This is a genomic window from Methylocaldum sp. GT1TLB, from assembly GCF_051027445.1.
In the GTDB taxonomy this organism is placed as follows: Bacteria; Pseudomonadota; Gammaproteobacteria; order Methylococcales; family Methylococcaceae; genus Methylocaldum.
Genome location: NZ_CP194898.1, coordinates 1,379,793 through 1,841,165, shown reverse-complemented (window position 1 = coordinate 1,841,165; position 461,373 = coordinate 1,379,793). Strand labels below are relative to the sequence as shown.

Genomic DNA, 461,373 nt, shown 5'->3' with positions numbered 1-461,373 from the left:
TGCGGACTGCTTCTCTGGGGAACGTTGACGGTCGCCACCGAAGGGAAGGGCGGATCATCATCTTCCGGCTTCACCATCGGTTCGTACAAGGAAGTCGGCAAAAAGATCCACCGCCGGAAGAATCTCTTCGAGCATACCTATCGGGCAAGCCTCACCTCGACCGCCGCGGTGGACGCGTACCGCGTCAGTGCGCGGCTCGTCAGCCGCGATTCCCGTATCGTGGTGATCGACGGCGATCTCGCGTTCGGCCATGTGCCGGCCGGTGCCACCGTCGTCAGCCGCGACACCTTCACCATTCAAAAGCCTGCCAATGTCAAATTCCGCCCCTCGCTGCTGGAGTGGCGCTTCGGTCATGACTTGCGCCCAGTGGCGGAGGCCGGCCCGGATCAAACCGCCCCGGTGGGCACGACCGTCTACCTGGACGGCAGCACCTCCAGCGACGGCGACGGCGATCCTCTCACTTTTCGATGGACCTTTACCGAAAAACCCAACGGCAGCACCGCGATCCTGTCGGATCGCACCGCGGTGAATCCGACGTTCACGATCGACAAGCCAGGCACCTACACGGTCCAACTCGTGGTTGATGACGGGCAACTGGCGAGCGTCCCGGATACCGTCACCGTCAGCACGGTCAACAGTGCCCCGGTGGCCAATGCCGGTCCCGACCAAACTGCCCCGGTAGGCACGACCGTCCGCCTGGATGGCAGCGCCTCCAGCGATGTGGACGGCGATCCGCTGAGCTATCAGTGGACCCTCACTCTGGCGCCCGACGGCAGCGCCGCGCATCTGTCCGATCCCAACTCGGCCACGCCCGCTTTCACGCTGGACCGGCCCGGCTACTATTCGGCGCAATTGGTCGTCGACGATGGACTGGCCAGCAGCGAACCCGATTTTGTCTCGATCGCCACTCTCAATTCAAAACCTGTCGCCGAGGCGGGCCCCGATCAAAGCGTCTACGTCGGCGACGCCGTCACCTTGAACGGCAGCGGTTCCACCGATCTGGACGGCGACCGCTTGACTTACCGCTGGGCCTTGATCAATCAACCGGAGGGCAGCGCCGCGGCCCTGTCCGACTCCGCGGCGATTCAACCCGTTTTCGCCGTGGACCGGCCCGGCGCGTACGTGGTCCAGCTCATCGTCAACGACGGATCCGCCGACAGCGACCCGGATACGGTCGTCATTACCACCCTCAACAGCCGACCCATTGCGGCCGCGGGTCCGGACCAGGGCGTGCCGGTCGGCACCTTGGTCCAACTCGACGGGGCGGGTTCGCTTGATGCGGACGGCGACGTTCTCAGCTATCACTGGTCCCTGACCTCCGTACCCGAAGGAAGCGCCGCCGCGCTTGCCGCCTCGGACTCCGCGACCCCCGCATTCACCGTCGATCGGCCAGGTTCCTATGTCGCCCAGCTCATCGTCCGTGACGGACAGCTCGACAGCTATCCCGACACGGTGACCGTCAGCACCGTCAACAGTCGGCCCGTCGCCGATGCCGGCCCCGACCAGTCCGCCCTCGCCGGCACCACGATCCACCTGAACGGCGCCGGGTCCAGCGATCCGGACGGCGGTCCCTTGAGCTATCAATGGGCCTTGGTGAGCACGCCGGACGGTAGCCAAGCGGTGTTGAGCGATCCGCTCACGTCCACGACGACCTTCCTGGCGGACCGCCCCGGCGATTACGTGGCCCAGTTGATCGTCCACGACGGGCAGCTTGCGAGCGACCCCGATACCGCGCTGATCCAGGTGGCGCTGCCGCCCAACGTGCTACCGGCCATCACGTCCGCCCCGTTGACCGCGGCGACCGTCGGCCAGAGCTATGTTTACGATGTCGACGCCACCGATGCCGACGGCGATGTCCTGGTTTTCAGTCTCGCCACGGCGCCGGCCGGCATGAGCCTCGATGTCGCGACCGGGGTGATCCAGTGGACGCCGACGGCGGAAGGAACGTTTGCCGTCACCGTCACGGTCAGCGACGGGCGGGGCGGTACGGCCAGCCAGAGCTTTAAGATCGTGGTCAGCGGCGGCAGCAGCGGAAACTTGCCGCCGGATCCCGCCCAAGTGGCCCCGCCCCTCGATCCGACCGTCGCCACCCCGGTGGCCGATGCAACAAAATTCCTGTACACCGGTCCCAACCCGATCCAGACCGGCGTCACCGAGGGCACGATCGAACCGAAGCGTGCCGCCGTGTTCCGCGGGACCGTGCGGGACAAGGCCAACGCCCCCTTGCCGGGCGTGACCGTCACCGTTAAGGACCACCCTGAATTCGGCCAAACACTGAGCCGTGCCGATGGCCAATTCGACCTCGCGGTCAACGGCGGCGGCCTGTTGACCCTCGACTACGCCAAACCCGGTTTCCTCCCCGCCCAACGGCAACTCGACGTGCCGTGGCAGGACTTCGCCGTGTCCGAAGACGTCGTGTTGATCCCGCTCGACCCAGAGGTCAGCGCCATCGATCTGGCGGACACCACTCAACCTTTTCAGGTGGCGCAAGGGAGCGTTATGAGTGACGCCGACGGCAGCCGCCAGGCCACCGTGCTGTTTCCGCAGGGCACCCAAGCCGTGCTGACCCTGCCGGACGGCACCCAGCAGCCGCTCAGTACGCTGCATGTCCGAGCCACCGAATACACGGTGGGCGAGAACGGCCCCAAGACCATGCCCGGTCCCCTGCCGCCCACCTCCGGCTACACCTATGCGGTGGAGCTCTCGGCGGACGAGGCGATCGCCGTGGGTGCAAAGACGGTCAGCTTCAATCAGCCGGTGCCGGTCTATATTGACAATTTCCTCAATTTCCCGGTGGGCGAGATCGTGCCGGCGGGCTGGTACGACCGCGACAAGGCCGCCTGGATGCCGTCGGATAACGGCAAGGTGATCAAGATCCTATCGATCGCCGATAGTCTCGCCAGTCTCGATACCAACGGCGACACCCTCGAAGATGATGCCGCGACACTCGCCGCCCTCGGGATCACCGACGCCGAACGCGCCCGGCTGGCCCAGCTTTACCCAGTCGGCAAGAGCCTCTGGCGGGTGGCGGTAACCCACTTCACGCCGTGGGATTTCAATTGGCCCTATGGCCCGCCCGCCGATGCCACCGCGCCGCCCGCGCCGGATGAGACGAAGAACAAGACGCCGCCCGACAAAGACAGCGACGACTGCACGGGCTGCAGCATCAACCCGCAGGCGCAGACGGTGGGCGAGGAGCTTCCGATCACCGGCACGCCTTACACGTTGCATTATCGGAGCCAGCGCGCCCTAGGGTATAAACCGAACAAGGTCATCGACATCTCCTTGGCCGGCGCTAGCGTCCCGGCCAGTCTCAAGAGCATCGAGCTTGCCGTTTACGTCGCCGGGCGCACCTTCACCCAAACGTTTCCGGCAGCCCCGAATCAGTCCTACCGCTTCGAATGGGATGGCCTCGATGCCTACGGCCGTGCCGTGACTGGCTCGCGTCAAGCGACGGTTACGCTGCTGTATCGCTACGACATTGTGTATTACGCCGCCCGCCCTGATTTTAAGCAAAGCTTCGCTTTCGCCAGCGCCTCGACCGGCACGGGCAGCGCTGCCCAGATCGTTGGACAGCGCGGCGCTACCACGATCACGGCGCAGCGCACTTGGTCCATGCAATTGACCGGGAATGGCCTGGGAGCACAATCGGTGGGTGAATGGAGTCTCGACATTCACCACGCTTATGATGCTACCTCCTGGATACTGTGGCTTGGGACGGGGCAGCGACAGGACACGCAAGAGATTGGTATCGATCACGTTATTTCGACCATAGCGGGAACCGGTGAAACCGGATACACCAGTGATGGTATACCGGCAGTGCGAACAATCCTCTACACGCCTTCCGGCGTCGCATCTGCACCCGATGGAAGCATATACATCGCCGACACTGACTATAATCGCATCCGCCGCATTGGACCGGATGGCATCATCACGACCATCGCGGGAACGGGCGCCCCTGGTTCCCCTGTGTTTGGCGGACAACTGGCAAAGAACGCGAAACTGAATCATCCCAATGATATAGCCATCGGCGCTGACGGCAGCGTTTACGTCGCCGCTACTGAGAACCACAGCGTTTATCACATCCTGCCAAATGGCATCATCTATAGGTTCGCAGGCTTGGGATACGCCAGCATTAGCGTTGAGAACCAACCTGCTTCGCTGTCGGGACTTCGTTCTCCTCGCGATGTTGCCATTGGGCATGACGGCAGCATTTATGTGGCCGATACCGGGAACAACCGCATTTGTCGCGTCGGACCGGACGGTCTCATGAGGACTTTTGCTCAATCTGTCACTTCCCCTTCTGGTATTGCCATTGGGCATGATGGCAGCGTTTTTGTGGCCGATACCGGGAACAACCGCATTCGCCGCATTGGACCTGACGGCATCAACACGACTGTTGCAGGAACCGGGGCTTTGGGCTACGGCGGGGATGGTGGACTTGCCACTCAGGCACGCCTTTCCGGCCCTCGAGATCTGGTCGTTACCAACGACGGGAGCATTTATGTAGCCGATACCGGGAACAACCGCATTCGCCGCATTGGACCTGACGGCATCATCACGACTGTTGCAGGAACCGGGGCTTTGGGCTACGGCGGGGATGGTGGACTTGCCACTCAGTCACACCTTTCCGGCCCGCGAGGCATAGCCATGGCCCCCAATGGCAAGCTCTATATCGCTGACACCGACAACGGTCGCATCCGACAGCTAGCGCCGCCATTCCCTGACGCCGGACTCGAAAACATGCTAATACCGTCGACCGACGGAAACGAACTGTATTACTTCGATTCGAAAGGGCGTCATCTGAAGACGGAGAACGCCTTGACTCGCGCGGTGCTGTACCGCTTCGGCTACGATAGCGCGGGGCGCCTGATTTCGGTCACGGACGTTGACGGTAATGTGACCACCATTGAGCGAGACGCAGCGGGCAACCCCACGGCCATTGTCGCCCCGGATGGCCAGCGCACCGCTTTGACCCAAGATGCTAACGGCTATCTCGCGACGGTTGTGAATCCCGCCGGCGAAACTCACGCGATGAGCTACACCGCGGATGGCCTTCTCACCGGCTTTACCGCCCCGAAGGGGAACACGAATACCTTTACCTATGATGATCGGGGACGGTTGATCCAGGATGTCAACGCCGGGGGCGGCGGCTGGATGCTGCTCCGGTCCGAAGGGAGTTCCGGATTCAGCACCGCCATGACCACGGCGGAGGGACGGACCACCACGTTTGGGGTGGAGTATCTCGCGACCGGCGATCGCCGGCAGCTCAACACCTATCCGGACGGCACGGTGCTCGATCGCCTGTTCCAAACCAACGGCGAGGAAATCGGCACCGCTCCGGACGGCACCGTCACCACGGTCCTGGAGGGCCCCGATCCGCGCTTTGGTATGCAAGCGCCGGTGGCAACCTCGACTACCGTGAAAACCCCGAGCGGCCTTACGGCCACGGTGACCCGGAACCGCGCCGCCACCCTGGTCGATCCCGGCAATCTTCTGAGCCTCACCACGTTCAGCGAGACTCAAACGGTCAACGGCCGAACCTCCCGAACGGTCTTCGACGTCCTCAGCCGGATCTTCACGGCCACCTCTCCCGTGGGACGGACCCTCACCACGGTCGTGAACGATCGGGGCCGACCGGTGAGCCGCCAAATCCCGGGACTGGAGCCGGAGCAGTTCGCTTATGATGTGCGCGGACGCCTGCAGGAGGTGATCCTGGGCCAAGGCTCGGATGCGCGTACGGTACATTACGACTACTATGCCGACGGTCCGAGCCAAGGCTGGCTCCACACCGTCACCGATCCGCTCGGTCGGACGGTGAGCTACGAGTACGACCTCGCCGGCCGAGTGATCCTCAAAACCCTGCCCGACGGCCGGTCCGTGCAGTTCGGCTACGATGCCAACGGCAATCTCACCTCGCTCCTGCCGCCGGGCCAGCCCGCGCACCTCTTCGACTACACGCCCCTCGACCTGACCGAGCACTACACCCCGCCCACGGTCGAGGCGACGGACCCGGCCACCCGCTACCAGTACAATCTGGACAAGCAACTCACCCGGATCACCCGGCCGGGCGGCGAGACCGTGACCTTCGCCTACGATGCGGGAGGACGGCTCCAGACGGTGACGGCGCCCCAGGGCGAGACCACGTACGCCTACGCCTACGACGCGGCCGGGCGCCTCCAAAACCTGACCGCGCCGGGAAGCCTCGGGCTCAACTACGCCTACGACGGCGCGCTCCTCACCCAAACCGCCTGGACCGGGTCCATCGCCGGCACGGTCGGCTACGCCTACGACACCGACTTCCGCGTGAAGACGGTTTCGGTTAACGGCTCGCCGATCAGTTTTGGCTACGATGCCGATAGTCTACTGACCTCCGCCGGTGCCCTGACCCTGACTCGCCATGCCCAAAACGGTCTCTTGACCGGTACGGCGCTCGGGACGGTGACCGACAGCCTCACCTACAGCGGTTTCGGCGAGGTGCAAGGCTACACGGCCAATGTCGACAGCAGCCCCGTCTTTTCGACTGGCTACACCCGAGATGCCCTCGGCCGGATCACTCAAAAGACCGAGACCGTCAACGGCCAGATCGACACCACCGTCTACACTTACGACCTCGCGGGTCGCCTCACCGAAGTTAAGCATAACGGGACCGTCCAGGCCACCTACGGTTACGACGCCAACGGCAATCGGACTCACGTCAATGGCCTCGAAGTCGCCAGCTACGACACCCAGGACCGGCTCACGATCTACAACGGGACCGCCTTTGCCTACACCGCCAACGGCGACTTGAAAACGAAAACGGTCGGCGGGCAGGTCACCGGCTTCACCTATGACGTGTTCGGGAACTTACGGCAGGTGACCCTGCCGGACGGCACGGTGATCGACTACCTGATCGACGGGCGCAACCGGCGCATCGGCAAGCAGGTGAACGGCACTCGGGTCCAAGGCTTCCTTTACCTGGATAGCCTCCGCCCGATCGCGGAACTGGACGGTGAGAACCAGGTTGTCAGCCGCTTTGTCTACGCCGATAAGAGCCACGTGCCAGCGTATCTCATCCGAGGAGAAAGCACCTATCGGATCATCTCGGATCACCTCGGGAGTCCCCGGCTCGTCGTTAACACGGCCGACGGCACCGTGATGCAGCGGCTGGACTACGACGCCTGGGGGCAGGTCATCCTCGACACGAACCCCGGCTTCCAGCCCTTCGGCTATGCCGGCGGCCTCTACGACCGCGACACCGGCCTGGTCCGCTTCGGCGCAAGGGATTATGATCCGGAGACGGGGCGCTGGACGACGAAGGATCCGATAAGGTTTGCCGGCGGGGACACTAACTTATACGGATATGTCTTGAATGACCCGGTGAATTGGATCGACTCGGATGGGCAACTTTTTCAGCAAATAGCGGCCGCTGTCGTTGTTATTGCTGCTGGAAAAGCAATTTATGATTTTATCGACGCGTACTCAGAAGGTATGCGAGACGCGGAACGCGTGAAGAAGGCTAAACGTGACGACGATGAAGTGATGAGCAACATTCTAGCGGGCAAACCAATCCCGAAGAATTATTGCCCAAATGCAACCTCTGATGCGATTAAGGACCTGACGAAATCAGCAGCAGACGCTGCGCTGAAAGGCGCACAGGTTCCTGGGACATATGCTGGAGGAGCTCTTGCTGACCCCGTCCCAACATTCAAAGACCCTTAAAGATCGCAACCAAATTTCTTGCTCTATGAAAATTCGGCGGAGTTTCGTTCTTCTTGTCGCAGTGTGCATAATTTCGTTGGCATCGTTTGACATCGACAGGAGTGCTTTATTTGTCCAGAAATATTTGAGGATATATGACACGATTTTCGTTGGAAGTGCTATTGTTAATCGTCCAAAAAACTGGGTAGTCTCATATTCAAAGGAAAAGAGCTCGAAACGCGGATTTATTTACGGTATTTTTCCTGCTATTAATGCTGACGAAGCGGTTGATGAAGTTATTTATGTTTTCGAGAAGGTCAGCGAACCTAATAAGAAAGTAATATTTTCTGAGCTTGGTCCTTCAATGGTCAGAAAAGCTAACGATGTAATGGTTATGCTTGAAAAGGAGCCAAGCCATAACCCTTATACTCGTGTTCAGGTGTTCGGATTTGATGCTATTCTTAAAAAAAATAATAGGAATTCTGAGAAGCAATATACAATTAACATTCCGGATCTTTCGGTATTTATCGTTACGGAATGTTTAGAAGATTTGCCGGAGTTTAAAATCACTGGTCAGAAGAATCTGCATTGAATGCGGTGAGCCACGAAGTGCCCTTCGATTAAACTCCGCATAGGCATCGATCGCGAACTTATACCTACACTGCCAACGGCGACTTGAAATCGAAAACGGTGGGCGGGCAGGTCACCGGCTTCCGCTATGACGGTTTCGGCAACTTAAGGCACGTCACCCTGCCAGCCGGCACGGTGATCGACTACCGGATCGACGGCCAACACCGGCGCATCGGCAAGCAGGTGAACGGGACTCCGGTCCAAGGCTTCCTCTACCAGGACAGGCTCCGCCCGATCGCCGAACTGGACGGTGAGAACCAGATCGTCAGCGCCTTCGTCTATGCCGATAAGGGCAACGTACCGGCGTACCTCATCCGGGGCGGCCACGCCTATCACATCATTTCCGACCACCTGGGGAGCTCCCCGCTCGAGCATTTTCATACCTACTGTACGGGTACTTGCGAGTAGGTCGGAAATCCTTTTCCGACGGTACAGTTGGGCCAACGGGTTCGTCGGCAAAGGATTGCCGACCTACGACTGTAGCACCCTGTAGGTCGGGAGTCCTTTCTCGACGCCACGCCCCGGCCGAGCGTCTGTCTATTTCAGCGTGCATCTCCAGCCGTCCGACGAAAACCAGGATGCAAGATTAACGAAAGAGTTATTCCGCTCGTACTGCCAAGATATACCAACACCCGGCAAGGTGTTTTTTACAGCGGATCTGGTCGGTAACGAACCGAGGAGCATGCCTATCGGCATCCGGATCGTCGAACAGGAGTTTACGGGCGGCGATGAAAGCGATGCTGAAAACTTCAAGGATCTGCGCACCATATCGGAGGTTCTCGCCAAAACTTATTCCAAAGGTGTCATCGAATCGCATTTTGACCTTGATACGAATGGGTATTACGCGATCTACCTGATCAAGGGTGGAACAGATGCCGTTCCGGAACAAGACATACTGAGAATCCCGCTCAATGTCGGCGCCGACTCCGGCGTAGAGCGCTTGACGACACGAATCGTAAGCCTGTTCGGTATCGCATCGGGCCTAGCGCTGATTGGCTTTGCGGCGTCTCGATATCGGCGAAGGCGCAAGACTCTGTAGATGGCCGTCCGAGGCCTTTCTTGAACGATGGATCGAAAGACGCGTTACTGATTTTGCAACACGGGTAACGACAATACCTATTAAGGTTAATGACGCGATCAACATCAGGTCTTCTCCCACGCATTTGGACGATTATGCAAAGGCAAAGGTTTGCATAAGGTCGAACGCCGCGCATTGATCAATCTCATCGTAATCTGCCGGCACTCGGCCAATTCCTGCGGACCGGCAAATACCGGTGGCGGCGAGGCCACATTCAGGTCTGATCGGCCGTTCTTGCTCGTTGACCGCTTTGGGCGAAACTTGCGAGCCGCCGTTCGGTCAGGTGCGGGGATCTCCCGATGTTGCCCGAGCAGACCGTCGCGCCTTAGGCGAAGACCTGGCGGCTGTTTCAGGCGCCGCGCTACTCTCAGGCCGGCTTTCCTGTTTGAAATAGCGGTTGGTTTCTGCCTTGATGACTTTCGACAGCAATAGGAGGCCGATCAGGTTGGGAATGGCCATCATGCCGTTCATCAGGTCGGAGAAGTTCCAGACGAATTCCAGGCTGGTGGTGGCGCCAACGATTACGGCGGCAACGAAGAAGATGCGGTAGATGCGGATGGAGCGCGGCCCGAACAGGTATTCCACCGCTTTTTCGCCGTAGTAATTCCAGCCTATCAGGGTGGAGTAGGCGAAAAGCGCCGTGGCGAGCGCGACGATGAAGGTCCCGGTACTGCCCAACGTTTCCGCCATGCTGGCGCTGGTCAGTTCTCCGGCACTGACGTCTTGCATCCATGGGTTCGCGGTGAGGATCACCAGGGCGGTCATGGTGCACACCACCAGGGTGTCGATGAAGGTTTGCGTCATGCTCACCAGCGCCTGCTTGACCGGACCGTCGGTGCGCGCGGCCGCTGCCGCGATGGGCGCCGAACCGAGTCCGGATTCGTTGGAGAACACGCCGCGTGCGATGCCGTAACGCATGGCGGTGGCGAGGGTGGCACCCGCGAAGCCACCACCGGCCGCGATCGGATTGAAGGCGTGGTAAAAGATCAGGTACAGCGCATGCGGAATTTCGGCGGCATTGAGGACCAGCACCACCAGCGCGGCGCCGATGTAGCCGACGATCATGAACGGAACCAGCAGCGAGGTGAACCGGCCGATGGAGCGGACGCCGCCCAGGATCACCAGTGCCGTCAGTACCATCAGCACCAGGCCCGTTGTGAGTGGAGTAATGTGAAAGGTGCTTTCGAGTATCCTGGCGGTGGAATTGGCCTGCGTCATGTTGCCGATACCGAAGGTGGCCAGCGCGGTAAAGACCGCGAACAGTCTGCCCAGCCAAGGCAAGCCGGCACCCTTGGCCAGATAGTACATCGGCCCGCCGCGCATGCCGTACTCTCCCTTTTCGCGGTACTTGACCGCCAGCACCGCCTCGGAATACTTGGTGGCCATGCCCACCAGACCCGTCAGCCACATCCAGAACACCGCGCCGGGACCGCCGAGGGTGATGGCCGTGGCAACACCGACGATGTTGCCTATGCCTACCGTGGCCGCAAGCGCCGTCATCAGCGCGGCGAAATGGCTGATATCGCCGGCGTGGCCGTGATCCTTCGCGAAGATAAGGCTGAAGGCTCGGGGCAGGGCGCGGAACTGCACGCCGCGCAGCAAGATCGTCAGGTACAGCCCGGTTCCGACCAATAGGGCGAGCATGGGCGGTCCCCATACCCAGCCCGATAATGTGGCAATCAGCGTTTCGATTTCGCGCATGGATTTTCCTTGAAGGGTTTCGGACAGTATACGGAGGAATGCCGTTTCACGACTTATTCCATCCGACATTCAAGTGAACATTAGAGCGGCTGTCGGATTGGTTTACGGCTTGTGGGAGCGTTTTCCGAATCGGTGTAAGGGATTCGGATATGTAGGTCGGCAATCCTTTGCCGACGAACCCGTTGACCCAACTGCACCGTCGGGAAGGGATTCCCGACCTACGCGCGAGTGCCCGTACAGTAGGTATGAAAATGCTCTAAGGCCATTTGCAATCAATCATCACGTACGAATGGAAACTGCTCTAATCGCAGGGTGAGTTAGCCCCTCGGCTTCGCTCGGGACAGGCCCTTCGACAGGCTCAGGACAGGCTCCGCGTAACGTACCGATTGAAGGTCGCTCGGTGGGTTACGGCCTCGCGGCCTAAACCCACCCTAAAAAATCCTTATTGAAAGCGATGCGGGTACGGCGGCGGTTTTCGTCCTGACCATCGCCGGCAGGGGCGATCAGGGTCCGGTCCAGGCCAGCGGCAGGCGGACGACGAACTCGCTGCCCAGGCCGGGGCCTTCGCTCCTCGCTTCGACCGAACCGCCGTGCAACTCGACCAGGTGGCGCACTAGGGACAGCCCGAGGCCGAGCCCGCCTTGCGACCGGTCGATGGAACGGTCCGCCTGGGTGAACAGATCGAAGACATGAGGCAGCATTTCGGCCGAGATGCCGATGCCTTCGTCGCGGATGCTCACCACGGCGTCCGGCCCTTGCCGTTCCGCCAGGAGCCAAACGTGTCCGCCCGCTGCCATGTACTTGGCGGCATTGTTAAGGAGATTCGACAACACCTGAGTGAGCCGCACCGGATCGGCGTCGAGGCACACGGGTTCCGGCGGGAGCGAAACCTCAAGCGTGTGGTTGCCGGCCTCGATGAGGGCCTGGCTAGTTTCGACGGCATGGCCGACGATGGTCGCCAGATCGACCCGCTCTTTTTTCAGGGCGATCTTGCCTTGAGTGATGCGCGATACCTCCAAGAGATCGTCCACCAGCCTGACCAGGTGATTCACCTGCCGTTCCATCATCGTGAGCAGCGTCTGGGTGCGTTCCGTCGCGGGGTTTGTGCCGTCGGACTTCCGCAGCACGTGCAGACCGGTGCGGAGCGGCGCCAGCGGGTTTCTGAGCTCGTGAGCCAGCATCGCCAGAAACTCGTCCTTGCGGCGGTCGGCCTTGCGCAGGGTCTCCTCAATCAGTTTGCGCCGAGTGATGTCGTTGAAAAGAACCGCCACTTTTCTTTCGGATGGCGCGCCAATCCGAAACGCGTACACGTCGTAATGGCGATGAAGTTGCGCGGCGAAATTTTCGAAGCGCATCGGTTGGCCCGTCAGCGCGATCTTTCCGAAGATCTCGAACCAGTGTTCCTCGAGCAACGGAGCGATTTCCCGTATTCGCCGGCCGACCGCGTCCCGAATTCCGCTCTGCCGCTCGAAAGCCGGATTGACGATGAGGAACCGGTAATCCACGGGTCTCTCGCTTTCGTCGAACAACACTTCGATGGTACAGAAGCCCTCGTCCATGCACTCGAACAGCGTGCGGTATTTCTCTTCGCTCTCACGTAACGCCTCCTCGGCCCGCTTGCGATCGATGAGGTCGGCGGCTTGCCGGGCGAGAATATCCAACAGGCGCAAATCCCGCTCGGACGGCTGGTGCGGGCAGCGCCAGTGCGTGGAAATCATGCCCACCAGCTTGCCGCTCCGCGAGAACAGGGGCGTCGTCTGGCAGGCATGAATTCCGGTTTGCAGATATGTCGCGAGATCCTCGGTGCCCTGCATGAAATCGCAGTTCTCCAGGTCCGGCGCGATGACGCGCCGGCCCGTGCGCAAGGCCGCGCCGCATGTCGAATCCGAGGAGTCAGCGCTTACCCATTCCCAGAACTTTGCCGCTTGCGGATTGAACCCGCGGAACGCCAGCAGCCGAAGCTCGCCGCCGCGGCCGCGCTCGGGGTAGAGCATCTGCATGCTCGCGTATTCCGAGTGCATGATGTGCGCCGCCGCGTCGATGATTTTTTCGTAGAGGGCCTGGATGTCGTCCTCGTGAAGAAGAGCTGCGCTGATGCTCTGCAGGAGCTGAGTGTCCTGCAATTCCGCCTCGAGCTGGGCCCGGTTCTCGCGCAATGCTTCCTCGGCTTGTTTGCGCTCGGTGATATTGCTGGCGGCACCGAACCATTCGACGATATCGCCATCCGCACTCATCAGCGGAACCGCACGCGAAAACGTCCATCCCAAGCTGCCGTCCGCTCGTCGGACGCGATGCTCGAGCTCAAAAATGCTCTTGGTCCGGATGGCTTCTCCGATGGCGGCGACGACCTGCGGCTGGTCGTCCGAGGGAATGTATTTCTGAAGCCAATTTCGGCTCGGCTCTTCCGTGTCGGCTAGGAAATCCCGGCCGTAAAGCTGATACATCTCGGTCCAATCCGAGCTCATGCGATAGATCGTCTGGGAACTGGCCATCACCAGAGCGCGGAAACGCTCTTCGCTCTGGCAAAATGCTTCCTGAGCCCGCTTGAATTTCGTCGTCTCGCGCAGCGAAAAGACGAGGCCCGCAGTCGCTCCGTCGTTACCCTTGACGGGCGTCAGGCTCCAGTCCCAATAGGTGGTGCCGCGTTCGGGCTGATCGGGGAAAACGAAGGGCCTGTCCTTGTAAAACACTGCATCGCCGGAATCCCGGACTTTTCGGAAGATCGCCTCGTTTTCCGCGTTGGGATACAAGGCGAAATGGTTGTTGCCCACCATGTCCTCCGGTCTCATCCGGCAGGTTTCGGCATAAGCCGGATTGACCCAGACGAAGTTGAACTGCCGGTCGAGAAAGACCAGCATCACATCGGTGGCCCGCATGACGCTATCCAGCAGGCTTTGCTCCCGCCGCAACGACTCCTCGACCTGCTTGCGTTCAGTGATGTCCTGGATCGTGCTGAGGAGAAGCGTTTGGCCGCCGATGCCGACCCAATCAACATTGAGCGACAGAACGAGCCTGGCCCCGGACCTGGACTTGTGCGTGATTTCCACGTCGCGTAGTGCCGCGCACTGCCGGAGTTCGGAGGCTATCCGGCCTCGTAACCATTCGTCCGGGATGCCCAGGTGCCCGCTGTTTTTGCCCAACACATCTTCCCGGCTGCACTCGAAGATCTTCAGAAACGCATCGTTGACGGCCACGAGGGTCCGTTCGGGCATCTTCGTCAGCGCCATGCCGAAGGGGGCCTTGTCGAAGATGGCGGAATAACACTCCTCGCGCTCGCGGGCCGCGTCGGCCTCACGCCGGATGTGTGCCGCATCCGGGCGGGCCTCGGCCCCGGTTTCACTCCCCCCTGCGTCGACGGGCGACGTCTCGGCTCGAGGTTCTTGTTCCGCCCGGACTGGCTCGGCTACATCTTCGACGTGGTGAATGATATAGAGAACATCGCCATTTTCATCGAGCACCGGCGTGTTCGAGGATTTCGAGAAACGGCCCTCGAACCCGCCGCCCTGTTCGGGCCTGCGGATATCGTGCTGCCGCATGGCCTGGGCGTCGGGGAGGCGGTGCCGCAGCACGCGTTCAAACGAGGCCCGGCTGTTCGCCTCCGGCCCGAACGGGCTGTCGGGATTGTCGGGGAAGACTTCGAAGACCGGCCGCCCCACGATCTCCTCGCGCCGCTTCTTGGTTGCCCGCAGATAGGCGTCGCTAGCCGCCAGGATGGTGAAATACGGGCTGTCGGGTGCCAGCACCAAAATACAGGCCGGGACGGACTGGAAAAGGACCTGGAAGTCGGGGCGCGATGCCGGTATATCGCGCTCAGCCGTGCTCATGCTTTTCCCTCCTGCCGTTTCAGCGGACAGGGTTGCGGCTGGCAACGCCGGGTGGACAGCTGCGCGACCGGCCGCACCGCGAGCATGTCCGCCCCGGCCGGACGCGGTCGCCGTGCGCCGAAACCTCGATGCATCACGTACGGCGTTCCGCCAGCGAGCGGGAAAGCCGGTGCAATGTCCGGCTGCATTGGGGCCAGGCCGGGGATAACGCGGCCCGGGACCCGGGGCGGTAGGGAAGCATTAAAGTTGAACATCACGGGAGCTACTTGGCACTAAGTTGCGGCGCACCCGCCGGATGGCTTTTCAAAAGTGCCCGAGGGCGAACAGGAAGAAGTGGAGGATCTGGAGCGGGGCCATCCAGTTCGGCTTTATTTCAGAGGCGTAATGGGTGCGCGCGCATAGACCCGTTTCGGATGTCTTGCGGACGGCGACCGAACTATAGCCTATAGCCCACATCTTGAAACATCTTGGATTTTGAGGCGTTCCCTCGGCTCATTGGACGCGCCCATCGAAGTCGTAATCACCTTCATCAACCCTATAGAGGACCTCGAAAAACCGCCTTCCCGGCGGTTTTTCTCTTCGCCAAGCCCAAACGCGGTTTGGGCTTGGCTTACGTTTTCAACTGCTTACGCGGCTGAAAACGACCGGGCATCCCTGCCCCGTACGAGCACCTCGAAGTTTTTCGAGGTGCCCTATAGCGATATTCATCTGAACGGGCGCTCATTTTCGCATTAGGCAGGACGCAAAAAAAGAGCCGATGGCTTTACGGTAATCGAACGGACGAGCATGGGGCGGGGAGTTCGCGTCACGGTTACATCCGCCACACGTGCCAGATTCGAGGTCTGCCGCCGCAGTTCAGGTTTTTTGTGGCGTTACTCTTGAGTCGGTAAGCGGCGTTCAGTTTCCAAAAACCGTTTGATATGCGGAAGAACGAGATCGCTGCGGACGAAGCTTTCGGTATGCTTGAGACCGGGCAACGGGACGAAGGCGGCGTGAGCGATGTGTTTGGCGCATTCCCGGACGGCCGGATATCTCGCATCTTCCTCCCCGACGAGGAGCAGGCACGGCATGGCCATGGTCGGGAGGACGTCTTCCAGTGCCGGCCGCTCTTGCGCAGCGGCCGCGAGCGCCCGCAGGTCGTTGGCCAGCACAAGTGGCCTCAGTTCCGGCGGGATGCGCTGTTCCAGGACGGACTCGAGAGCGGTGAGGAAAGCTCCGGGGTCCGCGCCGTCGATGTGCCGGAAGGCGTCCCAGCTTTGGTCGGCATAGGGATGCGCTCCGACGACGAGCAGGGCGTCGACGCGTTCGGGCGCGTATTTCGCCATGCCGAAGCCAATCCAGCCGCCCATCGAAAAGCCGAGGAAGTTCGCTTTCGGGATCTTTAAGGCATCGAGCACGGCGACGACGTCCGCCACCCGGTTCGGCAGCGCATAGGCAGCCGGGTCGTGCGGCTTGTCGCTGGCGCCGTGGCCGCGGGCGTCGAGCAGAATGCACCGGTTATCGCGGCACAGTGCCCGGACATACCCGAACTGGCGCCACGCCTCGGAACTGCTGGTAAATCCGTGGTGCAGCACCAGCGGCGGTCCTTCGCCTTCCGCCTGGTAATGGATGCGAACGCCTTGGCTGTCAACGTAAGGCATGGGCGTCGTCCCGAATCGAGCGATAAACGTCCGCTATGGCGGACGCGACCGACGGCCAGGCGTAGCGGGTCCGGGCTCTTTCGGCCGCGGCGGCGCGCATGCGGCGGCGTTCGTTCTCGGGTGCCAAGAGGGCGTCGAGAATGCGGGCGGCGAATGCGGGAGGGTCCGCGGGATCGGCCAGATAACCGTTCACGCCGGGTGTAACGATATCGGTGGGTCCGCCGTGTGGCGTGGCGATCACCGGGGTTCCGGAAGCGAAGGCCTCGACCAGCACCAGCCCGAAAGGCTCATAAGGGGAAGGGCAGAGGAACAGGTCGGCCGCCGCGTAATACTGAAATAGTTCCTGATCGGTCAGGCGGTGAAACCAATGGATCGCGTCCGTGACCTGAAGCTCGTTCGCCCGCCCGAGCAGGGCGTCGCGATAGGCCGATTCGTCGGGCGAGGGCTTTTCCGGGCCGATCGGAATCAGGAAAGTCACGGTTTTGCCGGTTTCCCGCAGGGTTTTGACGACCCGGGGAATGGCCTCGATCAGCTCGAGAAAGCCTTTGCGGGGATCGAGCCGGCCGACCGTGAACAGCAGATAATCGGAGCTGAAGCCGAGCTGGCGTTGAAGCTTCGTCTTTTCCAGGCACAGGTGGAATGCTTCCGTGTCCACGCCTCCCGGAACGATGCGGACCTTCTCGGCGCTTGCTCCGTAGCGCCCCATCAACGCGTCCCGCTCGGTCCGGCTGAGCGCGATGACGGCATCGGCCGCGTCGAGGATCTTTTTTTCCGCGCGGATTCGAACATCGTAGCGGAACTTCGAGCCGTCCGGGGTGGGATCGGGTACGCGGTCCCGTTTCAGGAGCCCCAAGGAGTGGCTGGTAAACAGCAAGGGCTTGCCGAGAGCGAGACTCGCCATGAGCGCGCTTGCGCCGCCGTCCCAATAGTGGCCGTGGATGGCATCGGCATGCCTCAGCCAGGTGGTCTGCCTGAATAGCGTATGCTCGACGAATTCCGCGAGATGGGGGCCCATGTCCTCCTTGCGGAGAAAGCCATCCGGCCCCATCGGATAGCGGAAGATCGTGGCGCCGTCGCAAATGTCCTGGCGCACCGCTTTCCCGCCCCAGCGGCGGGTGTAGACCCGAACCTCGTGTCCCTGGCGGGCGAGCTGTTCCGCCACGCGAGCCTCGTAAATGCATTGTCCGCCCGCATCCGGTTCGCCGGTTACGGCCAGGGGGTCGCTATGGGGGCAGAAGAAGGCAATCCGCATCGCTGCTACCGCTGGGTGTCTCGTTTGGCCTTCGAGCCGCTCGCAGCGAGCGGCCATAATCCGTAGTGGCGAAGTCCTTGGATGATGCCGTCGCCGTAGAACGCGTCGGCGATAAACAATCGGGCGCTATCGTTACGCTTTTGCTGCTCGGAAGCCTGAGCCCGGACGTCTGCCGGAGTATTGCCGACCAGAACGCCGCACACGCCCGAGAGCAGCGCGTCGAGATCGTTCCCGGAATCGCCCGCGAAGAAGATGCGGTCGCCGGCCAAGCCATAGCGCTCGGCGACGTACCACAAGGCGTGGGATTTCCCGGCATTGGCGGGAATGATGTCGAGCAAAGCCCGTCCGGAGGATTCCTCGATGCTGGAAATCATCTGCAAATCGTTTCTCACCGCCCGGACCCGATACATGATTTCCGCCAGCAGCTCCCGGCTGACGGGCTCCGGGTAATAGAAGCTGAACTTGTGCGGTCCTTGCTTTTGCGGCTCCTGAGGCGCCAGGCGCGAGATCCTGTAAAGCGACCGGCGCAAGGCTTCGCGGTCTAGCGGCGGTCCGAGCCGGCTTTGCCATTCGCGATCCTGCGCGCCCGTCTGATCGTAAACCTCGGTGCCGACGTTGCAGATCCACCAGGTCGGCTGCGGCAGCCGGAACACGGCCTGCCCTTGCTTGGCCAGAGCCAGATAGCGTCCGCTGACGACGCAGACAGGGCAGTCGGCTTCGATCAGAGTCCGAAGAAGCGCCTGGGTCCGCTCCAGGCAGCCGGAGTCCGGAAGTTTGCCGGTATTGGGCAGCAGCGTGCCGTCCAGGTCGGACGCGAATAAGAACGGAACGCCCGCGCTCATGGAATCAGACTCCGTACGCGCTGGCTGACCTCTTGTTCCAGTTGCACGAGCCGCGCGGTGTTGGACGCTTCCATGCTGATTTCCAATTGCGGGGCGTCCGCGCTCGGCAATACGTAAACCCAATCGCCGTCCAGATCGAGCCGCACGCCTTCGGGGGCGGCATTCATGCGAGCTTCCGGTCGTTGACTCAGTTCGCGCATCACGCGCCCGATGTGATCCCAGGGACAGTGTAGAATCAGGCGCCGGCAATGGCTGATCGGGATCTGGCGCTCGAAATCGTGCAGGGTCAGGTGTTCCCTGCCGAGGAATTCGAGCAGCCGAAGAGACGCCGCAACCGCGCCATAGCCGAGATAGAAGTGGACGAAATGCAGCCAAACGCCTTCGGATTGCATGGCTTTCTTGACGGCATTCAGTTGGGCCGCCGGCTCCTTGTGCGTAATGATCAGTCGCCGCACTCTGGCGTCCGCCAGCTCGGCCAGAAATTTCGGATGATCGGGCGGCAGGAAGACCGGCTCCTCGGGCGGAGCGCCGATGATGAAGGCTGCGGTCAGGAGCTCCTGCGTCCGTTCCGCCCGGTGTATCGTTCCCAATTCGTCGACCAAGGTCAGTTGTTCGCCGCTTCGCTCGATGATCAGGGCGATCTTCCGGTTGAGCCTGGCGATCTCCGCGATCGGTTCGTAGGGTATGGCGGAGACATCCGAACTTTCTCTACATTCGCTCTCGAGATGGTGCAAGCCGTTGCTGCCGAGCAGGTCGCCGAGTATCCGCGCCAGATTGCCTTCCCGGCAGTAATGGAGTACGCGATCGACCCAGGGTTGGGTGGCGGATCGGCTCAGGTGCTGGCGAAGGTGTTCGGCATATCGTTCGTCGACGCGGCCGGGATAAGTCAGGTTACCGACGTTCTCGATGGACACCTTGGGAAACTCGGCCCGGTAGAACATCGCTTCGATCTTGCGGCGCGCGCTGCGCAGCAAAGGCAAACCGTCGGTGTCGAAAAGCTCGATGACGGCCACGCTGGGGTGCTCGTCCGAAATGCGGATATGGACGCCGCCGCTCAAATGGCGGCCGAAGCAGGTGATGAAGCGCGTCTCCGGCAGGCTGGCCTCTTCCAGGTCGTCGATATTGACGCCCACCGCCAGAAGACCGGAGATGAACGCCCGCTTGATCAGCCGGGAGAACGGGTGCGCATCGCGGGCGACCGCCACGCGGGCGCCGCGCTGAATCCAGCTGCCGAAGGCCTTGCCCAGCGCCGCCGCATATTCCGGCGTGATGTGTAGATTGGCCAGGCCGCTGACGCCGCGCGATCCGAAAATCGAAGGACGCAGCAGCGATTCCCAGACCAGGTTTTCGCGTATCGTCGTGTTGCTGTTGATTTCCTTGTCGGGCCAGATCGAAACGCCGGGTATGACCACGACCTGGCGTCCGAGATGGCAGCGGGAGCCGATGATCGCGTCGTCGCCGATCTCGCAGCGGGCCTCGATGACGGTGCTGCCGCCGACGATGCAGTTGCGCAGGTCGCTCGACTCGCCGACGAACGAGTTTTTCATGACGATGCTGCGGTTGACGGTCGCCCTCGCGTCGATTTCGACGTCCGGCGCGATGACGGAATACGCGCCGATCTTGACGCCGGATCGGATCCGTACGTTGTCGCCTATCCAGCAGGGCGAGCCGAGCTCCGCGTCCTTGGCGATCCGCGCGCCGTCGCCAAGCCATATCCGTTCTCCGATGAGATTTCCGCCGAGCGGCAGACGGACCTTTCCGTCGAGCAGGTCCCAGTGCGACTGTTTGAGCTGATCCAGGGTGCCGATATCGCTCCAGTAACCTTCCGCGACATAGGCGAACAACGGAATCTCCTGTTCCAGGAGTTTCGGAAAAAGGTCGCTGGCGAAGTCGTATGGAATGTCCTCGGGTATCGCCTCCAGGATTTCCGGTTCTATGAGGTAAATGCCGGTGTTGACGGTGTCGCTGCACAATTCGCTGAGGCCTGGTTTTTCCAGGAAACGGACCACGCGGTCGTCCTCGCCGGTTACGACGACGCCGAACTCGCCGGGGTCCGACACCCGTTTCAGGCACAGGCTGACTTTTGCGCCCTTGGCCTTGTGAAAGGCCCAAAAGGCTTCGAGATCGAAATCCGTCAGCGCATCGCCGGCGATGACGAGAAACGTCTCGTCGAGGAAATCCGCGCCGAGCTTGACCGAGCCGGCCGTTCCCAGCGGCTTGTGTTCCAGGGTGTAGTGCAGGTTCACGCCGAAATCGCCGCCGTCTCCGAAATGGTCGCGGATGGCGCGGGGCCGGTAATGCAGTGTTGCCAGCAAATCGGTGAACCCGTACGAGCAGAGATGCCGCGCGATGTGCTCCATGATCGGCTTGCCCAGCACGGTGACCATCGGTTTCGGTATGTTCTCGGTAATGGGTCTTAGCCGTACTCCCTGACCCCCGGCAAGAATGACTGCTTTCATGAATGATCTCCCGCACCGAGTTGGATCGATTTCTGATGATGGCTCATAATTTGATTTCAAAATGTTTGTTGGGATTTGTCAACCTCGTTGATTGCGGATGACAAGATAACCATATGTTAATGATATGGTGGGTGCGGACGAGGCTCCAGAATTGACAGGAAGTGCAAGCTGAATAATTATTTGACATCAAAATAAAAGAGACCGGATCAGTGGAAACGCTTATGACTGAAAAAACGCGGGGCGACGATTTGATCGTGCAATTGCGCGCGTTTCTGGACGCAAGCCCCACCGTGGGCCATCGGGTGCTCCATCAAATTCGAAAACTGGAGCGCGGTTTTTTGCAGCGTTCCGATCTCTGCGACGCTTTCGCCGACGTTTGCACCGCGGACGATGCGCCCGAGGGGCTAAAGCAAACGCCCTTGGCAAAAACCATACGCTTTACTCAGGAGGCCGCCCTTAACGACGCCTGGGTCTATCTTGCCATCCGGCTTCGCATCGCCACCTGGCGCTATGTGCGCATCGCGCTCGAAGGGCTGACGGTCGAGGAGGTGACGGTGCAGGACTTTCTGCGTTTCAAGGAAGGCTTGGCGACGAGGCAGCACGATATAGACGAATGGCTGCTGGAAATCGATTTCGGGCCGTTCTCCCGCGAGTTTCCAAAGCTCCAGGAGGCGAGATCGATAGGCCGCGGCGTGGAGTTCTTGAACAAACATCTATCCCGGCAACTGTTCGACGAATTGGGCGAGGGCGGCGAGCGAATCTTGAATTTTCTGAGCATTCACTCGTTCCGTGGCCAGACCCTGATGCTCAACGAGCAGATCAGGAGCGTTCGCGACTTGCGCAGGGCCTTGCGCCAAGCCGACGACATGCTCGCCGGCCACGAGCCTTCGGCGACCTGGGAGGAAGTGGCGGCGGCCTTGCGCGCCCTAGGGTTCGAGACCGGCTGGGGGCGCGAGGTCTCTCGCATCCGCGACACCATGAGCCTGCTTCAGGATCTCCTCGAGGCGCCCGATCCGAGAGGATTGGAAACCTTTCTCGCGCGTTTGCCCATGGTCTTCTCGCTGGCGATCATTTCGCCGCACGGCTATTTCGGTCAGGCCAATGTGCTCGGCCGTCCCGACACCGGCGGGCAGGTGGTCTACATCCTCGATCAGGTGCGCGCCCTGGAGACCGAAATGCGTTCCCGCCTGTTCGAGCAGGGGCTCGACATCGAGCCGCAAATCGTGGTGGTGACGCGGTTGATACCGCAGGCGGAGGGGACCAGCTGCGACCAGCGTCTCGAGCCCATTTCCGGGACGTGCAACGCCCGGATACTCAGGGTACCTTTCCGCAACGTGTCCGGCGAGATCGTGACGCACTGGATTTCCCGGTTCGAGGTCTGGCCTTATCTGGAGCGCTATACCCTGGACGCGGAGCGCGAGCTGCTCGCCGAACTGGGCGGGCGTCCCGACTTGATCGTCGGCAACTACTCGGACGGCAATCTGGTTGCGACCCTTCTGTCGCAACGCCTGGGCGTGACCCAGTGCAACATCGCCCATGCCTTGGAAAAGACCAAGTATTGCCATTCCGATCTGTTCTGGCAGGATAACGAATCCCAGTACCATTTTTCCTGCCAGTTCACCGCCGACCTGATCGCGATGAACGCGGCCGACTTCATCATCGCCAGCAGCTATCAGGAAATAGCGGGTACCCGCGACAGCGTGGGGCAGTACGAGAGTCACGCGGCGTTTACCATGCCCAAGTTGTTTCGGGTCGTGAACGGGATAGACGTCTATGATCCGAAGTTCAACATCGTTTCGCCGGGCGCCGATGCGGCGGCTTATTTCCCCTACACCGCCGCCGACCGACGCCTGCCCCATCTGCATGCAGAAATAGAGGAGCTGATCTACGGCGAGGCGGAGAAGGCCGACGCACGCGGGATCCTGCATGAGCGGGACAAGCCGCTGCTGTTCACCATGGCGCGGCTGGACCACATCAAGAACATCGCCGGACTGGTGGAATGGTTCGGCGCTTCCGAGAAGCTGCGCGGGGAGGCCAATCTGCTGGTGATTTCCGGTTACGTGGATCCGGAACGTTCTTCCGACACCGAGGAAATCGGACAGATCCGGCGCGTGCACGCCTTGTTCGACCGGTACGGGCTGGACCGGCAGGTGCGCTGGCTGGGCCTCAGACTGCCCAAAAACTTGGCCGGCGAGCTTTATCGCTACGTGGCGGACAGCCGCGGGGCTTTCGTCCAGCCGGCCTTGTTCGAGGCCTTCGGACTTACGGTGATCGAGGCGATGGCTTCGGGCCTCCCCTGTTTCGCCACCTGCTTCGGCGGGCCTTCGGAGATCATCGAGGACGGACTATCCGGCTTTCACGTCGATCCGAATCATGGCGATGCGGCGGCGGAACGCATCGCGCGTTTCTTTGCCAGAGCGCGCAACGAGCCGGAATACTGGGCGCGAATCTCGGAGGGAGCGCTCGCGCGGGTTGCCCAACGCTATACCTGGCAGCACTATGCCGAGCGGATGATGACCTTGTCCCGAGTCTACGGGTTCTGGCGCCACGTGACCGATTTGGAGCGCCGGGAGACTCAGCGTTATCTTCAGGCTTTATACAGCCTGCAATTCCGCCGTCTGGCCCAAGCCATGGCCTGATTTCGAGCACGTTTTAGCCTATGGGAATTAAAGAACAATTTGTAGGTCGGCAATCCTTTGCCGACAAGTCCGTTGTGTCGGCAAGGGATTGCCGACCTACCTCGGGCGCTACGCCAAACCGGAAAATGTTCTAGCGTATGGAAATTAACGAACAAGTATTGATAGAGCTCCGGCGCATCGTCCGTGCGCTCGATCTGCAATCCAAGCAGTTGCAAAAGGTGGGACTGACCGGCTCTCAGTTGATGGTTTTGCGCGCCTTGACGAAACAAGGGCCTTTGACGGCCAATCAACTCAGCCAGGCGGTCAATCTGAGTCAAGGGACGATCACCACGGTGCTCGACCACCTCGAACTCAAGGCCCTGATCCGGCGCGAGCGCAGCGCCGAAGACAAGCGGCGCCTGACCATCACCCTCACCGATGCGGGCCGGGAGGCTCTCCGCCACGCGCCCTCGCTGCTGCATGTCGACTTCGTGGCTGCTTTCCGGCAATTGAACGACTGGGAGCAGACTCTCATCCTTTCCAGCCTGCAACGGGTCGCCGGCATGATGGATATGTCGCGCGTCAAGCCCAAGCCGGTTCACGATGCCGAATGCATCGAAGCGGGTTTGCGGTTCCTCACCGACGATGCCGAGGATGCGGGATGCTGACGAGCCGGCTGGTGGGGCGGCCTCTGGCCGCGGGTTAATCCGGGGCAGGGATGCCCCGGCGCGGCGACAAGCCGCGTGAGCCCAGGCCGGGCGTGTACCGGCCTGGGCGGCGGCCCGAAATACCAGGAGGGTATTTACGGGCCTGATTAATAAATTCCGCTCCCGAACATTATTGATCGGCCCCTGTTCAAGATCGTAGAGGTACTGCAACCCAAAACGCTTTGCAACATGTAGCGTCCGGCATCACGCCGTCACGTCAAACGCATTAATTCGAACCAATAAACGCTATCAAAATGGGGGGTACTTAATGGGTCCTTCAAAAAGAACCCTATATCGATCCGTAATCGATTTGTCGCTGGGGATGCTTGTTTTCTGGCTGGCCCAATCTGCGCTGGCTCAGGAGACGGCTCAGCCGGCGCCGGGCGAGGCCGAGGCGGCGAAACCGGCTCTTTCGGCAGAAGAAGCCTTGAATCCGGTTGATCGCATCAAGGCCGGCCGACAAGAGGTGGCGTCCGCCATGGAGTCGGTCCGAAAAGCCATGGATGCGGGATCCGCATCCGGATCGGACAGGGCGGCCGTACTGAACCAGCAGCTGGAAACCCTGAAACAGCTCGATTCCGTCTTCGAGCGGCAGCTCGCGGCGCAGCAGGAAATCGAGACGCTGGCGGTCGAGGAGCGGAAATACCTGGAAGCTGCGAAAACGCTCGAGACCAGCGATGATCCGGTGCCGGTGAGCGAACTGGATAACGCGTCGTCCGAGTTGAGCGCACAAACGGCGCGCCTGTCCGCGTTGAGAGCCGCCGTCGATCAGGCTAACGCTCAGGTCGAGCAGGCGCGGGCGGCTGTGGCCGGGAAGCAAAAGGAACTGGCCGCCGACGAGGGCGAGAAGGCCGCTTCGTCAGACGGGGAGCCCGATTCCCTGCGTTTGCAATCGGCCCGGTGGGAACTTAAGCAGGCCGAGGAAACGCTGCGGCTCGGTGAATTGAACCTGGAAAGGGAAAAACGAAAGCTGACCGTTGCCGAAGCATCCGTGAAGCTGCTCGAACGGCGCCTGAGCCTATTGGCCGGCCGCGTACAATTCACCGACAAGGAGCTCGAGGAGCGGCTGCAGCAAATCGAGAAGGAAGAACTCGAACTGAAGCGCGAATTGAGAAGAATGGATGGCCAGCAGATCGCCAACGAAAGTCGTCTGCACGATGCGAGGCAGCGTATGGCGAACGCGCCCCTGGACAAACTCGGGGAGCTGTCGGAAGAGGTCGAAGCGCGGCGTTTGGCCAAGGAATCCTTGGAAACGAAGATTTCCGGTTTAAACAAGCGTGTGGAGCTGATCGGAACGTGGAATACGGCCTGGCGGCGGCGTCACGCCGTCATCAACGGTTTCGGCAAGCCCGTGGAATGGGTGAAATGGAAGGAGGAAGCGGTCGACGCCTTGGCCGCGCTCGATCAGACCGAACGCGCCGTGATTCTTTTGCTCCAGGACTGGAAAAAGCAACTGATCTCGATCGAAAACAAGCTTTCCAATTCGGAGCGCGACGGCGGAAGTTCCGCGCGCTGGCTGGAACAGCAGCACCAATCGGCGGAATCGCTGATCGACCACTTGCGCGATCAGGATGCTTATCTCGAAAAGACCCGCGGCCTGCTCCAAAAAGTCGTCGAGTCGGTCAACGACCGTACCGAGCACCGAAGCTGGCGCGAGCTGGCGGAGTTGGTCCTGGATACGGAATTGAACGGCAACCGCGTGCGCGACTGGGGTTTGGCGCTGGTAGCAGTGTCCGGGCTGTTCAGCCTGCTGGTGTTCGTTCGGAATTTTCTCATCTCAGCTTTGCAGCGTTATCTCGAGCGTCGGCAAAACGTTCTGATCGGCGAGTTCTTTGCCGGCGTCCGGCAAACCCGCACGGTCTTTTTGCTCATGGTCTCGGTGTTTGCGTCGACGCTGCTGCTGCGCCTGGATCCGGCGCTCAGCGGCATCATACGCAAACTGACCATCGTCACGCTGCTCTTCCAGGTTTCCACCTGGGTGAGCTACTTCCTCAGAGTTTGGGTCTTCGACTATTTGGGCAAAAAAACCAAGCGTGACCAAACCAGCCTGGGAGCGCTGTCGATTTTCAATTCGCTCAGTCAACTGGCGGTCTGGTCGCTGGCGCTGCTGCTCGCGCTGCAAAATTTCGGCGTGGATATCACGGCGCTGGCGGCCGGTCTCGGAATCGGCGGCGTCGCGGTCGCGCTGGCGCTGCAACGGATACTGGGCGATCTGTTGTCCTCGCTGTCCATCGCTTTCGACAAGCCCTTCGTGGCCGGCGATTTCATCATTTTCGATCAGCTCATGGGAACGGTCGAGCACATCGGTATCAAGACCACCCGCATCCGCAGTCTCGACGGCGAGCAGATCATCTGCGCGAACAGCGATCTGCTGAATACCCGGATTCGCAATTTCAAACGCATGCGGGAGCGGCGCGTGGCGTTTCAAATCGGGCTCGTTTACCACACGCCATACGAAAAGCTGGTCAAGGTCCCAAGCCTATTGCGGAATGCCGTCGAGGCCCAGGCCAACGTCCGTTTCGACCGCGCCCATTTCAAGGCTTACGGCGAATTCTCCCTGCTGTTCGAAGTCGTTTACTACGTTCTGAGCGCCGATTACAACGATTACATGAACGTGCAGCAGGGCATCAATCTGATGATTTTCGAATCGTTTCAGAACGAAGGATTGCAGTTCGCGTTTCCCACCCGTGCCTTGTACCTGCAAGGCGTACCCCAAACCGGCGAAGCGGCGCTGTCGGCCCTCAAGTCCGGCGAAGGGAAAACGACCGCACAGCTGCGCGCGGGTTAATCCGGGGCAGGGATGCCCCGGCGCGGCGACAAGCCGCGTGAGCCCAGGCCGGGCGTGTACCGGGCCTGGGCGGCGGCCCGAAATACCAGGAGGGTATTTACGGGCCTGATTAATAACGGCTGGGCGATTCGGCGCTGCCGGCCAGCAGTACCCGATGCCGAAGCCGCCGGATCGCCGTCCAAAGCCGAGGCTGCCAGCTTTTCGCGGCTATGGACTCGTTCGTATCTCTTAAGCCTGTGCTCGGTAGCAGGTATCTTCGTCGGCAAAGGATTGCCGACCTACGACCGTAGTACCCTGTAGGTCGGGAATCCTTTCCAATCGCAAACGTCGCTTTAGTCGCGACCTTCCAATCGCAAACGGTGTCTTCGGGAAGGGCGTGGCCGGCGCTCCCGGCCAGGCCGTTTGCGATTGGAAGGGTCATCCCAGCGCTCCTGGGATGACCGTTTGCGATTGGAGCGCCGAAGCCCCCCTTCCCGACGGTGCGGTCGGGCCAAGGGGTTCGTCGGCAAAGGATTGCCGACCTACGAATGCTTGAATCAATTTACGGTAGCCGAAGGCGCCAGCGACTTCCGCCACGCCTGTTTTGTCGTACGAGCGAAATGAAAACGCTCTATCGAGCGGGATGATAGAGCAGGCTCGGATCGTGCAGGGCGTTTCCGATAATCAGGCTGGTGTGCCAGGTCGGGCGGTATCGCCGCGTATCGGCCAGATACCGGAGCGATACGCGGGTATCCTCGTCTTCTCTGGAAAACACCGCGACTCTCCCGGTCCTGGCCTGCTCTTCGGTCAGCGTCCATGCATCGCCCAGGCAAGCCCCGACGGCCTTCTTGCCTTCTTCGAAACTCTGCCGGGCAGCGGCTTCGTCGGTTTTGTTCCACAGGCAGTAATAATGTTCGTTGCCGCTCCATTTCCACACCTCGCAGGCCGTATCGGGAAAAATGCTTTCCGCATCCCAGCGGTCGCCGAGGCGGTGTATGCTCTTCGCGCCCTTGATGTTTTCGAAGCGATTGTCGGCAGCGGCGATGACCGCTTTCAGGCGGGAACAGGCGTCTCCTTCGGTCGCGGTTTCCCGCCCGCCGGGCTGGCTCGCGCATGAGGCGGCCATTACGGCAAGCATCGGCAGAATCGCGCGCAAGCCAAAAGCACTGATTCGTACGCCCATGTCGTTCTCCTTTCCTAGAGCAGTTTCCATTCGTACGTAAGGATGGCCTTAGTACTACAGTCGCAGTTATGGTGGACGACCACGACAGCGGCGTCGGTAATGGCACTGCCTGGCGCGCCACTGATGACGGCGCCGCCAGAGTGACCAGGCCAGCACATGCGCCGCCTCGGGACGCCGGGTCCAGAGCACGTGGACCAGCAAGCGGCGGACTTCCGGGGCAGTAAATGGGATCAAGCCGGCCTCAGTGCCCCTTTTTTCGCTTGGGTGCTCATAGCCACCAAGAACGCCTGGGCCAGCAGCGCCAAGGTGATATGCCGATGCCAGGCGTCCCACGTCCGTCCCTCATACTCGTCCAACCCACAGTCCTGCTTGGCCCTCTCGAAGCCCACTTCAATGGTCCACCGTCGCCCGGCGACCTGAATCAGGGTCTCCAGCGTCGTGCCCTCCCGCGGGGCAAACGCTACGTAATACGCCAGCTTGCTCGGATCCTCAAGACTCCGGCGCACCACCAGCCAATGGCCCCAGGCCCGCTCCTCAGCGGTCGGTTGCCACCGCCACAAAGGCTGCCACGCCCAGTCGTACTCCCGTGGCCCCTTGGCACCGTCTCCGGCCGAGTGCCGCTGCCACGCCGAAGCGGGTAGTTCGGCGGCGAGTTCCTGCGCCGGCCGATACACCGGACCATCACGCCACAACGGCACGTTACAGGCCACCCCCAGCACAAACGGCTGGCGCCGTTGCTCCAGCCAAAACCGCAGCCGCCGATCGCCCCCATACACCTCATCACCGGTCACCCAGCGGCACGGCACACCGGCGTCCAACGCGCGTTCGATCATCTCCAACGCTAACCCAGGCTTGGTGCGAAACGTCACCCCTTCAGGCACGTGCGCCTCGGCGCGGCGATGGGGGGCGGCGGCCCACTCCTTGGGCAGGTACAGTGCCCGATCGAGAAAAGCCGCCCCGTGCACACTGGCATAAGCGAGAAAAACGCCGACCTGGCTGTTCTCGATGCGGCCGGCCGTGCCACTGTATTGGCGCTTGACTCCGACCGAGTGCGTGCCTTTCTTCAAAAAACCCGTCTCGTCCACCACTAACACCGCCTCTGGATCGGCCAACCGCTCCACCACGTAAGCCCTCAGGTCATCCCGTACCCGATCGGCATCCCACTCAGCGCCATTCAACAGCCGCTGGACGCCATCCGGGGTCCGCTCCCCCAAGTGCTCCGCCAGCTGCCAGCCGTTCTTGCGCGCGACCGGACTTAACAGCCCACGCAGATACCCCAACGCGCGTTGCCGCGGTTCCGCCCGCCGAAAACGCGAGCCAATCCGCGCATGCAGTGCGGTCAGCTCCGCGTCCCACTGTCGTATCGAGTCTTGCATGGCAGTCTCCTCAGTCGATTACCATGCTTGTTAGACCTAAATAAATGCGGCTGTAGTATTAGAGCCTATCCCAATAGGCGATAATAAGCGTCTTTAACCGGTAACCGAGGAGAAGACCCATGGGACTCATTACCGAAGACGATGGCTGGCGGATTCCCGACGCCTTATGGGAAAAGATGTCACCCCTGCTTCCGGTGCACGTGCCCAAGCCGCATCCCCTGGGATGTCATCGTCGCCGGGTCGACGACCGTGTGGCGATGAATGCGATTGTGTTCGTCCTGCGTACCGGGTGTCAATGGAATGCCCTGAATGCGACGGGGATCTGCTCCAGCAGTAGTGCCCACCGCCGGTTCCTGGAATGGGTTGAGGCGGGTATTTTCGAGCGTTTCTGGCAGGAGGGGTTGCTCGAATACGAGCGGCTCAAGGGCATCGACTGGAGTTGGCTATCCCTGGATGGCGCCACGACCAAGGCGCCCCTGGCCGGCACAAAAAAACGGGGCCAAATCCGACGGACAGGGGCAAACAGGGGGTCAAGCGCAGCCTGTTGACCGAGGCGGATGGAATCCCACTGGCCGTAGTGGTCGAGGGTGCCAACCGCCACGACATGAAACTGGTCCGTTCGACGCTGGCGGCGGTTCAAGCCCAGCGGCCCGAACCGACCCCGGAACAGCCCCAAGGATTATGTTTGGATAAAGGGTATGACTATGACGAGGTGCGGGATATTGTCCACGCGTTCGGGTTCACGGCCCACCTTCGAACCCGCGGCGAGGAGGCCCAAGCGATCAAGCGGGACGCGGGATTCGCAGCGCGGCGCTGGGTCGTAGAGCGCACGCACAGTTGGATGAACCGCTTTCGGCGCATTCTCATCCGCTGGGAAAAGCGGGCGGATACCTATCTCGCTCTGTTGCATCTGACACTGGGCATCATCACCTGGCGAGCCACCGGCCTATTGGGATAGGCTCTTAGTGCGGGAGCGGGCCGAAAACCAATCCGACAGCCGCTCCAAAATCAATCGATCCGACCGCGACCGGAGCGCCCCGGTGCCGTCCGTTCGACTTGAATTCCGATGCCGTCGCGGCTTCCGAGCATTCCGCTCAAGGCGGCTCGGTGCGCCAACTCGAAGGATTCGCACCCATGCGTTCCCCGAGGTCCGCCAGGGCGTTCATCGTTTCCTTTACGAACACGCCCGGTTTCGGCGGCGTCCAATCGGCGGGAACCGAGATGACCCGGATCTCGACATCGGCGCCTCTCTTCAATTTCGAAATCTCGGCCAATGCGTAAAGATGGCGTAGCGCGTTGACGGTAGCCGACTGGGTCGCCAGGTTGGTGCTGCGGCGCATGATGGCGGCCCAGGTCTGCCGGGTGATTTGCGGCAGAAAACGGAACTGGTTGTTGAGGATGACCCAGTAACGCTGCTTGGGGATCGGCAGGTCCGGGTAAGTCTTCTTCCAGACCGCCGAAAAGCTGTCTTCGTCGTGCGTTCTCGCGCCATACAGGATATTTCCGGTCACGCCTCCATCGACATACAGCCGGCCGTCGATCTCGCGCGGCGGGAAGACGCCGGGCACCGCGGCCGACGCGAGGAGGATGCGGTGCACCCGATCCACGTCACCGGTCCGGAGAGCACTTCTCGCTTCCTCGACCACATCCCAGGCGCGCATGTCCCCATCATCGAGATTGGTGGTATTGACCAGCAGCATACGGTTGCGCCTGCCTTCCCGGACGATGCGGTTCAGAAACTCCGAATCGATCGCTTCCGCGATATCCCGCTCCAGCCCCGGAATGCGGGTGAACGACGCATAGCGCGGCAGGAAGAACAGAAGCCCTCGAAGTTTCACGATGTCCGGACGCGGTTCGCGGTACATATTCAGGACCTGATCGATGGTCCGCTCGGTTCCGAGAAAAGCGAACGGCGCGATCAAGGCGCCGGTGCTGACGCCGGTCACGACGTCGAATTCGGGACGTGCCATGGGCCCCTTCGGAACCCGTCCCCAGCCCTTGAGAAAGCCCGCGCCTAAGGCTCCCCAGTCTCCGCCTCCGGAGATCACGAGAGCGTCGATTACAGGCGGCTCGGATCTGACACCCAGGACATAGTCGTCGTACTCCTGCTTGGCCCGCGTGACGAGCCGCGGCGTGAATCCCTTGATTTCCGCGTTGACCAGACGGTCGCTGGCCTCCCGGGCGCTGAGCAGTTCCTGCTGCGAAAGCGACGGACGCAAGGCGGGACCGCAGCCCGCAGCCAGGATCAGCAGGACGAACAGAAGACACTTGAAAAGGTTTCGGACACTCATGATCGCGAGCACGACGCGACCGACGATCAGGCTAGCCATCCTGCCAATGCCGGCGTTTTGGCGGATAACTCGCCGGTCGGCGGCCGTTTCCGGTCAACGAGTGAGGATGATGTAAAGAGCGTGAATGACGCCTGGGACGAAGCCCAGCATCGTCAGCAGAATATTCAGCCAGAAGGCGCCTGCAAGCCCGACTTCCATGAAGACGCCCAGGGGCGGGAGAAGAATGGCGAAGATAACCTTGAAAACATCCGTGAAGGTGACCGTCATGATAAGACCTCGCGTTGAAGTTCTGGCGGATTGAATGCAATCCGGTCAAGGCAATGCGAAGGGACTCTTTCGTTTTGACCGAAGCGGCGCCGAAAAAATTGCGTTCCAGCGTGTCTGAATCGGAACCCGAGCCGGCGCCAAAGCTTTCCCGGATGTATCGGGTAGGCCTGACTACTAGCTTCCCGGCTGGCAAGGGCTCGAATTTTCGCTATCGCTGCATCGCTTTCCGACGAAGCGAGTGAAACTAGCCCCGTTATCCTGCGGCGCCGATAGCCGACGAAACGGCGCGAAGGATGACACGGTCGAAACGCTGCACGATATCGGCATCGAAACGGATGTTGATCCGCCAGGGCATATACGGCCGAATCCGATCCTTGCCAAGAAGGCATTGTCTTGCGGACATGGGGGCTTTGCGCTTGCGGCCATTATTGGTTGTCGAATGAAGGAGCGGAAATACGGGCATTAACGTATCCGTCGGAGCACGACGGGTTTCGCGCCGGACTCGCTTTCCTTGATCTTGCCCGATTCGAAGGGTATGGCTAATGCCGATGGACGTTCCTCGTCAAAGGTCGACGATCATTCGTTCGATCCTGTCCACATCGATATTCGAGTCGTCGGCGGCGCGGTGTTTTCCATCTTTCCCGGCATGCGTCCCGAGTGGCCCGGCGGTTACGGATTGGTTTGCGGTTGTGGCTGGCGTCCCTGCTGATAACCCTGCTCGTAAGCCCGTTGTTCGGACTGTTTGTGCTTGTCGTAGAGATAACTGCCCACCAGTCCGGTGCCCGCGCCGATGGCGGCGCCCAGGCCGGCGTTGCCGGCGATGGCACCGATCGCCGCGCCGGCGCCGGAAAACAGCACGGTCGCCAGGAGGATGGCTTTGGAAAAGAAGGTTGAGGCTCGCATGACAGCGCCCTCCATCGGTTGAAAAGCAGAAACTTCGGAAATCCTCGGTTGGGCGCATCATGCCGCCGCCCCGATCCTCGCCTGCAGAACCAGCAGGATGAACACCCCGACCAAAGCCGGCGTCAGGGCGACCAGAAACCCCGGCATACAGCCCGGACGCTCGCCGACTCCGGCGATCACGCCGAACTCCAGGCTTCACTTACGGCTCGGTTTGGCCGGTTCTGCCTGTCGCCCGCACGATGCAGCGGAAGCCCACATGGCAGGTGGAGGTATCGACCGGTTCCGGGAAGCGGGCCGCCGGGCGGTAGCGGCGGCAGTAATTCTCCGCGCAGAGATGGGAACCGCCCTTGAGCACCTTGCGCGGAATCCGGATCACGGGCTCACAGGGATCGAAGCTAGCTTCCTCCCGCCCGCCGCGCGGATTCCTGGGAACGCAGCAGGCCGCTTGCCGCGCGGACGGGTGGCCGGGTTCGTACCAGTCGGCGGTCCATTCCCAGACGTTGCCGATCATGTCGTACAGGCCGTATCCGTTGGGCGGAAAGGCTCCCACCGGGGAGGTGCCCTCGTAGCCGTCGACGACGAGGTTTTCCCAGGGAAACCGCCCCTGCCAGTAATTGGCCAGCATCCTGCCCTCCGGCGCCAGTTCCTCGCCCCAGGCATAGGCCACGCCGTCCAACCCGCCGCGGGCGGCCCGTTCCCACTCGGCTTCAGTCGGGAGCGCCTTGCCTTCCCAGCGGGCAAAGGCCTCGGCGTCGGCAAAAGTGACGTGGACTACCGGATGCCGCTCCAGCCCTTGGAGGGAACTCTCGAGGCCTCGCGGATGCCGCCAGTCGGCGCCTTTCATGTAGGACCACCAATTTCCGATGTCGCGGAGATTCACCGGCCCCGGCGGCTTCACGAACACCAGCGAACCGGCGTAGATCATGTGCGGCAAGGCGCCGGGGTAATCGGCCGGATTCGGCGGTATTTCGGCGAAGGTGACATGCTCGGTGGCGGCCACGAAGCGGGCGAACCGCTCGTTGGTCACCGGAAAGCGGTCTATCCAGAAACCGTCCACCGCTACCCGGTGCGCCGGGGCTTCCTCGGGATAATGCCGGTCCGATCCCATCAGAAACGCGCCGCCGGGGATCCAGACCATATCGGGGAAGGGCGGCTCGGGGGCAGGGGAGGCGAAGCGGATCGCCGTCTTGGCTTCGGTGTGGATCATGGTTGAAATCCTTGTACCGTATGCCTTTCACTGCCGGGTGATGATCGCCCGCAACTCCGCCTCCTTGTCCTCGATCAGTTCGCCCGACACGTCCACCGTTACCCGGTTCAGCTTGCCGCTGAAGGCGAACGGCACTTCGTATCGGGATGTCACCGGAGACGCCGCGTCGTGGCCGCAGGTCAGCCCTTCGCCCAGGCTGATGAGAAGCGGTACGGTGACGGGAAGTTCGGCCTGTCCGACGAGTTTGCCGTCGATGTAGAGCTGGCCGCGGCCCGGCGCGCCTTTGCCTTGGGCGAGGTCGGGCCGGCCGGTGGGTTCGAACTCGAAGCGCAGCTCCGCCTTTCCCTGTGGTACCTCCGCGTCGGATTCGACCGCGAACTCCTCGGTGCCGACGTAGTTGTGCACGTAGCACAGCTTTTTGTCCTTGACGAAGAACGAGTACCCGCCGGTACTGCCGCCGTGGGCCAGCAGCACACCCTCGGCGCCATCGTGGATTTCTACCTCTGCGCTAATGCTGTGCGGCCGGTTGAGGACCTTCACCGCCACGTTATCGGGTACGGGCGAGGTATCGGGATAATAGATGTACCGCTGCCTGCCCCGGGTAAGCTGGGGACGTTCCTCGGCGAATCGCTGGGTGCCGCGGCTGTCGAGGGGCAGGACCTTGTATTTGCCCGCTTCGACATACCACATGGCGATCATTTCGATCAGTTTGTCCCGGTGCTGATCGGCCAGATTGCGGGTTTCGGAGAAATCTTCCGCCACGTGATACAGCTCCCAGCCGTGGGCATCCAGTTCGCGCAGTTTTTCCTCGGTAATCTCCATCTGTCCGAAGGACATTCCGGACTCGGCAAAGGAGGGCCCCGGAACGGGGCATACGGCGCGCCAGCCGTCGTGGTAGATCGATCGGTGGCCGAACATCTCGAAATATTGGGTGACGTGGCGGTTTTCCGCCTTCCCCTCGTTAAAGGTATGAGCAAAGCTCACGCCCTCGATGGGCGATTGGGCGACGCCGCGGATTTCCGCCGCCGGCTCGATTTGCAAGGCATCCAGTACCGTCGGCAGCAAATCGATGGCGTGAGCGTATTGCGGGCGGATTTCCCCTTTTGCCCGGATCCCTTTCGGCCAATGCACGATGAAAGGATCGCTGACGCCTCCACGGTAGGTTTCCCGCTTCCAGCGCTTGAACGGGGTGTTGCCCGCCCAGGTCCAGCCCCAGGGGTAATGATTGAAATACTTCGGGCCGCCCAGATCGTCCAGCGCCTTGAGATTGGCTTCCAACGACTCCGGCACATTGTTGAAGAACTTGTTTTCGTTGACCGAGCCGGTGGGGCCGCCCTCGGCGCTGGCGCCGTTGTCGGAGATCACCATCACCAGGGTGTTGTCCAACTCGCCCAGGCTTTCGATGAAATCCAGCAGCCGGCCAATGTGATGGTCGGTATGCTCCAGAAACCCGGCGAAGACTTCCATCATGCGGGCGTAGAGCTTTTTCTCGTCCGGCGTAAGGCTGTCCCAGCGGGCCACGTCGGGGTCGTGGCGGGATAGTTCGGTGCCCGGCGGAATAAGGCCCATGTCGAGCTGTTTTTGGTGGACCTTGTGCCGGTAAGCTTCCCAGCCGTCGTCGAACTGCCCCCGGTAGCGGTCGGCCCATTCTTTCGGCACGTGGTGCGGAGCGTGCATGGCGCCGCTGGCGAAATACAGGAAAAACGGCTTGTCGGGAGCCGCCTGCTTGGCATCGCCGATGAAACGGATGGCCTGATCCGCCAGGTCTTCGGTGAGGTGGTAGCCTTCTTCCGGCGTTTTGGGCGGTTCGACCGCGTGATTGTCGTGGACCAGGTCCGGGTAATACTGGTGGGTATCGCCGCCCAGGAAGCCGTAATACCGCTCGAAGCCCCGTCCCAGCGGCCAGCGGTCATAGGGCCCGGCGGCGCTGATCTGCTCCGCCGGGGTGAGATGCCATTTGCCCACCGCGAAGGTGTTGTAGCCCTGGCGCTGGAGAATCTCCGACAGGAAGCCGTTTTCGAAGGGAATGATGCCGTTCGCGCCCGGATAGCCCATGGAGCCCTCGGTGATGCAGGCCATCCCGTTGGAATGGTGGTTGCGCCCGGTCAGAAGACAGGACCGGGTAGGCGAGCACAGCGCGGTGGTGTGCATATTGCTGTAGCGAAGGCCGTTCGCCGCCAGCCTGTCGAGGTTCGGCGTCCGGATGGGCGAACCGTAACATCCGAGCTGGCCGTAACCGGTGTCGTCCAGCACGATGAACAGCACGTTCGGCGCTCCCGGTTTGGCCCGCAGCGGCTCCGGCCATGCGGGCGAGGAGGTCTCGGGCGTGCGGCCGACGACGCCGGGAAAAGTGGTTCCGGGTTTGTATTCCTTCAAAGACATGTCGTACCTCCACTTGCAATGCCTTGCGGGCGGTTTGGTCGATTTTGGGGACAGCGTCAATCCATCACGCGGTAGCTTTCCGCCCCGAGGTGTGAAATGCGGACGGCCCTAAGAAGATGACGAAATTGATCGGCACCGGTCACTGTTATCCATGGTTTCGCTCCTTGAGCCGGAAGTGCTGCGATCAAATGTTTATTTTTGTTAACGTCGACTGTAAATGACATCTGTACGAGCACGTAGTCATCTTCGACGCGGATGGCACGGGCTCAGTGCGCCTGGATAGGAACCCGAGCCGGCGTCAGAGCTCGTCCGGATGTATCGGTTAGGCTGACTATCAGCGTCCCGGCTGGCAAGGGTTCGAATTTTTGGAAATACAGCCAACCGGCCACCCACCCGCCGGGATTCAGCACCCCTTCGGGCAGGGCTCGCCGCATCATTTCGAGACTGGGCAAGTCGGACCCTTGCCAGTAATTCGAGTGGCGCGGGTTATAGGATTCATCGTGAGGAAAAGGACCTTCATGAGCAGGAACGGTGGGATAGAGCGGTTTTAGGTAAGGCGCCACATGGAAATCCCGAAAACCGAATTCCGGATCCACGATCGGCGGGTAGGCCACGGGAGTCAGCATCGGCAGCGTGCCGGGAACAACCGGCCCCCTGTCTTTCGCTTCGACCGGAAAGACCGGCAAGGCGGAGAACTCGTTCCCGGTGGGCGCCGCACGCACCTTGAAGTCGCTGTAGCGGATCAGTAGCGCGGTTTTGCTACGGTTGTCGATTTTTAAGTGTACGGGTGTGGTCTTGAACTCGATGGCTTTGGCTCCCGGCCACGATTCCGGCCGGGCGACGATCCGGACCGGGGAGATGTCGGACGCCACTTCTTTCTCGACCGGGCCGAGTTGCGCATAGTCAGGGATGGGTTTGACCACTGCCGCGTCCCGGCACGACATCAGCGGGACCGAGATCATGAACGTCGCTATCGCGGTGACGAGCACCGGATGCCGGCTCGGAAGTTCCATGTCCAAGACCTCTTTATTTTTTCGGGACTTACGAAAATTAGTCTCGATCCCGGCGGGAAAGTTCGAGCACGGATCGGCCAAGGCGCATCGCTAGTCCGCCGTCTTTCGAGGCTTGCGCCGGCGCATCGTCGTTCTCGTCTCCGATTCGTGACCGCTTACGCCCAAAGGCTGCATGGCGGCTTGTTCGTCGCTGATCTGCATGGCCTCCACCAAAAGATCCAGGTTTCGGGTCAGCGAGATCAAAACCGGATCCGGCAATTCGGTCAGTGCCTGTAGCAACAGACCCTGCCGGGGTTCGGGAGTTTGCTCCACGAGGGCTTGCCCTGCTTCCGTCAAATAAAGGCGTACCACCCGTTGATCGGGATTGGTTCGTTCCCGCCGGATCAGCCCTTTCTTTTCCAGCTTGACCAGCAAATTGCTTACGGTGGATTGATGAACCGACATGGCTCGCGCCAGTTCCGACACTTTCATTCCGGCGTTATTCGACAACTCCGACATCGCCCAAAGCTGGGCGTAGCTGACTCCGCAGCACGATTCCACCCACTGCGAATGCTGTTGCACGGCACGGAAAATCAGGCGAAAGCGTTTGAGCGCTTCGTGGGGCCGTGCCGTCGGTTCGGCAATTTCCGGCGAATCTTCTTGCGGTCTGTATTCAATCGTTTTCATGTGTCCGTCATCAAAATCTATTTGGCGTGCTACGGCCTATTGCCGCTGCACGCTTCACTTGGAAGCGCCGGTTCTCTTTGCGGGCTTGCGGGAGAGAATGGTCGGAGTACGGACGGCGGTCCGGGACTCCCCGGATTCGACGGGCATCCCGACGTATATTTGCACAAATCATTTTTGTGCAAATATACTTACCCCCCCGTGAGAAGCTCCGACCATGTGCCGACGTGATGTGACAGTTTATTGCCCTCTGACGCACAGGACGTCGGGACATCGGGTTTCTCACGTTCTTACCAAGAGAGTCGTCTTCGTTAAGCGGGGGATGGTCGGAATAAGGGGGGACACCTTATCGGGTAGCCCGAATGCCGCGTTACCCGGTCGAAATCTTCCGTTGGCGGCTTTGAAGCCTCAGTCCTCAGCGAGTTGGAAACGCTCGAGTCCAGTGCACGTCTCAGTACCTGCTCCTTAACAACTATACCTAATTCTCGGCGGAAATATCTTATGAGTATCTCTCCCAAGAAAATCTTTACGGGATTCGATTCGACGCGCTACACGGCGTACAACCTCGGCAATTTTCGCGAAATCCCGCAAATGGCACGGCTCAGTGAGGAGCAATTGTTCGAAATCGAAGTCGTGGGGCGAGTGCTGCCCTTCAAGACCAACAATTTCGTGGTCGACGAACTGATCGACTGGGATAACATCCCCGACGATCCGATGTTCATATTGACCTTTCCGCAGCGCGACATGCTGTTGCCGCACCATTACGAGGAAATGGCGGAACTCGTGAAAGCCGGCGCGAGTCCGGCCCTGATCCGCGAGGCGGCGGACCGTATCCGCTTGGAGCTCAATCCCCATCCGGCGGGCCAGTTGGATCTCAACGTCCCTCATTTGAACGGCGAACCTTTGCACGGCATGCAGCACAAATACCGGGAGACCGTGCTGTTTTTTCCGAGCCCGGGCCAGACCTGCCACGCCTACTGCACGTTCTGCTTTCGCTGGCCGCAGTTCGTGGGACTGTCCGGCTTGAAGTTCGCGAGCCGCGAAGCGGAACATCTGGTCGCCTATCTTAAGGCGCACCCGGAAGTGACCGATGTGCTCTTCACCGGCGGCGATCCGCTGCTCATGTCGGCGCGGCGGCTGGCCGATTACCTGGAGCCGCTGATCGCGGCGGATCTTCCCAATCTGCGCCATATCCGGATCGGCACCAAGGCGCTCTCCTATTGGCCTTACCGCTTTCTCACCGACGCCGATTCCGACCACATGGTCGCGCTGCTTCGGAAAGTGGCCGCCAGTGGCAAGCATCTGGCGATCATGGCGCATTTCAATCATCCACGGGAGCTGGAACCCCAGCCGGTCCGGCAGGCGATTCAGCGGCTACGCTCGACCGGCGCGGTGATCCGCACCCAATCGCCGGTGCTCCGCCACATCAACGACGACCCGGCGCTATGGGCGCGGATGTGGAATGCCCAGGTCGACCTGGGCTGCGTTCCGTATTACATGTTCTTGGCGCGCGATACCGGCGCTCAGCATTATTTCGCCGTGCCCCTGGTGCGTGCCTGGGAGATTTTCCGGGAAGCTTACCAGCGCGTGAGCGGCCTCGGCCGTACGGTGCGGGGTCCCAGCATGTCTGCCTGTCCCGGCAAAGTCCAGGTGCTCGGCGTCACCGAGGCGGCAGGCGAAAAGATCATCACGATGCGGTTTCTACAAGGCCGGAATCCCGATTGGATTCATCGTCCGTTCTTCGCCGAGTACGACGACAAGGCGACATGGCTGGACGAACTCAAACCCGCGTTCGGTCAACCGCAGTTTTTCTTCCAGGACGAACTGGAACGGATCTATCGTGAATGCCAGTTCGCTTCATCGTAGGTTTAGAGAACTGAAATCGACAGGGGCCCGGACTGCAGCAGGCCTGCTTCAGGGTCTCGTTCGCGGCAACGGTCCGGGCGGTCGGGAGCGGATTATTCGCCTTGGATATAGCTCGACTGCGCTGTCGACAAGGAAAATCGGACTGATGCAACATAATTCCATTCGACATTCGAGTGAAAATTAATCGTAGGATGGGTAGAGCGAAGCGAAACCCATTGATGGTGGGTTAGCCCTTCGACAGGCTCAGGACAGGCCCTTCGGCTCCGCGTAACCCACCGATTGAAGATCGCTCGGTGGGTTACGGCGGACGCGAAGCGCAGTGATTGGCGGTCGGTCAGTGCTGATGTGTGCCTAGCCAATCCAACGAAAATGAATGCCTGACCGAAAGCGATTGGGAATAAGGGAACTGATTTATTAACCCGGCCTATAAATATAGGCCGGGTTAATCCGGGGCAGGGATGCCCCGGCGCGGCGACAAGCCGCGTGAGCCCAGGCCGGGCGTGTACCGGGCCTGGGCGGCGGCCCGAAAGACCAGGAGGGTATTTACGGGCCTGATTAATAACCGTTGAGCCACGCAACAGAACTGGATAAGGAGATCCTGCATGACTGTCAACCCCGGCTTTTTTTCGTCTTACAAACCCTTGCCCCTTGTGGCGGCCTTGGCAGCGGTCCCAAGCTTCCACAGCGCGGCGGCGGAAAGCGACGCTAGCCAAAATCCCTGGGCCTTCAACCTCACGCTCTACGCATGGCTGCCCGGCGTGGACGGCAAGTTTTCCGCGGGGCCGTTCAACAAGTCGGTCGACTCCACCTTCATCGACATCGCCGAGGAGCTGAGGAACTTCCCGCTGGCCTTCATGGGACGGCTCGAAGCGCATTACGAGCGGCTGGGGTTCTATCTGGACGGCAATTACGTGGATCTGGATTTCGAGCCCCGGTTCGCTCGGGGCATCAGCAAAGGCTTGTCGAGCCAGTTGGGCGTCATGGAGTATGGTGCCATGTACCGCGTGTTCGGCCCGGCCGCCTCGGAACGCATCGCCCACTGGGACGAGAAACCGCGCTCCAACATGCTCGAGCTCTATGCCGGCGGACGCACCCTCTGGCTGGACAATCAGGTCGAGTTCAGGGGCATCGGCAGCGCCTCGACCGGCAAGAGCCTCACCAGTCCGGTCATAGGCGCGCGGTTCACGGTGCAATTCAGCCCGAAATGGTTCGTCCTGGTGGACGGCAACGGCGGCGGCTTCGGCGTTGACAACATCGACTTCGCCGGATCCGTGCTGGGGCTGGTCGGCTACCGCACCACCCTGTTCGGCATGCCTGCCTCGATCGAGGCAGGCTACAAGGCCTTGCGCCTGGACGTGAGCAAGCGCATCATCGAAACCGATGTGACCCTGAGCGGTCCGTTCCTCGGGCTGACGGGCTATTGGTAGACATCGAGACGGGTAGTTTGGGCATGCACCCATGTCCGACACGGATGGACTGAAGACTGATTGAAGAAGCCGCCCATGCTCATCGTTCCTTCCGGCTCATGTTTCGGCCGTTCGTTCTTTTCCTGGGTCTGATCCTGTTGACGAATGGAGCCGCCCTCGCCGTGCGGAAAGCCGCCGACCCGCTGCCGTCCTGGAACAACGGCCAAACGAAGCAAGCCATCCTGGCGTTCGTAAAGAAGGTGGCCGACAGGAAGAGCGCCGATTACGTTCCACCTACCGAGCGCATCGCCGTGTTCGACAACGACGGCACCCTGTGGGCCGAGCAGCCGCTGTATTTCCAGGGACTGTTCGCGCTGGACCGGGTGAAGGCGCTGGCCCCGCAGCATCCCGAATGGAAGGAGCGGCAGCCGTTCAAGGCCGCGCTGGAAAACGATCTGACGGCACTCGCGGCCCGCGGCGACAAGGGGCTGGTCGAACTGGTCATGGCCACCCATGCCGGCATGACCACGACCGAGTTCGCGGCCATCGTCGAGGACTGGCTGGCAGAGGCCCGGCACCCCAAGTTCGGGCGGTCTTACACCGAACTGGTCTACCAGCCCATGCGGGAACTGCTGGCCCACCTCCGCGCCAACGGTTTCAAGACCTACATCGTCTCGGGCGGCGGGATAGATTTCATGCGGCCTTGGGTCGAAAAAGCCTACGACATTCCGCCCGAACAGGTGGTGGGGAGCAGCATCGAGACGAAGTTCGAACTGCGCGACGGCAAGCCGGTGCTGGTAAGGCTGCCGGAGGTGGATTTCGTCGACGACCGGGCTGGCAAGCCGGTGGGCATCCACAAGTTCATCGGGCGACGGCCCATCGCCGCCTTCGGCAATTCGGACGGTGACCTTCAGATGCTTCAATGGACGGCGGGTGGCGAAGGGGCGCGGCTCATGGCGCTGATCCACCATACCGACGCCGAGCGCGAGTGGGCCTACGACCGCGAGTCGTCCGTCGGCCGGCTTGACCAAGCGCTAGACGAGGCGAAGACTCGCGGCTGGATGGTGGTGGACATGAAGCGGGACTGGAAGCGGGTGTTTCCATTTTCCGAGTGAGCCGAGTAATTCCATTCGGCATTCGAGTGAATATTCATCGTAGGATGGGTAGAGCGAAGCGAAACCCGTCGATGGCGGGTTAGCCCCTAGTCTCCGCTCAGGACAGGCTCCGCGTAACCCACCGATTAGAGGCCGCCCGGTGGGTTACGGCCTCGCGGCCTAACCCACCCTACAAAGTTGATTCCCCATTGAAAGATTGAAAGCAATTTTGAATAAGCGTTCGATGCGCACGCGTTCAAGGCCTGGACTGAGATCAATAACTCGTGTGCGGGTGTATCCAAGCGGGTGCGGTCTGCTATTACAGGACCGAGGTCCGTTAGAGGCTGATGTCGGGTTTGGCTATAACTTTCAAGCGGAATGCAAGACAAAGAATTAAGGAGTACAGGGATGGTCGAAGCTGGAATGAGACCGGCAACAAATCGTCCGAATTCAAGGCTGGGTTTGAGTCTGTTGTGGCTTGTAGCGGCGCTGGTGGCCGCCTGCGCGACGACGTACCTCAAGGATTCCTGGAAGGACCCGCAGTTCAGCGATGTGCCGTTTCGCAAGGTCCTGGTCATCGGGGTCAGCCGCAGCGATGCGAACCGACGTCTGTTCGAGGACGGTTTCGTACAGGCGCTGCGCACATCCGGAACCGAAGCCTCGGCGAGTTATTCGCTGCTGCCGGAAGAAGGCCCCCTGCCGAAAGAGAGAATCAAGCAGGCGGTTGCAAAAACCGGCGCCGATTCGGTGCTGGTCACACGGGTCCTCCGGGTGCAACGCAAGCTGGACGTCAGCCCCGGTTACGTCGGACCCGGTCCAGGATTTTACGGCTGGTACGGGGCAACCTGGGCGGCCGCGCCGGAAATCCACGCGTATGACGTTATGACCATCGAGTCGACGCTGTGGGGCATCAAGCGCGAGCAAGCGGTGTGGTCGGGAATCAGCGAGTCGATCGACCCGAAGGATGTCACCAAAGTGACCCGGGAGCTGGCTGAAGCGCTGATCGCCAAGATGAAGGAAGACAAGGTGTTGTGACCGACGCCGAAGCGGCTCCCTCTCGAATCGAGGACACCGGCCCCCCTTGGCCAGAAAGCGTATGGAAACCTGCGACGACGAGTTCCGTAACGAGAAGAACTCCAACCGGGAGGGCGCCTTCCGCATTCCGGTGTTGCTGCGCTGGCCCGGCAAAATCCCGGCGGGCATGGTCTCCAACGAAATCGTCCAGCACCACGACTGGCTGCCGACGTTTCTCGCGGCGGCGGGCGAGCCGGATATCGTGGAAAAGTGCAAGAAAGGCCACCAGGCGGCGGGCAAGACCTTCAGGGTCCATATCGACGGCTACAACCTGCTGCCCTAGCTGACCGGCCAGGAGGCGAAAAGCCTGCGCCAGAAGGCGGCCAGCTTCACCATCGATCAGGCCCTGGCGAAAATGAACGAAGGCGCCAGCGGCGCCGGGTGCTGAGCGTTCGCATATGCTGGAACTACCCCGCGGACACGGCCGAAGAACGCGAGAGAGACGCTCATGAGCGTGGCCGCGCTGCTGTTGCTCGTGGTTAAGGTCAGCATCCTTCTCATCGTCTTCGGCCTTGGCCTTTTCCGCAAGCCTCAAGGACGCGGGGTATCTGTTCCGTAGACCAGTGCGGCTGGTTCGGTGGCTGCTGCTATGAACCTGGTCATGCCGCTGTTCACCCGATGTTACTCGGACGGATCGGGCCTTCCGGCCGGTCCGAGATCACCCAGCACTTCTTCCACCAGTTCCCGCAGCTTGGGTTTGACCTCTTTCAAGGCGGTCCGGCCCTGGTCGGTGATCCGGTAGTACTTGCGTGCCTTGCCGCCCACCACGGTTCGCTCGACGCTGAGATAGCCCGCCTTCTCCAGGCCATGAAGAATGGGATAGAGCGTGCCGGGGCTCAGGCGATAGCCGTGGCGCTGAAGTTCCTCCAGCATCGCTGCGCCGTAGAAGGGCTTCTCGGCGGCGTGGTGAAGCAGGTGGACTCGGACGAAGGCCAGGAATATGTCGTAATACAATTTGCTCATTCGTTTTCGATCATCGACCCGGCCCGCCGGCTGCCGGAAGGTGGAGCGTAGCGGCGTCTGGAGTGAGTCGGGTGCGGTGCCTAGCCGGATGATCGGCTTGATGCGCTGGAAGCGTCATGCCGCCGCTTCGCGACCGCGTGCCAGAGGAGACCGGCGGCAATAAGTCCTAAACCGGTCAGCCAAATCTGCCGCTCCACCCAGAACGCCAGGAACAGACACGCCAGTAATCCCAGTCCCGCGACCCAGGGCGGATAAAGCCGCTGCTCGGCAGGCAGCCGCAGCGCCGCGGCATTGGTCAGGGCATAGTAGATCAAGACGGTGAATGCGCTAAATGACCACGTCGTATTGACATTGCCGATCAGCACGAGCCCGCCGATAACCACACCTACCGCCAGTACGGCCCAGTAAGGCGTCGTCTTGGCTTCATCGAGGCGTTCAAAAATGACCGGCATATCGCGGCGGCGGCCCATCGCCAGCAGCACGCGCGACAGTCCCAGAATCAGGTTGAGCAGCACGCCCAACATGGCCGTCACGGCACCGATCGCCAGAATATGCGGGCTGAAAGGGATGGGAAACTGCCGCGCGGCCACGGCCAGCGGTGCGGCTTGTGTGCTCGTCGCATCCGTCGCCGCACCGCTCAGCCCCTCGGCTCCAGCGGCTCCGACGCCGACCGCCGCCACGGCGATATAGAGCACCATGGTCACGATCATGGTGAGGATGATCGCTGTGGGAATCGTGCGCTTCGGTTCGTGCACTTCCTCGCCCAAGGTAGCGATACGTCCATACCCCGTGTAAGCCACGAACATCAAGGCGGCCGCGTGAAACAATGCGCCGAGAGGGCCGGTCTCGTCCGCTCTGGGCGCGAAAAACGGCGTGAAGTTGGCGCCCGATGTGACCGACAAGCCGGCCATGACGAAGAAAAGCAGACTCAGCAGGGTCACCGAGACAATGACGACGTTGGTCACGTTTGAACGGTGGATGCCGCTCAGCGCAACCAGCGTGAGCGCTATCACCGCCGCCAGCGCCAGAAGGACCAGATAATCCTGCGAGAGGCCCAAGGCCCCCAGCGTGTAACCGGCGAAACCCAGGGCGGCGGTGGCAGCGGAGGCGGACTTGGCAATCAGGAACATCCAACCGGCGGTGAAGCCCAGCCAGGGATTGAGGTATTGATAGCCGTACTCGTACGTGCCGCCGCTGACGGGATGGCTGGCGGCGAGTTGGGCGCTGCCGAGTCCATTGCAGATGGCAACCAGGGCCGCCAGCACGATAGCCAGAATGGCGGATGGCCCGGCGATGCCCGCCGCAATGCCGATGCTTACGAAAACGCCCGTGCCAACCATGGCACCCAGGCCCATCATGATCGCACCGAACAATCCCAATCGCCGTTGGAGTCGAGGCGAGCCAGGGGCCTGTGTTGCTTGACGGATCCGTGGTTCGCTCATCGTTTCACCTCTCGCCAGCGCCGGCGACCGTCAGGACCATTCCGTATCGAACGGATCGCGCGTCGAGTTCAGCACGGTGAGACGGGTCAAACGACTTCATGGGATGTTCTCCGATTGCATTCAGGTCCGAGGCGAAATCATACTATCGAAGTCCGTTATCGGATATCGATAATATATCGTGCCGGGGTTGTGCGAGGCCCCGACAAGCGATATCTGTCTAAGGAGATAAATCGCTTTCTTGGCGGACACCACGAACGGAGGGATGGACGATGAAGGTACTCATCATTTTCAACAGGCCGCCCTATGACGGCACTGACGTGACATGGAATGGGCTGCGGCTGGCGGGGAAACTGCTTGAAGCCAGTCAGGATGTGCGTATTTTCCTGATGAATGATGCCGTCGACATGGCGCGGGACGCTTGTAAAGTTCCGGAAGCTTACGACCAGGACCTCGTCATGATGCTCAAACAGTTGATCGCAAGAGGCGTGACCGTGAAAGTTTGCGGAACCTGCATGGCGCGATGCGGCATCCATAAAAACCAGCCTTACTACGAAGGCGCACGCCAGTCCACCATGGCCGAGCTTGCGGAATGGGTGGTCGATAGCGACAGGGTCATCACCTTATGAACAGCCGGCTCAACCATCGCGACGGCGGTCCCGCTGGGGAAACTCTGAACAAGTGGATTCCGTTCATGGTTCGACAAGCCTGTCCTGAGCCAAGTCGAAGGGCTCACCACGAACGGAATCCATACCTTACCGTTCGTCCTGAGCCTGTCGAAGGACTTAATCAGAGCTTCCCTAAAGGACGCGGCTCCGTTTCATCGTTGGCCCGCCGGACACGGGGCGTCCCCTGGGCAGCGGCTCTTCTCGCGGTTACGGTTCACGCCCAGGAGGCGGGGCAGCCTTTGATGGAAAAGGCCAGGCAGCTGTTCGAACCGCTCCCCAAGGATATGGCGACCGAAGAGTTCCCGACCGATCCCGCGCGTGTCGCACTGGGCCGGAAGCTGTTTTTCGATCCCGGCTTTCCCTGGACGGCACCGTGAGTTGCCAGACCTGCCATCGTCCCGGCCTGTACGGAACCGACGCCTTGCCTAAATCGATCGGCGCCGAACATCGCCTGAACGCCCGCAACGCGCCCACCGTGCTCAATGCCGCGCTCCAGTTCAAGGCCCTCTGGATCGGCAATCGCGCCGACGTGGAGGACCAGGCCATGAAATCGCTGACGGGACAGACCAGTTTCGGCAATCCCGAAACTGCGGCCGTGATTCGGAAGCTCAAGGCGCTGGGCTACGAAGCCGAGTTCAAACAAGCCTTCCCGAACGATCCGGAGCCGGTGAAGCCGGAGAACTGGGGCAAGGCCATCGGCGCCTACGAGCGCACCCTGGTGACGCCGTCGCCCTTCGATGCCTATCTCAAAGGCGATGCCAAGGCCCTGACGCCTCAAGCGCGGAATGGCTTGAAGACCTTCATCGACCTCGGCTGCGTCTCCTGCCATAACGGGGTGGCTGTCGGTGGATCGGCATTCCGGAAATTCGGGATGTTCGGGGATTACTGGACGGAGACCGGCAGTCCGTCGATCGACGAAGGGCGTTTCAAGGAAACCCAGAATCCCGCCGACAAGTATCTCTTTAAGGTCCCTGGCCTCCGCAACGTGGCCATGACCCCGCCGTATTTCCATGACGGCTCGGTGGCCACCCTGCCGCAAGCGGTGCGCGTCATGGGCAAAGTGCAACTCGGCAAAGAGCTTACCGACCAGGATGTCAGCGACCTGGTGGCCTTCCTGAACAGCCTGACGGGCGAGTTGCCCCAGGAGTTCGCCACCGAGCCGGTATTGGCGCCACGGACCTTCTCGGCGACGCCGCCATGATTCGCAGGAAGACTCCTGCTGAACCGCTTAAAGCGTTTTCATCGCGCTCGTACGGCAAAACAGGCTTGGCGGACGTCGTTGGCGCCTTCGGCTAGGGTAGATCGATTCAAGCTTTCGTAGGTCGGCAATCCTTTCCCAATCGCAAACGGTGTCTTCGGGAGCGCCGAAGCCACCCTTCCGACGAACCCGTTGGCCGAACGGCGGCGTCGGGAAGGGATTCCCGACCTACTCGCCAGTGCCCGTACAGTAGGTATGAAAACGCTCTAGCCAGCGACTTTATCGCTCAAAGGAAACTCACTTCATCCGACCACGCGCGGTCTTCGACACGGTAACTACTTGTTGTCCGTTGAAACGGATTGCAGTCCCGGTCCGTTTCAATTTCAGGCTTCCACACGTCGGCCACAGATTCGAGGTCGCTCGAAGGTCGGACGTCAGCTCAACGTCGTGGCGCCCATGGATTTCAACAGAGTCACGAATACCTCGGTGGATATTTTCGGACGCGCGCTTCCAACAGCCTGGAATTCCGCGGTTCCCTGATTGTCATACTGTTTCACGGCTGGTGAACCGTGTCCCAGTAGGGTTGCGATATCTCGCCAGGAACTCTGTTGTCTCTGTTCTAAGGAGCTGAACATGACTAGCAACTCTCTCGCCTTCCCACTTCGATTCTCCAGACTTGCATTTTCGGGCGCCTCCCTGGGTAGAACCCTGCTCAAGCGGTTGCGCGACACCGTGATCGGTGTTCCGGTCGCGGTCCTGCTTTTCACCCTGCAGCTAAACCACGCTGTCGCAGCACCGGCGGAGACCACTTCCTCCGGCTCGACCACAGTGCGGCTTGCGCCAGAGTTTGTGCAGGCGCTGAATGATCTCGGGGTCACGCCCGACGCTATATCACCGGCCCAGTTGCGGATGAACTCGGACGGGGTACGGGCCATCTTTCCGATTACAACGGGCGTGGTGGACCTCGAGCCTGTGCGCGCCGAGATAGACCACTCGGGCGGGCTCTCGCTCACGGCTGGCGACACCCGCGTGGAGCTTTCCAGCTTTATCATCGATCTGACCGGAGACCGGCCCGTCTTGACCGGACTGGTGGTGGCAAACGACGATCTGGTTGCGCGCTTGCCCCTGTTCGACCTTTCCCTGGAGGCCGCGAAAGTCGATAGCGGCGACGATGTCCTAACGGTGGAGGAGGTCAAGGTCACCCTATCGGAGGAAGCCGCCAGTGCGCTGAACCAGCAGTTCGGCGTCCAGGCTTTCACGAAAGGCTTTCCGATCGGTCAAGCTAACGTGCGCGCCGTTCTCGGATCTGAGGACTAGACATACGGCACATCCGCTGACAGGCGGGTTCGCCGGGGGGTTAAACAGCCGGATCAGCGATGATCCGGCTGTTTTCTTTCTGTAAAAGCGGATAGGTTTTGCCACCGGGCATTCGGGGAAACTTGGAAGGTAGATTCAAGTTCCGATGCTGCCGCAAGGTGCTGAAGTGCCGAGGTCTGCAATCGACCGGTTTGAACCATCCAATCCACGCGACTTGACCGTGGCAGAGCAACGTCCACTTCCTCCGACCGCGAGTGGTTTTCCACGAGGCATGTCGTCCCGACAAGCGAATTGCTGCATTCCCGGCCCAACTTGATTTCAATCCTTCCACACGCCGGCTACAGCGGCTCGACGAGCGGCACGCCGTATTCCTTCAACAACTTGTTGACTTGGCCGCGCTTCCTTGCCAGCGCTTCATCGAGCGCGGCCCGCAACGGCTCGTCGCCTTTTCGCACGCCCATCGCGATCGAAAATTCGAACGGCTGCGCTTGCGCCTCGGCGGGCGTCGGCAGGGGTACGACCTCTAGCTTGACCGGCTGGCGTTTGGCGAAGTAGCCCGCCAGCGGTCCCCAGGCGATCGCGACATCGACCTCGCCTCGGGAGACCGCCTCGATCAGGCGTGCCGGCGGATTGGGTTTCCGATAGTCGCCGTAAATGCTGTAGCCGACCACGTTCCGGATGATGCCGCGCCGTGCCAGGGCTTCGGCCGGGGGCGGATTGCTGTAGTCGTCGCCGATGAAGTGAAGACCGATCCTGAGCGTCCGAAGTCGCGGATCGTCGAGCGAACGCGGCGCGTAGCCGGCGTTCTTGCGGTATACCAGGGCGTAGCTGGAGCGGTAGTACGGTCGGGTCGTCAGGGCCATTTCGAATCCGCTAGGCACGCCCATGACCAGGTCGCAGCGCCCTGCGCTCAGCGTGTTCCGAAAGAAGCCACGGCGCTGTGCCCACCAGGTGTACTCCAGCTTGCGGCCGAGTTCGCGGGCCATGATCTTCGCCAGGCGATTCTCGAAGCCTTCGCCGCGCTGGTTGGAGAAGGGCAGGTTGTTGGGATCGGCGCAAATCCGCAGGATTTTCGTCCCTTCAGCGGCATAGGCGCTCGCGGCGACGCTCAGCGACAAACACAATGCCATCCGGCGCAAGCCTCCGATCATGGCTGCTCCTCCGGCAGCGCGAAGACGTATAAGGTGCCGCCTTCGCCCGTGACTTTGGGCAAGTCCTGCATCGCCCCGACGAAACCCAGTGCGCCGTACGGAACCTTGGGGTCCAACTCGCCCGACACCACCGCGCCGGACCAGCCGCCGACGCCCGCCAGCACCGCGACATATTGTTTGCCATCGGGGCCCCGGTAGGTGATGGGCTGGCCGATCACGCCGGAGCCGGTCCGAAACTTCCACAACTCCCGGCCGGTCTTTGCGTCCACCGCCTTGAACCAGCGGTCCATGGTCCCGTAGAACACCACATCGCCCGCCGTCGCCAGGGCGCCGCTCCAGGCCGGAAACGGCTCCTCGATGGCCCACACTTTCTTGTTCTGGACCGGGTCCCAGGCGGTAAAGAAGCCGCGGTTGCCGCCCGGTCCCGCCTTCATCGCGACTTCGGCGCCCACATAGGGCGTTCCCGCGATATAGCCCACTTCCATGGTTCTCATGTCGAAACAGAGGTTGTTGTGGGGCACGTAAAGAAAGCCCGTGCGCGGCGAATAAGCCATGGGCTGCCAGTCCTTGCCGCCCGGCGGGGCGGGGCAGATATCTTTCACGAACTTGCCGAGTTGCGGTTCTTTGCCGGTCGCCAGATCCGGGATGCCGGTCTTCAGGTCGACGCGCTTGACCGTGTTGGTATAGACGAACGGCTCGGCGGAAATGATTTCGCCGGTCAGCCGGTCCATCACGTACATGTAGCCGTTGCGGTCGGCATGCACCAAGACCTTGCGATCCTGGCCGCCGATATTCAGGTCGAGTAGCACGTTCTCGTTGATGCCGTCGTAGTCGTAGAGATCGTGCGGATTCCACTGGTAGGCCCAGCGCGCCATGCCGGTGTCGGGATCGCGGGCGAACACCGAAGAGGTCCATTTGTTGTCGCCGGGGCGTTGCACGGCATTCCAGGGGCCGGCGTTGGAGGTGCCGTAATAGATCAGATCGGCTTCCGGGTCGTAGGAAATCCAGCCCCAGACCGTCCCGCCGCCGATTTGCCAGGCCGTCTCGGACGGCCAGGTGGTCGCGCCCAGGTTCTCGCCGGTTACGTAAGGCGGCTTGAAATCCGGTCCGATCAATACGTCCTTGTCCGGCCCCGTGCTGTACGCCTGCCAGAGGATCCGGCCGTTACGGGTATCGAGCGCGGTGATCCAGCCGCGCACGCCCATCTCGCCGCCGCTGTTGCCGACCAGAACCTTGTTCTTCACCACGATGGGGGCCATGGTCATGGTTTCGCCCATGGCGATTTCGCCCAGCTTGGTTTTCCACGCTTCCTTGCCCGTGGCCGCATCGACCGCCACGGTATGATTGTCCAGCGTGTTGAAGAAGATTTTTCCCTCGGCGTAGGCCGCCCCGCGGTTCACCACGTCGCAACAGGCCACGCCCTGCGCGGCTCGGCTGGGGTTCGGCTTGTACACCCACTTGATCGCGCCGGCCTGATTCAAGTCCAAGGCGTAGAGAAGATTGGGCCAGGGGGTGACGAGGTACATCGTATCCTTCACGACCAGCGGCGCCGCCTCGTGGCCGTTGAGCACTCCGGTCGAAAACACCCAGGCGACGCGGAGCTGTTTGACGTTGCCGGCGTTGATCTGATCCAGGCCGCTGAAGCGGGTATTGGCGTAATTCTTGGCGGCCATCACCCATTGGCCGTCGTCCTGAGAAAGGCGGACGACCTCGTCCGAAGCCGGGGCATTCGCCAGCCATCCCGAACAGGCGGCAGAAATCAGCAAACACAGCATCGATCGGATCATCCGGTCTCTCCTCCAGCTGTAGATCAACAATCCTTTGCCGGAAAGCCGGCTTGTCGACCCGCTGTGTCGGGAAAGGATTCCCGACCTACTTCGGGCGCGACGTTAATCGTAGGTCGGCAATCCTTTGCCGACAAATGCGCCGTGAAAGGATTCCCGACCTACATCGGACGCGGTCCCAGCCATTCAGCGCAGAGTCTGGAGATAGGCGAGCACCGCCTGCAATTCCGGGCCGGAGAGATCCATGGTCGGCATGAAGCAGCCCGGCTTTTGCGCCTGCGCATCCGCGATCCATCCTCCGAGATTGCCCACCGTATTCGGGAGCGTCCCCGCGCCGATGTAACGCCGGCTCATCAGATGGGTCAGGTCGGGACCCAAAATGCCATAGGCAGCGGTTCCGCGGACGGCATGACAGACGCCGCAACGCTCGATGAACACCTGGTAACCCTCACGTTCGAGCTGCGCCACGGAAGGCGCTGCGCCGGCATCGCCGGCCAGGCAAATCGCGAGCGCGACAAGGTGCTTGAGTACCGGTGCCTTCATCGTTGGGAGCCGCGTCCACGACCCGAATCGGGATGGGCCGGCTTTTCCGTCGAGCCGGCGTCCGGTGCGGGCGCTCCGCCGAGCGTTCGGATATAGGTCACCAGTTGCCAAATGGACTGCGGCGGCAAGGCCCGGCTCCAGGCCGGCATACCGTTGGGACGGCCTTGCGCGATGCTGAGATAGATCGCGGCGGGTTCTCCGCCGTAGATCCAGTCGCGGTCGCTCAAGGGCGGACCCATGCCGCCTCCGCCCAAGGGGGCATGACAACCGCTGCAATTCAGGCTGTCGAACAGCTTTCGGCCCTGCACGATGGCGCCGGCATCGTTCGCGTACGGATTCTCGATCGGCAGTCCGCGCCGCGGGACGATCGGATTGCCGGAGATGGGCACTTCCAGCAATTGGGCGGCGCTGGGGCGATGCAGCGGTCTCGCCCCCCATTCCTGGCCAAATACGGGAAATAACGCCGATGATGCCGCTGCGGCGGCCGAGCTCAACAATACAAGGCGCTTAATGCTTCCCATCTAAAGCGGCCGATAAACGATTGAGGCGGGCGATACCTCAAATTAGACGAAAACGACGCGTCTGTCGTTAGCGGATATTACGTATGATCGAACGCGCCGGCAGGCTGAATCCGCGACTCTTTCTCGATCCGAAGCGGCGGAACTCCCACGATCTCGAAGGTTGCCGAAGCGAGTTCGATGCCGGCCTGTTCGAAGCCCTGGAGGATGTCGCGGCTCAGCGCGTCCTTGGCTTCGCGAATGCCGCGGTCGCGCACGATGAAGCGCACGGTCAGCTCCAGCCAATTATCGGTCAGGCGGTAATAGACCCGCGGCCCGATCTCGGTCGGTTTCAGGAAATAGCGCCGCTGCATCTCTTCCAAGGCCTCCTGCCCGAGCTTATTGGTCGTGATCGTGTGGCGCAGGGCAGCTTCCGTGACGATGCGCTCGGCGCGTTCGCGGTCGGCCCGGTACGGAATCGGGAGGCTCAGTTCTTCCCAAATATAGGGGAAGTCGCGGGTGTAGTTGTAAACCGGCTCGTCGAAAATCCTGGCGTTGCTGACCGTGACCAGACGGCCGGTGTATTCCCGGCTTCGCACCCACATGGCCGGATCGGCAGCCTGCACCGACGGCGGCTGGCCCATTTCCATGATCGTCGTCTGCATGAAGCCCAAGGCCACCACATCGCCGCGCACGCCGCCCATGACGATGCGGTCGCCCACATGGAAGGTCTTGCCTCTCAAGATCACGAAATAACCCGCTGCCGCGGTGACCACCCGCTGCAGGGCGAAAGCGAGACCTGCCGTCACGAGGCCCAAGGCGGTGGCGAGCCGGGTCGGGTCGTTGAACCAGATGGAGGCGAGTCCCAACAACAACAGAAAGGCGGTAATGAGCTGGATCGTTTGGCGCGCCCAGAATTCGGTCTGCTCGTCGGGGCGGCGGCGGAAGATGAATTTCGAGCCCTGACGGATCGCCCATCGCAACAGAAAAATCATGGCGATCAGGAGAAGACTCATCAGGAGCTTCTTGCCGTTCTCGGCATTGATGCCGACCAGCCGAATCCCGAAAATTTCCACGGCCCGGCTAGGGCCCACCAAGCGAATGATTTCATCCATGTCGGCAGTTTCCTGTTCGCCTTTACGGTACCGACCGGCGACGGACGGTTTTTATCCGCATTGGCTCGAATCCGGAAAGACAGAGCCCGATCGCGCAGCCTTTATTCCCCGAACGGCAGTTCCAAGCCCAGCGCCCGCAGCACCACGTCAGCCGCAAGAAACATCCCGAATCCGACCAGCAGAATTCGCAGCACTCGGGGCAGCCAACGGCGAAACAGCGTTTCCGGCCTGGCCCTCCACGGCACTTGCCGGCCGGGCAGCAGCTTATGGATCAGCAGCAGAATCAAGAGAGGCTAGGCCGCGGTCGAGGTCTCGTGTTCGCTGCCGCGCACCCCCGCCAGGCTCGAAGCGCCGCCGGTGTCGATGTTTTGCAGGACGCTGAAGCTGCCGTCGGTTTCCAGAACCACCGCGCCCACTTGGTCGGGCGACGCGATCCCCTGGGTGCGGAGAGCCTGCAGGATTTCTCCCTCGGTAACCCGTTCCGCCTTGAGCGCCGCGTGCAGGAATTGGCCTCGATGGAACAGCAGGCGCGGTTCGTCTTTGACCATACGGCTTACCGTGCTGGACCGGGCCGACAGCCAGGCCAAAGCCCACTGAAGAAAGATGAGCAGGGCGAAGGCCAGCACGCCATCGGCCAAGGTCACGTTCTTCGTCAGCAACACCGTCGCCAAGGTGGAACCCAATGCCACGGTCACCACGAGGTCGAAGGCGTTGAGCTTGGACAGGGTGCGTTTGCCCGAGACCCGCAAAAGCAGCACCAGCAGGACATAGGCGCACACACCCACCACGCCGGTTCTCACGAGACTCATCCAATTGTCGAAAAACATAGTGCCTCCTTGCGGTAAGAAATCCTTAGAAATATTAATCAGGCCCGTAAATACCCTCCTGGTATTTCGGGCCGCCGCCCAGGCCCGGTACACGCCCGGCCTGGGCTCACGCGGCTTGTCGCCGCGCCGGGGCATCCCTGCCCCGGATTAACCCGGCCTATAAATATAGGCCGGGTTAATAACACTGCCGTTCGCCGCGTCGTCGAATGTCCAGGGTGGCGCAATGGAACGAACCGCCGAGCGGCGCATAGCTCGCAAACGAGCAGGGAATCGGCTCGAAGCCGTGCCGTTCCAAGAGCCGTATCATCGACGGCTGGTCTTTTTCGACGATCATTCGCTTTTCGTCGATCGAGAGCACGTTGACGCTCAGCCAACGGCTGGACATGGATACGAGCTGTAGAAACGTGCTCGGCGTCGGATCGGGCTCGGGTGCGACCAGGATATCCCAAGACTTGAGCATCTCCGGAAGCCGGCCGACGTCGACGTATTCCGGATTGACCAGCAACCGGCTTTCCGCCAAAGGCAGAATGGTGGTGTCGATGTGCATGGGTTGCCGGCAGCGGCTTTCGATTTCGTGAACGCGGATAAATGCAACGTCTCTACCGTGATTCATGGGGTTTGCGCACAAGCCTCCGATGCCCTTTCTCGCCGGCCGATTGACATTTCACATTGCCGGAACGGAGGCCGTTCCACTATGCCTTATCGAAGTGACTCGGGCGGCATTGGATTGTTCCCTATGGCGGCATAGGTATCTGCACAATTTGTCACCCGGCACGGAAGGGTGGCTTTGGATGCTTGTGTAGATGCCTTGGTTAGGGCTGGCGGGACTATGTCTTAGCCGCGCGAAGGTTTAGAATCGATTCGGCGCTAACGGCAAGGATCGCCGGCGGGTGTTTCTTTCTCGGAAGTAATTGCACGTCTATCTGACATGGAGGTCCGATGGTGCATTCAATTCTAAACGCTACAGCGGCGGAGGCTCTGGCCATCGCCATTCGCAAACGTGTTCGCGGCGAGGTCCGGTTCGATTTCCGCAGCCGCGCGCTCTACGCGGCGGACGCAGCCGACTACCAGCAGATGCCGATCGGCGTGGTCATCCCGCGCGACGTCAACGACGTGGTCGAGACCGTTGCCGCCTGCCGCAAACACGATACGCCCATCACGACGCACGGGGGAGGAACCCGCTTGGCCGTGCCGTGGCGCAACTCCGTCGTGATCATCGACATGTCCAAGTATCTTCGGGGCGTTCTCGCCATCGACCCCTCACGGCAGCGGGCAGTCGTGGAGCCGGGATGCGCACTCGATTCTCTGCGGAGTAAAGCGGAGGAGCACCATCTGACCTTCGGTCCCGACCCATCGAACCACGCTCACTGCACTCTGGGCGGCATGATAGGCAGCAACGCGTGCGGACTGCACTCGGTCATGGCCGGGCATACCGCCGATAATGTCCACAGGTTGGACATCCTCACTTACGACGGGCTGCGCATGACCGTCGGTCCGACCTCGGAGGAGGATTTGGAGGCCATCATTCGCGGCGGCGGCCGGCGCGGGGAGATCTATGCCGGCCTAAAGGCGTTGCGCGACAAATACGCCGATACGATCCGGGCACGCTTTCCCAAGATTCCGCGCCGCCTCTCCGGCTATGCGATAGATCAATTGCTGCCCGAGAACGGCTTCAATCTCGCTCGCGCACTGGTCGGTACCGAGGAAACCTGCGTTATTGTCCTGCATGCGGAATTGCGCCTGGTGCCGAGCCCGCCCGTGCGCACGCTGCTGGTGCTGGGTTATCCGGACATTTTCCGGGCCGCCGACCACATTGCCGAACTCATGGCGTTCAAACCCATCGGCCTCGAAGGCATCGACGACTCGCTCGTCAGGTCCATGAAGGCCAAACAAATGCGCTTGGAGGAATTGCAACTGCTGCCCGCGGGGCGCGGCTGGCTGATCCTGGAGTTCGGAGGCGAAACTCAGGAAGAATCCGCCGGCAGAGCGCGGCAACTCATGGACGAACTGCGCTGCAAACCAGGGGCTCCGTCCATGAAGCTGCTGGACGATCCTCGCGATGAAGCCCGGATACGGAAGTTCCGGGAGGCCGGACTTACGGCGACTACCCATGGGGCGGGATTGCGGATGGTCCGGCCGATTTGGGAGGATGCGGCCGTGCATCCTCAGGATGTCGGTCCGTATTTGAGGGAATACCGGGCGTTGCTCGATAAATACGGTTATCGCTGTTCTTTGTACGGCCATTTCGGCGAGGGCTGTATCCACTATCGGATCGACTTCATCGCGCACGAACGCATCCGACATTGGAGGGCTTTCGTCGACGAAAAGACGGACCTTGTCGTGCGTTACAACGGTTCACTGTCCACCGAACAGGCCGACGAACCGGCACAAGCGGACCTTTTGCCCAAACTGTACGGCGACGCGTTGGTTCAAGCATTCCGCGAGTTCAAGGCGATTTGGGACCCGCAGAACCGGATGAACCCGGGCAGGGTGATGGATTCGTTCTCGTATGCGAGACCATTGCATCTGAGACGGGCGATGTGACTTCTAATGCAGGCTCCGGTTTTGCTGATGCTCGCCGTTGGCCGATCTCTTCTGCCATGGCTATGGCGACTGCAAGAGCATTTTTCGGTTTGGTTGTAGAAAGGTTCGTCGGCAAAGGATTGCCTACCTACGCCTAAAACTGACGATATAGTAGGTCGGCAATCCTTTGCCGACGAACCGCGTCAGGACTCGGCCAAGGCCCCCGTTCGGCTTTCGTCGACGAAGCGCTCGGTCGCCTCGTCCAGCGCGCGCGGCTTGCGTTCGCGGATCTCGTGGACGTAAAGGGTTTGCGGCTTGAATTTCTGCTCGCTGCGTTCGGGCGGCAGGGACATCTCGTATTTGACCGGGCGCCGGTGGTCCGCCAGTTGCAGTTCCGGGTTGAAGACGCTGTTGAATTTCCACAGGCTTTTCAGGAAGTTGGTCTGGCCCCGCAGCAGACGGCGGAAGACGATGCCGGCCGCGCCTTTGAGGGATTCCCAGCCCATGTGTTTCAGATTGAGCACCTGCTGGGTTTTCACCAGTTCCGCGTAGAACTCGGGCAGCGGCAGCCGGGTGGGCAGGACGGCATGCTGGATGTCGAACAAACGGTAGTCGCGGGTGGTCAGCTTTCGTGATTCGGTGTGCCAGGTTTCGGTGCCGGGGTAGGGCGTGTTGACGCTGATGTTGACGATCTCCGGAATCTCCAGACACCACTGGCGGATGGTTTCGAAGCGGTCCCGGTCCCAATCGGGGTCGGCGATGAGGTTGATGGCGACGGTGATCCCCAGGGAGCGGGCGAATTCGAGCGCCTCGAAGTTCTTGGACAGGCTCACCCGCTTCCGATAAAGAGCGAGACCGGCCTCGTCGATGGCCTCGACCCCGAGAAACATGTATTCCATGCCCAGCGTTTTCCAGAACCGGAACACGTCCTTGTTGCGGAGCAGCACGTCGCCCCGGGTCTCGAGGTAATACTCCTTCTTGATTCCGCGTCGGGCGATGGCTTCGCCGATTTCGAAGCCGTGCTTGTCCTGGATGAAAGCCACGTCGTCGACGATGAAGACGCCGGGTTCCCGGACGCGGCTCAGGTCCTCGACGATCTTCTGCGGGCTCATCACGCGGTAGCTGCGGCCGTAAAAGGTCCAGGCGCTGCAAAAGGAGCAGTCCCAGGGACAGCCGCGGGTGAATTCGACCGAGGCACAGGGATCGAGAGTGCCGAGGAAATATTTGCGGCGATGCCGCACCAAATCCCGAGCCGGGCTGACATCGTCGAGATCGGCCACGAAGCCGGGCGGCGGACCTTCGCCGTCGGCCGTGACGGCTCCCGGTACCTTATGCACCGAATCGCGGTCGTGCTCGATCGCCTCCAAGAGCTTCGGAAATCCGGCTTCGCCCTCGCCGCGCAGCACGCAATCGATCTTGCCCTCGCCGTGTTCCAGCAGGTCCTTGGCCGTGAACGAGGCGCTGTGCCCGCCGATGCAGACGAAGCTGTCGGGTAGCCGGTCCTTGGCGTCCTTGGCGAGATCGATCACTTCCGGAACATTGGCCAGGTAATTGAGGGCGAAGGCCACGACGTCCGGCCGCCAGGTTTCCAGCATCCGGTAGAAATCCCGGTGGGTCTCGACCTGAAGATCGATCAGGCGGACCGAGTGCCCCAGGCGGCGTGCCGATTCCGCGACCATTTCCAAACCTAAAGGCTCGAGACGGAGAAAGACCTTGGTGTACATCAGGGGACTGGGGTGGACGGCGAGAATTTTCATGGAGTGATCTCTTCTAGTTATTGGTTTGTCGATTCGTTCAGGAAAATCCTTGTTCCGCACCATCGGTCGGTGTCGGGTCAAAAGCAGACTATGAAATTTGGAGTCCATGTCAATGACGGAAATTCCTTTGAGGCGGCGCTCGCCATAAGAAAATTGTCATTCCGCCGGATTTCACGGGCTAGAGCGTTTTCCGAATCGGTGTAAGGGACTCGGATATGTAGGTCGGCAATCCCTTGCCGACGTATCGGCTCGGCGAAGGGCTTTGTCGGAAGGGTCGCGACTAAAGCGACCGTTTGCGATTGGGAAGGGATTGCCGACCTACGTTCTCCCCTCCTGGAACGAATCCGTACACCGGGATAGAAAACCCTCTATGAGGGCACGGGGCGCGCGCCGGTCGAGCAGGTATTCGGTCACGGGCGCCGGCTGCGGCGAGAGATATCGCGGCACCGGCTCGGCCTATCTCTCGTCTGAACGGTCGCCCAGCAGCGGCTTCAATGTGGTCAGAATGTCCCGCCGGTTCTGCGTGTACCAGAGATTGCCGAGATGGCCGCCGCGGGGGTAAATGGTTGCGCGGTCGCCGAAGATCCGTTCGGCGAATGTCAGGTCTTCGCCGGACACGAGGAAATCATCCGCATTGTGCATGAGATAAACCTTCGGATTGTCGCGCAAGGCCGGCGCGATGCCTTTCAGTGATGACTCTCTGACCAATTCCTCGAAGCCGAGCTTCCGTTTGCTGGTCCGCTCCAAATGCGGCACCAGGACCCGTTCGAGATAGCTCATGAGGTCGTACGATCGGGCTTCTTCCAGGCGGGCGCTTCGATATCCCCAGGTAATCGGTGCCCGAAGAAATCCCATCGCCGGATGAACCAAGGCGCTGACGTAAAGCGAGCTTCCCACGGGCTGACGCAAGGTCCATCCGATCAGATAGCGTATTTTTTCATCGTCCAGCTTGAGACGCCGGTCCCAGTGGGCGAAATAATCGGGATCCTCGATGTCCCGGCTGAGGGCGGCACTGCCAGTGCCGATGGCGTAGGACTGGATGTTCGATCTCTGCTTTTCCGTGTAGCGAGCTTCCAAGTCCGCCAGCTGCTCAATTGTGCGGATCGCCCCGAGCAGATCGATGGGAGGGTTGATCAGGAGAGTGGCGTCGAAGCCGATTTTCTTTCTTTCCGAGTCGAGTTTGCTCAAATGGGCCGCGGTCAACGCGCCGTGGCTCATCCCAATCAGGCCGATTCGGGTGATTTCCGGATGAAATCGCTCGCGTACGGCGTTCAGAGCCGATTGCATGGCTCGGTACATGTCCTCGCTGTCCCTTTCGGTGAGGCCGGGCAAGGCCGAGCGGCTGGCGCCCAAGGTGAAGTTCCAATGAAACGGGGAGGGCAGCGACAGCACTTGAAAACCATGGTCGGTAAGCAGCTGCGCGAGATAACGGGCGGCGCCCGAATAGGCGGAACCGCCGAATCCCGGCAGGAGAAACACCAGCGGCGCAGGTCCCGGATGCGGCGAATAGCGGATACGCAGTTTTCCTTTGCCTTCCAGCAGGTAAACATCGTTCCGGCCCGGAATCAGCTCCAGGTCCAAATGCTGGGTTTCCTCCCAGACATAGCGTTGTTCGCGGTCTTTCAGGATGGCGACGGTGGCGGTGGCGAGATAAGGATTCTTGTAGGGGTAGTGGTACGACGACTCGTCCACTCGTTTGGCGGACGCGATCTGGCAGATGCACAGCAACAATACGGCCGAGATTCCGCGCCATCGAAACATCGGATTTTTCCGGCGATATGGCATATCAGTCCTCGCTGAAGAAATCTGGCGTCTTCACGCCGGCCTGGTCCGCATGCAGCTTTACGCTTCGACTTAGGAGCCTGGAAACGGCAGTGGGCCGTTGTGGAGGATTGCGAAGAATCCCCCTGTCGCCTCTAGTGCACAGTGTTTGGTCCCGACTCTGGACCGAAGAGAACGTTCTACGCCTGGCCGGCTTATCCGGTATTGCCATGAGCAATCACAGGCGGCGCTTGCCGCCGGCACGTTCCATAACGTCCCACCGTTGACCGACAGGCGGCGATACCATTTGTGGAATTAGACCAGAGCGGGCATAACCGGTGCAACGGCGACGTGTGCGGCCCGCTGGGGTTAAGACCTGGTGGCGTTCGCTGCACCGAATTGGAAAACACTTGAGTCATCCACTCTGCCATGTCGGTTTGAACGACTGTCACCCATTCAAAAGCCACCCCAACCACCGGCGCATTCAAGCCGTCCGCCGGTGTGAACTTCGCCAGGCCGGGATTTCAATGAGGATGACGACATTCTCCCGCCAAAGCGTTCAGAACACGACCTCCTCCCCGAAGAAGCGCTGAAAAAGCCCTTTCGGGTTGGGAGGAGGTCGGGTAAGGGCTTTTCGATTAGCCAGTTACGCGCAGCGGTGGCTTCGGTGGACGAGTAATCGGCGCTTCCTTGGGCCGGAGGGCGGCTTGCCGGTCCGACCAACCCGGCGCGAGCGTCGTGCAGCAGCGTCACTCCCGCGAACAAGATGACTAGGGTCGTCACTTTCGCCCGACAAAACTGTCAGTACTCATCGCTCATGCGTTCGGGGTCATTCAGGTTTCATGCTTTCTTCCAGTTTTGCCTTTCCTGATTCATAGCGATTATGTCGTCCGAGCCCAAAGTGGAAAAGCTTGCTTCCACTCAGTGGCACGGGATATGCCAGGACACTGGACGATCGCGCGCAAACCCGCGGCGATAGTAACCGAGTTAGCAAAGCGGCGACGCCAGAGACAGCGGGGAAAGGCGCCCCATGCTGGGATTACGGGCTGTGCCTCAGCGCAAGATGCCGTGACGCATCGTCGCGGGAAATGCGGGAACTCCGGAAAGAATACGCAAATTCCGTACTGAATTCCGTGGCGACGAACCGTATCCGGTTGGCCGGTCGAATCTCAACGTTCCTTAGTTTGAACGGAACGCTCCTGTCTCGCTGTTTCGAATTACTAACAGGATTCGAAAACGCCATATCTGTATTTTAGGGGGGTTAATGAAAGTATTATTAAAAGTTTTACTAAACCATTTTTTTATTACTCTTGGTAATTCACTTCCAAGATACCTCTATTTCAATAAGATTCGACCAAGTTTTTACAGGATGGCAGGCTTAAATATCGAAAAGCGGGTAGTAATCACCGGGCCCCTTTCTTTGCGCGCAGATACTACGAATAAGATATTTATATCGGAAGGCACATATTTCAACAGCGAAACGAGATTTGGTTGTCAAGAGAGTGAAATACGAATCGGAAGGCACTGCCTGATCGGACCGCGGGTATCGATTGAGTCTGCAAGCCACGACGTTATTCACGAGGAGGGCAAAGGCAGAAGAGTCTTCACCAAACCTATAGTAGTGAAAGATAAAGTCTGGATAGGTGCAGGAGCGATTATTTTGCAGGGAGTTACGATCGGTGAAGGGGCGGTGATTGCGGCCGGAGCCGTTGTTCATAAAGACGTTCCGGACTACACGGTAGTCGGCGGGGTTCCTGCGAAGATACTGAAAAAAATTCAGGCATAAAGCTTTTGATTTGCCTAGGGCGTCAGGCTTTCATGACGAGTCCCGCCAGTTGCGTGATTTCGGACAGAACGGCCGCGACTAAGCCGGGTATCGCCATCGCCACCGGCGCGCTCAAACCGTCGCCCGGTCCGAATTCGGCATCGGCCGGGATTTCGACGAGCAGTATGATGACCTTGTCCGGCAGATCGTTCAGCGCCCGGCCCAGGGCCAGGGTTGCCGAAAGCCCGAGGTCGTGGCTGGAGCAGGGCTCAGAGCTGTCTTCGATCTGTTGCGCATCCAGGCGCCGGACCGAACCCGGCGCCGATCCGGATTGCGCGGCGTCGATCAGGATCGCGAGATTCGCGCCCCGCATGGCGTCGAGGAGATGGTTGCCGACCGGGGCGCAGACCTCCGCCGATACGAGTCCCTCGGGCAGCGCGCGGAAGCCGTCCGACAGCATCAGGTTTTCCACCGTGATCCAGCCGAGTCGGTCGTCGCCGAAAGGCGAACCCAGCCCCAGAACGCGGACCGGCGTCATTCGCGAATCACCTTCAGCTTCAGGAAATGCGTGGCGCAGGAAATGCACGGATCGTAGTTGCGGATGACCTTTTCTCCGTGCAGCCGCAATTCGCCGTCGCTGCGGTCGAGTCCGAAGGCTTCGATCGAGCGGTGCAGGTCCTCGGCGATGCGGGCCTGGTTCTGGCTAGTCGGAGGGACGATGCGCGCCTTGAGGATTTTGCCGTCCTCGCCGACATCGTAGCGGTGCCAGAGCAGTCCGCGCGGCGCCTCGGTGCAGCCGAACCCGCTGCCGACGCAGGTATGGCCGGAGACGAACGGGACGTCCGGCTCATAATTCTCGAGCAGGCGTATGGCTTCCACGATGGCGAGGTGAATCTCGACGGCGCGCGCCAGCATGCTGTGGAATACGTTGCGGGAAGGGAAGGGGATGCCAGTTTTCGCCAGCGTGGAGCGCACCGGTTCCGGCAGCCGATCCCAGTTCAGGTTGAGCCGCGCCAGGGGTCCGACCAGATAAGGCCGCCCTTCGAGCAGGGAATACAGCGCGGTGGAATGGGCTTCCTGGTGTTCATCGAAGCGGTCTTCGTACCGGTCGACCGGGATGTCGAGACCGGTGTCCGAAACGATGCGGCCGGAATAGAGCGGGTATTCGCTCGGGTGCCGCAGCGCCACGCTGACGAAGTCCTGTTGGTCTTGAGGCACATCGACACTCGCGGTCCAGGCGACCAGGTTTTCCGCATCCGGCAGAGCGGCTCGCAGCCGGTCCAAGAGCTTTGTCACCCGGTCCTTGGGCGGCGCGGAATGGAACCCGCCGAGCCGCGCGCCCACCGGATGCACCGAGCGCGCGCCGAACAGCCGGATCAGTTCGTTGCCGAGACTTTGAAGGCGCAGCCCGCGGCGGACCTCGTCCGGATAATCCCGCGCCATTTCCGGAGCGCTGGAGTATCCGAAGAAATCGGGCGCCGCCAGCAGGTGGATGTGCAGGCTATGGCTCTGAATCCATTCGCCGCAGTACATGGCCCGGCGCATGGCTTCTATCCAGGGCGTGGAGCGCCAGCCGAACAGGCTTTCCAGGGCCTGCACCGCGCTCATCTGGTAGGCCACCGGACAGATGCCGCAGATCCGCGCCACCATATCGGGTACCTCGAAGGCCTCGCGGCCCTCCAGGAACTTCTCGAACAGGCGCGGCGGCTCGCCGATGCTGAACTTCAGGTGTTCGATGCGGCCGTCGCGGATATGGAGATCGAGGGCGCCTTCGCCCTCGACCCGCGCCAGGACGGGCACGTTGATCTTGATTTCCCGGCGCTCGTTCATGATTTCTCCTTCCAATGCTTGCCGGCTTCGCGGAAGGCTTCGGCCTCGCTGTTGATGTAGCGGAAGCGGCGGGCGATGCGCTCCGCGGGCATGCCTTTCTGCTCGAACCAGCGGCCCCAGGAGTCGCCGTTGATGTTCTCCGCCGGTCCGTAGCAGCCGTAGCAGTCGCGGCCTATGCCGGGGCACAGCACGCCGCAGCCGGTGCGGGTGACCGGTCCCATGCAGTGCTGCCCCTTGGCCACCATGACGCAGACGATGTTTTTCCGCTTGCATTCCATGCAGATTTTTTCGTTTTCGTCCCGCGGCGGGGCGCCGAGTAGCAGCGAGCTCACCGTCGCCATGACCTGCCGGGTGTTGACTGGGCAGCCCCAGAGCTCCATGTCTACGGGCACATTGGCGGCGATGGGCGTCGCCGTGTCCAGATGGTCGATCTTCGAGGGATCGGAATAGACGTCGGCGAACCAGCGGGCGGCGTCCGCCTGGTTGCGCAGCGCCTGCAGGCAGCCCGAGGTGGCGCAGGCGCCGATGGGTACGAGGAAGCGAGTGTTTTCGCGGATGCGGCGGATGCGCTCCCGCTCTTCGTGGGTGGAGATGCTGCCTTCGATGAAGGCGAGGTCGGCCGGCGCATCGGGGTCGACGATGCCCGCTTCGGCAAAGTGCACCACGTCCGCCAGCTCGAACAGTTCCACCAGTTTTTCGCCGGCATTGAGAAAGGCCAGCTGACAACCATCGCAGGACGAAAATTTATGGACGGCGACGCGAAGCTTCTTGTCCATGTCAGAACCCCTTCTTGCCCAGGAGGGCCTTCAATTCGGGATAGGGAAACACCGGGCCGTTGCGGCACACGAAGGGCGCGCCGATCATGCAGTGTCCGCAATGGCCGATGCCGCAGTGCATGTTGCGCTCCATGCTGAGCCAGATGTTCCCGTCGGCCACGCCGCGCTGGCCGAGCTCGTAGATGGAAGCACGCATCATCGGCTCGGGGCCGCACAGGAAGACGATGGTCTGGCCGGGATCGATATGGGTCCGGTCGAACAGCGCCGTCACCAGGCCCTGATGCCAGGTCCAGCCGGGCTCGGCCACTTCCGCCGCCAAAAGCACCTGCGTATCCGGCAATTCCCTCCATCGCTGGTACTGCTCGTGCCAGATGAGGTCGTCGGAGCGTTTGACGCCTTGCATGATCAAGAGCCGCCGGAAGCGCTCGCGCCGCGCCACGATGTAGCGGATGACCGAAACCAGCGGCGCGCAGCCGAGCCCTCCGGTGATGAGCGCGACATCCTTTCCCTGAGCTTCGAGCAGAGGCCATCCGCGCCCGTAGGGACCGCGCACGCCGATCCGGTCGCCCGGCTGGAGCCGGCTCAGCGCGCGGGTGACGCGGCCGACGGCCCTGATCGTGTGGTCCAGCGTTTCCGTCTCGTCGGGATCGGAGACGATGGAAATCGCCACCTCGCCGATACCGTAGAGGTAAATCATGTTGAACTGGCCGGGTACGTATCCGTAGGCGCCTTGGGCGGCCGGATCGGTGAACCTCAGCTTCAGGGTGAAGATGGTCGGCGCCTCCTGGACGCGTTCGACGATTTCGGCTTCGCGCGGCAGATAAGGATTTTGCATGGGCCTCCTCAGCGGCAGATGGCCGCCAGTTCTTCCGTAATGTCGATCCCCACCGGACACCAGGTGATGCAGCGCCCGCAGCCCACGCAGCCGGAGCGCCCGAACTGGTCGTGCCAGCTGCCCACCTTGTGAGTCAGCCATTGCCGATAACGGGTGCGGGTATCGGGACGGATGGTGATGCCGTGGATGTAGCTGTGCCTCTGGGTAAAGCAGGAATCCCATTCCCGATAGTGTTCGCTGCGGCTCCCGTCGAGGCTCGGCACATCGTTCTCGCTATGGCAGAAGCAGGTGGGGCAGACTAGGGTGCAATTAGTGCAGGAAAGGCAACGCTGCGCCACCTCGTTCCAGCGGGGATGATCGAGACGGGCAAACAGCACGTCCTTGAGATTGCGTGACGGAACGCCCTTGACCTGCCGACGGCCGGCGTCCTCGATCTCCCGGTCGGCGGTTTCGATTTGTTCGGCGCTCGCTTTCTTGACCGGCAGTCCGGCGAGAATCCGCTCGCCCTTTTCGCTTCGCGCCTCGATCAAAAAGCCCTCGTCCAGCTCCGACAGAGCGAGATCGTAGCCGTAGCTTGCCCGAGGTCCGTCGCCGGTCGAGGCGCAAAAGCAGTTGAGGGAGGGGTGGGTGCAATGGACCGCGATCAGGAACAGCTTTTGCCGCCGCGCCGTGTACCAGGGGTCGGGATGCTCGCCCTGCATGAAATGCCGGTCGTAGATGTAGAGCGCGGCCAGATCGCAGGCTCTGGCGCCGATGACGGCTACGGGTTCGGCTTGCGGCGATTCGCCGGCGAATTCGACGGACCCGTCGGCCTTGCGCTCCGCGGTCCAGAGCTTGTCGCGGCCGGCGAAGGTCAGCGGGCGCAGAGCTTGCGGTCCGTTGGCCCAGGCAAAGAAGCGCGGCTCGGCGGTTTGTTCCAGCCCGTATTGGCCCGGCGCTTGCCGGTCGTGGATACCCTGCGGCAGATCCTCGACGCCGGAAATCGGCTCGTAAACGATGGCTCCGTCCCTGACGCGCGGACCGATGCATCGATAACCGGCGGAAATCAGTTCGGACAAGAGTCTCGGAAATTCGCTCCGGGGCAGAAAGTTGCGTCGCTCGGCCATGGTTTGGACTTCCTGTTGCATTACCGCTTACCCATGGCAAGCGTGGCGTTCGGAGGATTGTAAATCGTTTCGGACATCCGTGAAACGATGAAACGGCGCAGACCGGTCTCTTACGAAAATAGACCAATGGGCCCCGAACGGACCGTTCACCCCGAGCGTACGGAAGGGTTTCAAGCGCCTAATGGGATTGGATCCTAGCGCGGTCTCGCCATGCTGTATTTCTCGAGAATGGATTCAGCCTCGTCGGAACGCAGGAACGCCAGCCAATCCTTCGCGGCACCCGGATTTCGGGCGTTCTTGGCGATGGCGGCGGCCTGTATGCCCTCGCGGTTGTGTTTCGGCGGGATCGGAACGAAGTCGATAGGATGGCCGATCATCATCTGGTATCGCGGCTCGCTGATCCAGGTCACCCCGGCGTCGACCTTGCCCTGCATGATCCAGAGCGGCGTCTGCCGATGATGAATTTCGGTCAGGAATGCCTCGCCCTTTTTCACCTTGGTATCGTAGATTTCCCGGACCAGATCCTCACCGCCCGCCTGCCGGAGAGCGGCTTTGATCTGCTCGGAAATGCCCTCGGTTTCCGGATCGGGATTGGCGAGCCGCACACCCGGCTTGCCGAGATCTTCCAGCGAATGGATGTCCTTGAGATTGCCTTTTTTCACCATGATGGCGAGGCGATTCTTAATGAAACGCACCGGCGGACCTTGCAAGACGCCCTGTTCGATCAGGTCGGCGATCCGTTTTTCTCCGGCCTGGACCACGTCGGGCTGGATCGACAGGGTAAGATTGCCCACGGTAATCGTGTTGTGGTCTTGAAGTTGTTTCACGATGACGCCCGGCGGAAGCGTTTCGTAGAAGATTCGTCCCCGGAGTTCGGGCTTTTGCCGCTCGAATGCGTCGACCAGTTCTTCCAGGGCGAAAAAGTAGTTGCCGCCGGCAAATACGACGAACTCGGCCGCAGCCGGATTGCCGTGGAAATCCGGCATGTTGTCGACTTCCGGCACCGTGAACACGACACCGGGATGGGCAGCGGGAGGCGTTTCTCCTTGCCAAGGCGGGAAGACGGCGGGCAATGCGGCGGTGGCCGAAGTATCCGCGCTCATGATCGACTCCGCGAACAGAAAGGCCGAAACGGCCAGCCAGAGGTGTTTCCACACGTCGGCTACTCCATCGGTTAAGAGGACGGCATGCTTCTTTAATCCGGAATCAGGGCGTACCCGTCCATCTGATACAGCGGGAGTACGGACAGAGCCGAAAGCGCCACCGTGATGTCCGGATTGACGTCGGCCGGCTCGAATTCCTTTTCCGCCAGAGCTTGCCCGCAGACGTAAAGCGTAACGCCGGCTTTCTTCAGCGCCTGGATCAGTTCCGTGTTGGGGTTTCCGTTGCCGAACCGGTTGCGGTAGCGTTCGTCCTTCAGAATCGCCGGGGTCGCCGAGCCGTGCACCACCAGAACCAGCTTCAGGCGTTCGATTGGCACGCCGGCCAGGGCGAAGGTGTTGATCAGCCGGGCCACGTGATCCAGCCCTTCGTTCGGCTTTTCGGGCGTCTCGGCGCCTTGGGTGATGTCGAACAGCACCTTGTAAGTCCGATCCGGCGAAGGCCGCGCCGCCGCATCCGGATACGGCCGAACCTTGCCGTAGCCCCGGATGGCGGGGTATTCCCATCCGGACTTGGATTCCGCCGAAGCCTGGTCCATCGAGCTGCCGATTAGCAGACCCGCCAAAACGAAGGTCGTCCTTTTGGACATGCCGGTCTCCTTTTCGGGAACGGTAAAGAAGCGGAGCTCAGATCTCGACCGCCCGAGACACGGTGTCGGCATCGCGGGCGGCCTGACCTCCCGCAATCGACTCGAAGTCGCCTCGGAGTGCCTTCAGTGCGTATTTTTCCCGGTCGATCTCGCGCCGTGTGCGGATGCCGAGCCGACGGAACACGGAAACCGGCGGACACCAGCCTTGCAGCGCGTGTTGAAGGAGGAAGCCGGCGACGCCGGTCGAAAGCCATAGCCAACGGCGGCTGTGTATTTGGGACAAGGCCAAGCCGGCGAGAGAAAAACTGGCGGCATTGGCTTCCAATACCCTCTCGATGTCCCACTCCCGGTCCAGCGCATCGATTCGGCGCGTCAGGGTTTCCCGGCTCGTACCGGCGTACTGGCTGATAGTCGCGCGAATTTCGTCGTCGATGCGCGCGTTGATGTCCGGGGGCGTATGCCGTCGGACCCGATCGGTTTCATAAGGCTGAATTGCAGTCATCTTCGATCCCCTCGGATGTTTTTCGCTCCGGGATCGCTTAGCACCCATCACCACAGTCTGTGTGGTCCTCCCGTGCGGGTGGCGGGATCTCGGATCAGTCTGGCCTCAGAATTTGGTCGAGGTTACGCCCTCGAAGTAAAGGGTATCTTCGTACGCGGTGACGCACGCTTGGCATCCGCATTGCCCCAAGCAGGGGTCCGGGCATTCCGGAACGCATGTGCAGACTTCCCAAAAGGTCTGATCGTTGGTAAAGGGCCCCTTGTAAATGCCATCCGGCCGATAGCGTTTCCTTCCTTCTTGGGTGGGTATCTTCATGAGTTTCTCCCATATCAATCGTAGCCGCCGAGGTGGATTCAAACGATAGAATTTGCACAAACGGGTTTTCTGCCCGTTCCCTCGGGGAATGGTTAGGGCGAGGGTGAAAGCGCGCACGCTATTTTGCTGCTCTGAGGTGATCGATGGCCTCTTGGGCCGCCTGCCGCGCCATCTCGGCTTGATCCGCGTCGCTATGCTCGATGGCGCTATCCAGGCTTTTCAATGCCGCCGTCAAATGCTCGTCGAACGTGGACTGGGTCAATGCGGCCTCCACGTACGTCTTGGCGAGTTTTGCGTGCTCGCCCACGCCTTTGGCGTCGCCCTTCTCACCGGCGAGTACCGCGGCTTCGGAGTGTTTCCAGGCTTCCTTGATGTGCCGCTCCTTCGTGAACACGCGCCCCTTTTCGTCTTTTCCGGCAATCCCGGCTTGAGCGTGCTGTATGGCTTCTTCGGCTATCGCGGCGTTGAGGTTGAGTCCGAATAATGACATTAGGAGACCGATAAGCATTTTGCTGCGCATGTGGCTCCTCCTTTGAGCCCTATCGGCTCGAAAAAAAAGCTCAAATTTAACAATTAGTAAGTCGGAAGACTCTTACAGTTGCTAAGGAGTTTTACGAACAGATGCTTCGCGGATCGGATATGCGACAATCATCCCGGCGCGGGTTGGGAGAATTTTGATGATCGATGAGGCGCGGAGATTGACGAGCCAGGGAAGGGAAAGGTTCTGCTATTCTGCCCTACGAGCTGTGCTCTGGTCGAAGCGAAAACAAATCAGACCGAGTTAAAGCGCTAGCCGGCCAAACCATCCGGAGCTATTCGCGTTGTCGGCATAATTCGGCGTGATCGCGTGCAATGCGGGCGCCCGCTGGCCATGGGCCGATAAGAGGTCCAGAATCGCCGTACGGGATCACGGCTTCGGATCTTAGCTCTGCAAATTGAATATCCTGCCACAGGAGACATTATGAATCGTAAAGTTGGGGGTGATAGGCCGGCACGGCCGAACGGTCGTATTCTGGCCATTGTGTGCTGCCTTCCTCTCGCGGCGTGCTCCCTCATCACAGTGCACACGCCCGGGGGCAATACACGCACGATGAACCAGCGCGAGTTCGCGGAATACGTCGAGCACGTTTTTCGCTATCACAACCAAGTCGTCAACGAACTCATCGAACTTTCGGGCACAAGCGACGATATCGATGATGAGGACGCCGCCGAGCTCGCGAAAGAAGAGGCTCATATGCTTCAAGTCTGTGCATCTCTCAACGACGTCGTTTCCGAATCCATGACCGGGCAGGACACCGATTTTCAGGCCAAAATGCGGCTTGTCGACGCGGTTCCCGAATGCGAGGCGGCAACCCGCAAAGTGGAAGACCTGTTGCCTTAAGAGAGGGAAAGGTCAGGTCTCTCCCGATGCGAGCCAACGGGCGCAGTCGGCGCCCAATTCCGCGACGGCGCGGGACTCATACTCGTTCACATCGTCCGCCGTGAGAGTATCCGTCCAGCGGCCGTTCGTTCCCTTGTTGATGAAAACCCGAGCGCCTCCGTCCCAGAAGACGCCTCCCAGCGGAGCGCTTTTCGGCGCATTCTGCTTCATCCAGTCGAAGGAGCAATGCTCGACGATGGCTCCCCAGTTCGATTCGTCTACGGAGATGTCGAGGAAGGCGGCGATGCGGCGTATCTGGCCCGGCAGATCCCGTTTCAAATCGGCGAAATGGACCAGCATGACGTTGGGCATATTCCTGATGCTCCACCAGCTGCGGACGTTTTCCCAGAACGGCCAGAAAGGATAGCCGTCCCGATCCATCCAGTCGCGCCAATATTGCCGGACATCGCTGGTCGGCGGCTCGATCGGAGGACCCACGCGTCCGGGCGTGTCGTTCAAGGCTTCGTACCAGGCCCGATTGGCATTCGCGTGGTGGTTGTACAGACTCCAGACCACGTCCCGCCCGTCGCGTCCGATGTAGATGTACTTGGCGCGAGGCGAGAATACGAGGGCGTCTACCGGCAAGTGTGTCTTGAGGAAACGCCTATGGGTCTGCGCCTCCACGACCGGCAGCTTTTCCGCTTTAGGCGGTACGCGCAGATCGAGCCACGGCGACATGGTCGCGACCTCGATACCCGGATCGCCGCCGAAGAGCAGTTGGCCAACGATCTGCTGCATCCAGGTCGTACCGGATTTCCCGTAAGTCGCGACGACGATGTCGTCATCCCGAAATGCAAAGTCATTCCAGATCGTGGAATCGAAATGATGATTGTGGATCTCGCGAGCTTTTTTCGGCCATTCAACCGTCTGCGCCATGCGTTCATGTCTCCGGGGTGATTTTGGTTCTTCGAGAAGCGACTTTCCGATCTATTATTCAGGCCCGTAAATACCCTCCTGGTATTTCGGGCCGCCGCCCAGGCCCGGTACACGCCCGGCCTGGGCTCACGCGGCTTGTCGCCGCGCCGGGGCATCCCTGCCCCGGATTAACCCGGCCTATATTTATAGGCCGGGTTAATAGGCGAAGTCGGGTTCAGCGCCAACGACGTATTTTCCTAAGGTAAGCCTAATGACGATCGCTGAGCAACTCGTGCGTGTCGATTCTCACCGAATCAAGGCGGCGACGCACGATGCAAAACCTTTCGCCTCTTCGGGCAGTTCGGCGCGTTCGGCCGGGAGAGTGGGATCGGAAAGCGTAAACGACCCAGCCATCTTCGGGCTGGCGCCGGTTGTGTCTACGCTTCCCGCGATGTTGAAGGAATAGGACTTCCCGGCCGGCAGAAAGCCGATACATCCTTCGATAGTGTTTCCGGTACCCGCACTGTGGACTATGGCGAATGAGCTCAGGAGAGCGAGACTTCCAACGATTCCGATCGTGATCAAGATAAGATTTTTCATATTTCTTCTTCTTTTTTGATGACTCGCGAGGCGGTCACCGAGCCGCGTCAGCGGCCCGGTGGACGACCAAGTTAGGGGTGGTATCCATCCGACAGTGTCTTCAGAAAAGCGACGATCGCATCCTCCTGATCGTCGGTCAGATGAAGATTGCCCAATTCGTCGGTGTTTACATTCACGGGAACTTCCGGTGCCGGCCAGCAGTCTTGAGCCAGCGCATCCGCTTCCGTCGTGAACGGATTGAGACAAGTCGGTTTGGCATCCCGAGTGTTGTAGAAATGAACGATCCCTTTCAAGCTCTTGAAATACCCGTTATGTGCAAAAGCCTTGACGAAACCCTCATACGGCCGCTTGTCGACGTTGCGCAGCGTGGGCACCTTTTGTTTGCCCAGGTTGGCCGGTGCAAATTGCTGATAATCCGAGCGGTTCGCCAGGAATTCGCCGAGACCGAGGTCGATCCAGCCAAAACCCGCGGCGTTGAACTCGGACTGGGTATAGAAGGGGTTGTCGGGATTGCGGGGCACGCCGATGTTGTCATAAGTGAAGTCGGTGAACAGCGGCGGCTGGCCGTTGGGACCCGGATCCACGACATGGCAGTTCACGCATTTTCCTTTGCCTTTAAATAGGTTAAGCCCTTTCTTCTCTTGCTTGGTCAGTTTGACCACGCCTTTTAGATAATAGTCGTATTTCGAGGTAAAGGCGTTCGACTCGGGCGAGGCCTCGAAGTCGGCGACGGAGCGCGCGATGCGGTCGAAAGCGGCGTCCACCTTGTCCGGATCGCAGGCATCCGATCCCCAGACTTGCTTGAAAAGGCTCGCGTAGGAGCTGCCGCAAACTCTCGAAACGACATCGGCCGGCGCGGCCAGGGCTTGCTCCAAGGGATTGAGGAAAGGGCCTTGTGCCTGGTCCGCGGCCGGGTTGCCCAGTTTTTCGCCAGTGGCGCGGCCGTCCCAGAAGTTGCCGCCGATGAATAATGCGTCCTTCTTTTCGATTACATAATGCAAGACCGGGCTGGGGGACGCATAGGCCGAACTGGGCGGTTTGCGGTTGCCGAATCGGCCGCTTATGGAACCCTCATACACCGTCCCGGCTGCGTTGAGCGCGGAGTCGGGGCCGGTCCAGCCCGCCTCGGGCGCGTGGCAGGCAGCGCAGGCCTGGTTGCCGTTGACCGATAGATTTTCGTCGAAGAATATGGACTTTCCCAACTCCTCGGATGGCGTCAATGCCTGCGTCACAACGGGCTCTGCCATCAGGCACAGGCTTAGCGCGTAAATGGTGACCGTCTTCTTGCTCATGTAATCTCTCCTCCTGTTTGAGATCATCCGACTACGTTGTACGTCAGCCGAATCCAAAATGTGACAGACGCTCAAGCGTCGGCCGATTTGTCCCTCTCCAATACCGCTTACCTCTATCGAGCATCGCACCGATTTGGCCCTTCACCGGTCTGCCGGCCACACTCGACAGCCGGTCTCGGGCCGATACGTCAAACCGCCGGGACTTGTCGGGTCACTTGGGCGTAGGTCAACTCGACGGAGCTAGAAAAAACGAGCTGAACGGCTGGTCCGGAATTGCAGCTCGAACAAGCTGGGAACGCCGCAATGAAAGCGAAATTTTCCGGTGCGATACCGCGCTAGGAAACGCCCAAAGAGCATGACGGTCAAGTCGGTGAAATACGGAAAACCTTGTAGGACTAGGCTTACACGCCAAACCCCCTCAAGTGAAGCCGGCTGGACGGGGAAATCTTTCCTGACATGACCCGGCGGGAGACATGGCGGTGGATCGGCAAGGGATTGCCGACCCACCGCTTATTTTCGCCTACATATTGAAGCGCGGCGATTGCCCAATCCACTCCGCCAAGCCTTAGGTAAGCTCTGAACAAGTGGATTCCGTTCATGCCCTTCGACAGGCTCAGGAGAGCGTTCGACAAGCCTGTCCTGAGCCTGTCGAAGGACTTAATCAGAGCTTCCTTAGTGAAAAATGCCCACTAAAGACACGATTGCGATGGGAAAGGCAGACGTGCCGCAGGCGATCACTCGTCGCCAAAAATTGGTCGTTTTGGTGACGAGGGCGCCCCAAAGGTTTTGGTAAAAAGGGCGGCGCGACCGCGTGGAAGCCTAAGTACATTCAGGGAAGTCTTGCGGCATACGCACCACTGCAGGAGAAATCCGCCAATCGAACTAATTTGTCGAGATTCCGCAAAAGTGTATGGAATGTACTTAGAGCGTTTTTCATCCCGGTGTACGGCTTCGTGTCGGGAGGGAAGAACGTAGGTCGGCAATCCCTTGCCGACTTATCGGCTCGGCAAAGGGTTTTGTCGGCAAGGGATTGCCGACCTACCTGTCGGGCGCTCTGACACCCAATCGGAAAATGCTCTAATGGTTCGGCGGCGTCTGGGCTAATGCCGCGATTTCCCGTTTCGCCCGCTCGACGCCGTCGGGGTCTGCGTTCAGCGCGACGATCCGCTGCCAGTAGTCCGTCGCGGCTTGCGGGTTGTTCCGCAGGGCTTCGATGCGGGCCGCCGTCTCGAAAAAGGCGGATCGGGCCGACGGCGGGTAGGCATCCGGTCTCGTCTCGATCTGTTTTTCCAGGCGTGCCCGGGTATCGAGGGCACGTTGCATGGAACCGTACATGTCGACCTCGGCGTCCGTATTCATCTGCACGAGCAGCACCGTGAAGTCGTCAGGCGCCTTTTGGGCGGCTTCGTCGAGGTCCTTCAGACAATCCCACACCAAATAGAGTTTTTCCATGCCGAGCAGCCAAGGTCCGGTTCGGCCGGCGATCTTGCACTCGTTAGCCGCGAACCAGGCTTTCGCCGTCATATCGTCCGGATTTTCCTTGACGAGTTCCCGGAGCAGCGCGTCGGCCTCGTCGATCCGATTGTGCATGAAGTCCAGGCGCGCCAGTTCCAGTCGACTGTCGTAGTCGATCTGATGCTCGATCGCCCGGCGCAGCTCGATATCCGCCGAGGACCACGGCGTCTCCGGAAATTCCTTTCCGCAGCCGCCGATGAAGGCGGCCGCCGCCACGGCAAGCACTGTCTTTTTTTTCATCGTGAACACCTTCAGGTAGTTATCGAAATCAAAGGTAAAGGGCGAACCCGGAATACACGACGAAACCGAAGGGGATATCTTGGGTTTCCGATCCGGATGCGCCGCCGTAGTATTGGCCGCCCATGAGAATGGCCGCCCGGTCGAGTATCGGGTAACGCAATAATCCGCCGAGCAACACGCCCTGATCCTCGATTCCGTAACGGAGGAAGGCGCGGGCGTCCAGGTCGCCGATCAAATGGCTGTCGGAGATGCGGGCGAACAGATAGTGGCGCTGCATGCGGCCGAGCAGCGTGTTCGCCGTGCCCAGGAATCCGCCGGCCGCAGGTCCCAGGGGGGAGTCGAGCAGCGGCGTGCTCGATCCGGCGGCGTCTTCCAACCGGTCGAACTCCCCTTCGCTATAGCCTTCGCCGTTGTACAGATATTCCACGATAACGTTGACCAGGCTTTCGGTCGTGTACTGTCCGCCCAGTAGGAATTGCGGCCGCCATTCGCGTCGGTCGTCGCGGTCGAATACATAAAAACTCTCGGTTCCGCCGGGCAGGTCGATGCGTCGCGGCAGCGCCGTCCGGCGGCGGTCGCGCACGCTGACTTCGCCGTGCAGTTCGAGCTTGTCGCCGATCGCGGCCGAATAAGATCCACCCACGAAATTCATGTCTCCGATACGGGCATAGGTGAGCGCCGCGTCGCTGCTGGTGAACTGCTTGCGCAGGCGCAGGGCGTAGGCCCACTCGTAGCGGTTATCCGGTCCGTAGACTTTTTCCCGAGACTTATGGTTGAGCGTGTAGGCGCTGGCGCCCCAGCCGTCCTCCCCGGTCCAGTCGAGGCTGGCGTAGACCTCGCCGTTCCGCTTGTACGAGAAAACCCGGTCTTCGAAATTCAGCTCCTGGTCCTGGAACGGATTGCTGGGGTTCCAGATGTAGCCGGGACCCCACTTGAAAATGTCGACGCCCCCGCTGAGCACCACGTTGTCGGAAACGTTCCAGTCGAGCGCCGCCGCCTGCGTGTAGAAGTCCGCATCCCCATCCGTGCTGCGTATCCGTTCCTGTCCCCAGAAATCGCCCCGTAGCGTGAAGGGGCCAGAGCCGTAAATGGGCGACAGGCGCAGCCCCAGGATGCCCGTGTGCGCCGGGAAATCCAGAATCCGCCCGTCCGGATTGAAGGGCGTGTCGTCGCGGGGCGGCGCATACTGCCACGCGGCCTCGGCCTGTCCGCGAACACCCACACCGCCCAGGTCGAAGGCCGGGGCCGAGGGGCTGAAGGAGGCTGCCGTCAGCATGAGAGCGATTGCGCCGTGGCGGGTCGATTTCATCTCAGCCTGCTGAGCGCCGACACGGTGAACCGGGAAACCGGGAGTTCGGTGACCTTGAACTGCGAATATTCCATGATGGTCTTCTTGCCCGCGCTCAAGGGGTTCTGGATCTCGATGGTGACCAATTGCTCCTTGCCGCCCAAGTCGGGAAGCTTCTCATAGCGCGTATAGCGCGCCGTTTTGAGCAGCTTTCCGGTAGCCGCGAAAAACTCCGCCTGGTAGGGCATGAAGTTCTTCTCCTGTATCCAGAGGTGCAGTTTGTCGTAGGTCGCGAGACTGTCGGGCTTGGCCTTCAGTTCGAGGACGTGGCAGTGGATGCCGTCCACGGTTTCGCGCCTCAGGTAGGTCGGATCGTAGTCGCCGGAAAAATCGGTACTGGCGACGTCGCCGTTGGAGGCTTCGCCCAGCAGCCGCTGCTGTGGCGTGATACGGATGGGCTTGCTGCTCAAGGGCGAGTGGAACCAGAGGTTGCTCTGATCCATCAGGAGCGCCTTGCCCCGCTCGCTGACGGGATCGGCGTAGATGATCAGCGAGGTGTGGGCATTCAGGATCTCGGCCTTGAGCAGAAAGATCTTTTCGGCCTCGTCGGGCTCGATGCTGCGCAGCTTGAGTTCGAAAGCAAACGATTTGCCTTTGAAATTGCGGTATTCGTCGGCTTTCCGAAGCAATTCGACCGCCGACGGAGTTTCGCCCGTCGGCATGTCTTCGGCCGCCACGGAAGCGGACAAGGCCAGCAGCAGAGCGCCGGTTACGAAGGATAAAACGGATTTCATGGGTGTTTCCTCACGAATGGGTAGTGATCAAACGTATCTCAGAGCATCGACGATGGATTTCCGAGCCGCCTGCATGGCCGGCACCAGGGTGGCGAACAGGGCGATCAGGGCGACCGCGCCGACCGAACCGGCCCAGATCCAGGGAACGTACGCGATGCGGAGCGGATAGCCCTTGGATGATCCGGGAGGCGGCGGCATCATGATCTCGAGGGCATTCAGCGAATAGGTCAGGGCGATACCTGCGAGGACGCCGAGTACGGCGCCGAGGACGGCCAGCATCAGGCCTTCGGTCAGGAACTGCCGGACGATGCCGCCGCGATGGGTGCCCATGGCGCGCAGCGTGCCGATCTCGGCGGTGCGCTCCATGACCGTGACGATCATCGTGTTGGCCACGCCGAACACCACGACCACATAAATCACCAGATTGATGAACAGGAAAAAGCCGTCGTATAGATCGACCACCTTCTGGTAGAAGGTGGCCAGCTTATGCCATTCGATCCATTCGATGCCGAGGTCTTGCGCCCGGCTGCGGTCGGCCACGTCCGCCACCACCGCGTCCAAGGCCATGGTCTCGTCCAATAGCGCCACGACGGTGTCGACCGACTGGGTATTGAGAAGTTGCTGCGCGTGCGGGAGCGTCATCATCATGGCGGCATCGTCGTATTCCTTGGCGAAGCTTTGGAAGATGCCCTGGACCGTCACGTCGACCGCATTCATCACTCCGTTGACGGTGGACGCGAGCAGCGAGAGCTGGTCGCCGACCTTGACGTTGAGCGCCTGAGCCAGACCTTCCCCGAGCAATACGCCCTCGGGTTCCTCCTCATCCAGATCGGTGCCGTCGATGATCGTCAGCGCCGAGTTGATCAGCGTTTCCGTCTCCGGGTCGACGCCGCGCACGATGGACGCCTGGCTATTCTTTTCGTTACCCAGGAGCGCGGTAAACTCGAGCCTGCGCGAAGTCATTTGTACGTGGGGGTTGCTCTCCAGGAGCGCCTTGACCCGTTCGGCCTGCTCCAGCGGCATGCGGTAGCGGTCGGGGTCTTGCCTATGGTTCGCTTCGTAGCCCGCGCGGTGGATTTGGAGATGCCCGTACTGGCTGCGAATCACGGATTCCCGAAGGCCAATATAATTGGCCTCGACGAAACCGCCGAACAGGATGATGCCGGTGACGCCCGAGAGAATCGTCAGTAGGGCGAACAGCGAACGACGCTTGTGGCGGAGAATGTTGCGCCAGGCAACCTTGATCAGAAACATGCCGCCGTCCTCCCCTGAGTTCCCGCCGTCGCGTCGTTCTCGATCTTGCCGTCCCGCAGCAGGATGCAGCGTTCGGCATTTTCCAGAAGTTCCCGGTTATGGGTGCAGATGATCACCGTCGAGCCCTGCTCGCGAGAGAGGTCCAGCATGAGCTGTATGATCGCTTCGCCGGTAGTGGAATCCAGATTGGCCGTCGGCTCGTCCGCGATGAGAAGGCGCGGATGATGGACCAGCGCGCGGGCGATGGCGACCCGCTGTCGCTGCCCGCCGGAAAGCTCGTTCGGATAGTGTTTGGCGTGTCCGAGCAGCCCCACGGCCTCGAGCATGCCTTCGACCCGGCTGCGGCGTTTCTTGGCGCTTTTCTCGCCGTTCAGGAGCAAGGGATATTCCACGTTCTCGAATACCGTCAGCACCGGCAGCAGATTGAAATTCTGAAAAACGAAGCCGATGTAGCGCGCGCGGAAGTCGGCTAGCGCCCGATCGTCGGCGGAGGCGACATCGCGTCCCGCGACGACGATACGTCCCTGATCGAAGCGGTCGAGACAGCCGATGATGTGGAGCAGCGTCGATTTTCCGCTGCCCGAGGGGCCGCCCAGGAACAAGCGCTCGCCTTCGTTCACGGCGAGGGAAACGCCGCGGAGCGCATGCACCTGGCTCTCGCCGAGCCAGTAGGTCTTGTGCAATTCGCTTATTTGAATGAAGCCCATAGGTTTTTCGTTCTCGTGTGATTCGCTCGTGGTCTTTGAAACTCGCGGCATTCCCGTGTCTAGATGATCAAACCGTCATCCACCCGCAGCACTTGCCCGGTCATCCAATGGCCGCCGCGAGCGAGATGCAGGATATTGGCGGCGAGATGACCCGGACTGCCCTGTCTGGCAAGCCCCATGACCTTGAACAACATTTGTTCGTGGGCCGTGAGCCGGGCGCCGGTGTCGATGCCCTCGATGAAGCCATGGCAAATGACGTTGACGGCGATCCGGTAGCGGCCGAGTTCCTTGGCCAGGCATTTGCTCATGCCGATCAGCGCGCCGCCCGCGGCGGACCCGGCCAGGAAGCCTTCGCGCCCGCTGCTGGCGGCGTCGTCGCAGATCACGATCACGTTGCCTTCGACGCCGTCTTTGGCCATTCTCGGCGCGAGCGCGCGTACCGCGAGGAACAGCCGCTGGCTCGCAGTTATCGCTTCCGTCAACACGCGATCGGGATCGGGCTCGGCCGAGGCTTGGCGCATGCGGTCGAGAAAGACCAGCGCATCGATTCCGCCGAGCGCCGCGTGAGCCGCTTCGGCCGATCGTTCCAGACGTTCCGTAGCCGATTCGGCATTCGTCGCGTCCGATTCCTCGGAGTGGTGGACCGTGGCGCCTTGCGCGGCCAGCATGTCCGCGAGTGCGCCGGCGTAGGTTTCGCGCCCCAGGAGCCAGATACGGGGATGGCTTACCATGTGACCAGCCCCCCCGTGACGTTCAAGACCGTTCCGGTGATGAAGCCGGCTTCGGCCGAGGCAAGGAACAGGGCGGCACCGACCAGATCATTAGGGGTGCAGCTGCGCTTGATCGGCGTGCTGCCCATGATCGCGGCGCGCACCTGGGGTTTCATGACATCGGCGATGCCGCCGTCGAGGACCTGCGGCGCGATGCAGTTGGCGGTCCAGCCGCGGCCGGCGATTTCCCGCGCCAGTCCCTTGGTGTAGGCGATGACCGCGCCTTTCGCCGCCCCGTACAGCGAACGCATGGGTTGTCCCACCAGGCCGGTGATCGAGGTGATGTTGATGATGCGGCCGTAATCTCCGGCGGCGCATCTGCGCCGCATTGCCTCGCACAGGTAGACGACCGGCGCCAGGTTGCCCCGCAGCATGAGGTCCGCATCGCGTTCGGTCAGCATCATGATCGAATCGTCGCGCGCCGTGCCGATGCAATTGATCAGGACGTCCACGCCGCCCAGCCGATCGAACGCGCGATCGAACAGGTTTTCCGCCGCTTCGCGGTCGGTCAGGTCGGCCTGCGCCGGAAAGGCGCGGGACTGTCCCCGCTCCGCGTTGATACGCTCGGCCAAGCGCTCGGCGGGGCCGCTGCTCCGATGGTAATGCAGGCAGACCCGCGCGCCCGCGTCGGCGACGGCTGCGGCGATCGCGGCACCGATGGCGCCGCTGGCGCCGGCGATCAGCACGCGGCGCCCGGCGAGCGATGCCGGGCCCGATGCGGTGACGGAGCCGCCCGTCGCTCGATTGGTGTCTGTATTCGGCATGATGAGTCGATGTCCTTCCGATGCGTAAGCTTTAGCGGTTTTCGGCGAGGATTTTCTCCGCCTCGGCGAGCTTGCCGCGGGCGTCCGCCAGGTGCTCCGCCGGGCACTCACGGGATTCGCACAGCGCGAGATAATGTTTGAAGTCGACCACGGCGAACGAGGTCCGCTTCAGGAAGACCGGCAGCTCCATGCTGTTGTAGGCGCGGGTCAGGCGCACGACCAGATTGTCGGGATCCTTCTGCGCGGCCTTGTCGAGCAGGCGCGTACCGGATTTGACGAAAAAGGTCTGCTTGCCCGGATCGGTTTCGAACAGGGCTTTCATGGTGATCACGCTGCCCAGCCAGCCGGCCACCTCCTGATCCTCCGGGTGCAGCTTCTGAGCCTTCTTCAGATACTGCTCCGCAGTCTCGACCCGCTGCTTGTCGGGTGCGGTGCGGCTGATCTGATGCAGGATGATGCCCGCGGATTTCAATGCCTCGAAATCGTCCGGGTTTTGGCGCAGGGCGGTTTCATATTTCGCCAGCGCGTCTTTGGCCTCGGCGCCCTTGAGGTAGATTACGTCGGCCGCGAAGCCGTGGGCGCTGATGGATGCGAGCACAAGTACGGAAAGCAGTCGTTTCATTGACATCATGGTTCACTCTCTTCTGGATGGTTGAACGGGATACGGCGATAGAAACCGGCTAGATTTCTTCCAAGACGATTCGGGCATCGCTGCTGGCCTCCATGCCCGTCCATACGGCGGAATAAAGTCCCGCGATGCCGAACGAGTCGCTGTGCGCGAAGACGACGTTGCCGAACGGCTGCTTGGCGGCATTCAGGACTTCGTCCATGCCGGGCGTACACCCGACCATCGGGTGTCCCCAGCGGTGGAGCCGAACCGTCTCGATGGCGCCGCGGCTTCGGGGCAGGATGGCATTGAGATCGCCGACGATGCGCGCCGCGAGCTGCTTGGCCGAGCCGCCGAACAGTTCGATGCGGCCCGCGCTGCCGGGATACGGGACGTACACGGTCAAATGGCTCGATCCTTTCGGATCGCGATTGCTGCGAAGCCAGTCGGCGGCGACGATGAAACGGCTGAACCTCGAGGCGCTCGCGGTCTCGAAGGCGGGGGCGACCCGTCTCGACAGTTCCACCTGGGCGACCAGGTAGGCGTTGTAGCGAAACCGGTCGTAAACGTCCGGCCGCTCCTCGCGCAAACCCACCACGGCGTGCTTTGCGAACACCTTGGGGACGGCCATCACGGCGCAACGGGCCTCGATGGTTTGCAGCGAACCGTCGTCCGTGCATCCCGTCACCCAAACCTTGCCGTCCCGACGGTTCTCGACCCTGATCGCGGTGAATCCGGTCATCAAGGCGTTCGGACGGATCGCTTCGCAGCGCTCGCGCAGGATATCGGAGATGGCTCCATGTCCGCCGGGCAGGGTATAGGCGGGCGCCGGGAGATTCGAAAGCAGGTAGAGGGCGATCCAGGCGGAGACGTCCTCGCCGGTTTCGCCGAGACGGGAGCTCAGCATCAGTTTCAGGAAATGGTTCACGGCCTCCGGGTAGTCTTTGTCCGCGAGATACCGGCTCAGCGTGACGCGGTCGAGCTGGCGGATGTCCGCCCGATTGTCGGCGCGCGGAAAGAATATCCCGTCAATGGGGTGACGTAGCGCCGCCAGATCGTCGCGCACGCGGCGGAACCCCTCGCGCTCCCGCTTCGAGAAGGGCAGGTGGCGCCAGCCTTCTTCCGCCAAGGGGTCTTCGACCAGGCGGCCGCGGACATGGTAGGCCAGTCTGGGACCCAGAACGGGCTCGAACGGCACGTCCAGTTCCCGGAAGAAATCAATGAAGGGGGCCACCGGGCCCTGGCTGACCAGCGCTCCCAAGGGGTAATGAATGCCGCCGCTTTGCCGGCGCCGCGAGTTGCCGCCGAGAGCGTCCTCCTTTTCGACCAGCAGGCAATCATACTCGCCGAGCCGATACAGTGCGGTCAGCCCCGAAATGCCGCCGCCCACGATGACGATATCCTTGCGCAGAGAAGGCTCGGGGACCTTGAAGGAAACGCCGTCCCGAACCTGATGCGTGACCCCGAAGTGGTCGACTTCGTCGAAGGCGTTCGGAAGCCTGACGAGGTTCGGCCGGCCTTTGGCGTCGACGCGGAAGGTCGCCCCGGCACCCAATCCGAGTCCCCCGAGGACGGCCAGTGCTTTCAATGCGGAACGACGGTTCATGACGAAAACTCGACCACAAGGTCCGCTTTGGCGACCAGGACGCCGTCCTGATTGACGAAGCGGCAGGCGACTTCAGTCGGCAGGCGATCGCTTCCGGTAGGCACGCATTCCACCTGAACGGTCTGGGACGGCAGCACCGGTGCGGGAAACTTTTGCCGCACGATGCGGCGTATGCGGCAAGGACGGCCGTAGGTCTCGGTCAGAGCCTTGCGGGCGAAGGCGAGCAGCAACACGCCCGGCAGTATGGGATTGCCGGGAAAGTGGCCCGTGAATACCGGTTGTTCGCCGGAGACGACATAGGATTTCGTAGTCATGGCTCAAGCTCCCGTGACCGTGAGCCTGCCGGCGGCGACGACGGCGTCGCCCTGAAGTGCCCGGAAGCCGCCCCGGCACAGCCCGCCGAAGCGGGCTTCGATGCGGACTTCGATACGGATGTCCCGTTCCGGATCGGCGGGTGCATTGAACTCCACTTGCTCGAATCCGAGGAGCAAATGGCGGGCGTCCTCGCGCGATTCAGGGCGATCCGCGCCGGTGGCGAGCACCACGCCCATGATCTGCGCGGCGCTTTCCAGCACCAGTTCGTCGGCGAGATCGCGCCCGGTCCAGTCGTTCCATAGGATCCGGTCCTCGGCCAAGGTGACGTGACCGGTCCCGGCCGCGCCCGGTGTCTCGATGTCGATGTAGTTCGGCATCAGGATGGGGTGACGGTGAGGCAGGAGGGATTCGATGTCGGAACGTTCGAGTCGCATGGCTCTGGGTCCTATGCCGCGCAGTCGCAGCCGACGACCACGGAGACGTGGCTGCCGCCGACGCCCGATCCGTGGTGCAGGAAGCGGGATACCCGCTCCCGTGCCGTGCTGTAATTGAGAAGGGAGGCAATGCCTTCGTCGTAGTCCACGCCCTCGTTCATCGCCGGGACGACTCCGCGCTGGGCGCAAGCGATGCCCAAAGCCAGGCGCAGGACGCCGGAGGCGGCGAATTCGCCGGTATAAGCCTTGATCGCCGAAACTCTCGCCGAGGAGTCGCCGAGCGCCTGCCGCCAGACCTCCGCGTCCGAGCGATCCAGGTTTTTGCCGCCGTTGGCGGGGCTGGATACCCAGTCCATATCGGCGAGTTCGCACCCGGCTCGAGTCAGCGCCTGATCGATCGCCGCGACGGCCCCATCGGAATCGTGGCGGAACGCGTCCTTGGCCGACGATCGCAGGCCGATGCCTTCGATGGTTCCGAGAATCTTCGCCCCGCGCTCCAGCGCGGCTCGTTCGGTCTCCAACAGCAGGGCTGCCGCGCCCTCGCCCAGGGCGAAGCCGGAACGGCGGCGGGCGAACGGGTAGGAATCCTTGTCGCCGGCCAGGCCCAAATCGTGGAAGGCTTCCACCAGCGCCGGGCTGAGCTCGTCGGCGCCCACCACCAGGATGCGTTCGGCGAGTCCCTGGCGGAGCATCATGGACGCGTACAGGAGCGCGTATTCGCCGCTGACGTCGACGCCGGTGACGGTGGAGTTGGGACCGGCCACGCCGAGCTCGATCGCGGCGAGGCCGGCGCTGGCGTTGTACACCGTGGTCGGGAAATGGGCGGGGCTCAGGGTCTTGATGCCGTCGCGCAGGAACTTCTTCTGATGCTCCACGACGCTGTTGAGGCCGGAAAAACCGGTTCCCACCAGGAGGCCGCAGTCCCGGCGCAGGTCCGACGGCAGCTCCGCGTTAGCCAGTGCCTGGCTGCCGGCCGCGATGGTGTAGCAATTGATCGGGTCCATCCGCCGCGCCTTCTTCGGGTTCAGGTAATCGGCGACATCGAATCCCTGAACGGCGCCGAGGCGGCGTTCGGGCCCGAAGCGGTCGGTCTCCGCGAGTCCGGTCTTCCGCTCGGCCGTAGCCCGGACGGCTGTATCGACGTCGGAGCCCAAGGGACTCACGATACCGATGCCGGTAATGACGATCTGATCAGTCATGACGAATAACTCCGTTAAAAAGGTGTTAGGTTGCCGCGCCGGGGATCGAACCATTCGCCGTGGCCGGGCACGACGAAGTCGGCCTCGGCGACACGGCGGCGGGAGGCCAGGAGCCGTTCCCGATCGTGGACGATCAGATGATGGTCGATGCCCGTGGCGAGAAAGTCGTCCAAGGACAGCACCGCATCGCCGGCGATCATGCAGGCGCCCTGTTCGGTGTCCACCCAGAGGCCCATCTGGCCGGGGCAATGACCGGCCAGGTCCACCGTGGCGACGTGCGGCGAGAGCTGCTCGCCGGGGTCGCAGAGATGGAATTCGCATGCACGGTCGGACGATTCGAAGTCGTAGCGCGAATCCGTGGCGAGACGCAGGAATTCGCGCAGAAACACCGGCGCGATGAGCTCATGGCTCTCCTTGAGGAAGGCCTTGTAAGCTGCGCGGTCTTCCCGGTAGCGCATCAATTCGCACACGAATCGATATTCCTGTCGGGGGACATGAATCCGCCATCTCCGGCACTCGGGGGCCGACGCTTTGTAATGGTCGAAATGCAGGTGCGTGAAATAGGCGTCGGTGATGCCGTCCAGACCGAAGCCGACCACGCCGCGCAAGACCGCGTCGAGTTCCGCCGCCGTGGCGAAGTCGCCGTCGTCCACCAGGAAGCGCCGCGGCCCGTCGACGACCAGGGTCGCACTGGCGCGAAGCGTCAACCGGGTGGGGCGGTTCAAGCGGTAGACCCGCGCGTTCTCAGACACTGAGACCTCCGTCCACGACGATCACCTGGCCGGTCATGTAGCTGTTTTCGGGCGACGCCAGGAAGCAAGCGACACGGGCGACTTCCTCCGGGGTTCCGGCGCGGCCCATGGGAACCGACTTGATCAGCGGCTCGAGCTGTTTCGGATTCATGCCGGCCAGCATGTCGGTGTCCACGAATCCGGGCGCCAGCGCATTGACGCTGATGCCGTAGCGGGCCAGTTCCTTGGAGAGCGAGCGGGTCATGGCGATGACACCGCCCTTGGAGGCGGCATAGTTGGCCTGCCCCGGCGTTCCGATCAGGCCGCTGATCGACACCACGTTGACGATACGCCCGAAGCGCCGCCGCATCATGTCCTTGACGACGGCGCGGGACACCAGAAAGGTGCCTTTCAGATTGGTGTCGACCACGTCGTCGAAGGCCGCCTCCGACATCATGGCGAGAAAGCTGTCGCGGAGTATGCCGGCATTGTTGACCAGGATCTCGATCGGCCCGAGATCGCCGGTCACCGCCTCGACCATGGACTCCACCTCGGCGGCCGTCGCCACGTTCGCCGGATAGGCGCGGGCGGTTCCGCCGGCCTCGTGGATTTCCCGGCAGAGTTCTTCCGCCTTGTCGCGGTTGCTGGCGTAATTCACGGCCACTTTGCAGCCCGCCTCCGCGAGCGCTTTGGCGATGGCGCGGCCGATGCCGCGCGAGGCGCCGGTCACCAGCGCGACCTTGTCTTCGAATCCCATGATTTCACCCTTCATAGCGTCTGAAAATCAAAGAGGTGTTATTGCCGCCGAAGGCCAGGGAATTCGACATGGCGTATTCCATCGCGTGATTGCGGGCCCGATTCGGCACGTAGTCGAGATCGCATTCGGGGTCCGGCGTCTGATAGTTGAGCGTCGGCGGGGCGAACTGGCCTTGCAGGCTCTGCACCGTCGCGGCGGCTTCAATGGCGCCCGCCGCCGACAGCGTGTGGCCGATCATCGGCTTGATCGTACTCATGCAAAGCCCGTCGGGTTTTTCGCCGAAGACGCGCTTGACCGCGGCGGTTTCCGACTTGTCGTTGAGCTGCGTGCCGGTGCCGTGAGCATTGATGTAGCGTATCTGTTCCGGCTGTACGCTCCCTTTCCGGAGCGCCATGTCCATCGCGCGGGCCATGCCGTCCCCTTCGGGATGGGGGGCGGTGATGTGGTTGGCGTCCGAGGTCAGGCCGTAGGAAACGAACTCGGCAAGGATCGGCGCCTTGCGCCGCAAGGCGTAATCCATGTCCTCCAATACCAGTACCGCCGCCGCCTCGCCGAGGACGATGCCGTCCCGGTTCAGATCGAACGGCCGACTCAGCGTCGGACTCAAGGCGCCGAGCGCGTTGAAACCGGACAGGGTCACGTAGGAGGCCGCCTCGACTCCGCCGGCGAGCATTACGTCGGCATAGCCCTCGCGGATGAAATCGGCGGCGTAGCCCAAGGCGGTGGCCCCGGACGAGCAGGCCGTCATAATGCTGCTGCGCGGTCCCTGGAAACCGAAATAGGCGGCCACCACATTGCCGGCGTTGTCCGGATTGGTGGTGAGCAACCGGGACGGGCGCCTCGGTTCATGCCGGATGGCGCGGGTCACGTAGGCTTCCGTGTCGGCGACCGCGCCGCCGCTCCCGAGAACCACGCCCGTTCCGGCGCGAACTACCGAATTGGTCGGGAGGCGCGCCGAATCCAAGGCCTCCTGGGCGGCGGCCAGGGCATACAGATCGACCGACGAATAGTGCTTTCTGGCGCGGCTTCCGATACCCGCCGGGACCTCGAATCCCTCGATCTTGCCGAGCTGATTCGAGGCGAAGCCCTCGGTGTCGTGCCAGCGGTTCTCCTTCACCCCCGAGCGGCCGAGCCGGAGCGAGGCTTCGAACTGGCTGGCGTTATTGCCGATCGGGCTGACTATCCCTATGCCCGTGATAGCGATGCGTTTCATGGATACTCCCCTGCGGACTTAACCGGTAGCTTGTGGCGAGCTCAGGCTTTTGCCGCGATCAGCTGACCGATGTGGTCGGCCAGAGTGTTGAGGGTACGGAAGTGGGCTTGCACCTCCTCGTCCTGTTTCAGCTTCACGCCGAAGGTCTGTTCCACGCCGAGCACGATGTCGATCACGTCGATGGAGTCGATGTTCCATCCTTCCGGATCGAACAATCCGTCATCGTCGCCCGCATTGATCGCGGCGATATCCATGTTCAGGCGGTCAGCGAAGATGTTTTTCAGTTCGGTCTTGATTTGCTCGTTTTGCATGGCTTTTTTCCTCGTTTGGGGTTAAGAGTATTAGAAGACAGTCAATGGGTCTCTTTTTCGAACGCGTTCAACAGCTTTCGAATCGGCGGAATCGCGCGGAGCCTTCTGATCACCCGATGCCACGGCACCGGCGCGATCATCCGCGTCAGAACGGAAGACTTGAAGGACAGGGTTCTCGGGATGATGGCGTGCTCGGGACACGACTGCGAACACAATCCGCAGCCGATGCATTCGGTCGAAATGGCCACTGAGTCCAGCCGAGGGGTTTGTCGGTCCCAGGACGGCACGATGGCCGGGCAATCGACCTTCAGGCATTCCCCGCACTGGGTGCAAAGATCGGTTTTGATCGTGTACCGGTAATTGGTCGGCCCTTTCCGCGGCAATCCCTGCACGCAGTCGCCTTTGACCACCATGACGGACAGGCGGTCGGACGCCAGGAAGGCATCCAGGGTGGATTCCAGCTGATCCACGTCCAAGGCATCGACGACGGCGAATTCAGGCACGCCCAGTGCATGTAACAGGCGTTCCCAATCGTCCCGCTTGAGCGGCCGATTGGTGAGCTGGAAGCCGGTCATGGCCGTTCCGGCGTTGTCCAGGATCAGGATGGTTCCCGGTATCTCCGCCGTCACGGCGGTCAGTAGGGACGGGATGCCGGAATGAAAGAAGGTCGAATCGCCGATTACGGCGATGCAGGAGCGCGCCGCCTCCGGACCCATGGCGGCAAGGTAGCCCTGTAGGATGCCGAGGCTCGCGCCCATGCACAGATTCGCGTGCAGCGCGCCATGGGGTTCCAGCGCACCCAAGGTATAGCAACCGATGTCGCCGACCACATAGAGATCGCGCTTGCCCAGCGTGTAGAAGATCCCGCGATGAGAGCAGCCGGCGCAAAAACCCGGGGGGCGGGGCGGCAACGAAAGCCCGGAGCGGCTGTCCGGCACCGTAGCCTGGTGCCGGATCGGGATGACCTTTCGTTTGTGGCCGCTCCGTTCCAGCAGGCGTTCTGCGATTTCCGGGATATCCGGACTCTCGAGATGTTTGGGGGAGAACTCGCCGACCCCGTCGAAATGAGGACGCGCGGCGACGTTGACGCCCAGGGCGCGGATACTCTGCTCCAGGAATCGGCTCGATTCCTCGACCACCAGAATGCGCTCGCAACGCGCGGCGAACTCGAGGATCGCGTCTTCATTCAAGGGGTAGCTCATGCCGACCTTCAAGATCGGCGCCCGCCCCTCGAACAGTTCGCGGACGGCATGATAGGGGAAACCCGTCACCACGATGCCGTAGGGATATTTTTCCAGGCGTTCGGCCGGCATCAGGGTTTGCATGAACCACCGGCTCCAGTGTCCGTTGGCCAAGCGGTCGATTCTCCGCACCAGATCCTTGTGCCGGGCCGGGACGAATGCCGGCAGCAACAGGTACTTCTCTATCGGGGCGGCGAAGCCCAGATTCGGGAGAACTTGGCGTCTCGCTCCCATCACCGTTCTGGATGTGCCGTAGCAGATCGGGGTCGTAACCCTCACCACGACGGGGACGTCGAACTGCTCGCTGATTTCGAAAGCGAGTCGCGGAAAGATCAGCGCCTCGTCGATATCGGAAGGTTCGAGCACGGGGACGTGCGCCGCCTGGGCAAGCTGCCTGGTGTCCTGCTCGTTCTGCGAGGCCTTGGCGCCCGGATCGTCGCCGACGACGATGACCAGTCCGCCGCGGGTGCCGGTGTAGGCGACGTTGAAGAACGGATCGGCCGCCACGTTCAAGCCCACGTGCTTCATCACCGCCAAGGCGCGCTGCCCGGCATGGGCGGCGCCGATGGCCGCCTCCAGGGCGACCTTCTCGTTGGCCATCCATTGGGTCTTGATTTCGGGAAAGCGCAGGAGGCCTTCCACGACCCCGGTGACCGGCGAGCCGGGATACGAACCCACGAACGCGGCACCCGCTTCCCATGCGCCGCGCGCAACCGCCTCGCAACCGTTGAGAAATGCCATGTTCAAGCCCTCGCTTCGGATCGCTTCGTCTTGCGCAGATGGTCGACGTGCCGCACCGGGGTATCCGGGGCGTTCCATCGGGCTATCTGGCTCAATACCCGGCTGGGACCGACTTCCACAAATTCGCGGTAGTGCTCCGAACGGAGATTTCGAACCAGTTGTTGCCACAACACGGTTTGGCATGGCTGGCGCGTAAGCGTGGCGAAAACTTGATCGGCGGACAGCAGCCGCTCGCCGGTGATATGCGACCACAAGGCATGTACCGGCGCAGCGACGGTCAAGCCCAGTTCGGCAGCCCGCGCGGCGACTATTTCGGCGACGCGCCACATGCGGATCGAGTGGAAGGGGATACGGGCATCGATGTCGTCCCGGCGAATCAATGTCCCCTCAAGAGTGCGGCACAGCTGCTCGATGTCTTGTTCGCTCCCGTACACCACGATTTGGTAAGCGCTGTTGATCGCGAGCACTTCCACGGAGAAACGGTGGGCGAGACTATGGGCCCCGATGGGGGTGTTGGTGGTGATGACCGAGATTTTTCCGGTGTTCTCCGCGAATTCGTCCCAAGCGACGCTGAACATCGCCTGAAGCCAACCGAACGACATTTCTTCGGTCAATGAACAGGCAGCCACCGCTGCGGCGTAAAAACCCAGGCTATGGCCGCAACAGCCATAGTTCGCGTCGGGGCTGGATTGCCGTACGACGCGCCACCACAGGAGGTTGAGAGCGTGTATCCGCAGCTGGTGCAGGTTTTCGCGCTCCCGATCGCTAGCTCCGTGCTCGGTACCGAGATCGCAGCCGACCAGCTCGCTCCAAGCGGCCAGGAGCTCTTCCGACCACGGATGGTGAATCCGGAATTTCTCGATCATGCCGGGGTAATCCGCCCCCAAACCTGGAAACATGTAACAACAAGGCATCGGTCGATTCTCGGTTCTGATTAAACGTTGGCTTCGGCGAGTTCCGCTTCGCCATATTCGGGGTGGACGCAGTCGGATGATTTTTGACGATTGGAGAGAGGCTTATTGGATGCTTCGCTGTAGAACCGCAGGAAACCCCATTCCATCGCCCGGATGTTCTTGTGCGCGGTACGTGGCGCCAAAGCACCGAAGGCGAGCGTCTTGGCGCGTTGGATGTCGAGGTCGAAGGCGGCGCAGAAGAATCCGAGCATGGCGCTGGATGCATAAACCGCTTCCATGCGCTCGGATAGATGCCATTGCGCCAGGGGAATCAGCACGCAGTGAGCGCCTCGCCCTTCCAGTTCGCGCAGGATTTCCTGCGTGTCGGCGTAGGCGTACTGCTGGAGCCCGCCACAGATGGTTTCGATGCGTACATCGGAAAGAAGGCACCAGGAGCCGGGCCGCAGCCGGTCGCGATACCGAAGCGCCTCAAGGGGTTCCAGGCCGATCAGGATGTCTACGTCCGATACGGCCAGGGACGGCGCGCACACCGAACGACCAGCGATCAGCGTGGCGGCGGTGCTTGCGCGGCGTTGCGCCACACCGCGCTGCTCCGCCGTACACACATGGCAGTACCGGTCGGCGATCAGGTCGCGCAGTCGCCGGGTCAGGTTGGCCACACCTTGTCCGCCGATACCTACCATGAGGATGCGAAGATCCTCTGGCAGTTCGCCGGGATGGAAGCGGTACGCTTCTGCCGTGTTCTCGGGGTCCGATGCCGACTGGCCACAGTCTTCCCACTGGATGAACTTGTTCCAGTCATTCCGAAGACGCACGGCGGATGGACGCCTCGCTATGCTCATTTCGCATGCTCCTCTTCATATTGAAGTTCGTTTTCGTTCCTCACAACTTCACATCGGGTAAACGCTCCAAGGAGCGGCTGGAGAGTTGTCTCTCCGTCCGTGTGTTCTTGTTGAGGAGTTCTTAGGCGCAAGAGTCTATAGGCTGAGATGTTAATTAAATGTGACATATTCACGCGATAGCAAGCGTTGTTGCGCCACGGCCGCCTGTAGGGCTTTTCCAAAGGCAATGCCGATGAGCCTACGCAGGTTGATCAAGACCGGTCGGCGAACGGCGTTGAGGACCGATATGTACAGACAGACACCGTTGGACGTTTTGCCGGTTCCAGGCGAGTGCCTCGTGCGCTAAGTACATTCCGCAAATATTTGCGGAATCTCGACAGATTGGCTTGATTGGCGGGGTTGTCCGGCAGGTTGCCTATGCCGCAAGACTTCCCTGAATGTACTTAGAGCGTTTTCATCGCGCTCGTACGGCAAAACCGGCTTGGCGGAAGTCGTTGGCGCCTTCGGCTCGGGTGAATGAATTCAAGCATTCGTAGGTCGGCAATCCTTTGCCGACGAAGACGTTCGGCCAGGACGTGGCGTCGGGAAGGGCGGCTTCGGCGCTCCAATCGCAAACGGCCTGGCCGGGAGCGCCGGCCACGCCCTTCCCGAAGACGCCGTTTGCGATTGGAAGGGGCCGATTAAAGGCCCGTTTGCGATTGGGAAGGGATTCCCGACCTACGCGCGAATGCCGGTACAGTCGGTATGAAAATGCTCTAAAAAAACAAAAAAGAGCTTCTGAGGTGCCCGGACTCTCTTGCTGAATCCGACATGGCGAAACGAAGTGCGGCAGAGGCGCGGAATCGCTTCATGAAAATACGATAGCGCCACGAAAAACGAGCAATACAGAAGGGAAGGCAAGCGATCGCGGCGTATCGAGTCGCCGCGCCATGGCGGCTTGATACGGCTGTGCGAGTCAAAACGCGGCGAACAGGTAGTCCAGTGCCGGACGGAAACAAGAATGGGTTGACACCGCAATTTGTCAGCAGACTTTCCGCCGGCACTGCGTCTTCGACAGCTTACTTCTGTATGGGAACAGCATTCAAAACGGAAAAGTCCGAGGCTTGAATCTCGGCGACGCCGCTGAGCCTGGTATCGGTCCCTGTGGCAGTGAGCCAGCAGGAATAGGCCAGGTTGCCCTGGATCGGCGCGACAAAAGCGCAATACGTGGCAGGTTGAAGTTCGGCGTCACAAGTGTCGCTAGAGGGAGCGACGGTCTCGTTAGTGTTCGTGAATATCTGGCGTTGCGTGATTGTCACCGGGGACAAGCCGTAATTGAAGATTCGGCAACTGATATTCCCGCCTACAGAGCCGGGACCACCATAGGCCGGACCTCCGGCGAAGATTTCTGCCTGTGCGGTTCCGCAGAAGCCGATGAGAGCAGCAAGCGCAGCAAATGTAAGACGAACGTTCATGGCAATCTCCTTTGCTCACTAACGATGGGTCCTATAAAGGGTTGCTTTGGTTAAACTCGGGTGAATTCAATTAGCCAAACGCGGCAACCCTTAACAAAGCTATCTAAATAGCATCGTTGAGCCGGTCCGTATATCGGTAAGATTACAGCGAAGTTAATCTAATGAATCACGGACAAAAGCATCTGGCCGGCACCCTGCAAGATCCGCAGAGCTTCAAGTTCTATGCCCTACGAGTCGACCTTTGCAAAATGGCCGATGGAGCGATCCGAATGGGACATCGAATACGCGCGAAGCGTCAATGAGGAAGTGTTGGACGAAATGACGCGTGTGCTTTGACTATGGACCGCGAGTCAAATTACGAAAGCCTGACCGCTTCTTGGCTTCGTGTCATATGGTGGTGGATGGTTGACCGCAGGAATGGTTCCTCGGTCAGCCATTTCGAACCGGTGCAAACTGATGCGAATTCCCGCGTAATCACCGCGACAGCAGCTCGATGTAGGGCTGGTAGCTGTAGCTCCGATTCGTCTTCTGGCCGGTCATTTCCGTCACGATGCCCAGGTCTTCCAGCACCTTGACGGCCGCAGTGGCAGTCGGAAAGCTGGTGTCCAAGCTTTTCCGCACCCGCTCGATGGTGAAGCGCGGCATCATCGGCAGCATTTCGAACAGCCGGTAGCTGGCGGGCCCACCCTTGGGTGCTTCGAGTAGGCGGCGCCGATCCGCCGCGATCAGGCTAGCGATTGCGATGATGCTGCGCTCGGCGTCACTGGCGGCTGTTGCCACGCCTTCGAGGAAGAACGCGACCCAGGACTCCCAGTCGCCCTCGGTGCGGATGATCGACAGGCGCCGGTAATACTCGGCCTGATGTTGCTTCAGGTAGCCGCTCAGGTACATCAGTGGCTCGGGCAACAGGCGCCAGTGTTCGAGCAGCGCTGCAATTAGGAGGCGTCCGATACGGCCATTGCCGTCGAGGAAGGGGTGGATGGTTTCGAACTGGGCATGTGCTAGCGCAATCCTCACCAGAGGCGGGAGCGTGCCAGCCTCGCCGTGAATGAATTGCTCCAGATCGCCCAGCAGACCTGCCACCCGGTCGGCCGGTGGCGGCACGAAAGCCGCGTTGCCCGGCCGAGTGCCGCCGATCCAGTTCTGGGAACGCCGCAGTTCACCGGGCTGCTTGCCGGCACCTCGCACCCCGTCCAGCAGGACACGGTGGGCCTCACACAGGAGGCGCACGCTGATGGGCAGCCGGTTGGGATCGCGCAGGTTGTCCTGCACCAGTCGAAAGGCACGCAGATAGTTGGTGACTTCCTCGACATCGTCCGTGTTGCTGACGGCGAATCCCGCTTCCTCGTCGAACAGGTCGGTCAATGTGGCCTGGGTACCTTCGATTTGCGAGGTGAGCAGGGCCTCCTTGCGGATCGCGCTGTACAGCAGCCAGTCAACTGATGGCACGAGCCCCGACACCCCGGACAGACGGGCGAGCGCCAGCTCTGCCTGATGGTTCAGGTCGGCATACGCCTCAGGCGCTAGCGCAGGCGCGGCGGGCGGCAGGGGATGCGGGACGAAGGCCCGAACCGATTCGCCCAGCGTCGTCGAGATGGCGTAAGTGCCCGTAGTCCGATTCATGGTGAAGACATCTTTAATGCGAGCTTTCTGTATTAAAGCATTCTTTAATACGAAGCGCCAGCATTAAAGCACCCTTTGATCAGAGAGCCTGCCGCCGACTTACCCACCCGAACTGTCAAGGATGCCTTGACGGTTGCCGGGCGGTACTGCTCCAAGAATCGGCTACTTGTCGCGACCGGTCATGGCCACTGCCGCTTCCGCATCACGTACTGCCTGTCTGCCCAGGCAAACTGGAAGAACTCTTTCATGTCTGGCACCTCTGCCGCGCCGGATTGAGCGGTGCGATTGACCGCCCACGCGCTGTCACAAAGCGAGTCGAGCACATCGCGCAACGCGGCGATCAGGGTAATCAGTGCGTAGATGGCGTACTTGGCGGCAGTGTCCAGTTCCGAGGCTCGGACGTGCAGTGGCGCAACATCCATTCGTTGCTGGTTGAGATCGCTCATCAGGCTGGCTGCGACATTTCCAAACGCAATGCTCGCTATCCGTCCGTTCATCTGCGCGCGTTCGCGTTCTCGCGTCGTGGCCTGCGTTTGCATGATCTGGCTCGCAATCTCGCCCCATCGCGCGATGGGGTCGACCATTGTCTGATGCCTGTGGCCAGTCAACTTGTTGATGTTGGAATAGCGCCCGCCAGGGTGTGCGAAATCGTCCAGGAAGCCCAGAATCACGATGGGCAACGAATCGGCCTGAAATCCATCCAGTGCAGTCACGTTGCGCGCGGCGCAAACGGCCTTTGCGGCGTCGAAGAGGGCGCGAAGCTTGTGCCCGTAATCCTCGACTGTCTTGCTGTCGGGAGGAACCAGCTGATTGCGCGCCATATGGTCGAGGATCAAGACCAGCTTCAGCACCCGCTCGAAGCCGATCGACAGTTCGAAGAACGCCGAATAGAACAGCCCCTTCTTGTCCCCCAGATTGGCGCGACGCAGGGCCGTCAGGCCATTGCAGACGCAGGCCTGGGCCAGCAGTCCCTCCTGTTCCAAGAGGTACCACGTTGGGCTGAACTGCATCAGGCCGCCTCCAGTTGCTTGCATGCCGATGAACCCAGAGTCACAAGCAATCAGCACACCAGCCCAAAATAGCGCTCGAAGAATGCGGCCAGCTTGTCCAGCACCGTCTGCTTCTTGCGCCCGTGGCCGTTATCCTTCGAGAAGCGTGAAACCGGCGGCAGTATCTTGGTGATGGCGGTGCCGGCGGTGGGGATGGCACCGTCGCGGAAGGCGTTGTCGATGAAGGCACGGGCTTCCTCGGCGTTCAGGTTCTCGTCCTGGATAATGCGCTCCAGTTCCTCGGCCTTTTTGGCCGCCACAAAGGCCTGCCACTGGGCATCCACTTTGCCCTTGGTGGACACGGCATCCACGAATTGCTCGATGAGGTCCTTCTTGTTGCGCAAACTCGGGCTGGCATTCACGGCGCGCTCGATATCGGCGCGGATTTCCTTGTCCTCGCCCGTGCCTTTTTTCTTCAGGTACTGCTCCACCAGCATCAGGATGTAATCGACGTTGATCTCGACCTGCTTGATCAGCTCTATCTCGAACACCACGTCGTCGTTGATGCTTTCCTTCTCCGCCTCCGACACGGCGCGGAATTCGGCGTAAAGGTTCAGGTAGAGGCTCTGGTAATCCTGCAAATCGCGCTGGCTGAGGATTTCATTGCCGGCGAAATCATCGAAGGCGGTGAGGATGTTCTTCAGTCGCAGGATGGCGCCGAACAGCTTGATGAAGGCCTTCTGCGCCGCTTCGCCGGTGATCGCGGTGCCCAGCGGGAACAGTGTCTGCAACTCCGCAATCTTGCCCTGGTATTCGGCGTAATACTCGGCGTAGGGCTTCAGCAGCACGATGCCCTTGGCGTCCTTGTTGCCGAACAGGGCCAGGGCATCGTTGGTGGCGTCCTCCAGATTGCGGAAGGAGACGATGTTGCCGTAGGTCTTGACCGAGTTGAGGATGCGGTTGGTGCGTGAATAGGCCTGGATCAGGCCGTGGGCCTTCAGGTTCTTGTCCACCCACAGGGTATTCAGCGTGGTGGCGTCGAAGCCGGTCAGGAACATGTTGACCACGATCACCAGATCCAGCTCTCGGGTCTTCAGGCGCTGCGACAGATCCTTGTAGTAGTTCTGGAACTTGTCGGCCGAGGTGTCGAAGGAGGTCGAGAACAGGGCGTTGTAGTCCTGGATCGCGGCATCGAGAAAATCGCGCGCGCTCTTATCCAGCCCCTCGGTTTCGAATTCCTCTTCGCCCAGCAGACCATCGGGATCGTCTTCGTTGGCGGCGAAGCTGTAGATCAGGCCCACCTTCAACTGTTGCGCCGCCGGCAAATCCGCCTGCTGGGCCTTGAACTCGCTGTAGTAGCGCCGGGCGGCGTCGATGCTTGCGGTGGCGAACAGCGAATTGAACCCGGCCAGCCGCTTGCCGTGCATCTTGTAAGAGGCGGCGCGCTTGGTCTTCTGGTCGAAGTGCTCACGGATATAACCGACAATCTGGCCGATGCGCTCCGGCGCCAGCAGTGCCCGCTCGGTGTCGATGGCGGGCACCTGCTTGTCCTTGATGTGATCGGAGGTCTTGATGGTGTTGATGTAATCGATGCGAAACGGCAACACGTTCTTGTCGTTGATGGCATCGACAATGGTGTAGGTGTGCAGCTTGTCGCCAAAGGCCTGCGCGGTGGTGCGGCGCAGCGGGTTGCCGCCGCTGCCGGCGTTTTCCGCAAAGATCGGCGTGCCGGTGAAACCGAACAGGTGATAGCGCTTGAACACCCGGGTAATCTCGGCGTGCATGTCGCCGAACTGGCTGCGGTGGCACTCGTCGAAAATCACCACCACATGCTGGTCATAGACCGGATGCTTCTTGTTGTTGGCCACGAGGCGGGACAGCTTCTGGATGGTGGTAATGATGATGCGGGCGTTCGGGTCTTCCAGCTGCTTTTGCAGCACCGCCGTCGAGGTATTGGAGTTGGCCGCCCCCTTCTCGAAGCGCTCGTATTCGCGCATGGTCTGGTAATCCAGATCCTTGCGGTCCACCACGAACAGCACCTTGTCGATATTCGGCAGGCCGCGCGCCAGTTGCGCCGCCTTGAAGCTGGTCAACGTCTTGCCGCTGCCGGTGGTGTGCCAGATATAGCCGCCTGCCGCCAGGCTGCCCAGCTGCCGGTGGTTGGTGCTGGTGGCAATGCGCTGCAGGATCTGCTCGGCGGCGACGATCTGGTAGGGCCGCATCACCAGCAGCTTGCGGTCCACATCGAACACGCAGTAGCGGGTGAGAATGTTCAGCAGCGAGTGCTTGGCGAAAAAGGTTCGGGTGAAGCCGTCCAGCTCGGTGATGGGCCGGTTCTTGGCATCGGCCCACCAGCTGGTGAAGGCGAAGCTGTTGGAAGTCTTGCTCCTGCTGCGTTTGCTGCGCTGCTCGGCCAGGTGGCCGTCGCGCACGGTGTTGCTGTAGTACTTGGTCAGGGTGCCGTTGCTGATCACGAACAACTGCACATACTCGAACAGGCCACTGCCGGCCCAGAAGCTGTCGCGCTGGTAGCGGTTGATCTGGTTGAAGGCCTCGCGGATGTCCACGCCCCGGCGCTTGAGCTCCACATGTACCATGGGCAGGCCGTTGACCAGAATGGTCACATCGAAACGGGTGGCGCGTGCGCCTTCGGCCTCGTATTGGTTGATTACCTGCAGGCGGTTGTTGTGGATGTTCTGCTTGTCGATCAGGTAGATGTTCTTGGTGCTGCCGTCGTCGCGCTTGAGCAACTGCACATGGTCTTCCTGGATGCGCGCGGTTTTCTCGACGATGCCGTCATTGTCGCCCGCAATGCAGGTGCTGAAAAAGCGCTGCCACTCGGCATCGGAAAACGCGATCTTGTTCAGGGCTTCCAGCTGCGCGCGCAGGTTGGCGATCAGCGCGGCTTCCGAAGTCAAAGGCAGGTAGTCGTAGGCCTGTTTCTGCAACTGGGCGATAAAGTCGCGCTCCAGCGCCGCCTCGCTCTGGTAGCCCGGCTCGCGCACGCCCGGCTCGGGCACGAACTCGGCCACCACCGTGCTCTCGCTGGAGAGCGCAATCGGCTCATACCGATGGGGTTTGAGGTCTTCGCTCACGCGGCCTCCTTGAAGCTCAGCAGGCGGTCGCGGTAATGCTCGTACTGCTGCCGGCGCGCTTTGATTTCGGCAGGCAAGCCGCTGGAAATGTCGTTCACCAGCGCATCGAACTGGTCGAGGATGGCGACGATACGTTCCTGGTCTTCGATCTGTGGCGCAGGGATCGCGATCTTCGCAAGACTCTCGCCGGACAGGCGTTTCACTTTGGCGCGGGCGACATACTTGTTCTTTTGTGCATGGAAGTCTTCAGTCTGAAGGCAGTAAGACACAAACTTCGGGTTCATCGAGTGCCTGAAGAGAAAGCAGTCGTCGTGTATCGCAACGTCTTCGTCGCCAAGCCAAGCGACGGCCTTGGCTACATCCTCGACCGTTTCGCCGACTGCGGCGATCACCACGTCGTTCGTCTGCGCATAGCGTAGTTGCTGCGCCATATCGGCACGGACATGTGATACGGCGGAAGTGGCGGCCACCCCGTAGTGTGTGTAGATCTCGCCGTAGTGGATGCTCGGGATGCCGTCATCCGCAACGTCGTCCTTCGTGAACCGGCGTCCACGAATGAATTCGCCGATCTCGCCCATTGGTAGCCGTGGCACTCCGCTTACCTGGCTGAAATCGAGAAGCGCGTCGCGGTAGTACTGGTACTGCCGCTGACGCGCCTCCAGCTCCGCCTCCAGCTCCGCCTCCAGCTCCGCCTCCAGCTGGGTGAAGGTGTCCAGCACTTTTACGATCTCTCGCTGGATTTCGAGGGGTGGGATGGGAATGCGGTACCTCAGGATGGCGTCCTTGCTGCCACGCGGCATCTTTGCGCCTTTGGCATGCTGCATGTTGTAGGCGAAGAAATCCTCAGACGCGAGCAGGCGATAAAGGAACTCAGGCATGAGCCCGGGGCGATGCGTTTCGGCGATACGAATGGCAAGCACATCGCCACTACACCCGCCACTATTGCTTGCAAGCCATATCTTCTTCAGATATGGCCGAATGTTCCCCAAAAGAATGTCGCCAATTTCATAGGCTGTAAGACGTGCTGTGTTGGCCGTATAGGTGGCGTTAGTCTTGCCCGCCATATTGGGCAGCAGATTATCGACGCCCACGAATGTCGTTTCATCAAGCTTACTGGCATCTATACGGGTGTCCGAGTACGTAGCAATATTCGCAAGAGCCTTGAACTCCACGCCCTCCGGGCACAGCCTGGCAATCAGCCCATCAATCCGACTCATGCCCGCTCTCCTTCCAGATCGGCCACGATGGCATCGATGGCCGTGCGCAGTTCCGCCTGCCGCGCGACGATGCGGGCGATGTCGGCATTGAGTGCCTTGATGTCCACCGCCTCGCGGGTGTCCTGCTGTTCCACATAACTGGAGACGGCGACGTTGTAGCCGTTCTCGGCGATGGCGCTGTTCTCCACCAGGCGCGCGAAGTGGTCGATGTTCTCGCGCCGGGTGAAGGCATCGAGGATCTTCTGCTGGTGGGTGGCGGTGAGCTTGTTCTTGTTGCCGCTGCGGGTGAATTCGCTTGATGCGTCGATGAACAGGGTGGCGTTGTCGTGCTTGGATTTCTTCAGCACGATGATGCAGGTGGCGATGGTGGTGCCGAAGAACAGGTCCGGCGGCAACTGGATCACCGCGTCCACGTAGTTGTTGTCGATCAGGTACTGGCGGATCTTGGCTTCCGCGCCGCCGCGATAGAGCACGCCGGGGAATTCGACGATGGCGGCGGTGCCGTTCACCGCCAGCCAGCTCAGGATATGCAGGGTGAAGGCCAGATCGGCTTTGCTCTTGGGCGCCAGCACGCCGGCTGGGGCGAAGCGCGGGTCGTTGATCAGCAGCGGGTTGGCGTCGCCGTCCCACCGAATCGAATAGGGCGGATTGGAGACGATGGCCTCGAAGGGCTCGTCGTCCCAGTGGTGCGGGTCGGTGAGCGTGTCGCCGTGGGCGATGTCGAACTTTTCGTAGTTGATGTCGTGCAGGAACATGTTGATGCGGCACAGGTTGTAGGTGGTGAGGTTCACCTCCTGGCCGTAGAAGCCCTGACGTACTTTGTCCGGCCCCAGCACCTTGGCGAATTTCAGCAGCAGCGAACCGGAGCCGCAGGCCGGGTCGTAAACCTTGTTGACTTCCGTTTTGCCCACCACGGTGAGGCGGGCCAGCAGTTCGCTGACCTCCTGCGGCGTGTAGAACTCGCCGCCGGACTTGCCGGCAGTGGAGGCATACATCTGCATCAGGTATTCGTAGGCGTCGCCGAACAGGTCGATGCTGTGGTGGGAGAAACGGCCGCTGCCGTTGTTGCTGGCGCTGCCAAGGGGCAAGTCGCCGATGGCATCCAGCAGCTTGACCAGCTTTTCGTTGCGCTTGGCCACCGTGGGGCCGAGTTTGCTGGAGTTGACGTCCAGGTCGTCGAACAGGCCCTTGAAGTCGTCCTCGCTGTCCGAGCCCTTGGCGGAGGCCTCGATGTCGACAAAGATGCGCGAGAGGGTCTCGTTGAGGTTGGCATCAAGACGGGCGCGGGCGCGCACGTTGGCGAACAGCTCCGAGGGCAGAATGTAGAAGCCCTTTTCCTTCACCGTCTCGGCGCGGCCGAATTCGGCGTCCTGGTCGCTCAAGGTGGCGTAGTCGAAATCCTTGTTGCCGGCGCGGCGCTCCTGCTCGTTGAGGTAGCCGGTGAGGTTCTCGGAGATGAAACGGTAGAACAGCATGCCGAGCACGTAGCTCTTGAAGTCCCAGCCGTCCACGCTGCCGCGCAGGTCGTTGGCGATGCGCCAGATGGTCTTGTGCAGCTCGGCGCGTTCGGTTTCTTTGGTGTTGTTCGTCATTCGGGCCTTCTGCCAGTCGATTGCGTGCTGTTGTTGGTTATTGGGCGCGCCGGATCAATCCAGCACGACCAGAAATTCGGTGGCCAGCGCCTCCGGGCGCACGGCGCGGGTATCCGGGCTGCGGTGCAGCTTGACCAGGCCGTAACCCTCCAGATTGCGCAGCGTGCGCGACAGATTGCTGGCCGCGCGGCCGGAGAGTTCAGCCAGTTCCAGTACCGTGCGGGGCTGCTTCTCCTGCATCAGGCGCAGCAGTGCCCGGTTCTCGTCCGACAGCACGCCGGCCAGCTGGCGCCATGACGCGAACCAGACCGTGGGCGTGGGCGCTTCGCTGTGGCTGGAAGCCTGGTGGGCCCGTTTATCCGAGCGGATGCCGACGACCGTGCGCATGAATGCTCTCCCCCTGTGTGCCGTTGATGCTATCACGCGAACATCGTATCGGACAGCCGCAGCCTCGAATTTATTCCGGGCCTGCACAAATCCGCCGGGAGCGGATTTGGACAGCCGGAGGCTGGCCGCGAAGCGGCAGGCCCCAGGGACGGGGCCTGCAAACCGCAAACCCTGCAAACCTCGGTTTGCACCCTGACGGTAGACGAGCAGCGCGCTCGCGCCCCCCGTACACGAATCCGGCCAGAAAGGACCCGTGTTGCATGGTCGAGGCATCGTTCCCATGCCCGGCCAGCCATTGGCATCGAGGGAGGTGAGCATTCCCGATGCTCACCCACTCTCTTTAGAGAGGAAACGCCGGGAACCGGAAAAGTGGCGCCGTTGCCGGGCTTGCGCGTTCCCACCCCGGTCCGGGAACGGTTGTGGCCGGGAACGGATGCTTGCTCCGGGAATGCTCACGCCTGATCCGGCTGGCTCGCGTTCGCGCGCTTCAGATGCCCGGTGACGAAGGGGGCCTCGCCGCTGGCCATGGGGCCATCGGGCACGTCGAGCCACTTCACCAGCTTCGAGCCGTCGACCATGGCCATGACCAGTTCCTCCCGGTCGAGCAGCGTGCCGACCCACTCGGCCAACCGGTGCTTGCCGATGGCGTGGTAGGCTTCCGGCAGTTCATGGCGGCGCTCGTGGACGCCGTTGCCGCCGGTCTTGGTGTAGGGCTTGCCCTCGGCGGCGGCGCGGGCGATGGCGGCCTTGAGTGCGGGCAGCAGATCGACGTCGGTCTGGCGGGCGCGGATCTGGGTGCGCAGGGCATCGTCGCCGAGATCGAACTGCAGGAGCAGTTGCCGGCCTTCATCGGCGTGATCGCCCGGGGCGGCACGGCGCCCAGCATTCCAAGATTCGCGTACCCGGACGCGGCGTGGAATGCCACCTGATGCCCGGCACAGTGACTGGTGCGCGAATGGGACGAGTGAGCACCGCGTCACCGTGACGGCCGATGGTCTCTACGAGCTGAACGGCCAGCGCTTCAAGAGCCTGTCCGCGGCGGCGCGTCACATCACCGGCACGCAGTGGTCGGGGCCGAAGTTCTTCGGGCTCAAGCCGGGCAAGGGAGGCAGCGATGAGTGCAGCCATCCAGGCCTCGCCCAAACGCTGCGCGGTCTACTGCCGGGTCTCCAGCGACGAATGCCTCGACCAGTCCTTCAACTCCATCGACGCGCAGAAGGAGGCCGGCCATGCCTTCATCAAGAGCCAGCCCCACGAGGGCTGGATCGCGGTGGCGGACGACTACGATGACGGCGCCTTCTCCGGCGGCAACATGGAGCGGCCCGCGCTCAAGCGCCTGCTGGCCGACATCGAAGCGAGCCGCATCGACATCGTGGTGGTCTCATCCGCGACAAGATCGCCGCCAGCAAGGCCAAGGGCATGTGGATGGGCGGGCCGCTGCCGCTGGGTTACGACGCGCAGAACCGCCTGCTGGTCATCAACGAGGCGGAAGCGACGGTAGTGCGGCGCATCTTTGCGGACTTTGCCCGCGCCCGCTCGACCACCCACATGGTGCGCAACTACTGATCGAGCGCGTGCAGATCGGCGACGACGGGCTGGAGATCCTCTGCCGCGACGCCGGCTGGGCTGAACTGATCGAGGAGCTGCGTCCCGGCAGCATCGGTGCGGAACTCGCGGAAGTGGAGATGATGGTATGACGCGGATTCGGCAGACAGGCGAGGCGACAATCCAGAACCGCATCGACGGCGATGCGGTAAAGCTGTCCACATTCATCCCGCTCAAGATCCGCAAGCGCGGCGTGCGCAAGGTGGTGATCCGCCCGGACGGGGAGAGCACACGACCCTCCAGCCGCAGCCAGCACGACAACCCGCTGCTGGTGGCGCTGGCGCGGGCCTTCTACTGGCAACAGCTGCTCGACGACGGCGTAGTGGTCAGCGGCACCGATATCGCCCAGCGTGAGGGACTGCATCACTCAACCGTGAACGAACTGCTGCGCCTGACCTTCCTGGAACCCGCCATCATCCAGGCCATTCTGGCTGGCAAGCAGCCGCGCTGCATGAGCCTGATCTGGTTCCAGCGCAACCCCCTGCCGCAGGACTGGATCGAGCAGCGGCGGGTGATCGACGGGTTCGATGCGTAGCGGTTTCTCGGCAAATCGGTGGCCATGGTTGACCGCAGAAAGGCCGCGCCAAACCCGCGAAATCACTGGTCTCTGCGCCGCGACTACCCGCAGGGCAAACAGAGAAAAGAGACTGGGCTGGCAGGAAAATGGGGCGTTTCGGGGCATCTGGGCGCGTTTGCACCCGCAGGGCATTCGCCCGGAATCCCGCGCCATGTGGGGATTTCAGGCAAGAAAAAGGGCCTGGAGACTATCCAGGCCCTGGGTATTGGTGGACCGGAGGAGGATCGAACTCCCGACCTCTGCATTGCGAACGCAGCGCTCTCCCAGCTGAGCTACCGGCCCAAGTGCAAAAAAGACAAGGCTAATCGTTATTAACCCGGCCTATAAATATAGGCCGGGTTAATCCGGGGCAGGGATGCCCCGGCGCGGCGACAAGCCGCGTGAGCCCAGGCCGGGCGTGTACCGGCCTGGGCGGCGGCCCGAAATACCAGGAGGGTATTTACGGGCCTGATTAATAAATACAATACTCCTTCGACATCCTTCTTTTCAACCTTGCTAAAAGCTTGCTGCACGACTCCGGCTCACCGGTTGCTCTCGGCCGGAGACGAACGTGCTGATCGTGGGCATTGGTCAAACAAGAAAAGCATGTCTTTTGCCCATAGATCAATAGCCAGAGCATTTTCATACCTAGTGTACGGGCACTCGCGCGTAGGTCGGGAATCCCTTCCCAATCGCAAACGGTCATCCGGGGAGCACCCGAATGACCCTTCCAATCGCAAACGGTCGCTTTAGCCGCAACCCTTCCCGACGGTGCCGTTGGGCCAACGGGTTCGTCGGCAAAGGATTGCCGACCTACGAAAGCTTGAGTCGATCTACCCTGGCCGAAGGCGCCAACGACTCCTGCCAGGCCGGTTTTGCCGTACGAGCGAGATGAAAACGCTCTAAGTGCCTATCTCAGTAGGCCGTTCGCCCTGAGCCCTTCGACTCCGCTCAGGACAGGCCGGTCGAAGGGTTTCGGGGACCTACTGGGATAGGCTCAAAATCGCTATTCTTTGCCCGGAAGCAGATAATCCCGCTCCACCGCCTCGTCGATTAGTCCTCGGGCATAGTCCCATAGCGCGGCGGAACCGGCGGCGATGCGGGCATTGGCCGCCAGCACCTGGTCCGCGGTGACGCCATGGTGCCGCCAGGCGCGGCCTTCGGTCAGGAAGTTGTGCAACAAAGGCATGAGTCGATCTAGAGACGCCGCAAAGCGGGCTTCGGTCGTCTCGCCCATTTCAAACTCTTCCCACAGCGCCCGCAGTTCCGCCGCCTGATCGTCCGGCAACATCCCATAAATCCGTTCGGCCGCCTGCCGTTCCCGTTCGGGCTTGCTGACGTTTCCCGCGACATCGTAGATCAGAACGTCGCCGGCATCGATTTCGACCACGTCATGGAGCAGCAGCAGCTTGACGACCCGCGCGAGGTCGAGGTCCATGTCGGCGTTGGCGTGCTCGGCGAGCACCAAGGCCATCAGCGCGACATGCCAGCTGTGCTCCGCCGAATTCTCCCGGCGCGAGCCGTCCGCCAGCCAGGACTGGCGAACGATGGTCTTGAGTTTGTCCAACTCGACGATGAAGCCGATTTGCCGTTTCAGTCTGTCCATGGGGAATCTCTACAAGGGGATTGATGGAGGATCGTAGGATGGGTAGAGCGGAGCGAAACCCATCGGAATCGAAAGCCTCGCAATGATGGGTTTCGCTCCGCTCTACCCATCCTACCGCAGCAACGTCCGATAAAGCTCCCCATCCACATTCCCGCCGCTGATCACACAACAGACCGACTGTCCGCGGAAGCGTTCCGGTTCGGTCAGCAGAGCGGCCACGGCGAGGGCGCCGGTAGGTTCGGCCTTGAGATTGGCGAGTTCGAACAACAGCTTGACGCCCTGGGCAATCCGGGCTTCCGGTACCTCGACGATGCCGGCAAGCCCCGTATGCAAAATTTCCCAGTTGCGCCGGCCCAGGCTCAGGGTGCGCGCGCCGTCGGCGAGGGTTTGCGGTTCGGATTCGTTAACCACGATGCGCCCGGCTCTCAGAGAGCGTGCGGCATCGTTGCCCAGCAGCGGTTCCGCGCCGATCACGGGCGTCGATCGGCCGGCGCGACGCAGTCCCGTGATCAGACCGGCAGTGAGGCCGCCACCGCCCACGGGCGCGACGACCGCGTCGAATAGGTTGCCCAGAGCGGCAATTTCCTCTCCCAGGCTGGCATTGCCTTCGATTACCAACGGATCATCGTAGGCGCTGGCAACATAGGCATCGGGGCAGTCTGCGGCGAGTTCCGCCAGCCGTTCGGCCCGGCTTTTCACGCTTGTGTCCACTTCGTCTATCGTACCCCCGTATTCCCGCACCGCGTCCATTTTGACCCTGGCCGAAGTCGCCGGCATGACCACCCGGCAGGACTTGCCCAGCAGCCCGCAGGCATAGGCCAGCGCCTGTCCGAAGTTGCCGGACGACGCGGCGATGATCTGCCGTTGAGGGACTTTCGAAGCAAGATGGTAGGCGGCGCGGAACTTGAAACTGCCGGTGTGCTGGAAGGTTTCGCTGACCAGGGTAAGGTTCGCACCGACTCTTCGGGAGAGACGCGGCGCTGCGATTACGGACGCGGGATGCAGGACTGCGTTGAGGGATTGCGGCATCGTGGATACGTATTTGATTCAGGGCTTGGAATGATCTGCGGACCGGTCTGTTTGCCTTCGGTTCGTAACGCGTCGCCCCATCGCGCTGTGTCGCGATGGAAACGTTTCGACGGCACCCTAGACCTATCGCAGTAGACCGTTCGCCCTGAGCCTGTCTAAGGGCCTATCGTGAACCTGTCGAACTGTCTCTGATCGGTTCTAAGGCGACCGCTTCAAACTCGTCATCTGCTGCAGTGCTTCCCGGTGACCGAGCCGGCTTTGGCGCAAATTGACATACCATTGGCAATAGGCGCCGTAATTGCCGACCACACTGGCCTTGGCCACATCGGTCATGCCATCCAGCAGGGTCAGGAGAGATTCGCGGATATTCTGCTCTGCCAGCAGGTCCCGTGTTTGTACGGTTCGGTTGGCGACCATCCGTCGGTCTTCCTGCGTGAGCTTGGCGAGGAGTTTGATGCGTTGCTCGTATGCCGCCACGTCGCCGGGCGTCGGCCGATAGGAAGAGTCGTCGCGGTGTTCCTGAAGTGCCAGCCATTCGGCTGCGACGTCCTTCTCCGCCAGGTTCAGGAATTTTGCTTTGCGCAACTCTGCCAGTCGGTCGGAGCGCGTCAATGGCGATTCGACAGCGGCGGGGATGTTCTGGCTAGAGGAAAAATCCGGACTGTCGCATCCGGCTGCGACGATGACAAGGCCCATGGCGATCACCGGGTTGCTGAGCTCCCGGAGCGGCTTCGTACCGCGAAAGGGTTTTGATTGAGTCACCGGCTACTCCGAAAAGTTGGCGTCAGATCAGAGCGAAAAGGTTACCACGGCGAGCGCGAAATCCTGGTGCGGAAGGCATCGGGAATGTCCTTGCTTCGAAAATAAAGGATATTTTCCTTGCATCTTCGGGAGAGTTACCCGACATCCCTCGTGGGTCGCGACCGTATCGCCGGGTATCCTACCCGGATGCCTGCAGCTTACCGCCATCGCTCATGCGGTGGTAACCACCCTTTTCCTTTTGTTTCGAATACGTCCGACATGTTCCATAAAAATTGCCCATATCTGTTGCGCCTGCCGCAAGCTTTCCGCCTACAAAGACTCGTTCCCTGCATACTCGCCTCGGCCGTGATATTGCCCGCCCATGCAGACTCCGTTTTTGTAACCCTGGAGAAGGACAATGCCGTAGTCGAAGTGGATGGGGCCACCGGCGAAGTCCGGCGCACGGTTCCGGTAGGCAAGCGGCCCCGAGGTATCCTGGCCGGACGCGATGGCCTGAAGATTTTCGTGGCAACCAGCGAGGGCAATGCGATCGCTGTCCTGGATACCCGCACTCTGGAACCCGTCGGCCGATGGCCGGTCGACAAGGACCCGAAAACCTTCACGCTGAACCCCCTCGAAACCCGCTTGTTCGCATCCAACGACGACGACAACCAGCTGACCGTGGTCGATGTCGAATCGCGCCAAGTGTTGAAGCGCATTCCCATAGGCAAGGAACCGGAGGGTGTTTCGATCAGCCCCGATGGGCGTTGGGTCGTCAGCACCAGCGAAGCCGACAATACCGCCACGTGGATCGACACCACCAGCCTGGAGCCGATGGAGCGAACGCCGGTCGACCCGCGACCTCGCTACTCGCGCTTTACCGATGACGGCGAACAGCTCTGGGTCAGTTCGCATGACGGCCAGTCTCTGACGATTATCGAAACGGCAACGAAGCGTCCGATCAAGACAATTACCTTCAAGATTCCCGATGTCGCGGACCGTGATATCGGAGCCGTGGGTATCCGAATCGACCGGGATCGCCGCTACGGTTATGTTGCTTTGGGCCGGGCCAGCCGGGTCGCCGTCATCGACGCCCGTACGCTCGAAGTGGTTCGGTACATTCCGGTGGGACAAAGGGTCTGGAATCTCGAATTCTCGCCGGACCAAAAGCGGCTTTATACCGCGAACGGACTCAGCAACGACCTCTCCATCATCGACCTCTCGACCTTCGTCGTAACGAAGACGGTTCCGGTCGGAAACGGTCCCTGGGCGATTGCCGTGCTTCCGTAACTCGTTCGGAGCTTTTCCCACAGTTCATTCGTGACAGCGCCGTGCGTTGCCCGGTTCCGTCACGATTGGGAACCTTCTTCAGTTCAGGCGTCTTTTCCCCGTTTATCGCACAGATTCCGCATACGTCGGGCGTCTGGGGGAAGCCGAGGACCGTCTTTTTTCGGCGGATCGTAGACTTACAGTGAACGGCGCCCCGCTAACTCAAGCATGGTCGGAAACTAACGCTCTAAGCCATCGAACGTTAGTCAAACAATGAAAGCGTGACTCCTATTAACCCGGCCTATAAATATAGGCCGGGTTAATCCGGGGCAGGGATGCCCCGGCGCGGCGACAAGCCGCGTGAGCCCAGGCCGGGCGTGTACCGGGCCTGGGCGGCGGCCCGAAATACCAGGAGGGTATTTACGGGCCTGATTAATAATTAATCTCCGCAACTGCAACCGCTATCGCTGCCTGAGCCGTTATCCCCTGAACTGCAATCGACGCTTGAGGAAACTGAATCACTGGGTTGTGACCAAGAGTTAGAGCTCGAATCATAACTACCGCTGTTCCAGTGCGATCGGCGCTTTCTACCTGTCCTGATCGCAAACCAAAGCAGCGAGAGCAAAAACGTAATAAGCAGCCCCGTTCCGACACCCATTGATACCCCCTAGCGATTGATTATCTGATTCTGTATCTCACAGAATTTAAAGGATAGTCGCTGGCGAATTGGAAAAAGCACCCGGCCGACACCCCCAAAGATCCGCTGATTATCACGCTCCATGCCCTACGGGCTGGCCTCTGCAAAATGGTCGACGAAGGCAAAATCGAACTCGAAGAAGCGATCCGGATTTGGGACATCGAGCACGCGCGAAGCGCCAATGAGCGGCTGGTGGATGATATGAAGCGCGGCCGGAAACGTACGCTTTGAACCATCGGGCATTAGCCAAATAACTAAAGCCTGACCCCCCTCTCAAGCTCTGGCTTGGGAACTCATACCTCGGAAGCTCTAACTTCACGACCATACGGTCGGCATCGATCATCCTTTCTTCCCGGAGTTTCGTAGTTGGGTTGACGCTTCGTGGAAGTCCAGCCTGTCCGCTACGTATCTTTATCTATACTTCTAAGTGCCTAGCATCATTGTGAGGCGCTACTAATTTTTTGCGCTCATGCGTAGCGTCCATGCTGCAGGACTGGGGGATTGCCGCATTTAGCGGCTTTTTTCATGGCAAAGGCGCCATTCAGGAGAGTTGCACATGCGCTGTTCAAGATTTTTCTTTGGTATTCAGAGTGCCTCTATAGCTACCATAACTATTTTTAGTTGCTTTGCCTCTTTTGCGGCGCAGGCGGCAACTCCTTTGCCATCCATGGCAGACCCAAATCTACAAAACTGCCTAACAGAACAGGCCAATCGTAACGGTTGGCAGTACGTTGAGCAGGTCGTCCAGTTGGAATGTCCCGGTCGGAATATCATTAGATTGGAAGGATTGGAGGGGCTTTTCAGTCTTACTGAGCTCGACTTGAGCAAGAATAATATTCAGGACGTCTGGCCACTCGCTTCACTGCAAACCTTAACCAAGCTTAATCTCTCCGGTAATTCGACTCTGGCCATTTGGCAGGTGCGCCCGGTGATCGACATGAACCGGGGACTAAGCAGCTTGGGACTCAACGGCATCGAGATCGGCTCGTTTGACAACCTCGGGCCGCTGATCAATTGGGAGACGGGCGAGCCTTACGCCTTGACGGAGCTGGATCTGGGCAACACTCACCTGACCGATCCCAACGGCGGCAAGAGCCTCGACTTCCTGATGCCGTTTGGCAGCACGCTGACCCGCCTCAATGTCGCCGACAATGGCATTAACAATGTCCAGGTCTTGGGAAGCTGGAACTGGAACCTGAATAGCCCGAATTTCAGCCAACTCCGAGAGCTGGATCTATCGAACAATGCTCTTATCGAGGTAGTCCCCCTCACGTCGCTACACAATCTGACTAAGCTCAATCTTTCCGGCAACCGTCGCGTGGCGCTCATGCAAGTGCGCCCGGTGATCGACATGAGTTGGGAACTAACTAGTCTAGGGCTCAACGGCATCGAGATCGGCTCGTTCGACAACCTGGGACCGCTGACCAACCCGCATACCGGTCAGCCCTACGCGCTGGCGGAATTGGATCTAGGCAATACCCACCTGACCGATCTCAACGGCGGCCATAGCCTCGACTTTCTCATGCCGTTTGCCGGCACGCTGACCCGGCTCAACGTCGCGGGCAATGGCATCGATAACATTCAGGTCTTCGCGAGTTGGGGATCGAACGGTCCAAACTTCAACCAACTCAAAGAGCTGGATCTGTCGAACAATGCTCTAGTGGACGTCTGGCCGCTTAGTCCGCTGCACAATCTGACCAAGCTCAATCTCTCCGGTAATCAGAACCTTGCCATCTGGCAGGTGCGTCCCGTGATCGACATGAACCAGGGATTGACCAGTCTGGGGCTCAACGGTATCGAGATCGGCTCGTTCGACAACCTCGGGCCGCTGACCAACTGGGAGACTGGACAGCCTTATGCTTTACAGGAACTGGACTTGGGCAACACTCACCTGACCGACCTCAATGGCGGCAAGGGCCTCGACTTTCTCATGCCGTTTGGCAGCACGCTGACCCGGCTCAACGTCGCCGGCAATGGCATTGACAGCATCCACGTCTTGGGAAGCTGGGGTTCTTCGTACAACCCGAACTTCATGCAACTTAGGGAGCTGGACCTGTCGAATAACGCCCTGATTGATGTAGCCCCTCTCAGCGCGCTGCATCAGCTGACTAAGCTCAACCTCTCGGGCAACCAGAGCCTGGCTATCTGGCAGGTGCGTCCCGTGATCGACATGAACCGGGGACTGACCAGTCTGGGGCTCAACGGTATCGAGATCGGCTCGTTCAGCAACCTCGGGCCGCTGACCAATTGGGAGACGGGCAAGCCTTACGCTTTGACGGAGCTGGATCTGGGCAACACTCACCTGACCGACCTCAATGGCGGCAAGAGCCTCGACTTTCTCATGCCGTTTGGCAGCACGCTGACCCGGCTCAACGTCGCCGGCAATGGCATTAACAATATCCAGGTCTTTGCCAGCTGGGGACCGAACGGCCCGAACTTTGTCCAGCTCAAAGAGCTGGACCTATCGAAAAACGCCCTGGTGGACGTCTGGCCCCTCGGCCCACTGCACAATCTGACCAAGCTCAACCTCTCGGGCAATCCGAACCTCGCCATTTGGCAAGTACGCCCGGTGATCGACATGAACCGGGGGTTGACCAGTCTGGGGCTCAACGGTATCGAGATTGGCTCATTCGATAACCTCGGACCGCTGACCAACTGGGAGACTGGACAGCCTTATGCTTTACAGGAACTGGACTTGGGTAACACTCACCTGACCGACCTCAATGGCGGCAAGAGTCTCGACTTTCTCATCCCGTTTGGTGGCACGCTGACTCGGCTTAACGTCGCGGGCAACGATATCGATAACATTCAGGTTTTTGCGAGTTGGGGATCGAACGGTCCAAACTTCAGCCAACTCAAAGAGCTGGACCTATCGAAAAACGCCCTGATGGACGTCTGGCCGCTTAGTCCGCTGCATCAACTGACCAAGCTCAATCTCTCCGGCAACCAAAGCCTTGCCATCTGGCAAGTACGTCCCGTGATCGACATGAACCGGGGGCTGACCAGCCTGGGGCTTAACGGTATCGAGATCGGCTCGTTCAGCAACCTCGGGCCGCTAACGAATTGGGAGACCGGTAAGCCTTACCCTCTGGTGGAATTGGATCTGGGCAATACCCATCTCACCGATTCCAACGGCGGCAAGAGCCTCGACTTCCTCATGCCGTTTGGCAGCACGCTGACCCGGCTCAACGTCGCGGGCAACGGCATCGACAATATTCAGGTCTTCGCGAGCCCAGGCCCGAATGGCCCAAACTTCAGCCAACTCAAAGAACTGGATCTGTCGAGCAATGCTCTAGTGGACGTCTGGCCACTCACTCAACTGCACGCTTTGGGGTACTTAAATCTCGTCAGCAACGACCAGATCGGATGCAATGATCTGGATATGCTGGTGGCGGCTCTTCCCTCCACCCTTATTCAGCGTCCGACAATATGCCAATAATCTGGATACGTTGATGATAGAGCTCTCTGCCACTCTGATTCAGCCATGGATATATCTTGAGAGCCATCATGTAAGCACCAGTGCGGTGAGGCAGAAAGCGATGCAATAGCGAGCGAGTCTTGTAGTTCGCAGCATGCTAGATACCCGGCCGGCACCCCGCGGCCGGGTTTTTTATTGTAAAAGCGGGAGCTGATTTGGCGATCGACGAATGAAAGCACTTTTGATTTTGATGCTGGCCGTATCCTTCGGCCTCCGGGCGGAAGAAGGCTGGGTCAACTACTACAAAGATCCGCAAAAGGCGGCGGAATGGGAAAAGCACTTGGCCGACACCCCCGAAGATCCGCTCATCGCCAAGCTCTATGCCCTACGAATCGGACTCTGCAAAATGGTCGACGAAGGGAAAGTCGAACTCGAAGAAGCGATCCGGATTTGGGATATCGAACACGCGCGAAGGGTCAATGAGCGGCTGCTGAGCGAGATGAAGCGCGGTCGAAAACGAATGCTCTAGGCGGAGCGAAAGTCGAACAGCCAAAGCCTGCCCCTTTCGCTGACATGTCCTTAAAGTTGTCCGCTATTCCTTACAGCATCGGCGAATGAGCGAACGCCCTCACCAGAAAAGCTCTCCGATCTGAGTGTGTATTTCTCGTTGTCGTCTTTTTCAAGCAAGTAAGTTGTGAGGGTATCCTGTACAAATGGGTTTGATTGTGGCACTGAGAGTCGGGTACAGAATAGGCCCATATTGTGGAGTTGAATTAGTCCGTAAACACTATTTTCATGTAGGACGGTGGCGAGCAAATAGGTGAATTTGTGGTTCCCCAGTCCCATGCCTGGGTGCGGGCCCTCCCACTGAAGGACTGGGTCAGGCCGCCAAAAGTCAGAAGCAAAATGTCCGTGTAAAATGTAATCTCGGGCATGTTGAAAAGCTGCGTCGAACCGAGATGCCTCTGGGATCGTGCTGAGGAAGTAAACAAAGCAAATTTTAGCGATTCCTCGATCTCGATATTCTGTTCGCCAGTCCAATGTGAAAGGGACTGTTGCTTCGCCAGCTGCTATCGATGATGCGATCGGAAGCAAATTATTCTTGTTCGACCAAGCAACAAAAGCTTCTAGAATTTCTCTCCATCCATTGGCTGATATGACGTCCCCGTCTGCCCATAGAGATGCGAATCTAGAGCCGGATGGGATGTCTTCAATAAGTGCATCGAAAAAGCGCGGTAAAATAGGCCGCGGAATCTGATTTGGGAGAAACACATAGTGCAGAGGCTGTTTTTTCTCATCGGCGAGAATTACTTGCATAGGACGTTCGATGCCGTTGACGCCTAATCCTATCCGGATAGGTGGAAATCCCGGCTGGACTTCTAAGGTCAATAAATGACCGTGTTGATCAAAGCCGAATATGGGCTCATTTCTTCTTCCACGAATTCCTAAGTGAGCTCTGAGAAACGCTACGAAGTTTGAGCCCTTTAAGAATCGCTGCTCAAAAGATCGGTTGCATTGCCGTTGGCAATCCTCGCAAGCCGCATTTCTCAATACTACGTTACTTCCTAGCGCAGCCGGGATAATGTGTTCGTCAGTAAGCGAGGGCTTCTCTTCGCAGCAAAATATACATCGAGCCATTGTTTAGGTATCTAATGTGGCTGTAGAAAAATGCTATAGGGAGGATATTGGAATGTGAGAACTAACCCTATTGCACTCAAAAACGAAAGACTGCCATCTTCGCTACTTTTTCACCTTTTTAGGTTAGATGCCATATTTGGCACGCATGTCGGCAAGCCTTTTCTCTTGCATAGCTGGAAGTTGCGATTCAACGTGCTGAAGTGCTTCCCACATGCGGAGACGGCCGAGGGACCAGACCAGCAGGCCGAATCGCTCGTCTCCCAAATTTTTGTCAACAATTTTTACAGCTTCCTTGAGGGGAAGTTTTCTGTCGAGTTTTGCGAGAACATAGCAGTACGAGATTTCGTCTATATTCCTGAGCTCGTCAAGTAAATTCGGCTCACTTTCCGCGATTCGTAGATATAAGCGAGCGAACTGCCAGCCCTCGGAGAAAGCTGTCGCGAGTTCGGCCCGGTGTAGTACGAGAAACTCTATCGGGAATGCCTTTACGATAACCCATGCACACTCTGGGTCTGCAAATCGATCCCATGCTTTTTGCACCAAATCCTGGGCCATGTCGGTATCTGCGGAAATGCTTTTATAACCGCGTTTGCGGATTCCAATGTATTTTGAGGTGAGAAAAAATTCTTGGATCGTTCGGCGCTCTGCGGCCGGCACATGATCTGCAATTGTGGACAGGCAGTAGCCGAGGCTTTGGCGGCCCCTTGAATCAGCCTCTGAAAATATAGCTAGTAAATCCTTCAACAGATGGCGATGGCAGCCGGCAAAGGAGTCGTCAATGTCAGCGCAGACCTTCTTAAGTGCCATGTCACGTAGATTTACCCGCGCCACTACGCAGTGTCGTAGCAAATTGCAGGCATCAGACGGTGTAAGGCAAAAGCAATAAGCGCTGGCTAGCCCAACGGAATCGGTTACACCATCGGAAAAGGATAGGTTTAGTATGTAGTCTAGATGACTCATGTGTTAACTGCCGGGTAGCATCTAATTTTGTGGTGTCCTTTATCTCGGGGCTGATGTTCCCGGCTTCCGGCTGCGTCTTTCCTATCACGAGCCAGTAGGCGAACTGGGGCCAACGTTTGGTAATGGCCTCGATGTGATCTTCGTTTACCTTCTGTATTCCGTTCTCAATGTTCTCCCATGTTTTCGCGGGAATTCCTGTCTCCCGCTCCATGTCTCGCCGACTGTATCCGAAATGCTCTCGGATTGTTCGAATTCTGTTTCTCATAAAAGATCACTAAATATTAGTAACCATACTAATATTTAGTGTAAATGATAAGTAATGCAACGCATTGCAGCCACAAAGCGACTGTTGAAAAGGAAGCGTATGGAAGACGAACGTTTGGGTCAAGTCACCCTTTCGGTGCCGCCCCGGCAAATCGCGATCGCCTACATCACCCGGCAACGCTATGCCGAACTCTCCGGCGTCCCGATCGGCATCGTCGACGCCTGGGTCGACCGGGGGCACATCCCCTCCGAGCTCATCGGCAAGCACCGCCTGGTCAACGTCGCCTTGCTCTGGTCTACAAGAATGCCGATCCGATTGCCCAAGATGCACTTGATCTCTCGTATTTAACGGGCCAACGTCCGGCCGACGTATTTAAGCTGAAATGGGACCAGATCCGAGAGGGTGCTATCTGGTTAGAGCAACGAAAAACAAAAGCCAAGCTCCGGATTGAGCTTGTCGGCAAACTGGCCGAAGTCGTTGAGCGAATCAAAGCGCGTGGAAGCCGCGATTTAACGATTCTGACCGATCCCAAAGAGCAACTTTTAAAGCCCTTCGGCTATTTCCGAAGCCACTTCGATAAAGCGAGAAATAAGGCGGAAAAGGAAGCGAAAGAACTCGGGTTCTCTTTGAACGCTTTCAACTTCGGGAGCTTCGTGCAAAAGCCGCTTCGGATCTTGAAAGCATGTCTCAAGCCCGAAAACTACTGGGACACGCCACGCAAAAAATGACGCGTCATTATGTCCGAGCTAGGGCGTTTTCATCTCGCTCGTAAGGCAAAACCGGCTTGGCGGACGTCGTTGGCGCCTTCGGCTCGGGTGAATGGATTCAAGCATTCGTAGGTCGGCAATCCTTTGCCGACGAAGACGCTCGGCCTGACGTGTCGTCGGGAAAGGATTCCCGACCTACTCGCGAGTGCCCGTACAGTAGGTATGAAAATGCTCTAAGTACATTCAGGGAAGTCTTGCGGCATAGGCAACCTGCAGGACAACCCCGCCAATCAAGCCAATCAGTCGAGATTCCGCAAATATTTGCGGAATGTACTTAGAGCCTATCCCAATAGGCCGGTGGCTCGCCAGGTGATGATGCCCAGTGTCAGATGCAACAGAGCGAGATAGGTATCCGCCCGCTTTTCCCAGCGGATGAGAATGCGCCGAAAGCGGTTCATCCAACTGTGCGTGCGCTCTACGACCCAGCGCCGCGCTGCGAATCCCGCGTCCCGCTTGATCGCTTGGGCCTCCTCGCCGCGGGTTCGAAGGTGGGCCGTGAACCCGAACGCGTGGACAATATCCCGCACCTCGTCATAGTCATACCCTTTATCCAAACATAATCCTTGGGGCTGTTCCGGGGTCGGTTCGGGCCGCTGGGCTTGAACCGCCGCCAGCGTCGAACGGACCAGTTTCATGTCGTGGCGGTTGGCACCCTCGACCACTACGGCCAGTGGGATTCCATCCGCCTCGGTCAACAGGCTGCGCTTGACCCCCTGTTTGCCCCTGTCCGTCGGATTTGGCCCCGTTTTTTTGTGCCGGCCAGGGGCGCCTTGGTCGTGGCGCCATCCAGGGATAGCCAACTCCAGTCGATGCCCTTGAGCCGCTCGTATTCGAGCAACCCCTCCTGCCAGAAACGCTCGAAAATACCCGCCTCAACCCATTCCAGGAACCGGCGGTGGGCACTACTGCTGGAGCAGATCCCCGTCGCATTCAGGGCATTCCATTGACACCCGGTACGCAGGACGAACACAATCGCATTCATCGCCACACGGTCGTCGACCCGGCGACGATGACATCCCAGGGGATGCGGCTTGGGCACGTGCACCGGAAGCAGGGGTGACATCTTTTCCCATAAGGCGTCGGGAATCCGCCAGCCATCGTCTTCGGTAATGAGTCCCATGGGTCTTCTCCTCGGTTACCGGTTAAAGACGCTTATTATCGCCTATTGGGATAGGCTCTTAGGGTAGGGGAGAAGGTGATGCCCGTGATGGCGAAAAGTCTTTTCGCCAAAACAACCGATGAAGACGGAGGAGCAGCCCTGGAAGGCCCGGAAATATTGGAGGCTGAGGTCGGAATCGAACCGGCGTCCACGGCTTTGCAGGCCGCTGCATGACCACTCTGCCACTCAGCCTAAGTGGGCTTGCCAATGTAAAAAGCCGCGTCTCTTATCGCGGCTTTCTGAATTTGGAGCGGGAAACGAGACTCGAACTCGCGACCCCAACCTTGGCAAGGTTGTGCTCTACCAACTGAGCTATTCCCGCGTCGTGCTGTTGAGAGTTGGAATTTTAGGTATCACTGGAGGCTTTGTCAACTCTTCGTTATCGCCTTTGAGCACTGGCAGTGCGGCCTTCAGATAATTGACCATCGACCAGAGCGTCAGTATGGCGGATATCAGCAGAAACAACTGCCCGAGGTTTTTTAGAAAACCTAGCCAGACATCCATGCTCAGCAGGAGCGTGACTATCGCGAGCATCTGGGCGGTCGTTTTCCATTTGCCCAGCCAAGATACTTCCACGCGCTTGCGCTGTCCGACTTCCGCCATCCATTCGCGCAGAGAGGCGATCGTGATTTCGCGTCCGATGATGACCGCGGCAGCGATGGCTACGTAAGGACTGGGGTCGGCCTGGACGATCAGGACCAGCGTGACGGCCACCATCAGCTTGTCGGCCACGGGATCGAGAAATGCCCCGAAACGGGTGGTTTGGCTCATTTTGCGGGCCAGATAACCATCCAACCAGTCGGTAACGGCGGCCACGGCAAAAATCAAGGCGCAGGCAATGTGGGCGCCACTCCACGGTAGATAGAAAAAGACGACCAGGACCGGAATCAACACGATCCGAAGTAACGTCAAGTTGGTGGGGAGATTCAACTCCATGTTCAGCTTTCTCTCTCGTGGAACGTTTCATAAATGCGCTTTGCCAATTGAGCGCTGATGCCTTCGACGCTGCTCAGGGCGTCGACGCCGGCACGGCTGATTTCCCTGAGGCCGCCGAATTGCCGCAACAGTTGCTGGCGCCGCTTCGGACCCAGTCCCGCGATATCGTCGAGAGTGGACTGTTTTCGGGCTTTGGCGCGTCGTTGACGATGCCCGGTGATGGCGAAACGGTGGGCTTCGTCGCGAATCTGCTGAATCAGTAGCAGGGCGGGCGAGTGGCTGGGCAGAATGATGGCATCGGACGAGCCCGCCGGGAAGAGGGTTTCCATTCCGGGCTTACGGTCGGGCCCCTTGGCCACTCCGACAGTGCGAATGCTATTCATTCCGAGTTCGCTCAAAACCTCGCGCACGGCGTTGACCTGGCCTTTGCCGCCGTCGATGAACAGGATGTCCGGCGCTTCGATCTCGCCTTGCTTGATTCGCTGATAACGCCGCGAAACCGCTTGCGCCAGGGCGCCGTAGTCGTCACCGGGCGTAACGCCCTCGATGTTGAAGCGGCGGTAAGCGGATTTGACCGGACCTTGCCGGTCGAACACCACGCAGGATGCGACGGTTTGGTCGCCCTGGGTATGGCTGATGTCGAAGCATTCCAGGCGTTTCGGCGGTTCCGGGCAATGTAGGGCCTCGCCCAGACTGAGAAAGCGCGCATACAGGTCCTGCCGATTCGCCAATTTCGCATTCAAGGCGTTCTCGGCATTGATGAGCGCCAGCTGCAGGCGTTTCTGCCGTTCGCCGCGGAGCCGCGCCGCGATCTGCACGGCATGGCCGGACTGGCTGGCGAGCACTTCTGCGACTAGCTCGGCATCCTCGATCGGATGGCTGATGAGGATTTCCCGGGGAACCTGTTTCCCAAGGTAAAACTGAGGGATGAACGCCGCCAGGATGCTGCCCGGATCGTGCTCCTCCAGCATGCTGGGGAAGTAGGCGCGGTCGCCGATTTGCTGTCCGCCGCGAATGAACAACATCTGTACGCAGGCGACGTTGCCCTTGATTGCGCAGGCGATGATGTCGATATCGCCGTGTTCGCCGTGTACCGCCTGTTTTGCCAAGACCGTTCTCAGACTCGCGATCTGGTCGCGATAGCGCGCCGCTCGCTCGAACTGGAGATCGGCCGCGGCTTTTTCCATGCGTCCCGCCAAATCGTCGATCAGCCGCTTGCCGTTTCCCTCCAGGAACATGACGGTATCCTGCACGTCCTGGGCGTATGTTTCACGATCGATCAGATCCACGCAGGGCGCGGTACAGCGTTCGATTTGGTATTGCAGGCAGGGGCGAGAGCGGTTTTGGAAGTAAGAATCTTGGCACTGACGCACGGGAAAGATCTTCTGCAGCAACTTTAAGCTTTCCCGCACCGCGCTGGCGCTCGGATAAGGCCCGAAGTAGCGGCCGAGCTTGCTCTTGGCGCCACGATGGAAGGTAATGCGAGGAAAAGGCTGATGGGTCGAAACATAAATATAAGGATAGCTCTTGTCGTCGCGCAGATTGATGTTGTAGCGCGGCTTGTGGCGCTTGATGAGCTGGCTTTCCAGAAGGAGCGCCTCGCCCTCGGTGTGCGTCACCCTCACGTCGATCGAGCATACCCGTGCCACCATGGCTTGCTGCTTGGGCGAACAGTCTTTGCCCGAAAAATAGCTGGATACCCGCTTTTTCAGGTTTTTCGCCTTGCCGACGTAAATCACTTCGCCCTTGTCATCCAGCATCCTGTAAACACCAGGTAGCTGGGTCAGGGTTTCGAGGAAAGCTTTGATGTCGAAGGACGGGGCGTCTTCGCGCAAATTCATGACAGATAGGCCGATTCGTCAAGAAGAGAACATTATAATCCCGAACGGGCAAGGGCACGCAGTTCGACAGTCTGTCGCCTTACCTCAAGAACAATGGACGTACAAGCCGAGCGCTGCAAAATCAAAACAAGGAAACCGCAAGACGGCGCGACAATAAAAACGCCGGATCTTCCATCTTTCCAGCCGTGACAGCGATAATGGTCAATCAGCTTCATCGGCGTGATTCTGCTGTTTTGCATGGGATTGCCTTGGGCCAGAGCGGCGCAATCGGAACGTGTTTTAATAAAGACCACCGTTCATTCTGATCGTGCCCGTTGCCGGGCGGAAAAAGCATTTGTCGATACAGGTGATATTCCGCCGGGTTCATCCGTTTTTCCGTGAAAAAATGACGGCGGAATTCTAAGAAAGAAGTGATCGTCGCTTTTGTTTACTCACTCTAATACCAATATGGATATTTCCGACTCGACTTCGCTTCGCTCCCGCGAACGGGCGTGGGTTCTCTATGACGTGGCGACCTCGTCCTTCGCCACGACGGTGATGGCGGCTTTTTTTCCGGTCTTTTTCAAGCAGTTTTGGGCGAGCGGACTGCCGGTGACGGAAAGCACCTTTTGGCTGGGGGCGGTAAGTTCTGTAGGCGCTTTGGTCGCGCTGGTTCTGGCGCCGGTGCTGGGATCGCTGTCGGACGCCGGGGGATGGAAGAAGCCTTTGCTCGCCCTTTGCGCGTTCATCGGCATTACCATGACCGCAGGACTCTTCTGGATCGAGCAGGGAGCCTGGGAATTGGCGCTTACCCTATTCGGCCTCGGGCTCGTGGGGTTTTCCACCGGAATGGTTTTTTACGACGCGCTGTTGCCTTCGGTGACGATTCCCGCCCGCTTCGAGCATGTATCCGCCTTCGGGGTGGGGATGGGCTATCTCGGCGGTGGCGCGCTCTTCGCCGTCAACATTCTGATGACGCAAAAGCCGGAGTGGTTCGGTCTTGCGGATGCGTCCGCCGCAGTCCGAATGTCGTTCCTGTCCGTGGCCGTATGGTGGTTCGTGTTCACCCTGCCTTTGCTGTTCGTCGTTCGGGAGCCGCCTCCCCGGTGTGCCAGCGGTGCCAACGCCGTCAAGTATGGGTTGATGCAGCTTCGGGAAACCTTCCGGCATGTCCGGCGGCTGAAGATCGTCATGCTGTTCTTGGGCGCTTACTGGCTTTACATCGATGGCGTGGACACCATCGTCCACATGGCGGTGGACTACGCGCTGGCGATCGGCTTCGATGCCGGCGGGCTGATGTTGGCCTTGCTCATCACGCAAGCCGTCGGCGTTCCGGCAACGCTCGCTTACGGCTGGCTCGGTCAGCGCTTCGGCGCCAAATCCGGCATTCTCGCGGGACTCGCGACGTATGCGTTGCTGGTGGTTTGGGGTTCCGTCATGAGCCGGCAGTGGGAGTTTTACGGGATCGCCGTGGGCATAGGCTTGGTCCAGGGCGGGGTTCAGGCTCTCAGCCGAGCGCTTTACGCGCGCCTCATTCCGAAAGAAAAGTCCGGCGAATTCTTCGGTTTTTTCAACCTGCTCAGCAAGTTCGCGGCGGTTCTGGGTCCCGTGCTGGTGGGGATCGTCAGCCATGCCACCGGCGAACCGCGGCTTTCGATACTCTCCTTGCTGGTGCTCTTTACCCTGGGCGGCGCGCTGCTCTGGAATGTCGATGTGGCCGAAGGCGAACGGCGCGCCGCGGAGTTGTAGGTAGGCCTGCTACACCGCCGGTTGCCGCGGCAGGCACCAGGAAACTAGCACCGTCATGGCCAGGACAACCACGCCCAGGGCGAGAATCGCAGCCACCGGGCCGATGCCCTGAGTCGACGCGAAGGTATAAATCCCCATGCTCACCAGCATCGCGGCGTTCTGAAAGAAATTCTGGACCGCCACGGCGCCGCCGCTGCCGACGGTATGATGACCGATCTGCTGGATCGCCGCGTTAAGCGGCACGACGAACAGGCCGCCGGCGATGCCGATGGCCAGCAGCGTCGCCCTGGCCGGCCACAGGCTATCGACACCGGCCAGGAGCAGAAAAAATAGGCTCAGCGCATACGCGGCAAGCCGTGCACGCCGGATGTGCTCCAGGGGAATTAGGCGCGGGACTATACCTGAGCCAATGACGATGCCGACGGCGAGAAACAGGGTCAGCTGCGCGATTTCCCCCGCGGTTTGCGTATCGAGCACTTGCGGCGCCCAGGTTACGAGAATAATTCTCAGAGTGGCGGCAGAGGCCCAGAACAAGCTCAGGGCGATTAGAACTAACCGGGCACGTTCTGATTTCAATAGCTCTTTGATTACGTGCACCAGTTTGGTCAAGGACGAACCGGGGCGCGCGCCGCGTGCCGGCAGCCTGGGCAAGAGGAGCGTAACCCCGGCGGAAATGACATAGAACGCGACGGTCAAGGCAAGCGCCAGATCGATCGAGGCATCGGCGAGCTTCGCTCCGATCACGGTGCCCAGCAGGATCGCGGCGATGGTCGCGCCTTCGATCCAACTGTTGATCCTGACCAACCGCGTGTGATCGGCCAGTTCGGGCAAGATCCCGTATTTGGCGGGGCTGTAGGTTGCCGCACCCACGCCGACGACGGCATAGCCGATCAGAGGCTCGACGCCGAGCAGTATCAGAAGTCCGCCGAGTGCCTTGACGACATTCGCCAAAATAAGAACCTTCGGCTTCGAATGCCGGTCGGCGAACGCTCCGACCCAGGGCGTCAGCATCACGAACGCCACCAGGAAAACGCTTTGCAGGGCCGGGACGTACCAGGGGCCGCGATCACCGCTTTGCAGCACGATGGCGATGACCGTGAAGAGCATGGCGTTGTCCGAGAACGCGGAGAGAAACTGCGCAGCGATCAGCGAACGAAGTCCCCGGTTCATGATTCGCTCCCTTCCCGGACGAATCCGGTAAGCGCCGGATAATCCACCTTGCCGGTGGCAAGCAGGGGCAGTTCCTTGAGCACCCGGATATCCTTGGGCAGACAGAGTTCGCCGACACCCTCCTGCTGGGCTCGGGTCGTCAGTTCGGCGCGATCGGCGTTCCGGTACTCGGTGGCGAGTACGATCTTTTCGCCTTTCTTGGGGTCGGACAGCGCAACCGCCGCGTGCCGCTGTCCCGGCCAAATTCGCGCGGCCAGCTCTTCGACCGCGTTAAGCGACACCATTTCCCCGCCGATCTTGGCGAACCGTTTGACGCGGCCGAGAATGCTGACGAAACCTTCCTCGTCGATGCGGACGATATCGCCGGTGTCGTACCAGCCGAGTCCATACTGCGAGGCGGGCGGCTCGAGTTCGCCCGAATGCCCGGGGCGGAGATAGCCCAGCATGACGTTGGGGCCGGTCACGTGGAGGCGCCCTCCCTCGGTTACGCCGGGAACCTCTTCCAGCCGCCATTGGATGCCGGGGAAAAAGCGCCCCACCGTGCCTTCCCGGTAGTACATGGGCGTATTGGCGGATAATACCGGCGAAGTTTCCGTGGCCCCGTAGCCTTCCAGTACGCGGAGTCCGAATTTCTCGGCCCAAAGCTTGCGGGTATCGGCTTGCAGTTTTTCCGCGCCGGCGAAGACATAGCGCACGCTATAAAAATCGTAGGGATGGGCATGCTTTGCATAACCGTGGAGAAAGGTATTGGTGCCGAACAGGATCGTGGCGTTGATGTCGTAGGCCACTTCGGGAATGATTCGGTAATGCAAAGGCGAGGGATACAGGAACAGGCGCATGCCGGACAGCAAGGGCAGCAGCGTGCCGGCGGTCAAACCGAAGGCGTGAAAGACGGGCAGAACGTTGAGGATGACGTCCTGGGCATTGAAATCGAAGCGTGCGGCGAGCTGTTCGCGGTTGGAGAGGAGGTTGGTATGGGAAAGCATGACGCCTTTCGGTTCGCCCTCCGAACCGGAGGTGAACAGAATTACCGCCGGATCATCCGGGTTGCGCCGGCCGCGGTACCAGTAATCGGCGGTGAGCGCGGCGAGGAAAGCCCTGAGCTTGTCCCGGGCGCCCAGCTCCCGGCCCAGGTCTTCGAGATAGATCACCCTCGCTTTTTCCGACAAAGCCTCTACGGATTCCTCCAATTTCGCCGTGGCGACGAAACGACGGGCCGTGACCACGGTCTTGATTTTCGCCGTGGCGCAGCTCGACAGGAGATTGCGGGTGCCGGCGCTGAAATTCAGCATGGCGGGGAGGCGCCCGTGAACTTGAAGCCCCAGGAATGCGGCTACCGTACCGCTCAGGTTGGGCAGCAAGAGACCGACCGCTTCGCCGTCTTCGGCTTTTTCCGCCAGTTTGCGGCCCAGGGCGAGGACTTGTGCGATCAGCCGATCATAGCTGAGGGGTTTCCGCTGTACGTCCTCGAGCACGCGATGCCCGCCGCCGTGAGTCCTCCGTGCGTCGAGCAAGGCCGAGAACACCGTCCGCCGGTAATTGCTCGTCTCGAACATCATCTCGCTCATCAAATCGGACAACATGAGCCCGACCTGATGCCGCCGCTCGGGACCAGTGATGTCCGACGGCGGACTGACTTCGCGAGGCGGCAGAATGTTCAGCGTGATAGGCGGAAACCAGCGCAGCCGCACCACCCCGTGCAGACGGGAAAATATGGTGTATTGAGTGCCGTCGATTCGGATCGGCAGAACCGTTGCGCCGGATTTTTCGGCGATCAGCCCGGCGCCGTCGTAAATCTTCATCAAGGCTCCGGTCACCGTGATGCGTCCTTCCGGAAAAATCACCGCTTTGCGGTCCTCTTTCAGATAATGGGTCAGGGCCTTGACCGACAGCGGCTGGGTGGGGTCCATCGTAAACACCTTGGCGAACCTGAGAGCCGGCCGCACCCACCAGTGCTGGGCGATGTGGGTATTGATCGCGAATGTGACCTCGTCCGGCAGAAAGACCCACAAGAGTATCGGGTCGAGGTAGGACGAGTGATTGGCGGCGATCAGGACTCGAGCCCCCGCCTTTTGGTAGTTTTCGAGACCGACGACTTTGACGCGGAACAGCCGGGCGAGAATCCAGCGAAGCATTATTTTTATCATGGTGTTCACCTCCGAGAAGAAAGTCTAGGTCAAAAATAAACAGTGTTCAATATATTCCAGTGCGGTGAACAGATTAATGCGCAACCTCGGCAAACCGTCGCAATCAAAGGTAATATAGGACCCGTCCGCAACTCTGATACCCGTCATGACTCTGAAAACTCTTCGCCTGTCTTGCTTCGTGCTTTTTCCATGTCTGCTGCTCGGTGGCTGTACGCCGCTCATCCATCCCTCGGGACCCGAACATGTTGAACCGCAGCTCCGTAAAGCCCATTTCGTCGCTACGGATGGCGCCGTTTTGCCGGTGCGATCCTGGCTTCCTCACGATGGCAAAGCCAAGGCGGTGGTCGTGGCGCTCCACGGTTTCAACGATTACAGCAATGCTTTCACCATGCCCGGCCGCTATCTGAGCGAGCACGGAATTGCCTTGTACGCCTACGATCAGAGAGGCTTCGGGAATGCGCCGGGACGGGGCCTCTGGGCCGGAATGGATGCCTATGTCGACGATCTGAGACAATTCACGCGACTCGTCGGCAAGAACCATCCGGGCAAACCGGTTTATATCCTCGGCGAGAGTATGGGCGGAGCCTTGGCGATTGTTGCGACGGCATCGGAACGGCCTCCGCTGGCCGATGGGATCATTCTCTCGGCACCGGCCGTGTGGGGCAGGAGCACCATGCCCTGGTATCAACGGGCCTTGCTTTCGATTTCGGTAAGTACCGTGCCCTGGCTTCAGTTGACCGGGGAAAGCCTCGGGATTCTCCCTTCCGACAATATCGAGATGTTGCGCGGTCTCGGTCGCGATCCCCTGGTCATAAAGGAGACGCGAGTCGATGCGATTTACGGGCTGGTCAATCTCATGGACGAGGCGCTTTCGCGAGTTGAGCAGCTGAATAAAGAGGTTTTAGTCCTCTATGGCGAGCACGACCAAGTGATCCCCAAAGAGCCCGTTTCCCTAATGCTGAAGAAGCTGTCGAAAACCGGGACCGCCCGTGTCGCGCTTTACGAGCAGGGTTACCATTTGCTGCTGCGCGATCTGAGCGCCGCCAAGCCTTGGGCCGATATCGCGGCGTGGGTTGCGGATAGGTCCAAACCCTTGCCGTCGGGAGCCGACAGGCGGAACATGCTGGCTTTCCTCAATCCTTGAGGCACTAGAGCATTTTCCGGTTTGACGTAGCGCCCGAAGTAGGTCGGCAATCCTTTGCCGACACCTTCGCCGGCAAAGGATTGCCGACCTACCACATGCGGGGCGGTTTTCCCAGTCTACGCCGGTCACTGTGGCGAAAAACGCTTAGGGCGCGAGTAAAACCGCGTCCGGTGGGGCTGTTACCGGCCGCGTATAAGAAGCGGCTTATAGCGCCGGGAGGTGGGGGATTCCGTTGGAACCCGTCGCGCCGCCGTAACCGGCGTAATGACTATCAGCCTTTCCGGAGTGCTTTGGCCAACGCCTCCGCCATGGCGCCTTGCGGTTTGGAGGAGGGTTCCTGCCGTGGCTTTTTGGCTCTGGGTTCGGCTGTCCTACCCGAGGTGCGCGACGAATCCCGCTCCGAACCGGGAGTGGGGGCCGCATCCTTTTTCATCGACAGACCGATGCGGCGTCTCGGTACGTCCACTTCCAGCACTTTCACTTTCACCACGTCTCCCGCCTTGACCACCTCGCGCGGGTCTTTGACGAACTTGTCTGACAAGTGCGAGATGTGGATCAGGCCGTCCTGGTGCACGCCGATGTCGACGAAAGCGCCGAAATTGGTGACATTGGTGACGACGCCTTCGAGCATCATGCCGGGTTTGAGGTCCTCGATCTTGTCCACGCCTTCCTTGAACTGTGCGGTCTTGAATTCCGGACGCGGATCGCGGCCGGGCTTTTCCAGCTCGCGCAGAATGTCGGTGACGGTCGGAAGGCCGAAGCGTTCGTCGGTGTAATTCTCGGCGTTGACGCCGCGTAGGAAGGCCGCGTTGCCGATCAATTCGCGGATATCCTTGCCGGTGGTGCCGATGATGCGTTCCACCACCGGATAAGCCTCGGGGTGCACGGCCGAGGTGTCGAGCGGATTGTTCCCGTTCATGATGCGGAGAAATCCGGCCGCCTGCTCGAAGGTTTTTTCTCCGAGTCGCGGGACTTTTTTGAGATCTTCGCGGCTGTTGAAAGCGCCGTTCTGGTTTCGGTATTCGACGATGTTCTGGCTGATGGTCTGGGACAGTCCGGAAACGTAACGGAGCAGCGAAGCCGAAGCCGTGTTCACGTCGACGCCCACGGCATTCACGCAGTCCTCGACCACCGCGTCGAGGCTTTTGGAGAGCTGCGACTGGTTCACGTCGTGCTGGTATTGGCCGACGCCTATGGCCTTGGGTTCGATTTTTACCAGTTCGGCCAAGGGGTCCTGCAAGCGGCGGGCGATCGAAACGGCACCGCGCAGGGATACGTCGAGATCCGGAAATTCCTTGGCGGCCAGCTCGGACGCCGAATAAACCGATGCCCCCGCCTCCGACACCATCACCTTGGTGATATTCAATTCGGGATGGCGCTTGATGAGATCGCCGACCAGCTGATCGGTCTCGCGGGAGGCGGTGCCGTTGCCCGTGGCGACCAGTTCGACGCCGTGCTGGGCGATCAGCCGGGCCAGCGTTGCGATCGATTGATCCCACTGATTTTGCGGCACGTGGGGGTAAATCGTCGCGGTTTCCAGCAGCTTGCCGGTTTTGTCCACCACCGCGACCTTGACGCCGGTGCGTAGCCCCGGATCCAGGCCCATGGTGGTGCGGGGGCCGGCGGGCGCCGCAAGCAGCAAATCCTTGAGGTTCTTGGCGAAAACCTGAATCGCCTCGGCTTCGGCGGCTTCGCGGAGGCGCTGCTTGAGGTCGAGGTCGATGCGGGTCAGGATTTTGACTTTCCAGGCGTAATGCACCGTGTCGGCCAGCCAGCGGTCCGCGGGCCGCCCTTTGTCGGCGATGCCGAAGGTCCTCGCGATCAGGCTTTCCGCGGCTTTATGCGCGGCGTCCTCATCCTTGCCGACTTTCAGGGCCAGGTCCAGCACGTCCTCGTTGCGTCCCCGGAACAGGGCCAGCGCGCGATGGGACGGGATCTTCGCGATAGGCTCGGCGAAATCGAAATAGTCCCGGAACTTCGCTCCGGCCTGTTCTTTCCCATCGGCGACCGTCGAGGCGAGGATGCCCTCGTTCCAAATTCGTTCACGCAGCTCGGCCAGAAGCCCGGCGTGCTCGGCGAACCGTTCCATGAGGATTTGCCTTGCCCCTTCCAGCGCCGCCGCGACGTCGGGAACGCCTTTGTCCGCATCGACGTATTGCTGTGCTTCCGTCTCCGGTACCAGGGACGGATCGCCAAGCAAGGCGTCGGCCAGGGGTTCCAGACCGGCTTCCCGCGCGATTTGGGCCTTGGTGCGCCGTTTGGGTTTGTAGGGAAGGTAAAGGTCTTCCAGCAGGGTCTTGGTGTCGGCGGCGAGAATGGCTTGTTCCAGCTCCGGAGTCAGCTTGTCCTGTTCTCGGATGCTGTCCAGGATGATCTGGCGGCGGTCCTCGAGTTCGCGGAGATAAGAGAGCCGAACTTCCAAGGTTCTGAGCTGGGTATCGTCCAAACCGCCCGTCGCTTCTTTACGGTAGCGCGCGATAAACGGTACCGTGGCCCCTTCGTCCAGCAGGTCCACGGCTGCCTGGACCTGTCTTTCTCGGACGCCGAGCTCTTCAGCGATACAGGCGATGATGTTCATCAACAAACCTCAAGAGTGGGAAAAGGGGTAAAAGTTTAGCATTCGCGGATGTATCCAAAAATCCGCGGGCGGATTCACAAGGGCTTTTCGGCGATGACGATGGTGGGGTCGTCGGTCTTGGTATGGCAGGTGAATGCCAGCCGTTTCATTAAGCCGAGCATTTTGACGTTGTTTGCCAGGATTTCGCCCCGCAAAGATTTGAGCCCCATCTCGCGAGCGGCGTCGATCAGGCAGGACATCAGCCGTGTACCCAACCCACGGTGCTGCCATTCGTCGGCAACCACCAGGGCGAATTCGGCGGTTTCGCCATCCGGATTGGTGAAATAGCGCGCCACGCCGAGTTCCGTTTCTTCGGCCCCGGAATCGACGATGGCGACGAGCGCCAGTTCGCGGTCGTAATCAAGCTGAGTCAAACGTATCAGCATGTCCTGACTCAATTCCTGCAAGGCGTTCATGAAGCGGAAGAATTTGGCCTCGGGCGAAAGCTGCTTCACGAAACGCTTCTCGATTTCCGCGTCTTCGGGACGGATCGGCCGAATGATGATGTTGGTGCCGTCGGCGAGCTGATACTGTCTAATCAAGTGGCCGGGATAGGGGTGGACAGCCATGTGCCCGTAGGGCCGGCGTCCAGGCTGCGGCTCATGCACCGCAATGCGGGCATCCAGGGCGAACACGCCTTGGTCGTCCGCCACCAGAGGATTGATGTCCATCTCCTTGATCTCGGGGAGTTCGCAGACCATCTCCGAGAGCCGCAGCAACACTTGTTCGATCGCCTCCAGCTTGACCGGCGGGAGGTTGCGGAACTGTCCGAGCAGCCGTGCGACACGGGTTTGGCCGATCATCGTCTGGACGATGTGCTCGTTGAGCGGGGGCAGGGCGACCGCACGGTCCTTGAGGATTTCCACCGCCGTGCCGCCCGAGCCGAAACTCACGACCGGGCCGAAAATCGGATCGTCGACCACGCCGACCAGCAGTTCCCGGCCGTTGCGGTTACGGTACATCTTTTCGACCGTTACGCCCTCGATCCGCGCGTTCGGCCTTCGGGCTTGCACCGTCGACACCAGATCGTTATAGGCGTTCCGCACCGTCTGGGCGCTGTTGATGTTGAGCCGGACGCCGTCGACATCGGACTTGTGGGTGATGTCCGGCGACAGGATCTTCAGCGCGACCGGAAAACCCAGGTATTCGGCCGCCGATAACGCCTCGTTGGGCGAATGGGCGTTCAGCGCCGGCGGCACGGGAATGTCGAAGGCGCGCAGAACGGCGCGGGTCTCGAGCGAGGATAGCAGCGTCCGCCGTTCCGCCAGGGCGCCCTCGATGATGAGGCGGGCGCCGGTCAGGTCGGGCATCTGGTGCGAGGCCAACGGCCCCGGCACCTGCATCAGCATCTGTTGGTTACGGTGATATTCCGCCAGATAGCCGAACGCTTCGATGGCGCTCTCGGGGTTCGCGAAGGTCGGAATCTGATGTGCGGTAAACAGTTCTCGCCCTTTTTGGACGTAGGTTTCTCCCAGCCAGCAGGTGAGTATCGGCTTGCGGCTCTGTTCGGCGGCGCGAATGACGGCCTCCGCGGCTTCCGTGGGATCGGTCATGGCCTGCGGCGTGAGCAACACCAGGGCGCCGTCCACGCTTTCGTCGGCCAGACAGACCTCGACGGCCGCCCGATACCGTTCGGGGGTGGCGTCGCCCAGGATATCGACGGGATTATTGTGCGACCACTGTTTGGGCAGCACCGCGTTCAGCTTGTCGAAGGTCGGTCCGCCCAGTTCGGCGAGCCGGATGCCTTGCTCGACGGCCCGGTCGGTTGCCATCACCCCCGGTCCGCCCGCGTTGGTGATGATCACGAGGCGATTGCCTCGAACGCGGTGCTGGGTCGCGAGGAGCTGGGCGGCGGCGAAAAGCTGTTCGATGGTGGTGGCCCGAACCACGCCGGCCCTTTGCAGCGCGGCGTCGAAGACATCATCCGAACCGACCAGCGCGCCGGTGTGCGACATGGCCGCTCGGGAGCCTTCGGCATGGCGGCCGGCCTTGATCACGATCACCGGCTTCATGCGAGCCGCGGCCCTGAGCCCGCTCATGAAACGCCGCGCATCACGCACGCCTTCCACGTACATCAGGATGCTGCGGGTTTCGGGATCGAGAGCGAGATAGTCTAGGATGTCCCCGAAGGTGACATCGGCTCCGGCGCCTAAGGACACCATGGTCGAAAAACCGATGCGATGGGCGCTCGCCCAGTCCAGAATCGCCGTGCAAAGCGCTCCCGATTGGGAGACGAGGGCGAGCGAACCCGGTTCCGCGACATTATTGCTGAAAGTGGCGTTGAGGCCGACCGAAGGGCGCATCAGCCCTAAACAGTTGGGACCGAGAATCCGGAGCCCGTAGTGCTTGCCTTCTTCCAGCAAGGCCCGCTCCAGCATTCGGCCGTTGCCCTCCTGTTCGGCAAATCCCGCCGAAATGACGATGGCGGCCTTGACCCCTTGTTGGCCGCAAGCGCGGATGATGAGGGGGACGGTGGCGGCCGGCGTTGCGATGATCGCGAGATCCACGTGTTCCTTCACCTCTTCGATCGACGAGAAACAGACCTGATCCCGGACCAGTTGATACTTGGGATTGATCGGGTAGATCGGGCCTTGAAAACCGCCGTCCAAGAGATTTTGATAGATCCGCGCGCCGACCGAGTCGGGCAACTCGCTGGCCCCGAACACGGCTATGGACTTCGGGCTGAACAAATGCTCGAGGTAATGGCGTGCCATATCGGCCTCAGATTCTGGTGAGGAGGATTTCGCCGATTTCGCCGTCGGTGAGCGTTACCGGATTGGTCTGCATGCTGGTGCCGCGGGCGTTGGCGACGATCTTAGGGATGTGCGCCGATTCCACGCCGAAATGGCCGAGGCGCTTCAGAGCCAGCCGTTCGGTCCAATCGTGCAACTGTTCGACCAAGGCGTTGCAAGTTTCCATCTGGGTTTTGAAGCCATGGCCGGTCAGGAGTTCGGCGATACCGGCGTATTTCTTCAAGGCCGGATTCTCCGGAGCTCTCTCCCGCAGTGCGCGGATATTGATGGCCGTGGCTTCGGCGAGCAGGGTGCCGCAGGCGAGACCGTGCGGGATCGGATAGAAGGCGCCCAGCGGCGCGGCGAGCCCGTGTACCGAGCCCAGTCCCGCCTGCGCCAGGGTGACGCCGGACACGAGCGATGCATAAGCGATGGCGCTGCGCCCGGCTCGGGCTTGCTCGCCGTCGCCTCCTTTCAATGCTGCGAAGAACCCGCCGCAAAATGCTTCCATGCCGCTTTTCGCGAGGGCGTCGGTCATCGGGTTGGCGCGAGCGGAAACGTACGATTCCAATAATTGCGTGAACGCGTCCATGCCGTCGGCGGCGATGAGATCCGGCGGGCAAGTGTCGAGCAGATCGGGATCGACGATCGCGTATTCGGGAACCAGGCAGTCATGGCGGAACGATTTCTTGAAGCCGTGCTCGCCGCGCACGCTCAAGACGGCGTTCTTGGTCGCTTCGCTGCCGGTGCCGGCGGTGGTGGGCACGGCGATGAACGGCGTAGCAGGTCCGGTGTAAGGAATGTTACGGCCTACGCCCTCGAGGTGATCCATGACCGAATTGCCGTGGGGCAGGAGTCCCGCGATGGCCTTGGCGGCGTCCAGCACGCTGCCGCCCCCGATGGCGACCACCAGGCCGATGTTGCGGCCATGAAATGCGGCGACAGCATCGTCCACCAACTGCGGCGTGGGCTCGTCACTGACGGTCATGTGTTCGAAGATCATGCCCTGCTCGGTCAGGTTATCCGTCAGCCAGGGCCAGCGCGACGACGAGCGGAAGGAGCGCACTCCGGTGACGAGCAGCGCTTTGTGACCGTAGGAGCGAGCCAGTTTCGGGAGTTCCGCCAATTGGCCGGAACCGAAAAGAATGCGGGGAAGGCGAGAAATCGAAAATACAGGGATAGTCATGAATGCGTCTGGCTGCGAGCCCTGCGGCGGTGGATCGCGACATAAATTCCAACCAGGACGATGCTGAATAAGATCACGTCGATGACCGCGTGTTCCGAATAGCGCGCGATCAGCTCCTGGTTTTCACCGATGAAATAGCCGATCCAGCTGAGCACCGATACCCAGATCCCCGCCCCGAGCAGCGTGTAAAAGCTGAACTTGAGATGATTCATGTTGGCGAGGCCGGCCGGTAACGAGATCAGATGTCTCGCTACGGGCAGGAGCCGCCCGACGAAGGTGGAGATTTCGCCGTGCGCGAGGAAAAACTTCTCCACCCGGTTGAAGTGCTCCTCGGTAATCCAGACGTACTTGCCGTATTTGATCAGGAGCGGCCTGCCCAGCCAGCGCGCGACGAAATAGTTGGCGTAAGCCCCGACCAGGCTTCCCGCCGTTCCGCTGAGGATCACCAGGATCATGTCCATCTTGCCCTGCTGGGCCAGATAGCCCGCGGGCGGCATGACGATTTCGCTGGGGATGGGGAAAACCGAGCTTTCCATGGCCATCAGCAGAAAAATTCCGGTGTAGCCCATCGCGCCGATGGTCGTCACCAGCCAATTGATCAGTTCATGCATCGGGAATTCCTTAATCCTGAAAGAGAGGGCTGTTTGTCAAAGCAATCCGCCTTGCAGAGGCACGAAGCTGACAGGTTCGATGATTTCCGCCTGAAACCCGACTTCCGTGCGCGTAATCAGCTGTAGAAACTGCTCGCGTCCGTCGCCGATGGGTATCACCATGACACCACCCCGTGCCATTTGGTCGAGCAGTGGCTGCGGCAGCTCCGGCGGTGCCGCGGTGACGATGATGCCGTCGTAGGGCGCGTAATCGTCCCAGCCCCAGCCGCCGTCACTGTGCTTCATGCGCACATTGCGCAGGTGAAGATCCTGAATGCAGCGGCGGGCGCGCTGCTGAAGGGGGTAAATGCGTTCCACCGAATGAACCCGCTTTACGAGTTGCGCCAATACAGCGGTCTGGTAACCCGAGCCGGTGCCGACTTCGAGCACCTTGTCCAACGGGCCTTTTTCCAGCAGCAGTTCGGTCATGCGAGCCACGATATAAGGCTGGGAGATCGTCTGGTTGAATCCGATCGGGAGCGCCGTGTTTTCGTACGCACGGCTCGCGAAAGCCTCTTCGACAAAAATATGTCTGGGCGTTTCCAGCATGACGGCTAGCACAGACTGATTGCTGATTCCTTGTTCCTTCAATCGGCTGACCATGCGCTCCCGCGTTCTGCGGGAGGTCATGCCGATACCCTGAAGCCGACGGTTCATGGAATAACCTCACGCGGAAGCCAGTCGGCCAATCGCTGAAGACTTTCGTAACGGGTCAAATCGATTTGCAAAGGTGTGACGGATACGTAGTTGTTGCGTATGGCGTGAAAATCGGTGCCGGGTCCGGCATCTTGCTCCGGACCGGCGGAGCCGATCCAGTAGATCTCGCGCCCGCGCGGGTCGGTCGTCCGGATCACGGGTTCGGCCTTGTGGCGCTGGCCCAGACGAGTGGATTGGAAGCCACGAAGCTCTGTCAGGGGAATATCGGGCACGTTGACGTTCAGTATAGTATCGGCCGGCAAGGGGTGTTCCTGGATCTGTTTGAGCAAGGTGACGGCAACTTGGGCTGCCGTGTCGAAGTGCTGCGGATTGCTCGACGCCAAGGAGACCGCGACCGCCGGAAGCCCCAAAAAACGCCCTTCGGTGGCTGCCGCCACCGTGCCGGAGTAGATAACGTCATCTCCCAGGTTGGAACCGTGATTGATGCCGGCGAACACCATGTCCGGCTCCTCATGTAACAATCCCGTGATAGCCAAATGCACGCAATCGGTCGGTGTGCCGTCGATCTTGATGAAGCCGCTTTCGGTTTGGCTGACGCGCAAAGGTCTGTCCAAGGTTAGCGAATTGCTCGCTCCGCTGCGGTTTCGTTCGGGGGCAACAACCGTCAGTCGCGCCCGTTGCCCCAGCGCATTTGCCAAGGCGATCAGTCCTTGGGCGGAATAACCGTCGTCGTTGCTCAACAATATATGCATCAGGCATGCTCCCCCTATTCCTTGACCATTTTACACAAGAACCGGGCCAGTCGGCGCATCTGCTGCGATAGGCGGCTGATGGTCGGCGGGTACAGCCGGCTTCAACTATCGATAACAGATAAGGGGAATTGCGGCATTGGCGGCTCTGCCTTGACGCTGGTTAACGAATCCTCGACGATTGCAAGATTGTCATGGAAGTCGTCACCCCGGCAGGGATTGCCGGGGTCCAGAGGCCATGGATGGCAGAGGCGGATCACATCCCTGTGCCCTGGATTCATGCCGGGCTGTCCTGCCCGACACCCTTCGGGCGCGATGCGTGCAAACCGGGCGTCCTGCCGGTTTGTCATGCCGGGCTGTCCTGCCCGGCACCCTTCGGGCGCGATGCGTGCAAACCGGCTGTCCTGCCGGTTTGTCCGGCACAAATTCGCCCGGAGCGACCATTCGGCCGGGAGCCGAATGGGACAAACGAAGTTTGCCCAACGGGCGAAAGCCAAGGACGGCTTTGGTCTATTTGGACGTGCGCAGCACGGTCCGAAGGACGAGTCCCAGGGAAGGGGCGAGCACAAAACCGTCGGGAACGGTTTTGGACCGCCTGCGGCGGGTCCGAAGGACGAACCCCAAGGACGGGGTGAGCACTCCCTGCCGGAATGACGGCAAGAAAAATGTATAGATATGGTCCATCCGAACTTACCCCACCAAGGATTTCATCCGATGAACTCGCAACGTTTGAATATGCTGGCCGAGAAGCTCCGCGCCAACGCTCTGTATCAGAAATATGCTCGCCTGCCGACGCTAGCTCAAAAGCTTATCCTGGTGAGCTCGATCACTTTCCTGACGACCTTGTTTCTGGTCGTGATGTATTTCTTTGTCGATCCGATCATCGCCATGGGGGCCTTCGCCAGCATTCTGGCTGGATTGGCCACGGGATTCGGTGCCTTGCCCGCTCTACTGTTCAAGGATGTTTCCAGCAGGACCCTTTATCTGATGCTGGGCGGAGCCGCCGGCGTGATGCTGGCAGCCACGGCGTTCTCGCTTATCGTTCCGGGCATCCAGGCCGGCAATCAGCTGTGGCCGGGTCTCGGTGTGTACGTGGTTGCGGCGGGGGTCATGATCGGCGCGGTTTTTCTGGTATTGGCGGATAGTTGGCTGCCGTATGAGCGGTTTCTGGGCGAAAGCCGAGAAACCTTCGACTCGCTGCGAAAGATTTGGCTCTTTATCGCCGCGATCGTCATGCACAACCTGCCGGAAGGCATGGCCGTCGGCGTAAGTTTCGGTTCCGGCGACTGGCACAACGGAGCAGCCTTGGCGATCGCGGTCGGTCTGCAGAATATCCCCGAAGGCTTGGCGGTGGCGATGCCGCTGGTGGCCTTGGGCTATCGGCGGCAACAGGCGGTATTGATCGCGACCTTGACGGGGCTGATCGAGCCGGTCGGCGGCTTTCTCGGCGTTGCCGCAGTCACGATGTTCTTGCCTTTATTGCCTATCGGTATGGCGTTCGCCGCCGGAGCCATGCTGTTCGTCATCAGCGACGACATCATTCCCGAAACCCAATCCCAGGGCAAAGCGCGCTATGCGACCTTTGCGCTGATGTTTGGCTTCATCATCATGATGATTTTGGACAACCTGATCACGACCTGAGTATCCGACCCTGTGGCTTGCAATCTGATTAACGAAGTAGGGGTGTGGCTGGATCGAAGCCTGCCGGCGATCGACTGGGCACGGTGGTGGGCGTCGTCGGGTACCGCGTTCGCGCTGGTCGCAGCAGCCGAGTTCGGCGACAAAAGCCAGCTGGTATGCATGACTTTGGCTGTGCGGCACCGGCACTGGCCTATTCTGCTCGGCGCCGTGTTCGCTTTTGCCGTCTTGAATCTAGTCGCCGTAGTCTTCGGAGCGGCGGCAGCCCGGTGGCTGCCCGATTCCGTGGTGTCCCTGGCGGTCGCTCTCTTGTTTGCGGTCTTCGGCGTGAAAGCTTTGCTTTTTAGGGAGGAAGAGGAGGGCGAGCTCATCAAGGCAAAAACCGGTCACGGCATCTTTTTGACGACCTTCCTGATGATTTTCCTTGCCGAATTCGGCGATAAAACTCAACTGGCGGTCGCCGGTTTAGGTGCGGCAGCACCGCCTGTGCCGGTTTGGCTTGGCGCCACCGCGGCTCTGGGCGTGACGTCCGCGTTAGGGATTTGGGCAGGCGCCACACTGCTCCGGAAGACGCCTCAGCGGGCGCTACATATCGCTAGCGGTTTGTTGTTTCTGGGATTCGCGGTTTTTGCGGCGTCCAGAATAGTGCCCGAGGAGTTATGGAGCTGGCTACAAAGCAGCTTCGATCGATTCGTCTCCACCGTTCGAGAACTGTTTTCATAACGCGCCGACAGCCGAAGTCGTTTCAGTTCGGGCTGCCGGTCAAGCCAGAGCTGTAGGATGCGGTGAGCGAAGTGAACCGCATCGTTCGCGATCTGGTCAGGCCAGATTCAATTCCTCCACCACGATACGCCGCCATCCAGTATTCGGCGGAACTGTTCCGTAGCGGGGTTTCCCCTTTGCCGTAGGAGATCGATCCATACCGAAGGATCCGCCAAATACATGCTTAGCTCTGCTCGGCGCGCAGTGTCTTGGAATCGTAGTTCGGGTCGATTTCCACCGTAGCGATCAAGTCCCGAACGTCCTTCCGTTTTCGATTGGCCACGAACTCCCGGAGTGCCCGCTCGACCAGTTCACGCTTAGTCTTGGCATCGGAATACTTGAAAGCCTCTCTGACCTGCTCGTCGTTAAGAACGATGTTCGTACGCATATCAATACACTTCCTGGGGTGTATTTTGGCGCCATGCCGGAGGCGACGTCATAGGAAACAGCGCATCTTGGCCATAACTTAAGGCCGACAGAAAAACCTTTAAAGTTTCCGCCGTGGTGTCCGATAACGTTTACGAGAGTTGAATGCACAGCGCTGATGTCCTTGAGCTCGTCGATTTGAAAAATCCTAAAAGTTGAAGGAGACGATCATGTCCCAAGTGATTAATACCAATATTTCCTCGCTTAACGCTCAGCGCCAGTTGCTGAAGTCATCCAACGCGATGCAGACTGCAATGCAACGCTTGTCGTCCGGTGTGCGCATTAATAGCGCAAAAGACGACGCAGCCGGCCTTGCCATTGCAGACCGGATGACCGCGCAAATTAAAGGTTTGAATCAGGCCGCCCGAAATGCCAACGACGGCATTTCCATCGCGCAAGTCGCCGAAGGCGCCTTGGGAGAGGTCACGAACGCGCTGCAGCGTATGAGGGAACTGGCCGTACAATCCGCCAACGATACCAATACCGCGACCGATCGTGCTTCCCTGCAGAAGGAAGTGGCTCAGTTGCAGCAGGAGATTACCCGTATCGCCACTCAAACCCAATTCAACGGAAAAAATCTGCTGGATGGCTCGTTCACGAGTGCGAAATTTCAGGTTGGTGCGTATGCCGATCAGACGATCAGTTTCTCGATCGGGAACAGCAAGGCGACCAATATCGGATCGAACAGTCTCACCAATACGACGGGTACTGCGGTAGAGGCGGCGGCGGCAAGTGCTGATAAGACTGCTTTGACCGCTCTCAACCGTGTTGCGGCACAAAATCTAACGGTTACCGGGAATATCGGGTCCGCGACCTTGGCCGTAGCAAACAATGATTCAGCCAATGCGATCGCGACGGCTGTGAATAACGCCACGGCATCCACGGGCGTAACGGCAACGGCGCTGACTAAAGCAACTCTTTCCGGTCTAGCCGCTGCCGGTACGTTGACGTTTAATTTGTATGGTTCGAACAGCAGCGCCGTTGCGATCTCGGCAAACGTCTCCAGTACTGGCGATCTCACTTCGCTGGCGGAAGCCATTAATGGTGCGGCGGCAAGTACCGGTATCACCGCAGAACTGGATGCTTCGAGAAGTTCGATCACGCTGAGCCAAGCCGAAGGTTACGATATTGTCATCGAAGACTTTTTAAATAGCGCCGGCGCGGGCGGTACTATCAATTTCCAAGGCTTGAACGCTGACACCGGGGCAACGGAAGGTGCCGCCGCTACCTTGGGCGCAGCGGTGGGAACAGACTCTAGTAAAGTGGTCGGAACCCTCATGTTTAGCTCCGCAAGCTCGTACACCGTCACCACGGATACGACGGGTACCTTGTTCAGTGCAGCGACGAATGCAAGCACTCTAAGTGCAGTGGGAAGCATTAACGTCGGTACTCAGTCGGGGGCAAACTCGGCTATTAAGTCTGTCGATGGTGCACTCGCTTTCGTTGACGACCTCCGCGCCACCCTGGGCGCTGTCCAAAACCGCTTCAGCTCAGCGGTAGCCAATATGCAGGCCACTTCGCAAAACATCAGCGCCGCAAGAAGCCGTGTGTTCGATGCCGATTTCGCGGCTGAAACGTCCGAGCTGAGCCGGAATCAGATCCTGCAGCAGGCCGGTACGGCAATGTTGGCACAGGCGAATGCCTCAACCCAAAACGTGCTCTCGCTGCTTCGGGGTTAATTTCCGAGCTGGCTAAACCGGAAAGCGGGAACACTGAGGCGTTCCCGCTTTCTTCTTCGAGCAATAGGAGATCGATATGGAAGCCCCGATAGCTTTAGGCAATGTAACGGCTCTGAAGCCGAACATGGTGCGCCGCCAGACGGCAGACGAGGTGGGCTCTGAAACCCTCGCCGCAGCGGGAAGCACCGGGGCGGTAGAGCAGGTTTCTACGGTTAGGGCGGTTCCCCCGGCTTTGGCCGCCGAGGCGTTTGCTTCCTCGGGAAGAGAAGGAGAGAAGCGGCAGGACGAAGTCGCCCATGCCGTGCGCAATTTCAACGAATTTTTTCAAATGGTGCGGAGAACGGTCCAGTTTTCCATTGACGAAGATTCGGGCCGAACGATAGTGCAAGTCAGGGATGCCGAAACCGATGAACTTATTCGCCAAATCCCCTCGGAAGAGATTTTGCGACTCGCAAAACATTTAGACGAATTCAAAGATGGATTTAAAGGCATGTTGTTGAAAGAAAAAGTGTGAGTTTGGAGGGTTTGTCGGTTCGGCTGACGAGTCCGCGCGGCCGAATCGGTCCAAGCGTAAGGCGCGGATATATCCTTATCGGGACAGAGCGGCAACAGGCAAGGCGGAGGGTTTGATGGCAGGTATTACATCGACGGGGCTCGGATCCGGCCTCAATATATCCAGCATGGTCAGCCAATTGGTGCAGGCGGAGCGTGCTCCGTTCGCTGCCCGTTTGGATCGGCAAGAAGCCGAGATCCAATCCAAGATTTCCTCGTTTGGAAATTTCAAGAGCGCTTTATCGGCTTTTCGGGATAGCCTCTCGGCGTTGAAAAACCTGAGTAGTTTTCAAAAGATCGGCGCAACTTCCAGCGACAGCAGTATTGTCAGTGCTTCGGCGGAAAGCAATGCCGATCTGGGTAATTACAAGATCGAGGTCAAGCAACTCGCGCAGAGCCACGCACTGGCAACCGGTTACTTCGCATCGGCCAACGCAGTGGTTGGAACCGGGACTTTGACGCTGAAATTCGGCACTACGGACTATACGCCGCCGGTGGATGCCACCCCGGGTAGTTATAACGGATTTACCCAAAATCGCGACAAAGGCACGCTGACCCTTGAGATCGACTCGAGCAACAATACCCTCAGCGGCATCCGAGATGCTATCAACAACGCCAAGGCCGGAGTGACTGCGGTTATAGTCAACGATAGCGGCGGTTCTCGCCTTGTACTGAATTCGAGTGAAACCGGCGCCGAGAACAGCTTGCAGATCAGCGTAGCCGATGATGATGGAAATTCGGTCGACGCCTCAGGCCTGTCCGTCCTGTCTTTTAATGCCGCCGCTGCTAACCTCCAGCAGACCCAGATGGCGTTGGACTCGAAAATCGCTATCAATGGACTTGAGGTTACCAATGCGAGCAACACGATCAAAGATGCTCTTAAAGGGGTGACGTTAAATCTTCAATCCGCTCAATCCGAGAAGATCGTCAATGTGTCGGTCAGCCAGAGCAATGACGACATCAAAAAGCTTATAGAAGGTTTCGTAAAAAGTTTTAACGAATTGGCAAAGACGGACCGAAGCTTAACCGGCTATGACGCAGCCCAGAAAGCAGGCGGAATTTTACAGGGCGATCCCACGGTACGCGGCGGTATGGGGCAGCTTCGCTCGGAACTGGGACGATTTATCCAAGGTCTCGAAGGTTCGGCGAAAACCTTGGCCCATATAGGAATCCGAACGCAAAGAGACGGCACCCTCAATTTGGACAGTTCCAAGCTAAACGAGGCGCTAAATGCGGATCGGAGCAGCGTAGCCGCTTTGTTTGCGGCCATCGGGCGTCCCACGGATTCCGGGGTGATATATTCCAGCAATACCGTCGATACCAAGCCGGGAACTTATGCGGTCAATATTACCCAAGCAGCTACCCAGGGCTTTCTGAACGGCGGTGCCGTCAATTCATTGGTGGTGGACGGCGACAACGACACCTTCAAGATCAAAGTCGATGGGGTCTTGTCGGCAGATATCACCTTGACGCAAGCGACCTATAGCAATCATGCGGCTCTGGCGGCAGAGATTCAATCCCGCATCAATGGCGACAGTGCCCTCAAAGCAAAAGGTATTTCAGTCGGCGTGAGTTATGACGATGTCAACAATCGATTTGTCATTCAATCCAAAAATTATGGCTCGGAGTCTCAAGTTGAAATCACGCAGGTCGATATTAATAGTGAAGCGACCTTGGGATTAAAGCTCGCCTCTAGTTCGACGGAGGGCACCGGGGGCATGGATGTCGCCGGAAGCATCGGAGGTTTGGAGGCAACGGGCAAAGGGCAAGAATTGACCGCAACGGCGGGCGATGCCCAGGGGCTTAAGCTTCTGATCTCGGATACCAAGACCGGCGACCGGGGCGAGGTTGGTTTTTCCCGTGGGCTGATAGAACGACTGGACAAGGTGCTTGCCGGATTGTTGGACAGTAAAGGAGCCATAAAGGCGCGTACTGACGGTCTGGAAAAGAATCTCGAGAAAATTCAAGAAAGCCGAGAGCGTTTAGAGAGTCGAATGAGTGATTTCGAAAAGCGTCTTCTGGATCGATTCAATAAGATGGATGCTCTTTTGGGGCAGTTTCAGAGTATCAGCAGTTATTTGAGTCAGCAGTTGGCCGCTTTGCCATTGGCTAACCAAAACAAGAAATAAGAAGAGGTTATACGCCATGAGACCCGCTCAGTTTGCATTGAATCAGTATCGGCAAACTACCGTGCAGGCGAGTGCCGAGTACGCCGATCCGCATACTCTGATAATGATGCTTTTTAATGGGCTGAACGAAAAAATTTCCGTTGCCAAGGGCGCGATACAAAGGGGGGAGCTCGCCGAGAAGGGCCAAGCCATCGGCCGTGCAATTGAAATCGTCGGCTACCTCCAAGCCTGTCTGGACTTGGATAACGGCGGCGAAATCGCGGTAAATCTGGATCGACTTTATACCTATGTTACCGAGCAGCTGTTTTACGCCAGCGCGCAAAACGATCAGAGTGCCCTGGACGAAGTCGGCGGTTTGATAAAGGAGATCAAGAGTGCTTGGGAGGCGATACGAGAGCCGGTTCCGTCTCAGACTGTTGAAAACAGGTTAGCTTCAGCAAGCTTTTAATCGTCCGAGACCGGGTATGCCGCGATGTCAGATCTGACGCCCGAAACCGAGAAGCTTCTTGCAATGTGCCGTTCGATCCTAACGGCGGCCGAAGGTATGGAGTGGGAGAGGGTTGCTCGGCTGGAGAGGGAACGGATGCCCCTGATTGAGAAACTGTTTTCGCCGGCCTATCTTGAGAAAAGCGATAACGAGTCTTTGGTTCGTTTAGTCGAGGAAGTGCAGACCATCGACGGGAAGGTTATGTCTTTGATTGAGGCGGAAAGAAACCAAGCTGCTCAAGAACTACGCATGCTCAGAAACTCCCGGCAACGCGAGCAAGCTTATCGATCGGCTGAAAATGAGTGAGTTCAAAGAGTCCGGACACGCACTCGCATTCCGGGACCAGGGTCGGTGTCCGCACCATCAAGCCCGGTTCAATATCCATTCCAATACCATCTTGCTGCCGAAATAGGCCAGCATTAGCGACACAAAGCCTCCTAGCGTCCAGCGGATAGCTATGGTTCCCCGCCAGCCGTAGCGAGCTCGTCCGATCAGTAGTACGCCGAACAAGACCCAGGCAAGGATGGACAGCACGGTCTTATGGGCCAAATGCTGAGCGAACATGTCTTCCAGAAAAATAAAGCCTGTGAGCAGTGACACGCTAAGAAACACGAACCCGGCCGCAATCAGCTGAAACAACAGGGATTCCATGGTTTGCAGAGGCGGGAGCGAGCGTAGCAAGAGGTCGGAATGGTGGCTGCGCAGCCGCCAGTCCTGAAACGCCAGCAGCGCTGCCTGAAAGGCGGCAATATTGAGAAAACTGTAAGCGAGCATGGAGACCACGATGTGAATGGTCAAAGGCCAGGAAAGGTCTTTCACCGTGTGAACGCTCTCCGGGATGCTGAGTTTTAGCAGAAGGACCAGCGCGGCCATCGGAAAAATCACCATCCCGAGTTTATCCACCGGTTTCGCGAGAGCCGTCAGGAGCAAGATGGCTACGATCACCCAAGCCACTAACGACATCGCGCTCAGAAAGCTGAGGTTGAGTCCTTCGTTAGTCTGAAAGCCGCTGGTGAGCGCAAGCCCGTGCAAAACGGCGGCGAACCAACCGAGTGTCAAGGGTTTCAACCGCCGAAGCGTGGGTGTCTCCATGGCCGCATAGTCGTTCTCGCGCAGCGAGCGAATCAGGGTAAGAGCGGCAGCGACATAAGTGGCGATCGCTATGGCGCCAAACAGCGTAGAATTCATTTAAATCATGTCCTCCTGAGCTCTCTAGTCTGGCATAATGGCCGATCAAGATGAAGTAATCTGGGTATTTCCATAGCCCGTAGGATTAAGAGCCATGTTTGACAACCTTACTGAACGCTTAACCCAATCGCTCAAAAAAATTCGCGGTCAGGGCCGATTGACCGAGAGCAATATTCAGGACACCTTGCGAGAGGTGCGTATGGCCCTCTTGGAAGCCGATGTGGCTCTACCGGTCGTCAAGGATTTCATCGAGCACGTCAAGACACGGGCCTTGGGGCAGGAGGTTCAATCCAGCCTTACGCCGGGCCAGGCGCTAGTGAAGATCGTCAATGAAGAATTGGTCGCTATTATGGGCAGTGCCCACGAGCGGCTCAGTCTGGCGACGCAGCCGCCGGCGGTGATTCTGATGGCGGGTCTCCAAGGCGCCGGTAAGACTACTACGGTTGCCAAGCTGGCCCGCTGGCTTAAGGATAACGAGCGCAAGTCCGTGGTGGTCGCGAGCGCCGATATCTATCGTCCGGCCGCTATCGATCAACTGCAAACTCTTGCTGCTGAGGTGGGCGCCGATTTTTTCCCGAGCGATCCGACGCAGAATCCGGTGGATATCTCCCGCAATGCCGTCGAATATGGCCGGAAGAAATACAAGGACGTCGTAATTATCGACACGGCCGGCCGTCTTCATATCGACGACGAGATGATGGAGGAAATCAGACAGATTCACTCCGCCATCAACCCGATCGAAACGCTATTCGTAGTTGACTCGATGACCGGCCAGGACGCCGCCAATACCGCGAAAGCATTCGGCGACGCACTTACCCTGACCGGTGTCGTTCTGACCAAAACCGACGGCGATGCCAGAGGTGGCGCGGCGTTGTCGGTTCGCCACATCACGGGCAAGCCCATCAAATTCTTGGGTGTGGGTGAAAAGACAGCTGCCTTGGAACGTTTTCACCCCGATCGAATCGCGTCCCGAATCTTGGGCATGGGCGATGTCCTGAGTCTGATCGAGGAAGCCGAGCGCAAGATCGATAAGACGAAAGCCGAAAAACTGGTCAAGAAGATTCAGAAGGGCAAGTCTTTCGACTTGAACGACTATCGCGATCAACTGCTGCAGTTGAAGAATCTGGGCGGCGTCGCCGCAATGTTCGACAAGCTTCCCGGCATGGCAAACGTGCCGCAGCACGTGAAGGAAAAAGTGAACGACAAGGAAATGATTCAGCAGATCGCCATCATCAACTCGATGACCAAGCAAGAGCGGGCATTTCCGGATGTGATCAACAACTCGCGAAAACAGCGCATCGCAAAAGGCGCGGGCACGGATATGCAGAACATCAACCGTCTGCTGAAGCAGTATGATCAGATGCAGAAGATGATGAAGAAATTCAAGAAGGGCAATCTGATGAACATGCTGCGCGGGATGAAGGGCAATCTAGGACGGGGGATGCCGTTTTAGGGCGATTCGTGGTTTGGCATCACGCCCGCCTCGCGCGGGCGTGATTTCGATTTGTGGCAGCAAGTTATCCGGTTCGACGGCTCAACTCTCTGAGCTTCATCAAAGCATAAACCGATTCAAGATGGGGAATCGGCACGCCTGCGTTCCATCCCGCCCTCACGGCATTACCTAGAATGGCCTCCGTCTCCATCGGCCGACCGGCCTCGAAATCCAGCAGCATACTGGTCTTGTATGGGGGCATCTTGTAGGTGCTTTCGATGTTTTTATCGACGGTATCTTCGGGCAACGGATGTCCCGTGGCTTTGGCGATCAGGCAAACCTCTTCCATGATGGCCCGAATGAAAGACTCTTGAGTCGAGAGTATGTCATTCGTGCTGAGCCCCGCGGAGAGGACCGACAGCGGGTTGAAGGGCGCGTTCCAAACGCATTTTTGCCAGCGGGCGGCAACGATATCCTCGGAGGCGACGCATGTAATGCCGGATCGCTCGAATACTCTACAAAGCGCCAGAGCTTTTTCCGAAAGCCCCTGCGGATAATTGCCCAAGGCTAGCCGGCCGTAAGCCTGGTGCCAGATTTTGCCGGGTGCGGTGCGGGTGACGCATATGAATGCGAGGCCGCTGATCAGTTCGTTATCGGGAAAGGCTTTCGCGATTTCGTCTTCGATGTCGATGCCGTTGGAAACGAGAACGATGGACGTGTCGGGTCCCACGGCGTCTTTCAGAAGGCAGATGCGATCGGCGTTTTCGACCACTTTGATGCACAAAAGAACGTAGTCGGGCTTTTCGGTCAATTCGGCCGCGTTGCGTACGACGGTGTGGGGCCGGAAGTGATAAGCGCCCAGTTTGGTGTCGCTCGTAATGTCTATGCCATGAGCTTTGACGTGTTCGTAGTCGGAACGGGCGATCATCGAAACTTTAGCGCCCTGCTTGGCGAGCAGTGAACCGTAAAAGCTGCCGACCGCTCCTGAACCTATGACGAGTACCTTCATGTCGATTCTTCCAGATAGTTCTTGAGAAAAGGAATCGTGAGCTTGCGCTTAGCGGCTAGGGTCGCGTGGTCCAATTCGTCCAGCAAGCGCTTCAAGGAGGAAAGATCTCGGTGATAATGAGAAAGCAAGAAGCGTCCGACTTGTGGCGACAGATCTAAGCCCAGCGAGCGGGCATGGGCGCCGAGGACGATTAGTTTATCCTCGTCGTTCAATGGTTGCAGGCGCAAGGTTAATCCCCAGCCTAAGCGGGTTTTGAGGTCGGGCAAACGGATCGCAAGTTCGGCGGACGGCACGCCGGCAGCGGCAATGAGGCGATTGCCGTGGTCTCGCAAACAATTGAACAAATTGAATAAAGCTCGTTCCCAGGCATCGTCTCCGGCGACGGAATCGACATCGTCCAGGCAAACCAGATCCTGATGCTCCAGGCCATCGAGCACGCCGGGACCGTACTCGCGGAGGCCGGATAGCGGCAGATAAGAGACCGACAAGCCGCTTTGACACGCTTCCCGACAGCAGGCATTGAGCAAGTGGCTCTTGCCGGTGCCCGGTTCACCCCACAAAAAAATCAGCGTTTCGCCCCGACCGCTGGCGGCATGTTTTAGATGAGCGACGATTTCGGCGTTGGCTCCCGAGTGGTATTGCAGAAAACCCAGTTCGGGATTGAAAGCGAAGCGCAGGGGGAGTTGCTCCGCCATGAGTTCAAAAATGTTTAACCGTCGCGGCGTATTGCAGCATATCCGAAAGCAATCCGTCGAAAGCGTCAGTCAAGACCACTAGGAGTTACTTCACTTGGGCGCCTTTCAGCGCCAGCGCCACACGCGCCAAACGGGCTCCGAACGCCCGACACAGTTTCCGCTCTTCGTCGCTGACCGCGTTGTCACTCCCGGTGTGCCGGCTGGGTCCGTAGGGCGTTCCGCCGCTGGTGGTTTCGAGAAGCGCGCTTTCACTGCTGGGGATCCCGACCAGAACCATGCCATGGTGGAGCAGGGGCAATAACATGGTGATCAGCGTCGCTTCTTGGCCGGCGTGCATGGACGAAGTGGCCGTGAAGACGCCAGCCGGTTTACCGGATAATGCGCCCGAAAACCACAAGGAACTGGTGCTGTCGATGAAATATTTGAGGGGCGCCGCCATATTGCCGAAGTGCGTAGGGCTTCCCAAGGCCAGCGCATCGCAGTTTTTCAGATCGTCGATCGTTGCGTAAGGCGGACCAGCTTCAGGAATAGTCTCCTCGGTGGCCTGGCAGACCGGCGATACTTCAGGGACGGTACGAATCTTGGCGACGGCGCCGGGAACTTCCTCGACGCCTCTCGCGATCAGATTGGCCATTTCGGCCGTGGAACCCCAACGGCTATAGTAGACGATTAGAACTTCAACCATGAAAAGGACGAAACACGTGAGTAAAGAGGTGCGAGCCAAAGTGACTCGCCAAAGTACTTGAGACCTTGCCGGTCTTAAAGAATCTTTAAAACGTTCTCCGGCGGACGTCCGACGGCCGCCTTCTCGTTTGCCAGCACGATAGGCCGCTCGATGAGGATCGGGTTTTTCACCATGGCGCCTATTAATGCTTTGCGATCCAGATCACGATTATCCAGCCCGGCGTCCTTATATGCCGCTTCGCCTTTGCGCATCAAGTCGCGGGGCTCCATGCCCAGTTTGGCCAGAATGGTCTCCAGCTCGGATGCGCTAGGAGGTGTTTTCAGATATTCGATTACCGTGGGCTCGATGCCTTTACTCTTGAGAAGCTCAAGCGTAGCGCGGGATTTACTGCAGCGGGGGTTATGGTAAATCGTAACAGTCATGGCTATAGCTCTCGAAGTCGATCGTGACGCGTCGAAAGGTTGCGGTTCATCAAATGACCGGCGGATTGCTCGTGCTCGGTTTTGCCGGTCCTAATTGGAAAGCTTGATCGTTTAACCGAGACCGCCGCGCGTTTTTTGTTCCCGTTCCTGCTCTTTACCGATGATTTTAACCAGTTCGGTAAGTTCGCCGGCGAGTATCTCGAGGAGATCGTCGCTGGTCAGAATGCCGGCCAGCAAGCCCTGCTGATTGACGACGGGGATGCGGCGAACACCCTTTACACGCATTCTCTGCAAGGTTTCCCAAAGTCCGTCTTCTTCGCGGGCCGTTATCAGTTCGTAGCTCATGATATCCCCGACGGCGACTGCATTCGGGTCCAGTTCCGCGGCAAGAATTTCCACGACGAGATCGCGATCGGTCACGATGCCGACGGGTTTCGCTCCTTCCGATGAGTCCTCTACGACTACGGCGCTGCCGACGTGAAACTCGCGCATCAGTTTGGCCGCTTCGATGATCGAGTTTTCTTTTCTTAGGATGACCGTATCGCGGTTACAGAATTGTCCAACAGACATGATGATCCTTTGCGCTGTAGATTGATGGAGGATTTGTATTTTAACCGTTTGAGTGGCCGGTTGCAGGAAAAACCGCCGGTATCGCTAACCGGGCAGGAAGATGTAAAGCAGCACGCCGCCCAAAATCAGCCGATAGATCACGAAGGGTAACATGCCGATACGATCGAGGAGTCTCAGGAACCAGTCAATGGTAATGTAGGCAACGATACCGGAGAGCAGCGCTCCGAGGGACATGTTCCACCAGGATACCGTCTGGTCGGATTCGAATAACTCGTATGCCTTGAGTAATCCCGCCAATGCCGTTACCGGGATCGACAGCAGAAACGAAAATCGGGCGGCAGCTTTGCGATCCAGGCCGCGGAACAAACCGCCGGTTATCGTGATACCCGATCGGGATGTGCCGGGAATCAGCGCCACGGCTTGAAAGAGACCGACTATCAAAGCATCTTGCCAGTTCATGTCGGCATCGGTACGTCGTTCGGCGCTCACTTTTTGCGCCAGCCAAAGTACCAAGGCGAACACTATCGTGCTAGCGGCGATGACCAGCGGATTGCGGAGCTGGGTCTCGACATAACCGTTGGCCGCCAGCCCCGCGACGCCCGCCGGAATCGTCCCCAGAATTACGTACCAAGCAAGTTTCGCATCCGTGCTCATGCCCTTTCCGGAGATCGAACGAAACCAGGCTCCGGCCATATCGCGCAGAGCGCCCGCGTAATAGACCACGACCGCGGTCAGCGTTCCGATGTGGACGGCGACGTCAAAGGCCAAGCCTTGATCATGCCAGCCGAAAACCACCGGCATCAGGATAAGGTGAGCGGCGCTCGAAATGGGCAGAAATTCGGTCAGCCCTTGCAAGAGAGCCAGGTAATACACGTGATGGCAGTCCATGAGGATCCTTTAATCGTCTGAAAAACCGGTGTCGATCAGTTCCCGCAGAACGGCGGTCGCGTAAGCCCCGGCGGGCAGCGCGAATCGCAAATGCATGCTGCTCGGGCCGGACCGTTCCCACTGAAATCCGTCCGGGCAAAGTCGCAGCGGCCGGCGGGCCATCTCGACGCCGAAATCTTCGAGACCGCGGCAGAGAACCGGCTCTTCCTCGGCTGCGGCCGTCTCTATGGCCAGTGCCTCATCGGTAACGGCCGGTGTACCTTTGCCCCAGAGCGCGCCGCTTGGATGAATTTCCTTGGCCTCAAGCCGTTGCGTGATTTCCGGAGTAATAGCGTCGGGCTTAAAAAAACTGCGCGAGTCGGGAAACATGAAGGCATCGCCGGTAACCGCGCGATCCCAGACGTCTCGGCTTATCCGCTTGGCGAGGATGCCGTTGAACAAATGAGAACGCGCGGCAGACAAATAAAGCCCGCGACGGTGAGCGTCCACCCGCCCGAGCGTACCCGCGAAAAGAGCCGATGCCTTCGCAAGGTTCTGTCCCTCGCGGCCGAACCGTTGCGTTCCAAAATAATTGGGAACCCCACATTCGCCGATCTGTTTCAGGCGTCGTTCCAATAGCGGGATGTCGCATTTCAATTCGCGAACGGCGATTTCGAAACGATTGCCGGCTGCCGCGCCTTTTTTTAGCTTGCGGCTGTTGCGCCGGACTTCGAGTATGCGGAGGGAGGGGGATTCAAGTTGCCTCCAGTCCGGTTCGGCCTTGCCCGGCAGCCATACGCTGAACCATTGAATGGTCTTGCCGTGGCGGTCCTTAAGGCCCGCGTAGCCTATGTCCCGTGTCGGGATTCCGGCAAAGCGGGCCAGTTGGCGGGCGACGTAGTCGGTATTTTCGCCGCGTTTTTCGATGCGCAGAAAAAAGTGTTCGCCCTGGTCGGAAGGCTCGAAACCCAGCAGTTCCTCGACGACGAAATCTTCCGGCGACGTCTTGATAATGCCGGTTCCGGCAGGCCCACCAAAGGCGTAGGGCAGGGCGGCGGTCGAATCGCCCATGGCTTAATTTTTCTGAAGGAGCGTTACCGCATAGGCGGAGATGCCTTCGCCCCGGCCTTCGAAGCCCATGCCTTCGGTCGTGGTGGCTTTGACGTTGACCGCGTCGTGCGCAATGTCGAGGTCATCCGCGATGGTTGTGCGCATTTTTTCGATATAGGGCGCGAGCCGCGGCTTTTGTGCGACGATGGTCAGATCGACGTTGACCACGGTGTAGCCGCGTTCGGTGATCTTGGCGTGAACCTCGCGGAGCAAAACCCGGCTGTCTATGCCCTTGAAACTGGGGTCGGAATCCGGGAAATGCCGACCGATATCGCCCAGTGCCGCCGCACCCAATAAGGCATCGCACAAGGCGTGTAACGCAACGTCTCCATCCGAGTGCGCCGCGAGGCTCTTTTCATAATCGATGGCTACGCCCCCCAGGACCAGTTGGCCGCCATCTTTGAACCGATGTGCATCGTAACCTTGACCTATTCGTAGCATTGTCGCTCCAGGTAAAAAGCCGCCAGAGGAAGATCCTCCGGCCGCGTAATCTTGATATTGTCCGGGCGTCCTTCCACGATCTTCGGGCGCAATCCTCGAAGTTCGAGAGCGCTGGCTTCGTCCGTCACGATCAGTTTCCGTTCGGCAGCATCGATCAGCGCATGCTTGAGCATACGAAAGCGGAACATCTGTGGCGTCAGCGCGCGCCAGATCCGGCTGCGGTCGATGGTTTCGACGATTTCGCCCGCCTCTGCGCCTTTCAGGGTATCCGTGACCGGCAGTGCCAGTATGCCGCCGACTTCATCGTTCCTAAGCCGATCGATCAGTTTTTGAACATCGCTGATCGTGATACACAGCCGAGCTGCATCGTGCACCAACACCCAGTCGTCCGGTTCGGCCACGTTCTCGAGACTCGTTAAGGCGGAAAGCACGGAGTCGGCACGCTCCTTACCTCCGGGGGCGACCCGGATCTTGGGATGGGTAGCACAAGGTAGATCGGACCAATAACCATCCTCGCTCCCGAGAGCCACGACGACGCCGGCCAAGACATCGATCGCCAGCAACCGCTCCAGGGTATGCTGCAATACCGGCTTCCCCAGGACTTGAAGGTATTGCTTCGGTACGTCGACCCCCATGCGTTTACCCACGCCGGCTGCAGGGACAATGGCCCAGAATCGATTATTTCGGCAGGTGTCGGTCATGGACAACAGATGCTAACGAGGCCTTTCGGTCTTTTGTGGCGTAGTTTTCCGCTCCGAAGGCTTTGGTTGCGGCGATCGGTCGTGTGTCTTGTTCTTAGGCATTTCGATCACTTGGACGAAAGTCTCTCCCTGCTTGATCATCCCCAGTTCTTGGCGAGCCCGTTCTTCGATGGCGTCCGTTCCTTCCTTCAAATCTCTGACATCGGCTTCCAGCGCCGCGTTACGTTCGCGCCGCTTTTCGCCCTCCTCCGTGAGCTTTTCGATACGGTCCTGCAACTCCTGCAATTCGGCGATTCCGCCATCGCCCAGCCACAGTCGGTACTGGAGCAGGGCGATCAACACCAGCAAGAAGACAATCAGCTTTTTCACACTGTCGTCGGACGGCGTCCCGCCTTTCAGAGCGCTTGACGGAAGGCGCTGCGGCCGGTGTACCGGGCTTTATCGCCCAATTGCTCTTCGATCTTGAGAAGCCGATTGTATTTGGCGACTCTATCGGATCGGCTGAGAGAGCCGGTTTTGATTTGTCCCGCGCAGGTGGCCACGGCGAGATCCGCGATAGTGGTGTCCTCTGTTTCGCCGGAACGGTGCGAGACGACAGCCGTATATCCGGCCTGGTGGGCCATGGCTATGGCTTCCAGGGTTTCCGTCAAGGTACCGATTTGATTGACCTTGATCAGGATGGAGTTGGCGATCTTGGCCTCGATGCCCTGTTTCAGGATAGCGGGATTCGTGACGAAAAGATCGTCGCCTACCAGCTGAATGCGGCTCCCCAGCCGATCGGTCAATAGTCTCCACCCGTCCCAGTCGTCTTCGGCCATGCCGTCTTCGATGGTGATGATGGGATATTTGTCGACCCAGGCAGCAAGATAGTTCGCGAACTCGTCCGAAGTGAACCGTTTATTCTCGGATTCCAGCGTATAGACGCCGTCCCGGTAAAACTCGGAGCTGGCGACGTCCAGGCCGAGATAGATGTCTTTTCCCGCTTTATATCCTGCCCGTTCTATCGCTTCCAGGATGACGCCGATGGCGGATTCGTTGGACGGCAGATTCGGCGCGAAGCCGCCTTCATCGCCCACGCCGGTGCTCAGGCCCTGTTCGGCCAGTACCTTTTTCAGAGCGTGGAAGACTTCGGCGCCGTAGCGGAGAGCTTCCCGGAAGCTGGGCGCGCCGACGGGAAGAATCATGAACTCCTGCATGTCCACGCTGTTGTCGGCATGCGCGCCGCCGTTGATGATGTTCATCATGGGGACCGGCAACAGGAACTCGCCGCTGCGGTTGAGGTACGCGTAGAGCGGCTTGCCGGCATCGGTCGCCGCGGCATGGGCGGTCGCCAGGGAGACGCCGAGAATGGCATTGGCGCCCAAGCGGCCTTTGTTGTCGGTGCCGTCCAGTTCGATCATCTTGCGGTCGATGGCCGCCTGGTCATCGGCGTCCATGCCCAAGACGGCGGACCGGATCGCTGTTTTGACGTTCTCGACCGCTTTCAATACGCCTTTGCCCAGATAGCGGGTTTTATCGCCGTCCCGAAGCTCGATGGCCTCTCGGGTTCCGGTGGAAGCGCCGGACGGCACCATGGCGGAGCCGGTTGCTCCGGAGTCGAGTATGACCTCTGCGGCGACTGTGGGATTGCCTCTGGAGTCGAGCACCTCGTGTGCCCGCACTTCGGTGATTTTGCTCATCGGTTCCGTTCCTCTGGTATCGGAGTGTCGTTGTAATAATTCCGTCTAGACCATTCCGCGTTGTTTGACGATGCGGTCTATTTCGACAAGCACCTCCAAGAGCTCCTTTATGCGAGCCAAGGGCCATGAATTGGGGCCGTCGCTCTTCGCTTTGTCCGGTTCGGGGTGGGTTTCCATGAACAGGCCGGAGATGCCCACCGCCAGGGCGGCCTTGGCCAAGGTCGGTATGAATTCCCGTTGCCCTCCGGAAGCCGTGCCTTGACCGCCGGGCAGCTGCACCGAGTGGGTGGCGTCGAACACCACGGGACAGCCGGTCTCGCGCATGATGACGAGAGAGCGCATGTCGGAGACCAGGTTGTTGTAACCGAACGAGACGCCGCGCTCGCAGACGAGGACCTGTTCGTTGCCGACGGCTCTTGCCTTGTTGGCTACGTTTTTCATGTCCCACGGGGCCATGAATTGGCCTTTCTTGATATTGACCGGCTTGCCTTGCGCACAGACGTCCTGAATGAAGTTGGTTTGCCGGCAGAGAAACGCCGGTGTCTGCAACACATCGACGACGGCGGCGACTTCGCCTAAAGGGGTATCCTCGTGGACGTCGGTCAGCACCGGTACGCCGATGGTATCCCGTACCTTTTCGAGAATGCGCAGTCCTTCCTCGAGGCCGGGGCCGCGGAAACTTTCGTGCGACGAGCGGTTCGCCTTGTCGAAGGAGGATTTATAGATAAAGGGAATGCCGAGGCTGGATGTGATTTCCTTGAGTGTTCCCGCGGTCTCCAAGGCGAGTTGCTCGCCTTCGATGACGCAGGTGCCGCCAATCAGGAAAAACGGCCGGTCCAAGCCGACTTCGAATCCGCACAGTTGCATCAGTTCGCCTTCTTGTTTTGATGATATTCGGCGGCGGCGCGCACGAAGCCCGTGAAAAGAGGGTGGCCGCCACGCGGGGTGGACGTGAATTCCGGATGAAATTGGCAGGCGAGGAACCACGGATGATCGGGGATCTCGATCATTTCCACCAAGCGGCCGTCCAGGGATTTGCCGCACACCCTGAGTCCTGCGTCCTCAAGGGATTTGAGATAGCGGTTGTTGAACTCGTAGCGGTGGCGGTGGCGCTCGTTGATGACGTCCTTGCCGTAGACTCTATGGCCCAGGCTGCCGCTGACCAGCCGGCATTTCTGGCCGCCCAGACGCATGGTGCCGCCCAGATCGGACTTTTCGTCCCGATGCTCGATCGTGCCGGAGTCGTCCTGCCACTCCGTAATCAGGGCGATGACCGGATGCGGTGTTTTCGGCAAGAACTCCGTGCTGTGGGCGCCTTCCAGTCCCGCCGCATCGCGCGCGAATTCGATGACCGCCACCTGCATCCCTAAGCAAATGCCGAGATAGGGGACTTTCTTCTCGCGAGCGTACTTGACCGTGGCGATCTTGCCTTCGACACCCCGTTCGCCGAAGCCGCCGGGCACCAGAATGGCGTCTACGCCTTCCAGCGAGCCGGTGCCTTTGTCCTCGATTTCTTCCGATTCGATGAATCGGATTTTGACCTTGGTCCTGGTCTGAATGCCGGCATGAATGAGCGCTTCGGTCAGCGATTTGTAGGCGTCGGAATGATTGACGTACTTGCCTACCATGGCGATCGTCACTTCATGGCCGGGATGCTCCAGGGCATCGATCACTCTCTGCCATTCGGAGAGGTCGGCCGCGCCGGCATCGAGTTTGAGTTTTTTCACGACGATATCGTCCAGCCCCTGTTCGTGCAGCAGCAGCGGAATTCGATAAATGGTGTCGGCATCGACGGCGGAGATGACGGCATCTTCCCCGACGTTGGTGAAGAGTGCGATCTTTGTTCGCTCGGCCTTGGGGATGATCCGGTCCGAGCGGCAAATCAGAACGTCGGGCTGAATGCCGATGGTTCGGAGTTCCTTCACCGAGTGCTGGGTGGGCTTCGTCTTGAGCTCGCCGGCGCTCGCGATGTACGGAACGAGGGTGAGATGAATGAACAGGCATTTGTCATCGCCCAACTCGACTCGCATCTGGCGCGTGGCTTCCAAAAAGGGCAGCGATTCAATGTCGCCGACCGTCCCTCCGATTTCGATCAGGGCCACGTCGTAGCCTTCCGCGCTGAGCCGGATGACGCGCTTGATCTCGTCCGTGATATGGGGGATAACTTGCACGGTCGCTCCGAGGTATTCCCCTCGTCGCTCCTTGCGGATGACATTTTCGTAAATCTGCCCGGTGGTCCAACTGTTGACCTTGCCCATCGTGGTGCTCAGGAAGCGCTCGTAATGGCCAAGGTCCAGATCGGTTTCGGCGCCATCCTCGGTGACGAAAACCTCGCCGTGCTGAAACGGGCTCATGGTGCCCGGATCGACATTGATATACGGATCGAGTTTGGTCAGTGTAACTTTAAGACCGCGGGCCTGCAGGATTGCGGCAAGCGACGATGCGGCAATGCCTTTGCCCAGGGATGAGACGACTCCGCCGGTAATAAAAATATATTTGGTCATTCAACGATGGGTAAATTTAGGCTGCGTAACGATCGCCGAGGCAGCGGCCGTCGCGTCGGACTTCAAAAGGATTTGTCAGCATATTCTACTCAACCTGTGGATCGGAGTCACCGCCCAGGTTGTTTACAATCGAATATTGAATCGCACTAACATGGTGAAAATACAACGACTAATGCGGAGACGTTATTTGATGAATGGGGCGAGATTACTCACGATTGTTTTTGGGGTGGCGATAATGTCCATGGTCTCCGGGTGCACATGGGTAGAGCTCAAGCCGCAGGGCGAAAAGATTCGTATGCTCACGCCGCCCGAAGTGGGGCGCTGTAAATTTTTGGGGCGTATCACGTCGAATACGGCGGCGACCATCGGTATCTTTGCCCGCAGCAAAGATACCGTACAAGAGGAAGTTGAACGTCTCGCCCGCAATAACGCGGCGGACATGGGGGGAGACACCATCGTGCCGACCGGCCCCCTGATCGATGGTGAGCAGTCTTTCAATGTTTACCGCTGCATCAATCCTTAATTAGCCGAAGGCAGTGCGCCGGAAAAACTCTCCGGCGCGTGCCACCGGATCACGATATTAAAGTCGTTCGGTTGCCCGGCATAAGAATCGGACACCCACCATCCCGCCACTGCGGCTAGCTCGTCGCCGATGTAGATCAGCGGTGTTCTCTCCCGGATCCAAGGTGTAATGCCGGCTTCCTGAAACAGTTTTTTCAGATCGTGGGAGCCTTCGCGGCCGGGCAGGCGTAGCGATTCGCCGCCTTGCCGGTAGCGAACGGTGATTTTGCCGGCTCGCCATGCCGTTAACGAGATGCCGGCTCGTTTTTCAGTGGTGACGCTGAGGTCGCCGTTCCCGTCCGGCAGATGGAGTGTCGTAGCACCATCCCATGGAATGACTCTATTCGGATGGAAAGGCGAAGCGGCCGGCATCAGGAAGATCTCTCCCCGATAGCGCCGAATCTCGCCTTCGCTCCACCGGATTACGGGATTTCGGTCCGGTCTGGCGTTCAGCGTTTCGTTCAAAACCCTATCAATAACGCGAGTCGAAGGCATGCGGAAACCGCGGCTCCGCAGCCACTCGCGCAGAATCAGGCGGCGGTCCGCTTCCGAACACGGTCTCAGCCGATCCAGAAGAAGCGTGTTTCGCAGCGGATGAATAACGGACTTCAGCAAGTCCGCGGCAAGCGAGTTCAGCAGCGTTTGCGCTTCGGCACAATGTTGGGCCGTGCGGACCAGCGCGTCCTTGGTCGCCGGCCAGCGGTTTTCGAGCAAGGGGATGATCTCGTGGCGTATGAAATTGCGGTCGTAACTCAAGTCGCGGTTGCTGGGGTCTTCGATCCAGGTCAGCTCGTGTGCTTGAGCGTACTCGCGGAGCTGTTCGCGGGAAAAAGACAGTAACGGCCGCAGCAGAAATCCTGGGCCGAAGGCGGTGCGTTCCGGCATGGCGGCAAGGCCGGCGATACCCGCTCCGCGAAGCAGTTGGAGCAATAGCGTCTCCGCCTGGTCGTCCCTATGCTGTGCGGTCAACAAGACCTCGCCGTCGGACAGAAGCGCGCGCAGGGCATCGTAGCGCGCGTTTCGCGCGGCTTCCTCTGGACTCTCGCCGGGTTTCGCGGCGGCGTTGACCCGTAACAGACGGAACGGAATTCCAAGCATCCGGCAGCTCGCTTCGCAAAATTCGGCCCATTCTTCGGCGGCTGCTTGCAGGCCGTGATGGACATGTACGGCAGTAAAGCGGAGGTTCTGATCTTTGGCTTTCAGTTCCGCACAGAGATGAAGCAAAACGAGCGAGTCGAGTCCGCCGCTGTACGCGATCCAGTAGCGGGATGCCGGCGGCTGGCGAGATAGAATTCGATCGAGTGTTTCGGCAGAAAGGCTCATCTAAGCCGTGAAGTAAGGGGCGGTGATTATCCGCCCCGCATCAATGAAGCTAGGCTACGGCTTCCTCGAAAATACCGTAGCTCATCAACCGCTCGTAGCGCTGTTGCAATAAGGTCTCGATGGGCGTGCGACGCAGCTCTTCGAGATGCCGTTTCAGTGCCGCTTTCAAATTATCGCCGGTTTGCTTGCGGTCTCGATGGGCGCCGCCCAACGGTTCGGGAACAATCTCATCGATGAGTTCCAGTTCCTGCAGCCGATCCGACGTAATGCCCATGGCTTCGGCCGCGAGCTCGGCCTTGTCCGCGCTTTTCCAAAGAATGGAGGCGCAGCCTTCCGGCGAAATGACGGAATAGGTGCTGTACTGAAGCATCAACAGGCGGTCGCCCACACCGATAGCCAGCGCGCCTCCCGAACCGCCTTCGCCCACCACGGTACAAATGATCGGGGTGCGCAGTTTGGACATTTCGAAAAGGTTGCGGGCGATGGCCTCGCTCTGACCCCGTTCCTCTGCGCCGATGCCGGGATAGGCGCCGGGCGTGTCGATAAAGCAGAGGATGGGTAAGCGGAACCGCTCGGCGAGATGCATCAACCGGAGCGCCTTGCGGTAGCCTTCGGGCCGCGGCATGCCGAAATTGCGGTAGATCTTTTCCTTGGTATCGCGGCCTTTTTGATGGCCGATGATCAGAACCGGCTGTCCGTCGAGTTTGGCGAGTCCACCCACGATTGCCGGATCATCGGCGAATCCGCGATCCCCATGAAGCTCGTGGAAATCATCGAACATCAGGTCGAGGTAGTCCAGCGTATACGGACGCTGGGGATGGCGGGAAATCTGCGATATCTGCCACGCCGTCAACGAGGAGAATACCGATTCGGTCAGCTTGCGGCTTTTTTCTTCAAGCCTCGCAATTTCCTCGCTGATGTTGATTTCATTGTCGAATCCGACGCGCTTGAGTTCTTCGATTTTGGCTTCGAGTTCGGCAATGGGTTGTTCGAAATCTAGGAATTTCAGGTCCATTTGTCGTTTTTTTAGGGTACACGGAGAACGCCTAGTTTAACACCTCGGCAAGGAAATTCCGCAGACTCTCCCAAGAGCGGCGATCGGCGGTCTCGTCGTAAACCGTACCGAACGATCGATCGTTTGCCATGGGATTGGTGAAGGCGTGCAGGGTGTTACCATAAATATGGATTTGCCAGTCTGCCTCGGCTTCGGTCAGTTCTTTAGCCAGATTCGCCGCCTGATCGGGTGGTGCCATGGGGTCGTCGTGGCCGTGCAGCACGAGAACCTTGGCCTTGATTTTATTGCCTTGAGTATTGCCCGGCGGCAAAAATAAGCCGTGGAAACTGACAACGCCGCGCAGATCGGCGCCGGTGCGGGCAAGGTCCAGTACGCATAGGCCGCCGAAGCAAAAACCCATGGCCGCGATCCGTTTGGGATCGACCTGGGGGAGCTTGCGGACGGTTTCCAGAGCTGTGGTGATGCGGTCCTGCAACAGGCGGCGATCATTCATGAGCGGATTCATCAGCCGTGCGTTCTCCTCGGGGCCGCTTCCGATGATGCCTTTGCCATACATATCGAGTGCAAACGCCGCATAGCCCAGTTCGGCCAATTTACGAGCCTTGTTGCACACGAATTCGTCCCTGCCTCCCCAGGCATGAGAGATCAATACGGCCGGCAAAGGCTGAGGGCGCTTATTGTCATACGCGAAAAAGCCTTCGAGCTGAACGTCGTTATGGCTGTAGTCGATGGCTTGAGTTGTAACGGCCATTAAGAAGGTCTCCAAAAGTATCGAATGAATTAGGCAAATAGCTTAAAGGATCGTCGGTCTTAACGAGGTGCATCCCCGGTCGAGAAAGAATGCCGCCATTGCTGATCTTCCCGCTCGAAGATGCGGTCGGCTTCCTCGGGGCCCCAGGAGCCGGCGGGATAAGTGTGAATGAATTCCCTCTCTACCGACCATGTTCTTATGATGGGATCGACGACTCGCCAGGCCCACTCCACCTCATCCGAGCGCAAGAACTGAGAGTGATCGCCGCCGATGACGTCGAGCAGAAGGGACTCGTAGGCGTCCAATTGATAACCGGCCTGATAACAGGTGCTGGCATCGAGTTGAGTGGTTCGGGCGCGCATGCCGATGCCGGGTTCTCGAACCTGAACCTCGGCGCGAATGCATTGCTCGGGCTGTATGCCCATCAGCAGCCAGTTGGGGGGCAGCGCCTCGATCTGGGTTTCGCGAAACAATTGCTGCGGCGGGTGCTTAAAGCGTATGGCGATGAGAGAACTGTTCCTCGCCAAGCGTTTTCCCGTCCGCAAATAAAACGGTACATTGCGCCAGCGCCAGTTGTCGATATAAAGCTTCAGGGCGGCATACGTTTCGGTCGTGCTTTGCTTGTCGACCTGCTTTTCGTCGAGATATCCGGGCACCTCCTGGTTCTCGATGCGCCCGCGAGCATATTGCGCACGGAAGGCGTGAGCATGGACCGCGGCCTTTGGGATGGGGCGAATGGATTTCAGCGCCTTGACCTTTTCGTCCCGGATCGATTCGGCGTCCATGGTCGCCGGAGGTTCCATGGCTACCAAAGCCAACATCTGCATCAGATGGCTCTGGATCATGTCGCGCAGCGCACCGGCGGTTTCGTAGTAGTCCGCCCGGTCTTCGATTCCCGCCGATTCGCTGTGGGTGATCTGCACATGGTCGATGAGGTTGCGGTTCCACAACGGTTCCCACATGAGATTCGCAAAGCGGAACACGAAAATGTTTTGCACCGTTTCCTTACCTAAGTAGTGGTCAATCCGAAAGATTTGATGTTCCGTAAAGTTGCGGTGCAGGCAGCGATCGAGGACTTGTGCGTCCTCCAAGTCATAGCCGAACGGCTTTTCCACCACGAGACGGCGCCAGCCGGCGACTTCCCGGTTGAGTCCGCTAAGCGCCAAATAGTCGGCCGCCGCTTTGTATTCGGACGGCGGAAGCGAAAGGTAATACACGTGATTGGGCGGAAACTCGGGGCCTGTGTCCAGGACTTGCCTTAGCTGTACCGATGAGTCCGTATCGCCGATGTCCGCCGAAAAGAAATGCAGGCGGTTGCTAAAGCGCTCAAGAGCGTCCCGGTCGAGTGTGCTGCCCAAACGCTCTTCTAGCCATTTGGATACCTCGTCTCTCCAATGGGAATTATCCCAATCCCGCCGGCCGACACCTAAGACGACCATCGCCGCGGGCAGTCGGCCTGCCTTGTCCAATTGGTACAGGGCAGGCATTAGTTTGGTGCGGGAAAGGTGGCCGGTAGATCCAAAAATAGTGAAGACGCACGCGTCGAGCATCGTTTCCTCCCGGCGAATCGGTTATGCCATGGATGATACTGTTTAGCCCCGTTTCCGCCAATGCGTGAACCGGTTGAAATGGCTTCATTGCCTTTGAAATCAGGATTTGATAAGTAGTTTCCCAGTATTTCAAATTTCAACTTGGACTGAGTATTTCGATGAACGAAGATCGGCTGGATCGGGTGCTAGTCTTAATAGACGAAGCTAATGCACAGGACCCTAATAGTGAGGTTTGGCGAGGCGAATCCTATTCCAAGGAATTGCTTTACGGGATGCGCATGACGGAATGGCTTGACCGCCTCTATCCCGATGCGCCGGATTTGCTGCACATCGCCGCGCGCGGGCAGCACATTCGACGTTGGGAGGTTCCCCGGCAGACCTACCCGGACACGCGCGAGGGGTATCTGCAATGGCGCAGCTATCTATATGGTTTTCATGCCGATTGTGTTGCACAGCTTATGACACAAGCTGGATACGATCCGATAGACATCGAGCGGGTCCGCAAAGTTCTTCAGAAACGCGGTTTGAAAAACGATCCGGACGTTCAATCGATCGAGGACGTCGCGTGCCTCGTGTTTCTCGATTACTACTTTGTCGCCTTCGCGGCGATTCACGATGAAGAAAAGCTGATCGGTATCGTCCGCAAGACCTGGAAAAAGATGTCCGAGCACGCGCGGAGCCGCGCATTGGAGCTGGAATTTCCGGAGTCTGTCCGGGCGCTGCTCGCAACGGCTTTGGAAGCGGCATAGGCAGCAAGCGCCAAATGGCGGAGATTACCCGAAGGCGTCAGCGGCGATGATTTTCTGCCAGCTCCGGGCATGCTCGGCTTCTTTCCGCCGATCGCCGTTCATGGGTGTTTCACCCGTCGACACGGCCTCGAGCTGCTTCTCGGTTGGCGAATACTTGTACACGCCGGTGATCGAGATCGCATAATCCGGCTTTAAAAAGCTATAGCAGTGGTTGATCAGGCTTGGATGACCCGGTTCGCGGTCTTGCAGCAGATCAATTACCGCCGCGGCGCAGATCTTGGCCTGCGAGTTGGCGGCAAATGCCGATTTGGGCATGGGCGTTGCCGTACAGGCATCGCCGATAATGTGCACGTAAGGTGCCAGCGGCGATTCGAAGGTGAGCGGATCGATGGGGCACCAGCCCGATTGATCGGTCAGCCCCGCCTGATGCGCGAGTTTGCCGGCCTTTTGCGGCGGGATCACGTTCAAAACATCCGCACGGTGCTCGTCGAACTCGGTGAAGACGACGCGCGATTGCGCATCTACCCGTTCTATCTTTCCTTCCTTTTCCGCCGAGATCCATTCCACCATCCCTGGATAAAGCTCTTCCCAGCCTTGGAGGAAGAGCGATTGTTTGGAGAATTGGGTTTTCGCATCCAGAATGAGCACTTTGGAGCGCGGTTTGTAACGCTTCAAAAAATGCGCTATCAGTGACGCACGCTCGTAAGGTCCCGGCGGACAACGATACGGATTGGCGGGTGCCGTGATCAGAACCACGCCACCGTCAGGCATGGCCTGCAATTGGCGACGCAGAAGTGTGGTCTGTGGCCCTGCTTTCCAGGCATGAGGAGCCAACAGACTGGCAGTCTCGTCGTAACCGTCGATGGCGTCCCAGCGGAAATCGATGCCCGGTGCGACGATTAGCCGATCGTAAGGTATGGCCGATCCATCCCCCAATGACACGGTGCGCCGAGCAGTGTCGATAGTTTGGGCTTCGGCTGTTACCGTTTGAATTCCCTGAACGTTCCTGAGGATGTCATATTTCCGACGAAGCTCATCGGGCTGCTTTAGGCCGGCGATAACTTCATTCGATCCGGGGCAGGACAAGTAATTAGCCTGTTGCTCAACCAAAGTGACTTCAAGTTCCGGATTGAGCAGCTTGAGGTACTTCGCAGCGGACGCTCCCGCGAACCCGCCGCCGACTACCGCTACGCGGGCTTTTTCGCGTCGTGATCCGGTGCTGGGATGGTTTACCGAACAGCCGACTGTTCCAAGCGCCGAAATCGCCCCGGCCCACTTGATGAAACTTCGTCGGGAAATTGGTGCCATGCGTTCTCCTAGCGATGATTTTTGAAGAACCGGGCTAACTCTAGGAAATCTTGATATTGATATCCCCTTGCAATGCGGTCCATCACCGTGGCTGAGCGGTAACCCGTTTTAAATTCCTGCATTGTGCGGATGAATTCGGATTCGGGGATGCCGCTAATCGCCGGAATCGAGCCTATACCTTGGCCCGATGCGCCATGGCAACCGGTGCAAGCGAGGGCGATTCGGGCGAAACCCGGGCGCTCAAGATTGTCGCTGAATGCAGCTTGCGGAATCGAAAGTGCGAGCGCACCGGCGTATGCCGATACTTGCAGAATTCGGGTCAGTCGCATATCTGGCCTATTTCTCGGGGAGGGCATCAAGTTAGCGTACATCGCCGAGGCACATTTGAGAATCATGTTGCCTATTGAGCATTTTGAGCATTGGGCTCTGATGCGATGTCCGCTAGAACTGCTGACTATCGTCCGGTCCGTTTGTTTGCAATGAGCGGTTGCCTCTGCTTGGGCACGTTCGAATCAGTCGAGCGCCTTGAAAGCGTCGAGTGACAAGTCTTTGGAAAGGTTTTTTAAGTCACCAATTAAAACAATGGGTTGCGCTTATAAACGACGCTTTTTAGCGATGTAAATATGTATTCTTTCATAGATAGACTGTTCCTTGACAAGGCATGAATGAGTGATAGACTGCAACGCACCCTAGGAGTGGGGCATTTTGTCGCAGGGGCCCTTGGGCCAGGGGCAAGAATGAAGAAGACAAGGATGCACGACGAGGTAGCGGGGCGGCGACGCACCGCGAATGAGTACTAACTTTGGAGGTAAAACTATGGCTGCAACAACAGTTGGTGGCGTAGCAGCGCAAGACAAGCCGCTTTTGGACATGAAGTGGCTGACCTTTGCGTTCATGCTGTACACGGTCTTTTATATGTGGGTTCGGTGGTATGAAGGGGTCTACGGCTGGTCCGCCGGTCTGGATTCGTTCGCACCGGAATTCGAGACGTACTGGATGAACTTCCTGTACACCGAAATCGTACTGGAAGTGGTCACCGCCTCGATTCTGTGGGGCTACCTGTGGAAGACCCGTGACCGCAACCTGGCGGCACTGGCGCCGCGGGAAGAACTGCGCCGGAACATGACGCACCTGATTTGGCTGTTTGCGTATGCATGGGCCATTTACTGGGGTGCGAGCTACTTCACCGAGCAGGACGGCACCTGGCACCAGACGATTGTTCGCGACACCGACTTCACGCCGTCGCACATCATCGAGTTCTACCTGAGCTATCCGATCTACATCATCACGGGTGGTGGCGCGTTCCTGTATGCGCATACCCGCCTGCCGCACTTTTCGACGTCGAAAGGCTTGTCGCTGGCGTACCTGATTCTGTGGACCGGTCCGTTCATGATTCTGCCGAACGTTGGCTTGAACGAATGGGGTCACACCTTCTGGTTTATGGAAGAGTTGTTCGTAGCGCCCTTGCACTACGGCTTCGTGATCTTCGGCTGGCTGGCATTGGCCATCATGGGCGTGTTGCTGCAGGTGTTTGCGAGCTTCTCGAACCTGATGGGCAAGGAAATCTGTGAAGCGGTGGATCAAGGTCTGATCGCGAAATAAGTTTGGATGGGTTGCGGCGGGGCGGCGACGATAGCTACTATCGATCGGCGCGGCCGCTGCGACCGGCACTGGACGTGACGATGACCGCCCGGCGGGCGGTCGTCTAAAACGACAATAAATGAACTTTTGGAGGTAACTCATGAGCGCACTTCAATCTGCGGTTCGGTCTCATGCCGAAGCAGTGCAAGTCTCCAGGACCATTGACTACCTGGGGATCTTCATTTTCTTCTTTGTAGTGTGTGGTTCGTATCACATTCACGCCATGTTGACCATGGGTGACTGGGACTTCTGGTCGGACTGGAAAGACCGTCGTCTGTGGGTCACGGTGACCCCGATCGTGTTGGTGACCTTCCCGGCGGCGATCCAGGCGTGGGCCTGGGAAAAGTTCCGCAACCCCTGGGGCGCGACCATCGCGGTGTTGGCGTTGCTGTTTGGTGAATGGGTCAACCGCTACTTCAACTTCTGGGGCTGGACCTACTTCCCCATCAACTTCGTATTCCCGGCGGTTCTGGTTCCGGGTGCGATTTTGCTCGACACCTTCCTGATGCTTTCGGGCAGCTACCTGTTCACGGCGATCGTGGGCGGTATGGCGTGGGGTCTGGTGTTCTATCCGGGCAACTGGCCGATGATTGCGCCGCTGCACGTGCCGGTGGAATACAACGGCATGCTGATGTCGATTGCCGACATTCAGGGTTACAACTATGTCCGTACCGGTACCCCCGAGTACATCCGCATGGTTGAAAAAGGCACCCTGCGTACCTTCGGTAAGGACGTAGCGCCGGTATCGGCTTTCTTCTCGGCGTTCATGTCGATCCTGATCTACTTCATGTGGCACTTTGTGGGCCGTTGGTTCTCGACCATTCGGTTCTTGAAGCAGACCTAATCGGGACCGGAATCGGACGTACAAGCAAAACGCACCCAGCCTTTGAAGCGCCCTGACGCGGGGGCTTGAGAGGCGGGTACAACAGAATAGACTCGAGAGAGGAAGAACCTATGAAACTACTCAAAGACAGGATCGCCAAGTGGTCCATGGTCGGTTTGCTGGCCACGTTTGCCGCGACCAGCTTCTACGCGCCGAGCGCCTCGGCCCACGGTGAGAAATCGCAGGCGGCGTTCATGCGTATGCGTACCATCCACTGGTACGATCTGAACTGGTCGAAAGAGAAGGTGAAGGTCAACGACACCGTCGAAATCACCGGTAAATTCCACGTGTTCGAAGGCTGGCCGGAAACGGTCGCCGAGCCCGATACCGCGTTCTTGAACATCGGTATTCCGGGTCCGGTCTTCATCCGCAAAGAATCGTACATCGGTGGCCAGTTGGTGCCGCGTTCGGTGCGCTTGGAGATCGGCAAGACCTACGAGTTCAAAGTTGTGTTGAAAGCGCGCCGTCCGGGTGACTGGCACGTGCACACCATGATGAACGTCGAAGGCGGTGGTCCGATCATCGGCCCCGGCAAGTGGATCACGATCGAAGGCTCCATGAGCGAATTCAAGAACCCGGTGACCACCCTGACCGGTCAGACCGTGGATCTGGAGACCTACAACGAAGGCAACACCTACTTCTGGCACTTCTTCTGGTACGCCATTGGCGTCGCCTGGATCGTGTACTGGGTCCGTCGTCCGGCCTTCTTGCCGCGCTACCTGATGGTGGAAGCGGGCCGTGCGGACGAGCTGGTCTCGGCGGGTGACAAGAAAGTGGCGATGGGCTTTGCCGCGGCGACGATCCTGATCGTGATCTTCGCGATGTCGAGCGCCAACAGCAAATACCCGATCACCATTCCGTTGCAGGCCGGCACCATGAGAGGCATTCAGCCGATCGAAATGCCGAAGTCGACGATTTCGGTGAAGGTTGCCGACGCCACCTACCGGGTACCGGGCCGTGCGATGCGCATGAAGCTCACCGTCACCAACAACGGCAACAAGCCGGTGCGGTTGGGTGAGTTCTACACCGCGTCGGTGCGTTTCCTGGACAGCGATGTCTACCGCGACACCACCGGTTATCCGGAAGACCTGTTGGCGGACGATGGGCTTGAAGTGAGCGACAACAGCCCGCTGCAGCCGGGTGAGACGCGGACGATTGACGTCACCGCCAGCGATGCGGCGTGGGAAGTCTATCGTTTGTCCGACATCATCTACGATCCGGACAGCCGCTTTGCCGGTCTGTTGTTCTTCTTTGACGATGCGGGCGGCCGTCAGGTCACCCAGATCGACGCTCCGCTGATCCCGTCCTTCATGTAAGACCGCGGGGCGCCGGGTCCCGGCGCCCTCGAGGCTTTACGACCGACGGTCGGCACTGAAAAGCCCTCCTTCTCTGAAGGAGGGCTTTTTTCTATTGATCAGGTATCAGATAGACTCGGATCTAGACCAAACATGCGCTGTCTAGAGAACAGAGATAGCTAACTTGGTTGACGTTCGTCCATTTCTTAAGAGGGCGCAGTATTTCCCTTATGTTCATAGATTCTCATTGCCATCTTGATCGCCTGGATTTAACGCCTTTTGAGGGTGAGTTCGCTTCGTTTATGAGAGAAGCGCGAGCGCAGCAGATCGAACACATGCTGTGTGTATCCATCGATCTTGACAGCTACTCCGAAATGCGCCGTTTGGTGGATGGATACGACGATGTCTCAGTATCGGTTGGTGTCCATCCTAACGAGCAGGTTTCAAGAGAGCCGAGTGTCGAAGAGCTTGTCGTCCTCGCGGAAAATGACAAGGTGGTCGCTATCGGTGAGACCGGATTGGACTACTACCGGAGTTCGGGCAGCCTGGATTGGCAGCGTGAGCGGTTTCGGCAACACATCCGAGCCGCCAAAATCGTTGGTAAGCCGTTAATTATTCACTCGCGTGAAGCCAAGGACGACACAATCAAGGTGCTGAAGGAAGAGGGGGCAGATCAAGTCAGTGGTGTGTTCCATTGTTTTACCGAGGATTGGGAGACGGCGCGGCAGGTCCTGGATCTGGGGTTTTTTATCTCATTCTCGGGGATCGTCACTTTCCGGAACGCTCAATCGATACAAGAGGTCGCCAGAATGATTCCGGAAGATCGTTTCTTGATCGAAACGGATTCGCCATACCTTGCTCCGATCCCGTTTCGTGGAAAACCGAATTATCCTTTTTATGTAAGACACGTGGCGCAGTGTGTCGCAGAACTGAAAGGAATTTCTATCGAGCGCGTTGCAGAGCTCAGCTCGGACAACTTCTATCGGTTGTTTCCAGGAGCTCGAGCCTAAGCGCGTAGCACGATATCGACCGCTCGTTCGAGCGCATCTAGGGGCGTATAGAAATGGGGCGAGAAACGGATGCCGCCGCCCCGTAATGCACAGACAACGCTATTTTGATTCAGGTGCTGATAAAGCCGTTGGTTTTCCAGAGATCGGTGGCGGAACAGCACGATGCCTGAACGACGTTCGGAAACGCTGGATGAGAGAAGTTCCAGTGCCGGGTGATTCATGATCGTTTCGACCAAGTAAGCGGTTCGCTCCAACAGTAAGGTTTCAATCCTTTCGATGCCGGTTTCCGATATCAGCGAGAGGCTGGCGGACAGCGCATGTATTCCCAGCATATTGGGGCTGCCGCATTCGAAGCGACGGGCGTTCCGTGCCGGAAGCCAAGACCGGTTATCGTAATCCCCAGCGTTCTCAACCATGTGCCAGCCGTATTGCATTAGACCCAGCAAGCCTCTCGCACGCGGCGAGGTATAAAAAACACCTAGCCCTTCCGGTCCGAACATCCACTTATGACCATCAGCCATGACAAAATCTGCGTGGCACCTTTGTACGTCGAAACGCAATGCCCCTAAGCTTTGAATGGCGTCAATGCAAAATAAAATCCCTTGGTCGCGGCAGAACCGGCCGATTTTGTCCATATCGAGGCGTAACCCCGAAGCGTATTGAACAGAACTGACGGTGATAAGCTTTGTGTGTTCGTCGGCTAGCTCAAACAAGGCATCTTCAGGCGTGCGAGCGGCATTTAGATCTGCCTCTTTGAACTCCACTCCTCGATCGCTTAGTGCTTGCCACGGAATTCGATTTGACGGGAACTCCTCGTTGCTGGAGACGATATTGTCGCCGGGTTGCCAGTCGAGACCAAAAGCCACGAGCGAGATGGCCTCGGAAGTGTTCTTGACTAAAGCGATATCGTCCGTGGACGGCGCATTGAGCAAGTCCCTCAACTGTTCCCGCAATAAATCTTCTTGTTTCACCCATTCCAAGTAACGGGACGCACCGTATCGGGCGTTTTCCTCTGCGAACTGGCTTACCGCCAGGGCCGTCCGCAAAGGCCACGGTGCCACGGCCGCATGATTCAAATAGATTAAGTCCGGGGACAATGGGAATTCGGGGTGCATCTGGTTGGAAACCGGGCAATGAAATCGTTGAATCAGAGCGAAACAGTGAGTCCGGTCGTCGACAGAAAATAGACCAATACCAATGAGCCGAACAGTATTCGATACCAGGCAAACGCTTTGAAACTGTGTCGGGCGACGAATGCTAGCAACGCTCGAATAACCAGCCAAGCGCTGAAAAAGGCCGCAACGAAACCGGCTGCCAACATCTCCAGATCTTCAGGTCTCATGATGTCGAGATTCTTGTACAGGTCGTAGAAAGTGGCGGCGAACATCGTCGGAATAGCGAGAAAGAACGAGAACTCCGTCGCAACTGACCGTGACATGCCGCTCAGCAACCCACCCATGATCGTCGCGCCCGCTCGAGATACGCCCGGAAACAAGGCAAGGCTTTGAGCTAAGCCCACTTTGAGCGCCACATGCCAGGTCAACTCGTCGACGTGCTCGACATGATGAGTCCGGCGCCGGCTTTCGATCAACAGAATCACGAGGCCGCCGAGTATCAGCGCCCCGGCTACGGTAATCGGGTTGAAGAGCTGAGTCTTGATGGTTTTGTGAAGAAAAAGACCGAGTAGAGCTGCCGGCAGAAACCCGATCAAGACATTAAGCGCGAAACGGAATGCGGCTGGATCCGAGAATAGCGACCCGGACACGCGAGTAATGCGCTGCCGGTAATGCCAAACGATGGCACAAATCGCCCCAAGCTGAATAAATATGTCGAACGTTTTCGCCCGTTCCCCGGTGAAAGACAATAGATCATTGGCAATGATTAAATGACCGGTACTGGAGATCGGAAGAAACTCGGTGGCTCCCTCCAAAATACCAAGCACGATTGCCTTCAAATAAAGGGGAATGTCCATAAACTTCCTTAAGTAAAAATGCTTAAAACTCAATTACAGCATGCGTTGTACGCCCAGTTCAACGACGCGATCGGGCGGAATCCGGAAAAAACTTACAGCACTGCTCGTATTGCGGGACATGCCGATGAACAGCTTCAGGCGCCAAAGCGGCATTTTCGGAACCGTGCTGGGAATAATGGTTTCGCGGCTGAGGAAAAAGGTCGTATCCGAGATATCAATGTCAAAATCTCGACTGCTTGATTTAAGGACTCGTGGGATATTGGCCGCTTCCATGAATCCATAATGTAGATTGATTCTAAAAAAGCCTGCGCCGAGGCGGCGGATTTCGCGGCGTTTTTCGGGAGCTACGCGGGGAACGTTTTCGGTAGTGACAGTCATAAGCACGACAGTCTCGTGCAGTACCTTGTTGTGTTTTAGGTTATGCAGCAACGCGGGTGGAATGCCTTCGCGGCTGCTCGTCATGAATACGGCCGTGCCGGCGACGCGCAACGGAGGATTATTGACGATTTCGGCTAAGAATTGATCAACTTGTACCGAGTCTTCGCGTAGGCTCTCCCGGAGAAGATCGCGGCCGCGTTTCCATGTCGTCAGGAGCGTAAAGGCGATAAGCCCGATGACTAACGGGAACCATCCGCCTTCAAAAATTTTCGCTGCATTAGCGACCAAGAAAGCCAAGTCGACGGTAAGGAATCCAAAAGCCAGCATGCCGCTAATGATCGGATTCCACTTCCATAAGCTGTACACCACGACGAAAGCCAAAATCGTATCGATGGCCATCGTGCCGGTGACGGCGATGCCGTAAGCGGCCGCTAAGTTGGATGAAGACTGAAACCCTAGAACCAATCCGATGATAGCGACCATCAATGCCCAGTTGATCCAAGGAATGTAGATCTGACCCTTTTCCTCTTCAGAGGTGTATTGAATGCCGAGCCTAGGGCAGAAGCCCAACTGAATCGCTTGAGACGTAAGGGAAAAGGTTCCAGAAATTACCGCTTGGGAAGCGACAATTGTGGCTATCGTAGCTAGGCCGATCATGAAAACCAGCGCCCCGCCAGGAACAAGGAAATAGAACGGATTTTGAACCGCCGACGGATTTTGGATGAGAAGAGCCCCCTGGCCGAAGTAGTTCAGCATCAGTGACGGAAGGACGAACAGAAACCATGCCTTGCGAATCGGTTCGCGGCCGAAATGTCCCATATCCGCATACAATGCTTCGCCGCCGGTAACGGCCAGCACCACCGCTCCCAAGATCAAAACGGAAGGCCAGCCATGCGCTGCAAAGAAGTGAAAGGCATGTACCGGATTCACGGCAGCTAAAACGGCTGGACTTTTTATCAAACTGAGCGTGCCAAAAACTGCGAGACTACAGAACCAAATTGCCATAATCGGCCCGAATAGCGCACCGACGCCCGCGGTCCCTTTTCGTTGAAAAGTGAAAAGCCCTATTAGGACTGCAAGAGAAATCGGAACCACATAGGAATGAAGCTCCGGCTGAAGGACTTTGAGTCCTTCGACTGCACTCAAGACCGAGATGGCCGGCGTGATCATCCCATCGCCGTAAAATAGCGATGCGCCTATCAATCCGAGCCCGATCAGTAAAAATCGGAAGCGGGTACTTATTTCCGCCTTCTGCTGGACAAGGGATATCAGGGCCATGATACCGCCTTCGCCTTTGTTATCCGCTCGCATGATGAAGATGACGTACTTCAACGATATGACGATCAGAATGGCCCAGAAAATAAGCGACAAGATGCCGAGGACATTTGCCGGCGTTGGTTCTAGCGCCAGAATGCCGCCGAAGCACTCTTTAAGTGTATAAAGCGGGCTGGTACCGATATCGCCGAATACGATGCCCAGCGCGGCGATCACCAAACTTTTTTGTTCTCGCGATTGAGATGGGGCTAGGGTTGCCGAATTCATAGATTTTCTCCGTCGCCGACGCGAAAAGAGCATGTGCTTTGTTTAGGACACCTTCCGATACGGGTTGCGCTAATTCGTGCGTGGATCCTTCCTTCATAGATGAGACGGCCAAAGGCTATCGGTGTGCTGCCGGTGAGCAACTGGTGTGTTCGAGCGGGAGCGGGCACTAGCGAATGCGCCCGTGCGCGTCGGCTCAGGTTCAGCATCGGCAATCAAATTCGCCAAATAGAGAAAGAATAGCTTTCGTCATTCGGGAGGGGCGTTTTCCGCTTGAACGCAGTTCATGCACGACTACCTCTGCTATGGAAATGCAGATGCACGATCGCTCAGATTAGGCGGTGAAGTATAGGCAGGCAGGCGAAATATCGTAGCTCAACAAGTTTGATCATGCCTCGGCTCCATCCAATCGCATTTTTCGAGCATAAAGATTAAGCGTTGGGGTAAAAAGCTGTAATGTCGCGCTAAAAGGCTTTAGAAAAATAGCGAAACGTCTCTTGCCCATGTCCATTGGGCAATATCGGGGGATGTTACCTGAGGCTTTCGGTTTACTGAACCACCAGAGAGTCTCATCCAGTGAATAGCAATTTTCTATGAGCGAAATTCTGGGCTGGTTGTAAAAAGTTGTGGGAGCTTAATCCAATAGACCGAGAATGTTGAGTAAGACTCTAGAATATTCTTATAACTTTTTGATAAGCGCAGGCACGCAGACCGAATATAGATCCTTTCAGCTTGAAAAACAGGCTCTGAGTCATTAAGCTTCTACGGTTTTACAACAAGGAGCGCTCAATGGTTCGTCGTCCTCTGGTCGTCGGAAACTGGAAGATGAACGGCACTCGAGAAAGTAAAAAAACATTGCTGACGAACATTCTTTCCGGCATTTCGGAAACCGCTCCGGCAGAGGTCGGTGTATGTGCGCCTTATGTATTCATACCCGAGGCAGCCGAACTGTTGGAAAACAAAGCGATTTTGCTTGGCGCGCAAAATGTAGCGGATGAGGACGAAGGCGCCTATACGGGTGAAATCTCCGCGCCTATGTTGCGTGAGTTCGGGTGTGACCTGGCTATCGTCGGGCATTCGGAGCGGCGACTGCGGTACGGAGAGTCCAATCAACTGGTGGCTGCGCGTTATAAAAAAGCGCTCGATCACGGTCTTACGCCAATCTTGTGCGTGGGTGAGACTCTGGAGCAGCGTGAACAGGGTAATACATTTACTGTCATAGACGAGCAGTTGGAGGCGGTGTTTGATATGGCTGGCGTTGAATCGCTGGCAAATGCGGTGATCGCTTACGAACCCGTCTGGGCTGTTGGGACCGGGCGAACCGCGACAGTCGAGCAAGTGCAAGAGATACACGAATATTTGCGGCGAAAGATTTCGGAGCGGGAACCCGAAGTATCGGCTTCAGTCCGGATTCTATATGGCGGTAGTGTAAAGCCCGAAAATGCCCGTACCTTGTTCGGTATGCCCGACGTGGACGGTGGATTAATTGGCGAAGCGTCCTTGGATGCCGAGTCCTTTCTCTCGATATGCCATTCGGTTTAGGTGAAGTTTTTATGTATCAGGCATTGACAATTATTCATGTCGTGGTCGCCTTGGCGGTCATCGGATTGGTGCTTCTTCAGCAAGGCCGGGGCGCCGATGCCGGAGCGGGCTTTGGCGGTGGAGCGTCTAATAGCCTGTTCGGTGCACGGGGCGCAGCTTCGTTTTTGTCTCGCACGACCGCGGTGCTGGCTACACTGTTTTTTGTGACCAGTTTGAGTCTTGCGTACTTGGCAGATAAACAGGATAATAAACAAGTTGATATCATTGATGGTCCTGGTTTGGACCCGTCTCAACGCGATCTTCCTCCGGTAGTGGAAGAGCCGCCAGCAACTGACAAGGCCGATTTGCCCGATAGCGCCGATACGCTTCCGCCGGCAGAGCAAGAGAAATAGCCAACCTTGTTAGACCATGTTTAGCCGATGTGGTGGAATTGGTAGACACGCCATCTTGAGGGGGTGGTGACGCAAGTCGTGTCGGTTCAAGTCCGACCATCGGCACCAATTACGTCGATTCGAGATGGCCTGCCTATTTCAGATAGTCAGGCCTCTTTTGTTTTTGCACATCTAAAAATCCGATGGAGTTTATCGTAAGCAGCACTGACGGCAGGGCCCGACGGGGCGAGCTTATCTTTTCGCGCGGAAACGTGCGGACTCCGGCATTCATGCCCGTCGGCACCTACGGCACCGTCAAGGCAATGACGCCTGAAGAGCTCAAGGAGCTTGGCGCAGAGATCGTGCTGGGAAATACCTTTCACCTGATGCTCCGCCCTGGTACCGACGTCATCCGCCGCCACGGCGATCTGCATGATTTCATGCATTGGGATCGCCCGATCCTGACCGACTCCGGTGGATTTCAGGTGTTCAGCTTAGGTGCTATGCGCAAGATTACCGAGGCCGGCGTCCGGTTTCGCTCGCCGGTGGATGGCAGCGTCACGTTTTTGGGCCCCGAGGAATCGATGGCGGTTCAGCGGGACTTGGGTTCGGATATCGTGATGATCTTCGACGAGTGTACTCCTTATCCCGCTAGTTACGAGCAAGCCGCCGATTCCATGCGTCTTTCGCTCCGCTGGGCCGAACGGAGCAAAGATGCGCATGAGGGTAATCCGTCGGCTTTGTTCGGTATCGTTCAAGGCGGCGTCTACGAAGAACTCCGGTTCGAGTCGGTAGAGGGCTTGAAGAATATCGGATTCGACGGGTATGCCATCGGCGGTCTTTCCGTGGGCGAACCCAAGGAAGACCGGGCGCGCATTTTGAATTCGCTGTTGCCGAACATGCCATCCGATAGACCCCGTTACTTGATGGGAGTCGGTACTCCAGAGGACATCGTCGAGGCGGTGCGGCTCGGCATCGATATGTTCGACTGCGTTCTGCCGACACGTAATGCCCGCAACGGTCATCTGTTCACGCGTCATGGCGCAATCCGCATCCGCAACAGTTGCTATCAGAACGATACCCGCCCGCTGGATGACGAATGCCGTTGCTACACCTGCCGAAATTTCAGCCGGTCCTATCTCCGCCATTTGGACAAATGCGGCGAAATTCTAGGGTCTCGGTTGAATACCATACACAATCTTTACTATTACCAGGAGCTTATGGCCGGCCTCAGGCAAGCGATCGAGGACAACAGGCTGAGTGAATTCGTTGCCCGGTTTTATGAGCAACGAGGAAAAGGCGAGGTTTTGTGTAATAATGCCGCGTTTTAAAAGAAAGATAAGCAAGGACCAAATATGAGTTTCTTCATTTCCGACGCATTTGCTCAAGCCGCGCCGGCCCAGCAAGAGCCGGGGTTGGCTGGTCTTATTCTACCGCTGGCTATATTGCTGATTTTCTTTTTCTTATTCGTTCTCCCGCAGCAAAGACGGGCGAAAGAGCAAAAAAGAATGATCCAGTCGCTGACCAAAGGGAGCGAAGTCGTGACCAATGGCGGGCTGCTGGGTAGAGTAGCGGATTTGGACGATAACTTCGTTCAGTTGGAAGTGGCTGATAACACCTACGTATACGTTCAGCGCCATGCCATAGCATCACTGATGCCGAAGGGTACCTACAAGGCTAAGAAAAAGGCCGAAAAATAAAACGGCTAAGCAAGTTAATTCAACGGCGGATGCACTATACCGAGCATCACGCCTCATAGGCAGCTATCATGCGAAACCGCTTTCCACTTTGGAAAAACCTTCTGATTATCGCCGTATTGGTGTTGGCGACGATTTACTCGCTGCCCAATTTTTTCGGCGAGGATCCGTCCGTTCAGCTTTCGCCTTTGCGGAGCGCTAAGCTGGACGAAGCTACTCGTGTTCAAGTCGAAAAACTGCTGACCGACGCCGGGATGCAACCGAAGTCGTTGGAATTGTCTGAGAAGCGGCTTCTGGTGCGTTTTACCGAAACCGAGACCCAGCTCAAAGCGGCCGATTTGCTCACCGGATCGCTGGGAAATAACTATACGGTAGCACTCAACCTCGCGCCGTCGACTCCGGATTGGCTCAGAGCGATCAGCGCCCAACCCATGTATCTGGGATTGGACCTTCGGGGCGGCGTGCACTTTTTGATGCAGGTGGATATGGACGCGGCCGTCCGCCAGGCTGAAGAGCGTTATGCGGAAGACATTCGTTCACTTTTGCGCGAAAGCAAAATCCGTTATCTCTCCGTCGATAGAAGTAACCAGACCATCGAAGTGAAGTTCCCGGACGGCCAAACGCTGGCCCAGGCCAGGGATGTCATGCAGCGAGAACTTCGCGGTTTGGAGCTCGGCGAGGACGGCACCGTGATGCGCGCCAGATTGTCGGAACCCGAACGCCGGGAGATCCGTCGTCTGGCTGTGGCGCAAAACATCACGACCTTGCGTAATCGCATTAACGAACTTGGCGTCGCCGAGCCGGTGATTCAGCAGCAGGGCGAAGACCGCATCGTGGTACAGCTCCCCGGCGTCCAGGATACCGCCCGCGCCAAGGAGATTCTGGGGGCCACCGCGACGCTGGAGTTTCGCCTGGTGGATACCGAGCACAGCGCCCAAGGCCTGGAAGAGGGCAAGACGCCGTTGGGCGCCAGGCTCTATCAGGATCGAAGCGGCAGGCCCATCTTGCTGCAGCGTAAGATCATCGTGACCGGCGATCAGATCGTGGATGCTTCCTCCGGGCTCGATTCTCAGTCGGGTTCTCCGGCCGTGTTCGTGACACTGAACGGCATAGGCGCGCGCAAAATGGCCGATGTTACGCGCGAGAACATCGGCAAGCCGATGGCGGTCGTCTATATCGAAACCAAGACGGAAACCAGAGAAGTGGAAGGCCGGAAGGTGGCCACCAAGAAAAAGGTCGAGGAGGTCATCAACGTCGCGACCATTCGGGACCGCTTCAGCAAGCGCTTCCAAATTACCGGTCTGGATAGTACCGAAGAGGCGCGCAATCTGGCCTTGCTGCTGCGTGCAGGAGCTTTGGCCGCGCCGGTGGACATCGTCGAGGAACGAACCGTCGGCCCCAGCTTGGGTAAGGAAAATATCGAGCAGGGTACCCGTTCGTTCATCATCGGTTTTGCCCTGATTGCTGCTGTGATGATCCTCTATTACAAGGTGTTCGGGATCATCGCCAATATCACCTTGCTCTTTAATGTCGCTTTGATTTTGTCGATTCTGTCGTTGCTCCAAGCGACATTGACCTTGCCGGGTATCGCAGGCATCACCCTGACCATAGGTATGGCAGTAGACGCCAACGTGCTCATTTACGAGCGCATCAAGGAGGAGCTGCGTAACGGCAATTCCATTCAGTCCAGTATTTACGCCGGATTCGAGCGCGCGTTCGGCACCATTTTCGACTCCAATATCACGACGCTTCTTGCGGCGATCATGTTGTTCAGTATCGGCTCTGGTCCCGTGAAGGGGTTCGCCGTGACCTTGACGATCGGGATTTTGACGTCGATGTTCACCGCGGTGATGTGTACGCGGATGCTGGTCAATTTCGTCTACGGCCAGCGGCGAGTCGCCAAACTGTGGATCTGAGTCCGATATAAAGAATTCAGGAGATTTGATCAGTGTCCGATACTAATACTCGCGGCTACGCAATCGACTTCATGCGCTGGCGCGTGCCTGCGGTTGTCCTGTCCGCCGTGGTCAGCCTCGCGTCGATCATCGCACTTGGCTGGCAAGGCTTGAACTTCGCCATCGATTTTACCGGCGGCACCATTGTCGAAGTCGGTTATCAGGAACCGGCGAATCTCGAGGAGGTGCGTCAGCAGCTGAAAGAAGCCGGTTTCGCCAATCCGATAGTGCAACATTTCGGAACGTCCAAGGAGGTTCTGATCCGTCTCGCCCCGCAAGCGGAAATCACGAGCACCGATCTGAGGACGCGAGTCATGGAGGCGCTCCGCAAGAATCCGGAGGTTCAAGCCGAACTCCATCGCATCGAATTCGTCGGACCCCAGGTGGGCGAAGACCTCGCCGAAAGCGCCGTGGTCGCCTTGCTATTGGCGATACTCGGGATTCTGGTCTATGTCGCGTGGCGTTTCGAATATCGCTTTTCGTTCGGTGCGATTCTGGCCACCATGCATGATATCACCGTAATCCTGGGCGTGTTTTCCATTCTGCAGTTGGACTTCGATCTGAGCGTACTGGCCGCCGTCCTAGCCATCTTGGGCTATTCGCTCAACGACACCATTGTGGTATTCGACAGAATTCGCGAAAACTTCCGGAAAATCAGGCGCGGCGAGGTTTTGGACGTCATCAACCTGTCCATCAACGAAACGCTGAGCCGTACCCTGATGACCTCCTTCCTAACCTTACTGGCCTGTATTTCGATGGCCATATGGGGTGGAGAAGTGCTTCGGAACTTCGCTCTGGCCTTGATTGTCGGCATCGTGGTGGGGACCTATTCGTCCATCTACGTCGCCAGCGCATTGGCCTATCGGTTGGGGATCAGCCGCGCGGATCTTCTGTTGCCGGAGAAGGAAGGGGCGATTGATAACCGTCCGTAAGTGCATTTGAATCAGACGAAAAAGGCTGCTTCGAGCGGCCTTTTTTGTGCGCAACTTTTTTGAATTCTCTTCAATCGAATTGGAGAAGCTCCCGAGCGACATGTCCTTCTCCACAAGGTGCCGCAAACGGCAACGGCCGATGCAGCCGGGGGAAGTGACGCCCTTATTCGTTGGAAGATAAGGGAAGCCTGATTTCAGGTTTTCGTGTCGTAAGAGCCCCGTGGACCCGTTATAAGACACCCTTATGAGGGACCGGCAAGCGATGGAAAAGGTGGCCGATGCATTGAAAATGCACGTTTACACTTTGGCCGATCAAATAGGCGAGCGAAACCTGATGCTGCCGGAGGCCTTGCATGCCGCCGAGCGCTACATCGCGGGGCAATGGGAAGCCCAGGGTTATCCGGTAAACCGGCTCGCCTATACGGTGAAAGGGATCGAATGCGCCAATCTTGAGGCAGAGCGGCATGGAACCCGTTATCCGCTCGATATCGTCTTGATCGGAGCCCATTACGACACCGTATTCGGAAGTCCCGGTGCGGACGACAACGCCAGCGGCGTCGCGGCGCTGCTGGAGCTGTCGCGCTTGTTCATGAGCTCCGAGCCGGAAAAGACCGTCCGCTTTGTGGCCTTCGTGAACGAGGAAGCGCCGTTTTTCGCGGGACGCCATATGGGCAGCCTCATTTACGCCAAAGCCGCCAAGGAGCGGGGCGATCGGATCCGCTTCATGGTTTCGCTCGAGATGCTGGGATGCTATTACGATACACCCAATAGTCAGCGATATCCGGTGCTGCTCAAGTACGTTTATCCCGACCGCGCCAATTTCATCGCCTTCGTGTCCAACCGACATTCTCGGAGCAGTTTGCTACGCCTCGTGCGTGCATTTCGCCGGAATTCGGAATTTCCGATCGAGCATCTCGCGGCTCCGTTCTTCGTGCCCGGCGTTGCGCTCAGCGACCACTTTTCCTTCTGGAGGCAGGGCTATTCGGCGATCATGGTGACGGACACGGCCTTTTATCGAAATCCCTGGTATCACACTGCCGGCGACCGGCCGGATAGGCTTCATTACGAGTCCTTTGCAGCGGTCGTCCGAGGCTTGTATCTGGCGCTGCTGGATTGTGCAAATGGCGCATCCTGAGGTGGTGAGGCATGACCGAATTGGCTCAAACGGAAACCGAGCATTTGTCGCCCGCCGATTTGGTTGCCGCTCGCCGCGGCCGCTTTTCCGCCGAACTGGGTATCGATGTCGCCGGGCTGGATGACGGCGAACTTTTCAGATGGCTTCTTGCGGCCGTTTTGTTCGGAGCGCGCATTTCCGAACGGCTGGCGGCGCGCACTTACCGGGCTTTCGCGGAGAGGAAGCTGACGACTCCCGAAGCCATTATCGAATGCGGCTGGAACGGATTGGTGGCGGTATTGGATACGGGCGGGTATACCCGTTATGACTTTAAGACCGCCACCAAGCTCCTAAACCTGTCGCGGTCCTTGCTGGACGACTATCAGGGAAGTCTCAACAGGCTGCATGCGAAAGCGGAATCCGCGGAGGATCTCGAACGAAGGTTGATCGCTCTGGCGAAGGGTATCGGACCCACGACGGTCAATATCTTCTTGCGCGAACTGCGCGGAGTCTGGGCCAAGGCGGCACCGGCTCTATCCGATCTCGCTGTAGATGCCGCCGAGGCGCTGGGTTTTCTGCCGGAGGGGGAATGCGAGAGCCGCTTCGCGGCAGCGCGATTGCAGGCGCTTTGGGCGAGGGCCGGCGGGTCTGCTCGCGATTTCCCGGACTTCGAAACCGCACTGGTCAGGGAAGGCATCTTATTGCGGCGGGCGAAGGCGCATAGCGGTAGATCGGCCCGTTGATGATTCATTGCTCAGTCGTTCGATTAGACCTGGGGGAGTGAGTAATCGATATCGCCTCGCGCGAACGATGGGAAGGTCGATTCCGCGAGTGGACCGGCTCTTCAGTTCGAAGGCAAGAACCTCTCGCTGAAGATGTGTTCATCGGAGATTCCGAAAGCGCGCGCCGTCTCCGCCGCAGCATCGATTAGCGCGGGCGGGCCGCACAGATAAAGATCCGGCGCCGGTCCGCCTTGTTCGAGGTCGCGCCGTAGCGCATCGACCGGGGTGCCGCGAAATCCGGCCCATGACGGCTCCGGATGCCACACGCAAAGCTCGATTTTAAGCCGAGGCAGAGCCTCGGTGAGTTCCCGAAGCGTGTCCAGGCAGAACAATTCGGCTTCGCGATTGACGCCGAAATAGAGCCGCGCCGGTTGCGGTTCCTGCAACTCGGCCATATGGCGCAGCATGGAAAGCAAAGGCGCCAAGCCGGTGCCGCCCCCGACGAAATAGCGAGGCCGTAGGCTCTGCGCCTGCAGCACGAAATGGCCGCTGGGGCCGCGCACGTCGATGCGCTGGCCGGTCTTCGCCTCCCGCTCCAGATAGGTGGAGAATGTTCCGCCCGGCTGCAGCCGGATCAGAAACTCCAGCTCTCCGGTCCAGTTGGATGTATTGGCGATGGAGTAGGCGCGGCTGATGCCGGAATCGGGAATTTCCAGACTCATGTACTGCCCCGGTTCGAATTCCGCGGCCTGTCCGCCGCTGCTGTCCGGCTGCAGCCGGAGCAGCAGGCGTACGGTGTTTTCGGCAATGGGCGCCAACTCGACGATTTCGGCGGGGCGGCTCGCCAGCGCTTCGAAGCGGATGCGGTCGAAATCGTAAGGCGCTTCGAGCGAAAGGTCGCTTTGCGGATGGGCCCGGCACAGCAGCAGGTCGCCGCGAGCCGCGGCGTCCGGGGGCAGCGCCTGCGGATTATAGCTGTCCAGATGGTAATCGCCGTCGACGCGGGTACAGAGACAGGCGCCGCAGCCGCCGTCCCGGCACAAGGATGGAAGTACGATGCCTTCCTCCTCGGCGGCGGCGAGAAGATTCTGTTCGGTTTCGCAGGTGAAACGAACCTGCTGCCCGTCGCGGGTGGTGAGCGTTATGACGTGGTTGGTCATGGGTTCTCCAATGGAAAGTCGTGATCGCCCTGAGAGCAAATCGATGGGAGCGGGCTGTAGGGTGGGTTAGGCCGTGAGGGCGTAACCCACCGAGCGACCTCGAATCGGTGGGTTACGCGGAGCCGAGGGGCTAACCCACCATCGATGGGTTTCGCTTCGCTCTACCCATCCTACGATTAATGTCCATTCGAATGCTGAATGGAATAAGCCCTTTCTTCAAACGTTCAGGCTGCCCGGTGAAGCGCTGCCTCGATGTCCGCTTCGGCAGTAGTGATCGGTTTCAGGTCGAAGCGTGCCGATAGCTGCTCCAGGAGCGCAGGCGTCAGAAATGCGGGCAGGGTCGGTCCGAGTCGGATGCCCCGAATGCCGAGCGAAAGCAGGGTCAGCAGCACTGCCACGGCTTTTTGTTCGAACCAGGACACCATGAAGGACAGCGGCAAATCGTTCACGCCGCAGTTGAACGCTCCGGCCAGGGCACTCGCGATTTGAATGGCGGAATAGGCGTCATTGCACTGACCGATGTCCAAGAGGCGCGGAATGCCGCCGATAGCGCCGAATTCGTGCCGGTTGAAGCGGTACTTGCCGCAGCCCAAGGTGAGAATGACGCTGTCCTCGGGTACGTGGTCCGCCAGATCGGTGTAGTAATTGCGTCCCGGCACTGCGCCGTCGCATCCGCCGATCAGGAAGAAGTGGCGGATGGCGCCGGTCTTGACGGCATCCACGACTTTGTCGGCGACTCCTAGCACCGTGTTGCGGGCGAATCCCACGGTAATGGTTTGTTCCGGGGCATCTTCCTGAAAACCGGGGAAGGCCAGGGCCGCTTGAATGACCGGCGAGAAGTCGCCGTTGGCGATGTGACGTACGCCGGGCCAGCCCACGGGGCCTGCGGTGAAGATGCGTTGCCGGTAGCGGGGTTGGGGCTCGACCAGGCAATTGGACGTCATCAGGATCGCACCCGGGAATTCGCCGAATTCGCGGGTTTGGTCCTGCCAGGCCCCACCGTAATTGCCGACCAGATGAGGATAGGCGCGCAGCTTGGGATAAGCATGGGCCGGCAGCAGTTCGCCGTGGGTGTAGACGTTGATGCCCATGCCCTTGGTTTGTTCCAGCAGCGCTGCCAGGTCTTTCAAGTCGTGGCCGCTGACCAGGATCGCCTTGCCTTTGACCGGCGTCATCCGCACGCTGGCCGGTTCGGGATGCCCGAAACTGCCGGTGTTGGCGGCGTCCAAGAGTTCCAGCGCTTTCAGATTCAGTTGGCCGACGGCTAGCGCCTGGTTTACGAGCGCTTCCGCGTCGATGGGTTCGCCGGCTAGAAAATCCAGGATTTCCTCGAAGCGGGCATAGAGTTCATCGCTTTCGTAGCCGAGCACATGGGCATGGTGGGCGTAGGCGGCGACTCCTTTGAGCCCGTAAAGAATCATTGCTCTGAGGCCAATAATATCGTCGCCCACTTGTTCGCGGCCGGCGGTTACGGCGGCCGATGCTGCCAGCATCAACAAGCCGTCCATGTCGTCTACCGGCTGCCAGGCGGCGGGGCCGGCCAGAACTTCCGGCGCAGTGCCTCGATCCCGAGCGGCTTCTTCGTAGCGAGCCTTGATTCGGTCGCGCAGGCGTGCGGCCTCCTGAATCATGGCGATGAACCGGGCAGGGTTGAAGTTGACGTTGGTCAGCGTCGTGAACATGGCATAGAGTATGAACCCGTCCGCCTCGCGGTCGGAGATGCCGAAAGCACGCGCGCGGCGGGCATACTGGGCGATGCCTTTTATCCCGTAAATCAAGAGGTCTTGTAGATCGGCAGTGACTTGATCTTTGCCGCAGACGCCTTTGGCGCTGGCGCAGCCGTTGCCGGAATCGGTGCGGGTGGTTTGTTCGCATTGATAACAAAACATGGCTTTTTTCCTTTGAATAGACGGTCAAATCGATTCGGACGGTGAACAACATAACGACCGCCCATTCGTTTCTCCTTGACCTAGATCAAGCGGTTTTTCGTGGGAGATTTGCATGAAGAAATCCGTACCCGACTGGCTGTACAAGCACCTGCTGTTCGCCGAGCTGGAAGAACCTCAATTGACCCAGGTGATCGCCGCCGCGCTTCCGGTTTGGCTAGAGGCGGGAGAGGAGCTTTTCAGCCACGGCCAACGGGCTAGCCGTTTCTATATCTTGGAAACGGGGACGATTCAGCTTTACCGTCTTTCGGCGGCGGGCGAGGAGAAGGTCATCGAACTCATTCAGCCCCGCCAGTCTTTCGCCGAGGCGGTGATGTTCATGGAGGGCAATCTTTATCCGGTAAGCGCCCGCGCAATTGTTCCCAGCGAGCTTTGGGGATTCGACATGAAAGTCTTCCGGACCGTGTTGCAGACTTCGCCCGCCGTCTGCTTTCGACTGCTAGGCCGTATGAGCCAGCGCCTTCACCAACTGCTGCAAGAAATCGACGAGCTGACGCTGCAGAACGCCACGATGCGGGTCGCACAATACCTACTCAGGTCCGCGCCCGACCAAAACTGCACGTGCTACAGCGTGCAGTGGGAAACGCCTAAGCAGGTGCTGGCTTCGCGCCTTTCGGTGCGCCCGGAGACCTTTTCCCGCATCCTGCAGCAATTGGTGCAGGCCGGAATGATCCAGGTTCACGGTAAAACAGTCGAAGTGCTGGATGCGGCGCGTTTGAGGAACTGGGCGGGACAAAGCGACTAAGTACATTCAGGAAAGTCCTACGGCATACGAACCGCTCATTGCGCAGAATTGCCAGGGATTCGATTGGATGGGTCGAAACACGCTGGGCGACTTGAAGTCATGCGGCCGTGGTTTCGAAACGTTCGTAGTACATCGCTTTGCGCGGAAGTATTCGTCGGCAATCCTTTGTCGACGTGTTGCACTCGCGTTCCGCGAAACTTTCTGGGATGTACTTAGAGCATTTTCATACCTACTGTACGGGCACTCGCGAGTAGGTCGGGAATCCCTTTCCGACACCACGTCCCGGCCGAGCGTCTTCGTCGGCAAAGGATTGCCGACCTACGAATGCTTGAATCAATTTACCGTCGCCGAAGGCGCCAACGACTCCTGCCAGGCCTGTTTTGCCGTACGAGCGAGATGAAAACGCTCTAATCGCCCTCAAGGAACGGCCGAGTTCGGTTGGTAGTCTCACTCTCGGAGGCGCGGACTACCGGCGGATATACCACACGTGAGGCGGATATGGACGATGCGGCACTCGATTGTCTGATCGTAGGAGCGGGGCCCGCGGGCCTCACGGCGTCGATTTATCTCGCGCGCTTCCGCCGCAGGATCAAGACCGTTGATGCCGGTTTCAGCCGGGCATCGCTGATTCCGATCTCGCACAATTATCCGGGCTTCCCGGACGGAATTTCAGGGAACGACCTGCTGATGCGGTTTCGTGCCCAAGCCGTACGATACGGCGCGAGCATCGATTCCGGTCTGATCACTCGGATCGAAAAGATCGAAGGCGGGTTTGCGGCAAGCTGTGGCGACGACCGGTTCACGACGCGGACGGTATTGCTCGCGACCGGCGTGGTCGATATCGAGCCGGTTCTGCCGAACCTGAAGGACGCGATTCGCAGCGGATACATAAGGCATTGTCCGATCTGCGACGGCTACGAGGTTATCGACAAAAAAGTTGCGGTGATCGGGTTCGGAAAAGGGGGGCTCAAGGAGGCGCTGTTTCTGAAGTGCTACACCGGTGATCTGACCCTGCTGACGCTTGGAAAGGATATGGCGCTCACCGACGAAGATCGGGAAGTTCTGCGAAACGCTCGAATCCGGGTAATCGAAGAACCTATCGAGGAGGTGTGCTTCGAGCAGGGAAAAATCGGAGCGATACGAATGGAGAGCGGCCGGACCTATAATTTCGATACCTTGTATTCCGCATTGGGCGCGGCGATTCGGTCGGATCTGGCCGTTCAGGTCGGCGCGGAGTGCGACCCGGAAGGCCATCTCATCGTCGACGATCATCTCCGCACTTCGGTGCCGGGCTTATATGCGGCAGGCGACGTGGTCAGCGCCCTCAACCAGATCAGCGTCGCCACGGGCCATGCGGCTATCGCGTCTACGACGATTCATAACAGTCTCTGAGGCGCGGCGTCGGCCATCTTCATTTGTCTCGCCTCCACCCGATTTTCGTTTAGCCGCCCACCGCGCCCAGTTCGAGCCGCGCCGGAACTTTTCCGTCGATGTTGTCCGACGTGGATTCGGCTTTTCCGATGCCGATACGAGTGCGATCGACTCCGGGGAGGCCGATCAGCTCTTGCTGGATCGCTTTCGCCCGGCGATCTCCCAGAGCTTCGAGCTCGGACGTCGATATTGGGGCGGCGGTATTCACCAAATTCTCGAACAGGCGTTCATAGAAATCCTGGTCCTCGCTACCCCGGCCTAAAAGAGCCAATATTCTGCCGACTCGCTGAGGTTTCCTTCCGGTCTTCTTTTCGTAAGCGGCCTGAAGCTCTTCCAGCGCCTTGGGGCCTCCTCGCTCGATCGTGAGGTCTTCCAGAGCGCGCTGGGTCTTGGCATTGGTGAACGCCAGAGGTCCCGGATCTTCTCCAGGTTTAAGACCCAGATCCAGTTTCTCCGCGACGGCCTGCCGCACGTGTAGCGATCTTAGCGCCTCGCCGTCCCGTTTGGGGTCGAACCGGCCGTGTATGGTCAACTTGAGCATGGGGCGTTTTTCCATTGCTTCGGCGACCTTTTTGAGCCTTTCCCGCTCCGGAGGCGGCAAGGCATCGCTGCCGGGCTCGAACAGCACCGTGTCGGGGTGTTCCTCGCCGCCCGCGAACACCGAACCGATCATCCGAAAGGGTGCGGTTGCGGCTTTTTGCAGTACGGTGACGAAGGCCTCCCAAACCACTTTCCCGTAGCGGAATTTGGGACTGTCCACATCGCCTTCCACGGGGACCGAGACGTTGATTTGGCCTTGGCTGTCGGTAAGTACCGCTACCGCGAGATCCAGCGGCAAGGAAACGGCATTGGGGCTTTCGATGCGTTCACCCAAGGTGAAATTGTCCAAAACGATCTTGTTCTCGCTTTTCAGCATGCTGTCTTCGATCTTGTACTCGAGATCGAGGTCGAGCTTGCCGGATTGTATTTTGCGTCCGGCGAATGTCGCGCTGTAAGGCGAGAGAGAGGTCATCGAGACGTTACGGAAGACCACCGTAATATCGCTGAACTTTTTTTGCTGCATGGGATTCAGCGCACCGTCGACCTTGACCGATCCAAATTGATCGACGCGCCCGGTGAATGCCAGATGCGTCCGGCCGGAAGCCGCCGTCGAAATATCGGTGATCGTCCCGTCGAAGTCGTGGACGAGCGTGGAAAAGGGAATGACCAGGCTCAGATCGCTGAAGTCGACGACACCGTCGTTGACGCGGACGCGCTCCACCGTGACCGGAAACGGTTTTTTCGAATCTTGCTTCGATGTTGTCTTGGGCGAGGGCGCTTTCTTCGCAGGAGTCTTCGGACTTTGTTCCTTGAATATGGCGGCAAGATTCGTCGAGCGGTCCTCGAATATCGTGATCTTCGATCCCGGCTGATCGACTCGCACTTCCTGGATCGAAAGACGGTTCGGTTCGAGCGAAAAATCGATCTCGTTTGCCGAAAGCTTCTTCCATGACAGAAAAGGCTTTCGGCTTTCGGTCTCGATCAACAGAAGGTCGAAGACGCTGAGGACGCCTTTGCTCTTGACCGACGGGCCTTTCGGAGTCCGGGTGAAATCCACGTCCACGGCGGTGGACAAGTCGCCGCTTTCGAGCTTGAGCTTAGCGAATTTGGCGACCACGGGGTGCAGCGCCTTCAGGTTTACCCGGTCGACCTGAATCTTGGCTTCCGCCCGATCGCCCGTGGGAGATGCGGTGCCGGTCGCCTTCAGCGCGCCACCTTGTTTGACCTTGAGGTTGGTATCGAACTCGACCGGTGTCTCGCCATCGTTGGTGATGCTCTTGAGGCCGATATTGATGTCCTCGAAATCGTAGGCGACTTCGGAAGAGAAGCTATGGTCGACGACGCCGAGATCGAATCCCTCCAGTGTGAATGTGTTGAGCGCGAAGTGCCACGGCTGTCCCTTGGATTCGGCAGGGGCTTCGGCAGCAGGCGTTTCCGCGCCGGTATCGCCCGACTTAGGCGCGAAGAGTTCGGCCAAATGAATGGTACCGGTCTTGTCGCGGACGACTTGAGCCTTGCCGCCTCTAAGTGCGGCCCGTCCAATGGTTGCCTCGCGCTTTTCGAGGCCCACTTGCCCTTCCGCCAGTTCGAACTGATCCCAAGCGGCCAAGGGATCGGAAGAATCAGGTTCGGTAAGGGCGATTCCGTTCAGAACGGCCGCCAGCCCGTCGAGATTTGCTTTGGGCGTACCCGCGCCGACTTCGGCCGTGGCCTTGAGATCGAGACCGAACCGGTCGACCGAAACGACATAAGGCGACCGGCGGCTGGCATCGGCATAAGCGAGACCGACATCGGCGATCTTGAAATTTTCGACCGCCAGCTTCCAGGGGGGGGCGGGCTCGGCGTCGGGCGGCGGATCGGCCGGATTCGAAGCGGTACCGTTCGCGTCCTCTTTCACCAGATTCTGCCAGTTCAACGACCCGGTTGCGTCGACCGATGCGTTGACCTGGCCGTTCTGGATGATGAAGGAGGGTACGTTAAGCGATCGGCTGGCCAGGTCGAAACTGGCATTACCGGCTTCGATCTTCTCCAAAGCGAGGATCGGATCGGCCGTATCGGGCATGGCGAAGCGGAGCCCTGACAGCGTCAGCCCCAGATTGGTCACCGACAGATCGGTCTTTTCGGGGCTCTGGCTATACCGATAATGCGCCGACAACGCAGCCCGGCCGGACGGTTCGGCCAGATTGAGGCGGTCCCGGAGGAATTTCCAGGGGAGCGCCAAGTTGAAAGCGTCGAGCCGTACGTCGCCGTCGGAAAGAATCGGTTCCAGCGAAAGATTTCCCCGCCATTCGAGAGTTCCGCCGTCCGGAAGCTTGAAAGCGAGTTCATAAGTGCCGGTTTTCTCCGGCAGGGTCGTGAGCGTATTGAGCTCCAAATCGATCGGACTCACCGTTTCCGTTATGTCGGCGTCCTTCGAGTAATCGGCGTATTCCACCGAACCGCTCGTCAATGCGAGATGCTTGACCAGAAGGCGGGGCAGGGGCTCGTCGGGCTTTTCGGGTTCTTCGGACTTTGGCGCGGCTTCGGCGATTTTGGCCAGATTGAGTTTTCCGTCTTGTTCGACTATCGCCCTCAGTGAAGGGGCTTCAAGGCGGAAATCGGCAAGCGTCCACGCACGCCGAAATATGCTTTCCAATTCGAAGTTGACGAACAATCGGGCAAATCGAAAGACGGATTGGCCATTCGAGTCATTCAGGTTGAAATCCTGGGCTTCGAAAGTGAATGTGAACGGATTGAAGGCGACTTTGCCGACGGAAGCATCGCGCTTAAGCTGCTCGGCGGCGATTTTGGGAACATAACGCTGCACGAGATAGGGGACGAGTGAAAACCCGGCAAGCGCATAAAGCATGAGCGCTGCCGTGACAGTTAGTATCCACGGGTTTCTAGCAATTCGGACCAGCCGATTCATGCGGATTAAAACTCCCTAGCTCAGGTTTGGCGGAGCGTGACGGCTAAAGTGTAGTATCAAGGATGTAAGCCGTTAATTTTCCGCCGCCGACAAGCTCTTTGTCTCGATTTGATAACACCTGCCTCCGAGAAGGTATTGTTATATTGGACCAGGATAAGCGAGAAGCTTCTTCCGGCGTCAGCGGGAAATTCGGAGCGTATTCTTGCTCCTCGCAGCCGCCAGGAAAAAGAGCTACGATTGACCTTCCGGCGAAGTAAATAACTTGCGGGAATATGAATTGAAAGACACCTATCCAGCCCTTTCGGAGTTGGCAGAATACTGCCGCGACACGTCTATGCGGACGTTTTTATAATAAGACGAGCGTTAAGAGCTTATGTTATATTTTTTCAGCCCATGTCTCGAGCATCTGCTGGAATCAGTTGCTAACTAATTAGGTGTTGCCGCGTGGTTGGACCTGTTGGTAACGCTAGACAGTAGAAAAATAAAGCCATGTATAAAGCTGATCGTGTCTTCTGGGAACGTAATAGTACAACCGGGAGAACCGAATGGTTCTTTCTGACGCGGGAAGGCGTAATGGGGCCTTATGAATCCGAGATATTCGCGAGAAAATCGCTCGACGAGTTTAAAGATCGCTGCGCACTGGTCGGAAATAATGTGCACAGAGCCGCCGATTCGAATAGTCATTTCGAACTCGTCCGAGACGGAAACGGTTTAACGATCCGGAGAATGGAACCGGAAAAGTCAAGTTGATATTGGCCCGTGAAGCTATTCGACTTTGGCACCCGTAAGCGTCAAGAAACTGCTTGAATAGCATTAGGCAAAAAACTCCTCTCCCTCGCCAGCCAAGGCAAAGGATATAAAGTCCGGCGTAAGCTTTGGTCTCGGCGACTATTCCACCGAGCCGTTTTCCGCTTTATTCAAGACCAGACCGACCAGCGCGGTGTCTTGAAGAGCCGCTATGGCTTGGGAGAGTTCGTCCTGCGTCGTTTTCCCTTCCTCAACGACTAATACCACGGCATCGACATAAGGCGTAAAAGACAACGCGTCCGCCGTTCCTAAGTGGGGAAGGTCGAATATGACAAATCGCGACGAATAGCGCTGCTTCAGTTCTTTCACCAGCTGTGCCATTTTCGGCGAGGCAACGAGTTCCGAAGAATTAAATATCGGCCGTTTCCCCGGCAGAATGACAAAACGGCCTATGCCTTTCGGATTGATCAGGATTTTCGATATGGGAACGTTGTCCATCAAGTGATCGCTTAAGCCCGCGACCGGGTCGATACCCAGATAACGATGAATGGTGGGATCTCTGAGGTTGGCATCGGCCAGCAGTGCGGTTTGGTGAGCCTCGAGGGCGATGCTGAGCGCGAGGTTGATGGCGGTGAGACTTTTTCCGCAGCCCGGCCCGGGGCTGGTTATCGCCAGGGTGTTCCAGCCCTGTTCGCGCATTTTATGTAGGACCCGGGTACGGAGGATTTTGTACGCGTCCACGAAGGCACAGGGGCTATAGCCGGCGATAACGCGTTGGCGGCGCAGCAACTCCCTCGAGAGCGTTACGGTTCTGGTTTGCGTGTACTGGATGTTTTCCAATGAAACCAGATCCGCCTTGGGGATTTGTGGGCTGGCCACTGCGGAATCCTGGTGCTGCTGTTGTCCGAATGCTCTACCGATGCTTTCCATAGTTATATCCTTCCCTGGTTAGGTTGGTTTCGGGAACCGGCCGATCCGTCGTCAGTGTCGAAAGCGGCCGATTCGGGTGATGGTTGCAGCGCAACCGAATCTCAGAAGCTCAGCTTAAAAGCGAATCCATCTTGCGTAAACCCCTGAACCACAGGACGTCCAGCGGTATCCAGAGCCAATGGACCAGAGCTAAAATCAGCAGGATAAAACCGAGGCCCGCCAACATGCCGACGCTCCTCATTTTCTGCTGCTGTGAGATATCCTCATCGGTTTCGAAGTAGGGGATGACGGCAAGCGGCGGTCCGCCGGCCAGCCCCGTTATCAATTTCGCTCCTCGTATGGACTTGTCCATGTTTTCAATCAGCAGCACGTAACCGAATCCTCCCGCGATCGCCAGCATCACGCCAAGAAAAGCAATCGCAGGCCGGTTCGGTTTGATCGGTTTCTCGGGCAACAGCGGAGGCTCGATAATGGAAAACCGCTCACCCTTGCTTTTTTTCTCGAGCTGCTCGGCCACTTCGGCTTCCATCGCTTTGGCCCTCAGCTCGCGGTAACGGGCGGTGGCATTTTCATAATCCCTGACCAGCTCCAGGTATTGCCGTTCCACTTTGGGGCTTTGCAGCAATCGGCTTTCGTATGCGCCGAGTTTTGCCTTGACTTCCTCGCGCCGCTGTCTCAGAACCCGCAAATCCTGAAGAGTGCCGTCACGCTGGGCTTGCAGCGTAATGTAGGCAGGATTTTCGGGCTGGCTGGCTGCAATGTCCCGGACTGCGCGGGTCGTTTGCGCCTTTCTCAGTTCCGCCTCCAATGCGGAAATCTGTTTTCTTAAATTGACGATGTCCGGGTGATTTTCGGAATATTTTTCCCGGAGCGACGCTAACTGACCGTCCAGCTGGGCGAGATGCTTGGCCATTTCCAACCCGCTGTCCGAGTCGCCTGCATCCATTTTGAGCGAAGCGATTTCCAAGCGAGCTTTGACGACGTCGGGGTGTTTGTCAGAATAGCGGCTTACCATGGCCAAATACTCCGTCTTGAGACTCTTCAACCGGTCCTGAGGGCTCAGAATGCGCTCTCCGGTTGAAGAGATGACCGGAACATCGGGTTTTATTTGGGCCAATTGGCCATCCAGATAGAATTTCCGATCTTCGAGGGAAAGAATTTCATTGTCAATCTGCATTAATTCGCGCTCGGTTCTATCCATGAGCTCGATATTGATTTGTTTCTGTTCGGGCAGGCTGTTCAGGTTCTGCTCCTTGAAGTCGGCCAGTTTTTTCTCCAAGACCGAAACATAATCCCCCATCTGCCTGGTTTCTTCCTTGAGGAAATCCGAGGTTTCAGCGGTCCTTTGAGTGCGAGTCTTGAGGTTTTCCTCCAGGTAAAGCGAAGTGATTTCGTTGGCAACGCGCTGGGCGAGATCCGGATTGCGGCTATCGTAAGCCAGCGTGAAGGCAATCGTTGCGGTAGACGGCCTGCCGGTACGAGGGTCGATAATGTCGGCACTGATCGTGTCCAGTGCTATATCGTCACGCATTCGCTTGATGATTTCCTCTTCCGTTAGCCGGTGCCGCGCGTCGGCGTATAGGTCGAACTTCTCGATAATTTTGTTCAGGTTGCTGCGCGTCATGACCCGCTGGCTGATCATTTGCAGCCGCTGCGTGGCATAGGTCGTGATGGTCGAGCGTACCAACTCGGGCGGTATTTCCTGTTCTTCGATCAGAATCGTTGCGGTGGAGCGGTAAGTCGGCGGAAGCAGGACGGCGAGCAAGAGGGTCAGAAACAAGATGCCGGTCAGAATTGCCGCAAATTGGGATTTGCTGCGCTTGAACCCGGCCATGTAGTCGTGAAGTCCTTTTTCTTCCATGATTCCCTCGCTATCGGTCAGTACTGTAGCTTATCCCATCGATAGCGGATGGTCAGATAAGCGGCGTGTGATTCGGGAATATTCGAGATGACATCGATCTCCTGTCGACTGTACTGATACGACGCGATCACTGACCAATTTTCGCTCCAATTCCAGATCAGCTCGCTCCTGGCACGAAAAAGTTGGCGATTGAGCTCTACGTTGCGCTGATCGGCTGTCTTGCGGTCCGTGTAAGAAAATTGAGCCGATCCGGTCAGTGTCGGCGTAAATTTGTGCTTTCCAGTTAGCGTGACCGTATCAGCCTCGATCAAGTTCCCGTAAATGTTCGGGCTGACCGTGTGCGCATAGTCGAGGTTCAGTTCGTCCACTTCGAAGCGCTTGGTTGCGCGCGCGTCTATCAGATAAGTCAAAGAGCTGCTGCTGATGTGCTCAGCATCATCGAGTATCGGATCACCGAACGCAGTTCTGAAAATCGTTCGGGAGCCGGCTTCGGTCTTGTTGTATTGGCCGCCGGCGGCAAGGCTGACGTCGAATGTTTCGTCGATGGAATAGGAGAATCCGACGATGGCCGTGGCGTAATCGATCATGATTTCTTCAGTGCGATTTTCATATGTTCCGGGAACACGGAATATTTGGAAATCCAAGGTTCCTGGGATGAAAGTCGTGCTTTCCGGTGCCGAATAGCTCGTGTAGGAGAACGAACCATTCATCTTTAAGTATTCGCTGTATTCATGAACCACACCGACCGAGCCGAAATGGATTTGATAATGAGGAAAGGCGGTATTGTCTTTGTTCCGATATTCGGTGTTGTCATATTGATAGTTCAGACCAAGCCGGGTGTCTTCGCTCAAATAATATGTCCACGACGGGTTAATCGTTTGCCTGTTTCTCCTGACTTGCTCGAATACCAGATCGTTGGTTTCAATGAACGAAGTTCGGCTCGAATCCCTGATGTAATCGCCTCGAAGAGCGAATTGGCTACGCTCGGTGACGAAATAACTGCCGGTCAAGGAAACGAATTGATTCAGGGTATTCAAGCCCTTTTGATCGTAAAAATAATTGTCGAGACGGATACTTCCGTCGAGCTTCCATATTTCTTCAGCGGCTGAGAATTGTGTGTTCAGGCCGAGTTTCGTGCCCCAGACATCGGTATGTGGGCCGGGTGTGAGAAAGATATTGGTGTTGTACTCCTCTTCCACGTTGGCATCCGCTTGGAAGGTATATTCCACTGCATTGACGTCCGTTGCGATAAGTAATCCGATGATCCACGTGATGTAGAGTGGAGGGTTTCCTCGTCCTTTATTGCTTATGGCGTTGACCGGTTTTGCGTTATGCATGGCTGTCAGAGCCAATCAAACGAGTCGGCAGCGTCAGGAATTTCGTCGATCGATACAGGGATAACTCGTGCGACATCACGGAACCACTACAACGTCTCCTCTTTGCAGCAGGATGTCTTGCTCCAACGCGTTTCCATTGGCGACTTCATCGTAGTCGAAGGGTAACGCCACCTCCTTTTCGCCTATCCGGCGTATGATCTTGATATCGTCATCGTCGGCAAAAGGCGTCAGGCCGCCAGCCATCGACAACGCCTGCATGACCGAAACCTGATTCGGGGTAATGAATTCACCAGGCTTGTTGACTCTGCCAACCACATAAATCTTGTGGTTCAAATTGATCAAAGCGACACTGACTTCCGGCTCGGCAAAGAAATCGGAGAGTCTTTTGGCGATTTCGGATTTGATCTGACGGACGGTCAGACCTCCCGCTGCCAACTCACCGATTAAAGGGAACGTAATTCCGCCATCGGGACGTACCAAGGTCTGCTTCGTTAGCCCGTCTTCTTTCCAGACGGAGATCTCCAGAACATCCCCGGCACCGACGATATAATCGGGAGGTACGGACGCCGATGAGTCGACCGATAAGGAGGCGGGAGCCTGAGCAGCGGATACCGAGAAGGCGAAGTGAAGGATAAGCGCAAAAGCCAAAAATCCATTTTTCATATGCGCATCTACACGATGTTACGAGAGACCGGACGGATGAATCGGTCCGTATCCCATGGACCATGACCGTATGTAACGGTATAGTCGGAGAATACTACAGCTTATTACATTTTTCACGCCCGTAACAATCCAGATTGCGGAAGGAGATGGAGCCAAGGAGATGGCTGCGGTCTCCTTCGCGTTACAAAGCTGTTGTCATCAGGACTCTCGGAGCGGCGATGCGCCCGCACGCCCCAGGGGAAACCTGGCGAATTTCCGGAAGTCCGCTGTATCGTGCTCGAGATCGAGAAATCGAGCTGATTTCAACCGCAAATACATTAGGGACGATATCCATGCTGATCAGGACATTAGCTTTCTTAGGTCTCTCACTGAGTGTAATCAACGTTCTGACCGGGTGCGGCGGCGCCGAAGAGCGCAAGGCGGAGCATCTGGAGCGAGGCAAAAAATACCTCGAAGAGCGGAACTTCGATAAGGCCAAGATCGAGTTCAAAAACGTCTTGCAGATCGATCCCAAGGTCTCCAAGCCCTACTTCTATTTGGGGCAAATAGAAGAAGCGCAGAAGAATTGGCGAGATTCCTTTGCCCTCTATCAAAAGGCCGGCGAGCTCGATCCGAACGACCTGGACGTCAAAGTCAGGCTGGCGAAACTTTATATGCTGGGCAAGCAGCTCGATAAAGCCGACGCTCTGTTGAGTGCCGTTTTGAGTGTTAAGCCCGAGGATATCGATGCAAGAATGGTGAAAGCGGGTTTATCGACTCTCAAAGGCGATCAAGCCGCTGCTATCGACGAACTCAGCCGCATCACGGCGGAGCAGCCGTCCCGCGCCGAGGCGTTTTTCGTTTTGGCGATGCTTCACAGTCAACGGAACAACCTCGATGAAGCCGAGAGAGTCTTAGAGCAGGGAGTAAGCGCCAATCCGGGCGATACCTCGCTGCAATCGGGGCTGGCCAAGCTCGCCGCTCAGATGAAAAAGCTCGAAAAGGCTGAAAATATCTATAAAGAGATGATATCCGGCGATCCCGCCAACCTGGAGCACCGGAAACTATTGTCCGAATTCTATATTCGACAAAAACGCTGGAGCGACGCGGAGCGGGTCTATCGCGAAGCCATTCAGGCCAGCCGCGACGACAGTCAGCGTTACATCTTGCTTGCGGAATTCTTGGCAAAATCCGGCAAATCCGACGAGGCGGTCACCGAGCTTGCCGAAGCGATCGAGGCTTATCCAGAAAAACCGGACCTGCGCTTCGCCTTGGCGAGGCTTCACGAGCAACGCAGGGAAACCGATAGAGCAGAGCGGCTCTATCGAGAGATCATTGCCTTGAAAAAATATGCTCCGGATGCCTTGAAAGCGAAAAACCGTTTGGCCTTGCTCGCTTTGGCCGAAGGACAAGTCGACAAGGCCGCTACATGGATCAATGAAGTTCTGGAGGCGAATCCGGGGGACCGCCAAGGGCTCTTGCTACGGGGGCGCATTGCCTTATTCCGCAAGGATGGCCAAAAGGCGGTCGCGGCCTTTCGTTCGTTGCTCAAAGATCAGCCCGATTCGTGGGAAATACTCAAGCTGTTGGCCGCTGCGCATACGCTCGACGGTAAGCCGGTGCTCGCGCAAGAAAGTCTCGAGAAAGCCGTGGCGGCGAATCCCGATAAATTCGAGGCATACAAGAATCTGATCGACTTTTTGGCGGGGCAAAAGAATTACTCGTTAGCGCTGGAAAAGATCGACGAGTTCCAAAAACGGAACTCGGCTAGTCTGGATGCGCTGGTGCTCAAGTCGGAAATTTTGGCGGCAGCCGGGAGGACTGCGGAGCAGGAGACGGTTTTGAAGCGGATCAAAGCGGAGTTTCCGGAAAATCCAACCGGAGGCTTCCTTTTGGGCAAGCTTTATCAGAGCCAGAAAAAATATGACTTGGCGTTGGCCGAATATGAGGAATCGCTTGGAAAATCCAAAAACGATTATGAGATTCTGAAAGCGATTTTCGGAAGTTATGTCGAAAAAAGGCAGGCCGAAAAGGGCGTGGAACGAATCACCAATGTTCTCAGCAACAATCCGAAACATGCGGGTGCCCACCAATTGCTGGGATTGTATTACCTGGGCGAAAAGCAAGAAATGGAAGCCGTCAAGTTTCTGAACATGGCCATTCAGTCCAACCCCCGTTGGTTGCTCCCTTATGCAAATCTCGGCGCTTATTACGAACAAACGGGCAGACGGGACCTGGCGCTCAAAACCTATCATCGGGCACTCGAAGCACTGCCTGGGGAACCCGCCGTCCTCATGAACTTGGCGCGGGTCTATGAAATTTCCGGGGACTATGAAAACGCGATCAAACAGTACGAAACCATTCTCAAGCTAAACCCCGGCAACATGCTCGCCCGGAACAATCTTGCCAGTTTGCTGAGCCTTGACCATTCTCGGAAAGACAAGCTCGATCGGGCTTTCGAGCTTGCGAAGGAGTTCGATAAGACCGAGGAGCCGGTGTTTTGGGACACGCTGGCTTGGATCTATTACCAAAAGGGTGCGTACGAAAAGGCTTTGCCTTTACAGTTGAAAGCCGCCGAGAAATCTCCGGACGTGCCGATTTACCAATACCACCTCGGTATGATTTACCTCAAGAAAGGCGAGCGTGCGGCAGCTGTGGAGCATCTTCAAAAAGCGGTGAACTCGGGCAAGGAGTTCGTCGGTTTGGAAGATGCGCGAAGCGCATTGATCTTAGCCACAGACGGCGGTTGAGGCGTATCCGGGTTCGGGGTCAATGCTCCAAACCCGGATTCCCACCACGGTGGTCAAAGCCGAAACGTTCGGTCGGAATGCGAATGGGCTACCGCCAAAGCGTAAGCTCTTGCGGCTGATAACCGGAAGGCACCTGCGGACGATCGTCGGGGGATATCGAGTCGGTTATCCGGTTCAGAGCCATAACGGTGGGATGCTTGCCGGAAAAGTCCACCATTTCGACCGGAACGCCGGCCAAATCGCTGAGTTCGATCGGCGGTAGCGATATTCCGAACTGGCTCGCGAAGCCTTGTGCTTTTGCGGCTATTCGCTGAGTGAAAGCGAGGAGCGAGCGAATCGTTGCGTAATCATCCGTGGATAACTGCATCGATGATGGATTCGCGAGGCATACTTCTGCCAGCTTGGTCGCCCCCTTCAGTACGTCCAGCTGTTCGCAGCTGATGCCGGCCACTTGCTTGGCCCGTCCCGTCTTTACGAGGCGCGAGTCATTCGCCGGATTTTCGGCGGAACCGAGCTGATCTATGGAGATCCCTCCCAGCATGTCCTCCCATTTAGCTCGTTGCTTCGGTGACAGTTTCTTGAGTTGATCGCCCAAACCTTGAAGAACCGGTTGAAGATCCTGGGTTTGACGAGCAATCCGATCGATCTTTTCTTCGGTTATCGGCGTGAACTGCTGCTTCTTGTGGTCGATCAAGACCAGCTGTTCATTTGCCCGCTGATAAAAAATGTCCAGATTGCGATCGCCGCCGGCGCCTTTGACCATAATTTGGCCATCTTTGACGACAACCGGTTGAACAGACCTCTTTTGTCCTTCTTCCACGTTGAATTCGATAGTGCTGTCCGCATTGGAAGGAGAGAGCCAAACGAGATTGGCTACTAGGGCCAGATTGAAAAATTTTCGATATTGCATACGGAGATTCCGGAGGTGTTCGCTTACCGCTCGATAGACGAATCGAAGCTGTCGTGTCCTCGTCTAAATGCGGCAAGCAAATAATGGATGTCTAACTCAGGTTAGAATGGAACGGTAGAACGCATTGTGACATGCGTATTCGACTTGCGACAATCGGCGGGGTGATTTTAGGATTGCGTCAAGACGTAACCAGTTCCATAAGGAAGATAACCAGATGTTAAAAGAATTCAAAGAATTCGCCATGCGTGGCAATGCCGTCGATATGGCGGTGGGCATCGTTATCGGGGCTGCTTTCGGTGCCATCGTAAAATCGTTGGTGGACGACGTCATCATGCCGCCAATTGGTTTGTTGTTGGGGAATGTCGATTTTTCGAATCTTTTCGTCGTACTCAAGGATGGTGCAACAACCGGCCCGTACGCGTCTCTGGCTGAGGCCAAGCGGGCTGGAGCCGTTACCATCAATTACGGCGTTTTCTTCAATTCGGTAATCAGTTTTTTGATCGTGGCTTTCTCGATTTTCTTGCTGGTCCGGAGCATCAACAAATTGCGGCGTGAAGCGCCGTCTGCGGCTCCGGCTACAAAAGAGTGTCCCTATTGCCTGTCGGCAGTCGCACTGAAGGCGACACGCTGCCCTCAATGCACATCCGAGCTCAAGTTATAGGTCAGGCCGTGGCGGGCGGACACACGCATGTTCATGTCGATACGATCGGAGGGCGTGCAAAATTCCGATTGGGACTCTCGGCCGCTCTGACCATCGCGTTCGTCGTCTTTGAAGTCCTGGCGGGGCTGATTGCGAACAGCTTGGCGCTATTGACCGATGCGGCACACAACCTGACGGATGTTCTTGCATTGGTGCTGTCATGGTATGCGCTTCATTTGGCCGAGCAGCCGTCCCATGCCGGCAAAACCTTTGGTTATCATCGTGTCGGCATTCTTGTCGCCCTCATTAATTCCACGACGCTGACCCTGATTTCGGCTGGAATATTTTATGAGGCCTACGAACGTTTCGTGTCTCCGCCGCCCGTTGCCGCCGACATCTTGATCGCCGTCGGCGCTGCGGCGTTCGTCGTCAATGTCGTAACGGCATGGTTGGTCAGCCACGGCGCCGAGCACGATTTAAACATCAGGAGCGCCTTTATTCACTTGCTGGGAGACGTATTTTCGACGGCCGGAGCGGTCCTCGCCGGCATCGGAATCTGGTTTACCGGCTTTTATTGGCTCGATCCCTTGGCCAGTGTCCTGATCGGTCTGCTCATCCTCTGGAACGCTTGGGTGATCTTGCGAGAGACCGTCGACATTTTATTAGAAAGCACGCCTCGCGATATCGAAATGAGCTCCATGGTGCGCGATCTTCTTCAAGTCGAAGGCGTAAAGGGCGTTCATGATCTCCATGTTTGGAGTATCTCGAAAAGTTTTCGCTTTCTATCGGCGCATATCGTCATCGACGACGTTCTGATCAGCCAGGCCGCGTTAATACAACATGAAATCAAGGAGATGATCCGGAGCAATTACGGCATCGGTCATTGCACCTTACAGCTCGAGTGCGAAGGATGCGATCCGGATTCCCTGTACTGTGACATCAATCATTACGGCCGCCATCAACACGCCGATAACCATCATGCCGCAAGGTGAGCGGATTGAATAAAGCCGCACCGCCGGTTTGAAACCAACTACGCGATCGGCGATTCTCGGATTTTGCTTAGAATTCATAAACGCGGTATTATTGTCGCCTTCACGGGGCGTAGCGCAGTCTGGTAGCGCACCTGTATGGGGTGCAGGTGGTCGGAGGTTCAAATCCTCTCGCCCCGACCAATTGAATCAAAGGCTTATCGATCATGTCGGTAAGCCTTTTTTCGTTTGGGACCAATTTTAGGAGCCTATCCCGTAAACCGGTGGCGTGCCCGGTGAGGTAAGCTGGAGCAAGTGGAGACCCAAGTTTCACACCATGAGACGGAATGTCGACGGGCAAAGTTACCAAATCGAACCTTTGGAGTAGGTGCCATGGCGAAAGAGAAACGACCTTTGGAAAAGATTACGCTCTCGGGCTACAAGTCCATCCGCGAGCTGAAGGAGTTTCCGCTCGCTAGCGGCCTCAATGTGCTCATCGGTGCCAATGGCTCGGGCAAGACCAATTTCATTCGCTTTTTCGAGCTGCTCGGCCACATGATGGACCCGAACAAAGGCCTGCAGAATTATGTGGCGTCCCGCGGGCGTGCCGACGCCTTTCTATTCCGCGGCACGAAGGTGACGCCGGAATTGAGTGCCCATCTCAAGTTCGGGCTTAACGAATACCGATTCAGCCTTCGCGCCGCTGCTGATCGGTCGCTGTTCTTTTCGCAGGAATCGGCACCGTTCGATGGCCCTTATTTCGGGCATGTAGCCAACGACCAGGGGAGCGGCCACGTAGAAAGCGCGCTGGTGCGGAAGACCGGACGCAGCGCGAGTGAGCAATGGGTGGTGGATACCATTCAGGGATGGCGGGTATATCACTTCCACGACACTTCGCCATCCGCGCCGGTAATGGGGGTTTGCAACGTGGTGGATTCCGACGTGCTGCACAGCAATGCGGCAAACATCGCGGCGTTCCTCATGCGCATGGCGCGAACCCACGCTGATCACTATGCCCGGATCGAGGAGACCGTTCGCCAGGTTGCGCCGTTTTTTGGGACGTTCGTGCTCAAGGAGATTTCACCGGGTCAGACCCAGCTCTTGTGGAAGGATCGCTACTCCGACCTACTCTATTATCCGTATCAGCTCTCGGACGGCACGATCCGTTACATTTGCCTTGCCACGCTGCTGTTGCAGCCGGAGCCAGCCTCGACGCTCCTCGTGGACGAGCCGGAACTCGGTCTCCATCCCTACGCCATCAAGCTGCTGGCCAGCATGCTGCATGAGGCGGCGCAGCATACCCAGCTCATTATTTCCACTCAGTCGTCGCTGCTCATTGACGAGATGAGCCCGGAGGATGTCGTCGTCGCGAATCAGCGGGATGGCGAAACGGTACTGGACCGGCTGGACTCCGACAGACTCGGGGAATGGCTGCAGGAATACACGCTGGGCCAGTTGTGGGAGAAGAACGAGCTGGGAGGCCAGCCCTGATGGCGTGGCGGCGCCTCTATATCACGGTCGAGGGCCAGACAGAGCGGAAGTTCGCGGACGAGGTGCTACGGCCCCACCTGGCGCAGTACTCGCTCGATGCGCGCACGCGGGTGGTGCTGACCAACCGCACATTGGGCAAGCGCGGCGGCGTTCTGGACTTCGCAAGAATCCGCGATGATCTTCGCCGATTGATGCGCGAGGACGGCAATGACGATGCCCTGTTTACGACCATGGTGGACCTTTACGCCTTGCCGGCTGAGTTTCCCGGCTGGGACGAAGCGCGCAAGAAGACGGTTCCGCTGGAGCGTGTTTCGGTTCTCGAAGAGGCATTCCGCGCGGAGATGGGGGACGGACGGTTTCATCCCTACATCCAGTTGCACGAGTTCGAGGCGCTGCTTTACTGCGATCTGACTCAATTGCAGCGGCGGATTCCCGAATCCGGGCAGGCGATTGCGGCCTTGGCGCAAGAGGTGGCAGGTTTCGCGCCGGAGGACATCAACGAAGGTGCCGCCACGGCCCCGAGCAAGCGGATCATCCGCTATCTCCCAATCTACGAGAAAACGAAAGTGCGCATCGGCGCTCCCGCCGCTGCCGCGATCGGACTGCCGACATTGCGGGTGCAGTGTCCGCATTTCGACGACTGGGTGCGCAAGCTGGAAGGGCTCGGCGAGCCGTTCGCCGGCTGAGGGCAAGGCATAGCTCATCAGGTTTGCCTTCCTTCATGGCTGCAAATTCCGGATTGCAAAACAGCCCTCGCTCCTGAAAGTAACGGGCAAGCAGAGCATTGGGCATCTGCCGAAAATAATCCTTGGTGGAATAGTGCCGAGCCATTCTGTCCCCCCTTTGGCAAGTTCTTGTCAAGAACTTGGTTCGTATCGGACTTTACTGTACAGTGCAGTACATTCACAGTCTACCCGTTGAGATGGAATCATGGCTACCGGCAAGACCACCACACTGACTTTTCGCATTGAGCCGGCCCTGAAAGAGGCGTTGCGCATCGCCGCTGCCCGTGAGCATCGATCCCTGGCCAATATGGTGGAGGTGCTGATTCGGGATTATTGCGGGCGGAACGGGATTGCGATTCCGGAGCAGGATGACCTGTTCGATGACGCCGGAAACCGGACCGACACAGAAAATAAGGGCTAACGGAACGGAGCACTCATGAATCTGAACGAACTTCTCGCCATGCTCGATGCGCCGATTGTGGTCCGCCCGACCCGGCGCATGACCCAGAGCGAGTTGGAGAGCTATCTCGACAAGGCCGCCGATATCCTGCGCGGCAACGCCGACCATTCCGAGTTTCGCGGTTATGTGTTTGCCTTGCTGTTCTACAAGCGAATCAATGACTGCTATGAGGAGGAGGTCCGTACTCAAGCCGCGAAGTTGAAGCAAGCCGGGGTTGCGGAAGACCAAGCCGTCTACCTGGCCCGCCAACCGGAACTACACCATTTCGTGGTGCCTGAGTCCGCCGCTTGGAACAAGGTCGCGCGCACCGCCAAGGGGCAGCTCGGCCAGGCGCTGAACGATGCCATGCTCGCCATCGAGCGGGCCAATGCCCACCGCCAGAACAACTTCGATGGGATTCTCACCGGCAAGATCGATTTCAACAAACAGGACGAGCTGCCGCGGGACAAGCTGGTCAACCTCATCAATCACTTCGGCAGTCAGACCTTCGACCGTGCCCATGTGTCCGACGACCTGTTCGGAAACGCCTACGAGTACCTGATCCGAAACTTCGCCAGCAAGGCGGGCAAGTCGAGCGGCGAATTCTACACCCCGGCCGAGGTGGGTTTTCTCATGTCCGAGATGCTGGAGCCGAAGCCCGGCATGAGCATCTGCGACTGGGCCAGCGGTTCGGGCGGGTTGCTGCTCCAGTGCATCCGCTACGTGAAGAAACATGGCGGCGATGTGCGCCAGCTCTTCCTGCATGGCCAGGAGTCCAACGTCGCCACCTACAACATCTCCCGCATCAACATGATCCTGCACGGCGTGCCGGTCTGGGATCACAAACAGGGCGACAGTCTCCGCGATCCGCGCCAGCTCACGTCGGCCAACCGTTTGAAGCAGTTCGACCGCATCATCATGAATCCCCCCTTCTCGCTGGAGGACTGGGGGTACGATACCGTGGTCTCCGGCGACAAGTTCGGCCGTTTTTCCTTTGGACTACCGCCCGCGTCCAACGGCGACTGGGCTTGGTTGCAGCATATCGCCAAATCGCTCAGGGACCACAATCCGGAAACCGGAGAGGCCGGCAAGGGCATGGTGGTGATGTCCCAAGGCGTGCTGTTTCGCGGCCAGCCGGAGCAGACCGAGGAAGAAGACGGCCAGAACCAGAAGGCCGACACCGAATACCTGATTCGGCGCGGCTTCGTGGAGGCGGACCTGATCGAGTGCATCGTGGTGTTGCCCTCCAAGCTCTTCTACGGCAACGGCGTGCCCGCCTGCCTGCTGTTGCTCAACAAGAACAAGCCGGAAGCGCGCAAGGGCAAGACACTGATGATCTGGGCTTCGCGCCATTTCCAGAAGTCCAACCCGCAAAACCTGCTGCGCCCCTCGGACCTGATGCGCATCCTCGTGCCCTGGCGCGCCTTCGGCGATCTGGAGCAAGCCAAGGCCCTGGTGGACAGCCATACGGCGCAACTGATTCGCGAGGTGGAAGAAAACCGTGACCAGCGCCTGACCGATATCGAGGACGCCTACGGCCCGGTACTCGCTCCGCTGGCGAAGCTGGAAGCCGAGCAGGCCCAACTCGCGTTGCTGGATTTGAAGGCCAAGGCGGTGGATGAAGCGGTCAGCCCCGATCACTCCTGGTTTCACCCTTTGGCACCGCTCAAGGCGGAGGTGGAGAAGGTGCATGCCGAGATCGACGCCGCAGGGCGCGGCGACAAGGCCGCCCTGAGGACAAAGCTTGCCAAGCCGAAAAAGGCCTACGACGACGCTCGCAAGCAACTCATCGACGCCATCAGGACGCACCTCAAGCATCTCAACAAGGCGGTGAAGGAGCTGAAAAAACTGCAAGAGGAGCGGGAAGCCCGCGAGCAGGAGATTCGCCTCGCTGCCGAGCGCGAGATCGACCATATCAACGAGACCGCCGCCGACCTGCGCCGCATTCTGAACGATCCGGATGAAGCGCGCCGTTACTTCGCCGTGGTGGACAGAGCCGAGATCGAGGAGAACGAATTCAATCTCAATCTACCGCGCTATGTGGATACTTTTGAGCCGGAGAAGGTGGTGCCGTTGGATGAGGCGGTTCACAATCTCAAGGCCGCCGAAAAAGCAGCGGCCATAGCAAGAGCCGAACTTGAGCGAATATTCGCCAATGTGGGATTAGCGCAAGCATGACTCCTCTTTACGACAACCCGCTACTTAGCGGTTGGAATGAAAAACCACTTGCACAAGTGGTGCAGCTCCGACGCGGCTATACGTGGACGAAAGAAAACGAAATCGACCGACCCGAAGACGGCGCCGTCCCGGTAATTCGTATTCCCAATGTGCAAGACTCGCTCGACCTAACCGATTTGCTTTACCTTCGTGATGTTTCTCCGGACGCGCTGGAGAGATCCGCTGTATCGAAAGGCTGGATTCTGTTCGTCGGTTCCAATGGATCGCAAGACCGTATCGGTGACTCTGTCTTGCTTGAAGAAGATCAACCGATGGTGTTTGCGTCTTTCCTTATGGGCATGACATCGAAAGACCATGATGAATTGCTTCCTGAGTTTCTGGCGAACTGGATGCGAATTCACCTCGTGCACGAGTGGTTCAGCAAGACCTCGCAACAAACAACCGGCCTTGCTAATTACAGTTGGGGAGCAGTCAAGAAACTTCCGCTTCGCTTTCCCAAAGACATAAACGAACAACGCCGCATTGCCGCCGCGCTAAAACTAGCCGACGACGCCATTGCCAAGGCCAAGGCCGAGCTGGAGGCGACGCGGGAGTTGAAGCGGTCATTTGCCAGAAAAGTACTGGAAACTGGCCTGAGTGAGACCGAACTCATTGATTCTAAATTCTGGAAATATCCCAGAACATGGGACCTTGTTTGCGTAAAGCACCTGCTGATCGGCATGGATGCTGGCTCAAGCCCAATGTGCGAATCCTATCCAGCAAAACCAGGACAGTGGGGCGTTCTCAAAGTGAGCGCTGTAAGTTGGGAACGCTTTGATGAGATGGAAAACAAGGCACTACCTGCGTCCATTGAACCCGATCTTGATGCAGAGATAAAAGTTGGCGACATCATCGTTAGCCGTGCAAATACCACTGAGCTTTGCGGTGCAGTACATCGCGTCCAATCTCTATACACAAGGCTATTACTTTGTGACAAGACTTGGCGATTACACCCGAAGGAAGATGTAAATCCTGATTGGCTAGTTGCAGTTCTCAAACATCCTCAGGCAAGAAAGCAGATTGAGGCTATTGCAACAGGAACCAGTGACAGCATGAAGAATATTGGAAAACGGGATTTTCGAAACGCTGTGGTCCCGAAGCCATCACGGGCTGAACAAGACCGAATCGCTGAGTCACTAAATGCCTTCGATGCAAAAATCGAAGTGGACATTAAAAAAGTAGAAGCACTCCAGCAGGTCAAAAAATCCCTCCTGCAAAACCTACTCACCGGCAAAATCCGCCTGCCGATAGAACAGGGCGAGGCATTAACCGCACCCACCAAAGAAGCCCGCTATGGATGACCTCGAAGACTTCGTGCCCGCCGGATACACGGCGCCCACCGTTTCACGCCTGTTCAACGAAGAAACCACCGTCGAGCGGGAGATCATCGAGCATCTGCAAACGCCTGCGCTGGGCTGGACCTACCGGTCCCGCGAGCAGGTGACGGAACTACGCCCGGATGAGCGCGAAGTGATGTTGCTGCCGTTGCTGCGGGAAAAGCTGAAACAGCTCAATCCCGGCGTACTGACCGACGAGGCGCGGGTGGACGCCATCGTCACCAAGCTGCGCGCTTGCCGCGACAACCGGCAATGGCTGGACTGGCTGCAAAACGGCGTCAACTACAAATTCGATCCGGCCGAGAATGCCCAGGATGTTAGGCTGATCGACTTCGATAACCTCGACGCCAACGACTGGTGGGTGACCAACCAGTTTCCGGTGGAGGGCAACTCGCCCCGGCGGCCGGATATCGTGCTCTTGATCAACGGCATTCCGGTAGTGGTGATCGAGGCCAAGACAGCCAGCCGCAGCAAGCCCGATTGGCGCGAGGGGGCCAAACAGCTCGGCGTGTACGCCGAGGAGATCGACCAGCTCTTTTATACTAACGCCTACGGCGTGGGGGTTAACGAGACCCGCATGATGTATGGCGTGCCGGGGCGGCGCATGCAGTTCTGGCTGCAATGGCGCGACCCCTGGCCGCACGACATCGACGAGTTCAACGAGATGAAGGTCTCGCTTTACGGACTGTTCGATCGGTCCAACATGCTGGACTTTATCCGTCACTTCATCGTTTTCGTCACCAAAGAGGGTAAGACCGAAAAGGTGGTGGTGCGCTATCAACAGTACCTGGCGGTAAAGGACATTCTCGGCCGCGCCACCGACCTGAACCTGCCGCCTGAGAAGCGACGCGGGTTGATCTGGCACACCCAGGGCTCCGGCAAGACTTTGACGATGATTTATGCCGCCCGCAGCCTGTGGGAAGACCCGAAGCTGAACCAGCCCACGGTGATCCTGCTGGTGGACCGCGAACTAATGGCGACCGGGACGGAGAACGTTCACGTGGCGGAGAGCAAGCGCGATCTGGAGGCCAAGCTGGCGGGCGACTACCGTGGAGTGATTCTCACGACCGTGCACCTCTTCGAGGGCATGCCGAAGCGGATCACCAAGCAGCGGAAGAACGTGATCGTGATGGCCGACGAGGCCCACCGCACCCAGGAGCGGGAATTGGGCACCTACATGCGCGCCGCGATGGAGGGGGCGTCGCTGTTCGGCTTTACCGGGACGCCCGTCGAGAACGACGACCATAACACGCCGGTAGCTTGGGGCCAGGTAAAGGACGACGGCACCATCGAGCGCTACATGGGCCGCCCCTACACCGTCACCGATGCGTTGCGCGACGGCGTGGTCAAGCCCATTCACTGGCAGCCGCGCATGGCGGATTGGCAACTCTACGGAGCCAAGCTGGACGCCGCATTCAAACGCGAATTCGGCCATTTGCCCGAGGCCGAACAGAAAAAGCTGGTAAGCGGTTCCTCTACTCTGGATGTCTTGCTGAAACTGCCGAAGCGTATCGATCAGATTGCCGATGATATGGTGGATCACTTCACCGCGCACGTCCGCCCCAATGGTTTCAAGGCCATGCTGGTATGCAAGGACAAGGAGGCGGTCAAGCTCTACACCAAGGCCTTGCGGGACCGGCTGGGTGATGAGACGGTGATGGCCGTCATCTCCGAAGCTCCCCAAAGCGACTCCGCGGAGATTCAAGCCCTCTATCTCGGCGACGCCAGGCGCAAAAAGCTGCTGAACGAATTTCTCATCCCGGCCCAATCCGAAGTGCAGGAGCACCAGGACAAGCCCTATCGCAAGGTGGAACTGTTGGTGGTGTGCGACATGCTGCTGACCGGCTTCGACGCCCCCATCCTGCAGGCGCTCTATCTGGACAAGGGTTTGCGCGATCACGGTCTCCTGCAAACCATCGCGCGGGTGAACCGGCCCTATAACGAACTGAAGGGGCACGGTCTGGTCGTCGACTATTATGGCATTTTCGATCATTTGAACGAGGCGCTGAACTACCGACCCGAGGAACTGGGCGATATCGCGTTTCCCTTCGAGCGCATCCGCGAGCATTTCCGCAAGCAATTCGATGCCCTTTGGGCGCTCTTTCCCACCGAGACCGTGCCGCGCGACGGCTCGCATGACGCCTTTATCGCCGCCATGAAAATCCTGCGCGACGAGGAAGGCGCGGAAAAGGAGTTCGACACCGGCTACCGAAATCTGCGTGTGTTGTACGAGGCCTTGCAGCCCGATGAGCAACTGCGCGACTTTGTGCGCCCCTACGCCTGGCTGACAAAGCTTTACATGCTGTACCGGAAGAAGTTTCATCCGGAAGCGGCACTGGAGGCGACGGAAGAGGATGCCGCCCGCACCAGGGAGCTGATCCGCCGGCATATCGATGTGGAGGAGCTGGAAAAAGAGTTCCCCACTTATGTGCTGGACGAGCATTTCCTGACCAAGCTGAAGGACAAGAAGCCCGACGCCAAGGCGCTGGACATCGAGGCCATGCTGAGCGCCGAGCTGCGCATCCGTCTGGATCAGGACGAGGCCTTCCGGCCGCTTTCGGAAAAACTGCAACGCATCATCGATGAAAAACGGGCCGGGACACTGGCAGGCATCGCCTTAATCGCGGAATTGGAATTGCTCACCGAGGCAGTGCGGGCGGCGGTTGAGGAATCCAAACGCCCCATCGGTCAACAGCTGGCGTTGAAGGTCAAGACTCGAAACGCCGCGTTGAGCGAGACGCAAGCGGCGGAAGTGGCTGCTGCCATACTCGAAGAAGCTGACAAATACTGTTTCCCCGGCTGGTGGAACAGTAGTACGGTGGACCCGGAATTATCCAAGGCCCTGCTGTTCTTGATCGCCCAACGCTTTTCGGCCTTGGGGCTGCTGTCGGGCGATGCAATGGAATTTATTGTATCGCTCGTACAGGTGCTCAAGCGCAAGCATTACAAACCGGGAGGCAAGGACGCCGAATGACACGAATCGCACGAATCGATCTGCCCAACGGTCGGCAACTCGACTACCAGATCCGCTCCGCAGCCAAGGCCAAGACTCTGCGCCTGAAGATGACGGCACGGGATGGCCTGACAGTAATCGCGCCCAAGGGTTTGAGCGAGGAGCGGATTGTTGAACTGGTGACCGGGAAGCGGGAGTGGATCGCGGCGCGCCTCGATCAATTCGACGAAGTGCGACACTTGTTGGGCACACAAGTAAGCGTCCGTCCCGAAGCCTTCGACCTGCCTGCGCTGGCAGAGTCCTGGCGCGTGGAATATCGGCAAACGAAGGGCAAGACTGTCGCGGCGTGCACCGATCGACAGGGCCGGGTATTGGTCTATGGTGCGGTGAGCGAGGCGGAACGCTGCAAGGTTGCTCTGCGCCGCTGGCTGGCCAGACGGGCCAAGGAATCACTGGTGCCTTGGCTGAAAACCATGTCGGCCGATACCGGTTTGAAGTTCAGTCGTATTGCCATCAAGAATCAGCGCACCCGATGGGGAAGCTGTTCCGCCGATAATGCCATCAGCCTGAACGCCAAGCTGTTGTTTCTCTCTCCAGCATTGGTGCGGTACGTATTGATGCACGAGCTCTGTCACACATTGGAGCGAAACCACACGAGCCGTTTTTGGACTCATCTACGCCAGTTCGAACCACAAACCGATTTGCTACATGGACAGATGCGCGACGCCTGGAAGAGGGTGCCGGCTTGGGCGCATCCGGTGCAAGGCGGAAAGGAGGGAATTTGATCTGAACTCGTTTCTGCCTGAATTCGCAGTTTCCAATAGCGGGGCTGTCTCTACGCGCTGGCTGCCGTTTCGTGCGCGAATATCCGGAATCCTCGGGAATGCACCGCCTCGCACGTGGGCTCCGCTACGAATTCCGTCCTTGACCTCGCCCTAGAACGTTTTCATCTCGCTCGTACGGCAAAACAGGCTTGGCGGAAGTCGTTGGCGCATTCGGCTCGGGTGAATGGATTCAAGCATTCGTAGGTCGGCAATCCTTTGCCGACGAAGACGCTCGGCCGGGACGTGGTGTCGGGAAAGGATTCCCGACCTACTCGCGAGTGCCCGTACAGTCGGTATGAAAATGCTCTAAGTACATTCCGCAAATATTTGCGGAATCTCGACAGATTGGCTTGATTGGCGGGGTTGTCCTGCAGGTTGTCTATGCCGCAAGACTTCCCTGAATGTACTTAGCCCTTCGGGCCGGCGTGCCGCGGTCGCGATTTGTTCCGGGCAAATTTGTCTTTGGTGTGGCCAAAAGAACGGAGTCAAAGACGAATCGGCCGGGAACCGATTTGGGCGCGCGGAGCGCGACCGCCAGGGAGGGTGCGAGTCAGCGGCCATCCGGCGAGCGTCCTTTTTCCTGCGCGTTTCGCCTTGGATCGGGGACGCTCGAAGGGAACAAAAGCTGTAGCGTCCACTCTCGCGGACACTACGCCCAATCAGAAAATGCTTTAATCGGAAGAGGTCTTTTACTCCAGCTGGATTCGGCGCAAGTCCGATCAATACTCAGCCGGTGAGTTTCCTGTAGCCGGGTGCCGATCCACGTCCGGCTACGGAAAATGCGCGTGTTTTCAGTTGATGATGCAGCCGAGGATCAGATCGACTTCTTCCAGCCAAGGCGCCGTGATTTCCGGCGAAATTTTCTTTCTGGCCAGTGCCCTGATCTCGTGCTTCAGAGCCGTGAGAAGAGACCGAGCGGCTGCGGTATGTCCCCGATCGAGAAGCTTTCCGGCCGTCTTGATTTGAGCCAGGAGGCCCTTCTCAAGTCCGCGCGGCAGGCCGGCCGCTTGGATGGCCTGCCCGAGCGAGGCCAGCTCGGCGGGGAAGTCCGCAGTCACCTGGACCGTGGCCGTTCCGGTCGCGGGCTCGGCCGAGCCGTCGGTGGGGATGGCTTGGACAAAGATCTGGTGCGTCCCGCAGGTGCCCGGCCGATAGGGCACGGGCGCCACGAAGGTGTCGCTGGCGCGGACCCTCGGAATGAGTTCCTGATCGAACAGCATGGCCCCCGCCTCCGGATCGCCGTCATAGAAGAGCGTGAGCACCGAGTCGAAGCGGGGGCCGCCGCTCCGGTGGCTGGCCCGAATCGTCACAGGCTGGTGCAGCAGCACCGGTCCCGATGGAGCCGCCACGTGGTCGATGGTCAGCGCGCCACTCCCTGTGGCTGGCGCCGGGCTGGCGGACGCCACATGGAAGACCTGATTGTAGAAGCCCAGGTTGTTGCTGTAGGTCTCGATCGGCACATCGGCCAGGGAGTTCAGCAGGCTGGCCGGAATCGATCTCAGGCCGTGGTCCTGGATCTCCGGCACGAGTTGTCCGCCCTGTTCCATCCAGGCCACCACCCAGAACTTCCAGTCGGTATCCGCCGCCACCGTGCTCGTATTCCAGGTGGCCTTCGCGTAGACCCAGTTCTGCGGCGGGCTGTCACCCGCACAGGGATCGACGTCTCCCTGCGAGCCTCCGCAGAAAGCGGGGATCGGCGCCAACTGGTCTTCTCCGATGAGGACCGCCGGAGCGAAGGCATCGGGGTTGCCGGCCTGGCTCTGGAATTGGCCGGTGGCGCCATCCCAGGGCTGGGCGTAAAACAGCACGTGCACCACGGTGCCCGCGGGCATGTCCGAGAGGCTGTAGTTGTACACCCGCGCCTGGAGAGTCACTGTCTGGCCTTGGGGCGTCTGGGTGATTTGCGGGCCACCGGGGGTGGTGCCGGGGGTCACGAACAGTCCCTTCATCTGGTAGAAAGGCGCATCCGCGACGTTGGCCGGCGTCGGCGTCTGCGAAATCGAGGTGCAGGCCGGAGAGGTCTGCGAGGAGGTGAAGCCCACCGGACAGTTGAACCACACTTGCTGAGGATTGGTGCCGGTAGGTGTTTTCTGCAGCCAGCGTTGCGGATGATTTAGCGCCACGTCCGGGAGGATGGGGTTGCCGTTGGCGTCAGTGTGGGCGTAGGCCTGTTTCCACCAGTTGCCCGACTGAACGGTGCCGGTGCTCAGGGGATCCGAGGCGAACCCGACGGCCAGGAAGCCTTGGGCCTGGACGGTGGTGTTCGTTGTGAGGGTGTCGATGGTGCCGGTCGGGGCGGCCTGGCCAAAGATGAAGCTCTGCCCCTGGTAGAGATAGTTTTCCGAACTGGTGGGTCCGCCCGGAATGCCGCGGTTGACGATCACTCCGGTGGAATCGGAGAAGGTGCTGGCCGAGGTGTTCAGGGTGCTGACCGACTGGCTCTGGTTGTAATCGAAGCTGGCGCTGCCGCTCAGCCCGAACCCCTCGATGTTGGTGCTGCCTGAAACGCTCACCGAGGTGTCGAAGGTGTGGGTGCTTACCGAGCCGCTGGTTACGTTATTGCCTCCGCCCTGTGTCCAGGTGATGGAAACCTGCTCGGGTGACTGCGAATCCCAAACTTCGTTGTCGGGCGACAGAGGCTGCAGCGGGTTCGCCGCGGGCAGATTGGCTTTTAGCAGCTCGAGGCTCCCCGGATAGGAAAGCGCATTACCCGGCTCATGCACCGGCTGGTACCACTCGATGGCCGCTCCCTCGGCGAGGTCGAGATAGACGACGTTGTCCGGCCCTGAGAACTGCACGTGGAGAGGTGCCGTGCCGGCCGGACAGCCGTCCAGCGGCGGCGCACCGCTCACCGGGACGCAGTGCCCGATGACCGGATAGCTGTAAATGTTGAATTGCTCGGCCGTCGCCGCCACGCGATCGTCGAACAGAGTCTGCGCCGTCAGTTTGAACGAGTTGCCCTGGTAGGTGTTGTAGGTTTTCGCGACGGTGTTCTGGTGGGTTTGTGTCGCGGCCTGCGTGAGCTTGACGCTCACGCTGTCGATTCCAGGTACGCCGTAGCTGACCTTTTCCTCCGCGGATTCCTTGAACGCGACCGTGTAGCTCGTGGTGCTCTTGCGGCTCGCCTGGGTGCCGGTGGTGTCCTGGAAGTTGTACTGGGTGTTGAACGTATTCGGGAAGACCGAGACGTTGAGTACGTCGGGCACCGATCCGCCGGCCGGGGTGATCCAGTCCACGTGCATGGGCGGGAGACCCAGGATGGTGTCGGGCTGGATGTGATTGGCTACGGTCACCTTTTCGGGCGGCCCCAACAACAGTGATCGCCCTTGGGTGTCGCCGGCTACCAAAAGAAGCGGGCTGTTGAAGAAAGGCGGAAAGCCCAAGATTGACGTATTCGAGGCAACGCTGAGGGCGAAGCTATTCGCCGGATCCGCCCGGAGGATCTCAAGGTACGGCTGGTTTTGGCTCATCGGAAGGCTAAATGACAGCACCCTGGCGATTTCCAGGTTGGGAGGGCTGTCAGGACCGAGGTCCTCGTCGAAGTTGCCTACGGCCAACCCCAGATTGACAGCGCCGCCGGTGTCGATGGAAGCCGCCTGGGCAATGTTGAGCTGGCTGTCCAGCGTGAAGACCGCCGCTTTCCACGAGAAGTTATTGCCAGTGGAATCGGTCAAATAAGTGTAGGCGGCAACGACCTGTTCGGCGGGGTTAAACCAATCCAGGTGGCCGCTGGTGGCGAGGAGCGGATCTCCCGCCGTGTTCCCGTTCGTGTACAGCGAATCCGGCGAGACGAACGTGTTAATCAGGGTGATATCGAAGTTGAGGGGGTTGGTCGACTGGGGCTGCACACGGAAGGACTGCAGCGTAAGATTGTCTCCGTTGTTCACGACGAGGACGATCTCGTCCGTGGGAAGGCCGGTCGTCGCGTTGACATTCCCGTCGAAGTTACCGGCCACGACTTTGAGGCTCCAGATAACCTGCCCGGAAACCGGACTATTCAGGACAACGGATGCGGCCTGCCGGAGCGCCTGGGACGCGATCTTGCCATCCTGGGTCGTGACGACCTCGTAGATCTGGAGGAGTAGTTGTGCACCCCCGGAAGAAAATGGCTGCGCGATTGCCGCCTCGGGCTTTCCGTCGCCGTTGAAGTCCCCCGTCGTGATCGAAATGGGATTGGTGAAGTTGAATTGAAAGGGGCCAACCCCGTTGCTGGCAAACAGGCCGGCATCGAGATTATTGACGTCGTTGGCGGTGACGATCCGGAGCAGGCCACTGGTGCTGCCGACCGCGTCAGCGGTAAGCAGGGCGATGTCGGCGAATCCGTCCCCGTTGAAGTCGTCCATGGCCATCCCCTGAGGGTTGCCGGAAAGCGAAAATCCTTTCGTGATGAAGCCATTGGGGTCCTGGTCCCGCACATTGACGAGACCCTCCGTCATCGTCACGATGACATCGCGCGGCAGATTGAACATCCGCCCGGCACTGGTGGCGAACGACGGAACGCCGCTGCCGGTGATTGCATACGGGAGTTGCGCGCTGACAGATGAATTGGCCGTTTGCAGCACCACGTTGCTGACCGCGGACCCTGGACCCTCTGGCTGGCTGGTGACCACCAGGTCGTCCACCGGCAGCAACCGGCGCTGCCCCTGTAGAATGTCGCTCACGTTCGCGAAACAGGGAGCACCGGAGTCACTTTGGGTGGCATTGTTGTTGCACCCGTCAGTTTGCGCCCAAACCGGAAGGCTGCCGAAACCCGCGGCAAAAACCACACCGGTCAATAGCCGGCTTGCCAGTACGCCGGGATGTCGCGCTTTTGGCTGAGTTTTCCCTGTATTCATCACGGCTCTCCCATTTTCAAAACGGCGCCATCGTCTTATCAATTATCACGCCAGATCCGTATCTATTTGTTTTTACGAACCGCTTTGAAATTACACAGTTTTTTTTCTGTAAACTCCGCGAAACATTCGGCTCTCCCAGCGCTTCCCGTGAACCGAATCTCGGCGATCGCCGGACCTTGCCAAAGACCATCCGACCGATTGTAGGGAATTGATCGACAAAACTTTTTTCGACAGCAAGTGCGCCACCGCCACTCGATCCGGGACACGTAAAATTTTCCGACACCAGGATGGCGCCGCCTTTGTCGTATCGGCGATTCAGTAGGACCAAGAGCAGACGCGACCGGTGGCCCGAACGATGCCTTGGGCGATCCGGCGCTCGGACGACCGCTCCAGGAACGCGGCTAGCCCGTTTTCCGAATCGGTGTAAGGGATTCGGATATGTAGGTCGGCAATCCCTTGCCGACGTATCGGCTCGGCGAAGGGCTTTGTCGGAAGGGTCGCGACTAAAGCGACCGTTTGCGATTGGAAGGGTCGCGACTAAAGCGACCGTTTGCGATTGGAAGGGTCGCGACTAAAGCGACCGTTTGCGATTGGGAAGGGATTGTCGACCTACGTTCTCCCCTCCTGGAACGAATCCGTACACCGGGATGGAAAACGCTCTAAGTACATTCAGGGAAGTCTTGCGGCATAGGCAACCTGCAGGACAACCCCGCCAATCAAGCCAATCTGTCGAGATTCCGCAAATATTTGCGGAATGTACTTAGCCCGGATATTTCACCAAGAAGAGGTCGGCACAGCGTTGAAATCCCCATAAAATCAAATTGCGAAATCAATTTCGTGGGGAGCTGTGCCGATGCCAAAGCGTACCGCGGAAACGATAGAATTTGGGCGTCTCGGACGCCGGGTGATCGAGGCGAATTTTTCGGGGGGTGCCGTCAGTTCGGATGGCGGGTTGCGGCTGTTGCGCCAAGTAGACCAGTACCTCGGCTTGTCCAAAGCCGTGGCAGAAGTTCTGACGGATCCCCGCGATCCGGAGCGGATTGTTCATTCCTTGCGCGACCTCGTTGCCCAGCGGCTCTATGGCCTGTGCTGTGGGTACGAGGACTTGAACGATCACGACCGGCTACGGCACGATCCGTTGCTGCAAACGGCCTTGGGCAAGGTGACGGCATTGGCCAGCAGCCTCACGTTCTCCCGCTTGGAGACCCGTGCGACGCGTGCCGATGTGGTGGCCTTGAACCGGGTGCTGCTCGAGCAGTTCATCGCCGGCCAATCTCGAGCGCCCCGTGAACTAATCCTCGACGTCGACGCCTCCGACGTGCCGCTGCACGGGGGCTAGGAACTGGCCCAGTTTCACGGCTACTACGACCACTACTGCTATTTGCCGTTGTATGTTTTCTGCGGCCAGGCCCTGCTGGCCTGCTTGCTGCGCCCGAGCCGGATCGATGGCGCCGAGCTTCGGCCGCGGTGATCAAGCTGCTGGCGAGGCGCTTGCGGCAGGCGTGGCCGATGTCTCACGGGCTTCTGCCTTCTTTGACTTCATCGAGGTCTGTTCGCCTACTCGCGTTCTACCAGGTTCGACCCTTCAGTCTACCGACCTACTATGGCTTCGGCTGACTTCTGGCAGACCCTCCCACGATCTCTCGACCGCAGTAGCACAAGGCAGACTGCCAGATCTCCCCGGGTATGACGCACCCGCCTTCACGCTTATACCTGTCGGATCTACGACACGGCGTTCCGTGCAAGTTTCGGGCTTTGACGATAATGGCCGCCTCACCCCACCGTGCCGCCTCCTATCCGCTTCCTGTGCGTCAGGCCACCGCTTTGCCTTCGGCTTCCTTCAGATTCGCGGTCACCCGCGAAACCCTTGCCGTTCGGCTAACTCTTCCCCTTGCCCGGCGAGTAGAGGACTTTCACCTCCAAATGAGTGTGCTCTGCCGGGCGCACCATAAAAAAAGACCTACTCGAAGGTAGGTCTTTTTGAAGGGAGGATCACGTACTAGTTATAGCTGTGGGGATACGGCTGTATTCGATAATTTCTGGGAATCCCCGTCAGGCGAACTTCCACATCCCGTTAGGCCAATAGCGGCAACGACGAGACAAACCGCAGCAAGTAGCTTCTTCATGATTCCCTCCGCATTAAGTATCAGTAATTAACTAAATTAGCCATTAATGACGCTACTTATATCGCCTATTTCAGGCGTAATTTGTTTACCAGTTCACGGCCACTTCCGTCAAGACGATATTTTCGATCAGATGGCTGTCCCAAAGTTCCTTCGTCAAGCATCGCGCTGGCGAACGGTCTTCTCTTGGAAGGCTTTCTCCTTGGAGCCTATCCCAGTAAGCCGTTCGCCCTGAGCCCTTCGACTCCGCTCAGGACAGGCCGGTCGAAGGGTTTCTTGAGCCTACTGGGATAGGCTCTTGGTCCGGAAGACATATGAGACTGCCTTTCTTCCTTTCGGTACGACCGTCATCAGTCGGGCATTCGGCCGAAAAGGGCGTAGTGCTTGCCAGAACATGGCTACGGTGGGTTGAATCGTCCGATTTTCATTACCCGGAATGGTCATTGGCTCTGATATTTCTTAACCAGATCTTGGATCTCGTTCACTTCTTCTCTATGAGCTTGACGATAAAGCTGATGAGCTTCGCGGATACTCGCCAGGTGCTTTTCGATATTCTCGGAAGTCAGCAAAACGCCGAAATCGTCAGCGATCCGACGATTCGGATCCGAGTAATTCAACACGCGATCGAGCACCAGGTCACCCAGCTCTTTCCGATAGTGAGAAGATTCCCAAAACCACCGCATCATGGTTTCCTTGTCGCCCAAGGCCGGTACCGCCTCCATGGTATAGGTATTGAAACCGGAAAAGTCCCATAGAGGGAATGGATTGCGTCTGCGTTCCCGTGCGACCTCTTCATTAAGTCGGACGATCTCTCTTTTCCAAGTCTCCCATTCGTTCCAAAGCCCCGTGCCGGCCGTCAGTACCCATTGGCGTGCGTGAGCCGGGGAAATCAGAATATGAAATTCAATCTTGCTCCGGTGAGCCTCTTCAAGAATCCTTCGAAAGTAATCAAACGTATTCGTGCTTCCGTCTTCCGAAACAAAATCGAATTTCTTGTGTGGCCTTGGGAAATACAGGTGCGTCACGTAATTCAGTTCGCTATAAAGAGCCGCTTCGTGCCGTCCTCCGTGCATCATCATGATCGCTTCTTTATCGGGCTGTTCCACTTGTCCGCGCGGCAGAATCACATTATCCCGATTGGTCTGTTGAAACAGGGTCTTGAGGCTTGCTGTTGTGGCATCAACCGATGCCAAGGTTTCCAGCAGGTCCGTGGTTATAGCGATATTCCGTTTGGCCCCGTGAACATCCGACGAGAGTCGTTCCTCAGTGAAATCCGGAGCATTAGGTCTATAGGCATTGAATTGGAAGAAGTCGACGGCCAATACGACTTTCTTTAATCGTCGTTCTGCATTGGCGTGCTGAAAGTAGCGCAAATTTTCATAGATAGTCGCTCCATTCAACGCGAGGTTGTAGGTGTTAAATTCGGGGAACAGCGCCGGATGCTCCGGATCAAGGCCGTGTTCGGTGCGAGAGCTGCCGATGACCAGTACGTCGGGTTTTCGTGCTCTAACGGCGTGGGCCTTGGTCAGCCGCAGTTGCTTGAATAACTCCGGCTTATTGGCATTTATCCCTTCCCAGCTTGGAGACCCGAAAATGGAATAAGGGTCTACCAGGTAATTCATCAGGATGATTACAGTCAAAAGAACAACGGCACCGATACCGATCGTATCGAGATAAGCCGCGAATTGGCGTTCGCTTGGCGTCACTGGGCCCTTGCCCAAAAGCCGTGAAGAAATCGTAGCAGGCCCGGCAGATCGGAGTCGGGATAAAAGGGAGGAATCGGGCTTCGCGGCGGGTTTATTCACGGATTCTCAGAATTGAAAGTAGAGAAACTCGCTCACCTTGGTGAGGCTGAGCACGTCGAACACGAAGAGCAGCATGGTGAGGTTGGCCCAGATTACCGTCGGCCGCCATTCCATCCATCTCCAGCGAAGGCGCTGTATCTCGCCTTTATAGGTTTCGAATGCCGGGTGATAGTTGCGCATGAGTTGCTGGGTGTTGGGCAAAAACAGAACGAATATCGACAATGCCAACAGCCATGCACCAGCCATCTCGGGTTTCGCGCCGGCGACGTGCGCGAAGACCCCGTCGAAGGTGACTCCCAGTCCCTGCAGCCACTCGCCAAAGCGCCCGAGAACCCGAAGGGCTTCGGGTTCCAGGGACACGCCGTTGGCTCCGATCATTCCGAGCCATATGCTCTTCGTACCCGTAATCGTCTCCGCGCGAAAGGGCACCCAGGCGGCGATCACCGCGACGAATGTCAGCGTCCAGCCGAATGCCTTGCCCATCCGGCTGGCGGCTGCCCGACCGCCGAACAGCGATCGCCAAACATGATTGACGATGAGAAAGAATCCATGCAGCCCGCCCCACACCACGAAGTTCCAGCCGGCGCCGTGCCACAGGCCCCCGAGCAACATTGCGATCATGAGATTGGCATGGCGTCTTGTCGGGCCCTTCCGGTTGCCGCCGAGAGGAATGTAGATATAGTCCCGCATAAAACGGGAGAGCGTTATGTGCCAGCGCCGCCAGAAGTCGATGATATTGGTCGACTTGTAGGGCGAATTGAAGTTGAGGGGTAGCCGAATGCCGAACATCCGGGCTAATCCGATAGCCATGTCGGAATAACCCGAGAAGTCGAAGTAGAGCTGAAGGGTGTAGGCCAGGGCGCCCGCCCAGGCCTCGAAGAAGGTCAGCGCAATGCCGCTATCGGCCGCATGGAATGCCGGCGTGGCATAGGCGGCGACGCCATCGGCCAGCACCACTTTCTTGAAGAGGCCGATGGTGAAGATGGTGAAGCCGACGGCATGGCGTCGGACGCTCAGTTGATAGAGGTCATTCCGGGCGAATTGCGGCATCATTTCCCGGTGATGCACGATGGGACCCGCGATCAGCTGGGGAAAGAAGGTGACGAAGAGACAGAAGTGGAGAAAGTTATACTCCTTGGTTTCCCCTTTATAGGCGTCTACGAGATAGGCGATGGTCTGAAAGGTGATGAAGGAAATGCCGAGGGGCAGGATGATGGTCTCCACGCCGAGAATATCGCCGAATATGAAGTTGATGTTGTCGACGAAGAAGTTCGCATACTTGTAATACCCGAGGAGCGACAAGTTGGCGGCAATACCGAAAATCAATAGCCATTTTTTCTCAGAGGAATGACCTTCGCCGCTCAGGGAAACTCCAAGCGCGTAGTTGAACAAAATGGAGGCCAAGAGTAAGCCCAAGTAGGCCGGATTCCACCACGCGTAGAAAAAGAGCGACACACCGATCAGCCAGGCGATGGCAACCCGGTGGTGGCCGCGGCTTCCGATGGCAAAGAAGACGAACAGAGAAATGGGGAGTAATAAGAAAATAAACGGATAGGAGTTGAAGAGCATCGGAGTTGCTTGATTCGACGTGCGGGACTAAAGGGCTTTGATCGGTGATCGACTCCCTACTCGATGTCCACATCCCGCTGGATCTCCCCGGACGAAGGCGATCCCGGAATTCTCTACAAATAAATACTGCTTGTAAGACGGCAAAAGCCATCAAAGTTCCGCCTGCTGCTCAAGCGATGCCTCCCCAAGCATCGCTTAACGGAAACCTAGCCTATCCGGAGCTCAGCCCGAGAGCAAGACCGATCGGTGTGCCTTATAAGAGCAAATTAGAGCGGTTTTCCTGGGGTCGTAAGGCATAGCGCACTATCTGGACCAACCGCCCACATCGGAGGCGGTGATCGTGTCGAGGGACTCCTTCAAAGCCGCTCGTAGCGGGATTTGAAGCGCACCGGGCTTCCGGGCTGATTGGGGTCAGCGTAGCGGGTGGTTATCATCCTCAAATATAGTTGATCGATCGTTCAACAAAAGTGGCAAAAAAGGGGCGCCTGCGGTCGGCGCCCTGACCGGGTTTTACGGGGCATCGAAGTGGAAAGTCTCACTTTCTGCAATCAGAAAGATCGGCGTGCCGCCGGTCGAGATGTCGACGGCGTGGGCGAGTGTTTCCTTACCGCCTTCCGACTGCGCGCAGGCTTCCAGCGCCGCCATGGACGGAAAGAACACCTCGGCAATACGGTAGAAGGGCGCTGCGCCCTGGGGTGATCCCAGTACCCGGGTGGCGATGAACTTGGTTTTTCCGCCGAGCTTTTCCACGGCCATGGGAACATGCTCCTCTTGATAGCGCTTCTCGAAAGCAGCGATATCGGCGGGCGTTGGATAAATCACCATGAATTTGACTTCGGACATGTCGTTCTCCTTGAACTGAAGTTGGAAAAAAAGATTATCGAAATCTAGGGTTGCTGATTGCCGATTTCCTCCTCGGTATATTGATGAACGATCAGTCAAAAATAGGCCGAAAAAATCAGTCGAGCACGGAGAGGCCGACGGCGACGATGTCGGCCAGGACTTCCCGTTCCGGCCGCACTTTGCCGATAACCAGGAGTCCTTGCAAAACGCTGGTCAGATAGCGGGACAGCGCTCGGATATCCGCCTCCTCCCGCAGTTCGCCCGCCTTCCGCATCCGTTCCAACGTGCGCCGAAAGCCTTGTTCGAGCCGCTCCAGGCAACCGCCCACCTTGGCCGCCGTGTCCGGGCAGGACAAGCCACGTTCCACCGCGGAGTTGGTCACTAGGCACCCGCGCAGGGGACCGGCCGTGAGGATGTGCTCGATCACGGTGGCGAAGAAAAAACGGATCGCGGACTTGCCTGAAGGTTCGCTGTCGAGCAATTCCAGCAGGCGCTGGACCACCACATGGTTGTAGCGGTCCAGAACTTCCAGGAACAGCGCCTGCTTGTTGCCGAAGGCCGCGTAGAGGCTGCCTCGATGCAGTCCGGTGGCATCGACCAGGTCCTGGATCGAGGTGGCTTCGTAACCTTTCGACCAAAAGGTCTCCACGGCTTTATCCAGGACGTGCTCGTAATCGAATTCGCGGGGTCGGGCCAAAGGAGACTCCTCGTATTCAGGTTGTAGCTAAGGCTAGTCTTTATTGAATAGTTGGTCAATAACAATCGACCGGTATATTGCCATAAGCGATGTGAAATTCGGAACGATCCGGGCGTAAGCTTCTGATCATCGGCCTCCTGGAAATGAGGCTGAACTTGCTGCTTCCGAACCGGAGGCGAGGGAGGAGGGGATTACTGCGGCACGGGAAGCCATAATAAATTTCCCTAAGCTCGTGTGTTCAAATTGGAAAATCTCCCTTCGGAAAAGGGCGAAAATGAAGAGACCGATGCGTCCGACTATATTGCTTGGCGTGGTGATTGGATCTTTAGCATGGACGGCGCGGCAGACGTGAATCACACGCTTGCACTCAGCGTCGTCCAGGTTCATGCCTATCCAAGGGACGGCAAGGCCTTTATCGGCTCCGGCGTGGTCCTCGATCAAAATCTGGTGGCCACGAACTGCCATGTCACGCGGCAAGCCAACGCGGTCGTCGGGAAGGATGCGTTACGCTTTCGCGCCGCCAGCCAGCGTGCCGATTTGAAACACGAGCTGTGCATTCTCGATGCACCGGGAATGCAGCTGTCGGCTGCGAGCCTGGGGACCGCATCCGGACTCTCCGTCGGCGACCCGAATATCGGTACGGTTATCCGCGGGCTATCGGCATCGCCTTCTACTTTCACGCCGCGTCCACGCTTGCCGACCGACCTCGATCCATCGCAGGTGCGGCATGGGGACCGGAAGTATTGAAAACTGCGGTATCCTGTCGTTCTCTCATTGCCGAAGGCATCCCTTAAGGAAGCTCTGAACAAGTTGATTCCGTTCATGCCCTTCGACAGGCTCAGGAGAGCGTTCGACAAGCCTGTCCTGAGCCCTTCGACTCGGCTCAGGACAGGCCTGTCGAAGGACTTAATCAGAGCTTCCTTAACGCCGTTCACCGCCGAAAAGGGGACCTCATGACTATCAGTAATTTCCGGCGTTTTGCCCGCTATATCGGCATCGACTATTCCGGCGCTCAAACGCCGACCGCTAGCCTGAAGGGGTTGCGCGTCTATCTGGCGGAACGGGAAGCGCTGCCCGTGGAAGTGCTGCCGCCGCCGGGCCCGCGCAAATACTGGAGTCGGCGCGGCATCGCCGAGTGGCTGGTCGAGCGCCTGTCGGAAGGCCAGCCAACGCTGGTCGGCATCGACCACAGCTTTTCCTTTCCGCTCCGTTATTTCGAGGTTCATCACCTGCTGCCCGATTGGCCCGCCTTCCTAGACGATTTTCAGCGGCATTGGCCGACCGACGAGGACCACACTTATGTCGACTTTATCCGCGACGGCCTTCGCGGCGATGGCGCCGCCCGCACCGGCAGCCCCCGCTGGCGCCGTCTTTGCGAGGAGCGCGCCAGGGCGAGGTCGGTGTTTCATTTCGACGTGCAAGGCTCGGTCGCCAAATCCACCCATGCAGGCATTCCCTGGCTGCGGTACCTCCGGCGGCAACTGGGCGAGCAAGTGCATTTCTGGCCTTTCGACGGCTGGGCCATCCCGACCGGAAAGTCCGCCATTGCCGAGGCATATCCCTCGTTGTGGAAGAATGTGTATCCAAGCGAGGGCCGCACCCCCGATCAGCACGACGCTTATACCATCGCTGCGTGGCTACGGGAGGCCGACGACGATGGCCGCCTGCAAGGTTTGCTCGAACCCGTGTTGACACCCCCGGAGCGTGCCGTCGCTGGAGTGGAGGGTTGGATACTCGGAGTAGGGTAGAGAGTCAGCTCAGGGGCCAACATCGCCCGCTTTGGCGATGTTACTTTAAGGAAACTCTGAATAAGTCCCTGGCCCCGATAAAATAACGCCCAACGTCCAATTTTCGACAGGTCGATACCAGATGAAGCAACTCGGACTCAGTGCCACCGTGTTTGTGAAGAAACCGAAGCTGACCAAGCGTCAGAAATTTCTCCAGGACATGGAGCAGGTGATTCCTTGGGGGTTGTGGACGAGCCGGATTGCGCCGTACTACCCGACGGCCGGCCGGGGCAGGCGTCCCTTTCCTTTGGAGACGATGTTGCGCATCCACCTGATGCAGCACTGGTTCGGCTACTCCGATCCGGCGATGGAAGAGGCGCTGCATGACATTCCGATGCTACGCGAGTTTGCCGGGCTGGATGCGGGCGAGGACGCCATGCCGGATGAAACCACGATCCTCAAGTTCCGGCGCCTGTTGGAAACCCATCAGATGGCGCAAACCCTATTCGATGAAACGGCGGCACTATTGGCGGAAAAGGGCTTATTGTTGCGTCAAGGGACCATCGTGGATGCCACCCTGATCGCCGCCCCGCCGTCCACGAAGAACCGCGAGCGGAAGCGGGATGGCGAGATGAGTTCGACCAAGAAGGGTAACAATTACCACTTTGGCATGAAGGCGCACATCGGCGTGGATGCTGATTCAGGCTTGGTGCACACGATGGAAGTCACCACCGCCAAGGTGGCGGACGGGGTCATGACCGATGCCCTGTTGCACGGCGAGGAGCAGGTCGTCCTGGGCGATCGGGCCTATACCCGCAAGGACCGCAATCTGGAGGTCGAACGCCAGGAGGGCGAGCCGGTCTGGGCGTTTCCCTTCAAGCGTAAGAAGGGCGAGGACTTGCCTGCGGAACAAGCGCTTCACAACCGCATGCTGGCCGCGCTGCGGGCGGTGGTCGAACACCCATTCCGGATCGTCAAACGCCAATTCGGCTATACCAAGGTCCGGTACCGGGGACTCTTCAAAAACGGGCAGCAACTCTACCTGCTGTTTGCCCTCGGCAATCTCTACCAGGTGCGGGAGGAGTTGATGGCGGCCTAGGGATCAATCCGTGCATCGTCCCGGAAAACCGGGGGCGAGGGGCGGAAAGAGCGCCGATAGCGGGCGCCAATTGGGGAGGGAAAAACGACCTTTTTCGGCTGGTAGCCCCGGCCGGTTTATCGGAGCCACCAATAAAACGCACTTATTCAGAGCTTCCTTAAGAAAGTCGCCGACGACGGCATCCCCGGCGAAAGCCGGAATTTCGTTCCGGCTTTCTTCATTCGAAACGGATGTCGTCGCTGGCCGGGAAAATCACCCAACTTGCTCTGCAAGTCGTTCATTCGGCAGCCTTTGCGGCTTTGCCGCCGTTGATGGCGGTGCATCGCCGTGGAATTCGCCGGAATCGTTTGCAAGCACGGGGGCTCGCATCCGCAAAGCGGTTCTTCAGCCCCGGTCTCAATCGTCCTCGTGCCAGCGATGGCCGCTGCGCGACAGCAGTTCCGCAGAGGCGGCGGGGCCCCAGGTGCCGGCTTTGTAGGCTTCCGGACCTTTGGGATCGGCGGCCCAGGTATTGAGGATCGGTTCGACCCAGCGCCAGGCCATCTCCAATTCGTCCTGGCGCACGAACAGCGATTGGTTGCCGCGGATGATATCGAGCAGGAGACGTTCGTAGGCTTCTTCGCGGCGTTCGCTGAATTTGCTGGTGAAATCGAGGTCCAGGGAGACCGGCCGCAATTCCATCGAATGGCCTGGCCGCTTGGCGTTCAGATAAAGGCGGATCGATTCGTCAGGTTGAAGGCGGATGACCAGTTTCGCCGGGGCGCGGGACCCGTTGCGGGGCAGCGGAAAGATGTGGTGGGGCACATCGTGGAAATGGATCACGATGTCGGCCAGGCGGGTGGGCAGGCGTTTGCCGGTGAACAGGTAAAACGGAACCCCGGCCCAGCGCCAGTTGGCGATTTCCGCCTTGATGGCGACGAATGTTTCGGTCTTGCTGCCGGCGGGGACGCCGCTTTCTTCGAGATAGCCGGGCACCGCCTGGCCGCCGCAAATGCCGGCGCGGTATTGGCCGCGCACCGTGTTGACCTGGACATCCTCCGGGGTGAAGGGTACCAGGCATTCCAACACCTTGAGTTTTTCGTTTCGGATCGCGTCGGAGTCGAGGCTGGAAGGCGGTTCCATGGCCACGAAGCAGAGCAGCTGCAGCAGATGGTTCTGCACCATGTCGCGCAGCGCGCCGGTACCGTCGTAGAATCCGGCGCGACTGCCGATCCCGACTTCCTCGGCGATGGTGATTTGGACGTCAGTGATCCATTGCCGGCGCCACAGCGGTTCGAACAGTGCGTTGCCGAAACGCAGCGCCATCAGGTTTTGTACCGATTCCTTGCCCAGGTAGTGGTCGATGCGGTAGATCTGCTTTTCCTGATAGTGGCGGCCGACCGCCACGGTGATGGCGTTGCTGGAAGCGAGATCGTGGCCCAGGGGTTTTTCCAGCACCACCCTGGAATTTGGCCCGTTGAGTTTCTGCCGTGCCAGGCTTTCGCAGATCATGGAGAACAGCGACGGCGCCACCGACAGGAAAAAGACGTTCACTTCGGCCGGGGTTCTTTCGAGCAGGGCCTTCAACGCGGCATATTCTTCCGGATTCTCGGCGTCGATCCTTTCGTAGATCACCCGCCGACGGAAGGCTGCCCAGATTTCGTCGTCCCAGTCGGCCTTCGGCAGGAATTGTCGGGCCTTTTCCTCGGCGATCGCGCGATAGTCTTCCACGGTATAGTCTCGCCGTCCGAGACAATAGAAATAGCCGGCATCTCCCAGCTGGCCGTTCTTATAGCTCTGGTACATCGCCGGCAACAACTTGCGCATCACCAGATCGCCGGTGCCGCCGAAAAAAACCAAGTTGAAGGAATGGGGGAAAGGGAGCTCACTCATTGTTTGAATCCTCGTAGGCCGGGTAGGGTTACAAGAGGGACACGCAAAAAAGTCGGTCAAAGCAAATCCCGCCCCTTGCCAGCCGGGATCGGGGGTCTGATGCGACTTTCAATCTACGAGCGATGGCCAAAATGCGCTTTCGCGATTTTGCGCCAGGCACAATGAGTATACCGCGCATGGCACCGCTCCCTGGCGGACAGCGTCGGCAAGAAATTATAAGAAATTCAACCGTCTAATGCGGAGTCTGGGCCTGGATGGTAAGGGGCCTTGCCGTAGATGTCAACGTAGCTTCCGGTTTGACAGATTCGCGCTCGAACCTTCTGCAGCCGTTGAAGTCGTATTTCTAACTTGGCTCATCCCCAGTCCGGGGAGTCAAGCGGTCCTGATATTGCGGCGGCAGCAGGTCGCCCGGTTGTTGGAGAATCGTCATGGCTCATGAAGAACGACCGAAGTCACCTGAATCCACGGAGTCGAACGGTCCGGGTGGAGCGGGGGCGGGTAGGCAGCCCGTTGAACCGGCGACGGAGCATGAAAAGAAAGAGGAAACTGCCTCTTCGCCGGCAGGCAAAGCCGATTCGTCCGGTCGGCAGACTCGCAAGGCTGACGTCAACATCGCACCCGAATCGCGTGTCGGGGCGGCCGGGGCGCGCGAGGACAGCGAAGCGGGAGGCGCTTAAATGTCGGGCAAGTACCGCTTCATCGACCGACGCACCGCGTCTACGGCGGTTTCAGGTCTCGGACCAAGCGTTCCTCATCATCCGCATCGGGCTGTGTTGCGAATTCCTTTAGGCGGACACTTTGGGAACACGAGTGGCGGACTTCTCTTGCGGCAGCCCGCCCAGCCGAAGCAGGGATGAAGCCGAGGGAAAAAAGAACGGTGTTCCGCTCGATCGATACTCTTCATAGGGTTCGCCGTAGGCCGCTAGCAAACGGGCTTCCTCGTGTCGCGAACCCAGATAGGCATAGGCTGTGGCGACCAGATTGAATGCAAGGCCGTTCGCCGTCAGACGCGGTGTCAGCCAAAGGACCGGCACGGCCAAGGCATTGAGCGGATGCCGCATCAAGCGGAACGGGCCTTCTGCCTGCATTCTCCCGTCCGAACCGAGAATGGGGCCTTGAGCTTCGGGTTCCGGCGGCACTAGGTGAGCTCCGTTCCACCAAGCCTTCAGGCCCGGCAGACCCAGCATTCTCGCGGGACCGATCTGACCGACGGCGGCAGCGGCGTAAGCGCTGATTCCGAGGCGGAGCAGCCGTATCAAGGTGGCTGGAGGGCCTTCCAGGGCATAGAGGGTCCTGTCGGGGAGTCGCTTGATGTATCGGGCGAGCATGGCCGCCGAGGCGAACGAGGTCGCCACGTAAAAGGGACGATACCAGACCCGTCGCCGGCGTTCGCCGATGAGGTTTGCCGCTGTTCGCTTGGCGGGGCGGCTGGCTAAGAGGCTGTGCACCGCACAAAATGCCAGCGTAGCGACCGCTGTTCGTGCAACGTGTTTCCACATACGCATTCCTCCTGTCGGTGTTTCATTTTAGGCGCGGGAATTCGCCGCACGGGTCGGCTCCGGTCGTTCTGCATCTGCCATTTGCAGAAACCGGTTCAAGGCCGCCGCCACACGTTGCGGTTGCTCGACTTGAGCGGTATGGCCGCAGCCGGGTAGAACTTCCAGCCGCCCACGGGGTAGACGTTCCACTGCGGATTTGCCGTGCCGAACCGGGAAAATCCGGTCGCCATCGCCCCACAGCACGAGTGTCGGCATTTTCAGCCTATGGAGTTGGTCGAGCACGATTTCGGATTCGCGCTGCCCCCATAAGGTATTGGCGGCCCGGAGGGTGAGCAGAGTCGCCTCCAAATAGCCCGGGAGCAGGGCCATCCGAAAGAGCCGGTCGTACCAGGCCCGCGGTATCGACCAAGGCTTGGCGAACAGCAGTTGCGACAGTCTGACCGACCACTGCCACGCCCCGAGAGGGGTCTTGCACCAGGCTGTGAGGAATTCTCCGGTTCCGGGCACGATCTGACCGCGTATCAAGGGGTTTATCTCATGCCCCAATCCGGCGCTGCTGATGAGCGCCAAGGCGGATACGCGTCCCGGATGTCGAAGCGCCAAATGCACGCCAATCAGCGCGCCAATCGAATTACCGATGATGCTCACGCGCTTCAGGCCAAGCCGATCGAGAAAGGATGCGACGAATGCCGCAAGACAAGCAGGCGAATAATCGATGCGCGGCTTATCGCTGCCGCCGAATCCCGGCAGGCTTGGCGCGTAAAGAGTATGGGCGGATGCCATTAACGGCATGATCCAGCGCCATGTATGAGCACTGTCCGCCGTCCCGTGGAGTAATAACACCTCCGAACCTCGCCCCGCCGCCAAATATTCGGTGGCGATAGGTCCGCGGGAGGTGCTGACGGTCAGCCGGTATTCCTGAGGGGTTCCATCCACGATGACGAGCCTTGGCCTAAATTGTCTAATTTACGCGATGGCTCCATAGCTGCCCATTCGGAGTAATTCCTATAGCGGCGGAGAGCATTGTGCGAAGAGGCCCTGATCCAGGGCCTCTTGATGGCGAATCCGCCGATACCGCCATATACGCTAACGAGCAAAGACGCAAGCGGTTCGGTATCGAAATTGCGGCCGGGTAGGAGGGGATTTTTCCGGCGGCGACCGTGTCAGATTTAGGATCAGGCACGGCTATCCGGAAATCGATCGGGATAAACACGGAGGATGATGTGCCGACCGTGCAAGCAGCCGGTGTTCATCGCAATGGTGTTCACGGGATTCTGATCCATGAGGAAGCGCCGCTGACTGGGGCAAGCCGGTATAGGAAAAGGTTGCTCCCAGCTGCAAGGCCAGGCACGGACTGCGCCGTCAGTGTTTGCTGTCGCACCCAGCCGAGCATGTTGAAAAAACCGTAATTATCAGGAGTGAAGTTATGGAACTCAAACTTGCAAGAACCCTTGTCCTGTCCACACTTTGCGGCTTCGTGTGGGCCGCCGGATCTACCGCACAGCCACAGGAGGGCGCGCCGGTTGCGGGCGAGGCCACGTTTGGCACGACGGTCATCCAGCATGAACTCATCGCCAGGGGCTGGCGGGCCTCGAAGCTGATGCGCGCGAATGTCTACAACGAGAACAATCAGAAAATCGGCGCAATCGACGATTTCATCGTGAGCCCCGATGGATCTTTATCGGTCGCGATCATGGATGTCGGCGGTTTCTTGGGTATGGGGGCTCATCGTGTCGCCATACCGGTACAACAGTTTCAACCTATCGGGGACAAAACCGACGTATCCAAACTCGTTCTGCCTGGAGCCAGCAAGGACGCGTTGAAGGCGTTGCCCGAATTCAAGTACACCCGGTAACCGCAATACCGGCGCGGGAGCGGTGTTCCAGCCGCGGATGACGCTGGATTGCCGATATCCGCGGCTTTCCGCGCGATCTTTTGAATCGGCAGCCTGAGTGAGGACACATCATGAGGGAATTACTTGAGCAAGCTTGGTGGATGCTCGCCGTAAGAGGGATCATTGCCATTCTCTTCGGCGTTCTCGCCCTTATCTGGCCCGGCCTGACGCTATTGTGGCTGGTTGTCCTGTTTGCCGTCTATGCGTTTATCAGCGGCGGGTCGGCGGTCGCCGCCGCCGTGACGAACAGGAAAAGGGACGAAATCTGGTGGTTGATCCTGCTGCTGGGTCTGGTCAGCATCGGCGCCGGGGTGATCGCCGTTATTCATCCGGCCCTGACGGCGCTGGTGCTTGTACTCCTCATCGGCGCGAACGCGTTGGTGACGGGCGTGCTTGACGTGGCCACGGCCATTCGTTTGCGCAAGGTGATCGAGGGCGAGTGGTTGCTGATCCTGGAGGGGGTTGTCTCCGTCCTGTTTGGCGTTCTGGTGTTCCTGTTTCCCGGAGCCGGCGCACTGGCTCTGATCTGGCTCATCAGTTTTTACGCGCTCGTCACCGGAGCTCTGTTGCTCACGCTGGCTCTTCGTGCGCGTGCGTGGGTGAGGAGCGAGGCCTTGCGGCACGCCTGATCGATGCGCCTGTTGAAACCCGCGCATCGTCTCGCCGGCTTCCGTAACGCCGCACCTAAGCAAGCCTCGACAAGCAATGTCGCCGTTCTTTGAGAAATGTCGATCAGTTCGATGGACTTCGCACTTTCGGTTCCGGGGCGCGCCATGGCTGATCGGCTTTTCCGGCTTGAACGGACCGATCAATCTCTTACCGCGCAGCGGCTATCCCTGATACGCGGAATCCTCTCCGGGAAATGCAGATGGCGTTCCTATTGACCTGCACTTTTGTGTGTTTGTAGCATCGGTCAATCGTTTCGGGTAAGTGCAAGCTTTCGGAGGGATCCATGACATCGCGGCTCAAGTCGGTCCTATTGGCTTTAGGAATGGGGACTGCGGCATTTTTTGCGGCATCCGTCGAGGCGGATGAGTCCAACCGTGGCTCGGTGATCGAGACATCGACCGCTCTGACCATCGACGCGAATGGACTCCATCTCGCTGCGCACAATCGCAGGTTGGATACGCTCCTGGCCGAGCTGGCGCAGAACAGCGGGATTGAGTTCGTTCGTCCGGAGGGCTTGGAGGATCATCCGGTCACGGCAAGGGCCGATGCGGCCGACTGGGCGTCGATTATTCGGGCGGCGTTGCAGGGGTTCAACCATGTGGTCCAGTTGAACCGGGCCGGGACGATCGAACGTGTCGTCATCACCGGGCTCAACGGCGACGGGGCGGATTCGGCGGTGCCCGGTCCGAGCCTTTTCACTGAGGTCGGCGCGGTGAAGAATTCGACCCGGAACACTCTTCCCCCCGACTTGGCCCAACTGCCCCGGAAGGCAGTTCGACCTATCCGCCTCGATCGGGCGCGAATGATGGCGATGAAGTTTGGCGAGGAATTGCCGTTGAGCCTGCCGAGCGGACAGCAGGCGTTCGTTCACGACAACCGCTACGCCCACGAAAACGGTGATATTACCTGGGTCGGATATCTCAAGGCCGACGGTCAGGCTTTTCGTGCGGTGATGACCTTCGGGGAGACTGGTGTCCAGGGGCAAATCTCGACGCCCGAGGCGCTTTATCAGATCGCGCCGGGCAGCGGACAGCACCAGTGGCTGGTCGATATTCAGGCGGCGGGACTGAGCCATTCGCCGCATCACAGCCCGGAACCGGTTCCTGCTTGGACGTCTGGGCCGGCTATCCAAGGCGACAAACCCGAAGACCCAGAGGCCGCCCAAGCGGCAGACGCCGCGTCCGGCGGACCAACGGCAAATCCCGACAGCGGCGCTTCGACGCCGACGACCATCGACCTGCTGGTGCTTTACACTCCCAAGCTCGCCTCGGGCAAGGCGATCACCCGCATTAACCAGTTGATCGCGCTGACCAATCAGTCCTTTGTCGATAGCCGAATCGCAATCAGTCTGCGGCTGGTGAAATCTTTGCGGGTCGATTATCCCGAAGCTGTCGACAATGGGACGGCGTTGCGCGATCTGACGCTCGGCCGAGGCGTTTTTCGGAACGTCGTCACCTGGCGGCGGGAATCCGGCGCCGATCTGGTCACGCTGATCCGACCGTTCGAACACACTGCCCAAAAGGGCTGCGGCAGCGCCTGGCTGAACGGGGCCGATGGACAGCCGCTTTCGTCGAATCACGCGTTTTCGGTCGTCAACGATGGCCGAAGCGGCCTGTATTACTGTTCGGACTACGCGCTGGCGCACGAGTTGGCGCACACCATGGGAAGTGCGCATGACCGCGTCCATGCGGGTGTCGGAGGTGTTTTCCCCTATTCCCATGGGCATAGCGTTCCGGGATCCTTCGGGACGATCATGAGTTATACCCACCCCCGGTTGGGTCTTTTCTCCAATCCACATATCTCGCAGTGCAGGGGCGCGCCGTGCGGGCTGGACGCCTCCGGTCCCGCAGCGGCCGACAATGCCCAATCGCTAAACGCGGTGCGCGCTCTCGTGGCGGGCTTCAGACCGGCCGTTCGCTAGAGCGTTTTCAGATCGGATGTAGGGCGACTTGGGCGCTTTACATCTCCCTCGAGAAGCGATCCGACTCGTCGTCGGAAAACGATTCGGGCTCATGGCTAGACACGCTAGCTTGCTTCGGCCCGAACCGCTGCCGGCGGTTCAATCGGGATAGACTAAGTACCAGATTCGGCTGACCTCGGTCAGGAAGACCACTAGCCACATCAGTATGCTGATTCCGGCTGCAGCCGCCGCGATGTCCTTGATGACCTTGATTTTAAAGTTTTCCCGGTCCTCCACGAAATCGCAGAGTGCCTCGATAGTGGTGTTGAGCATCTCGACGATCAGCATCAGGCCGGTTGTCACCATGACCAAAAGAAAGTCGATCCACTGACGGAAATAGAAGCACACGGAGAGGACGATCACGGACAAGACGACTTTGTAGGCTACGCTAAAATCGTAGAAGATGGCGTAGCGCAATCCCGACAGCCAAACCTTCAATTTCCGGAGCGGGCTGTAGCCTTCTTCGCCGGTACCGAAAAATTTGTGGCGCATTCTTCTTAGATCGTGTCGATGTTCGCTTTGGTTCCGAAGCGTCGCCGCTGAAAGGTTGATGAAAGGTTCGGACGATAGAATGGCGATCAAGTATGCTCGCGCCAGCGTGGGGTAGTCCGTAGAACGGTGCGTCGCGGCTATGGCTGTTGTCGTAGCCGCTGCGATTCGATCTTGCTGCAGCTACCGGGGTGTTCCCCTTTCAGCTCGAATTCGCCATAGGGATATGATTTGGTGGGATGCATCAGTGCTTGATTCGCCTTCCGAGCACACTCGTCCGGATTTATACGGCGTTACAGCGCGCCGAGAGCGGAGCCGGCGGATGGGGTCGTCTCCATGGAAAGGGCATAGCGCCCCATCGGACTCTGCGAGCTGATTTACCCGAACAACGAGGTGCTGCCTAATGATACATAAGCATTTTCACTATTATCTGAGCCATCTGCGGAACGACATTCCGGCGGGCGTCGTCGTCTTCCTGGTCGCCCTGCCGCTGTGCCTGGGGATCGCACTCGCCTCGGGCGCCCCGCTGTTCGCCGGCATCATCGCGGGCATCGTCGGCGGCGTGGTGGTCGCCTGGGCCAGCGGCTCGCAGCTGAGCGTCAGCGGCCCGGCCGCAGGCCTCACCGTGATCGTGTTCAACGCCATCGACAAGCTGGGCAGCTTCCAAGTCTTTTTGCTGAGCGTCGTCCTCGCCGGCGGGCTGCAACTGCTCCTGGGCTTTCTCCAGGCCGGGGTCATCGGCGCCTACTTCCCCTCGGCCGTGATCAAGGGCATGCTGGCCGCCATCGGCCTGATCCTGATCCTCAAGCAAATCCCGCACGCGGTCGGCTACGACGCCGATTTCGAGGGCGATGAAGCCTATGTCCAGGCCGACGGCCACACGACCTTCTCCGAACTCGCCTATTCGCTCGAAGCGATTTCGCCCGGCGCGGTGATCGTGAGCACGGTCGCCATCGGCATCATGCTCTTGTGGGAGACCCGCCTCTTCAAACAGAATGCGGTTTTATCCCTGATCCCCGGTCCCCTGGTCGCGGTCCTCTGGGGGGTGGCGTTCAATCTGCTCTCGCAACACTTCCTACCGGCCTTCGCGATCGCGAAGGAGCACCTGGTGAGCCTCCCGGAGATTCAGGGCGTCGCGGGCTTCTTCCAGCAGTTCACCCTGCCCGATTTCAGCCAGTGGGCCAATCCCGAGGTGTACACGGTGGCGGTCACCATCGCCATCATCGCGAGCCTCGAGACGCTCCTGAGCCTCGAAGCGGCGGACAAGATCGACCCCTTGAAACGCATCGCCCCGACCAATCGCGAACTGAAGGCCCAAGGGCTCGGCAATCTGCTCAGCGGCTTGATCGGCGGCTTGCCGATGACGGCGGTGATCGTCCGGAGTTCCGCCAACGTGAACGCGGGCGGCCGCACCAAGATGGCCTGCTTCATCCATGGCGTTTTGCTGCTGTTGAGCGTGATGTTCATCACCCGCTACTTGAACCTGATTCCCTTGGCCTGTTTGGCGGCGATCCTGCTCCTGACCGGCTACAAGCTGGCCAAACCCAAGCTGTTCAAGGAGATGTACGCCAAGGGGGCGAGCCAGATCATTCCGTTCGTGGTCACCATCGTCGCGATCCTCGCGACCGATCTCTTGAAGGGCATCGCGGTCGGCATGGTCGTCGGTCTCTATTACGTCATTAGAACCAACTTCCAGGCGGCGATCACCCTGACCCAGCACGGCAACAATTATCTCTTGCGCTTGCACAAGGATGTGTCTTTTCTCAACAAGGCGCTGTTGCGGGAGTATCTGAACCGGGTGGGCGAAAACGGGTATGTCATCATCGATGCCACGCGGGCGCAATTCATCGATCAGGACATCCTCGAAACCATCCACGACTTCGTGGCCGCCGCCTCGGACGACAATATCACCGTGGAATTGAAAAACCTCAATGGCAGCTCCGGATTGATACCACCAAAGCAGGCCATCCCAGTCGGCGTTTTATGAAATCGGAGGAAAACGGTCGGGGACAGCGGATCGACTACCGGCCGGTCGGTCGGCTTCCTTGGATCGAAAGTCGTGCGACGATAGCGGTTTCGAGCCTGATCCCGGTATTAGGGCGATCGAGAATTCCGATTTGCAGCGGCACGCTTTCGATATTCGTCTTGCTAACAGTTGCCTCCGGGGCTTACGGAAACATCTTCGAAGACGGGGAGAACGGTGATGCCGCTCTGAGCAGCGAGAGGCCTCACATTCCCGAGCCGATGGTGTTCGATTTGGTCAGGCCGCTGGGCGTGCAGCAGGGAGAGTTCGAGACCAATGTTCTGGCGGGGCACTCTCTGAGAAACGGAGAAACGGATTGGGCACCGGAACTGGAATATGCGGTCCGGGACGGCTTGGCGGTGGAATTCGAACTTCCTTTTGAAAACCTATCGATAGCCGAATACAAGCTGGCGGTGCAAGGGACTCTGGGAACGCTGTTCGGACGCCGCTTCATTCACGGTTGGCAGGCCATCGGGCGCTATGACCGGCATCACGACGGCTATTCCGCCGACGCTCTTTATCTCGCCGGCTATCGCTGGGACCACGCGTTCAGCACCTTCAACATGGCGGGGCTCAGATGGTCCGGTATCGATCGGCGCAATAAATTGGCAGGTATCGTCAATACGAGCTGGTTCTACGGTATCTCCGATCGCGTGACGCTGGGCATCGAACTGGACAATGAAATCGCATCGCGCTGGGGCTATCTGTTGATGCCGCAGATGCATCTGGACTTCACGGATCACGCCACTCTTCAGCTCGGAGCCGGCCCATCCCGCCTGCCGGGTCAGCCTACGGAGTGGATGGCGGTCTGGCGCATGATTTTCACGTTCTAAAGCCGATTCGATTCGGACTAGAGGCGAAATTTCAGAAGATGAGGCCACTGCCGATCGATCGGAAGTCATCCGAAATCGACGCCGCTTCAGTGGACAAGAAAATAGCCTGTTCATCCTGACCGTCCCGGCTTTTATCTGCTTTGCCATTTGGGTTAAGCCGCTACGTATCCAACTGCCTTTCCAGGCTGAAAAAATCGTTTGAGCCATGATTTTTCGTACGAATTCGCTGTCGTACCTTTAATGAGGCCAAATCCTGTCCGATCGCGAAAAAAGGGTAGGGCATACCCTTCGGGAAAATCTCGGCGGGTCAGCCTCAGCCGAAAGGAAGTATTTTCTGATTCCCAAGGAGGGTACAAGATCATGATTACGCGCAAATCCGTCTTAGCATCTCTCGTGGCTATCGCCGTTGCCGGTTATTTCGGATCTGGGGTCATGGCTGCGCCGGACGATCCGATGGACTCGATTCTGGCCGAAACCGCCGGGGGATACATGAGCGACACGGCGATTACCGCCAAAGTCAAATCGGCATTGCTGGCGGATCAGAGCACGAGCGGCCTCGCCATTCAAGTCGAAACCAACAAAGGTGTCGTGCAGCTGAGCGGTTTCGTCGACAGCGCGGCCGAAAAGGAGCGGGCGGCAGAAATCGCCAGTGGCGTCGAGGGCGTTAAAGATGTCAAGAACGACATCCGGGTAGGCCGTAAGGAGACTCCTTGAGGGCTGAAGTAGAACGGGACGGGACAGCATCGAGAGTCGATTTGGATCGGATGACGGTCCATCGGCGGTGGATTCCCGTCCCGGCAGTCATTCGGAGCGCCGACCGCCGTGGCGGTCGGCGCTCTCTTTACTCCATAGGGCGGATCTCCGCCTTAATTCGTCAACATCGGATCGAATCGCCGACGGGGCATTCATCCTTAAACTGGGCGAAAGCCGAACCGGATAGGCCTGTTCGGCGCATGCATACTCTTGGGTGTTCCGCTTTCTTCTCGTCATGAAAGATCACCGGGTTAACACGGCACGAACTGGCGCTTCCTGTTTTGGTCCCACGGACGATCCGCTATGGCGAATCGAGGAAGAGGGTTTCAATCTGGCGCGGGAGCACGAAATCGAGTCGTTGTTCGCGGTTTCGAATGGCTATGTCGGTTCTCGTGCGTCTCTCGCGGAAGGAAGCCCGTTGTCGGATCCCGCAACGTTCATCGCTGGAGTTTACGACACCGATTCATCCGCCCAAGGTGATCCCGTTCCGGAACTCGCCGCGGCTCCCGATTGGATGCAGCTGAGCTTGCTGATCGGCGGACAGGAGTTCCGTCTCGATCAGGGCGGTTATCTTTGGCACCGCCGCGTGATCGATATGCGGCACGGTATTCTGTGGCGCGAATTTGACTACCGGGCGGGGAACGAAGGGCTGATTCACGTACGTGCCTGCCGCTTGGCTTCGCTTGCCGACCGGCATGTTCTCTTTCAGTGCATACAACTGAACGCGGAAAACCAGTTTCCCCGAATTCATCTCCGGGCGCTGACCGAACCGGAGGTCGAACGTCCCGGCCGGGTACGTCTAACGCCAGAACCCTGTCCGCCTTCGGAAATTGGCCCCGATTCGCCCTATCTGCTCGAGCTGTGCACGCGAACCACGCAAATCAAGGTCGTGGTCGCTACCGCGGGCCGACTGCGGATCGGCGGCAAGGTCGTCCCGCCGCAAGTCGAACCGCTGCCGGACCGACGCGTCGAGTCCTGGGAGCTGGATATCGAGCCGGGGAAAACTTATCGGTTCGACCGTTTGGTCGTGATCTACACCTCGCGGGAGACCGAGCGACCGGCCGCCATGGCTGCGGACCATTTGGGGAGGCTGTTGAATTCCGCTCCGGAAGACGTGATCGATGCTCACTCGCGGGCTTGGGAAGAGCGCTGGCGGGAAAGCGACGTCGAAATCGAGGGAGACGAGGCATTGCAGAGGGCCGTGCGGTTCGCATGTTATCACCTGATCGGGGCCGCCAACCCGGAAGACGAGCGGGTTTCCGTCGGTGCTCGGGCTCTGACCGGCGAAGCCTACAAAGGCCACGTCTTCTGGGACACCGAAATCTTCATGCTGCCCTTCTACATTTTCACCCATCCCCCTTCGGCACGGGCACTCCTGATGTATCGGTATCACACTTTGCCGGCCGCACGGGAAAAGGCGCGTCGGCTGGGCTACCAAGGAGCGCTGTACGCCTGGGAATCGACCTACACCGGCGAAGAGACCACGCCGGGTTACAGCATAACCCCCGACGGCGAGATCAAGCCCATTCTCAACGGCGTGCTGGAGCACCATATCAGCGCCGATGTCGCTTATGCCGTTTGGCAATACTGGCAGGCGACCGCGGACGAGGCGTTTCTTTTGCAAGCCGGTGCGGAGATTCTGTTCGAAACCGCACGATTTTGGGCGAGCCGGGGCCTTTTGGAGGAGGATGGAAGCTATCACATCCGGGAAGTCATCGGTCCCGACGAGTATCACGAGGGCATGGACGATAACGCTTTTACCAACCTGATGGCGCAATGGAACCTGGAATGTGCCGCGGAGGCGGCGCGCATCGTCGCCGATCGGTGGCCGGATCGCTGGCTGGAGCTTGCGCGCCGCCTCGATGTAAACGAGGACGAACCCGAGACATGGCGGGACTTGGCGCGGCGAATGTATACCGGGTTCGATCCGAAGACAGCGCTGTTCGAGCAGTTCAAGGGGTACTTCGAACTGGAAGACATCGACCTCGCCCGATACGGTCCCCGTATCTTGCCGATGGATATGATTCTCGGGCGAGAGCGGACGCAGTTGAGCAAAGTCGTCAAGCAGGCCGATGTCGTAATGCTGATCTATTTGTTCTGGGACCGGTGGTCGCCCGAGGCGCGTGAGGCCAATTTCCGCTATTACGAGCCGCGTACCTCCCACGGAAGCTCCCTGAGTCCGTCCATTCATGCCGCCGTGGCCGCTCGGCTGGGCGATATCGAAACCGCCATGCGCTACTTCCGCCAGGCCTCGGAAATCGATCTCACCAACAATATGGGAAACGCAGCGGGAGGCGTTCATGCCGCGGCGCTAGGTGGGTTGTGGCAGGCCGTGGTTTTCGGCTTCGCGGGATTGAGCGTGCGGTCGGACGGGTTGGGCTTTACGCCCCACTGTCCGCAAGAGTGGCGAGCGCTCCGTTTTCGGTTGGTTTGGCGGGGCGTCTGCCTGCACGTGGACGTTAGGCCCGAAACCGTCGAAATCGTCGCGGAGTCGGGCGAGCCCGTGGTAATTCAGGTAGGGGACGCGTCGCCCGCGCGGTTCGTATCCGGCCAGCGCGTTCGCTGGAAACTGGTTGAAGGAGTCTGGAAGGAGGTTTCAACATGAGCGATGAGCGTGCGGAAAGGAACACAGTCGTATTGCCGCTCGATACAACGTCCCGGTCCGCTGCCATATTGCCGGTCGCGAAGACCGTCATCCAACTCGCGGAGGCAACCCCGTGCGTTGTGCAAACCGAATGGCCGACAAGTTCTCTTCCGGAGTTGAAGAAGAAATTTCCCAGCCTGAAAGCACTGCTCAAACATGCCATCATCGCCCCGATGCAAGGGCAGCCGGCCGAGGGGATTGTCCGTGCGGCTACGGAGTGGCGCAGCCTATGCATCGTCATGGCAATGCACGAGGGCAAGAAGATGCCCGATACCGGGCTCGATTCCACTGCCGAAGGGGTTCTTCGGGAGATGCCTTGCCCGGTCGTGCTGGTGCCGCCGGAACGCGAGCCGACGCCGTGGCGCATTCGGCAAGTGGTACTGCCCCAGGATGGTACGCCCGAGACCGCCCGAGCGCTGGGTCCGGCCATCACGCTTGCCGGGCGCACTGGCGCCAGTTTGTTGGTCCTGCATGTGTCCGGTGCACATGCCCCTCCGCCGCAGGAACCTGGCACATTGACCGCACCCCAATATGTCGATCAGCCCCAGCATGAATGGCCCGCCTGGGCACAGGAATTTCTGGAGCGGGTAAGATACTTGTCCGGAGAACCGGTTAAGGGCGGAATTCGGATGTTCATGGCGCGCGGCGAGCCCGGTCCCGAGATCGTGCGCTTCACCCACAGTCGCGGGGCCGATCTGATCGTTCTGTCATGGCATGGCGAACTGGCGCCGCGTTGCGCTCTCACCCTGCGCTACGTGCTCCAGTATGCGCCATGCCCGGTCCTGGTTTTGCCAGAGAGCCGCGAACAATCCGGCTTGCCTTTTCATCCCCGATCGGGCGAGAGGACGTTCTAGTCCGTGCTCAGTTCGACGAGGTCCGCCACCACAATATCCGCCCCCGCCGTTTTCAGGGCGTCTGCATGGCCGGTTCGGTCGACGCCGACGACGCAGCCGAACCCTCCTCTGCGACCTGCTTCGACTCCGGCGATGGCGTCTTCCACAACCACCGCGCGGGGTGGCTCAACGGCGATCCGCCTGGCGGCCTCGAGAAAGGAATCCGGCTCCGGTTTGCCGCGCAAACGCATTCGTTCCAAGTCGATCCCGTCGACCCGCGTATCGAACAAGTCGCTCAACTGCGCCGCCTCCAGGACTTCGGCACAGTTCCGGCTTGCCGACACGACGGCCGTCGCGAACTTCTTCGCTCTCAGTTCATGAATCAGGTCGACGCTCGATGGATAGATCTCGGCACCGCGGCTCCGGAGGAGTTCCAGATAGAGGACGTTCTTCTTGTTGCCGAGCCCGCAGACGGTCTCTCGGTCCGGTCCATCGCCAGGCTCGCCGTAGGGAAGCGCAATGCCGCGCGAGGCCAGAAAGGCGGCTACGCCGTCGTAGCGAGCCTTGCCGTCGATGTAAAGCCGATAGTCCGAATCTGCATCGAAACTACGCTGGGGCTCTCCGACACGAGCCGCGTACCGCTGCAGAAAGTCGTCGAAAAGAGTCTTCCACGCGATTTTGTGGAGCGTCGCCGTTTGCGTGATCACGCCGTCCAAGTCGAAGATGACGGCATCGTAATCTCTCCGCGTGATCGCGTGCGAGGATGAGCGGATATTCATAACACCTCCGTAGTGCCTTCGAAAAAACTTCCGTATATCGATTGGACCTCAGGCAATGGGAAATCTGACAAGAAAGCGGTGTGCGCCGGAAAAGTGCCGCACGACAATTGAATCGCATTGTCTTGGGCGGCAAACTGTTCGAGCACCGGACTCTGGGTAGAACGACGGCAGGCCGCGCCGCAGACCGGTAATCCTAGAAACGGCAGTTGACCGCTTCGATGCACCAGAAAAGCCTTTCAAGTCTTAACCGTCACCGCTTCTATCCGCTTCACCGTTTAGGTGAGGCCGCTACGCACCCGATTGCACGGCGGGCGGGCCGCCTGGCGGCGTTGCTCCTTCTTGCGGGGGACGGCCCCGCGGCGGCGTCGCGCCTTGCCAGCCGTCCCGCCCGCCGCACACTCGGACGCGTCCAACTGCCGTTTCTAGGATAATTCCAATAATAAGGAGCACCTGATGAGTGATACGACCAGCGATTCGCCGGAAAAGACGGGTGAAGTCACCGCTTGGCACAATATTTCGGCGGAACAGTCGATAGAACGCCTGGAGACCGACCGGCGGCATGGGCTTTCCGAAGCCGAAGTCCGCGAGCGGCTGGCACGCTTCGGCCCGAACCGCCTGCCGCCGGCCCGCAAGCGCAGCGCCCTGCTGCGCCTACTGTCGCAGTTCAACAATCTGCTGATTTACGTTCTTCTCGCGGCGGCGACAGTCACCCTGCTGCTGGGAGATTACGTGGACACCGCCGTGATCGTGGCCGTCGTGGTGCTCAATGCCTTTATCGGCTTCATTCAGGAGGGCAAGGCCGAAGCGGCTATCGAGGCGGTGCGAAACCTGTTGTCGCCCTCCGCCGCGGTGCTGCGGGAAGGGCGCAGAATGACGGTTCCGGCCGAACAATTGGTGCCGGGCGACCTGGTGCTGCTGCAATCCGGCGATAAAGTGCCGGCGGACCTGCGCCTGGTCGAGGTCCGGAGCCTGCGCATCGATGAAGCGGTGCTTACCGGCGAATCGGTGCCGGTAGAGAAATCCGCGGCGCCGGTGGCTCCCGATGCGCCGGTGGGCGATCGGCTGTGCATGGCCCATTCCGGCACTCTAGTGACATACGGACAAGGCATAGGCGTGGTGGCCGCCACCGGCACGGCCACCGAAATCGGCCGCATCAGCACGATGCTGGCGGAGGTCGGCGCTTTGGCCACGCCGCTGCTCAAAAAGATCGAGCAGTTCGCCCGGTGGCTGACCGCCATCATCTTGGGCTCGGCCGCGGCGACTTTTGCTTTCGGCTGGCTGACCCGCGGTCTAGGGCTGGAAGAGATGTTCATGGCGGCGGTGAGCCTGGCGGTCGCGGCGATCCCGGAAGGCTTGCCGGCTATCGTCACCATCACATTGGCGGTCGGCGTGCAGCGCATGGCGCAGCGGAACGCCATCCTGCGCAAGCTGCCGGCGGTGGAAACCCTGGGTTCGGTCACCGTGATCTGCTCCGACAAGACCGGTACTCTGACCCGCAACGAAATGACCGTGCAGACGTTGGCGACGGCCGAAGACGAAATTCAGGTGAGCGGCGCCGGTTACAGTCCGCAGGGCGGCTTCAGCCGGGGCGATGCCGAAGTATTCGCGGCGGATTTGCCCCACCTCTTGGATCTGGCCCGTGCCGGGCTGCTGTGCAACGACGCGGCCCTCCACGAGGAGGACGGAACCTGGCGCCTGGAAGGAGACCCCACCGAGGGCGCTCTGGTGACCTTGGCGTACAAGGCCGGATTGAATCCCGCGTTCGAGCAGGAAGCCCTGCCGCGCATCGACGCCATCCCTTTCGAATCGCAGCACCGCTTCATGGCCACTCTGCACCGCGACCATTCCGGCCATGGATTGATCTTCCTGAAAGGGGCGCCGGAAGTCGTGCTGGAACGCTGCAATCGGCAGCGCCGCGAAGGACAGGACGAGCCTATCGACCCCGCGCTTTGGCACCGAAGAACGACCGAGATCGCCGCCCGCGGCCAGCGGCTTCTGGCGCTCGCCATAAAGCCTTTGACCGAACCGCCCGGATCCCTGACCTTCGAAGACACCGAAGGCGGCTTCACCCTGCTCGGGGTGGTCGGCATGATCGACCCGCCGCGGCCGGAAGCGGTGGATGCCGTGGCCCGCTGCCAAAGTGCCGGCATAAGGGTCAAGATGATTACCGGCGACCATGCCGCGACCGCCAGCGCGGTGGGCACGCAGCTCGGCATCGGCGACGGCGCGCGGGCATTGACCGGCGCGGAGATCGAGAAGCTCGACGACGAGGCTCTGCGTAACCAGGCTAGGGAGGTCGAGGTGTTCGCGCGAGCCAGTCCGGAACACAAGCTGCGCCTGGTGAGAGCCTTGCGTGAGGAAGGCCACGTGGTATCGATGACCGGCGACGGCGTGAACGACGCCCCGGCGCTCAAGGCCGCCGACATCGGCGTGGCCATGGGGCAGCGGGGTACCGAGGCCGCCAAGGAAGCCGCCGAAATGGTGCTGGCCGACGACAATTTCGCGACCATTGCCACGGCCGTGGAGGAAGGGCGTACGGTTTACGATAACTTGCGCAAGACCATCCTGTTCACCATGCCCACGAACGGCGGCGAAGGCGGGGTGATCATCATTGCGATCCTCCTGGGTACGGAGCTACCCGTCACCCCTCTGCAAATCCTCTGGATCAATCTGGTGACGGCAGTGACTCTGGCGCTGACCCTGGCCTTCGAACCGCCGGAAGGCGATTTGATGCAACGTCCGCCGCGTCCGCCCCGCGAACCGCTGGTGACGCGTTACATGCTGTGGAGGATCGCCTACGTCTCGCTGCTTCTGGTCGGAGCGACCCTGGGACTGTACAAATGGGAAATCGGCCAAGGCTCGTCGGTGGAGTTGGCGCGCACCGCGGCGGTCAACGCATTGGTTGCCGGTGAACTGGTCTATCTGATCAACAGCCGCTTCTTCCTGGCTCCGAGCCTTTCGTTGCGCGCCTGGTTCGGCAATCGATACGCCATTCTGGCCATTGTCATATTGATCGGTTTGCAGTTGGTGTTCACCTATGCGCCGTTCATGCAGAGCGCCTTCGGTGCCCGCGATCTGAGCGGCGAAGCGTGGCTCCGGATTGCTGGCGCGGCCTTGGCGGTTTTCCTGGTCGTCGAGCTGGAAAAAGCGGTCGTTCGCCGGCTCAGGAAACCGGTATTGGGCAAGCCCGTGCGGCCCGTGGCGCCGGAGATCCGACCGGCGCGCCTTTGGGATCGGGCCGCTGCGGTGTTGGCCGGCCTGTTCGGGCTTGTCCTGCTTTGGCAGCTGTTGGAGGTTTCGGTACGCCTTTACGCCTTGGCGGCGGGTGCCCAAGTCGGTCCGATTACGACTATCGGAATGATTCTCGCGGTTTTCGCCGCCTTGTTGTCCTTGGTGTTGATCGTAGAGGCACTGCTCGGCATCAAAGCGAATAAGGGATCGTTGACGGCGCTGAAATTGCTGATTCCGGCGCTGCTTCTGGCCGTCGCTTGGCACGCGCCGCTGTATCCGTTCGAACCATGGCACCTTCCTTGGCTGCTCGCGGCGAGCACGACGCTGGTCGTCTTGGGAATCGCTTATCTGATCCTGTCGCTGATGGTTCGCCGGACCGGCCCGCCCGATAGCCTCTAATCCCGATCGGCATTCGAGTGAACATTACATAGGCGGGTTAGCCCCTCGGCTCCGCTCGGGACAGGCCCTTCGACGGAGCTCAGGACAGGCCCTTCGACAGGCTCAGGACAGGCCCTTCGACAGGCTCAGGACAGGCTCCGCGTAGCCCACCGACCCGTCGACTTGGCTCAGGACAGGTCCGAGGTCGCTTGGTGGGTTACGGCGCACGCGAAGCACAGTGATCGGCGGTCGGTCAGTGCTGATGTGCGCCTAACCCACCATCGATGGGTTTTGCTTCGCTCTACCCATCCTACAAAATGAATGCCTGATTGAACGCGATTTGGAATAACTATCGGCGATCCGCAACGCGCGTGTCAGTGTCCGGGGATCGCACGATCAGCATTTCATCGCCGCCTCTCTGAAACTCGTAGGGCACCTTGACGGTCGCGATCCGGTAACCTTCGGTGGTCAGTTGCGCCACTACGCCTTCGAGATGGCGCGATCTGACCGCGCCGAGTTCCAGCAGGGGGAAGACGCGGACCTCCGCTGCCACGCGGCAAAGCTCGCGCAGGGACTGCAAGTGGAATGCCGCGTCGAAATGAGCGCTGTAGAGAAACAGAAAGTGCGAGCACAATGCGAGGTCGAAGGACCGCTCGGCAAAAGGCAAACACGGAAGCTCGGCGTCGATATACCGTCCCTCGCGTTGTCCCTCGGGGTAATCCGCCAGGAACGCACGCATAGCGCGCAGGCGCATTTCGCCGAGTTCATCGACGGAGCGGATATGCGACCAGACGAATTCGTCGGCATTCTTGCGTGTCTGCTCGATCACGAGGGGAAAAGTGTCGTCTATGCGAGAGGAAATCTCCCGTGCCGTAAACCGATAGAGCGGATCGACCGAGACCACCCCGCCGCCATGTGCCGTCAGCTCCGCATTAAAGCTGGCGGGACCGTCTCCGCAGCCGAGTATTCTTCTTCCGAGTTCGTGCGGTTTCAATGCAAACATCGCGACATATTCGTCGAAAGAGCGTCCCCACGGAACGACTTGATCAAGGTGAAAAGCCATTCACGCTATCCTTTCAAATCCGATGATGCAATTGATCGATCGTACGGGTGACGAGAGCATCCGTAAAGCTGTGAAGCTGATCGCTTCTGTCAGCGATGAGGTTCACCGGCGCGTTCCGGCTGATGGACGACTTCCATAATACGCACTTTGAGAAGCCCGCCCCCGGGACTGGGCCATTCGATCTGGTCCCCCGCGGAAAGGCCCAGCAGCGCGCCGCCCACCGGGGCGAGAATGGAAATCTTGTCCCCTTTGGTATCGATATCCTTGGGATAAACCAGTGTCCGGGAAAATTCCTGTCCCGTCGACTCGATGGTGAAGCGAACCGTCGAGTTCATGGTTACCACGGACGGCGGCACATTCTGCGGATCGACCACCTCGGCGCGTTCGAGCTCCGCTTGCAAATCGGCCTTACCGGGGAAAGCTTCTGCCGGAAGCGAATCGAGCAGGTCTTCCAGCCGTTCCAAGTCCGTTGACGAAACGATAATGTTGGGCTTTCTCTCCATTGATGTGTCCTCGTCATCCGGAGCAACATAGATGAATCAGCGCCCTGAACAGGCGAATCGTTAAAAAAGCGGTATCTTGCGTCACCGACACTCCTGGCCGGCCCGATCCTTCAGCATACGCGCGAATGTGGTCTCCACATAAATATTGAGACCGCGAACGATGTAGTCGTTCCGCGTTGGAGGCTGCGGGTACAAGTTATTTCACCAAAGAGTGAATGCAAAATTCGTTTCGGTCGATCGGAAAGCGTCATCGTGCCTAATACCATCGGCCGCCGGCCGATGATTATCGGTGAAGTACCGCTTACGCCACGATTGTCTAAAAGTTGTGCCGATTGGAAATCGGAAATGGAATTATGAGGTGAAAGATGAAACGCATCATTATGGCTATTTCCTTGTTGACGACGTTCGTTTTGAGTGGCGTAGGCTTTGCTCAAACGGAGCCGGAACACATAAAACACGTAAGAGAAGCACGCCAGCATGTGACCATGGCTGTGACGGAGGGCGAAAAGGGCGATGCGAAGGCACTCGTGCAACATGCCCAGACCGGCTTGGACCATGTCAGAATGGCGCAGAAGGAAAAACAGCTTGCTGATCTGGATAAGGCTGCCACAAGTCTGGAAGGTGCGATTAGTCAAGGCCAAGCAGGCGATGTGAAAAAAGCAACCGAACAGGCTAAAGAGTCGGTTGAATATCTTGATGCGGTACTAAGCGGGCTCGGTGGATAAACCGGTAGCTTGCGACGAGTTATCACGGGCGCGTCGGCGGTGATTCAAAACGCCGACGTTGCTCTGAAGTCTTCGTTCGTGGCACTGGTTACAGGCGGTACCGAATTGGCGTATCCCGCCGAAGTTCGCCGCAGCCTACACTGAAGCTTTTCTGAAAGGGAAGTCCGCCTTCGGTATTTTTCAGGAATTTCTTGAGTAGAAAAGGTACCTCGCGGGGCTGCATTTCCGGGCTAAGTACATTCAGGGAAGTCTTGCAGCATAGGCAACCTGCAGGACAACCCCGCCAATCAAGCCAATCTGTCGAGATTCCACAAATATTTGCGGAATGTACTTAGAGCCTATCCCAATAGGCCGGTGGCTCGCCAGGTGATGATGCCCAGTGTCAGATGCAACAGAGCGAGATAGGTATCCGCCCGCTTTTCCCAGCGGATGAGAATGCGCCGAAAGCGGTTCATCCAACTGTGCGTGCGCTCTACGACCCAGCGCCGCGCTGCGAATCCCGCGTCCCGCTTGATCGCTTGGGCCTCCTCGCCGCGGGTTCGAAGGTGGGCCGTGAACCCGAACGCGTGGACAATATCCCGCACCTCGTCATAGTCATACCCTTTATCCAAACATAATCCTTGGGGCTGTTCCGGGGTCGGTTCGGGCCGCTGGGCTTGAACCGCCGCCAGCGTCGAACGGACCAGTTTCATGTCGTGGCGGTTGGCACCCTCGACCACTACGGCCAGTGGGATTCCATCCGCCTCGGTCAACAGGCTGCGCTTGACCCCCTGTTTGCCCCTGTCCGTCGGATTTGGCCCCGTTTTTTTGTGCCGGCCAGGGGCGCCTTGGTCGTGGCGCCATCCAGGGATAGCCAACTCCAGTCGATGCCCTTGAGCCGCTCGTATTCGAGCAACCCCTCCTGCCAGAAACGCTCGAAAATACCCGCCTCAACCCATTCCAGGAACCGGCGGTGGGCACTACTGCTGGAGCAGATCCCCGTCGCATTCAGGGCATTCCATTGACACCCGGTACGCAGGACGAACACAATCGCATTCATCGCCACACGGTCGTCGACCCGGCGACGATGACATCCCAGGGGATGCGGCTTGGGCACGTGCACCGGAAGCAGGGGTGACATCTTTTCCCATAAGGCGTCGGGAATCCGCCAGCCATCGTCTTCGGTAATGAGTCCCATGGGTCTTCTCCTCGGTTACCGGTTAAAGACGCTTATTATCGCCTATTGGGATAGGCTCTTAGAGCATTTTCATACCTAGTGTACGGGAACTCGCGCGTAGGTCGGGAATCCATTCCCGACGCAGCGGGTTCGTCGGCAAAGGATTGCCGACCTACGAAAGCTTGATTCGATCTATCCTGGCCGAAGGCGCCAACGACTCCTGCCAGGACTGTTTTGCCCTACGAGCGAGATTAAAACGCTCTAGCACTATTCGCTGCCAACCCGAAACTGCCTACTGATCCGATTCAATTCGCAAATACAGAATCGAACCCGTTTCCAGAACCAGAGAAACAACTAAGCCGACGAGCCTGGTTGCGGAGAATAACGCCCTCAATATCCGCATAAAATGCATCGAATATCTTGCATCTGCAGAGAATGCTGCCCATAATCGCCGCATGCAAAGCGGAGATTACACTTACATCTGGCAAGCCAACGATTGGCCCAAATGGCGCTATGACCTAGCGGTGCTCGCTGGTCCTTTAGCGGACGTCAGTCGCGCCCAAGGGCTGTTGATGGGACGTCTGGCCGATGTTGGCATGGCATTGCGTGACCAGGCCAGCCTAGCTGCGCTCACCGAGGATGTGGTCAAGACCAGCGAGATCGAGGGCGAACAGCTCAACGTCGAGTCTGTCCGATCCTCCATCGCCCGCCGTCTTGGCGTAGATATCGGTGCCCTGGCTCCGGTGGACCGTCACGCCGAAGGTGTGGTCGAGATGGTGCTTGACGCCACGGCCAACCGCGATGCTCCAGTCACACGGGCGAGATTGTTCGGTTGGCACGCTGCGCTCTTTCCAACCGGGTACTCCGGCCTCGCCCGGATCAAGGTCGGCGGGTGGCGCGACGATGCCGGCGGCCCGATGCAGGTAGTGTCCGGCCCCATCGGCCGCCAGCGGGTGCATTTCGAGGCGCCCCCGGCGGATTGCCTGGAAAGCGAGACAGGACGTTTTCTCGGCTGGTTAAATGGCGAAACCGGCGAGCTGCCGCTCATCAAGGCGGGACTCGCTCACTTGTGGTTCGTCACCTTGCATCCATTCGACGACGGCAACGGTCGTATCGCCCGTGCCATTGGCGACCTGCTGCTCGCGCGCGCCGACGGCAGCCCGCAGCGTTTCTATAGCCTGTCGGCGCAGATTCAGCGGGAACGCACAGCCTACTACGACATCCTGGAGCGCACCCAGAAAGGTACGCTTGATGTTACCAAGTGGCTCCTCTGGTTCCTGGACACCTTGTATAGAGCCGTCAATCAGGCGCAGCTCGCTCTCGATGCTGTAATAACCAAGGCGCGCTTCTGGCAGCGCTTCGCGGGCACGCCGATGAACGAGCGACAGGTGAAATTGCTCAACCGGTTGCTCGACGGCTTCGAAGGCAAGCTCACCAGCCGTAAGTGGGCGGCGATTGCCAAGTGTTCGCAGGACACGGCCTTACGCGATATCAACGAACTGTTGGCACGCAGCGTATTGCGCAGGTCCGCAGCGGGCGGGCGCAGCACCAGCTACGAGTTGAGCGGACCGCTGGTGGACGATCGCACATGAGTAAATCCCTGAACGACGACAAAACCACAAGCAGTGATCCCGCCGAAACCGCTTTCCTGAATCTGCTCGGCCAAGATATCGCAGCCCGTCGAGAACGGCTGCAGACGGTCGATACTGACCTGGTTCGCCGCGTCCGATCGCTGGTTCGGGAGCTTGATTGAGCTAGGAAACCGCTGAATAAAACCAAATTGGTCGACAGGGCGGCATGAATGAGCGTGGCGCCCACCATCGTGCCGCCTTTGAGCAAAAGACCTTGCTGTTCCAGCACATCGTTGATGGTGTTCATCAGCTTGGCAGTCAACTCGTGCCGCTCCAGCAAGCGACGGAAGTTGAGGATGGTCGTTTCATCCGGCAGCGCGTCTTCCACGAGTTCCAGCCCGGCGAACCGCCGCATCGACTCAATCTCGTACAAGGCGTCTTCCATGCCCGGATCGGACAGCGCATACCACTGCCGCAGAAAGTAGATCCGCAACATCGTCGCCAGCGGCATCGGTTGACGCCCCCGGCGTCCGGCTTTGGGGTAATGCGGCTCAATGACCGCCAACAGCGCCTCCCAGGGCATCACCTGGTCCATTTCGGCCAGGAATTTCTCCCGCCGGGTCTGTTTTTTCTTGGCATCAAACGTCAACGAGGCAAAGCTGGCTTGTTTTATCAAGTCACCACTCCAGTAGCCTGGGGCAAGCTTGCCATGGCGATTTATTCAGAGATTCCCTAAGAATCAGAAATCAAAAATATCGGCAGAAATATCAAAATCAGTTCTTGCGTCTCGTTGATCCAAATATCTATACCTGGCTTTGTGATAGTTTTGTGACGAATAATTTGACCGCCACGCAGTTTTCGTAACATTGGCTTCAATACCATTTTTGTTCCTTAATACTCGCGTCATATTTAAATTAAATGACAATCGGATTGCGGTTCCGTTTTAAATCGCCGGATTGCAATTCCGATTACCTAGAGTCCGTATCCCAACATCGCCCTAGTGTTCACCGGTTTTGTCGCCAACTGCTGGTATTAGCTTGGGCTGTCCCTTCAAAGTCAGATCATCGTTACATCAAACTGCAACAATAACACTATCAAATTTGTAACAATTCCTCTTTATAGTGTCGAAGCTTCACCAATATATTCCGCCCTTAAAAACTGGACTGGCGCTTGGTGAAAACATCTATATACAAAGAAACCGTTTTTTTACAAGAGTGTCAGTATGAGCCATATCGAAAATCGTACGCTTAACTTCACTCCGAAGTTATTTGCCAATTGGGCTCACGTCGCCCGTTCTGACTCGGTTTCGAGTTTTATCCGCGGAATTCTTTTGAGTCTGTCAGGAACTCTGTTCCTTCAGTATTCAATGCTCGCAAATGCCGATATGCGCCCGCCGACGCCCGGTATCGAGGCGCTCGATATCGAACGGAAGGCGGACGAAATCCAGGCCGGCTACATCGGCGAATTCCGAAAGATGACCTTGACCCTGATCAATGCGGAAGGCCAGGAATCCCAGAGGAAATTGGATTTCTGGGGGCATGAGGAACCGGATAGGCACGACAAGACACTCGTAAGGTTCTCCTTTCCGCCGGATATCAAGGATACCGCTCTGCTTACCTATGAAAAGGGCGCCGAAGACGACGATCAATGGCTGTACTTGCCGGCACTCAAGCGGGCCAAGCGGATTGCATCCTCCAACAAAAGCGGCTCTTTCATGGGGTCTGAATTTGCCTATGAAGATCTCGTAGTCCGTCAATTCGAAAAGTACAACTTCAAGTATCTCGGTGACGATACGGTTGATGGAAAAGACTGCTATGTCATGGAGCGGACGCCGAAAAACTCAAACTCGGGATATTCGAAGATTATTAGATGGCGCTATAAGGACAATTTGCAAGAGGCAAAAAGCCAGTATTTCGATCGAAAAGGGGAGCTTATCAAAGAGCGTTTCCTTGAGGGGCATCACCAAGTTGAGGGAATCTGGCGCTCCAAAAAAATTACGGTCAGAAACGTTCAAACCAAGAAAGCATCAACGCTTAGCTTTGACGAAATCAAGCTGAAAATTCCCACCGATGCGAGCATGTTTACGGTTCGGGGGCTTGAATCGCCGCGTTGAAATAGAGTCTTGGGCATTTCTATAAAACCGGTAAACAAGAAGAGTTGTACTTCGGACAATGCCGTTAAATTAAGGCGAATGACGTCACCCCGGCAGGGAAGGGTGGCTTCGGTGCTCCAATCGCAAACGGTCATCCCAGGAGCGCTGGGATGACCCTTCCAATCGCAAACGGCCTGGCCGGGAGCGCCGGCCACGCCCTTCCCGAAGACACCGTTTGCGATTGGAATGCCGGGGTCCAGAAGCCATGGATGGCAGAGGCGTGTCACTTCCCTGTGCTCTGGATTCATGCCGCACAGTCCCTGTGCGGCACCCTACGGGCGCTTCGCGTGCAAATCGGCCATCCTGCCGATTTGTCCGGCACAAATTTGCCAGGAGCAAATTTGGACGTGCGGAGCACGGTCCGTAGGACGAACCCCAGGGATGGGGTGAGCAATCCCTGCCGGAAGGGGCGTTCTGGCGCTCCCAGAACGACCGTTTGCGATTGGAATGACGGCTTAACTTAAGGAAACTCTGAATAAGTCCCTGGCCCCGATAAAATAACGCCCAACGTCCAATTTTCGACAGGTCGATACCAGATGAAGCAACTCGGACTCAGTGCCACCGTGTTTGTGAAGAAACCGAAGCTGACCAAGCGTCAGAAATTTCTCCAGGACATGGAGCAGGTGATTCCTTGGGGGTTGTGGACGAGCCGGATTGCGCCGTACTACCCGACGGCCGGCCGGGGCAGGCGTCCCTTTCCTTTGGAGACGATGTTGCGCATCCACCTGATGCAGCACTGGTTCGGCTACTCCGATCCGGCGATGGAAGAGGCGCTGCATGACATTCCGATGCTACGCGAGTTTGCCGGGCTGGATGCGGGCGAGGACGCCATGCCGGATGAAACCACGATCCTCAAGTTCCGGCGCCTGTTGGAAACCCATCAGATGGCGCAAACCCTATTCGATGAAACGGCGGCACTATTGGCGGAAAAGGGCTTATTGTTGCGTCAAGGGACCATCGTGGATGCCACCCTGATCGCCGCCCCGCCGTCCACGAAGAACCGCGAGCGGAAGCGGGATGGCGAGATGAGTTCGACCAAGAAGGGTAACAATTACCACTTTGGCATGAAGGCGCACATCGGCGTGGATGCTGATTCAGGCTTGGTGCACACGATGGAAGTCACCACCGCCAAGGTGGCGGACGGGGTCATGACCGATGCCCTGTTGCACGGCGAGGAGCAGGTCGTCCTGGGCGATCGGGCCTATACCCGCAAGGACCGCAATCTGGAGGTCGAACGCCAGGAGGGCGAGCCGGTCTGGGCGTTTCCCTTCAAGCGTAAGAAGGGCGAGGACTTGCCTGCGGAACAAGCGCTTCACAACCGCATGCTGGCCGCGCTGCGGGCGGTGGTCGAACACCCATTCCGGATCGTCAAACGCCAATTCGGCTATACCAAGGTCCGGTACCGGGGACTCTTCAAAAACGGGCAGCAACTCTACCTGCTGTTTGCCCTCGGCAATCTCTACCAGGTGCGGGAGGAGTTGATGGCGGCCTAGGGATCAATCCGTGCATCGTCCCGGAAAACCGGGGGCGAGGGGCGGAAAGAGCGCCGATAGCGGGCGCCAATTGGGGAGGGAAAAACGACCTTTTTCGGCTGGTAGCCCCGGCCGGTTTATCGGAGCCACCAATAAAACGCACTTATTCAGAGCTTCCTTAACGGCATTGGTACTTTGGACGGACGTTAGTTACTCCAGCGATCTGGCCAACTTTCCTTGGTCTTGCCAAAGGTAATTGAGCGTCTGTTAAAAACCTCCGATCGAGAATATACCTAACGAAAGCATCGGATGGCTGAAACTCTATTTTGCACGGAAAAGACCATGCCCTTTCAGCAGGCTTTTTCAGCAAGTGCAGGATTTGGAATTGAATTAGGGGCATTCTTGTTAAAGCTGCTAATAACTGCTTTTGGGTTTTATTTGATGTTGTCACCGGAATTTGGGTTTTGTGAGGGCGAAACCAGTTCAGAAGGTCTATCCGGGATCGGTTCTTGGATGGAAAAGCTGAATATTGCGGGCAGCTTCGATTACGAGACTTATCAGTATCCTGAAACGCCTCTTTTTCCTGGGCAGATCGAGCAGAATCACGCATTACGACTCGACTTTCGATCGGAAGTAAGCATTGGAGAAAACTGGCGCGCCGCTATAGCGCCGTTTGCTCGCTATGACTTCATGGATGATCGACAAAATACTATTCGCCTCAACGAAGCGTGGGTCGAATACAGCACAGAAAACTGGGATTTTAGGATTGGAAATCAGATTTTCACCTGGGGCCAGATGGAGAGCGTAAACCGAATAGACGTACTCAATCCTAGGGACTTTCGGGACGATGTGATCGAGCCGAGCAAAATCGGTATACCTGCGGCTCTATTCCGTTGGAAATTCGATAACAGCGATATCAGTGCGTATTCGATTCCCTACTACATTCCCGACAGCTTTCCGGGGCCGGACAACTTCTACAGTCTCAGTGGCGGTGCTCCGATTCGCGAACCGGCGGAACGATTCGAGGACCAGTGGGCGATCCGCTACTTCTATGCAGGCGACGGCTTCGATTTTGCCTTGAGTTGGGCGAACGTCATCGAAAGGCTGCCGATTTTCGATATGAACGAGGCGGGGACGAAGTTGATCGGGACCCCCTACAAATCCAACCGCCTCGGTTTTGAATTCACCAAAGTTATCGAGAGCCTGATCGTCAAGGGAGAGGGATTCTATCGCTTTCCCGAGACCGAACTGCTTGCGCCGGGATTCTTTTACACCGCGGGGTTGGAATACACCTTTCCCGCGATTGTCGGCCTATCCGATTTGACGCTGTTTACCGAATATTTCGGGAAAGTCGGTGATGGGCAAGTCAGATTCCAGATACTCGAGAACAGCCTTTTCACCGGTTTTCGTTTGACGGTCAACGACCTGGCCCGTCAGGAGTTCGAGGTCGGGGCCATAAACAATTTTAGGCCGGCCGGCACCTGGCTCGTGCGAGCCCGATATGCCCGCGACATCGTCGAGCAGCTCCGGTTCGAGGTGACGTATACGGACTCTTTCGGGTTTTTCGTTTTCCCGGATCAGGACGAAGACGGTGACGGCGCCTTTCGGGTGCGGCTGAGATACAGTTTTTAATTCAATTTTCGGCGGGATGCTATGCGTGAGAAGAAACTGGTAACGGCTTACGCCAACTGGGTCATCAGGAACCGGATCTGGGTGATCCTGGCGAGCCTTGCCGTGATCGTCTTTCTGGGCGGGTTTCTGGGGCGACTGTCCTTCGACTCGAACTATCGCATCTGGTTCGACGAGGAGGATCCCTATCTAAAAAGCTACGATCTTTTCGTCAAGGAGTTCGGCCACGATGATATGTTCGTCGTGGCGTTCGAAGAGCCGCAGGGGATTCTTCAGCCGAAGCCCCTCGAAACCATCCAGCGTCTTACCGACAAATTCTGGCACGTGGCCGGCGTGATCCGGGTGGATTCGCTTTCCAACTTCCAGGCGTTGCGGGGCGATGCCGAAGGCTTCAGCGCCGAGGCCCTGTTCCCGAGCGACAAGCCGGTCACCCCGGAGCGTATCGCGGCAGCCCGGAGTTATATCGACCAGGACCCGCTGGTGACCGGTTCTCTGATCTCCCCGGATCGGAAAGTTGGCATCATTCGAGCGCGTATCGCGCCGGTCGCCGTGACGCCCGAGTTGCCGGCGAAGGTCTACAACCAGTTGATGCAAATCCTGGACGAGGAGAAAGCCCGGAGCGGCTACGAGTTTTACCTAGCCGGCGGTCCCATCACCGACCAGGCTTTCGACCAGGTGGCGCAGAAGGATATGGGATTCCTGGTCCCGCTGTTGCTGGTCATTCTGGGCGTGGTGTGGTTCATCCTGTTCCGCTCGATCCTCGGAGTCCTGCTGTCCCTCGGCATCTCTCTCCTGAGCGTGATCGGCGCCATGGGCCTTACCGGACTCGTGGGCCATAAACTGAACGTGGTCACCACCACGACGCCGCAGTTGCTCATCGGTATCGCCGTGGCGGGCTGCGTCCATATGGCGGCGATGTTCGTCAAAGCCAAGCGCAACGGTCTGAATTCCAGGGACGCCGTCAAGGAGTCGCTGCGGATCAATCTGAGCGCGATTGTCATGACCTCGGTCACGACGGCGATCGGTTTCTTCTCCTTCTATTTCACGGCCACCATCATTCCTCTCAAGCTGTTCGGTTTCGAGGCCGGCTGCGGCACTTTGCTGATTCTGTTCCTGACTCTGACCCTGCTGCCGGCGCTGTTGAGTTTCTTCCCGGAAAAGACGCCGCGTCCCGTCTTCGATTCCGAGTGGTTCAAGGGTTTTCTGGATCGGCTGCGTTGGGCGTCCATACACCGCAGCAGGCAGGTGGTCCTGGGCTGGCTCGTCTTCATCGGCATCTTTGCGGCTTTCCTGCCGATGCTCACGGTCGATTCCAATCCGGTGTCCTATTTCCGCTCCAGCTTCTGGTTCGCCGAATCGGTCCATTTCCTGGAGGAGAAGGGCTCGGGCGGGGCGGTGTACGAGCTGGTCGTACGCGGCAAAGGCCCGGATTCCATCAAGACCGTGGAGTATATGCGCGACCTGGATGCCTTCACGCAGTACCTGGCCCAGGAAGCGCCGGGCGGGCTGAGCAACGTCTACTCCCTGTCCACCGTGCTGCGCAATGTCAATCGCGCCCTGCACGAGGACGATCCCAGTTTCCATACCCTTCCCGATGACAACGATTCGATCGCCCAATATTTGTTCCTCTACAGCCTCTCGGTGCCGGTGGGTCAGGACATCAACGACCGTTTCAACGTCGATTATTCCGCGAGCCGCGTGACTGTGATCCGCGCCCTGGTCCCGACCCGCGCCAGCCGCGAAAACATGGACATCATCAGCGACTGGGCGGCCAAGAATCTCAAGAACGTAAAGGTCGAGTTCACCGGCCGCGACGTGTTGTACACCAACATGGGCAACAATGTCTCGGACAGCCTCATCAGTTCATTCGCCGTGTCGGTGGTAGGGGTGACCGTTCTCATCGGCCTGCTGTTCCGTTCCTGGCAATTGGGCCTCGCCAGCACGCTGCCCAATTTTCTGCCCGTCCTCGTTGCCCTGGGGTTCATGGGCATGGCCGGCATCTACCTAGATATCGGCACCATCATGGTGGCGAGCATCGGTTACGGTATCGCCGTCGACGACACCATCCATTTCTTCAGCCATTACCGGGAGGCGCGGCGGGCCGGGCACACCGCGCGCGAGGCGATCGGGGAGGCGTTCTCCGACGTGGGCATTTCCATCACCTTCACCACGGCGGTGCTGGTTCTGGCGTTCTGCGTGTTTCTGTTCGGCGATTTCATGCCGAACGTTTACAAGGGCTTGCTGGTGGGCTTGTTCCTGGTCGTCGCCCTGGCGGCCGACCTGTCCATCACGCCGGCCGTCCTGTCCCTGATCGATAAGCCGCGCCGTCTCCTAGCCCGCATTTCTCACACCCCTCCTACTGCGGACGCCGATCCACTCGCTGTGGCGCACCGTACTCCCTCGCGCCGGCTCGACGTAGAGTCGGCTACGCCTTCGCCGCCGCTCGGTCCGTGCGGCACGCCACAGCGGCGTCTCGACGACCTCGCGACGAAGGGGTGCGAGAAATCCGGGCTAGCCGGGGCGAGCGAAAGCGATCCGGGGAAGGGCGGCTATGGCCACCCTGTTCCTTCCGCCGCCGACGCCGCCGGGCGCAGCGAGTTCACTGCCCTGGATGCCGACTATGCCGGAACAGGACACCCGCCGGTCGCTGGTGCCGGAGGGGGCACCGTGTTCACCGCGAGTCCAGCCGGGCGCATGGGTGAAAACTCGAATTGACGCTGTCGGAGAAGCCTTATGTCCAAGCCACTCATCGAACTGTTCACCGGCCGGCCTGCCGACAAGGCGGCCTTGATCGAGCCCCGTCCCGCTCCGGGAACGCTATGCCCGGAGGAAAACCTGGCCTACGTTTTGTTGCGCGCCGCGGCCACCGATCGCGGGGTTGTCTTCGTCCGGGACGGGCGTCACGAGACCCGCTTCTCGTATCAGGCCATTGCAGAGCAGGCGCGGATGCGGCTCGGCGCCTTGCGGGCCCTGGGGCTCAGGCGAGGCGATCCGGTCATGCTGATGTTCCGGGAAAGCCACGACTTCGTGGTGACCTTCTGGGCGGCCGTGATGGGCGGCATCATTCCCGCGCCGCTGGCCTATCCGCCATCGCTCACGGACGACAATGCGGTTCTCGTGAAGCTGAAGGCGATCTGGAAACAGCTGGACCGACCGCTGTTGTTGTCCGATGCCTATATGGCGGAGCAGCAGTCCGTGCTGCGGCAGGCTCTGGGGGAAAACTCGATTCGTATCGAGGCGGTTACGGACCTTGCGGAACCCTCTACGCTCGCGGATCCGGATCTCGCCCGGCCCGATGACCTGGCATTCATACAGTACAGTTCCGGCAGCACGGGGACCCCCAAGGGCGTGATGGTGACTCACGCCAATCTGATCACCAATCTGGAGGGCATCATCTTCGGAGCCGAACACGGTCCGGGCGACGCCTTCCTGAGCTGGATGCCGTACCACCACGACATGGGGCTCATCGGTTTCCATTTCGTTCCCATGGCCCTGGGGATCGAGCAGGTGAACCTGACCCCGTTCACCTTCGTTCGCAAACCCACGCTATGGATGGAAAAAATCAGCGAGCACCGCTCGACAGTAACGGGGTCTCCCAATTTCGGCTACCGCCATCTGCTCGGCAAACTGAAACCGGACCACCTGAAGCGCTGGGATTTGTCGTGCCTCAGAAACATTTATAACGGCGCGGAACCGATTGCCGCTGCGGTCATCGAGGAATTCATGACGACCCTGGGCCCGTGCGGGCTCAGGCCCGAGGCCATGTACCCGGTGTACGGCATGGCCGAGGCGAGTCTGGCGGTGACCTTCCCTCCGCCCGGAACGCTTCCGCGGGTGCACTGGCTGGATCGCCAGGAATTGGCGCAGGGGCGGGTGGCAGGCGCCGAGCCCCATGGCGAAAACTCCATCGCGGTCGTTGACGAAGGCTACCCTGTGCCGGGCTGCGGGATCCGCATCGTGGACGGCGACGGGCAGGTGCTTCCGGAAGGCCGGGTCGGCCGCATCCATATCTGCGGCCGCAATGTGACCGGAGGTTATTACAACAACCCTTCCGCGAATGCCGAGACATTTCACGACGGGTGGCTGGATACGGGCGACCTCGGTTTCATGATCGACGGGCGCCTGTGCATCAGCGGACGGGCCAAGGACATTATCTTCATCAACGGGCAGAATTTTTATGCCCACGACATCGAAGCGCAGGCGGAAACGGTTAACGGCGTAGACCCCGGAAAGACCATCGCCTGCGGCTGGCAGGACCCCGACTCGGGCGAGGAGAAAACGGCGATCTTCCTCGCGATACGCAACCCGGACAGTCCCGATGGGCGGGCCGTCATGGCCGAGGTATGGCAAAGGGTCAACCAGGTGCTTAACGTCGCGCTGGATTACGTCGTACCGGTCAAAGCCATTCCCAAGACCACGAGCGGAAAGCTCCAGCGTTACAAGCTCTTGGAGGAGTTCCAGCGGGGCGACTACGACGCCGTACGCCATTGCGGCGTCGACCTGGTGAGCGGTGCGCTCGAATCGACCGTTTCCGGCACCGAAAATTTGACGGATCTGGTCCGGGAGGTCTGGGCGGACGTGCTCGGCCTTCCGGCCGCTAGGATCAATCCGGACCAAGCCTTTCGTTCGTTGGGCGGCACGTCCATAAAGGCGGTGCAGATTTTGGGGCGGCTGGAAGACCGGCTGAACCGGCCTTTGGACCATGAACTGCTGCTGCGTTGTCACACCGTCCGTCAGATGGCGGACTGGCTGGGTGGACGGCCCGGCTCCGCCGTGGCGGCCAGCGCGTCGGACACCGGCGACGCGCAGGAAGACGCGATCGCGATCATCGGCACGGCCTGCCGGTTTCCGGGGAGCAATTCGCCGGAGGAATATTGGGAACTTCTGAGCCAGGGCCGGGAAGCCATCGGCGCCGTGCCCGCGGACCGTTTCGCGCTGCCGCAAGGCGGGCGGGAGGACTGGTGGCGCGGCGGCTTCGTGCGCGACGTCTACGCCTTCGACGCAGAGTTCTTCGGCATCAGCCCCGAAGAAGCCACCGACATGGACCCGCAGCAGCGTTTGTTCCTGGAGGTGGCCGCCGAGACCCTGGAGCGCGCCGGCTACTCCAGGCCGGCTCTGGATGGCGCCGACGTCGGTTTGTTCATCGGCGCGAGCCACAACAATCACATGGAATTCCTGGTCAACGCCTTGTGCGGCGACGCCCTGGAGAGCTTCGCCAGTCTGCGTCGCCTGCCGCCCAGCGAACGCGACGAACTGCTCAAGGAGTGGCAATCCCGCTTCGGGCGGTTCTCGCTGCACGTGAATACGGCGGTGGACAATCTGCTCAACATGATCGCGGCGCGTGTCTCCCATACCTTCAACTGGAAAGGTCCCAGTTTCACCATCGACAGCGCCTGTTCCTCGTCACTGGTCGCGGTGCATCTGGCATGCCAGAGCTTGCGCCAGGGCGAATGCTCGATGGCGGTTGCCGGCGGCGTGAGCCTCACCCTGAGCCATTTGCCGTTCCTGTTGTTCCAGCGCGCCGGCGCGCTGTCGGCTAGCGGTCGGTGCCGCGTCTTCGATGCTTCGGCCGACGGATTCGTGCTGGGCGAAGGCGCCGGTGCGGTGTTGCTCAAACCGCTGTCCCGCGCGCTGGCGGACGGCGACCCGGTACTGGCGGTGATTCGCGGCTCGGCGGTGAATAACGACGGGCAATCCCTTGGGGTCATGGCGCCCAACCCGGACGGCCAGCGCCAGGTCATCGATGCCGTATACCGCCAGTTCAAGATCGATCCCGCTTCCATACAGTTCGTCGAAGCCCATGGCACCGGTACTCCGCTGGGAGACCCGAGCGAGATCCGCGCCCTGACCCAGGCCTTCGGAGGCCTGGCCCGGCAGAGTTGCGCGATCGGATCGGTCAAGGCGAACATCGGGCATCTGCTCAGCGCCGCGGGAATCGCCAGTTTGATCAAGGTCGTGCTGGCCTTGCAGCATCGGCAGATGCCGGGAAACATCAATCTGAACGAGCCCAGCCGGCAAATCGACTTTGCCAAGACGCCATTCCTGCCCCTGACCTCGACCCGCGTGTGGACAGTACCCGAAGGTGTCGCCCGGCGGGCGGCCATCAATTCCTTCGGTTTCGGGGGCACCAACTGCCATCTGGTGGTGGAGGAAGGCGTGGCGCGCGAGAAGCCGAAAGGCGTCTGGCCCTATCATCTGTTATTGCTCTCGGCGCGGAATCGATCCGCCCTGAATCGCACGAGCGAGCATCTCGCCGCCTACCTGGAGCGCAGGCCCGCACTGGATCCCGCCGACGTCTGCGCCACCTTGAACAGCCGACGCAATCACTACGCGTGCAGGGATGCCCTGGTCGTCGAATCGCTCGGCGAGCTCGCCAACGGGCTCAAGGGGCTGGAGAAACGCCAGCCCACGGAAACGGAATCGCCTCCGCCGATCGCGATGATGTTTACCGGCCAGGGCTCGCAGTATCCGGGTATGGCCGCCCAGCTTTACGAACTCTGGCCGCGCTTCCGGCGGGCCATGGATGAGGCCGCGGCGGCCTTCGATCCGTGGCTGGAAGCGCCTTTGTTGACCGCGATCTATCACCCCGAGGCCAATCCGGAGCAACTGGCGCGAACCGAAATCACGCAGCCGGCGATGTTTGCCGCCGACTACGCCCTGGGCCGCGCCTTGCTGGAGCTGGGTGTGCGGCCGGCCGCATTGATCGGGCACAGCGTCGGCGAGTACGTGGCGGCTTGCCTGGCCGGCGCCGTGGATTTGGCCGACGCCGCCAAGGTCATTGCCGCGCGCGGCCGACTCATGTCCGAGTTGCCGGGGCAGGGCGGGATGCTGGCGGTATTCGCGAGGGCCGATGAGCTGTCGGCGCATCTAGAGGACTATCGCGGACGCGTATGGTTTGCGGCCAACAACGGATCGCACCAGGTCGTGGCCGGCCATCGGGATGCCGTGGCCGAACTCGCCCGCATACTCGAAATCGAAGGGCGCCGCGTCAAGCCCCTGCGAGTGTCCCACGCGTTTCACACGCCGCTCCTGGAGCCCATGCTCGAACCGTTCTCCAAGGTGCTGGCCGAAGTGGAATGGCATGCGCCGCGGCTGCCCATCATTTCCAATATCACCGGCGATTGGCTCGGGGCCAACGGTCCCGACGCCAATTACTGGCTGCGGCATGTTCTTGAACCCGTCCGTTTCGAGCAGGGCATACGCGCCGCTTATGCCGGCGGCATTCGCACCTTCGTCGAATGCGGTCCGGACAGCGTTCTGACCCATTTGGTCGCCACCGTGCTGGCCGGGGAGCGCGTGACCTTGGCGGCCTTGTTGGATCGTCGCCGGGAAAATGCCAGAACCTTCCTGGATGCCCTGGGCACTCTCTACACGGCGGGGGTTAACCTGGATTGGCGCATGCTCGGCGAGGATTTTCCGGGACGGCGCATACCTCTCCCGGCGTATCCGTTCGAACGAAAAGTCTACCGTCTGCCTCCCTTGCCGCCGGCCGAATCGCAAGGCCAGGCATTGCTGCATCGCTGGGAATGGCCTCAAACGCCGCGAGGCGACTCCGTCCCGCTGCCGCCCGGTGCCCTATTGGTGTTTGCGGGCGAGGGGCAAGCGGCCTGGCTCGCGGCTCTGCGCATCCGTGTGGGGCCGGACCGCCCGCTTCTGGTGGTGCGGCCGGGGGCCGGCTTCTCGGCGGACGGCGGGAATTTCACGGTCAATCATTTGGATGCGGGCGACTACCGGCAGTTATGGCAATCGGTGCTGGCAGACTACGGCGCCCCCGCTGCGGTGGTCCATGCCTGGAATGCGGATTTGACGGGCGCGCCGCGAGACGATGAGGCTGCCCTGCACTCCGGCCTCTTCAGCTTGACGTTCCTGGCTCAGGCGATGCACGAGCCGAGTCCCATAAAACCGTGCCGGATACTCTGGTTGACCCGGCGCGCTCATGTTCTGGACAGCCTGGAGCCGGCACCCGATCCGTACCAGTTGCTCGGGATTACATTCGCCCTAGGATTGGGGGAGGAGAATGAACATCTCGTCGTGAAGGCGGCCGATCTGGATACCGCGCCGGCGGCTCCGGATGTGGACGTCGATACCATTCTTGCGGAACTGGGAACGGCGGAATTCGGCGGGGAGATACTTGCGATTCGCCGTTCTCTGCGCTTCCAGCGCCGTTTCGGCGCGGTCTACAACGAAACCGGCGTTTCGGAACCGCTGCTCAAGGACGGCGATACCTGCCTGATCACCGGCGGGATCGCCGGGATCGGAGCCGAAACCGCCCTTGCCCTGGCGCGATCGGCCCGGATAAACCTGGTCCTCACCGGACGGAGGCCTTTGCCTGCGCGGCAGGAGTGGGACGCCCTGCCGGCCGATCATCCCGATGCCCCGCGCGTGGCGCTGATCCGCCAGCTCGAATCCTTGGGCGCAACGGTGGATTACCATGCGGCCGACGCCGCCGATTCCGAAGCGATGACGAAAGCCATAAGGCGCCTTAGGGAACGCTTCGGCCGGCTGGACGGCATCATCCACTCCGCGGGAGTGGTCGACCGCAACGTTCTCCGCGCCACCGACAAGAGCGTCGAATCAATACGCTCGGTGTTGGCTCCGAAAGTCAAGGGCAGTTGGCTGCTTCATCAACTGACGGCCGACCAACCGTTGAAATTTTTCATCCTGTATTCGTCCATCGCCGCCACCTGTCCGCTGTGGGCGGCCAGCCTGACCGATTACGCCGCCGCCAACGCCTTCCTGGACGGTTTCGCGGAATGGCGAAACCGTTCCGGGGCGAAAGGCCGCACCCTGGCGCTCAACTGGTCGCTCTGGGACGAGAAGGGCATGGGTCGCGACGCCGGCCTGATGGCGCTGGTCCGCAGCAAGGGCTTGCGCGCCCTGGTTCCGGAAACCGCCTGTGCAGCCTTGTCGCGCGCGCTCGCTATTCCCGGCGCCTCGGTGGTGCACGTCATCGATTTCGAGGCGGAGGCGGAAAGCCCGGCGCCAGCTGCGGCGCCAGCGGCACATTCCCCGGCACCCGAGCCCATCGAGCCGGCTCCGCGCGCCGCCCTGGCGGTGCAGGCCGCCGACTGGCTGGAGCTGGTACGCCAGCTCACAGGCGCTTATGTGAACGTAGCAGCGGAACAGATCGATTCGGGCCGCAAGTTTCATGAACTGGGTGTCGACTCGAAGGGGGCCGTCGAAATCGCGGAGAAGCTGGCAGCGATCCTGCGTCAGCATGTCACGCCGACTCTGTTGTTCGAGTTCCAGTCACCGCTGGACCTGGCGCGCCATCTGGAAAACCAGCACGGCCCGGAGTTCCTTGCCCGGTCGCAGGAGCCTGGCCCCGCTCGGACCATAACCATTACGACCACTGCCGCATCCCGCTCCGACCGTCGCACCGATGACCGCATCGCCATCGTCGGCATGAGTTTGCGGGTGCCCGGTTCCGCCAGCTCCGACGAATACTGGAACATGCTGGCGGAAGGGCGGTGCGAAATACGCGAGGTGCCGCGGGACCGCTGGTCTCCCGAGGATTATTTCGATGCCGTGAACCGCCATACCCACGGTAGTTACTCGAAGTGGGGCGGTTTCCTGGAACGTGCGCACGAATTCGATCCGCAGTTCTTCGGTATTTCGCCGCGCGAAGCCAAGGCCATGGACCCGCAGCAGCGGATTTTCATGGAAGTGGCTTACGAAGCGCTGCAACAATCGGGTTACGCCGGCGAAGGGCGTGCCGAGCGCCTCGGCGTGTTCGTCGGATGCGAGCAGAACTATTACGCGGAACATTTCATCAACCAGCAGCGTTATTGCCGGTTGCGCGACCGGATCAGGAGCACCGACTGGTACCGTCAACTTCCGATGGGGGCACGCGCCGATTGGGACGACGCGCTCCGTGAGGTTTTGCAGCCCGCGGAACTCCTGTCCGACGCCATAGCGGGCAACGGGCTGAACGAGATCGCCTGCCGTTTGAGCCATTGGCTGAACGTGCGCGGCCCGAGCCTGATCGTCAACACGGCTTGTTCCGCCGCCCTGGTGGCCACGCATCTCGCCTGCCAGAGCCTGCGCTCCGGCGAGTCGCGCATCGCCGTGGCCGGGGGGGCTTATCTGAACATGGGCTCCACCCCCTTCGTTTTTCTGAGCCGTGTCAACGCCATGTCGCCCGACGGCCGGTGTTATCCGTTCGACCGCCGTGCCAACGGCATGGTCCTGGGCGAAGGCGTCGCCGCCCTGGTACTCAAATCGCTGGCCGACGCCATGGCGGACGGCGACTACATCCACGGCGTGATCCTGGGCTCGGCGATGAACAACGACGGACATTCCTCCGGCCTGACGGCGCCCAACCCGGCCGGTCAAGCGGAGTGCATCGCCCGCGCCTACCGTGAATCCCGGGTCGACCCCGCCACGGTCTCCTATGTGGAATGCCACGGCACCGGCACATCCCTGGGCGATCCGGTCGAAGTGGAAGGCATGACCAAAGGCTTCCGCCAGTTCACCGACCGGCGCGGATACTGCGGCATCGGCTCGGTGAAATCCTCCATCGGCCACATGCTGTCCGCCGCGGGAATCCCCAGCGTCATCAAGGTACTCTTGGCGATGCGGCACGACTATCTGCCGCCCACCGTCAATTACAGCGAGCCCAATCCTTACATCGATTTCGACGCTTCGCCATTCTACGTCGTGGACAGCCACGGCCGGCCGTGGACCGGGAACGGACAGCCGCGGCGGGCCGGTGTCAATGCCTTCGGTTTCGGGGGGACTAATTGCCACTTGATTCTGGAGGAGCCTCCCCGCGCCGTGGATCAGCCTACCGGCATGGACCGGGTTCCGCTTTCCGATCCGCAACTGCTGTACCTGACGGCGCGCACGGAGAGCGCTCTGCGCGCCTACGCCAAGGCACTGCATGCGCATCTCGAGGAAAACCCATCGATATCTGCCGAGCAGGTGGCCTGTTCCCTCAATGGTGCCCAAAGAGAAATGAATTTCCGCGCTGCGGCGGTGGTACGTGGACGGGAAGATCTCTTGGCGGTCCTCGCCTCCGTGGCCGGATCGGGCAAGCACGACCGGCTTCTCTCGGGGCGCGCAAATCCGAAGCAGCCGCCCGCGATGGCTTGGGTGTTCGACGATTGCCCGTGGCCGGAGGGAACCGCGGATACGCTGGCGCGACGGTATTCGGTCTTTGCCGACGCCTGGACCGATTTCCGGGCTGTACTTCCTCCCGGACACGAAACCGTGCCGCGCCTGCAGGCGGCGGCGGAACAGTACGCACTGGGTCGACTGCTGCGAGAGCTGGAGTTGGTTCCCGCCGGCCTTTGGGCCGAGGGAGCCTTGAGCCCGGTCGCCGCCGCGGTAGCGGGCTGGCTAAGTCCGGCCTCGGCCGCAGCCTTGCTGAACGGGGGCGATGCGGTTCCTGAGAACGGTGCCGGCGATCAAATCTGGCGAATTCCAATTCACACGATCGACGGAAAGATCTCCGTGGACAATCCGGAATGGGCGATTCGGTTGCGCTCCGCTGCGAGAAACCCATCCGAAAGCGTACAGCCTCCGACGGATGCACGCTTGCGAACCGTCCTTCTGGGGGGCAAAGGCGGCGAGGGGAAAGGACTTGTACGGATGATCGGGGCGGCGCCGGGCGACGAGAGTTTGTTGACCGCACTGGCGCGGCTGTACATCGAGGGCTTGAGATTGGATACGCGCCCCCTGTGTTCTCCCGTGCTTACCCGCGTATTGCTGCCGGCTTATCCCTTCGAGAGGAAGGAATTCCTCTACGACCCGCCTCCGGTGGACGTGGAAGAGACCGCCGACATCGCGGCCGCGCCGGAGCCGGCAGTCGCGCATTCTCAGGGCACAACTGCGAGCAAGGAGCCTCAGCAGAATATAGCCACCGCCCTCCTTGACGAATTGAACCGGATCATCCTTCCCCGGGAGCCTTTGAACGAGCATTCCTGAGAGAGTGCGAATAGACCTGCTGCGCCACCCGCCATCGCCTTTTATGTACTCGTCGTACTTCCTTGTACGACTGACGACGGCGGGCGGCTCGCGACGGTTTCTTCGCAAGCTCCGAGAACGGAAAAAATGACGAATACGCTGAATACGTGAGGACTTAAGACCATGCAAGACCATCCCGCCGCCCGGCTTGAGCAATGTGTGTACAAGGCTGTGGCGGAAGTTACCGGACACGCGCCGGACGATCTTTCGCCGGACCAATTCCTGGAGAGCGATCTCGGGTTGGATTCGATCAAGACCGTGGAGTTGATGAACGCCATTCCGCCTCAACTGCCGGACCACCTGCGGGACCCGTTTAACTCGCTACTCGCCGCCGGGACATTATTCCAGCTGCAAACCCTTGGGGAGTTGGTCTCGATGATCGGTGCCATGGAGAGCAGTGAAGCCGCCGCCACCGCGCCCGAGGCCGACGATGACTTGACGCGAAAAGTACGCGAGGTGGTCGCCGGAATTACGGGACACGATCCGTCCGAGCTCGCGGACGACATGTTCCTGGAAAGCGACCTGGGGTTGGATTCGATCAAGACCGTGGAGCTCATGAACGCTCTGGGCTCGGCATTGCCCGCGGAACTCCAGGATGCTTTCGGCGCCAAGCTCGCCTCCGGCGCGCTGTTCGGTATTCAGACTCTGGGCGAGCTGGAGGCCCTGATTCGAGGTGCGGAACAGAACGCTCCGGCTCCGGCAGCCGTCGAATCGGACGATCCGTGCGCCGCAGGCGCGGTTTCGGATGTATCGGCCGATAAACCACAGGCCGCGGAACCGGCGGTGCGGCCGGTGGATATTCTGTTCTCCCAGTATCCGTTCCTGGTCTCCCATTGGGCGGTCTGCACGTGCAGCCTCAGTTCCAGAGTCCGCCTGCAAGGTCCGTTTGACGCGGAAGCGGCGCGCCGCGCCTGGAACGCCTTGCTGGAGCGTCACCCGATGCTCAGGGCACGCTTCGTCATTCCGCCGGGGTGCCACAGCCTGAAGGAATACCGCCTGGAAGTGCTGGACGGGGTGACCGCACCGACCGTCCTGGTGACCGATTTGCGCCACCTGGATGCTCCCGACCGCGAAGCTTTTCTGAACGACGAAACCCATCGTCTGCTGGACAAGGAGTGGCTGCTGGATCAATGGCCGGCGCATCAATTCAGCGCCTATCGCTTGGCGAACGATCTCCACGAGGTGGTCTTCTCGAACCATCACGTATTCTCGGACGGTCTCAGCAATCAGCTGGTCATGCGCGAATTCGTCACTTTGTACGGTGCCGCAGCGACGGGACGTCCCGCGCCGCTGCCGCCCGGAACTTCCCTGGAGCGTTATCGGGAGACCGTGGAATGCATCAATGCCTGGCGGGATCCCGAGGCGGAAAAAACGCTCGAAGCGTTTCTCCGCGCCCAGGGCAAGGACCGTTTTTTCTGGAGTCCGGAAAAGAAGGGACTGCCGAAGAATCCACGGGCCGCCAACCGGACCCACCACTTCAGCGCGGATGCCGCAACCACGGCGGCATTGCTCCGATCCGCCGGCAAATGGCGGTTGCCGGTGAACACCTTGTTGGTCGGCGCCTACTTGCGCGCTCTCAGGCGCTTCGATCCGAATCTGAAACAGGTGATCCTGAACATTCCCACCAGCGGACGCGTTTACCCCGGCACGGACGCCGGACACATGGTGGGTTGTTTCGCCCAGAATCTGGCCTTGACGCTACCGATGCCCGGAGAAGGCGAAGCTTTCGAGAACTATCTGCCGCAGGTACACGAGAGCATCGAGAGCGGCATCGCGGCGGGTTATGACCGGGCGCAAACGCGCCAAGCAGCCGTGGCGGCAATCGATCAACTTCGCCTCCAGGACGGTCGCGTCGGCGAGCCGCTGGCGACCCTGATCCGCTCCACGATCAAGTCGAACCTGTATCTGCCTTACATCGGTCAGACCCACATCGAGGAGGCGTGCGGGCCGCTACGTGTCGTCGAATATCACGCCGCGACCTCTACCAATCCCGGTACGCTGGACGTATTGGTGGAAGTCTTCCACGGCCGGTTCAACATGACCGCCAACTATGATGCGGACTACTTCGCTCGGGATTTGGTGGCCTCCATCACCGAGGAATTCGTCCGCCAGATCGGCGCCGTGGCACAGGCCGCCGAGCGGCTCGCCGTGCCCGCACCTTGCGCCGTCGCGAAGCTGGACGAGTTGACGGCGGCCCGATTGCTGCGAATCGCCGAGGAAGTCATGCATCGCGCGGTGGGGGCCGAGGCTCTCGATTACGATCTGGAATCCGAGCTCGGCCTGGATTCGTTGGAGCGGATTCGCATCGTCGGCCGCCTGCAGCAACAGATGGGGCGGGTAGACACCCGCGCCCTGTTGGGATGCCGGCGGTTGCGGGAAATGGCGGCCCTGTTGCAGGGAACGGGTGCCGCCCATGGAAGCGGAACCGCCGCCGAAAACACCCTAGCTCCGCTGGCCCCGCTCTCGATTCCGCAACCTGCTGCGGAAGAGCTGCCTCCCATCCCGTATCTGCACGTGCAGGCTCAATGCCGCCGCAGCGCGGAAGCACTGGCGGTGCAAGCGGAGCACGAGGAACTGTCCTATGGCCGGCTTCATGCCGAATCGAACCGGCTGGCCCACTTCCTTCGAGTCCGCGGCGTGCGGCCCGGTATCGTGGTGGGATTGCTGCTGACCCGCTCGCCCAATTTCGCGACGGCGGTGATGGCGGTGCTCAAGGCTGGCGGCGCCTACGTCCCCCTCGATCCGGCCTATCCCGCTGCGCGCATCGAATACATCGTGGGGCACGCCCGCATCGACACCATCCTCACCGAGGAAGCCGTCCTGGAAGCCATGGGCGGAGCGGTAACCGCCGCCCTGCCGGCCCGCAACTTCCTGCTCATGGACTGCGATTACGCCGGCCTGCATCGTGCCGACTCCCGCAGCGGCGGCCATCGCGATTGGTTGGGGCGCGCGGCCTGGGCGAGCTATCCGGAACACGATCTCGAATGCCTGAACAGCCCGGACGATCTGATGGTGGTGCTCTATACCTCGGGTTCGACCGGCACCCCAAAAGGCGTGGCCCTGGCCCATCGCGGTTACATGAACCGTCTGGTCTGGCATCAAAAGCTGTTCCGGCTTCAGCCGGGCGAACGGGTCGCCCAGAGAACGTCCATTTGTTTCGACATTTCGGTGTGGGAACTCTTCTGGCCGTTGATGTACGGCGGCGTCGTGTGCCCGGTCGGAGCGGACGTGCTGCGCGATCCCTGGCGGCTGGCGGACTGGATCGAGACCCGGCGGATCGCCGCGATGCACTTCGTGCCTTCCCTGTTCGGCGAGTTCCTGATGGCCATCGAGGACAAACCGCTCCGCTCTGAACACCTGCGATGGCTGATTTTCAGCGGCGAGGCGCTGCCAGTGGCTTATGTGCAGCGCTGGTTCGACCGCTGCGGCGACCGGGTGGGTCTCGCGAACCTGTACGGCCCGACCGAAGCGTCGATCGACGTGACGGCCCATCTGATGCGCGGCCGTCCGGGGGAGGGGACGCTTCGCATTCCGATTGGTCCGGCCATGCCGGAGGTCTACCTGCTGGTGCTGGACGAGAACATGCGCCCCGTACCGGAGGGCGGCGTGGGCGAACTCTGGATTGGCGGCGTGCAGTTGGCTCAGGGCTATCTCCACGATCCGGAGCGGACCCGCGAGAGTTTCCGTGACAATCCTTTCTCCGGCATACCCAGCCGCTGGCTATACCGTACCGGCGATCTGGTAGGGCGGTTGCCGGACGGCAGCTACGACTTCCACGGGCGCGTCGACAGTCAAATCAAGATTCGCGGTTTCCGGGTGGAGCTGGGCGAGATCGAAGCGGCTCTCGGAGCTCTGCCGGGTATACGCGAAGCTGCGGCGCTCGCCGTCGACACACCCGACGGGCACAAGAGGCTGGTGGCCTGGCTGGTCGGCCGCGAAATTCCGTTGAAAGAACTACGCTCCGCCCTGGCGAAACAACTTCCCGAGTACATGCTGCCTCACGAGGTTCGTCAGGCCGACGCTTTGCCGAAAAATCACAACGGCAAACTGGACCGCAAGGTTCTCAAACAGTGGACGGAAACCGGCAACGCGCCCCCCAGCAAGGCGGTGCCCGGCGCGCCGGAGGCGAAGCTGCCGTTCGCCGATCCGACGGCCGGTTTGCCCCTGGGGCCGGCTCAATTGTGGATCACCCACTTCTTCCAGCCTCCTTACCAATGGGCCGGCTACACCCGATTCCGCTATTTGCAGCCGCTGGATGTCGACGTTTTCCGCGAGGCCATCGACGTCCTTGCCCGGCGCCATCCCGTGTTGCGTTCCCTGTTTTACCAGGAGCACGGCGAATGGCGGCAGACCGTGGCCCCGCCCGAGGCGGAATTCAGCCTCGATTTCTACGACGGCTCCCACCTCACGGCCGAACAGCGCAGCGCGGAAATCCGGCGGCTGGTGAAGGAAATCACGGATGAACTGCGCATCGACCGGTTTCCGCTGTGGCGGGTGCTCGTCATCAAAGAGCATCAGAACGCGTACGATCTGACTATCGTGGGTCACCACATGATCAGTGATCTGGTCAGCAACAGCATACTGTTCCGAGAGCTTTGGCAGATTTACGGGCAGTTGCTGGTCGATCAGACGCCGGAACTTCCCGCTCTGCCGCCGTCGTATTTCGATTTCGTGCAGTGGTTGGCCCAACCGGCGCAGCAGGAGGCGCAGCGCCGTTATGCGGAGTATTGGCGTACTCGTTTTCCGAGCCGGGAGTACGCGTTCCAGGTGCCGGTCGACCATCATCTCGGCGCGAATGACGAGGCTTCTTCCGCCAGCGAGCGTTTTCTACTCAGCCATTCGGACTTTCATTCGCTGAACGAGGCGCGCAAGCATCTGCAGGGTCAGCTCTATCATCTCCTGCTGGCGGCGGCGTACCGGCTCATGTCCGAATGGACCGGGCAGTCTTGGGTGGTTCTCAGCCATCGCTCGCACGGACGCGATCTGGGTAACGGCCTGACCTTGTACGAAAGCGTGGGCAATTACGCCGTCAATTTCCCGGTTGCCGTGGATCTGGTCTCCGGGGAAAGCTGGAGTGAATTGATCGGCCGGATTGCCCGCGGTTTTTCCGAAGCACCGTTGAACGGCGTCAGTTTCGATGTGGTAGGTCGCCAGCTGCCCGCGCACATCTATCCGGACAACAATTTGACCCCGGTGCGCGTCAACTATTTGGGAAACCGGAGCTTACCGAAATCCAACATCTTCGAGTTCGTCGATACGGATTGGGATCAGCGCTACTCGCCCCCGAGCCAGCAGCGCATCTCCCTCATCGAGATCTTCCTCTCCATGGTCGAAGGCGAACTCCACATCGAGATCGATTATTCCCAGAACTTTTTCAAGGGGGAGACCATCAAGCGCCTCGGCCAGCGCTACCTCGAGTTGCTGGCCGACCTGAGCGAAAAGGCGAATTCGCCGACGGGGCTTCGCCTCGCGAGTTTGCCGGCGGTGATGACGGGCGAACCTCCCGCCTTGATACCGCTGAAAACGCCCCGGCTGGAAGAAATTCCGCTGTCGGCACGCTCCGGCAGCTGGGCCGGCAAAGTGGCGCTGGTTACCGGTGCGAGCCGCGGTATCGGCCGCGCGATCGCCCTGAAACTCGCCGGTCAGGGCGTTGCCGTGGCGCTTTCCGCCCGCGATCGGGCGGGGCTTGAAGCCGTTGCCCGGGAAATCGCCGGCAGTGGTGGCACCGCTGTGGTAACTCCGGCGGATGTACGGAACCTCGCGGAGGTGCAACATTTGGTGAGCGAAGTCCTCCGCCGCTTCGGTCATCTGGACGTGCTGGTCAACAATGCCGGAATCACCGGAATGTCCGCCTTGGCGACCTCCTCGCCGGATGAGTGGAAGCGCATCGTCGAGGTCAATCTGTTCGGCGTCTATCATCTGTGTCGGAGCGTGGCGCCGCACATGATCGAGCGGCGCAGGGGGAAAATCGTGAATCTGGGTTCCGATTCCAGCCACATCGGCTACCCCCTGTTCAGCGCCTATGCCGCCTCCAAGCATGCGGTTCTGGGCCTTACCAAGTCGCTGAGCGAGGAACTGAAGCCGCACAATGTGCAGATCAACGCGGTTTGCCCGGCGTTCGTGGACACCGACATGACGCCGCCGGGATACCGGGCGCGATCGATCCCGGTCGACGCGGTTGCGGACGCGGTGGCCTTCCTGGCGTCGTCGGAGGCCGACTGGATAACCGGCCAGCACCTGTGCGTCTACGGCCGTCAAGACATGTACTGGTTCGGCTCGGAAAAAATGGCCGCCCTGGAGACGATATCGGGAGCCCGGAAACCGGACAACCTGACCACGGAGCGTCGGCATGCCTAGCCCGCATTTCTTATCCCCCTTCGTCGCGAGGGCGCCCAGACGCCGGTGGGGCGCGCCGCACGGACCGAGCGGCGGTGTCGTGGTAGGTCAGCAATCCTTTGCCGACGAGCGTGTGTCGGGAAAGGATTCCCGACCTACGATACGACGTCGAGCCGGCGCGAAGGGCGAGGCGGAGCTTGTAGGATGCGCTGAGGCACGAAGCGCCCTTCGACTAGGCTCAGGACAGGCATCAATCGCGAACGATGCGGTTCATGCCGGACCGTCCCGGTCCGGCACCCTTCGGGCGGCTTCGCCGTGCAACTCGGCCTCGCCACGCTACGCTGTCCCGCTTCGCTCGCGAGTCCGGGGCAGACCGTCCCTGGCCTGCCCGCTCGTCGCGTTGCGTCTCGCCCTGCCGATTTGTCACTTCGTTCAGCACATCCTACGTCATACTCATCGCGATTGGACAGAGGTGAGAAATGGGGGCTAAATCCTGCCCCCCGACGCCCGAGCATCCGCTGGCGGGCGTCGCTCTGGGTACGCTGTATGCGCTGGGCGGGCTGTTGGGGATATCGCTTGGAATCCTCAACCCCATCGTTGCCATCTTCATGGAAGAGCGCCACGTCGACGGCGTGCTGATAGGCGCCAACGCATCGCTGTTGTTTCTCTGCGTTGCGCTGGCTGCGCCTTTCGCGGGTCGGGCGCTGCGGCGGATCGGTCTGCGCCGCGTCGTGGCCGTGGGCCTGCTGGCATACGCGACTGCGGCCGTTTCGTTCCCTTGGCAATCGGACATCGGATTGTGGTTCGCCTTAAGGGGCTTGATGGGCTTGGGCATGGCCTGCGCGATGATCGGCACTCAAACCGCCTTGTCCTGCTTTGCCGGCGAGGAGCGCCGCGCCGTTGCCAACGGCGTTTACGGTCTATGCTTCGGGATAGGGCTGGCGGTCGGGCCGGTCGTGGGTTCGTACCTATACGGGCTGGCCCATCATCTGCCTTTTACTGTCGCCACCGTGCTCCTGGTTCAAGCTGCGGTTCTGGTGGCTATCGGCTTGCCCGGAGCGCGCGCCGAACCGGAACGCGCTAGCGGCCGACTTCTGCTGCGGGCGGGAATTCCGGTGCAGGCCGTATTGGCCTATGGTTTTGCGGAAGCCACGCTGCTGACCCTCTATCCTGCCGTTCTCGTGCGCCAGGGTTTCACCGCCATGGCTACCGCCCATCACCTGGCGGCTTTCGTGCTGGGGGGATTGCTGGGCACTTTGCCGGTCAGCCACCTGGGGGATCGGCTGGGTTATCGCCGTGTACTGTTCGGTTGCGGCATGGGAGGCATCGTCGCTTTGGCGGTGCTGATGCGGGTCGACTCGGTTAGCGCCCTCATCGGCGATGTCTGGGTACGCCTGGGGCAGGAGGGCCAACCGATCAGTGCCGAATACGTCGCCGGAGGCGCGGCCTTCGCGACCGGACTGACATTGGGGCCAGTGTTCGCTCTGGCCCTGGCGCTTCTGGCCAGGATCCTGCCCCGCGCCGATTTGCCCGGCGGCACCGCTTTGTTTACCGCGGCCTTCGCCGTCGGATCGGCCGGAGGCCCGTGGTTGTCGGCATGGATCATGCAGCATGGGGGCGGCCAGCACCTTTTTACGCCGTCCATGGCCCTGTTCGGGATGCTCGTGTTCAGCCAGGCCGTGAGCTGGTTGTGGCGCTGGCTCAGGAGTTTCGCGAGCGACTATGCCATCGATACCCGTTGAACCGATACGACGACCTGAGGGTTTGTTCCCCGGAGAGTTATTCGTCGTCGCCTGGACCGAACAGCTCTCGGACCCGTCCGAATTGTTCGAGGAAGAACGGATGCTGGTCGATGGGGCCATAACGAAACGCCGGAAGGAATTCGCCACCGGGCGCGTTCTGGCGCGGAAGGCGGTTCGACATCTCGGGGTCGAGCCGGCGCCGATTCTTCGGGACGAATCCGGCGCGCCGATCTGGGGACGGGATATCGTCGGCAGCATCAGCCATACGGAAGGCATGGTAGCGGCCGTGGCCACTCGGCTTCGGTTCGCTCGCGGAGTAGGGGTGGATGTGGAATGCCGGCAAAACCCGTTCCCCTGGCGTGCCATCGATTCCATCGCCTTGCCGGAAGAGCGCGCCTGGTTGGACTCGCTGCCGGACGGTTGTCGCGAGTTGGCCGCCTATGTCCTGTTTTCGGCCAAGGAAAGCGCCATCAAGTGCCTGTATACGGCCGCCGGTTCCTTGGCCCGTTTTAACGATCTGGCGGTGCGTATGGACTTCTCGAGCGGCGTTTTCGTGGTCGATCCGACTTTTGGCTCCGCGCTGAACGAAGTGCGACTGGTCGGCCGTTTGGGTTGGAACGACACTCACATATTCACCGGGGTGTGGTGGCCGGCGCCAGACTACAATTCATGAAAGAAAGAGTTCGGTAAGGCCGATGAAAAGGAAACGAAGCATGATCCGCCCCGATCCGATATTGCAGAGCCGTCGGCGATTTCTCCGCCAGACCGGCGCTCTCGCGGTCGGAGCAGCCGCGTTTCCCGCATTGTTCAGGGCAGCCCCTGCGGTTGCAAGTGCCTCGCCGTACGTCGCATGGGAGCAAACGGCAAAGGGAGATCTGACCGATTTGGAATACGTGGCGTTGTGCGGCACGTTGGCCGCGAATGCTCACAACACTCAACCCTGGGCCTTCAACCTGCTGGGCAATCGGATTGTTCTCTACGCCGATCTGGCGCGCCATCTCGGCCAGGCCGATCCCCGCCGCCGGCTCATGTTGATGGGCTTGGGCTGTGCCACGGAGAACATGGTCGTCGCGGCGGCTCAACTCGGTTATGCGGCGACCGTGTCCGATGCTGAGGCCGATGCGTTTCTGCAAAACGGGGGCCGCTGCGCGTCGCTCGAACTGGCGCGGCGCTCTGACTCAAATACCCATCCCTGGTTTCCGGCCATATTCCGCCGCCAAACCACCCGAGCCGAGTTCGAGCCATTGCCGATTTCCCGGAACGAGTTCACGGAAAGCCTCAATGAGTATGGCGAACTTCCCGGCACCCACCTCGCTTGGTACGGTGCCGCTCACGAACGGGAAGCCATCGTTCGGATCGCCGCCGATGCCGTGGCCGAGTTCGTGGCGAACGATGCGGCGTACCGAGATTCAATGTCGTGGTTCCGCCGTTCCAGACGGGAATGGGAAGCGAGCCGCGACGGGATTTCCATCTTCACCAGCGATGCCCCGTGGTTCGTGAAGGAGTGGGTGGAGTTCCTGTCCACCCCCGAGGATTTGGTGTCGTCCGAGTTCCGCCAAGGCGAGATCGATGTAGTGAAGCGGCTCGCCGAAGCCACGCCGCTTTGGAGCGTGGTCTGGAGCGAGCGGGATACGCCGGACGCCTGGTTGCAGGGCGGACGGCTGATAGAGCGGATTTACCTGGCGGCCGCTGCGCAGGGACTTGCAGTTCATCCTTTGGCGTACCCCACCGAATCGCCCGTAGGGTCGCCCGGTTTGGCGAAATCCCTCGGTCTTCCTTCAGGGGCGGTGCCGCTAATGCTGTTGCGCGTCGGCCTGGCTAGGCCTTTGGAGCGTTCCGTGCGCCGGTCACTTCAATCGGTACTTCGTTGATCAATAGTCTCAAAAGCAGGCGGTGTCATGCTAGATAAGATTCTTTCTCTCCGGAACTCTCCGATCCATACCCGTCATTTCATCAGCCGTATCCGGGAACTGCTCGACGCGGGATTGGACTCGGCAACCCATGAGCCGATGCGGACGCAGCACACGTTATTTCCTACCGCGGAGATTGACGTCGCCTTGCCCAAAGTGGGACGTGACATGATCAGCCAAGTAATTCCCCACCGCGGCGAAATGCTGTTGCTGGACTACATCGCCTGGGTCGACGACGCCTTCCGTCGCGGCCTTGCGGTCAAAAAAGTCAGGGAAGACGAGTTTTGGGTGGCCGGCCACTTCCCCGGGCATCCCATTATGCCCGGCGCGCTCATGCTCGAAGCCGGCGCGCAACTGGCCTTGTACTTGTCGAATCGGCGGTTGGCGGAACCGGCGGTCGGGCTGTTTCTGCGCATCGAGAACGCACGCTTCCGAAGCTCCGCCGCCCCCGGCGACCAATTGCTCATACTGTGCGAAAACGTCGATCAAGCCCGCAATATCTTCTATTACGACGTGCAGGGATTGATCGAGGATCGTATCGTCTTCGAGAGCCGAATCGTCGGCATGCTGTCCAAAGTGAAAAAGAAATAAGCGCTTGAGGCATCGAATAGCGGCTGCCGTTCAGAAACTCCGGATCGGATGATGGCTTCCGTCCGGATTCCGCGTCGACTGCCGCGGCTCGTATGGGCTGAACGGAGAGAGCGCAATCCGGCCCACCTTGACTAAACCCGCTTGGGCAACCCGCCAAACTTCACCTAACGAACGCTCCTCGGGAGCCGCGTATCCGCACGCCAGCGCCGGAAGGCGTCGGCATGATCAGGGCCGCTGTAGCGCTCTCGGAAACTCCGAAAACCCGCTCAACTGTCACGAGACCTAAACCGTTCAGTCACATTGATGGCACAAATGGCGTGTACGGTCTGTACTGGGCCGAATGGGCTCAACCCACCTTCACTAAACCAGAACAACAGGAGTGATAGATGCGTCCACGATTGATCATGATTGCCTGTGCGGCAATGACGGCAGTATTTCCCGGTCTCTTCGCCACCGCGTCGGCGTCCGATAATAGCCAAAGCGTGCAGTTGGGGCCTCGGCCGTTTTTCCTGGTTAACGATATGGAAGACGGCGAACTCAAAAACGAGCTTCGGAGATGTGCGAAAGGTCCCTTCAAAAAGACCGATTTCTCGATCGGTCACCGCGGCGCCGCTCTGCAATTTCCCGAACACACCAAGGAATCCTACGAAGCCGCGGCCCGCATGGGCGCCGGCATTCTGGAATGCGACGTGACCTTCACCAAGGATAAGGAATTGGTGTGTCGTCATGCGCAGAACGATCTTCACACGACTACGAATATCCTTGCCATCCCCGAGCTGGCCGCCAAGTGCACGAAGCCGTTCTCGCCGGCCACCTTCGATGCCAGCGGCAATCTCCTCACGCGCGCCACGGCGGAATGCCGCACCAGCGACATCACCCTGGCCGAGTTCAAAACCCTTCGCGGCAAGATGGATGCGTCAAACCCCCGCGCTAGAACCGTGGAGGAATATCTCGGCGGTACGGCGAATTTCCGCACGGACCTCTATGCCGGACCGACCAGCGGCACCCTGCTTACGCACAAGGAAAGCATCGAGCTTTTCAAGAAACTGGGCGTGAAGATGACTCCCGAACTGAAGAGCCCTAGCGTGGCCATGCCTTTCGACGGCTTTTCCCAGGAGGATTTCGCCCAGAAAATGATCGACGAGTATAAGGAAGCGCGCGTTTCCCCGAAAAAGGTCTTCCCTCAGTCTTTCAACATCGACGACGTGCTCTATTGGGTCCGCTACGAACCCGCCTTCGGCAAGCAGGCCGTGTATCTTGACGATGCCGAAACGGTCGCCGATCTGCCCGATGCTGCCACCTTGGCAAGCTATAAGACCATGGGCATCAATATCGTGGCGCCGCCGACGTTTGCTTTGTTGGACCTGGACGCCGGCGGCAACATCGTGCCCTCGGAATACGCCAGGAACGCCAAGGCCGCGGACCTGGATATCATCACCTGGACACTGGAGCGCTCCGGAATTCTCGCCGACGGTAATAATGGGTTCTATTTTCAGACCATCGATTCCGCCATCAAACGCGAGGGCGACGTAATGAAAGTGCTCGACGTGCTGGCGAAGGATGTGGGTATTCGTGGCGTCTTCGCCGACTGGGCCGCGACGGTGACCTATTACGCCAACTGCAAGGGATTGTAAGGGGCGCTGTAAACCCGATCACCGAGCGAGCGGGAGCGAGAAATCGAAGCCTCCGGCGGGGTTTTGTTGCGTGAGGTCCCAAGCCTGCATAGTTCATGAAAGGAGGGTGGGCGGAATCGAAAAGCCCTTAAAATTCAACTGCTGACATTGAATTTTTGAGGAGATTCCGCCGTGATCCATGGTACCGGACAACGTGAACTGTTCGCGCACGTGGCGCGCCGCCGGATCGGCTCATCCCGGACTTCGACGCCGCCGATGATCTCGCGGCTCCCTGGCGCCAAGCAGCACAAACCCACTTTGCCGCCACCGAGGACAAACAACGGGTGTCGGCTAGCTCTTGTTGGAAGCCCTGCGCCGGAGGGGGCTCGCCGGCGCCGAACTGGCTCGCGCGCGGTGTTCGAGCCCGAGGGTGAAGTTCCTCAAGAGTTGTCGCGGACTTTTAGCGACGCTGCGTCATGAGGATGATAATTGCAGCACTGGCCTCGGCCGTTCCGGCTGGCGGTCGGCTCGAGGAACCGGACCGGGATAAGCGCCGGCCCGGTTGTGACGTTCGGCCGCGCCGTCTGCTTCCGCAGTCAGCGAAGCAGATTTGCACCGAATCCTCGCCCATTCACCAAATGGGCTTGCCATGCGAGGCTCACGCAGCCAATTTGCTGGAACGGCGAGAGATGACGCTCATGCCGGCCAAGGCACTAGCGAGCAGCCAGAAGGCCGCTGGAACCGGTACCGCCGTCAGCGTGAGCGATCCATCCGCCTGGTAGAGAATGCTCGTCGATGTAACCGGTATGCCGCCGACCGAAGAGATGGCGGGAGGTGCGGTGGGGTTTCTGACGAACAGGGAGAACAACGACTGGCCGCCGCCGATGGTATCGGGATCGTATACCGCCGAATCATAGAAACTGGTGTTTCCGACGAAGGTAAATTCGCTCGAGGTTACGCCAAGACCGGAAGGAAACTGGGTGCTTACCGTGACGACCCCGGTTCCGCCCGTCACCGATCCCTTAAGAATATTGGTGCCGTCCGTGATGCCCGTGTCACCGGTTACGTCGCGATTGACGGCGTTGTCGAAAAACAGGTCCAGCGAGCCACTCAACACCTGGAAGTTGATGGTCCACAGCCCGTTGCCCAGATTCTGCGCGTTCGTGACTTGTGTTTGGAAAGCCGACTGGGTGGTCAACTCGTAAGAGACGTTCAGTTTGGGGTTGCTCACCGTGGAGGTGCCCAACTGATGGTTGGTGACGTAAGACTGGTACACGCCTGAATAGATGTCTCCCACCGTAATTTGGGAGGGATTGGCGATCGTGTCCGGTACGAGCAATGCCAGACCGCCGTCGCCCGCCGCGAAGTCGTAAGTATCGAAGGGACCGACCGCTTCGCCGGCCGAACCGCCCACGACGGTGTAGTCCGCGGTACCCACCCAGTTCGGCAAGGTTGCCGCACCGGCAGTACTTGAGAATCCGACGCCCGTCAAAGCGAGCGCCGAAATGATCTTACTTGGTTTCATCCGAATTACCTTTTCACTGTGTTGACGTTGAACTCACAGTGATGTCCGTGATTCTGCCCACAGGTGGTGAGCGGTGCCACGGTCCTCCCCATCACTCGGGAGGCGGCCCGGCGATCTCGACAAACGCGAGACCCGTGGCTTTCCGGCCCCGCCTCACGGCGGGTGTGGCTCTTCGGCAAACACGTTCAGCTGGTCCTACAGCTTGACGTGACCGGTAACCGACCTAAGCCTCCTTGCTCATTTTTTCGAAATACCCGGTCAAATTAAGCCGAGACTGTTACACGTCAGTTAATGATTGGTTAAATCTATGTAATCAATTTATGACAAATGACTCGTCGGAGACCGATTAGGTGGATTCTGTCCAGTCTCCCTCTCCATGAGCCAGTGAGCCAGGCTCAAAAAAGTGGACACCATCAATCGCGTAAATCCGGTGATTGGTGGTGGAACGAGATGGCGAAATTACCGAGACAGCCGTTCAAGGCCGAGCTTCGTGCGCAGGTGATGAGATGAGCCAGCGAGGGGAAACCATTCGTGCTGGAAGCGGCGCGGCGGCAGCGGATGGCGATAGACCGAAGGCACTCTGCCGATACGCCAGGTCGAATCGGCGGATCAGGTCCCGCTTGGTCCCCGGCCGCCTGCATCCGTTGGTCAGGCACCTCGAAAAACTTCGAGGTGCTCGTAAGCCAAGCCCAAGCCGCGTTTGGGCTTGGCGAAGAGAAAAACCGCCGGGAAGGTCTTGGTTCGAAGCCTGATCACGTTTCCGCCAGCCGTACCGGCCCACGTCCAGACGAAGAGCCGAGCGAATTGGGACGGGTTAGCTTTGGCAACGGCTGGGATCAAAGCCTATCTTCGTAGACTTAGAGCGTTTTCATCTCGCTCGTACGGCAAAACAGGCTTGGCGGAAGTCGTTGGCGCCTTCGGCTCGGGTGAATGGATTCAAGCATTCGTAGATACCGTCTTAGAAATCACGATGCAAGCCCATGATTGGGATCGAACGGTCGGCCGGACTTAAGGACGCCGTAGGCCAGGACGAGGAGCTTGCGCATGGCGGCGCCGACGATGAGTTTGCCGTTCTTGCCTTGGGCTTTAAGGCGCTCGCAGAAGGCCCGGATCAGTGGGTTATGGCGCCGGGCGACGATGGCCGGCATGTAAAGGGCCTTGCGGAGCAAGGCATCGCCGGTCTTGGACAGGCGGGTGTGGCCTTTCCACTTCCCGGACTGGTGCTCTTTGGGCGAGAGGCCCGCAAAGGCGGCGACGCTGCGCGCGTTTTCGAAGCGGTGAACGTCGCCCAGGGCGGCCAGCAGCACCGGGATGGTGGCGTCGCCGAAACCGGGGATGGTGTCGAGCAGGTCACGCCGTTGGCGGAGGTCCGGATCGTGGTCGATGTGCTCGCGGATGCGTTGTTGGGTAGCGGCGATCTCGGCGTCGAGGGTGGCGAGCACGGCTTCGATGGAGGGGCGTACGGTGGGGTCGGCCCCGTCCAGGCGGTTTTTTTCCATCTGCCGCATCTCGAGGAGGCTCTCGAGCCGACGCACTAAGGCTTGTAATGGGCGCACGGCCGGCGGAGGCGGCTGCCAGAGCAGCGGCCGTTGGCTGAGACAGAAGCGGGCGATGCGCTTGGCATCGCTTTTATCGGTCTTGGTGCGGCTCAGTTCGGCTTGGCCGAAGGCGTGGATTTGGGCGGGGTTGACCACGCTGACGGCGAGGCCGTGGTCGACCAGGAACAGGGCCAAGCCCTCACCATAGCGGCCGGTGGCCTCCAGGCATACGTGGGGCGTTGGGAAGGCTTGCAGCCAGGCCAGGAACGCCTTAAACCCTTCGGGCGTGTTCTGGAAGACCTTGGTTTTGTACTTGCCGTTGCGTAGCGCGGCGGCGTCGAACTTGGCTTTGGCGATGTCGATACCGATGGGGCTGAACGTCATAGGGTCTCCTTGGTCTGCGTTGACGATGGGGCAAAGTGCTGACCGATCGAAACCGCTCCTGCCGGGTTCAGCCTTATCCATCCAGGGTGTTGCCCAAGGCAGCCCTACGATACCGTTCGAACTCTATGGCGAGGAAGGGACGCTGGGGGACGATCTACGGCGCGGGCTTCAGGCCCAAGGTCGGCAACGTCTTGCCCAGCGTCTGGGTCCGATGATCAGTCGGAGATTCTGCCTCTTGTGGAATCCAGAATCGAGATATAAGGTCGGCAATCCTTTGCCGACAAACCCGTTGGCCCAACGGCTATCTTCGTAGACTGAGTGCGCCGATCGTACAACTTTTTCGGCATGCACTCCGCACCACCAGCCCCGAGATCCCGCTGGCGAACAGCCAAAAGGCGGCCGGTACGGGAACCGCGCTGGACTGAATGCTCAAGGACAGACCGGCATTGGCGGCGAGCGGCCCCGAGAGGCTGAAGAACAATCCTTGATTGGGTTCGGACGGATTGCCCAACACGCCCAGATCAATATTTCCGGCGTACAACGCCTGGAAATTGAGCGTCGCCAGCGTCAGCGTTTGGTTGGCCGGAGTGTTGGCAATGCCGGGGAAGGCCGATCCCGCCAAATCCAGTTTGACCAGGCCGCTGTCATCGCTGAAGGACGGCGAATACGTGACGCCGGTGAACTGAGCGGCGGTACCGTTCAGCACCGTGTCGAATCCGAACGCCAGCAATTCATCGGAAGCGTCCAACCCATCGAAGGGCTGAGTCAACGTTAAATCGATACTGAAGCTGTCGCCAACCAGCACGGGGGCATTCCCGACCAAATTGAGCGACACCACGGCCGAGTGGGAAGGGGCCACGGCCAATAGCCCCAGAATGGCAATTGCGAGGCGGGCTTTAAAAATCAACATCGTTTATCTCCAGTTAGGGGTAAAGGGCCGCCTCGTTGCAACGGGGCGGCCGATCGCTGTTTAAAGGCCTGCGTTGACACGATAGGCAGTGTAGTGGCCATACCAGCGCTGGTAGTCGGCATAGGTCACGCAGCCGACGCCGTCGTAGTTAGCCTCCGCCAAATAGCCGGATTGGCCCGAACACTTGCCCAAGGCGGAGCGGAAGCGGTTCTGGTCCGCTACGTCGACGTCGCCGTCCTTGTCGAGATCGCCCGGCACCAGCACTTCCACCACGACCGGATCGTGGTCCGACGAACGATACGGATCGGCACTGTAGAAGCTGGTGACCTGATCCGGCGTCTTGAAGTCGGTGTTGTAGTCGAGCGCGATCGGCTCGTCCGCGTTGATGTGCCATTCCGCGACGCCCTTGACCTGATAAGTGAGCGTCAAACTGGACAGGGCATGATCCAGATAGCCTGCTTCGCCGTCGAACACGTAGGAATATGCGTCCTCGCCAAGGAAAGCCGCGACCTGATTGGTAAAGCCGTTCTGTTCCAGGGTCCGGATGGGATCTTCCTTGGCGTAGGCATTCAGATCGCCGATGACCAGGACATCGGTGTTGCCGCTCCCGGTGGGATCCGCCGCCAGCCAGTCGGCCAGGGCCTGGGCAGCCCTGGTCCGGGTCAGGTTGCAGTTTCCCTGCTCGTCGCCCACGTCCGGGTCTCCCACGTCGGTGCAAGCCGAGCCTTTGGACTTCAAGTGATTCACGACCACCGTCAGCTTCTTGTTGGACAGCTTGTCCAGGAAGGTCTGGGCCAGCGCGGGCCGATTCTTGGTGTCGATGAAATCGGGATCGACCGAGGAGTCCAGGATCGCGAACGACCCGACCGGGCTCACTTTCGCCGGCTTGTAGATCAGCGCCACGCGGATCTCGTCGGTGCCGACGATGCCGGTGTCGATGAAGGCGTACTGAGCGGACCCGGCATAGACGTTGAGGCTGTCCACCAGATCCCGGATCGCCGGATAAGCATCGTCGTCGTTCTCGATTTCCATGAGGCCGATCACGTCGGCGTTCAGGCCGTGGATGGCGGGGACGATCTTGTCTTTCTGGCGGGTGAACTCGGCCGGGTTCTCGGCGCCGCGGGCCGTCGGGAATCCGCCGCCGAAGCCGTCGCCGTTGAAGTAGTTCAGCACGTTGAAACTGGCAATGCGGAGCGATCCGATGCCGGGCAACGCGGGCGGAACCGCGGGGCGCGGATTGTCCGCCACGAACAGGGGGTCCGCCGTGGGCAGCAGGCGGAAAGCACCGAAGGCGTAGCTCATCACCCCGGTCGCGCCGGTCAGCGTGTCGCCGCTCCGTAGCGTGTTGCCGGCGCTCAAGCCGGGAGCCGGGAAAATCACCGGGTCGGGATTCTGGACGTTGGAGCCGTCATCCACGAACAACCGATTCAGGTCGTTGGCCGCCGCCACCGCATTCGCCGCCGCGCCAGGCAAAGCGACGTGCGTCGGATTCCGAAGGCGACCGTCCGAGGACACCACGATCTGGCCGAAGCGGCCCAGCTGGAAGTTTTCGGTGACGGTCAAGCTCTGGGGCAAGTTGATCAGCATGCCTTCGTAGCGCTCCCGATCGGTGGCCGATCCGTCGAAGGGCAGGGTTACGGGCGTCGCCGCCGGCAGCGGGTTTCCGCTGGCGAGTACAGTTACCGAGGAGGCGTTCAGCGTCGTCAGGCCGTTGGTTTCGGTCACGGTTCCGGTCACCCGCACCCAATCGCCCGGATCGACGGCGATAGTGGAGTTGACGAACAAGCCTTCGGACGAAGCGGGATCGGCATCGTAATCCGCCGGCTCCTCCTGAACGAAGAAGCCGCTCAACTCGGTCGCGCCCTGGAAGTCGCCCACAACAACGGCCTCCACCGTCACGGCCGCACCTACGACGGGACTGGACAGGCCGGTGCCCTGCACCGTACTGATCAGGCTGACGGAGGATGGCGGGGGCGGAGCGGAAGCGAAAGACTGCCCGGCATTGAGCGCACCGAAGGTGTTACCGGAAGAAGCTACCCAAGTGAAGTCCTCGTAGAAAATGCCGTTTCCGGTAAGCTGCAAGGATCCGCCGACCGGTGTGGAACTGCTTTCGCTGACGCCGATATCGGTGCTGGTGAGGCCGTTGGCAAGCCCGTTGGTGGCGGTGAACATGCCCTCGTAACTCAGAAACTGAACGATTTGATTGGACGCATCCACCAGGGCGATGCCGTCCGGGGCGCCGTTCTGCAATCCGTCCTGGTTGTAAGCGATCGTGATCACGCCGTAGCCGGTACCGCCCAGGTCCGGAATCGTCCCGGAAAGGGTTTCGGACGTGGTCGCGGCGGGCGTGGCGTACGTGCCGCCGCCGTTGCCGTTGTAGCGGACGATTTTCCAGCCGCTCAGATCGGTGCCGGCCGGCCCCGCGATCTCGATGGCTTCGCCAGCGTCCGTCCCGGCGTTGTCGTAGTGGATTTCATTGATGAAAACCGGCGTCGCGGCGTACGCGGCAGGGCCCAGCGCCGCAAGCACCGCGCCGGTCAATACCTTGCGCATCATGTTGTTGTCCTTTTGGAATTTTGTTTCGGAGAAATCGATCACGGGGGCTTTCAACGGAAAATCTGCCGGTCCCGTAGAGCGAAGACACGGTAACGGCCGTTTGTGACCGCCGTTTGAAGGTCACGTGACAGTTTCCGAAACGGAAGCCCGTTCGGAGATTGGTTCAGGACAGGCCTGTCGAAGGACTTAATCAGAGATTCCTTATGGAATAATCCGTTTCGTCACGAGGCGACCAAGCCAGAGCATCGCGCCCATGACCACCATGCCCCATTGGGGTAGCGTGGGAATATCGCCGTCGTTGCCGGATTCAGGCGGGAAAGCGTCATTGACCGTGGTCGACGCGCCGGCGCTGTTGTTTGCGGAATTCGGATCGGCTGTCGGACTGCTCAGGCTGACGGAGTTGACCAGGCTGCCGGCGGCGACGGGCTGAACGTTGATGAAAGCGGTGCCGGCTCCGCCATTCGTCAATGGACCCAGATCGCAGCTTACGACCCCAGTGCTGTGCGTACAGTTGGCCGAGGCGGATAGAAAAACCGCACCCGAGGGAAGCGCGTCAGTCACCGTGACGCCTTGAGCATCCGCGGGACCCGAGTTGATGACGGTGATCTGATAAGCGAGCTGAGCACCCACAGCGACCGGGTCGGGACTATCGTTCACGGTGACCGCAAGATCGGCGGCGGCAGTCACCGTGGTGTCGGCCGAGGCCGCATCATTGGCCGGATTCCCGTCCGGCGTGGCGGAAGCGGCTTGGATAGTATTCTGAATGGAACCCGCGGCATCGGCCCGCACGCTGATCGTTGCGTTGGCGGAACCGCCGGACGGGAGGTCGCCGAGGTTGCAGGTGACCGTACCTGCCAGGTGGGAACAGCCGGGAGACGCCGAGAGGAAACTCACGCCGGCCGGAAGTGCGTCGGTCAGGCTCGCTCCGGCCGCCACAGCGGGGCCTTGGTTGGTCACGGTGGCGGAATAAACCAGTTCGCCTCCTTGAAGAACGGGGTCCGGATTGTCCGACAAGGTGACCGAGAGATCCGCGGCGTTCTCGATGAAATTCCAGTGGAGGACGATGGTGCCATAGGCGCCGTTTTTGCCGTCCATGGCGATTTGGTAGGTCGTTCCGGGCTGCACGGCCAAACCGACCTGGCTCTGAGGCCCGCCGCTGTCGTCGCTGGAAGCTTTTGCCGCCAAGCCGTTGACCGCCGTTCCGGTGTAGACGGCCAGCAGGGTATCGACGGCGCTGCCCGAGGTATCCAGCGCCAGTTGGCCCGAGCCGGGCGAGGTCCATGTCCACCAGACGGATTTTCCGCCGGCGTTCCCGGCGTGATTGGGCTCCCCGGCCTCCTTGCTCGCGAACTCGTTCGAGCCGTTGGTTTGCCCCGAAGCGCCGCTCAGCGCGATGCGGTTCGCGAAGCGGTCGTTGGCGGGGGCCGGAAAAAGGCCCGTGAAGTCTATGCGCGGCTTGGTGATGGGAGCCGCAGGCCGGGTGTCGGTGACCGCGATGCCGTTCCCGGTCAGGCGGGCGACGGTCTGATCCAGCGTCTCCGAAGGGAATGCCGCACGCAGCACGGCCACCGCGCCCGCAGCATGAGGCGTGGCCTGCGATGTTCCGCCGGCGATCCAGCCGGCGGCGCTGATCATTGCGCCCGGCGCCAGCAAGGTCAGAAAAGACGCCGTATTGGAGAAGCAGGCCACCTTGTCCGCTGCGGTAGTCGCGTCGGTGCAGACGGACCAGGCTTTTTGGCCCTGGTTCGCGTCGTACACCGCGCCCACCGAGACCGCCTCGGGCGTGCACGCCGGCATGGGCAGTCCGTCCAGGTATGCCTCGTTGCCGGCGGCCGCCACGGTGAGAATGCCGGCGCCCCGGGCATTGGCGATGGGCGTCCGGAACGGATTGCCGTTCGCTCCGGAGAGCTGGCTGCACGGACTGGTGAACTTCGTGTCGGCGCCTAGGCTCATGTTGATGGCGACGATATTGTAGGCCGACCGGTTCGCGATGGCCCAGTCGATTCCACCGATGACGTCGCTGCCGAAGGCGGTCGAGCCGGTGAACACGTCCAGGGCCGCGACTTTCGCTCCCGGCGCAACGCCCAGCGCGATCCCCGCCACGTTGGTGCCGTGGCCGTTGTCGTCGCGGGTATTGTCGTCGGCCGCGATATCCACTGCCGCCACCACCTTGCAGCCTGAAGGAACGCCCGGTGCGGTGCAGGAGCCGAAAGCGGAATGGGTGTAATCGACGCCCGTATCGAGCACGGCGACGGTGGTATTCGCACCGTTTCGACCGGAGCCGGTGGGTATCGGTTGATGGATCAGGGGCAGACTCTCGTTCAGCTTGTGGTGGAGTACGAGGTCGGGATAGACCGCTTTGACTTCGGGACGCGACAACAATGCTCGCAAGGCCCCCGCCGTCCGAAACCGCAGGAATGCCATGGGCAGATGCTCATAATCCCGCAGCAACTCGCGCTCCGCAGCGCCGGGCGCCGCCAGGGCCCGTTGCTTCAGAGTACGGTAACGGCCCGATTTGAAGGCCAGGATAGGCGCGTCGTCGTAGCCTAGCCCCTTTTGGGCGCGAAGATCGGCTGCTTCCTTCTCGATGGCGGTATCGTCGAACAACACGATCAGATCCTGCGGCGCTCCCGCCTCCAGCCGAGCGAGGACATCGGGCGGGGCTTTCGACTCGCTGGCGGATTGCGACACCGGGAGTGCGGCAGCCCCCATGATCGGTTGCATGCTCAGCCAGGCGATCAATACGACAGCCCAATAGGTTCCGATCTTTCTCGGCGTCTGTGCTTGGTTAGGAAATCGAGATTTCATGCCCACGTCCGTTTTGGTTTACACGCAGTGCAAAAACCTTAACGTCCTAAGGTAAAAACTTGATGAAACGCTCCCTCACCCGTAGGCGAAACCGTAATATCGTTTGGCTTGCGACCAGCGGCAGCATCCCGATGGCGAGGGACAGGGCCGATCTCCCGCCGCCGTTCATGAAGTGCATCCAGGCGACCATGGGCGAGTGCGGCAACTCGTTGGGGGCCAACTGAAACAGCAGCAGATCCCAGGCGCTTCCCGCCAGTATCAACGGAATATCCAGCGCCTCGATCGCCGCCCATCCGGGCAGCGCCAGGATGGGAACGGCGAGCCTACAGGCTGGCGAAAATCCCGGCCACGCCAGCCACAAGGGAATCATGAGCAGGGGATGAAGTACGGCGTGCCCGGCCAACGTCGAGCAAACGATTTCGGTTCCCCTGGGAACTTCCCGGTCCCCCAGGTAGAAGACATGGATCGCCGTGAGTTTGGCCCGGACCACCGTATCGCCCTGAACGATCGCCAGGGTCAAATCTTCGACTTCGAATTCGGGCAGCGCCCAGCCCAGCACCCACCGATACTCCGGAAACCAGAACCGGGTGTAATCGTCGCCCAGATAAACCGACAGAGCCAGCAAGACCGTGTAAGCGACAACCAAGGTCCCGCCGGTCTTAAGCATGCAGAGTCGATCCATTGGCAGCCTTTTTACAGGCTACGGCCCAGGCCAGGAAAAACAGGCTCGTCAGCAGAATCAACACCACCGGCAACATGTAACCGTGGAGCAGGCTGAACAGGGACTTGTCGTAGCGAAAGGCGTAGAACAGCGTCACGATGCGCGCCTGATTAAGACCATGGACGAACACAACGCCCAGGACGGCGCCACTCAGCTTGTGCCGCCAGGAGGTGCGATGGATCAGAATCGCGGCCAGCAGCAGGAAAAACGTTTCGATACCTTCGCAACCGTTAAGCACGTTGAGCCGAGCATGGGGCGACACCAGGCTGTGGCCCACTGCCCTTACGTTTTCGCCGGGGGTAATGAGGTTGATCAGTGCCACGCTCGGCCGGACCGTCAGCATGTCGATGAGCAGGCGCTCTACGGCCGTTCCGCGCCCAAGGCCGTAAAGCCATTGAAGCCCGGCGAAGATCAACAGGAAAGCAACAATGGATTTGAGTTCTCTAAGCGCCATGTCGGCTGTTCTTTAGCGATCTGTACCGAGTCTGATTCGATGTTTCGGATGGTGTCGGCTAGAGCGTTTTCATCCCGCTCGTACGACAAAACGTGCTTGGCGGACGTCGTTGGCGCCTTCGGCTCGGGTGAATGGATTCAAGCATTCGTAGGTCGGCAAGCCTTTGCCGACGAATCCGTTGGCCCAACTGCACCGTCGGGAAGGGCGGCTTCGGCGCTCCGTTGGCAAGCCGGAGATCGCAGATAGCGTCGGATCGCGGCAAAAACCCAACGCCCGACAAGGCGAATCGCTGGGTTTTAGGCCGGGACTGCCGGATGCCCCCGGCGCGTCGGTGCTAATCCCTATCGCTGAGGCGCAAATCGGGCCTTAATGCTGACGGCGGCCGCGAAAGTCCAAAGGGTGATCCAGCTTGATTTTGATGAACTCGTTATTGTCCGAATTCGAATCCCGTCCTCCGGTGCCAGGATAGTTGTTGTCGTTCATCACCAGGAGGGTGGTTGGGTTCAGGATCAACACGTCCTCGATGGTCACGAACGGAAAGGTGAAGGTGGTGCTGCCGTCGCCGTTCAAGTCGTGCGGATCGGGGATGTTCATCAGATCCACCAGTTCTGTCTTCTTTACCAAACCGCCGTTGGCGACGCTTGCCATGTCAGCCAGGTAGAGCTTCTTGAACGGCGTGCCGTTGGTCGCGGTGCCGCCGTTACGCTCGATGACGATGAACTGATGATCGTTGATCGCGGTCATGTCGCCGATGTTGGTCCCTTCCGCTTCGAGCTGATACAGCCAATTGTTCCCCGTGTAGCTTTCCGTATCGATGTCGAATTCGTTGATTCGCAGCGTCTTAACCGGATCGCCCGTCACGGTGCCTTCCAGCAGCGTGTAGAGCTTGTCGCCGGCCGGATTGATCGCCATGCCCTCGAAGCCACGGGAGGTGCCGAGGTTAGGAATACCTGCCCCGAGATAAGGGTTCTGGGGCGACATGACGTCTGGACCGGTGGCCGAGGAGCCAGGCGGAAGGATGTTGGGGGTGGCGATCTCGCTGCGTAGAACCTTGCCCTTGTGGTCGGTTTTCACCAGGAACGGGCCGAATTCTTCTCCGAACCACAAATTGCCGTTCTTGTCCTTACGTACCGCTTCGATGTCGAGATCCGAGCCGGTCAACAGTCGATTTGCTTGAATGCTCGAGTCAACGGGGATGTCGTTCGCGCCATTGGGGTAGTTCGCCATGCCGGCGACGATGTCAAACCCAATCTTGTGGTCCGGGTCGTTCAAACTGATAAAGCTCTTGCTGGTGAAGGCCCTCAGCTTCTTGCCGGTTTCGAACTCGGCCGGGCTTACCTTGCCGCTGCCAACCACAGATCGACCGTTCCACGTCTTGAAGTCGGGCCGCATGGCGTAAAGGCGCAGCAGGGTGTCGGCGGAATTGGTCTTGGCACCGAAACCGTTGTCCGTCATCACGTAGAAGGAACTGCCGGTCGGGCCCCTCAGAACGGCCGAAAAACCCTGGACCGGCTGCCTGTCGACCAACGGCAGGCTGTTGCCACCAGCTCCTGCACCGGCGAATTGTCCGGAAGTCGGGCCGACGGCAAACGTGTTGGCCGGCAGCATTGCAAAACCGGTGAGTTCCGTTGCCTGAACGCCGGTGGCCACGACTGCGGCGGTCAGGGCGGAGGCTTGGGCGAAAGGCATGACAATTTTCCAGGCATTTGTTTTCACGGGATTTGTTCTCCTGAAGTCGTTGAGTGAAGTCGCACCGCGTGCCGCGCACCCGATTCGCTCGAGGAGCTGACAGGCGGCGGCACACGAAACCACCAACCTTAGGGGCGGAGTGTTACTGCTCGGTGACGCTGCCAGAGAACATGCACGGAGGCACACCGTACGACCTCGCGAGCCATCGCCAACTGCGCCTCGGTTCGGATGAATTGATTCAAGCATTCGTAGGTCGGCAATCCTTTCCCAATCGCAAACGGTCGCTTTAGTCGCGACCCTTCCGACGAAGACGCTCGGCCGGGACGTGGCGTCGGGAAGGGGGGCTTCGGCGCTCCCCGGATGACCGTTTGCGATTGGAAGGGTGGCTCCGGCGCTCCCGGAGACACCGTTTGCGATTGGAAGGGTGGCTCCGGCGCTCCCGGAGACACCGTTTGCGATTGGGAAGGGATTCCCGACCTACTCGCGAGTGCCCGTACAGTCGGTATGAAAATGCTCTAAGGTGGATTAAGGTGGAAAACGCGGAAACCAAAGTTTCCAATAAGGAGACGGGGGTGTTGAATGCAAAAGATCCCGAGGACGCTGTTTGCCCTTCACACCGGCTTAAGGGATCAGGAGATTTACGGGCTGCGCTGGGACTGGGAGCATGACGTCAAGGGGTTGCACACCACGGTATTCGTCATCCCCGAAACGGAAACCAAACATGGCCGCGAACGGATTGTGCCGCTCAATACGGTGGCGCGCTCGATCGTCGCCTCAGGGCGGGGCAACGGCTCGGAGCGGGTGTTCGATCTCGACGGCCAAAAGGTGTCGAGGATGAACGACAAGGCCTGGCGGAAAGCGCGGGAAGCGGCGGGCCTTCAGCCGGTGCCGGTCCATGATCTTCGGCATACCTTCGGGATGCCTTTGCGTGCCGCGGGGGGCAGCTTGGAAGACCGGCAGGACTCGCTCAGTCATCATGTCGGGCGGATCACCACGCATTACAGCCGTGTGGAAATCGCGCGGTTGATCGAGTGCGTGGAACTGCTGTGCGGCGAGGAGAAGAGGCCTGAGGTCACGCTCGTGAAAAGAGCGTGATTCCGGCAAAATTACGGCAGCCGATTCAGAGCTGCCATAAGTCTTTGATTTTGAGAGCTACGGACGGACTTGAACCGCCGAAACCCGCATTATGAAAGCGTTGCGATGCGACGCAAAGCAATCTAAAGCCACGCAAAACAAGCGCTTAAGAGCCTATCCCAGTAGGCCGTTCGCCCTGAGCCCTTCGACTCCGCTCAGGACAGGCCGGTCGAAGGGTTTCTTGAGCCTACTGGGATAGCCTCTAAGAAGGGTTGGGGTAGCTTTAAAGGAGCATTAAGCGGCTATGGCGTTGACGTTTTGTTGACAACTCGAATTGTGGAGACTTTGGTTAGCCGATCATCGTTTGTCCACAATTCGTCGCATTTATGTAGTTCGGCGGTCGCCAGATGCAGGGCGTCCGGCGTTTTCAGATTGAAGGACGTTCTGAGCCTTGCGGCATTCAAGAACACGGATTCAGGCATTGGAAGCGTGATTGCCGAGTCGAAAAACGTCTCAAAGTCTGAAACGAGAGACGGATCGTTCCGTTTAAAAGCGCCAGTTAAGCATTCCAGCTTCACTAAAGGCGAGATGCAAAAATCCGCTTCGGTCGATCGGAAAACATCGTGAAGGGACTGGTAAAACTCGGGATGTTTCTCGATCAGGTAAATGACGATACAGCTATCGAGGTAAACGAGCACGGCTAATCCCAAGCATCGCGTTCCTCTTGAATGGTTTCCTCGATTTCTCGGGCCGATCTCGGCTTCCTGGGAGAACGGTTAAGATCGTTCAGGAAGTTCAGGAGCTTTCGGCGTCTCGTATCGGTCGTGCCCAGTTTTTTTTCGATCTGTTGGACGTATTCCACGATGGCTTCCTCGGCGCAAGCTTCCTTGGTCTTCCCGGCCTTCTTGGCCAGCTCGTCCAATCGGGTTTCAAGATTGTTCGGAAGGTTCACGGTAATCATTTCAACGCCTCTGCCCTGTTTTCTTAAACTCCGCCCCTAGGCCTCTTCGATCTCAACTGCATGCCACAAATTCATTCCATCTTGGCTTGACGTCCGTATTATCTAAAACTGGTTTATACCACTTTTCCACGGATTGTTGACTGTAATGGGTGGTCGTCGGCCAGCATGAAGCGTAGTAAGAAACGAACATTCTGACCACAGGCACAAGTCAAACAACGAAAGCCTGACTCCTTCCCATTCTCGGATATATCCCTCTTAAACTGTGATTCGAATATTTCGAATGTTGCGAATATTTCGAATAGATGTCATCATGACACTGAGCACTGAGCACTGAGCACTGAGCACTGAGCACTGAGCACTGAGCACTGAGCACTGAGCACTGAGCACTGAGCACTGAGCACTGAGCACTGAGCACTGAGCACTGAATACTGAAGCTGATTAATGAAACTGCCATGAACGCGAACGTAAAACCGGAACTTCCAACCGAGTCCGAAGTAACGCTTGCCAAGGAAAGTAGCCGGCAATTGTCCTTGTACTTAAAGACCAAAGAAGAAGCGCAAGCCATACGAGTGATTGATCAAAAAGGGGAGCATGAAGCGGTAAAAATTCCCACCGCTGCTTTCCGGCTCCTGATTGACATTCTCTCCGAAATGGCGCAAGGCAATGCCGTCAGCTTAATTCCGGTACATGCCGAACTGACGACTCAAGAAGCGGCCGACATCCTCAATGTCTCCCGCCCTTACCTCATAAAACTCCTGGATGAGGGAACGATCCCTTATCACAAAGTTGGAAAACACCGCCGAGTGCGGTATCAGGATGTCGTCAATTACAAAACACGCATCGACCAGGAACGGCGGAAGACATTAGAAGAACTGGCGGCCCAGGCACAAGAACTCAACATGGGCTATCCTGATTAGCGACGAAGTTCAGTACAGGCTCACATAGTGAGCCGCTAGGGTCCTTAGACTATGGGCATCTATCACAAGCGGGGTGTCCCATGCCTATGAACCGGGTGCAATTTCAAAAGGGTTTGTCGTTGGCCGAGTTTCTGACGCAATACGGCAGTGAAGCGCAGTGCGAAGCGGCACTGGAGGCCCTGCGCTGGCCGGACGGTTTCCGCTGTCCGGTCTGCGGCGGCGCGCGCCACACGGTGTTCGAACGGACCGGGCGGAAATACTGGCAATGCGGACACTGCCGGAGCCAAACGACGCTGATCGCCGGGACGATCTTCCAAGCGACCAAGCTGCCGCTGACCACCTGGTTTCTGGCCATGTATCTCCTGACCCAGGCCAAGAACAATGTCTCGGCACTGGAACTGATGCGCCATCTCGGGGTGTGTTATCGCACGGCATGGCTGGTGAAGCACAAGTTGATCCAGGTGATGGCGGAACGGGAAACGGATCGGCAGCTGGCCGGGCGGGTCGAGATCGACGATGCCTACCTGGGCGGTGAGCGGCCGGGGAAACCGGGGCGTGGCTCCGAAAACAAGTTGGCCTTTGTGATGGCGGTACAAACCACGGACGACGGGCGTCCGTTGTTCCTGCGCGTCGATCCCCTGCCGTTCACGCAGCAGGCTATCGCGGACTGGGCCAAACGCGCCTTGGCCCCGTCGACCTACGCACTCACCGATGGCCTGAGCGGGTTTCGGAGGCTGCACCAGGTCGTCGCTTGCCATCATCGCCTGATCCTGGGCTCTGGGCGGCAGTCGGCGCAACATCCGGAGTTCCATTGGGTAAATACGATGTTGAGCAACCTGAAGACAGCCATTTCCGGCACCTATCACGCGTTCAAATTCGAGAAATACGCCCAGCGGTACCTGGCCGAGTTCCAATACCGCTTCAATCGGCGTTTCAATCTCAAAACCCTGCTTCAACGGCTGGCGCGCGCCGCGGCGTTCGCTAAGCCTCGACCCGAGTGGCAAATTCGCTTGGCTGAAGTTCATCGCTAATCAGGTGGGCTATTGATGAATGAGCAACTTTGCTGTCGTATATGACGCCTGCGTGCTTTATCCCGCACCGCTCCGCGACTTCTTGATGTGGCTTGCGTTGACCGACCTATACCGGGCCAAATGGAGCGAAAAAATCCATCAAGAATGGATTCGAAACCTGATCGCCGAACGGCCGGATCTCACCATAGACCAGCTCAACCGAACCAAACAGCTCATGGACAGCAACGTCCGGGACGCCTTGGTAACGGGTTACGAATACCTGGTTCCTACCCTCGACCTTCCCGATCCCAATGACCGCCATGTTCTGGCGGTCGCGATCCGGAGCCAGTCCAGCCTGATTGTCACGTTCAACCTGAAAGACTTCCCGGCACGAGAGCTCGCCAAGTACGACATTGAAGCGATTCACCCCGATGACTTCATCTTGGATCTATTCGATCTCGATGCCTCTAAGGTTTTGGAAGCCGCCGCAAGCCACCGGCGGAGCTTAAAACACCCGGCAAAAACGGTTGAAGACTACCTCGATACCCTACTGAGACAAGGCATTCCGGAAACCGTCAGCACCCTTAAAAGCATGTCCTTCGCTCTTTAATCGAAAGTTCGAATTCGAATGTGAAGAAGCGATCCGGATCTGGGACATCGAACATGCGCGAAGCGTCAATGAGCGGCTGTTGGACGAAATGAATCGCGGCCGGAAGCGAACGCTCTGAGCAGGGGGCGAAAGTCAAATAACCAAAGCCTGACACCCTGACCCGCTAATAACCAAAGCCTGACACCCTGACCCGCTCTGACACCCTGACCCGCTGCCGTATCACGCCGTCATGCTCGTGTAGGTCGGCATCCTGCGAGTGATCGAGTTCTTCGGCGCAATGGTCTTCGTCACGGTATTCTTGATGCTCGGCTGGCTGTTGATCCAAATGGTCCGCGATTACCTGGCCAGCACATAAACTGAAACCGACACTTGCCACCAGTATTTCACGCCAAAATGTCGCCCAATGCCCCTCTTCACACGCGGACGAGTCTACCCTTGAATTAGAGTGGTCCCCGTGGAATGATTACCTATGAACCACGTTGAACCATTCCGATAGGGGAGGGTGAATTATGACGACCGAAGCCTTTACTGTGCGCACTGACGGCGAGACCGTTAAACGCCTTGACCAACTCGCAGCACAGCTCGACCGCTCGCGCAATTACCTGGTGAACCAGGCGATCCAGGAATATCTGGAGCTGCATGCTTGGCAGATCCAAAAGATTGAGGCCGGCATTGCCGCCGCCGATCGCGGCGATGTGATCCCGCATGAGGAGGTGATGTCCGAAATGGACGCCTTGATTGAAGAAAAAATCAGAGCGTTCGAAGACCGTTCGTGAAAATCGTCTGGACCGGCCCCGCCCGCCAAGACTTGCGGGACATTTACCTTTATATCGCCCAAGATAACCCCTACGCAGCGCGTAAGCTTCAGAATGAAATCCGGCAACGCGTTGCGCTTCTGCAAGATAATCCCGGACTCGGCCGACGGGGCCGAGTCACTGGGACGCGGGAACTTGTCATGGGAGATTCCCCTTACATTCTGCCTTACCGTGTGCGTCAGGACTGCATCGAAATTCTGGCTGTTTATCACGGCGCCCGGAAATGGCCGGAGGAGTTTCCAGAATAAACCCAATGAAGCCGAGGCATGGCGCTATGTAAAAACTTGCCAGAAGAATATAGGAGGGCTTCCAACGGAATTGGAATTAGCTATAAAGAAATAAGCGTAACCAGGATCTTCAGTAAGTCTCCTCAGTAGGGGGCCTACCAATCCAAGAAGAATAATTACAGGAACTGTAAATGAGTAATGGGGAAAAACTTAGCTCTGCCGCCTACCAACATTCTCAACAAAGCATCCAACGACCTGATGTCGGGGTCGAAGCACAATTCCCGAATAAGAAAGCACCGAAAACCTACCGCTACGATTCCAGCCTCGCTCCGGAGCTCTGCTGGGATGAGAACGCCGAGCGCCCTTTTGCCGAGTGGCTGCTCAACCTCGTGGCCGAAGCGGCAGAAAAGGGGGAAAGCGATGTCTTTGCGCAGCCGCAGTTGTGGGAGGGAACACAGGAGAAATTCTCGTCGCTATCGCAATGTGCGGCCCGGCTCAAGAGCCTCACCAAGCCCTTTCTGAACTGGGCAGGAAAGGCCGAACGGCAACAGATTTCAGTGCCGTGCCCCTATTCGTGCATGAGCGGCATTCTACCCAAGCCATTTTGGAAACCCTTAAAAGCCATAAGGCCAGTGGGACCAACCTGGACCTGTTCGGGGATGCCAAACTGGACTTCTGTACGGCGTTAGTGACGCGCGCCGCCAATTCTTCTACCGCTTTATCGTTCATAGCTCTCTCGTCAAGTGATGGCTAACTCTACTGATAGTCAAAAATCGCGGAATTTAAAGTAAGAAAAAGCGGAAAGTTTTGCCAGTATTCGCTTACATAAGGCCGGAGAAAAAATTTAGTCTTGGCTGGCTAACCTGATCCCTCTTATCAGCGCTCTTCCGGCGATTATCCAGCCCCTTTTAGATTTCTTCTGGTCTCCTCGATCTCCGGACTGATGTGTCCGGCTTCCGGCTGCATGAGGCCGATCACGAGCCAATAAGCATACTGCGGCCAAAGGTTTCCTACGGCTTCTATCTCTGGTGCGCCAGCGCGTACGTGTTGCCGCTTGATGTTGCTCCATCGCATGCGATCTATGCCCGTTTTCCGTTCAAGTTCCGTTGGGGTGAACTCGGCATGATCTATAAGCGCTTTTAATCGTTCTTGCAGATCCATATAAGAAAGTTAAATGATGCCATTAAGGCAGTTGCCATAATGACAACATCTCAGAAATCAATACTACGCATTGCAGCCACAAAGCGACAGTTGAAGAGGAAGCGTATGGAAGACGAACGTCTGGGTCAAGTCACCCCCTCGGTGCCGCCCCTGCAAATCCCGATCGCCTACATCACGAGGCAACGCTATGCCGAGCTCTCCGGCGTCCCCATCGGCATCGTCGACGCCTGGGTGGACCGGGGCCATATCCCATCCGAGGTCATCGGCAAACACAGCTTGGTCAACGTCGCTTTGATGTGGGCGCAAGCCTTCCAGGCCGACAGCTTCTTGTAATCGATTCGGGGAGAGAACGCCATGACGAAACCCGCCAGCAAAAAAGCCGTCGGCCAAACCGTCACCGTCAAAGTTAGCGCCATCCGGGAACTCTGCGACTACGCCCTCGGGTTCTACGAACGCCAACGGCAAAGGGGCGGCGATCTCAAACTCGCCGCCTACCAGGACGCCATGGGCCACCTCCAGGCCCTGCAAAAACTCTTCATCGCCGACACCGCAATCGTCGCGCGGGTCAACGGCTCCATCGAGCGCTTGAACCACCTCTCCATCCGTTGGTCGATCATCCGGGGTCGTTCAATGCATTGGGCGAGGTCTATCGAAAGCGCAGCCTGAGGGTGTACGAGTTCGGACGTTATCTCCGACCGAGACAGCGGTATGGTCAAGTGTCATCGGTCTTTCGTCGAGAGATCGGAAATTGAACTTCCCGAAGGGCAGATGTCTCACGTTCTCCGCCATACCGTCGCCAGCCAACTCATGATGAATGGTGGTAACATCCTGGCGCTTAAGCGAATCCTCGGCCACGCCAATCTAACCATGACCATGCGCATCTTGCGCCGGATCTTCTGCGGGAAGCGTTCGAATTTGATCCTTTGACGGGGATGACACCGAAAATAAAAAGGCTTAGGCGAAACGCCTAAGCCTTTTTGAATTTGTGGTAGCTACGGGCGGACTTGAACCGCCGACACCCGCATTATGAATGCGGTGCTCTAACCAACTGAGCTACGTAGCCATAAATTAGAGTTGAAATAGTACTTTTTTCACGTCGCTTCTGTCAATATTCGCGATTGGCCATGTCACGGTATTTTGAATTTTTTGGCCGCGAAAAAAGCAAGTTGGCGTTTATACAGAATATTTCTTAAACAATCGGCAATGGAAGTTTTGACAGGCACATTTGCTCTTTGGAGTCTTTTCGGCAGCGCGTTTGTATCCGCTACTTTGGCGCCGGGCGGTTCGGAGGCGGTGCTTGCCTATCTTGTCAGCCAGACCGAGCTTTCGCCGGAAGTGTTGCTGTTGACGGCCACGTCCGGTAATACGTTAGGGGCTGTCACAACTTGGGTGTTGGGATTTTTCACTGCGATCAAGTATCCGGCCGAGCGCCTTGCAAAGTCGCGCCAGGAAAAGGCGGTAGCCTCGGTGCGAAGATGGGGTCTTCCGATCTTATTGTTTTCGTGGCTGCCCGTCGTCGGGGACGGATTCTGTTTCGCGGCCGGCTGGTTGCGTCTGCCGTTTTGGCGGTCGGTCCTGGCTATGGCGATAGGCAAGGCTTTGCGTTATGCCGCTGTCGTTTATGCATTTGTTTGAGTCATCGTTGCGCTTGCTTGTCCAGAGGATCGCCGACCGGCGCGGCGAAGGCATCGGAAACGATGGCCGGTACGTTACTGCCCGTTAGTGATTGCAGAAATGCGACAAGAGCCTTGATTTCCGTCGGATCGAGGTTCAAGGGCTTAATCAGCGGATCGAGATTTTCGTTGGGAACGCCGCCTCGATTGTAGAACTCGAGAACTTCCTCTAGCGTGGAAAGAGAGCCGTCGTGCATGTACGGCGCGGTCAACGCGATGTTGCGTAAGGCAGGCGTTCGGTATTTCCAACGGTCTTTAGGGTCTTGGGTGATTTCGTAAAAGCCGAGATCGTTTGGTTTGGGCTCGCTGACGGCGGCGAGGATGTCGGCGTCGATTTCGAGGGTAACTCCCGGTGCCGCTTGGATTTTCTGCTTTGGCTTATCGTTGGCCATGGCGGCACGGAAGCCGATGCCGGTATTGTGCATCTGCTGATCGGCGAACAAGGCGTGATCCTTGGCGATCGTGTGGCACTGGGAGCAACCGGCCTTGCCGGTGAACAGTTCGAACCCGAGACGCGCTTCGGCAGGCAGCACGTCTTTTTTCTTTCCGAAATACCAGCGGTCGAAAGGCGAATCGGCCGAGTTCAAGGTTCTTTCATAGCTAGCTAAAGCCATGCCTATGGTTTCCATCGAAGGGCCGCGCTTGAAGGCCTTTTCGAAAAGGCCGGCGTAATCGGGGAGGCCCTGAATTTTATCGACCACGTAACCGACCGAAGGAGCCCCCATTTCGTTGTTGGCCAACAGAGGCCCCCAGACTTGCTGTTCCAAGCGGCTCTCGCGTCCGTCATGGAACAGACGTTTAAGATAAGCCACGTTATAAATCGTCGGCGAGTTGCGGCGTACCGTGCGCCCTTCGATGCCGACGGCAGTCGCCTGCTCGTTGCTGCTGAAGCCTTGCTCCGGAATGTGGCACATGGCGCACGAGAAGGTGTTGTTCAAGGATAGACGACGATCGAAGAACAGTTTTCGGCCCAGTTCGACCTTGGCCGGGGTCATCGGATTGTCCCTCGGCGTTGGAACCGGGGGCAGGCCCAGGGGAGGGCGCTTGGCGTATTCGACCAGGTTGGTTCGCTGGCCGGAGCGCTCCGCGAGAGCGATGGACCGGGTGGCGAAATCGGCTGCCTCATAACCCGTCTTATTGTCGCCGCCGCCGAGAAAAGCGACACGGCCGGCGGGTGGTTGCTGCGTCGCGACCGTCGATTTTTCGGCCAGGAGTGTTTTTACATCGTTCACTAGCGTGTCGGGATGCAGAAAAGAGACTGTGTAGATATTGCGTATTTGCTTTTCCCGATCGATTAGGAAGACTCGGAGAACATGGGAGAATGTGCCGAGGAATTTCCCATCGGCGTCGTAATCTTTTTGGATGGATTGACCGTAGGCGGTCAGAATCGGCTGAATCTCTTGCTCCGAGCGGGTTGTCAGAAAGCGCCAGTCCGCATCTTTGGCGAAAGCTTTTCCGTAGTGAGCCATGACTTCCGGGGTGTCATGCTGGGGGTTGAAACTCAAGGTGATCAGACGCAAGTGCTTGAAGATTTCCGGCTCTTGTTCGAGACGGCGCTGAATCTTGTGAAAGACGGCGGTCGCGAGAGGACAGCCGTTGACATCGCTACAAGTGGAATAGATGAAGCTTAGAAGGACCAGTTTGTCGCCGTACAAGCCATGCAAATCCAGCTCGTTCCCGGTACTGTCCAAGACCTGTCCATTGGACGCTTCACCCAGCGCGGGCAAGACATAGGTGCCGGGCGCGGGTAATTCGAAGGCCAGCGGCTTGTAGCCCGGTGCCAAGGGTTTTTCCGGCTGGGCGGCGTATGCCGGGTCGAGCGAAGTGAACAGGCAATAGATGATAGGCGCCACATAGCGGATATTCATGAGACGTAACCGGAGTGCTGAATGATCGTAAACTAAAGAGGGGCTAAACCGTTCTTATTTTTATGTGGACGCACTTTGCGAGCACGTCTTAGACCGCTCGCGGTCAAAAAATTCGTCGGGCCGGTCGTGCACCGGTCCAAACCGATTGGATAGGATAACATTCGAGCTCAAGGAGCCTACGGGCGATGACGGTATCTCAAGATCTATACGAACTCTTAAATCCCAAAGACATTCCTTCGCTAAAGCGCGCTCTGGTCAACCGCCTGATTTACTCCATCGGCAAGGACCCGGTGGAGACGCAGGAACGGGATTGGTTTTTCGCGTTAGCGTATGTCGTACGGGATCTTCTCACTCTGCGCTGGATGGAGTCCATGCGCCGGTACTATTTGCAGGATGCGAAGCGGGTTTATTACCTGTCGATGGAGTTTCTGATCGGCCGGGCCCTAGGGAACAGCTTGCTCAATATCGGATGTTATGACGAATTCAAGCAGGTCTTGGAAGATGTCGGGCTAAGCCTGGAGGAACTAGCCGAGACCGAGGAAGAAGCCGCCTTGGGCAACGGCGGATTGGGGCGTCTTGCGGCATGTTACCTCGATTCCCTCGCCACGCTCCAGCTTCCGGGATTCGGCTACGGGATACGTTACGACTACGGGATGTTTTCGCAGCGCATAGAGGACGGCTATCAAATCGAGCATCCGGAAAACTGGCTGCGTTACGGCAATCCCTGGGAGTTCCCCCGTCCCGACGTTCTTTACCGCGTGCAGTTTCGCGGGCATGTCGTGGAATATCGGGATGTCGACGGGCTGGTGCGATATCGATGGACCGATACGGAAGACGTGATGGCCATGGCCTACGACATACCCGTTCCGGGCTATGGCGGCGAAACCGTCAATAACCTGCGCCTTTGGGCGGCGAAGGCTTCCCGTGACTTCGAGTTGAAATATTTCAACGAAGGCAATTACATCAAGGCGGTCGAAGAAAAAACCCAGTCTGAAAACCTGTCCAAGGTGCTGTATCCGGACGATACCACGCAAATGGGGCGGGAGCTGCGGCTCAAGCAGGAATATTTTTTTGTCAGCGCATCGCTGCAGGACATTCTGAAAAGCTTTTCAACCGATCACCGCGATTTTTCCGAATTGCCCCGGGAAGTGGCCATTCAACTCAACGACACCCACCCATCGGTCGCGATTCCCGAATTGATGCGTATCTTGGTGGATGAGCATCGCGTTCCCTGGGACGACGCTTGGGACATTACCGTTCGGACCTTTTCCTATACCAACCACACGCTGCTGCCCGAAGCCTTGGAAGTCTGGTCGGTGCGTTTGTTCGAGGAGCTGCTTCCGCGCCATCTGCAAATCATTTACGAGATCAATCATCGCTTTCTTAAGGAGGTCAGTGAGCGGTTTCCGGGCGATACCGGACTGCTCCGTCGGGTTTCGATCATAGATGAAGATCGGGGAAGACGACTCCGGATGGCCCATCTTGCCATCATCGGCAGCCACAAAGTCAATGGCGTGGCCGCGTTGCACACCCAGTTGATGAAAACCACGATATTCCGGGATTTCGAGACAATTTTTCCTGACCGGTTCGTGAACATCACCAACGGTATCACGCCGCGGCGTTGGCTGAATCAGGCCAATCGAGGTCTCGCCGCGCTGATCACGGAATCCATCGGCCCCCACTGGGTGACCGATCTGGAGCGGCTACGAGAACTTGCGCCTTTGGCGGACGATGCCGAATTTCGCGCGCGGTTTCGAGCGGTCAAATCGGCCAATAAGGCGCATTTGGCGGCGCTCATCGATGAACGCCTGAATATTCGGATCGATCCGACAAGCCTGTTCGACGTACAAATCAAACGCATGCACGAATACAAGCGCCAACTGCTCAATGTTCTGCATGTCATCACTCGGTATAACCGATTGCGTTTCGGGTCCGCGGGCGACGCCGTGCCGCGCACGGTCATTTTCGGCGGCAAGGCTGCGCCGGGTTACCACGCGGCCAAGCTGGTCATAAAGTTGATCAACGATGTGGCGAAAGTGATCGCCCAGGACCCGGCGATGGATGGCCTTTTGACAGTGGTTTTCGTCCCCGACTACAACGTGTCTCGCGCAATGGAAATCATGCCGGCGGTAGAGCTGTCCGAGCAGATTTCGACGGCCGGAATGGAAGCGTCGGGCACCGGCAATATGAAGATGGCGGTTAACGGCGCGATCACCATCGGCACTTTGGACGGAGCGAATATCGAGATTCGGGAGCGGGTGGGCGAGGACAATATTTTCATTTTCGGGCATACCGCCGAGCAGCTCGGCGAACTGCGCCGAAGCGGCTATAACCCTTGGAACTATTACCACGCCAACAAGGAGCTGAAGCTCGCGCTCGAGATGATTTCGACGGGGTATTTCTCGGCGGACGAGCCCGATCGGTTCAAGCCCTTAGTCGACTCTTTGCTTCGAGAGGGAGATAGGTTCGCGTTGTTAGCGGACTATGAGTCGTATATCGCTTGCCAGGAGGAAGTCGATCGCTTGTATCGCGATCCCGAGATGTGGACGCGAAAAGCGATTTTGAACGTCGCTTTTTCCGGTTGGTTTTCGAGCGATCGCGCCATCGAGGAATATGCGGAGCGAATCTGGGACATACCCACCCGCCGGTAAGTCTAGAACAGCGAAGGTGCCCGCCGCCGGCAGATCGCCGTCGGCCATTCGGCGAACCGGCCGGTTCTAGGATAGGGGCGATCAGGCTGTAGTCAGACCTTCCTCGTCGGACGCTTCGGTGTGCGAAGCGTCGTGGACGCCTTCGTGCCGTCCTTCGAATGCCTTCCTGGCCGCTTCGGCGCCATCGCGTACGCCTTCTTCCATTGCACTGTGCGCGGGAAGCAGGTTGGCGACCATCAATGAGCCGAAAACCACGCCATAGCTCAAGTAATAGAAACCCGAATACACGCCTTTGTGAATCATGCCGCCGACCTCCGGAATGAGTTCGGCAAAAGCCGAACGTGCGTGTTCTGCGCCTTCCTTGATGGCTTCCCCGAAGCCTTCTCGGGCGCCTTCTGCCGGTTCGGTAACCTTTTCTGAAATATATTCCGGGCGCTCGCCCACGGAACCGGTAGTGGGCTCTGCAGCGGCTTTCTTAACGCTTTCGGAAGCCGGCTTTTTCTTGGTCTCCGCAGTATCCTCGGCGTGCTTTGAGGGTTGCTTCTTTGCCATAGTCGTTCTCCATCTCGAACGAAGAAGAAGGAATGTGAGAGATTCCGGTCGGAATGCCAGTGGGACGATTATATCGCCATAGCGCAGTTACCGGGATGTGTTCATCAAAGACCAGAATTCCGACGATTAGTTCGACCAGTTTGCCACAAGGGCGGGGGTGAGTCGGAAGTCTTGGGATTACGGAGACTCGCAAGACCTTTCGACGGAGCAAGCGCCGGATGAGCGGTGCTTGCTCCCGATCTTTATCAGACGTAGCGAAACTGGCCTGGCCAATCGCGGTAATTGAACACCTGTCCGGTTTGCCGGATGTGGGCTATCGAAGCGAGATCGATTTCGGCGTAAACCCACTGCGCTTGATTGAGCTCGCCAATGGCGAGTATTCCGTTGTCCGGATAGCCGTAATCCACCGGCGTGTAGACCGCGGCGGCGCCGATATTGACGTCCACCGCTTCCGACCACGGCGCCTGACCCACCGTGGGCGATTGCACGACATAGCATTGGTTCTCCAGAGCGCGTGCCTGGCAGCCGATGCGGACGCGGTGATAGCCCGCCAGTGTGTCGGTACAGCTCGGCACCAGAATCAAATCGGCACCGGCCTCAACCTGCTTGCGAGCGATCATCGGGAACTCGCTGTCGTAGCAAATATTGATGCCGATCCGTCCGAATTCGGTATCCAGCGTCTTGATTTCCTCTCCGCCGGTAATCAGCCAGTGTTCGTTTTCGAACCGGGTCATCTGAAGCTTGTCCTGATGATCGGTCGTTCCGTCCGGCCGGAACAGAAACGACCGATTCCGATAGCTGCCGTCCTCCATTCGGACGGGAAAGGAACCGGCCACGACATAGACGCCGTGTTGTTCGGCCATGTCGGAAAACAGCATCACGAAATCCGGCAGCAGAGTCTGCATTTCGCTCAGTTGTTTGGACAGCGATTTGTAAACTTCTTCCGGGAAAAGGGACGCGAGCTCCATGCTGAAGTACTCCGGGAACAGCAGCATCTTGGCGCCGTTATCCGCGGCGTCGGCGACCCAGCGGGCGATTTTGGCGGAATAATCGTCCCAGCTTTTGAGAAAGCCGATGTTGTATTGCGCGGCAGCCAAACGAAACGGTCGAGATGACATCAGGTGTTTTCCTTTAACCTAGAAACGGCGGTTGGACGTGCCCGAGTGTGCGGCGGGCGGGACGGATGGCAAGGCGCGACGATGCGGCGGGGTAGTCTCCCGCAAAGAGGAGCAACGCCGCCAGGTGGCCCGCCCGCCGTGCAGTCGGGTGCGTAGCGGCGTCACCCAAACGGTCAGGCAGAAAAAAGCTAGGACGATTAGAAGTCATCGGACTTTCCCGGTTCATCGAAGCGGTCAACTGCTGTTTCTAGGTTAATGGCTTGAGCCAGAAGACCATGGGTTTGGGCGATTCGATTTCCTCATCCAGGTCTTTCCACGTGTACGTCGTCGCCAATTCCGGATGATTGGTATAGCCGAATTTGCTCCAGATCCGGTCGAGCGGGACGTAATCCGCGGGGCGACGCGGATGATTTTCGGGGCGCTGCACGCAGCAGAAGCAGCTCCAGTCGAATCGGCCAAGAGACCGGGCGTGGCCTTCCCGTTCCTCGAAGAACTTGGGATAAATGCCTTTACCGCGGTAGTCCTTCAGCAATACCGATTCCCCGCAATAAAAAATTTTCTTCGGGTCGTAACCGTGTTCCACGAAGGGCTTCCGAAACTCTTCGGTTTCGTGTTCCATCGGAATTCCGGTCGTCGCGCCCACCACTTTATCGCCGTCCAGCACCAGCACGATCACACTTTCCGGCGACCGCGTATAGGTCTGGAGGTATTTCTCCTCGTACTCGTAGCTTCCGTCGTAGAGATATGGAAAATCCCGGAATACTTCGATTCGCAGTCGCGCCAGATCAGGCAAAAACGGCTGCAATTCCGGGTCTTGGCCGGTAAAGCGCTTGATGCTGATCGAGTCGGTCATAGCCTTAGCCCTTTTCGACTTGGGCGATCCAGTCCTGCAAGTTGTAGTAATTGGTGATGCGCGCCACCTTGCCGTCGCGGATGTCGAAGAACGCGCCGGCCGGAAGACGATATTTCTGGCCTTTGGCGGGCGGCAAGCCTTCGTCGGTCACCAGATATTCGCCGAGAACCACGAATTCCGCAGCGGCCCGTTTGCCGTCGTCGCTGGTCATGATGACCATGTCGACCAACTGTTCCTTGTAGTTCCGATTCATCCGGTTCATGAACTCGCGAAATGCCTCTTTGCCGATTTCCCGCTGTCCTTGGTTGATGTCATGGATAACATCATCGGTAAGCAGGCTTAGAAACGTATCCATGTCTCCGGCGTTGAAAGCAGTGTAGTACTTTTCGATCAGTGCTTGGCTCTCTTTGTTCATGGCAAATTCCGCTAAAGGTTGATGTCGTTCCGGATCGCATCCGGGATATATAGGAAAAAATGTAAACTCGCTAGTTTAATCGATCTTGACTGGAATATCGATGAGGCGAATCGATTGTTTGTAGTCGCTTATTGCGTTTGTAAGAAAAGGCTTACAGAAAAATTTTCATTTAAATGATACGGTTTTTCTGCCCTTCAGCCAGGTATCGTCGTGGATTAGCGTACGATTCGGAAATGTGCTCTAAAATAGTGCTCCAGGGAAGCGAGTCACGTGATACTAAACGGACATCCACAACGGAATAATAACAATAACAAGAGGTTAGCCGTGCGAAACGTTACGTTGTTCAAAACGCCGGAGCATCGGTTCATTTTGCTAAACGAGAGCGAACCGGGCGAAGAAGAAGGTATCCGTTCCAATCAGTATCTGGTTCTCCATGATGGATATGGAGTCTTGCTCGATCCAGGTGGTTTTGGGGTTATGCCTGGGGCGCTCACCGAATTGCTTCAATATCTTGAGCCTCGGGATTTACGCGCCATCATTTTGTCGCACCAGGATCCCGACATCGTGGGTGGACTTTCTACTTGGTTAGAGCTCACCGCGGCCCCGGTATATGCTCCTCGCATCTGGCTCCGCTTTCTTCCGCACTACGGCATCAGGGATTTGAGCCGCTTCGTTCCAGTACCGGATGAAGGTATGTCATGTGCTTTTTCGCCGGGCTTTGAGTTGAAATTATTGCCGGCACATTTCTTACATTCCGAAGGCCAGCTCAATGTTTATGATCCGATCGCCAAAATCCTATTCACCGGCGATATAGGAGCGGCGATGCTTCCAGAGCATTTGGCATACGAGTTCGTTGATGATTTCGCGAGTCATCTCCCTTATATCGAAGGATTTCACCGCCGCTACATGTGTTCGAACCGAGCTGCCAGGTGCTGGGTAGATACGATTTCAGGCCTGGAAATCGAAATGTTGGCTCCCCAGCATGGGCCGATTTACCGGGGCAACGCTGTAAGGGATTTTATCGGCTGGTTTTCGAATTTGCAGTGCGGGATCGATCTCATGGAAAAAGGAGGACGCTTTCCTAAGGACACGCAATTATGAATTTGATGGCCAAAACCATCCCCGATTCTCTCGACCCTCAGCGTGGAATGCCATCGCAGCTCAATAAGCTGCGCAAACAGGTGATGGAGCAGTTATCCTCGCTGCTCGAAAGTCAAACCCGGACGCAGATGTTCGGCGCCACGATTCGAGCCATGATAGAACGCGTCCACGCTAGCGTCATTGCCGATCTGGAAAGCGATACCCCGAGATCTAAAATCATATTGCAGCACTGCAGTAAATTGGATCGCAGCTTGAATCTGCTGGCGGACGAAAGACAGCGGCAATGGCATCGAAACGGAAAGTACATACAGGAAGTTTTGAGGGAGTTCAGTCAGACCATGGATCTTTTGGCTTCGACGCTGGTGGAGAAAGAATTGTTCGAGCGCCAGAGCCAAGTGTTGGAGCAAATCATTTTTTCCCATGAGCGTGTGACGCATTGGGATGAGTTCGTTCAGGAAATTCTTGTCGGTTTCCGCAATATCTTTCCTTTTGATTTCTTTTTCATCGCCTTTCTCGAAGATCACGGCTTATCGCTGTTTTTCTATTACTTCGGCTCGTATTCCGATCAAATCAAATGTTCGGTCAAGGAGCGACTAATCGGGGAAGCGATCGAAAAGCTCAAGCTGCCTCCGGATGCGGCGGTCGAGATCGAAGAATATCAGGTTGGCGGTGACGCAAATATCATTGATCTAGACGATATCAGAACCCTTGCCGTGATGATGCCTGAATATGCGCCTCAGCTCGCGGGATTGCTCGGGGTGGTTTACTCCTCAGCAACGCCGCCGGATGCGCAGGAACTCAGCATGATCCGTTCTTTGCTGTCGGTAATGGTTATGGTGGTTGGTTCAAGCAAGTCGCTGGGGCACACATTGGATGAGCTGGAATACTATTCCGAGCACGATCCGCTCACCGGACTTTGCAACCGGCGACGGTTTACCGAAATGTTGGATTACGAAATCGAGCGCTCTGCGCGGCACGGGCATGAGTTTTCGATCTTGTTGCTCGATCTGGATAATTTCAAGGACATTAATGATTCGTACGGCCATCCCGCTGGCGACAAAACGCTGGTTCAAATCGGTGAATGCCTGCACGGTTATTTACGCAAGGGCGACATTGCTTTCCGCATTGGCGGGGACGAGTTTGCTGTGATTCTGCCCGAGACGCCGCCATCGGGTGCGCTGAGTGTGGCCGAGTCGCTGCGGGAGCGGCTGCGCGGAATGCGACTCGAGGCACCGGACGGACGCCAGTTCTATATCACCACTTCGATTGGTCTGGTCAGTTATCCGAAGAACGGGAAGGATGCCGTCGACTTGATTGCCGGCGTGGACATGGCCCTCTATCACGCCAAGGGAATGGGCAAGGACGAAGTATCGACGCTTGAATCGGCGGACGAATCGGTAAAGCTGAGCCGTCACAGCCGGATCTATGCAGAAGAGCTTCGGCAAGCCCTGAGCGAACACCGCATCATTCCTTATTATCAACCGATCGTTGATTGCCGAAAGGGGACATTGTTCGCTTACGAAGCGGTTGCGCGCCTCATCAAACCCGGACGAGAAGTCGTGTCGGCCGGGGTATTTATAAAGACAGTTGAAAAATACGGATTGGCTCGGGAATTGGATAGGTCCATTCTGACGGATGCGTTTTCCGCCGCGAGCGCGTTAGTCGAAGCGGACGACCCCTTGCCTCGCTTGTTCATCAATTTATCGGCTCAAGAAATGCGAGAACGTGGAATTCTCGGGTTTGCGGAGGGGCTATGCGATCGCCTCGGTTTTCCGCCGAGTCGTGTCGTCTTCGAAGTCATGGAGAGGGAAGCGATCGGCGACATGGCTCATATGCGTAAGTTTTTGGCCAAGTTGCGGCGTATCGGCTTTTCCTTCGCCCTGGATGATTTCGGGAGCGGTTACAACTCTTTCCATTACCTGCGGGAATTGCACTTCGAATATGTCAAGATCGACGGCGAGTTCGTGCGCAACATCTTGAATTCCCGCATCGACCGGGCGTTGGTGGGCAATCTCAGTCGTCTTTGCCGCGATCTCGGCATTAAAACCATTGCAGAGTTTGTCGAATCCGAAAACACCTTGGCGGTTCTTCAAGACATGGGAATCGATTACGTCCAAGGCTTCCATATCGGAATGCCGCTGCCTGATTTTGTACCGAAGCCTGGCGTATAAAGGTGATAGGTTCCTCCTGATCGCCGCCATTTTTCAGGATTTTCGCGCCTCCTCGATTCGGCTGATCAGGATGCCGTCCGCAAGCCGGGTCTCCATGCTTTCACCCGGCTGGATATCGCGATAAGAGCGCAGAATTTCTCCCGTGTCCTGTTTGTAGGCGACAGCATAACCGCGTGTCAGCGTCGCCAAAGGGCTCACCGCGTGGAGGTGCTCCGCGAGGCCGGAGACATGCTGATCCTGCTTTTCGAGAGCCCGCTGAATCGCGAGACAAAGGCGTTGGTAAATCTGACATCGTCTTTCTTCGAGCATCTGTAGGCGCTGTTGGGGCCGGTGTCTGGACAAAGCAGCGAATTGTGTCCGCAGTCGCACGTCCAGATTGGACAGCGAATTTCTCGTTACTCGCTTGAGTTGGAGGTCCAAAAGATCCAATCGCTGGCTTTGGGTTTGGAGGCGTTTGCTGGGATGTTCTTGCTGCAAGCGTTTGCCGAGAACGCGCAGTGTATTTCGATCGCGTTCGAGCCCCGCTTTCATGCGGAGGCAAAGCTGCTGCTCGATCCGTTCGAATCGGGCCAGCAAGGCGGCGCAATCGGGCGTTACCGCCTCCGCGGCTGCCGACGGTGTCGGCGCGCGCAGATCCGCGACGAAATCGGCAATCGTGGTGTCTATCTCATGCCCGATCCCCGTAGCCACCGGCGTCTTGCATTCGAAAATCGCGCGGGCCACGATTTCTTCGTTGAACGCCCATAAGTCTTCCAGAGATCCGCCGCCGCGGGCCAATATCAGGACATCGCACATCTGTAGCCGATCCGCCGCGGCGAGGGCCTTCACGACTTCGAATTTAGCTTCGGCGCCCTGTACCTTAACCGGGAAAATGATTACGGGGACCGAGGGGTAGCGGCGCCGGAGCACGGTAAGAACATCATGGACGGCTGCCCCCGTCGGCGAAGTAATGACGCCTACGCATTGCGGCAGACTCGGGATCGGCTTTTTGTGCTGGGCATCAAATAGTCCTTCGGCCGCCAAACGCTGCTTTAAAGCCTCAAACGCGCGCAACAGTAGGCCGTCGCCGGTTTCTTCCATGTATTCGACGATCAGTTGGAAATCGCCGCGCGGTTCGTAGAGGCTGACTTGAGCCTTGATCAGCACGTGATCGCCGTTCTCCGGCTTGAAGTCGAGGGATCGGCTCTGTGCACGGAACATGGCGCAGCGTATCTGAGCCTCGGTATCTTTCAGACTGAAATAAATATGCCCGGAAGAGGGGGTCGAGAGATTGGAGATTTCACCCTCGATCCAGATGCTGCCGAAGCAGTCGTTGAGCAGAAAACGGGTTTCCCGGTTCAGTCGCGAGACGGTGTATACGACCTCCGGCCGAGGAGCGGGTTTAGACGACATGGTCATCGTGGTTGAAAGGCGATTCAGAAAATCTACGCGCCACTATTCCGGGCCGCGCTTGAATCGGTGGATCTGGCGCCGCTCCTTCTTGTTCGGCCTGGTTTCCGGTTGGAGGGAAAGCGACCGTTCATCGCGTCGCCTGTCGACTTCAGCCTGCCGGCGCGTGATGCTTTCCGGAGTCTCTTCGTAAAGCAGCACAGCTTCGGCGGCTGGACGACGCTGGGACGATAAAGCTTGAACCGTAACATCCCAAATGTATTGATCCTTGCTGATTCTAAGCTTTGCGCCGACGCCGATTTCCTTTCCGGGCTTCGCCCGTTGTCCGTTTAGATGCACTTTGCCCCCGTTGATGGCATCTATGGCCAGCTGGCGGGTTTTGAAAAACCGGGCTGCCCACAGCCACTTGTCGAGGCGCATTCGCCCTTCAGAGGCCGAGCGATCGTCTCCATTACGACTAGACGCCATAAGCTTCAAGAAGCGGGAGGCGTTTCCACCGCTTGGCCGGATTCCTGCCAAAGTTTAAAGCCGCCCGCGAGGCTGACGGCGTTTACGTAGCCCAGCTTTTTGAGTGCCTCGGTCGCCAGAGCCGAACGGCCGCCGGTCTGGCAGTAGACGAGGATGTCGGCGTCACGCCGATTTTGAAACGTCGGGTGGCTGTCGATCTTGAACTCCAGTACGCCGCGCGGAATGTTTACCGCGCCAGGCAAGGCGCCTAGCGTGAATTCCGCCGGTTCCCGGACATCCAGAACCAGTGCTTTGCCGATTAGGGCTTTAGCTTCTTCGGGATTGACTTCTCTAATGTGTCGCTTCGCTTCGGCGACCAAGTCCATCGGAGTTAAAGGCATCGGAATTCTCCTCTCTTTATCGTGTCTCTTTATGGTACGCCCGCGGTTATTAATTGGGTATAGGCAATCGGTGCCCGCGTATGATAACGGGAGTTCCACATTTAGTTGTTTGTGTGGTAACATGCGTCTATAAACAGCGGGTTACTTTAAGAGTGTGTGATTAGAGTCGCCCCGCTTTGATAAGGTATGCCCCATAGGGGCTTTTTTAGTTTTTAAAGGGAATAACAAAACAAGAATGGGCCATTGCGCCCATTTTTTGTGAGTGAAATTTACGAGGTCGCAATGAAGCCGCAGGAGCGTTTGGCGGGTTTGATTGAGCCGGTCGTTAGCGGCTTGGGATATGAACTGATAGACATAGAGTTCGACGCCCACCGGCGCGTGCTCCGAGTCTACATCGACAGCGAGTCTGGCATCACTCTCGACGATTGCACGAGGGTTAGCTATCAACTGAGTGGCGTACTCGATGTGGAGGACCCGATTCCCGGTCGTTATCAGCTTGAAATTTCGTCGCCAGGTCTTGACCGGCCGCTTTCCAAGTTGGAGCACTTCGTGCGCTTCAAGGGTAGTCTGGCCCGTTTGCAGCTCGCCCGGCCCATCGATGGGCGGCGCAAATTTAAGGCTTACCTGGCAGGCGTGGAAGGCGATTACGTTCTAATTCAAGAGGGTGGCGAAACTTTGCGAATTCCATTTGAATCAATTGAAAAGGCGCGCCTGGCGCCTGAGTTTGGTAGTTAAATCTAAGGACGACGCGATGGCGAATAAAGAAATCTTGTTGGTGGTGGATGTCGTATCCAATGAGAAAGACATCGATAAAGAGGTCATTTTCGGCGCCATAGAGGATGCGCTTCGCACCGCAACAATCAAGCGCCACGACAACAAAATCGACGTGCGCGTCGCGATTGACCGGAAAACCGGGGGCTATGAGACATTCCGTCGTTGGCTGGTCGTTGACTCCAATGCGGACTATGAGGCTGGCGTCGAAAACCCGGATATCGAGATTTCCTTGGACGAGGCACGAAAGATTCGGCCCAATATTCAGGTTGGCGACTATATCGAACAGCCCATCGAATCCATTGAATTCGGACGCATTGCGGCGCAGACCGCCAAGCAGGTTATTGTACAGAAGGTGCGGGATGCGGAACGCCGGAAAGTCGTCGATGCCTACAAGAACCGGGTCGGCGAGCTTGTGACCGGCGTCGTCAAGCGCGTCGAGCGGGGCAATGTCTACCTCGATCTGGGCGGTAACGTCGAAGCCTTTGTTCCCAGGGACGAGATGATACCCCGCGAGGCTGTGCGGTCCGGCGATCGTTTGCGGGGCTATTTGAAAGCTGTACGCCCGGAGTCTCGGGGGCCTCAGTTGTTCGTCAGTCGCACGGCACCCGAACTTTTGATTGCATTATTTAGGCTGGAGGTTCCGGAGGTCAGCGAAGGGGTCATTGAAATCAAGGGGGCTGCTCGAGATCCCGGAGTTCGTGCGAAAGTGGCCGTAAAGAGCAACGATCTACGGCTAGATCCGGTGGGCGCATGCGTGGGTATGCGCGGTTCCCGGGTCCAGGCGGTATCCAATGAGTTAGCCGGTGAGCGTATCGATATTATTTTATGGAACGAGAACGACGCTCAATTCGTGATTAACGCGATGTCGCCGGCTGAGATCGTCTCGATCGTGGTCGACGAGGACAAGCATTCGATGGATATTGCCGTGGCGGATGAAAACCTGTCTCAAGCCATTGGGCGCGGTGGACAAAACGTGCGACTTGCATCGGAGCTGACCGGATGGACGCTCAACGTAATGGGCGCTTCCCAGGCGGAAGCCAAGAATGAGCTGGAGACGGCCAAGCTCATGCAGTCGTTCATGGAACAGCTGGACGTGGACGAGAGCGTCGCCGAGATTCTGGTTAGAGAGGGATTTTCGACGGTTGAAGAGTTGGCTTACGTTCCAGCCAAGGAGCTATTGGAGATCGAGGAGTTCGACGAAGACATCGTCGAGGAGCTACGAAATCGAGCGCGCGACGCGTTGCTGATCAAGGCGATCGCCAACGAGGAAGAATTTGAATCTTCGGAGCCTTCCAAGGAGTTGCTGGAGATGGAGGGAATGGACCGTGAAACGGCCTTTCGTCTTGCCGCGCGAGGTGTGAGGACAATAGAGGACTTGGCCGAACAATCGGTCGACGAATTGCTGGAGGTTGAGGGTATGGACGAAGCTAGGGCTGCGCGTTTGATCATGACGGCCCGCTCACCGTGGTTTGCTGAAGGTTAAGAGGATTTGACAGGGCAGGGGCTGAAAGAATGAGCGATGTGACGGTACGGCAACTTGCCGATGTGGTCGGCATTCCGGTAGATCGACTGCTTACGCAGTTGGGCGATGCGGGTTTGGAAAAAAGCGACGCGGACGATGTTCTCAGCGATACTGAAAAGCTTCGATTTCTGAGTTATTTGCGGCAGAGCCACGGCAGAAGCGAGGGGGAAATGGCAGAGCCGAAGCGGGTAACGCTGCAGCGGCGCACCGTTAGCGAGCTTAAGCAGGGCAAGATTCCCGGCAAGGGCGTGAAGACCATCAGCGTAGAAGTCCGCAAGAAGCGGACCTATGTCAAGCGAAGCGAGCTTCCCGAGCTGAGCGAACGTCGCACTGAGGTAGAAAAGGCGCGGCAGGCACTCGAGGACCAGCAGAGAGAACTTGAAGCCCAGGAAGCTTTGCGCGCTCAGCAGGAAGAAGTCCGGCGTAAGGCCTTGGAAGAAGAAGAGAGAAGGAAGCGCGAAGAAGCGGAGAGAGCCGCCGAGCAACAGCGTTTGCTCGAAGAGGCTAGACGAGCGGAAGAAGAGATGCAGCGGGAGGAGGCTCGACGTCTGGTCGAAGAACAGCAGCGTACCGAAAAAGCGGTGAGTGTGGAAGAGCGTGAGCCGCCCGCACCCGCGGCAGAAATACCTGCGCCTAAAAAACCGGTCGTTCCGCCAGTGTCGGCCGAGCGGGAAGAGGTGGAGCTCCCACGTCATTTAGAGTCAGAAGCCAAACGTGCTAAAAAGAAGCCGGGCGTTGAACGTCCTAAAGGCCGAAGCGAAGGTGCTCGTGAGCCCTTTGGTCTCGATGACGCAAGAAAAGATAAAAAGAAAAAGCTTAAAGTCACCAAAGGCCCTGTTGCATTTCCGGAAGCCCGGCACGGATTTGAGAAGCCAACCGCCCCGGTGGTGCGTGAGGTCGCCATTCCCGCATCCATTACGGCATCGGATTTGGCCCAGCGGATGTCCATTAAGGCGACCGAAGTCATCAAAACGTTGATGGGAATGGGAGTGATGGCCACCATCAACCAAGTACTCGATCAAGATACCGCCACTTTGGTGGTCGAAGAGTTGGGCCATAAGGCCATACCGCAGGTCGAAAACGCTCTGGAGGCCGAGATTATGGCTACCATGTCGGTGGCTGAGGAGATTGAGCAGTTGCCGAGAGCTCCGGTGGTAACCATCATGGGACACGTCGACCACGGCAAGACTTCATTGCTCGACTATATTCGCAAGAGCCGCGTCGCGGCCAGCGAGGCGGGTGGCATTACCCAGCACATCGGCGCTTATCAGGTCAAGACGGATCACGGCGCGGTGACTTTCTTGGATACGCCTGGCCATGCCGCGTTTACGGCGATGCGTGCACGCGGTGCCAAGGTCACGGATATCGTGGTGCTGGTGGTCGCTGCCGACGACGGCGTGATGCCGCAAACTCGCGAAGCCGTGGAGCACTCCCGCGCCGCCAATGTTCCCCTGGTCGTGGCAGTCAACAAGATCGATAAACCGGAAGCCGATCCGGATCGAGTAAAACAAGAACTAACCGGGCTCAATGTGGTCCCGGAAGAATGGGGTGGGGACACCCAATTCGTGAGTGTTTCCGCCAAGACCGGTCAGGGTATCGACGCATTGCTCGACGCCATTCTCGTGCAGGCTGAGGTTCTTGAGCTCAGAACGCCTTTCGAGATACCCGCAAGCGGCGTGGTATTGGAATCGAAGCTCGAGAAAGGGCGAGGGCCAGTGGCAGACATTCTCGTGCAGCGTGGACAGTTGAAGAAGGGCGATTTTATCCTGTGCGGCATGGAATTCGGGCGTGTCAGGGCCATGTTCAACGAAAATGGCAAGCCGGTGAAAGAGGCCGGACCGTCGATGCCCGTCGAGGTGCTGGGGCTGTCGGGCGCGCCGAACGCCGGCGATGAATTCATCGTCGTTGCCGACGAGCGTAAGGCGCGTGAGATCGCCTTGCATCGTGAAGAAAAACTGCGTGTCAGTAAATTGGCGGCGCAGCAGGCGACCAAGCTCGAGGATGTCTTCTCGCGCATGGAAAGCGGCGAAAGCGTGGATCTGAACCTGATCATCAAGGCCGACGTGCAAGGCAGTCTTGAAGCGCTGAGAGCGTCGGTGACGGACCTTTCGACTGATAAGGTCAAAGTGAAAGTCATTGCCGGTGGTGTCGGCGGCATCAACGAATCCGACGCCAATCTTGCTTTGGCGTCCAACGCGATCATCATCGGATTCAACGTCCGTGCCGATGCGGGTGCGCGCAAGATCATTGAGGAGCGGGGCATCGATTTACACTATTACAGTGTGATTTACGATGTGATCGACGAAATCAAGAAGTCCATCAGCGGGATGCTGGAACCCGAGTTCAAGGAGCAGATCGTCGGCGTTGCCGAGGTTAGGGACGTGTTCCGTCATCCGAAATTCGGTGCTATCGCCGGCTGCATGGTGCTGGACGGCCACGTAAAACGGAATCTGCCGATCCGCGTGTTACGAGACAACGTGGTGGTCTTCGAAGGGCAGTTGGATTCTCTGCGCCGCTTCAAAGAGGACGTCGGCGAGGTCAAAGCGGGCATGGAGTGCGGTATGGGCATAAAGAACTACAACGACGTCAAGGTCGGCGACCAGATCGAAGTGTTCGAAAAAGTGCAAGTGCAACGCTAGACGATTCAGTATCGAGACGGTCTAAGTTCATATGCCGAGAGAGTTTAAACGGAGCGACCGGGTTGCCTCGCAGCTCCAAAGGGAATTGGCGGATCTTATTCGGACGCAGGTAAAAGAACCTCGCCTTGGAATGGTTACCGTGAGCGATGCCGTAGTAAGCCGTGATCTTGCTGTAGCCAAAGTTTTCGTGACTTTCTTGGGAGCCAAGGAGCCGGCCGAAAAATGTGTGGCGCTCTTATCGACGATGATCCCGATGCTGCGTCGCGAACTGGGAAAGCGCCTTCGCATCCGTAATATGCCCGAGATCCATTTCGTCTACGACGATTCGATCGAGCGCGGCATGCATATGGATGCACTCCTGGATCGGCTGCATGAAGAGCCGAAAAGCGGCGAATAGGTGGTAGCGATGAGTCGCCGCAACGATTTGCGGTCCATTAACGGCATTGTGCTGTTGGACAAAGCTTCCGGTATGACGTCAAACGCGGCGCTGCAAAAGGTCAAGCGGATTTTGAAAGCGCAAAAGGCCGGTCATACCGGAAGCCTCGATCCGCTCGCCAGCGGTTTGCTCCCGATTTGTTTGGGCGAAGCGACGAAATTGTCGGGGTTTCTCCTGAATACGGACAAACGTTATCGGGTGAAGGTTCGCCTTGGGATAGCGACACTTACCGGAGATTCCGAGGGCGAGATTGTCGAGACGAAGGCCGTGGAGCCACTGAGCGAGGACGTGGTTGAGCAGGTTCTGGCTGGATTCCGCGGCGAGATCCTTCAGGTTCCGCCGATGTACTCTGCGCTCAAGCATCAAGGGCGACGCCTTTACGATTTGGCCCGCCAAGGCATCGAGGTGGAACGGGAACCCCGTCGAGTGGTCATTCATGAATTGAAGCTGCTGGGGTTCGATTCGTCGAGTCTGCAATTGGACGTCGCGTGTTCGAAAGGCACATATATCCGGACCCTTGCCGAGGACGTCGGCAAAGCGTTGGGTTGCGGCGGCCATGTCGAGATGTTGAGACGTACGGGGGTAGGAGACTTATCGATTGCCGACTCTCACACGCTGGAAAGTATGGAAACACTCGATGAAAGCGAATTGCTGGGACTGGTTCTCCCGATGGATCGCATCGTATCCGCCTTGCCGGCGGTTCAATTGAGTGACGAACTCGGTTTTTATGTGCGAAAGGGCCAAGCCGTTTTAGTTCCTAAAGCGCCGAAGCATGGATGGGTTAGATTGTATGCAAAACAATCTGTTTTCATGGGAGTGGGCGAGATTCTTGACGACGGACGGGTGACACCGCGGCGTTTGGTCAAGGCGGTTCAGAGCGATGTTCAGGAGCTATCTTAATAGGGTGGCTCTTAGATCATAAATTACTCTGAGTTCGTTGGCGTTTCGATTGAAACGCATCTAGAGCTACAGTTACAATTGTGAGTTTATTAACTTAAACAAGTTTGTTCAGGAGAAAAAAATGGCCTTTGAAACAGCAGACAAGAGCGCTGTGATGCAAGAATATCAGCGAGCGGCGAACGACACCGGCTCGCCGGAAGTTCAGGTGGCCTTGCTTACCGCCCGGATTAACCACCTTACTCCGCATTTCGTTAAGAACAAGAAAGATCACCATTCGCGGCGCGGCTTGTTGCGTTTGGTCAATCGACGTCGCAAATTGTTGGATTACTTAAAGAGCAAGGACTCCGACCGTTATCGGACTTTGATTGAACGATTGGGTCTACGTAAATAGTTGTTCACCCGGTAAAGGTATTATTGTGAATCCGATTCGGAAACAGTTTAAGTACGGCGAATATCTCGTTACCTTCGAGACCGGCGAAATTGCGCGCCAGACGGATGCCGCCGTTATGGTGGATATGGCCGGAACCGTGGTTTTGGTCACTGCCGTTGGCGAGAAAGAGGCGTCGCCCGAGACCGATTTCTTCCCCCTGACCGTCAACTATCAGGAGAAAGCCTACGCGGCGGGTCGCATCCCCGGCGGCTTTTTCAAGCGCGAGGGACGGCCGAGTGAGAAAGAAACCCTCACCGCGCGCTTGATCGACCGGCCCATTCGTCCGCTTTTCCCGGAAGGATTCACCAACGAGGTTCAGGTCGTTGCCACGGTTCTCTCCCTGAATCCCGAAGTCGATCCGGATATTCCCTCGATGCTGGGGGCATCCGCGGCTCTGGTGCTTTCGGGCATGCCTTTCCAAGGACCGATCGGCGCAGCGCGCGTCGGCTATATCGATGGCCAATTCGTGCTCAATCCTTCCGGTTCGGTTCTTGAAGATTCAAAGCTGGACTTGGTCGTTGCCGGTACGGAAAAGGCGGTTCTGATGGTCGAGTCCGAAGCCGATATGCTTCCGGAAGAAGTCATGCTCGGAGCCGTGTTGTTCGGCCACGAGCATATGCAGACGGCTATCAAGGCGATCCATGAACTGGCCGAGACCGTGGGTGTCACGCCATGGAACTGGGAGCCACCCGCTGCCAACGCGGCCTTATACCAGGCCGTTAAGGATTTGTCGGCAGCGCAGATTGCCGAAGCTTATCAGACAGCCGATAAGCAGACTCGTCAGCAGAAACTCAGAGAAATTCGCAAAGCAACGATCGATGCTTTGACGGCGGGCGGGAATTATGCCGAGAACGCCGTTCGAGGCATGCTGGAAAAATTGGAATCGGATGTGGTCCGGTGGCGGATTCTGAACGAATCCAAACGCATAGACGGACGGGATTTGAAGACCGTACGGCCGATTACGATACGTACAGGCGTACTGCCGCGTACTCACGGTTCCGCACTGTTCACCCGCGGCGAGACTCAGGCCCTGGTGGTTGCCACCTTGGGTACGGGACGCGATGCTCAATTGATCGATGCAATAGAAGGCGAATATAAAGAATCCTTCATGTTGCACTACAATTTCCCGCCTTTCTGCGTGGGAGAGATCGGCCCGATAGGCGCGCCGAAACGGCGTGAAATCGGACACGGCAGGCTGGCGAAGCGCGGCGTGCAGGCCATCATGCCCGCTCCGGAAAGCTTCCCCTACGTGATTCGAGTCGTTTCTGAAATTACCGAATCCAACGGCTCCAGTTCGATGGCGTCGGTGTGCGGAACCAGCTTGGCACTGATGGATGCCGGGGTTCCGACCAAGGCTCCCGTTGCCGGGATCGCCATGGGCTTGATCAAAGAAGGCGATCATTTTGCGGTGCTCTCGGACATCATGGGCGACGAGGATCACCTCGGCGATATGGATTTTAAGGTCGCCGGCTCCAGCGACGGCGTGACCGCATTGCAAATGGACATCAAGATCGACGGCATCACGCCGGAAATCATGCGGCAGGCGCTCGAGCAGGCCAAAGAAGGGCGTTTGCATATTTTGGCGAAAATGGCGGAGGCTTTGCCGGCTCCCCGGAAGGAGATGTCGGATTTTGCGCCGCGCATCATGAGTTTCACCATCGATCCGAGCAAGATTCGCGATGTCATCGGCAAAGGCGGCGCGACGATTCGTGCGATCACCGAAGAGACGGGAGCCAGCATCGATATTAGCGACGACGGTGTCGTTAAAGTGGCTTCGGTCGACAAGGAAGCCGGAATGGAGGCGCGTCGCCGTATCGAAGCGATCACGGCCGAAGTCGAGGTTGGGAAAGTTTACGAAGGCCGTGTCGCCCGGCTGATGGATTTCGGCGCATTCGTTACGATTCTCCCTGGTAAGGACGGGCTGGTCCATATTTCGCAGATTTCGGACGAACACGTGGAGAAAGTCAGCGATAAGCTGGCCGAGGGCGACATCGTCAAAGTTAAGGTTCTTGAGATCGACCGTCAGGGAAGGGTTCGTCTCAGCATGAAAGCCGTCGACTAAATAAGTCGATACTTCCGACGTGGCGGGGTTCCGGCTCCGCTGATGGCTTTTCCGGAGTTTTGAAATCTTATCCGACCGGCGTCTTGTACGGTCGGCCCACCTCCTCCCGAACGAGTTTGGGAAGCAGATAACCAGGCAATGCTTCCCTCATGACTTGGTAAATCGCTAACGCATCTTCCGTCGACAGGTCGAAATGGCTGGTCCCTTGCGCCTTGTCCAGTACGTGCAGGTAATACGGCAGCACGCCGTTCTCGAAAAGTGTTTCACTCAGTCGAACAAGGGTTTCGGCATCGTCGTTCACGCCTTTTAACAATACGGTCTGGTTAAGGAGTGTAATTCCGGCCTTTTGGAGTGCGTTTAACGCATCGTTGACGTCGTGATCGAACTCGTTCGCGTGATTGGCGTGAATGACGACCACGCTTTTTAAACGAGCCTCCGTCAGCGCGGCGATAAGTTCGGTTGTGATGCGGTTCGGTAGAACTACCGGGAGGCGCGTGTGAATTCGAAGTCGCCTGATGTGCTGTATCTCCCCGATTTTTTGGATTAACTGGGCCAAGCGTTCGTCGCTCAGCACCAAAGGATCCCCGCCGCTGAGAATCACTTCGTTGATACTTAGGTCGCTCCGAATGGCGTCAACGGCATCCTGTTCCTGCCGTTTGCCGATCATGTTCGCGTCGTACGGAAAATTTCGCCTGAAGCAATAACGGCAGTGGATGGCGCACGCACCGGTGGTGATCAGCAACATTCGTCCATGGTATTTGTGCAGCACTCCCGGGGCGGTCACGGCTTTTAAGTCTCCCACCGGATCGTTTGCAAAGTTCGGATGGTCGATCAGTTCCTGCGCATCGGGCAACACTTGAAGCAAAAGCGGGTCGCGAGGATTGCGTTTGCTCATGCGCCGAGCGTAGCTTTGCGTAACGCGAAACGAAAAACGGTCCGTCGCCTCCAGGAATTCCGCTTGATGGATCTCATCCAACTCCAAGAAAGCGAAGAGGTCGGCGGGTTTGGTAAATGAGTCGGCCAGCTCGGCCTGCCAGGGCGTTTTCATAGAGACGTCGGGTTTCTTAGGACAAAGCCGTACATTATAATGCGCGGTATTTTTTGAGTTAACTGAAGCGAACGAGGAGAGAATGGCGACATTCAGCACCAATGAATTCAAGGGCGGTTTAAAAGTGATGCTCGACGGCGATCCGTGTTCGATCATCGAGAACGAATTCGTCAAGCCGGGTAAGGGGCAGGCATTTAACCGCGTAAAGCTCCGCAACCTCAAGACCGGCCGTGTCATCGAGCGCACGTTCAAATCCGGAGAAACATTGGAAGGTGCGGACGTCGTCGATACGGAAATGCAATATTTGTACAACGATGGCGAGCAGTGGCACTTCATGGTTCCGGAGAGTTTCGAACAGTATGCCGCTGACAGCGATGTGGTGGGCGATGCCAAGAAATGGCTCAAAGAGCAGGACGTATGCATCGTCACCCTGTACAACAATGCTCCCATTTCGGTCACGCCGCCCAACTTCGTGGAGCTGACGATTGTTGAAACCGATCCCGGCGTGCGTGGCGATACCTCCGGTGGCGGCGGCAAGCCGGCAACCCTGGACACCGGAGCGGTCGTCAGGGTCCCTCTGTTCGTGCAGACCGGCGAGGTGATCAAAGTCGATACCCGCACGGGCGAGTACGTATCTCGGGTCAAATAGCATCCCTTCATGCTCGACGGCGGACGCGGCATGTCCGCCGTATCCGCCGACCTCAAGCGACGTTTCTTCCGACGATGGCGGACTGGCGCCCCAGTTGTTCCCTGACTGCTCTTAAGAAGCGGGCAGCTTTGCTTGCGACAATTCGGCAGTTTTTTTCGGCTAGAAACGTCTTGGAAGTCGAGACGCCACTGCTGTGCCGCGCCGGCGTTACCGATCCGAATCTCAATCCTTTCACGACCGTTCTCCGTCAGCCCGGCAGTAGTGAGGGCGAACAACTTTATCTGCAAACCTCTCCGGAATTTGCAATGAAGCGCCTGCTGGCGGCGGGCAGCGGTTCGATCTACCAGATCTGCAAGGCTTTTCGGAACGAAGAGTCGGGGCGCCATCACAATCCCGAATTTACGCTTTTGGAATGGTACAGGGTGGGATTCGATTTAGCCGAATTGATCGACGAGATCGATGCGTTGCTGGCAGAAATCTGCCGTGATCACCTGATTTTGGCAGCGTCCGAGCGATTTAGTTATCGCGAACTTTTTCGTGAGCATGTAGGCGTCGATCCGTTATCGGCCTCGTTCGAGGAACTCTCCGAACGCTCAAGAGTTCGGGATCTTCCCGAGGCTGAGGCGCTTTGCGGCAGAGATCGCTCGCTTTGGCTCGATTTGCTCTTCAGTCATCTGGTCCAGCCCCATCTCGGGCGAGGGCGGATCACTTTCGTTTACGATTTCCCCGCTTTTCTTCCTTCCCTTGCGCGAAAAAAGCCGGACGACCCGCTTGTGGTCGAAAGGGTGGAGATATTTCTCGAAGGATTGGAGTTGGGCAACGGGTTTCACGAATTGGCCGATGCTGTCGAGCAGGAAGAGCGCTTTGATCGGGATCTCGCCATCCGGGAAGAAAACGGTTTGCCCTTGCCGGCTAAAGACGAGCGCTTGCTGGCGGCGCTGAGGAGTGGACTGCCGGATTGCTCGGGTATAGCTCTTGGATTGGATCGCCTGCTGATGATCAGGATGCGAGCGGAATCTATCGGGGATGTCTTGGCGTTTCCGACGGCGCAAGCTTAACCCGGAAAGGCGCCGAATGGCAGAATCTACAGAGACGGTGAATGCGTCAAGGCTTGTTCCTTCTCGTACGCGCTCTGGCAGGCAATACAGCGCTCGGTCGTAGGGTTCGCCTCCAGCCGCGCTAACGCGATCGGTTGCTCGCAATCGACGCAAATGCCGAATTCGCGGCTGCCGATACGGATGAGAGTGGATTCTATCTCGCGAATTTCCTGAATATGCCGATCTATCGTTTGCAGTTCCATATCGATGACCAGATTGGCGACCGAAGCTTCTTCCGAGTCGTGAACCTCGCCGGCGACATCGGTAAAGTGGTGACGACCCGACTGAATGACTTCTTCACGAACGCCTCGGGTCAGTTCTGCAAGACGCGTTTCGAGTCTATTGCGGAATGCTTCGAGCTGTTTATCGGTAAGGTGCTGCGGCATAACGTTATCCTCTCGTCAGTGGAACAAGGTGGCCGTTATAACGGAATTAAGGATTGTCCGGGTCGCAAGAGCCGGTTCTGATCCAAACTCCGTAATCGCAGCGCAGAAGCGTATCGCCGCTACAAACATACGTGCCGTGTGCATATCGTTTGTCGTTGAAGTGACAAACCGGTTCGCCGGGCACTTGCTGCTTTAATACCAGATAATCGTCATCGAATTCCTCCAGAATCGGCGACGTCCTCAGCTCCGGGTCGGGAGCGCCCACTTGGGGTTTGGCGATGCGTTCGGCCACAACGGCTCCTTTGTACAACGTCTTCGATTTGGACGACGAGTGATTATCGGCCGAAAGATCCGATCAAAAAATACGTGCTATTCCCACCGTTCGACCATCTTGACCCGCGGTGTGACGCCGCAGAGCAGGGCATAGGGAATAGTCGAGGCGTATTGAGCGATTTCCTCGACGGGCAGGCCTTTGCCCCATAGAGTGACTTCATCCCCAACCCGAGCGTCGGGGCAATCCGTGAGATCGAGGCTGATCATATCCATGGAAACGCGTCCGATCAGGCTTGCCCGCCGACCGCGAACCAGCACCGGCGTGCCTGACTGCGCGTGGCGAGGATAACCGTCGCCATAGCCGATCGAAACGATTCCGAGGCGAGTCGGGCGCGGGCAAATCCAATCACCGCCATAACCCACGGCATCGCCGGCTTTCAGATTCTTTATCGCGATGAGCCGGCTCCGGAAGGTCATCACCGGTCTGAGGCCTTCGTCCGGACCGGTACGACCAGGAAACGGCGACACACCGTAAAGCGCAATTCCGGGGCGGACCCATTCGACACGTGCGGTATCCCAGGCCAGAAGTCCTGCCGAATTGGCGATGCTGCATTCGGTTTGAACGTTATGGAGCGCGCTTTTGAAGCAATCCAGCTGTATTGCCGTAATCGTGTCCTGAAAAACGTCGGCATTGGCCAAGTGAGTCATCACGGGAATAGGTTGGCGCACAGCGGAACACCGTTGAAGCCTCGAATAACAGGATGAGAATTCGTCCGGCAGCAAGCCGAGCCGGTGCATTCCTGTATCCAGTTTCAACCAAACCGATACCGACTCCATCGAGGAAACTTGCTCCAGAAGTTCCACCTGAAACGGGGAATGGATGACGGGCTCCAATCCGTGGCGACTATGGAGCTCCAGTTCTTCGCTATCGACGAAGCCTTGAAGCACGGCGATACGCTGCCTTATGCCCGCGTCGCGAAGGGCGATGCCTTCGCCGAGGCGGGCTACGGCGAAGGCATCGGCATCGCTCAATACCTTGGCGATCCGAATCAGCCCGTGGCCGTAGGCGTTGGCCTTGATCACCGCCATGATTTTCGCTTTCGGCGCAAACGCTCGAATGCGCGTGAGATTATGCGTGACTGCCGTCAAATCGAGCTCGGCATAAGCAGACAGCATCATTCTTAAAAGTCCTCGCCCGCGTACGGATCCGAGATAAAGTTTTCGAAGCGCGTGTATTGGCCGAGGAAGGTAAGGCGCACGGTTCCGATCGGGCCGTTACGCTGTTTCGCGATGATGATTTCGGCGGTGCCCTTGTCGGAGGAATCGGGGTGATAGACCTCGTCGCGGTAGATGAACACGATCAGGTCCGCGTCCTGCTCGATCGAGCCCGATTCGCGCAGGTCGGATGGAACCGGCCGTTTATTGGGGCGCTGTTCGAGATTGCGGTTGAGCTGCGAAAGGGCGATCACCGGAACGTTCAGCTCCTTGGCCAATGCCTTGAGCGAGCGGGAAATTTCCGAGATCTCCGCCACACGGTTTTCGCCGCCGGAGCACTGCATGAGCTGAAGATAGTCGAGCACCACCAGTCCGAGTTGACCGTGCTCGCGTGCCAGGCGGCGGCAACGGGCGCGGACTTCGGTGGGTGTCAGGGCAGGGGTGTCGTCGATGAACAGCTTGGTTTCCGCCAGGATATTGATGGCGGAAGTCATGCGCGGCCATTCGTCGTCCTCCAGCTTTCCGGTGCGCACCCGGTGCTGGTCGATGCGGCCCAGAGACGACATCATGCGCATGGCCAGTTGTTCGCCCGGCATTTCCATGCTGAATACAGCCACCGGAACCTGCTCCTTGATGGCCACGTTTTCGGCAATGTTCATGGCGAAGGTTGTCTTTCCCATGGATGGGCGGCCGGCGATGATGATGAGATCGGAGGCTTGCATGCCAGAAGTCATTTCGTCGAAATCGGCGAAACCGGTGCTCGCGCCGGTGATGTGGCCTTCCTTGTGGAAGAGCATCTCGATTCGGTCTATGGCGGCCGATAAGAGCGACTTGATCGGCTTGAAGCCGACTCCGCCGCGCCGCCGCTGATCGGCGATCTGAAAAACCTTTTGCTCGGCTGTTTCGAGCAACAGGGCCAAATCGCGATTTTCCGGCTGGAAGGCTGAATCGGCGATTTCGGTACCTGCATGGATCAGCTGCCGCAATACCGACTTTTCACGCACGATATCGGCATAGGACGAGATATTGGCGGCGCTGGGCGTCTCCTTGGCCATCATCGCGAGATAGGCGAGTCCGCCCGCTTCTTCCAGCGAACCGGTTTTTTCCAGGACTTCCGACAGGGTGACGACGTCGAACGGCGTCTGTTTTTCCGCAAGCTGCTTGATCGCGCGGAATATCAGTTTGTGATCCTTGCGGTAGAAATCCTCTTCTCCCACCCGGTCGGCCACGACGTCCCAGGTTTGGTTGTCGAGCATGAGACCGCCGAGTACGGATTGCTCGGCGTGGATGGAATAAGGGGGAACGCGAAGCGCGTCCACCATTCTGTCCGTTAAACGGGCGTGATCAGACATGTTCAGGTATTGCGTATGGCTTGAATGATTCGGGTGGTCGAATAATCGCCTAGAAAATCCAGAATCCTGACTTCTCCTCCGTTGGCCAGAACATGATCGTGGCCGGCTATTTCGGTGATGTCTTTGTAGTCGCCGCCTTTTACGAGAATATCGGGCAGCAGGCGTCCGATGACGTCGCGCGGCGTATCTTCTTCGAACGGCACGACCCAGTCGACGCATTCGAGAGCCGCCAGCATGGTCATGCGATGTTCGAGCGGATTGACCGGGCGGCCGCTGCCCTTGAGGCGTCTTACCGAGGCGTCGCTGTTGACCAGCACGATAAGCCGGTCACCCAGAGCTCGGGCTTGCTGGAGGTATTGGATATGGCCGGGATGCAGGATGTCGAAGCATCCGTTGGTGACGACGATCTTCTCTCCTTTGCGTCGCGCCGTGCCGAGCAAAGGCAAAAGTTTGTCGAGCTCGATCGCGCCGCGATGATGGGCGCGCTGACCGTGCAGGGCGTCATCCAATTCTTCGAGAGTCACGCTTGCCGTCCCTAGCTTGCCCACGACGATTCCGGCGGCGAGATTTGCGAGACCCGTGGCATCCTCCAGCGATGCGCCCGCCGCCAGAGCTGCGGCGAGAGTCGAAATGACGGTATCGCCGGCTCCGGTTACATCGTAGACCTCTTTGGCGTGGGCTGGCAAATGCCGGGGGGACTCGCCGCGTCGCAGCAAAGTCATCCCGTGTTCGCCGCGTGTAATCAAGAGGGCCTTTAGCTCGAGCTTTTCCAGCAGGCCAAGGCCCTTCTCCGCCAGGTCATGATCATCCCGGCAAGGTCCGGCCACGGCCTCAAATTCACTGCGATTGGGAGTGATGAGGGTGGCGCCGCGGTATCGATCGAAATCGGTGCCCTTTGGGTCCACTAAAACCATCTTGCCCGCTTCTCCGGCGAGTTGAATCAGTTCCTGAACTGAATTGAGGGTTCCCTTGCCGTAGTCGGAGAGTACCACGACATCGGCCTCGTTCAACTTCCCGGCGAAATTCGCGAGGAGATGGGCCGACGGGACGTCATGAAAGCGGTCCTCGAAGTCCAGCCGGATGAGCTGTTGATGGCGGCTCAGCACTCTGAGCTTGGTGATGGTCGGCCGTCCCGGAATTTGCTCCACAACACAGTCGATACCGGCGGATTGCAGGAGAGCGATAAGATTCTGTCCGGCTTCGTCGCGCCCACAATAGCCGATGAGGCTGGTTTGCGCCCCAAATGTCGCAATATTGAGGGCGACGTTGCCCGCACCACCCAATCGTTCCTCGACGCCATTTACCAGTACGACCGGAACCGGAGCCTCCGGCGAAATGCGGGAAGTGCCGCCGTGCCAGTAGCGATCGAGCATTAAGTCGCCGACGACCAGGATGCGGGCCGAGTCGAAATTAGGAAGCTGCATGGATTCAAGGAAGCGAAAAACGGGGCGATAGGATACCACCACCGGGTAGCTTTGATCTTCGGAAAAGCGCGCCTTAGGACGATTATCTCGTTCGGCGGGAGGCGAATAGCGATTCGATGCCCTGCGCCCATCGGACTAGTGTTTCGTCGTTTCCCCACGATCCAGCGATTTGTATTCCGACCGGTAAACCGCGGATGACGCCGGTCGGAATACTGAGGAGAGGAACGCCTGCTTGAGTCCAGGGCAACTGCATCACCGAGTCGCCGGTGCTGTTCAGCCCATGAGGGGCCGGTCCGGTCGCGGAAGGGGAAATCCAAGCATCGATGCCATGTTGTTGCATCAGCGCTGCGAGGTGTGCTCCCTGACGTAGTCGGACCGCTCTGGCGATCTCAAGGTCCGATGCCGAAGCCTTGAGGCCGCGCTCGATGAGCTCTGCGGTTTCCGGACGGTAAAGCGGTTTGTACTTTCGGTACCAATTTTCGTGTACCTGCGCAGCTTCGGCAGCAACGAGCAGATGATGCGAACGATAGAGTTCCTCGAAATCGGGAAATGCCGATACTTCGATGAGAACATACCCGTTGGCTCTAAGCGTCTCGCAGGTCTCTTGAAAACCGAGTCTAGCGTCCGGCGTGACATGATCGAGGTAAGGGCCGTCCGGAATTCCAAACCTCGGACGACCATGGGTTAGGGATGATTTCCAGTCCGGAACCAGCGCCTGTGCAGCCAATTCGATTCCATCGACATCGGAAGCGAACCAGCCGACATGGTCCACGCTCGGCGCCAGGGGAATTACGCCGTCCACGGGAACTCTTCCGTAGCTGGGCTTGAATCCGCAGACGCCGCAGAAAGCGGCGGGCCGATTGATAGATCCGATGGTCTGCGTGCCTAGCGCCAATAGGCAGAGGCCGGCGGCTACGGCCGCCGCGGAGCCGCTGCTCGATCCACCCGGCGTGTGCTCGGGATTGCAGGGATTGCGTGTCGGACCGGGGGCAATATAGGCGAATTCAGCGGTGACGGTCTTTCCGATAATGAGAGCGCCGGCATCTTTCAGGCGCGTCACGGTGCTGGCTTCCGCACCGCTAAGTTCTTCGGGCGGCAAGCGACTGCCTGCGCGCGTTTCAAATCCGTCGATGTGAAAGATATCCTTGATGCCTATCGGCGTGCCGAACAAAGACGGCCGATTCTCGGGCTTCGGATAACGGTGCAGCAAATCGTCGGCCTCCCGATAGAGCCGTGTCCAGCGATGCTCCTCGGGCACGAAAGCCAGGACGTTCGGCTCGATTTCGGCAAAGCGGTTTTCGAGCTCATGGAGGTACGCCAGTAAAGGCCATTCACCGCTTCGAAGCCTGTTTGCAACTATGGTCGATTTCATGGCGTTGTTCATTTAGCCGGCAAACATGGACCAGCCATAGGCCAGTGCGAGTCCGAGATAGACCAGAAAGCTCAATCCCAGGAGCCAGCGTCCGGTATCCGGCGGTCTGGCCCATATCGGCAGCTGCGGCGCAAGGCGGCGAAAATTGAGCAGATACAAAGCCACGGGGAACATGACGGTTCCCGCAAAACCGATGACGGCGCTGGTCAGGATCAACGTGCCCGGCGTATCGAGCAGCATGGTCAACGACGTGATCAGCGTCAGTAGCGTCAGAAAGATGTAATACCAGGTACGTAGAGCGATTCGCCGGCTTTTCGGAAAGAGTACATGGACGATGTCGGCCTGCATCCGGCTGACGGCATCCGCCGTCGCCAGCCAAGTATCGGTCAGAAAGGCCGCGGCTACCGCGAGGAACAACAGCCGCCCGATTTCGCCCCAGCCGACCTCGAAAAAGCGGCTTTGCACCACCGCAAGTTCATACTCCTGAGGCAACAGGCCTTTGGGAAACAGGAGTGCATATGCCAGAAGACAGGTCATGAGCGTCGTCAACAGATTGCCGACGATCCCGATCAGTACGTCGGCACGAAGGAACTGCTGCCATTTCCGCCAGCGGTCCTCGTTTTCAGGCAACGCATCCGGGAGAAAACCGTCGCTGGTGATGACCTCGGGCTTGCCGGCGATGGGCCCCGTGATTTTGCCCATGTGCACCGCCATCCCGACGCCTTTGTCACGCAGCCAGTACGAATAGAACAAAATCCAAAAGCCGCCCAATCCGGCGAACGCGATGGCGGTGAGCAGCTTGGTGGCGTCCTGCGGTTCCCAAGGGCGGGGCAGCGGAGCCGTAGGGCCCAATAGACCCCGAAGGAAGTCCGGTACCGCCGCGATGACCTCGGTCTGGAGACAAGCCCAGAGCAGGCCGGCCACGGTGGTGACGGCGACCATTTTCATGAATCGCTCGACCAAGACGTATACGACTTTGCTGAACACGATGGCGGCCAAGAACACGCCGATCGAGCAATATCCCCAAAACAGCGATTGGCTACGGGCGTCCCAGCCTTCGGGGAGATGGGTCAAGGCCGCCAACGCCGTACCGCCCGCCGAAGCGAAGGCTCCGAACCAGAGGAACGAGACCGACATCAATATCCACAGAAGAATGCCGAAAACGCGGTTGAGCCGGATGAACCCGTGAAAAATGCTCTCGCCGGTCAATAGCGTGTAGCGGCCGATTTCGACGTTGATCGGGTACTGGAGCAAGCAGGCCGGAATCAAGAGGAATAGGAATGTCAAACCGTATTTCGCGATCAGATAGGGCCACCAGATCAGTTCGCCGCTGCCTTGTGCCAATGCCATCCATACGATTCCGGGGCCTAGCGCGGTCCACCAGCCGGGAAAGGCGGGTAAAGGTTTTCGGGCGAGATCGGACAGCGCGGAGATCGGGCGATTCATAGTGTTATTGTTATCAGTGATCCGAATGGGGGTTTGAAAAGCCGATTAGCTTAGCGTTTTAGCGGCCACCCGCAAAATATCGAGAAGATCGAAAACGCGGGCGACATAGTGATCCCGGACTCGATAATTCCGATGCTCTTTTCCGCGAAGTTCGTCGCCTATTGCGTCGATAAACTGATTGAGACGCCGTTCGTGTATGCCCGTTTTGGCCAGCAGGGGATCGACGACGACCCAGGATAACGCCGCAATCGCACTGACGGCGGCCATCGTCGTGCCAGTGGCGGCGATAATCAGTCCGGTCGACGCGGACGCAGGAAAGAGGCCGTAATACCAGGCTCCGATCGTGGGACCCAGCAAGAAATTGGCGATGGCCGTGTGCTGGGCGATGGCGGAGGCTGCGGCCATGCCGGTCGAGAACGCACCGGGTAGGGCTTTGTTAAAAGCGGCGTAGCTGGTGGCGAGCGAAACCAGGCTGCCGGCGAGTTCGGTGACGGCGATGCGGGTTTTGCCGTATTCAGCCAGATTGCTTTCCAGCTTCCGGCGAAATTCGGGGTGATCCGCCTTGCTTCGGATTTGTCCAAGAAATTGCTCGCACAGCTCGGAAATCTCGGGATTGCACAGAATGGTTTCCATAAGGGCATCCCGGCGGGATGTCCGTTTCCCCTGAACATACGGCAGTTCCAGCAGTTCGGTATAGATCAGCCACTGCAATTCCGCTTGTAAGGCGGTCGGTATGCCGGTCGGCATCTTGTCGAGAATCCGGCTTATCCTGTGACCCCCGGTTTTTCGAAACAGAGCCGCCGTGCCATGAATGATGAAGCTGGGCAAACCCCATAGCATGTTCAGCGGATGTTTGTAGAAGTCCTTGCCGAAGGTTTTTTTGTGGAGCGCCAAGGCGCCCGTGAAAGAGAAATATTGCTCGACGAATTCGGGAACTTTAGCTTTTCGTGCGACCAAATAGGTTTCAATCCCTTGTGTTACGGCGCGTTCGATGGTCCGAAGTGTGTCGGTTTCCATAGGCATCAGTCATCGTTGGGAATCGGTGCAACCTAGTGAACTCTGCCGCCGGAAGCCATGTGTACGTAGTGTCGGCAGTCGGGCTGAATCCTTAAATTGTCTGGCAACCGGCGCCGTTCGTGCTCATAATAAATGTCTTTTTTGCTTTGGTTAGAGACAACCATTCGTTAGGTTTGATTATGAAAAAATTGATGATTGCGTTTTTGGCCGTTTTTTTGCTGGCCGGTTGCACGAGCAAGGAGAAAACCACTCTAAAAGAGGCGCTCGTCGCTAAATTCAAAGACGATTCCGATTTGAAAGATTATAAGCTCGATCCCGAGACTATCGCGGATTGCGTAGTTGGGGAAATCAGTAACGGATTGCCGGGTTTCGCGGGTGATCCTCGCCGTGAACAATTTTTTCAAGCATATACGCATTTCGCGAATGCAAAATCACCGGCTGATGCGGAGAAAGCCGTTAAGGATTACGAGCAATTATTTGGTTCGGTTAAAGAAGCCCGGCATGCTGCGTTGAGCATTACCGACCATGTCATGACTTGTATGGGCAAGGCGGTGGCTGTAGCTGGAGGGGATCAGGACGAGGGCAATTAAGCGGCATCCTCCTGACTACACAGTTAAGACGGAACAATCTCGGGGATGGCACCATAGAGCACCTGACATCCGAAAAGATTGTTTCTTAGGGGAAATACCGCTGAAATCGAACTCCGCCCGCGCGTGAATGCACAAAGACTTACGTCATAAAGACCGCGATTCGGATTGTAAAAACAGGCGGCGCGCGGGCGGCTACCTTAAGGAACAGTCTACGTATCCGAGATACCGGTAAGGAACGAATTCAGCCACCCCATATCGGATGGTGGTTATCGGGGACAGCCTTCTAGTTTAAAAATTGCATAGCCTTGGGTTTCGATGTCTTTCTGCATTTCCGCCGGCGCATGCGGTTCGCTATGGCAATAGGCACAACTTTCGGAGTTCACGACGGCATCTTCCTCACCGACGGACCTTAGCCAGTCGCGGGCACATTGCAGGGCTTTTGTTGGATCGTTTTCCGGAAGTATCACATCGAAGTGCATGATTTTTCCGCTTGCGCTACGCGCGTAGGTATCAAAAACATGGATTTGGCTCATATCTTTCTCTCGTCGATGTTGAGGATGGATAAAGGAGTCGTTTGCGCACGGGAGACTGTGGCGATAACGTGGTGCCGCGCGATATCCAACGAGGGAATGCGTGCGCTCGTCGATTTTGAGCTCGGCAATGGCTTTGTGAAGCCGGACATGTGCACGCTTAGGTTTTGGATCTTAAACCCCGGATGCGGCAGTACTTGCGAACAGTGCACCGAGGCGGGTGATTAAGCCGACAATCGTCGATGTTCATACAGAATTTCCATATCGACATGGACAAATCTTGAAAAAACGGAGTGCGCCTGCTATCAGAACAGTGAGACACGGAGGTTTCGCATTCCACGACCAAAGGAATTGTCGGTTCTACATGATGTCAATAGGTATTGTGTCGATACTAACTCTAGCGGAACTTTAAAGATTTTGTCAATATGATATTGATCCGATACTATTAGATGTATGAATACTGAATCGATTTACGATTACTTGGAACGTATCGCCAACCTCATTCGGACAGACGTCCGAAAGACGGGGGTTGCGAAAGGATTGCAACCGGTGCAGTTGGAAGCGCTCCATTATCTGAGCCGGTGCAACCGATACAGCAACACGCCAGTTGCGGTGGCCGATTACTTGGGCCTAACCAAGGGAACGGTATCGCAAACCTTGGGGGTCTTAGAATCTAGTGGCTTTATCGAAAAGCAGGCCGACCTCAATGATCGTCGTGTGGTTCATCTCAATCTGACTGTTGACGGCGCTCGCGTGGTTTCGGATGCAATTCCGCCTAATATCCTGAAATCCGCAGTGGATGGGCTGTCTGAGACCTCCCGGAATGAGATTACAGCAACTCTGAATCAGGTTTTGAGGGAGTTGCAAACGGCGAACAAGCTGAAAACGTTCGGCTCCTGCAAAACTTGCAGGTATCACTTGACCCAGGAAGACGGAAGGCGCCGGTGCGGACTGACCATGGAGTGGCTAACGGAGGCCGACGCGGAAAAAATATGCCGGGAGCATCAGCCAACAGCGGAAAGTGTCTAGATTTGCAAAGTGATTAATAGGACGGGCCGAGAGCCCGCCCCAAAGGACAGAATCAAATCGCTTGCTCGCCGGTTTCACCGGTCCGAATCCGGATAGCCTGCTCGAGGTTGGTTACAAATATTTTGCCGTCGCCAATTTTGCCCGTGTTGGCGGCTTTGATGATGGAATCGACAGCCTGATCGACCATGCTATCGGTTACCGCCACTTCGACTTTTACTTTGGGCAAGAAATCAACCACGTATTCGGCGCCGCGATAAAGTTCCGTGTGTCCTTTTTGACGCCCGAAACCTTTTACTTCCGTTACCGTAATCCCGCTGATTCCAATTTCGGACAATGCTTCCCGAACATCGTCCAATTTGAACGGTTTAATGATCGCGGTGATGAGTTTCATTATTGTCTCCGATGATGTGAAATGTTCTTAGCCTCGGTTGGCTCGATTTCGAATGATATCGTCGACCACGGTAGGATCTGCCAAGGTGGAGATATCGCCGAGATTGCGGATATCGTTGGCCGCGATTTTCCGAAGTATGCGGCGCATGATCTTGCCGGATCGCGTTTTCGGTAGTGTCGGAGCCCATTGAATGATATCGGGTGTGGCAATCGGACCGATTTCCTTGCGGACCAGCTGCACTAGCTCCTCTTCAAGCTCTGGGCTCGGCGAGACGCCGGCTACCAAAGTGACATAAGCGTAGATTCCCTGTCCTTTGATATCGTGCGGATAACCCACAACGGCGGCTTCCGCCACATGGTCATGCAGGACCAAAGCGCTCTCGATTTCTGCGGTGCCCATGCGATGGCCCGACACGTTCAGCACATCATCGACGCGCCCGGTGATCCAGTAATATCCATCGGCATCGCGTTTGGCACCGTCACCGGTAAAGTACTTGCCGGGATAAGTTGAAAAATAAGTATCAAAAAAGCGTTGGTGACTGCCGAATACCGAGCGAGCCTGGCCCGGCCAAGAGCGGGTAATCGTCAGTACCCCCTCGCACGCTCCTTCCAATACGCTACCCTGGCTGTCGACAATGGCCGGTACGATGCCGAAAAACGGACGCGTCGCGGAGCCCGGTTTGAGCGGCGTGGCGCCGATCAAGGGAGTAATGAGTATTCCACCGGTCTCCGTCTGCCACCACGTATCGACTATAGGGCAGCGGCCGCGGCCTACCTGGTGATAATACCATTCCCATGCCTCTGGATTGATGGGTTCGCCGACAGAGCCCAGAACGCGCAAGCTGTCCCGGCGGGTGCTATCAAGCCAATCTTCCCCCAGGGCCATCAAGGCGCGGATGGCGGTGGGAGCGGTATAAAAAATATTGACACGATGCTTTTCAACCACACGCCAGAAGCGGTCGGGAGCCGGGTAGGTCGGAACGCCTTCGAATATAAGCGTGGTTGCGCCGTTACACAGAGGGCCGTAAACGGTATACGAATGGCCGGTAATCCAACCGACATCTGCGGTGCACCAATAGATTTCGCCCGGACGGTAATCGAACACATATCGGTAAGTCATTGCCGCATAGACCAAATAACCCCCGGTCGTGTGAAGTACCCCCTTCGGTTTTCCGGTAGATCCGGAGGTGTAGAGAATAAACAACGGGTCTTCCGCATCCATGGATTCGGGCGGGCAATCGGGAGAAGCCTCCGACACCGCCTCGTGATACCACACATTATGACTGTCCCAATCGATACTCCCGCCGGTATTCCGAACGACAAAAACCGTTGTCACATTTGGACAAGCCCGCAGTGCGGCGTCCACATTGGCCTTCAGCGGTACTATTCGTCCACCCCGTCTTCCTTCATCCGCACAGATGACATACCGACAGTCGGCATCGAGAATGCGATCCCGTAATGCGTCGGCGGAGAAGCCTGCGAACACGATGGAGTGGACGGCCCCGATCCGAGTGCAGGCCAGCATTACCACTGCCGCTTCGGGGATCATTGGAAGATAGATGCAAACCCGGTCACCTTTTTGAACGCCATGCTTTTTCAGAACATTAGCAAACCGGCAGACTTGTTCGTGCAGCTCGCGGTAGGTGAGCTTCTTGTCGATATTCGAATTGTCTCCTTCCCAGATGATTGCGACTTCGTCACCCTTTTCGACTAAGTGGCGATCGAGGCAGTTATAGCTGACGTTCAGTTTGCCTCCTTCGAACCATCGAATACGGGCGGTACCGAAGTCGCAATCCTGAACCTTGTCCCACGGCTTGAACCAGTCGACAAAACGTTCCGCTTGTTCAGCCCAAAATTTGTCCGAATCCGTGATGGAGTGTTCATACATCTCCTGATAAAGCGCTTCGGTAATTTGCGCTTCGGCAGCTACTTCCGGCGGCACTTCGTAGACTTTTTCGAAGGACATTGGCTTTTCCGATGATCTTCAGAGTGGGATAGGGAGGCTCTGACAGGTGTTGATTTTACCGAATTTTCCGGCGAGTGACCCGCATCATCAAGTCTAACGAGTATCGACATCTTCGTTCTTAAGCCCGCCTCAGCCATAACGCTAGCTTGAGGGCAACCAACATGACCGGCTTTTTAGTACAACTTAGGCGTTCTTAACCAGAACGTTCCTGGCTTCGCGAAGTTCACGTCAAGGGTCCATGAAATGGGACGTTCCGGCTGAGCGATCGGTCAGCGAGCGACCACGAACGGAAGTTGCACGAATAAACTTAAAATTGGAGAGTGTATTGAGCAAAAGGTGCTCTTAGGGCGAGATACTCGCCGCTTGAGAGCTTTTGATATCCGAAGTGCGGCGGCAGATCGTGAGTTGGCGGGCTATCGGCTATTCTCGATCCGGACGGATTTAGATCGTCCGTATCGAGAATATCGTTAATAGATATGCAGTGCCTTGGTTTCCCGACACTTCAAAGGACATCTGGATAGCCTACGGCGTCGTCTTAAAGCTAAACTGACGTTAATGAAAGATTGTATCCGCGGTAAAGCCGTCGGTTTCCAATATGTCGCGAAGGCGATTTAGAGCTTCCATCTGAATTTGACGTACTCGTTCCCGGGTAACGCCCATCACGGTCGCGACTTCTTCGAGAGTGGAATGATCATAGCCGCGCAGACCGTATCGGCGGGAAATGACTTCCCGCTGCTTGTCCGTGAGTTGATCCAGCCATTCGGAAAGATTATTGGAAATTAGCTCGTTCTGAAGAGTTTCCGGAAGGGGGAGTTTATCCTCCTCGGAAATGCATTCCACCAAGGACTTTTCAGAATCTTTCTTAAAAGGAACATCGATCGATACAACGCGCTCGTTGAGTTTGAGCATTTTTTCGACCGTTTTTATCGGTTTGTTCAGATATTTTGCGACATCTTCGGCACTTGGATCATGATGCATTGTAATGGCCAAATGACGATACGCTTTTAGGTAGACATTCATTTCTTTTACGACGTGAATCGGTAGACGAATCGTGCGCGTCTGATTCATCAAGGCACGTTCAATCGTCTGCCGAATCCACCATGTGGCGTAAGTCGAAAACCGAAATCCGCGATCGGCCTCAAACTTCTCAACGGCTCTTATCAGTCCGAGATTTCCCTCTTCGATTAGATCCAGAAGTGGCAGTCCGCGATTCAAATAACGACGGGAAATTTTTACAACCAAGCGCAAATTGCTTTCTATCATTTTCTTGCGCGCCGCCTGGTCACCTTTTTGCGCTAAACGGCCGTAGTGCTTTTCTTCATCTGCGGTCAGCAGCTGAGAACTTCCCAATTCCTTTAGATATAGGCGGGTGGCGTCATATTGGTATTCCGAATCGACAGTACCCAGCTCTGCGTCGTTCCAGATCGGCGAATCTTCTTCAAGATCTTCGTTCGCTTCGAAATCTTCGACGAAGGTGGCCGCATCATCGTATAAGCCTGCCTCTCCAAAGGTTTTTAATTCTTCTACGATTTGTTCAGACATACCTATGCCCCCCACACAATTGATTTATTATCGATAGCCTATTTGATAAACCAGAACTTCCGTCATCAATACTTTGTTAATCGGAGCCAACAGCTCTGTGTCAAACCATTTATCGTGCCAATATGCTCTGCGAGCTCCGTACTGCTTTAAATCTGCGGATCATCCATTTTTTGCTTCGCATCGGGTCACTGGGCGCATCGGAAAAATGGCGTTTGGCGACCGAGCGGAGTTACCGTGCGACGGGTTTTTGACGGTTATCTTTCTTATCGGCTTATTATTTTTTTTCTTTAGCAGCTTTTTTGTGACTCAGATAGCAATTTTTAAATGGTGGGATTTTTTTATGATGCCGAATTCGCGCGACCACGCGGGCGCGCGCTCAAACGCACGCGCTTACAGACAGAAAAGGGGATCGAGAGGTTCGGGGATGATTTATAGAGACGAAAAATGCCGACATTCCCAGTTTTTGCTCGATGGCTTGCTAAGCCATTTCCGTGTCAAGCTAGAGCATTTTTCGCTTCCACATAGCGGATTTAGTGCGTGAAAATCCTACCAAGGTGCCGCTGAAGGCGGTGCTTGTTTTAGGGCGGGGAGCCGCCCCGCACGCGGGTTCCTTTTGCAAAATCGTTGTGGGATGTTGCTTCCCGCTTTGCCCCCAAGTCCAGGGTGTCGCTCCCTGGATACCCGCTTGCCTTGGGAGCGCCAAGGCAAGCCCCTGGGTTTTATCCTGCGGACCCGCCTTCGGCGGTCCAAATTGACAAGGTCCTTTCCTGGACGCTGCCCTTCGGGCGAACGTCGTTCGTCCCATTCCGCTCCCGGCGAGCCCCCTGATCCTGCGCGTTTCGCACGACACCGGGGCGCTCGAACGGGACGAAGAAAACCGTGTAGCACCCGCTGCCGCGGGCGCTATACCGAATCAGAAAATACTCTAGCCACGGCCGTGCTCGGCGCACCCAGTACACTTCGACGATTTTACCGTCCCAGCAGAACGTCTTTGGCCTGATTGATTTTCGCCGCGAGATAGTCGGAGCCGCCTCGGTCGGGATGAATCCTCTGCATCAGGCGACGATGAGCGTCAATAACAATTTCACGAGAAGATCCAGACGGGATGCCCAGAACACGATAAGCTTCATCTGCTGTCATTTTGCCGTGGTCCTGATCTGCGGTTCGGCTTTCGCGCTCTTGCCAGGATACGCCATGGACGCGCTCTATATATGCCTTCAGCAGCGAGGCGGATTCGGGGTCCTCGCGGACATAGTCACCGTATAACTCGGTCAGTTGTTCCAGGGTCAGGTCGTGCAAGCTACGGCCGGCATGGAATCCTGTCAGTACTACGCCCACGATTTCGCCGGTTGTATGATCGAGTTGCATCCGTAAAAAACGTGACTCAACAAACGAACTGCTACGGCGACCGTCCGAATCCGTCCGCTGGGATGCGGCTCGTTGTTGCCGCCAGCGTCGTATCAGCGGCGCATATTGAACCAGGAGTTGAACGAGAATTGGCGCAAGCCGGAGAACGGCGGCGATCAGTGCCCCGACCAGCGGGATCAACCAGCCCAGCCGTCCGGTCGCGGCAAGAAATAACAGGGCCAGAATTCCGGTCCAGATCAGCCCGCGTCGAAACTTCTTGGCCAGCGCTTCAGAAGGCGCGGAGTCGAGAAAACGACGCACCGTCAGCATGGCGAAAATAACGAGGGAAAGAAGCAGAATAAGTTGAATCAAGGTTTTTTCATTTCGTGGGCTAATTGCAGAGCGAACCCGCCTCGGGCACGCCCGAAGTCTTCCAAAGCCTTCAACCCGCCGGCGGCATAGACCGCAACAGCATTGAGCAGATCGCGGAGTTGCCGTGCACTTCCGGCATCGAAGCGGCAATGGGCGCCCTGAGTCAATTTGGCGATCTGTTTGAATGCGCGTTCGGCGGTTGGATCGAATCCTTCCTGAAACAGAAACGCATTGACGCCCCGAAGGCCCAACTCTCCGGCTGTCTTGCAGAGATAGTCGACATTTTCTTCCATGCAGTCGCCAACGAACACCAAAGCGTCGACCTTGCTTTTCCGTGTTTCCTGCAAAGTATGCTCCAGAACCTTGCCGATCTGGGTGTATCCCCCGACGCATTCCACGTCAGCCATGCGCCGCCGCAAGTCTTCGGCGTGAATCAACCACGGGAAAGCTTCGAAATCCGCTATTCCGCGGTAATAGCAGAGCTGGATTTCCAAGCCGCCTAGAGCCGCCGCCGCATCGAACATTTCCGCTTGGATACGACACGCCTCCCTCCAAGTAGGTTCGCGGCTCGCCGTCGCGTCCAGGGCAAAGATCAGCCTTCCTTTGCGTCCAACCGGTTTGACGTTGGGCGTTTGCGCAAGTTTTTTCAAGAACGCCTGCACGTCGCTGTTGCTGGATTGTGACGGAAACTTTTTCGAGTCATTCATTTTGGGGGTTCGATAGACACAACGCGGATTATTCTACCCGGCAGAAAATCGCATAAGGAAAGTCATGACCGAGCAGGTTTTCCTTGCGAACGATTAGACCACCCGGAGGCAATTTTGGCTCCAATTACACATGCGCGCATTTGTCGCTCCCCAAATCGCAAATATAACCATGGAGCGTGATAAAGTGCAGTGTTTCCAAATCGCTTCTACGATGCTGTGGAGCAAGCAAATTAACTGTTTGCATTATATTGACAACATGGTAATTTGCGCCTGCTCCAGAGTGTTCGTTCATGAACTCGGGAGGCGATAAGAACTTATAAGAGGAGGTATAGCGTAATGTCCGAAGAGAATAACCCGAGTAAGCCCGCGCAAGGCATTCTCGATACCTTGAAGAGCAACCCGAAAGCTCTCTACGCGGCGATCGGCGCAGTGTTGGTGATCGTTCTCGTTCTCGCAATGAGCGGCGGCGGTGAAGAAGTACAGATCAAAACGACCGTATCCGTAGGCCAGCAGGTGACTTTGGATAATCCGAATGGCGGCGGTTCGCATTTGACGACCATGCCTGGTTTAATTAGCACCTCGGAAGCGGAAGAGGACCAGGAGCAGAGCGTATGCGTCACCAAAGCAGGGACGAAGGCAACCGTTGAAGAAGAAATGGTAGTCGGTCAGTTGCCGTTCGTTAAAGTAAAAGTATTGGACGGAGACTGCCAAGGGAAGAGCGGCTGGACATCGAAGGTCAACGTCAAGGGTAGTTGATAGAAATGGCGATGAGCGCCAGATTATTCGCCCATCGCCATTTCTTGTTTTCTCGTACTCTAAAGTTCTCGCAGCACGCGCATTGGGCTGTTTTTTACCACTGACCGTGTATTCAGATAGCCTGCCAGCCCAACCACCAGCGCGCCTAAAACAGGGGTGGCCAGCCAGGTTTCCCAATGGAAACGATACGCCAAGTCAAACACCCGGCTGAACAACGTCCACGCGATCACCTCGCTGATAGCCGATGCCAGGATGCCGGCCAAGAATCCCAACGCGGCGAATTCCACCCATTGGGCATTCCGCAACAAGCGCCGGCTGGCGCCCATGGTCCGAAGCAACACATCCTCGTAGATACGTTCATCCAGCGTCGCTCGGACCGCGGCGAACAGCACTGTAAATCCCGCCGCCAAAGCCAATAGCAAGACATATTCGATGGCGCTCGTCACTTGACGCAAGATGGTCTGAAACTGTTTCAGCAGCGCGTCGACTTCCAGGATCGTCATGCTCGGGAACGATTTGGCCAACTGTCCCAGTACTGGCTTAAGCTCCGGCGGCACATAAAAGCTGGTGAGCCAAGTGTGCGGATACGTATCGAGGCTTCCCGGCGAAAAAATCATGAAAAAATTCGGAGTCATGGTATCCCAGCGGACGCTGCGGGTGCCGATGACGGTAGCGATAAGCTCCTGTCCCGCAATATTGAATGTGAGTTTGTCGCCTGGCTCGATATCTAGACTCTTGGCTAGCTCGGTTTCCACCGAAACGCTCAGGGGACCACTTCCGTCGACCCATTTTCCCCGAACTACACGGTTGTCGGGCGGCAGTTCCGACGCCCAGGTAAGGCTAAGTTCGCGATTAATCGATGCTTCAGCGCGCGAGTCTTTGTGGACGATTTCGAAGACGTCTTTACCGTTAACGGCAGTCAAACGGCCGCGCACGATCGGATAGTAAGCGCTGCTGGCGATACCCTCTTGGTTCAGCGTGTTGCGAAATCGCGCCAAATCGGTATCGAATAAATTCAGTGCGAAATGATTAGGGGTATCCTCGGGCAGTTGGCGCTTCCACTCCTGCAGCAGTTCGGTACGCACCAAAATACTGACCTGCATGGCCACCAGGGTTAGGGCGAAAGCGAGTATCTGGCTAACTCCCAGTCGCGGCTGACGGGTCAAGTGCTGGAGACCGAAGCGCCATGACAGCGAGACGTAAGGCAGGAGCAGACGGCCAAGCCCCAGCATCGATAAGCCGAGCAGGCTGAACAGCGCTATCGCAGCGCCAGCGATCGCCAATACGCTGACGGTCATCGTCCAATCGCGGGTATAGCGCCAAAGAAGCGCGCTCAGAGTAAGGGCGGCTAATCCGTATACCACCCAAGCGCTGGATGGCAGAGGTTCGAGATCGCGGCGCAGTACTCGCAGGGGAGCGAGTCGCTTGAGCCTGAGTATGGGGGGAAGGGCGAAGCCGAGTAGGATCAGGAGTCCCGTGGCTGCACCGAAGATCACCGCGAGCCAACCGGGGCCAGCTAAGGTATGGGGCAGCAAAGAGCGGAGCAACTGGATCACACCGTGCTGAGCCAGGTAACCCAAAGCACAACCGAGCGAACTGGCGATAAGGCCGACGATCAAAAACTGGCTGGCGTAGATCCACAGGACGTCCCGCTCGCGAGCACCCAAGCACTTGAGCATCGCGGTCATGTCGTAGTGCCGTTCGGTGTAGCGGCGCGCAGTCATGGCGATGGCGACACCCGAAATCAACACCACGGCGATGCTGGTCAATCCCAGATAGCGCTCCGCACGGTTCAGGGCGTTGCCCAGTTCGGGCCGGTCCTCGTGCACGTCGAGAATACGTTGCCCCGGATGCAGTTGGGGCTTGAGCCATTGCTTGAATGTGCGTAGCGCACGCTCGTCCCCGGCAAACAATTCGTAATAATGAACATGACTTCCGGGTTGAATGACCCGGGTCTCGGCGACATCGGCTCGATTCATCAGCACCCGGGGCGAGAGGCTGTAGAGATCGCCACGGCGGTCGGGTTCATGGGTGAGAATGCGAGTGATTCGCAGCGGTTTTTCACCCACTGTGATTTCGCCGCCCAAGCTCAAACCCAAGGTTGTGAGCACGCGCTGCTCCACCCAAGCCTCCCCGCTTTTCGGGATGTCGTGGGTTTCAACTGCGGCCGTGACATCGCCCAGAGTGGTGCGAAGCGAGCCGCGTAGCGGATAACCTTCCTCGACGGCTTTGACGCCCACCAGAAGCAGTTCGTCGTTTTCGATCAAGACGCTGGAAAATTCGGTGGTACCGGCGACTAGCAGCCCCTGTGCGGACGCCTGTTGCCGCCAAGCATCCGATGGCTCCTGATGGCCGCCGATAACGAGATCGGCTGCCAAGAACTCCGCCGCCTGGAGACTCATCGTACGGGTCAATCTGTCGCCCAACAGGCTGACCGCGGTGGAACTGGCCACTGCGATCAGGAGGGCCGCCATCAGTATGGTTAATTCGCCGCTACGCCAATCGCGTGCGATCAGCTTCAGGGCAAGCTTGAAGTTTCTAACCACAATACCATTTTCACCGCAAAAGGGATGCCTGAATCAAAGACAAATCGGCCGAAAATAAATTCGAACGTGCGAATAACGCCCGGAAGGGCTCGCACCGGGAAGAGGCACGGAATGCCGCGTTTACCGCTTAAAGATAACTGAAAAGAGACAGTCCTTGTACTTTAACATAAGCTTGCTGCGCAGCCTGTAGCGCGACAAACTGGATGTTGTACCGACTGATTGCTTCTGCGTAGTCCAGATCCTCTATTTCGGAAAGATTCGCTTGGGTGTCGATGATGAATTTGTCGTGAACATCCTCTTGTTCATCCAGCGCATTCAAGCGTGCGCCGACGCTGGCGCGGGTATCCAGGACGTTCTGGAGGGCGGCATCGATGTCCTTCAATGCGGCGCTGGCAGCGTCGTGGAAAGCAACGTCGGCTCCTGTGCCGGTCTGTGGGCCGGCGAAGCCGAAATCGGTCAGGACTCCATCGGTGTCGTCACTGATCTCCACGGATGAGGCAGTCCCGGTGGTTGTCGATACGAACTCGATAAAGCCTGATCGATGTTGGGCGACCACGGTTCCATTCAAAGCGGTGGCGTTGATGCCGGCGTTTATGGCGGCAACGAGATCATCCGCTGAAGCATAATTCGCCGCGGCAACGGAAACCGTGACCGGCGCACCGCCATCAACGGCCAGATCAAAATTCTTTGCCGGGCCGCCGCTGTAGTCAATGCCGGAGGACAGATCGTTCGTTCCCATAACGGCGCCGTGGGATGCGGTGAACTGTCCGCTCAAAGTCCGGGTGAGGGAGTACAAGGTATTGAGTATGTTCTGGGTACCGCCTGAGGCCGCGATCGCATTGGCACCCGAGCTCGAAGGAATATTCTCGAATATGGAAAATCCGGAATCGCCGTCGGCCAAATGTCGTTGCGGAGCGATTTGCAAGAGGCGCTGATTCTTGTCGCCTTGATAGACGTAGCTCGGCGGCGTCCGGCCGCCGTCAAATGCGAACGGGACGGTATCGGAACGGAAGCCGGCGAAAATATATTCGCCGTTGGCGTCGCGCGTATTCGCCAGTCCGAGCATTTCGTCCAACAGCTGCTGCATTTCCTGCCCGATCGCCTGCCGATCACTCGGGCTGAGCGTATCATTGAGGCTTCGGACAGCCAATTCACGTGCGCGCTGCAACACGTTGTCCGCTCCCGCCAAAGTGGATTCCTCAAATTCGAGTCTCGAGCGAACAGCCTGAATGTTGGACTGAAATTGCCGATTGTTTTCCAGCGACTCCTTCAAGTCCAGCGCACGTACCGCGGCGCTGGGATCATCCGAGGGCGTCAGAATGCGCTGGCCGGTGGAGAGCTGCAATTGGGTCTTGGAGAGCTTCGCCTGCTGCCTGAGGATGGCGTCGATGCCGAATTGTTCCATCAAGGGCGTCGAAATGCGCATGCTTATCTCCTTACGGCTCCGATCAGTGCGTCGAACATACTGTTCAGCGCGGGAATCAACTGCGCGGCGGCTTGATAGGCTTGTTGATACCGAAGCAGGTTGGCGGCTTCCTCATCGAGATTCACCCCTGAAACCGAGTCTCGTGCCTGTCGAGCATGGTCGAGCAATTGTTTCTGAGCGGTGCTGTCGATGTCGGCGGCGTGGGTCAGCGTGCCCACATCGCCCACGATCTCGTTATAAGCGTCCTGGTAACTCGCTTTACCGCCCAAAAGCGAGGGCATTGTCTGTAGTTGAGCCAGGGCGCGGGCGTTGGTGTTGTCACCGGGGCCTGCAAAAGGCGACCCAGCTGCAGCAATTTCTCGGGGGTCGGTCAGCGAAACGCTTAGATCGCCGGCTACCCGGCGGAACGGGCGAATGAGAAAGCTGTCGCCGGCTGCTACAGCACCGCCGCCAATGCCGATAGCCAAGCCATCTATGGCAAAGGCACCGGTCGCATTGTTGAATTGCGTATTGTCGCTCAGGCGCGTGAGGGTGTAATTGGCGCCGTCGTAGTCCAGGCGATAGTCGCTTGCGGTTAGATCGGAGGAACCGTTTCCAGCGCTGTTGTCGAACGCGACGGATAATATGGCGTTGCCGCTATTCGTTTGCCTGCCGAACCAACTATACTGGCCGATTGCGGCGTTTGTAACGTCGCTGAAGAAATCGGCACCGGCGCTTCCGTTCAAGTCGGAGCCGAGCGAGTGCTGCGCGTTGAATGTTGCGGCGAGCCCCGCAGCGATACGGCCCAGGGCGTTTTGGGCCGGGTCGAGTACCTCGCTGCCGAAGCGCAACAATCCCCCGATTTCTCCGCCGCTGATAGCGGCGGTCACGACAACGGCGCCGGAGCCGCCGGCGGTAATGGCAATGTCTTTCTGATTGGGATCATAGGCCGAGTTCTGCAAGCTGAGCTGGTTTGCCGTCGAGCCCATCACCAGTGCCTGTCCGCTGCCTATAAACACGTTCAAAGAGCCGTCCTTTTGCTCGAACAAGCTGGTGCCTACTTTCTGCGCCAACTGTTCGGTCAACAGATCGCGCTGATCGAGCAAATCATTGGGCGGTTTGCCTGCTTGGTTATAGGCAACAACAATGCGCTCGTTCAAAGAGGCGATACCTCTGGCCAGACCGTTGATCTCGTCGATATTGGTGCTCAGGCTCTGATTCACTTGGCTGCGCAGCTCATCCATGCGGCCGTTCAGCGTATTAAGACGCTGCACCAGCGTTTCGCCTTCGGTCAGCATGACGCGTCTCGCGGCGATGGATGTGGGGTCGTTGACTACGTCCTGCACCGAGTTAAAGAACGATTGGAGCGAGGGCGACAGACTGGCGTCCGGATCGGCGATGAAGTTGTCGACCTGTGAAGCCATGTCGTGATACGTCTCCAATTCCCCATGCGCGGAGAGGCTGCTTCGGAGCTGAGCGTTAAGAAAACTGTCGTAAGAGCGGGTAATGGACGCAACGTCGACGCCGTTGCCCACAAATCCCGCCCCGGTAAACGAAGGCAAGCGTTCGACTTGTTCCGTTCTTTGGCGGCTGTAGCCGTCGGTGTTGACGTTGGCGATATTGTGTCCGGTCGTCGCCAATCCGCGCTGAGCCGCCATCAGTCCGGATGTCGCTATGCCAAGAAGTCCGCCAGCCATGATTCAACCACTCGAATGAATAATGTTCTTAAGCCTGTTATCGGCACCGATCGCTTTAACTGAAGACCGGATCAGGCAACGGGCAACTTTTCAAGCGCACGATTTTCCTTGTATATGGAGAGGACCTTGCGTGCATAGTCCGGGTCCGTGGCGTAGCCGGCCTTTTGCAATAAAGCCATGAATTGCCGTGGATTATCGGCATGTTCCAAGGCCGTTGCGTAACGAGGGTTGGACTTAAGGAACTGCACGTAATCGCGGAAACTCTCGGCGTAATCGTCGTAGGCGCGAAATGCTGCTCTATTACGCACGGCGATACCGTCGGCGTATTCCAGGGTGCGGGCGGTCATATGACGGCCGCTCCAGTGCCGGTCCGCCTTGATGCCGAACAGATTATGGCTGTGTCCGTCGTTTCCTCGTGCCGCCATGGATTTTCCCCAGCCCGTTTCCAAAGCCGCCTGCGCCAGCAGCAGCTTGGGGTCGACGCCAAGCTCGGCGGCCGCTTCCTGAGCGTGAGGCCAGAGCGCGTTTACGAATTCCTCGGGATTGGCGAACGCTCCGGTTCGGGAGTCACTCTGGGCGGACCGAGGTTGCACGCGAGCTTTATCGGACATCCGAGCTCCATTTCCATAATCCGATTTCGAATTTTCTGCCGTTGCATGCTCGGAAGATCCCTTATCGATCCTGAGTAACGCATTGCCGCGGTAATCGTCCAGACCCATGCCGGGTTTCGCCTCACCGGAGGACTTTTCGCCGCCCAGTTGCCGGACCAGCATATCGGAGAAGCCGAGACTGGATCGTTTGCCGAGTTCCACCGCCAATTGCTGATCGTACATGTCGCGGAACATCTGCGACTGCTTGCCGTCCGTGAGCCCGCCGTTCGGGACCGCCTCCCGCATGCTTTTCAAGGCCATCTGGATGAACAGAGACTCGAATTGCCGGGCGGTCTCGTTCAGCGCCGCTTTCGGATCATGCTTGGCCTGATTCCTGAGCCGGGCGGTGCCGTTGAAATCGGTATACACATCGGCCATGCCAGTCTGCTTTATCATGCCGGTTCTCCTATATCACGATCAGCTCGGCCCGCAACGCTCCGGCGCTTCGCAGGGCTTCCAGAATGGCGACGAGGTCGCTCGGTGCAGCGCCCACGCGATTGACCGCCTGCACGATTTCATCCAGCGATACGCCGGGATTGAAAACGAACATGCGATTCGCTTCCTCGTTCACGGTTACGTCCGAGCGGGGCACTATGGCGGTCGAACCTCCGGATAAGGCCGGAGGTTGGCTGACGATGGGCTTTTCGCTGATGGTCACCGAGAGGTTGCCGTGGGTCACCGCGGCGGGTTGAACCCGGACATGGCTGCTGATCACTACCGTCCCGGTACGCGAGTTGACGATGACCTTGGCAGGGGCTTCGCCCGGACTCACGTCCAGATTTTCGATCAGCGACGTGAACGAGACCCGCTGAGCCGGATCATGGGGCGCGCTGACCTGAACGGACGCCGCGTCCAAGGCGCGCGCCACGCTTCCGCCGTAAGTTCGATTGATGATGTCGGCCACTTGGTTGGCGGTGGTGAAATCGGGCGTATGCAAGTTGAGCATCAGATGGCTGCCTTGCGCGAATCCTGTCGGAACTTCGCGCTCGACCGTGGCTCCGTTCGGAATCCGGCCGGCGCTGGGCACGTTGACGGTAACCTTGGAGCCGTCTAGGCCTTGAGCGCTTAACCCGCCGACGACGAGATTGCCTTGGGCAACCGCGTAGATCTGGCCGTCGGCGCCCCTGAGGGGCGTCATCAAGAGGCTGCCGCCGCGGAGACTGGTGGCATCGCCCAAAGATGAAACGTTCACATCTATCGTTTGGCCGGGCTTTGCAAATGCCGGAAGGTCGGCTTGTACGGATACGGCGGCGATATTTTTGGATTTCAGGTCGATACCCGGCGGCACGGTGACGCCCAATTGGAGCAGCATGTTGCGCAGGGTTTGGCTGGTGAAGCGGTTCTTATCGCCAGTGCGGTTCAGACCGACGACCAGCCCGTACCCGATCAGCTGGTTGCTGCGGACCCCGGCGACCGAGGCGATATCCTTGACCCGTTCAGCCATCGCCGGGGATTGTGAGAACGCCAAGCCGAGAAGACCGATTTTTATGACTGAGTGCAGAGTGAACCTAGCCATGGTCTTACCTCAGTCGATCAGAACGGGAACAGTATGCTGGTGAAAAAACGTTGCAGCCAGCCCATGCGGTTGACGTCCGCCACTACGCCCTCTCCATTGTAAATGAAGGTCGCGTCGGCGACCTTGGTGGAATCCACGCTATTGGTGGTGTCGATATCGACCGGACGCACCAGCCCCGAGAGCTTGATGTATTCGTTGCCTTGGTTCAGGCCGACCCGTTTTTCGCCTCGTACCCGAAGATTGCCGTTGGGCAGGACTTCCACCACGGTCACGCTGATGTTTCCCGTCAAGAGATTGCTCTGATTACTTTCGCCTTTTCCTTCGAATTTGTGGGTCGATTCCAGACTGCTGGATACGTTGTAGCCGAGAATTTCAGCCGCTTCCTGCCCCATCAGCATGGGTGCCTTTACCTGGGTAGTTGCCGAACGGTCAGCCTTGGTGTCCGCGTCTTTCTGGGCATTCGTCCGTTCGACCAGCTTAATGGTAAGGGTGTCACCTACCCGGCGCGCTTTATGATCCTCGAATAACCGCATGTCGTAGCCGGACTGGAAAATTGCGCCGGGATTCTGCATGGGCGGCGTCATGTCCTCGGGACGGGCCGGCGCGTAGGCGGGATCCCGGCGCGGCGGCGGATTGAGGATGGCGGCACAGCCGTTCAAGGTCAGCAGGATGAGAATGAAAGCCGCGTATTTCATCGGATCAATCAGAGAGTATTGGTGGCGAACCCGAGCATCTCGTCCGTGGTTGCGATCGCTTTGGAGTTCATTTCGTAAGCGCGTTGGGTTTCGATCATATTGACCAGTTCTTCCACCACGTTCACGTTCGAGGTTTCCAAAGAGCCCTGGACGAGCTTTCCGATACCGTCTTCTCCCGGTACGCCGACGATCGGAGCACCGCTCGAAACCGACTCCCGGTACAGGTTTTCACCGATTGGTTCCAATCCCGTCGGGTTGATAAAGTCCGCCAGCTGGATTTCGCCGATGACGTTGGGGGTGGGGTTTCCCGGTTCGAGCACGGATACCGTACCGTCGTTGCCGATAGTGACGCTCAGGGCGCCCTGGGGCACGGTCATGGCCGGTTCCAAGGGGTTGCCGCCGTTGGTAACGATTTGTCCATTGGAGTCGAGCTTGAAGGACCCGTCCCGGGTGTAGGCGAGATCGCCGTTCGGCATCAGGATCTGGAGGAAGCCCCGGCCGTTGATGGCGATATCGAGGGAATTTCCAGTCTGTTGGATGTTGCCTTGAGTATGAATCTTTTCCGTGGCGACCGTCCTTACGCCGGTGCCCAATTGCAGGCCGGAAGGCAGAGTCGTGTTTTGCGTGGACTGAGCGCCTACCTGCCTGACGTTCTGGTACAGCAGGTCTTCGAACAAAGCTCGCTCTTTTTTGAAGCCGGTGGTGTTGACGTTGGCCAGGTTGTGCGAAATCACCGACATATGGGTTTGCTGCGCATCCAGGCCGGTCTTGGCGATCCAAAGGGAAGGGGTGGTCATGGTCGTGAACCTCTTGGAGTGTCTTTTAGCCGATCCGCATGAGCTCGGCGCTGGCATTGCCGTCGTCTTCGACGGTCTTCATCATCTTGATCTGGTATTCGAACTCACGCGCCAGTTCGATCATTTGCACCATTTCTTCCACGGTGCTGACGTTGCTGCCCTCCAGTGATCCGGTTACCAGTTGAACCTCGTTGGTGGCTTCTACGGGAGTACCGTCCTTGATTCGCATCAGGCCATCCTCGCCTTTTTCAAGCTGCGATTTTTCGGGTTTGACCAGTTTGATTCGGTCGAGAATCGCCAGGGCGGTGGCGTTGGCACCCTGCGGAATGATGCTGATGGTGCCGTCTGAGCCGATTTCGACCTTCTGTGCGGGCGGAATGGCGATGGGGCCCGCGTTGCCGAGCACCGGCAGACCGCTGCCGGTGACCAGCTGCCCTGCAGGCGTAATATGTAAGTCTCCGGCCCGGGTGTAAGCTTCGCTGCCGTCCTTGGCCTGCACGGCCAGCCAGCCATCTCCGTTGATCGCGACGTCGAGGTCGCGCCCGGTGGTTTGCAGGGAGCCCGTCGACAAATCGACGCCAGGGCGCTCGGTCATGGCGTAGACCCGACTCGGATAGCCGTTTCCGAATACCGGCATCGAGCGGATTTGCTCGAAATCCGCTCGAAACCCCGGCGTATTTGCATTTGCGAGATTATTGGCGTTGGATGCCTGCGCCAGCAGAATCTGCTTGGCACCGCTCATGGCGACATAAAGGCTGCGATCCATGGTCGGAGTTCCTGGCTATCGGGTGTTAACGAATGTTGAGCAGTGTCTGGGTGATCGTGTTTTCGGTGGAAATGGTCTGCGCGTTCGCCTGATACGCCTGTTGGGCGATAATCAGATTGACCAGCTGCTGGGCCAGGTCCACGTTGGCTCCTTCGAGGGCGCCAGCCTTGATGGAACCGAAACTGCTGGTGCCGGCTACGCCATTGATCGGCACCCCGGAGTTTGCGCTTTCTCCCCAGGTGGTATCGCCGAGCTTGGACAATCCTTGCGGGTTTTGGAATCGGACCATGGCCACCTGGCCCAGCGGTTTGGAGCCGCCGTTGCTGAAACGGGCAAAAACGACACCGGTGTCGTCGATGTCCACGCCGGTGAGCCGGCCGATGGTCAGACCGTCTTGGTTCAAGGTGTCGACGCTGAACGCGCTGCCCAGTTGTGTCGAACCGGCCAGATCGATGGTGAGCTGGATGGGTTGGGCGCTGGGGTTGATGGACACTAAGTCGGTCGTGAATTGGGTCGTTGCCGGGTTGCCGTCGACCGAGGCGAGCTTGCCGTCGTTGTCGAATGTCAGAGGAATCGAGTTGGGGGCCGCGTCGTCCAGCATGTCTACCCCGTCCACATAGACATATAGATCCCAGGCATTCAGCGCCGCGCCTTTGACGTAGTAACTGGTCGCGATGTGGGTGTTGCCAAGCGAGTCGTATGTCGTGACCGATGTTGCATGGGTATAGCTGGTGGGGTCTGCCGGGTCGAAAGGCGATGTGGCGGGCGTGGTTTTGCGCGAATCCAGATTGACGCTCATGTCTATCGAGCTCGTGGCTTTCGGTAAGCCCTGCGTAGAATCGAGTTGCAGGGTCTGGAATACGCCGGTACTGAAGCCTTCCTCGACTGTTTCGCCGTTCGGCGCATAAACCAGCAGCGGCTGGCCGAGGTGATTGACCACATAGCCTTCCCGGTCCATGTGAAAAGAACCGGCGCGGGTGTAGACCCGTTCGTTGATGTTGTTGACGTTGTCCCCCATGACGAAAAAGCCTTCGCCGCTGATCGCGAGATCGAGGTTGTTCTCGGTGAAATCCAGGTTGCCCTGGGTGAACTGTTGCGCCACATTGGTGACCCGGACACCGGCTCCTGGCGTGATGGACGAGACGCCTCCCAAGCTACTCGCATAGACATCGGCGAATTCGGAGCGCGATTTCTTGAATCCGGTCGTATTGGCGTTGGCGATGTTGTTGCCGGTCACCGAGAGCATATTGGATGCGGCATTCAGGCCGCTCAAGGCACTGTTAAAAGCCATGTCTTACCTCGCTAGATGACTATGATGTTCATTAAAGGACAGCCCGGATATCGCCCAGGGTGTAACGTCCGAGACCGCTGAGCTGGACTTCCATGCCTTTCGAGCCGCCCACGGTTACGCTTTCCACGGGCGCGGCGATTTGGGTTTCGAGCGCAGTCGTTTTGCCGGCGATAACAGCCTCGGCTTTGATCCTGTAAAGTCCGGGATCGGCAAAGTGCAATTCATCGTCCAGTTTTCCGTCCCACTCGAACGACAACGGCCCTTCGGTTTGAGGCCCGAGTTCCAATGTGCGGATCAAGTTGCCGTTCTTGTCCATGATCCGAATATTGACCTGCGAGGCCTCGTACGGCACGGCCAACTCGCCCTGGATCGTGCCGTTCGCGGCCAGAATCGCTTTATCGGACGCGATCAGCGCGGATCGTCCCACCAGGTTCGCGGCCATCAAGGCCTGTTCCTTGTTGGCGGACGCCGCAAAGTCGGCGAACGAGGATTGCAATTGCTGGATTCCCGTGACGGTGCTGAACTGCGCCAGCTGATTGACGAATTCGGCGCCGTCCTGAGGCTTTAAAGGATTCTGACTGGTCAACTGGGTAACCATCAGCTTGAAGAAATCTTCTTGCCCCAGTTCGTTGCGCTTCCGAGTCGGTGCCGCGGTTTCGGTCAGGCCAAGCGATTTGAGCGTGTTGATGTCTAGGCTCATGATCGGTCACCTCAGATCTGTCCGAGACGCAGGGTCTGAAGCATCAGTTGCTTGGCGGTATTCGCCACTTCGACGTTGTCCCGGTAGGAGCGGGACGCGGACATCATATTGGTCAGTTCTTCGATTGTGTTGACGTTCGGCTTGAAGATATAGCCTTCGTCGTTGGCCATCGGGTGGTCCGGCGCATATTCCATGCGCAAGGGCGCCTGACTCTCGACGACGCCGAGTACCTGCACGCCGACCGGCGTGTTTCGCTTGTCCACGGCCTCCTGAAGCTGTGCCGCAAATACGGGCTGTCGCGATCGATAAGTCTGTTCGACGCTGCTGCTGACGCTGTCCGCATTGGATAAGTTACTGGCTACCAGGTTGAGCCGCAGCGACTGCGCAGTCATGCCGGAGCCGGCGATATCGAAGATTTTGAACGACGACATGGTTATTCTCCTGTTAAGGCGGTTCGCAGAGAGGCGATCTTGCCACTCAAGAAGTTGAGCGTGGCCTGGTATTGCACCGCGTTTTCGGCGAAACGCATCTGTTCCTGCTCGGTTTCCACCGTATTGCCGTCGAGACTGGGTTGCGACGGTAGCCGATACAGGGCTTCTCCCCGCGATCCGGGCGCTGTCGCAGTCACATGCCCGGCTTGTGTAGCCGCGAGCTTGAGAGGGGACGTGTGGACGCTTTGCAGTACCGAACGGAAATCCAGATCGCGGGCCTTGTAATTCGGCGTGTCGGCGTTGGCCAGGTTGGAGGCCAACAACTCGGTACGGCGGTCGCGGAGTTTCAGTGCCAGGGGATGAATGCCGAGGGCATTGTCGAAGTTGATCGTCATAAACATATCCTCGTTGCCAGTTATGTGGCGTCAAGCACGAGGTATGCCACGTAAAAATCCTTTGTTTAAACAAAGGCTTGCAAATTAAGACGTGAGAGCGGAAAAAAACGGCGGCAATTTTTCGCCACTTGAGGCGGCAAATTTGCCGGGTGGCGTCAGAAGGCCGGCTTTAGACGGTAATAGCGACAAGAGGCCCCGCGAACGGTTTCATAAAGATCGAGTCCGGAGGGAAGGGATTCCGTGCTGCTTAGGAACAGATAGCCGCCTGGATTGAGCGCTTTGGCCATGCGCGTCAAAATATCGCGCTTCAATTCCTCGGAGAAGTAAATCAGTACGTTACGGCAAAAGACGATATCAAACCTGCCTAGCGCCGCGAAAGGCTTGAGCAGGTTGAATTGTTGGAATCGGACCCGATCAACGATCTCCGATTTAAGTTTCCACTTGTCCTGATAGCGATCGAAGTAGCGTGACCTCAGATTTTCATCCAGCCCTCGCGACAAGGCCATTTCGCTATAGACGGCCTGAGAAGCTTCGGCCAAAACCGATTCCGAAATATCGGTCCCGATGACCTGTACGTTTCTTTTGATGCCGGTCCAACCGTAACGAAAAAATTCCTCGACGCAGATGCCTATCGAATAAGGCTCCTGTCCCGAAGAGCAGGCTGCGGACCAAATTCTCAAGGTGCCGCCGGTTTTGTTGGCTGCCCAGGCAGGCAAGAGAACATTTCTAAGTTCCTCGAAATGGGTGTTGTCACGAAACCAAAAAGTCTCATTCGTGGTCATGGCATCGATAATACGGGTTCTGAGCTTAGCGGAGACAGCATCGCTTCGGAGCGCAGTTACCAACTGCGCTATGGATGAATAATCACTCTCTTTTAGCAGGCCGGTCAAACGATTCTTCACCAGGTATTGCTTGTTGTCGCTGAGCAATATCCCGCAGGCGTCCACGAGAAATTTCTGGAACACCGCGAACGCTTCGGGATTCAAGTCCGAATTCATGAATACTCCAATCGACACGCCGATGGACGGCGCTTGCGTTTTGCCCGATATAGCCAGTTCAGAATTCCCTGCGCCCTGTTGTCGCTTGCGCGGCGATATGGTCTTTGAGGCGTTGCTGTACGACCCGAGCAAGATCGTCCGGATCGTATTTGGCGAGGAATTTGTTGGCGCCGACTTTTTCAACCATCGCCTGATTGAAAACTCCGCTCAGGGAGGTGTGGAGCAATACGTATACTTCCTTCATAGCAGGGTCTTTGCGTACCTTGGTCGTGAGCGTATAGCCGTCCATTCGAGGCATCTCCACGTCGGAAATGATCATGGCCAAGTACTCGTTCAAATTTTTTCCTTCCGATATCCAATGTTCGAGGATTTCCAACGCCTCCTGACCATCTTTGGCAATTGTGCTCTCCACTTCGAGTTGGTTCAAAACACGCAGAATTTGATTGCGGGCCACAAATGAATCATCCACGACGAGTACGTGCTGCTCAAGGTTCTTGGCGTTCTCCTCGATCACACCGTCCGAAACCTGGTCGCACTCGCCCATGACTTCCTTCATCACTTTTTCAACGTCGATAACTTCGATGAGTTCCTTCTCGTATTGTGTTACAGCGGTTAAATAGCTTTCTTTGCCTGCGCCTTTCGGCGGCGGCTGAATCTGCTCCCATCCCATATTGATGATGCGATCGACAGTGCTGACGAGGAATCCTTGGGTGGATCGATTGTACTCGGTAATGATGACATAGCCACTCCCGTCGCGTGGTTGCGGGCGCGCGCCAATTGCCATGGAGAGATCCATCATGGGTATGGTCTTGCCGCGCAAGTGAGCGACGCCACAAATCACCGGGTTCGATTTCGGCAGCTGAGTCAAGGGCGGGCACTGTATGACCTCCTGCACCTTGAACACGTTAATACCGAAGCGCTGGTTGCCGCCAAGTTTGAAGAGCAGCAGCTCGAGGCGGTTATGTCCCGCGAGCTTAGTTCTTTGATCTACGCCTTCGAGTATGCTTGCCATTGTGAATTTCCTGGGAAGATTGACGGTGACTAAAGTGTAGCGGCAGGTGTGCGATCCGCTTGAGTCCGGCGCGGCATATTAGATGCATGTCTTGGTCCATCATCGGAGGTTATCTATGCGTGCCAAACTCAAATTCCTGCTTCTGCTCGCGCTGGCGATTCCCGCGGCTTTCGCGGCAGACCGCCTGCAAACCAACGAATCGATAGCAGCTGCGATAATGGCCCTGATCGAGTCGGATTTCCGTCAGCGGAATCAGGAATTCCAGGCAGACCCGGTCAGGCTGGACGGTCGTCTGCAATTGCCGCTTTGCGATCGGCCGCTGGAGGCCTTCTTTCTTCCAGGGCGGCGCGAAAGCGGTTTTCTTTCCGTCGGCGTGCGTTGCGAAGGAACGCATTCTTGGACCGTGTACAACAAGGTTCACGTGAAAGCGTATCGGGAAGTCGTCGTTCTGAAAAACGCCGTCCGGCAAGGCTCAGTTCTCACCGAGGCGGATCTCGGCTTCGAAAAACGAGACCTCGCGAACTTGCGCGGCAGTTATTTCACTTCTTTCGATCCGGTCGTCAATCGGCCCGTCAAACGCACCTTGGCGGCCGGCGCGGTACTGAGCCCCGAATGGTTATCTGTGCCGAAAATGATTCGGCGTGGACAGAAGGTCATTATTCAGGCGGAGAGCAGTCATTTTGCCGTCAAGATGTCGGGACAGGCTCTGAATGATGGGGAGGCGGGGCAGCGTATTCGCGTTCGCAACGACCAATCCGCGAGAATCGTGGAAGGTACGGTTGCAGGTCCTGGCCTCGTATTGATACGGCTTTGAACGCCGGACAGAAAAACGTGGTTTTGCGCTAAAGTTCGCCGTCGGGAGGCCGATAAGAATTGAAATTCCCGAGAGGATACGGTCATGGAAATCAAACTTCAAAACAGCGTTAGCGGTCTTTCCGTCGGCGGACTACAAAAGAAATCGAGCACCGCGGCAGGTACAGGCGGCGGCAATGCCTCATCGACCTACAGTGTCAGCGTGTCGCCCGAAATGTCGCTTCGGCTCTCCGAGATCAAACAACGTCTGTTGAGCGAACCCTCGGTCGACGAAGCGAGAGTGACCCGCATTGCCAGCGCGGTTCAGTCGGGAAACTACGAGATCAACCCGCAGCGAGCGGCCGAAAAGCTGATCGCCATGGAACAAAAGCTTCCTGAATTTTCATGATCGCGCACGGCCAGGATCTTCACGACCTTTTCAGCCAAACGCTGGACGGACTCGGCGAAATGTCCAGGCTGCTTGAGGAGGAGGCGCGAAGTCTAGCGGCGCGCGACACGGAGGCGTTGGAACTGACCGCCTCGAAGAAACAGAAACTCGCATTCCTGCTCAACGATTTGGCCGCTCGGCAGAACCATCTCGTCCGCGCTTGCGGTTTTCAGGGCAACGAAGGCGGCGTTGCGGCCTTCCTTGATCGGCTCGATCCCGAGTCGCCGCAGACCAGAGCCCTCCTTGCCGAATGGCGGGAAATCGTGCGCCTCGGTTCGGCTTGCAGAAAGCAGAATGAGCTTAACGGCGCTTATATCGCGCTCTTGCAGCGTCATATCGATTCCAGTTTGAATTTTCTCTACGGCGCTTCGTCGGCGGATGCGACCTACGGGCCGGATGGGTCGACGCGCCGCGGAGAAACTTCACGCCAGTCATTCTCGGCCTGACCGCCGTGCCAGGCGGTTTCCGTCGCAGGTGCCAGTGAACAGGGCGCTAACCGGCCGCAGCATCACTATCCGGCTCGAATCCTTCAATTTCGGACAAATTGCCATGTGCCTCTGCTGCCTCCGATCGAGGCACCGGGCGCCTCCCGGATTTCTTCCTTGTAATAATTTTTATTGCATAAGTAGACGACCGGTCGTATAGTCGCCACATGGCTCGAATCGGCAACAAACAGATTACTCGCGAAAAGCTTTTGGACCAGGGTGTTGCCATGCTCATGGAGCATGGCTATCACGGCACCGGTCTACAGGACTTGCTGTCCAGCGTTCAGGTTCCGAAGGGATCGTTTTACAACTACTTCTCTAGCAAGGAGGAGTTCGGGGCGGAAGTGGTCCAGCACTACATAGAGCCATTCATTCGACAATTGGGCGATTACCTGAGTCGGCCGGAGTTGGATGCGCTGTCCGCGATGAAACGTTATTTCTGCGATTTGATCGCAGAATTGGAGCGGAGACAGTTCAAAGGAGGATGTTTACTGGGCAACCTGATCGGCGAGATCGGAGATACCAACGAGACCTGTATGGCCGCTCTCCGGGACGCCTTTCATCGTTACAGGGATAAGTACACGGAAGGTTTAGCTCGCGCCCAGGCGGAAGGAACGATACGCGCCGATCTGTCGGCCGAATCGATGGCGGACTTGCTCGCTGATGGCCTGCAAGGCGCTTTGCTGCGAATGAAAGTCGAGCAATCCGTACGTCCGTTGGAGGTCTGCTTGAGCCATTTGCTCGACGACTATTTCAAACCCAAGAGTGACTAAAAACCAAGAGGTTATGCGATGAAAAAGCAACGGATAAGAGAAAAGAATCTGGTTCGGGCGGTTCGGGGCATGACGCTGGGATTGGCATCCGGACTGGTTTTGGCTGGAATCGGCATGTCCCCCGTCCAGGCGGATGAGACCTGTCTGTCGCCTTATATGGCGAAAATCACGGGGCAGGAAGATTACGTATACGTTTGGACCCTCGGCGCTACGGGTGTCGGCGACGAGCAGGACAAGCTGGTGACCGTGGACATCAATCCGAAGTCGCCCAAATACGGGAAGGTAGTGGACAGTCTCTCCGTTGGCGGACGTAACGAAGCGCACCATTCCGATTTTACCGACGACCGGAATTATCTCTGGGCTGGCGGGTTGGACACCAGCAAGATTTTCATCTTCGACGTCCATAGCGATCCAGCCAAGCCCAAGCTGCATAAAACGATTACCGATTTCGTCGCGAAAAGCGGCGGCGTGGTCGGGCCTCACTCGTTTTACGCTTTGCCGGGACGGATGCTGATCACGGGGCTCTCGAACAACAAGGATCACGGCGGACGGACGGCGATGGTGGAATACACCAACCAGGGCGATTACGTGGCGACTCACTGGGTGCCCACCGACAGCGATCTGCGTGGTGCCGTGAAGACGGGCAAGTATGCCGACGGCTACAACTACGACGTGCGTGCGCTGCCGAGGCGCAACGTGCTGGTTTCCTCGTCCTTCACCGGATGGAACAACTACATGATGGACTTCGGCAAGATGCTGTCCGACAAGGAGGCGATGAAGCATTTCGGCAATACGGTGGTCGTCTGGGATCTTCACAGCCGCAAGCCTAAGAAGGTGTTCGACGTACCGGGTTCGCCCCTGGAAGTGCGTTGCGCCTGGGAAGAAAACCACAACTACTGCTTCACCACGACGGCACTCACCTCCAAGATCTGGCTGATCTACGAAGATGACAAGGGCGAGTGGCAAGCCAAGGAAGTCGCGGATATCGGCGATCCCTCGAAGGTGCCGTTGCCCGTCGATATTTCGATCTCCAACGACGACAAGCGGCTTTGGGTGAATACCTTCATGGACGGCAACACCCGGGCGTTCGACATCTCGAATCCGCACAAACCGGTGCAAATCTACGAGAAGCACATCGGCGCGCAAGTCAATATGGTGTCGTCGAGCTGGGACGGGAAGCGGCTTTACTACACTTCGTCGCTGCTTGCCAACTGGGACAAGAAGGGCAAGGACAATGAGCAGTTCCTGAAGCTCTATCACTGGGACGGCAAGGAGTTGAAAGAGCAGTTCGCTATCGACTTCTACAAGGAAAAGCTCGGACGCCCGCACCAGATGCGTTTTGGCGCTTACTCGCTGTATAAGAGCGTGGCCGAAGCAAAGCCGGCGGAGATTTTCGCGGAATTTCAGCGTCGCTGATGTGATGTACTTCGTAGCGGCCATCACGCGGCTCCGAAGTGCCGACGGTTTTTTGACGACTTTTGCTTACTTTCTCAATGAGAGGAGGCTGACATGCCCAAGTATCTAATCGAACGCGATATTCCTGGAGCGGGAAAACTGTCCGATCAGGATTTGCACGCCATTTCGCAGAAATCGTGCAGCGTGTTGAACCGCTTGGGGCCGCAAATCCAATGGCTGCAGAGCTATGTCACCGACGACAAGGTCTATTGCGTCTATATCGCGCCCAACGAGGAAATGATCCGGCAGCATGCCCAAGAGGGCGGCTTCCCGGCCAATCGGATTTCGGAAATCAAGACGGTGATCGATCCGACTACCGGCGAGTGATGAGGGGCGTGGGAACGGCTCCGACCGTTCCCACGCCTGCTTCGACTACTTGACCCGCATTCCCGGCTGCGCGCCTTCGTCCGGGATTAAAACGAACGGTCCTCCGCGTTCGTCGCTCGCGGCCAGCACCATGCCTTCCGACAGACCGAACTTCATCTTGCGCGGTGCCAGATTCGCGACCATGACGGTCAGCTTCCCTTCCAATTGTGCCGGATCGTAGGCCGATTTGATGCCCGCGAACACTGTTCGTGTCTCGCTGCCGATATCCAGAGTCAGCTTCAGCAGCTTGTCGGCGCCTTCCACGTGCTCCGCTTTGGCGATGCGGGCGATGCGCAGATCGATCTTGGCGAAGTCGTCGATCGATATGGTGTCGGCGATCGGTTGAATCGTGTGTTGCTGATGCTCGGCGTGACGTTGCTGGGAATGAGGTTCCGGCTGAGCAGCGGCTTGCAGGTTCTGTTTGTTGGCTTCCACGAGTGACTCGATTTGTTTAGGGTCGATGCGAGACATTAGGTGTTGATAAGGCTTGATAACGTGCCCTTCCGGCAAGAGAGTGAACGCGTCCTCCCATGTAAGTGGTGGAATGTTAAGAAACGCCTCTACGTTTGAGACCAAACCAGGCAGCACTGGTTTTAGGTACAGGGAGAGTAATCTAAAGATGTTGATGCAGACGGAGCTTACTTGATGTAATTCCTGGCTGGGGCCGGCCTTGGAGAGTTTCCAAGGTTCTTTAACGCTAACGTATTTGTTGGCAATGTCTGCCAGTAACATAATTAGGCGCAAGGCTTGATTAAATAGCCGCGCATCATATAGTCGGATCAACTCCTTTGATGCGGCTTGAAAATCCCGAAGCAAAATCTCAGGACTGCCGAGCCTAGTGAGCCATTCTGCTTCCTCTTCGAAAACCTTTCGAATATAACTCTCCGAAAAATCGTCCCGCTCGAACTCACGATTTGTAATAGCGGCGAAAGATTGCTCAAGTTTTTGATGGGTTGGTTCAGGGATATTTGCTAAGCGACCATTAAACGAATTAGTGATAAATGCAGCTGTCCGGCTGGCAATATTGACGTACTTCCCAACCAAATCACTATTCACCCTCGCCACGAAATCTTCCAAGTTGAGATCGATGTCCTCCATCGTCCCATTCAGCTTGCAGGCGTAGTAATAGCGCAGCCATTCGGGGTTCAAGCCCTGCTGGAGATAACTTTCCGCCGTGATGAAAGTGCCGCGGGATTTGGACATTTTCTCGCCGTTCACGGTCAAGAAGCCGTGGGCGAAGATCTTGGTGGGAGTGCGGAAATCCGAGTGTTCCAGCATGGCCGGCCAGAACAGGGCGTGGAAATAGAGGATATCCTTGCCTATGAAGTGGTATAGCTCCGCGTTCGAGTCCTTGTTCCAGTATTGGTCGAAATCGAGGTTCAGTCTTTCGCACAGGTTCTTGAAGCTGCCCATGTAGCCGATGGGAGCGTCCAGCCAGACGTAGAAGAATTTGCCCGGCGCGTCGGGGATTTCGAAGCCGAAATAGGGGGCGTCGCGGGAAATGTCCCAGTCGGACAGCCCCGCCTCGAACCATTCCGCCATTTTGTTGGCGGCTTCATCCTGCAAATGTCCGGCTCGGGTCCAGGTCTTGAGAAATTCCTCGCATTTCCCGAGCTTGAAGAAGTAGTGCACCGACTCCTTCCGCACCGGAGCCGCGCCGGAGACGGCGGAATAGGGGTTGATCAGGTCGGTCGGCGAATAGGTTGCGCCGCAGGCTTCGCAGGAATCGCCGTACTGGTCCTTGGCATGGCACTTTGGGCATTCGCCCTTGATGAAGCGGTCCGGAAGAAACATTTCCTTGACCGGATCGTAGTACTGCTCTATCGAGCGCGCCTCGATCAATCCACGCTCTTTCAGCCTCGCGTAGATCGTTTCGGCCAGTTGCCGGGTTTCCTCCGAATGGGTCGAGTAATAGTTGTCGAACTCGATGTGAAAACCGGTAAAGTCCCGGAGATGCTCGCCGTGGACCCGTCGAATCAGCTCCTCCGGGGCGATGCCTTCCTTTTCGGCCCTAAGCATGATGGGCGTGCCGTGGGTGTCGTCGGCGCAGACATAATGGCAGGTGTTGCCGCGCATCTTCTGAAATCGCACCCAGATGTCGGTTTGTATGTATTCGACCAGATGGCCCAAGTGAATGGGGCCGTTGGCATAGGGTAGGGCGCTGGTGACGAGGATCGTTCGATGGGTGGTCATGTGGCGAAATTCAATGTTTTCTTGGGTTGCGAAATTATCCCACATTTCGGCCGAGCGTTCAGAGGCGCGCAGCCACGGCGGACGCCGTAGAGCGGGGCTTCGAACCCTGGTGCGTCGCCAGTCGAAGAAGCCTTTGATCCGTTAAGCTTCGCGGCCAATTGTGTAGAATAACGCCTTATTTGGCCCGAGATGCCGGAGATTCGAATGCCGCTGACTCAATCCGATGTTGAGAATGCCCTTAAGACCTTGGTGGATCCCAATCTGGACCGGGATTTGGTATCGACCAAGTCGATCAAGAAAATCGAAATAGACGATTCCCGGATTCGGGTGAAAGTGGCTCTGGGTTACCCGGCGGCCAGTTTCCACGCCGAACTCAAGAATCTGATCGAACAAAAGCTCCGTGCGGAAACCGGCGCGACCGAGGTGACGGTCGAAATCGTTACGGAGATCGTTTCCCACTCGGTCCAGAAGAATCTAAAGCCGATGCCCGGCGTCAAGAACATCATCGCGGTCGCTTCCGGCAAAGGCGGTGTCGGAAAATCGACGACCGCCGCGAATCTGGCGCTGGCATTAGCGGCGGAAGGTGCGCGAGTCGGTATTCTGGATGCCGACATTTACGGACCAAGCCAACCGCTCATGCTGGGGATTTCCGGGCGCCCGGATACCGAAGGCGGAAACCGGTTGATCCCGATGGTCGCCTACGGCGTTCAATCCATGTCCATCGGTTATCTGATCGAGGAGGACGCACCGATGATCTGGCGCGGCCCCATGGTGACCGGTGCCTTGCAACAATTGCTCAAGGACTCCAAGTGGGACAACCTGGATTATCTGATCATCGACTTGCCGCCCGGTACCGGCGATATTCAATTGACGCTGGCGCAGCAGATTCCCGTGTCCGGCGCGATCATAGTCACCACGCCTCAGGACATTGCGTTATTGGATGCCCAGAGAGGCCTAAAGATGTTCGAAAAGGTGGGGGTGCCGGTCTTGGGGATCGTAGAAAACATGAGCATTCATATTTGTTCAAATTGCGGCCATGCCGAGCCGATCTTCGGCGAAGGCGGCGGTGACAAGATGGCCCAAAAATACGGCGTCGAGCTACTCGGTTCTCTGCCGCTCGACATCAGCATCCGGAAGAACGCGGACGGCGGCCATCCCACGGTCGTCGCCGAGCCGGACAGCAAGCCGGCGCAAATCTACAAGGACGTGGCCCGTAAAATGGCGGCCCGATTGGCTTTGAAGGCGAAGGATTACAGTGCGCGTTTCCCCACTATCACCATCGTCAACGACTAGCATGGGCATCAAATCAGACCGCTGGATCCGTCGCATGGCGGAAGAATATGGGATGATCGAGCCCTACGAGCCGCAGCAAGTAAGGGAGGTGCAGAATTCCCGCGTCATTTCCTACGGAACATCGAGTTACGGCTACGACATTCGCTGTTCGAGCGAATTCAAGATCTTCACCAACATCAACTCCGCGATAGTGGACCCGAAGAATTTCGACGAAAACAGCTTCGTCGACGTGAGCTCGGACGTGTGCATCATCCCGCCCAATTCCTTCGCCTTGGCGAGGACCGTCGAATATTTCCGCATTCCGCGCGACGTGCTGACCATATGTCTCGGCAAGTCCACCTATGCCCGCTGCGGAATCATCGTCAACGTGACGCCCTTGGAGCCGGAGTGGGAAGGGCATGTGACCCTGGAGTTTTCCAATACCACGCCGCTGCCCGCCAAAATCTACGCCAATGAAGGGGTGGCCCAGGTGCTGTTCATCGGTGCGGACGAGATTTGCGAAGTTTCTTACAAGGATCGTGGCGGGAAGTATCAGGGGCAGACCGGCGTGACCTTGCCCAAGACATAATAATTCGAGCAGGTATCGGTAGCTGTTTTCGAGACAGAGATTTCCAGAATTTATTGAGAGAAGACTATGGCCGACGTGTCCGCATTGTTCGCGGAAGCTCAAACCTATATTCCCGGCGGCGTGAATTCGCCGGTTCGTGCGTTTAAAGGGGTCGGCGGAACCCCCGTCTTCGTGGAACGCGCCGAAGGGCCTTTCCTGTTCGGAGCAGACGGACGCCGCTACATCGACTATGTCGGTTCCTGGGGGCCCATGGTTGTCGGGCACGCTCATCCTGAAGTCTTGAAAGCCGTGCACGATGCCGTGGATCGCGGGCTGAGCTATGGCGCTCCTACGGCTATCGAGACCGCGATGGCGAAAAAACTGTGCGAGCTGGTGCCTTCGTTGGACATGGTGCGGATGGTCAATTCCGGCACCGAAGCGACCATGAGCGCCATCCGCCTGGCGCGCGGCTACACGGGTCGTGACAAGATCGTCAAGTTTGAAGGTTGCTATCACGGGCATTCGGATTCCCTTCTGGTCAAGGCGGGTTCCGGGGCGCTGACTCTGGGCGTGCCGAGTTCGCCCGGCGTTCCGGCCGGTTTGGCCGAACACACGCTGACCCTCCCGTTCAACGACGGCGACGCGGTGCGCGAGGTGTTTTCGCGTTTCGGCGGAGAGATCGCCTGCATCATCGTGGAACCGGTCGCCGGCAACATGAACTGCGTGCCGCCGAAATCGGGCTTCCTGGAAACCCTGCGGGAGGTCTGCGATGCCCACGGATCGGTACTGATCTTCGACGAAGTCATGACCGGATTCCGCGTGGCGCTGGGCGGAGCGCAGGCGCATTACGGCATCTCGCCCGATTTGACTACGCTCGGCAAAGTCATCGGCGGCGGCATGCCGGTCGGTGCCTTCGGCGGCCGGCGCGACATCATGGAAAAGCTCGCCCCGCTAGGTCCCGTTTATCAGGCGGGTACCTTATCCGGCAATCCCGTCGCCATGGCGGCGGGATTGAAGACCTTGGAACTGATTTCCGCGCCGGGCTTTTTCGATCGCTTGAGCGAAAGAACCCGCTATTTGATCGAGGGCTTGCAGGAGCGGGCGTTAAAGGCCGGAATTCCATTTGCGGCCAATTGGGTCGGCGGCATGTTCGGTCTCTTTTTCACCGAGGAGAAGGCCATCGACAGTTTCGAAAAAGTCATGGGCTGCGATCAGGAGCGCTTCAAGCGCTTTTTCCACGCCATGCTGGACGAAGGCGTTTATCTCGCTCCGTCCGCGTTCGAGGCCGGCTTTGTTTCGGCGGCGCACGATTTCGAAACACTGGATCAAACCCTGCAGGCGGCGGAGCGCGTCTTTAATCGACTTTGAGCTTTGAAACCATTTATGCATGGATCGCACTGCATCCCCACTACGCCGGCCTAGCGGTCTTTTTGATTGCCATGGCCGAATCCTTGGCAGTGGTGGGGCTAGTGGTTCCCGGCGTCGCCATGATGTTCGCCGCCGGGGCGCTCGTAGGCGCCGGAGCTCTTTCCTTTGCTCCGACCTGCGCTTACGCGATAGCCGGAGCGGTAGTCGGCGACGGGATCAGCTTTTGGCTGGGATGGCGTTATCGCGATCGCTTGTCGTCTCTGTGGCCGTTTAAGCGCTATCCGGGAATGATCGACCGCGGCATCGATTATTTTCACCGCTACGGGGGACGGAGCGTGCTGTTCGGGCGTTTCGTCGGCCCGGTCCGTGCGGTGATCCCCTTGGTGGCGGGCATGCTGACGATGCCGGCGCGGCGGTTCGTTTATATCAATGTGTTGTCCGCCGTTCTCTGGGGTCCCGCATATTTGCTGCCGGGCATGGCCTTCGGCGCATCCCTCGATCTGGCGTCAAAGGTGACCGGACGCTTGGCCGCCCTATTGATTGCGTTGCTAGTGGTCCTATGGTTCGGGGCCTGGTTGAGCAAGCATCTTTATCTTTACTTCCAGCCCCGGGCGCACCAGCTCATTCTGGCGACGTTCGACCTTAGCCGAGAGCACCCCCTGCTGGGACGTCTCACCGCTCCCCTCATCGATCCTGAGCAACGCGATTACGCCGGCCTATCGGTGTGGGCGGCGATTTTGGGCCTGTCTGGTTTGCTGGCCTGCTTCTTGGTACCAGCCGATTCGGTGCCCGTGTCCTTGGAAGCCTGGCGAACTCCTTGGTCCGATTATGCCTTGATCGTGTTCGAGGAATTGGGCGAGACCTTGTCCGTGTCGGTTTTCTCGGCGGTCGTGCTCGGCTGGTTATTGATCCGAAAGCAAGCTGTCGCCGGGGCGCATTTCCTGGGAGCGCTGATTTTCGCGTTGGCGCTCGGAACGGTCTGCCGTTTCGTTGACGATAATCCGCTGATCGATAGTCATGTCCTGAACGGCGGCGCGGTGTACGGTTTTGCGGCAGTGTTGACCGCGGACAGCGCGACGCCGCGTTGGCGCTGGTTGATTTACTCCGGGGCGACCCTGCTGGTCACCGTTATCGCGTTCGCTCGCGTCTATGCCGATACGGGCGAGTTTCTCGCGGCTTGCTTTACTCTGTCGATGGTTCTGATCTGGCTGGTCCTGCTGGGGGTGGCCTATCGGCGCCATCGGCACGGCGATGTACCGATCAGAGGCTTGATCGGGATCGTGATGGTTTCCCTAGTGGGCATCGGGGCGGTTGTTTGGTATAGCCACTCGCTGGAAGAGTTTTACTATCGGCGACCGCTTCTAAGCGTAAGCGAGGAGCACTGGCTCGAACAGGGCTGGCGGTTTTTGCCGGCCTACCGGGTGAAGACGATCGGCCGATCCGAGCAGGCGCTCAGTGTTCAATGGGCATCGTCGATCGATACTATCCATTCGGATCTGGTTAAACTTGGCTGGCAAGAGCCGAAGCCTTTGACACCGACCCAGGCGCTGCACTTTCTGAATCCTCAGACCGGAATGGCGGACTTGCCGGTTTTACCTCACTTCAACCAGATCGATGTGGATACTCTTCGTATGATCAAGGCGACTTCCGACGGGCGGTGGTTGATCGTTCGTTTCTGGCCGAGCGGACAACAGTTGCAGCCGGGAGCCATCCCAATCTGGCTGGGAAGTGTCGCCTTTTTGGAGGAGCGTAATGTCTTCGGTATCCTGAAGTTGTCCGAAGAGGCAGTCGACGGTACGGACGCACTCAACATCTTGACCGATGATCTCCTGTCGCTTCGTCCGTTCGTCCTGAGAACGAGCGAGAACGATCAGGTCGTCGTGTTGCTTCCCCCCCAGTAAATCTCGATGATCAGGTCTTTTTTCCGGGCAGCGTGGGCCGATGGATAATACACATTGGGTGGCGAATATCGATAAGCTGCCGCCTTCTCTGATTCTGGCTGTCGGCATGCTTTTGGGACTGTCCGTCGGATGGCTGATAGCGTCTTTGCGCCACAGAGGACATCATCCGGAATTGTGCCGGCGATTGACTGAGGAGCAGGCGCAGAAAATTGCTGAATTGTCGGAAGAGCTGGCTGATCGCCAAGATCGAGTCTATTCGTTGAGCACGGGGCTGGCCGTCGCTGAAGAAAAAGCGGGACGCATCCCGCTACTGGAAAGCAGACTGGCCGAAACAAGCCAGCAGCTTACGGCCGCGCGGACGGAATGCGCCGAACTCAGGACGCGCCTCGAGAACGAAGAGAAAAACACCGAAGGAAAGCTGGCGCTGCTTCGTAACGCGGAAGTTCAACTGTTCACCCAGTTCGAAAATCTGGCGCAGAAAATACTCGAGGAAAAGACGCAGAAATTCACCGAACAGAACAAGAGCCAACTCGACGGCGTTTTGACGCCGTTTCGCGAACAACTCGGCGATTTCCGAAAGAAGGTGGACGAAATGCATCTCCACGACGCGAAGGACAGGGCATCCCTGCGCCAGGAGATCGAGAACCTTCGCTTGCAGACCCAGCGTATCAACCAGGAAGCGGTCAATCTGACTCGCGCGTTGAAAGGCGACAAAAAATTGCAAGGCGCCTGGGGGGAACTGATTCTGGAGCGGGTGTTGGAGCAGTCCGGCTTGCGCAAGGGCATCGAATACGAGACCCAAGGCGGTTATCGCGACGGCGAAAATCGCTTATTTCGACCCGATGTCATCGTGCACCTGCCGGAAGGCAAGGACATCATCATCGATTCCAAGGTTTCGCTGGTGGCTTACGACCGCTGCTGTTCCCTGGACGACGGACCGGAGCGGGAGTCGGCGGTGCGCGAGCATGTCCTGGCCGTGCGTAACCATATCAAAACCCTGGCGCAGAAAGATTATTCCGGCTTGAATGGGCTGCGCTCTCTGGATTTTATTCTGCTGTTCATGCCGATCGAGTCGGCTTTCATGCTGGCCTTCCAGCACGACGACAAGCTGTTCTCGGATGCGTTCTCCAGCAATATCGTAGTGGTGACCCCGACCACCTTGCTGGCTACTTTACGTACCATAGAAAACATTTGGCGCTACGAGCGGCGGAATGAAAATGCGAAGTTGATCGCGGACAAGGCGGGCTCGATTTACGACAAATTGCGCGGATTCGTGGAAGACTTGGAAAAATTGGGCACCCAGCTCAGCAGCGTCCACAAGACTTATGACGACGCGATGAATAAACTTACCCGCGGGCGCGGCAATTTAATCCGGCAGGCGGAAAGTTTTGTGGAACTGGGCGCAAAAGTGAACAAACGGCTCCCAAAAAGTATTTTGGAGAAAGTCGATCTGGACGTCGAAGACGACATGTACGCCGCGCTAAAGCTGGAACTTCCGGCAATCGGGGAGACGAGCGAATCGTCCGAAGGATGATTATACGGCTTGTTTTGAGCTGAACGGCTTGGATCGGCTTGAAGGAGGGGCTTTTCTTGCTCCTTCAGCGCTTCATCATGTCGAAGAACTCGGCGTTAGTCTTGGTGTCCTTCAGTTTGCCCAGCAGGAATTCGCTGGCTGCCATTTCGTCCATCGGTTGCAGGATTTTGCGTAAAATCCAGCATTTTTGCAGTTCGTCCGCCGGAACGATGTATTCCTCGCGGCGGGTTCCGGATCGGTTGATATTGATGGCCGGATAAACGCGCTTCTCGGCGATTTTCCGCTCGAGGTGCAATTCCATATTGCCGGTGCCCTTGAATTCTTCGTAGATCACTTCGTCCATGCGCGACCCGGTATCGATCAGTGCGGTAGCGATGATCGTGAGGCTGCCGCCTTCCTCGATGTTACGAGCGGCACCGAAAAAGCGCTTGGGACGTTCCAGGGCGTTGGCGTCCACGCCGCCGGTCAACACTTTGCCCGAGGACGGGATCACTGTGTTGTAAGCTCGGGCGAGGCGGGTGATAGAGTCGAGGAGGATGACGACATCGCGCTTGTGCTCGACTAAGCGCTTAGCTTTTTCCAGGACCATCTCCGCCACTTGCACGTGACGCGCCGGCGGTTCGTCGAAGGTGCTGGATACGACTTCGCCCTTGACGCTGCGCTGCATCTCGGTGACTTCTTCCGGCCGTTCGTCGATCAGTAGGACGATCAGGTAACATTCAGGGTTCTTTTCGGCGACCGAATGGGCGATGTTCTGGAGGATCATGGTCTTGCCGGCTTTCGGCGGCGACACGATCAAGCCGCGCTGCCCTTTGCCGATCGGTGCGACCAGGTCGATCACCCGAGCGGTCAAATCCTCGGTAGTTCCGTTGCCGATCTCCAGTTGCAGGCGTTCGACAGGAAATAAGGGAGTTAGGTTAGAGAATAAGATCTTGTGCTTGGCGTTTTCCGGCGGCTCATAGTTGATTTGCTCGACCTTGAGCATTGCGAAGTAGCGCTCGTTGTCCTTGGGCGGACGAATCTTTCCGGAAATCGTGTCTCCGGTTCGTAAGCTAAATCTACGAATCTGACTGGGCGAGACGTAAATATCATCGGGTCCGGCCAAAAAGGAGCTGTCGGCGGACCTCAGAAAGCCGAATCCGTCGCTCAGGATTTCCAATACCCCGTCGCCGTAGATATCTTCCCCGCTTTTGGCCTGTTTTTTCAGGATCGAAAAGATCAAATCCTGTTTGCGCGTTCGAGCAACGCCTTCGATGTCGAGTGATTCAGCGATTTCGATGAGTTCGGAAACGGGTTTGCGTTTAAGATCGGTCAGATTCATAGACGTTAGTGAAGAGCAGATGTAAATGATCTAAGGAATTGCGCTCGTATGAGAGACGAGCTTGGAGAGAACGGCCGGAAGTGGCCCGGTTAAGAGGACGACGTTAAGAGTTACACCAAAGTTAGCACAGGCGTGCGAGGCCGTCTAGTCAGAACCGGCCCGCACATGCCGGATGCTCAAATATTGGCGTCAAGGAATGCAGCCAGTTGCGATTTGGCCAAGGCTCCCACCTTAGTGGCTTCCACTTCGCCGTTCTTAAACAAAATCAGCGTTGGAATTCCGCGTACGCCGTAGCGCTGGGGCGTTCCAGGATTGTCGTCGATATTGAGCTTGGCGATCGTCAGCTTACCTTCATAATCCCCAGCGACCTCCTCCAGAATAGGTGCAATCATCTTGCAGGGACCGCACCATTCGGCCCAGAAATCGACTAGTACAGGGCCGCTCGCTTTGAGGACCTTATCCTCGAATTCGGCATCGGTAACTTGAAGTATGCGTTCGCTCACAATGAACTCCTCACGGTCTCAACGGGGAAATTGGAAGGGACTGGGGCGCCAACGGCCAGTACGAATGGGAATGGTGCAGCTTTCCCTTGCGTACGTGCATTTCAGCTTAAACGAATGACAATTTCAAGCCCCATGGTTCCGTACGTAAATTGCCTTCGGTAAACACCGGAATCGGCTCGCGGACGGACGGGCAAATGGGGGCGACGGACTTGTTTCGGGGATTGGCGCCGCGGTCGATTTCAGCTTGGAGGCATTAGCTCGCGAAAGTCCTCAATGGCGTCGAATTCGACGATGTTTCTTGGAGGTTGCCGGCTATCGGGTTTCTTCACGGCAACTACGTGCCGGATGCCAAATTGGCGGGCGGCGTGTAATACGGTCACGCTGTCGTCGACCAGTAGCGTCTTATCCGCCGAAAAGGGTTCTATGGCGCTAAGGGCTTTCCAAAAGCCGGGATGCTCCTTCGGAAATCCGAATGCATGCGAAGAGAAGATTTCGTCAAAAAAACCATGGAGGCAGGTTCGCTCCAACTTCAAACCCAAGCTTTTCGGGTGTGCGTTGGTTACCAGCACCAAACGCTTTTCGGCTTTGCGTACGGCATCGAGGAAGTCGGTGACATGAGGTAGTATCGCTATCAGTCCCGCGATTTCGGCTTTTAAGCCTACGATGTCCAGGCACAAACGATCAGTCCAGTAATCCAGGCAGTACCATTCGAGTCGTCCCTCGGTTTCCTTGAACCGGGGTGTCAATTCGGCTTTGGCTTCCGCGACCGAAAGTCCGTGCCGTTCGGCGTAACGCAGCGGAACGAATTCGAGCCAAAAGTGGTTATCGAAATTCAGGTCCAACAGCGTGCCGTCCATATCGAGAAACACGCTGCTAATGTTTCGCCAATCGATCATGGTTTAATATTTTACTCGGTTGCTTTCAGTCATTATCTTCGATTCCCTCCATTCAGCGTATCCAGTGAGTAGCTGCGGATTTCAAGCCATGCCCCTCAGAAAAGAACCCTCCCGCTTTCTCGAGACCGTAGTCGCTCTCGCCAAGGAGTCCGGGCGTCGTATCCTCGAGATCTACGGATCGGATTTCCGCGTCGGCGTAAAAGAAGATAGTTCGCCGCTCACCGCGGCCGATCTCGCTTCCCATCACTGTCTGGTCGAAGGGCTCGCAGCTTTGCGTCCGGCCTATCCGATCATTTCGGAAGAATCCAAAAGTTTGCCGTTCGAGGAACGATGCGACTGGGAGACTTTTTGGCTGATCGATCCTCTGGACGGTACCAAGGAGTTTATCAAACGAAACGGCGAGTTCACCGTCAACGTGGCCTTGATTCATCGTCATCAACCAGTGCTCGGCGTAGTGTACGCACCGGCGAAAGACCTTTGCTACTTTGCGTCCGAGGGGTGCGGCGCTTACAAGCAGATCGACGACTTGCCCCCGCAAAACATCGAAGTCACGACGAGTGTTCACTATCCGCTGAGGGTGGTCGGCAGCCGTTCGCACCAGACCGAAGATTTGGCGGTCTATCTGAGCCGATTGGGCGAGTATCGACTCATGTCGATCGGCAGTTCGCTGAAACTCTGCTGGGTGGCGGAAGGCGCGGCGGATCTCTATCCCCGCATCGGTCTAACATCAGAATGGGATACCGCGGCGGCGCATTGCATAGTAAAGGAAGCCGGTGGCGAGGTGACCGACTTGCGCGGTCAGCCACTGCTTTACAACACCAAGCCGTCGCTGCTCAATCCTTATTTTCTAGTATTCGGCGACAAATCCAGAGACTGGTACAGATACGCGGGCGGCATAGAGGGCTGACGCGCACCCCGCTTGGTCGAATAAGGCCTTGGGCAGCTTTGATGAAGACCGCCGGGGCGCCACTCCTGAACAATCATGTTCCGCAAGACCCGAGGATGGCGCGGCATATGGCAACTAGCGGTGCATATCGAGGGAGTTGTTACGCCGGCGCGGGTCATCATGCTCGGAGCCAATCCATTCGAAGTGGAAATGTATCCAGAGCAAAAGTACCGGTTCGTCAACGCTGCGTAAGAGGCCGAAGTCACTATCGAGGCGTTTCCGCTGTCCAAGTACGGTACAATTCCGGGAAACGTCATGCGAGGATCGAACGAACGCCATCCGCGTGGCCGCGGCTTGACGGAGAATGTGAATCCGAGTACCGTTATCGGCTATTTTTATTTTGTTGTCTCGGCCGAAACGGGCGTTTTCGAAACGCCTGATTCTTTTTTAGGGGTGTTGAAACCGTGGAGCTCAGCGGCGCGGAAATCCTGGTCCAAAGTCTTAAGGACGAAGGGGTTGAATACATTTTCGGTTACCCCGGCGGGGCCGTATTGCATATCTACGATGCTCTGTTCAGACAGGACGACGTGAAGCACATCCTGGTGCGCCACGAACAGGGCGCGACCCATGCCGCGGATGGATACGCGCGCTCGACCGGCAAGCCCGGCGTGGTGCTGGTGACTTCCGGCCCCGGAGCCACCAATGCAGTCACCGGTATCGCGACGGCCTACATGGATTCGATTCCGATGGTAATCATCACCGGCCAAGTGCCCTTGCCGGTCATCGGCAGCGATGCCTTCCAGGAGTGCGACACTATCGGCATCACCCGGCCCTGTGTAAAGCACAACTTTCTGGTCAAGGACGTGCACAAGCTGGCGGAGACCATCAAGAAGGCGTTCTACATCGCCACCACCGGCCGACCCGGTCCCGTGGTGGTCGACGTTCCGAAGGACGTCACCGATCCCAATCTCAAGATTCCTTACGAGTACCCGCGCTCGGTTTCAATCCGCTCCTATAACCCGCAGGTCAAGGGGCATCGGTGGCAGATCAAGAAAGCGGTAGAGCTGTTGCTCTCCGCCAAGAGGCCGATGATCTATTCGGGAGGCGGCGTCATATTGGGCAATGCGTCCGAACAGTTGAAGGAAATCACCCGGATACTCGGATTTCCCATCACCAGTACCTTGATGGGATTGGGGGCCTATCCGGCCACCGATCGGCAGTTTCTGGGCATGCTGGGCATGCACGGAACCTACGAGGCGAATATGGCCATGCACGAATGCGATGTGCTGTTCGCCGTCGGTGCGCGGTTCGACGATCGGGTTACCGGCAAGCTCAGCCAGTTTTGTCCGCATGCGAAGATCATTCATATCGATATCGATCCTGCTTCCATCTCGAAGACGGTGCGCGTCGATGTTCCCATCGTCGGTGAAGTCGGCCCGGTCCTGGAGGACATGATCGAGATACTGGGGAGCAGTGAGAAGCGGGCCGATGAAGATGCTCTTACCGCATGGTGGGATCAAATCGCGCGTTGGCAATCCTTGGACTGCTTGCGTTACGATCGGAATAGTCCGCTGATCAAGCCGCAGTACGTCATCGAGCAGTTGTACGAAGTCACCAATGGCGATGCATTCGTAACGTCCGATGTCGGGCAGCATCAAATGTGGACGGCTCAGTTCTACAAATTCGACAAGCCGCGCCGCTGGATCAACTCGGGCGGACTCGGCACCATGGGGTTCGGTTTGCCGGCGGCCATTGGCGCCAAGCTGGCTCACCCCGATGCGGACGTGGCCTGCGTAACCGGGGAGGCGAGCATTCAGATGTGCATCCAGGAGTTGGCTACGGCCCTGCAATACCGCACGCCTATCAAAATCGTGAATCTCAATAACGGTTACATGGGCATGGTCCGCCAGTGGCAGGAATTCACCTACGAAAGCCGCTACTCCCACTCCTACTTGGAGACCATTCCCGATTTCGTCAAGCTGGCCGAAGCTTACGGCCATATCGGCATGCACATCGAAAAGCCCGCCGACGTGCGCCCGGCACTGGAGGAGGCGTTCAAGCTGAAGGATCGTACTGTATTCATGAATTTCCTGACCGATCCGACCGAGAACGTATATCCGATGATCGAGGCCGGCAAGGCTCACCATGAGATGCGCCTCGCTCCCGGCGTCACCATCGAGAGGGAGCTTGCCTGATGCGCCACATCATTTCCATTTTGATGGAGAACGAATCGGGGGCGTTGTCGCGGGTGGCGGGACTTTTTTCCGCACGCGGATACAACATCGAGTCGTTGACCGTGGCGCCCACGGAGGATGCGTCCTTGTCGCGAATGACGCTGGTTACCACCGGCAGCGACGAGATCATCGAGCAGATTACCAAGCAGCTCAACAAGCTGATCGATGTGGTCAAACTCATCGATATTTCGGAATCTTCCCACATCGAACGCGAATTGATGATGGTGAAAGTGCGTGCCGTCGACAGGGCGCGGGAGGAAATCATTCGCCTGACCGATATCTTTCGCGGAAAAATCATCGATGTTACGCCGGTGAGCTACGTCATCGAGGTTACCGGCGAAAAGTCCAAGCTGGACGCGTTTCTCCAGACGCTCGATCAGGAGGCCATCATCGAGGTCGTGCGCTCCGGCACAACGGGCATTCTGCGCGGCGACCGCGGGCTTCACGTCTAACTAATGCCGATGACGACTGCAGCGTATAACAAATGCCAGTATTACCCGTCATTCCGGCAGGGAGTGCCGGAATCCAGAAGCCACGGAAGGTTTTAGCGTCTACGTCCCTGTAAACTGGACCCCGGCAGTCCCAATCGCAAACGGGCCTTTAATCGGCCCCTTCCCTGCCGGGGTGACGATGTGGTTTTTAATTTCGTTACGAATAGTAATCAGCCAAAACGATAAATCACGAGGACCATTCATGCAGGTTTATTACGACAAAGATGCCGATCTTTCGATTATTCGGAACAAGAAGGTCGCCATTATCGGCTACGGCTCGCAAGGCCACGCTCACGCCAACAACCTGAAAGATTCAGGCGTTTCGGTCATCGTCGCATTGCGTCCGGGTTCGGCCTCCGCAGTGAAGGCCGAGAACGCGGGGCTGACCGTCATGTCGGTGGAAGAGGCCGTGAAACTAGCCGACGTCATCATGGTACTGGCTCCGGACGAACACCAGGCGAAACTCTATTCCGAGCAGATCGAACCGAACATCAAGCAAGGTGCGGCGTTGGCGTTCGCCCACGGGTTCAATATCCATTTCGAACAGATCCAGCCGCGCGCCGATCTAGACGTGATCATGATCGCGCCGAAAGGCCCCGGCCACCTGGTGCGTTCGACATACACCCAGGGCGGCGGCGTACCCTCCCTGATCGCGGTTTATCAGAACGCTTCGGGACAGGCCAAGGAAATCGCCTTGTCCTATGCCTCTGCAAACGGCGGCGGACGCGCCGGCATCATCGAAACGACCTTCCGCGAAGAGACCGAAACCGACCTGTTCGGTGAACAGGCCGTATTGTGCGGCGGCGCGACGGCACTCGTGCAGGCCGGGTTCGAGACCTTGGTGGAAGCCGGCTACGCTCCCGAAATGGCATACTTCGAGTGCTTGCACGAGCTGAAGCTGATCGTCGATTTGATGTATGAAGGCGGCATCGCCAACATGCGCTATTCAATCTCCAATACCGCCGAATACGGCGACCTGACCCGCGGGCCACGTGTCGTCACGGAGGAGACGAAAAAGGAGATGAAGAAGATTCTCGGCGAAATTCAGCGCGGCGAGTTTGCCCGCGAATTCATTCTGGAGAATCAGGCCGGTTGCGCCACGCTGAAGGCCAAGCGGCGTCTGGGTCGCGAGCACGAAATCGAACAGGTCGGTGCGAAGTTGCGCGACATGATGCCTTGGATCAAAGCCAACAAAATCGTCGATAAAAGCAAGAACTGATTCTTGCTTTCGGCCGGGCACGAGCCAATCGGTTCGTGCTCGACCCGCCGAACTGGCGGCGGGCTATGTTAAGCTAGCCCGCATTATCGGTTGATTCAACTTAAAGCGGGACTATGGAAGAACAAATTCCCCCTGCGAGGCGTCGGCGCGGCATCTATCTCTTGCCGAACTTGTTCACGACAGCAGCGCTTTTCGCCGGTTTCTACGCCATCACCGCCGCCTTTAACGGGCGCTTCGAAGTGGCTGCCGTCGCCATCTTCATTGCCATGGTTCTGGACGGTCTCGACGGACGGGTGGCGCGTCTCACCAATACGCAGAGCGCCTTCGGGGCCGAATACGACAGCATGGCCGACATGATTTCCTTCGGTGCCGCTCCCGCCTTGGTTGCCTACATCTGGTCGCTGACGACGCTGGGCAAGATCGGATGGGTTGCCGCTTTCGTGCACGCCGCCGGTGCAGCGCTTCGCTTGGCCCGCTTCAATACCCAGATCGCAACCGCGGACAAACGGTATTTTCAAGGTTTGCCGAGTCCTTCCGCCGCCGCGATTTTGGCCGGGTTTATCTGGTTTAGCGAAACCTACGGTCTGACCGGCGAGTCCATGCGCTATGTCTCGCTCGGACTAGCCTTGATGACCGGGCTCCTGATGGTCAGCAACTTCCGTTACTACAGCTTCAAGGATGTGGATCTCCGCGGACGGGTGCCGTTCATGTGGGCTATCCTCGTGATGCTGGTATTCGCCTTCATTTTTACCAATCCGCCCCTGATGCTGTTTGTCATGTTTACGGCTTACGCTGTTTCGGGGCCGGTACTGACTTTGCTCGGGCGACGTAAAATGCGGAGCGAGCGCCGAACCTGAGAAGGGACGGGGAATCTGCTGACATTAAAGTCCTTCGCCGGATAAGGCGAAACTATTCCCCACTATGGCGCTTGTACGGTATTCGGATGAGTAATATAGTTGCTCGAAAGGCAGTCACAAATCCATGCATTCAATCGCCAACCTACAACGCCGGAAATCCGACCGACTCATCGGCCGGGTCGGCGCTGTCTGTCGCTCTGAATTCCTCGACCTTCTGCGTCTTCGTCTCCTGCCCTGAGGGGCAGTAGACTTGACGCATTCCAAAATCCTAAGCGCGAACATAAATGCAGGGTCCTCTTGAAGAGAGGCCACGAGAGATAGACGAGGTTTTATCATGAGCGACAAACTCATCATTTTCGACACGACGCTGCGAGACGGCGAGCAAAGTCCCGGCGCTTCCATGACGCGGGACGAAAAGGTGCGCATCGCCAAGGCGCTCGAGCGTCTGCGGGTGGATGTGATCGAGGCCGGTTTTCCGGCGGCGAGTCCCGGCGATTTCGAATCGGTGCAAGCTGTGGCTCGGGCGGTCAAGGAAAGCACGGTATGCGGTTTGGCGCGGGCTTTGGATAGGGACATCGACCGTGCGGGCGAGGCGCTCAAGGAGGCCAATCGGGCGCGTATTCACACGTTTATCGCGACTTCGCCGATTCATATGCAGAGAAAGCTGCGCATGGAGCCCGATCAGGTGATCGAGTATGCCGTAAAGGCTGTAAAAAGGGCGAGGCAGTATACGGATGATGTCGAGTTTTCGCCGGAAGACGCCGGACGTTCGGAAGAAGATTTTCTGTGTCGAATACTCGAGGCGGTTATCGATGCGGGCGCGAAAACCTTGAATATTCCCGATACCGTCGGTTACAGCGTGCCGGAGCAATTCGGCGCCACCATCCGGCGTTTGAGAGAACGTATTCCCAACTCCGATAAAGCTATTTTTTCGGTGCATTGCCACAACGATCTGGGTCTGGCGGTGGCAAATTCGCTGTCCGCCGTCATGAACGGGGCGCGGCAGGTCGAATGCACGATCAACGGCTTGGGCGAACGGGCCGGCAATGCCGCGCTGGAGGAGATCGTCATGGCGGTCAAGACCCGTAAAGACGTGTTTCCCTGCCGAGTCGAGATCGACACCCGAGAAATCGTTGCGTGTTCCAAACTTGTCTCGAATATCACCGGTTTTCCGGTGCAGCCCAACAAGGCGATCGTCGGAGCCAATGCTTTTGCGCACGAGTCCGGCATTCATCAGGACGGCGTTTTGAAGAGCCGCGAGACCTATGAAATCATGAGCGCGGAGGAAGTCGGCTGGACTGCAAACCGGATGGTGCTGGGCAAGCATTCCGGGCGCAACGCGTTTCGCACGCGCATGCAGGAACTGGGGATAGAGTTCGGATCCGAGGCGGAATTGAACGACGCATTCCAGCGTTTCAAGGACTTGGCTGACAAAAAGCACGAAATCTTCGATGAAGACCTGCAGGCTTTGATCACGGAAGCGGGCGTCGAGGCGGAGGACGAGCGGGTTAAGCTTGTCGCGCTCAAGGTATGCTCGGAAACGGGCGAGGTTCCTTGCGCGCGAGTGTCGCTCAAGGTCGAAAACGAAGAAGTGAGCGGCACCGCCCAGGGCAGCGGCGCTGTCGACGCGAGCTTCAAGGCCATCGAATCCGTAGTTCATACCGACTCCACCTTGTTGCTGTATTCGGTCAATAACATCACCACCGGCACCGACGCTCAGGGCGAAGTGACGGTTCGCCTGGAAAAGGGCGGGCGGATCGTCAACGGCCAGGGCGCAGATACCGATATCGTGATCGCTTCGGCCAAGGCCTACATCAATGCGGTCAACAAACTCCTGGCGCCGCGGCAACGCATGCATCCTCAAGTGGCGGGAGACGTTTGATAATGCCCGAGTTTTGCGAAGAGGCGGTCTAAGAACGGTTCCGGCCTATGCCTCGCGATGAACGACGCCTGGATTATCTCCATTCGATGGGTATCCAAGTTTGGGTACCCCGGCGGCGTGCCGCGTTCGAGGCTGCCGAAAATCCGGACCTACCCCAGGCTACGCCGGATGGCTTGAGTGAGAGCCTAATAAGCGCGGTGAATTCGCCTCCGATCGATGCTGTGTCTTCGGGTTGTCTGCCGGATTGGGCGGATTTGGAGGCCCGCGTAGCGGGATGTACCGCCTGTCCGCTACACCAAGGCCGTACTCAGACTGTTTTCGGCGTCGGCAATCGCGAAGCCGAATGGATGGTGATTGGCGAAGCGCCTGGAGAACAGGAAGATCTGCAAGGCGAACCATTCGTGGGGCGGGCCGGGCAATTGCTCAACGAAATGATTCGGGCCGTCGGTCTCAAAAGGGAAGCCGTTTACATCGCTAACGTGATCAAATGCCGTCCGCCCAGGAATCGCGATCCGGCCCCGGAGGAAGCGGCGGCCTGCGAGGGATATTTGAAAGGGCAGGTCGCCTTGATCAAACCTAAGATTATTCTGGCCGTAGGCCGTATTGCCGCGCAAAACTTATTAAAAACCGCGACGCCCATCGGTAAACTACGCGGCCAGGTGCATTATTACGACCAGATTCCGCTGGTGGTGACTTACCATCCCGCTTACCTGCTGCGCTCGCAAACGGAAAAACGTAGGGCATGGGAGGATCTCAAACTAGCCATGCGGGCTTTTCGACAACAAGCATAATTATGTCCGCCATGTTCGATTTGTTCGGCTTGTTCGAGCGCATCAGGAAATTCATCAGTTATGATGCCGAAACCGAGTTTTATTACCGACACTTTCCCAGCCTCGTGAAGAGTGCCGAGTTGATCATTCGTCCGATGCGGCGGTCAGACCTTAAAGTGGTGGCCGCCATTGAGCAAAGTGCATACGAATTCCCTTGGGAGCCGACCACTTTCCGGGACTGCTACACCGTAGGATATTGTTGCTGGGTAGGCGAAAGGGCAGGCCAGGTTGTAAGTTACGGGATCGCGTCGGTGGGGGCGGGGGAGTCGCACGTACTCAATCTCTGTGTGTCGCCGCAAAATCAGGGACAGGGCTACGGGCGCTTGATGCTCGAGAAACTCATGGCGGTCGCCAAGGAGCACAAGGCCGAAACGATTTTTCTCGAAGTGCGTCCTTCCAACAAGCCCGCCATCAAACTTTATCACCAACTGGGGTTCAACGAGATCGGTACCCGCAAAGGCTATTATCCGGCCCGAAACGGCCGGGAAGATGCCCTGGTCATGGCTCGCATGCTGTAATCGCCGGATCGAAAGGCATCTCGTAGGTCGGCAATCCATTGCCGACAAGTTCCTCGCCGATCCAGCGTGTCGGCAACGGATTGCCGACCTACGATTTCACAATCCTCAACATTAATCCGCAGTAAAAATCGCTCTAGCGTCTACGACGGCTCAGAAAAACGTGGCGGCTCATCGAGGGTTTCGAACCGGCCGAATTTGAGCAATATCGTCGGCATAAGCAGCAGATTGAAAAGGGTGGACGATACCAAACCTCCGATAATGATCGCGGCCATGGGACCCATGATCTCGCGACCCGGATTGTCGCTGTCGACGGCGATGGGCAGCATCGCAAGCGCGGTGACTAGCGCCGTCATCAAGATCGAAGGGAGGCGTTCCTGTGCACCCTGAATCGCGGTTTCCAGATTCCACGACTTGTTTTCCCGTTCTACCAAATGCCGGTAATGGGAAATCAGCATAATCGCATTGCGTACCGTGATTCCGAACAAGGTGACGAACCCTACCATCGACCCGACCGAAAGCGTACTGCCCGTCAGGAATGCGGCAGCAACGCCTCCGGCCAGCGAAAAAGGCAGATTCACCAAGGTGAGGAGGGTATGGCGCACACTGTTGATGGCCAAAAAAATCAGCAACATAACGCCAACACCCGACAGCAGCGCATGGACCGTCAGTTCCCGGCGTGCTTTACCTTGCTCCACGGCGGCGCCGCTGAACTCGGGATAGACGTCCGGCGGAAAATCGATGGCGGTGAGCGTTCGCCGGCGAAGTTCTTCCATAAACGACGCCGTGTCCCGACCGGCCACGTTTGCCGTGACGGTCTGCACACGCTGGCCGCCCCGATGAAGTATGTTATACCGTCCGCCGACCTGCTGGATCTCCGCGATTTGGCTCAATTCCACGATAAGACCATCCGCGGTGCGCAGCGGTACGTGCGCTACCGTTTCCGGCCGGTGCCGCAATTCCGGCGGCAGAATCACCGCTACCTCGTAAGCGCGATTGTCCAAGTAATAGGCGCCCGCGATCCGTCCCTGCAAAGCCGTTTGCAGGACATCGGCCACTTCCATCGGACGCAAGCCATAAGCGGCCAAATCGTCGAGTTTCAGCCGGATTTGAAGCTGAGGCGTGCTCGGAGGCGATCGCAGTTGTACGTCGATGGCGCCGGGAATGGTTCGGACAAGATCGGCGATCTGGCGCGCTTTCTGATCGAGTTGATCGAGGTCGCTTCCGTAGAGATTGATCACGATCGGTGCCGTGTAACCGGAAATGGTTTCGTCGACCCGCTCGGTCAGAAAGGTGTTCGCTTCGAACAGGATTCCCGGAAAATCGTCCAAGATCTGTCTGAGCCGGTTCAGCACAGATTGTTGAGCTTCGCCTGAAAGCGGCTTCAGCCGAACTTCGTACTCGCTGTAGTGGCTGCCGTAAGTGTCGGCACCGCGCTCGGCTCGGCCGGCCCATTGCGAGACCGATTCGACTTCCGGGATCTCGAGAAATTGCCGGGTCAGCAGCCCGCCGATTCTGAGCGATTCCTTCAATGATGTGCCAGGAAGGCTGCTCGTGTGTACGATGTAATGGCCCTCTCGAAGTCGGGGCAGGAATTCTCCGCCGAGATCGGTCAACGCCAGAATCCCTAATCCGCAAATAACCGCGCTGATCGACAGCGTTGCTCTCGGCCGTTTTGCAACGGATCTCAGCAGGGAGGCGTATTTGGGCTGAAGCAGCCGAATCAGCGGCGGGATCTTGTCGGTCTTGCCGCTCTTCAAGAGCATGTAGCAAAGCGCGGGCGTTACCGTCAGCGCTACGAGCAGGGACATGAGAATCGCGAGGATATAGGCGTGACCGATCGGAGCGAACAAGCGTCCTGCAATTCCGCCGAGCGTCAGGAGCGGCACAAATACCAATGCGACGATGAAACTGGCGTACACCACGGAGCTGCGTACCTCCATGGAGGCATCGTAGACCACGCGGAAAGTCGGACGCGGATTCGGCCTTAGCCGGTTTTCCCGGAGGCGGCGGAAAATGTTTTCAGTGTCGATTATGGCGTCGTCAACCACCTCGCCCAAGGCGATCGCGAGTCCGCCCAAGATCATGATGTTGAGATTGACACCCAGGTTCAGCAAGGTCACCACGGCGGCGGCTAATGAAAGCGGAATGGCGACAGCGGAGATGAATGCGGTGCGGAAATCGAACAAAAATGCGTAAAGCACCGAGACCACCAGAAAGCCGCCCACCAGCAAATGCCCGGCGAGATTTTGCAAGGATCGCTCGATGTAATCCGCCGGCCGGAATAGCCGGGGGTGGAAATCGATAGCCCGTTTGGCGAAGAGCTGCTCGAACTCCTCGAGCACGCTTTCGACGTTTCGCGAGACGCTCAGCGTATTGGCGCCGTACTGACCGATCACCATCATGACGATGCCGGGCTTTCCGCCGACGGCTGCTGCGCCGATGGGCGGTCTAGGCGCCGTGGTTACGGTCGCGACATCCGCCAGCGTGATATTCGCGCCGTTCTGGCGCAACAGTACGACTTGCCTCAAGGTCTCCTCGGCCGCCGGAAGGCCGACGATGTTCAAACTGATCCGCTGGTTGTCGTTTTCCACGAACCCGGCCCCCGGCATGCCGGTCGCCTGGCGGGCTGCGAGCACGACATCCCCGGCAGCCAGGCCGTAGCGGCGCAGCCTGGCCGGATCGATTTGAATCTGCAATTGGCGGATTTCGCCGCCGAATACGTTCACATCCGCAACGCCCGGTACGGCCAGCAAACGCGGCACGATGGTCCAGTCCACCAGATCGCGAAGCTCCATGAGGCTGTGGGAAGGCGAGCTAAGTCCGATAGTGAGAACCGTCGCGGAGGCCGATGAAAGCGGTACCATCACCGGTGGACCGGCGCCTACGGGCAGTTTGCCGGCGAGCATGTTCAGGCGCTCGCCGACCAGCTGCCGGTTACGGTAAATGTCCGTGCCTTCCTCGAAGACGGCCGTCACCACCGAGAGGCCCTGGATGGATTCGGACCGGATGCTGTCCAGACCGACCAACCCCGCAAGATGCCTTTCGATGCGCGAGGTGACGAGAGTTTCCGTCTGTTCGGCCGTAAGACCCGGTGCTTCGGTCTGAATAACCACGCGGGGGGCGGAAAATTCGGGAAAGATGTCGAGGTTCGCCTGACCGAGACGGAGCGCGCCGTAAATCAGCAGCAGGAGAGAGAGTGCAACGACCACTCCGCGCCGGTGCACGGCGAAGCGAATGATGGCAGACAGCATCAGTCGTCGTCCTCGTCCGGAATATTTCCGCGGAACTCCTCCGAGAGCAATAACTGTCCGCCGGTTACGACGATCTTGTCGCCGGCGGCAAAGCCGTGGTCGACGAACCAGAAATCGGCGTGCTCGCGGTAGGCGGTGATTTCGGTGCGGATGAATGTGCGGTCGTCGGACTGGCGGTAGGCCCAGGGTTTTCCGGCATGCCAAACGATGGCCGACAGTGGCATGGCGATGCCGGTCAAGGGCTCACCGGAGGTCGGCAGCCAGGCATTGACTCTCATTCCGGCGCGCAGTCGGTCGCTTGGCGCATGAAAGAAAAAAGTTTCGCCCTGCACGAGATCGTCGGTTTTCGGGGCGGGAGAAATGAGTTCTGCCCGGTGTGCCGCGCTCCGGTCGTTTTCACGGGCGACGAACAGAGATCGCTTGTCGGGCGGCAAGGATTGGCCGCTCGGCAAGGCGATCAGAAGCAATACCCGGCTCCGGCTCAAGAAATCCTGAAACAGACGCGATTCGCCGTCGAAGGCGATGCGGGTTAGTTCGTCGCCCCAGGCCTGCCGGGCTTCGTGCCGAATCTCCCTCATCAGTCGGCGGGCGGCCTCGAGCTTGGCTCGATCGGCCTGATATTGCGCCTCGGCTTGCGCCAAATCGCGGCTGGCCACGATGTCCTCGCGGTGCAGGGTCGTCAGCCGGTTGCGGTTTTTTTGAGCCAACTCGACGGCGGCGTTTGCGATTTCGGCCTCGGTGCCCGCCGTTTGATAACGAACGTGCAAAGCCAATAAAGGCTGAATGTCGACTACTTTGCCGTAGGCCATTATCTCCGGGTGAAACGTCAATGCGTTCAAAACCTCGACGGTCAAGCCGCTAGCCTTTTGTTGCTCCGCTGTCATTCGGACCGCCGCGGCACTGCGGGACTCGGGTTCGCTTTTTTGAATCGACGCCGGCCGGTCGGAACGCGCTTTCGCGTCGGGGTCGTCATCATCGGAGAACGCCGGAAAGACAAGAGCAGCTGAAAGCAGAACCGCCATGACGGGCGGACATAAGGTCGGCTTCATTGAAAAAGTCGTAACTACGTGAGATTAAAGCGAAAAAAAGATAGTTTCAGAGCCGCGAGACTATAACCCGGCCGATTTGCGAAACACAAACTATCGGCCTGAAAACCCTGACGTGCGTCTCTAATCAGACATGATCTGTCAAAACGATTTGACACTGTATCGACCGAAAACCAAAATGAAAGGCGGATGCTTTCCCGTCATGGCCGGGAAGCTGTCCGACGGATGATGCGTGTAGCACGCATGTCCGGCGACTTAAATTCCACACATCCCATAGAAAGAAAAAGAGGAAAAACCAAATGAGACTCAAGTGTTCGCTCTCTGCTTTGCTATTGGCCGCTGTGGCGGGTACCGCGGGTGCCAACGAAGATCCGGCTGTCGCACGCACAATCGACCAGGTCAAAATGCTCGATGCGTTGTACAAGACCGCGGTCGTGCTGATTACCGAGCATTATGTGGAAAATCCGTCCTCCATTTCGGCAGCAACGGCGTCGAAGCTGTTGTTCGCGGAAATGAAGAAGAACGGGTTTCATGAGGCCCGCCTGATCGGATTGACGGATCAACTGACCAATCCCGAAGAAAACCGTCCGACGGGAAATTTCGAAGAGACGGCGAAGGAAAAGCTATTGTCCGGTGACGAATACTATACGCGGGTGATCAAGGAAGGCGACAAGCGCTATCTTTATATGGCCACAGGAGTCCCGGTCGTGATGGAAAAGTGTGTAATGTGCCACGCCAATTTCAAGGGTAAGACCGGTCCCATAGGCGCACTGGCCTATAAGGTTCCCGTCATCGAATAGCTTATCCAAAGCCGAGGAAGCACGGTCTTGGGCCGTGTTTCCCACCCGGCGCTTCTCCATTCCGTTCGTCTTAACCGGCAAGCTGACGAAACGTTGCGGTGCTTCTAACGGATCATTTATTCTGCAATGAACTGCCAAGGAGTCCGTCTATGTTCGATCCAGCGCAATACGGCCCGGTTTTTCAGCCCTTGTTAGACCAAGAGCGATTGAATTCGCTCGGTCCGGGTACGCCTAACGATAAGGCTTTTCCCTTGCTTCAGGCATTGTCGGTCGAGCAGGCATTTCTTCCTCGCCCGGTAAAAGATGTCGGCATGGCCAAATGCTGTCTCGCCGGCTTGTGGCTTTATCACGACTATCTCGAAGAGAGTCATCGCATCAGTCAATCCGTCTCTACCTCCACCGGCAGCTATTGGCACGGCATCATGCACCGCCGAGAGCCGGATAGCTGGAACAGCAAGTATTGGTTCGATCGGGTAGGACAACATCCGGTTTTTCCGGATTTATGCGAGGCTGCAAAAAATCTCGCGGAGCGAGATTCGCCCCTTCCCGAGACGCGATTCTTGCTCGAGCAGAAGCGCTGGGACCCGCATCGGTTCGTCGATCTTTGCGAGGCCAGCCGAACGGGAAAAAGCCGAGCCGAAAACCTGTGCCGAAAGATTCAACTGCGGGAATGGCAATTGCTGTTCGATTATTGCTACAGGCAGGCTGTCGGGATGTGATCGCCGCGGACTAGCGTGCGGACTGTCCATGGCGCTTTTCACGCCACCCGCAGCACTTTCGCTCCACGAATCCGGCGCATTTTGAGGTCGAGCAGCGCGCGATTGGCATCTTCCAGCGCGTATTCTTCGACTTCGGGGCGAATGGGAATCTCGGCGGCCAAGGCCAGAAAATCGCCGACGTCGCTTCGGGCGACGTTCGCCACGCTCTTGATTTCCTTTTCCATCCACAGATGGCTCGGATACTCCAGCCGTAGCAGAGAATCCTTATCGGCATCCTCCTTGCGGATCGCATTGATGACCAGCCTTCCGCCGGGGGCGAGATGCCTCAGGGATTCGACCACGGGCTTCCAAACCGGCGTGGTATCGATGATGGCGTCCAGTTTTGCCGGAGGCTCGTCGTCGGTGTCGCCGGCCCATGCCGCGCCCAACTCCAGGGCAAAGGCGCGTTCCTCCGGATTTCTGGCGAACACGAATACCTGCGTTCCCGGATAACGGTGGCGGACCATCATCAGGACCAGATGGGCCGACGCGCCGAATCCGGTAAGCCCCAGGATCTCGCCATCTTTGAGTTCCGTCAGTTTGAGCGAGCGATAGCCGATCGCGCCGGCACACAGCAAGGGCGCGGCCTCGACGTCGGAGAACGCGTCGGGAATGGCGAACACGAACTCTGCCTGTGCCGTCATGTATTCCGCGTAGCCGCCATGGGCGTCACGCCCGGTGGCTTCGAATTGCTCGCAAAGATTTTCGTTTCCTGCCCGGCAATAGGCGCAGATTCCGCAGGCCGAGTGAATCCAGGCGACGCCTACGCGATCGCCGACGGAAAAACCGGTGGCCGAAGACCCGAGTTCGTCCACTCGGCCTACGACCTGATGCCCTAGGATCACCGGTAGCCGGGGCGGGGGCGTGCGGCCTTCGATCTCGTCCAATTCGGTATGGCAGACGCCGCAGGCGGAGACTTTGATCAGCAACTCGTCGGAATGCGGAACCGGTTTTGGCCAATCCGCCAGGGCCAGCGGCGCCGGATTCTCGGCCAGCTTGGAAATTCGTTCGAGGACCATCGCTTTCATGACATCCCTCCTGTGGGAAAGTCCTGCCGGTGTCATCGGCGTGGATCGTACTCGTCGAGATAGGTTGTAATGCCGTAGGAAACCGGCCAGAACAGGGTCTCTATGGCGGCGCCGAAAGGCAGCACCAAGCCCGCCACCGCGCGCTCGGTGAAGGTCGGTTCGGTAAACATGTCGAAATCCCTTCTGAGCTTTTCCCGATCGTCCGTCAGAAGGGCATATTGCAGGCGGGTATCGTGAAACGCCATGGGCCGGTCGGTTCCGCCCAGGCTCAGCGAAGTACAACCGGTTAAGGCCGTCATTGCCATCGAAACTAGCAGCGCCCGAACAAAAAAGGTATTCATTTGGCCTCCGGTCCCCTGTTGAGATTCAGCATTCGGATAAATTCTCCGGGCAGATCAAGAAATAGTCACGAGGGCAGGGGGCCTCGGATGTTCAGGCGCGATGGGTACTCTCGCCCCGGGAGATGCCGCCGGCGATGATGTGAGCGGTGCGCAAAGGCTCCGGCAGCCGGCCATAAACCGCATGCAGCCGGATTAGAGCTTCGGTTTCCCTTACCGACAAGCTGGCACGCTGAACGTAAACTCCGGCGATGGGCTCCATCGGTCCGGCCCGTTCGATAAGCCGCCATTTTCGTTGTCCGCCCCGAACATGATCGAGCAAGGCATCGCGGATTTTATCGAGATTCGGGAGATGGCGGGCTACGACGAGCACCGGCCGTTCCAGTGTTTTCTGCAACCGGTGTATGTCGACGACATTGAATCCGGCGAAAGCGATTCCCTGAAGCAAAACGGCCTGAAGATGGGGATAAAAGCGAGAACCCGTAATCAGTTGAGCCAATATCCGAGTCGCGTTCGCACCGTCCCGGCGCACTTTTCCCGAGAGGACGCCGTCAAGACGAGAGCCCGCGTAGAAGGCGCCTACGATCATGACATCGCCCCGATGATGCCGGTCGAAAGGCGCATCATCGAACCCGATCGCATGAGAAAAACGAGGAGATGCCATTGAGTCTTGCAGTCCGGCGAAATAGCCTCGAAGCTCCAGAACGCGTTATCGTGCTCGACTGTACCGGTTGAGCCGGTGTTCCGACCGGGGCTCGCGGCGCCGTTTCCGGGTTCAAGTCTCAGCCTAAGTCGGTCTCGTTGATGACCAAATTGCGTCCGCTGTCTTTCGCTTTGAGGAGGCAGCGTTCGGCTCGTTGCATCAGATCGGATAGGGTGTCGCTGGGATGCATTTCTGCAACGCCTGCGCTGATTTTCACCGGGATGGCTTTGCCGTTGTATCGCAATGGAATCCGGTCCAGCAAGGTACGGAGACGGTCAAGAGCGAATGTGGCTCCCGAGGCGTTGCCGCCCGGGAAAACGGCGACGAATTCCTCATCGCCGAAGCGAGCGAAAATATCCTGCGTTCGCAACAGCCCGCGGGCTGCCGTGACCAAATGGGTCAGCGCCTGATCGCCGGCGTCACGACCATGGGCGTCATTGATCTGGCTGAGCCAGTCGATATCGATCAGGCCGATCGATATCTGATCTTTCTGACGCCGGCTTCGCGTGAATTCGCGAGTCAGGACGATGTCGAGACCGCGCCGGTTCAAAATGCCCGTCAGCGGATCGATTCGGCTCAAGCTTCGGCTTTCCTTTATTTCATCCTGGACGCGTTGGAGCAATTGCTGGGTTTCCCGTAACTCGGCCTGGGAGTCGGCGACTCTTTGCCTGAGCTGGGAGAGCGTCTTCATGATTTGGCTAAGCGCCTGCTCCACCGAAAAGTCTTGCGTATCGGCGCTCTTCTCGTTGAAAAGCTTCTGAAAGTGGCCATCGAACGTCCCCAACTCAGCGGCGAGACCGAATGTCGTGTCGGTAAGAATCTGCAAGATCGTGTCGACGGCGGCGGTTACTTCGGCCTCGGGTGTCGATTCACCCGGCGATGGCTCCGGCTTTTGTCCGCTCAATTCCCCGGCGATCAGATAATAATGCTCCGCATAATGATCCGGGGTAGGCGGCAAACCCGATTCCGTCAGGCGTCGTAATGCTTGTCGCGCTACCGCAACGGGTTGAGGAGAGATGGTCTCGGCTGTCATTTTGGGCACTTCATCCGTATGGGCGTGGGTTTATAGCGAAAAATAGACTAAATAGCTTGGTTAAGTAAGTTTTGAGCGACATGAACCTAGCGCAAAGCTTCTGGCCTCCGGCCGAAAATTCGGAACGTCAAACATCCGCCATTCTAGCTGCTTCGGGATAGTGGCGGCTCGCGGCGGCGAACATGATCGCAGTGGCGAGCATCAGCAGCGAAAAAAACCAGAAATAATCGGCTCCGGCCAGTTTCGAAGTACCATCGGGGTTCTGAATGAAAAAGTTGACTGCGCTGGTGAAAAGATTTCCGGCGGCGACGGAGACCATGAAAAAGGACATCACGAAGGATTTCATGGTTGGCGGAGCCTGAGTGTAGGAGAACTCCAGACAGGTGATCGACACCATGACTTCCGATGCGGTCAGAACGACATAATTGAGCAGCTGCCAACCGATGGACAGGGAAACGCCGGCATCCAACGCACGCTGAATCCAAGCCGCGAATGCGAATGAAAAAGCCGCCAGCAACATGCCCGCGCCGATTTTCCTCAGCGCCGTGACAGGCATGCGACGTTCCAGGCTCGGATAAATGCCGTAGTAGAAAAGCGGCGTCAGAATCATGATGAGCAACGGATTGGCTGCCTGGATCTGCGAGGGCAGAATCCGGTAGCCCAGAAATGTCTGATCCATCTTCTGGGCCTGTAGCACCCAAGACGAACCGGTCTGATCGAACAGTGCCCAAAACATCGCTACGAACGCATAGATGACGCCGAGCCGGGCAAGGATCCGCCAACTCTCATGACTCAATATTCCCTGCAAGAAAGCGACTCCGCCGGCAGGAATGTGGGCGAAGCGGTAACGGCCCGACCAAAAAATGACCGTAGCGATGAGCATCAGGACTCCCGGCAGCGCGAACGCTGTCGAGGCACCGTAGTGCTCCAGCAACCAAGGCGTCACCAGCATCGATGTGAATGCGCCGAAATTGAGGGCGAAATAAAACCAGCTATAAACCCGGCTGAGCAAATGCCGGTTGGTTTTCGCGAATTGATCGCCGACGTGGGCGGAAACGCAAGGCTTGATGCCGCCCGCGCCCAATGCGATCAAGCTTTGTCCGATCAGGAGCCCGGTGCGGGTGTCGTCCAGTGCGAGGGCCAAGTGCCCCAAGCAATAAACCAGCGACAGCACGATGATCGTGCGGTATTTTCCGAGCCACCCATCGGCGAGCAGCGCCCCCAGGATCGGGGTGAAATAAGTGGCCGAGACGAATAAGTGAAAATAGCCCTTGGCTTCCTCTTCGCTCATAGGATCGGGATAACCCGCAGGGCTCATCAGGTATTGGCTCATGAACACCACCAGCACCGCACGCATGCCGTAATAACTGAATCGCTCCGCCGCCTCGTTGCCGATGATGTAAGGGATGCCGGGCGGTAGTCCTTCGATCGGAAGAGGCTTGGTGCGGTACGGCGTCATGGTTGCATCACGGTTTGCAGATCGCCTAGGAATGCCGGCGTACCGGAAAAAGCGACGCCGTGCGGACGTGTACTGTGACGGGCCTCCGCCAATCTCGGCCTTTTTTGATTTAAATCAAGAAACGCAGAATTTCCATTGGTTACTGTATACCCGCGCGCCAATTCCGGCGCAGTAATAAAAACAATCATTCGCAAAAAACTATTCTGAGGAAGCCGTAATGGAAAAAGAGAAAGACTACTTCTGGTTCTACATTGGCGGTGTCATCATTGCAGTCGCGATCACTTTGATGATGGTCAAAGGAAGCGAGCACGACAAATACGCCACGGCCGCCAAGGCCATAGCCGAGGATTCCACCAACTCCTCTTACCGATAAAGGCCGGCACGAGCTGCTTTACCGGTCCCGACCCTATCACCAAGCGTATTAGGCAGCCAAATGCAACGTAGGATGAGCGGTTAACCGTGCCCATTCTACGTTGCTAGTTTTTGAGCAGTCGAAAAACGAGCTGCAAGGGGCCTTGCAACCGCGACCGGTATACGAGACCTCGATGCTCATTTCAAGCGCAACGCTTTTTTAGTGCTTTTTCCTCCGGATTATCCGTCGGACTGCTCAGGACAGACTCTTCATCGCTACCTCGTAGACATCCTTCGAAACATTCTCGATTCCGGCGATCCGCTGAAGTTGCTGGCGCATCGATTGCTGCCGCTCCGTGTCGTAGCGCCGCCATGGCGTCAAGGCCGTCAGCATTCGGGCGGCCACTTGCGGATTCAAGGCATTCAAGGCGATGACATGGTCGGCGAGAAACGCGTAGCCCGCGCCGTCGCGGACGTGGAAATTGACCGGGTTGGCCTGGGAAAACGCGCCAATCAGCGAACGAACCCGGTTTGGGGTTTTCAAGTCGAAAGCGGGATGCGAAAGCAATTCTTTGACCCGATCCAATGTTCCGGGTAGACGGCAGGTGGCCTGCAGGGTAAACCACTTGTCGATCACCAGGTCTTCTTCCCGCCAATGCTCGTAGAACTCGGCCAGACAATCGGTTTTTTCCGGATTGCGGCTGTTCACGATCGTCGATAACGCCGAGATTTGATCGGTCATCGTGCGCGCATCGCGGAACTGCCGGACGCTGAGGCGATAAGCTTCTTCGGTCTCCAGCTCGCCGAGGTAAGCGAGACAGACGTTCTTCAGCCGGCGCCGGCCGACGGCCTCGGCGTCGAAGCGGCCGGCCTCGTCGAGATGATGTGTCTGATACAGGCGGCGGAATTCCTGTTCCAAGGTGCGAGCCAGCGCCCGTTTTACGGTTTGCCGGGCTTGGTGAACGGCATCGGGATCGATCACCTTCATCGATGCGCTGATGTATTCCTCGGACGGCAGGGTCAATAGCAACGCCAGATAGGACAAGTCGGGCCAGTGATCGGAAATCACCTGCCGATAGGCCTCGGTGAGATGGCTATCGACGGTTTCCGGCGTCTCTCCCTTGGAGAATTGGCCGACGAGATCGAGGATCACCTGGGTGGCCAACTGTTGTCCGGCGTCCCAGCGGTTGAAAGGATCGGGATCGCGGGAGAAAAGGAAAGCGAGTTCCTGGTAGCCGCGTTTCAGATGCAGCCGGACCGGTGCGGAAAATCCTCGCAGGGCGGAGACCACGGGTTTTTCCGGCAGACCGACGAAGCGGAAGCGCTGTTCGGATTCCTTTACGTCCAGCACCCGGGTTTTCTGCCGATGCGGCTCGGATTCGCCCTCGAGCTGCAAGGGCAGCTCCGTGCCGTCCGGCGCCAGCAGGCCTATTGCCAAAGGAATGTGGAACGGGGTCTTTACCGGTTGGCCCGGCGTGGGCGGGCAGCTTTGCCTCACGGTAAGATTGAGAGCTTGGGTTTCCGCATCGTAATCGGCGGCGATACGCACTTCGGGCGTTCCGGCCTGGCTGTACCAGCGGCGGAACTGCGTGAGATCGACGCCGTTGCCGTCCTCCATGCACCTGACGAAGTCGTCGCAGGTCACCGCTTGTCCGTCATGGCGCTGGAAATAGAGATCCGTGCCGTTGCGGAAGCCGTCCTTGCCGAGCAGCGTTTGGATCATGCGGACCACTTCGGCGCCTTTTTCGTAGACGGTCAAGGTATAGAAATTATTGATTTCGATATACGACTCGGGTCGCACGGGATGGGCGAGGGGGCCCGCGTCCTCCGCGAATTGCCGGGTGCGCAGCATGTTGACCTCGTCGATGCGTTTGACGGCTCGGGAAGTCCGGTCGGCGCTGAACTCCTGGTCGCGGAACACGGTCAAGCCTTCCTTGAGGCTGAGCTGGAACCAATCCCGGCAGGTGATGCGGTTGCCGGTCCAGTTATGGAAGTACTCATGGCCGATGACGCCCTCGATATGCTCGTAGTCGGCGTCCGTAGCGGTGTCCGGCCGGGCCAGAACGTACTTGGTGTTGAAGATGTTGAGCCCCTTGTTTTCCATGGCGCCCATGTTGAAATGACCTACCGCCACGATCATGTACAGGTCCAGGTCGTATTCCCGCCCGTAGTTCTCCTCGTCCCAGCGCATGGCGTTCTTGAGGGATTGCATGGCGTGATCGCATTTGTCGAGGTCGTGCTTTTCGACGAAGATCTGCAAGGTGACTTCCTTGCCGGAGCCCGTCACGTAACAGTCTTCGAGGCATTCCAGCCGTCCCGCGACCAGCGCGAACAGATAGGATGGTTTCTTGAAGGGGTCCTCCCATTTCACCCAATGGCGGCCGTTCTTCAGCTCGCCGGTCGCGATGCGGTTGCCGTTGGACAGCAGCACCGGATAACGCGATTTGTCCGCGACCAGGGTCGTCGTGTATTTGGCCATCACGTCCGGGCGGTCGGGGAAATACGTGATCTTCCTGAACCCTTGGGCTTCGCACTGAGTGCAGAGCATGTCCTTGGAGAGATAAAGCCCTTCCAAGGCGGTGTTCGCTTTGGGGTTGATGCGGGTGACGATTTCGAGATCGAACGGACGGTCCGGAACGCTGGGGAGAACCAGGGTCTCTTCGGTCAGACGATACTCGGGGGCGCTTAAATTGCGGCCGTTCAGCCGGATCGATTCGAGCAAGAGCTGTTCGCCGTTCAGTTCGAGTTCCCGGTGCTCGCGCGGCGATTCCGGATTCCGCCGCACCCGAAGCTTGGCGGTGACGCGAGTATTTTCCTCGTCCAATTCGAAAAAAAGATCGACGGTTTCGATGAGATAGTCCGGCGGCGTGTAGTCTTTGAGGTAGACGGTGTTTGGTGTGTGTTCGCGCATCGTGGTCGAGCCTTATGTCGATGATGGTGGAATGATACGGCTTAGACCGGGGAAACGGGAGAGCTGTCGGCTTCCGATTCGCTTTCGATCTTGCTCGATGGCTGAACATGGCCGAAAGCGGTTACCATGAGCGAATGATACGCCCAATTTACAATGCTTCAGTCCTTGCGGCGGCGCTGCTGCTTCTCGGTTGCGGACAGGACCAATCGAGCCGCCGCGTGGTCGGCATTCTGGAATGGGATCGAGTGGAGTTGATTGCCGAAGTATCGGAGCCTATCGTCGAAATTCCGGCCGAAGAAGGCGACTGGGTCGAATCGGGGCAAGTTCTGGTGCGCCTCGATCCGGCACGGCAACAGGCTCGGCTGAACGAGGCGGCGGCGGCGCGGGATCGGGCTGCCGCCCGGTTGCAGGAACTGGAAAGGGGACCCCGGATCGAGCGCATCCGGGAGGCGGAGGCGCGGTTCGAAGGCGCGCATCAGGTGTACGAAGTACGCCGTCGCGAATTCGAGCGGGTGAACGAGTTGCTGCCCCGTAAGCTCATCAGTCCGGACGAGGTGGACCGGGCAAGAAGAGAGTTTAAAGCCGCTCTTGCCGAGCGCGACTCGGCTTCGGCCGTACTCGAGGAGCTCAAAGCCGGCACCCGTGTGGAAGAAGTGGAGCAGGCGCGCCAGGCGCTGGCCTCCGCCGAGGCGGCCGTGCAAGTCGCCGAAACCAATCTGGAACGCCTGACCGTGCGGGCGCCTGTGGCGGGGCGTCTTGACAGCCTGCCGCTCAAGCTCGGAAATCAGCCGCAAATCGGCGCCGTGCTGGCCGTGCTGCTCTCCGGTGCTGCGCCCTATGCACGGGTCTACATTCCGGAACCGACCCGTGTATCCGTCATGCCCGGAGACGCCGCCCGGGTTTGGCTGGACGGTGTCGCCGAGCCGTTTCAAGGCACCGTTCGCATGGTGAGTTCGGATCCCGTCTTTACGCCCTTCTTCGCCCTGACCGAGCGCGACCGGCGGCGTCTAAGCTATGTCGCGAAAATCTATCTGAGCGAAACGGTCCGAAACGTGCCGGCCGGGCTTCCGGTCGAGGCTGAACTCTCGGCCGTTGGGCGGTCCGAGCGGCCATGAGCGGCGACTATGCGATCACGGCGCGCGGGCTGACGCGCCGTTTCGGTACCGTCATCGCCGTCGATCACGTCGATCTCGCCATTTCCCGCGCCACGATCTACGGATTTCTCGGACCGAACGGCTCCGGCAAATCGACCACGATCCGCATGCTGTGCGGTCTGCTGACGCCGTCGGAGGGTGAGGCCGAAGTCTTGGGGCACCGTATTCCCGGCGAAGCCGAAGCCATCAAGCGAAAAATCGGCTACATGACCCAGCGTTTTTCGCTTTACGAAGATCTCACGGTCCGGGAAAACCTGGAGTTCATGGCCGATGTCTACAGTCTGCCGCGTAGGTCCGCCCGGCAGCGCATCGGCCAATTGCTCGAGAAATACAATCTCGCGGACCGTGAGCGGCAGCGGGCCGGGACACTCAGCGGAGGCCAAAAGCAACGCCTCGCGCTAGCGGCGGTGACGGTGCACGAGCCGGAATTGCTGTTTTTGGACGAACCGACCAGCGCGGTCGATCCGCAGAGCCGGCGCGATTTCTGGGAAAGCCTGTTCGAGCTTTGCGACAAGGGGACGACGATTTTGGTGTCCACCCACTACATGGACGAAGCGGAGCGCTGCCATGGCCTCGCAATCCTGGACCGCGGCCGGGTGGTCGCGGATGGCGCGCCGCAGGAGTTGGAAAGGCGAATCGACGCCAGCGTCGTGGAAATGGAAACCGGCGATTCGAGGACCGTGCGGCGGCTGCTGACGGATTTGCCCGGCGTGCTCAGCGTGACCCAGCTCGGCATGCGCCTGCGGGTGCTGCTAGACCGATCCGTTGCCGATCCGCTGGCGCTAATCCGTACGGGTCTCATCGGGCAGCGGCTTCAATTCGATGCCCGGTTGACCCACCCGAACCTCGAAGACGTCTTCGTCGCCGCCACCCAGGGCCGCTATCTCAAAGCGCAAGCGTGAAAGGTCTGCTGCGACTTTTTGCCATCCTGCGGAAGGAGGTCCGCCAGCTCAGGCGCGACCGGCTGACGTTCGGCATGATCGTCGGCATTCCGCTGTTGCAGATCACGCTGTTCGGTTTCGCCATCAATACCGATGTGCGCCATTTGAGCGCCGGCGTGGCCGATCACGCCAACACGCAGTTTTCCCGCATTCTGGCCGCCGACGCGCAAGCATCTCAAGTCGTCGACATTACCCGGCGGGTAGAAACGCCGGAACAATTGGAAACCCTGCTTCGGCGAGGTGAAATCTCGGTCGGGATTTTCATTCCTTCGGATTTCGGGCAGCGTCTGGCAAGGCGTGACAGACCGGCCGCCCAGCTCATGATAGACGGGTCCGACCCTCTGATCCTGGCTGCCGCGCGTCAGCTTACCGGAATGAGCTTGCGCTACGATACGGCGCCCAGGCAGACCACTGAGGTGCCTTTGTTCGAGATCCGCAATTATTACAACCCGGAACGGCGCTCGGCCGTCAATATCGTGCCCGGCTTGATGGGAGTCATTCTGACGATGACCATGGTGCTGTTCACCGCGGTGGCCATCGTGCGGGAGCGTGAGCGCGGCAATCTCGAACTGCTCATCAATACGCCGGTAAGAAATCTGGAGCTCATGGTGGGGAAGATCATTCCCTACGTCATCATCGGATTGATCCAAGTGAGTCTGATACTTTTGCTCGGCGTTCTGCTGTTCCACGTGCCGATTCAAGGCCAGATGATCGATATTTATCTAGCCGCATTGGTGTTTATCGCGGCCAACTTAACGATGGGACTGGTGATTTCGACACTGGCCCGGACGCAGTTTCAGGCGATGCAGACCACTTTTTTCTTTTTCTTGCCCTCGATACTTATTTCGGGCTTCATGTTTCCCTTCGACGGCATGCCCAGGGCGGCACAATATATTGCCGAATTGCTTCCGCTGACCCATTTCGTCCGGCTGATCCGGGGTATCATGCTGCGCGGCGCGGAATTGTCGGAACTGCTGTCCGAAATGTGGGCTTTGATGGCGTTCATGCTCATCACCCTGGGCGTCGCCATGCTGCGATTCAAGAAGCGGCTGGATTGATCGCGCGAACGTCGCGAAGGTAGAGTATCCTCTCGGGATACGCCGTTGTGGTGCACTCTTTGCTGGATTTTTCGAGACCCCAAGGTGTCTTATTGGAATCCGTTCGAGAATTTCCACCGTCCGGGGTTGCCACCGATCGATGTTCGCTCTGCCCTCGCTCTTTCAGACCGGATTGCATTGACACAGTGCTGCGAGGGAGTCGCCATGCGGAAATCGTCGGCGAGCGGTAACACGTGTACCCCTCTGGCGAGGGCGGCTTCGAGAATGGTGGACCAGCTTTCTGTTCGCTCGAGATTTTGCGGTGACCGGTGCAGGCGTGCTTAAAGTCCAATTCGGATATCGGGTATGAGAATTCCTGATCGCTTCCGTCGCTCCCGTCTCGCTGGGAAGGAGAGAAATTCCATCCATGCGGATGAAATGCGAGCGTCGCAGATCAAGCTTCTGTATCAACAGCTTCCGTCGGCTTTGATCGCCACGGCGGCCAACGCCGCGATCCTGGTCCTCATTCTCTGGCGAGAGGTTTCCCGACCGTTGGCAATCGCTTGGCTATTGGCCGTCGGCGCTCTCGTGTTGGTTCGTTACGGCCTGCTCCGCGCCTATGCGCAAGCTAATCCGACGAGCACCGATGCACCTCGCTGGGCCCGATTTTTCTTGCTCGGCGTCGCCGCCAACGGGGCGCTGTGGGGCTTGGCAGGATTTTTCCTTTTCGTCGAGCACAGTTATGTGCACCAGATATTTCTCGGTTTCGTGCTCGGCGGAATGGTCGCGGGAGCGATGTCGACCTTATCTTCGTTCCGTCACGCTTTTCTGGTCTTTCTGCTGCCGGCACTGCTTCCGTATACGGCGCAGATACTACGCCACGGCGGAGATGTCCATATCGCGATGGGAGCGATGTTAGTGCTCTTCGTAGCCATGATGTGGATGATTTCCGAGCGCTTGTACGCGACCGTGGCGGAATCCTTGCGGCTTCGTTTCGATAATCTGGACCTTTTGAGCGATCTCACTTCGGCAAGGGATCGGCAAAAGGCGGTCAATCAGGAATTGTCCGGTCAGATCGCGGAAAGACGAAGGGTGCAGCGCGAGTTGCAGGAGTCTTGCGAAAAACTGGAACAGCGGGTGAGAGAGCGCACCGAAAAACTCGCCCGATCCGAAGAGGCGTTGCGTGACGCCAACCGCCGCAAAGACGAATTTCTCGCGATGCTGGGCCATGAACTCAGGAATCCGCTAGCACCCATCCGGAATGCCGTGCAGGTCATGCGAAAACTCGAGCCGGACGAGACGAGGCTTCGATGGGCGCGCGACATCATCGATCGCCAAGTCGATCATCTGGCTCGGCTGGTCGACGACTTGCTCGACGTGTCCCGCATCGTTCAGGGAAAGATCAGCCTGCACCCGACGACTCTGGATCTCGCGACGGTCATCGATCAAGCCGTCGAGGCCAGCCGGCCTCTGATCGAAGCGCGCGATCATGATCTCCTGGTGACGATGCCGGACCGTCATCTCCAGGTTAAAGGCGACCGGGTACGATTGGCGCAGGTCATTTCGAATCTGCTCAATAATGCCGCCAAATATACGGATGTAGGCGGAAAGATATGGCTGGCGGTCGAAGCGTCTGAGTCCCGCGTGAGCATCCGCGTCAGGGATAACGGCGTCGGCATACCGGAAGAGCTTCTGCCTCATGTCTTCGACCTTTTTAGCCAGGCCGATCAAAGTCTTGCGCACGCTCAAGGCGGCTTGGGCATTGGGCTCACTTTGGTCAAGCGATTGGTGGAGATGCATGGGGGAGAAGTCGAGGCCCATAGTGCCGGCCCCGGCCGGGGTTCGGAGTTTTCGATACACCTGCCGCGTTTTTTCGACGATGCCGACGAGGTCGATGCAGTCCGTTCGAATACGGCGTAACGCCCGCTCGGACTCGAGTCTGAGGGGCGCCAGATTCACGGCAGGCTAGAGCGTTTTTCATCTCGGTGTACGGCTTCGTGTCGGGTGGGAAGAACGTAGGTCGGCAATCCCTTGCCGACGTATCGGCTCGGCAAAGGATTTTGTTGGAAGGGGCGTCCTGGCGCTCCCAGGACGGCCGTTTTGCGATTGGAAGGGTCGCGACTAAAGCGACCGTTTGCGATTGGAAGGGTCGCGACTAAAGCGACCGTTTGCGATTGGGAAGGGATTGCCGACCTACATATCGGGCTCTCTGACACCGAATCGGAAAATGCTCTAGGACTGAATCGGCCGGAAGTCCCGCCCGAAGGGAAACAGCGATAACGGAATCAGCTTGATGTGCTGCAAGGCGAAAGGAATGCCGATGATGGTGACGGCCAGTACGGCTGCGCTGGCAAGGTGCGCGAGCGCGATTTCCCAGCCGAAAAGTAGCAGCCAGATCAGGTTGAAGATGATCCGCAAAGGGTTGTTCGCGCCGTCGAGTTCCACCACCTCTTTGCCGAACGGCGCGAATACGGCAAACCCGAGCTTGATCGACTGAACGCCGAAGGGTATGCCGATCAGGGTAAGGCAGAGGCCTATTCCCCCGATCACATATCCCAACCCGGTGATCAAACCACCGAAGATCAGCCAAATAATATTGCCCAGTAAGCTCATGACGACAGCGGCATGATTCGGAACCCTTCCTTTTCGAGTCGTTATCCGTGCGCTTGGTTCGTTACGGAATCCGATAATAAGGATAACAAACCGCGCAGCAAATCGATCGGGGTCGGCGGACACCCGGCAATGGCGAGATCCACCGGGATTACATTGGAAACCGCGCCGCAACTGGCATAGGACACGCCGAACTCGCCGCCGCAGACCCCGCAGTCGCCCACGGCGATCACCCATTTTGGATCGGCCGTCGCCTCGTAGGTTCGTTTCAAAGCGGCTTCCATATGGCGCGAGACCGGCCCCGTCACCATCAGGATATCGGCATGGCGCGGAGAAGCGACGAAATGCACGCCGAAACGCTCAACGTCGTAATAAACATTGCTGAGGGCGTGGATTTCCAATTCGCAGCCGTTACAGGAGCCGGCATCCACCTGGCGGATGGACAGGCTGCCCCGAAAACGTTTGTCGATCACTGCCTTGAGCCTGGCGCCCTCGCGTTCGACGGCCTCGTCTTTTGAGGCTGGCGGAATGCCCTCCGTTAGCACTCCGGTTCGAAAAATTTTGCCATACAGTCGTAACATCGAAACCTCCAGGAGAAAGCTGTCAGCCATCAGCCGTGGCCGTCAGCCATCAGCTGAAAACTGACTGCTGACGGCTCAAAGCTGATACCTATCTCAAAGATCATGACCGGAATAAGATCCGTTGACCGATTTATTGCAGACCGGAAAATCCGGCACGATGTTGCCGAGCACGAGTTTTTCCAGGGCCGGCCAATTGATGACGCTGGGATCGCGCGGGTAATAGCGGCTTATGCGGCCGCCCGCGCCGAAACGGACGTAGCAGAGAATTTCGCCTCGCCAGCCTTCCACGGCACCGAAGCCTTCGGCGCCTTCCTTCGGTGTTCGCCATTCCGAGACAAGGTCCCCGGAAGGGAGGCCGGCCAGCATTTGCTCGATCAAGCGCAGTGCGGCGCGCAGTTCCTTATAACGGACCCAGAATCTCGAGGCCACATCACCCTGGACTTCCACTGGCACACGTACCTTCAGACTTTCGTAAGGGGAGTAGGGGACATCGCGGCGCACGTCGAACCGCTGTCCGCTCGCCCGGCCCAGGTAGCCCAAAGCGCCAAGAGCAGAAGCCAGTTCGCCGGACAGCACGCCGGTGGTCAGGAACCGGTCTTCCAGCGACGAGTTGGCGTCGAGTATAGGCAGCAGTTCGTCCAGTTCCCGTCGCAGCGATGCAGTCGAATCCTGCATGCGACCAGCCGCATCCGGCGGGACATCCACGGATACGCCGCCCGGAACCAATGTATTCATCATCAAACGATGGCCGAACAGCGCCCGATTTTCCCTAAGCCATAGCTCGCGCAAACGGCCGAACTGATAGTAGCCCGCGGCGAATCCCACGTCGTTGCACAATGCAGCCAAGTCCCACAGATGATTGATCACCCGCTCGCGTTCCGCCAGGATGCCGCGGATATAAGCCGCGCGCAGGGGAATTTCGACCTTGGCCGCGCGCTCCATCGCCATGCAGGCGGTCCAGCTATGACCGACCGGCGTATCGCCCGATACTCGCCCGGCCAGCTTGACGAGTCCTGACGGATCACGTCCTTCGGCGATTTTCTCGATGCCCTTGTGTACATAACCGAGTCGTTCCTCCAGGTGCAGGATGGTTTCCCCCACCGCCTGGAAGCGGAAATGGCCGGGCTCGATGATTCCCGCATGGACCGGGCCGACCGGAATTTCGTAGACGCTCGCGCCATGGGCCTTGAGGAAAGGGTAGTTGCTGTCCGGTGGCGTCGAAGGCGGCGGTTGTCCGTCGGCCGGGAAGTTTTTCCGCAAGGGATAGGCGTTTTCGTCCCAGGCCTGATGGCGAATCCAGCGCTTGGGGTCCGGGTGGTCGATGAAACGGATGCCGAACAGATCCCGGATATGCCGCTCCGCCCGATCCGCCGCCCAGTAATATGGCGCATGCGAAGGCAGGCTGGGCTCGTCCGGCGGCAGATAGGTTCGGAGGATCAGATAGCGCCCTTCCTTCTCGAGGCAGGCATTCATTGCCAGGTCGGAGCCGCGGTCTTCCGCCCATGCCCCGGCCCAGCGCCAGTTCTGCGCGCTCGCTTGCTGCGCGGTTTTGCCCCAGTCTTCGCTTTCGATCTCGGTCAAGTCGGCCGGCAGCAACGGACTGGGCGTGATCGGCAGGATTTTCACGCCTTCCGAACGTAGGGCCGCATCGAGCATTGCACGCGCGTCGAGGTTTTCCGTAATGATCGACTCCTGCCGGCCGGAATTCTTCGAGACGAATTCCTTAGACTGATTCACCGCGGCCGGCTCTCCAGTTGAATAGCTTGCGGCGGCGCGCCGCCAGCGGATGATCCGAATAGGCGTCGTATCGCTCCAGGCCATGAACTTCGCACCGGCCGCCTGCCGCAATATAGTCGTGACGGAAGTGTTCGATGAACTCCATGACGGTATGGTCGACCAGGGATGCGTAGGTCAGATCGAAAACGATGGTTTCGCCGGCCGGCAGTTCGGCCAGCTCATCCTTCAGGGCCAGAAAATTGGAAAAGATGGCCGCACCGTTGAGCTTGATCCGGAAGCCGTTCGTGTCCCGCATGATCCGATAGGAGAGCTGGAACAGATTCCCGAGTTTCACGCCTTGCCAGCGGTGTATCAGCAACTTGGCCGCAATGCCGATGGCAACCCCGATCAGGAGGTCTGTAGTCAAAATGCCCACGATGGTAATGATGAACAACGCGAGCTGTTCGAAGCCGATATCGAGCGTCTTGGCGAACGCCTTGGGCGAAGCGAGTCGATACCCGGCGTAGACCAGCAAAGCCGCGAGCGATGCCAGCGGAATATCGCGGATGAGACGCGGGAACAAGGCCACGAACAACAGCAGAAAGAGGCCGTGGAAGAAATTCGACCAACTGCTGCGCGCGCCGTAACCGACGTTGGCGGAGCTGCGGACGATCTCGGCAATCATGGGCATGCCGCCGATCAATCCCGATAGCGTGTTGCCGACGCCGATGGCGGTAAGATCCCGATCGAGATCGGAGCGGCGGTGCTCCGGATCGAGACGATCCACCGCGGAGGCGACCAGCAAGGTTTCGAGACTGCCGATCAGCCAGAGACTCAAAACGGCATTCCAAAAGGCGAGCGTCCCGATTTTTGAAAAATCGGCGAAGACTAGGCTGTCCAAGAAGCTATCCGGAATATCGGCGAGAAATTGCGGAGTATTCACAAAGACATGCCGGTGCCAGGCTTCATTTTCGGGACCCTCGGAAAGGAGATAAAGCTCAGCCTGGTTCAAATCGAACGCCCGCCCCAGTATGAACCCGCTCAGAACGACCAGAATGGGCGCGGGAACCCTGCCGAAACCTTTGTTTCCCAGCAGCGGCCAGGCAAACATGATCAGAAGGCCGATGCCGCCGATCAGGAAGATTTCCGGATTGTAATGAAGAAGGCTTTGGGGAATATGCGCCAGACTCTGCACGGGCGTTTCGACGGCGGGTCCGGCGCCGACCAGGATATGGATTTGCCTCGCGATAATCATGATGCCGATGGCGGCCAGCGTACCGTGGGCAATGGCGGCCGGAAAGAAAGTCGCCAGCCGTCCCGCCCTGAAAATGCCCAGCAGGAATTGCAGAATGCCCGCCACGACGATCGCGGCCAGGGTGTAGCGGTAGCCGGCGAAGAGATCGCCTTCGCCCAGGGTATGAACCGCGGTGAACAAGACGGTGATCAGCCCGGCGGCAGGGCCCGTGATCGTCAGGCGGGCGCCGCCGATCCGGGAGACGACAAAGCCTCCGATAACGGCGCTGAGGATACCCGCCATCGGGGGAAATCCGGAAGCCATGGCGATGCCGAAGCACAAAGGCAGGGCGATTAGGAAGACCAGAAAGCCGGAGACCGCATCGGTGCGCCAGTTCTCGGCGAGATCGGTCACACTGCTTCGAATTGACTGAGGAATCCGTTTCAAAGGGGTGATGCTCCTGAAATGAGTTGAGTGGCCTGGCTGAACCAATCGCCCAAGAAGCCCGGAATGGATAGTCCGAGCCAGAGCACCAGAGCCAGGTGGATCATTACCGGCAACAAATTGGCCGGGATGGGCTTTTGGCCCTCCGGGACGTCCCCGTAGACCATGAGTTGCAAATGCCGGAACAGGCCGGCAAAGGCGACGCCGATGCCGATCAGAAGCAAAGGCGTCAGCCAGGGGTAATCGCGCATGGTGGCGATGAGCACCAGGAATTCGCTGGCGAACACGCCGAAGGGCGGAAACCCGGCGATGGCCACGGTGCCGATAAGAAGCCCCCAGCCGATGGCGGGCTGGGTCAGGATCAGGCCGCGAATCCGGTCCATGCGCTGGGTGCCGGCGAGCTGGGCGGCATGTCCCACGGTGACGAAGATCGCCGATTTGGTCAGCGAATGGGTGGTCATGTGGAACAGGGCGGCGAAGGTGGCCCAAGGGCTGCCGATGCCGAAGGCGAAGGTCATGAGTCCCATGTGCTCGATGGAGGAATAGCTGAACAGGCGCTTGATGTCGGTCTGCCGGTGCAGAAACAGGGCCGCCACCAGAAAGGACAGGAGGCCGAAGCCCATCATCAGATAACCGGCGACCTGGGTGCCGAGGGAGCCGTCCACCAGCATCTTGCAACGCACCACCGCGTACAAGGCGTCGTTGAGCAATAGCCCCGAGAGGATGGCCGACATCGGGGTCGGGCCTTCGGAATGGGCATCCGGCAGCCAGTTGTGCAGGGGCACGAGGCCGATTTTGGTGCCGTAACCCACCAGCAGGAACACGAAGGCCAGTCTCATGATATTGGGTTCGAGCGCGCCGGCGTTCACGTGCAGTACCGTCCATAGCAGCGCGTTGCCGCCTATGCCCAGTTTTTGTTCGGCGGCGAAATAAAGCAGCACCGTGCCGAACAGGGCGAGGGCAATCCCCACGCCGCACAGGATGAAATACTTCCAGGCCGCTTCCACCGACTCGGGCGTGCGGTACAGGCTGACCAGCAGCACCGTGGCCAGGGTCGCGCCTTCCATCGCCACCCAGAGGACGCCCATGTTGTTGGTCGTCAACACCAGGTACATGGCCAACATGAAGCCCTGATACATCGCATAGTACAGCCGCAGGCGCTTGACGTTGACGCGCCCGGTTTCCAGTTCGTGCGCCATGTAGGGGCCGGAGAAGATGGACGTGGTCAGCCCCACGAAAGCGGTAAGCACGATCAGATAGACGTTGAAGGAGTCGATGTAGAGAAGCTGACCCGAAGACAGTCGGGGGCCGTGAACCAGCACGTCGATGGCGAGCCAGATCGAAGCCGCCAAGGCCCAGGCGTTGCAGTGCACATTGATGCGTCCCGCCCGCCGGCTGTCTGCCAGAAGTCCGAGAATCGCCATGCCAGCCAGAGGAATCACCAGAACGAGATAGGCCGCGATCATGGCTTATCTACCTCGGTTAGCTTGCTGAGCCGGTCCACGTCGAGAGAGTCGATACTCTCGCGGATCTGGAAGAAGAACACGCCGAAAACGACCGCGGCGACCAGGACATCGGCCCCGACCCCCAATTCCACCACCATCGGCATGCCGTAGGTGGACACCACGGCCGCGAAGAACAATCCGTTCTCGATGGACATGAAGCCGACCACATGAGCCACCGCCTGCCGCCGGGTGATCATCAGCAGCATGCCCAGGAGGACGACGGCCAGGCTCACAGCAATGGCGTTGAGCGTCACCAGGGGCGAATGGGCGACGACGGGAAGACTCACGTAATAACTGAAGACCACCAGGAACGCCCCGCCCATCATTACCCTCGCCGGATGCTCGATCGTGTCGAGTTCACGGTGCAGTCCCAAGCGATAGATCATCCGGTGCAGCATGACAGGGATGAGTATGCCTTTGAGCAGAAAGCTCAAACCCGCCGAAATGTAAAGATGGGGAAAATCCAGGACGCCGGCGACCATGGCCGTGGTTGCCGCAAGCAGGATGCCCTGGATGGCGAATACCAGGACCAGTCTGACCAATCGGGACTGGCCGAGCATCAGGAACGAGGTCAGCGCGATGAGTCCCGCGAGCAGCAGGACTGCTTGGCTGTACAGGCTGAGTTCGGCGAAATCCATTAGCGAGCCGCCTCCAGAATGATGTGGCTGAGCATGCCGAGAACGCTGAGAAGGTAGGCGAAGCTCAAATACTCCTGCACCCGAAAAATACGCATCTTGGCGAACAGCACCTCGGAAACGGCCAGCATGACCGCCAGTACGGCGAGCTTTAGGGTAATTACTCCGAGACCTAATGCCAGCGCATTCACAGTGAAGGTTTGGGCGATCCCCCACGGAAAGAAGATGTTGGCGATGAGAACGCCATAGAGCATGAGTTTGATCTGGGATGCCCACTCGATCAGAGCTAGCCAGCGACCGCTGTATTCCAGGATCATGGCCTCGTGGATCATGGTCAGCTCCAGGTGGGTGGCAGGGTTGTCCACGGGAATGCGTCCCGTCTCGGCGATCGCCACCAGCATCAACCCCCCGAGGGCGAACACGAAGGACGGGCGCAGCACCAGTCCGGTGTCGAGCACGAAGTTCACGGCTTGGGACAGATTGGTGGTATGCGCGCTCATGGCCAGGGTGAACACCGCCATGAGCATGGCGGGCTCGGCCAGAGAGGAAATCGTCATCTCGCGCGACGAACCCATGCCGCCGAAGGCGGTGCCGACGTCCATGCCGGCCAGCACCAGGAACATCCGGCCGAGGGCGAAAAACCCCACCAACACGATGACATCGGCGATGCGCGCCGTGGGCAAATGAATCGCCGCCAGGGGGACAGTGGCCGCCGCCAGCACGGTGGATGCGAAGACGATGTAGGGGGCGGCACGGAAGATCCACGAGGCTGGATGCGGCACGATGGGCTGCTTCCGGTAGAGCTTCCGCAGATCCCGGTAAGGCTGGAACAGAGAAGGGGCCTTCCGGTTTTGCAGCCGGCACTTGACCCGCTTGATCCAGCCGGAAAGCAAGGGCGCCAAGGCGATGAAAAGCAGAGTCTGAAGTATTGCCATCAACCAGGCCATCAGCTCACCACCCACAGCAGAATGATCAGGGTAAAAAAAGCGTACCCGAGATAAGTGCGGATATTGCCGGTCTGCACGCGCCCGACCCAGCGGGCCAATCGGGTGACGGCCCGTCCCGACGGCTCGTACAGAACCGCCCAGGCGCGATCCAACACCTGGAATTGATATCGAAGCCCCGTCACGCGTGTGCCCGCAGGTCCTTCGGTTTGTTCTTCGACCGTCTCGCGGGTATCGAACACCGGCTCGAAAATGCGGCGTATCGGCATGCTGAATGAGCCTGAGGTGTACTGGGTACGAGGAGTCAATCCACCGAAACCGCAGTCCCAGGGTTCGGCCCGGCGCGGCTCAAGACCGGTGCGGCGGTAAAGGAGGTAATAGCATAGCCAGCCCACCGCCACGGTGCCCAGGAGGACTAGCGCCGGCGAATACGCCGCCACCTCCGGCGACACTGGCGTCAGCCATAGCCAGCCGAGAGCCGAGATGTTCGGCAGCACAAATCCGGTCAAGGATTGCGTCAAAGCGCCTAGCGCGTTGATGAGGGGCATCGGCAAAACGCCGAACAGCACACAGCAGGCGGCGAGTAAAGCCGGCCCCGCCAGCATGCCGGGGTGGCGGATCTCACGGGCGCGAGCGATGTGGCGGGAGCGGGGAAGCCCCAGGAAAGCCACGCCATACACCTTGACGAAACAAGTGGCCGCCAATGCGGAGGTCAGTGCCAACACCGCGCTGGCAGTCGGAATCAGGCTGCGGAGTATGCCGCTTTGGATGCTGCCGGCCTGCAAGGCCGTTTGGAATATCAGCCATTCGGAAACGAAGCCGTTGAAAGGCGGCAGGGCGGAGATGCTCAGCGTGCCGATCAAAAACAAGGCCGCCAGTTTCGGCATGCGGTGGATGAGACCGCCCATGTTCTCAAGGCTCTGTTCATGGGTTTGATGCAGGATGGCGCCTGCGCCGAGAAACAGAAGGCTCTTGAACAAGGCGTGGTTGAGCGAATGCAGTAACGCCGCCACCAGCCCCAGCGTTCCCAATAGGGATTGTCCGCTGCTTTGGAAAATCAGCGCAAGACCCAAAGCGGTGAAAATGATCCCGACGTTTTCCACCGACGAGTAGGCGAGAAGCCGCTTCAGGTTTTGCTGCTGCAACGCATAAAGAATCCCGAGCACGGCTGACGCCGATCCGATCAGGAGGACCAGCACGCCCCATTGCCACAAAAGAGACGGCAGTAAATCGAAGGTGAAGCGGATGAAGCCGTAGATCGCGATTTTCAGCATCACCCCGCTCATCAAAGCGGAAACGTGAGACGGCGCGGCCGGGTGGGCTTCCGGCAGCCACGTATGCAGGGGGACGAGCCCCGCCTTCATGCCGAAGCCTGCGAGCGCCAGTGCGAAGGCGATGCTCGCCCACAATGGGTTCAGCGCCGCACTGCGCAAAGCCTCGAACGTCAATCCACCGGAAAATCCCGCGAGGACGCCGAAAGCCAGAATGATCGCGATCGCCCCGATTTCCGCCATCAGCAAGTAGAGAAAGGCTGCGCGGCGATGGGCCGCGTGCTCGTGCTGGTAGGCGACCAGAAAATAACTAGCGACCGACATCAATTCCCAGGCAATCATGAATAGGAAGGCGTCGTTGGCGAGCAGTACCAGTTCCATGCCGGCAACGAACAGCCCGGTGAAAAAACCGAGGACCGAAAGCTTGTGTTTGCCGTGCTCGAATTCCCGAACGTAACCGGGACCGAACAAGCTGGCGGCGATCAGAGGAATGCCGAGCACGCAAAAGAAGAAACCGGCTAGCGGGTCCAGCGCCAAGTGCCAGTTCAGCCAGGGCAGACCGAAGGGCAGCGTCACGGTGCGGGTGGCGCCGCCGAGGAGCGCGATGAGGCCGGCTGTTACGGCGAACCCGCCCGATGCTCCCAACAGAACGAAGGGCATTGTCCGCGCCAGACGGGAAAAGCGACCCGGGGTAAGTCGTTCGTTAGTCCGCGCCGGACGGAAAGTCGCTTGCCCGACCCATCGCAGCATTCCGTGCCATAACAAGCCGTTCGGCCCCGAGACCAGTGCTGCAAGGGCGGACAGCAGCGCAGCCAGGACCGAAATGCCGGCTAAAAATAGGGACATCGGGGACGGGGATTTGTAAACCGCATGGGAAAAGCCGCATGCAATTCCGTTGCCAACAAAACGTCATCCATCATTTCAAGCACCTACACCTATCCCGCGGCCGCATTAGGTTGAAAACACCCGCTATAAGCGGTGATACATGTTCAATAGCACCATCGAAATGGCGCTCTACATTGCATGTTGCGACGATGTCGAGTCCCGTCCGAGTGGTAAATCTTAAAACAATTAACATCTTATGTGCATAAGAAGTTATCGGAACCCATATTGCGTGTTTGACACTGCTCATCTATCCCGATAAAAAAGCTACTTTCGAACGTTCGTGCGTGGACCGCGATGTTACTTGTTTGCAAATGGTGAGCAGGTTGATCCGGGAAGCTTATGGGGCCGGATTGGAAGGAACACGTATCCGAAGGTCGGCAGAGCGAATCGTAACGCCGCGCCTTCGATAAAGATCGAAAAGTTCGTAGTAGTCGCGGATCAAGTCGTCCGTTTGTTGTAAAAACGCTGTCTTTGGTCGTAGTATCGGCTTGGCGTGGGGGGATGTGGTGTCACTATTCGTTGACCGAATAACCGAGTTCGCCCGGAACCGCCGGAAAAAATGCGCGGGAGTTTCCTTAAGGAAGCTCTGATTAAGTCCTTCGACAGGCCTGTCCTGAGCCGAGTCGAAGGGCTCAGGACGAACGGTAAGGTATTGATTCCGTTCGTGGTGAGCTTGTCGAACGCTCTCCTGAGCCTGTCGAAGGGCATGAACGGAATCCACTTGTTCAGAGCTCCCTTAAAGCGAAACGGAAAGCCTAGCCCAGCTGACAGGGTTGGTTTTTTGCAGTATCGGCGTGTCTCGATTCCCATAGCGAAAAAATAAGCCGAAAAACCGCCGTTTTTCGGTTTATCGCATTTTCGGCAGGAGGATGTCGGAAAACCAGGATGACAGTCCTCTGCTAAAGTTAAGCCGACAATTCATTGTCGGTCCTCTCTTCAGAATAAGAACAAGAAAAGGTGTTGCTTGAGGATGATGTCTAAATCCACCGGAAATTTGCACCGACTGATCGGGTGCGGGTGGGTTAGCTTTCTCCTATCACTTGCACTTGCGGTAATCGTTGCCCTTGGCTGTGCCGGCAAGCCCGTCATGGCAGGCGAGCCCAGCCCCAAAATTTATGCAGCGGAAGAGCGAGCTGATTCACTCTCCGCTGACACCCTGCGCGAAATCTTCTTCATGCGATTGACGAGTTGGCCTGATGGCACGCCAATTCGTGTTTTCGTACTGCCGGATAAACATCCTCTGCATGTCCGTTTTTCCAAGGAAGTGTTGGGTGTCTATCCCTTCCAGCTACGCGCGGCATGGGACCGGCTGGTTTTTTCGGGGACAGGTTTAATCCCGCATATGGTCGAGACGGTCGGAGAAATGCGCGAGATGGTTCGGGCGACTCCTGGAGGTATTGGATATGTTGACAAATAGGGGTTTTCTAGGGAAGGCGCTGGCCATGCGGATCGTCGGTCCTCGAACGATCGCGCGTATGGCTGCAACGGTCGCCTGCTTTTTCGTATCCGGCGTGGCAGCGGCGCTGGATTTCAGCACTATTGACTGGCAGTTGCATGGTTTTGCGAGTCAAGGATTTACCTATACCACGAGCAATCAAGTGTTCGGCGCGAGCCGTGGCGGCAGTCTGGATTTCACCGAAATTGGCGTCAACGGATCCGTGCGATTGCTGCCAAACCTGTTGTTTTCCGCTCAAGGGCTCTATCGCAACGCCGGAGGTTCCGATCGGGAGGATTTTCGGCTCGATTTTGCCCAAGTGGATTACAACGGCACGTTTCTCGACTCGGCTTTAACGCTTGGCGTGCGGGCGGGGCGAGTCAAAATACCGTTCGGACTATACAACGACACTCGGGATGTGGTCTGGACCCGGCCTTCGGTGATTCTGCCCCAGTCGGTTTATTTCGACACGCTCGGGCTCAGGCAGGCGATGATCTCGGCCGACGGAGGACTGCTGTATAGCCGCTATAACTGGGGCGATCATCGCTTCAATTTGGAATTCATGGTCGCGGAACCGCAGGATGATACCGGCGATGCCACCGATTTCCTCACCGGCATGCTCAACTCGCCCGGTAGAATGGATGGGCGTCCCTTGTTTCTCGGGCGAGCCGTCTATGAGTGGATGGGCGGGCGGGCGCGTGCCATGTTCAGCGTGGTCGACCTGGACCGTGACTTCAGGTCGCGTGCAAGCGGAGTTCCATCCGGCAACATCCAGGCTTTATATCCTTTGTTCTCTCTGCAATATAATGCAGAGCGCTGGTCGTTGACTGCGGAATACGGTTGGGTCGATGCCCGTCGCAGTGGTTTTACACCGGTTCCCATAGAGAATACCTCGGAGGGGTTTTATGTACAGGGAGAGTACCGATTGAGCGATGACTGGTCGGCCGTACTTCGCTATGACGTTTTTCATGCGGACCGTGACGACCGAAGCGGTCGTTCCTTGGCCGAGCAAACCGGCCAAGCACGCCACCGCTTTTACGCTTATGATCTTGCCGTCGGTGTCCGCTGGGAATTTGTGCGGAATTGGCTGATTGCGGCGGAATACCACAACGTGGAAGGTACCGCCTGGCTCTCTCCTCACGACAATTCCGACTTGCTGAGAGGCGGGGGAGATCCTCACTGGGATCTCTTTTCTGTAATGGTATCGTTTCGTTTCTGAAGCCGTTGCTGGAAAGGATAAATGAGGAATGACACAAACCGTTTTTGGACATTGCGCCGAAAAGGGTTTGTACTGTTGAGTCTGCTCTTGTTGACGCTCGGTGTCGCTTTCGGCGCACTGAACCATTGGAATTTAAGGACTCAATTCAAAAACCAGCAAGCCGTTCGCAACGCGGCTCTTAGGACTGAATTCAAAGAGCTTATAGAGCGTTCGGCCGACCGCTTGCAACGCCTGGGCGTGGTGCTTGCTTCGCTCGGTAGGTTGGATCGGTTCATCACGGCGCCGCGCGAGAATCAAACCGCTGCCCGTTTGCAGGGATTTTTTTCCAGCGTACGGTACGAATTGGACGTCGAGCGGATCGAGCTGTTCGATGCGGCAGGTAATTCAGTTCTGAGCTGGTCTTCGTCAATGGCGAACGCGGTTCCACAAGACCGGTTACAGGACGTTTTGAGCCGAGTCCTCGAAACGGAGCAGCCGATGACAATCTTGACCTGTCAACCGGGTTGCAGCCTTCATGCTTTTGTTCCGTTGCTTTCTGCGGGACGAAATGTAGGCATCCTTTCTCTCAGCCAGATGATTACCGATCTGGTGCTGGACTTTTCGGCGGGTGCCGGAACGGCTGTCGCAATCCTCGTGGCCTCTCCGGGAACCGGCGAAAAGGTTCTGGAAGCCTGGGGCCTGCGTGTTGCTGCGTTGTCCAATCCGCAACAGCTGGAGCCTTTCTTGAGGAATCTCGCCGAGCACTATCCGGGGCCGGATATGCTCACAGCCGACCAATGGCTGGAATGGAAGAAGAAAAAATTCACGGTTTATGCTTCGCCGCTGAACGACATCCTGGCGGGCGGCGAGACCGGCCAACTTATGTTCATCGTGGATGCTAGCGCTTCGGCCGCGGCGCTCGACCAGGCCAATCGGGACGCCCTGGTTGTCGTCGGGATGTCTTTAGCCATAGCCGAAGTCCTGCTGTTGGTATTGCTGCATGCTCCGCTACGGCGCATTCAACATCTTGCATCGACATTGCCATTGCTGGCTCACGGCAACTATCACAAAGTCAACGAGCGGCTAAAGACGCTCAGCCGCCTGGTCGAATGGAAAGACGAAATCGACATCCTCTATGCCACGTCCATCCGTTTGGCTCATCAGATCGAAGAGCATCAAAACACCCTCGCGGCGGAGAGGGACTTTATTCAAGGGCTGCTGGACAACGCCCAGGTTTTGATTCTGACTCAAACTCGCGACGGCAGAATTCGTACGGTTAATGAATTGACGTCCCAGATCTTGGGACGTCCCGGCGAGACGCTCAAAAACGCCCGATTCGTCGAGCTGATCGAAATCGATAACGAAACCAGTGATATCGCCCGGAATCTCGAAAAGCTGTTCTCCAACCTGCTGCATCGTCTGGAACACGAGTCGGTCCTGACCTGCTGCGACGGCACCAAGCGGCATATCGTATGGGTGCATACGCGTTTGGGCTTGGAGCAGGAGAACGGCATTGCCGTGCTGTCCATCGGTTTGGACGCTACTGAAAGAGTCCAGGCCGAATCCCGTATACGCTGGCTGGCGAACCACGATTCATTGACCGGGCTCCACAATCGGCTCTGGTTCAAGGACGAGCTGGAGCGGAGTTTTGCCGAGGCGGAGCGGAACGGTACCCCGGCGGCCCTGCTCTTGTTCGACCTGGACCATTTCAAGGACGTCAATGACAGCAGCGGACACGCTGCCGGCGATGCGCTGCTGTGCCTTTTGGCCAACGAGCTGCAGGCGCGGGCACGCAAGTCGGATGTTCTGGCTCGCTTGGGGGGCGATGAGTTTGCCGTTCTGATGACCGGTACCGACCGGTCGGGAGCAGAGTACTTTGCTCAGGATCTCAATCAGCGCTTGACCGAGAAGCCTTTCCGCTTCGGCGACCGAAGCTATCGCATTTCCGCGAGCATAGGTATCGCCCTGATTCCGGAACATGGCAAGGATGTGGAAGAGCTTATGGCGAACGCCGACGCGGCCATGTATCAGGCAAAAAAAGCAGGGCGAGGACGGTGGCATTTGTTCTCGCACTCGGGCGAAGAACGCGCTCAGATCAGTCACCGGGCGTATTGGCGCAACGTTATCGCCCAATCTTTGGATCAAAAGCGTCTATTTTTTCATTATCAGCCCGTAGTGGACGTGGCGACGGGGCTTGTCGCTTATCACGAGGCGCTGCTTCGCTTGAAGCTGGACGACGGACGCATCGTTCTTCCGGGTGAATATATGGACGTCATTTTGCGTTCGGACTTGATGAGCGCCATCGATTCATATGTCACTCGGGAGGCGATCGAAATCCTTGGCAAGATTCGTTCGGCGCGCCTTTCGATTAATCTTTCCGCTGCCGCGCTGACCGATCCGGGATGGGCGGAGCCGCTCAAACAAGCGGCGCGCGACGGAGTCTTGGCTCCGGAACGTTTATTGCTCGAGATCACAGAGACTGCCGCGATCGCCGATTTAGAGGCGGCTCGGCGGATTATGGACGAATTAACCGATATTGGCTTCGGATTCGCGATGGACGATTTTGGGGCCGGGTTTGCGTCCTTTCATTACCTAAGACACTTGCCGATCAAGCATGTGAAGATTGACCGTTCATTTATCAGCCGTCTAGCCAATGACGATGACGACAAAGTGTTTGTCAGCGCCCTGACCACGCTCGCTCATGGCTACAGGCAAAAAATCGTCGCCGAAGGAGTTGAAAATGCGCAGACACTAATTCGGCTTCGAGAATTAGGAGTCGATCTGGTACAGGGCTTTTTTATCGGACGTCCCGATCGACAGTTAAAGCCGGCAACAATGTCCGTGATCGATTTACCGTTGGTTGGATCGTAAGCGGCATCCGCATACTACTTTTATCAACTAATAATTATGAGCACGATCACGCTACCCGAATTTTACTGTCCGTTTCCCTCGCGCCTCAATTCTCATGCCGAAGCGGCTAATCGTCATACCCTGGCGTGGGTGAGGCGTTTCAATTTGGTTACCGACGATCGCGAATGGCAGCGGCTGGAAGCTTCCAAATTCAGCTGGTTGGCAGCCCGCGCCTATCCCGATGCTCCTTACGAAGGACTTAATATCGTCTCGGATTGGAACACTTGGCTATTCATTCGCGACGATCAATGCGACGAGTCGGGTTTCGGGCGGAGTCCGGATAAACTTGCCCATTTTCATGAGCGGTTGACTGAAATTCTTACCGGTCGCGAGCCTAACGAAACGGATCTGCCGCTTGCTCGAGCACTGCACGACCTTTACCTTAGACTGCGGCAAATAGCAAACGACGACTGGATGTGCCGGTTTATACTCAGCGTCGTCGAATATTTCGAATCCTCGGTTTGGGAAGCTAAAAACCGTGCAAGCGGAATTACGCCGGACCCGCTAACGTATGTGACGATGCGCCCGTTTACCGGAGGACTTTATACCGATATCGAGCTGATAGACGTCGTGGAAGACATAAGTCTGCCGCTGCACGTGCGCAAACACGATACGCTGCAGAATCTGATCCGGATGGCGAACAATGTGGTTTGTTGGTCCAACGACATCATTTCTTTCGCCAAGGAAGTCCAGCACAATGATGTCCATAACCTGGTCGTGACGTTCCAGCACCATCGTCGGTTGTCTCTTCAGGATGCAATTCAGCAAGCGGCGGAGCTGACGAATAGAGAAGTCCGCAATTTCATCGCATTAAAAGAGCAATTGCCCACGTTCGGAGCTGCGATCGATAGCGACGTTCAGCGTTTTGTCTCGGTTCTGTGCTCGTGGATGCGCGGCAATCTCGATTGGTCCTACAGCTCGGGGAGATATGTAGTGTCGATCGTCGGCAATGGTCCGAAATGATGAATGGAAAAACAGATGCCCCATGCGGTGGGGCGGATTGATCTCTGAACCAATATGCTTTGGACGCTCCGGCCGGCGCATTCCGGTGCGTCCGACCGGCGTCTCTAGGATTGTCTGACCGCCGGCTTGCGTCGATTCGGCAGACGCCGCTGCGATTGGCAATCGGAAATTTCACGTTTCGTTTTTTCCCGTGCCTCCGCTTGTGTGGGGGTGTCAATGACCGTCGATATCCCGCGGCCAACCGGCGAAACCGGCGTGTCCGAGGCGGTTTGAGACCGCTCGACATCGGCTCCTGTAAGTGCCCGAAGCTGCGCCAGCTCTCTAGCTGTGGCATCGAGTTTCTCTCGGAGTTCGTGTATCAACTGATAGAGCTGTTCGAAATGAATCTGGAAGTACCGTGCCGACGGAAATGCTGGCGGGACCGGCGCGTCTGCTTGTATGGCTGGATCGCATTCCTGGCGCCTGAGTCTGGGTGTCATCTGTTTCTCCTCTCGATCGTGAAATCACCGCCTCATGGCTTGGAAATGAGGCGGTGCCCCCAGTCGGCTAAGCACTAATGTTTTGATAGAGCAGCAGTGCTGTTGGCGTTTGAAAAGAAGAACGACCAAGCAAAATTCGCCGCTTGAGCAACGGCTCCCTTAACCCATATCTAGGGGGCCGATGCAGTAAAACTGTGGAAACACCGCGAGTCCGAAAGAACACTTTTCACGAATGGAGCGCGGCGATGCCGCCAAAGCCGGCAGAGCATGACGATTGAGCGATGTCATGACTCTTGAGCATGAATGTTTCCATAAAAGGCAATCGCCATGCCACCCTCCTCAAGTGCTTGATGGGACGGCATCCGCGTCGGCTGATCCATCGGTGCGATCAGTGATTGGTATGGCAAAACACACAATCGATGTGACTTTTGCCCCGCCCGGCGCATCGCAGTCTCGAATACAGCCATTTTCTGTGGGTTGAATAGTGTGACCGTCGGGGTTTCGGTTCGAGACGTACTAGCGTGCCGGAACTTAATCATTCCATCGAGAACGTTCCGGTCGTGTAAGTGCCGTTTCGATGTAACCCATTTCTCACCTCGGGGCGGATGTAAGCGAGAAGGTCCAGGCCGTTTTCACCGCTGCCAGGCGGCGACGAGTTTGAGGCAGGCGCGGCGCCATTCGCAGTCGGGAACGGTGCATTGGAACCGTTCCTCGGTGCGGTAACAGGGGGTGCGCTGCTGGGCGCGTTGGACAGCCCGGACCCAGGCGGCCGGGGGCGGCGCGTCAGGTTCATCGGGTGCGGGGCGGGCAATCCGAAGTGGTGGTGCGGCATCCATCGGGCGGTCCATCCATGCAAAAGAGAGCGCCGCTCGCAGGCGGCGCCGGCAACCCAGTGAGGCGAATAGCACAGGCGCGGGCGGACGGCGGGCGCGGAGGAAGAGGGGGCTCCGCGCCCAAGCGCCCGCCCGGCGCTACCAGAAGACAGTGCAAGACAGGTGCCAGCCGTCAGGCCCGAGAACGCGGGCGCTCGCGCCAACCGCCGGTCGGACGGTGCGGGAAACGGCTGAGTGCGGTTAGGCTTTTCACCCGGCGCCACGCTTCAGTCGGTGTAATCGGAGGGGATGATCGCCGCCACCTGGCGCGAGCGCGGGCCGAGCGTCACCGGCATCTGGCCGCTGACGAAGGTCGCGGTGGTCCGGATGATCACCGGCAATGCCGGTATCGCATCGACCAGGGGAATCACAGGGATCGGGTCGCGGTCACGATCGAGGCGCGCCGCTGTCCATCCTCATCGGGTGGAACGTGAGCATGATTCCCATGGCCGTGATCAGGACGCCGAGGTAGGGGATGTTGGCCGCGACTGTGCCGATCACCGTCAAATGGCGGGGCAGCTCGGTTTCGAGGAACTGGCTGGTGGCGTACTGGTCGAGCTCGACGCGGCGGTAGAAGAATCAGAGGTCAAATGCCATGGCGACCCCGCAGAGGCAGGCTAGAGCATTTTCCGATCCGGTATCAGGGAGCCCGATAGGTAGGTCGGCAATCCCTTCCCAATCGCAAACGGTCGCTTTAGTCGCGACCCTTCCAATCGCAAAACGGCCGTCCTGGGAGCGCCAGGACGCCCCTTCCAACAAAATCCTTTGCCGAGCCGATACGTCGGCAAGGGATTGCCGACCTACGTTCTTCCCGCCCGAACACGAATCCGTACACCGGGATGAAAAACGCTCTAAGTACATTCAGGGAAGTCTTGCGGCATAGGCAACCTGCAGGACAACCCCGCCAATCAAGCCAATCTGTCGAGATTCCGCAAGTATTTGCGGAATGTACTTAGCAGCAATAGGCCGTGCGGCAAATCCCGCAGTACGTTGCGGGATGCCACCCATTTATTGTGAACGCCGGGCGGGGAAGTGGGCATGCAAAGCAGTTCTTTTCAAATCAAAACTGCTTTAACGGGACCGAGAATGCATAGCCCGCCGAGAGGAGGCTATGCCGAGCTAGAAAGCCTCCCAAGCTCGGGGCGGGCAATGCCAAAGTGCAGGAAAAAAAGTCGGGGCTGATGCGATCAGTGCAGTTGTTTCGGCCACTTCAGTCGCACGATTCCGCTCTGCTCGCTATCGAGCTCGCCTAGAGACTCATTCGCCAAATAAATTCCGTTTTCCGCAGGTACGGCGGAAGCTATGGAGGCAAGCGGAAGGCCCTTATACATCGCCGCATAGAGAGGCTTGCTTCCATCAGGGCTCACGACGATCACACCCGTACGCTGCGTCTGACGCAGCAGCAGTCGGGGCGGCAACCGCAAGAGCAGCGGTTTGATCCACGCGTTTTCGTGGGCCCAGGTCAGGATGGGGCTTCTCTCTGTGAACAGGGCAAGCCAGATACGCCCGGACGCATCGCGGTCCATCCCGTCGTCCATGCCCGTAAGCCCATCGAGCACAACCTCGTAGCTCCCCGCTTTCGGACCCCGAAGATAGAAACGCGCCAGACGGAAAAGAGAGGTCTGGGTGACCAAAACCGACTCCTCCCGCGGCTGGCCCGGATGCAGGTCGTATAGAACGCCGTTGATGAAGTGGAATCCCTCCGCGACAAGGCGGGTGGTTCCGGTATCCAGGTCGTGCCGCCACAGGCGCCCATTGGGAGGTAGGGCAATGGCTTCATCTACCGCGTCGTCTAGCGAAGCGTCTCTGTACGAGAACGGTTCGGAGAAATAGATGCGCCGGCCGTCCTCGGAGACTTCCAGGTTGTCGCAGACCACCAGCGGACGATGATCTCCGCCGCTGCCGTCGCGCCTCAATTCGGGCGCCTTGGGATCGTTGTCCGCATAGACGACCGGGTGATCGGGATCGATCAGCGTTGCCGGCACCTCGAGAACGATGGGCTCGATTTTCCGGGTGTCGAGCGCGAGACGGTAGAGTCCGACAGCCTCGCCCGGAAACGGCTCGCCATAGGCGTTGGAGGAGCAAAAATAAACATGGTTCGGGTCGCCGGGCGCTTCGTGTATGCCGAACGCCATCAGCGGCGCATCCACGAACGGCTCAACCGCGTGTGTGGCGAGGTCTACGCTCCAGATTTTTCCGTCCGTCGCTGTAACCAGGGCCCTGGTTCCGCCGGTGAGTAACACGACATCGTCGTAACCCGGTAGGTCGGACCGAAAATGCTCCAGACCGGCAGCGAAGTCGGCGGAATGCTCGACTGCGGTGATCGCCGCTGCCGTCTTTGGGTCGAAGGAAATCGACTCGGCGACGCAGCAGCGAATTTCCGGTCTGGGGGCCGCGGCGATCCACCAGATTACGATGAGTAACACAAGGCCTATACCGATCCATTTCTTCATGAGCCTGATCCTCAAGCATTATGAGACGTTATCTATCCAACCTTACCGGGTTATGGCGATAGCCCTTTATCGCCGGCTCAGCGGCGTTTCATCGCAGCGGCGGCAAACCGGCGTTCGGCGGCTTGTAATTGCGGTCTTTCTTGCGCCGTCTTTGTGCCGAGTCGTCGATCACCTCGTTGCCGAACCTGGCGGTACCTAAGGCGCGATAATGACGCTGTTGTGTGTGGGCATAAACCCCGTTGAGGAATTGTGCGTAGGAATCGGTAATCGCTCCGAGGTAATTATCGGCTCCCACGTCTATCGGAGTAACCCCGAGGCCCGCCGCCATGGCTTTATCTTGAATCCAACGCAACGTTAGGTCGGACAGGCGCCGATCCGGATATCCCCCGCCGACATCGCTGTGCGCACCCACAAACCAGCGCTGTTCCAGGTTTTGTTGGGGACTCGCATCGGGCGTCCATAAACAGATATCGTAATCCGTTCGATGTTCGTCGATCGCGATGGCTTGGTAACCGTTTTCGACGATATGGCTCAATCTCGTGTCGTGGAACTGGTAAAAATACATGTTCAGGCGCTTCAAGATATCCAGCGGAATACCCAGTGCGCCGACCGTATCCCACACGCCGAGAAACTTAATTTTGATTTCCCGAGAAAACCTTGCCCTAAACTCCAGAGCGGTCGAAGAATCGGGACCGTCGTCTCTGGTACGGTAGATGCCATAGGCCATGGCCATACGCAGGGGAAGCTGCTTGTTTTTCACCAGACCGCAATTGCGAATGAGTCCGGCCAAACTCCTGGCGGTATAGGCGCCGCGGCTGAAGCCGAGAATATAAACCTCGTCGCTTTCCCGATATTCCTTGGCGAGAAACTTGTAACCGTCGAGGATATTTTTCTCCAGCCCCGCTCCCGTGGAGCCGCCAATAAAGCGGTCATACCATTTTGTGCCTATGCCTTCGTCATACCATTTAACTTGCCGGATACCATCTGCCGCAGTGTCCGTGACCGATTTATAAAACCGGCAAACATTGGTCTCGATCTGCCGGTCGGCGGGCAAGCGTTCGTCGGCGGGTTTGTTCCATGTGCCGTCGAAGCAAATGACGATCCGTTTCATATCAGCCCCCTCAATAAAACTCTTTATTGATTCGATTTTTCGCCGTAATTCCGCCGCGCGCTGGACGGTAGGGGTAAGTTTCGACCCCTTGCCTTACGTGGTCACATCGAAAAGGCATTCAAGGCTATTTTTGAGAAAACAATGCGCTTGCGCCGAGCCGTTGTCAATCGATTAAAGCGGGTGGAAATGCGGCCCCGCGTACGGCAAAACCCCGGTCGACGAAAGGGTTTTAACCGGATATGGGTGTATGTGCTGCGTAGGGGCGTTGTGTACCTTTTCAGTGGTTATCCTTGAAATGTCTTGCTGTTACGGGATTGCGTGAAACATAATGCCGGCTGCGCCATGGAAAACCTGTGTAATTCCAAATCGCTTTCAATCAGGCATTCATTTTGTAGGATGGGTAGAGCGAAGCGAAACCCATCGATGGTGGGTTAGGCCGCGAGGCCGTAACCCGCCGAGCGACTCCCAATCGGCGGGTTACGCGGAGCCTGTCCTGAGCTCCGTCGAAGGGCCTGTCCCGAGCGGAGCCGAGGGGCTAACCCACCCTACGATGAGTGTTCACGCGAAAGCCGAATGGAATAAATCGGATAGAGCGAGGCGGAAACCATAAGAGATTCAGGATTGTGGGATTATCGAGATCTTACGGTTTTCCATATCCTGAATGTATTTCGAATAGATTCTGAATTTACGTCTTCCTCCAGCGGCGCAGCCTTTTCGATATACCCGCCCGTTCCCGTAATTCCAAGAATAAGGGGGTTGTGATCGCTATGAACGAGATACTGAATGCAAAGAGCAAGGTCCTCGTCACCGGACCGACCAGCTTTCTCGGTTACCATGTCACCAAGCGTCTGAATGAAAAGGGTATCCGGCCGCGTGCGCTGATCCCGCAAGACACCGATCCGTCCACCTTGCGGGATTTGGATGTGGACATCGTCCGAGGCTCGGTCGAGGATGCGATTTCCTTGCGTGCCGCCTGCGACGGGGTGGATACGATTTTTCATCTGGCTTTTCTGGTCAGCATCGGTGGAGGGCTAGAGGAGCGTATGCAGCAAGTGAACGTGGTCGGAACGCGCAATCTCCTGGATGTGTCTGCGGACTCGGGCGTTACGCGGGTCGTCGTGACCAGCAGCGCGCTCACCGTGGGCGTCAACCGGAAGCCGGAGCCGCTCGACGAGACCGCGGACGGCACCGTTCACCGCCTGGATCTCCCGTATGCGGCAAGCCGGCGACAGGCCGAAGAGGAGGCGCTCGGACGATCGAGCCCCAGTATGTCGGTAGTCGCGGTCAATCCTTCTTTTACCATGGGGCCCGAGGATTACGTCGGCGCGCCCGCCAATAAACTTCTCAAGGCGGTCAGCGCCGGCAAGCTTCCCGTCACTGTTCCGGTCGGTTTCGGCTGTCTGGACGTTCGCGATTTCGCGGACGGAATGCTGTTGGCTGCCGAACGCGGCCGCCCCGGCCAGCGCTACCTGCTCAACGGCCACAACGTGATGGTGGACGATCTGTTGGGACAAACCGCCGCTATCGCGGGCGTGCGGCCGCCCCGGTTGCGGCTGCCGGTCTGGGCGGCCTATGCCCTGGTTACGGTGCTGCAGGCCGGTTACGCCCTGCTCCGAAAACCGTTCCCGGTTACCCGCAGCGTGCTCCAAATCCTGGGCCGCTACGCTTGGTACGACACCGCCCGTGCGCGCGAGGAACTCGGCTGGACGCCGCGTCCCTTGCAGCAGACGCTTGAAGATACCCTTCGTTGGCTACGCCAGAGCGAAGCCGGATAGGAGTCAAAGTCGGGAGTACTAGGATATGGAATCAAGCATGGCAGAAGCCGAGAGCGGCCTGTCGCCAACCACGTTCGAAATCGGGTTGGTCATGGCTGGCGCGGTGTCCGCCGGCGCATACACGGCCGGAGTCATCGATTTCCTGACCGAGGCGCTGGACTCTTGGTATCGGGCGAAGCAAAGAGGAGTACCCGATACGCCCCCGCACGACGTGAAGATCTCGGTGGTAACCGGCGCCTCGGCCGGAGGCGTTACGGCGGCCGTGCTGGCGTCGGAGCTGCGCGGCGGTCTGCTGCATATGAATTCGCAAACCGGCAGCGCGCGAAACAAGCTTTACGAGACCTGGGTCGAACGGGTCGATATAGGCCCATTGCTCGACGCTCGCGATCTGGAACGACCCGGTGCCAGGGTGCCTTCGCTGCTGGATTCGACCGTACTCGACGATGCGGCGAGGAACGCCCTGGCCACCGCATGGTCCGGAGCCCCGTGGCCCGAGTACATGGCCGATCCACTGGATGTGATCCTGTGCGTCACGAACTTGAGAGGCGTGCCTTATTCCATTCGTTTCTCGGCCGAGCAGGACCGCGATTACGGCATGTCTCAGCACGCCGATTACATGCATTTTTCGCTCAGCCCGACCGACAAAGCGTCGAAGTGGAACGATTCCGTGCCGCTCGGGCGGGACGACCAGGAAGAGGGCAATTGGAGGCTCTTGAAAGAAGCCGCGCTGGCGAGCTCGGCGTTTCCCGCCGCTCTGGCGGCTCGCAGCCTGACGCGCTCGGCGGGCAACTACAACCGCCGCCGCTGGAGCATTCCCCAGGAGCCCAAGTGCGACCGGAGCCAGCGTTGCGTGTGCGAAGTCGAAAAGGAAATTCCGCCGATGTGGCCGGACGAGTTGAAGGAGACGGACATCGATCGCTGGGAGTATCGGTTCGCCAATATCGACGGAGGTCTCGCCAACAACGAACCCTTCGAGATCGCGCGCCGCTGCCTTGCCGGCTCGGCGAATCGCAGCCCGCGCGGGGCCGAGGATGCGAAGCGCGCGATTCTTATGATCGATCCGTTTCCGAATCAGTCGGTTTTGGATCTCCGCTACGATCCGGAGTCCAGTCTTCGCCTTCTCGGAACGCTGCCCGCATTGATTTCCGCAGTTTTGTCGGAGCTGCGATTCAAGAAAGATGAGTTGGAGCTGGCTCGGGATCCGAGCGTCTTCAGCCGTTTTCTCATCGCGCCTACGCGCACCGAAATCAGGGATGGCAAGGAGCAGCGCGCGCGTTATCCGCTCGCCACCGGCGGGCTGGGCGGATTCGCCGGATTTCTGAGCGAGGCGTACCGGCAGCACGATTATCGCCTCGGTCGCCGCAACTGCCAGCAATTCCTCCGGCGGACGTTCGGCCTGGCGTACGACAACCCGCTGTTTCGGGATTGGCCGCCGACGCTCAAAGAAAAACTCCGGTTCAAGAACGAAGCGGGTATGGACCTCCTGCCGATTATTCCATTGACCGATTCTCTCGGCGTCGAGGAACCTTTGCCGGAATGGCCGGTGAACCGACGTCCGGACATGAAAGTCCTGGAACGATTGTTAAGACGCCGGACCGACGCGGTGGTGAAGCGGCTCATCGACACCGAGCTCGAGCGTCTGTCCATGAACTGGATCGTGAGCCGCGTCGGCTGGGACGTGATCAAGCTCAACGAACGCTTGTTGAACCTGATCCGAAGTCCGCACAAAGGACCCATCGGCGCCATGCTGAAGATCGTACGGGACGATTTGAGCGAACGCGGATTATGAGGTGCGGAAGGAGGCGGACGCAGCGCATCCGCCTTTGTGGCGTCTAGCGGAATCCGATCCGTAGACTCATCGCATACAAATTCTGCTCATCCATCTCGAGCGAGCCGCGGCGTTCCAGCGAGCCCAGACGCAGCATGGCGCGCAGCGATTCGCGCATGGTTATCTCCGAGGCATAGCGTCCGAGGCATTTATGCCGTCCGTAGCCGTGCTGCAGATAGATCTGACTTTGCGGCGCCTCATGGGCGCGTTCGCGATCGCCGAGGTAGGGGACCAGCCGTTCGTCGCGGGTAATGTCGAAGGCTGACGGGTTCGGCACCGTCTCGGGATCCCGCATTGCCGCGGCATAGGCCGCGAACACGAGGGTTCCGGCGCGAAGGGGAACGCCGCCGAGTTCGGTATTGTCCTTCACGCACAGCCGCAACAAGACTTCGCCCTGCGGCTGCAGGCGCAAGGCTTCCAGGGCGTATTTGCGCAGTCCCGCGAGGCTTTCGGCATAATCCGGGCTATCCGGCTCGATGTTCGCCAAACGTACGGCCTGTTCGTAGCTGGAACCGTTCAGCACCTCGTATTCGCCATCCTTCAGGCGGAGCATGGAGTCGAGGATCCGGGCTGTGGCTTCCTGGGGATTCACCACCGCGCCGACCGCCGTGCCGAACACGTTGGACCGGATCATCGAATCGGAAAGGCGTTTCGCCAGCTCGTCTTTCGTCAAGGGCGTGCCGAGGCGGGCTGCGAACTCGTCCGTCAATGTCTCGCCGTCCCGCTCGAGCTCGAGCTGCATTCGCAAGAGCCGCGTCAGCATGGTATCGGGAACCGTTTCACCCTGCCGCAGCCGTTCCTTGTAGTGCTTGAGCAAGGCGAATACGTAGGCGCTCAGATATTCGGTCGCGATCACGCCGCGTTCGCGGAATTCGGCGAATAAGGGATGGGCCGGGCTGAAGTTGTTGAAGATGTTGCGGAATGCATCCTTGACCCAGATGAACAGGTCGTCCGCCGTGGGTACGATGCCTTCCGTAATCTTGCCGAACGAGAACACGGCTTGCAGGTCCGGGTCCAGCGGAAAGCGGTCGCCCCCGCGAAGGCCGGGCAGCACGGACGGCGTTCCGAAATCGTAATAGTGGACTCCCAGATAATCGCCGACGATCCGAAGCGGCACGAATTTCGCGAGCGTCGGTACCACGTCGATTCCGCCGATCCCCTCGGCTTGCGCCCGATGCGTCCAGCGTTCGGCCTCGTCGCGAGTCAGGCGCGAAAGCGTTTCCTCGTCGGAGCGCGACACGGCGCGGCGCAGGATCACGTCGTCCAGCCGGTAGAGATCGTCCCGGTCGGTGCCGAGCATGAAGTGGGAGTATGCTTCCGGGTGTTTGGTCTTGTCGTCCGTGGCGCGCGCCATCTCCGCCGCGTAAGGGTCCACGGTGAACAGGTCGGTACGCTCCAGGCAGCGGATGACTTCCGGATGCCGCATGACGATCACGGGACCGATGGCCGGCTTGAAGATCGGCATGGCGTCCCTAGGTTGCGCCAAGAGCTCCTGGAACATCGCATAAGGCGCGGTCACCAGCCATTTGGAGATCACCTGCGCCACGGCCCCGCCCCGTGCCTTCGCCGCCGTGGCGAAAGCCGCGGCGGCCGTCTCCGCCGCTTGCTTGTCCTTCTCGTAGGCGCCGGGATCGCCCGCGTATTTCGGATCATTCGGGTTCGGCATCGGCGGCGGCGGAGACGGCAGGGGAGTGCCTTCTTCGGCACCCGCCACTTCACGCAAAAAGCTAGTAGCCGGTGGCGGAGTCGGGGCCGGTGTCTTTCCCGGCCCGGAGTCACTCGGCGTGTTTCCCAACGCCGCCTTGATCAGTTTGATGAGCCTGCAGCCCTGTCCATAGAGCTGCTCCCGTATCGTCATCCAGTTCGATCCGGCCATGAGTCCTTCTTCCCTACAGCGTTTTCATGTACTCGATAACGGCGCGGACCTGGTCGTCCGACCATTCGCTACCGTAGGTATGGCCGGCATTCGAGTTGCCGCGGAGCGTCGTATCGTGCTCGGCGAAGTGCACCGTATCGCCGGCTCCGTATTCGTCGAGCTGCGGCGCTTTGTCCCAGACGAAGCCGACCTTGGTTTCGTCGTACTTGATGTTGCCGCGAATGAACTTCTCCGGCCGCTCGGCGGGGCGGAAAAGATGCCACAGGGTCGGTACCGAGCCGTTGTGAAAATAGGGCGCCTGGGCCCAAATACCGTGGAGGACATCGGCCTTGTAGCCCGACTTGTCGCCGCGCGGCATGCCGAAATAGGCTTCGTCGTCGCCGGCGCGGCTGCCGCGTTTCGGCCGGCACCAGTCGCTGCCGCCATTTTCCACGTACAGCTCGCAGGCTTCACGGGTCAGTTCGAGCAGCCCGAGGCGCGCCGTCGGCGTGATCTGCGTCGCCCGATTCATGTCGCTGCCGACGTTGTAAACCTTCTCGTTGCGCGCATGGTGACAGGCCGACGCGCATTTTTCCTCGAACAGCGGCTTGCCTTTGGCCGCTAGGTCGAGATCGACCGCAAAGGGATAGGGCGTAGGCGGCAGATTGTCGATGAACGGATTCATGGGTTCATGGATGCGGACATCGACTTTGGACGGATCGCCTCCCGAGGAAACCCCCGAGGCGATTACCCGGGACTCGGCGGCCTGGTTGGCGTCCCAATTGGCGGCGGCATGGTCGCGAGAGAACCACAGGCTCTTGATGTCGGATGCGCCGGGGTCGTGAGGCATCCACTCGGGCGCGGTCGCGAATAGCCGCTGACCGGCCTGCTTCAGGCGCTCCTCGCGGGGCAGATTTTCCAATCCCGCGAAGAACGGATGATCGTCGGGCAGGCGCGCAAAGAAACCTTCCCGCTTGGCATGCAGTGCGACCAATCCGGCGGCGATGCCGAAGGCGTCCATGCGGCCGGGACGCGGGCCGAACACCCCCGGCGCCTTTTGGCCGTTCTTCTCGGTGTAGGAAAGCTTCGAGGTCAGCGCGTGATACATCAGTTCCGTTTTCTTGGCCGAAGCGATCAGTCCGGCCACGGTGCCCGGCAGATTGTCCAATACGCGCGCCACCTGCACCCTGGCGCGTTCGGCGCCGGCCGAGCGTTCCTCGGGCGTCCGTCCGCCGTAGAACCAGGCGGGGTCCGTTTCGACCTTGGTCTTGAGGAAAGATGCGATCTTGGCGACCTGATCCGGATCGGCTTTTATCTGGCTCGGATCGGGGCTGTCGACCTTGATAAACATCTTGCCGCTTCGGTAGAGAAGCTGAGCGTAGGCTTGCGCGTCGATTTCGGTATTGGGAGCGCCGACGAGATACTGGACCCGGTCTTTGACGTACACGCGCCCCGTATGACAGGCCCCGCACGAAAAGAATACGTTGTCCGTACGCTTGTCCTCGGGAACGGCGGGGTCCTGGACGGTGAAAAGCCCGTAAGGCAGGGGATGGCGCTGTTCCGGAGGAAGCAGCTGGCCGGTTGCGGGATCGTAGTCGTCCGGATGGGGACCGAATCCCAGATTTCCCAGCGAGCCTTCCCCGTTCCAGATTTCCGGATAGGTTTCGATCAGGGCGCGCAGGAAGACATAAGGTATGCCGTTGACGCTGAGAGGGTAGGCCTTGAACCACTCGTATCCCAACCGGTTGCTGTACCAGGGCGTGCGAGCGGCGTCGTCGGTCGAGATTCGCTTGACGGTGGAATCGTTCAAATAGGCCGTCTGAAGCTTTTCCCGCTCCGAGCGTTCGTCCGCCCAGCTGCGTGTCTGCTTCTCGGGCGGTTTTCCGCCCTGTCCGGATTCCGTACAGGAAATCAGCGTGGTGAGGATGATTGCGGCCGTTCCGCAGCCAAGTACCGAGCGAAGGGATGAGGTCAGTGTCTTCATGATGTCCTCGCGAGCATTATTATTCTGGCGAATGTCCGTTCATAAGGTCCGGGAAGGCAGCCCCAAGTTGCGCATTTGCCGTCGCCGAGGAAGCGAAAGCGTGTAAACCTGACTAAAAGGGCGGGTGGCATCGTCGCCATCCAAGCCGTCGTAACTTATGGCGCTTTATTGTTCTTACCAGAAGCCGACGGTGCGCACATCGAGCCGTGCGCTCGATACATTTCTGATTTGTTCGAGACTGATGGGGGACTCACCGGATCCCGCGACAATAAAAGCCCTTTGCCGATTCATTGTCAAATTTGATTAACACCGCCGATTCGAGGCGGTCCGATGGGAACGGAAATTCGGGATAAGTCCGTTTAGGAAATCGACGCGAGGTCCGGTCGACAGGAATTCGGGGCGCAATCACCCAAAGCCGGATGAGTTGCCGGGAAACGCTTTAATGCCCGGCCTGACGCAAACCGGTCGACGGAAGCTCGCACTATGGCTCGATCAGTTCCGCTTCCAATTCTCCGACCAGGCTCGCTGCCACCTTTTGCAGGGATCGCGTTTCGGAAAAGACGGCTCGCTGACGGAGGTAGCTGTGCCCGGTGTCGAGTCGGGCTTCGAGTTGATCGAGCCAGTCTTTGGTCCTCAATTCTTCGGCCGTTTCCGCCAAGCTCGCCAGCAATTCGCGCGTAAACGCCTTGATGGGACGAACATGGCCCGTCTCGTCGACGATGATCTCAGCCTCCACCCCGCGATGAGAGGCTCGGAAACAGTTTTCCTTTTCCGCCCACCAGTGTTGCGGCATCGCGGGACGAACCGGCTTTTCCTGCTCCCAACACCGCAGCAGATAAACCTGTAGGGTCTGGACCAGGGCGGCCAGCATGAATGTTTCCCGCAGGGTCGGCTGAACATCCATCACGCGAACTTCCAGCGTGCCGTAATGGGGACTGGGCCGGATATCCCAGTGGACGTCCCTGACCACGTGGACGGCGCCCGCCGTTCGGAGGTTTTCGAAACACTGGGCGAACTGGCGCCAAGACGTGAAGCTCGGCGGCAGGCCGTAGTCGCGCATCGCCGCCAGGATGCGCTGCCGGAACGAGGCGAAACCGGTATCCTGGCCCTGCCAAAACGGGGAGCTGGCCGAGAGTGCCAGAAGAACGGGCAGATAGGGCTTGAGCTGGCTCATCACGACGACCGCGGCATCGCCCGACGGCATCCCGACATGGACGTGAAGCGCATAGGTTTTCAGCGTGTGCGCCAGGTAAACCATGCGCTGCTCCATCTCGACATAATGCGGCAGCGGCGTCACCGACGCCGGACGCAGCGAGAAGGGATGCGTGCCGGCGCCGCAAAGCGTGAAATGCAATCCTTCGCAGCGGCGCTTCAGTTCTTTGACCAGGCCGGTAACGTCCGACCGCAGTTCTTCGATATCGGCACATACGCAGGAATTGATTTCCACCGTGGACTGGGTGAATTCCGGCTTGATGCGGGGTTCCTCCGGGTGGTCCCGGAGCAGGGGAAGTATGCCGTCGACCAGATCGAGCGTGTCCGGATCGAGCAGCTGAAATTCGATTTCGATTCCCACGGTGGGAGATTTCGAACCGGAGAATTCTAGCTCGTCGTCATGCATACGCCTCGATGGCATCGCGTGCCACCCGGTCGAAGAATGCCGCCCCGATTTTCAGCACCTCTTCGTCGAAATCGAAGGCAGGGCTGTGCAAGGGAATGTGTTCCCATCCTTCCCGGCGTGCGCCTAGCCTTACGTAACAGCCGGGAATTTCCTGCAGATAGTAGGCGAAGTCTTCGGATCCCATGCTGGGATATTCCATGGACACGAGCCCCTTTTCGCCGACGATCTTCCCGGCTGCCCGGCGGGCGATTTCCGATTCGACGAGCGTATTCACCACCGGCGGATAGCCTTCGTTGACGATCACCTCGATCCGGGCATTGTGGAGATCCCCGATGCCCTTGGCCATGCGTTCCAGACCTTCGAGGAGATGTTTCCGCACCTCCGGCAGGGTGGTGCGTATCGAGCCCCGGAGCGTCGCCGTTTCGGCGATCACGTTGGGCGCGCTGCCGGCGCTCACCTGGCCGATGGTGATCACGGACGGATAGACCGGGTTTACCTCCCTGGATACCAGGGTTTGCATCGCCACGATCAGGAGCCCGGCGACCACCACCGCATCCACCGCTTCGTGCGGTCTCGCCCCATGTCCGCCGCGTCCCTGGATTCGTATGAGGAAACCGTCCGACTGGGCGGTGAGCACGCCGGGAGCGACCATGATCTCGCCGACTCGGTAATGCCCGGTCACATGTCCGCCGAAAATAGCTTTGACGCCCGAGAGGGCCCCTGAACGAAGAATGATGCGCGAGCCGCCGCCGCGTTCCTCCGCCGGCTGAAAAATCAGCAAAACGTTCCCCGGAGGCGGATCGTCCTTGAGCAAGGCCGCGGCCCCGAGCACCATCGCCATGTGTCCGTCATGGCCGCAGGCGTGCATTTTGCCCGGATTCAGGGACGCGAAAGGCAGGCCGGTGGTCTCTACCCCCGGCAGACCGTCCATCTCGGCCCGCAAAGCCACGGTTGCACCTTCGCTCTTGCCCGCGATCCGGGCGACGATACCGCCTCCGATGCCGCCGTATTCGTAGGGAATGCCGAGGCGATCGAGCTCCTCCATGATCATGCGAGCCGTCTGGGCTTCCTCGAAAGCGAGTTCGGGATAGCGGTGCAGCAATCGGCGCAACTCCACCATGCGGGGATAAATCCGCTCGACATCGGAGCGCCCGACCATGGGATTATCGTTCGTCAATCTCATCGATATCCGGAAGAGAAATTCGAATGGCCGATCGCCATCGGCCCGGGAGTGGAGATCGGCATTGGAAAAAGTACTTCCGTCGGAGGCGATGTTGCCTCGGCTGCAAGCCGCCGAACCACAGCTTCTATTAATCAGACCCGTAAATACCCTCCTGGTATTTCAGGCCGCCGCCCAGGCCGGGGCTCACACGGCTTGTCGCCGCGCCGGGGCATCCCTGCCCCGGATTAACCCAGCCTATATTTATAGGCCGCGTTAATAAAACGACCCAAGCATAAGGTTCTTATTCGAGCGGGCATGTTCTTCAGCTTTCCATAAAGTACTAGATAGCCGCCGTGTGTGTTAGTTCCGATCGCGTGGCAATCCCGCAATCCCTTTGTCGAAACCCGGCCACCCGTGCGTAGACCAATTCGCGGCTTGGCGGTTCTAAAAGTTGAAAGGCCGGACGTAGAATCTCATGGTGAACGGATGTCTAAGAAGGATCGGAATCATTCCTCAGGATGAAATATCATGAACGGACAGTCATTCCTTGCCACGATACTCGGCGCGGCCATCATCAATCCCGCGCTCGTCGCGGCGCATGAACCGCTACTGAACAAGCAGGACGTTCCTCAGGCAGTCCTTGCGGCCTTTCAAAAAGATCATCCCGCTGCCAAAGGCGTGAAGTACGAGGAAGAAGTCCTCGATGGCAAGGAGGCTTATGAAATCGCCTATCGCGACGACAAGGGGCAGGAACGCTCCGAGGTCTATCGCGCGGACGGCACTCTGGTTGAAACCGAAAAGGTCATTAAACTCGATGAGCTGCCTGAATCCGTACTGCAGGCGGTAAAGAGCGCCCATCCGCGAGCCACGCTGCAGCGGGCCTTTCAGGTTTCCGATACCAGCGGCACCGTGAAGAGCTATGAGGTCGAAATCAGGGAGGGCAAAAAAGAGCGCGAGGTCGAATTCGATACCGATGGAAGGATTTTATCGCGCTGCTAGTCCTTGAGGCCGAAGCAGGCAATCCGGGTTCGGTCGAGCGTTTTTTCATCCGCGGCTCGATTGCGAGCAGCGTTTCGGCTGGCGCAGGCGATGGCCGGTCTCGCCCACAGGTTCATCGCGGATCGAATGCCCAAGTTAATTGGAGATGTGTCCATGCCGTTCGAAACTCGGAAGCGCGGGCTCATTTTCTCCTTGCGTCTTCCTGCTCGTCATGCCAGGAAACGCCGCACCGAGAATTGTTCCTGCGTCGGTGCCCGCCCTTGGGCCAGATCCGCCAACAAGAATCCGGTCAGGATGGCGAACTTGAATCCATGTCCAGAGCACGGCGAGCCGATGACCACGTTGGAATAGCCCGGATGCGTATCGATGATGAAATGTTCGTCGGGTGTCATCGTGTACAGGCATTCGCGCTTCTCGCGAATCGGGCCGTCGCCCCAGGGTAGGAAGCGCTTGACCCATGCCCGCACGGTGTCGACGGACGTGTCGTCCTGCGCGGGGCGAACGTCGTCGGGGTCGATCGCATGGCTCAGGTTGTGGACGGCGATCTTGAGTCCGGTGCCCGTATCCGGCAGTCCGTAAATCCAAGGTTCCCGATGATGGATAAACACCGGGAATGTCCCCGGCAAGAACGCGGTGCGCCGGGCAGGCTCGAAAAATACCTGCTCTTGCCGGGTCACCGTCAGCGGCAAATTCAAATCCAGCGTCTGCAGCAGCTTTCCCGCCCAGGAGCCCGCGCTGACGACCACCTTCCCCGCGGTGAATCCGCCTTCGGGCGTTTCCACGTAAACCGAGTCGCTCGACGGTTCGATCTTTATCGCCGGACATTTCGTCTTCAGCATGGCGCCGGAGATCTCCGCCATTTCCGCCAGTGTCCGCACACAGGCCGAGGCATTAAGAATTGCGGCGTCCGGCTGCAAAATGGCCGCCATATCCCAGTCGAGCCGGAATTGCGGAAAACGCCGGGCGCTCTCGCTCGCAGACAGCCATTCGTAGGCGATTCCCGCGGCATCGAGGCAATCGCGCGTGGCCAGCAGCGAGGGGGAATCCGCCGGACCGAAGTCGAGTCCGCCGGAGGGCGTCAGCAGGCGCTTGCCGCTGCGCTGCTCCAGATCGCGCCACATCGGGAATGCCTGTTTCGCCATGTCCACGTAGATGGAGTCCTTATAGGCGTAGCGGATGATGCGCGACTCGCCGTGAGAGCTTCCCATCGAATGATCGAGGTCGAACTGTTCCAATGCCAGGACACGCTGTCCGCGCCGGGCCAGGTGATAGGCGGCCGCCGCACCGACCACGCCGATGCCGATCACGATCGTGTCATAGGGTTTACCGGATTTCATGGCCATTCGCTTCGCGAAGCTTCGACGGTCGTCCGTGCCCGGCGAAACGCGCCGGTCGCGTCGGACGCAGCTTAGGCAGGGCACAATTCACTAGGAAGCGATTATGTTTCACCCATTATTCAGCAAGAAACAAGTTTATTTGCTGGTCCTGGTCTTCATTTTCGCCACTGCATTCGTCGGCGGCTTCGAGATGCTCGGAACCGTACCGGATTGTTTCAGTATTTACACCTGGGGCGACTTTGCAGGCGAAATAGGACTTTTGGCGCTGATTGGATACCTGGCTTATTGCGTAGGCAGGGAAAGCCGGGATTGATGCCTAATCCCGACCGGGCGATCGACTCGCCGCCGTTAAATCTTTGCAAACTTGGAATAAACGGGGTGCTTGGTCGCCATTAAAAATAATATCGTCGCCGCCGATTCCGATCGATTATCGGTGCATCAATCCCAAAACGCCGACGACGATCAAATAAATCGCCACGAGATAATTCAATAACCTAGGCACGAGCAAGATCAATATTCCGGTCACCAGCGCTAGAACCGGCTGCAAAGGCACGTACATGAGAATTCTCCTGTCTTGAATTTACGGGAATGAGTGTAGCTCGTCTTAATTCCAAATCGCTTTCAATAAGAATTAATTTTTGCCGGGCGGGTTAGGCCGCGAGGCCGTAACCCACCGGGCGACCTCGGACCTGTCCTGAGCCAAGTCGAAGGGCCGGCGGGTTGCGCGGAGCCTGTCCTGAGCCCTTCGACGATGCTCAGGACAGGCTTGTCGAAGGGCCTGTCCTGAGCCAGTCGAAGGGCCTGTCCCGAGCGGAGCCGAGGGGCTAATCCGCCATCGATGGGTTTCGCTTCGCTCTACCCATCCTACGATTAATATTCATTCGAATGCCGAATGGAATAGGTCAGGCAACGCCGGAGGGGCCGTCCGCTCGCCTTTCACGATCGCTCGGCTTCACGCGGGATCGCCTGCACCTGAAACTCGCCGCCGCTGCTCCACACATCGAACAGCGCATCGAATCCTTCCTCCCAGGAGGGCGGCTGCCAGCGCCGAAACGCGGCGCGGACGGCTTTTTCCGGAACTCTGCGACGAGTATTGCGCAAAGCATTCCGGACCAAGGCTTCATCGAGTTCGACCCGGAAGGCATAGCCGATCACGCGAAACCCGGTCCGCTTGGCGGATGGGATGTAACGCGCGCGCTCTTCTCGAGTCAGATTGGTATTTTCCACCACATAAGGCTGCCTCGCTTGAAGACAGGCGTCGATCAGCAGCTTTTCCCGGTGTCGGGTACGCAGCATGTCGAGGTTGATCCGTATGTGAGTATCGACGAAGCATGCCTTGAAAAAGGTCGACTTCCCGGCTGCCTGAATTCCTGTGAACACTATGGTTTCCATAAAACGCCAGACTGACTTTCGGCATGAATGTCAGAGTGCTGCGGTCAAGCAACGGCGTTCATCGAAACCCATACACGTCGGAAACGGTGCGCTCGCGAAGCCCGGTCGACAGCCTTACTGTATTCGACATTTGCGCTTCCGCATGCTGTCTACGGCAGCGGCCCAGATGACGGCAGAGTGATCGGACCGACCTCGCCGGGCGCCAGGATTTTCAAGCCCTCGTATTCCTCGGGGCTGAGCTTGCCATCGCTGTTCTGGTCCAAGGTCGTCAGATATACCGGTAAACCGGGCACAGCCTTGGATTCATCGGCGGAAATGTATCCGTCCCTGTTCTTATCGATCTCGGAGAAGGCGGGAGGCGATGTCGATTCTGCCGCTTGCACCAAGGCACTCGAGCCGATCGTCATCGCCAGCACCCGGAAAATCGGGATCGGTTTAGTTTTCATTGGGCCTCCTTACCCTATCCAGACAGGATAAATCACCGAATCCAAGCCCATATGTGTTCAGAGTTGGCGCACGAACCGGAACAGGGTGACTTTTATCGATGTTATGCATGCGCAGCTGGCGACACATCTTCGAATCCGGTAACACCGAAACGCGCCGAGCGCGGCGGTGTTACCGTTCGGAGCCGGCTAACCCGCCTTCAGCCAGGAGCTGCACCAGCCGTTAATGTTCACGAGTTTGCCGCCGAAGATGCTGCAAGGGCGCCATTCCCCTTCGCCGGCCTGGAGAAACTTGCAGTTGTGGCAGAATTGCTGCTCGCCGGGTACGCCTTCTCTCGGGGGACGGGTAGCCTTGGTTGCATCCTCCACATAACGGAGCGATTTGGCCATCGGATCGTCCGGCGACAGCTTGGGGGCGCCCGCAGGAGACGGCTCCTGCGCTTGTCCCCGCCGTAGAAATCCGCTCAGCGAAACAGTCATCACCGTAGCGACCACTGTCTTGAGGGCTTGACGTCGGCCTGGATGAAACCTTGAATCTGACATGGCACTCTCCTTGAACCAGGTTGTACGGATGCTTATCGAAACTCGCCCTAGCGAGTTAATGGAGGATCGAACTTCAAGTCAACTTCCGGGTGAACAATGCCCTTGCGGAAAGTCGCCGTCAAGCGATAGAGCGAACGGCAATAAACAATTAGACGGTCTTGGCATTTCGTAGTTTTGTGCGGCGGGCTATCCGCTTCGCAACCGGCGCAATACGCTTTAAGCCAAATGGAGAGACATTTGGTCTAAGTACATTCAGGGAAGTCTTGCGGCATAGGCAACCTGCAGGACAACCCCGCCAATCAAGCCAATCAGTCGAGATTCCGCAAATATTTGCGGAATGTACTTAGAGCGTTTTCCGAGTCGGTGTAAGGGATTCGGATATGTAGGTCGGCAATCCCTTGCCAATCGCAAACGGCATCTCTGGGAGCGCCAGAGCTGCCCTTCAAATCGCAAACGGTCGCTTTAGTCGCGACCCTTCCAATCGCAAACGGTCGCTTTAGTCGCGACCCTTCCAATCGCAAACGGTCGCTTTAGTCGCGACCCTTCCAATCGCAAACGGCCGTCCTGGGAGCGCCAGGACGCCCCTTCCGACAAAGCCCTTCGCCGAGCCGATACGTCGGCAAGGGATTGCCGACCTACGAATGCTTGAATCCATTCACCCGAGCCGAAGGCGCCAACGACTTCCGCCAAGCCTGTTTTGCCCTACGAGCGAGATGAAAACGCTCTAGAGATGGCGTTCGCAACGTAGCCCGCGTGCGGGGCGGTTCCCCGCTCTAAATTAAGCACCGCGCTCAGCCGCTCATTGGTAGAGTTTTGGGACAAACGACCCGCTAAACGGAAATGAAAAATGCTCTATTCGGTCTTCGAGGGCTCTCGATCGTTTTGCGGCTCCGTGCTCGCCCTGTGGTCGAAGGTCCGCGCATAGGCTTTCAGCATGGCTTCGCTGAATAGACGGAAAGCCTCCACTTTGTCGCTCGTTTTGTTTTCGCTCCTGGGTTTTTCCTCCGCCTCTTTGCCGAAACTGGCGGTATAGGCGTCCAGCAACGCCTTGCTCAGGATGTAAAACGCCATCAATCTTTCTTCCCGTTCGGGCGGAGCGATTTTCTTTTCGGCGGCTGCTTTCTTAAGCGCTCTCTCGACTCTCCTGCCGAAAATCCGGTCAAGACTTTTTTCCGCCGTCACGCTCAGCAGGAGAAAAGCGGCAAAAGCGATGCCGATCCACTGCCAGTCGCCCGGCGCAAGCGTTGCCACCTCGAAGAGCTCGTTCGCGGGCGTATAAAGGACTATCGCCTGCAGGGCCAGGCTCGATGCCACGGCGGCGACCAGCCACCGGTTCGAGAGTATCGGCAGGGCGTAACGCGCCCGGATGACCTGGATTCGGACCATCTCGGCCACGACGATGAAGGTGAAGAGCTGGGTCTGCGCCCGTGCCAGGTCGCCGGTGTTCCAAAGGCCGTGGAAAAACAAAGGCAATCCGGTGGCGGCCATGATCAGGCCGATGCCGAGAATCGAGGCGATGATGCGCCGATCGAGCACCGGTTCGCCGGAACCGCGCGGCGGCTGCTTCATGATGCCTTCCGTCTTGGGATCGGTACTCAAGGCCAGCGCAGGAAGCCCGTCGGTGATCAAATTGATCCACAAGAGCATCACCGGCGTGAGGATCAAGGCTTCGCTCTGGCCTTCGAAAAGGCGGGGAAACAGCGCGGCGCCCGCCAATACGCCGAGGAACACGATCAGGATCTCGCCGGCGTTCGCCGACAGCAGAAAATTGACGAACTTGCGGATGTTGTCGAAGATGCCCCGGCCTTCGGCGATGGCATTGCGCAAAGTCACGAAATTGTCGTCCTGCAGCACCATGTCCGAAGCTTCCTTGGCCACGTCGGTTCCGCGCCGGCCCATGGCGACCCCCACGTGAGCATTGCGCAGGGCCGGGGCGTCGTTCACCCCGTCGCCGGTCATGGCCACCCGATGACCGCTCTCCTGGAGCGCCTTCAAGAGCGCGACCTTGTGGTGGGGCGAAACGCGGGCAAAGACCTCGGCTTTCTCCGCGACTCGCGGCAGCTCTTGCTCGGAGAGGCGGTCGAGCTCCGTTCCGGTCATGGCCCCTTCCGGGCTGAAACCGATCTGCGCCCCGATGGCCTTGGCCGTCGCCAGGTTGTCGCCGGTGACCATGATGACCCGGATACCCGCGTTTCGGCAGTCCTGAACGGCCTCCTTCACCTCGGCGCGGGGCGGATCGATCATGGCCTGCAATCCAAGAAACACCATTCCGCTTTCGATCTCGTCCTCGTTTCCCTCCGTATCGTGCATTTCCTTGTGGGCAAAGGCCAAAACGCGGAAGGCGCTGCCGGCGAACTCTTTGTTTTTATCGACGATGGCCTGTCGCGCCTCCTCGTCGAGGGGCTTGGCTTCCCCGTCCTCCCATAGCGAGCTGCATCGCTCCAGCACCACTTCGGGAGCGCCCTTCATGTACGCCATCGGCGGTTCTTCCTTGGCGATCACCGTCATCCGCTTGCGCTCGGACGAGAATGGAATTTCGCGCAGCCGTTCCGGCTTGGCTTCGATCCCCGCCTTGGCGGCCGAGACCAGAAGGGCGACTTCCGTGGGATCGCCGGAATAATCCGCGGCGTCCCCCGTCTTTTCCGCATCGTTGACGACGGCCCCGCATTTTAGGAGCGGCTCCAGCGTCTCGGCGGGCACGGATTCGCCGTTCTGACGGAACTCGCCGTCCGGCTTGGTGCCTTCACCCGTGACCTCGTAGGTTCGGCCGGCGAAATATAACCTTTTGACCGTCATCTGATTTTCAGTCAGCGTGCCCGTCTTGTCGGTCACGATCACGTCCACGGAGCCCAAGCTCTCCACGACCGACAGCCGGCGAACCAAGGCGTTCTGCTTGATCAGCCTCTGGGAGCCAAGCGCCAGGGCGAGGGTCACCACGGCCGGCAGGCCCTCCGGCACGGCGGCCACGGCCAGGGTAACGGCCACCAGGATGATGGTGACGATGCCGGTTTCGGTAGCAAAGTACTGGATCACGGCAACCACCAGAATCAACCCGAGAATGCCGTAGCCGATTTGCTTGCCCAGGCGGTCGACCTCTTCCTGGAACGGCGTTTTGTGCTGCTCGGCGCTCTCGATCTCCGAGGCGATGGCGCCCACTTCCGTGTTCATGCCCGTGGCCACCACCACCGCCTTGCCCCGTCCTCTCACCGCATCGGTGTTCATGAACAGCATGTTGCTGCGTTGGGCCAAAGGCGTGTCTTCATCCACGGGTTCCGCCTCTTTGGGGACCGTCGCGCTCTCCCCGGTCAGCGAAGCTTCCATCGTCTCCAGACTGTGGGATTCGAGCATACGGGCATCCGCCGGAATCCGGTTCCCTTGGTCGATCACGATCACATCGCCCGGCACCAGCTCGGTAGCCGGCACCGTGATCTTTGTTCCGTCCCTGAACACCCGCGCCTGCGGCGTGGAAAGCTCCCGGAGCGATTGCATCGCCTTTTCGGCCCGATAGTCCTGAATGAAACCGAACAGCCCGTTGGCCAGCACGATGACCAGAATGAGAATGGCCTCGGTGTATTCCGGTTCCGCTCCCGGCAAGAAGCCCACGCCGACCGAGAGGATCGCCGCCGCGAGCAGAAGGTAGATGAGAAAATCGTTGAACTGGGCCAGCAAGATCCTGAGCGGAGAGATTTCCCGTCCTTTCCGGATCTCGTTGGGACCGTGTTCCTCGAGGCGCCGCCTCGCCTCGTCGGCGGAAAGGCCTTCGGCCTTGGTCTTCAGTTCTTGAAGAATCCGGTCTGCGGGTTGACTGTGCCAGCTCATGTTTGAGGTCCTTCTCCCATCTTCGACCGCCGAAAAAGCGCCGGGTGCGTAACGATCTGAACGGATCTATCCGGGTATGGACTAAGAGCCTTACCAGAATCGTAGGGTGGGTTAGCGCAGCGTAACCCACCGATCCGAGGCCGCTCGGCGGGTTACGGCCTCGCGGCCTAACCCGCCCTACAAACTGTCGAAGGGCCTACTGGGATAAGCATCCAAGGGATGCCCGTTCGATTGTGCCCCTCGCCAGCTGAGAACTTACGCTATGGCGCAGGGTCTGCTTGTAGTAAGCCCATTGCGGAAAGGAGTGGCCATGCGGCTCGGGATCGAGAACACCGTTACCGTGATTACCGGAGCATCGAGCGGCATCGGTCGGGCCACGGCTTTGGCGTTCGCAGCGGCGGGAGGAACCGTGGTGGTGGCCGCCCGCCGTGGAGCGGCCCTCGATGAACTGGCGCAGGAGTGCGAAACCTCCGGCGGAAAGGCTTTGGCCGTGCCGGTCGATGTGACCGACGGACCAGCGGTCGAAGCGCTGGCGCGCCGAACCATCGAAACCTTCGGGCGGTTGGATACCTGGATCAACAACGCGGCGGTGACTCTGTTCGGCCGGTTCGAGGAAACCCCGATTGCGGATTTCCGCCGGGTAATCGACACCAATCTATTGGGCTACGTTCACGGTGCTCGGGCCATCCTGCCGTGGTTCCGGGAGCAGGGTAGCGGCGTTCTCATCAATGTCTCCTCGGGGGTCGGAAAAATTCCCAAGCCTTTCGCCGCCGCTTATGTCATCAGCAAATACGGCATCGTCGCGCTATCCGATTGCCTGCGGCAGGAGCTTTGGGATGTGCCGGGCATTCATGTGGTCACGGTGCTTCCGCCAGCGACCGATACGCCCTTGTTCCAGCAGGGGGGCAATTACATGGGGCGCGCGGCCAGACCCATGTGGCCGATCTATGATCCGGAAAAAATCGCCCGAGCCATCCTGTCCGCCGCGCTCACACCGCGCCGCGAGGTGATCGTGGGCGCCAACATCCGGGCGGCGATCGTCGCCCAGCGCATCGTGCCGGGGCTGTTCGACCGATGGGCGGCTCGGGTGGTCGAAGCGAAGCACTTTCAAGAGCGCGCCATACCGCCGACTTCGGGCAATCTGTTCCAACCCATGCCCGAATACGCCAGGGTGCGCGGCGGCTGGAAAAGACCCCGGCAAAGGCTGCCCGTTTCCTGGATGGCGCTGGCCGGGGTACTGGGCATCGGCATGGGGTTCGGGTTCGCCGGACTCGGAAGAAGATCGTGAGTCCGCCCTGATCCTCGTCATTTGTCTCGCAAGGAGTAAGCCTATGCTGTTTCGAACGGCTATCGATATCGAGAGCACCCTCAGGGGAGTAGTGGAAATCAAGGGCAACGAAGTCGAAGTCGTCGATGCCGACAGGCTCCGGGAAGCGTGCATCGACCGGCTGGTCTACAACGCCATCTTCCATGAATCGGAAGAATTCAGATATTTCCTGCAATGGTTGATTCGGGAAGTAGCCGCCAAGCTGGTGGTTTATCCGACCTCCATCCAGGGGCTGCATGAAGCGGCAGTCCTGGGCGTGGCTCCGGTTTTCACGGCTCCGGTGCTGAGTCTGCATGCGCTGAGCTACGATGTGGCGAGGGCCTGTTTTCGCGCGGCTGGGGAGACCGGCGCAGGCGCTTTCAGTTTCGGCTACACCGATGAAGTCTCCGGTTACGGGTTCCAGTCGCCGGCCGAGTATGCCACCTGCATTCTGGCGGCGGCGATTCGCGAGGGATATCAGCGAGCCGTGTTCCTCCAAAGCGATCATATTCGCATAGGACGCGCCAGTTATCAGGTCAGCCGGGACGATGAGATCGACAGGCTGAAAGAACGGATCGAAGAGGCGATTACGGCCGGATTCTTCAATATCGATCTCGATACCTCGAGCCTGGCGGATTTCTCCCGCCCGAGCTTTCCGGAACAGCATCAGCAAAGCGGCCGGGAATGCGCCGAACTGGTCGCGTTCATCCGCGAGATCGAGCCGGAGGAGCTGTCCGTCGACATCGGTGCCGAAATCAAGGCGATGGGCGATGGAAACCTGACCGCGGATCAGTTTCGCGCCTTCATGGAGAGCTTTTACGTCCAGCTCAATCTTCCGGGCGGTAAGAAGGACCTTTCCAAGGTTGTCGTCCTGGTGGGCGAGGCGGACGTCGATCTCAATTTGGTCCGGGATCTCGGCGAGATCGCTCGCCGGGAGTATGGCCTCAGCCTGGCGGTGCGCAGCGGGATAACGCCCATTCCGGAAACGCTGTTCCCGCAGTTTCCGGGGAATAACGTCAGCGAACTGCATCTCGTCGCGCCGTTCGAGGACCTGATCTTCGAGCACGAGGCGTTTCCCGTGGAGTTGAAAAAGGACATCTACCGCTGGATCGATAGCGAATGGCCCGGAGAGCGGCAGCCCGGCATGAGCGACGAAGCGTTTTACCGCGCCACCCGCAAGCGGGCGCTGCTGCCTTTCAAGCAAGCCCTATGGGACTTGCCGCCGGCGCAGCGCGACCGAATCACGGCCGATGTGCAGGGCAAGGCGGTCTCTTATTTCGACACTCTGAAGGCGAGCAATACCACAGGACTCGTCCGCGACACCGTCGATATCGAAAGAGTGGGATTGCCGGCACCGGTTTCCGGGTATAGCCATACGGGGGAGATCACGTTCAAGACCCTGCTGGACCGAATGGGCGGTACCCGGCCGGTCACTGTAGGACCTCGTTAGCGCGGGAGCGGGTTGGCAGAGGGGCATGGACACTGCCGTGTTCTGTCGAGTGATGTATTCGAATCGGCCGCCGATAACATCAGGTCGTATCTCAAAACGATCGTAGGGTGGGTTAGGCGCGCACTGTCACGAACCATGCTGCGACCGCAGGACTTTCCGCGCGCCGTAACCCACCGGTTCCCGCGGCCTTGCCTGGTGGGTTACGGCGCGCGGAAACACCAAAGGAACTTTGCAGGTTCCGTTGATGCGCGCCTAACCCACCCTACGAAAGATGTGCCGCATGAAAACCCGAGCGATCCCGCCGGAACCGAGCCAGTTAAACCCCGGTCCTACTTTTTTTGCGGACTGGTTTTATCGCCATTCGGTCCGACAAAAAACCGGTCTCAAACCGGAGAGAAGCCTTCCAGTAAATGGAACAGGCGGAGACGAACGAAATATACATGGCAAGGAATACAGGAGGCACATCATGAACGCGATTCAGGAAATGCTCAAAGCGCATCCGCACCCGGCCGTAATGGGACGTGGAGTGGACATGGGATTGTTGTCACAAACGGCAAGCGAACTGTTCGATTGCGCGCAAGCGTGTACCGCATGCGCTGACGCCTGCGTCGGAGAGGACCAGGTGCAGAATCTCAAACGATGTATTCGGATGTGCATGGATTGCGCGGACATCTGCGAGGCGACGGGCCGGCTGGTTTCGCGCGAGACCGAATCGGACATGAGGATGATGCGCAGCCAGTTGCAGGCCTGCGCGACGGCCTGCGGAATCTGCGCCGAGGAGTGCGAGCGGCATGCCTCTCGTCACGAACACTGCCGCATTTGCGGTGAGTCGTGTCGCCGTTGCGAGCAAGCCTGCAACAAGCTGGCGGGTGCGATCACGATGTAACCGGCATGGGTTCCGTTAAGAAACGAGCGGTTCGGCGCCGGAAATAGGCCGGACCGTTCGTGAGAAATCTGTGTAGCGGTGCGCTCCGCTCTTGGGAGGCCGGAGCGCACTTCCCATCGAGCTCTTCCGGTATGAAAATGAACACGCATAGCCCAGAACCGGAATCCGCTACCAACTAACCCCGCCCACCGCTTGGCGGCTGGAACGATCCCACGGAGCGCCGCCATGACACACCATACCCATTCCGAGCCGCAAGCCGCTCCCGCTCGCCACGTTCCGGCTGATCGCCGCGAAGGCCATCATGCGGAACATCACGATCATACGGCGATGGTCGAGGACTTCCGCCGCCGCTTTTGGTTTTCGCTGGTTCTGACCGGCCCCATCCTGGCGCTTTCGCCCATGATTCAGGAGTGGCTGGGGCTCGAGGAACGCCTCGCCTTTCCGGGGGACACCTACGTCCTTTTCGGTTTCTCGACGGCCGTCTATCTCTATGGCGGCCGGCCGTTCATCCGCGGATTGTTCGACGAGCTCCGGCAGCTTCAGCCGGGCATGATGACGCTCATCTCGCTGGCCATCAGCGTGGCTTATTTCTATTCGAGCGCCGTGGTGTTCGGCCTCTCGGGCCAGGTGTTCTTCTGGGAGCTGGCGACCCTGATCGACGTCATGCTGCTCGGTCACTGGATCGAGATGAAGTCGGTGATGGGCGCCTCGGGCGCTTTGGATGCCCTGGTGCGGCTGATGCCCACCGAAGCGCATAGGCTGCGGGAAAACGGCGAAGTCGAGGAAGTCCCGGTCACCGAACTTCACCCCGGCGACCGGGTGCTGGTCAAGCCGGGCGAAAAAATCCCGACCGACGGCCTCATCACCGAAGGCCGCTCGAGCTTGAACGAATCCATGCTGACCGGCGAATCCAAGCCCGTCACCCGCCGCGAAGGGGACGAGGCCATCGGCGGGGCGGTCAACGGCGAAGGGGCGCTGGTGCTGGAAATCCGGAAGACCGGCGCGGAAACCTATCTGGCGCAGGTCGTCGAAATGGTGCGGCAGGCGCAAGCTTCCCGTTCGCGGGCGCAGGATTTGGCGAACCGCGCGGCCCAATGGCTGACCTATATCGCCCTCTCGGTCGGAACTCTGACCCTGGTCGTCTGGCTTTTGCTGGGCGAACCCTTCGAATTCGCGCTGGAGCGCACTGTCACCGTGATGGTCATTACCTGTCCGCACGCCCTGGGGCTCGCCGTGCCGCTGGTGGTGGCGGTGAGCACGTCGCTGGCCGCCCTGAGCGGTCTTCTCATCCGCAATCGGGCCGCTTTCGAGCGCGCCCGGAACCTGCAGGCCGTCGTGTTCGACAAGACCGGCACCCTCACCGAGGGCCGGTTCGGCGTGTCCGACGCGGTGCCGCTGGCGGATATCGACGAGGCGGAGCTGCTGCGGCTGGCTGCCTCGCTGGAGCAGCAATCGGAACACCCGATCGCCCTGGGCATCGTCCGGGCGGCCGAGGAGCGCGGCATCCGCCTGGCCAAGGCGGAGGAATTCCGGAACCTGACCGGCCGCGGCGCCGAGGCCCGGATCGAAGGACGGCTGATTAGGGTCGTAAGTCCGGGGTTTGTCGAGGAGCAGGGATTCGGCGTTCGCGACGAGCGATTGAGCGAACTGGCGGGGCAGGGCAAGACGGTGGTCTACGTGACGGACGGCGACCGGGTTCTCGGGGCCATCGCGCTGGCCGACGTGGTCCGTCCGGAATCCTTCGAAGCGATCGCACGGCTCAAGGCCATGAACATCCGCTGCCTCATGCTCACCGGAGACAGCCGGGCGGTTGCGGCGCACGTGGCCGGGCAGCTCGGGCTCGACGACTACTTCGCCGAAGTCCTGCCCCACGAGAAGGCGGCGAAGATCCGCGAGGTAAAGTCGGAGGGCCTGACCGTCGCCATGGTGGGTGACGGGGTCAACGACGCGCCGGCGTTAGTCGAGGCCGATCTCGGCATCGCCATCGGCGCGGGCACCGACGTGGCCATCGAATCGGCCGACATCGTTCTGGTGCACAGCAATCCGCTCGACGTGGCCGCGACGCTCGGCCTGTCCCGCGCCACTTACGGCAAGATGGTCCAGAATCTTTTGTGGGCCACCGGCTACAACGCCGTGGCCATTCCCCTCGCGGCCGGCGTCGCCGCGCCGTTCGGCTGGGTGCTGTCGCCGGCAATGGGGGCGGCGCTCATGTCCCTCAGCACCGTGATCGTCGCGATCAACGCGAAGCTCTTGGAGCGTTATCGCAGCCGGCTGTAAGCTGTGTCCAGCTTCGAAGAATCGCCAGGACGCCGAGGGTGTTGTCTTTCCGCTTCTCCTGATGAAAGGATTCCGCTGCGTCTTTCGGGAACACCGGGCTGAACGTGTCGCCCGATGCCTCGTACCCGGCATCTGAACCAAAGCTTCGACCCGTGCCGAAAGCGGAAAATGAGGCGGGAGACAAACGCACCCTTATTGCGGCGACAATGGCCAAAACAACAGTCAATCGAGAGAATGCCTCGCCGACTCCCGAGCACGCCTGAGCTTAATCAATTCTATACCGCTCGCCCTTATTTCTTTTTTAACCACCTAAATCCGGAGTCCGGTGTCGTAATTGGAGCGGTGGCTGGTCGCATTATCGGTAAAAGACCGTATTGAACATCTCTCCCGGCGATCTAGTCTTGTGGTATCTTTCCCTGGCTTTTCTTGCTTTCGGCCTGATGTAGTGTTCGGCAAGACTCCCAATGTGGACGGCAACGTATTGACGTATCTTCGTAAACACTCCGCTCCAACCCGCGCTCTGATTCCGTTCTTTCTGATCGCGTGGCTGGCGTTGCCGGCGGCTATTGTCTGCGAGACGGTTTTCAAGCAGTTGCACGACGCTTTCCTGTCAGAGTGCGAGCAGGGGAACTCCAGTCACCCGTCCCATCATGAGCCATCTCTTCCCGACGACTGCAACCTAGGGTTGTGTCTCGACGCCAAGACTTTTGAACACAGCAACCACGGCCTCTTCGATCAGAAGCTGGAGATTTTCTTCGCCTGGGTGGTCTGTTGGCTGGTCCTGCTGATCCCGCCTGGAGAGACCGCTCGTCCGATCTCACCCCCGCCGCGTCTTCAACGAAGGCGGCGCGTCCCTCTCATCTATCAATTCTGCACGCTACTGAATTAGCGGACTTTCCTAGCGACGCTGTGGAAAACTCCGGAGCCGTGACATCGCACGGGGCCGGGGTTTTCGGTATGGCCTGAATCTTGGGATTCAGGGACCTGAACTTCGTCAAGGGAGAACTACTGTGCTCCGCTTACGCAAAATGCATCGGCTGCATCGCCGGCCTTTTGCCTTCATTCTGATACTGATTGGCCTAGGTTATTTTTCATCGTCCCCTGGGGGGCAGGAAAAAACGGCCTCGCTAAGCCTCGATGCGGCTATTTCTCAGGCGCTCGCCAATAATCCGAGCCTCGCCGAAATCAACGCCCGCGCCGAAGCGATGGCGACGGTTCCGTCGCAGGCCGGCAGTCTGCCGGACCCCACCTTGAGCGTCGAAATGCTGAACCTTCCCGCCGACAGCTTCGATGTCCGGGAGGACTTCATGACCATGGTGGATGTGGGCCTCCGCCAGACCGTTCCGTTTCCGGGCAAGCTGGCGCTCAAGGAACAGGCGGCCGGATTCGAGGCAGAGGCTGCCACGCAAACGGTCGAAGAAGCCCGTCTGCGATTGGTGCGGGACGTGAAACTCCGCTGGTGGCAACTGTTTTACCTGGAGCGGACGCTGCAAATTCTCACCGAAACCGAAACCACTCTGCGTGACGTGATCCGAGCCGTTCAGGCGCGTTACCGGGTCGGCGAAGCCCTCCAACAGGATGTGCTCCAGGCGCAACTGGAACTGTCCAAATTGGGCGAGGAGCGGCTGATTCACACCGCCATGCACCACCGCGAAGTGGCCCGCCTCAATGCCTTGCTCGACCGCCCGCCGACGACCTTCTTCGGTTTGGCCTACGACCAGCCTGACGAGCTTCCGGAGATGCTCGCCGAGGAGCAGCTGGACGAAGCCGCGGAACAGGGGCGGCCGCTGCTGAATCAAAAACGGCGCAACGTCGACGCCGCTCAAAGCCGAGTGGAGCTGGCGAAGAAAGACTATTATCCAGACCTCACCTTCAGCGCCGGCTATGCTTTTCGCGATCGCGCCCCCAACGGCGAGAACCGCAGCGATTTCGTTCGCTTCGGAGTCAGCCTCAATCTTCCCGTCTATGCCGGACGTAAGCAGGCGAAGGCGGTGGATCAGCAGCAAAGCGAATGGCTGCGCGAAAAATATGCGCTGCAGGACGCATTCAGAAAGGTTCAGGCGGACATCGCTGCGACGCTGTCCGATTACCGGCGCGCCAAGGACCACCACGCCTTGCTGCGCCACGAAATCGTCCCCTTGGCCGAGCAGACCGTCGCATCCTTGAGAGCGAACTTCGAGGTCGGCAAGGCCGCCATGGCCGATCTGCTCCGCGCCACGGCCAATCTCCGCAACGCCGAAATCCAGGCCTGGCAAGCTTACGCCCAGGCGCAGCAGGCTTTGGCCAGGCTTTCCGCCGCGGCCGGCAAGGAGGCCTTATGAACCGATCGGCCGTGTTTTTGATATTGGCGGCGCTGATCGTCGGCCTGGCTTCGGGCTATTGGCTGGCCGGGTTCCGCGAGGGCTCGGAGCCGTCGACTCCCGCCGAGAAAAGAGCCCTGTATTACCGCCACCCCATGAATCCCTCGGTCACCTCGCCGGTCCCGGCGAAGGACGAAATGGGTATGGATTACGTTCCGGTCTACGAGGATCAGGCACCGGAAACCGGGCAAGCGGAACCGCATCCGAGCGCCGAAACGCCCAAGAAACGCAGAATCCTTCATTACCGGAACCCGATAGGACTTCCCGATACTTCGCCCGTGCCGAAAAAAGATTCCATGGGGATGGATTACATTCCCGTCTACGCCGACGAAGAAACACCCGGCGAAGCCAATATCGTCAAAATCAGTCCCGACAAGGTCCAGAAGCTCGGCGTCCGGACGGCAGCGGTGGAGCAGCGGGATCTGGTCCGCACCGTCCGCGCGGTCGGTCTCATCGAGGCGGACGAACGGCGGCTCCACACGATGGCGCTCAAGTTCGACGCTTACATCGAAAAGCTCCACGTCAACGCCACCGGCCAATCGGTTAAGAAAGGGCAGCCGCTGTTCGAACTGTACAGCCCCGATCTGGTATCCGCGCAGAACGACTACCTGATCGCCAAAAACAGCCGATCCGCGCTGAAAAACGCCGCGCCGCACACTCAAGCCGAGATGGAAAGTCTGGTGCAAAGCAGCCTGGAGCGGCTGCGTTACTGGGGCGTCTCGGAGGCCGAAATCCGGCAGTTGGAACGAGAGGAGATCGTCCGGCGCAATCTGGTCATCCGCTCGCCGGTATCCGGCGTTGTCATGGAAAAAATGGCCATTGCCGGCATGCGAGCGATGGCAGGCGACACCTTGTTCAAAATCGCCGATTTGTCCTCGGTCTGGATCATCGCCGAGGTCTTCGAGCAGGAGCTCGGTCTGATATCGAGCGGGCAGGCCGTCCGGGTCGGACTCGACGCCTATCCGGGCCGAACCTTCGACGGCAAGGTGACTTTCGTCTATCCGACCCTGAATCCCGAAACCCGGACGGCCCGTGTTCGGATCGAGCTGCCCAATCCTAAAGGGCTCCTGAAGCCCATGATGTACGCCCATGTCGAGTTGGCCGGCACCGTCCGGCCAGCCTTGGCCATTCCAGAGTCCTCGGTGCTGGAAGGGGGCAGGCGCCCTCGGGTTCTGGTGGATCGCGGCGAGGGCCGTTTCGAGCCTCGCCTGGTCCGGCTGGGTACGCGAGGCGATGAGTGGGTGGAAGTCTTGGAAGGCCTGAAGGCCGGCGAAAACGTGGTGATCAGCGCCAATTTCCTGATCGACGCCGAAAGTAACCTGAAATCGGCCTTGGACAGCTTCGGCGCTCCGGAGCCGCCGGCGCCGGGTAATCACGCCGATCATGGGGGAATGTGATGCTGGCACGAATCATCGAATGGTCGGCGCGCAACGTCTTTCTGGTGCTGCTGGCGACGGTGTTCGCCGTCTTCGCCGGCATTTATTCCGTGGTGAAGACCCCGCTCGACGCGCTGCCCGATCTCTCCGACGCACAAGTCATCGTTTACACCGAATATCCCGGCCAGGCCCCGCAAGTGGTGGAGGATCAGGTCACTTATCCCTTGACCACCGCCATGCTGAGCGTGCCCCGCTCCAAGGTCGTGCGCGGTTTCTCGTTCTTCGGCGCATCGTTCGTCTACATCATTTTCGAAGACGGTACCGACATTTATTGGGCGCGCTCGCGGGTTCTGGAATATCTGAACTTTGCCGCCAAGCGGCTGCCGATGGGCCTGACGCCCACACTGGGACCCGACGCCACCGGCGTCGGCTGGGTTTACCAATATGTCGTGCAAGGCGCCCGGCACACTTTGGCGGAACTCCGCAGTCTCCAGGACTGGTTCATCCGCTATCAGCTCGCCAAGGCGCACGGCGTGGCGGAAGTCGCCAGCGTCGGCGGCTTCGTCCGGCAGTACCAGGTCGTCGTCGATCCGCGCCGGCTCCAGGCTTACGGAATTCCATTGAGCACGGTCAGCGAGACGATCCGGGCGAGCAACCGTGATGTCGGCGGGCGGGTCGTCGAAATGAGCGAAACCGAATACATGGTACGCGGCAAAGGGTATCTACGAGGCATCGGCGATCTGGAGAAACTGGTGCTCAAGGCCGAAAACGGTACGCCGGTGCTGCTCAGGGACGTGGCTCGGGTGGAGCTGGGACCGGACGAACGGCGCGGGCTCACCGAACTGAACGGCGAAGGCGAGGCGGTTTCCGGCATCGCCATGGCCCGCTACGGCCAGAATGCGCTGGACGTGATCCGGAACGTCAAGGAGAAACTGGCGGAAATCAGCAGCGGCCTGCCCGAGGGCGTCTCGGTCGAAGCGGTTTACGACCGCTCGGGTTTGATTTTGAGGGCCATAGCCAATCTGCGCGAAAAGCTCGTCGAAGAAACCCTCGTCGTGGCCGCAGTCTGCATCGTCTTCCTGCTCCATATTCGAAGCGCCCTGGTGGCCATCATCATGCTGCCGATCGGGGTGCTGATCGCCTTCATCGTCATGCATCTTCTAGGCATCAACTCCAATATCATGAGCCTCGGCGGCATCGCCATCGCCATCGGCGCCATGGTGGACGCCGCCATCGTGATGATCGAAAACGCCCACAAGCATCTGGAACGGGCGGAGCCTCATGAAAACCGGCTCGCCATCATGACCAGGGCGGCCCGTGAGGTCGGCCCCGCCCTGTTCTTCAGCCTCTTGATCATCACCGTCTCCTTCCTGCCGGTGTTCGCGCTGGAAGACCAGGAGGGCCGCTTGTTCAAGCCGCTGGCCTACACCAAGACCTTCGCCATGGCGGGGTCGGCGCTGTTGTCGGTGACTCTGGTGCCGGTGCTGATGCTCCTGTTCATCCGGGGGCGGATCGTGCCGGAGCACAAGAACCCCGTCAGCCGGGCGCTGATCTGGCTGTACCGCCCCGTCATCGCCTTCGTGCTGCGCGGGAAGAAGTTGACCATCGCTTTTGCCCTGCTGGTTCTAGCGGTGACGGCTTACCCGCTGTCCAAGCTCGGCAGCGAATTCATGCCCACCTTGAACGAAGGCACGCTGCTGTTCATGCCCATGAGTCTTCCGGGGCTTTCGGTGACGAAGGCGGCGGAGATCATGCAGATTCACAACCGTATCCTCAAGACCTTTCCCGAAGTCGAGTCGGTGTTCGGGAAGGCCGGCCGCGCCGCCACCGCCACCGACCCGGCTCCGCTCGAGATGTTCGAAACCGTCGTCAACCTCAAGCCGGAGGACCGGTGGCGGCCGGGCATGACCACCGAAAAGCTGATCGCCGAAATGGACCGTGCCACCCAGATGCCCGGCGTTACCATCGCCTGGACCATGCCCATCAAGAACCGCATCGACATGCTGTCCACCGGCATCCGAACGCCCATCGGCATCAAAGTGTTCGGTAATGATCTGACAGAAATCGAACGGCTCGCGACCGAAATCGAATCGGTCGTCAGAACCGTCCCCGGCACGACCAGCGCCTATGCGGAACGGATCACCGGCGGCTATTACCTGATCATCGAGCCGAATCGCCTGGCTCTGCCGCGCTACGGATTGAGCATCGGCGCCTTACAGGACGTGGTCGCGTCCGCGCTGGGGGGCGAGACGGTCACGACCACGGTGGAAGGACGGGAGCGCTACGGCGTGGTCGTGCGTTATCCCAGGGAATTCCGCGACTCGCCCGAGGCCATCGCCACCCAGGTGCTGGTCCCGACGCCGTCCGGCGCCATGATTCCCTTGGGGCAAGTGGCGCGCATCGGCTTGACCAAAGGGCCCGCGTCCATCCGTACCGAAAACGCCTTGCTGTCCGCCTACGTCTACGTGGATCTCCGTGGACGCGATATCGGCGGTTATGTGGACGCCGCCCGACGGGCCGTGCGCGAGCGGGTGAAATTCCCGCCCGGCTATTACCTCACCTGGAGCGGCCAGTTCGAGTACATGGAACGGGCCAAGGCCAAGCTCCGCATCGTGGTGCCGATGACGCTTTTGATCATCGTGGTGCTGCTGTATCTCAACTTCAAGCGCGTAACGGAGACGGTCATCGTCCTCTTGTCGCTGCCGTTTTCGCTGGTGGGCGGCATCTGGCTGATGCACTGGCTGGGCTATAACCTCAGCGTGGCGGTCGCGATCGGTTTCATCGCGTTGGCGGGCGTCGCGGCGGAGACCGGAGTAGTCATGCTGATTTATCTGGATCAGGCGCTGAACAAGCTGAAGGAACGACGAGCGGCGGCCGGCGAACGATTCAGTTCCTCCGACCTTCACGCCGCGATTATGGAAGGAGCGGTAGAACGGGTCAGGCCGAAGGTGATGACGGTCGTCGCCATCATGGGGGGACTCTTACCCATCATGTGGGGCTCGGGCACGGGCTCCGAAATCATGCGCCGCATCGCCGCGCCCATGGTGGGCGGGATGGTGTCGTCCACTTTATTGACCCTGATCGTGATCCCGGCGATTTATGCGCAAGTCAAAGGTTTATCCGTCGAAAAAACACCCGTTGAGGCAAGGAGGTGCGGCCGGAAATAGCGCCAATTTTGTTCGAAATACTTCGCAGTTTGGTAATCGAAAACCTTTGAAAGGAAAAAAACCATGAGAACCAAAATCGTAATTGCTGTTTTAGCCTTGGTCGGACTATTGGTTTCCTGCGCCGAAAGGAGCCCTCACCCGATGGACATGTCCGTGGCGCTTCAAAGCGCCAAGACTTCCGCCGATCATCAAGCCTTGGCCGATCATTACGAGGCGGTCGCCAGGGAGATGGAACAGAAGGCCGAGGAGCATAGGCAAATCCTCGCGCAGTTCCTGAAAGATCCTCATGACTACCCTCGGGAGTATAAAGGAGGCAGTTTCGAAGCTCATTGCAAGCGGCTGATTGATATTTACGAGCGAGCTGCCGAGGCCAATCGAGACATGGCGGAAGACCATCGACGGATGGCGGGCGGAGCCAGGTAACGCCCATCGGTTCGGGGACATGGAAGTCTCTACCCATGTCCCTTAACCTGATCGAGGTTAACCGTTCACATCCAGCCCCCGGATGGGAATAATCATCCCGCCCCGGTGATTTAATGGGAAAACATCATGCCGATCATCGCCACTCCATCTGATTATCGGTTTCCATGGTATGTGCGGCTTTTCTTTTGGAACCAGAAGCGCCGCTATGGCGGCGTGCTCGAATCCGCGCGCCTGTGGGCACGAATGCCCAAAGTCTTTGCCGCCCTGGCGCTGCTCTATGGTGCGCTCGACCGCCGCACCTCGTCGATCGAATCGACACTACGCTCGCTCATCACGGTCCGTGTCTCCCTGATCAACGGCTGTCATTTTTGCGTCGATCTCAACTTTTTTCTCGTCCTCCGGCGTGGACTCGATCCGGAAAAGCTGGCGCCGATTGCCGATTTCGACACGAGTCCTTTGTTCAGCGAGCGGGAAAAGGCCGCGCTGGCTTACGCGGAGGCCGTGACCGACTCGGGCCGCCACCCCGCGTCGAAGCACTTCGAGCAACTGCGCCGCCATTTCGATGACGATGCGATCGTCGAATTGACTGCTCTGATCGCCTTTCAAAACTTGTCGAGCAAGTTCAATGCGGCCTTAGGTGTAGAACCGCAGGGATTCTGCCCCGTGATTCCGAAACCGAAGGCCGAAGAGGACACGCCATGAGTTCAGTCCGTTTGAGCGTTTCTTCAAAATCCGGTGTCACGGCTCTGACGATCATTCAATCGCATCCCAGGAGAGGTTCATGCTGAAACCCAATAGAAGCCGATGCCGTTTTGGCATCCTCTTGGCGGTCGCACTTTGGAGCCTAGCGGCCGCCGGAGAACAGGCAGAACCTCGCCTGGACTTGGAACGCCTCGTTCAAGAAACCCTGGAGAACAATCCGGACATCCAGTCCGCGCGGCAGCGTTTCGAGGCCGCCCGAGCGGTGATCCCGCAAGTCCGGACCTTGCCCGACCCCAAGATCAATCTGGGCTATCGGGAGGTCGTCGAGCGGGAAGCGATGTACGGGGTCAGCCAGGAAATTCCCTTTCCGGGCAAGCTCGGCCTCAGGGGCGAGGTGGCCGCGAGCGAAGCCGATCGGATCGAACAGGAATACCTGGCGGTGCAACTGAATGTGGTGGCGCAACTCAAGGAAGCCTTCTACAACCTGCATCTGGTGCACAAATCCCTCGAAGTCGTGCGGAAGAACCTCGGTTTGCTGCAAAACTTCGAGAAAACCGCGAAAGCCCGCTACATGGTGGGACAAGGGACGCAGCAGGACGTGTTCCGCGCCCAGACCGAAATCTCGCGGGTGCTGCAGCGTCTGGCTATTCTGGAACAGCAGGGCATATCACTACGGGCAGAGATCAATCAAATTCTCCGGTATCCGCCCACCCGCCCTTTGGGCGTGCCTCAGGAGATCCGGGTCACGCCCCTTGAACACAACCCGGTAGAAATCCAGGCTCTGATCGAGCAGGCGGCACCGCTGCTGCGGGCGCAAATGAAAGACATCGAACGGAGCGAAAATGCCATCGCTTTGGCGAAACGCGAGTATTTCCCCGATTTCGAGCTGAGCGCGCTGGGTCTTCGCAACGAAACGATGCGGCGAGACGGCTATCAAGTGATGCTGGGTGTCCGGGTACCGCTGTATTACGCCACCAAACAACGTTACGGCGTGAAGGAGGCGGTGGCGAGACGGGAGGCCGCCCTGCAGGACTGGTGGGCGGTAAAACAAGCGCTTTCGGCCCGGGTGCAGGACAACCTCGCTCGCGCACAGAGGGCGGAAGAATTGGTCAAACTGCTGGCGGAGGTCCTCATTCCGCAAGCTCGCCTGACCCTGGCCTCGGCTCAGGCGAGCTATGCCGTCGGCAAGGTGGATTTTTTGACCCTGCTAAACAGCCTCTTGACCTTGCAGGAAAACGAGATCGAACTGCACGGCGAGATGACCGAACACGAAAAAGCGCTGGCCCGGCTCGAGGAGATTATCGGAGAAAGACCATGACAAAACGACAGGATTGGCGTTTTGCACGCACGGCAGTGCGCCCGGAGGGTGGAGCACAAGGATGTGCGCCATGATAAACGGATGGCACCCGCCGCGATCTAGAACGCTGTGGGCGGTAGGACTGATTACTTCATTGCTGCTTGTGGGGTGCGGAAACGAGGGGCCCGCACCCGCTACCCCGCCGCCAGCGGCCCACGCCGGCCACGGGGCGGCTCCGGGCGGAGAAGAAGCTGCACCGCCCGTCGCGGTCCCGGGTGGCACCAACACCATGACCATCAGCCCGGAACGGCTACAGGAGATCGGAGTCCGGTTCGAGATTGCGGAACAGCGGCCCCTGACCCGGACGATCCGGACCGTGGGCCGGGTCGAGATCGACGAGCGCAAGCTCGCCAACGTCAACATCAAGATCGAAGGCTGGATCGACCGGCTGTACGTGAGCGCCACCGGGGATCGCGTCAAGCAGGGCCAAATATTGTTCACTTTGTACAGCCCTGATCTGGTCGCCACCCAGCAGGAATACCTGCTCGCTCTGCAAAGCGTCCGAGACCTCGGAACGAGCGAATTCCCGGAAGTGGCGCAGGGCGCCCGGTCCTTGCTGGAGGTGACGCGCCGGCGCTTGGCTCTGTGGGACATCACCGAAGACCACATCGAGGATCTCGAGCGCACCGGCGCAGTGCTCAAGACCCTGCCCATCCACGCGCCGATTTCGGGCACCGTCATCGAGCGCAAGGCCGTGGCCGGGATGTACGTCAAACCGGGCGAGCCTCTGTATACCATCGCCGACCTGACCTCGATCTGGATTCTGGGCGACATTTACGAATACGAACTGCCTTTGATCAAGGTCGGGCAGACTGCCGATGTGACGCTCTCGTACGATCCCAAAACCCATTTCGAAGCGCGCGTCGACTTCATCTATCCCACCCTTGATCCGCAGACGCGCACCGCCAAAGTCCGCTTCACGCTGGCTAATCCCGAGGAACGGCTCAAGCCGGACATGTACGCCAACGTCGAGCTGAACGTCCCGCTGGGGCTGCGGCTCGCGGTGCCGAAAGATGCGGTGCTCGAAACCGGGGAGCGGAAAATCATCTTCATCCACCATGGCGGCGGCAAGCTCGAATGGCGCAACGTGACAACGGGGGTGCGAGGCGCGGAATGGGTCGAGATCACCGAAGGCATCGAGCCGGGCGACCACGTCGTTACCTCGGCGAACTTTCTGATCGATTCGGAAAGCCAGTTGAAAGCCGCCGTAGGCGGCATGGCCGGCATGAAACATTGAGGCACATACCATAAGTCCAAGGGAAATCGAAATATGCTCACATACAACTCCGGGCTGAAACAGTACTCTCGCCGCTTGCGTAAGGGCATGACCGATGCCGAGCAAAAACTGTGGAGACATCTGCGCGGGAAGCAGATTGGGAATGCGCAGTTCTACCGGCAAAAACCCATTGGAAACTTCATCGTCGACTTTTACTCGTCCAAAGCCGGGTTGGTCATCGAAGTGGATGGTGCCCAGCATCTGGGCGTTGACTATCGAAACAAGGATGCGCACCGAGATGCCTATCTCAACGGACTCGGACTCAAGGTGTTGCGCTTTAACGATCTTCAGGTATTGCTGGAATTGGATGCCGTGCTGGAGGCGATCCATCGGGAAGTTATGGAGCGGATTCGTGGAAATCCCCCCTAGCCCCCCTTTTTCAAAGGGGGGAACAAAAGTTCGCCCCTATTGATCGAGGGGGGAAAAGCAACTCGCCCCGGTTGACCCATCAGGGAACAAAAGCTTATCTCCTGTTGATCGCGGGATGATTGTTGGTAAAGAGAACCGAACTCACCCCCCTTTGAAAAAGGGGGGCTAGGGGGGATTTCCATGGTCGAAAACATCATCGAGTTCTGCGCCAAAAACCGCTTCATCGTGTTCCTGCTGGTGTTCGGCCTGGCCTCGGCGGGTTTTTGGAGTTTAAAGAACACCCCGATCGATGCCCTGCCGGACCTGTCCGATACCCAAGTCATCGTCTATGCCAAATGGCCGGGACGTTCGCCGGACCTGGTGGAAGACCAGATTACCTATCCCATCGTAACCGCCTTGATCTCGGCGCCCAATGTCACCGTAGTGCGCGGCTTTTCGGACTTCGGCTATTCCTACGTTTACGTGCTGTTCAAGGACGGCACCGACATTTATTGGGCCCGTTCGCGCGTCCTGGAATACATGAGCCAGTTGGCCGGACGGTTGCCCGAGGGCGTGACGCCCCAGCTTGGGCCGGACGCCACGGCGGTGGGCTGGGTATTTCAGTACGCCCTCGTCGACGAGACCGGACAGCAAGACCTCGCCTCGCTACGTTCCTTTCAGGATTGGTACCTGCGGTATTGGCTGGCCAGCGTGGACGGGGTGGCGGAGGTGGCGAGCGTGGGCGGATTCGTGCGCCAATACCAGATCAACCTGGATCCGACCAAACTGCTGGGTTACCGGCTATCGGTATCGGACATTGTGGACAAGGTGCGGATGAGCAATTTGGACGTGGGCGGTCGGGTGGTGGAACTTTCCGGCGCCGAATACATGGTGCGCGGCCGCGGCTATATTAAATCCGTTGCGGATATCGAGAGTATCGCGGTGGGGGTGAATCCCGGCGGAACACCGATCTTGCTGCGGGATGTCGCGACGGTGACGCTCGGGCCGGACATGCGGCGGGGTCTGGTGGAACTCGACGGTCGGGGCGAAGTGGTGGGCGGCGTCGTGATCATGCGCTACGGCGAAGACGCCCCCAAGGTCATCGACCGCATCAAGGCGAAACTCAAACAAATCGAGCCTTCGCTGCCCCCGGGCGTCAAGATCGTGACGGTTTACGACCGCAGCGACCTGATCCGGCAGTCCATCGCCACGGCCACCGAGAATCTGATCGAGGAACTGATCGTCGTCAGCGTCCTGATCGCAGGCTTCCTGCTGCACTTCCGCTCGGCCCTGATCCCCATCATCACCCTGCCGCTCGCTGTGCTTATCGCCTTCATCCCCATTTATTTCATGGGGCTCGGCCTGAACATCATGTCCATCGGCGGCATCATCGTCGCCATCGGCGATATGGTGGACGCCGCCATCGTGATGGTCGACAACGCCCATAAGCGCCTGGAGGAATGGGACCGGGGCGGTCGACGGGGCAGCCGCGAGCGGGTGCTCATCGATTCCGCCAAGGAAGTGGGTCCCGCGATTTTCGCATCGCTCCTGGTCATTGCCGTGGCGTTCATGCCGGTGTTCACCCTGGAGGCCCAGGAAGGCCGGCTGTTCAAACCATTGGCCTGGACCAAGAACCTGTCCATCGCCATGAGCGCGGTGCTGGCGGTGACCTTGATTCCGGCCCTGCTGTCGCTCCTGATCCGGGGGCGCATCCGGCCCGAGGCGCGCCATCCGGTGAGCCGTCTTTTGCAGCGAGCCTATGCGCCGCTGCTCAGGCTCGCGCTGCGCTACCGCGTGTCCCTCATGGTCTTGTCCGTTTTGCTCGTCGTCAGCATCATTCCGGTCTATCAGCGGATGGGCTCGGAGTTCATGCCCCCCCTCTACGAGGGCACCATCCTGTACATGCCCACCACCTTGCCCGGCATTTCGGTGACCGAGGCGGGCAAGCTCCTGCAGCAAATGGACCGGAAGCTCATGGCCGTCCCCGAGGTGGCGCACGTGTTCGGCAAGGCCGGGCGCGCCGAAACCTCCACCGATCCGGCGCCATTTTCCATGATGGAAGTGATCGTCGAACTCAAGCCCAAAGAAGAGTGGCGACCGGGCGTCACCTATGACAGTCTGGTCGATGAGATGGATCGGACCCTGCAGTTTCCGGGCGTCACCAATGCCTGGACCATGCCGATCAAGGCGCGCATCGACATGCTGACTACCGGCGTGCGCACGCCGGTCGGGATCAAGATCTTCGGCCCCGACCTGAACAGGATCGAGGCTATAGGCAAATCGATCGAAATGATCGCGAAAGAGGTGCCGGGCACCCGGAGCGTCTATGCGGAGCGGGTTTCCGGCGGTTATTTCCTGGACTTCGCCATCAATCGCGAGGAGATCGCCCGCTACGGTCTTTCCGTGATGGACGTGAACCGATACATCGAATCGGCCATCGGCGGGGAGAACATCGACATCACCATCGAAGGCCGGGAGCGCTATCCTATTAACGTACGTTATCTCCGCGAGCTTCGGGACGACC

At 58.7% G+C, this 461,373-nt stretch carries 380 protein-coding genes, 6 tRNA genes, 4 pseudogenes and 1 riboswitch (2 of these 391 running past the window's edge); of the genes and pseudogenes, 169 read left to right on the top strand and 221 right to left on the bottom strand.

Going from position 1 to position 461,373, the window contains the following annotated elements:
* The 4 genes from ACR2R1_RS07940 to ACR2R1_RS07925 form a co-directional block, all read left to right on the top strand.
* Positions 1-7,701, top strand: partial view of a PKD domain-containing protein gene (locus ACR2R1_RS07940; protein ID WP_434113447.1) — the 3' portion only. Its footprint begins 63 nt before the window's first position; the window shows 7,701 of its 7,764 coding nt (coding positions 64-7,764); its start codon lies off the left edge, out of view; its stop codon occupies positions 7,699-7,701.
* A gap of 76 nt (positions 7,702-7,777) precedes the next feature.
* The gene (locus tag ACR2R1_RS07935; protein ID WP_139841062.1) at positions 7,778-8,272 is read left to right on the top strand and encodes a hypothetical protein; all 495 of its coding nucleotides are present in this window, start codon (positions 7,778-7,780) and stop codon (positions 8,270-8,272) included.
* Between the two features lie 83 nt (positions 8,273-8,355).
* The gene (locus ACR2R1_RS07930) at positions 8,356-8,718 is read left to right on the top strand and encodes an RHS repeat domain-containing protein (protein ID WP_434113444.1); all 363 of its coding nucleotides are present in this window, start codon (positions 8,356-8,358) and stop codon (positions 8,716-8,718) included.
* 274 nt (positions 8,719-8,992) lie between these two features.
* Entirely contained in the window at positions 8,993-9,349 is a 357-nt protein-coding gene (locus tag ACR2R1_RS07925; protein WP_077730705.1) for a hypothetical protein, read from the top strand.
* Between the two features lie 318 nt (positions 9,350-9,667).
* Here ACR2R1_RS07925 and ACR2R1_RS07920 read toward each other — a convergent pair whose 3' ends face one another.
* The 6 genes from ACR2R1_RS07920 to ACR2R1_RS07895 form a co-directional block, all read right to left on the bottom strand.
* The gene (locus tag ACR2R1_RS07920; RefSeq protein WP_077730704.1) at positions 9,668-11,089 is read right to left on the bottom strand and encodes an alanine/glycine:cation symporter family protein; all 1,422 of its coding nucleotides are present in this window, start codon (positions 11,087-11,089) and stop codon (positions 9,668-9,670) included.
* 503 nt (positions 11,090-11,592) lie between these two features.
* Entirely contained in the window at positions 11,593-14,913 is a 3,321-nt protein-coding gene (locus ACR2R1_RS07915; RefSeq protein ID WP_434113442.1) for a PAS domain S-box protein, read from the bottom strand.
* Between the two features lie 872 nt (positions 14,914-15,785).
* The gene (locus ACR2R1_RS07910; protein WP_434113440.1) at positions 15,786-16,553 is read right to left on the bottom strand and encodes an alpha/beta fold hydrolase; all 768 of its coding nucleotides are present in this window, start codon (positions 16,551-16,553) and stop codon (positions 15,786-15,788) included.
* Entirely contained in the window at positions 16,540-17,805 is a 1,266-nt protein-coding gene (locus ACR2R1_RS07905) for a glycosyltransferase (RefSeq protein WP_434113438.1), read from the bottom strand. Before ACR2R1_RS07905 ends, ACR2R1_RS07910 begins: the two co-directional genes overlap by 14 nt.
* 5 nt (positions 17,806-17,810) lie before the next feature.
* Positions 17,811-18,647 carry an HAD-IIB family hydrolase gene (locus ACR2R1_RS07900; RefSeq protein WP_133717150.1) on the bottom strand — a complete coding sequence of 279 codons (837 nt, stop codon included), beginning with the start codon at positions 18,645-18,647 and terminating at the stop codon, positions 17,811-17,813.
* The gene (locus ACR2R1_RS07895; protein WP_133717151.1) at positions 18,644-21,106 is read right to left on the bottom strand and encodes a sugar phosphate nucleotidyltransferase; all 2,463 of its coding nucleotides are present in this window, start codon (positions 21,104-21,106) and stop codon (positions 18,644-18,646) included. The genes ACR2R1_RS07900 and ACR2R1_RS07895 overlap by 4 nt, the downstream gene beginning before the upstream one ends.
* Positions 21,107-21,327: 221 nt before the next feature.
* Here ACR2R1_RS07895 and ACR2R1_RS07890 point away from each other — a divergent pair, with 221 nt between their 5' ends.
* The 3 genes from ACR2R1_RS07890 to ACR2R1_RS07880 all read left to right on the top strand — a co-directional run bounded on the left by ACR2R1_RS07890 (position 21,328) and on the right by ACR2R1_RS07880 (position 27,219).
* The gene (locus ACR2R1_RS07890; RefSeq protein WP_434113436.1) at positions 21,328-23,745 is read left to right on the top strand and encodes a sucrose synthase; all 2,418 of its coding nucleotides are present in this window, start codon (positions 21,328-21,330) and stop codon (positions 23,743-23,745) included.
* 137 nt (positions 23,746-23,882) lie between these two features.
* Positions 23,883-24,392: a MarR family winged helix-turn-helix transcriptional regulator gene (locus tag ACR2R1_RS07885; protein WP_077730696.1), complete on the top strand. Its 510-nt coding sequence runs from the start codon at positions 23,883-23,885 to the stop codon at positions 24,390-24,392.
* Between the two features lie 361 nt (positions 24,393-24,753).
* Complete coding sequence (locus ACR2R1_RS07880) at positions 24,754-27,219, top strand: mechanosensitive ion channel domain-containing protein (RefSeq protein ID WP_434113433.1); 2,466 nt, start codon at positions 24,754-24,756, stop codon at positions 27,217-27,219.
* A gap of 610 nt (positions 27,220-27,829) precedes the next feature.
* Here ACR2R1_RS07880 and ACR2R1_RS07875 read toward each other — a convergent pair.
* Both ACR2R1_RS07875 and ACR2R1_RS07870 read right to left on the bottom strand, forming a co-directional pair.
* Positions 27,830-28,381, bottom strand: a complete 552-nt coding sequence (locus ACR2R1_RS07875; protein WP_077730693.1) for a hypothetical protein — start codon at positions 28,379-28,381, stop codon at positions 27,830-27,832.
* Positions 28,382-28,611: 230 nt separating this feature from the next.
* On the bottom strand, positions 28,612-29,757 hold the full coding sequence (locus ACR2R1_RS07870; protein WP_434110624.1) for an IS701 family transposase: 1,146 nt from the start codon (positions 29,755-29,757) through the stop codon (positions 28,612-28,614).
* A gap of 119 nt (positions 29,758-29,876) precedes the next feature.
* Here ACR2R1_RS07870 and ACR2R1_RS07865 point away from each other — a divergent pair.
* Positions 29,877-30,715, top strand: a protein-coding gene (locus ACR2R1_RS07865; protein ID WP_139841180.1) for an IS5 family transposase whose coding sequence is annotated in 2 segments (ribosomal slippage) — positions 29,877-30,243 and positions 30,243-30,715 — 840 coding nt in all. Because the reading frame shifts where the segments join, the coding sequence is not laid out codon by codon here.
* A gap of 136 nt (positions 30,716-30,851) precedes the next feature.
* Here ACR2R1_RS07865 and ACR2R1_RS07860 read toward each other — a convergent pair.
* The 9 genes from ACR2R1_RS07860 to ACR2R1_RS07820 all read right to left on the bottom strand — a co-directional run bounded on the left by ACR2R1_RS07860 (position 30,852) and on the right by ACR2R1_RS07820 (position 38,486).
* The gene (locus ACR2R1_RS07860; protein WP_434113431.1) at positions 30,852-32,087 is read right to left on the bottom strand and encodes a patatin-like phospholipase family protein; all 1,236 of its coding nucleotides are present in this window, start codon (positions 32,085-32,087) and stop codon (positions 30,852-30,854) included.
* Between the two features lie 54 nt (positions 32,088-32,141).
* Positions 32,142-32,315 carry a YqaE/Pmp3 family membrane protein gene (locus ACR2R1_RS07855; RefSeq protein WP_086134154.1) on the bottom strand — a complete coding sequence of 58 codons (174 nt, stop codon included), beginning with the start codon at positions 32,313-32,315 and terminating at the stop codon, positions 32,142-32,144.
* A 253-nt stretch (positions 32,316-32,568) separates the two neighbouring features.
* The gene (locus tag ACR2R1_RS07850; protein ID WP_434113429.1) at positions 32,569-32,718 is read right to left on the bottom strand and encodes a hypothetical protein; all 150 of its coding nucleotides are present in this window, start codon (positions 32,716-32,718) and stop codon (positions 32,569-32,571) included.
* Between the two features lie 266 nt (positions 32,719-32,984).
* The gene (locus tag ACR2R1_RS07845; RefSeq protein WP_347258444.1) at positions 32,985-33,218 is read right to left on the bottom strand and encodes a glycine zipper family protein; all 234 of its coding nucleotides are present in this window, start codon (positions 33,216-33,218) and stop codon (positions 32,985-32,987) included.
* Positions 33,219-33,275: 57 nt separating this feature from the next.
* Complete coding sequence (locus ACR2R1_RS07840) at positions 33,276-33,398, bottom strand: hypothetical protein (RefSeq protein ID WP_347258443.1); 123 nt, start codon at positions 33,396-33,398, stop codon at positions 33,276-33,278.
* A 19-nt stretch (positions 33,399-33,417) separates the two neighbouring features.
* Complete coding sequence (locus ACR2R1_RS07835; protein WP_205780785.1) at positions 33,418-34,425, bottom strand: formylglycine-generating enzyme family protein; 1,008 nt, start codon at positions 34,423-34,425, stop codon at positions 33,418-33,420.
* A gap of 27 nt (positions 34,426-34,452) precedes the next feature.
* A complete protein-coding gene (locus ACR2R1_RS07830; protein ID WP_434113426.1) occupies positions 34,453-36,807 on the bottom strand; it encodes an arylsulfatase in 2,355 nt (784 codons plus the stop codon).
* Between the two features lie 266 nt (positions 36,808-37,073).
* A complete protein-coding gene (locus tag ACR2R1_RS07825) occupies positions 37,074-37,820 on the bottom strand; it encodes a hypothetical protein (protein WP_434113424.1) in 747 nt (248 codons plus the stop codon).
* Between the two features lie 90 nt (positions 37,821-37,910).
* Entirely contained in the window at positions 37,911-38,486 is a 576-nt protein-coding gene (locus ACR2R1_RS07820) for a MarR family winged helix-turn-helix transcriptional regulator (RefSeq protein WP_077730686.1), read from the bottom strand.
* Positions 38,487-38,984: 498 nt separating this feature from the next.
* Between ACR2R1_RS07820 and ACR2R1_RS07815 the strand changes: the two genes are divergently transcribed.
* The 5 genes from ACR2R1_RS07815 to ACR2R1_RS07795 all read left to right on the top strand — a co-directional run bounded on the left by ACR2R1_RS07815 (position 38,985) and on the right by ACR2R1_RS07795 (position 44,206).
* Positions 38,985-40,349 carry a KamA family radical SAM protein gene (locus ACR2R1_RS07815; RefSeq protein ID WP_086134158.1) on the top strand — a complete coding sequence of 455 codons (1,365 nt, stop codon included), beginning with the start codon at positions 38,985-38,987 and terminating at the stop codon, positions 40,347-40,349.
* Positions 40,350-40,951: 602 nt separating this feature from the next.
* Positions 40,952-41,776, top strand: a complete 825-nt coding sequence (locus tag ACR2R1_RS07810; protein WP_156879810.1) for a hypothetical protein — start codon at positions 40,952-40,954, stop codon at positions 41,774-41,776.
* A 98-nt stretch (positions 41,777-41,874) separates the two neighbouring features.
* Positions 41,875-42,870, top strand: coding sequence for an HAD family hydrolase (locus tag ACR2R1_RS07805; RefSeq protein WP_156879811.1), 996 nt, complete (start codon positions 41,875-41,877; stop codon positions 42,868-42,870).
* A 402-nt stretch (positions 42,871-43,272) separates the two neighbouring features.
* Entirely contained in the window at positions 43,273-43,884 is a 612-nt protein-coding gene (locus ACR2R1_RS07800) for a hypothetical protein (RefSeq protein ID WP_156879812.1), read from the top strand.
* A gap of 61 nt (positions 43,885-43,945) precedes the next feature.
* On the top strand, positions 43,946-44,206 hold the full coding sequence (locus ACR2R1_RS07795; RefSeq protein WP_434113420.1) for a sulfatase/phosphatase domain-containing protein: 261 nt from the start codon (positions 43,946-43,948) through the stop codon (positions 44,204-44,206).
* Positions 44,207-44,544: 338 nt separating this feature from the next.
* Here the strand turns inward: ACR2R1_RS07795 and ACR2R1_RS07790 are convergent, their stop codons facing one another.
* Positions 44,545-44,886, bottom strand: coding sequence for a PadR family transcriptional regulator (locus tag ACR2R1_RS07790; RefSeq protein ID WP_086134161.1), 342 nt, complete (start codon positions 44,884-44,886; stop codon positions 44,545-44,547).
* A gap of 80 nt (positions 44,887-44,966) precedes the next feature.
* Positions 44,967-46,328, bottom strand: coding sequence for an APC family permease (locus tag ACR2R1_RS07785; RefSeq protein ID WP_434113417.1), 1,362 nt, complete (start codon positions 46,326-46,328; stop codon positions 44,967-44,969).
* Between the two features lie 269 nt (positions 46,329-46,597).
* Between ACR2R1_RS07785 and ACR2R1_RS07780 the strand changes: the two genes are divergently transcribed.
* From ACR2R1_RS07780 to ACR2R1_RS07765, 4 genes are all read left to right on the top strand, one after another.
* A complete protein-coding gene (locus ACR2R1_RS07780) occupies positions 46,598-46,954 on the top strand; it encodes a DsrE/DsrF/TusD sulfur relay family protein (RefSeq protein WP_086134163.1) in 357 nt (118 codons plus the stop codon).
* Positions 46,955-47,235: 281 nt separating this feature from the next.
* Entirely contained in the window at positions 47,236-47,370 is a 135-nt protein-coding gene (locus ACR2R1_RS07775; RefSeq protein ID WP_434113415.1) for a hypothetical protein, read from the top strand.
* On the top strand, positions 47,367-48,194 hold the full coding sequence (locus ACR2R1_RS07770) for a cytochrome-c peroxidase (protein ID WP_434113413.1): 828 nt from the start codon (positions 47,367-47,369) through the stop codon (positions 48,192-48,194). The genes ACR2R1_RS07775 and ACR2R1_RS07770 overlap by 4 nt, the downstream gene beginning before the upstream one ends.
* A gap of 630 nt (positions 48,195-48,824) precedes the next feature.
* Positions 48,825-49,508, top strand: a complete 684-nt coding sequence (locus ACR2R1_RS07765; RefSeq protein WP_156879815.1) for a hypothetical protein — start codon at positions 48,825-48,827, stop codon at positions 49,506-49,508.
* Between the two features lie 338 nt (positions 49,509-49,846).
* Here ACR2R1_RS07765 and ACR2R1_RS07760 read toward each other — a convergent pair whose 3' ends face one another.
* From ACR2R1_RS07760 to ACR2R1_RS07725, 8 genes are all read right to left on the bottom strand, one after another.
* On the bottom strand, positions 49,847-50,659 hold the full coding sequence (locus tag ACR2R1_RS07760) for a substrate-binding domain-containing protein (protein WP_156879816.1): 813 nt from the start codon (positions 50,657-50,659) through the stop codon (positions 49,847-49,849).
* Positions 50,656-52,446 (bottom strand): methanol/ethanol family PQQ-dependent dehydrogenase, encoded by a 1,791-nt coding sequence (locus tag ACR2R1_RS07755; RefSeq protein WP_434113411.1) that lies wholly within the window; start codon positions 52,444-52,446, stop codon positions 50,656-50,658. The genes ACR2R1_RS07760 and ACR2R1_RS07755 overlap by 4 nt, the downstream gene beginning before the upstream one ends.
* 183 nt (positions 52,447-52,629) lie before the next feature.
* A complete protein-coding gene (locus ACR2R1_RS07750) occupies positions 52,630-52,986 on the bottom strand; it encodes a c-type cytochrome (RefSeq protein WP_434113409.1) in 357 nt (118 codons plus the stop codon).
* Positions 52,983-53,507 (bottom strand): c-type cytochrome, encoded by a 525-nt coding sequence (locus tag ACR2R1_RS07745; RefSeq protein WP_156879819.1) that lies wholly within the window; start codon positions 53,505-53,507, stop codon positions 52,983-52,985. The genes ACR2R1_RS07750 and ACR2R1_RS07745 overlap by 4 nt, the downstream gene beginning before the upstream one ends.
* Before the next feature lie 77 nt (positions 53,508-53,584).
* Positions 53,585-54,598 (bottom strand): mechanosensitive ion channel family protein, encoded by a 1,014-nt coding sequence (locus tag ACR2R1_RS07740; protein WP_077730670.1) that lies wholly within the window; start codon positions 54,596-54,598, stop codon positions 53,585-53,587.
* 101 nt (positions 54,599-54,699) lie between these two features.
* Positions 54,700-54,885: a hypothetical protein gene (locus ACR2R1_RS07735; RefSeq protein ID WP_077730669.1), complete on the bottom strand. Its 186-nt coding sequence runs from the start codon at positions 54,883-54,885 to the stop codon at positions 54,700-54,702.
* A gap of 6 nt (positions 54,886-54,891) precedes the next feature.
* Positions 54,892-55,425 carry a DUF421 domain-containing protein gene (locus ACR2R1_RS07730; protein ID WP_077730668.1) on the bottom strand — a complete coding sequence of 178 codons (534 nt, stop codon included), beginning with the start codon at positions 55,423-55,425 and terminating at the stop codon, positions 54,892-54,894.
* Positions 55,426-55,600: 175 nt separating this feature from the next.
* Entirely contained in the window at positions 55,601-56,038 is a 438-nt protein-coding gene (locus tag ACR2R1_RS07725; RefSeq protein ID WP_077730667.1) for a hypothetical protein, read from the bottom strand.
* Between the two features lie 326 nt (positions 56,039-56,364).
* Here ACR2R1_RS07725 and ACR2R1_RS07720 point away from each other — a divergent pair, with 326 nt between their 5' ends.
* On the top strand, positions 56,365-57,969 hold the full coding sequence (locus tag ACR2R1_RS07720) for an FAD-binding oxidoreductase (RefSeq protein WP_434113405.1): 1,605 nt from the start codon (positions 56,365-56,367) through the stop codon (positions 57,967-57,969).
* Between the two features lie 182 nt (positions 57,970-58,151).
* On the opposite strand, the gene hpnR is transcribed toward ACR2R1_RS07720, so the two are convergent.
* Positions 58,152-59,705 carry a hopanoid C-3 methylase HpnR gene (hpnR, locus tag ACR2R1_RS07715; RefSeq protein ID WP_434113403.1) on the bottom strand — a complete coding sequence of 518 codons (1,554 nt, stop codon included), beginning with the start codon at positions 59,703-59,705 and terminating at the stop codon, positions 58,152-58,154.
* Positions 59,706-60,161: 456 nt separating this feature from the next.
* Positions 60,162-61,466, bottom strand: coding sequence for an alpha/beta hydrolase (locus ACR2R1_RS07710; protein WP_434113402.1), 1,305 nt, complete (start codon positions 61,464-61,466; stop codon positions 60,162-60,164).
* Positions 61,467-62,730: 1,264 nt separating this feature from the next.
* Here ACR2R1_RS07710 and ACR2R1_RS07705 point away from each other — a divergent pair.
* Positions 62,731-63,252 (top strand): acyltransferase, encoded by a 522-nt coding sequence (locus tag ACR2R1_RS07705; protein WP_139841022.1) that lies wholly within the window; start codon positions 62,731-62,733, stop codon positions 63,250-63,252.
* 22 nt (positions 63,253-63,274) lie between these two features.
* Here ACR2R1_RS07705 and ACR2R1_RS07700 read toward each other — a convergent pair whose 3' ends face one another.
* The 10 genes from ACR2R1_RS07700 to smbP (ACR2R1_RS07655) form a co-directional block, all read right to left on the bottom strand.
* A complete protein-coding gene (locus ACR2R1_RS07700) occupies positions 63,275-63,769 on the bottom strand; it encodes a hydrogenase maturation protease (protein ID WP_434113399.1) in 495 nt (164 codons plus the stop codon).
* Positions 63,766-65,061 (bottom strand): Ni/Fe hydrogenase subunit alpha, encoded by a 1,296-nt coding sequence (locus tag ACR2R1_RS07695; RefSeq protein WP_434113397.1) that lies wholly within the window; start codon positions 65,059-65,061, stop codon positions 63,766-63,768. Before ACR2R1_RS07695 ends, ACR2R1_RS07700 begins: the two co-directional genes overlap by 4 nt.
* A complete protein-coding gene (locus ACR2R1_RS07690) occupies positions 65,058-65,837 on the bottom strand; it encodes a hypothetical protein (RefSeq protein ID WP_434113395.1) in 780 nt (259 codons plus the stop codon). The genes ACR2R1_RS07695 and ACR2R1_RS07690 overlap by 4 nt, the downstream gene beginning before the upstream one ends.
* A 1-nt stretch (position 65,838) precedes the next feature.
* A complete protein-coding gene (locus tag ACR2R1_RS07685; RefSeq protein ID WP_119629439.1) occupies positions 65,839-66,672 on the bottom strand; it encodes an FAD/NAD(P)-binding protein in 834 nt (277 codons plus the stop codon).
* 8 nt (positions 66,673-66,680) lie between these two features.
* The gene (locus ACR2R1_RS07680) at positions 66,681-67,778 is read right to left on the bottom strand and encodes a 4Fe-4S dicluster domain-containing protein (protein ID WP_347258198.1); all 1,098 of its coding nucleotides are present in this window, start codon (positions 67,776-67,778) and stop codon (positions 66,681-66,683) included.
* Between the two features lie 194 nt (positions 67,779-67,972).
* A complete protein-coding gene (locus ACR2R1_RS07675) occupies positions 67,973-68,935 on the bottom strand; it encodes an extracellular solute-binding protein (protein WP_156879825.1) in 963 nt (320 codons plus the stop codon).
* A gap of 38 nt (positions 68,936-68,973) precedes the next feature.
* Positions 68,974-69,528 carry a DsrE family protein gene (locus ACR2R1_RS07670; RefSeq protein ID WP_166642542.1) on the bottom strand — a complete coding sequence of 185 codons (555 nt, stop codon included), beginning with the start codon at positions 69,526-69,528 and terminating at the stop codon, positions 68,974-68,976.
* 37 nt (positions 69,529-69,565) lie between these two features.
* Positions 69,566-70,030, bottom strand: a complete 465-nt coding sequence (locus ACR2R1_RS07665; RefSeq protein ID WP_077730658.1) for a YgaP family membrane protein — start codon at positions 70,028-70,030, stop codon at positions 69,566-69,568.
* 105 nt (positions 70,031-70,135) lie between these two features.
* On the bottom strand, positions 70,136-70,345 hold the full coding sequence (locus ACR2R1_RS07660) for a hypothetical protein (RefSeq protein ID WP_077730657.1): 210 nt from the start codon (positions 70,343-70,345) through the stop codon (positions 70,136-70,138).
* A gap of 118 nt (positions 70,346-70,463) precedes the next feature.
* Positions 70,464-70,865, bottom strand: a complete 402-nt coding sequence (smbP, locus tag ACR2R1_RS07655; RefSeq protein WP_434113392.1) for a small metal-binding protein SmbP — start codon at positions 70,863-70,865, stop codon at positions 70,464-70,466.
* 441 nt (positions 70,866-71,306) lie between these two features.
* Here smbP (ACR2R1_RS07655) and ACR2R1_RS07650 point away from each other — a divergent pair, with 441 nt between their 5' ends.
* Positions 71,307-71,726 (top strand): hypothetical protein, encoded by a 420-nt coding sequence (locus ACR2R1_RS07650; protein WP_133717184.1) that lies wholly within the window; start codon positions 71,307-71,309, stop codon positions 71,724-71,726.
* 12 nt (positions 71,727-71,738) lie between these two features.
* Here ACR2R1_RS07650 and ACR2R1_RS07645 read toward each other — a convergent pair whose 3' ends face one another.
* The 31 genes from ACR2R1_RS07645 to ACR2R1_RS07495 form a co-directional block, all read right to left on the bottom strand.
* The gene (locus ACR2R1_RS07645; protein WP_086133509.1) at positions 71,739-72,641 is read right to left on the bottom strand and encodes a sulfotransferase domain-containing protein; all 903 of its coding nucleotides are present in this window, start codon (positions 72,639-72,641) and stop codon (positions 71,739-71,741) included.
* Positions 72,642-72,926: 285 nt separating this feature from the next.
* Positions 72,927-73,220: a hypothetical protein gene (locus tag ACR2R1_RS07640; RefSeq protein ID WP_077730653.1), complete on the bottom strand. Its 294-nt coding sequence runs from the start codon at positions 73,218-73,220 to the stop codon at positions 72,927-72,929.
* 71 nt (positions 73,221-73,291) lie between these two features.
* Positions 73,292-74,512, bottom strand: coding sequence for a cytochrome-c peroxidase (locus tag ACR2R1_RS07635; protein WP_086133510.1), 1,221 nt, complete (start codon positions 74,510-74,512; stop codon positions 73,292-73,294).
* Between the two features lie 1,077 nt (positions 74,513-75,589).
* On the bottom strand, positions 75,590-76,267 hold the full coding sequence (locus ACR2R1_RS07630) for a hypothetical protein (protein WP_347258399.1): 678 nt from the start codon (positions 76,265-76,267) through the stop codon (positions 75,590-75,592).
* 28 nt (positions 76,268-76,295) lie between these two features.
* On the bottom strand, positions 76,296-77,576 hold the full coding sequence (locus ACR2R1_RS07625; RefSeq protein WP_434113389.1) for a hypothetical protein: 1,281 nt from the start codon (positions 77,574-77,576) through the stop codon (positions 76,296-76,298).
* The gene (locus ACR2R1_RS07620) at positions 77,573-78,349 is read right to left on the bottom strand and encodes an outer membrane lipoprotein-sorting protein (RefSeq protein ID WP_434113387.1); all 777 of its coding nucleotides are present in this window, start codon (positions 78,347-78,349) and stop codon (positions 77,573-77,575) included. Before ACR2R1_RS07620 ends, ACR2R1_RS07625 begins: the two co-directional genes overlap by 4 nt.
* Before the next feature lie 27 nt (positions 78,350-78,376).
* Entirely contained in the window at positions 78,377-79,603 is a 1,227-nt protein-coding gene (locus ACR2R1_RS07615) for an FtsX-like permease family protein (protein WP_156879829.1), read from the bottom strand.
* Positions 79,594-80,310: an ABC transporter ATP-binding protein gene (locus ACR2R1_RS07610; RefSeq protein WP_086133513.1), complete on the bottom strand. Its 717-nt coding sequence runs from the start codon at positions 80,308-80,310 to the stop codon at positions 79,594-79,596. Before ACR2R1_RS07610 ends, ACR2R1_RS07615 begins: the two co-directional genes overlap by 10 nt.
* Positions 80,311-80,369: 59 nt before the next feature.
* On the bottom strand, positions 80,370-81,041 hold the full coding sequence (locus tag ACR2R1_RS07605; RefSeq protein ID WP_086133514.1) for an SDR family NAD(P)-dependent oxidoreductase: 672 nt from the start codon (positions 81,039-81,041) through the stop codon (positions 80,370-80,372).
* Positions 81,035-81,844: an SDR family NAD(P)-dependent oxidoreductase gene (locus ACR2R1_RS07600; protein ID WP_077730645.1), complete on the bottom strand. Its 810-nt coding sequence runs from the start codon at positions 81,842-81,844 to the stop codon at positions 81,035-81,037. Before ACR2R1_RS07600 ends, ACR2R1_RS07605 begins: the two co-directional genes overlap by 7 nt.
* Before the next feature lie 31 nt (positions 81,845-81,875).
* Positions 81,876-82,475, bottom strand: coding sequence for a tetratricopeptide repeat protein (locus ACR2R1_RS07595; RefSeq protein WP_434113383.1), 600 nt, complete (start codon positions 82,473-82,475; stop codon positions 81,876-81,878).
* Between the two features lie 49 nt (positions 82,476-82,524).
* Positions 82,525-84,057, bottom strand: a complete 1,533-nt coding sequence (locus ACR2R1_RS07590) for an FAD-dependent oxidoreductase (RefSeq protein WP_434113381.1) — start codon at positions 84,055-84,057, stop codon at positions 82,525-82,527.
* Positions 84,054-84,371 carry a hypothetical protein gene (locus ACR2R1_RS07585; RefSeq protein ID WP_434113379.1) on the bottom strand — a complete coding sequence of 106 codons (318 nt, stop codon included), beginning with the start codon at positions 84,369-84,371 and terminating at the stop codon, positions 84,054-84,056. The genes ACR2R1_RS07590 and ACR2R1_RS07585 overlap by 4 nt, the downstream gene beginning before the upstream one ends.
* A 3-nt stretch (positions 84,372-84,374) precedes the next feature.
* Positions 84,375-84,806, bottom strand: a complete 432-nt coding sequence (locus ACR2R1_RS07580; RefSeq protein ID WP_434113377.1) for a hypothetical protein — start codon at positions 84,804-84,806, stop codon at positions 84,375-84,377.
* 11 nt (positions 84,807-84,817) lie between these two features.
* The gene (locus ACR2R1_RS07575; RefSeq protein WP_168183756.1) at positions 84,818-86,005 is read right to left on the bottom strand and encodes a beta-ketoacyl-[acyl-carrier-protein] synthase family protein; all 1,188 of its coding nucleotides are present in this window, start codon (positions 86,003-86,005) and stop codon (positions 84,818-84,820) included.
* A gap of 14 nt (positions 86,006-86,019) precedes the next feature.
* Positions 86,020-86,757, bottom strand: coding sequence for an MBL fold metallo-hydrolase (locus ACR2R1_RS07570; RefSeq protein ID WP_434113374.1), 738 nt, complete (start codon positions 86,755-86,757; stop codon positions 86,020-86,022).
* Positions 86,750-87,493: a 3-oxoacyl-[acyl-carrier-protein] reductase gene (gene fabG / locus ACR2R1_RS07565; protein ID WP_347258984.1), complete on the bottom strand. Its 744-nt coding sequence runs from the start codon at positions 87,491-87,493 to the stop codon at positions 86,750-86,752. The genes ACR2R1_RS07570 and fabG overlap by 8 nt, the downstream gene beginning before the upstream one ends.
* A 4-nt stretch (positions 87,494-87,497) precedes the next feature.
* Positions 87,498-88,706, bottom strand: a complete 1,209-nt coding sequence (locus tag ACR2R1_RS07560; RefSeq protein WP_434113372.1) for a beta-ketoacyl-[acyl-carrier-protein] synthase family protein — start codon at positions 88,704-88,706, stop codon at positions 87,498-87,500.
* A gap of 41 nt (positions 88,707-88,747) precedes the next feature.
* Positions 88,748-89,017, bottom strand: a complete 270-nt coding sequence (locus ACR2R1_RS07555) for an acyl carrier protein (protein ID WP_077730637.1) — start codon at positions 89,015-89,017, stop codon at positions 88,748-88,750.
* 41 nt (positions 89,018-89,058) lie between these two features.
* Positions 89,059-90,999 (bottom strand): thiamine pyrophosphate-dependent enzyme, encoded by a 1,941-nt coding sequence (locus ACR2R1_RS07550; protein ID WP_434113370.1) that lies wholly within the window; start codon positions 90,997-90,999, stop codon positions 89,059-89,061.
* A gap of 2 nt (positions 91,000-91,001) precedes the next feature.
* Positions 91,002-91,865, bottom strand: a complete 864-nt coding sequence (locus ACR2R1_RS07545; RefSeq protein ID WP_434113368.1) for an ACP S-malonyltransferase — start codon at positions 91,863-91,865, stop codon at positions 91,002-91,004.
* 68 nt (positions 91,866-91,933) lie between these two features.
* Entirely contained in the window at positions 91,934-92,755 is an 822-nt protein-coding gene (locus ACR2R1_RS07540; RefSeq protein WP_434113366.1) for a 2-oxoacid:acceptor oxidoreductase family protein, read from the bottom strand.
* 454 nt (positions 92,756-93,209) lie between these two features.
* A complete protein-coding gene (locus ACR2R1_RS07535) occupies positions 93,210-93,395 on the bottom strand; it encodes a hypothetical protein (protein ID WP_156879836.1) in 186 nt (61 codons plus the stop codon).
* 418 nt (positions 93,396-93,813) lie between these two features.
* Complete coding sequence (locus ACR2R1_RS07530; RefSeq protein WP_133717204.1) at positions 93,814-94,209, bottom strand: hypothetical protein; 396 nt, start codon at positions 94,207-94,209, stop codon at positions 93,814-93,816.
* Positions 94,210-94,683: 474 nt separating this feature from the next.
* A complete protein-coding gene (locus ACR2R1_RS07525) occupies positions 94,684-95,832 on the bottom strand; it encodes a Fic family protein (protein WP_086133525.1) in 1,149 nt (382 codons plus the stop codon).
* A gap of 179 nt (positions 95,833-96,011) precedes the next feature.
* Positions 96,012-96,842, bottom strand: coding sequence for a hypothetical protein (locus ACR2R1_RS07520; RefSeq protein ID WP_156879837.1), 831 nt, complete (start codon positions 96,840-96,842; stop codon positions 96,012-96,014).
* A gap of 50 nt (positions 96,843-96,892) precedes the next feature.
* The gene (locus ACR2R1_RS07515) at positions 96,893-99,916 is read right to left on the bottom strand and encodes a type I restriction endonuclease subunit R (RefSeq protein WP_434113363.1); all 3,024 of its coding nucleotides are present in this window, start codon (positions 99,914-99,916) and stop codon (positions 96,893-96,895) included.
* Complete coding sequence (locus tag ACR2R1_RS07510; RefSeq protein WP_156879838.1) at positions 99,913-101,133, bottom strand: restriction endonuclease subunit S; 1,221 nt, start codon at positions 101,131-101,133, stop codon at positions 99,913-99,915. Before ACR2R1_RS07510 ends, ACR2R1_RS07515 begins: the two co-directional genes overlap by 4 nt.
* Positions 101,130-102,725, bottom strand: a complete 1,596-nt coding sequence (locus ACR2R1_RS07505; protein ID WP_156879839.1) for a type I restriction-modification system subunit M — start codon at positions 102,723-102,725, stop codon at positions 101,130-101,132. The genes ACR2R1_RS07510 and ACR2R1_RS07505 overlap by 4 nt, the downstream gene beginning before the upstream one ends.
* A gap of 54 nt (positions 102,726-102,779) precedes the next feature.
* Complete coding sequence (locus tag ACR2R1_RS07500) at positions 102,780-103,112, bottom strand: helix-turn-helix domain-containing protein (protein WP_156879840.1); 333 nt, start codon at positions 103,110-103,112, stop codon at positions 102,780-102,782.
* 452 nt (positions 103,113-103,564) lie between these two features.
* Positions 103,565-104,092 (bottom strand): hypothetical protein, encoded by a 528-nt coding sequence (locus ACR2R1_RS07495; RefSeq protein WP_434113360.1) that lies wholly within the window; start codon positions 104,090-104,092, stop codon positions 103,565-103,567.
* 1 nt (position 104,093) lies between these two features.
* On the opposite strand from ACR2R1_RS07495, the pseudogene ACR2R1_RS07490 reads away from it, so the two are divergent.
* The 4 genes and pseudogenes from ACR2R1_RS07490 to ACR2R1_RS07475 all read left to right on the top strand — a co-directional run.
* Positions 104,094-104,147, top strand: a pseudogene (locus ACR2R1_RS07490) (hypothetical protein); the annotation flags it as partial.
* 79 nt (positions 104,148-104,226) lie between these two features.
* Positions 104,227-104,613 (top strand): recombinase family protein, encoded by a 387-nt coding sequence (locus ACR2R1_RS07485; RefSeq protein ID WP_434113358.1) that lies wholly within the window; start codon positions 104,227-104,229, stop codon positions 104,611-104,613.
* Positions 104,614-104,686: 73 nt separating this feature from the next.
* On the top strand, positions 104,687-104,809 hold the full coding sequence (locus tag ACR2R1_RS07480) for a hypothetical protein (protein WP_434113356.1): 123 nt from the start codon (positions 104,687-104,689) through the stop codon (positions 104,807-104,809).
* Complete coding sequence (locus ACR2R1_RS07475; protein WP_086133532.1) at positions 104,806-105,252, top strand: hypothetical protein; 447 nt, start codon at positions 104,806-104,808, stop codon at positions 105,250-105,252. The genes ACR2R1_RS07480 and ACR2R1_RS07475 overlap by 4 nt, the downstream gene beginning before the upstream one ends.
* 248 nt (positions 105,253-105,500) lie before the next feature.
* On the opposite strand, the gene ACR2R1_RS07470 is transcribed toward ACR2R1_RS07475, so the two are convergent.
* From ACR2R1_RS07470 to ACR2R1_RS07455, 4 genes are all read right to left on the bottom strand, one after another.
* Positions 105,501-105,576 (bottom strand) — tRNA-Ala (locus tag ACR2R1_RS07470).
* A 703-nt stretch (positions 105,577-106,279) separates the two neighbouring features.
* Positions 106,280-106,879, bottom strand: a complete 600-nt coding sequence (locus ACR2R1_RS07465) for an HD domain-containing protein (RefSeq protein ID WP_434113354.1) — start codon at positions 106,877-106,879, stop codon at positions 106,280-106,282.
* 111 nt (positions 106,880-106,990) lie between these two features.
* A complete protein-coding gene (locus ACR2R1_RS07460; protein ID WP_434113352.1) occupies positions 106,991-107,908 on the bottom strand; it encodes a threonine ammonia-lyase in 918 nt (305 codons plus the stop codon).
* A 198-nt stretch (positions 107,909-108,106) separates the two neighbouring features.
* On the bottom strand, positions 108,107-108,670 hold the full coding sequence (locus ACR2R1_RS07455; RefSeq protein ID WP_434113350.1) for a hypothetical protein: 564 nt from the start codon (positions 108,668-108,670) through the stop codon (positions 108,107-108,109).
* Positions 108,671-108,928: 258 nt separating this feature from the next.
* Here ACR2R1_RS07455 and ACR2R1_RS07450 point away from each other — a divergent pair, with 258 nt between their 5' ends.
* The 3 genes from ACR2R1_RS07450 to ACR2R1_RS07440 all read left to right on the top strand — a co-directional run bounded on the left by ACR2R1_RS07450 (position 108,929) and on the right by ACR2R1_RS07440 (position 114,562).
* Positions 108,929-109,939, top strand: coding sequence for a PQQ-dependent catabolism-associated beta-propeller protein (locus ACR2R1_RS07450; protein ID WP_086133535.1), 1,011 nt, complete (start codon positions 108,929-108,931; stop codon positions 109,937-109,939).
* Between the two features lie 1,232 nt (positions 109,940-111,171).
* Complete coding sequence (locus ACR2R1_RS07445) at positions 111,172-114,054, top strand: leucine-rich repeat domain-containing protein (RefSeq protein ID WP_434113348.1); 2,883 nt, start codon at positions 111,172-111,174, stop codon at positions 114,052-114,054.
* A 208-nt stretch (positions 114,055-114,262) separates the two neighbouring features.
* Complete coding sequence (locus ACR2R1_RS07440; RefSeq protein WP_434113346.1) at positions 114,263-114,562, top strand: hypothetical protein; 300 nt, start codon at positions 114,263-114,265, stop codon at positions 114,560-114,562.
* Between the two features lie 50 nt (positions 114,563-114,612).
* Here the strand turns inward: ACR2R1_RS07440 and ACR2R1_RS07435 are convergent, their stop codons facing one another.
* The 4 genes and pseudogenes from ACR2R1_RS07435 to ACR2R1_RS07420 all read right to left on the bottom strand — a co-directional run bounded on the left by ACR2R1_RS07435 (position 114,613) and on the right by ACR2R1_RS07420 (position 116,896).
* Positions 114,613-115,350 carry a hypothetical protein gene (locus ACR2R1_RS07435; RefSeq protein WP_434114312.1) on the bottom strand — a complete coding sequence of 246 codons (738 nt, stop codon included), beginning with the start codon at positions 115,348-115,350 and terminating at the stop codon, positions 114,613-114,615.
* 177 nt (positions 115,351-115,527) lie between these two features.
* Positions 115,528-115,671, bottom strand: a pseudogene (locus ACR2R1_RS07430) (HNH endonuclease); the annotation flags it as partial.
* Between the two features lie 123 nt (positions 115,672-115,794).
* Positions 115,795-116,478, bottom strand: coding sequence for a hypothetical protein (locus tag ACR2R1_RS07425; protein ID WP_434113344.1), 684 nt, complete (start codon positions 116,476-116,478; stop codon positions 115,795-115,797).
* A gap of 52 nt (positions 116,479-116,530) precedes the next feature.
* Positions 116,531-116,896: a helix-turn-helix domain-containing protein gene (locus ACR2R1_RS07420; RefSeq protein WP_434113342.1), complete on the bottom strand. Its 366-nt coding sequence runs from the start codon at positions 116,894-116,896 to the stop codon at positions 116,531-116,533.
* A 99-nt stretch (positions 116,897-116,995) separates the two neighbouring features.
* Between ACR2R1_RS07420 and ACR2R1_RS07415 the strand changes: the two genes are divergently transcribed.
* Positions 116,996-117,244 carry a hypothetical protein gene (locus tag ACR2R1_RS07415; RefSeq protein WP_434113340.1) on the top strand — a complete coding sequence of 83 codons (249 nt, stop codon included), beginning with the start codon at positions 116,996-116,998 and terminating at the stop codon, positions 117,242-117,244.
* A 700-nt stretch (positions 117,245-117,944) separates the two neighbouring features.
* Here the strand turns inward: ACR2R1_RS07415 and ACR2R1_RS07410 are convergent.
* From ACR2R1_RS07410 to ACR2R1_RS07385, 6 genes are all read right to left on the bottom strand, one after another.
* Positions 117,945-118,783 (bottom strand): IS5 family transposase gene (locus tag ACR2R1_RS07410; protein WP_139841180.1). Its coding sequence is split into 2 segments (ribosomal slippage): positions 117,945-118,417 and positions 118,417-118,783, totalling 840 coding nucleotides; the frame shifts between segments, so codons are not numbered across the junction.
* Positions 118,784-118,940: 157 nt separating this feature from the next.
* Positions 118,941-119,014, bottom strand: a tRNA-Cys gene (locus tag ACR2R1_RS07405).
* Positions 119,015-119,068: 54 nt separating this feature from the next.
* Positions 119,069-119,144: transfer RNA gene (locus tag ACR2R1_RS07400), tRNA-Gly, on the bottom strand.
* A complete protein-coding gene (gene pgsA, locus ACR2R1_RS07395; RefSeq protein ID WP_077732488.1) occupies positions 119,135-119,758 on the bottom strand; it encodes a CDP-diacylglycerol--glycerol-3-phosphate 3-phosphatidyltransferase in 624 nt (207 codons plus the stop codon). The genes ACR2R1_RS07400 and pgsA overlap by 10 nt, the downstream gene beginning before the upstream one ends.
* Before the next feature lie 2 nt (positions 119,759-119,760).
* Positions 119,761-121,599: an excinuclease ABC subunit UvrC gene (uvrC, locus tag ACR2R1_RS07390; RefSeq protein WP_434113338.1), complete on the bottom strand. Its 1,839-nt coding sequence runs from the start codon at positions 121,597-121,599 to the stop codon at positions 119,761-119,763.
* A gap of 32 nt (positions 121,600-121,631) precedes the next feature.
* Positions 121,632-121,892, bottom strand: a complete 261-nt coding sequence (locus ACR2R1_RS07385) for a hypothetical protein (RefSeq protein WP_434113336.1) — start codon at positions 121,890-121,892, stop codon at positions 121,632-121,634.
* A 154-nt stretch (positions 121,893-122,046) separates the two neighbouring features.
* On the opposite strand from ACR2R1_RS07385, the gene ACR2R1_RS07380 reads away from it, so the two are divergent.
* A complete protein-coding gene (locus ACR2R1_RS07380) occupies positions 122,047-123,327 on the top strand; it encodes an MFS transporter (RefSeq protein WP_133717253.1) in 1,281 nt (426 codons plus the stop codon).
* Positions 123,328-123,336: 9 nt separating this feature from the next.
* Here the strand turns inward: ACR2R1_RS07380 and lplT are convergent, their stop codons facing one another.
* Together lplT and ACR2R1_RS07370 are read right to left on the bottom strand one after the other, a co-directional pair.
* Positions 123,337-124,497: a lysophospholipid transporter LplT gene (gene lplT / locus ACR2R1_RS07375; RefSeq protein ID WP_156879845.1), complete on the bottom strand. Its 1,161-nt coding sequence runs from the start codon at positions 124,495-124,497 to the stop codon at positions 123,337-123,339.
* Positions 124,494-126,644, bottom strand: coding sequence for an AMP-binding protein (locus ACR2R1_RS07370; RefSeq protein ID WP_434113334.1), 2,151 nt, complete (start codon positions 126,642-126,644; stop codon positions 124,494-124,496). Before ACR2R1_RS07370 ends, lplT begins: the two co-directional genes overlap by 4 nt.
* Positions 126,645-126,789: 145 nt before the next feature.
* Between ACR2R1_RS07370 and ACR2R1_RS07365 the strand changes: the two genes are divergently transcribed.
* The gene (locus ACR2R1_RS07365; RefSeq protein ID WP_077732483.1) at positions 126,790-127,788 is read left to right on the top strand and encodes an alpha/beta hydrolase; all 999 of its coding nucleotides are present in this window, start codon (positions 126,790-126,792) and stop codon (positions 127,786-127,788) included.
* A 271-nt stretch (positions 127,789-128,059) separates the two neighbouring features.
* On the opposite strand, the gene ACR2R1_RS07360 is transcribed toward ACR2R1_RS07365, so the two are convergent.
* The 6 genes from ACR2R1_RS07360 to surE form a co-directional block, all read right to left on the bottom strand.
* The gene (locus ACR2R1_RS07360; protein WP_156879847.1) at positions 128,060-130,366 is read right to left on the bottom strand and encodes a Tex family protein; all 2,307 of its coding nucleotides are present in this window, start codon (positions 130,364-130,366) and stop codon (positions 128,060-128,062) included.
* 74 nt (positions 130,367-130,440) lie between these two features.
* The gene (locus ACR2R1_RS07355; RefSeq protein WP_156879848.1) at positions 130,441-133,119 is read right to left on the bottom strand and encodes a bifunctional acetate--CoA ligase family protein/GNAT family N-acetyltransferase; all 2,679 of its coding nucleotides are present in this window, start codon (positions 133,117-133,119) and stop codon (positions 130,441-130,443) included.
* A gap of 7 nt (positions 133,120-133,126) precedes the next feature.
* Complete coding sequence (locus ACR2R1_RS07350; protein WP_156879849.1) at positions 133,127-134,323, bottom strand: iron-containing alcohol dehydrogenase; 1,197 nt, start codon at positions 134,321-134,323, stop codon at positions 133,127-133,129.
* On the bottom strand, positions 134,320-134,934 hold the full coding sequence (locus tag ACR2R1_RS07345) for a DedA family protein (protein ID WP_434113331.1): 615 nt from the start codon (positions 134,932-134,934) through the stop codon (positions 134,320-134,322). The genes ACR2R1_RS07350 and ACR2R1_RS07345 overlap by 4 nt, the downstream gene beginning before the upstream one ends.
* A gap of 36 nt (positions 134,935-134,970) precedes the next feature.
* Positions 134,971-135,630 carry a protein-L-isoaspartate(D-aspartate) O-methyltransferase gene (locus ACR2R1_RS07340; RefSeq protein ID WP_434113329.1) on the bottom strand — a complete coding sequence of 220 codons (660 nt, stop codon included), beginning with the start codon at positions 135,628-135,630 and terminating at the stop codon, positions 134,971-134,973.
* On the bottom strand, positions 135,627-136,382 hold the full coding sequence (gene surE / locus ACR2R1_RS07335) for a 5'/3'-nucleotidase SurE (RefSeq protein WP_077732477.1): 756 nt from the start codon (positions 136,380-136,382) through the stop codon (positions 135,627-135,629). Before surE ends, ACR2R1_RS07340 begins: the two co-directional genes overlap by 4 nt.
* Positions 136,383-137,093: 711 nt before the next feature.
* Between surE and ACR2R1_RS07330 the strand changes: the two genes are divergently transcribed.
* Entirely contained in the window at positions 137,094-138,020 is a 927-nt protein-coding gene (locus tag ACR2R1_RS07330) for a ZIP family metal transporter (protein WP_086133561.1), read from the top strand.
* Between the two features lie 12 nt (positions 138,021-138,032).
* Entirely contained in the window at positions 138,033-138,740 is a 708-nt protein-coding gene (locus ACR2R1_RS07325) for a TMEM165/GDT1 family protein (protein ID WP_434113327.1), read from the top strand.
* A gap of 223 nt (positions 138,741-138,963) precedes the next feature.
* Here the strand turns inward: ACR2R1_RS07325 and ACR2R1_RS07320 are convergent, their stop codons facing one another.
* Positions 138,964-139,167 carry a type II toxin-antitoxin system VapB family antitoxin gene (locus ACR2R1_RS07320; RefSeq protein WP_077732474.1) on the bottom strand — a complete coding sequence of 68 codons (204 nt, stop codon included), beginning with the start codon at positions 139,165-139,167 and terminating at the stop codon, positions 138,964-138,966.
* A gap of 208 nt (positions 139,168-139,375) precedes the next feature.
* On the opposite strand from ACR2R1_RS07320, the gene ACR2R1_RS07315 reads away from it, so the two are divergent.
* The 5 genes from ACR2R1_RS07315 to ACR2R1_RS07295 all read left to right on the top strand — a co-directional run bounded on the left by ACR2R1_RS07315 (position 139,376) and on the right by ACR2R1_RS07295 (position 144,358).
* Positions 139,376-140,884 carry a flagellin gene (locus ACR2R1_RS07315; RefSeq protein ID WP_077732473.1) on the top strand — a complete coding sequence of 503 codons (1,509 nt, stop codon included), beginning with the start codon at positions 139,376-139,378 and terminating at the stop codon, positions 140,882-140,884.
* 124 nt (positions 140,885-141,008) lie between these two features.
* Positions 141,009-141,398 carry a flagellar protein FlaG gene (locus tag ACR2R1_RS07310; protein ID WP_168175539.1) on the top strand — a complete coding sequence of 130 codons (390 nt, stop codon included), beginning with the start codon at positions 141,009-141,011 and terminating at the stop codon, positions 141,396-141,398.
* 115 nt (positions 141,399-141,513) lie between these two features.
* On the top strand, positions 141,514-143,565 hold the full coding sequence (gene fliD / locus ACR2R1_RS07305; protein WP_086133545.1) for a flagellar filament capping protein FliD: 2,052 nt from the start codon (positions 141,514-141,516) through the stop codon (positions 143,563-143,565).
* Positions 143,566-143,581: 16 nt separating this feature from the next.
* Positions 143,582-144,013, top strand: a complete 432-nt coding sequence (fliS, locus tag ACR2R1_RS07300; protein ID WP_077732470.1) for a flagellar export chaperone FliS — start codon at positions 143,582-143,584, stop codon at positions 144,011-144,013.
* Positions 144,014-144,037: 24 nt separating this feature from the next.
* Positions 144,038-144,358 (top strand): flagellar protein FliT, encoded by a 321-nt coding sequence (locus tag ACR2R1_RS07295; protein WP_156879850.1) that lies wholly within the window; start codon positions 144,038-144,040, stop codon positions 144,356-144,358.
* 57 nt (positions 144,359-144,415) lie between these two features.
* Here ACR2R1_RS07295 and ACR2R1_RS07290 read toward each other — a convergent pair whose 3' ends face one another.
* Complete coding sequence (locus ACR2R1_RS07290) at positions 144,416-145,240, bottom strand: cytochrome C assembly family protein (RefSeq protein WP_347258515.1); 825 nt, start codon at positions 145,238-145,240, stop codon at positions 144,416-144,418.
* Between the two features lie 94 nt (positions 145,241-145,334).
* On the opposite strand from ACR2R1_RS07290, the gene ffh reads away from it, so the two are divergent.
* Positions 145,335-146,693, top strand: a complete 1,359-nt coding sequence (gene ffh, locus ACR2R1_RS07285) for a signal recognition particle protein (protein ID WP_434113323.1) — start codon at positions 145,335-145,337, stop codon at positions 146,691-146,693.
* A gap of 64 nt (positions 146,694-146,757) precedes the next feature.
* Here ffh and ACR2R1_RS07280 read toward each other — a convergent pair whose 3' ends face one another.
* The 13 genes from ACR2R1_RS07280 to ACR2R1_RS07220 form a co-directional block, all read right to left on the bottom strand.
* Positions 146,758-147,681 (bottom strand): ketopantoate reductase family protein, encoded by a 924-nt coding sequence (locus ACR2R1_RS07280; RefSeq protein ID WP_434113321.1) that lies wholly within the window; start codon positions 147,679-147,681, stop codon positions 146,758-146,760.
* On the bottom strand, positions 147,678-148,376 hold the full coding sequence (hda, locus tag ACR2R1_RS07275) for a DnaA regulatory inactivator Hda (RefSeq protein ID WP_086133547.1): 699 nt from the start codon (positions 148,374-148,376) through the stop codon (positions 147,678-147,680). Before hda ends, ACR2R1_RS07280 begins: the two co-directional genes overlap by 4 nt.
* 85 nt (positions 148,377-148,461) lie before the next feature.
* On the bottom strand, positions 148,462-149,061 hold the full coding sequence (gene wrbA, locus ACR2R1_RS07270) for an NAD(P)H:quinone oxidoreductase (RefSeq protein WP_077732494.1): 600 nt from the start codon (positions 149,059-149,061) through the stop codon (positions 148,462-148,464).
* A gap of 74 nt (positions 149,062-149,135) precedes the next feature.
* On the bottom strand, positions 149,136-149,483 hold the full coding sequence (arsC, locus tag ACR2R1_RS07265; protein ID WP_086133549.1) for an arsenate reductase (glutaredoxin): 348 nt from the start codon (positions 149,481-149,483) through the stop codon (positions 149,136-149,138).
* Positions 149,484-149,594: 111 nt separating this feature from the next.
* Positions 149,595-150,053 (bottom strand): CBS domain-containing protein, encoded by a 459-nt coding sequence (locus ACR2R1_RS07260; protein WP_133717238.1) that lies wholly within the window; start codon positions 150,051-150,053, stop codon positions 149,595-149,597.
* A gap of 84 nt (positions 150,054-150,137) precedes the next feature.
* Positions 150,138-150,941 (bottom strand): undecaprenyl-diphosphate phosphatase, encoded by an 804-nt coding sequence (locus ACR2R1_RS07255; RefSeq protein WP_133717239.1) that lies wholly within the window; start codon positions 150,939-150,941, stop codon positions 150,138-150,140.
* 9 nt (positions 150,942-150,950) lie between these two features.
* Complete coding sequence (truD, locus tag ACR2R1_RS07250) at positions 150,951-151,991, bottom strand: tRNA pseudouridine(13) synthase TruD (protein ID WP_156879854.1); 1,041 nt, start codon at positions 151,989-151,991, stop codon at positions 150,951-150,953.
* Between the two features lie 3 nt (positions 151,992-151,994).
* The gene (gene ispF, locus ACR2R1_RS07245) at positions 151,995-152,471 is read right to left on the bottom strand and encodes a 2-C-methyl-D-erythritol 2,4-cyclodiphosphate synthase (RefSeq protein ID WP_077732460.1); all 477 of its coding nucleotides are present in this window, start codon (positions 152,469-152,471) and stop codon (positions 151,995-151,997) included.
* Entirely contained in the window at positions 152,459-153,172 is a 714-nt protein-coding gene (ispD, locus tag ACR2R1_RS07240; RefSeq protein ID WP_156879855.1) for a 2-C-methyl-D-erythritol 4-phosphate cytidylyltransferase, read from the bottom strand. The genes ispF and ispD overlap by 13 nt, the downstream gene beginning before the upstream one ends.
* Positions 153,173-153,184: 12 nt before the next feature.
* Complete coding sequence (gene ftsB, locus ACR2R1_RS07235) at positions 153,185-153,541, bottom strand: cell division protein FtsB (protein ID WP_077732458.1); 357 nt, start codon at positions 153,539-153,541, stop codon at positions 153,185-153,187.
* Positions 153,542-153,567: 26 nt separating this feature from the next.
* Positions 153,568-154,851 carry a phosphopyruvate hydratase gene (gene eno / locus ACR2R1_RS07230; protein WP_077732457.1) on the bottom strand — a complete coding sequence of 428 codons (1,284 nt, stop codon included), beginning with the start codon at positions 154,849-154,851 and terminating at the stop codon, positions 153,568-153,570.
* A 45-nt stretch (positions 154,852-154,896) separates the two neighbouring features.
* Positions 154,897-155,718, bottom strand: a complete 822-nt coding sequence (gene kdsA, locus ACR2R1_RS07225) for a 3-deoxy-8-phosphooctulonate synthase (RefSeq protein ID WP_086133553.1) — start codon at positions 155,716-155,718, stop codon at positions 154,897-154,899.
* The gene (locus ACR2R1_RS07220) at positions 155,718-157,355 is read right to left on the bottom strand and encodes a CTP synthase (RefSeq protein WP_133717243.1); all 1,638 of its coding nucleotides are present in this window, start codon (positions 157,353-157,355) and stop codon (positions 155,718-155,720) included. The genes kdsA and ACR2R1_RS07220 overlap by 1 nt, the downstream gene beginning before the upstream one ends.
* Before the next feature lie 235 nt (positions 157,356-157,590).
* Here ACR2R1_RS07220 and ACR2R1_RS07215 point away from each other — a divergent pair, with 235 nt between their 5' ends.
* Entirely contained in the window at positions 157,591-157,878 is a 288-nt protein-coding gene (locus ACR2R1_RS07215; protein ID WP_168183759.1) for a DUF4156 domain-containing protein, read from the top strand.
* On the opposite strand, the gene tilS is transcribed toward ACR2R1_RS07215, so the two are convergent.
* From tilS to zwf (ACR2R1_RS07195), 4 genes are read right to left on the bottom strand one after another with little or no spacing between them, the layout of a single operon-like run.
* A complete protein-coding gene (tilS, locus tag ACR2R1_RS07210) occupies positions 157,875-159,239 on the bottom strand; it encodes a tRNA lysidine(34) synthetase TilS (protein WP_434113317.1) in 1,365 nt (454 codons plus the stop codon). The genes ACR2R1_RS07215 and tilS overlap by 4 nt on opposite strands.
* A 49-nt stretch (positions 159,240-159,288) precedes the next feature.
* Entirely contained in the window at positions 159,289-160,254 is a 966-nt protein-coding gene (accA, locus tag ACR2R1_RS07205; RefSeq protein WP_434113315.1) for an acetyl-CoA carboxylase carboxyl transferase subunit alpha, read from the bottom strand.
* Positions 160,255-160,285: 31 nt separating this feature from the next.
* The gene (locus ACR2R1_RS07200) at positions 160,286-161,005 is read right to left on the bottom strand and encodes a dienelactone hydrolase family protein (RefSeq protein WP_347257929.1); all 720 of its coding nucleotides are present in this window, start codon (positions 161,003-161,005) and stop codon (positions 160,286-160,288) included.
* Between the two features lie 59 nt (positions 161,006-161,064).
* A complete protein-coding gene (gene zwf, locus ACR2R1_RS07195) occupies positions 161,065-162,555 on the bottom strand; it encodes a glucose-6-phosphate dehydrogenase (protein WP_434113312.1) in 1,491 nt (496 codons plus the stop codon).
* 158 nt (positions 162,556-162,713) lie between these two features.
* On the opposite strand from zwf (ACR2R1_RS07195), the gene ACR2R1_RS07190 reads away from it, so the two are divergent.
* On the top strand, positions 162,714-163,304 hold the full coding sequence (locus ACR2R1_RS07190; RefSeq protein WP_347257928.1) for a DUF4202 domain-containing protein: 591 nt from the start codon (positions 162,714-162,716) through the stop codon (positions 163,302-163,304).
* A gap of 24 nt (positions 163,305-163,328) precedes the next feature.
* Here the strand turns inward: ACR2R1_RS07190 and ACR2R1_RS07185 are convergent, their stop codons facing one another.
* Both ACR2R1_RS07185 and ACR2R1_RS07180 read right to left on the bottom strand, forming a co-directional pair.
* Positions 163,329-164,612 carry an NAD(P)/FAD-dependent oxidoreductase gene (locus tag ACR2R1_RS07185; RefSeq protein WP_086133559.1) on the bottom strand — a complete coding sequence of 428 codons (1,284 nt, stop codon included), beginning with the start codon at positions 164,610-164,612 and terminating at the stop codon, positions 163,329-163,331.
* Between the two features lie 8 nt (positions 164,613-164,620).
* On the bottom strand, positions 164,621-164,941 hold the full coding sequence (locus ACR2R1_RS07180; protein WP_077732447.1) for a c-type cytochrome: 321 nt from the start codon (positions 164,939-164,941) through the stop codon (positions 164,621-164,623).
* A 487-nt stretch (positions 164,942-165,428) separates the two neighbouring features.
* On the opposite strand from ACR2R1_RS07180, the gene amoC reads away from it, so the two are divergent.
* From amoC to ACR2R1_RS07160, 4 genes are all read left to right on the top strand, one after another.
* Positions 165,429-166,214, top strand: coding sequence for a bacterial ammonia monooxygenase, subunit AmoC (gene amoC / locus ACR2R1_RS07175; RefSeq protein WP_434113310.1), 786 nt, complete (start codon positions 165,429-165,431; stop codon positions 166,212-166,214).
* Positions 166,215-166,353: 139 nt separating this feature from the next.
* Entirely contained in the window at positions 166,354-167,097 is a 744-nt protein-coding gene (amoA, locus tag ACR2R1_RS07170) for a bacterial ammonia monooxygenase, subunit AmoA (RefSeq protein ID WP_086132856.1), read from the top strand.
* 110 nt (positions 167,098-167,207) lie between these two features.
* Complete coding sequence (gene amoB / locus ACR2R1_RS07165) at positions 167,208-168,452, top strand: bacterial ammonia monooxygenase, subunit AmoB (RefSeq protein ID WP_086132855.1); 1,245 nt, start codon at positions 167,208-167,210, stop codon at positions 168,450-168,452.
* 209 nt (positions 168,453-168,661) lie between these two features.
* Complete coding sequence (locus ACR2R1_RS07160; RefSeq protein WP_347258160.1) at positions 168,662-169,441, top strand: TatD family hydrolase; 780 nt, start codon at positions 168,662-168,664, stop codon at positions 169,439-169,441.
* On the opposite strand, the gene ACR2R1_RS07155 is transcribed toward ACR2R1_RS07160, so the two are convergent.
* Genes ACR2R1_RS07155 through ACR2R1_RS07145 form a run of 3 tightly spaced genes read right to left on the bottom strand, consistent with a single transcriptional unit; the run spans position 169,438 to position 173,333 of the window.
* A complete protein-coding gene (locus ACR2R1_RS07155) occupies positions 169,438-170,556 on the bottom strand; it encodes an aminotransferase class V-fold PLP-dependent enzyme (RefSeq protein WP_347258163.1) in 1,119 nt (372 codons plus the stop codon). The genes ACR2R1_RS07160 and ACR2R1_RS07155 overlap by 4 nt on opposite strands.
* A 32-nt stretch (positions 170,557-170,588) precedes the next feature.
* Positions 170,589-171,413 carry an undecaprenyl-diphosphate phosphatase gene (locus ACR2R1_RS07150; protein WP_077732201.1) on the bottom strand — a complete coding sequence of 275 codons (825 nt, stop codon included), beginning with the start codon at positions 171,411-171,413 and terminating at the stop codon, positions 170,589-170,591.
* A gap of 33 nt (positions 171,414-171,446) precedes the next feature.
* Positions 171,447-173,333 (bottom strand): potassium transporter Kup, encoded by a 1,887-nt coding sequence (locus tag ACR2R1_RS07145; protein ID WP_077732202.1) that lies wholly within the window; start codon positions 173,331-173,333, stop codon positions 171,447-171,449.
* 786 nt (positions 173,334-174,119) lie between these two features.
* Between ACR2R1_RS07145 and tpiA the strand changes: the two genes are divergently transcribed.
* The 9 genes from tpiA to ACR2R1_RS07100 all read left to right on the top strand — a co-directional run bounded on the left by tpiA (position 174,120) and on the right by ACR2R1_RS07100 (position 181,684).
* A complete protein-coding gene (gene tpiA / locus ACR2R1_RS07140) occupies positions 174,120-174,872 on the top strand; it encodes a triose-phosphate isomerase (RefSeq protein ID WP_077732203.1) in 753 nt (250 codons plus the stop codon).
* Positions 174,873-174,883: 11 nt separating this feature from the next.
* Entirely contained in the window at positions 174,884-175,264 is a 381-nt protein-coding gene (gene secG / locus ACR2R1_RS07135; protein WP_077732246.1) for a preprotein translocase subunit SecG, read from the top strand.
* 23 nt (positions 175,265-175,287) lie between these two features.
* Positions 175,288-175,372, top strand: a tRNA-Leu gene (locus ACR2R1_RS07130).
* A gap of 74 nt (positions 175,373-175,446) precedes the next feature.
* Positions 175,447-176,574 carry a tRNA guanosine(34) transglycosylase Tgt gene (tgt, locus tag ACR2R1_RS07125; protein WP_133719027.1) on the top strand — a complete coding sequence of 376 codons (1,128 nt, stop codon included), beginning with the start codon at positions 175,447-175,449 and terminating at the stop codon, positions 176,572-176,574.
* 24 nt (positions 176,575-176,598) lie between these two features.
* Positions 176,599-176,943 carry a preprotein translocase subunit YajC gene (yajC, locus tag ACR2R1_RS07120; protein WP_077732205.1) on the top strand — a complete coding sequence of 115 codons (345 nt, stop codon included), beginning with the start codon at positions 176,599-176,601 and terminating at the stop codon, positions 176,941-176,943.
* 68 nt (positions 176,944-177,011) lie between these two features.
* The gene (gene secD, locus ACR2R1_RS07115; protein WP_086132783.1) at positions 177,012-178,856 is read left to right on the top strand and encodes a protein translocase subunit SecD; all 1,845 of its coding nucleotides are present in this window, start codon (positions 177,012-177,014) and stop codon (positions 178,854-178,856) included.
* Positions 178,857-178,888: 32 nt separating this feature from the next.
* Positions 178,889-179,827, top strand: coding sequence for a protein translocase subunit SecF (gene secF, locus ACR2R1_RS07110; protein WP_347258161.1), 939 nt, complete (start codon positions 178,889-178,891; stop codon positions 179,825-179,827).
* Between the two features lie 244 nt (positions 179,828-180,071).
* Complete coding sequence (locus ACR2R1_RS07105; protein ID WP_434113307.1) at positions 180,072-180,962, top strand: M28 family peptidase; 891 nt, start codon at positions 180,072-180,074, stop codon at positions 180,960-180,962.
* 11 nt (positions 180,963-180,973) lie between these two features.
* On the top strand, positions 180,974-181,684 hold the full coding sequence (locus ACR2R1_RS07100) for a hypothetical protein (RefSeq protein ID WP_086132782.1): 711 nt from the start codon (positions 180,974-180,976) through the stop codon (positions 181,682-181,684).
* 101 nt (positions 181,685-181,785) lie between these two features.
* Here the strand turns inward: ACR2R1_RS07100 and mmoC are convergent, their stop codons facing one another.
* Both mmoC and hcp read right to left on the bottom strand, forming a co-directional pair.
* On the bottom strand, positions 181,786-182,823 hold the full coding sequence (mmoC, locus tag ACR2R1_RS07095; protein ID WP_077732208.1) for an aromatic/alkene monooxygenase hydroxylase FAD-binding subunit MmoC: 1,038 nt from the start codon (positions 182,821-182,823) through the stop codon (positions 181,786-181,788).
* 224 nt (positions 182,824-183,047) lie between these two features.
* Positions 183,048-184,712, bottom strand: coding sequence for a hydroxylamine reductase (gene hcp, locus ACR2R1_RS07090; RefSeq protein WP_434113304.1), 1,665 nt, complete (start codon positions 184,710-184,712; stop codon positions 183,048-183,050).
* Positions 184,713-184,824: 112 nt separating this feature from the next.
* On the opposite strand from hcp, the gene ACR2R1_RS07085 reads away from it, so the two are divergent.
* Together ACR2R1_RS07085 and ACR2R1_RS07080 are read left to right on the top strand one after the other, a co-directional pair.
* Positions 184,825-185,514 carry a Crp/Fnr family transcriptional regulator gene (locus ACR2R1_RS07085; protein WP_156881610.1) on the top strand — a complete coding sequence of 230 codons (690 nt, stop codon included), beginning with the start codon at positions 184,825-184,827 and terminating at the stop codon, positions 185,512-185,514.
* Between the two features lie 498 nt (positions 185,515-186,012).
* On the top strand, positions 186,013-186,906 hold the full coding sequence (locus tag ACR2R1_RS07080) for an NAD(P)/FAD-dependent oxidoreductase (protein ID WP_077732212.1): 894 nt from the start codon (positions 186,013-186,015) through the stop codon (positions 186,904-186,906).
* Positions 186,907-186,955: 49 nt separating this feature from the next.
* Here ACR2R1_RS07080 and ACR2R1_RS07075 read toward each other — a convergent pair whose 3' ends face one another.
* The 5 genes from ACR2R1_RS07075 to ACR2R1_RS07055 form a co-directional block, all read right to left on the bottom strand.
* Entirely contained in the window at positions 186,956-190,393 is a 3,438-nt protein-coding gene (locus tag ACR2R1_RS07075) for a DUF748 domain-containing protein (RefSeq protein ID WP_434113302.1), read from the bottom strand.
* Between the two features lie 888 nt (positions 190,394-191,281).
* The gene (locus ACR2R1_RS07070) at positions 191,282-192,070 is read right to left on the bottom strand and encodes a CpsD/CapB family tyrosine-protein kinase (RefSeq protein ID WP_077732214.1); all 789 of its coding nucleotides are present in this window, start codon (positions 192,068-192,070) and stop codon (positions 191,282-191,284) included.
* A gap of 109 nt (positions 192,071-192,179) precedes the next feature.
* Complete coding sequence (locus ACR2R1_RS07065; RefSeq protein ID WP_077732215.1) at positions 192,180-193,931, bottom strand: GumC family protein; 1,752 nt, start codon at positions 193,929-193,931, stop codon at positions 192,180-192,182.
* Between the two features lie 17 nt (positions 193,932-193,948).
* A complete protein-coding gene (locus ACR2R1_RS07060) occupies positions 193,949-195,268 on the bottom strand; it encodes a hypothetical protein (protein ID WP_143735282.1) in 1,320 nt (439 codons plus the stop codon).
* Between the two features lie 75 nt (positions 195,269-195,343).
* Positions 195,344-195,931 carry a polysaccharide biosynthesis/export family protein gene (locus ACR2R1_RS07055; RefSeq protein WP_077732217.1) on the bottom strand — a complete coding sequence of 196 codons (588 nt, stop codon included), beginning with the start codon at positions 195,929-195,931 and terminating at the stop codon, positions 195,344-195,346.
* 332 nt (positions 195,932-196,263) lie between these two features.
* On the opposite strand from ACR2R1_RS07055, the gene ACR2R1_RS07050 reads away from it, so the two are divergent.
* Positions 196,264-198,660 carry a tetratricopeptide repeat protein gene (locus ACR2R1_RS07050; RefSeq protein ID WP_168175521.1) on the top strand — a complete coding sequence of 799 codons (2,397 nt, stop codon included), beginning with the start codon at positions 196,264-196,266 and terminating at the stop codon, positions 198,658-198,660.
* Between the two features lie 88 nt (positions 198,661-198,748).
* On the opposite strand, the gene ACR2R1_RS07045 is transcribed toward ACR2R1_RS07050, so the two are convergent.
* Positions 198,749-199,570, bottom strand: coding sequence for a hypothetical protein (locus tag ACR2R1_RS07045; protein ID WP_077732219.1), 822 nt, complete (start codon positions 199,568-199,570; stop codon positions 198,749-198,751).
* Positions 199,571-199,784: 214 nt separating this feature from the next.
* Here ACR2R1_RS07045 and mscL point away from each other — a divergent pair, with 214 nt between their 5' ends.
* From mscL to ACR2R1_RS06995, 10 genes are all read left to right on the top strand, one after another.
* A complete protein-coding gene (gene mscL / locus ACR2R1_RS07040; protein ID WP_077732220.1) occupies positions 199,785-200,231 on the top strand; it encodes a large-conductance mechanosensitive channel protein MscL in 447 nt (148 codons plus the stop codon).
* Entirely contained in the window at positions 200,207-201,202 is a 996-nt protein-coding gene (locus ACR2R1_RS07035) for a cation diffusion facilitator family transporter (protein WP_077732221.1), read from the top strand. The genes mscL and ACR2R1_RS07035 overlap by 25 nt, the downstream gene beginning before the upstream one ends.
* Positions 201,203-201,305: 103 nt before the next feature.
* A tRNA-Pro gene (locus ACR2R1_RS07030) sits at positions 201,306-201,382 on the top strand.
* 189 nt (positions 201,383-201,571) lie between these two features.
* The gene (locus ACR2R1_RS07025; RefSeq protein WP_077732222.1) at positions 201,572-202,669 is read left to right on the top strand and encodes an AAA family ATPase; all 1,098 of its coding nucleotides are present in this window, start codon (positions 201,572-201,574) and stop codon (positions 202,667-202,669) included.
* On the top strand, positions 202,669-203,355 hold the full coding sequence (locus ACR2R1_RS07020; protein ID WP_168175522.1) for a DUF4276 family protein: 687 nt from the start codon (positions 202,669-202,671) through the stop codon (positions 203,353-203,355). Before ACR2R1_RS07025 ends, ACR2R1_RS07020 begins: the two co-directional genes overlap by 1 nt.
* Positions 203,356-203,599: 244 nt before the next feature.
* Positions 203,600-203,815 (top strand): hypothetical protein, encoded by a 216-nt coding sequence (locus tag ACR2R1_RS07015; RefSeq protein ID WP_077732224.1) that lies wholly within the window; start codon positions 203,600-203,602, stop codon positions 203,813-203,815.
* Positions 203,816-203,830: 15 nt separating this feature from the next.
* Complete coding sequence (locus tag ACR2R1_RS07010) at positions 203,831-206,011, top strand: N-6 DNA methylase (protein WP_434113296.1); 2,181 nt, start codon at positions 203,831-203,833, stop codon at positions 206,009-206,011.
* A complete protein-coding gene (locus tag ACR2R1_RS07005) occupies positions 206,008-207,351 on the top strand; it encodes a restriction endonuclease subunit S (RefSeq protein WP_434113294.1) in 1,344 nt (447 codons plus the stop codon). Before ACR2R1_RS07010 ends, ACR2R1_RS07005 begins: the two co-directional genes overlap by 4 nt.
* Complete coding sequence (locus tag ACR2R1_RS07000; RefSeq protein ID WP_434113292.1) at positions 207,344-210,361, top strand: type I restriction endonuclease subunit R; 3,018 nt, start codon at positions 207,344-207,346, stop codon at positions 210,359-210,361. Before ACR2R1_RS07005 ends, ACR2R1_RS07000 begins: the two co-directional genes overlap by 8 nt.
* Complete coding sequence (locus ACR2R1_RS06995) at positions 210,358-211,125, top strand: M48 family metallopeptidase (protein WP_434113290.1); 768 nt, start codon at positions 210,358-210,360, stop codon at positions 211,123-211,125. The genes ACR2R1_RS07000 and ACR2R1_RS06995 overlap by 4 nt, the downstream gene beginning before the upstream one ends.
* Before the next feature lie 830 nt (positions 211,126-211,955).
* Here the strand turns inward: ACR2R1_RS06995 and ACR2R1_RS06990 are convergent.
* A complete protein-coding gene (locus tag ACR2R1_RS06990) occupies positions 211,956-215,999 on the bottom strand; it encodes a hypothetical protein (RefSeq protein WP_434113288.1) in 4,044 nt (1,347 codons plus the stop codon).
* A gap of 853 nt (positions 216,000-216,852) precedes the next feature.
* Between ACR2R1_RS06990 and ACR2R1_RS06985 the strand changes: the two are divergent.
* Positions 216,853-217,508: pseudogene (locus ACR2R1_RS06985) on the top strand (IS1380 family transposase); the annotation flags it as partial.
* 1,054 nt (positions 217,509-218,562) lie between these two features.
* On the opposite strand, the gene ACR2R1_RS06980 reads toward ACR2R1_RS06985, so the two are convergent.
* The 4 genes from ACR2R1_RS06980 to ACR2R1_RS06965 all read right to left on the bottom strand — a co-directional run bounded on the left by ACR2R1_RS06980 (position 218,563) and on the right by ACR2R1_RS06965 (position 223,036).
* Positions 218,563-219,828, bottom strand: coding sequence for a hypothetical protein (locus ACR2R1_RS06980; RefSeq protein ID WP_434113286.1), 1,266 nt, complete (start codon positions 219,826-219,828; stop codon positions 218,563-218,565).
* A gap of 105 nt (positions 219,829-219,933) precedes the next feature.
* Positions 219,934-221,496, bottom strand: coding sequence for an MBOAT family O-acyltransferase (locus ACR2R1_RS06975; protein WP_347258205.1), 1,563 nt, complete (start codon positions 221,494-221,496; stop codon positions 219,934-219,936).
* Between the two features lie 510 nt (positions 221,497-222,006).
* Positions 222,007-222,339 carry an EthD family reductase gene (locus ACR2R1_RS06970; protein ID WP_434113284.1) on the bottom strand — a complete coding sequence of 111 codons (333 nt, stop codon included), beginning with the start codon at positions 222,337-222,339 and terminating at the stop codon, positions 222,007-222,009.
* A 115-nt stretch (positions 222,340-222,454) separates the two neighbouring features.
* Entirely contained in the window at positions 222,455-223,036 is a 582-nt protein-coding gene (locus ACR2R1_RS06965) for a TetR/AcrR family transcriptional regulator (protein WP_077732236.1), read from the bottom strand.
* A gap of 330 nt (positions 223,037-223,366) precedes the next feature.
* On the opposite strand from ACR2R1_RS06965, the gene ACR2R1_RS06960 reads away from it, so the two are divergent.
* From ACR2R1_RS06960 to ACR2R1_RS06950, 3 genes are all read left to right on the top strand, one after another.
* Positions 223,367-223,783, top strand: coding sequence for a trypsin-like peptidase domain-containing protein (locus ACR2R1_RS06960; RefSeq protein WP_434113282.1), 417 nt, complete (start codon positions 223,367-223,369; stop codon positions 223,781-223,783).
* 206 nt (positions 223,784-223,989) lie between these two features.
* A complete protein-coding gene (locus tag ACR2R1_RS06955) occupies positions 223,990-224,784 on the top strand; it encodes a hypothetical protein (protein ID WP_077732249.1) in 795 nt (264 codons plus the stop codon).
* 121 nt (positions 224,785-224,905) lie between these two features.
* Positions 224,906-225,862 carry an IS5 family transposase gene (locus tag ACR2R1_RS06950; RefSeq protein ID WP_434110401.1) on the top strand — a complete coding sequence of 319 codons (957 nt, stop codon included), beginning with the start codon at positions 224,906-224,908 and terminating at the stop codon, positions 225,860-225,862.
* Between the two features lie 396 nt (positions 225,863-226,258).
* On the opposite strand, the gene zwf (ACR2R1_RS06945) is transcribed toward ACR2R1_RS06950, so the two are convergent.
* From zwf (ACR2R1_RS06945) to ACR2R1_RS06935, 3 genes are all read right to left on the bottom strand, one after another.
* Positions 226,259-227,734 (bottom strand): glucose-6-phosphate dehydrogenase, encoded by a 1,476-nt coding sequence (gene zwf / locus ACR2R1_RS06945; RefSeq protein WP_434113280.1) that lies wholly within the window; start codon positions 227,732-227,734, stop codon positions 226,259-226,261.
* A gap of 785 nt (positions 227,735-228,519) precedes the next feature.
* Positions 228,520-229,233, bottom strand: coding sequence for a methyltransferase family protein (locus tag ACR2R1_RS06940; RefSeq protein ID WP_434113278.1), 714 nt, complete (start codon positions 229,231-229,233; stop codon positions 228,520-228,522).
* Positions 229,234-229,260: 27 nt separating this feature from the next.
* Entirely contained in the window at positions 229,261-230,169 is a 909-nt protein-coding gene (locus tag ACR2R1_RS06935; RefSeq protein WP_434113276.1) for an alpha/beta fold hydrolase, read from the bottom strand.
* 490 nt (positions 230,170-230,659) lie between these two features.
* Between ACR2R1_RS06935 and ACR2R1_RS06930 the strand changes: the two genes are divergently transcribed.
* From ACR2R1_RS06930 to ACR2R1_RS06920, 3 genes are all read left to right on the top strand, one after another.
* On the top strand, positions 230,660-231,088 hold the full coding sequence (locus ACR2R1_RS06930; protein WP_434113274.1) for a PRC-barrel domain-containing protein: 429 nt from the start codon (positions 230,660-230,662) through the stop codon (positions 231,086-231,088).
* 110 nt (positions 231,089-231,198) lie between these two features.
* Entirely contained in the window at positions 231,199-231,756 is a 558-nt protein-coding gene (locus ACR2R1_RS06925) for an HdeD family acid-resistance protein (RefSeq protein WP_347258027.1), read from the top strand.
* Positions 231,757-232,079: 323 nt separating this feature from the next.
* The gene (locus ACR2R1_RS06920; protein ID WP_434113272.1) at positions 232,080-233,717 is read left to right on the top strand and encodes a reprolysin-like metallopeptidase; all 1,638 of its coding nucleotides are present in this window, start codon (positions 232,080-232,082) and stop codon (positions 233,715-233,717) included.
* A 138-nt stretch (positions 233,718-233,855) separates the two neighbouring features.
* On the opposite strand, the gene ACR2R1_RS06915 is transcribed toward ACR2R1_RS06920, so the two are convergent.
* On the bottom strand, positions 233,856-234,248 hold the full coding sequence (locus ACR2R1_RS06915; RefSeq protein ID WP_077732250.1) for a diacylglycerol kinase: 393 nt from the start codon (positions 234,246-234,248) through the stop codon (positions 233,856-233,858).
* 400 nt (positions 234,249-234,648) lie between these two features.
* Here ACR2R1_RS06915 and ACR2R1_RS06910 point away from each other — a divergent pair, with 400 nt between their 5' ends.
* The 5 genes from ACR2R1_RS06910 (at position 234,649) to ACR2R1_RS06890 (ending at position 241,352) form a co-directional block, all read left to right on the top strand.
* Positions 234,649-236,232 carry a SulP family inorganic anion transporter gene (locus ACR2R1_RS06910; RefSeq protein ID WP_434113270.1) on the top strand — a complete coding sequence of 528 codons (1,584 nt, stop codon included), beginning with the start codon at positions 234,649-234,651 and terminating at the stop codon, positions 236,230-236,232.
* Positions 236,229-237,101 carry a hypothetical protein gene (locus tag ACR2R1_RS06905; RefSeq protein WP_434113268.1) on the top strand — a complete coding sequence of 291 codons (873 nt, stop codon included), beginning with the start codon at positions 236,229-236,231 and terminating at the stop codon, positions 237,099-237,101. The genes ACR2R1_RS06910 and ACR2R1_RS06905 overlap by 4 nt, the downstream gene beginning before the upstream one ends.
* A 360-nt stretch (positions 237,102-237,461) precedes the next feature.
* A complete protein-coding gene (locus ACR2R1_RS06900; protein ID WP_077732393.1) occupies positions 237,462-237,815 on the top strand; it encodes a BON domain-containing protein in 354 nt (117 codons plus the stop codon).
* Positions 237,816-238,068: 253 nt separating this feature from the next.
* Complete coding sequence (locus ACR2R1_RS06895) at positions 238,069-240,459, top strand: glycoside hydrolase family 65 protein (protein WP_434113266.1); 2,391 nt, start codon at positions 238,069-238,071, stop codon at positions 240,457-240,459.
* On the top strand, positions 240,456-241,352 hold the full coding sequence (locus tag ACR2R1_RS06890) for a universal stress protein (protein ID WP_077732388.1): 897 nt from the start codon (positions 240,456-240,458) through the stop codon (positions 241,350-241,352). Before ACR2R1_RS06895 ends, ACR2R1_RS06890 begins: the two co-directional genes overlap by 4 nt.
* Here the strand turns inward: ACR2R1_RS06890 and ACR2R1_RS06885 are convergent.
* Complete coding sequence (locus ACR2R1_RS06885) at positions 241,349-242,110, bottom strand: beta-phosphoglucomutase family hydrolase (protein ID WP_133716539.1); 762 nt, start codon at positions 242,108-242,110, stop codon at positions 241,349-241,351. The two genes, ACR2R1_RS06890 and ACR2R1_RS06885, sit on opposite strands and share 4 nt — an antisense overlap.
* Before the next feature lie 453 nt (positions 242,111-242,563).
* Here ACR2R1_RS06885 and ACR2R1_RS06880 point away from each other — a divergent pair, with 453 nt between their 5' ends.
* Positions 242,564-245,740 carry a cation-transporting P-type ATPase gene (locus ACR2R1_RS06880; protein WP_434113264.1) on the top strand — a complete coding sequence of 1,059 codons (3,177 nt, stop codon included), beginning with the start codon at positions 242,564-242,566 and terminating at the stop codon, positions 245,738-245,740.
* A gap of 328 nt (positions 245,741-246,068) precedes the next feature.
* Here ACR2R1_RS06880 and ACR2R1_RS06875 read toward each other — a convergent pair whose 3' ends face one another.
* Positions 246,069-246,782 (bottom strand): SAM-dependent methyltransferase, encoded by a 714-nt coding sequence (locus ACR2R1_RS06875; protein WP_347258112.1) that lies wholly within the window; start codon positions 246,780-246,782, stop codon positions 246,069-246,071.
* Between the two features lie 89 nt (positions 246,783-246,871).
* Complete coding sequence (gene rnk / locus ACR2R1_RS06870; RefSeq protein ID WP_077732384.1) at positions 246,872-247,285, bottom strand: nucleoside diphosphate kinase regulator; 414 nt, start codon at positions 247,283-247,285, stop codon at positions 246,872-246,874.
* A gap of 365 nt (positions 247,286-247,650) precedes the next feature.
* On the opposite strand from rnk, the gene smbP (ACR2R1_RS06865) reads away from it, so the two are divergent.
* Positions 247,651-248,010: a small metal-binding protein SmbP gene (gene smbP, locus ACR2R1_RS06865; RefSeq protein WP_347258111.1), complete on the top strand. Its 360-nt coding sequence runs from the start codon at positions 247,651-247,653 to the stop codon at positions 248,008-248,010.
* 338 nt (positions 248,011-248,348) lie between these two features.
* Here the strand turns inward: smbP (ACR2R1_RS06865) and ACR2R1_RS06860 are convergent.
* A protein-coding gene (locus tag ACR2R1_RS06860; protein WP_139841180.1) for an IS5 family transposase occupies positions 248,349-249,187 on the bottom strand; the annotation gives its coding sequence in 2 pieces (ribosomal slippage) (positions 248,349-248,821 and positions 248,821-249,187; 840 coding nt in all).
* 434 nt (positions 249,188-249,621) lie between these two features.
* Here ACR2R1_RS06860 and ACR2R1_RS06855 point away from each other — a divergent pair.
* Together ACR2R1_RS06855 and ACR2R1_RS06850 are read left to right on the top strand one after the other, a co-directional pair.
* Entirely contained in the window at positions 249,622-250,758 is a 1,137-nt protein-coding gene (locus ACR2R1_RS06855; protein ID WP_434113261.1) for a Fic family protein, read from the top strand.
* Complete coding sequence (locus tag ACR2R1_RS06850; RefSeq protein ID WP_240502647.1) at positions 250,683-250,919, top strand: type II toxin-antitoxin system PrlF family antitoxin; 237 nt, start codon at positions 250,683-250,685, stop codon at positions 250,917-250,919. The genes ACR2R1_RS06855 and ACR2R1_RS06850 overlap by 76 nt, the downstream gene beginning before the upstream one ends.
* A 29-nt stretch (positions 250,920-250,948) precedes the next feature.
* Here ACR2R1_RS06850 and ACR2R1_RS06845 read toward each other — a convergent pair.
* Positions 250,949-251,410, bottom strand: a pseudogene (locus ACR2R1_RS06845) (IS5 family transposase); the annotation flags it as partial.
* 549 nt (positions 251,411-251,959) lie between these two features.
* Here ACR2R1_RS06845 and ACR2R1_RS06840 point away from each other — a divergent pair.
* The 11 genes from ACR2R1_RS06840 to ACR2R1_RS06790 all read left to right on the top strand — a co-directional run bounded on the left by ACR2R1_RS06840 (position 251,960) and on the right by ACR2R1_RS06790 (position 280,170).
* Entirely contained in the window at positions 251,960-252,850 is an 891-nt protein-coding gene (locus tag ACR2R1_RS06840; RefSeq protein ID WP_156881631.1) for an outer membrane lipoprotein-sorting protein, read from the top strand.
* Positions 252,851-253,425: 575 nt separating this feature from the next.
* Complete coding sequence (locus ACR2R1_RS06835) at positions 253,426-254,382, top strand: IS5 family transposase (protein ID WP_434110401.1); 957 nt, start codon at positions 253,426-253,428, stop codon at positions 254,380-254,382.
* 492 nt (positions 254,383-254,874) lie between these two features.
* Positions 254,875-255,993 carry a DUF1302 family protein gene (locus ACR2R1_RS06830; RefSeq protein WP_434113259.1) on the top strand — a complete coding sequence of 373 codons (1,119 nt, stop codon included), beginning with the start codon at positions 254,875-254,877 and terminating at the stop codon, positions 255,991-255,993.
* Positions 255,994-256,014: 21 nt separating this feature from the next.
* A complete protein-coding gene (locus tag ACR2R1_RS06825) occupies positions 256,015-258,705 on the top strand; it encodes an efflux RND transporter permease subunit (RefSeq protein WP_434113257.1) in 2,691 nt (896 codons plus the stop codon).
* 18 nt (positions 258,706-258,723) lie between these two features.
* Positions 258,724-267,918, top strand: coding sequence for an SDR family NAD(P)-dependent oxidoreductase (locus ACR2R1_RS06820; protein WP_434113255.1), 9,195 nt, complete (start codon positions 258,724-258,726; stop codon positions 267,916-267,918).
* 162 nt (positions 267,919-268,080) lie between these two features.
* Positions 268,081-274,314 carry an amino acid adenylation domain-containing protein gene (locus tag ACR2R1_RS06815; RefSeq protein ID WP_434113253.1) on the top strand — a complete coding sequence of 2,078 codons (6,234 nt, stop codon included), beginning with the start codon at positions 268,081-268,083 and terminating at the stop codon, positions 274,312-274,314.
* A gap of 458 nt (positions 274,315-274,772) precedes the next feature.
* Positions 274,773-276,035 carry an MFS transporter gene (locus ACR2R1_RS06810; protein ID WP_077732377.1) on the top strand — a complete coding sequence of 421 codons (1,263 nt, stop codon included), beginning with the start codon at positions 274,773-274,775 and terminating at the stop codon, positions 276,033-276,035.
* The gene (locus ACR2R1_RS06805) at positions 276,016-276,708 is read left to right on the top strand and encodes a 4'-phosphopantetheinyl transferase family protein (protein WP_077732376.1); all 693 of its coding nucleotides are present in this window, start codon (positions 276,016-276,018) and stop codon (positions 276,706-276,708) included. Before ACR2R1_RS06810 ends, ACR2R1_RS06805 begins: the two co-directional genes overlap by 20 nt.
* 40 nt (positions 276,709-276,748) lie before the next feature.
* A complete protein-coding gene (locus ACR2R1_RS06800) occupies positions 276,749-277,906 on the top strand; it encodes an Acg family FMN-binding oxidoreductase (protein WP_434113251.1) in 1,158 nt (385 codons plus the stop codon).
* A gap of 27 nt (positions 277,907-277,933) precedes the next feature.
* Positions 277,934-278,536, top strand: a complete 603-nt coding sequence (locus tag ACR2R1_RS06795; RefSeq protein ID WP_434113249.1) for a 3-hydroxyacyl-ACP dehydratase FabZ family protein — start codon at positions 277,934-277,936, stop codon at positions 278,534-278,536.
* Between the two features lie 386 nt (positions 278,537-278,922).
* Positions 278,923-280,170 (top strand): glycerophosphodiester phosphodiesterase family protein, encoded by a 1,248-nt coding sequence (locus ACR2R1_RS06790; protein ID WP_168183731.1) that lies wholly within the window; start codon positions 278,923-278,925, stop codon positions 280,168-280,170.
* A 637-nt stretch (positions 280,171-280,807) separates the two neighbouring features.
* On the opposite strand, the gene pepA is transcribed toward ACR2R1_RS06790, so the two are convergent.
* The 8 genes from pepA to ACR2R1_RS06750 all read right to left on the bottom strand — a co-directional run bounded on the left by pepA (position 280,808) and on the right by ACR2R1_RS06750 (position 292,695).
* On the bottom strand, positions 280,808-281,674 hold the full coding sequence (gene pepA, locus ACR2R1_RS06785) for a flocculation-associated PEP-CTERM protein PepA (RefSeq protein ID WP_347258170.1): 867 nt from the start codon (positions 281,672-281,674) through the stop codon (positions 280,808-280,810).
* A gap of 98 nt (positions 281,675-281,772) precedes the next feature.
* Positions 281,773-281,853, bottom strand: a riboswitch (cyclic di-GMP riboswitch).
* A gap of 786 nt (positions 281,854-282,639) precedes the next feature.
* Positions 282,640-283,596 carry an IS110 family transposase gene (locus tag ACR2R1_RS06780; protein ID WP_434112109.1) on the bottom strand — a complete coding sequence of 319 codons (957 nt, stop codon included), beginning with the start codon at positions 283,594-283,596 and terminating at the stop codon, positions 282,640-282,642.
* Between the two features lie 301 nt (positions 283,597-283,897).
* Entirely contained in the window at positions 283,898-284,506 is a 609-nt protein-coding gene (locus ACR2R1_RS06775) for a hypothetical protein (RefSeq protein ID WP_434113246.1), read from the bottom strand.
* 60 nt (positions 284,507-284,566) lie between these two features.
* Positions 284,567-287,104 (bottom strand): ExeM/NucH family extracellular endonuclease, encoded by a 2,538-nt coding sequence (locus tag ACR2R1_RS06770; protein WP_240502646.1) that lies wholly within the window; start codon positions 287,102-287,104, stop codon positions 284,567-284,569.
* Positions 287,105-287,263: 159 nt separating this feature from the next.
* Positions 287,264-289,870 carry a S8 family serine peptidase gene (locus tag ACR2R1_RS06765; protein WP_434113244.1) on the bottom strand — a complete coding sequence of 869 codons (2,607 nt, stop codon included), beginning with the start codon at positions 289,868-289,870 and terminating at the stop codon, positions 287,264-287,266.
* 46 nt (positions 289,871-289,916) lie between these two features.
* The gene (locus ACR2R1_RS06760; protein ID WP_434113242.1) at positions 289,917-290,537 is read right to left on the bottom strand and encodes a hypothetical protein; all 621 of its coding nucleotides are present in this window, start codon (positions 290,535-290,537) and stop codon (positions 289,917-289,919) included.
* On the bottom strand, positions 290,530-291,045 hold the full coding sequence (locus tag ACR2R1_RS06755; protein ID WP_077732368.1) for an archaeosortase/exosortase family protein: 516 nt from the start codon (positions 291,043-291,045) through the stop codon (positions 290,530-290,532). The genes ACR2R1_RS06760 and ACR2R1_RS06755 overlap by 8 nt, the downstream gene beginning before the upstream one ends.
* Before the next feature lie 366 nt (positions 291,046-291,411).
* On the bottom strand, positions 291,412-292,695 hold the full coding sequence (locus ACR2R1_RS06750) for an esterase-like activity of phytase family protein (protein ID WP_434113240.1): 1,284 nt from the start codon (positions 292,693-292,695) through the stop codon (positions 291,412-291,414).
* Positions 292,696-293,313: 618 nt separating this feature from the next.
* Here ACR2R1_RS06750 and ACR2R1_RS06745 point away from each other — a divergent pair.
* Positions 293,314-293,829 carry a tyrosine-type recombinase/integrase gene (locus ACR2R1_RS06745; protein WP_156881621.1) on the top strand — a complete coding sequence of 172 codons (516 nt, stop codon included), beginning with the start codon at positions 293,314-293,316 and terminating at the stop codon, positions 293,827-293,829.
* A gap of 281 nt (positions 293,830-294,110) precedes the next feature.
* Here ACR2R1_RS06745 and ACR2R1_RS06740 read toward each other — a convergent pair whose 3' ends face one another.
* Together ACR2R1_RS06740 and ACR2R1_RS06735 are read right to left on the bottom strand one after the other, a co-directional pair.
* Positions 294,111-294,518: a type II toxin-antitoxin system VapC family toxin gene (locus ACR2R1_RS06740; RefSeq protein ID WP_156881620.1), complete on the bottom strand. Its 408-nt coding sequence runs from the start codon at positions 294,516-294,518 to the stop codon at positions 294,111-294,113.
* Positions 294,509-294,769, bottom strand: coding sequence for a ribbon-helix-helix protein, CopG family (locus ACR2R1_RS06735; RefSeq protein ID WP_077732364.1), 261 nt, complete (start codon positions 294,767-294,769; stop codon positions 294,509-294,511). Before ACR2R1_RS06735 ends, ACR2R1_RS06740 begins: the two co-directional genes overlap by 10 nt.
* 452 nt (positions 294,770-295,221) lie before the next feature.
* On the opposite strand from ACR2R1_RS06735, the gene ACR2R1_RS06730 reads away from it, so the two are divergent.
* The 6 genes from ACR2R1_RS06730 to ACR2R1_RS06705 all read left to right on the top strand — a co-directional run bounded on the left by ACR2R1_RS06730 (position 295,222) and on the right by ACR2R1_RS06705 (position 299,037).
* Positions 295,222-295,686: a helix-turn-helix domain-containing protein gene (locus ACR2R1_RS06730; protein WP_156881619.1), complete on the top strand. Its 465-nt coding sequence runs from the start codon at positions 295,222-295,224 to the stop codon at positions 295,684-295,686.
* Between the two features lie 80 nt (positions 295,687-295,766).
* The gene (locus ACR2R1_RS06725; protein ID WP_156882071.1) at positions 295,767-296,717 is read left to right on the top strand and encodes an IS1595 family transposase; all 951 of its coding nucleotides are present in this window, start codon (positions 295,767-295,769) and stop codon (positions 296,715-296,717) included.
* Positions 296,718-296,736: 19 nt separating this feature from the next.
* Positions 296,737-297,306, top strand: a complete 570-nt coding sequence (locus ACR2R1_RS06720) for a PIN domain-containing protein (RefSeq protein ID WP_156881990.1) — start codon at positions 296,737-296,739, stop codon at positions 297,304-297,306.
* A 509-nt stretch (positions 297,307-297,815) separates the two neighbouring features.
* Complete coding sequence (locus tag ACR2R1_RS06715; RefSeq protein ID WP_077732361.1) at positions 297,816-298,082, top strand: CopG family ribbon-helix-helix protein; 267 nt, start codon at positions 297,816-297,818, stop codon at positions 298,080-298,082.
* Complete coding sequence (locus tag ACR2R1_RS06710; RefSeq protein WP_077732360.1) at positions 298,079-298,369, top strand: type II toxin-antitoxin system RelE/ParE family toxin; 291 nt, start codon at positions 298,079-298,081, stop codon at positions 298,367-298,369. The genes ACR2R1_RS06715 and ACR2R1_RS06710 overlap by 4 nt, the downstream gene beginning before the upstream one ends.
* Before the next feature lie 170 nt (positions 298,370-298,539).
* Positions 298,540-299,037: a hypothetical protein gene (locus ACR2R1_RS06705; RefSeq protein ID WP_434113237.1), complete on the top strand. Its 498-nt coding sequence runs from the start codon at positions 298,540-298,542 to the stop codon at positions 299,035-299,037.
* Positions 299,038-299,242: 205 nt separating this feature from the next.
* Here the strand turns inward: ACR2R1_RS06705 and ACR2R1_RS06700 are convergent, their stop codons facing one another.
* A complete protein-coding gene (locus ACR2R1_RS06700) occupies positions 299,243-299,509 on the bottom strand; it encodes a DNA-binding protein (RefSeq protein WP_156881989.1) in 267 nt (88 codons plus the stop codon).
* A gap of 105 nt (positions 299,510-299,614) precedes the next feature.
* On the opposite strand from ACR2R1_RS06700, the gene ACR2R1_RS06695 reads away from it, so the two are divergent.
* Genes ACR2R1_RS06695 through ACR2R1_RS06685 form a run of 3 tightly spaced genes read left to right on the top strand, consistent with a single transcriptional unit; the run spans position 299,615 to position 300,436 of the window.
* Positions 299,615-299,842 carry a hypothetical protein gene (locus ACR2R1_RS06695; RefSeq protein ID WP_156881988.1) on the top strand — a complete coding sequence of 76 codons (228 nt, stop codon included), beginning with the start codon at positions 299,615-299,617 and terminating at the stop codon, positions 299,840-299,842.
* Between the two features lie 21 nt (positions 299,843-299,863).
* Positions 299,864-300,175, top strand: coding sequence for a hypothetical protein (locus tag ACR2R1_RS06690; RefSeq protein ID WP_156881987.1), 312 nt, complete (start codon positions 299,864-299,866; stop codon positions 300,173-300,175).
* Positions 300,176-300,217: 42 nt separating this feature from the next.
* A complete protein-coding gene (locus tag ACR2R1_RS06685; protein ID WP_434113234.1) occupies positions 300,218-300,436 on the top strand; it encodes a tyrosine-type recombinase/integrase in 219 nt (72 codons plus the stop codon).
* A gap of 59 nt (positions 300,437-300,495) precedes the next feature.
* On the opposite strand, the gene ACR2R1_RS06680 is transcribed toward ACR2R1_RS06685, so the two are convergent.
* Positions 300,496-300,572: transfer RNA gene (locus ACR2R1_RS06680), tRNA-Met, on the bottom strand.
* A gap of 83 nt (positions 300,573-300,655) precedes the next feature.
* On the opposite strand from ACR2R1_RS06680, the gene ACR2R1_RS06675 reads away from it, so the two are divergent.
* The gene (locus tag ACR2R1_RS06675; RefSeq protein WP_348529962.1) at positions 300,656-301,144 is read left to right on the top strand and encodes a YqaA family protein; all 489 of its coding nucleotides are present in this window, start codon (positions 300,656-300,658) and stop codon (positions 301,142-301,144) included.
* A 1-nt stretch (position 301,145) separates the two neighbouring features.
* Here ACR2R1_RS06675 and ACR2R1_RS06670 read toward each other — a convergent pair whose 3' ends face one another.
* Positions 301,146-303,050, bottom strand: a complete 1,905-nt coding sequence (locus ACR2R1_RS06670) for a cytochrome c peroxidase (protein WP_434113231.1) — start codon at positions 303,048-303,050, stop codon at positions 301,146-301,148.
* Between the two features lie 185 nt (positions 303,051-303,235).
* On the opposite strand from ACR2R1_RS06670, the gene ACR2R1_RS06665 reads away from it, so the two are divergent.
* Complete coding sequence (locus ACR2R1_RS06665; RefSeq protein ID WP_086134396.1) at positions 303,236-305,701, top strand: glycogen/starch/alpha-glucan phosphorylase; 2,466 nt, start codon at positions 303,236-303,238, stop codon at positions 305,699-305,701.
* A gap of 81 nt (positions 305,702-305,782) precedes the next feature.
* On the opposite strand, the gene ACR2R1_RS06660 is transcribed toward ACR2R1_RS06665, so the two are convergent.
* From ACR2R1_RS06660 to ACR2R1_RS06645, 4 genes are all read right to left on the bottom strand, one after another.
* Positions 305,783-306,253, bottom strand: a complete 471-nt coding sequence (locus tag ACR2R1_RS06660) for a hypothetical protein (RefSeq protein WP_077730423.1) — start codon at positions 306,251-306,253, stop codon at positions 305,783-305,785.
* A gap of 245 nt (positions 306,254-306,498) precedes the next feature.
* On the bottom strand, positions 306,499-307,371 hold the full coding sequence (locus ACR2R1_RS06655; RefSeq protein ID WP_156880056.1) for a carbon-nitrogen hydrolase family protein: 873 nt from the start codon (positions 307,369-307,371) through the stop codon (positions 306,499-306,501).
* Positions 307,372-307,618: 247 nt separating this feature from the next.
* Positions 307,619-308,224 carry a GNAT family N-acetyltransferase gene (locus tag ACR2R1_RS06650; RefSeq protein ID WP_156880055.1) on the bottom strand — a complete coding sequence of 202 codons (606 nt, stop codon included), beginning with the start codon at positions 308,222-308,224 and terminating at the stop codon, positions 307,619-307,621.
* Positions 308,225-308,228: 4 nt separating this feature from the next.
* Positions 308,229-308,639: a ketosteroid isomerase-related protein gene (locus ACR2R1_RS06645; protein ID WP_077730426.1), complete on the bottom strand. Its 411-nt coding sequence runs from the start codon at positions 308,637-308,639 to the stop codon at positions 308,229-308,231.
* 324 nt (positions 308,640-308,963) lie between these two features.
* Between ACR2R1_RS06645 and ACR2R1_RS06640 the strand changes: the two genes are divergently transcribed.
* Together ACR2R1_RS06640 and ACR2R1_RS06635 are read left to right on the top strand one after the other, a co-directional pair.
* Positions 308,964-309,740 (top strand): MBL fold metallo-hydrolase, encoded by a 777-nt coding sequence (locus ACR2R1_RS06640; protein ID WP_077730427.1) that lies wholly within the window; start codon positions 308,964-308,966, stop codon positions 309,738-309,740.
* On the top strand, positions 309,737-311,911 hold the full coding sequence (locus ACR2R1_RS06635; RefSeq protein ID WP_434113228.1) for a putative bifunctional diguanylate cyclase/phosphodiesterase: 2,175 nt from the start codon (positions 309,737-309,739) through the stop codon (positions 311,909-311,911). Before ACR2R1_RS06640 ends, ACR2R1_RS06635 begins: the two co-directional genes overlap by 4 nt.
* 33 nt (positions 311,912-311,944) lie before the next feature.
* Here ACR2R1_RS06635 and xseA read toward each other — a convergent pair whose 3' ends face one another.
* From xseA to ACR2R1_RS06620, 3 genes are read right to left on the bottom strand one after another with little or no spacing between them, the layout of a single operon-like run.
* Complete coding sequence (xseA, locus tag ACR2R1_RS06630) at positions 311,945-313,309, bottom strand: exodeoxyribonuclease VII large subunit (protein WP_434113226.1); 1,365 nt, start codon at positions 313,307-313,309, stop codon at positions 311,945-311,947.
* 36 nt (positions 313,310-313,345) lie between these two features.
* Complete coding sequence (locus tag ACR2R1_RS06625; RefSeq protein WP_434113224.1) at positions 313,346-313,720, bottom strand: RNA-binding S4 domain-containing protein; 375 nt, start codon at positions 313,718-313,720, stop codon at positions 313,346-313,348.
* Positions 313,721-313,773: 53 nt separating this feature from the next.
* Positions 313,774-314,148 carry a rhodanese-like domain-containing protein gene (locus tag ACR2R1_RS06620; RefSeq protein WP_077730430.1) on the bottom strand — a complete coding sequence of 125 codons (375 nt, stop codon included), beginning with the start codon at positions 314,146-314,148 and terminating at the stop codon, positions 313,774-313,776.
* Positions 314,149-314,430: 282 nt separating this feature from the next.
* Between ACR2R1_RS06620 and rimP the strand changes: the two genes are divergently transcribed.
* From rimP to pnp, 7 genes are all read left to right on the top strand, one after another.
* Positions 314,431-314,883 (top strand): ribosome maturation factor RimP, encoded by a 453-nt coding sequence (gene rimP, locus ACR2R1_RS06615; RefSeq protein ID WP_077730431.1) that lies wholly within the window; start codon positions 314,431-314,433, stop codon positions 314,881-314,883.
* Between the two features lie 16 nt (positions 314,884-314,899).
* Positions 314,900-316,405 (top strand): transcription termination factor NusA, encoded by a 1,506-nt coding sequence (gene nusA, locus ACR2R1_RS06610; RefSeq protein WP_077730432.1) that lies wholly within the window; start codon positions 314,900-314,902, stop codon positions 316,403-316,405.
* A 29-nt stretch (positions 316,406-316,434) separates the two neighbouring features.
* On the top strand, positions 316,435-319,083 hold the full coding sequence (infB, locus tag ACR2R1_RS06605) for a translation initiation factor IF-2 (protein WP_434113222.1): 2,649 nt from the start codon (positions 316,435-316,437) through the stop codon (positions 319,081-319,083).
* 31 nt (positions 319,084-319,114) lie between these two features.
* Positions 319,115-319,480: a 30S ribosome-binding factor RbfA gene (gene rbfA / locus ACR2R1_RS06600; protein WP_077730434.1), complete on the top strand. Its 366-nt coding sequence runs from the start codon at positions 319,115-319,117 to the stop codon at positions 319,478-319,480.
* Positions 319,481-319,489: 9 nt separating this feature from the next.
* Positions 319,490-320,419, top strand: a complete 930-nt coding sequence (gene truB / locus ACR2R1_RS06595; RefSeq protein WP_434113219.1) for a tRNA pseudouridine(55) synthase TruB — start codon at positions 319,490-319,492, stop codon at positions 320,417-320,419.
* 121 nt (positions 320,420-320,540) lie between these two features.
* Complete coding sequence (gene rpsO, locus ACR2R1_RS06590; protein ID WP_077730436.1) at positions 320,541-320,810, top strand: 30S ribosomal protein S15; 270 nt, start codon at positions 320,541-320,543, stop codon at positions 320,808-320,810.
* A 25-nt stretch (positions 320,811-320,835) separates the two neighbouring features.
* Positions 320,836-322,911 (top strand): polyribonucleotide nucleotidyltransferase, encoded by a 2,076-nt coding sequence (pnp, locus tag ACR2R1_RS06585; protein WP_086134390.1) that lies wholly within the window; start codon positions 320,836-320,838, stop codon positions 322,909-322,911.
* Between the two features lie 67 nt (positions 322,912-322,978).
* On the opposite strand, the gene epmB is transcribed toward pnp, so the two are convergent.
* Positions 322,979-324,058 carry an EF-P beta-lysylation protein EpmB gene (gene epmB, locus ACR2R1_RS06580; RefSeq protein WP_434113217.1) on the bottom strand — a complete coding sequence of 360 codons (1,080 nt, stop codon included), beginning with the start codon at positions 324,056-324,058 and terminating at the stop codon, positions 322,979-322,981.
* Between epmB and efp the strand changes: the two genes are divergently transcribed.
* Both efp and epmA read left to right on the top strand, forming a co-directional pair.
* A complete protein-coding gene (gene efp, locus ACR2R1_RS06575; RefSeq protein ID WP_077730439.1) occupies positions 324,042-324,608 on the top strand; it encodes an elongation factor P in 567 nt (188 codons plus the stop codon). The two genes, epmB and efp, sit on opposite strands and share 17 nt — an antisense overlap.
* Positions 324,609-324,682: 74 nt before the next feature.
* On the top strand, positions 324,683-325,666 hold the full coding sequence (epmA, locus tag ACR2R1_RS06570; protein ID WP_434113215.1) for an EF-P lysine aminoacylase EpmA: 984 nt from the start codon (positions 324,683-324,685) through the stop codon (positions 325,664-325,666).
* Between the two features lie 26 nt (positions 325,667-325,692).
* Here the strand turns inward: epmA and ACR2R1_RS06565 are convergent, their stop codons facing one another.
* From ACR2R1_RS06565 to ACR2R1_RS06530, 8 genes are all read right to left on the bottom strand, one after another.
* On the bottom strand, positions 325,693-326,091 hold the full coding sequence (locus ACR2R1_RS06565) for a TraR/DksA family transcriptional regulator (RefSeq protein WP_077730441.1): 399 nt from the start codon (positions 326,089-326,091) through the stop codon (positions 325,693-325,695).
* A gap of 46 nt (positions 326,092-326,137) precedes the next feature.
* Positions 326,138-326,383, bottom strand: a complete 246-nt coding sequence (locus ACR2R1_RS06560; RefSeq protein ID WP_077730518.1) for a DUF1496 domain-containing protein — start codon at positions 326,381-326,383, stop codon at positions 326,138-326,140.
* A 77-nt stretch (positions 326,384-326,460) separates the two neighbouring features.
* Positions 326,461-327,543: an alanine racemase gene (gene alr, locus ACR2R1_RS06555; protein ID WP_077730442.1), complete on the bottom strand. Its 1,083-nt coding sequence runs from the start codon at positions 327,541-327,543 to the stop codon at positions 326,461-326,463.
* A gap of 2 nt (positions 327,544-327,545) precedes the next feature.
* Complete coding sequence (gene dnaB, locus ACR2R1_RS06550; protein ID WP_077730443.1) at positions 327,546-328,931, bottom strand: replicative DNA helicase; 1,386 nt, start codon at positions 328,929-328,931, stop codon at positions 327,546-327,548.
* Positions 328,932-328,933: 2 nt separating this feature from the next.
* Positions 328,934-330,355 carry a bifunctional D-glycero-beta-D-manno-heptose-7-phosphate kinase/D-glycero-beta-D-manno-heptose 1-phosphate adenylyltransferase HldE gene (gene hldE / locus ACR2R1_RS06545; protein ID WP_434113213.1) on the bottom strand — a complete coding sequence of 474 codons (1,422 nt, stop codon included), beginning with the start codon at positions 330,353-330,355 and terminating at the stop codon, positions 328,934-328,936.
* 82 nt (positions 330,356-330,437) lie between these two features.
* A complete protein-coding gene (locus ACR2R1_RS06540) occupies positions 330,438-331,727 on the bottom strand; it encodes an amidase (protein WP_347257308.1) in 1,290 nt (429 codons plus the stop codon).
* A 12-nt stretch (positions 331,728-331,739) separates the two neighbouring features.
* Complete coding sequence (locus tag ACR2R1_RS06535) at positions 331,740-333,173, bottom strand: Nramp family divalent metal transporter (RefSeq protein ID WP_434113211.1); 1,434 nt, start codon at positions 333,171-333,173, stop codon at positions 331,740-331,742.
* 45 nt (positions 333,174-333,218) lie between these two features.
* Positions 333,219-334,190, bottom strand: coding sequence for a DUF6635 family protein (locus tag ACR2R1_RS06530; RefSeq protein ID WP_240502521.1), 972 nt, complete (start codon positions 334,188-334,190; stop codon positions 333,219-333,221).
* A gap of 179 nt (positions 334,191-334,369) precedes the next feature.
* On the opposite strand from ACR2R1_RS06530, the gene ACR2R1_RS06525 reads away from it, so the two are divergent.
* Positions 334,370-334,780 (top strand): hypothetical protein, encoded by a 411-nt coding sequence (locus ACR2R1_RS06525; RefSeq protein WP_077730446.1) that lies wholly within the window; start codon positions 334,370-334,372, stop codon positions 334,778-334,780.
* A gap of 266 nt (positions 334,781-335,046) precedes the next feature.
* Here ACR2R1_RS06525 and ACR2R1_RS06520 read toward each other — a convergent pair whose 3' ends face one another.
* Complete coding sequence (locus ACR2R1_RS06520) at positions 335,047-335,313, bottom strand: DUF2024 family protein (protein WP_077730447.1); 267 nt, start codon at positions 335,311-335,313, stop codon at positions 335,047-335,049.
* A 450-nt stretch (positions 335,314-335,763) separates the two neighbouring features.
* Between ACR2R1_RS06520 and ACR2R1_RS06515 the strand changes: the two genes are divergently transcribed.
* Positions 335,764-336,339, top strand: coding sequence for a MarR family winged helix-turn-helix transcriptional regulator (locus tag ACR2R1_RS06515; protein WP_077730449.1), 576 nt, complete (start codon positions 335,764-335,766; stop codon positions 336,337-336,339).
* Positions 336,340-336,391: 52 nt separating this feature from the next.
* Here the strand turns inward: ACR2R1_RS06515 and glnK are convergent, their stop codons facing one another.
* The 5 genes from glnK to ACR2R1_RS06490 form a co-directional block, all read right to left on the bottom strand.
* Entirely contained in the window at positions 336,392-336,730 is a 339-nt protein-coding gene (gene glnK / locus ACR2R1_RS06510) for a P-II family nitrogen regulator (protein ID WP_077730450.1), read from the bottom strand.
* A 27-nt stretch (positions 336,731-336,757) separates the two neighbouring features.
* Entirely contained in the window at positions 336,758-338,695 is a 1,938-nt protein-coding gene (acs, locus tag ACR2R1_RS06505) for an acetate--CoA ligase (protein WP_434113208.1), read from the bottom strand.
* A 552-nt stretch (positions 338,696-339,247) separates the two neighbouring features.
* Positions 339,248-340,237 carry an RNA polymerase sigma factor RpoS gene (gene rpoS / locus ACR2R1_RS06500; RefSeq protein WP_077730452.1) on the bottom strand — a complete coding sequence of 330 codons (990 nt, stop codon included), beginning with the start codon at positions 340,235-340,237 and terminating at the stop codon, positions 339,248-339,250.
* Positions 340,238-341,206: 969 nt separating this feature from the next.
* Positions 341,207-341,956: a molecular chaperone DnaJ gene (locus tag ACR2R1_RS06495; RefSeq protein WP_434113206.1), complete on the bottom strand. Its 750-nt coding sequence runs from the start codon at positions 341,954-341,956 to the stop codon at positions 341,207-341,209.
* Positions 341,953-342,663, bottom strand: a complete 711-nt coding sequence (locus ACR2R1_RS06490) for a hypothetical protein (protein WP_434113204.1) — start codon at positions 342,661-342,663, stop codon at positions 341,953-341,955. The genes ACR2R1_RS06495 and ACR2R1_RS06490 overlap by 4 nt, the downstream gene beginning before the upstream one ends.
* A gap of 336 nt (positions 342,664-342,999) precedes the next feature.
* On the opposite strand from ACR2R1_RS06490, the gene ACR2R1_RS06485 reads away from it, so the two are divergent.
* Positions 343,000-343,419 (top strand): hypothetical protein, encoded by a 420-nt coding sequence (locus tag ACR2R1_RS06485; protein ID WP_077730455.1) that lies wholly within the window; start codon positions 343,000-343,002, stop codon positions 343,417-343,419.
* A gap of 59 nt (positions 343,420-343,478) precedes the next feature.
* Here ACR2R1_RS06485 and ACR2R1_RS06480 read toward each other — a convergent pair whose 3' ends face one another.
* From ACR2R1_RS06480 to ACR2R1_RS06415, 14 genes are all read right to left on the bottom strand, one after another.
* Positions 343,479-345,965, bottom strand: a complete 2,487-nt coding sequence (locus tag ACR2R1_RS06480) for an ABC transporter permease (RefSeq protein WP_434113202.1) — start codon at positions 345,963-345,965, stop codon at positions 343,479-343,481.
* Positions 345,966-346,092: 127 nt separating this feature from the next.
* Entirely contained in the window at positions 346,093-347,391 is a 1,299-nt protein-coding gene (flgL, locus tag ACR2R1_RS06475; protein WP_077730456.1) for a flagellar hook-associated protein FlgL, read from the bottom strand.
* A gap of 2 nt (positions 347,392-347,393) precedes the next feature.
* Positions 347,394-349,067 carry a flagellar hook-associated protein FlgK gene (gene flgK, locus ACR2R1_RS06470; RefSeq protein ID WP_434113200.1) on the bottom strand — a complete coding sequence of 558 codons (1,674 nt, stop codon included), beginning with the start codon at positions 349,065-349,067 and terminating at the stop codon, positions 347,394-347,396.
* A 71-nt stretch (positions 349,068-349,138) separates the two neighbouring features.
* Positions 349,139-350,113 (bottom strand): flagellar assembly peptidoglycan hydrolase FlgJ, encoded by a 975-nt coding sequence (gene flgJ / locus ACR2R1_RS06465; RefSeq protein WP_156880045.1) that lies wholly within the window; start codon positions 350,111-350,113, stop codon positions 349,139-349,141.
* A 10-nt stretch (positions 350,114-350,123) separates the two neighbouring features.
* Positions 350,124-351,233 (bottom strand): flagellar basal body P-ring protein FlgI, encoded by a 1,110-nt coding sequence (locus ACR2R1_RS06460; RefSeq protein ID WP_156880044.1) that lies wholly within the window; start codon positions 351,231-351,233, stop codon positions 350,124-350,126.
* A 17-nt stretch (positions 351,234-351,250) separates the two neighbouring features.
* Complete coding sequence (gene flgH / locus ACR2R1_RS06455) at positions 351,251-351,928, bottom strand: flagellar basal body L-ring protein FlgH (RefSeq protein ID WP_077730460.1); 678 nt, start codon at positions 351,926-351,928, stop codon at positions 351,251-351,253.
* Positions 351,929-351,936: 8 nt separating this feature from the next.
* The gene (gene flgG, locus ACR2R1_RS06450; protein WP_156880043.1) at positions 351,937-352,725 is read right to left on the bottom strand and encodes a flagellar basal-body rod protein FlgG; all 789 of its coding nucleotides are present in this window, start codon (positions 352,723-352,725) and stop codon (positions 351,937-351,939) included.
* A gap of 25 nt (positions 352,726-352,750) precedes the next feature.
* Positions 352,751-353,491 (bottom strand): flagellar basal-body rod protein FlgF, encoded by a 741-nt coding sequence (gene flgF / locus ACR2R1_RS06445; RefSeq protein WP_347257872.1) that lies wholly within the window; start codon positions 353,489-353,491, stop codon positions 352,751-352,753.
* Positions 353,492-353,516: 25 nt separating this feature from the next.
* Positions 353,517-354,782: a flagellar hook protein FlgE gene (gene flgE / locus ACR2R1_RS06440; RefSeq protein ID WP_077730463.1), complete on the bottom strand. Its 1,266-nt coding sequence runs from the start codon at positions 354,780-354,782 to the stop codon at positions 353,517-353,519.
* 31 nt (positions 354,783-354,813) lie between these two features.
* Positions 354,814-355,482 (bottom strand): flagellar hook assembly protein FlgD, encoded by a 669-nt coding sequence (locus tag ACR2R1_RS06435; RefSeq protein WP_077730464.1) that lies wholly within the window; start codon positions 355,480-355,482, stop codon positions 354,814-354,816.
* A gap of 11 nt (positions 355,483-355,493) precedes the next feature.
* A complete protein-coding gene (gene flgC, locus ACR2R1_RS06430) occupies positions 355,494-355,913 on the bottom strand; it encodes a flagellar basal body rod protein FlgC (protein WP_077730465.1) in 420 nt (139 codons plus the stop codon).
* 2 nt (positions 355,914-355,915) lie between these two features.
* On the bottom strand, positions 355,916-356,308 hold the full coding sequence (flgB, locus tag ACR2R1_RS06425) for a flagellar basal body rod protein FlgB (RefSeq protein ID WP_077730466.1): 393 nt from the start codon (positions 356,306-356,308) through the stop codon (positions 355,916-355,918).
* A gap of 155 nt (positions 356,309-356,463) precedes the next feature.
* Positions 356,464-357,306: a CheR family methyltransferase gene (locus ACR2R1_RS06420; RefSeq protein ID WP_077730467.1), complete on the bottom strand. Its 843-nt coding sequence runs from the start codon at positions 357,304-357,306 to the stop codon at positions 356,464-356,466.
* A gap of 58 nt (positions 357,307-357,364) precedes the next feature.
* The gene (locus ACR2R1_RS06415; RefSeq protein ID WP_434113195.1) at positions 357,365-358,318 is read right to left on the bottom strand and encodes a chemotaxis protein CheV; all 954 of its coding nucleotides are present in this window, start codon (positions 358,316-358,318) and stop codon (positions 357,365-357,367) included.
* Positions 358,319-358,433: 115 nt separating this feature from the next.
* Between ACR2R1_RS06415 and flgA the strand changes: the two genes are divergently transcribed.
* The 6 genes from flgA (at position 358,434) to ACR2R1_RS06385 (ending at position 362,598) form a co-directional block, all read left to right on the top strand.
* A complete protein-coding gene (gene flgA, locus ACR2R1_RS06410; RefSeq protein ID WP_168175414.1) occupies positions 358,434-359,132 on the top strand; it encodes a flagellar basal body P-ring formation chaperone FlgA in 699 nt (232 codons plus the stop codon).
* Between the two features lie 84 nt (positions 359,133-359,216).
* A complete protein-coding gene (gene flgM, locus ACR2R1_RS06405) occupies positions 359,217-359,519 on the top strand; it encodes a flagellar biosynthesis anti-sigma factor FlgM (protein ID WP_086134380.1) in 303 nt (100 codons plus the stop codon).
* Positions 359,516-360,004, top strand: a complete 489-nt coding sequence (locus tag ACR2R1_RS06400) for a flagella synthesis protein FlgN (RefSeq protein ID WP_077730471.1) — start codon at positions 359,516-359,518, stop codon at positions 360,002-360,004. Before flgM ends, ACR2R1_RS06400 begins: the two co-directional genes overlap by 4 nt.
* Positions 360,005-360,210: 206 nt before the next feature.
* Complete coding sequence (locus tag ACR2R1_RS06395) at positions 360,211-360,816, top strand: TetR/AcrR family transcriptional regulator (RefSeq protein WP_133716481.1); 606 nt, start codon at positions 360,211-360,213, stop codon at positions 360,814-360,816.
* Positions 360,817-360,885: 69 nt separating this feature from the next.
* Complete coding sequence (locus ACR2R1_RS06390) at positions 360,886-362,232, top strand: selenium-binding protein SBP56-related protein (RefSeq protein ID WP_347257876.1); 1,347 nt, start codon at positions 360,886-360,888, stop codon at positions 362,230-362,232.
* Positions 362,233-362,325: 93 nt separating this feature from the next.
* Entirely contained in the window at positions 362,326-362,598 is a 273-nt protein-coding gene (locus ACR2R1_RS06385; protein ID WP_077730474.1) for a DUF4242 domain-containing protein, read from the top strand.
* Between the two features lie 45 nt (positions 362,599-362,643).
* Here ACR2R1_RS06385 and metG read toward each other — a convergent pair whose 3' ends face one another.
* Complete coding sequence (metG, locus tag ACR2R1_RS06380; protein ID WP_434113192.1) at positions 362,644-364,830, bottom strand: methionine--tRNA ligase; 2,187 nt, start codon at positions 364,828-364,830, stop codon at positions 362,644-362,646.
* 204 nt (positions 364,831-365,034) lie between these two features.
* Between metG and apbC the strand changes: the two genes are divergently transcribed.
* From apbC to rmuC, 5 genes are all read left to right on the top strand, one after another.
* Complete coding sequence (apbC, locus tag ACR2R1_RS06375) at positions 365,035-366,123, top strand: iron-sulfur cluster carrier protein ApbC (protein ID WP_434113190.1); 1,089 nt, start codon at positions 365,035-365,037, stop codon at positions 366,121-366,123.
* Position 366,124: 1 nt separating this feature from the next.
* The gene (gene dcd / locus ACR2R1_RS06370) at positions 366,125-366,691 is read left to right on the top strand and encodes a dCTP deaminase (RefSeq protein WP_077730477.1); all 567 of its coding nucleotides are present in this window, start codon (positions 366,125-366,127) and stop codon (positions 366,689-366,691) included.
* A gap of 66 nt (positions 366,692-366,757) precedes the next feature.
* Positions 366,758-368,038, top strand: a complete 1,281-nt coding sequence (gene hemL, locus ACR2R1_RS06365) for a glutamate-1-semialdehyde 2,1-aminomutase (protein WP_434113188.1) — start codon at positions 366,758-366,760, stop codon at positions 368,036-368,038.
* A complete protein-coding gene (locus tag ACR2R1_RS06360) occupies positions 368,035-369,939 on the top strand; it encodes a VTT domain-containing protein (protein WP_434113186.1) in 1,905 nt (634 codons plus the stop codon). Before hemL ends, ACR2R1_RS06360 begins: the two co-directional genes overlap by 4 nt.
* Before the next feature lie 40 nt (positions 369,940-369,979).
* Positions 369,980-371,473 carry a DNA recombination protein RmuC gene (gene rmuC / locus ACR2R1_RS06355; RefSeq protein WP_240502523.1) on the top strand — a complete coding sequence of 498 codons (1,494 nt, stop codon included), beginning with the start codon at positions 369,980-369,982 and terminating at the stop codon, positions 371,471-371,473.
* A 64-nt stretch (positions 371,474-371,537) separates the two neighbouring features.
* Here rmuC and rho read toward each other — a convergent pair whose 3' ends face one another.
* The 3 genes from rho to yrfG all read right to left on the bottom strand — a co-directional run bounded on the left by rho (position 371,538) and on the right by yrfG (position 374,193).
* Positions 371,538-372,794: a transcription termination factor Rho gene (rho, locus tag ACR2R1_RS06350; RefSeq protein WP_077730480.1), complete on the bottom strand. Its 1,257-nt coding sequence runs from the start codon at positions 372,792-372,794 to the stop codon at positions 371,538-371,540.
* Positions 372,795-372,970: 176 nt separating this feature from the next.
* Positions 372,971-373,300 carry a thioredoxin TrxA gene (trxA, locus tag ACR2R1_RS06345; protein WP_077730481.1) on the bottom strand — a complete coding sequence of 110 codons (330 nt, stop codon included), beginning with the start codon at positions 373,298-373,300 and terminating at the stop codon, positions 372,971-372,973.
* A gap of 236 nt (positions 373,301-373,536) precedes the next feature.
* Positions 373,537-374,193: a GMP/IMP nucleotidase gene (yrfG, locus tag ACR2R1_RS06340; protein ID WP_077730482.1), complete on the bottom strand. Its 657-nt coding sequence runs from the start codon at positions 374,191-374,193 to the stop codon at positions 373,537-373,539.
* 88 nt (positions 374,194-374,281) lie between these two features.
* Between yrfG and cysQ the strand changes: the two genes are divergently transcribed.
* From cysQ to rimI, 8 genes are all read left to right on the top strand, one after another.
* Positions 374,282-375,100 (top strand): 3'(2'),5'-bisphosphate nucleotidase CysQ, encoded by an 819-nt coding sequence (gene cysQ / locus ACR2R1_RS06335; RefSeq protein WP_434113183.1) that lies wholly within the window; start codon positions 374,282-374,284, stop codon positions 375,098-375,100.
* 443 nt (positions 375,101-375,543) lie between these two features.
* Positions 375,544-377,274: an acetolactate synthase 3 large subunit gene (locus tag ACR2R1_RS06330; RefSeq protein WP_077730484.1), complete on the top strand. Its 1,731-nt coding sequence runs from the start codon at positions 375,544-375,546 to the stop codon at positions 377,272-377,274.
* Positions 377,274-377,765, top strand: coding sequence for an acetolactate synthase small subunit (ilvN, locus tag ACR2R1_RS06325; protein ID WP_133716465.1), 492 nt, complete (start codon positions 377,274-377,276; stop codon positions 377,763-377,765). The genes ACR2R1_RS06330 and ilvN overlap by 1 nt, the downstream gene beginning before the upstream one ends.
* A 241-nt stretch (positions 377,766-378,006) precedes the next feature.
* Positions 378,007-379,023, top strand: coding sequence for a ketol-acid reductoisomerase (gene ilvC, locus ACR2R1_RS06320; protein WP_434113181.1), 1,017 nt, complete (start codon positions 378,007-378,009; stop codon positions 379,021-379,023).
* Positions 379,024-379,136: 113 nt separating this feature from the next.
* Positions 379,137-379,880 (top strand): CDP-diacylglycerol--serine O-phosphatidyltransferase, encoded by a 744-nt coding sequence (gene pssA, locus ACR2R1_RS06315; RefSeq protein ID WP_077730487.1) that lies wholly within the window; start codon positions 379,137-379,139, stop codon positions 379,878-379,880.
* Positions 379,881-380,214: 334 nt separating this feature from the next.
* The gene (locus ACR2R1_RS06310) at positions 380,215-381,762 is read left to right on the top strand and encodes a 2-isopropylmalate synthase (protein WP_077730488.1); all 1,548 of its coding nucleotides are present in this window, start codon (positions 380,215-380,217) and stop codon (positions 381,760-381,762) included.
* 47 nt (positions 381,763-381,809) lie between these two features.
* Positions 381,810-382,553, top strand: a complete 744-nt coding sequence (locus tag ACR2R1_RS06305) for a uracil-DNA glycosylase (RefSeq protein ID WP_077730489.1) — start codon at positions 381,810-381,812, stop codon at positions 382,551-382,553.
* 2 nt (positions 382,554-382,555) lie between these two features.
* On the top strand, positions 382,556-383,110 hold the full coding sequence (rimI, locus tag ACR2R1_RS06300; RefSeq protein ID WP_240502524.1) for a ribosomal protein S18-alanine N-acetyltransferase: 555 nt from the start codon (positions 382,556-382,558) through the stop codon (positions 383,108-383,110).
* A gap of 140 nt (positions 383,111-383,250) precedes the next feature.
* Here the strand turns inward: rimI and ACR2R1_RS06295 are convergent, their stop codons facing one another.
* Together ACR2R1_RS06295 and ACR2R1_RS06290 are read right to left on the bottom strand one after the other, a co-directional pair.
* Positions 383,251-386,361, bottom strand: coding sequence for an efflux RND transporter permease subunit (locus ACR2R1_RS06295; protein ID WP_086134369.1), 3,111 nt, complete (start codon positions 386,359-386,361; stop codon positions 383,251-383,253).
* Positions 386,361-387,410 carry an efflux RND transporter periplasmic adaptor subunit gene (locus ACR2R1_RS06290; RefSeq protein WP_434113177.1) on the bottom strand — a complete coding sequence of 350 codons (1,050 nt, stop codon included), beginning with the start codon at positions 387,408-387,410 and terminating at the stop codon, positions 386,361-386,363. The genes ACR2R1_RS06295 and ACR2R1_RS06290 overlap by 1 nt, the downstream gene beginning before the upstream one ends.
* Positions 387,411-387,706: 296 nt before the next feature.
* Here ACR2R1_RS06290 and ACR2R1_RS06285 point away from each other — a divergent pair, with 296 nt between their 5' ends.
* Complete coding sequence (locus tag ACR2R1_RS06285; RefSeq protein WP_077730491.1) at positions 387,707-388,207, top strand: c-type heme family protein; 501 nt, start codon at positions 387,707-387,709, stop codon at positions 388,205-388,207.
* 149 nt (positions 388,208-388,356) lie between these two features.
* The gene (locus tag ACR2R1_RS06280) at positions 388,357-388,926 is read left to right on the top strand and encodes a hypothetical protein (RefSeq protein WP_434113175.1); all 570 of its coding nucleotides are present in this window, start codon (positions 388,357-388,359) and stop codon (positions 388,924-388,926) included.
* 38 nt (positions 388,927-388,964) lie between these two features.
* Here the strand turns inward: ACR2R1_RS06280 and ACR2R1_RS06275 are convergent, their stop codons facing one another.
* The 5 genes from ACR2R1_RS06275 to ACR2R1_RS06255 form a co-directional block, all read right to left on the bottom strand.
* A complete protein-coding gene (locus ACR2R1_RS06275; protein ID WP_434113173.1) occupies positions 388,965-389,993 on the bottom strand; it encodes a zinc-dependent alcohol dehydrogenase family protein in 1,029 nt (342 codons plus the stop codon).
* A 32-nt stretch (positions 389,994-390,025) separates the two neighbouring features.
* Positions 390,026-390,334 carry a hypothetical protein gene (locus ACR2R1_RS06270; RefSeq protein ID WP_347257820.1) on the bottom strand — a complete coding sequence of 103 codons (309 nt, stop codon included), beginning with the start codon at positions 390,332-390,334 and terminating at the stop codon, positions 390,026-390,028.
* A 91-nt stretch (positions 390,335-390,425) separates the two neighbouring features.
* Positions 390,426-390,995, bottom strand: coding sequence for a DUF99 family protein (locus ACR2R1_RS06265; protein ID WP_434113171.1), 570 nt, complete (start codon positions 390,993-390,995; stop codon positions 390,426-390,428).
* A 118-nt stretch (positions 390,996-391,113) separates the two neighbouring features.
* Positions 391,114-392,067, bottom strand: coding sequence for a GGDEF domain-containing protein (locus ACR2R1_RS06260; protein WP_133716455.1), 954 nt, complete (start codon positions 392,065-392,067; stop codon positions 391,114-391,116).
* Between the two features lie 127 nt (positions 392,068-392,194).
* On the bottom strand, positions 392,195-393,526 hold the full coding sequence (locus ACR2R1_RS06255; protein ID WP_077730497.1) for a POT family MFS transporter: 1,332 nt from the start codon (positions 393,524-393,526) through the stop codon (positions 392,195-392,197).
* A gap of 217 nt (positions 393,527-393,743) precedes the next feature.
* On the opposite strand from ACR2R1_RS06255, the gene ACR2R1_RS06250 reads away from it, so the two are divergent.
* Entirely contained in the window at positions 393,744-393,899 is a 156-nt protein-coding gene (locus ACR2R1_RS06250; RefSeq protein WP_166642472.1) for a hypothetical protein, read from the top strand.
* A 234-nt stretch (positions 393,900-394,133) separates the two neighbouring features.
* Here ACR2R1_RS06250 and pepN read toward each other — a convergent pair whose 3' ends face one another.
* Positions 394,134-396,788 carry an aminopeptidase N gene (gene pepN / locus ACR2R1_RS06245; protein ID WP_077730498.1) on the bottom strand — a complete coding sequence of 885 codons (2,655 nt, stop codon included), beginning with the start codon at positions 396,786-396,788 and terminating at the stop codon, positions 394,134-394,136.
* Positions 396,789-396,922: 134 nt separating this feature from the next.
* Between pepN and ACR2R1_RS06240 the strand changes: the two genes are divergently transcribed.
* The 4 genes from ACR2R1_RS06240 (at position 396,923) to ACR2R1_RS06225 (ending at position 401,840) form a co-directional block, all read left to right on the top strand.
* Complete coding sequence (locus ACR2R1_RS06240; RefSeq protein WP_434113168.1) at positions 396,923-397,903, top strand: HlyD family secretion protein; 981 nt, start codon at positions 396,923-396,925, stop codon at positions 397,901-397,903.
* Positions 397,900-398,844 carry an ABC transporter ATP-binding protein gene (locus ACR2R1_RS06235; protein WP_208110047.1) on the top strand — a complete coding sequence of 315 codons (945 nt, stop codon included), beginning with the start codon at positions 397,900-397,902 and terminating at the stop codon, positions 398,842-398,844. The genes ACR2R1_RS06240 and ACR2R1_RS06235 overlap by 4 nt, the downstream gene beginning before the upstream one ends.
* Positions 398,841-399,941, top strand: coding sequence for an ABC transporter permease (locus tag ACR2R1_RS06230; protein WP_434113166.1), 1,101 nt, complete (start codon positions 398,841-398,843; stop codon positions 399,939-399,941). The genes ACR2R1_RS06235 and ACR2R1_RS06230 overlap by 4 nt, the downstream gene beginning before the upstream one ends.
* A gap of 345 nt (positions 399,942-400,286) precedes the next feature.
* Entirely contained in the window at positions 400,287-401,840 is a 1,554-nt protein-coding gene (locus ACR2R1_RS06225; protein ID WP_086134530.1) for a sensor histidine kinase, read from the top strand.
* 312 nt (positions 401,841-402,152) lie between these two features.
* On the opposite strand, the gene ACR2R1_RS06220 is transcribed toward ACR2R1_RS06225, so the two are convergent.
* The 8 genes from ACR2R1_RS06220 to hyfB form a co-directional block, all read right to left on the bottom strand.
* A complete protein-coding gene (locus tag ACR2R1_RS06220) occupies positions 402,153-402,533 on the bottom strand; it encodes a YccF domain-containing protein (RefSeq protein ID WP_434113164.1) in 381 nt (126 codons plus the stop codon).
* Positions 402,534-402,574: 41 nt separating this feature from the next.
* Entirely contained in the window at positions 402,575-403,111 is a 537-nt protein-coding gene (locus ACR2R1_RS06215) for an NADH-quinone oxidoreductase subunit B family protein (protein ID WP_434113162.1), read from the bottom strand.
* A 93-nt stretch (positions 403,112-403,204) separates the two neighbouring features.
* Positions 403,205-404,848: an NADH-quinone oxidoreductase subunit C gene (locus tag ACR2R1_RS06210; protein ID WP_434113160.1), complete on the bottom strand. Its 1,644-nt coding sequence runs from the start codon at positions 404,846-404,848 to the stop codon at positions 403,205-403,207.
* Complete coding sequence (locus ACR2R1_RS06205; RefSeq protein ID WP_240507017.1) at positions 404,835-406,475, bottom strand: SulP family inorganic anion transporter; 1,641 nt, start codon at positions 406,473-406,475, stop codon at positions 404,835-404,837. The genes ACR2R1_RS06210 and ACR2R1_RS06205 overlap by 14 nt, the downstream gene beginning before the upstream one ends.
* A 29-nt stretch (positions 406,476-406,504) precedes the next feature.
* A complete protein-coding gene (locus ACR2R1_RS06200) occupies positions 406,505-407,971 on the bottom strand; it encodes a hydrogenase 4 subunit F (protein WP_077730503.1) in 1,467 nt (488 codons plus the stop codon).
* The gene (locus tag ACR2R1_RS06195) at positions 407,968-408,648 is read right to left on the bottom strand and encodes a formate hydrogenlyase (RefSeq protein ID WP_347257738.1); all 681 of its coding nucleotides are present in this window, start codon (positions 408,646-408,648) and stop codon (positions 407,968-407,970) included. Before ACR2R1_RS06195 ends, ACR2R1_RS06200 begins: the two co-directional genes overlap by 4 nt.
* Entirely contained in the window at positions 408,648-409,592 is a 945-nt protein-coding gene (locus ACR2R1_RS06190) for a respiratory chain complex I subunit 1 family protein (protein ID WP_077730505.1), read from the bottom strand. The genes ACR2R1_RS06195 and ACR2R1_RS06190 overlap by 1 nt, the downstream gene beginning before the upstream one ends.
* Positions 409,592-411,706 (bottom strand): hydrogenase 4 subunit B, encoded by a 2,115-nt coding sequence (gene hyfB, locus ACR2R1_RS06185; RefSeq protein WP_347257739.1) that lies wholly within the window; start codon positions 411,704-411,706, stop codon positions 409,592-409,594. The genes ACR2R1_RS06190 and hyfB overlap by 1 nt, the downstream gene beginning before the upstream one ends.
* 272 nt (positions 411,707-411,978) lie before the next feature.
* On the opposite strand from hyfB, the gene ACR2R1_RS06180 reads away from it, so the two are divergent.
* From ACR2R1_RS06180 to ACR2R1_RS06160, 5 genes are all read left to right on the top strand, one after another.
* On the top strand, positions 411,979-412,155 hold the full coding sequence (locus ACR2R1_RS06180) for a hypothetical protein (RefSeq protein ID WP_434101607.1): 177 nt from the start codon (positions 411,979-411,981) through the stop codon (positions 412,153-412,155).
* Positions 412,156-412,715: 560 nt separating this feature from the next.
* A complete protein-coding gene (locus ACR2R1_RS06175; RefSeq protein ID WP_240507015.1) occupies positions 412,716-413,162 on the top strand; it encodes a substrate-binding domain-containing protein in 447 nt (148 codons plus the stop codon).
* Positions 413,149-414,399 (top strand): porin, encoded by a 1,251-nt coding sequence (locus ACR2R1_RS06170; RefSeq protein WP_133716447.1) that lies wholly within the window; start codon positions 413,149-413,151, stop codon positions 414,397-414,399. The genes ACR2R1_RS06175 and ACR2R1_RS06170 overlap by 14 nt, the downstream gene beginning before the upstream one ends.
* A 21-nt stretch (positions 414,400-414,420) precedes the next feature.
* Positions 414,421-417,249, top strand: a complete 2,829-nt coding sequence (locus ACR2R1_RS06165) for a bifunctional diguanylate cyclase/phosphodiesterase (RefSeq protein WP_347257741.1) — start codon at positions 414,421-414,423, stop codon at positions 417,247-417,249.
* Positions 417,250-417,285: 36 nt separating this feature from the next.
* Positions 417,286-418,251 carry a terpene synthase family protein gene (locus tag ACR2R1_RS06160; RefSeq protein WP_156880017.1) on the top strand — a complete coding sequence of 322 codons (966 nt, stop codon included), beginning with the start codon at positions 417,286-417,288 and terminating at the stop codon, positions 418,249-418,251.
* Positions 418,252-418,355: 104 nt separating this feature from the next.
* Here ACR2R1_RS06160 and ACR2R1_RS06155 read toward each other — a convergent pair whose 3' ends face one another.
* Positions 418,356-418,730, bottom strand: a complete 375-nt coding sequence (locus tag ACR2R1_RS06155) for a hypothetical protein (protein WP_434113157.1) — start codon at positions 418,728-418,730, stop codon at positions 418,356-418,358.
* A gap of 1,121 nt (positions 418,731-419,851) precedes the next feature.
* Here ACR2R1_RS06155 and ACR2R1_RS06150 point away from each other — a divergent pair.
* Positions 419,852-420,223 carry a hypothetical protein gene (locus tag ACR2R1_RS06150; RefSeq protein WP_240502528.1) on the top strand — a complete coding sequence of 124 codons (372 nt, stop codon included), beginning with the start codon at positions 419,852-419,854 and terminating at the stop codon, positions 420,221-420,223.
* Between the two features lie 566 nt (positions 420,224-420,789).
* Here the strand turns inward: ACR2R1_RS06150 and ACR2R1_RS06145 are convergent.
* Together ACR2R1_RS06145 and ACR2R1_RS06140 are read right to left on the bottom strand one after the other, a co-directional pair.
* Positions 420,790-422,055, bottom strand: a complete 1,266-nt coding sequence (locus ACR2R1_RS06145; protein ID WP_077730511.1) for an SMP-30/gluconolactonase/LRE family protein — start codon at positions 422,053-422,055, stop codon at positions 420,790-420,792.
* Positions 422,056-422,143: 88 nt separating this feature from the next.
* Positions 422,144-423,166 carry a DUF2235 domain-containing protein gene (locus ACR2R1_RS06140; RefSeq protein WP_434113154.1) on the bottom strand — a complete coding sequence of 341 codons (1,023 nt, stop codon included), beginning with the start codon at positions 423,164-423,166 and terminating at the stop codon, positions 422,144-422,146.
* Positions 423,167-423,933: 767 nt separating this feature from the next.
* Here ACR2R1_RS06140 and ACR2R1_RS06135 point away from each other — a divergent pair.
* Complete coding sequence (locus ACR2R1_RS06135) at positions 423,934-424,941, top strand: NAD-dependent epimerase/dehydratase family protein (RefSeq protein ID WP_347258755.1); 1,008 nt, start codon at positions 423,934-423,936, stop codon at positions 424,939-424,941.
* A 37-nt stretch (positions 424,942-424,978) separates the two neighbouring features.
* Positions 424,979-426,730, top strand: coding sequence for a patatin-like phospholipase family protein (locus ACR2R1_RS06130; RefSeq protein ID WP_434113152.1), 1,752 nt, complete (start codon positions 424,979-424,981; stop codon positions 426,728-426,730).
* Positions 426,731-426,773: 43 nt separating this feature from the next.
* Here ACR2R1_RS06130 and ACR2R1_RS06125 read toward each other — a convergent pair whose 3' ends face one another.
* From ACR2R1_RS06125 to ACR2R1_RS06110, 4 genes are all read right to left on the bottom strand, one after another.
* Positions 426,774-428,645, bottom strand: coding sequence for a cytochrome P450 (locus ACR2R1_RS06125; RefSeq protein ID WP_434113150.1), 1,872 nt, complete (start codon positions 428,643-428,645; stop codon positions 426,774-426,776).
* Between the two features lie 13 nt (positions 428,646-428,658).
* Positions 428,659-430,608, bottom strand: coding sequence for a hypothetical protein (locus ACR2R1_RS06120; RefSeq protein WP_077730516.1), 1,950 nt, complete (start codon positions 430,606-430,608; stop codon positions 428,659-428,661).
* Between the two features lie 481 nt (positions 430,609-431,089).
* The gene (locus tag ACR2R1_RS06115) at positions 431,090-432,181 is read right to left on the bottom strand and encodes a carboxylate-amine ligase (RefSeq protein ID WP_348529974.1); all 1,092 of its coding nucleotides are present in this window, start codon (positions 432,179-432,181) and stop codon (positions 431,090-431,092) included.
* 37 nt (positions 432,182-432,218) lie between these two features.
* Positions 432,219-433,409: a M20 metallopeptidase family protein gene (locus ACR2R1_RS06110; RefSeq protein WP_434113147.1), complete on the bottom strand. Its 1,191-nt coding sequence runs from the start codon at positions 433,407-433,409 to the stop codon at positions 432,219-432,221.
* Between the two features lie 507 nt (positions 433,410-433,916).
* Between ACR2R1_RS06110 and ACR2R1_RS06105 the strand changes: the two genes are divergently transcribed.
* Positions 433,917-434,387 carry a PepSY-like domain-containing protein gene (locus tag ACR2R1_RS06105; RefSeq protein ID WP_086134515.1) on the top strand — a complete coding sequence of 157 codons (471 nt, stop codon included), beginning with the start codon at positions 433,917-433,919 and terminating at the stop codon, positions 434,385-434,387.
* Here the strand turns inward: ACR2R1_RS06105 and ACR2R1_RS06100 are convergent.
* Together ACR2R1_RS06100 and solA are read right to left on the bottom strand one after the other, a co-directional pair.
* The gene (locus ACR2R1_RS06100) at positions 434,384-434,542 is read right to left on the bottom strand and encodes a hypothetical protein (protein WP_434113145.1); all 159 of its coding nucleotides are present in this window, start codon (positions 434,540-434,542) and stop codon (positions 434,384-434,386) included. The genes ACR2R1_RS06105 and ACR2R1_RS06100 overlap by 4 nt on opposite strands.
* 54 nt (positions 434,543-434,596) lie before the next feature.
* Positions 434,597-435,724, bottom strand: coding sequence for an N-methyl-L-tryptophan oxidase (gene solA / locus ACR2R1_RS06095; RefSeq protein WP_434113143.1), 1,128 nt, complete (start codon positions 435,722-435,724; stop codon positions 434,597-434,599).
* Between the two features lie 103 nt (positions 435,725-435,827).
* Here solA and ACR2R1_RS06090 point away from each other — a divergent pair, with 103 nt between their 5' ends.
* On the top strand, positions 435,828-436,037 hold the full coding sequence (locus ACR2R1_RS06090) for a hypothetical protein (protein ID WP_077732779.1): 210 nt from the start codon (positions 435,828-435,830) through the stop codon (positions 436,035-436,037).
* Between the two features lie 114 nt (positions 436,038-436,151).
* Here ACR2R1_RS06090 and ACR2R1_RS06085 read toward each other — a convergent pair whose 3' ends face one another.
* The 5 genes from ACR2R1_RS06085 to ACR2R1_RS06065 form a co-directional block, all read right to left on the bottom strand.
* A complete protein-coding gene (locus tag ACR2R1_RS06085) occupies positions 436,152-436,283 on the bottom strand; it encodes a DUF3096 domain-containing protein (protein ID WP_156880007.1) in 132 nt (43 codons plus the stop codon).
* A 377-nt stretch (positions 436,284-436,660) separates the two neighbouring features.
* Positions 436,661-437,104 carry an AAA family ATPase gene (locus ACR2R1_RS06080; protein ID WP_434113141.1) on the bottom strand — a complete coding sequence of 148 codons (444 nt, stop codon included), beginning with the start codon at positions 437,102-437,104 and terminating at the stop codon, positions 436,661-436,663.
* 161 nt (positions 437,105-437,265) lie between these two features.
* The gene (locus ACR2R1_RS06075) at positions 437,266-437,562 is read right to left on the bottom strand and encodes a hypothetical protein (RefSeq protein WP_156880005.1); all 297 of its coding nucleotides are present in this window, start codon (positions 437,560-437,562) and stop codon (positions 437,266-437,268) included.
* A 186-nt stretch (positions 437,563-437,748) separates the two neighbouring features.
* On the bottom strand, positions 437,749-438,102 hold the full coding sequence (locus ACR2R1_RS06070; protein WP_086134513.1) for a high-potential iron-sulfur protein: 354 nt from the start codon (positions 438,100-438,102) through the stop codon (positions 437,749-437,751).
* Between the two features lie 852 nt (positions 438,103-438,954).
* Positions 438,955-441,921 (bottom strand): cation-translocating P-type ATPase, encoded by a 2,967-nt coding sequence (locus ACR2R1_RS06065; RefSeq protein ID WP_434113139.1) that lies wholly within the window; start codon positions 441,919-441,921, stop codon positions 438,955-438,957.
* A gap of 310 nt (positions 441,922-442,231) precedes the next feature.
* On the opposite strand from ACR2R1_RS06065, the gene ACR2R1_RS06060 reads away from it, so the two are divergent.
* From ACR2R1_RS06060 to ACR2R1_RS05995, 14 genes are all read left to right on the top strand, one after another.
* Positions 442,232-443,209 carry an SDR family oxidoreductase gene (locus tag ACR2R1_RS06060; protein WP_077731130.1) on the top strand — a complete coding sequence of 326 codons (978 nt, stop codon included), beginning with the start codon at positions 442,232-442,234 and terminating at the stop codon, positions 443,207-443,209.
* Positions 443,210-443,252: 43 nt separating this feature from the next.
* Positions 443,253-444,677, top strand: coding sequence for a hypothetical protein (locus ACR2R1_RS06055; RefSeq protein ID WP_434113137.1), 1,425 nt, complete (start codon positions 443,253-443,255; stop codon positions 444,675-444,677).
* Between the two features lie 466 nt (positions 444,678-445,143).
* Entirely contained in the window at positions 445,144-445,563 is a 420-nt protein-coding gene (locus tag ACR2R1_RS06050) for a four-helix bundle copper-binding protein (RefSeq protein WP_077731128.1), read from the top strand.
* 225 nt (positions 445,564-445,788) lie between these two features.
* On the top strand, positions 445,789-447,840 hold the full coding sequence (locus tag ACR2R1_RS06045) for a copper-translocating P-type ATPase (protein WP_434113135.1): 2,052 nt from the start codon (positions 445,789-445,791) through the stop codon (positions 447,838-447,840).
* Positions 447,841-448,321: 481 nt separating this feature from the next.
* Positions 448,322-448,729, top strand: coding sequence for a hypothetical protein (locus ACR2R1_RS06040; RefSeq protein WP_434113133.1), 408 nt, complete (start codon positions 448,322-448,324; stop codon positions 448,727-448,729).
* Between the two features lie 121 nt (positions 448,730-448,850).
* Positions 448,851-450,161 (top strand): TolC family protein, encoded by a 1,311-nt coding sequence (locus tag ACR2R1_RS06035; RefSeq protein WP_434113131.1) that lies wholly within the window; start codon positions 448,851-448,853, stop codon positions 450,159-450,161.
* A complete protein-coding gene (locus tag ACR2R1_RS06030; RefSeq protein ID WP_434113129.1) occupies positions 450,158-451,597 on the top strand; it encodes an efflux RND transporter periplasmic adaptor subunit in 1,440 nt (479 codons plus the stop codon). The genes ACR2R1_RS06035 and ACR2R1_RS06030 overlap by 4 nt, the downstream gene beginning before the upstream one ends.
* Positions 451,597-454,743, top strand: coding sequence for an efflux RND transporter permease subunit (locus ACR2R1_RS06025; RefSeq protein WP_156880000.1), 3,147 nt, complete (start codon positions 451,597-451,599; stop codon positions 454,741-454,743). The genes ACR2R1_RS06030 and ACR2R1_RS06025 overlap by 1 nt, the downstream gene beginning before the upstream one ends.
* Before the next feature lie 63 nt (positions 454,744-454,806).
* A complete protein-coding gene (locus ACR2R1_RS06020) occupies positions 454,807-455,166 on the top strand; it encodes a hypothetical protein (protein ID WP_156879999.1) in 360 nt (119 codons plus the stop codon).
* Between the two features lie 126 nt (positions 455,167-455,292).
* The gene (locus ACR2R1_RS06015; protein ID WP_156879998.1) at positions 455,293-455,868 is read left to right on the top strand and encodes a carboxymuconolactone decarboxylase family protein; all 576 of its coding nucleotides are present in this window, start codon (positions 455,293-455,295) and stop codon (positions 455,866-455,868) included.
* A 79-nt stretch (positions 455,869-455,947) separates the two neighbouring features.
* Positions 455,948-457,186, top strand: a complete 1,239-nt coding sequence (locus ACR2R1_RS06010; RefSeq protein WP_156879997.1) for a TolC family protein — start codon at positions 455,948-455,950, stop codon at positions 457,184-457,186.
* Positions 457,187-457,256: 70 nt separating this feature from the next.
* Positions 457,257-458,462 carry an efflux RND transporter periplasmic adaptor subunit gene (locus ACR2R1_RS06005; RefSeq protein ID WP_434113126.1) on the top strand — a complete coding sequence of 402 codons (1,206 nt, stop codon included), beginning with the start codon at positions 457,257-457,259 and terminating at the stop codon, positions 458,460-458,462.
* Between the two features lie 33 nt (positions 458,463-458,495).
* Positions 458,496-458,870 (top strand): DUF559 domain-containing protein, encoded by a 375-nt coding sequence (locus tag ACR2R1_RS06000; RefSeq protein WP_156879996.1) that lies wholly within the window; start codon positions 458,496-458,498, stop codon positions 458,868-458,870.
* Between the two features lie 180 nt (positions 458,871-459,050).
* Positions 459,051-461,373: the 5' portion of an efflux RND transporter permease subunit gene (locus ACR2R1_RS05995; protein ID WP_434113124.1), read on the top strand. 818 nt of this gene lie beyond the right edge of the window; the window shows 2,323 of its 3,141 coding nt (coding positions 1-2,323); its start codon is at positions 459,051-459,053; its stop codon lies beyond the right edge, outside the window.

Bases quoted from the DNA above. Each gene is read 5' to 3' on its own strand.
- ACR2R1_RS07925 (WP_077730705.1), top strand. From the start codon at position 8,993: ATGCCTATCGGCATCCGGATCGTCGAACAGGAGTTTACGGGCGGCGAT.
- ACR2R1_RS07920 (WP_077730704.1), bottom strand. From the start codon at position 11,089: ATGCGCGAAATCGAAACGCTGATTGCCACATTATCGGGCTGGGTATGG.
- ACR2R1_RS07915 (WP_434113442.1), bottom strand. From the start codon at position 14,913: ATGAGCACGGCTGAGCGCGATATACCGGCATCGCGCCCCGACTTCCAG.
- ACR2R1_RS07910 (WP_434113440.1), bottom strand. From the start codon at position 16,553: ATGCCTTACGTTGACAGCCAAGGCGTTCGCATCCATTACCAGGCGGAA.
- ACR2R1_RS07905 (WP_434113438.1), bottom strand. From the start codon at position 17,805: ATGCGGATTGCCTTCTTCTGCCCCCATAGCGACCCCCTGGCCGTAACC.
- ACR2R1_RS07900 (WP_133717150.1), bottom strand. From the start codon at position 18,647: ATGAGCGCGGGCGTTCCGTTCTTATTCGCGTCCGACCTGGACGGCACG.
- ACR2R1_RS07895 (WP_133717151.1), bottom strand. From the start codon at position 21,106: ATGAAAGCAGTCATTCTTGCCGGGGGTCAGGGAGTACGGCTAAGACCC.
- ACR2R1_RS07890 (WP_434113436.1), top strand. From the start codon at position 21,328: ATGACTGAAAAAACGCGGGGCGACGATTTGATCGTGCAATTGCGCGCG.
- ACR2R1_RS07885 (WP_077730696.1), top strand. From the start codon at position 23,883: ATGGAAATTAACGAACAAGTATTGATAGAGCTCCGGCGCATCGTCCGT.
- ACR2R1_RS07880 (WP_434113433.1), top strand. From the start codon at position 24,754: ATGCTTGTTTTCTGGCTGGCCCAATCTGCGCTGGCTCAGGAGACGGCT.
- ACR2R1_RS07875 (WP_077730693.1), bottom strand. From the start codon at position 28,381: ATGGGCGTACGAATCAGTGCTTTTGGCTTGCGCGCGATTCTGCCGATG.
- ACR2R1_RS07870 (WP_434110624.1), bottom strand. From the start codon at position 29,757: ATGCAAGACTCGATACGACAGTGGGACGCGGAGCTGACCGCACTGCAT.
- ACR2R1_RS07860 (WP_434113431.1), bottom strand. From the start codon at position 32,087: ATGGCTAGCCTGATCGTCGGTCGCGTCGTGCTCGCGATCATGAGTGTC.
- ACR2R1_RS07855 (WP_086134154.1), bottom strand. From the start codon at position 32,315: ATGACGGTCACCTTCACGGATGTTTTCAAGGTTATCTTCGCCATTCTT.
- ACR2R1_RS07850 (WP_434113429.1), bottom strand. From the start codon at position 32,718: ATGTCCGCAAGACAATGCCTTCTTGGCAAGGATCGGATTCGGCCGTAT.
- ACR2R1_RS07845 (WP_347258444.1), bottom strand. From the start codon at position 33,218: ATGCGAGCCTCAACCTTCTTTTCCAAAGCCATCCTCCTGGCGACCGTG.
- ACR2R1_RS07835 (WP_205780785.1), bottom strand. From the start codon at position 34,425: ATGATCCACACCGAAGCCAAGACGGCGATCCGCTTCGCCTCCCCTGCC.
- ACR2R1_RS07830 (WP_434113426.1), bottom strand. From the start codon at position 36,807: ATGTCTTTGAAGGAATACAAACCCGGAACCACTTTTCCCGGCGTCGTC.
- ACR2R1_RS07825 (WP_434113424.1), bottom strand. From the start codon at position 37,820: ATGGAACTTCCGAGCCGGCATCCGGTGCTCGTCACCGCGATAGCGACG.
- ACR2R1_RS07820 (WP_077730686.1), bottom strand. From the start codon at position 38,486: ATGAAAACGATTGAATACAGACCGCAAGAAGATTCGCCGGAAATTGCC.
- ACR2R1_RS07815 (WP_086134158.1), top strand. From the start codon at position 38,985: ATGAGTATCTCTCCCAAGAAAATCTTTACGGGATTCGATTCGACGCGC.
- ACR2R1_RS07810 (WP_156879810.1), top strand. From the start codon at position 40,952: ATGACTGTCAACCCCGGCTTTTTTTCGTCTTACAAACCCTTGCCCCTT.
- ACR2R1_RS07805 (WP_156879811.1), top strand. From the start codon at position 41,875: ATGTTTCGGCCGTTCGTTCTTTTCCTGGGTCTGATCCTGTTGACGAAT.
- ACR2R1_RS07800 (WP_156879812.1), top strand. From the start codon at position 43,273: ATGAGACCGGCAACAAATCGTCCGAATTCAAGGCTGGGTTTGAGTCTG.
- ACR2R1_RS07795 (WP_434113420.1), top strand. From the start codon at position 43,946: ATGGAAACCTGCGACGACGAGTTCCGTAACGAGAAGAACTCCAACCGG.
- ACR2R1_RS07790 (WP_086134161.1), bottom strand. From the start codon at position 44,886: ATGAGCAAATTGTATTACGACATATTCCTGGCCTTCGTCCGAGTCCAC.
- ACR2R1_RS07785 (WP_434113417.1), bottom strand. From the start codon at position 46,328: ATGAGCGAACCACGGATCCGTCAAGCAACACAGGCCCCTGGCTCGCCT.
- ACR2R1_RS07780 (WP_086134163.1), top strand. From the start codon at position 46,598: ATGAAGGTACTCATCATTTTCAACAGGCCGCCCTATGACGGCACTGAC.
- ACR2R1_RS07775 (WP_434113415.1), top strand. From the start codon at position 47,236: ATGGAAAAGGCCAGGCAGCTGTTCGAACCGCTCCCCAAGGATATGGCG.
- ACR2R1_RS07765 (WP_156879815.1), top strand. From the start codon at position 48,825: ATGACTAGCAACTCTCTCGCCTTCCCACTTCGATTCTCCAGACTTGCA.
- ACR2R1_RS07760 (WP_156879816.1), bottom strand. From the start codon at position 50,659: ATGATCGGAGGCTTGCGCCGGATGGCATTGTGTTTGTCGCTGAGCGTC.
- ACR2R1_RS07755 (WP_434113411.1), bottom strand. From the start codon at position 52,446: ATGATCCGATCGATGCTGTGTTTGCTGATTTCTGCCGCCTGTTCGGGA.
- ACR2R1_RS07750 (WP_434113409.1), bottom strand. From the start codon at position 52,986: ATGAAGGCACCGGTACTCAAGCACCTTGTCGCGCTCGCGATTTGCCTG.
- ACR2R1_RS07745 (WP_156879819.1), bottom strand. From the start codon at position 53,507: ATGGGAAGCATTAAGCGCCTTGTATTGTTGAGCTCGGCCGCCGCAGCG.
- ACR2R1_RS07740 (WP_077730670.1), bottom strand. From the start codon at position 54,598: ATGGATGAAATCATTCGCTTGGTGGGCCCTAGCCGGGCCGTGGAAATT.
- ACR2R1_RS07730 (WP_077730668.1), bottom strand. From the start codon at position 55,425: ATGTTTTTCGACAATTGGATGAGTCTCGTGAGAACCGGCGTGGTGGGT.
- ACR2R1_RS07725 (WP_077730667.1), bottom strand. From the start codon at position 56,038: ATGAATCACGGTAGAGACGTTGCATTTATCCGCGTTCACGAAATCGAA.
- ACR2R1_RS07720 (WP_434113405.1), top strand. From the start codon at position 56,365: ATGGTGCATTCAATTCTAAACGCTACAGCGGCGGAGGCTCTGGCCATC.
- hpnR (WP_434113403.1), bottom strand. From the start codon at position 59,705: ATGAAAATTCTCGCCGTCCACCCCAGTCCCCTGATGTACACCAAGGTC.
- ACR2R1_RS07710 (WP_434113402.1), bottom strand. From the start codon at position 61,466: ATGTTTCGATGGCGCGGAATCTCGGCCGTATTGTTGCTGTGCATCTGC.
- ACR2R1_RS07705 (WP_139841022.1), top strand. From the start codon at position 62,731: ATGAAAGTATTATTAAAAGTTTTACTAAACCATTTTTTTATTACTCTT.
- ACR2R1_RS07700 (WP_434113399.1), bottom strand. From the start codon at position 63,769: ATGACGCCGGTCCGCGTTCTGGGGCTGGGTTCGCCTTTCGGCGACGAC.
- ACR2R1_RS07695 (WP_434113397.1), bottom strand. From the start codon at position 65,061: ATGAACGAGCGCCGGGAAATCAAGATCAACGTGCCCGTCCTGGCGCGG.
- ACR2R1_RS07690 (WP_434113395.1), bottom strand. From the start codon at position 65,837: ATGGACAAGAAGCTTCGCGTCGCCGTCCATAAATTTTCGTCCTGCGAT.
- ACR2R1_RS07685 (WP_119629439.1), bottom strand. From the start codon at position 66,672: ATGCAAAATCCTTATCTGCCGCGCGAAGCCGAAATCGTCGAACGCGTC.
- ACR2R1_RS07680 (WP_347258198.1), bottom strand. From the start codon at position 67,778: ATGGCCGAGCGACGCAACTTTCTGCCCCGGAGCGAATTTCCGAGACTC.
- ACR2R1_RS07670 (WP_166642542.1), bottom strand. From the start codon at position 69,528: ATGTCCAAAAGGACGACCTTCGTTTTGGCGGGTCTGCTAATCGGCAGC.
- ACR2R1_RS07665 (WP_077730658.1), bottom strand. From the start codon at position 70,030: ATGACTGCAATTCAGCCTTATGAAACCGATCGGGTCCGACGGCATACG.
- ACR2R1_RS07660 (WP_077730657.1), bottom strand. From the start codon at position 70,345: ATGAAGATACCCACCCAAGAAGGAAGGAAACGCTATCGGCCGGATGGC.
- smbP (WP_434113392.1), bottom strand. From the start codon at position 70,865: ATGCGCAGCAAAATGCTTATCGGTCTCCTAATGTCATTATTCGGACTC.
- ACR2R1_RS07650 (WP_133717184.1), top strand. From the start codon at position 71,307: ATGAATCGTAAAGTTGGGGGTGATAGGCCGGCACGGCCGAACGGTCGT.
- ACR2R1_RS07645 (WP_086133509.1), bottom strand. From the start codon at position 72,641: ATGGCGCAGACGGTTGAATGGCCGAAAAAAGCTCGCGAGATCCACAAT.
- ACR2R1_RS07640 (WP_077730653.1), bottom strand. From the start codon at position 73,220: ATGAAAAATCTTATCTTGATCACGATCGGAATCGTTGGAAGTCTCGCT.
- ACR2R1_RS07635 (WP_086133510.1), bottom strand. From the start codon at position 74,512: ATGAGCAAGAAGACGGTCACCATTTACGCGCTAAGCCTGTGCCTGATG.
- ACR2R1_RS07630 (WP_347258399.1), bottom strand. From the start codon at position 76,267: ATGAAAAAAAAGACAGTGCTTGCCGTGGCGGCGGCCGCCTTCATCGGC.
- ACR2R1_RS07625 (WP_434113389.1), bottom strand. From the start codon at position 77,576: ATGAAATCGACCCGCCACGGCGCAATCGCTCTCATGCTGACGGCAGCC.
- ACR2R1_RS07620 (WP_434113387.1), bottom strand. From the start codon at position 78,349: ATGAAATCCGTTTTATCCTTCGTAACCGGCGCTCTGCTGCTGGCCTTG.
- ACR2R1_RS07615 (WP_156879829.1), bottom strand. From the start codon at position 79,603: ATGTTTCTGATCAAGGTTGCCTGGCGCAACATTCTCCGCCACAAGCGT.
- ACR2R1_RS07610 (WP_086133513.1), bottom strand. From the start codon at position 80,310: ATGGGCTTCATTCAAATAAGCGAATTGCACAAGACCTACTGGCTCGGC.
- ACR2R1_RS07605 (WP_086133514.1), bottom strand. From the start codon at position 81,041: ATGGTAAGCCATCCCCGTATCTGGCTCCTGGGGCGCGAAACCTACGCC.
- ACR2R1_RS07600 (WP_077730645.1), bottom strand. From the start codon at position 81,844: ATGCCGAATACAGACACCAATCGAGCGACGGGCGGCTCCGTCACCGCA.
- ACR2R1_RS07595 (WP_434113383.1), bottom strand. From the start codon at position 82,475: ATGATGTCAATGAAACGACTGCTTTCCGTACTTGTGCTCGCATCCATC.
- ACR2R1_RS07590 (WP_434113381.1), bottom strand. From the start codon at position 84,057: ATGAACCGTCGTTCCGCATTGAAAGCACTGGCCGTCCTCGGGGGACTC.
- ACR2R1_RS07585 (WP_434113379.1), bottom strand. From the start codon at position 84,371: ATGACTACGAAATCCTATGTCGTCTCCGGCGAACAACCGGTATTCACG.
- ACR2R1_RS07580 (WP_434113377.1), bottom strand. From the start codon at position 84,806: ATGCGACTCGAACGTTCCGACATCGAATCCCTCCTGCCTCACCGTCAC.
- ACR2R1_RS07575 (WP_168183756.1), bottom strand. From the start codon at position 86,005: ATGACTGATCAGATCGTCATTACCGGCATCGGTATCGTGAGTCCCTTG.
- fabG (WP_347258984.1), bottom strand. From the start codon at position 87,493: ATGGGATTCGAAGACAAGGTCGCGCTGGTGACCGGCGCCTCGCGCGGC.
- ACR2R1_RS07560 (WP_434113372.1), bottom strand. From the start codon at position 88,706: ATGAAACGCATCGCTATCACGGGCATAGGGATAGTCAGCCCGATCGGC.
- ACR2R1_RS07555 (WP_077730637.1), bottom strand. From the start codon at position 89,017: ATGCAAAACGAGCAAATCAAGACCGAACTGAAAAACATCTTCGCTGAC.
- ACR2R1_RS07550 (WP_434113370.1), bottom strand. From the start codon at position 90,999: ATGGCATTTCTCAACGGTTGCGAGGCGGTTGCGCGCGGCGCATGGGAA.
- ACR2R1_RS07545 (WP_434113368.1), bottom strand. From the start codon at position 91,865: ATGATCGAGAAATTCCGGATTCACCATCCGTGGTCGGAAGAGCTCCTG.
- ACR2R1_RS07540 (WP_434113366.1), bottom strand. From the start codon at position 92,755: ATGAGCATAGCGAGGCGTCCATCCGCCGTGCGTCTTCGGAATGACTGG.
- ACR2R1_RS07530 (WP_133717204.1), bottom strand. From the start codon at position 94,209: ATGAACGTTCGTCTTACATTTGCTGCGCTTGCTGCTCTCATCGGCTTC.
- ACR2R1_RS07525 (WP_086133525.1), bottom strand. From the start codon at position 95,832: ATGAATCGGACTACGGGCACTTACGCCATCTCGACGACGCTGGGCGAA.
- ACR2R1_RS07520 (WP_156879837.1), bottom strand. From the start codon at position 96,842: ATGCAGTTCAGCCCAACGTGGTACCTCTTGGAACAGGAGGGACTGCTG.
- ACR2R1_RS07510 (WP_156879838.1), bottom strand. From the start codon at position 101,133: ATGAGTCGGATTGATGGGCTGATTGCCAGGCTGTGCCCGGAGGGCGTG.
- ACR2R1_RS07505 (WP_156879839.1), bottom strand. From the start codon at position 102,725: ATGACGAACAACACCAAAGAAACCGAACGCGCCGAGCTGCACAAGACC.
- ACR2R1_RS07500 (WP_156879840.1), bottom strand. From the start codon at position 103,112: ATGCGCACGGTCGTCGGCATCCGCTCGGATAAACGGGCCCACCAGGCT.
- ACR2R1_RS07485 (WP_434113358.1), top strand. From the start codon at position 104,227: ATGAGTGCAGCCATCCAGGCCTCGCCCAAACGCTGCGCGGTCTACTGC.
- ACR2R1_RS07475 (WP_086133532.1), top strand. From the start codon at position 104,806: ATGACGCGGATTCGGCAGACAGGCGAGGCGACAATCCAGAACCGCATC.
- ACR2R1_RS07465 (WP_434113354.1), bottom strand. From the start codon at position 106,879: ATGGACAGACTGAAACGGCAAATCGGCTTCATCGTCGAGTTGGACAAA.
- ACR2R1_RS07460 (WP_434113352.1), bottom strand. From the start codon at position 107,908: ATGCCGCAATCCCTCAACGCAGTCCTGCATCCCGCGTCCGTAATCGCA.
- ACR2R1_RS07450 (WP_086133535.1), top strand. From the start codon at position 108,929: ATGTTCCATAAAAATTGCCCATATCTGTTGCGCCTGCCGCAAGCTTTC.
- ACR2R1_RS07445 (WP_434113348.1), top strand. From the start codon at position 111,172: ATGCGCTGTTCAAGATTTTTCTTTGGTATTCAGAGTGCCTCTATAGCT.
- ACR2R1_RS07440 (WP_434113346.1), top strand. From the start codon at position 114,263: ATGAAAGCACTTTTGATTTTGATGCTGGCCGTATCCTTCGGCCTCCGG.
- ACR2R1_RS07435 (WP_434114312.1), bottom strand. From the start codon at position 115,350: ATGCAAGTAATTCTCGCCGATGAGAAAAAACAGCCTCTGCACTATGTG.
- ACR2R1_RS07425 (WP_434113344.1), bottom strand. From the start codon at position 116,478: ATGGCACTTAAGAAGGTCTGCGCTGACATTGACGACTCCTTTGCCGGC.
- ACR2R1_RS07420 (WP_434113342.1), bottom strand. From the start codon at position 116,896: ATGAGAAACAGAATTCGAACAATCCGAGAGCATTTCGGATACAGTCGG.
- ACR2R1_RS07415 (WP_434113340.1), top strand. From the start codon at position 116,996: ATGGAAGACGAACGTTTGGGTCAAGTCACCCTTTCGGTGCCGCCCCGG.
- pgsA (WP_077732488.1), bottom strand. From the start codon at position 119,758: ATGGAGTTGAATCTCCCCACCAACTTGACGTTACTTCGGATCGTGTTG.
- uvrC (WP_434113338.1), bottom strand. From the start codon at position 121,599: ATGAATTTGCGCGAAGACGCCCCGTCCTTCGACATCAAAGCTTTCCTC.
- ACR2R1_RS07380 (WP_133717253.1), top strand. From the start codon at position 122,047: ATGGATATTTCCGACTCGACTTCGCTTCGCTCCCGCGAACGGGCGTGG.
- lplT (WP_156879845.1), bottom strand. From the start codon at position 124,497: ATGAACCGGGGACTTCGTTCGCTGATCGCTGCGCAGTTTCTCTCCGCG.
- ACR2R1_RS07370 (WP_434113334.1), bottom strand. From the start codon at position 126,644: ATGATAAAAATAATGCTTCGCTGGATTCTCGCCCGGCTGTTCCGCGTC.
- ACR2R1_RS07365 (WP_077732483.1), top strand. From the start codon at position 126,790: ATGACTCTGAAAACTCTTCGCCTGTCTTGCTTCGTGCTTTTTCCATGT.
- ACR2R1_RS07360 (WP_156879847.1), bottom strand. From the start codon at position 130,366: ATGAACATCATCGCCTGTATCGCTGAAGAGCTCGGCGTCCGAGAAAGA.
- ACR2R1_RS07355 (WP_156879848.1), bottom strand. From the start codon at position 133,119: ATGGCACGCCATTACCTCGAGCATTTGTTCAGCCCGAAGTCCATAGCC.
- ACR2R1_RS07350 (WP_156879849.1), bottom strand. From the start codon at position 134,323: ATGACTATCCCTGTATTTTCGATTTCTCGCCTTCCCCGCATTCTTTTC.
- ACR2R1_RS07345 (WP_434113331.1), bottom strand. From the start codon at position 134,934: ATGCATGAACTGATCAATTGGCTGGTGACGACCATCGGCGCGATGGGC.
- ACR2R1_RS07340 (WP_434113329.1), bottom strand. From the start codon at position 135,630: ATGAACCGTCGGCTTCAGGGTATCGGCATGACCTCCCGCAGAACGCGG.
- surE (WP_077732477.1), bottom strand. From the start codon at position 136,382: ATGCATATATTGTTGAGCAACGACGACGGTTATTCCGCCCAAGGACTG.
- ACR2R1_RS07330 (WP_086133561.1), top strand. From the start codon at position 137,094: ATGAACTCGCAACGTTTGAATATGCTGGCCGAGAAGCTCCGCGCCAAC.
- ACR2R1_RS07320 (WP_077732474.1), bottom strand. From the start codon at position 139,167: ATGCGTACGAACATCGTTCTTAACGACGAGCAGGTCAGAGAGGCTTTC.
- ACR2R1_RS07315 (WP_077732473.1), top strand. From the start codon at position 139,376: ATGTCCCAAGTGATTAATACCAATATTTCCTCGCTTAACGCTCAGCGC.
- ACR2R1_RS07310 (WP_168175539.1), top strand. From the start codon at position 141,009: ATGGTGCGCCGCCAGACGGCAGACGAGGTGGGCTCTGAAACCCTCGCC.
- fliD (WP_086133545.1), top strand. From the start codon at position 141,514: ATGGCAGGTATTACATCGACGGGGCTCGGATCCGGCCTCAATATATCC.
- fliS (WP_077732470.1), top strand. From the start codon at position 143,582: ATGAGACCCGCTCAGTTTGCATTGAATCAGTATCGGCAAACTACCGTG.
- ACR2R1_RS07295 (WP_156879850.1), top strand. From the start codon at position 144,038: ATGTCAGATCTGACGCCCGAAACCGAGAAGCTTCTTGCAATGTGCCGT.
- ACR2R1_RS07290 (WP_347258515.1), bottom strand. From the start codon at position 145,240: ATGAATTCTACGCTGTTTGGCGCCATAGCGATCGCCACTTATGTCGCT.
- ffh (WP_434113323.1), top strand. From the start codon at position 145,335: ATGTTTGACAACCTTACTGAACGCTTAACCCAATCGCTCAAAAAAATT.
- ACR2R1_RS07280 (WP_434113321.1), bottom strand. From the start codon at position 147,681: ATGAAGGTACTCGTCATAGGTTCAGGAGCGGTCGGCAGCTTTTACGGT.
- hda (WP_086133547.1), bottom strand. From the start codon at position 148,376: ATGGCGGAGCAACTCCCCCTGCGCTTCGCTTTCAATCCCGAACTGGGT.
- wrbA (WP_077732494.1), bottom strand. From the start codon at position 149,061: ATGGTTGAAGTTCTAATCGTCTACTATAGCCGTTGGGGTTCCACGGCC.
- arsC (WP_086133549.1), bottom strand. From the start codon at position 149,483: ATGACTGTTACGATTTACCATAACCCCCGCTGCAGTAAATCCCGCGCT.
- ACR2R1_RS07260 (WP_133717238.1), bottom strand. From the start codon at position 150,053: ATGTCTGTTGGACAATTCTGTAACCGCGATACGGTCATCCTAAGAAAA.
- ACR2R1_RS07255 (WP_133717239.1), bottom strand. From the start codon at position 150,941: ATGGACTGCCATCACGTGTATTACCTGGCTCTCTTGCAAGGGCTGACC.
- truD (WP_156879854.1), bottom strand. From the start codon at position 151,991: ATGGGCGATTCGACCGCCGCCCTGCCCTACGCCTTTGGTGGGCCTGCC.
- ispF (WP_077732460.1), bottom strand. From the start codon at position 152,471: ATGCTACGAATAGGTCAAGGTTACGATGCACATCGGTTCAAAGATGGC.
- ispD (WP_156879855.1), bottom strand. From the start codon at position 153,172: ATGACCGACACCTGCCGAAATAATCGATTCTGGGCCATTGTCCCTGCA.
- eno (WP_077732457.1), bottom strand. From the start codon at position 154,851: ATGAGCAAAATCACCGAAGTGCGGGCACACGAGGTGCTCGACTCCAGA.
- kdsA (WP_086133553.1), bottom strand. From the start codon at position 155,718: ATGCAACTGTGCGGATTCGAAGTCGGCTTGGACCGGCCGTTTTTCCTG.
- ACR2R1_RS07220 (WP_133717243.1), bottom strand. From the start codon at position 157,355: ATGACCAAATATATTTTTATTACCGGCGGAGTCGTCTCATCCCTGGGC.
- ACR2R1_RS07215 (WP_168183759.1), top strand. From the start codon at position 157,591: ATGTCCATGGTCTCCGGGTGCACATGGGTAGAGCTCAAGCCGCAGGGC.
- tilS (WP_434113317.1), bottom strand. From the start codon at position 159,239: ATGAGCCTTTCTGCCGAAACACTCGATCGAATTCTATCTCGCCAGCCG.
- accA (WP_434113315.1), bottom strand. From the start codon at position 160,254: ATGGACCTGAAATTCCTAGATTTCGAACAACCCATTGCCGAACTCGAA.
- ACR2R1_RS07200 (WP_347257929.1), bottom strand. From the start codon at position 161,005: ATGGCCGTTACAACTCAAGCCATCGACTACAGCCATAACGACGTTCAG.
- zwf (WP_434113312.1), bottom strand. From the start codon at position 162,555: ATGCTCGACGCGTGCGTCTTCACTATTTTTGGATCTACCGGCCACCTT.
- ACR2R1_RS07190 (WP_347257928.1), top strand. From the start codon at position 162,714: ATGAACGAAGATCGGCTGGATCGGGTGCTAGTCTTAATAGACGAAGCT.
- ACR2R1_RS07185 (WP_086133559.1), bottom strand. From the start codon at position 164,612: ATGGCACCAATTTCCCGACGAAGTTTCATCAAGTGGGCCGGGGCGATT.
- ACR2R1_RS07180 (WP_077732447.1), bottom strand. From the start codon at position 164,941: ATGCGACTGACCCGAATTCTGCAAGTATCGGCATACGCCGGTGCGCTC.
- amoC (WP_434113310.1), top strand. From the start codon at position 165,429: ATGGCTGCAACAACAGTTGGTGGCGTAGCAGCGCAAGACAAGCCGCTT.
- amoA (WP_086132856.1), top strand. From the start codon at position 166,354: ATGAGCGCACTTCAATCTGCGGTTCGGTCTCATGCCGAAGCAGTGCAA.
- amoB (WP_086132855.1), top strand. From the start codon at position 167,208: ATGAAACTACTCAAAGACAGGATCGCCAAGTGGTCCATGGTCGGTTTG.
- ACR2R1_RS07160 (WP_347258160.1), top strand. From the start codon at position 168,662: ATGTTCATAGATTCTCATTGCCATCTTGATCGCCTGGATTTAACGCCT.
- ACR2R1_RS07155 (WP_347258163.1), bottom strand. From the start codon at position 170,556: ATGCACCCCGAATTCCCATTGTCCCCGGACTTAATCTATTTGAATCAT.
- ACR2R1_RS07150 (WP_077732201.1), bottom strand. From the start codon at position 171,413: ATGGACATTCCCCTTTATTTGAAGGCAATCGTGCTTGGTATTTTGGAG.
- ACR2R1_RS07145 (WP_077732202.1), bottom strand. From the start codon at position 173,333: ATGAATTCGGCAACCCTAGCCCCATCTCAATCGCGAGAACAAAAAAGT.
- tpiA (WP_077732203.1), top strand. From the start codon at position 174,120: ATGGTTCGTCGTCCTCTGGTCGTCGGAAACTGGAAGATGAACGGCACT.
- secG (WP_077732246.1), top strand. From the start codon at position 174,884: ATGTATCAGGCATTGACAATTATTCATGTCGTGGTCGCCTTGGCGGTC.
- tgt (WP_133719027.1), top strand. From the start codon at position 175,447: ATGGAGTTTATCGTAAGCAGCACTGACGGCAGGGCCCGACGGGGCGAG.
- yajC (WP_077732205.1), top strand. From the start codon at position 176,599: ATGAGTTTCTTCATTTCCGACGCATTTGCTCAAGCCGCGCCGGCCCAG.
- secD (WP_086132783.1), top strand. From the start codon at position 177,012: ATGCGAAACCGCTTTCCACTTTGGAAAAACCTTCTGATTATCGCCGTA.
- ACR2R1_RS07105 (WP_434113307.1), top strand. From the start codon at position 180,072: ATGAGGGACCGGCAAGCGATGGAAAAGGTGGCCGATGCATTGAAAATG.
- ACR2R1_RS07100 (WP_086132782.1), top strand. From the start codon at position 180,974: ATGACCGAATTGGCTCAAACGGAAACCGAGCATTTGTCGCCCGCCGAT.
- mmoC (WP_077732208.1), bottom strand. From the start codon at position 182,823: ATGACCAACCACGTCATAACGCTCACCACCCGCGACGGGCAGCAGGTT.
- hcp (WP_434113304.1), bottom strand. From the start codon at position 184,712: ATGTTTTGTTATCAATGCGAACAAACCACCCGCACCGATTCCGGCAAC.
- ACR2R1_RS07085 (WP_156881610.1), top strand. From the start codon at position 184,825: ATGAAGAAATCCGTACCCGACTGGCTGTACAAGCACCTGCTGTTCGCC.
- ACR2R1_RS07080 (WP_077732212.1), top strand. From the start codon at position 186,013: ATGGACGATGCGGCACTCGATTGTCTGATCGTAGGAGCGGGGCCCGCG.
- ACR2R1_RS07075 (WP_434113302.1), bottom strand. From the start codon at position 190,393: ATGAATCGGCTGGTCCGAATTGCTAGAAACCCGTGGATACTAACTGTC.
- ACR2R1_RS07070 (WP_077732214.1), bottom strand. From the start codon at position 192,070: ATGGAAAGCATCGGTAGAGCATTCGGACAACAGCAGCACCAGGATTCC.
- ACR2R1_RS07065 (WP_077732215.1), bottom strand. From the start codon at position 193,931: ATGGAAGAAAAAGGACTTCACGACTACATGGCCGGGTTCAAGCGCAGC.
- ACR2R1_RS07060 (WP_143735282.1), bottom strand. From the start codon at position 195,268: ATGCATAACGCAAAACCGGTCAACGCCATAAGCAATAAAGGACGAGGA.
- ACR2R1_RS07055 (WP_077732217.1), bottom strand. From the start codon at position 195,931: ATGAAAAATGGATTTTTGGCTTTTGCGCTTATCCTTCACTTCGCCTTC.
- ACR2R1_RS07050 (WP_168175521.1), top strand. From the start codon at position 196,264: ATGCTGATCAGGACATTAGCTTTCTTAGGTCTCTCACTGAGTGTAATC.
- ACR2R1_RS07045 (WP_077732219.1), bottom strand. From the start codon at position 199,570: ATGCAATATCGAAAATTTTTCAATCTGGCCCTAGTAGCCAATCTCGTT.
- mscL (WP_077732220.1), top strand. From the start codon at position 199,785: ATGTTAAAAGAATTCAAAGAATTCGCCATGCGTGGCAATGCCGTCGAT.
- ACR2R1_RS07035 (WP_077732221.1), top strand. From the start codon at position 200,207: ATGCACATCCGAGCTCAAGTTATAGGTCAGGCCGTGGCGGGCGGACAC.
- ACR2R1_RS07025 (WP_077732222.1), top strand. From the start codon at position 201,572: ATGGCGAAAGAGAAACGACCTTTGGAAAAGATTACGCTCTCGGGCTAC.
- ACR2R1_RS07020 (WP_168175522.1), top strand. From the start codon at position 202,669: ATGGCGTGGCGGCGCCTCTATATCACGGTCGAGGGCCAGACAGAGCGG.
- ACR2R1_RS07015 (WP_077732224.1), top strand. From the start codon at position 203,600: ATGGCTACCGGCAAGACCACCACACTGACTTTTCGCATTGAGCCGGCC.
- ACR2R1_RS07010 (WP_434113296.1), top strand. From the start codon at position 203,831: ATGAATCTGAACGAACTTCTCGCCATGCTCGATGCGCCGATTGTGGTC.
- ACR2R1_RS07005 (WP_434113294.1), top strand. From the start codon at position 206,008: ATGACTCCTCTTTACGACAACCCGCTACTTAGCGGTTGGAATGAAAAA.
- ACR2R1_RS07000 (WP_434113292.1), top strand. From the start codon at position 207,344: ATGGATGACCTCGAAGACTTCGTGCCCGCCGGATACACGGCGCCCACC.
- ACR2R1_RS06995 (WP_434113290.1), top strand. From the start codon at position 210,358: ATGACACGAATCGCACGAATCGATCTGCCCAACGGTCGGCAACTCGAC.
- ACR2R1_RS06990 (WP_434113288.1), bottom strand. From the start codon at position 215,999: ATGAATACAGGGAAAACTCAGCCAAAAGCGCGACATCCCGGCGTACTG.
- ACR2R1_RS06975 (WP_347258205.1), bottom strand. From the start codon at position 221,496: ATGCTCTTCAACTCCTATCCGTTTATTTTCTTATTACTCCCCATTTCT.
- ACR2R1_RS06970 (WP_434113284.1), bottom strand. From the start codon at position 222,339: ATGTCCGAAGTCAAATTCATGGTGATTTATCCAACGCCCGCCGATATC.
- ACR2R1_RS06960 (WP_434113282.1), top strand. From the start codon at position 223,367: ATGGACGGCGCGGCAGACGTGAATCACACGCTTGCACTCAGCGTCGTC.
- ACR2R1_RS06955 (WP_077732249.1), top strand. From the start codon at position 223,990: ATGACTATCAGTAATTTCCGGCGTTTTGCCCGCTATATCGGCATCGAC.
- ACR2R1_RS06950 (WP_434110401.1), top strand. From the start codon at position 224,906: ATGAAGCAACTCGGACTCAGTGCCACCGTGTTTGTGAAGAAACCGAAG.
- zwf (WP_434113280.1), bottom strand. From the start codon at position 227,734: ATGAGTGAGCTCCCTTTCCCCCATTCCTTCAACTTGGTTTTTTTCGGC.
- ACR2R1_RS06940 (WP_434113278.1), bottom strand. From the start codon at position 229,233: ATGTGGAAACACGTTGCACGAACAGCGGTCGCTACGCTGGCATTTTGT.
- ACR2R1_RS06930 (WP_434113274.1), top strand. From the start codon at position 230,660: ATGGAACTCAAACTTGCAAGAACCCTTGTCCTGTCCACACTTTGCGGC.
- ACR2R1_RS06925 (WP_347258027.1), top strand. From the start codon at position 231,199: ATGAGGGAATTACTTGAGCAAGCTTGGTGGATGCTCGCCGTAAGAGGG.
- ACR2R1_RS06920 (WP_434113272.1), top strand. From the start codon at position 232,080: ATGACATCGCGGCTCAAGTCGGTCCTATTGGCTTTAGGAATGGGGACT.
- ACR2R1_RS06915 (WP_077732250.1), bottom strand. From the start codon at position 234,248: ATGCGCCACAAATTTTTCGGTACCGGCGAAGAAGGCTACAGCCCGCTC.
- ACR2R1_RS06910 (WP_434113270.1), top strand. From the start codon at position 234,649: ATGATACATAAGCATTTTCACTATTATCTGAGCCATCTGCGGAACGAC.
- ACR2R1_RS06905 (WP_434113268.1), top strand. From the start codon at position 236,229: ATGAAATCGGAGGAAAACGGTCGGGGACAGCGGATCGACTACCGGCCG.
- ACR2R1_RS06900 (WP_077732393.1), top strand. From the start codon at position 237,462: ATGATTACGCGCAAATCCGTCTTAGCATCTCTCGTGGCTATCGCCGTT.
- ACR2R1_RS06890 (WP_077732388.1), top strand. From the start codon at position 240,456: ATGAGCGATGAGCGTGCGGAAAGGAACACAGTCGTATTGCCGCTCGAT.
- ACR2R1_RS06885 (WP_133716539.1), bottom strand. From the start codon at position 242,110: ATGAATATCCGCTCATCCTCGCACGCGATCACGCGGAGAGATTACGAT.
- ACR2R1_RS06880 (WP_434113264.1), top strand. From the start codon at position 242,564: ATGAGTGATACGACCAGCGATTCGCCGGAAAAGACGGGTGAAGTCACC.
- ACR2R1_RS06875 (WP_347258112.1), bottom strand. From the start codon at position 246,782: ATGGCTTTTCACCTTGATCAAGTCGTTCCGTGGGGACGCTCTTTCGAC.
- rnk (WP_077732384.1), bottom strand. From the start codon at position 247,285: ATGGAGAGAAAGCCCAACATTATCGTTTCGTCAACGGACTTGGAACGG.
- smbP (WP_347258111.1), top strand. From the start codon at position 247,651: ATGAAACGCATCATTATGGCTATTTCCTTGTTGACGACGTTCGTTTTG.
- ACR2R1_RS06855 (WP_434113261.1), top strand. From the start codon at position 249,622: ATGCAAAGCGGAGATTACACTTACATCTGGCAAGCCAACGATTGGCCC.
- ACR2R1_RS06840 (WP_156881631.1), top strand. From the start codon at position 251,960: ATGAGCCATATCGAAAATCGTACGCTTAACTTCACTCCGAAGTTATTT.
- ACR2R1_RS06835 (WP_434110401.1), top strand. From the start codon at position 253,426: ATGAAGCAACTCGGACTCAGTGCCACCGTGTTTGTGAAGAAACCGAAG.
- ACR2R1_RS06830 (WP_434113259.1), top strand. From the start codon at position 254,875: ATGGAAAAGCTGAATATTGCGGGCAGCTTCGATTACGAGACTTATCAG.
- ACR2R1_RS06825 (WP_434113257.1), top strand. From the start codon at position 256,015: ATGCGTGAGAAGAAACTGGTAACGGCTTACGCCAACTGGGTCATCAGG.
- ACR2R1_RS06820 (WP_434113255.1), top strand. From the start codon at position 258,724: ATGTCCAAGCCACTCATCGAACTGTTCACCGGCCGGCCTGCCGACAAG.
- ACR2R1_RS06815 (WP_434113253.1), top strand. From the start codon at position 268,081: ATGCAAGACCATCCCGCCGCCCGGCTTGAGCAATGTGTGTACAAGGCT.
- ACR2R1_RS06810 (WP_077732377.1), top strand. From the start codon at position 274,773: ATGGGGGCTAAATCCTGCCCCCCGACGCCCGAGCATCCGCTGGCGGGC.
- ACR2R1_RS06805 (WP_077732376.1), top strand. From the start codon at position 276,016: ATGCCATCGATACCCGTTGAACCGATACGACGACCTGAGGGTTTGTTC.
- ACR2R1_RS06800 (WP_434113251.1), top strand. From the start codon at position 276,749: ATGATCCGCCCCGATCCGATATTGCAGAGCCGTCGGCGATTTCTCCGC.
- ACR2R1_RS06795 (WP_434113249.1), top strand. From the start codon at position 277,934: ATGCTAGATAAGATTCTTTCTCTCCGGAACTCTCCGATCCATACCCGT.
- ACR2R1_RS06790 (WP_168183731.1), top strand. From the start codon at position 278,923: ATGCGTCCACGATTGATCATGATTGCCTGTGCGGCAATGACGGCAGTA.
- pepA (WP_347258170.1), bottom strand. From the start codon at position 281,674: ATGAAACCAAGTAAGATCATTTCGGCGCTCGCTTTGACGGGCGTCGGA.
- ACR2R1_RS06780 (WP_434112109.1), bottom strand. From the start codon at position 283,596: ATGACGTTCAGCCCCATCGGTATCGACATCGCCAAAGCCAAGTTCGAC.
- ACR2R1_RS06775 (WP_434113246.1), bottom strand. From the start codon at position 284,506: ATGTTGATTTTTAAAGCCCGCCTCGCAATTGCCATTCTGGGGCTATTG.
- ACR2R1_RS06765 (WP_434113244.1), bottom strand. From the start codon at position 289,870: ATGAAATCTCGATTTCCTAACCAAGCACAGACGCCGAGAAAGATCGGA.
- ACR2R1_RS06760 (WP_434113242.1), bottom strand. From the start codon at position 290,537: ATGCTTAAGACCGGCGGGACCTTGGTTGTCGCTTACACGGTCTTGCTG.
- ACR2R1_RS06755 (WP_077732368.1), bottom strand. From the start codon at position 291,045: ATGGCGCTTAGAGAACTCAAATCCATTGTTGCTTTCCTGTTGATCTTC.
- ACR2R1_RS06745 (WP_156881621.1), top strand. From the start codon at position 293,314: ATGCAAAAGATCCCGAGGACGCTGTTTGCCCTTCACACCGGCTTAAGG.
- ACR2R1_RS06735 (WP_077732364.1), bottom strand. From the start codon at position 294,769: ATGATTACCGTGAACCTTCCGAACAATCTTGAAACCCGATTGGACGAG.
- ACR2R1_RS06730 (WP_156881619.1), top strand. From the start codon at position 295,222: ATGAACGCGAACGTAAAACCGGAACTTCCAACCGAGTCCGAAGTAACG.
- ACR2R1_RS06725 (WP_156882071.1), top strand. From the start codon at position 295,767: ATGCCTATGAACCGGGTGCAATTTCAAAAGGGTTTGTCGTTGGCCGAG.
- ACR2R1_RS06720 (WP_156881990.1), top strand. From the start codon at position 296,737: ATGAGCAACTTTGCTGTCGTATATGACGCCTGCGTGCTTTATCCCGCA.
- ACR2R1_RS06715 (WP_077732361.1), top strand. From the start codon at position 297,816: ATGACGACCGAAGCCTTTACTGTGCGCACTGACGGCGAGACCGTTAAA.
- ACR2R1_RS06705 (WP_434113237.1), top strand. From the start codon at position 298,540: ATGAGTAATGGGGAAAAACTTAGCTCTGCCGCCTACCAACATTCTCAA.
- ACR2R1_RS06700 (WP_156881989.1), bottom strand. From the start codon at position 299,509: ATGGATCTGCAAGAACGATTAAAAGCGCTTATAGATCATGCCGAGTTC.
- ACR2R1_RS06695 (WP_156881988.1), top strand. From the start codon at position 299,615: ATGGAAGACGAACGTCTGGGTCAAGTCACCCCCTCGGTGCCGCCCCTG.
- ACR2R1_RS06690 (WP_156881987.1), top strand. From the start codon at position 299,864: ATGACGAAACCCGCCAGCAAAAAAGCCGTCGGCCAAACCGTCACCGTC.
- ACR2R1_RS06685 (WP_434113234.1), top strand. From the start codon at position 300,218: ATGGTCAAGTGTCATCGGTCTTTCGTCGAGAGATCGGAAATTGAACTT.
- ACR2R1_RS06670 (WP_434113231.1), bottom strand. From the start codon at position 303,050: ATGAATATCCGCTATGTGGCGCCTATCATCTATTGCCTGTTCACTTCG.
- ACR2R1_RS06665 (WP_086134396.1), top strand. From the start codon at position 303,236: ATGACGGTATCTCAAGATCTATACGAACTCTTAAATCCCAAAGACATT.
- ACR2R1_RS06660 (WP_077730423.1), bottom strand. From the start codon at position 306,253: ATGGCAAAGAAGCAACCCTCAAAGCACGCCGAGGATACTGCGGAGACC.
- ACR2R1_RS06655 (WP_156880056.1), bottom strand. From the start codon at position 307,371: ATGTCATCTCGACCGTTTCGTTTGGCTGCCGCGCAATACAACATCGGC.
- ACR2R1_RS06650 (WP_156880055.1), bottom strand. From the start codon at position 308,224: ATGACCGACTCGATCAGCATCAAGCGCTTTACCGGCCAAGACCCGGAA.
- ACR2R1_RS06645 (WP_077730426.1), bottom strand. From the start codon at position 308,639: ATGAACAAAGAGAGCCAAGCACTGATCGAAAAGTACTACACTGCTTTC.
- ACR2R1_RS06635 (WP_434113228.1), top strand. From the start codon at position 309,737: ATGAATTTGATGGCCAAAACCATCCCCGATTCTCTCGACCCTCAGCGT.
- xseA (WP_434113226.1), bottom strand. From the start codon at position 313,309: ATGACCATGTCGTCTAAACCCGCTCCTCGGCCGGAGGTCGTATACACC.
- ACR2R1_RS06625 (WP_434113224.1), bottom strand. From the start codon at position 313,720: ATGCGCCTCGACAAGTGGCTGTGGGCAGCCCGGTTTTTCAAAACCCGC.
- ACR2R1_RS06620 (WP_077730430.1), bottom strand. From the start codon at position 314,148: ATGCCTTTAACTCCGATGGACTTGGTCGCCGAAGCGAAGCGACACATT.
- rimP (WP_077730431.1), top strand. From the start codon at position 314,431: ATGAAGCCGCAGGAGCGTTTGGCGGGTTTGATTGAGCCGGTCGTTAGC.
- nusA (WP_077730432.1), top strand. From the start codon at position 314,900: ATGGCGAATAAAGAAATCTTGTTGGTGGTGGATGTCGTATCCAATGAG.
- infB (WP_434113222.1), top strand. From the start codon at position 316,435: ATGAGCGATGTGACGGTACGGCAACTTGCCGATGTGGTCGGCATTCCG.
- rbfA (WP_077730434.1), top strand. From the start codon at position 319,115: ATGCCGAGAGAGTTTAAACGGAGCGACCGGGTTGCCTCGCAGCTCCAA.
- truB (WP_434113219.1), top strand. From the start codon at position 319,490: ATGAGTCGCCGCAACGATTTGCGGTCCATTAACGGCATTGTGCTGTTG.
- rpsO (WP_077730436.1), top strand. From the start codon at position 320,541: ATGGCCTTTGAAACAGCAGACAAGAGCGCTGTGATGCAAGAATATCAG.
- efp (WP_077730439.1), top strand. From the start codon at position 324,042: ATGGCGACATTCAGCACCAATGAATTCAAGGGCGGTTTAAAAGTGATG.
- epmA (WP_434113215.1), top strand. From the start codon at position 324,683: ATGGCGGACTGGCGCCCCAGTTGTTCCCTGACTGCTCTTAAGAAGCGG.
- ACR2R1_RS06565 (WP_077730441.1), bottom strand. From the start codon at position 326,091: ATGCCGCAGCACCTTACCGATAAACAGCTCGAAGCATTCCGCAATAGA.
- alr (WP_077730442.1), bottom strand. From the start codon at position 327,543: ATGATGCTGTCTGCTTATGCCGAGCTCGATTTGACGGCAGTCACGCAT.
- dnaB (WP_077730443.1), bottom strand. From the start codon at position 328,931: ATGTCTGATCACGCCCGTTTAACGGACAGAATGGTGGACGCGCTTCGC.
- hldE (WP_434113213.1), bottom strand. From the start codon at position 330,355: ATGCAGCTTCCTAATTTCGACTCGGCCCGCATCCTGGTCGTCGGCGAC.
- ACR2R1_RS06540 (WP_347257308.1), bottom strand. From the start codon at position 331,727: ATGAAATCGACCATAGTTGCAAACAGGCTTCGAAGCGGTGAATGGCCT.
- ACR2R1_RS06535 (WP_434113211.1), bottom strand. From the start codon at position 333,173: ATGAATCGCCCGATCTCCGCGCTGTCCGATCTCGCCCGAAAACCTTTA.
- ACR2R1_RS06530 (WP_240502521.1), bottom strand. From the start codon at position 334,190: ATGGAAACCGACACACTTCGGACCATCGAACGCGCCGTAACACAAGGG.
- ACR2R1_RS06525 (WP_077730446.1), top strand. From the start codon at position 334,370: ATGAAAAAATTGATGATTGCGTTTTTGGCCGTTTTTTTGCTGGCCGGT.
- ACR2R1_RS06520 (WP_077730447.1), bottom strand. From the start codon at position 335,313: ATGAGCCAAATCCATGTTTTTGATACCTACGCGCGTAGCGCAAGCGGA.
- ACR2R1_RS06515 (WP_077730449.1), top strand. From the start codon at position 335,764: ATGAATACTGAATCGATTTACGATTACTTGGAACGTATCGCCAACCTC.
- glnK (WP_077730450.1), bottom strand. From the start codon at position 336,730: ATGAAACTCATCACCGCGATCATTAAACCGTTCAAATTGGACGATGTT.
- acs (WP_434113208.1), bottom strand. From the start codon at position 338,695: ATGTCCTTCGAAAAAGTCTACGAAGTGCCGCCGGAAGTAGCTGCCGAA.
- rpoS (WP_077730452.1), bottom strand. From the start codon at position 340,237: ATGTCTGAACAAATCGTAGAAGAATTAAAAACCTTTGGAGAGGCAGGC.
- ACR2R1_RS06490 (WP_434113204.1), bottom strand. From the start codon at position 342,663: ATGAATGACTCGAAAAAGTTTCCGTCACAATCCAGCAACAGCGACGTG.
- ACR2R1_RS06485 (WP_077730455.1), top strand. From the start codon at position 343,000: ATGTCCGAAGAGAATAACCCGAGTAAGCCCGCGCAAGGCATTCTCGAT.
- flgL (WP_077730456.1), bottom strand. From the start codon at position 347,391: ATGCGCATTTCGACGCCCTTGATGGAACAATTCGGCATCGACGCCATC.
- flgK (WP_434113200.1), bottom strand. From the start codon at position 349,067: ATGGCTGGCGGACTTCTTGGCATAGCGACATCCGGACTGATGGCGGCT.
- flgJ (WP_156880045.1), bottom strand. From the start codon at position 350,113: ATGATAAAGCAGACTGGCATGGCCGATGTGTATACCGATTTCAACGGC.
- ACR2R1_RS06460 (WP_156880044.1), bottom strand. From the start codon at position 351,233: ATGGCTAGGTTCACTCTGCACTCAGTCATAAAAATCGGTCTTCTCGGC.
- flgH (WP_077730460.1), bottom strand. From the start codon at position 351,928: ATGAAATACGCGGCTTTCATTCTCATCCTGCTGACCTTGAACGGCTGT.
- flgG (WP_156880043.1), bottom strand. From the start codon at position 352,725: ATGACCACCCCTTCCCTTTGGATCGCCAAGACCGGCCTGGATGCGCAG.
- flgF (WP_347257872.1), bottom strand. From the start codon at position 353,491: ATGGATCGCAGCCTTTATGTCGCCATGAGCGGTGCCAAGCAGATTCTG.
- flgE (WP_077730463.1), bottom strand. From the start codon at position 354,782: ATGGCTTTTAACAGTGCCTTGAGCGGCCTGAATGCCGCATCCAATATG.
- ACR2R1_RS06435 (WP_077730464.1), bottom strand. From the start codon at position 355,482: ATGAGCCTAGACATCAACACGCTCAAATCGCTTGGCCTGACCGAAACC.
- flgC (WP_077730465.1), bottom strand. From the start codon at position 355,913: ATGTCGTCGTTCAAAATCTTCGATATCGCCGGCTCCGGCATGACTGCG.
- flgB (WP_077730466.1), bottom strand. From the start codon at position 356,308: ATGACGATCAACTTCGACAATGCCCTCGGCATTCATCCCCTGGCACTG.
- ACR2R1_RS06420 (WP_077730467.1), bottom strand. From the start codon at position 357,306: ATGAATTCGGACTTGAATCCCGAAGCGTTCGCGGTGTTCCAGAAATTT.
- ACR2R1_RS06415 (WP_434113195.1), bottom strand. From the start codon at position 358,318: ATGGCAAGCATACTCGAAGGCGTAGATCAAAGAACTAAGCTCGCGGGA.
- flgA (WP_168175414.1), top strand. From the start codon at position 358,434: ATGCGTGCCAAACTCAAATTCCTGCTTCTGCTCGCGCTGGCGATTCCC.
- flgM (WP_086134380.1), top strand. From the start codon at position 359,217: ATGGAAATCAAACTTCAAAACAGCGTTAGCGGTCTTTCCGTCGGCGGA.
- ACR2R1_RS06400 (WP_077730471.1), top strand. From the start codon at position 359,516: ATGATCGCGCACGGCCAGGATCTTCACGACCTTTTCAGCCAAACGCTG.
- ACR2R1_RS06395 (WP_133716481.1), top strand. From the start codon at position 360,211: ATGGCTCGAATCGGCAACAAACAGATTACTCGCGAAAAGCTTTTGGAC.
- ACR2R1_RS06390 (WP_347257876.1), top strand. From the start codon at position 360,886: ATGACGCTGGGATTGGCATCCGGACTGGTTTTGGCTGGAATCGGCATG.
- ACR2R1_RS06385 (WP_077730474.1), top strand. From the start codon at position 362,326: ATGCCCAAGTATCTAATCGAACGCGATATTCCTGGAGCGGGAAAACTG.
- metG (WP_434113192.1), bottom strand. From the start codon at position 364,830: ATGACCACCCATCGAACGATCCTCGTCACCAGCGCCCTACCCTATGCC.
- apbC (WP_434113190.1), top strand. From the start codon at position 365,035: ATGCCGCTGACTCAATCCGATGTTGAGAATGCCCTTAAGACCTTGGTG.
- dcd (WP_077730477.1), top strand. From the start codon at position 366,125: ATGGGCATCAAATCAGACCGCTGGATCCGTCGCATGGCGGAAGAATAT.
- hemL (WP_434113188.1), top strand. From the start codon at position 366,758: ATGGCCGACGTGTCCGCATTGTTCGCGGAAGCTCAAACCTATATTCCC.
- rmuC (WP_240502523.1), top strand. From the start codon at position 369,980: ATGGATAATACACATTGGGTGGCGAATATCGATAAGCTGCCGCCTTCT.
- rho (WP_077730480.1), bottom strand. From the start codon at position 372,794: ATGAATCTGACCGATCTTAAACGCAAACCCGTTTCCGAACTCATCGAA.
- yrfG (WP_077730482.1), bottom strand. From the start codon at position 374,193: ATGATCGATTGGCGAAACATTAGCAGCGTGTTTCTCGATATGGACGGC.
- cysQ (WP_434113183.1), top strand. From the start codon at position 374,282: ATGCCCCTCAGAAAAGAACCCTCCCGCTTTCTCGAGACCGTAGTCGCT.
- ilvN (WP_133716465.1), top strand. From the start codon at position 377,274: ATGCGCCACATCATTTCCATTTTGATGGAGAACGAATCGGGGGCGTTG.
- ilvC (WP_434113181.1), top strand. From the start codon at position 378,007: ATGCAGGTTTATTACGACAAAGATGCCGATCTTTCGATTATTCGGAAC.
- pssA (WP_077730487.1), top strand. From the start codon at position 379,137: ATGGAAGAACAAATTCCCCCTGCGAGGCGTCGGCGCGGCATCTATCTC.
- ACR2R1_RS06310 (WP_077730488.1), top strand. From the start codon at position 380,215: ATGAGCGACAAACTCATCATTTTCGACACGACGCTGCGAGACGGCGAG.
- ACR2R1_RS06305 (WP_077730489.1), top strand. From the start codon at position 381,810: ATGCCTCGCGATGAACGACGCCTGGATTATCTCCATTCGATGGGTATC.
- rimI (WP_240502524.1), top strand. From the start codon at position 382,556: ATGTCCGCCATGTTCGATTTGTTCGGCTTGTTCGAGCGCATCAGGAAA.
- ACR2R1_RS06295 (WP_086134369.1), bottom strand. From the start codon at position 386,361: ATGCTGTCTGCCATCATTCGCTTCGCCGTGCACCGGCGCGGAGTGGTC.
- ACR2R1_RS06290 (WP_434113177.1), bottom strand. From the start codon at position 387,410: ATGAAGCCGACCTTATGTCCGCCCGTCATGGCGGTTCTGCTTTCAGCT.
- ACR2R1_RS06285 (WP_077730491.1), top strand. From the start codon at position 387,707: ATGAGACTCAAGTGTTCGCTCTCTGCTTTGCTATTGGCCGCTGTGGCG.
- ACR2R1_RS06280 (WP_434113175.1), top strand. From the start codon at position 388,357: ATGTTCGATCCAGCGCAATACGGCCCGGTTTTTCAGCCCTTGTTAGAC.
- ACR2R1_RS06275 (WP_434113173.1), bottom strand. From the start codon at position 389,993: ATGAAAGCGATGGTCCTCGAACGAATTTCCAAGCTGGCCGAGAATCCG.
- ACR2R1_RS06270 (WP_347257820.1), bottom strand. From the start codon at position 390,334: ATGAATACCTTTTTTGTTCGGGCGCTGCTAGTTTCGATGGCAATGACG.
- ACR2R1_RS06265 (WP_434113171.1), bottom strand. From the start codon at position 390,995: ATGGCATCTCCTCGTTTTTCTCATGCGATCGGGTTCGATGATGCGCCT.
- ACR2R1_RS06260 (WP_133716455.1), bottom strand. From the start codon at position 392,067: ATGACAGCCGAGACCATCTCTCCTCAACCCGTTGCGGTAGCGCGACAA.
- ACR2R1_RS06255 (WP_077730497.1), bottom strand. From the start codon at position 393,526: ATGACGCCGTACCGCACCAAGCCTCTTCCGATCGAAGGACTACCGCCC.
- ACR2R1_RS06250 (WP_166642472.1), top strand. From the start codon at position 393,744: ATGGAAAAAGAGAAAGACTACTTCTGGTTCTACATTGGCGGTGTCATC.
- pepN (WP_077730498.1), bottom strand. From the start codon at position 396,788: ATGCGCGAACACACACCAAACACCGTCTACCTCAAAGACTACACGCCG.
- ACR2R1_RS06240 (WP_434113168.1), top strand. From the start codon at position 396,923: ATGATACGCCCAATTTACAATGCTTCAGTCCTTGCGGCGGCGCTGCTG.
- ACR2R1_RS06235 (WP_208110047.1), top strand. From the start codon at position 397,900: ATGAGCGGCGACTATGCGATCACGGCGCGCGGGCTGACGCGCCGTTTC.
- ACR2R1_RS06225 (WP_086134530.1), top strand. From the start codon at position 400,287: ATGAGAATTCCTGATCGCTTCCGTCGCTCCCGTCTCGCTGGGAAGGAG.
- ACR2R1_RS06220 (WP_434113164.1), bottom strand. From the start codon at position 402,533: ATGAGCTTACTGGGCAATATTATTTGGCTGATCTTCGGTGGTTTGATC.
- ACR2R1_RS06215 (WP_434113162.1), bottom strand. From the start codon at position 403,111: ATGTTACGACTGTATGGCAAAATTTTTCGAACCGGAGTGCTAACGGAG.
- ACR2R1_RS06200 (WP_077730503.1), bottom strand. From the start codon at position 407,971: ATGATCGCGGCCTATCTCGTTCTGGTGATTCCTCTGGCTGGCATGGCG.
- ACR2R1_RS06195 (WP_347257738.1), bottom strand. From the start codon at position 408,648: ATGGATTTCGCCGAACTCAGCCTGTACAGCCAAGCAGTCCTGCTGCTC.
- ACR2R1_RS06190 (WP_077730505.1), bottom strand. From the start codon at position 409,592: ATGGCCTGGTTGATGGCAATACTTCAGACTCTGCTTTTCATCGCCTTG.
- hyfB (WP_347257739.1), bottom strand. From the start codon at position 411,706: ATGTCCCTATTTTTAGCCGGCATTTCGGTCCTGGCTGCGCTGCTGTCC.
- ACR2R1_RS06175 (WP_240507015.1), top strand. From the start codon at position 412,716: ATGATGTCTAAATCCACCGGAAATTTGCACCGACTGATCGGGTGCGGG.
- ACR2R1_RS06170 (WP_133716447.1), top strand. From the start codon at position 413,149: ATGTTGACAAATAGGGGTTTTCTAGGGAAGGCGCTGGCCATGCGGATC.
- ACR2R1_RS06165 (WP_347257741.1), top strand. From the start codon at position 414,421: ATGAGGAATGACACAAACCGTTTTTGGACATTGCGCCGAAAAGGGTTT.
- ACR2R1_RS06160 (WP_156880017.1), top strand. From the start codon at position 417,286: ATGAGCACGATCACGCTACCCGAATTTTACTGTCCGTTTCCCTCGCGC.
- ACR2R1_RS06155 (WP_434113157.1), bottom strand. From the start codon at position 418,730: ATGACACCCAGACTCAGGCGCCAGGAATGCGATCCAGCCATACAAGCA.
- ACR2R1_RS06150 (WP_240502528.1), top strand. From the start codon at position 419,852: ATGATCGCCGCCACCTGGCGCGAGCGCGGGCCGAGCGTCACCGGCATC.
- ACR2R1_RS06145 (WP_077730511.1), bottom strand. From the start codon at position 422,055: ATGAAGAAATGGATCGGTATAGGCCTTGTGTTACTCATCGTAATCTGG.
- ACR2R1_RS06140 (WP_434113154.1), bottom strand. From the start codon at position 423,166: ATGAAACGGATCGTCATTTGCTTCGACGGCACATGGAACAAACCCGCC.
- ACR2R1_RS06135 (WP_347258755.1), top strand. From the start codon at position 423,934: ATGAACGAGATACTGAATGCAAAGAGCAAGGTCCTCGTCACCGGACCG.
- ACR2R1_RS06130 (WP_434113152.1), top strand. From the start codon at position 424,979: ATGGCAGAAGCCGAGAGCGGCCTGTCGCCAACCACGTTCGAAATCGGG.
- ACR2R1_RS06125 (WP_434113150.1), bottom strand. From the start codon at position 428,645: ATGGCCGGATCGAACTGGATGACGATACGGGAGCAGCTCTATGGACAG.
- ACR2R1_RS06120 (WP_077730516.1), bottom strand. From the start codon at position 430,608: ATGAAGACACTGACCTCATCCCTTCGCTCGGTACTTGGCTGCGGAACG.
- ACR2R1_RS06110 (WP_434113147.1), bottom strand. From the start codon at position 433,409: ATGAGATTGACGAACGATAATCCCATGGTCGGGCGCTCCGATGTCGAG.
- ACR2R1_RS06105 (WP_086134515.1), top strand. From the start codon at position 433,917: ATGAACGGACAGTCATTCCTTGCCACGATACTCGGCGCGGCCATCATC.
- ACR2R1_RS06100 (WP_434113145.1), bottom strand. From the start codon at position 434,542: ATGGACACATCTCCAATTAACTTGGGCATTCGATCCGCGATGAACCTG.
- solA (WP_434113143.1), bottom strand. From the start codon at position 435,724: ATGAAATCCGGTAAACCCTATGACACGATCGTGATCGGCATCGGCGTG.
- ACR2R1_RS06090 (WP_077732779.1), top strand. From the start codon at position 435,828: ATGTTTCACCCATTATTCAGCAAGAAACAAGTTTATTTGCTGGTCCTG.
- ACR2R1_RS06085 (WP_156880007.1), bottom strand. From the start codon at position 436,283: ATGTACGTGCCTTTGCAGCCGGTTCTAGCGCTGGTGACCGGAATATTG.
- ACR2R1_RS06075 (WP_156880005.1), bottom strand. From the start codon at position 437,562: ATGAAAACTAAACCGATCCCGATTTTCCGGGTGCTGGCGATGACGATC.
- ACR2R1_RS06070 (WP_086134513.1), bottom strand. From the start codon at position 438,102: ATGTCAGATTCAAGGTTTCATCCAGGCCGACGTCAAGCCCTCAAGACA.
- ACR2R1_RS06065 (WP_434113139.1), bottom strand. From the start codon at position 441,921: ATGAGCTGGCACAGTCAACCCGCAGACCGGATTCTTCAAGAACTGAAG.
- ACR2R1_RS06060 (WP_077731130.1), top strand. From the start codon at position 442,232: ATGCGGCTCGGGATCGAGAACACCGTTACCGTGATTACCGGAGCATCG.
- ACR2R1_RS06055 (WP_434113137.1), top strand. From the start codon at position 443,253: ATGCTGTTTCGAACGGCTATCGATATCGAGAGCACCCTCAGGGGAGTA.
- ACR2R1_RS06050 (WP_077731128.1), top strand. From the start codon at position 445,144: ATGAACGCGATTCAGGAAATGCTCAAAGCGCATCCGCACCCGGCCGTA.
- ACR2R1_RS06045 (WP_434113135.1), top strand. From the start codon at position 445,789: ATGACACACCATACCCATTCCGAGCCGCAAGCCGCTCCCGCTCGCCAC.
- ACR2R1_RS06030 (WP_434113129.1), top strand. From the start codon at position 450,158: ATGAACCGATCGGCCGTGTTTTTGATATTGGCGGCGCTGATCGTCGGC.
- ACR2R1_RS06025 (WP_156880000.1), top strand. From the start codon at position 451,597: ATGCTGGCACGAATCATCGAATGGTCGGCGCGCAACGTCTTTCTGGTG.
- ACR2R1_RS06020 (WP_156879999.1), top strand. From the start codon at position 454,807: ATGAGAACCAAAATCGTAATTGCTGTTTTAGCCTTGGTCGGACTATTG.
- ACR2R1_RS06015 (WP_156879998.1), top strand. From the start codon at position 455,293: ATGCCGATCATCGCCACTCCATCTGATTATCGGTTTCCATGGTATGTG.
- ACR2R1_RS06010 (WP_156879997.1), top strand. From the start codon at position 455,948: ATGCTGAAACCCAATAGAAGCCGATGCCGTTTTGGCATCCTCTTGGCG.
- ACR2R1_RS06005 (WP_434113126.1), top strand. From the start codon at position 457,257: ATGATAAACGGATGGCACCCGCCGCGATCTAGAACGCTGTGGGCGGTA.
- ACR2R1_RS06000 (WP_156879996.1), top strand. From the start codon at position 458,496: ATGCTCACATACAACTCCGGGCTGAAACAGTACTCTCGCCGCTTGCGT.